Source organism: Micromonospora sp. WMMB235 (assembly GCF_001855515.1).
GTDB lineage: Bacteria > Actinomycetota > Actinomycetes > Mycobacteriales > Micromonosporaceae > Micromonospora > Micromonospora aurantiaca.
Window position 1 is genome coordinate 1,645,899 of the sequence record NZ_MDRX01000001.1, and the last position, 384,102, is coordinate 2,030,000.

Annotated in this window: 175 protein-coding genes, 1 tRNA gene, 2 rRNA genes and 4 pseudogenes; 64 read left to right on the forward strand and 118 right to left on the reverse strand. The window is 73.8% G+C overall.

Annotated elements, in window-relative coordinates; translation table 11 throughout:
- Positions 1-272: 272 nt before the first annotated feature.
- Positions 273-1,163 carry an SGNH/GDSL hydrolase family protein gene (locus BFV98_RS07155; protein ID WP_071095534.1) on the forward strand — a complete coding sequence of 297 codons (891 nt, stop codon included), beginning with the start codon at positions 273-275 and terminating at the stop codon, positions 1,161-1,163.
- A gap of 56 nt (positions 1,164-1,219) precedes the next feature.
- Here BFV98_RS07155 and BFV98_RS07160 read toward each other — a convergent pair whose 3' ends face one another.
- The gene (locus BFV98_RS07160; protein WP_071095536.1) at positions 1,220-2,503 is read right to left on the reverse strand and encodes a glycoside hydrolase domain-containing protein; all 1,284 of its coding nucleotides are present in this window, start codon (positions 2,501-2,503) and stop codon (positions 1,220-1,222) included.
- A gap of 210 nt (positions 2,504-2,713) precedes the next feature.
- Here BFV98_RS07160 and BFV98_RS32210 point away from each other — a divergent pair, with 210 nt between their 5' ends.
- Positions 2,714-2,866 (forward strand): hypothetical protein, encoded by a 153-nt coding sequence (locus BFV98_RS32210; protein ID WP_013285768.1) that lies wholly within the window; start codon positions 2,714-2,716, stop codon positions 2,864-2,866.
- Positions 2,866-3,831, forward strand: a complete 966-nt coding sequence (locus BFV98_RS07165; protein WP_013477199.1) for an N-acetylmuramoyl-L-alanine amidase — start codon at positions 2,866-2,868, stop codon at positions 3,829-3,831. Before BFV98_RS32210 ends, BFV98_RS07165 begins: the two co-directional genes overlap by 1 nt.
- Before the next feature lie 57 nt (positions 3,832-3,888).
- Here the strand turns inward: BFV98_RS07165 and BFV98_RS07170 are convergent, their stop codons facing one another.
- The gene (locus BFV98_RS07170; RefSeq protein ID WP_083395239.1) at positions 3,889-5,118 is read right to left on the reverse strand and encodes an epoxide hydrolase family protein; all 1,230 of its coding nucleotides are present in this window, start codon (positions 5,116-5,118) and stop codon (positions 3,889-3,891) included.
- Between the two features lie 22 nt (positions 5,119-5,140).
- Complete coding sequence (locus BFV98_RS07175; RefSeq protein WP_071095538.1) at positions 5,141-6,043, reverse strand: redoxin; 903 nt, start codon at positions 6,041-6,043, stop codon at positions 5,141-5,143.
- 207 nt (positions 6,044-6,250) lie between these two features.
- On the opposite strand from BFV98_RS07175, the gene BFV98_RS07180 reads away from it, so the two are divergent.
- The gene (locus BFV98_RS07180) at positions 6,251-8,476 is read left to right on the forward strand and encodes a hypothetical protein (protein ID WP_071095540.1); all 2,226 of its coding nucleotides are present in this window, start codon (positions 6,251-6,253) and stop codon (positions 8,474-8,476) included.
- A gap of 12 nt (positions 8,477-8,488) precedes the next feature.
- On the opposite strand, the gene BFV98_RS07185 is transcribed toward BFV98_RS07180, so the two are convergent.
- Complete coding sequence (locus tag BFV98_RS07185) at positions 8,489-9,046, reverse strand: GNAT family N-acetyltransferase (protein ID WP_071095542.1); 558 nt, start codon at positions 9,044-9,046, stop codon at positions 8,489-8,491.
- Positions 9,043-11,085 carry a penicillin acylase family protein gene (locus tag BFV98_RS07190; RefSeq protein WP_071095544.1) on the reverse strand — a complete coding sequence of 681 codons (2,043 nt, stop codon included), beginning with the start codon at positions 11,083-11,085 and terminating at the stop codon, positions 9,043-9,045. The genes BFV98_RS07185 and BFV98_RS07190 overlap by 4 nt, the downstream gene beginning before the upstream one ends.
- A 229-nt stretch (positions 11,086-11,314) precedes the next feature.
- On the opposite strand from BFV98_RS07190, the gene BFV98_RS07195 reads away from it, so the two are divergent.
- From BFV98_RS07195 to BFV98_RS07210, 4 genes are read left to right on the forward strand one after another with little or no spacing between them, the layout of a single operon-like run.
- Positions 11,315-12,874, forward strand: coding sequence for an aspartate aminotransferase family protein (locus BFV98_RS07195; RefSeq protein WP_030268822.1), 1,560 nt, complete (start codon positions 11,315-11,317; stop codon positions 12,872-12,874).
- Between the two features lie 27 nt (positions 12,875-12,901).
- Positions 12,902-14,188: a lysine N(6)-hydroxylase/L-ornithine N(5)-oxygenase family protein gene (locus BFV98_RS07200; protein ID WP_030268820.1), complete on the forward strand. Its 1,287-nt coding sequence runs from the start codon at positions 12,902-12,904 to the stop codon at positions 14,186-14,188.
- Between the two features lie 8 nt (positions 14,189-14,196).
- Positions 14,197-14,781, forward strand: coding sequence for a GNAT family N-acetyltransferase (locus tag BFV98_RS07205; RefSeq protein WP_030268817.1), 585 nt, complete (start codon positions 14,197-14,199; stop codon positions 14,779-14,781).
- Positions 14,778-16,562, forward strand: coding sequence for an IucA/IucC family siderophore biosynthesis protein (locus tag BFV98_RS07210; RefSeq protein ID WP_071095546.1), 1,785 nt, complete (start codon positions 14,778-14,780; stop codon positions 16,560-16,562). Before BFV98_RS07205 ends, BFV98_RS07210 begins: the two co-directional genes overlap by 4 nt.
- Before the next feature lie 61 nt (positions 16,563-16,623).
- Here BFV98_RS07210 and BFV98_RS07215 read toward each other — a convergent pair whose 3' ends face one another.
- The 5 genes from BFV98_RS07215 to BFV98_RS07235 are packed head-to-tail and all read right to left on the reverse strand — an operon-like array spanning position 16,624 to position 22,958.
- Positions 16,624-17,526 (reverse strand): siderophore-interacting protein, encoded by a 903-nt coding sequence (locus BFV98_RS07215; RefSeq protein WP_013285758.1) that lies wholly within the window; start codon positions 17,524-17,526, stop codon positions 16,624-16,626.
- A gap of 45 nt (positions 17,527-17,571) precedes the next feature.
- On the reverse strand, positions 17,572-19,674 hold the full coding sequence (locus BFV98_RS07220; protein WP_013285757.1) for an iron ABC transporter permease: 2,103 nt from the start codon (positions 19,672-19,674) through the stop codon (positions 17,572-17,574).
- Positions 19,675-19,679: 5 nt separating this feature from the next.
- On the reverse strand, positions 19,680-20,669 hold the full coding sequence (locus tag BFV98_RS07225) for an iron-siderophore ABC transporter substrate-binding protein (RefSeq protein ID WP_071095548.1): 990 nt from the start codon (positions 20,667-20,669) through the stop codon (positions 19,680-19,682).
- 28 nt (positions 20,670-20,697) lie between these two features.
- Positions 20,698-21,507, reverse strand: a complete 810-nt coding sequence (locus BFV98_RS07230; RefSeq protein ID WP_013285755.1) for an ABC transporter ATP-binding protein — start codon at positions 21,505-21,507, stop codon at positions 20,698-20,700.
- 41 nt (positions 21,508-21,548) lie between these two features.
- Positions 21,549-22,958, reverse strand: coding sequence for a PLP-dependent aminotransferase family protein (locus tag BFV98_RS07235; RefSeq protein ID WP_255368045.1), 1,410 nt, complete (start codon positions 22,956-22,958; stop codon positions 21,549-21,551).
- A gap of 347 nt (positions 22,959-23,305) precedes the next feature.
- On the opposite strand from BFV98_RS07235, the gene BFV98_RS07240 reads away from it, so the two are divergent.
- The 14 genes from BFV98_RS07240 (at position 23,306) to BFV98_RS07305 (ending at position 37,066) form a co-directional block, all read left to right on the forward strand.
- The gene (locus BFV98_RS07240) at positions 23,306-24,766 is read left to right on the forward strand and encodes an anthranilate synthase component I family protein (RefSeq protein ID WP_225319514.1); all 1,461 of its coding nucleotides are present in this window, start codon (positions 23,306-23,308) and stop codon (positions 24,764-24,766) included.
- Positions 24,763-25,353, forward strand: coding sequence for an aminodeoxychorismate/anthranilate synthase component II (locus BFV98_RS07245; RefSeq protein ID WP_013285753.1), 591 nt, complete (start codon positions 24,763-24,765; stop codon positions 25,351-25,353). Before BFV98_RS07240 ends, BFV98_RS07245 begins: the two co-directional genes overlap by 4 nt.
- 16 nt (positions 25,354-25,369) lie before the next feature.
- Complete coding sequence (locus tag BFV98_RS07250) at positions 25,370-26,080, forward strand: SDR family NAD(P)-dependent oxidoreductase (protein ID WP_013285752.1); 711 nt, start codon at positions 25,370-25,372, stop codon at positions 26,078-26,080.
- A gap of 24 nt (positions 26,081-26,104) precedes the next feature.
- On the forward strand, positions 26,105-27,526 hold the full coding sequence (locus BFV98_RS07255) for a phenylacetate--CoA ligase family protein (protein ID WP_030268804.1): 1,422 nt from the start codon (positions 26,105-26,107) through the stop codon (positions 27,524-27,526).
- Positions 27,510-28,184 (forward strand): prephenate dehydratase, encoded by a 675-nt coding sequence (locus tag BFV98_RS07260; protein ID WP_225319513.1) that lies wholly within the window; start codon positions 27,510-27,512, stop codon positions 28,182-28,184. Before BFV98_RS07255 ends, BFV98_RS07260 begins: the two co-directional genes overlap by 17 nt.
- A gap of 5 nt (positions 28,185-28,189) precedes the next feature.
- Positions 28,190-29,479 (forward strand): amidohydrolase family protein, encoded by a 1,290-nt coding sequence (locus BFV98_RS07265; RefSeq protein ID WP_255368046.1) that lies wholly within the window; start codon positions 28,190-28,192, stop codon positions 29,477-29,479.
- Positions 29,480-29,600: 121 nt separating this feature from the next.
- Positions 29,601-30,386: a B3/4 domain-containing protein gene (locus tag BFV98_RS07270; protein ID WP_071098784.1), complete on the forward strand. Its 786-nt coding sequence runs from the start codon at positions 29,601-29,603 to the stop codon at positions 30,384-30,386.
- Positions 30,383-31,618, forward strand: coding sequence for an ATP-grasp domain-containing protein (locus BFV98_RS07275; RefSeq protein ID WP_071095555.1), 1,236 nt, complete (start codon positions 30,383-30,385; stop codon positions 31,616-31,618). The genes BFV98_RS07270 and BFV98_RS07275 overlap by 4 nt, the downstream gene beginning before the upstream one ends.
- Entirely contained in the window at positions 31,609-32,832 is a 1,224-nt protein-coding gene (locus tag BFV98_RS07280; RefSeq protein ID WP_071095558.1) for an MFS transporter, read from the forward strand. Before BFV98_RS07275 ends, BFV98_RS07280 begins: the two co-directional genes overlap by 10 nt.
- Before the next feature lie 29 nt (positions 32,833-32,861).
- A complete protein-coding gene (locus BFV98_RS07285) occupies positions 32,862-34,166 on the forward strand; it encodes a TrpB-like pyridoxal phosphate-dependent enzyme (protein ID WP_013285745.1) in 1,305 nt (434 codons plus the stop codon).
- Between the two features lie 57 nt (positions 34,167-34,223).
- Positions 34,224-34,928, forward strand: a complete 705-nt coding sequence (locus tag BFV98_RS07290; protein ID WP_036310210.1) for a flavodoxin family protein — start codon at positions 34,224-34,226, stop codon at positions 34,926-34,928.
- Complete coding sequence (locus tag BFV98_RS07295) at positions 34,918-35,265, forward strand: cupin domain-containing protein (RefSeq protein WP_013477221.1); 348 nt, start codon at positions 34,918-34,920, stop codon at positions 35,263-35,265. The genes BFV98_RS07290 and BFV98_RS07295 overlap by 11 nt, the downstream gene beginning before the upstream one ends.
- Positions 35,262-35,606 carry a chorismate mutase gene (locus BFV98_RS07300; protein WP_013477222.1) on the forward strand — a complete coding sequence of 115 codons (345 nt, stop codon included), beginning with the start codon at positions 35,262-35,264 and terminating at the stop codon, positions 35,604-35,606. The genes BFV98_RS07295 and BFV98_RS07300 overlap by 4 nt, the downstream gene beginning before the upstream one ends.
- Positions 35,603-37,066 (forward strand): UbiD family decarboxylase, encoded by a 1,464-nt coding sequence (locus tag BFV98_RS07305; protein WP_071095560.1) that lies wholly within the window; start codon positions 35,603-35,605, stop codon positions 37,064-37,066. The genes BFV98_RS07300 and BFV98_RS07305 overlap by 4 nt, the downstream gene beginning before the upstream one ends.
- Here the strand turns inward: BFV98_RS07305 and BFV98_RS07310 are convergent.
- Both BFV98_RS07310 and BFV98_RS07315 read right to left on the reverse strand, forming a co-directional pair.
- Complete coding sequence (locus BFV98_RS07310) at positions 37,011-38,519, reverse strand: PLP-dependent aminotransferase family protein (protein WP_013285740.1); 1,509 nt, start codon at positions 38,517-38,519, stop codon at positions 37,011-37,013. The genes BFV98_RS07305 and BFV98_RS07310 overlap by 56 nt on opposite strands.
- A gap of 139 nt (positions 38,520-38,658) precedes the next feature.
- Entirely contained in the window at positions 38,659-40,275 is a 1,617-nt protein-coding gene (locus tag BFV98_RS07315) for a cellulose-binding domain-containing protein (RefSeq protein WP_071095562.1), read from the reverse strand.
- A 339-nt stretch (positions 40,276-40,614) separates the two neighbouring features.
- On the opposite strand from BFV98_RS07315, the gene BFV98_RS07320 reads away from it, so the two are divergent.
- On the forward strand, positions 40,615-41,499 hold the full coding sequence (locus BFV98_RS07320; protein ID WP_071095564.1) for a hypothetical protein: 885 nt from the start codon (positions 40,615-40,617) through the stop codon (positions 41,497-41,499).
- A 52-nt stretch (positions 41,500-41,551) separates the two neighbouring features.
- On the opposite strand, the gene BFV98_RS07325 is transcribed toward BFV98_RS07320, so the two are convergent.
- Positions 41,552-42,022: a hemerythrin domain-containing protein gene (locus BFV98_RS07325; protein ID WP_013285737.1), complete on the reverse strand. Its 471-nt coding sequence runs from the start codon at positions 42,020-42,022 to the stop codon at positions 41,552-41,554.
- A 234-nt stretch (positions 42,023-42,256) separates the two neighbouring features.
- Between BFV98_RS07325 and BFV98_RS07330 the strand changes: the two genes are divergently transcribed.
- A complete protein-coding gene (locus tag BFV98_RS07330; RefSeq protein ID WP_071095566.1) occupies positions 42,257-43,423 on the forward strand; it encodes a serine hydrolase in 1,167 nt (388 codons plus the stop codon).
- A gap of 60 nt (positions 43,424-43,483) precedes the next feature.
- Here the strand turns inward: BFV98_RS07330 and BFV98_RS07335 are convergent, their stop codons facing one another.
- Together BFV98_RS07335 and BFV98_RS07340 are read right to left on the reverse strand one after the other, a co-directional pair.
- Positions 43,484-44,137, reverse strand: a complete 654-nt coding sequence (locus BFV98_RS07335) for a response regulator transcription factor (protein ID WP_030268785.1) — start codon at positions 44,135-44,137, stop codon at positions 43,484-43,486.
- The gene (locus tag BFV98_RS07340) at positions 44,125-45,351 is read right to left on the reverse strand and encodes a sensor histidine kinase (RefSeq protein WP_071095568.1); all 1,227 of its coding nucleotides are present in this window, start codon (positions 45,349-45,351) and stop codon (positions 44,125-44,127) included. Before BFV98_RS07340 ends, BFV98_RS07335 begins: the two co-directional genes overlap by 13 nt.
- Positions 45,352-45,519: 168 nt before the next feature.
- On the opposite strand from BFV98_RS07340, the gene BFV98_RS07345 reads away from it, so the two are divergent.
- The 3 genes from BFV98_RS07345 (at position 45,520) to BFV98_RS07355 (ending at position 50,168) form a co-directional block, all read left to right on the forward strand.
- Positions 45,520-45,732: a hypothetical protein gene (locus BFV98_RS07345; RefSeq protein WP_013285733.1), complete on the forward strand. Its 213-nt coding sequence runs from the start codon at positions 45,520-45,522 to the stop codon at positions 45,730-45,732.
- A gap of 244 nt (positions 45,733-45,976) precedes the next feature.
- Positions 45,977-47,359, forward strand: coding sequence for a glycoside hydrolase family 43 protein (locus tag BFV98_RS07350; RefSeq protein WP_071095569.1), 1,383 nt, complete (start codon positions 45,977-45,979; stop codon positions 47,357-47,359).
- Positions 47,360-47,414: 55 nt separating this feature from the next.
- Positions 47,415-50,168 (forward strand): beta-L-arabinofuranosidase domain-containing protein, encoded by a 2,754-nt coding sequence (locus tag BFV98_RS07355; RefSeq protein WP_071095571.1) that lies wholly within the window; start codon positions 47,415-47,417, stop codon positions 50,166-50,168.
- 54 nt (positions 50,169-50,222) lie between these two features.
- Here the strand turns inward: BFV98_RS07355 and BFV98_RS07360 are convergent, their stop codons facing one another.
- The 5 genes from BFV98_RS07360 to BFV98_RS07380 form a co-directional block, all read right to left on the reverse strand.
- Positions 50,223-51,416, reverse strand: a complete 1,194-nt coding sequence (locus BFV98_RS07360; RefSeq protein WP_030268776.1) for a hypothetical protein — start codon at positions 51,414-51,416, stop codon at positions 50,223-50,225.
- Complete coding sequence (locus BFV98_RS07365; protein ID WP_030268774.1) at positions 51,403-51,936, reverse strand: SigE family RNA polymerase sigma factor; 534 nt, start codon at positions 51,934-51,936, stop codon at positions 51,403-51,405. Before BFV98_RS07365 ends, BFV98_RS07360 begins: the two co-directional genes overlap by 14 nt.
- 96 nt (positions 51,937-52,032) lie before the next feature.
- Positions 52,033-52,851 carry an endonuclease/exonuclease/phosphatase family protein gene (locus tag BFV98_RS07370; RefSeq protein ID WP_030268772.1) on the reverse strand — a complete coding sequence of 273 codons (819 nt, stop codon included), beginning with the start codon at positions 52,849-52,851 and terminating at the stop codon, positions 52,033-52,035.
- A 124-nt stretch (positions 52,852-52,975) separates the two neighbouring features.
- Entirely contained in the window at positions 52,976-54,931 is a 1,956-nt protein-coding gene (locus tag BFV98_RS07375) for a translation factor GTPase family protein (RefSeq protein ID WP_071095573.1), read from the reverse strand.
- A 107-nt stretch (positions 54,932-55,038) separates the two neighbouring features.
- On the reverse strand, positions 55,039-56,094 hold the full coding sequence (locus tag BFV98_RS07380) for a hypothetical protein (protein WP_255368053.1): 1,056 nt from the start codon (positions 56,092-56,094) through the stop codon (positions 55,039-55,041).
- Positions 56,095-56,146: 52 nt separating this feature from the next.
- On the opposite strand from BFV98_RS07380, the gene BFV98_RS07385 reads away from it, so the two are divergent.
- Positions 56,147-56,728, forward strand: coding sequence for a TetR/AcrR family transcriptional regulator (locus BFV98_RS07385; protein WP_013285698.1), 582 nt, complete (start codon positions 56,147-56,149; stop codon positions 56,726-56,728).
- 9 nt (positions 56,729-56,737) lie between these two features.
- Here BFV98_RS07385 and BFV98_RS07390 read toward each other — a convergent pair whose 3' ends face one another.
- Entirely contained in the window at positions 56,738-56,929 is a 192-nt protein-coding gene (locus tag BFV98_RS07390; RefSeq protein WP_143025315.1) for a hypothetical protein, read from the reverse strand.
- Between the two features lie 122 nt (positions 56,930-57,051).
- Between BFV98_RS07390 and BFV98_RS07395 the strand changes: the two genes are divergently transcribed.
- On the forward strand, positions 57,052-59,391 hold the full coding sequence (locus BFV98_RS07395; RefSeq protein ID WP_071095579.1) for a lysylphosphatidylglycerol synthase domain-containing protein: 2,340 nt from the start codon (positions 57,052-57,054) through the stop codon (positions 59,389-59,391).
- 42 nt (positions 59,392-59,433) lie between these two features.
- Here the strand turns inward: BFV98_RS07395 and BFV98_RS07400 are convergent, their stop codons facing one another.
- Both BFV98_RS07400 and BFV98_RS07405 read right to left on the reverse strand, forming a co-directional pair.
- Positions 59,434-61,674 (reverse strand): hypothetical protein, encoded by a 2,241-nt coding sequence (locus BFV98_RS07400; RefSeq protein WP_071095581.1) that lies wholly within the window; start codon positions 61,672-61,674, stop codon positions 59,434-59,436.
- A 58-nt stretch (positions 61,675-61,732) separates the two neighbouring features.
- A complete protein-coding gene (locus BFV98_RS07405; protein ID WP_071095583.1) occupies positions 61,733-62,677 on the reverse strand; it encodes an SDR family NAD(P)-dependent oxidoreductase in 945 nt (314 codons plus the stop codon).
- A gap of 105 nt (positions 62,678-62,782) precedes the next feature.
- On the opposite strand from BFV98_RS07405, the gene BFV98_RS07410 reads away from it, so the two are divergent.
- Positions 62,783-63,448 (forward strand): TetR/AcrR family transcriptional regulator, encoded by a 666-nt coding sequence (locus BFV98_RS07410; RefSeq protein ID WP_047890671.1) that lies wholly within the window; start codon positions 62,783-62,785, stop codon positions 63,446-63,448.
- Positions 63,449-63,492: 44 nt separating this feature from the next.
- Here the strand turns inward: BFV98_RS07410 and BFV98_RS07415 are convergent, their stop codons facing one another.
- The 7 genes from BFV98_RS07415 to BFV98_RS07445 all read right to left on the reverse strand — a co-directional run bounded on the left by BFV98_RS07415 (position 63,493) and on the right by BFV98_RS07445 (position 72,879).
- The gene (locus BFV98_RS07415) at positions 63,493-65,154 is read right to left on the reverse strand and encodes an RICIN domain-containing protein (protein ID WP_071095585.1); all 1,662 of its coding nucleotides are present in this window, start codon (positions 65,152-65,154) and stop codon (positions 63,493-63,495) included.
- A gap of 56 nt (positions 65,155-65,210) precedes the next feature.
- Positions 65,211-66,722 carry a family 43 glycosylhydrolase gene (locus tag BFV98_RS07420; protein WP_071095587.1) on the reverse strand — a complete coding sequence of 504 codons (1,512 nt, stop codon included), beginning with the start codon at positions 66,720-66,722 and terminating at the stop codon, positions 65,211-65,213.
- A 23-nt stretch (positions 66,723-66,745) separates the two neighbouring features.
- Positions 66,746-68,215 carry a family 43 glycosylhydrolase gene (locus BFV98_RS07425; protein ID WP_071095589.1) on the reverse strand — a complete coding sequence of 490 codons (1,470 nt, stop codon included), beginning with the start codon at positions 68,213-68,215 and terminating at the stop codon, positions 66,746-66,748.
- 250 nt (positions 68,216-68,465) lie between these two features.
- Positions 68,466-68,918, reverse strand: coding sequence for an OsmC family protein (locus BFV98_RS07430; RefSeq protein ID WP_071095592.1), 453 nt, complete (start codon positions 68,916-68,918; stop codon positions 68,466-68,468).
- A complete protein-coding gene (locus BFV98_RS07435) occupies positions 68,911-69,726 on the reverse strand; it encodes a TIGR02452 family protein (protein WP_071095594.1) in 816 nt (271 codons plus the stop codon). The genes BFV98_RS07430 and BFV98_RS07435 overlap by 8 nt, the downstream gene beginning before the upstream one ends.
- Positions 69,727-69,857: 131 nt before the next feature.
- Complete coding sequence (locus BFV98_RS07440) at positions 69,858-71,555, reverse strand: GMC oxidoreductase (RefSeq protein WP_071095596.1); 1,698 nt, start codon at positions 71,553-71,555, stop codon at positions 69,858-69,860.
- A 43-nt stretch (positions 71,556-71,598) separates the two neighbouring features.
- The gene (locus BFV98_RS07445; RefSeq protein WP_255368056.1) at positions 71,599-72,879 is read right to left on the reverse strand and encodes an AarF/ABC1/UbiB kinase family protein; all 1,281 of its coding nucleotides are present in this window, start codon (positions 72,877-72,879) and stop codon (positions 71,599-71,601) included.
- A 465-nt stretch (positions 72,880-73,344) separates the two neighbouring features.
- Here BFV98_RS07445 and BFV98_RS07450 point away from each other — a divergent pair, with 465 nt between their 5' ends.
- On the forward strand, positions 73,345-74,553 hold the full coding sequence (locus BFV98_RS07450) for a HEAT repeat domain-containing protein (RefSeq protein ID WP_013285685.1): 1,209 nt from the start codon (positions 73,345-73,347) through the stop codon (positions 74,551-74,553).
- A gap of 358 nt (positions 74,554-74,911) precedes the next feature.
- Entirely contained in the window at positions 74,912-75,805 is an 894-nt protein-coding gene (locus BFV98_RS07455; protein WP_013285684.1) for an AraC family transcriptional regulator, read from the forward strand.
- 84 nt (positions 75,806-75,889) lie between these two features.
- On the opposite strand, the gene BFV98_RS07460 is transcribed toward BFV98_RS07455, so the two are convergent.
- The 14 genes from BFV98_RS07460 to BFV98_RS07525 form a co-directional block, all read right to left on the reverse strand.
- Positions 75,890-76,306 carry an acyl-CoA thioesterase gene (locus BFV98_RS07460; protein ID WP_013285683.1) on the reverse strand — a complete coding sequence of 139 codons (417 nt, stop codon included), beginning with the start codon at positions 76,304-76,306 and terminating at the stop codon, positions 75,890-75,892.
- Positions 76,303-82,155, reverse strand: coding sequence for a type I polyketide synthase (locus BFV98_RS07465; protein WP_071095600.1), 5,853 nt, complete (start codon positions 82,153-82,155; stop codon positions 76,303-76,305). The genes BFV98_RS07460 and BFV98_RS07465 overlap by 4 nt, the downstream gene beginning before the upstream one ends.
- The gene (locus BFV98_RS07470) at positions 82,152-83,054 is read right to left on the reverse strand and encodes a hypothetical protein (RefSeq protein WP_013285681.1); all 903 of its coding nucleotides are present in this window, start codon (positions 83,052-83,054) and stop codon (positions 82,152-82,154) included. Before BFV98_RS07470 ends, BFV98_RS07465 begins: the two co-directional genes overlap by 4 nt.
- A gap of 96 nt (positions 83,055-83,150) precedes the next feature.
- Positions 83,151-84,674, reverse strand: a complete 1,524-nt coding sequence (locus tag BFV98_RS07475; RefSeq protein WP_071095602.1) for a phosphatase PAP2 family protein — start codon at positions 84,672-84,674, stop codon at positions 83,151-83,153.
- Positions 84,675-84,725: 51 nt separating this feature from the next.
- On the reverse strand, positions 84,726-85,301 hold the full coding sequence (locus tag BFV98_RS07480) for a nuclear transport factor 2 family protein (RefSeq protein ID WP_013285679.1): 576 nt from the start codon (positions 85,299-85,301) through the stop codon (positions 84,726-84,728).
- Between the two features lie 187 nt (positions 85,302-85,488).
- Positions 85,489-85,935: a hypothetical protein gene (locus tag BFV98_RS07485; RefSeq protein ID WP_013285678.1), complete on the reverse strand. Its 447-nt coding sequence runs from the start codon at positions 85,933-85,935 to the stop codon at positions 85,489-85,491.
- 3 nt (positions 85,936-85,938) lie between these two features.
- On the reverse strand, positions 85,939-86,409 hold the full coding sequence (locus BFV98_RS07490) for a hypothetical protein (RefSeq protein ID WP_141722500.1): 471 nt from the start codon (positions 86,407-86,409) through the stop codon (positions 85,939-85,941).
- A 96-nt stretch (positions 86,410-86,505) separates the two neighbouring features.
- On the reverse strand, positions 86,506-87,153 hold the full coding sequence (locus tag BFV98_RS07495; protein ID WP_071095604.1) for a hypothetical protein: 648 nt from the start codon (positions 87,151-87,153) through the stop codon (positions 86,506-86,508).
- Positions 87,154-87,238: 85 nt separating this feature from the next.
- Positions 87,239-88,462, reverse strand: coding sequence for an L-seryl-tRNA selenium transferase (locus BFV98_RS07500; RefSeq protein ID WP_013285675.1), 1,224 nt, complete (start codon positions 88,460-88,462; stop codon positions 87,239-87,241).
- Positions 88,459-90,324, reverse strand: coding sequence for a VCBS repeat-containing protein (locus BFV98_RS07505; RefSeq protein WP_071095606.1), 1,866 nt, complete (start codon positions 90,322-90,324; stop codon positions 88,459-88,461). The genes BFV98_RS07500 and BFV98_RS07505 overlap by 4 nt, the downstream gene beginning before the upstream one ends.
- A 69-nt stretch (positions 90,325-90,393) precedes the next feature.
- Positions 90,394-91,338, reverse strand: a complete 945-nt coding sequence (locus BFV98_RS07510) for a DUF1702 family protein (protein ID WP_013285673.1) — start codon at positions 91,336-91,338, stop codon at positions 90,394-90,396.
- A gap of 29 nt (positions 91,339-91,367) precedes the next feature.
- Positions 91,368-91,613, reverse strand: a complete 246-nt coding sequence (locus BFV98_RS07515; RefSeq protein WP_013285672.1) for a hypothetical protein — start codon at positions 91,611-91,613, stop codon at positions 91,368-91,370.
- A 28-nt stretch (positions 91,614-91,641) separates the two neighbouring features.
- On the reverse strand, positions 91,642-92,505 hold the full coding sequence (locus BFV98_RS07520; RefSeq protein ID WP_071095608.1) for a class I SAM-dependent methyltransferase: 864 nt from the start codon (positions 92,503-92,505) through the stop codon (positions 91,642-91,644).
- A gap of 79 nt (positions 92,506-92,584) precedes the next feature.
- The gene (locus BFV98_RS07525) at positions 92,585-94,357 is read right to left on the reverse strand and encodes a DPP IV N-terminal domain-containing protein (protein WP_013285670.1); all 1,773 of its coding nucleotides are present in this window, start codon (positions 94,355-94,357) and stop codon (positions 92,585-92,587) included.
- A 283-nt stretch (positions 94,358-94,640) separates the two neighbouring features.
- On the opposite strand from BFV98_RS07525, the gene BFV98_RS07530 reads away from it, so the two are divergent.
- Both BFV98_RS07530 and BFV98_RS07535 read left to right on the forward strand, forming a co-directional pair.
- Positions 94,641-95,222: a nitroreductase family protein gene (locus tag BFV98_RS07530; protein ID WP_013285669.1), complete on the forward strand. Its 582-nt coding sequence runs from the start codon at positions 94,641-94,643 to the stop codon at positions 95,220-95,222.
- Positions 95,219-96,037, forward strand: coding sequence for a class I SAM-dependent methyltransferase (locus BFV98_RS07535; protein WP_071095610.1), 819 nt, complete (start codon positions 95,219-95,221; stop codon positions 96,035-96,037). The genes BFV98_RS07530 and BFV98_RS07535 overlap by 4 nt, the downstream gene beginning before the upstream one ends.
- A 27-nt stretch (positions 96,038-96,064) precedes the next feature.
- Here the strand turns inward: BFV98_RS07535 and BFV98_RS07540 are convergent, their stop codons facing one another.
- Positions 96,065-96,919, reverse strand: coding sequence for an SRPBCC domain-containing protein (locus BFV98_RS07540; protein ID WP_013285667.1), 855 nt, complete (start codon positions 96,917-96,919; stop codon positions 96,065-96,067).
- Positions 96,920-97,050: 131 nt separating this feature from the next.
- Between BFV98_RS07540 and BFV98_RS07545 the strand changes: the two genes are divergently transcribed.
- Positions 97,051-97,662, forward strand: a complete 612-nt coding sequence (locus tag BFV98_RS07545) for a PadR family transcriptional regulator (RefSeq protein ID WP_013285666.1) — start codon at positions 97,051-97,053, stop codon at positions 97,660-97,662.
- Positions 97,663-97,719: 57 nt separating this feature from the next.
- On the opposite strand, the gene BFV98_RS07550 is transcribed toward BFV98_RS07545, so the two are convergent.
- A complete protein-coding gene (locus BFV98_RS07550) occupies positions 97,720-98,340 on the reverse strand; it encodes a nuclear transport factor 2 family protein (RefSeq protein ID WP_013285665.1) in 621 nt (206 codons plus the stop codon).
- A gap of 293 nt (positions 98,341-98,633) precedes the next feature.
- Here BFV98_RS07550 and BFV98_RS07555 point away from each other — a divergent pair, with 293 nt between their 5' ends.
- Complete coding sequence (locus tag BFV98_RS07555) at positions 98,634-99,278, forward strand: hypothetical protein (protein ID WP_013285664.1); 645 nt, start codon at positions 98,634-98,636, stop codon at positions 99,276-99,278.
- A 14-nt stretch (positions 99,279-99,292) separates the two neighbouring features.
- Positions 99,293-100,324: a hypothetical protein gene (locus tag BFV98_RS07560; protein WP_030268728.1), complete on the forward strand. Its 1,032-nt coding sequence runs from the start codon at positions 99,293-99,295 to the stop codon at positions 100,322-100,324.
- Positions 100,325-100,402: 78 nt separating this feature from the next.
- Here BFV98_RS07560 and BFV98_RS07565 read toward each other — a convergent pair whose 3' ends face one another.
- The 7 genes from BFV98_RS07565 to BFV98_RS07595 form a co-directional block, all read right to left on the reverse strand.
- Positions 100,403-100,786 (reverse strand): VOC family protein, encoded by a 384-nt coding sequence (locus tag BFV98_RS07565; protein WP_013285662.1) that lies wholly within the window; start codon positions 100,784-100,786, stop codon positions 100,403-100,405.
- Between the two features lie 127 nt (positions 100,787-100,913).
- The gene (locus BFV98_RS07570; RefSeq protein ID WP_225319672.1) at positions 100,914-102,323 is read right to left on the reverse strand and encodes a peroxidase family protein; all 1,410 of its coding nucleotides are present in this window, start codon (positions 102,321-102,323) and stop codon (positions 100,914-100,916) included.
- Between the two features lie 215 nt (positions 102,324-102,538).
- Positions 102,539-103,288: an SDR family NAD(P)-dependent oxidoreductase gene (locus tag BFV98_RS07575; RefSeq protein WP_013285660.1), complete on the reverse strand. Its 750-nt coding sequence runs from the start codon at positions 103,286-103,288 to the stop codon at positions 102,539-102,541.
- Positions 103,285-104,757 carry an MFS transporter gene (locus tag BFV98_RS07580; protein WP_071095612.1) on the reverse strand — a complete coding sequence of 491 codons (1,473 nt, stop codon included), beginning with the start codon at positions 104,755-104,757 and terminating at the stop codon, positions 103,285-103,287. Before BFV98_RS07580 ends, BFV98_RS07575 begins: the two co-directional genes overlap by 4 nt.
- A 28-nt stretch (positions 104,758-104,785) precedes the next feature.
- Positions 104,786-106,135, reverse strand: coding sequence for a cytochrome P450 (locus BFV98_RS07585; protein ID WP_071095614.1), 1,350 nt, complete (start codon positions 106,133-106,135; stop codon positions 104,786-104,788).
- Positions 106,136-106,316: 181 nt separating this feature from the next.
- Positions 106,317-106,904 (reverse strand): copper resistance CopC family protein, encoded by a 588-nt coding sequence (locus BFV98_RS07590; RefSeq protein ID WP_071095616.1) that lies wholly within the window; start codon positions 106,902-106,904, stop codon positions 106,317-106,319.
- A 1-nt stretch (position 106,905) separates the two neighbouring features.
- Complete coding sequence (locus BFV98_RS07595; RefSeq protein ID WP_071095617.1) at positions 106,906-107,484, reverse strand: hypothetical protein; 579 nt, start codon at positions 107,482-107,484, stop codon at positions 106,906-106,908.
- A 240-nt stretch (positions 107,485-107,724) separates the two neighbouring features.
- Between BFV98_RS07595 and BFV98_RS07600 the strand changes: the two genes are divergently transcribed.
- Positions 107,725-108,867 carry a carboxypeptidase-like regulatory domain-containing protein gene (locus tag BFV98_RS07600; protein ID WP_071095619.1) on the forward strand — a complete coding sequence of 381 codons (1,143 nt, stop codon included), beginning with the start codon at positions 107,725-107,727 and terminating at the stop codon, positions 108,865-108,867.
- Here BFV98_RS07600 and BFV98_RS07605 read toward each other — a convergent pair.
- The 5 genes from BFV98_RS07605 to BFV98_RS07625 form a co-directional block, all read right to left on the reverse strand.
- On the reverse strand, positions 108,806-109,186 hold the full coding sequence (locus BFV98_RS07605) for a glyoxalase/bleomycin resistance/extradiol dioxygenase family protein (RefSeq protein ID WP_013285654.1): 381 nt from the start codon (positions 109,184-109,186) through the stop codon (positions 108,806-108,808). The two genes, BFV98_RS07600 and BFV98_RS07605, sit on opposite strands and share 62 nt — an antisense overlap.
- 18 nt (positions 109,187-109,204) lie before the next feature.
- Positions 109,205-109,447 carry a DUF5988 family protein gene (locus BFV98_RS07610; protein WP_013477259.1) on the reverse strand — a complete coding sequence of 81 codons (243 nt, stop codon included), beginning with the start codon at positions 109,445-109,447 and terminating at the stop codon, positions 109,205-109,207.
- A 199-nt stretch (positions 109,448-109,646) separates the two neighbouring features.
- On the reverse strand, positions 109,647-110,384 hold the full coding sequence (locus tag BFV98_RS07615; RefSeq protein WP_013285652.1) for an ABC transporter permease: 738 nt from the start codon (positions 110,382-110,384) through the stop codon (positions 109,647-109,649).
- The gene (locus tag BFV98_RS07620) at positions 110,381-111,322 is read right to left on the reverse strand and encodes an ABC transporter ATP-binding protein (protein WP_013285651.1); all 942 of its coding nucleotides are present in this window, start codon (positions 111,320-111,322) and stop codon (positions 110,381-110,383) included. The genes BFV98_RS07615 and BFV98_RS07620 overlap by 4 nt, the downstream gene beginning before the upstream one ends.
- 304 nt (positions 111,323-111,626) lie before the next feature.
- Entirely contained in the window at positions 111,627-112,292 is a 666-nt protein-coding gene (locus BFV98_RS07625) for an HAD-IA family hydrolase (protein WP_013285650.1), read from the reverse strand.
- Positions 112,293-112,491: 199 nt separating this feature from the next.
- Between BFV98_RS07625 and BFV98_RS07630 the strand changes: the two genes are divergently transcribed.
- Positions 112,492-113,904, forward strand: coding sequence for an acyl-CoA synthetase (locus BFV98_RS07630; protein ID WP_013285649.1), 1,413 nt, complete (start codon positions 112,492-112,494; stop codon positions 113,902-113,904).
- Here BFV98_RS07630 and BFV98_RS07635 read toward each other — a convergent pair.
- Complete coding sequence (locus BFV98_RS07635; protein WP_013285648.1) at positions 113,901-114,563, reverse strand: 4'-phosphopantetheinyl transferase; 663 nt, start codon at positions 114,561-114,563, stop codon at positions 113,901-113,903. The two genes, BFV98_RS07630 and BFV98_RS07635, sit on opposite strands and share 4 nt — an antisense overlap.
- Positions 114,564-114,719: 156 nt before the next feature.
- Between BFV98_RS07635 and BFV98_RS07640 the strand changes: the two genes are divergently transcribed.
- Positions 114,720-115,217 carry a cold-shock protein gene (locus BFV98_RS07640; RefSeq protein ID WP_030268717.1) on the forward strand — a complete coding sequence of 166 codons (498 nt, stop codon included), beginning with the start codon at positions 114,720-114,722 and terminating at the stop codon, positions 115,215-115,217.
- 42 nt (positions 115,218-115,259) lie between these two features.
- Here BFV98_RS07640 and BFV98_RS07645 read toward each other — a convergent pair whose 3' ends face one another.
- Positions 115,260-116,636 carry an AMP-binding protein gene (locus BFV98_RS07645; protein ID WP_013285646.1) on the reverse strand — a complete coding sequence of 459 codons (1,377 nt, stop codon included), beginning with the start codon at positions 116,634-116,636 and terminating at the stop codon, positions 115,260-115,262.
- Positions 116,637-117,909: 1,273 nt separating this feature from the next.
- Here BFV98_RS07645 and BFV98_RS07650 point away from each other — a divergent pair.
- Both BFV98_RS07650 and BFV98_RS07655 read left to right on the forward strand, forming a co-directional pair.
- Positions 117,910-120,765 (forward strand): AAA family ATPase, encoded by a 2,856-nt coding sequence (locus BFV98_RS07650; protein WP_071095621.1) that lies wholly within the window; start codon positions 117,910-117,912, stop codon positions 120,763-120,765.
- A 513-nt stretch (positions 120,766-121,278) separates the two neighbouring features.
- Positions 121,279-124,101 (forward strand): LuxR family transcriptional regulator, encoded by a 2,823-nt coding sequence (locus tag BFV98_RS07655; RefSeq protein ID WP_047890662.1) that lies wholly within the window; start codon positions 121,279-121,281, stop codon positions 124,099-124,101.
- A gap of 121 nt (positions 124,102-124,222) precedes the next feature.
- Here the strand turns inward: BFV98_RS07655 and BFV98_RS07660 are convergent, their stop codons facing one another.
- The 15 genes and pseudogenes from BFV98_RS07660 to BFV98_RS07730 form a co-directional block, all read right to left on the reverse strand.
- The gene (locus tag BFV98_RS07660) at positions 124,223-125,062 is read right to left on the reverse strand and encodes an ABC transporter permease (RefSeq protein ID WP_013285643.1); all 840 of its coding nucleotides are present in this window, start codon (positions 125,060-125,062) and stop codon (positions 124,223-124,225) included.
- On the reverse strand, positions 125,059-126,111 hold the full coding sequence (locus BFV98_RS07665; RefSeq protein ID WP_013477268.1) for an ABC transporter ATP-binding protein: 1,053 nt from the start codon (positions 126,109-126,111) through the stop codon (positions 125,059-125,061). Before BFV98_RS07665 ends, BFV98_RS07660 begins: the two co-directional genes overlap by 4 nt.
- Positions 126,112-126,198: 87 nt before the next feature.
- A pseudogene (locus BFV98_RS32980) lies at positions 126,199-131,679 on the reverse strand (type I polyketide synthase); the annotation flags it as partial.
- Positions 131,680-131,704: 25 nt separating this feature from the next.
- Positions 131,705-141,250 carry a type I polyketide synthase gene (locus BFV98_RS07675; protein ID WP_369830075.1) on the reverse strand — a complete coding sequence of 3,182 codons (9,546 nt, stop codon included), beginning with the start codon at positions 141,248-141,250 and terminating at the stop codon, positions 131,705-131,707.
- Positions 141,247-146,241 (reverse strand): type I polyketide synthase, encoded by a 4,995-nt coding sequence (locus BFV98_RS07680; protein WP_071095627.1) that lies wholly within the window; start codon positions 146,239-146,241, stop codon positions 141,247-141,249. Before BFV98_RS07680 ends, BFV98_RS07675 begins: the two co-directional genes overlap by 4 nt.
- A 36-nt stretch (positions 146,242-146,277) precedes the next feature.
- Positions 146,278-157,206 (reverse strand): annotated as a pseudogene (locus BFV98_RS07685) (SDR family NAD(P)-dependent oxidoreductase); the annotation flags it as partial.
- A gap of 68 nt (positions 157,207-157,274) precedes the next feature.
- Positions 157,275-171,407: a type I polyketide synthase gene (locus BFV98_RS07690; protein WP_071095631.1), complete on the reverse strand. Its 14,133-nt coding sequence runs from the start codon at positions 171,405-171,407 to the stop codon at positions 157,275-157,277.
- Positions 171,408-171,453: 46 nt separating this feature from the next.
- Positions 171,454-182,679: a type I polyketide synthase gene (locus BFV98_RS07695; RefSeq protein WP_071095633.1), complete on the reverse strand. Its 11,226-nt coding sequence runs from the start codon at positions 182,677-182,679 to the stop codon at positions 171,454-171,456.
- Positions 182,680-182,720: 41 nt separating this feature from the next.
- Positions 182,721-197,336, reverse strand: a complete 14,616-nt coding sequence (locus BFV98_RS07700; protein ID WP_071095635.1) for a type I polyketide synthase — start codon at positions 197,334-197,336, stop codon at positions 182,721-182,723.
- A gap of 43 nt (positions 197,337-197,379) precedes the next feature.
- Positions 197,380-207,519, reverse strand: coding sequence for a type I polyketide synthase (locus BFV98_RS07705; RefSeq protein WP_071095638.1), 10,140 nt, complete (start codon positions 207,517-207,519; stop codon positions 197,380-197,382).
- 349 nt (positions 207,520-207,868) lie between these two features.
- Positions 207,869-237,661, reverse strand: a complete 29,793-nt coding sequence (locus tag BFV98_RS07710) for a type I polyketide synthase (protein WP_071095640.1) — start codon at positions 237,659-237,661, stop codon at positions 207,869-207,871.
- Between the two features lie 26 nt (positions 237,662-237,687).
- Positions 237,688-260,250 carry a type I polyketide synthase gene (locus BFV98_RS07715; protein ID WP_071095642.1) on the reverse strand — a complete coding sequence of 7,521 codons (22,563 nt, stop codon included), beginning with the start codon at positions 260,248-260,250 and terminating at the stop codon, positions 237,688-237,690.
- A 324-nt stretch (positions 260,251-260,574) separates the two neighbouring features.
- Positions 260,575-261,435, reverse strand: coding sequence for a metallophosphoesterase (locus BFV98_RS07720; protein ID WP_013285631.1), 861 nt, complete (start codon positions 261,433-261,435; stop codon positions 260,575-260,577).
- Positions 261,436-261,679: 244 nt separating this feature from the next.
- The gene (locus tag BFV98_RS07725) at positions 261,680-280,927 is read right to left on the reverse strand and encodes a type I polyketide synthase (protein ID WP_071098786.1); all 19,248 of its coding nucleotides are present in this window, start codon (positions 280,925-280,927) and stop codon (positions 261,680-261,682) included.
- A 44-nt stretch (positions 280,928-280,971) separates the two neighbouring features.
- Positions 280,972-286,539: pseudogene (locus BFV98_RS07730) on the reverse strand (type I polyketide synthase); the annotation flags it as partial.
- Positions 286,540-286,825: 286 nt separating this feature from the next.
- Between BFV98_RS07730 and BFV98_RS07735 the strand changes: the two are divergent.
- A complete protein-coding gene (locus BFV98_RS07735) occupies positions 286,826-287,587 on the forward strand; it encodes a thioesterase II family protein (protein ID WP_013477282.1) in 762 nt (253 codons plus the stop codon).
- Between the two features lie 67 nt (positions 287,588-287,654).
- Here BFV98_RS07735 and BFV98_RS07740 read toward each other — a convergent pair whose 3' ends face one another.
- The 3 genes from BFV98_RS07740 to BFV98_RS07750 form a co-directional block, all read right to left on the reverse strand.
- Positions 287,655-288,542: a class I SAM-dependent methyltransferase gene (locus tag BFV98_RS07740; RefSeq protein ID WP_013285627.1), complete on the reverse strand. Its 888-nt coding sequence runs from the start codon at positions 288,540-288,542 to the stop codon at positions 287,655-287,657.
- A 29-nt stretch (positions 288,543-288,571) separates the two neighbouring features.
- Positions 288,572-290,134, reverse strand: a complete 1,563-nt coding sequence (locus tag BFV98_RS07745) for a bifunctional 3-(3-hydroxy-phenyl)propionate/3-hydroxycinnamic acid hydroxylase (RefSeq protein ID WP_071095647.1) — start codon at positions 290,132-290,134, stop codon at positions 288,572-288,574.
- A 70-nt stretch (positions 290,135-290,204) separates the two neighbouring features.
- The gene (locus tag BFV98_RS07750; RefSeq protein WP_071095649.1) at positions 290,205-305,045 is read right to left on the reverse strand and encodes a type I polyketide synthase; all 14,841 of its coding nucleotides are present in this window, start codon (positions 305,043-305,045) and stop codon (positions 290,205-290,207) included.
- A gap of 224 nt (positions 305,046-305,269) precedes the next feature.
- Here BFV98_RS07750 and BFV98_RS07755 point away from each other — a divergent pair, with 224 nt between their 5' ends.
- Positions 305,270-306,103: a hypothetical protein gene (locus tag BFV98_RS07755; RefSeq protein ID WP_232236800.1), complete on the forward strand. Its 834-nt coding sequence runs from the start codon at positions 305,270-305,272 to the stop codon at positions 306,101-306,103.
- The gene (locus BFV98_RS07760) at positions 306,084-307,124 is read left to right on the forward strand and encodes a 3-dehydroquinate synthase (RefSeq protein WP_071095650.1); all 1,041 of its coding nucleotides are present in this window, start codon (positions 306,084-306,086) and stop codon (positions 307,122-307,124) included. The genes BFV98_RS07755 and BFV98_RS07760 overlap by 20 nt, the downstream gene beginning before the upstream one ends.
- A gap of 100 nt (positions 307,125-307,224) precedes the next feature.
- On the opposite strand, the gene BFV98_RS07765 is transcribed toward BFV98_RS07760, so the two are convergent.
- Positions 307,225-308,415, reverse strand: coding sequence for a hypothetical protein (locus tag BFV98_RS07765; protein WP_013477288.1), 1,191 nt, complete (start codon positions 308,413-308,415; stop codon positions 307,225-307,227).
- Between the two features lie 896 nt (positions 308,416-309,311).
- Here BFV98_RS07765 and BFV98_RS07770 point away from each other — a divergent pair.
- Both BFV98_RS07770 and BFV98_RS07775 read left to right on the forward strand, forming a co-directional pair.
- The gene (locus tag BFV98_RS07770; protein ID WP_304441948.1) at positions 309,312-312,914 is read left to right on the forward strand and encodes an amino acid adenylation domain-containing protein; all 3,603 of its coding nucleotides are present in this window, start codon (positions 309,312-309,314) and stop codon (positions 312,912-312,914) included.
- A gap of 127 nt (positions 312,915-313,041) precedes the next feature.
- A complete protein-coding gene (locus BFV98_RS07775; RefSeq protein WP_071095654.1) occupies positions 313,042-316,743 on the forward strand; it encodes an amino acid adenylation domain-containing protein in 3,702 nt (1,233 codons plus the stop codon).
- 75 nt (positions 316,744-316,818) lie between these two features.
- Here the strand turns inward: BFV98_RS07775 and BFV98_RS07780 are convergent, their stop codons facing one another.
- From BFV98_RS07780 to BFV98_RS07790, 3 genes are read right to left on the reverse strand one after another with little or no spacing between them, the layout of a single operon-like run.
- Positions 316,819-317,514 carry an HAD-IA family hydrolase gene (locus tag BFV98_RS07780; protein WP_013477291.1) on the reverse strand — a complete coding sequence of 232 codons (696 nt, stop codon included), beginning with the start codon at positions 317,512-317,514 and terminating at the stop codon, positions 316,819-316,821.
- Positions 317,515-317,551: 37 nt separating this feature from the next.
- Positions 317,552-318,682, reverse strand: a complete 1,131-nt coding sequence (locus BFV98_RS07785; RefSeq protein ID WP_071095656.1) for a Gfo/Idh/MocA family protein — start codon at positions 318,680-318,682, stop codon at positions 317,552-317,554.
- Positions 318,679-319,842 carry a DegT/DnrJ/EryC1/StrS family aminotransferase gene (locus BFV98_RS07790; protein WP_013477293.1) on the reverse strand — a complete coding sequence of 388 codons (1,164 nt, stop codon included), beginning with the start codon at positions 319,840-319,842 and terminating at the stop codon, positions 318,679-318,681. The genes BFV98_RS07785 and BFV98_RS07790 overlap by 4 nt, the downstream gene beginning before the upstream one ends.
- A gap of 332 nt (positions 319,843-320,174) precedes the next feature.
- Here BFV98_RS07790 and BFV98_RS07795 point away from each other — a divergent pair, with 332 nt between their 5' ends.
- From BFV98_RS07795 to BFV98_RS07810, 4 genes are all read left to right on the forward strand, one after another.
- The gene (locus BFV98_RS07795) at positions 320,175-320,606 is read left to right on the forward strand and encodes a type II 3-dehydroquinate dehydratase (RefSeq protein WP_013285616.1); all 432 of its coding nucleotides are present in this window, start codon (positions 320,175-320,177) and stop codon (positions 320,604-320,606) included.
- Positions 320,607-320,697: 91 nt separating this feature from the next.
- Complete coding sequence (locus tag BFV98_RS07800) at positions 320,698-321,051, forward strand: DoxX family protein (RefSeq protein WP_013285615.1); 354 nt, start codon at positions 320,698-320,700, stop codon at positions 321,049-321,051.
- Between the two features lie 8 nt (positions 321,052-321,059).
- Positions 321,060-321,995 carry an ROK family protein gene (locus tag BFV98_RS07805; protein ID WP_013477294.1) on the forward strand — a complete coding sequence of 312 codons (936 nt, stop codon included), beginning with the start codon at positions 321,060-321,062 and terminating at the stop codon, positions 321,993-321,995.
- 11 nt (positions 321,996-322,006) lie between these two features.
- Positions 322,007-322,567 (forward strand): NADPH-dependent FMN reductase, encoded by a 561-nt coding sequence (locus BFV98_RS07810; RefSeq protein WP_013285613.1) that lies wholly within the window; start codon positions 322,007-322,009, stop codon positions 322,565-322,567.
- Positions 322,568-322,707: 140 nt separating this feature from the next.
- On the opposite strand, the gene BFV98_RS07815 is transcribed toward BFV98_RS07810, so the two are convergent.
- The 3 genes from BFV98_RS07815 to BFV98_RS07825 all read right to left on the reverse strand — a co-directional run bounded on the left by BFV98_RS07815 (position 322,708) and on the right by BFV98_RS07825 (position 326,347).
- Positions 322,708-323,931 carry a glycosyltransferase gene (locus tag BFV98_RS07815; protein ID WP_013285612.1) on the reverse strand — a complete coding sequence of 408 codons (1,224 nt, stop codon included), beginning with the start codon at positions 323,929-323,931 and terminating at the stop codon, positions 322,708-322,710.
- 90 nt (positions 323,932-324,021) lie between these two features.
- Positions 324,022-325,431: a glycosyltransferase family 2 protein gene (locus BFV98_RS07820; protein ID WP_013477295.1), complete on the reverse strand. Its 1,410-nt coding sequence runs from the start codon at positions 325,429-325,431 to the stop codon at positions 324,022-324,024.
- 301 nt (positions 325,432-325,732) lie between these two features.
- Positions 325,733-326,347 carry a TetR/AcrR family transcriptional regulator gene (locus tag BFV98_RS07825; RefSeq protein ID WP_071095658.1) on the reverse strand — a complete coding sequence of 205 codons (615 nt, stop codon included), beginning with the start codon at positions 326,345-326,347 and terminating at the stop codon, positions 325,733-325,735.
- 297 nt (positions 326,348-326,644) lie between these two features.
- Between BFV98_RS07825 and BFV98_RS32215 the strand changes: the two genes are divergently transcribed.
- The 3 genes from BFV98_RS32215 to BFV98_RS07830 all read left to right on the forward strand — a co-directional run bounded on the left by BFV98_RS32215 (position 326,645) and on the right by BFV98_RS07830 (position 328,585).
- Positions 326,645-326,791, forward strand: coding sequence for a hypothetical protein (locus BFV98_RS32215; protein ID WP_176921682.1), 147 nt, complete (start codon positions 326,645-326,647; stop codon positions 326,789-326,791).
- The gene (locus tag BFV98_RS32220; RefSeq protein ID WP_176921683.1) at positions 326,791-326,940 is read left to right on the forward strand and encodes a hypothetical protein; all 150 of its coding nucleotides are present in this window, start codon (positions 326,791-326,793) and stop codon (positions 326,938-326,940) included. The genes BFV98_RS32215 and BFV98_RS32220 overlap by 1 nt, the downstream gene beginning before the upstream one ends.
- Before the next feature lie 118 nt (positions 326,941-327,058).
- On the forward strand, positions 327,059-328,585 hold the full coding sequence (locus BFV98_RS07830; protein ID WP_030274345.1) for an FAD-dependent monooxygenase: 1,527 nt from the start codon (positions 327,059-327,061) through the stop codon (positions 328,583-328,585).
- 84 nt (positions 328,586-328,669) lie between these two features.
- Here the strand turns inward: BFV98_RS07830 and BFV98_RS07835 are convergent, their stop codons facing one another.
- The gene (locus tag BFV98_RS07835; protein ID WP_071095660.1) at positions 328,670-329,281 is read right to left on the reverse strand and encodes a TetR/AcrR family transcriptional regulator; all 612 of its coding nucleotides are present in this window, start codon (positions 329,279-329,281) and stop codon (positions 328,670-328,672) included.
- Positions 329,282-329,411: 130 nt separating this feature from the next.
- Here BFV98_RS07835 and BFV98_RS07840 point away from each other — a divergent pair, with 130 nt between their 5' ends.
- Together BFV98_RS07840 and abc-f are read left to right on the forward strand one after the other, a co-directional pair.
- Positions 329,412-330,272, forward strand: coding sequence for an SDR family oxidoreductase (locus tag BFV98_RS07840; RefSeq protein ID WP_030274350.1), 861 nt, complete (start codon positions 329,412-329,414; stop codon positions 330,270-330,272).
- Between the two features lie 105 nt (positions 330,273-330,377).
- Positions 330,378-332,033, forward strand: a complete 1,656-nt coding sequence (gene abc-f / locus BFV98_RS07845) for a ribosomal protection-like ABC-F family protein (RefSeq protein ID WP_030274352.1) — start codon at positions 330,378-330,380, stop codon at positions 332,031-332,033.
- A 402-nt stretch (positions 332,034-332,435) separates the two neighbouring features.
- Here the strand turns inward: abc-f and BFV98_RS07850 are convergent, their stop codons facing one another.
- The 3 genes from BFV98_RS07850 to BFV98_RS31845 form a co-directional block, all read right to left on the reverse strand.
- Positions 332,436-333,218: an IS5/IS1182 family transposase gene (locus tag BFV98_RS07850; RefSeq protein WP_071095663.1), complete on the reverse strand. Its 783-nt coding sequence runs from the start codon at positions 333,216-333,218 to the stop codon at positions 332,436-332,438.
- 568 nt (positions 333,219-333,786) lie between these two features.
- Complete coding sequence (locus tag BFV98_RS07855) at positions 333,787-334,107, reverse strand: hypothetical protein (RefSeq protein ID WP_244879749.1); 321 nt, start codon at positions 334,105-334,107, stop codon at positions 333,787-333,789.
- A 1,042-nt stretch (positions 334,108-335,149) separates the two neighbouring features.
- Positions 335,150-338,068 (reverse strand): hypothetical protein, encoded by a 2,919-nt coding sequence (locus BFV98_RS31845; protein WP_143025316.1) that lies wholly within the window; start codon positions 338,066-338,068, stop codon positions 335,150-335,152.
- A gap of 170 nt (positions 338,069-338,238) precedes the next feature.
- On the opposite strand from BFV98_RS31845, the gene BFV98_RS07860 reads away from it, so the two are divergent.
- Positions 338,239-339,189, forward strand: coding sequence for a hypothetical protein (locus tag BFV98_RS07860; RefSeq protein WP_143025317.1), 951 nt, complete (start codon positions 338,239-338,241; stop codon positions 339,187-339,189).
- Between the two features lie 731 nt (positions 339,190-339,920).
- On the opposite strand, the gene BFV98_RS07865 is transcribed toward BFV98_RS07860, so the two are convergent.
- The gene (locus BFV98_RS07865) at positions 339,921-340,583 is read right to left on the reverse strand and encodes a hypothetical protein (RefSeq protein WP_041798974.1); all 663 of its coding nucleotides are present in this window, start codon (positions 340,581-340,583) and stop codon (positions 339,921-339,923) included.
- Positions 340,584-341,089: 506 nt separating this feature from the next.
- Here BFV98_RS07865 and BFV98_RS31850 point away from each other — a divergent pair.
- A complete protein-coding gene (locus tag BFV98_RS31850; RefSeq protein WP_176921684.1) occupies positions 341,090-343,390 on the forward strand; it encodes a tetratricopeptide repeat protein in 2,301 nt (766 codons plus the stop codon).
- Between the two features lie 623 nt (positions 343,391-344,013).
- Complete coding sequence (locus tag BFV98_RS33045; protein WP_143025388.1) at positions 344,014-344,082, forward strand: hypothetical protein; 69 nt, start codon at positions 344,014-344,016, stop codon at positions 344,080-344,082.
- Between the two features lie 15 nt (positions 344,083-344,097).
- Here the strand turns inward: BFV98_RS33045 and BFV98_RS07875 are convergent, their stop codons facing one another.
- The gene (locus tag BFV98_RS07875; RefSeq protein WP_176921685.1) at positions 344,098-344,712 is read right to left on the reverse strand and encodes a hypothetical protein; all 615 of its coding nucleotides are present in this window, start codon (positions 344,710-344,712) and stop codon (positions 344,098-344,100) included.
- Between BFV98_RS07875 and BFV98_RS33050 the strand changes: the two are divergent.
- Positions 344,687-345,618: pseudogene (locus BFV98_RS33050) on the forward strand (tyrosine-type recombinase/integrase); the annotation flags it as partial. The gene BFV98_RS07875 and the pseudogene BFV98_RS33050 overlap by 26 nt on opposite strands.
- Before the next feature lie 75 nt (positions 345,619-345,693).
- On the opposite strand, the gene BFV98_RS07885 reads toward BFV98_RS33050, so the two are convergent.
- The 9 genes from BFV98_RS07885 to ald form a co-directional block, all read right to left on the reverse strand.
- A tRNA-Pro gene (locus BFV98_RS07885) sits at positions 345,694-345,767 on the reverse strand.
- Positions 345,768-345,914: 147 nt separating this feature from the next.
- Positions 345,915-347,321, reverse strand: a complete 1,407-nt coding sequence (gene der, locus BFV98_RS07890; protein WP_013285600.1) for a ribosome biogenesis GTPase Der — start codon at positions 347,319-347,321, stop codon at positions 345,915-345,917.
- On the reverse strand, positions 347,318-347,998 hold the full coding sequence (gene cmk, locus BFV98_RS07895) for a (d)CMP kinase (RefSeq protein WP_013285599.1): 681 nt from the start codon (positions 347,996-347,998) through the stop codon (positions 347,318-347,320). Before cmk ends, der begins: the two co-directional genes overlap by 4 nt.
- A 171-nt stretch (positions 347,999-348,169) precedes the next feature.
- A complete protein-coding gene (locus BFV98_RS07900) occupies positions 348,170-348,940 on the reverse strand; it encodes a pseudouridine synthase (RefSeq protein WP_030274358.1) in 771 nt (256 codons plus the stop codon).
- On the reverse strand, positions 348,927-349,928 hold the full coding sequence (gene scpB, locus BFV98_RS31400) for an SMC-Scp complex subunit ScpB (protein ID WP_083395241.1): 1,002 nt from the start codon (positions 349,926-349,928) through the stop codon (positions 348,927-348,929). Before scpB ends, BFV98_RS07900 begins: the two co-directional genes overlap by 14 nt.
- 4 nt (positions 349,929-349,932) lie before the next feature.
- On the reverse strand, positions 349,933-350,958 hold the full coding sequence (locus BFV98_RS07910) for a ScpA family protein (protein ID WP_369830076.1): 1,026 nt from the start codon (positions 350,956-350,958) through the stop codon (positions 349,933-349,935).
- Positions 350,959-351,059: 101 nt separating this feature from the next.
- Positions 351,060-351,983 carry a ParA family protein gene (locus BFV98_RS07915; RefSeq protein WP_013285595.1) on the reverse strand — a complete coding sequence of 308 codons (924 nt, stop codon included), beginning with the start codon at positions 351,981-351,983 and terminating at the stop codon, positions 351,060-351,062.
- A 194-nt stretch (positions 351,984-352,177) separates the two neighbouring features.
- Entirely contained in the window at positions 352,178-353,149 is a 972-nt protein-coding gene (locus BFV98_RS07920; protein ID WP_071095672.1) for a site-specific tyrosine recombinase XerD, read from the reverse strand.
- A gap of 11 nt (positions 353,150-353,160) precedes the next feature.
- On the reverse strand, positions 353,161-354,276 hold the full coding sequence (gene ald / locus BFV98_RS07925) for an alanine dehydrogenase (protein WP_013285593.1): 1,116 nt from the start codon (positions 354,274-354,276) through the stop codon (positions 353,161-353,163).
- A gap of 288 nt (positions 354,277-354,564) precedes the next feature.
- Here ald and BFV98_RS07930 point away from each other — a divergent pair, with 288 nt between their 5' ends.
- The gene (locus BFV98_RS07930) at positions 354,565-354,816 is read left to right on the forward strand and encodes a TM2 domain-containing protein (protein WP_030274369.1); all 252 of its coding nucleotides are present in this window, start codon (positions 354,565-354,567) and stop codon (positions 354,814-354,816) included.
- A 63-nt stretch (positions 354,817-354,879) separates the two neighbouring features.
- Here BFV98_RS07930 and BFV98_RS07935 read toward each other — a convergent pair whose 3' ends face one another.
- The 9 genes from BFV98_RS07935 to recN all read right to left on the reverse strand — a co-directional run bounded on the left by BFV98_RS07935 (position 354,880) and on the right by recN (position 368,204).
- Positions 354,880-355,485: an NUDIX hydrolase gene (locus BFV98_RS07935; protein ID WP_013285591.1), complete on the reverse strand. Its 606-nt coding sequence runs from the start codon at positions 355,483-355,485 to the stop codon at positions 354,880-354,882.
- A 34-nt stretch (positions 355,486-355,519) separates the two neighbouring features.
- On the reverse strand, positions 355,520-357,250 hold the full coding sequence (locus BFV98_RS07940) for a CTP synthase (RefSeq protein ID WP_030274371.1): 1,731 nt from the start codon (positions 357,248-357,250) through the stop codon (positions 355,520-355,522).
- 432 nt (positions 357,251-357,682) lie between these two features.
- The gene (locus tag BFV98_RS07945; RefSeq protein ID WP_369830063.1) at positions 357,683-360,427 is read right to left on the reverse strand and encodes a hypothetical protein; all 2,745 of its coding nucleotides are present in this window, start codon (positions 360,425-360,427) and stop codon (positions 357,683-357,685) included.
- The gene (locus tag BFV98_RS07950; protein WP_071095674.1) at positions 360,427-361,560 is read right to left on the reverse strand and encodes a glycosyltransferase family 4 protein; all 1,134 of its coding nucleotides are present in this window, start codon (positions 361,558-361,560) and stop codon (positions 360,427-360,429) included. Before BFV98_RS07950 ends, BFV98_RS07945 begins: the two co-directional genes overlap by 1 nt.
- On the reverse strand, positions 361,557-363,254 hold the full coding sequence (gene murJ, locus BFV98_RS07955) for a murein biosynthesis integral membrane protein MurJ (protein WP_030274378.1): 1,698 nt from the start codon (positions 363,252-363,254) through the stop codon (positions 361,557-361,559). Before murJ ends, BFV98_RS07950 begins: the two co-directional genes overlap by 4 nt.
- A 1-nt stretch (position 363,255) precedes the next feature.
- Positions 363,256-364,119, reverse strand: a complete 864-nt coding sequence (locus BFV98_RS07960) for a hypothetical protein (protein WP_030274380.1) — start codon at positions 364,117-364,119, stop codon at positions 363,256-363,258.
- A 61-nt stretch (positions 364,120-364,180) separates the two neighbouring features.
- Complete coding sequence (locus tag BFV98_RS07965) at positions 364,181-365,122, reverse strand: copper transporter (RefSeq protein ID WP_013285585.1); 942 nt, start codon at positions 365,120-365,122, stop codon at positions 364,181-364,183.
- A gap of 27 nt (positions 365,123-365,149) precedes the next feature.
- The gene (gene steA / locus BFV98_RS07970; protein WP_013477411.1) at positions 365,150-366,328 is read right to left on the reverse strand and encodes a putative cytokinetic ring protein SteA; all 1,179 of its coding nucleotides are present in this window, start codon (positions 366,326-366,328) and stop codon (positions 365,150-365,152) included.
- A gap of 118 nt (positions 366,329-366,446) precedes the next feature.
- Positions 366,447-368,204 (reverse strand): DNA repair protein RecN, encoded by a 1,758-nt coding sequence (gene recN, locus BFV98_RS07975; protein ID WP_013285583.1) that lies wholly within the window; start codon positions 368,202-368,204, stop codon positions 366,447-366,449.
- A gap of 79 nt (positions 368,205-368,283) precedes the next feature.
- Here recN and BFV98_RS07980 point away from each other — a divergent pair, with 79 nt between their 5' ends.
- Entirely contained in the window at positions 368,284-369,258 is a 975-nt protein-coding gene (locus BFV98_RS07980; RefSeq protein ID WP_030274383.1) for a helix-turn-helix domain-containing protein, read from the forward strand.
- A 46-nt stretch (positions 369,259-369,304) separates the two neighbouring features.
- Here BFV98_RS07980 and BFV98_RS07985 read toward each other — a convergent pair whose 3' ends face one another.
- The 5 genes from BFV98_RS07985 to BFV98_RS08005 form a co-directional block, all read right to left on the reverse strand.
- Positions 369,305-373,033: a S8 family serine peptidase gene (locus BFV98_RS07985; protein ID WP_071095676.1), complete on the reverse strand. Its 3,729-nt coding sequence runs from the start codon at positions 373,031-373,033 to the stop codon at positions 369,305-369,307.
- A gap of 468 nt (positions 373,034-373,501) precedes the next feature.
- Positions 373,502-374,386: an NAD kinase gene (locus tag BFV98_RS07990; protein WP_013285580.1), complete on the reverse strand. Its 885-nt coding sequence runs from the start codon at positions 374,384-374,386 to the stop codon at positions 373,502-373,504.
- Positions 374,383-375,231: a TlyA family RNA methyltransferase gene (locus tag BFV98_RS07995; RefSeq protein WP_013477413.1), complete on the reverse strand. Its 849-nt coding sequence runs from the start codon at positions 375,229-375,231 to the stop codon at positions 374,383-374,385. The genes BFV98_RS07990 and BFV98_RS07995 overlap by 4 nt, the downstream gene beginning before the upstream one ends.
- Before the next feature lie 21 nt (positions 375,232-375,252).
- Entirely contained in the window at positions 375,253-375,480 is a 228-nt protein-coding gene (locus BFV98_RS08000) for a hypothetical protein (protein WP_013285578.1), read from the reverse strand.
- On the reverse strand, positions 375,477-376,058 hold the full coding sequence (locus BFV98_RS08005; protein ID WP_030274387.1) for a phasin family protein: 582 nt from the start codon (positions 376,056-376,058) through the stop codon (positions 375,477-375,479). Before BFV98_RS08005 ends, BFV98_RS08000 begins: the two co-directional genes overlap by 4 nt.
- A gap of 111 nt (positions 376,059-376,169) precedes the next feature.
- On the opposite strand from BFV98_RS08005, the gene BFV98_RS08010 reads away from it, so the two are divergent.
- On the forward strand, positions 376,170-376,505 hold the full coding sequence (locus BFV98_RS08010; protein WP_013285576.1) for an SCP2 sterol-binding domain-containing protein: 336 nt from the start codon (positions 376,170-376,172) through the stop codon (positions 376,503-376,505).
- Positions 376,506-376,518: 13 nt separating this feature from the next.
- On the opposite strand, the gene BFV98_RS08015 is transcribed toward BFV98_RS08010, so the two are convergent.
- A complete protein-coding gene (locus BFV98_RS08015) occupies positions 376,519-377,589 on the reverse strand; it encodes an HAD-IIA family hydrolase (protein WP_071095678.1) in 1,071 nt (356 codons plus the stop codon).
- A complete protein-coding gene (locus tag BFV98_RS33055) occupies positions 377,586-378,587 on the reverse strand; it encodes a Replicase polyprotein 1ab (RefSeq protein ID WP_369830077.1) in 1,002 nt (333 codons plus the stop codon). Before BFV98_RS33055 ends, BFV98_RS08015 begins: the two co-directional genes overlap by 4 nt.
- A 3-nt stretch (positions 378,588-378,590) precedes the next feature.
- Between BFV98_RS33055 and BFV98_RS32590 the strand changes: the two genes are divergently transcribed.
- On the forward strand, positions 378,591-380,348 hold the full coding sequence (locus tag BFV98_RS32590; protein WP_071095683.1) for a hypothetical protein: 1,758 nt from the start codon (positions 378,591-378,593) through the stop codon (positions 380,346-380,348).
- Positions 380,349-380,442: 94 nt separating this feature from the next.
- Here the strand turns inward: BFV98_RS32590 and rrf are convergent.
- Together rrf and BFV98_RS08035 are read right to left on the reverse strand one after the other, a co-directional pair.
- Positions 380,443-380,559: ribosomal RNA gene (gene rrf / locus BFV98_RS08030) — 5S ribosomal RNA — on the reverse strand.
- Between the two features lie 79 nt (positions 380,560-380,638).
- Positions 380,639-383,748: ribosomal RNA gene (locus BFV98_RS08035) — 23S ribosomal RNA — on the reverse strand.
- Positions 383,749-384,102 lie beyond the last annotated feature (354 nt).

Below are 384,102 nucleotides of genomic sequence, written 5' to 3' on the forward strand. Positions count from 1 at the left end.
GCGTACGTGCCCGGATCCGGCATCCGGCCGCCCATCAGGCGTGACGGGCCGGGGACCGTTGGGACGCAACGGATCGACCGATCGGCGACCGACCTGTACCCGACATCGGCGACGCCGAAAAGTGTGATGTACGCGACACCTCCGGCCGCTCGGCCGGACGGCGGCGGACCACATCCTGGACCGTCATTTAATGAGGTTCATCGATATTGACGCACGTCACAGGCGCGGACAGAATCCCAGCACCACCACCAGGACCCCTCCGGGAGGGCCCCATGAACCGTCCCCGCCTGCCGCTCCTGCGGACCGCCGGCCGGATGACCGCGCTCGTCGCGGCCGCCGCCGGCATGCTGCTCACCGCCGCCGCACCCGCCGTCGCCGCCGCACCCGCCGGTCGCTACGTCGCGCTCGGCGACTCCTACACCTCCGCACCGCTCGTGCCCACCCAGGTCGACCTGAACTGCCTGCGCTCCAACCGCAACTACCCGTCCCTGGTGGCGGCGTCCGCCGGCTCCTCGTCGTTCGCCGACGTGAGCTGCTCCGGAGCCACCACCGAGGACATCCTGTACGGCGGCGACGGGGCGCTGGGCATCGCGCTGCCGCCGCAGGTCAACGCCGTCACGCCAGCCACCGCGCTGGTGACCGTCCAGATCGGCGGCAACGACATCGGCTTCTCCGGCATCATCAGCGACTGCGCCGAGGCGAGCGTGAGCAGCCCGCTCGGCTCGCCCTGCAAGAACCGGTTCACCGCGGGCGGCACCGACCAGTTGCGGGCCCGGATCGCCGCCGCCGCGCCGAAGGTGGCAGCCGTGCTGCGGGCGGTCCGCCAGGCCGCGCCGAACGCGCGCGTGGTGGTGCTCGGGTACCCGGCGATCCTGCCCGACAGCGGCTACGGCTGCTGGCCGGTGGTGCCGATCGCCTACCAGGACGTGCCGTACCTGCGCGGCGTCCAGAAGGCGCTCAACACGATGCTGGCCGACACGGCGGCGGCGGGCGGCGCGAGCTACGCCGACGTCTACACCCCGTCGATCGGCCGGGACTCGTGCAAGGGCAGCGGCACCCGCTGGGTGGAGGGGCTGGTGCCGCAGAACGCCGCCGCGCCGTTCCACCCCAACGCCCGGGGAGAGCAGGGCATGGCCACCGCCCTGCTGGCGCACCTGAGCTGACCCGGCCCGGTTGAGCCGGTCCCGCTCGGGCGGGACCGGCTCACCGGCGTGCGGCCTCACGCCCGGGTGATGCGGACCGCGTCGGCGACCACGTAACCGGTGCCGGCGCTCCAGCGGCTCACCCCGACCTTGTCGCCGGTCCCGGCGGCGAGCGTGAACACGCCGAGCGAGACCCAGCGCCCGCCGCCGGTGCGCTGGTCGACCGCCACCGACCGGTTGCCGGTCGTGGTGGCCACCAGGTACGGGGTGCGGTCGTTGTAGCCGGGGTCGGCCGGGTACCACACCGACACCTCGTAGGAGCCGGTCGCGGGCAGGCTCGCCCGGAACCAGGCCACGTCGCTGGACGCCACCGGCGCGGCGAAGCGGTAGTCGGCGCCGTAGCGCTGCCCGGAGTACGCGGAGGTGCCCCAGGCGGCGCCCGCGCTGAACCCGCCCGACGTGGCGTTGTCGACTGTGACGCTCCACGTCGCGGGCGGGGTGCCGGCCCGTACGTCCAGGTAGTTGCGGTCGATCTTCATGGTCACGCCGCCCCACGTCTCGGTGACGTCCCCGGCGTACTGGTGCAGGCGCTGCTGGTCGGCGTAGCGGTCGTCGGCGCAGTACGTGCCCCCGTCGGTGTCCGCGACGCCGTTCCACCAGGCGATCCAGATCTGGTCCAGGCGCAGGTACCGGGTGTCGTGGTAGGCGGCGCAGACGTCGGTGATGCCGGACGAGCCACTGGAGTACATGCCGGCGAGGTAGCCGCGCGTGTGCAGGCGCTCGACCCAGCCGGAGAGGAAGGAGAGCACCGCGGCCCGGCAGCTCGCGTTCGACGGGTACTGCTCGATGTCGTTGTAGAGCGTGCTGCCCGTGCCGATGCCGAGCGCCACCGCCGCGGCGACCGCGCTGTCCGCCGCGGTCCTCCCCTGCCCGCGGGCGGTGGCCGGGTCGGCGGACATCTTCGGCGTACGGGTGCCGCACGGCGCCTGGTAGCCCAGCTCGATGGGGATCAGCCGCCAGCCCTTGCGGGTCTGGTCGGCGACCCAGGTCGCGGTCAGGTTGGGTTGGGCGCACGTCCGGCTGCCGCCGCTGATGTAGACGCCGACCGCGCGGTACGGCGACGCGGTCAGCCAGGCGTCCATCGCGGCCTGCGACGGCGCGGTGCAGGTGTCGAAGCCCTTGCCGGTGAAGGTGCCGGGCTGCGGGCCGACCGCGGCGACGGTGGCCGCTGTCCCGGCGGCGGGCTGCGGCTCGGCGACAGCCGGTGTCCCGGCGCGGGCCGGGACGGCCGAAGCCTGCCCCGGTACGGCCGCGGCCGCGAGCACGGCGAGAAGTGTCAGGGCCGTGGCGATCGCTCTCATCGGCGCCCCTCCTGTGAAGGATTCCTCGCTCGACGGCGAGACTTGGGCAGGATTTCTACCACGCATCGACGGATGACGACAGATGATGATGGCGAAAGTTTTCACGACAGAAACGATCATTGAAGGGTATCGACAGAACGGCAGATGCCGGTATAGCGTGCCCGCACTCACATCCGTCGATCGGTGAAGCGCCGTCACCCGAGGAGCGCCATGCCCACGTCACGATCCCCCCGTCTGCGACGCCGAGGTCTGCTCGGCGTACCCGCCCTGGTGGCCGCCGCCCTCGCGGTGGCCGTCCGTCCCGGTACGGCGCACGCCGCGCCGAAGGCCGAGTGCCTCGCCGACCTGCTCGGGGAGCAGTGATGGCCACCATTCCCTGGCTGGTGGACGTGCTGCGCGGCGCCGGCGTACAGGTCGTGGTCGAGGGCGACTGGCTCAACCGGATGCGCTCCGGCTCGTTCGACCCGATCGGCGTGCTCTGGCACCACACCGCCGCCACGTCCAGCGCCACCAACCCGCACCCGGCGCTGAACATCTGCATCAACGGCCGGTCCGACCTGCCCGGCCCGCTCTGCCAGGCGCTCGTGGACTACCACGGCGTGTTCCACGTGATCTCCGCCGGCCGGTGCAACCACGCCGGCACCAGCGGCGGCAGCGGCCCGATCCCGGCCGGGGACGGCAACACCCTGATGATCGGGTGGGAGATCGACTACAACGGTGTCGACCAGCGGATGACCACCGCCCAGTACAACGCGAGCATCGCGGCCACCGCCGCCGTGCTCAAGCGGCTCGGCCGGGACTCCAGCTACGCCCGCGGCCACCGGGAGACCAGCACCACCGGCAAGATCGACCCGTCCTTCATCGACCTGAACACGATGCGCGCCGACGTCGCCGCCAAGATGGCCGGCGGTGGCACCGGCTGGACGTCGATCGTGGACAACGCGACGGCGGGCCGGTTCACCGCGAGCGCGAGCTGGGGCACCTCGACGTACTCCGGGCAGCGCTACGGCGCCGACTACCGCTACGCGGACCCGGTCGCCGCGAGCGACGCGGCCTGGTACAAGTTCAACGTTCCCCGCACCGGCAACTACCGGGTCGAGGCGTGGTGGCCGGCGAACGCGGGCTACAACGCGGCCACGCCGTACGTCGTCGCCACCACCACCGGCAACCGGACGGTAGTGGTCGACCAGCGGGCGACCGGCGGGCAGTGGCGCTCGCTCGGCACGTTCACGCTGCCGGCCGGGGACGCCAACCGCGTCGCGGTCAGCCGATGGAGCTCCGCCGCCGGCCTGGTCATCGCCGACGCGGTCCGGCTGACCGAGGTCTGACCCCGGGCGTACCGACGCGGCCGGGTGGGCGCCCCACCCGGCCGCGTCCGCCGTCGGTCAGCGCAGCGACCGGAAGGCGGCCCGCATCTCCTGGGCGAACAGCTCCGGCTGCTCCCAGGCGGCGAAGTGCCCACCCCGGTCCAGCGTGTTGTAGTGGATCAGGTTCGGGTACGCCCGCTCGGCCCAGCTGCGCGGCGCGAGCAGGATCTCGTCCGGGAACTGGCTCACCGCGGCCGGGACCTGCACGCCCTTGGCGGCGAAGAACGACAGCGCGTTCTGTGCGTAGAGCCGGGCCGAGGACACACCCGTGTTCGTCAGCCAGTAGAGCGTCACGTTGTCCAGGATGTCGTCGCGGCTCAAGCCGCCGGGCCGGCCGGCGAACGCGGCGCAGATCAGGTCCAGGCTCGCGGCGTCGTGGTCGAGCATGAACGCCGCCAGCCCGACCGGCGAGTCGGCGAGCGCCGTCAGGGTCTCCGGGCGGGTGGTCATGATCAGCGCGTACGCGGAGTGCTTCCAGAAGAAGTCGATCCGCTCGCAGGCGGCCCGTTCCTCGGCCGAGAGCCCGGACGGCAGGTCGGCGAGGGGGTTGTTCACGCCGGTGATGCCGGTCTGCAACAGCGCGTCGACGTCCGGCGGCACCACGCACGGCATGTTCGTGTGGATGCCGGCCAGTTCCGGCGGCGCCTGCACGCCGAGCATGTCGGTGATCAGCGCGCCCCAGTCGCCACCCTGGGCCACGAACCGGGTGTAGCCCAGCCGCCGCATCAGTTCGGTCCAGGCGCGGGCGATGTGCTGCGGATCCCAGCCGGGCCGGTCCGGCTTGCCGGAGAAGCCGTAGCCGGGCATCGACGGGATCACCAGGTGGAATGCGTCCGAGGCGTGGCCGCCGTGCGCCGTCGGGTCGGTGAGCGGACCGATGATCTTCAGCTGTTCGATCACCGACCCGGGCCAGCCGTGCGTGACGATCAGCGGCAGCGCGTCGGGGTGCGGCGAGCGTACGTGGATGAAGTGGATGTCCAGGCCGTCGATCTCGGTGACGAAGTTCGGCAGGTCGTTGAGCCGCGCCTCGACCTTGCGCCAGTCGTACCCGGTGGCCCAGTAGCGGGCGAGCGCCTGACTGGTCTCCAGCGGGACGCCCTGCGACTGGTCGTCCACGGTCTGCCGTTCCGGCCAGCGGGTGGCCGCGATCCGGTTCCGCAGGTCCTCCAGGTCCGCCTCCGGCACGTCGACGCGGAAGTCGCGGATGCCGGCGGCGGTACGCGTCGGCGTCATGGTCTTGACGGCCACGGGTTGTCCTCCTCGGGTCGGGTCAGGGACCGAACGTGAAGACGTACGCGCGGAGACCGGGCCGCTCGGCGCGCAGGGTGAGCCGGTGCTCCCCCGGCGTCGCGCCCTCCACCAGCCGGATCATCGCGGCCCGGTCGACGACGGCCGTGCCGTCCGGGTCCACGTCGGCGCCGCGCGCGTCACCGGCCGGTTTCCCGTCCAGCAGCACCCGAACCGCTGCCGGTCCCTCCGGTCCCGGGTCGGCCACCAGGTTCACCTCACCGGCGGTGAACGGCAGGACCAGTTCCGCCCCGGCGCTGCCCGTCTCGACGTACTCGCCCTCGACCCGCCAGTCGCCGGTCAGCGCGTACGTGCCGGGCACACCCCGGTCGGCGCCGAGATAGGTCTCCGGGGTGATCCCGGCGTACGTGGGCTGCGGGCTCGTCACGAACGCGGTCACCTCCGCGGTGACCGGCGGCAGCGCGGGCGTGGGCGTGGCGGCCTCGACCAGCCGCCGGATCAGCGCCTCGGTCCGGTCGTAGCCGCCCTCGCCGATCCAGCGGTCGGCCAGCCGCCCGTCGGCGTCGAAGAGGTACCTGGCCGGCCAGGCGTCGTTGCGCAGGGCCCGCCAGAACGTGTAGTCGTCGTCGATCGCGATCGGGTAGGTGAGCCCGTGGTCGCGGATCGCCCGGTCGATGTTCTCCGGCAGCCGGCCGAACGCGAACTCCGGCGCGTGCGCGCCGATCACCGTGAGCCCCAGGTCGCGGTAGTCGCGATGCCAGGCCCGCACGTACGGGGCGGTGCGGATCCAGTTCACGCAGGTGTACTCCCAGACGTCCACCAGGACCACGCGTCCGCGCAGCTCCTGCGGCGTCAGCGGCGCGGAGTTCACCCACCGGTGGACGTCGATCGGCGGCAGCCGGGTCGCCACCGCGGCCCCCGTCATCCGGCCGCGCCGCGCGGTGATGGTGTGCCGGTCATGCGGGCTCCCTTCCGAGTACGTCCGGCGGCGGTTACCCGCACGGCGCGGCTTCGAACGGCCCGCCCGCCCGGCCCGCGGGCGTTTGCCCCCGGCCCGGCCGGGTAGGACGCTGCGCCACCCGAGGGCGGGCCGTGCAGGCGGCGTGGGCGGCCGGGACGTCGCGGAGGGTCGATGACGGCTGGACCAGGGCGGGCACAGGCGCCGTCGGGCGAGGTGGTGGAGCTGCGGGTGCACGGGGTCTCCGCGGGCGGGGCCGCCGAGGTGCTGGACCGGCCGCTGGTCCGGCAGGTCGCGGGTGACCGCAGCGCCGGCTTCTACCGTCCCCGTCACGGACACGCCGACGAGCACGGGGCGAGCGGGGTGACGTTGGAGGCGTACCAGTGGAACGACCTGCCGTCCGGCACCGCGCTGCGTACCCTCTCGCTGCTGTTCCTGATGCCCTTCATGCTGCTCAACGTGGCCGTGTGGATGCGGCCGGGGGACGCGGTCGGCGGCGCGGTCGTGCGGGCGCTGTGCCGGGTGCTGGGGTTGAGCCTGACCGCGCTGTACGTGCTCGCCGGCGCCGGGGTGGCGCTGGACCTGGTGGCCTGGCAGTGCCTGTCCGTCCCGGCCTGCATCGCCGACCGGGAGTGGCTGTCCTGGATGGGCGGGCGGCCGGTGGGGCTGCGGCTCGTGGTGCTGGCGCTGGTCCCGGCCGCCGCGGTGAGCCTGGTCTGGTGGGGCGCCCGGCGGCCGGGTCGCTCGTTCACCGCGTTCCGGGCGCCGGAGCGGGCGTCCGCCGGGCCGCCGCTGAGCACGATCGGCCAGTGGGACGCCGAGCCGCTGATGGGCCGGCTGCGTTCGATCCACATCGCGGCGGCCTTCGCCACCCTCGACGGCTGTCTGCTGGCCGCCCGGGCCGCGCAGGGTGTCCCGCCCACTGTGGCGGCGTTGCTGGCGGTCACCGGCGCGGTGCTGCTCGCCTGCGTGGTACTGGTCTGCGTTCCGCCGCTCGTCGACCGGGCGCCCACCGACCCGCGACGTGACCGGGTCGCCCGTGCGCTGCGCGCCACAGCGGTCGGGCTCACCGTCGTGGTGGCCGGGTACCTGCTGTTCGCCCCGGCACGCTGGCGTACCGGCGGGGGCCTGCCCGGCTACGGCTCGATCCTGACCTGGCTGCTGGTGACGCACGCGGTCCTGCTGGGCGCCCTGGGGGCCGTGCTGCTCTGGCACCGCCTGCGGGTACGCGGCCACCGGCCGCCGAACGGGCTCGGCGCGCTCGTGGTCGCGGCGGCGGCGGGCGGGCTCGCGGTCGCGTACTCCGCCGAGCTGGTCCAGCGCACCGCCGACCTGCTGGACCGGGGCGTGTCCCCGGCGGACGACATACCGGGTCCGGCCCGCGCGTACACCTGGGCGATCTACGGCTTCTTCCGGGCGTTGCTGGTCACGCTGGCGGCCGCCGCAGTGGTGGCGCTGGTGTCCCGGCGCGGCCGGACGCGGGCCGCCCAGGCGATCGTCGAGCGGGACTTCCCGGCGCCGCCGACCGAGGCGGCGCCGCGGCTGCGGCAGGTCCGGACGATGATCGTCCGGGCTCGGTTCACCGACCTGATGGTGCCGTTGGCGGTGCTGTTCGCCGTCATGGCCGGGGCGGGCGCGGCGACCACCGCGATGGCGCTGGTCCGTCCCGAGCCGGGCGAGACGCTGGAACGCCGCACGCACGTCCCGGCCGAGCTGGTCATGTTCGGCATCGAGGTGGGCGGGGTGGCGATCTCGGCGGCGGTGCTGGCCCTGGTCGTCGCCGGGGTCTTCGCCTACCGCAGCCCCGGGTTCCGGCACCACGTCGGCGTGCTCTTCGACCTGGCCACGTTCTGGCCCCGGGCAGCGCACCCGTTCGCCCCGCCCTGCTACGCCGAGCGGGCCGTGCCGGAGCTGGCCCGGCGGATCACGTACCTGGTGCACAGCGGCAGCGGGGTGCTGCTCTCCGGCTACAGCCACGGATCGGTGCTCGTCGCCGCGACAGTCCTGCAACTGCCGGCGGAGATCAGCGCACGGGTCGCCCTGCTCACCTACAGCTCGCCGCTGCGCCGGCTCTACGCCCGGTTGTTCCCCGCCTACGTGGGCGACGAGATGCTGCGCGGGATCGGCGGCCGGGTGGGGTGGCGGTGGCGCAACCTGTGGCGGGACACCGACGCGCTGGGCGGATGGATTTTCTCCCCGCACCGCGCGGACGAGCCGGCCCGCGTCAGCGGCCCGGAGGCGGCGGTGGATCGCCGTCTCCGGGATCCGGAGAGCCTGGTGGCGCCGGCCTGGGACAGCGTCCCGCCGCCGATCCAGGGTCACCTCCCGTCCGAGGACGACCCGGCGTACGCCGAGACGGTGCGGGACCTGGCCGGGCGGCTGCGCGCCACCGGACCGTGACGCGGACGGGTGTCACGCCGGAGGGTGGTCCGCCTCGAACCGGTCCCGGGTGAGGAACGCCAGCCGGGCCCGCTTGTCCGGCATGTCGATCTCGTCGCCGAGCGTGAAGCCCTCGATGCGCAGCCGGCGCAGCATCGCGTCGTTGCGCACGTCCGGCTCGACCACCACGCGGCGCGCGGCCGGGTCGCGCAGCAGGAACCGGATCAGGGCCGGGAAGACCGCGCCGGTCAGCGAACCCGGGTACGGCCGGGGCGCGTCGAGCAGCAGGTGCGTCCCCACGTCGCCGGGCTGCACCGGGTAGCGCTCGCCGACCGGGTCCGCCTCCGGCTGGTAGGTCTGGAACAGCCCGATCGGCTCGCCGTCGAGCCGGATCAGGTACGCGTGGTGGGTCTCCAGGCCGTCGACGAACGCGTAGATCTCGCGTACCTCGTCGACGGTGTGCGAGCCCATGCCCCAGAACCGGTTGCGGGGCCGGACCACCCAGCCGTGCAGCAGGTCGGCGTGCCGGTCGGGGCGTACCGGCTCCAGTGCCAGCTCGCCGAGGCCGGGGATCCGTTCCAGGTGGATCACGTCGTCTCGTCTCCCGTCAGTGGGCCGTCGGGCACCGGGATCAGCGTCCCGGCGGCCCAGTGGGTCAGTTGGTCGGCGAAGTGCGGGTCGTCCGGGCGCCCGGACGCGCCGAAGGGGACGATCCAGCGGCTGGCCGCCCGGTCGGTCAGGTCCCACACGTAGCGGGCCACCGGGCCGCGCCAGCAGGCGTCGGAGATCCCCGGCACGCTGGAGGTGGCCAGCACGCAGTCGGTGTCGCCGCCGAGTGCCACCCGCCGCCGCATCGCTGTCACCGCGTCGGTGATCGCCGGGGCGACGCCGAGGTGCACCGGGTGCAGCAGGTGCCGGCCGCCCCACTCACCGGGCGCCGGTCCGGCGGCCACCTCGGCCAGCGCCTCGGCGGCCGGTTCCGCGAGGTCCGCGCCGAGGGCGGCGGCCAGGTGGTCCAGCGCCAGGCCGATCCGGGCGGCCGGGTCGGTCCAGGGGGCGAACAGCTCGTCGAACCCGCACGGCTCGTCGAGGCCACGCAACCTCGGGTGTACGCGCAACCGCCGGGCCAGCGCCGCCCGCCAGGCCGCGTACGCGCCGGCCCCGGCCGAGCCGGCCGCCATCGCCCGGTCCCATCCGCGCAGCCGCAGCAGCAGCGCGCGGGCGGGTTCGTCGAGCCAATCCGGGTCGAGCCGGTCGAGCAGCCGGTACAGCGGTCCGGCCGGGAGCCGGTCGTCGGTGTGCACTGTGGACGGCTCGGCGCCGTCGGCGAGCAGCGCCCGGATCCGGCGGGCCCGGTGCGGCGGGGCGAAGTCGGCACCGTGCGCTGCGACGTCGTCGCGCCGGTCGTTGGCGCACACCGCCACGCCGTCGACCGGCTCGTCGACCAGCGGCAGGTAGCCGCCCCGCCACCGGTAGGCCGGCTCCCAGGCCGGCACGGGTTCCCGGCGGCACCGCTCGTCGCGTACCGGGACAAGGCCCGCGACCAGGCGGCGGACGCCTCCCCCGGTGTCGGCGGCGAGCACGCTGTTGACCGGCTCGACCCAGTGGCGCAGCGCGTCGGCGACGTCGCCCGTACGCCGGGCACGCAGCAGCGGCAGCAACGCCTCGAAGCCGAGCCGGGCCTCGACCCGGCTCGGGGTGCGCAGGGCGATCGCCTCGCCGGTGACCCGGTCGTGGTCGATCACCGGCCCGCGGGGCGTCTCGATCACCTCGACCGTCTCCGGGGCGCCGCCGCGAACCTCGATCTCCTCGACGTGGCACGCGGCGGGCGTCCAGCCGTCGGCGTCGCGCACCAGCACGCGGTCACCGTCGCGGCGCAGCCGTTCGCGGTAGAGGTCCTGGTAGTCGGCCATCGCGTTGGTGACGGCCCAGGCCACGTGGCCGGTGTGGCCGAAGTGCGGCACGCCCGGCACGCCGGGGAAGGCCAGACCGACCACGTCGAACTCCGGGCAGGCCAGCCGGACCTGCTGGTAGACGCCGGGGAGTTCGAGCAGCCGGTGCGGGTCACCGGCGATCAGCGGGCCGCGCCCGGTGGCCGGGTCGGCGGGCAGCGCCCAGGCGTTGCTGCCGGACGAGGCCGGTCCCTCGACCGCGAACAGTCCGGCCGCCTCGGGGCCGAGCGTCCGGGCCACGTGCGCGTGCCAGAGCTTGTTCGGGAACGTGGAGAACAGCACGTGCTGGACGAGGAACACGCCGAGCGGTGACCAGGGGTGCCACGGTTCGGGCGCGGTGCCGGTGGCGGCGAACTCCGGCGCGGCGGCGGCGCCCTCGGCGAGTCCGGAGTTGACCCCGTCGACGTACGCCTCGATCCACCGCCGGGTGTCAGGGTCCAGCCGCTCGTAGCAGCGCCGGGCGGTGTCGTCCAGCCGTACGCGGCGGGCGAACCGGTCCCACGCCAGCTCGGCCGGGCCGACGTGGGCGGCCAGGCGACCCTCGGCGCGCCAACGTTCGACACTGATCTGCCAGGCCCGGTCGGTAGCGGCGACACGCCCCTGCAGACGCGCCAGCGCGTCGACGTCGCCGGCCCACAGCTGGGGCACGCCCCACTGATCGCGATCGACGTATGTCATCGTCTCGCGCCGCCTCGGCGCGCCGGGCGACGGTTCCGTTCGACAGTCAACTTAGGATAACCTCCCCTAACCGAGGGCGACCTTACCGCGACGCGGGCGGGGCGCCAACCGGCGGTACATGCGGGACAAAGCACCCCGAGTCGTGCTTGCTAGTTAGGCCAGCCTAACCTAACCTGATCGCCGCGGCTGATCGCCGCGCGTCCTGTCCGTACGACCGCTGGGAAGTCGCATGAGTTCGATCGGGAGCCCGACCGGCGCCGCGCCCGCCGACACCGGCAGCGCCGCCGCCACGGCACGCGGCCACCTGTTCAACGCCGGCTCGCTCGGTCGGTACCGGGACGTGCTGGCGCGCGGCGTCGACCGGGTCGCCCGCCGGGTGGGCGAGGCGGACCGGCCGTTCACCGGCGTCACGCCCGACGAGCTGGCGCCGCTCATCGGTGCGATCGACCTGGACCGGCCGCTCGGCGACACCGACGCCGCCCTGGACGAGCTGCACGACGTGTGGCTGCGTGACGCGGTCTACTTCCACCACCCGCGCTACCTGGCCCACCTGAACTGCCCGGTGGTCATCCCGGCGCTGCTCGGCGAGGCGGTGCTCAGCGCCGTCAACTCCTCACTGGACACCTGGGACCAGAGCGCCGGTGCGACGCTGATGGAGCGGCGCCTGATCGAGTGGACCGCCGGGCGCATCGGGCTCGGCGCCACCGCCGACGGGGTCTTCACCAGCGGCGGCACCCAGTCGAACCTCCAGGCGATGCTGCTGGCGCGCGAGGAGGCGTACCGCACTGTGGTGGGCGGCGGCGGCGCGACCGGCCGGCCGGACCGGCCGCAGGTGCTGTCCAGGCTGCGCATCCTCACCTCCGCGGCCGGGCACTTCAGCGTGCAGAAGGCCGCCAAGCTGCTCGGCCTGGCCGCCGACGCGGTGCTCACCGTGCCCACCGACGCCACCCGCCGGATGCGCACCGACGAGCTGGCCCGCACGATCGACAGCTGCCACCGCGACGGTCAGGTGGTGATGGCCGTCGTCGCCACCGCCGGCACCACCGACTTCGGCACCGTCGACCCGCTGCCGGAGATCGCCGACATCTGCGCCGCCGCGGGGGTCTGGCTGCATGTCGACGCCGCGTACGGCTGCGGGCTGCTGGTCTCACCCACCCGCCGGCACCTGCTCGACGGCATCGAACGGGCCGCGTCGGTGACGGTGGACTACCACAAGTCGTTCTTCCAGCCGGTCAGCTCCAGCGCGCTGCTGGTCCGCGACGGCCGGGTGCTGCGCCACGCCACCTGGCACGCCGACTACCTCAACCCGGTCCGCGCGGTCGAGCAGGGGATCCCGAACCAGGTCGACAAGAGCATCCAGACCACCCGCCGGTTCGACGCGTGCAAGCTCTGGCTGACCCTGCGGATCATGGGACCGGACGCGATCGGCACGCTGTTCGACCAGGTCGTCGACCTCGCGGCGCAGGCGTGGCGGCGGCTGGACGCCGACCCGCGCTTCGAGGTGGCCGCGCCGTCGCAGCTGAGCACAGTGGTCTTCCGGTACCGGCCGTCCGGTCTCGCCCCCGATCTGGTGGACGAGGCCAACCTGCACGCCCGCGACGCGCTCGCCGCCTCCGGCGCGGCCCTGGTCGCCGGCACCAAGGTCGACGGCGCCCACCACCTGAAGCTCACCCTGCTCAACCCCGAGACCACAGTGGACGACGTCGCCCACGTGCTGGACCTCATCGCCGACCACGCCGCCTGGTACGCCCGGACCGCGGCCGCCGCCGAGCTGTCCTGCCCGGTCTGACCCCCGTCGAGGAGAACGAGAATCCCCATGTCGACCCACGACTTCATCGCCGTCGGGCTGGGCCCCTACAACCTCGGCCTGGCCTGCCTCACCGCGCCGATCGACGACCTCGACGGCCTGTTCCTGGAGGCCCGCGACAGCTTCGACTGGCATCCCGGCATGCTGCTCGAATCCACCCGGCTCCAGACGCCGTTCATCGCCGACCTAGTCACGCTCGCGGACCCGACCTCGCCGTACTCGTTCCTGAGCTACCTCAAGGAGACCGGACGGCTCTACCCGTTCTACATCCGGGAGAGCTTCTTCCCGCTGCGCGCCGAGTACAACGACTACTGCCGCTGGGCCGCCGGGAAGCTGCCGAACCTGCGCTTCCGGCACAGCGTCACCGCTGTCGAGTACGACGAGAGCGACGACCGGTACGTGGTGCACGCGGACACGCCGGACGGGCCGGTCACCCACCGGGCCCGGCACCTCGTGCTCGGCACCGGCACGCCGCCGTACCTGCCGCCCGCCTGCGCCGGCCTGGGCGGCGACATGATCCACAACTCGCGCTACCTGGAGCACCGGGAGGCGCTGCGGGCCAAGGACAGCATCACGATCGTCGGCAGCGGCCAGAGCGCCGCGGAGATCTACCACGACCTGCTCGGCGACATCGACACTCACGGCTACCAGCTCACCTGGGTGACCCGCTCGCCCCGGTTCTTCCCGCTGGAGTACACCAAGCTCACGCTGGAGATGACCTCGCCGGACTACGTGGACTACTTCCACGCGTTGCCCGAGCCGACCCGCTACGCGCTGGAGGCCGCGCAGAAGCCGCTGTTCAAGGGCATCAACGCCGACCTGATCAACGACATCTACGACCTGCTGTACGCCAAGAGCCTGCACGGACCGGCGCCGACGCGCCTGCTGACCAACACCGAGCTGGTCGAGGCGGCGTACACCGACGGCCGCTACCGGCTCGGGCTGCGCCACACCGAGCAGGACCGCGCGTTCACCCTCGACACGGAAGGACTGGTGCTGGCCACCGGCTACCACTACCGGGTGCCGGAGTTCCTCGCGCCGGTACACGACCGGCTCCGCTTCGACGCGCACGGCCGCTTCGACGTGGCCCGCAACTACAGCATCGACCACACCGGCCGGGGCGTGTTCCTCCAGAACGGCGGCACCCACACGCACAGCATCACCTCGCCCGACCTGGGCATGGGTCCGTACCGCAACTCGTGGCTGATCCGGGAGATGACCGGCCGGGAGCACTACCCGGTGGAGAAGACCATCGCGTTCCAGGAGTTCGGCGCCCCGGCCGGAGCGCCGGCATGAGCGCCCGCATGACCACCTTCACCCGCGTCGACGACGCGCTGGGCGAGTTCACGCTGCGCCCGCTGGACCCGGACGCCGACGCCGCGCTGCTGCACCGCTGGGTCACCCATCCCAAGTCCGCGTTCTGGCTGATGCAGGACGCCGACGTGGACGCCGTCGCCGCCGAGTACCGGCGCATCGCCGACCATCCGCACCACGACGCGTACCTGGGTTCGTGGCGCGGCGCTCCGGCGTTCCTGGCCGAGCGGTACGACCCGGCCCGGGTGGAGCTGGTCGGCCTGTACGACCCGGAGCCCGGCGACGTGGGCATGCACTTCCTCTGCGCACCCGCCGACACGCCGGTGCACGGCTTCACCCGTGCCGTCATCACCACGGTGATGGCCTGGCTGTTCGCCGACCCGGCGACGCGCCGGGTGGTGGTGGAGCCGGACGTGCGCAACACCGCCGTGCACGCGCTCAACGCGGCAGTCGGCTTCACAGTCGTCGGCCCGATCCGCAAGCCCGAGAAGGAGGCGCTGCTCAGCGTCTGCACCCGGGACCAGTTCCGGGCCGCCACCGGCGCGCCCACAGGCGAGGAAGGGGCACCGGCGTGAACGCCAGCGCATCCGTGGACCACCTGACCCCCGAGGCGTGGGCGACGGCCAACCGGCTGCTGGTGCGCAAGGCGCTCGCCGAGTTCGCCCACGAGCGCCTGATCACCCCCGAGCCCGACGGCCCGGGACGGTGGCTGGTCCGCAGCGACGACGGCAGCGTCGAGTACCGGTTCGCCGCGCAGCGGCTGGCGCTGGACCACTGGGAGGTCGACGCGGACAGCATCGTGCGCCGCCGCGACGGCGCGGAGCTGCCGCCCGACGCCGTGGACCTGTGCGTGGAGCTGCGCGGCGCGCTCGGCCTCACCGACGCGATCCTGCCGGTCTACCTGGAGGAGATCACCTCCACGCTGGCCGGGACCGCGTACAAGCTCGCGAAGCCCGCGCTGAGCGCCGCCGAGCTGGCCGCCGCCGACTTCCAGGCGATCGAGACCGGCATGACCGAGGGGCATCCCTGCTTCGTGGCCAACAACGGCCGCATCGGCTTCGGAGTGCACGAATACCACGCGTACGCCCCGGAGGCCGCCGCGCCGGTACGGCTGCTCTGGCTCGCCGCGCACCGCGACCACACCACGTTCACCTGCGCCGACGACCTGGACTACGACACGCTGGTCCGGGCCGAGCTGGGCGAGCAGACGCTGGCCGGGTTCACCGCCACGCTCACCGGGCTGGGCCTGGACCCGGCCGACTACCTGTTCGTCCCGGTGCACCCGTGGCAGTGGTGGAACAAGCTCGCCGTCACGTTCGCCGGTGAGGTGGCCCGGCGCCGGCTGGTCTGCCTCGGCGAAGGGCCGGACGAGTACCTGGCGCAGCAGTCCATCCGTACCTTCTTCAACGTCACCGACCCGGCCAAGCACTACGTGAAGACCGCGCTGTCGGTGCTGAACATGGGCTTCATGCGCGGGTTGTCCGCCGCGTACATGGAGGCGACGCCCGCGATCAACGACTGGCTGGCCGGGCTGATCGAGGGCGACCCGGTGCTCAAGCGCACCGGACTGTCGATCATCCGGGAGCGGGCCGCCATCGGTTACCGGCACCGGCAGTACGAGGCGGCGACCGACAGGTACTCCCCGTACCGGAAGATGCTGGCGGCGCTCTGGCGGGAGAGCCCGGTACCAGGGCTGGAACCCGGGCGGCGGCTGGCCACCATGGCCTCGCTGCTGCACCTGGACCGGGACGGGCGGTCGCTCGCGGCCGCGCTGATCGACGAGTCGGGGCTGGCGCCGGCCGACTGGCTGCGCCGCTACCTGGACGCCTACCTGGTGCCGCTGCTGCACAGCCTGTACGCCCACGACCTGGCGTTCATGCCGCACGGCGAGAACGTCATCCTGGTGCTGCACGACGGCGTGGTCGAGCGGGTCGTCTTCAAGGACATCGCCGAGGAGATCGTGGTGATGAACCCGGAGGCGGACCTGCCAGAGCGGGTGCGGCGGATCCGGGCCGCGATCCCCGAGGACGAGAAGATCCTGTCCATCTTCACCGACGTGTTCGACTGCTTCCTGCGGCACCTGAGCGCCACCCTGCACACCCGGGGCGTCCTCGACCAGGACGAGTTCTGGCGCACCGTCGCCGCGTGCGCCGCCGGCTACGCCGCGACGGTGCCGCACCTGGCCGACCGGATGCGCCGACACGACCTGTTCGCGCCGGAGTTCACGCTGTCCTGCCTCAACCGGCTCCAGCTGCGCAACAACCAGCAGATGGTGGACCTGTCCGACCCGTCCGCCGCGTTGCAGTTCGCCGGCACGCTGGTCAACCCGCTCGCCCCGTACGCACGGCGCGACTGACGGCATCACAGAAGCGGGCCGGCGCATCGCGCCGGCCCGCTTCCGTCGGTGGTGGGGACGATCAGTTCTCCGCGCGACCGGCCCGCCAGTAGCCCATGAACGCCACCGCGCGCCGGTCCATGCCCCGCTCGGTGACCAGGTGCCGGCGCAGGCCGCGGATCACCGCCGCCTCCCCGGCCAGCCAGGCGTAGAGCGCCGCGCCGTCGGGCCGCTCCGGCACCTCCCAGAGGATGTCCCGGTCCACGTCCACCTCGGTCAGCGGCGCGGCGGCCACCGCGACCGGTACCGGCACCAGCCGCCCGGCCAGACCTGTCACGGCCGGGGTGAGCCGGCTGCCGTGCGGGGCGCCGTCGCGGGGCAGCCAGGTCACGGTGACGCCGGCCGGCGCCCGGCAGGGCAGCTCGTCGCCGGTCTCCGGCACCTCCACCAGCGCGTGCCCGCGCGCCTCGGCGGGCAACCGCTCCAGGATCGCGCAGATCGCCGGCGCGGCGGTCTCGTCGCCGGCCAGCAGCAGCGTCGCGCCGGCCGGCGGCTGGAACTCGACCCCGCCGTGCGGGCCGTCCCACCCGGCGTCCGGGCCGACGACGGCGATCCGGTCGCCGAGACGCGCCCGCCGGGCCCACCGGGTGGCCGGGCCGCCGTCGCCGTGCAGCGCCATGTCCACGTCCACCTCGTACGCCTCCGGCCGGACGGCGCGGACCGTGTACGTGCGGATCGGGCTGCGCAGCGCGTCCGGCAGCTCACGCCACCGCGGGAACCAGTCCGGCCCGTCGGGCAGCTCCCCCGGCGCGCCGTCGACCGGCGGCAGGGCCAGCTTGATCCGCTGGTCGTACCCGTTGTCGGCGAACCGGTCCAGGTCCGGGCCGGTGAGCGTCACCCGCAGGAAGGACGGGCCGAGCCGGCGTAGCGCGCGGACCTCGACGGTGAAGACTCGCCAGGGCGCGACGGCCAGGGTGCTGGTCATGCGTCATTCCTCTCACGGCCGGTGGGGGCTGCGTCGGTGAACGGGCTAACGGGCGGCTGCCGCGGCGCGGGAACGCCACAGCAACCAGACGAAGTACGGGGTGCCGATCATGGCGGTGACCAGACCGGCGGGGACCTGGGCGGGGGCGATGACGCTGCGGCCGAGCGTGTCGGCGAGGCTGACCAGGGTGGCGCCGAGCAGCACCGCGACCGGCAGGACGCGGGTGTGCCGCCCGCCGACGAGCGCCCGGGCCGCGTGCGGCGCGACCAGGCCGACGAAGCCGATCACGCCGACCGCCGACACGGCGGTGGCGGTGAGCAGCGCCGCCAGGCCGAGCGCGACCAGCCGGGCACGTTCCAGCCGGACGCCGAGCACCCGGGGCGTGTCGTCGTCGAGGGCGAGCAGGTCCAGCTCGCGGCGCACGGCGGCGACCACCGGCAGCGCGATCAGCAGCGCGATCGCCACCGGCAGCACCTGCGGCGCGGTACGCCCGTAGGTGGAGCCGGACAGCCAGGTCAGCGCCTTGCCGGTGTTCCACGGGTCGGACGACACCACGATGAACGTGATGATCGCCGTACCGCCCTGCCAGACCGCGAACCCGATCAGCACCAGCCGGTCGGAGTTGAGCCCCCGCCGCCGGGCCAGGCCGTAGACCAGCGCGAACGCGACGACCGCGCCGAGACCGGCGGCGCCGGACAGGGCGAGCACGCCGGCCATCGGCGCGAACGTCAGCAGCGACACCGCGCCGATGCCGGCGCCGCCGGTGATGCCGAGGATGCCCGGTTCGGCCAGCGGGTTGCGGCACACCGCCTGCACGGTGGTGCCGGCCAGGGCCAGCGCGGCGCCGGCCAGCAGCGCCGCGGCGACCCGCGGCCAGCGGGCGTCCAGCACAAAGGTGTACGCCGGTCCGGTGCGGCCCTGCACCCAGTTGACGATGTCCCCGAGCAGCACCCACGTGTCACCGGCGAGCATGCCGAGCACCAGCGCGGCGGTGACGACCACCGCGCAGACCGCGACGACGGTGGCGACGAAGCCGCGGGAGCGGACGGCGGCGTGGCCGCCCGGCGCCTGCCGGGTCGGTCCGGCGTCGCGGTGGCGGCGGGCCAGCCAGACCAGCAGCACCGCGCCGAAGAGCGTGGTCACCACGCCGGTCGGCACGTCGACTCCGGCCTGCCCGCCGAGCACGGCGCGCAGCAGCACGTCGGAGCCGAGCACGATGACCACGCCGACGATGCCGGACAGCGGCATCAGGATGCGGTGCCGGTGCACCTCGGGCACCCACCGGCCGAGCAGCCGGACGATCACCGGCGCGCCGAGGCCGACGAAGCCGATTGGGCCGGCCAGGGTGACCGCCGCGGCGGAGAGCAGCACCGCCAGCAGCACGACAGTCAGCCGGGTACGGCGCACGTTGAGCCCGAGCACGGTGGCGGTGTCGTCGCCGAGGGCGAGCAGGTCCAGCCGGTGCCCGAGGGCCACGAGCACCAGCGCGGCGACCCCGATCACGGGGGCGAGCTGGGTGAACGCGACCAGGTCGCCCTGCACGAGCGAGCCGTTGCCCCAGGCGAACAGGCCGATGGTGGCCTGCTCGAACAGCAGCATGAGCAGCATGGTCAGCGAGGAGAGCGCCATCGCGGTGGCCGAGCCGGCGAGGATGAGCCGGGTGGTGGCGGCCTGACCGCCGGCCGAGAGCAGCATGACCAGGGAGGCGGCGGCGAGTCCGCCGCAGAACGCCAGCCCGCCCGCGGGCAGCGCGGGCAGCGCGATCCCGAACGCGGCGGTGGAGACGATCGCCAGGTGCGCGCCCGCGTTGACGGCGAGCGTGTCCGGCGAGGCGAGCGGGTTGCGGGTGGTCGACTGCAACGCCGCGCCGGCGAAGCCGAGCGCGACGCCGACGGCCAGGCCGGTGAGCAGCCGGGGCAGGCGGGAGGCGACGAGCACCCTGGCGGTCTCGTCGTCGCCGCCGGTGAGCAGCCGGAGCAGGTCCAGCGCTCCCACCGAGGAGGTGCCCTGGGTGAGGTGCACCGCCGTGATCGCGACGAGCAGCGCGGCGGCGAGGGCGAACGCGCCGGCCACCCGGCTGCGCCGGGCGGGCGGCGGCCCGACCGGGGCCGGCCGGGTGGCCGGCCCCGGCGGGGCGGGGGCGGTCATCGCGCTCAAGCCGTGTAGACCTTGACCAGCTCGTCGATGTACTGCTTGGCGGACAGCGTGCCGCCGAAGGTCCAGATGCCGTTGGGCATCTTGTGCAGCTTGTTCTGCTGGACGAACGGCAGGGAACGCCAGATCGCGTTGCCGGCGAGGCCGTCGGCGAACACGTCGGTGCCGTCCGAGGCGTTGTAGAAGAAGTGCACGTCCTGGCCCTTGAGGACGGTCATGCCCTCGACGTCGGTCTGGCCCAGGCCCCACATCTCGTCGGTCTTGCCGGTCCAGGCGTTCTTGAGGCCGAGCTGGATGCCGAGCTGGGAGACGAGCGCGCCCTGGCCGAACATCCGGATCGAGACGGTGCTGCCCTCCTTCCAGCCGTCGGCGATGGCGAACTGCTTACCGGCCGCTCCGGCGTCGGCGATCTTCTTCTTGCCGTCGGCGATCGCGGCGTCGAAGTCGGCGAGCAGCTTGTCCGCCTGCGCGGTACGGCCGGTCGCGGTGGCGATCATCTTCAGGTCCGCGCGCATCCGGCCGATGTTGTCGGAGGCGTCGCTGCCCTTGGTGACCAGCACCGGGACGTACTTCTCCAGCTGGGTGACCACGGCGGAGCCGCGCTCGGCCTCCATCACCACGAGGTCCGGCTGGAGGGCGACGATGGAGTCGACGCTCGGCTCACCCCGGGTGCCGACGTCCTTGACGCTCGCGTCGAGCGGGGCGGCGGTCACCCAGGTGGCGTACCCCTTCGGGTCGGCCACGCCGACCGGCATCACGCCGAGGCCGACGAGCATCTCCACCTCGCCCCACTCCAGGCCGACGACCTTGGTGGCGGGGCTCTTGAGGGTGATGGTCTTGCCCCGGCTGTCGGTGACGGTGACCGGGCCGGTGGACGCGGCGTCGGAGGGGGACGGTGCGGCGGCGGGCTCCTCGGTGGTGCCGCAGCCGGCGATCAGCAGCGCGCTCGCCGCGGCGGCGGCGAGCAGGGTCAGACGGGTACGCAGCATCGGTTTCTCTTCTGTGTGCAGGAGTCGGTCAGGCGGAGACGCGGGTCGTGTGCCGGCCGACGGGACGAGTGGAGAGCAGGTTGGTGACCGGGTCGACGCTCACCTCGACGCGGATGCCGTACGCCTCGGTGAGCGCCTCCTCGGTGAACACCTCGTGCGGCGTGCCGGCGCCGCGGACCCGGCCTTCGTGCAGGAGCACCACCTGGTCGGCGACGGCGGCGGCCTGGTTGAGGTCGTGCAGCACCACACCGACGGCGACGCCGGCGGTGTCGGCGAGTTCGCGCATCAGGTCGAGGATCTCCACCTGGTAGCGCAGGTCCAGGAACGTGGTCGGCTCGTCCAGCAGCAGGATCGCGGTGTCCTGGGCCAGGCACGTGGCCAGCCAGACCCGTTGCAGCTCGCCGCCGGACAGCTCGTCGACCGGCCGGCCGGCCATGCCGTCGACGCCCGTCACCCGCATGGCCCGGTCGATCGCGGCCGGTCCGTCGAGGTCGTTCGCGCGCCACCGCTGCCGGTACGGGTGCCGGCCGTACCCGACCACGTCCCGCACCGTCACCCCGCTGGGGGTGGGGCGGCTCTGCGCGAGCAGCGTGACCCGGCGGGCGAAGTCCCGGGCGGACAGCGCCCGGGCCGGCGTGCCGTCGGCCAGCACGATCTCGCCGTGTTCCAGCGGGTGCAGGCGGGCCAGCCCGCGCAGCAGCGTCGACTTGCCGCTGCCGTTGGGGCCGACCAACGCGGTCACCGCCGCGGGCCGCAGCGTGATGGCGGCGTCGTGCACCACCGTCGTGCCGTGGTAGCCCAGCCGCAGGTCGCTGCCGCTCAAGCCGTCGGCTCGCACCGTTCTGCTCGTCACGGAGGTTAGGCTAACCTAATCAACGATCACGCTGTCAAGCCGGTCCTTCGGTCGGAATCGGCGACCCGCCGCGCATTGACACCGGTCGCGTGACGGGCGGTCACGTCGCGGTAGGCAGCGGCGACCCCGGCCAGCCCCCGGCCCAGCTCGGCGCCGCGCACCCCGGCGTACCCGATGACCAGCGCCGGTGGCCGGTCGTCGGCGCGCAGGGCGTAGAACCGGCCGCCGCGAACCAGCACGGACCGGCGCCGCGCGGCGGCCACCATGGACTCCTCGGCACACCAGCGGGGCAGCACCAGGTACGTCTGGAGGCCGCCACTGGCGTCGAGCGGCGCCACGCCGGGCAGGTGGCGCGCGACGTGCTGGCGTACCGCCTGGCCGCGGCGCTGGAACTCGGCGCGCAGCCGGCGCAGGTGCCGGTCGAACGCGCCGGTGTCCACGAGCCGCGCGAAGGCGAGCTGGTCCAGCCCGGAGCAGCCGATGTCCCAGCCGGCCCGGACCCGCTCGATCGAGGCGGCCAGCCCGGTCGGCGCGGCCAGCCAGCCGAGCCGCAGCGCCGGGGCGAGGACCTTGCTGGCGCTGCCCGCGTAGACCACGCGGTCCGGCGCGACGCTCTGCAACGCGGGCATCCGCTGCGCCGGTGCCACGAACGCGGCGTCGAAGTCGTCCTCGACGACGTACCCGTCCACCGCCCGCGCCCAGTCGAGCAGTTGCTCCCGGCGCCGCCGGCTCAGCGGAGCGCCGGTGGGGAACTGGCTGGCCGGGGTGGTGAGCACGGCGCGTACGCCGGTGGCGGCCAGCTCGTCGACGCGGATGCCCTCCCGGTCCACCGGCACGCTCACCGGCCGCAGCCCGGCGTCGGCGATGAACGCCCACTCCCCCGGGTGCCCGGGATCCTCGACGCCGATCGCCTCGTGTCCCTGGTCGCGCAGCACCCGGCAGAGCAGCGCCAGCCCCTGGGCGAAGCCGGACGTGATCATCAGGTGCTCGGGGCGGACGCGGACGCCCCGGACCCGGCCGAGGTAGCCGGCGAGCGTGCGGCGGACCGGCGGCAGACCGGACGGCGGGGCGTAGCCCAGTTCCCGCGGCCCGGCCGAGCGGAGCACCGCGCCGACACAGCGGATCCAGTCCTGGCGCGGGAACGTGGACACGTCGGTGCCGCCGGCGCGCAGGTCCCACACCTCCGGCGCGGGCGCCTCGTCGGCGGTGAGCGCGGAGGCGACACCGGCGCGCGCGGAGTCCGCCACCGAGGTGCCGGAACCGCGCTGCGACGTCAGGTAGCCCTCGGCGCAGAGCTGTTCGTACGCCTCGACGACCACGGTCCGGGACACGCCGAGATCAGTCGCGAGCTGCCGGGTCGACGGGACGCGCGTCCCGGGGCGCAGCGTGCCGTCGGTGATCCGGCCGCGCAGAGCGTTGCGGAGCTGCGCCGACAACGTTTCGCGCGCGTCGCCGTCAATTGACAGATTCAGATGCCACACCGATTGGTCCTCTCCCCGGCCACCGAAGTGGTATGGACAGCGGGAACCGCACTTGGTGAAAGTGTTTCCCGGGACCGCAACCCATTCCCGGCCGAACCCGGGGGGTGCCGCGCGTCCTTTTCAACGGGGGAAGTCCGATCTGTCACCGAACGCGGCCCAGCCGGTCCGCGTGGGGGCATCCGGGCTGCTCAAAGGGGGGTTCCACAGTGTCCTCATTGTCTACTGCGGTGGGTGCGGAAACCGCAGACCACCGTTCGGAGACGCCGGGAGGCACGACGCCGGCCGACCGCATTCCGATTTCCGTGACCTCAATCACACTGCCGTCCATCAATCCGCTCGCGTTGTACACCGCATTGACACAAAGCCATGCCGCGCACGACGCGTACCTCTTCGAAAGCCTGGACGGGCCGGCCGCCGACCGGCAGGCCGCGGCGGTGGGCTGGGGCCGCCTCGCCGAGCTGCGGTTCCTGGCCGACAGGTGCGAGCTGACCGCCGCCGGGCCGCTGGGCGACGCGCTGCGCGCGGTGGTCACCGCCGTCCTCGGCGCGCCGGCCCGGCAGCGCGACACCACGTCCGCCTGGCACGTGCCCGGCCCGGCGCAGCTCTGGTCGGTGGTCCGCGCCGTGCAGCGGGCCTTCACCGTCGAGACGCCCGTGCCGGCCGGCCGGTTCGCCTTCGGTTTCCTCACCACCCTGGCCTACGAGGCCGCCCGCGACATGGACGAGCTGACCCTGGACCGGGCCGACGACGACCTCCCCCGGTGCGCGCTGACACTGTTCCGGCACACCGTCTGGTGGGACCTTCGCGCCGGGACGGCGCACCAGCTGCACGCCACCGGCCCGCACCTGCCGCCGCAGCCGGCGCCGCCGGTGACGCGGCTGCTCACCGGCGTGCCCGCCGACCAGCCGCCGCCACCCGCGCCCACGCCGGAACGGGTACGCGACACAGTCGACGAGGAGACGTTCGCCGAGCGGGTGCGGCGGTGCCTGCGGCACATCCGGGTCGGCGACAGCTACCAGGTGCAGATCGGCCACCGCATCGAGGTGGAGACCACCCTCACCCCGCTGGACGTCTACCGGCGCCTGCGGCACCGCAGCCCGTCGCCGTACATGTACCTGGCGCCCTGGGCCGGGCGCACGGTGATCGGCGCCAGCCCGGAGCTGTTCCTGCGCCTGGACGGCGACCGGCTGTCGATGCGCCCGATCGCCGGCACCGCCGCCCGCTCGGCCGACCCGCTGACCGACCGTCGCCGGGTGGCCGAGCTGCGGGCCAGCGAGAAGGAGCGCGCCGAGCACGTCATGCTCGTCGACCTGTGCCGCAACGACATCGGCCGGGTCTGCGAGCCGGGCACGCTGTCGGTGGACGCGATGCTCGACGTCGAGCCGTTCGCGTACGTGCACCACCTGGTCTCCACCGTGTCCGGCCGCCTCGACGACGGCGCGGACGTGTGGGCGGCGGTCCGCGCCGCGTTCCCGGCCGGCACCATGACCGGCGCGCCGAAGCTGCGGTCGATGGAGATCATCGACGGGCTGGAGGCGGAGCCCCGGGGCATCTACGCGGGCGCCATCGGCCTGGTCGACGTCCGCGGGTTCGCGGTGCTCGCGCTCTGCATCCGCACCGTCGTGCACGACGGGCACCGCTACCACACCCAGGCGTCCGCCGGGGTGGTCGCCGATTCCACACCGGCCGCCGAGTGGCGGGAGACGCTGGCCAAGATGAGCGCCGCCTACTGGGCCCTGACCGGCGAGGAGCTGCTGCCGTGAAGGTCCTGCTCGTCGACGCGTACGACAGCTTCACCCACATCATCGACCAGTACCTGCGCACGCTCGGCGCGCGGACGGTGGTGGTCCGGTCCCGCGCGCGCAGCCCCCGGCACCTCGCCGCGCTGCGCCCCGACGCGGTGGTGCTCGGCCCCGGGCCCGGCCACCCCGGCGACTCCGGCCACGTCGAGCTGGTCCACGCGTTCGCCGGCCGGGTGCCGCTGCTCGGCGTCTGCCTCGGCCACCAGGCGATCGGCCTGGCGTACGGCGGCACGATCGCTGTGGCCCGGCACCTGATGCACGGCAAGACCAGCGAGGTCACGCACGACGGCCGCGGGGTGTACGCCGGGGCGCCGGCACCGCTGACGGTCACCCGCTACCACTCGCTCATCGTCGCCGACCCGGTGCCGCCCCCGCTGGAGGTGACCGCCCGCTCCGGCGACGACGGCTACGTGATGGGCCTGCGCCACCGCACGCTCGCCGTCGAGGGGGTGCAGTTCCATCCGGAGAGCGTGACCACCCAGGACGGGCTGCGGTTGTTCGACAACTTCCTGCGCGGCGTACCGGCGGCGCTGCCGGTCGCCGGCTGAGCGGCGGAGACGGATCATGTCGGGGTCCGTACCCCCGCTCGCCGTGGTCACCGGCGGGGCCGGCGGCATCGGCCGGGCAGTCACCGCGGCGCTCACCCGCGCCGGTCACCGGGTGCTCAGCGTCGACCGCGAGCCGGCCGCCGACCCGTCCGCGTACGCGGCGCTCGTCGCCGACCTGGCCGTGCCGGATCAGGCGCAGCGGCTGCTGGACGACGTGCACGAGCGACACGGCCTGCCCGCCGTGCTGGTGAACAACGCGGGCGTCTACCCGGCCCGGGACTTCCTCGACTACGACCCGCGCACGTACGCCGAGGTGCTGGACACGAACCTCGGCGCGACGTTCTTCGGCACGCTCGCGTACGCCCGGGCGCTGGTGGCCGCCGGACGTCCGGGCACCGTGGTCAACGTCGCCTCGATCAGTGGCCGGATCGGCAGCCCGGACGCCGCGTACGGCGCCTCGAAGGGCGCTGTCGTCGCGCTCACCCGCAGCCTCGGCCGGGCGCTCGCCGCGCACCGCATCCGGGTCAACGCGGTCGCCCCCGGGCTGGTCGAGACGCCGATGGCCGCCCGGATCCCGGCGGCCCGCCGGGACGACTACCGGGCCCGTATCCCGGCCGGCCGCTTCGGCGCCCCGGACGAGATCGCCGCCGCCGTCGCCTGGCTGGCCGGCCCGGACAGCAGCTACGTCACCGCCTCCGTGCTGGACGTCGACGGCGGCCTGCACTGACGCACACCGAGAGGACCCCGATCCATGTGGCTTCCCACCACCGGCCCGGCGGCCGGTTTCGCCGCCGACTACCTGCGTCTGCACCGCGCGTTCTACGACCGCACGCTCACCGCCGAGCAGCTCGGTGACTGGCGGGACCGGCAGCTGCGCCGGGTGCTCGACCAGGTCGGCACCGGCTCGCCGTTCTACGCCCGGCACCTCGCCGGGATCGACCTGTCCACGATCACCCCGGCCACGCTCGACCGGCTGCCCTTCACCACGAAGGCGCACCTGCGCGAGGAGATGCTCGACGTGCTCAGCCGCCCGCTGGCCGAGGCCGTCTTCTTCTACGAGACCACCGGCACCACCGGGCCCGCCACGCCCTGCCCCCGCGACGGCCGCGAGGTGGTGGCCAGCAACGCCCACGTCACCGAGTCCTGGGCGTCGATCTTCCGCCACCACTTCGGCGACCACGCGCCCCGCGTGGGGCTGATGGGCCCGACCGAGGTGCACTCGTTCGGCGACACGCTCGGCGACGTGGCCCGCAACACCGGCGCGATGAACGCGAAGATCTGGCCGTACTCGCCGGTGATCGGGTTCGCCAAGGCCCTCCAGCTGATGCGGGACCTGGAACTTGAGGTGATCTGCTGCACGCCGGGCGTGGCGCTGATGCTGGCCAAGGCCGCCGAGCACCACGGCTACCGGCTGCGCGAGGACTTCGCGGTCGAGCTGCTGTTCGTCACCGGCGAGATGTGCACGCCGGCGCTGGCGCACAACCTGGAGTCGGTCTGGGGCGCTGACGTCTACAACATCCTGTACGGCTCGCAGGAGGCGTTCGTGATCGCCACCGCCTGCCGCAACAAGCGGATGCACCTGTCCCAGACCAACTACCTGATCGAGGTGGTCGACCCGGAGACGGGCTCGTCGCACGGCCCGCGCGGCACCGGCGAGCTCACGGTGACCATGCTCGTCGACGGCGTGAAGCCGCTGATCCGCTACCGCACCGGCGACGCGGTGGTGGTCGGCGCGTCGGACTGCGACTGCGAGATGCCCGGCGACCTGGTGCAGATCGTCGGGCGCACGCTCGACCGCATCGACCTGGGCGGGCAACGCCGTACCGCCGGGCAGATCGAGAGCGCGGTGCTCACCGGCGTCACCGGCTCGGCCGGCTACCAGGTGGTGATCGACCACGACCCGGCCGGCGGCGACCGGCTCACCGTCCGGCTGGAGCTGCTCAAGGACCTGGTGGACGACCCGGCCGCGGTGGCCGACGGGGTGCGCCGGCGTGCCGCCGCCGCGCTCGGCGTGCCGGTGGAGGTCGAGCTGAGCGACGGGCTGGACCCGATCGTCAGCACCGGCGCGTTCGTGAGCTGGAAGGCCGCGCGGATCGTGGACCGGCGGGTCGCCGACGACCACGAGACCCGGGTGGCCCGGCGGATGGCGGGCAGGCGTGGCTACGACACCTGACACCGCAGCCGCCGCGCCGGTGCCCGCGCTGCCCGGCCTGCTCGCCGGGGCGTACGGGCGGCGGTGGCGGACGGTGGTGGACCGGTGGGCGGATCACCCCGGCACGGCGGTGGCCACGCTCGGGCCGGCCGGCACGTCCAGCCACCTGACCGCCGCGTTCCTGGCCGAGCGGCACGCGCTGCGCATCGAGCTGTGCGACACGTTCGACGAGGTGCTCGGCGCGCTCGTGGAACGCCGCGTCGACCAGGCGCTGGTGCCCAGCGCGTACCAGGGCGCCACCCGCTTCCACTGGCACCGCGACCTGCGCCTGGACGCCTACTTCGCGCAGGCCACCCCGGAGTACGGCATCGCGGCGCGGGAACGGGACGCGCACCCGGGCGACGGCGAGGTCACTGTGGCCGCGCTCTGGGAGGTCCGGCGGATCTTCGCCGACCTGGCCCCGCCCGCGCTGCGCGACCGTCCGATGCGGTGGCTGGACGCCGAGTCCACCCAGCACGCCGCCGAGCTGCTCGCCGCCGGGGCCGCCGACCTCGCGGTGACGAACGCCCCGGGGGTACGCCGGCACGCGCTGCGCTGGGTGGTCCGCCGCCCCGGCGCGGAGATCGTCTGGCTGCTCTTCGGCCACCGCCGACCGCACCTTCGAGGAGAACCGGAGTGACAGCCGTGTCCCGACGAACCTTGCTGCACCGCGCCACCGTCCAGGAAGGGCTGGGGGTGGCGTCCCGGCCGCACCACAGCGTGCTGCTCGACGGGGAGCGGATCGTCGCGGTGCTGCCCGAGGCGCAGGCCCCGCTGCACGACCCGGACGTCGACGTGCTGGACCTGGACGGGCGGACCGTGATGCCGGGCATGACGCTCGGCCACACCCACATCGCCTACCTGAACGTGCTCGACGGCCGGGAGACGCTGTTCAAGCACTCGATCCCGGAGGTGACGCTGGGCGCGGCGGCGAACGCGGCGGCCATGCTCCGGCTGGGCTACACCGCGTTCGTCGGCGCCGGCTCGGTGGCCGGCATCGACATGGCGCTGCGCCGGGCGATCGACGCCGGGCGGCTGCCCGGCCCGCGGATCACGCCGTGCAGCCGGGACCTGATGGTCTCCGGGCCGCCGCAGCGGCGCAACCCGGCGGTCAAGCAGCGCATCCCCACCGACCTGATGCGGCTGGCCGACACACCGGAGGAACTGGTCGAGTACGTCGACACCGAGGTCGCCCAGGGCGCGGAGATCATCAAGGTGTTCTCCACCGGCGACGACACGTTCCCCAACGGCCGCTCGCACGAGCTGCTGTTCACCGCCGAGGAACTGGTGATCGCGGCCCGCGCCGCACACGAGCGGGGGGTACGGATCCGGGCGCACTCACGCGGGCTGGGCGGCATCCGCAACGCCATCGCCGCCGGGGTGGACGTGATCGACCACGCCACGTACGCCGACGACGCGGCGCTGGCGGCGATCGCCGAACGCGGCATCTTCGTGGTGCCGAGCCTGCACCAGCCGCACCGGCTGCTCACCACCGGCACCGCGCACGGCAAGACCCCGGAGTACCTGGAGACGCTGGAGTTCCAGGCCGAGGTGGAGAACACGCTGCGGATCCTGCCGCTGATGGTGGAGATGGGCATCCCGATCGTGGCCGGTGACGACTTCGGGTTCGCCTGGACCCCGCACGGCCGGTACGCCGAGGAGCTCGAGACGTACGTGAGCATGGCCGGCATCCCCGCACCGACGGTGCTGACCTGGGCCACCGCCAACGGCGCGCGGCTGGCCGGGCGCGGCGGCGAGGCCGGGACGGTGCAGCCGGGCCGGCTGGCCGACCTGGTGGTCACCGACGGCGACCCGGCGCGGGACATCACGGTGCTGGGGCGGCCCGAGGCGATCGAGATGGTGCTGCTGGGCGGGCGGGTGGTCGCCGGGGACGCCGCCGCCTACCGGGACCGCCGGCCGGCCGGGGTCGCCTGATGCGGCCGGCCGCGCGGGCCCGGATTGGCCTCACCGGATCGGCGGGGATTGGCCACAACCGGTGGCGGCGCCGCTTCGTACGGTCGGGGCGACCGTGTGAACCGAACCGACGGGGATGACGATGACCCAGCTCAGCGACGGCGCCGACCGGCTGTCCGTCCGCATCGACGACCGGGTGACGGCGAGCGTGCCGGACTACGTCCTCGGCCTGCTCGCCGTGCCGGCGATCGAGGTCGGGCCGGCCCACCCGGCCGTGGCGGAGCGACTGACCGCCGCCGAGAACGCGCTGCACCGGGCCGGCCTGGACAAGGCCGGGGTGTCCGAGCTGCCGGGCATCGCCGGGTGGCGGGCGGCGTACCGGGCGGTGGCGGTGAACCCGAACCGGTTCCCGTGCGCCGCCGAGTCGATCGCCCGCCGGGTGGCCCGGGGCGACCGGCTGCCCCGGATCAACGCGCTCGTGGACCTCTGCAACGCCGTCTCGCTGGACTCGGCGCTGCCGGTGGCCTCCTGCGCGGTGGACGGCATCGGCGCGCTCGCCGTCCGGCCGGCCGACGGCACGGAGGCGTACCTGCCGCTCGGCGCGCCCGATGCGCCGGAGCGGCCCGAACCGGGCGAGGTCGTCTACGCCGACGACCACGGGCGGGCCCACTCCCGGCGCTGGAACTGGCGCCAGGGCCACCTGGTCCGCACCGACCTGGGCCGGCGGCGGCTGCTGCTCACAGTCGAGGCGGCCCATCCGGGCGGCCGGGCGGAGGTGGAGGCGGCGCTGGACCGCCTCGACGCCGTGCTCGGCGAGCTGACCGCCGCGCCCCGCCACCGGGCGGTGCTGGACCGGGAGACCCGGGACGCCGCGTTCCCCGTCGAGGCCCCGCTCAGCCCCGCCGGCACCCCGGGGGTCCGCTCGTGAACCGCGCGATCCTGATCGTCTACCGGCCCGCGGCCGGCCGCTACGCCGCCCAGTTCCGCAGCGTCGTCGCCGCCGCCACCGACCTCGGCGTGGACAGCGTGGTGCTGCTGCCCACCGGCGGGCCGGCGCCGGAGACCGCCGGGCTGCCCTGCCACCGGGCCGACCTGGACGACCCGGAGGCGGTCCGGGCGGCGGTCGCGGCGATCGTCGCCGACCGTCCGATCGAGCGGATCTTCCCGCTGTTCGAGGGCGACGTGCTGACCGCCGCGCGGTGCCGGCGCGACCACGGCATCCCCGGCCTGGACCCGGAGCAGGCGCTCGCCTTCCGGGACAAGAACGTGATGCACCGCCGGGCCGTCGAGCTGGGCGTGCCGGTGGCCCGCTCCTGCCGCCCGGACACCATCGGCGCGGTCGCCGAGTTCGCCGCCGAGGTGGGCTGGCCGGTGGTGGTCAAGCCGTACGCCGGCTGGGCCTGCGGCGACACCCACCGGGTGGACTCGGCCGACGACCTGGCCCGGGTGTGGCCGCTCGTGGCCGACGCGCGCCACGACTACCGGGTCGAGGAGTACGTCCGCGGCGCGGAGTACCACGTCGACTCGCTGCTGCGCGACGGCGAGGTGGTCTTCGAGCAGCTCTCCCGCTACACGTACTCGGTGCTGGAGTTCCGCGACGAGCCGGGCGGCACGATCTCCCGCAAGCACGACCTGACCCCCGCCGAGCAGCGCATCCTGACCGCCAGCGCGGAGCTCCTGCGCGGCTTCGGCATGCGTACCGGGGTCGCGCACGTGGAGTTCTTCCTGCGCGACGACGGCGAGGTGGTCTTCGGCGAGGCGGCGGCCCGGGCCGGCGGCGGATCGATCGTCCCGGCCATCGAGGCCGGGCGCGGCATCAACCTCGCGGGCGAGTGGTGCCGGCTGGAACTGGACCCCGGGCACCGGCCCGCCGCCGCGCTGGGCGCGGAGACCGGCACCGAGTACCTCTGCTCCGACCGGTACGGCCGGATCACCGCGATCACCACCGCCGACGAGCTGCGGGCGCTGGACTCGGTCCTCGACGCCGACGTGTGGAAGGGCGTCGGCGACGTGCTCGCGCCGCCGACCGCCTCGAACGACGTGCTCGGCTGGTACGTCTGCGAGGGCCGGGACTTCGACGACGTGCGGGCCCGGTTCAAGACCATCCGGGACGCCTTCCAGGTGCGTACCGAACCGGCCGGGGAGGCGTCATGTGGCTGAGCCGGTTCCGGGCGCTGCCCCGTCCGCTGCGGATGCTGGTGCTCGCCTCCTTCATCAACCGCGCGGGCATGTTCGTCTTCCCGCTGCTCGCGGTATACCTGGTGCGCAGCCGAGGGTTGAGCACCGGCGAGGCGGGTGTGCTGATCTCGGTCGGCAGCACCGGCCTGCTCGCCGGGAGCCTGCTCAGCGGCCCGGTCTGCGCCCGCGCCGGCCGGCGGGCCGCGCTGGTGTCCAGCCTGCTGCTCAACGCGGCCGGCTACCTCGGGCTGGCGGTGCTGGACGGCCCGCCGTGGACGTACGCGGCGCTGCTGTTCGTCGCGCTCGTCGGCATGGGCATGTTCGCGCCCGCCGCCAACACGCTGATCGCCGACCTCGCCGAGCCGGAGCAGCGGCCGTTCGCGTACACCGTCAGCTACATCGCCAACAACCTCGGCATGGGCGTCGGGCCGCTGCTGGGCGGCCTGGCCGCGGCGTACTCGTACGGCCTGATGTTCGCCGGGAACATCCTGCTCGGGCTGCTCGCGGCGCTCACCATCCGGCTCAGCGTGCCCGCCGACACCGGCCGCAACGCGGCCGGGACACCGGCGAAGACCGGGCTGCGCCGGGCGGCGCTGCGGCGCGACCTGGACGTCGCGGTGCTGGTGGTGCTCTCGTTCTGCTACGTGGCGCCGCTGATCGGGCTGGAGTACACGCTGCCGCTGGCGGTCACCGGGGTGCTGAACTCGTCGGTGGCGGTGGTCGGCGCGGTCTACACCATCAACAGCATCGTCGTGGTGGGCGCCGGCATGCTGATCGAGAAACGGATCAAGGCGTACCCGACCCGCACACTGCTCGTCGTCGCCGGCCTGCTCTGGTCGGCCGGGATGGCGGTGCTGGTGTTCGCGTTCTCACTGCCCGCGGTGCTCCTGTCCACAGTCGTCTGGACCCTCGGCGAGATCATCGCCTCGGTGGTGGTGCCCACCTACATCGCCGACCACGTCGAGCCGCGCCGGGTCAGCGCCTTCATGGCGCTCAACGGTTTCGTGCTCAGCTCCGCCCGGCTGGTGGTGCCGATGGGGCTGGGCTTCGTCTGGCAGGCGCACGGGCACCAGCCCGTGCTGCTCCTGCTGCTGCTGACCCCGCTGGCCGGCGTCGTCGCGTTCGCCGCGCTGCGGATCCGACCCGAGGCCCGGCCGGTGCCGGAGCCCGCCGCGCCGGCCCCCGCCCGTCCCTGACCCGCCCGACCCCTCACCGGAAGAGGCCCATGACCGCCACGAAGTTCGTCCTGCCCGAGAGTGACATCCCGACGACCTGGTACAACGTGGTTCCCGACCTGCCCAAGGGGCTGCCGCCGATGCTGCACCCCGGCACCCGGGAACCGATCACCCCGGCCGACCTGGCGCCGCTGTTCGCCTCCGAGCTGATCGCGCAGGAGTTCTCCACCGAACGGGACGTGGACATCCCCGGCCCGGTGCTCGACATCTACCGGCAGTGGCGGCCCAGCCCGCTGATCCGGGCCCGCCGGCTGGAACGCGACCTGGACACCCCGGCGCGGATCTACTTCAAGTACGAGGGGGTCAGCCCGGCCGGCAGTCACAAGCCGAACACCGCCGTCCCGCAGGCGTACTACAGCAAGCTCGACGGGGTGCGGCGGCTGACCACCGAGACCGGCGCCGGCCAGTGGGGCAGCTCGCTGTCGATGGCGTGCGCCTACTTCGACCTCGAGTGCGAGGTCTTCATGGTGCGGGTCAGCTACGACCAGAAGCCGTACCGGCGCGGCCTGATGGAGACGTTCGGCGCCTCGGTCACCGCCAGCCCCAGCGACCGTACCGAGGCCGGGCGAGCGGTGCTCGCCACCGACCCGGACTCCCCCGGCAGCCTCGGCCTGGCCATCTCCGAGGCGGTGGAGGCCGCGCTGCACAGCGGCGGCGCCGCCCGGTACGCGCTCGGCTCGGTGCTCAACCTAGTGCTGATGCACCAGACGATCATCGGGCAGGAGGCGCTGGCGCAGATGGGGCTGGCCGGCGACTACCCCGACGTGGTGGTCGGCGCGGCCGGCGGCGGCTCCAACTTCGCGGGCCTGGCCCTGCCGTTCCTGCGCCGCCAGCTCGACGGCGGTCCGGCCGTCCGGTTCCTGGCCGCCGAGCCGGCGTCCTGCCCGTCGCTGACCCGGGGCAGCTACGACTACGACTTCGGCGACACCGCCGGGCTCACCCCGCTGGCAAAGATGCACACGCTCGGCCACGACTTCCGGCCGCCCGCGATCCACGCCGGCGGGCTGCGCTACCACGGCATGGCGCCGATCGTGAGCGCGCTGAGCGAGGTGGACCTGATCGAGGCGCGGGCGGTGCCGCAGACCGCCTGCTTCGAGGCGGGCGTGCGGTTCGCCCGCAGCGAGGGGATCGTGCCGGCGCCGGAGTCCAGCCACGCGGTGCGGGTCGCCGTGGACGAGGCGCTGCGCTGCCGGGAGACCGGCGAGGAGAAGGCGATCCTGTTCTCCCTGTCCGGGCACGGCCACTTCGACATGCAGGCGTACATCGACTATTTCGCCGGAAAGCTGACGGACTGACACCGGCCGGGACGCGGCGCGGTGCGGCGCCGCGTCCCGGCCGACGAGCCCTCGGGGGTGCGATTGCCCAGCGAAGCAGCCACCATCCTGGCCATCAACGGTTCCGAACGGGCGGGCGGCAACACCGACCTCGCGGTCGCGCACGCCGGACGCCTGATCGCCGAGCGCGGGGCCGTCCTGCGCACCATCCGGCTGCGCGAGCACCGGATCTCGCCGTGCAGCCCGTGCGGCGACTGCAACAGCCGTACGCTGCCGTGCACCGTGGACGACGACGTCCCCGCCCTGGTGGAGCAGATGGTCCGCGCCGACGGGCTGATCTACGCCGCGCCGGTGCACGGGTTCGGCCTGGCCCACCTGATGCAGATCTTCATCGAGCGGGCCGGGGTCGGCTATCTGCGCTTCACCCGCCCGCTGGCCGACAAGGTCGGCGGCATCATCGTCACCGGACGCCGCTACAGCGACTCGTCGGTGCACAACCAGATCGTCAACAACCTGCTGCTCAACCGCATGATCCTGGTGGGCAGCGGCTTCCCGGTCCTGCTGCGCAACACCACCGGCACGCCCGGCCTGACCGACCCCGAGGGTGTCGACGCGCTGGAGCGCATGGTGCACCGCATGGTCGACATGGTGCAGCTGCTCAAACGCCACCAGCGGGTCACCGGCGGCCCGGTCCTGCCCTCGCGGGACCGCAACGAACGCGTGCCGCGGCCCCGCCGCGCCGAATCCGTACCGACCAGAGGAGACAGCGAGAATGTCCACTGAGCAGGCGACCGTTCCGGTCGGCATCGACTTCCCCGCCACCGAGTGGGAGAAGTGGGACAAGCCCGGCGCCGAGGGCCGGGTCAAGATCGCGTACGTCGGGGGGCAGCGGCTGCGCCTGCTGGAGCTGCCCGCCGGGTTCGACGAGCACCACTGGTGCCTGCGCGGGCACACCGGCTACGTGCTGCGGGGCGAGTTCACCATCCACTTCCGGGACCGCTCGGTGCCCTGCCGCCCCGGCATGGGCTTCGTCATCCCGGACGACGAGGAGCACCGCTCCCAGGGCAGCGCGGACGAGCCCACTGTCGTGTTCGTGGTCGACCGGGTCGACCAGCCGTGAGCGACGCCCCCGCCGGCGCGGCCCGCATCACCGAGCTGCGGGCCGCCGTGGACCGGCTCGACCAGCGGATCGTCGAGCTGCTGGCGGTCCGTACCCGGGTGGTCCGGGAGCTGACCGCGCACAAGTCCGACGAGGCGGCCGTGCGGTCGCCGGACCGGGTCCGGCAGGTGCTCGACCGCGTCGCCGAGCTGGCCGGCCGGCACGGCATGCCGCCGGAGGTCGCGGTGGCCACGTACCGCACGCTGATCGAGGAGCTGACCCGGATGCAGCTGGACATGCTGGCGGACCGCCGTGCCGCCGGGACGGCTCCGGCCGCCCCGGCGGCGCCGGAGCGGCGATGACCGGCGGCCGGGCACCCGTCGACCTGCGGCACGCGCTCGCCACGCTCGACCCGCTGCCCGGCGAGCTGGTCCGGGTCGCCGAGGAGCTGCCCGCCCGCTACGGCGTCTCCGCGCACTACGCCCGGTGGGCCGGCGCGCCCGCCGCGCCGCCCACCGGCCCCGGCCCCGCGGTGCTGTTCGATCGGGTACGCCCCGCGCACGGCCCCACCCGGGCCGTGCTGATGGGCCTCTACGGCACCCGGCGCCGCGCCGCCGGGCTGCTCGGTGTCACCCCGGCCGAGCTGCCGCACCGGCTGCTCGACGCGGTGGCCGCGCCCCGGCCGCCGGTGCCCGCCACCGACCCGGCGCGCTGGCCCCGCCATCGGCTGCCGCTGGATCTCACCGCGCTGCCGGTGCCGGTGCTCACCGACGAGGACGCCGGCCCGTACCTGACGCTCGGGGCGGTGCTCGCCACCGATCCGGACACCGGGGTACGCAACCTGTCCGTGCACCGGATGTGTGTCCAGGGTCCGGACACGCTGACCATCTGGATGGTCCCCGGCCGCGACCTGGAACTGGCCCACCAGGCCGCGTTGCGCCGGGGCGCGGCGCTGCCGGTGGCGATCCACCTCGGACTCGGCCCGGCAGTCCTGCTGTCGTCCTGCTGCCCCACCTCGCTGGTGCCGCCGGACCTGGACGAGCTGGCGGTGGCCGGGGCGCTCGCCGGCCGGCCGGTCGAGCTGCTGCCCTGCACCACTGTGGATGCCGAGTTCGTCGCGCACGCCGAGTACGTCATCGAGGGCGAACTGCTGGCCGAGCACGCGCCGGAGAGTCGGCACGGCTCGGTCGCCACCCCGGAGTTCCTCGGCTACCAGGGCCGCGCGCACCCGTCGCTGCCGCTGATCCGGGTCACCGCGATCACCGCTCGGGAGAGCCCGATCCTCCAGGCCGTGTCCGGGCCCGGGCACGAGCAGTCGGTGCTGCTCGGCTTCGGGATGGAGGCCGCGGTGCTGGACCTGCTGCGCCGCCGGGGCACACCGGCGCTGGCCGCGCACTGCCACACAGCCGGCGGCGGCCAGCTCATGGTGGTGCTCCAGTGGCCGGCCAAGCGCGGCCCGGCCGACGACGACGCGGTACGGGACGCGGCGGAGGCGGTGCTGGACGGCTTCCGGATGGCCAAGCTGGTGCTCTGCGTGGACGAGGACGTCGACATGGAGTCCGACCAGGACCTGTGGTGGGCCATGGTGACGCGGTTCCAGGCGGACCAGGATCTGCGTGTACTGGCCGACCGGGAGGGCTTCCCGCTCGACCCGAGCCAGCACACCGGCTACTCCCGGTCGCTGTCCGCCGACGGGCGCACCGCGAAGGCGGTGTTCGACTGCACGGTGCCGTACGCCCAGCGGGACCGGTTCCGCCGGCCCCGGTTCACCGAGCCGTCGCTTCCCGTGCCGCGCCGGCCAGCAGCGCCACTCCCTCGCTGATCCGGGCGGTGGGCAGCGCCGCGTACCCGATCAGGAACGTCGGCTCCGACGGCGGGTGGGTGACGAAGTAGCCGGAGGCGGGATAGACCCGCACGCCGCGCGCGGCGGCGGCGCGCACGATCGCCGCCTCGCCGGCGCCGGGCGTGCCGCCGAGCGTGACGAGGACGTGCAGCCCGGCGGCGGCGCCGGAGACGCGCACCCCGGCGCCGAAGTGCTCGTAGAGCGCCTCCAGCAGCCGGGCCCGGCGCTGCCGGTAGAGGCGGTCCATCCGGGCGATGTGCCGGGCGTACGCGCCGGAGTCGATGAACTCGGCGAGCGCCTCCTGGGTCAGCGTCGGGGTCAGCCGGTCGGTGATCCACTTTATGCCGAGGAACGGCCGGACCAGGTGCGGGGGCAGCACCGCGTAGCCGATGCGCAGCGACGGGAACAGCGTCTTGCTGAAGCTGCCGACGTAGGCCACGTCGGCGCCCTGCGGGTCGGCGGCGAGCGACGGCAGCCGTTCGGCGGCGAACGTGAACTCGTTGTGGTAGTCGTCCTCCAGCACCGTGACGGCGTGCTCGCGTGCCCAGCGCAGCAGCGCCCGCCGTCGCCGCTCGGACATGACGAACCCGGTCGGGAACTGGTGCGACGGTGTGACGTAGACCAGGCGGACCCGGGCCGGGTCCAGGCCGTGGCCGCGTACCCGGTCCTCGATCTCGCCGACCCGCAACCCTTCCTCGTCGACCGGCACGGGCACCACGGCGGCCCGGGAGTAGCCGAAGATCTGCCGCAGCACCGTGTGGCTGGGGTCCTCGATCACCACCACGTCGTCGGGGCCGACGAGCAGCCGGACCAGGATGTCCATGGCCTGGGTGGCACCGCTGGTGACGATGGTGTGCTCGCGGGCGACGTCGAGCGCCCGGCTGCGCCGCAGCAGCGCGGCGATCTGCGCGCGCAGCGCCGGTGAGCCCTCCGCCGGGCCGTAGCCCAGCGCCACCGCGTCGGCCCGGCTCACCGCCGTGGCGAGCGACTGCCGCCAGCGCGCCACCGGGAAGCTCGCCAGCGCAGGGGTGCCGTGCCGGAAGTCGTACGCACCGTCCGGCCGGTGCATGGGTGCCGGCTCCCACGGCCGCCACAGCGGGCTGCCGGCGTCGGTGGGCAGCGGCGGTTCGGGGCGCAGCGGGGCGCGGGCCGGCGGGTCGCGGTGCGGCAGGTCGGGCAGGGCGTCGCTGACCCGGGTGCCGGAGCCGCGCCGGGAGGTGAGGACGCCGTTGGCGCGCAGCAGCTCGTACGCGCGGGTGACCACGGTGCGGGAGACGCCCAGTTGGTGGGCCAGTTCCCGGCTGGGCGGCACCGGGTCGCCGGGGCGCAGCCGGCCGGCGCGGACGGATCCGCTGATCTGGTCGCAGAGCTGCTGCTGCAACGGCACCGGGCTGTCCCGGTCGAGCACCACGAGCAGCTGCGACGACCCCACCCGCGACGCTCCCCCACCTAGCCGCCCCTTCCCCCGATCCTAGTCCCACCCCACCCCCACATCCGGTCGATCATGAAGTTGACGGCGTTCTCGATCTCCGATCCGGCCGCCAACCTCATGATCAACCGAGAGGAGAGGGTCAGAGGGAGACGGGGCGGCCGCCGAGGGTCACCGTGAGGCGGCCGTCGCCGGTGAAGGACCAGGCGAGGGCTCCGGAGTACGTGGAGCAGCGGGAGCCGTTGCTGCCGGACCAGAACTGGTTCGAGCCGTCCACGTTGCCGACCGTCTTGTCGTTGGAGCCGCTGCCGGCGAAGCGGCAGGACGTGTTGCTCCGGAACACCGAGGTGCCGGCGTCGAACGAGAAGTTGCGTTCGGTGTTGTCGATGCTCAGGTTGTTCGAGATCGTCATGGTGCCCGGGTTCCGGTTGTACGTGAACCCGTGCTTGCCGTTGCGGTACGCGATGGTGCGCCGGACGGTGTGGTTCACCGCGATGTCCTCGCCGCCGAGCTTGAAGCCGTTGCGGTCGCCGTTGCCGTTCTGCGTGCCGTTGCTCAGCGTGCCGTTGCTGTACGCGAGCGAGTCCTCGATGGTCACCGTGCCGATCGCGCCGGTGTCGGACTTGGTGTAGAGGTCCCATCCGTCGTCGATGTTGTGGTGCGACACCGCGTACCGGAAGACGTTGCCGCCGCCGACGGTGAGCTTGGCCGCGAAGCCGTCGGCGTCCTCGCCGTCGGAGTCGGCGTTGTCGTGCGACTCCACGCTGACCATGAGGTTGTTGGCGGGCCACTGGTCGCGGGGCGTGCTGGAGGCGATCCGGGACAGTTGCAGCCCGGTGTCGCGGTTGAAGCGGGTCACCGTCCGCTCGATGATGTTGTTGCTGCCGCCGACGAAGATGCCGTTGTCACCGGCCCGCTCCACTACGATCCCGCGCACGTGCCAGTACGAGGCGTTCAGCGCGAGCCCTCGGTTGGCCGGGTCCTCGCTCATCGCGGAGAAGTTCAGGATCGGCGTCTCACCCGGGTAGGCGTACAGGTTCTTGCGGGCGCCCGACGTGCCGTTGTTGCCGGCGGCGACGGTGACCGTCTGGGACAGGTTGTAGGTGCCGCCGCGCAGGTAGATCGTGCCGCCCGCGCCGACGCGGGTGATCGCCGCGGCGATCGTGGTGGGGCTGGCCTGGGTGCCGGCCGCCCCGGCGGTGCCGTTCGGCGCGGCGTAGATCGCGCCGCCGGTCGGCGGCGGCGTGCTCGGGGGCGGCGTGCTGGGGGGTGGCGTGCTCGGGGGCGGGCTGCTCGGCGGGGCGCTGGTCGGCGGCGTGCCGGTGGTGGGGATGACGCCGCCGGTGCAGGTGACACCGTTGACGGCGAACGAGGTCGGGACCGGGTTGCTGCTGTTGTTCCAGGTGCCGTTGAAGCCGAACGACGTGCTCGCGTTGGTGCCCAGGCTGCCGTTGTAGCTGACGTTGGCGGCCCGCACCGAGGCGCCGCTGGCGGTGATCTCGGCGCCCCAGGCCTGGGCGACGGTCTGACCGGCGGCGAACGTCCAGGTGACGGCCCATCCGTTGAGCGGGTCGCCGAGGTTCGTCAGGTTGACGTTGGCGGTGAAGCCGCCGCCCCACTGCGCGGTGACGGCGTAGTCGACGCGGCAGCCGGCGGCCGCCTGCGCGGCGGTCGCGCCGACGGCCAGGCCGGACGCGGCGAGCGCGGCCGTCGCCGCGGCGGACGTCCACAACACCGTACGGCGGTGTCGGTTGATCATGCTGGTCTCCTGCGGGTGGTGGTGCCGTGCCCGCGCCGGCACCGATGCCCTGTCGGTGTCGGGGGCGGGCCTTGATACCCGGACGTCCCACGAACGCTCACGTCTCCCGCGCAGTAAGCGCTTTCAGCGCAGCCTAACGACGGACGTCGATGCGGTCAAACCTCGGTACGCACTGAACGATCTCGACGCGCCGTCCGTATCCACTGCCGACCGGAACATCGGCCGGAACCGCGATGCCGGAGCGGGCACGAGCACGATTCCTCCAGTCGTCACTTCGCACCGTGGAGACGGGGCGGCACCCGCCGCACCGGCCCTCCCGGTCAACCAGAGGAGAGGTGCATGGCCAGGGGTACGCGCAAGACCGCGGTCCTGAAGCTCGGCGGGGTGGGCACCCTCGCGGCGCTGTTGTTCGCCGGCGGACTGCAACTGGCGTCGGCGGGCGAGAACAACCGCCCGGCCACCACAGCCGCCGCGCAGACCGTGAACTGCCCGACCGTACGCGACAAGTTGCCCGCCGTCCCCGCTGCGGCGTCGGCCCAGGTGGAACGGGAACTGGCCAACCTGGACCAGGAGATCGCCCGGCAGAACGAGCGGCTGGCCCGGCAGGCGGTACGCCCCGAGGGCGGACCGGCGTTCATCGACAACGCCATCCTCGGCCCGCTGCGCAGCAAGCGCGTCGCCGTGCTCGACCGCATCGAGATCGCCTTCAACCGGATCGGCGCGCAGCGACCTAACCTGGACGCGCTGGCGGCCTGCTCGCTCAACGCCCCGGGCGTGCCGAGCGCCGTCAACGGCGGCGCCGGCCAGAACGGTGCCGGCCAGAACGGCAACGGCAACGCCGGCGGGCAGAACGGCAACGGTCAGACCGGCAACGGCAACGCCGGGGGTCAGAACGGCAACGCGGGCGGCCAGAACGGTAACGCCGGCGGCGCGGCGCGGACCGTCAACTGCCCCCGCGTCGTGCTCCCCGCCGTCCCGGCGGCGGCCGCGGGCCAGGTGCAGGCCGAACTGGCCACGCTGGACAAGCAGATCGCCGAGGCCGACGCCCGCCTGGCCCGGCTCGCGGTACGCCCCGAGGGCGGACCGGCGTTCATCGACAACGCCATCCTCGGCCCGCTGCGCAGCAAGCGCGTCGCGGCGCTCGACCGCATCGAGATCGCGTTCAACCGGATCGGCGCGCAGCGGCCGAACCTGGACGGGTTCGCCACCTGCGGCCTGAACTGACAGGGACCGGTCGCGGCCCGGCGGTGCGCATCCCGCCGGGCCGCGACTGCGGTCACAACGGCCCGAACACGTCGCCCGGGTCGGCGTCCAGCGAGAGCGTCTCCAGCACGGTGAGCAGTTGCCGTTCCTCGTACCGGAAGTGCGACTCCATGATCGCCGCCACGCCCTCCAGGTGCCGGGCCAGTTCCCCGGGCGGGGCGTCGCGGGCCACCGCCGCGCTCAGCCCGGTCAGCAGGTACCCGATCATCGAGTGGTCCTGCCGCAGCCGGTCCAGCGTGCCGCGCAGCTCCGGATGCCGCGCTGCGATCGCCGGGAAGAGGCTGTGGTCCTCGCCCTCGTGATGCGCGGTCAGCGCCGCGCAGAACCCGTGGCAGAACAACAGCAGCTCACGTGTCGCCGGGCGGGCCGGCTCGCCGTCGGCGAGCGCCCGCCGGGTCACCGCCAGCGCTTCGCGCAGCCGCTCGTGAACGGCGCGCATCTCGCGGCTCCAGGCCACCAGCCTGGTCTGTTCGCCCTCAGCCATGAGGCGAGGGCGAAGGGACGACGAGTGTCATCGTCGTGCTCCCTTCGATCCGGCGCCTCCATGCCTGACACGGTCTGCCACCGGCACGCGACGCTGGGCGGAGCCTAACCGGCGGCACCGGCGCCATCAAGTAGTGCCAGCGCTACCCCGGTTCGGCAGCTGGCGGTATGGAGCGCGGTGCCTGGTTCACCGAGGCTTGAGGTCGTACCCGTTCACCTCCGTCGAGGAGTTCCCATGACCCGCCGTACCTTCCCGGTGGCCGTCGGCGCCGCGGCCTTGCTCACCGTCACCGCGCTGGGTGTGCCCGCCGCGTCCGCCACCACCACCGACGCCCGGCGTCCGGCCGCCGACGCCGTCCAGCAGCGACTGGACGGCCTGGTCGCCGAGCACGGCTTCCCCGGGGCGCTGGCCTCCGTACGCCGCGACGGCCGGGTGCGCGACTACACCGCCGGGGTCGGTGACCTGCGCACCGGCGCCGGGATCCCCCGCGACGCCCGGGTGCGCGTCGGCAGCAACACCAAGACGTTCACCGCGGTGGTCGTCCTCCAGCTCGTCGGCGAGGGCCGGATCGACCTGGACGCAAGCGTCGAGCGCTACCTGCCCGGCTTGGTGCGCGCCAACGGCAACGACGGGCGGCGGATCACCGTACGCCAGCTGCTCCAGCAGACCAGCGGCCTGCCCGACTACGACGACGTGGTGTTCGGCAAGGCGCAGGACCTCGTGGACCGGCGCAGCGACTACTTCGACCCGCGCCGGCTGCTGGACGAGGCACTCACCCAGTCGCGGCACTTCCCGCCGGGCGAGAAGTGGGAGTACAGCAACACCAACTTCGTCCTGGCCGGACTGATCGTCGAGCGGGTCACCCAGCGCCCGGTCGGCGAGGAGATCACCCGGCGGATCATCGAGCCGCTGCGGCTGCGCGACACGTACTGGCCGCAGACCGGCGAGCAGGACCTGCCCGGCCGGCTGCCGCGCGGATACGTGGCGGTGGAGCCCGGCGCGCCGTGGGTCGACGTGACCCGGATGGACCCGTCGCTGGGCTGGGCCGCCGGCCAGCTCGTCTCGACGCCGTCGGACCTGCGCACGTTCTTCGAGGCGCTGCTGGCGGGCCGGCTGCTCAAGCCGGCCCAGCAGGCGGCCCTGACGCGTACCGTGCCGGCGCCCGACTTCGAGCCCAGCGGCGTCTGGGAGTACGGCCTGGGCATCGCCCGGCACGAGCTGCCCTGCGGCGGTCACGCCTGGGGGCACGGCGGTGACATCCAGGGCTTCCAGACCCGCAACCTGTCCACCACGGACGGGCGCAGCGCGGTGGTCGCGGTGACCGGGCTGCCGACGAGCATGGAGATGCTGGAGGCGGTCACCAGCACCGTCGACGCGGCCCTGTGCGGCACCCGCCGCTGATCCGCCTCGACACCGCACGCGCGCCGCCTCCCGCGAGGCGGCGCGCGGACGTGCGTGCGTCTACCGCCGGCCGTCGAGGTAGCGCAGCACGGCGGTGACCCGGCGGTCGGCGCGGTCGTCAGGCGGCAGGCTCAGCTTCGCGAAGATGCTGCGGATGTGCTTGTGCACCGCGCCGTCGGTGACGAACAGCCGTTCCGCGATCGCGCCGTTGCCCAGCCCTTCGGCCATCAGCGCCAGCACCTCGTGCTCACGCGGCGACAGCTCGGCCAGCGCGGTGTCCGGCCGCCGGTTGCGGGCGAGCAGCTGCCCGACCACCTCGGGGTCGATCACGCTGCCGCCGGCCGCGACGCGGTGCAGCGCGGCGAGGAACTCCTCGACCCGGCCCACCCGCTCCTTGAGCAGGTAGCCGAGCCCGGAGGCGCCGACCGAGAACAGCTCGGTGGCGAACGCCTGCTCGACGTACGCGGACAGGACCAGCACCGCGAGGCCCGGCAGGCGGCGGCGGGCCTCGACCGCGGCGACGATCCCCTCGTCGGTGTGCGTGGGCGGCATCCGCACGTCGACGATCGCCACGTCCGGCCGGTGCTCGTCCACGGCGGCCAGGAACTCCCCCGGCGTGCCGGCGGTGGCCACCACGTCCAGGTCCTCGGCGCGCAGCAGCAGCGCCAGCCCTTCGCGCAGCAGCGCGTCGTCCTCGGCGATCACGATCCGCATGGCAGCTCCACGTGCATCCTCGTCGGTCCTCCCGGTGGACTCGTCAGCGTCATCCGCCCGTCGTACGCCTCGACCCGGCGGCGGATGCCGGTCAGCCCGGAGCCGCGCGTCTCGTCGGCGTCCCCGCGCCCGTCGTCGGTGACGGTCACCAGCAGCCGGTTCCCCTCCCGGCGCACGGCGACCTCCACCGCGCTCGCGCCGCTGTGCCGGACCACGTTCGTCAACGCCTCGGCCACCACGAAGTACGCGGTGGCCTCGACCGACGCCGCGCAGCGCACGTCGACGTCCACCGACAGGCGGCACGGCACCGCGCACTCCGCGGCGAGTCCGTCGAGCGCCCCGGCCAGGCCCCGGTCGCCGAGCACCGGCGGCAGGATGCCGCGCACCACCGTACGCAGCTCACCGAGCGCCTGCTCGGCCGCGTTCTGCGCGCGTTCCAGGATCTCGTCGGCGCGGGCCGGGTCACGGCGTACCGCCCGCCGCGCGGCGCCGAGCAGCACGTTCACCGCGACCAGCCGGTTCTGCGTGCCGTCGTGCAGCGAGCGTTCGATCCGGCGCAGCTCCACCGCATGGGCGTCGAGCGCGGCGGCCCGCGTGGCGGTGAGTTCGGCGACCCGCAGCGACAGGTCGAACCCGGGCGGCGGGGGCAGCAGCCGGCGGCCCGGCCGGGCCTGGATCCGCGCCAGGGCCGGCCCGGTCGCGACCGCGAGCACCAGCCACCCGATGCCGAGCACGCCGACAGTGAGCGCGTCGCCGAGTCCGTCGACGCGCCACCAGCCGATCCCTGGCGCACCGGCGTCCGGCGGCACCAGCCGGTACCACAGCGGGAACGTCATGTCCTGCACGGCGTAGATCGGCAGCGCGAGCGCGATCAGCCCGGCGCCGAAGCCGAGCGTTCCGTGGGTGGCCACCCAGCGCAGTTCCCGCCGGACGACCGGGTCGCGCAGCGCCGGGCGCACCCCGGCCGGCACCGGGCCGGGCGACGGGATCGGCGGCCCCCACCGGGACAGCCGGGCACGCTCGCGGTCGGCCACCGACCGCACCGCCCGCAGCATCCCGGGTACGAGCAGCAGTCCGACCCCGCCGACGCAGGCCGCCGCCACGACGACGGCCCCGAACAGCGCGCCGAGCGCCAGCACGGCGGTGCCGAGCCCGCCGACGAGGTGCTCCAGCGCGTCCACCGCGGCGCGGAACCGCCTGCGTACGTACTCCATCCCCGGCCCACCCCCGGCCGCCACGATAGGTCACCGCTGTCGCCGTCCGTCAGGTCCGGGCGCGGAAAGTACAGCCTGCTGTACCCCGGTCGTCGTGCTGGCGGGATCGTTCCCGGCCGGCCGCGCGCCTAGCGTCGAGGTGCAAGGACGTCACCCGAGGAGGCAGCCGTGAACGACCTGGACCGTACCGCCGAGAACACCGCCGCGACGACGCCCGTCACCCGGATGCGCCCGCTGCTCTGGCTGGTGCTCGTCGTCAGCGTGGCGGCGAACGTGACGCTGTCGAGCGTCCTGGGCAACCCGTGGGCCGGTTCGGCCTTCGGCGCGCTGGCGCTCGCATCAGGCGCGGCGCTCGCAGTGAACCACTACCGCAACCGCTGACCCGCCGCCGTGCGGGCGGCGCCGGGAAGCCGGGCGGGGCGGGCCGGGACGACGATCGGCCCGCCCTGCGGCGTTCGCCCCGCGACCACTCCCCCGGCTGGTACGACTGGTGTCGTCGCGGGAGGTCCGCGGCTGCGCGCGTTAACGTCACCACTCGATTGACAGACGACTATGTGAACGCCAGGCTAGGGGAGATTGTTAGCGCTAACGCGGACGTCATCCCCACCGCAGAGGAGGGCCCCTCGTGCCCCTGACCCGACGCGCGTTCACCCTCGGTGCCCTGTCCACCGCTGCAGCCGCCTCCGGCGCGCTCAGCCTGCCCCGCGGCGCGCTCGCCGCGCCGAACACGGCCTACGCCATGGCCTACTTCACCGAGACGCCTAACGGTCTCGGCGCCGACTACGGCCTGCACCTGGCCGTCAGCCGGGACGGCCTCACCTGGACCCCGCTGAACCAGAACAACCCGGTCGTCACCCCGACCGCCGGGCAGCTCGGCCTGCGCGACCCGTTCGTGCTGCGCAGGACCGACGGCACGTTCGTGGTGCTCGCCACCGACCTCAAGGGCACCAACTGGGGGCTGACCAGCCAGTACCTGCACGTGTGGGACTCCACCGACCTGACCGCGTTCACCGGTTACCGGCGCATCCGGATGCACACGCTGGACACCCACACGTGGGCGCCGACCGCGTTCTGGGACGCCGCCCGCGGCCAGTACGCCATCGTCTACTCCGCCAACAACGGCCGGGACGTGCTGTTCGTCAACTACACGAGCGACTTCCGCACCGTCAGCGCACCGCAGGTCTACTTCAGCCCGGGCTTCGGCGTGCTCGACGGCGACGTGGTGGTCGACGGCGGCACCACGTACCTCTACTACAAGAACCTCGACGACGGGTACCTGTACGGCGCCCGGTCCGCCACCGGCGCACCGAACAGCTTCACCACGTACACGAGCAGGCTGCGGCAGGGCAACGCGATCGAGGCGCCGCTGCTGCTGCGCACGAACGAGGGCGGCTGGCGGCTGTGGGGCGACTCGTTCAGCCCGGTCAACAACGACTACTACGCCTGGTCCACCACGACCATCGCGGGCAACTCGTGGACGCCGCTGAACCAGCGCGACTACACCCCACCGCTGAACTCCAAGCACGGCTCGATGGTCGGCATCAGCGACGCCGAGTACGCCGGAATGGTCAACCGCTGGGGCACGCCGAACTGGGTGCGGCTCAAGTCGTCGAACCTGCCCGACCGCTACGTCCGGCACGCCGACCGGATCGCCCGCGTCGACGCGTACCCGTTCGACCCCTACCAGGACCAGATGTGGCGCATGGTCCCCGGCCTGGCCGACTCCGCCGGCGTCTCGTTCGAGTCGGTCAACTACCCCGGCAACTACCTGCGGCACTACGACTACGCGGTCCGGCTGGACCCGAACGACGGCACCGCCACGTTCCGCGCCGACGCCACCTTCCACCGCACCGCCGGCCTGGCGGACAGCACCTGGTCGTCGTTCCGCTCGCACAACTTCCCCACCCGCTACCTGCGGCACTACGACTACCGGCTGCGCATCGACCCGCTCGGCGCCGGCTCCCCCGCGATCGACAGGCAGGACGCCACGTTCCGGGTCACCGCGTAACCGCCCCCACCACCACCGTCCCCCACCACCACCGTCCCCCGCCACGGAGGCCACCATGCCCGCTCCCCTGGTGAACCGCCGATTCCTCCTGCGCACGACCGCCGCGACAGCCGTCGCGGCCACCGCCGGCGCCGCCGCCGGGTCCGTCTCCGCAGGCGGTACGGCACACGCCGCGCTGCCACCGGCCCGCCCCGACATCGGCGTGTCCGCGTACGCGTTCGACCCCGGCCAGGTACGGCTGACCGCCGGCCGCTGGCAGGACAACCAGAACCGTACGGTCGCCTACCTGCGCTTCGTCGACGTGAACCGGCTGCTCTACAACTTCCGGGCCAACCACCGCCTGTCCACCGGCGGCGCCGCCGCCAACGGCGGCTGGGACGCGCCCAACTTCCCGTTCCGCACCCACATGCAGGGGCACTTCCTGACCGCCTGGGCACAGGCGTGGGCGGTGCTCGGCGACACCACCTGCCGGGACAAGGCACTCACCATGGTCGCCGAACTGGCCCGCTGCCAGGCCAACAACGGCGCGGCCGGGTTCAGCGCCGGGTACCTGTCCGGCTTCCCGGAGTCCGACTTCACCGCGCTGGAGGCGCGGACGCTCAGCAACGGCAACGTGCCCTACTACTGCATCCACAAGACGCTCGCCGGGCTGCTGGACGTGTGGCGGCTGATCGGCAGCACCCAGGCCCGGGACGTGCTGCTGGCGCTGGCCGGGTGGGTCGACCAGCGCACCGGCCGGCTCACCTCGGCCCAGATGCAGGCCATGCTCGGCACCGAGTTCGGCGGCATGAACGCGGTGCTGACCGACCTCTACCAGCAGACCGGCGACGGGCGGTGGCTGACTGTCGCGCAGCGGTTCGACCACGCCGCCGTGTTCAACCCGCTCGCCGCCAACTCCGACCAGCTCAACGGGCTGCACGCCAACACGCAGGTGCCCAAGTGGATCGGCGCGGCCCGGGAGTACAAGGCCACCGGCGTCACCCGCTACCGGGACATCGCCGCGAACGCGTGGGCCATCACGGTCGGCGCGCACACGTACGCCATCGGCGGCAACAGCCAGGCCGAGCACTTCCGGGCACCCAACGCGATCGCCGGCTACCTGCGCAACGACACGTGCGAGGCCTGCAACACGTACAACATGCTCAAGCTGACCCGGGAACTCTGGCAGCTCGACCCGGACCGGGTCGCGTACGCCGACTTCTACGAGCGCGCGCTGCTCAACCACATGATCGGCCAGCAGAACCCGGCCGACGCGCACGGCCACGTCACGTACTTCACCCCGCTCAACCCGGGCGGGCGGCGCGGTGTCGGCCCGGCGTGGGGCGGCGGCACGTGGAGCACCGACTACAACTCGTTCTGGTGCTGCCAGGGCACCGGGCTGGAGACCAACACGACGCTGGCGGACGCGATCTACTTCCACAACGGCACCACGCTGACCGTCAACCTGTTCGTGCCCTCGGTGCTCACCTGGAGCCAGCGCGGCATCACCGTCACGCAGGCCACCTCGTACCCGGTCGGCGACACCACCACGCTCACCGTCACCGGCTCGGTGGCCGGGTCGTGGACGATGCGGATCCGGATCCCGGCGTGGACCAGCGGGGCGAGCGTCAGCGTCAACGGCGTCGCGGCGGGCATCGCCGCCACGCCGGGCAGCTACGCCGTCCTGACCCGCGCCTGGACCTCCGGCGACACGGTCACGGTCCGGCTGCCGATGCGGGTCACCACTGTGGCGGCCAACGACGACGCCGCTGTGCAGGCCGTCACGTACGGGCCGGTGGTGCTCTCCGGCAACTACGGCAACACCACGTTGAGCGGCCTGCCGACGCTGGACCCCGGCTCGGTGACCCGCACCGCCGCCGGCAGTCTCGCGTTCACCGCCCGGGCCGACGGCGCCACCGTCAACCTCGGCCCGTTCTACGACGCCCACGGGCACAACTACACGGTCTACTGGCGGGTCGGCGCGGGCGGTGGCGGCGGTGAGGCGAGCTTCCGGCTCGCCAACGCGGCGAGCGGCCTGGTGCTCGGCATCCAGAACATGTCCACAGCCGACGGCGGGCTCGCGCTCCAGTGGGGCGACACCGGCACCGCCGACCACGACTGGCAGCTGGTGGTCGACGGGTCGGCGCTGCGGCTGCGCAACGTCAACAGCGGCAAGGTGCTGGGCGTGGAGAACATGTCCACGGCTGACAACGCCCGGATCCTCCAGTGGGCGGACAACGGGACCGCCGACCACCTCTGGACCGTCGTCGACGTGGGCGACGGCAGCCACAAGCTGCGCAACGTCCACACCGGCAAGCTGCTCGGCATCTCCGGCGGCTCGACCGCCCAGGGCGCGTTCGCCGTGCAGGATCCGGACAACGGCAGCCTGGACAACCAGTGGCGGTTCCTGCCCAACGGGGCGCGGCGGATCCAGAACCTCGGCAGCGGGCTGGTGCTCGGCGTGCAGAACATGTCCGCAGCGGACGGCGGGCTGGTCGTCCAGTGGGGCGACACCGGCACCGCCGACCACCTCTGGACCGCGCTCGTGGACACCGGCGGCTACCTGCGGCTGCGCAACGGCAACAGCGGCAAGGTGCTGGGCGTCGAGGGCGGCTCGACAGCGGCCGGCGCCCGGATCGTCCAGTGGGCCGACAACGGCACCGTCGACCACAGGTGGCGGCTGCGGCACGGCGGAGGCGGCTGGTTCCGCATCCAGTGCGCGAACGGCGGCCGGGTGCTCGGGCTCAGCGGCGGCTCCGGCGCCCAGGGCGCGCAGGCGGTCCTCGCCGACGACACCGGGGCCGCGCACCAGCGCTGGCGGTTCCTGTAGATCAGGCGGTGACGGTGGGAGCGGTCCGGCCGCTCCCACCGCCACCGGGTTCGGTCAGGGCGTCAGGGCGTCCGGGGCGGGAGTCCAGGTCGACTCGTCCCGCACGTCGTCGGCGACGGTGATCCCCTCGGCGATCCGCAGCAGCTCGGCCTGGGGCAGCCGGCCGCCGACGCCCTCGGAGCTGACCTGGACGACGACAGTGCCGTCGGCGCTCCAGATGTTGCAGAACCCGCCTCCGCGGGCCGCCCCCGGGTAGCACTTCGTCGCACCGGGCTCCGGTGACTGGTTGGAGCTGGTGCTCGGCGTGACGAAGATGTGGAACCCGTCCCTGATCCCGCCCTCGACCGAGTCGAACGGCGCGGTCAGGCCCGAGGTGCGCAGGGGCGGCCTGGTGTACGTCGCGCCGCCGTAGTCACCGGCGCGGGCGGTGGCGATGCCGCTCAGGCCGGGCATGGCGTGCGTGCCCACCTGGAGCGGCACGTAACCCCGCGGCAGGTAGCCCACAGTGAACGGCAGCGGCGCCGGCGTCGGCCCGGCCGGCTTCAGGCCCGCGACCAGGCCGCTCAGGTCCGCGAAGCTCGGCGTCGCCGCGTCGCCGGAGATCGATGTGACGGCCGCCCAGGCGTTGTGGGCGTACTCCCAGGCGAACAGCTTGTTGCCCGGATCCACCGGGTTGCGCGGGTCGAGGCCGAACGGCAGCGTCGCCTGCACCGCCCTGCGCCCGGCCACCCTGACGCTCCGACCGTCCTTGACCGCGGCCGGATCGAAGGCGCCGGGCCGGTAGACGGTCAGGTACGCCCACAGAGTCGGCTTCGCCCCGGCGGCCGTCCTCTCCTGCTCGAACGCCTCGGCCTCGTCCTGGCTGACGGGCTTGTCGTTCGAGGTGTGCCGGTCGGAGTAGACGGGGGCGATCTGGTACGCGGTCGACACGACGATCGGGTCCTGCACGTGCAGCGTGCCGGCGTCGTACCCGGTGAAGGTGAAGGTGAACGGCGAGGCGTCCGGCCAGGGGCTGACGCCCGGACGCGGCGCCTCGGACAGCGCCGAGGCGGTGCGCCTCGCGTCCAGGGTCGGCACCGTGATCGCGGCGGCGACCGCCACCGCGACGAGGCCCGCCGCGCCGGCTGTCGCGAACCGGTTCCGGCGGCGCCGCTCGGCGCGCCGCCCGGCCGCGACGATGTCGTCGACGGTACGGCCCATCGGCGGCTCGTCGCCGGTCACGGCGTCCACCAGTTCACGCAACTGCATTTGTCCACTCCTCCATCGGCCTGCCGGTGAGATTGAGGTGTTCGCCGCCGAGGGACTCGCGCAGCTTCGCCAGCCCACGGGAGACCTGGCTCTTGGCCGTGCCGACCGTGCAGTCGAGCACGGCGGCCGTGTCCTCCAGGCTCAGGTCCAGGTAGTGCCGCAGCACCACGGCGGCCCGCTGTCCCGCCGGGACGGCTTCGAGCGCCGCCCGCAGGCGCATCCGCTCGTCAGTCACCGCCGCCGTGTCCCGCACCGCGGCGTCCGGCATGGCGTCGCCAGCCGACCGCTCGCGCCGCCAGGGCCGGCGGGTCTCGTCGATCGCGGCCCGGTAGACCATGGTCTTGACGTAGAGATCGGGCCGCTCCAGCTTCCGCCAGCGTGGATAGAGCTTGACCAGCGCGTTTGCCACGGCGTCCTCCGCGGCGTGCCAGTCGCCGCAGGTCATGTACGCCAGCTTGCGCAGGGACGCCATCTGTGACGTCACGAACTCGCGGAACGCTTGCTCGTCTTCGGCTTTCAATCGACTGCCTCCTCGTGACGGAGGTAGAACGGCTACGCCCGCCCGGGAAGTTGCACGGACGGCGGACCAAATCCGCCGCGTGTCCGGAGACCTCGGTCAGTACCGTCCCGGTGGCGGCACCGGCCACGAGCGGATCATGGTCGCCAGCAGCGCCGGATGGTCGGTCGCCCCGCGCATGTCCACCGACCGGCGGCAGCAGATCGTCACGCCGCTCGACGCCAGGATCTGCTGGCGGCCGCCGTCGTCGATCCGCCGGTAGCCCACCGGCACGCACGACCGCACGTCCGGCATGCCTCCGGCCCGCAGGTTGAGGTCACCCCCGAGGACGGTCGCCGCGCCGACGGCGTCGCCCCGGACGCCCGGCACGACGGTGCCGAGCAACTGCCCGCACTGGGCCAGCGCCACCTGGCCGCTGGTGTTCGCCAGGTGCGTGGTGCACGCGTGCAGCCCGCCGGCCCGGACGCAGAGCCAGACCCGCTCCTCGGGGTCGGCGAGGTCCTGCGCCGGATAGGTCCCCCGGTGCACCGACGGCCGGTCGTCGCGGTCGTCGAGGCGGGTCAGCAGCCCGATCCCGTACGGCTCGCCGTTGTTGCACCGGGTGGGACCGCCGGAGGGGCGGTCACCGGCGGCCTGGAACGCGGACACCACTGTGCCCCCGGCACGGGCGGCCCGCAGCGCCCGCCCCAGCGTCACCACGTCGTCGCGGCAGATCTCGTTGAGCGTGACCACGTCGGGCAGTTCCGCGGCGATGACGTCGGCGGCCTGCGGGACGGCCCGGCCGGTGTAGCAGCCGGCCCGGCCGCTGTTGCAGAGGTTCATCTGGAGCACCCGCAGCGTCCCCGCGCCGGCGGCGCCGGCGCCCGACGACCCTGCGGGCAACCCGGCAACGACGAGAAGGCACACCGCGGTCAGCACCCGGCGGACACGCCGGGCGAGGTGGGTGACCGGCTGCGCTGACAGCGGGGCTCCAACGGGTACGGGCGGCGGCGGGCGCCGGTGATCCTATCGCCGCAACGCTCCCGTCGCCGCCCGGCGCGGCCTACCTCGGTACGTCCCGGAACCACGCCTCCCGGTCGTCCGGGTCCGGTCCGCGCCGGGGCAGTGTCGGGGGTTCCTCGCCGGTGACCGGCGCGTAGTGGTCGAAGGTGGTGGTCAGCACCGCCTCGCCGCCGGTGAGGTCGGGCAGGGCGGCGACGACCCGCGGCACCCGGGCGGACGGCAGGGTGCCGCTCACCTCCAGGTAGCCGCCAGCGACTGCGGTGTCGTGGACGACCGCGCCGAGCCGGCCGAGCAGCGCCAGCACCGTCTCGACCGCGTGCCGGGGCAGGTTGACGTCGAACCCCTCGATCGGCTGGCACACCCGCGTACCGGCCTGCCGCAGCGCGGCGACGACCACGACCGGGGCGAGGTTGCGGAAGTCCGCCGCCACCGTCGAGATCGACTTGTCGAACTTCTGGTGCGGCCGGCTCTGCCGGGGCCAGTACCGGGACGCCGTCATGGTGACAGTGCAGTCGGTGACCGGCCAGCCGTGCCGGCCCTGCCGCAGCGCGGCCCGCACGCCCTCCTCGGTGGCGGCGACGAAGGCCGGCGGCAGCCGGCCCGGCTCGATCCCGGGACGGAACTCGATGCCGTGCCCGGCCGGTGCGGCGTCGATGCGCAACCCCAGCCCGGCCAGGTACGGGTTGCCGCGCTCGCGCAACCGCTCCTCGGCGGCGCCGGTGCCGGCGACCCGTTCGATGCAGGCGGTGAGCGTGCCGGAGAACCGCACCCGGACGCCGTACCGGTCCTCCATCAGGGCGGCGAGGACCTCCTTCTGGACCTCGCCGTGCAGGCGGATCACCGCTTCCGCCTGCTGCTCGTCGAGGCGCAGGTCCACGAGCGGGTCCTCGTCGGCCAGCTCGGCCAGGCCGGCGAACATCGCCAGGCGCTGCGCCGGGTCGACCGGCTCGACGACCGCCTGCCGGGTCGGTGGCGGGAACCGGTAGCCGTGCCGCCGTGGCGGGTCGCCGATGTGCTGGCCGATCCGGGCCGACACCCCGCGTACCGCCGCGATCTGCCCGGCCGAGACCGACCGGCGCACCAGCACGCCGGCGGGCTCGATGACGGCGATCTCGGTGACCGGCTCCGGACGACCGCCGGCGAGCTGCACCCGGTCCCGCACCCGCAGACGCCCGGACCACAACCGCAGCCAGACGCGCCGGCCGTGCCCGTCCCGGTCGACGGCGAAGACGGTGCCCGCGGGCGGACCGTCCCGCGCCTCGCCGTACGGGAGCAGGTCGGCCAGGACGTCGCACAGCCGGCGTACCCCGGCGCCGGTGATGGCCGAGCCGCACACCGCCGGGACCAGCTCGGCGCCTCGTACCGCGCGGCGGAGCGCCCGGCGGACGTCGCGGACACGTACCGGCCGGTCGGTCAGCCAGCGTGCCGCCACCGCGTCGTCGACCTCGGCCACCTCCGCCACCACGGGTTCGGCGTCGAGGTCCACGGCATGCACCAGGGCCTCGCGGCGGCCCTGGCCGGTGACAGTGGTGAGCAGGACCGGCCGCGCCCCGAGCCGCTGCCGCACCTGGGCCGTCACCCGGTCCACGTCGGCGCCGCCACGGTCCACCTTGTTGAAGAAGAACACAGTCGGTACGCCGATGCGGCGCAGCGCCCGCCAGATGGCGACGGTCTGCGGCTGGACGCCCTCCACGCTCGACACCACGAGCACCGCGGCGTCGAGGACGGCCAGCGACCGCTCGACCTCCGCGATGAAGTCGGGGTGGCCGGGGGTGTCCAGCAGGTTGATGCTGAGGTCGCCGATGGTGATCGACGTGACGGCCGCCCGGATGGTGATGCCGCGGCGGCGTTCCAGCTCCATCGAGTCGGTCCGGGTCGTGCCGGCGTCGACGCTGCCCGGCTCGGCCACGGCGCCCGCCTCGTAGAGCAGGCGTTCGGTCAGGCTGGTCTTTCCGGCGTCAACATGCGCGACGATTCCGAGGTTCAACAGGGCCAAGGCGGAGCTCCACGGTAGGACGGGCAAGGGTCCGAAGCGTGGAAGCTGCTCGCATTGTCTCTCCTGGTGACAGTCGTGGTGGCGGCGCTCGCCGCCGGCGTGCAGTCCTACCTTGCCCGTCCGCCGCGATCGTCACCACCGAATTCGGTCCGGCTCAGCGCACGGACGCGGCCGTATTCGGCCAGGGCGTGAAAGGCGGCCTTGGGCGTCCACGAGCCGTCCGGCAGCACGCGCACGATCCCCCGTGACGCCAGGTCGTAGTCGTGCTCGGGGTCGCCGGTGGTCGGCAGGTGCCGGTTCGCGAACGTGTACACGAACGCCGCCTCCGCCCCGCCGGCCTCGTAGTCGCGCAGCAGGTCGACGAGGTAGCGTGCCTGGCCCTCCTCGTCGCGCTCCAGCTCTGCGGTGAGCTTCGCCGCACGGCCGTGCTCGTCGTAGGCCACGGGCTCCGTCGCGCCCGCGACGTCGGCCGCGCCGCGGAACGTGCAGCAGCCGAACTCGGTCGCCGCGTACGGCTTGCCCTGCCCCACGGCCGCCGCCAGGGACTGCGGGAACACCGCGGAGTTGGTCGCGTCACGATAGCCGGCGTCGCTGGCGATGATGTCGAAGGCCGTCCAGTCGACGTCCTCGAGCGGGATCGAGGCGTACCCGACGGGGCCGCCGAAGCGCTCCCGCACCGCGGGCACCGCTTCCGCGAGGAAGTCGCGCACCGCCGCCCGCGCGGCGGGGACCGCCTCCCGCATCCGCATCGGGTCGGTGAACACCGCCATGCGCTCGGTCAGGTCACGGCCGGGCAGGAAACCGTCGGTGAACAGGGGGATCTCGGAACCGGTGAGGTAGACGACCGGGGCGCCGTCACGCCGCAGCCGCTCGGCCCGCTCGGCGCCGTCGAGCAGGAACGCCATGAGGCCGTCGCGGTCCAGGCCGTTGGTGAACGGGCAGTACCACACCTCCAACCCCGCCTCGGCCGCCAGCCGCGCGGTCAGCTCCAGCCGGTCCTGCACGCCGCCGGTGACGCGGACCGCGTCGCAGCGCAGCTCGTCGCGGATGACACGCAGGTCGCTGCGCACGACGTCGGGGTCGAACGGCTCGTGGGTGGTGGATCCGGCGCTGACGAAGCCGGTGTCGTAGTTCATGCCGAAGACGCGCATCGAGAACTCCACTCTTAGGGTACGACGCGTACCCTATAAGGTACGGCGCGTACCCTGCAAGGCTATGAGCAGGAGGCGACGGGGCGAGGAACTGGAACAGGCGATCCTGCGGGCCGCGGCGGAGGAACTACGCGAGTCCGGATACGCGGGGATGACGATGGACCGGGTGGCCGCCCGCGCCGGAACCAACAAGAACGCCATCTACCGCCGGTGGCCGCACCGGGCGGCGCTCGGCGTCGCGGCGTACCGCCACCTGTCCGACGCGGCCATGCCGAATCCGGACACGGGCACGCTGCGAGGCGACGCGCTCGAGATGCTCCGGCTCGCGAACGAGACGTGGTCGTCGCCGCACGGGGCCGTCCTGCGCGGCCTGCTCGCCGCCGCGGCCGACGATCCGGAGCTGCTCACGCTCATGCGCGAACGATCCGGCGCCGACACCATGGACCGTGCGTGGATCGGGATGCTGGAACGGGCCGCGGCCCGGGGCGAGGCGCCTGCGGCGGCCGTCCGTCACCGGGTGGCGACGGTACCGATGATGCTGCTGCGCGCCGAGTACGCGATGCGCGGCGTCCCGTCCGTCCCCGACGAGGTGCTGGTCGAGATCGTGGACGAGGTGTTCCTGCCCCTGGTACGTGGTCGCGGCTGACGCCACAGTTCATCGGCGGGCCCGCGCGATGTCGAGGCGCCGGCGCAGCACCCGTGGAGCGCGGGCGAGCACCCGGGCCGTACCGGCGGCCGCCACCGCCCACAGCGGCAGCGCGCCACCGTGGGCCACCAGGACGATCACCAGCGTCAGGACGAGGACCGGCGGCAGCCCGACGAGCGTCTCCACCGCCGTGTCCACCACCACCTGATCGTCGCCCCCAACGGGTTGACCGGTGGCGAACCGGAGCATCCGCCGGGTCGGCGATCCGTAGGGTTCGGATCGACAGCAGGCATCTGCGCCGACTGAGGGGCGGCCGAGGACCGGTGGCAGCGCGTACGCATCGCCCGTCGCCCGCCCTGCTGGTCAGCCTGGCCACCTCGACCGGTCTGCTGGCAGCGCTGAGCGCGGCCGTCCGGAGCCGCCGGGTGCCGCCCTGGGAACGGGACCTGTTCGCCCTCCTCAACCACCTTCCCGCCGGGCTGACTCCGGTCCTGGTCCTGGTCATGCAGCTCGGCTCCTACCCGGCGGTGTTCGTCGCCGCCACCGCGGCCGTCCTGGCCCGCCGGATCGGCACGGCGTGGAGCCTGCTGCTGGCCGGGAACCTGGCGTACTGGCTCGCGGTCGCCGCCAAGGCCGCGGTCGCCCGGCAGCGGCCGGCGGCGTTGCTCACCGATGTGGTCCTGCGGGAGACGATCATCGGGCGGTACGGATACCCCTCGGGACACGTCGCGGTCGCCACCGCCCTGGCGCTCGTCGCGGCGCGGGCCGGGGGCACCCGGTGGCGCCGGGCGGCCTGGGTGGCGATCGCCCTGGTGGCCGGGGCCCGGATCCACGTCGGGGCGCACCTGCCGGTCGACGTGCTCGGCGGGTTCCTCGTCGGCTGGCTCGCGGTCTGCGTGACTCGGCTCGTGGTCGGCGAGGTCGGGCCGCAGCGGTCGGTGCCCGCCCTGCGGGCGGCGCTGCGGCGACGCGGGATCGACGTGGCAGGGCTGACGCCGATCCACGGTGACGCCCGGGGTTCGCAGCCGTGGCGGGCGGTCACCACCGGCGGGCGGCAGTTGTTCGTCAAGGTGACCGGCGGCGAGCAACGCGACGCGGACTGGGCCTACAAGCTCTACCGCCGGGCGCGGTACCGGCACGTGGCCGACGCGCCCCCGTATCTCAGCGCCCGCCAGCAGAGCGAACACGAAACCTGCATGACCCTGCTGGCCGAGCGCGGGGGCGTGCGGATCCCGGCGGTCGTCACGACCGCCGCGATGTCCGGCGGGGACGCCGTCCTGGTGCAGGAGTTCATCGACGCCGCCCCGCTGCACGCCGTCGTCGGACCGGTCCCGCCCGCCGCCGTGCGCGACGCGTGGGACCAGGTGGGTCGCCTGCACCGGGCCGGCATCGCACACCGCGACCTGCGCGCCGCGAACGTGCTCGTCGGCCGGGACCACGTCTACCTGGTGGACCTGGGCTTCGCCGCCGACGACGCCCCGGCCGACCAGCGGGCCCGTGACGTCGTCGAGCTGATGGTCGCGCTGTCCACGCGGGTGGACCCCGCCGCTGTGGTCGCCGCCGCGGTCGACCGTCTGGGCGCCGCGGCGGTCGCGGACAGTGTGCCGTTCCTGCAACCCGCGGTGCTGTCCCGCGCCGGCCGCAGCGCCCTGCGCGGCCGTCCCGGCATGCTCGACAGCCTCCGTCAGGAGATCGTGCGGCGCTGCCCCGACCGCGACCGCCCGGCGGCGAAGGTGGTCCGGTTCAACCGCCGCACCGTCCTGGAGCTGCTGATCCTGGGGCTGATCGTGCACCTGCTGCTCCCGCAGCTCGGCGAGATACGCACCGCGGCGCGTCTGATCCTGCACGCCGATCCGCTCGCGGTCGCCGCGGCGCTGCTCGGCTCAGCCCTGACCTACCTGCTCAGCGGCGCCGTGCTCCGGCTCGCCGCGGCCAAGCGGATTCCGCTGGGCGAGGCCACCCTGGTGCAGGTGGCCGCGTCGTTCGCCAACCGGCTGGCTCCCGGCAGCCTCGGCGGCGCCGCGCTCAGCCTGCGGTACCTGCACCAGAGAAAACTCACCACCGCCGACGCGGCCACTGCCGTCGGTGTCTCCCGCGCCGCCGGTGCGGTGTCGGTCGTGCTGCTCCTGCCGGTGCTGCTGCCGTTCGCCCGCCGGCCCGCCCGCATCCTCACCCATGACGCGACCAGGGCGATACCGCTGCTGCTGGGCGCCCTGGCTGTGCTGCTCGTCCTGGCGGCCGTCCTCGCCGCGCCACGGCTCCGGCGGCGCGGACGCGACGCGGCCGGCCAGGTCGTCACCGCCCTGCGCGCCCTGACCCGTCAGCACGGCCTGTGGTGGCTCGTCGTCGCGTCCACGGCGCTCACGCTCACCTACGGCCTCTGTCTCTACCTCGCGCTTCTCGCCACCGGCCCGCTCCCCCTCGCGCACCTGCCCCCGGTGATCCTGGTCTGCCTCGTCCGCGAGGGCGTCTCGTCCGCCGCGCCCACCCCCGGCGGGCTCGGCGCCACCGAGGCCGCGCTCGTCTCCGGGCTGCTGCTCTACGGAGTGCCACTGGACGCCGCCGTCGCGGGCACCCTGATCTACCGTCTCGCGACGTTCTGGCTCCCGGTACCGCCGGGGTATCTGGCCTTCCGGCTCCTGACCCGCCGCCGGCTGCTGTGAGCGCCACAGTCGCGGCGGCCGGCGGCGGTACGCGGGGCGGCCTCAGCCGGGGGCACCGGCCCGGATGTCGTCGACGAGTTCCCGCACGGCCTCCCGGTACTCCGGCTCGGTGTGGTAGTGCCAGTGGCGTTCGACGGGCGGCGGCACGGTGTCCGGCGCCTCCACGACGACGCTGCGCGGATCCCGCAGCCGGACGTCGACCGCCCCGGCGGCCGGGGGCAGGTGGGCCCGCAGACCCGGGTCGGCGAAGATCGGGCCGCCGATCGGATCGGTGTCGCGCCACAGGTTGCGCCAGCGCCAGCCGATCCGGTCGCCGACGTCGCGCAGCGCCTCCTCACCGAGATAGGCAGGGTAGAGGCGGGCGTAGATGCGGTGCAGTGGACTGCCGTGGGTCAGCAACGCGACGTGGGGCAGGGCCTCCGGCGGCAGTTGCAGGACGGTGGCGGCGGCCAGGACGGAGCCGTGGCTGTGTCCGGAGATCACCACCGGGCCCTGCGCGGCGAGCGCGGAGACCCGCCGGGCCAGCTCCGGTACGGCGCGGGCGGCGTAGCACGGCGGCGCGAACGGGTGCACCGTACGCGGCCAGAACGTGCCCAGGTCCCACAGGACGCCGACGAGCCGGCGGGTCTCCGGCGACCGGTACGCCCGGTAGCCCAGGATCAGCAGCCCGATGACGAGCAGACTGATGGCCCAGATGCCGACGTCCGTCACGTACGCGGTCAGCACGGCGAGCGTGTCGTGCCGGCGGCCGAGGCGGGCGACGAGCTGGGTCGGGCCGATCCCGATCAGGTCGAGCGCGACGGTGGCGAGCCCGACCGAGGAGATCACGAAGAACGCCACGAACGTCGGCCCGAGTTCGTCGGTCACGAAGGACCGGGCGATCGTCGAGCGGACCGCGTCGAGTCGTGGTGTCGCCTCGGCGGGCGCGTCGGGATAGTCGTGCTCGACCACGTGCCGCGCGTACGCCCTCCGCCGGCGCCGGGCCACCGGCAGGGTGACGGCGATCGCCGCGCTGACGACCAGCAGAGCGGCGAGCCCGGCCAGCGCCGCCCACCAGTACCCGACGGGTGGTTCCAGCGGGCCCAGGGCGGGTGGGTTGTTCCGGATCGGGTCGGGGATGCGGCCCCGGTCGAGCTGGTCCGCCGTCCGGAACACGAGACTGGCCGTGTAGGCCGAGGCGACGGTGACCGACATGGCGGCGACCAGCGGTGTGCCGAGCCCCCGGAGCAGGGCGCGGGAACCGGCCGGCCGGGCGCGCCGGCGCACGAGCGTCACCGCGGCGATCAGGACCAGCATCAGGCCCTGCGCCGCGACCAGACCGGCGACGGCGCCCTCGTAGCCGGGCATCTGCCCGGCCGGCACGGGCACCTCCCGCCGGGACACGGCGTACCCCAGGCTCGACACGGTGGCGACCGCGACCAGGATCCAGACCACGCGGCGCAACGGCCCGGCCCGCCCGGCGGGGACCGTCACTGTCAGCAGCACGGCGCAGAGGACCACGAGCCCGGCGGTGAGGCCGAGCAGCCCGACGGCGACGGCGCCCCACCGGCCGTGCGACACCGCGACGACGAGGCTGACGCCGACGGTGCCGGCACCGAGACCCACGTGGATCTGGCGCAGCCACGAGGTCATCTGCTCGTCGTGCCAGACCCCGGGGGCGGCGAGACTCCCGGTGGACTCCAGGAACCGCCCGCGCGGCGGGGCCGAGCCGAAGCCCTCGAAAGCGGCGGCCGACCGCTTCCCGACGGCCCAGAACACCCGCAGCGCCAGCAGCGGGACCAGTGCCAGCACGGCCAGGCGCGGGCCGATCGGCAACGCCACCAGCCACGACAGGTACGGTCTCCCCTCCCGGCACTCGGCGTACGGGACGCACTGCCAGCCGGTCAGGTTCATGGTGACCCCGACCAGCGCCAGCGTGAACGCCACGGTCAGGGATCCGGCCAGCAGGCGGCACAGCCCGCCGAGCAGGCCGCAGCGGTCCACCGGCGTGGAACGCATCCACACCGCCAGGTTGCTCAGCATGAACGGCAGCAGCACCAGCATCGACGCCGTACGCACCGCCACCCCGGCGGTCAGGGTTCCCCACCGGTACGCCTCCACCACCACCCCGGCAGTCGCGCCGCCGGCCGAGCCGAGCCCTTCCCGGACCCGGTAGAACCCGGCGTGCCCGTCGCCGGCCACACGCACCACTATCGGATGGTCGACGATCGTCTCCGCCGACGCACCGGACACCCCGTGGATGCGCAGCTCGACGCCTCTGTCGCCGCCGGGTATCTCCACCATCGAAGCGTCACAAAGACGGCCCGCCCCGCGCTGCCGAACGCGGAACAGAGGGCCGCTGTCACCTCATGCCGGCCGCGGCGGCGGTAACCGGGTGCGGACCGGACCGGACGGGAAACCGCACGCCGGTGAGGTCCTCGGAGACGGCCCAGAGCCGCTGCTGGACAGCCACCTCGTACGACTGCGGGCTGGAGGTGACCAGCCGGGGGTGACCCTTCACCTCGTACCGTCCGCCGGGGCCGTAGTACTGGCCGCCGAGCACGGCGGGGTCGGTGGCGGCCCGCAGCGTGGGCAGCGCGCCCATCGCGGGTGTCTGGGTGATCAGCGGCGCGAGCCAGGTGAGCGGGAGCCGCAGGGCCGCCGGGGTGTTGCGGGCGAGTTCGGTGCTGGACATGCCGGGGTGCGCGGCCACCGCGACAGTGGTGCCGTACGGGGCGAGCCGGCGCTGCAGCTCGTACGTGAACATCAGGTTGGCCAGCTTGGACTGCCCGTAGGCGGCGGCCCGGCCGTACGAGCGCTCGAAGTGCAGGTCGTCGAAGTGGATCGCGGCCCGGATGCGGTGGCCGGTACTGCTGACCGTCACCACGCGTGAGCCGGGCACCGGCAGCATCAGGTCCAGCAGCAGCCCGGTGAGCGCGAAGTGGCCGAGATGGTTGGTGCCGAACTGGAGTTCGAAGCCGTCCCGGGTGGTCCGCTTCGGGGTGTACATCACGCCGGCGTTGTTGACCAGCAGGTCGATCCGGTCGAACCGGGACCGCAGCGCCGCCGCGGCGGTGCGGACGGACTCGAGCGAGGTCAGGTCAAGCGCCTGCACGCTCACGTCGCCGGTGAGGCCGGCTGCGGCCCGCTCGCCCTTCCCGACGTCGCGGACGGCGAGCACGACCGAGGCGCCGCGCTCGGCCAGTGCCTTCGCTGTCTCGTACCCCAGTCCGGTGTTGGCCCCGGTCACCACCGCCACCCGCCCGCGCTGGTCCGGGATGTCCGCCGTCGTCCACGTCTCGCCCATGCCACGCCTCCACCTAAAGTACCGGAAGTATCTTGTGCCGTAGACGCTAAGGTACCTCCGGTACGTTGTCAACGTACCGGAGGTACTCAAGTTAGGCTGGCGGGCGTGACTTTCCAGCGGGCCCGGACCGAGGAGCAGCGGGAGATCCGCCGGCGGGCGATCCTCGACGTGGCGTCGGCGATGCTCGACGAGATGCCTGTCGCCGCCGTCACGCTGAACGAGCTGAGCCGCCGGGTCGGCCTGGCGAAGCCGAACGTGCTGCGCTACTTCGAGTCCCGCGAGGCGGTGCTGCTGGAGCTGCTGGACCGCTACCTGCGGGAGTGGCTGACGGAGCTGGCCGACGAGCTGGCCGACGGCGTCGACGCGAACCTGCCGATGGCCGAGCGGGCGACCGCCGTGGCCGGGGTCGTCAGCCGCTCGCTCGCCCGCCGATCGGTGATGTGCGACCTCTTCGGGGCACAGGGCAGCGTCCTGGAGCACAACGTCTCCGTCGAGGTCGTGGCCCGCTACAAGCGCGCCTCCCTGGACCGCCTGGCGACCATGACCGACCTGATGCGGAAATACCTGCCGGAGCTGGGCGGGAACGCGATGCTGTTCAGCCTCCAGACCATGGTTCTGGCGGGAGCGCTGTCGGCGTACAGCACACCGCCGCCGAGCCTCGCGGCGGCCTACCGGGCCGAGCCCGAACTGGCCCGCCTGCACCTGGAGATGGCGGACTCGCTGACGATGGCCCTGACCGCGACCCTGCTGGGCGTGCTGCCCCGGGCCTGACCGGCTGCCCCGCGCGCCACCGGCGCTGCGGGGCAGCCGGACCGTCAGCACCAGGTCAGCGTCGAGTTGACCCGCGTGACGTTGCTGATCGTGTTGTTCGCCCCGCCGCACGGGCTCTGGGTGATGTTCGTGTTGGTGACCGTCAGGTTCTGGAAGCGGATGCCGGAGGAGATCGGGAACTCGGTCCGCGAGGCGATCCGCACCTCGCCGCCGCCCGTCACCGTCCCGGACACCCCGGCGATCGTGACGTTGTAGCAGTTCTCCACGAGGATCGAGTTGTTTCCGGTGTTCGAGATCGTCACCCGGTCGATGACCGCGCCGCCGGACTCCGACACGCAGAAGACCCCCCGGCCACCGCCGGACGCGATCACGGTGCCGACCCGGATGTTCGTCGGGTACGAGCTGCCGACCCGGCCGTTGCGGTTGGCCATCCGGAACGCCGCGTACCCGGTTCCGGTGCCGGCGCCCTGCGCGTCGACGGTGCCGACTGTGGCGTTGATCGTGTCGTTGAGCAGCAGGCCGGAGTAGCCGGTGTTGCGCGCGGTGACGGTGCCGATCGTCAGGCCGTCCACGCCGTACGTCTCCACGCCGTGCGCGCCGGTCCCCGACACGTACACGGTGTCGATCCGCACGTTGCGCACCTTGACCGCCCGGTCGCCGCCGTGGTTGTCGATCCGCACCCCCAGGCCGCCGGACAGCCGCATGTCGATCTGGCCGAGCGTCAGGTTGTTCACGTTGCGCATGAAGATCCCGTACAGCGGCGCCCCGGTGAGGGTCAGGTTCTGCACCTCGACGTCGGTGGTCCCGCGCGAGTACACGGGCGCATAGTCACCCGACCCCGAGCCGGTCACGTTGATCGTGCCGCAGACCGCGAGCGTCGTGTACGACGGCAGCGACAACCGCGACCCCGCGCTCATCGACCCGGAGCCGCGCACCACCACCCGCTGCTTCGCGGTCCGTCCCGCCGGCAGGGAGTTCACCGCTGCCTGCATCGCGGCGAGCATGTCCCCGCCCGAGTACACGGTCGACGATCCGTTGCGCGCCGTCCAGGTGCCGCCGTTCAGCACGGCCTCGGCCTGGTAGGAGCCGCTGCCGCACCCGGTGGACGGCGGCGGCGTGGTCGGCGTGCCGCCGGTGCCCACCCGGACCATCTGCCACTGCTGGTTGGTGCCGTTGAGATCGGCGTACTGGCTGACCCGGGCGCCGTCGGCGGTCGACCTCTCCCAGACCTCCAGTGCCTTGCCGGAGTGCCTGTTTATCAACCGGATGTAGCCGCCGTCCGAGTCGCGCACCTGGAACTGCTGGTTGGCGGCGTTGAGGTCGGGCCACTGCCGGTACTCCGCGCCGTCCGCGACGTTCCACTCCCACAGGTCGACCACCTTGCCGCTGTGCCGGGCACGGAGGCGGTAGTAGCCGCTGCCGGAGGAGACGAACTGGAACTGCTGCCACTCGCCGTCGTTGCGGGACCACTGCTGGATCGCCGCGCCGTCGCTGGTCGAGGTGTCCCGGACGTCGAGGGCCTTGCCGCTGTTGCGGTTGACGAGCACGTACCAGGCGCTGGTGTCGATGGTGGCCGCCTGCGCCGACGGCGCGGCCACCACTGCCACGCCGATCGCGGCGGCCAGCGCCGCCACCAGGGTCAGCGCCAGGCCGGCGCGCCGGCCCCGGCGGGCGCCGGGCGGCGACGTCACTGCGGGGTTGAGCATCGTTCGACCTCCGAGAAAGGGGTACGCCGAGTCCGGCGCAGCGGTTGTCGGGGCGCCTACTCCAGGTGGAACGTGGCCGCGGCCCGGTCCGCGCCCGTACCCACCGTTTCGAGCTGGAGCAGTCCGTCCCGGTGGCGGACGTACCGGCCGGGGTAGTTCTGCGATTCCAGGGAGAGCCCTTCGGTCGTGGCCAGGCCCGGTCGGCGCTGGAAGCTCGCGTCGCCGTCGAACAGGGCCGAGCCGTCGTCGCGTTCGACGTAGAGAGCGAAGGCCCGGTGCCGCAGGTAGTAACCGGGGAAGTTCGTCGACTCCAGCGACACCGATCCGGCGCCTGCGAGACCGGGGACGAGGCGGAACTGCGAGTCGGCGAGGTTGGTGACGTTCGGTTCGACCCGGGCCCGGTAGTCGTAGTGCCGGACGTAGGCGGCCGGGAGATCGTGCGAGCGCAACCGGACCGGTGTGGCGCCGTCGGGTACGGGGATGCCGAGGTTCGGCGTGCCGTCGGCGTTCCAGTACAGCTTCTGGATCCGGGTCCGCCGGTTCGGGTCGTTGAGCGGATCACCGCTGATGTCCCGGTAGTTGCGGTCGTGGTAGACCAGGATGTCGCTCTGCCCGTCCTCGGAGACGGTGAAGGAGTTGTGGCCGGGGCCGTACTGGCCGGTGGCGGCGTTGCTCGCGAACACCGGGGTCGGGCTCTTGCTCCAGGAGGCGGGGTCGAGCAGGTTCGCGCCGGCCGACGCGGTGAGCATGCCGAGGCAGTAGTTCGCGTCGGTGGCGCTGGCCGAGTACGTGAGGAAGACCCGGCCGTTGCGCTGGATCACAGCCGGTCCTTCGGCGACGCGGTAACCGCGGGTCTCCCAGTCGTACGCCGGCACGACCAGCCGGGCCACCGGGCCGGTGATCTGCCACGGTTCGGCGCCCGTCCGGGCGAGGTAGACGTTGGAGTTGGTGGCGATGCCCGGTTCCTGCTGGGCCCAGGTCAGGTACCGCACCCCGTTCACCACGAACGTCGAGGCGTCCAGGCTGAAGGTGTCCCACGGGGTGGTGATCCGGCCGCGTTCGGTCCACGAGCCGGTCAGCGGGTTCGCGCTCGCGTTCTCCAGCACGTACATCCGGATCCGCCACACGTCGTCGGTCCGCCCGGCGGCGAAGTAGACGTACCACCTGCCGTTCATGAAGTGGATCTCCGGGGCCCAGATGTGGGCGCCCATCTCGCCGCTCGTGTGCCGGCGCCAGATCGTCGTCTCCGTGGCGGTGGTCAGCCCTTGCAGCGTGGTGGCCCGCCGGAGCACGATCCGGTCGTACTGCGGCACCGTCGCGGTCATGTAGTAGTAGCCGTCGGTGTGCCTGACGATATGCGGGTCGGCGCGTTGGTCGACCAGCGGGTTGGCGTAGTTCACCGCGGGCGCCGCCTGCGCGGGGCCGGGCGCGGCGAGACCGGCGGACGCGGTGAGCATCGCGAGCACCGCGGCCAGGATCGGCCGCAGACGACGGCGGGCCGGGTCGGCGGTACGGGCCCGGTCGGCGGCCGTGCGGCGGGCCGGGTGGAGAAGGTGACGAGGCGACATGCGCGCCCTCCCTGGTGGCCGGTTCAGTACACGTAGGGCCAGGCAGCGGCGTCGTAGCCGATGCGGTTAACGCCGAGCAGCGACGCGCCGTTCTCGGCGTAGTAGTGGTAGAAGAGGACGTCGCCGTCGGTGTCGGCGAGGACCGCCTGGTGGCCGGGGCCGTGCACGCTGCCGTGCGAGGCCAGGATCTGCGTGCCGCCCCCGGCGAGCATGTCCCGGCCCGCGCGGTCCACGAACGGCCCGGTGGGGATCGCCGAGCGACCGACCATGATCCGGTACGTGCTGGCGGCGCCCTGGCAGCATCTGTCGAACGAGACGTACAGGTAGTACCAGGCGCCGCGCTTGACCAGGACGGGTGCCTCGATGCCGGGGCCGTAGTTCGCGAGCGCGTACAGGGCGGTGCCGAGCCGGCGTCCGGTGGCCGGGTCGATCGGGATCATCTTGACGCCGGACCAGAACGAGCCGAAGGTGAGCCACCAGCGGCCCTGGTCGTCGACGGTGAGGTTCGGGTCGATGGCGTTGAAGTCGTCGGTGGTCCGCGACTCGACGACCAGCCCCTCGTGGGTCCAGCTCCCGGAGTTCCCGGTGGTGCTGGTGGCCAGGAAGATCGCCGAGCGGTTGGAACCGAACGTGGACGCCGAGTAGTACAGGTGGTAGCGCCCGTCGCGGTACGACAGGTCCGGCGCCCACAGGTTGCGCGCTCCCCCGGTGTACGTGGTGGTCCACGGCGCCCCGCCGGGGAAGACGGCACCCGCGTTGCGGAAGGCGATCCGGTCGGCGGAGGTCTTCAGCGCGATGCCGTCACCGGTGTGCGCGACGAGGTAGGTGCCGTCGGGTCGCTTGACCACAGTCGGGTCGTGGACGCCGATGTCCCCGGTCACCCGGCCGGGCTGCGGGTAGGCGGGCGTCGGGGTGGTGGGTGCCGGGGTCGTGGGCGCCGGTGTGGTAGGTGTGCCGCCGCCCAGCCGGATCAGTTGCCACTGCTGGTTGGCGCCGTCGAGATCGGTGTAGCCGGCCAGCCAGCCACCGTCGGCGGTCGACCACTGCCACACGTCGACGACCTTGTTCCACTGCCGGTTCACGAACCGCACGAACCCGCCCGCGGAGTCCTGCAACCGGAACTGCTGGGTGGCCGACGAGCGGTCGGTGCTCTGCACGAGCTGGGTGCCGTCGCCGCCGTCCGGCAACTCCAGCACCTTTCCGCTGTGCCGGGACCGCACCTTGTAGAACCCGCCGCCGGCGTCCACGAACTGCCACTGCTGCACCGCGAGGTCGTTGCGCGTCCACTGGTTCACCGGCGCGTTCTCCGCGGTCGACCAGTCGTACAGGTCCATCGCCTTGCCGCTGTGCCGGTTCACGAAGACGTACGACGCGGACGTGTCGACTGTCGCCGCCGACGCCGGCGGCATCCCTGCCACCACCCCCGCGGCGAGGACGGCCGCCGCCGAGACCACGACCGCGGCCGTACGCGTCGTCCGAGCGGTCCCTGTCACCGAAACCTCCTGCGCTCGGCCGCCTCCGGCTCCCGGAAGCACGATCGGGGGCGAAGGATGATGGCGGCGGCGTTACGTCCGGGTTACCGGTCATGTTGTCGATAACATCGATATCTGTCAAGGTCTCGCTGATTTCCGCTCCCGCCCGACGTCACATCACGGCGCACTCGTCTCACAGCGCGGGCGGTTAGTTAGCGCTAACAGAGCTGCTGACAGGGCTCCGGCCGCACGCCGGAGCCGCGTCGCCGGCTTAGCGCGGGTCGGCCGGACCCGGGTCGTTCGCGTCCACGATGGAGACCGGAGTGCCCAGCTCCACAGTGCGGGACACGGTGCAGAGCCGGTCGTGCGACTGCCGCAGCGAACGCGGCAGCACCTCTCGTGCCCGGTCACCGTCCGCGTCGTCCGGGAACGTCACCGCGAACGTGACGGTGAGGTTCTCCATCCGGTTCCCGGCCTCCGGGTCACGGATCTTGTCGCCGCTCACCGTGACGGCGAACCGGGTCGGTTCGGCGCGCCGGCTGGTCACGTGGTCGACGTCCACGGCGGTGCAGCCGCCGAGGGCCGCCAGCAGCAGTTCCACGGGCGTGAAGGTCGCGTCCTCCCCCGTACCCATCGACAGCTCGCCGCCGCGGGCGTTGCGCGCGACGTATCTGCCCACGCTGGTGCGTTCGATCTCCACCGACCGGAAGGTGTCGTCACTCATGCGACGAACCTACCGAAAAGCGTTCCGCGAACGTGCGGTACACCGGTGTGCCCGGCAACCCGTCACGAACGGCGAACACCACGAGGTCGAACCGGTCGACCACCCGGAGCGCGTCGGCGAACGCACCGGCCACCGTCGCCGGGTCGTTCCGGAACACCCCGCACCCCCACGCGCCCAGCACCACTGTCCGATGCCCGTGCGCGGCCGCCACCTCCAGCACCCGCCGGGCGCGCCGGCCCAGCGCCGCCGGCACGTCCGCGGCGTGCTCCGGCTGATTGCGCACCATCGCGCCCAGGTTGGGCGCCGCCGCGGTCAGGAAGGACGTCGTGTACGGCTGGTCGAGCAGGTCGCCCTTGTCGTCCCGGAACACCGGCACGCCCGGCGAGTAGACGACCCGGTCGCTGTACCGCAGATCCCGCTGCGCCCGGTGGAAGGCGTAGAAGTCGGGCGCCGCGAGCAGACACGGGTACAGCGCGGACGCGCGGGCGATGCTCTCCTCCTGCGCCTTCGCGCCGCCCAGGAACCCGCCGCCCGGGTTCTTCGCCGACGCGAACACCAGACACGCCGCGCCGGGCCCGAGCCGGCGGGCCGCCTGCAACGTCGACTCGTGCGTCACCTCCAGGTCGCCGGTGCCGGGCTTCGCGCCGTCGACGTGGAGGACCTCGTCCGGCAGGTGCTCACGGGTGCCGGCGACGGCGGCGCGTACCGCCGCTTCGATCGCGATGTCCTCGCCGGCATTGTTGCGATAGCGTCCGGCTTCGGTGATCGCGACCGTCTGCCCGGCGATCTCGCGGAGACGGCCACTCATCCGGCATACCCGTCGATGTCGTGCATGATCGGCAATCTAGGCAGTCCCTGCCGCGTCGGGCAACAGATTAGTGGCCGCCGCCGGTCGGCTCGCCGGGTCGAGTGCAGCCGGTCCCGACCGCGGACCGAGGGCTACCGCCCCGCCGGCTCCCCCAGCAGCCGGTCCAGGGCCCGGTCGGCCACCGCCGCGATCGTGAGCGCCGGATTTGGACCCACCGGCCCGGGCATCGCCGAGCCGTCGAGCACGTAGAGCCCGGGATGACCGAACACCTGGCCGTGCCCGTCGCACACCCCGTCCCCCCGGTGGCGGCCCATCGGCGCGCCCCCGAGCGGATGGACGGTGACCACCCGGCGCAGCCACCACGCGGGGTTGTCGGTGTAGCGGCCACCCAGGACCTCGGCCACCGCTCGCATCGTGGACCGGACCGCCGCGAAATAGCCGGCGCTGGTCCGGGTCGTCCAGTCCACGTCGAGGTGGTCGCCGCGCAGCCGGAACACGCCGTCCGGCACGTCCCGTCCCATACCGAGGAGCGGCAGCGAGCCGGCGGAGAGCCGGCCGTCGCCGAGCAGCCGGGCCAGTCCCCCGCCCAGACCGCTGCGGGGCGAGCCGGTGAGCCGGGCCGACAGCCAGTCCACAGCGAACCGCAGCCGGCGGGCCGGGGCGCCGGACAGCCGGGACGACTCCGCCAGCCAGTCCACGAACCCGGGATAGCCGCCGTCCTGAAGATAGAAGCCGCGGCCCGGAGAGCCGTCCCCGTCGTGCGCGTCCCCCACCCGGATGGCCGTGGTGATGACGGGCCCGCGGCTGGCCGAGAAGCGGGTGGCGTCGCCGCGACGTGGTGGTCGGATCAGCCCGAGCAGATCACCGTTGCCGCTGAACCGGGTGCCGAGTGCCGGGCCGACGGCGGGCAGCCGGTGCCGGTTCCGCAGCAGCAGGTACGTGGTGCCGTACGTGCCCGCGGCGAGCACCAGACGGTCACAGGTGATCGTCCTGCCCGGCCGGGCGCGGCCGTCGATCCGCCGGTCCTCGTCGGCCGGGTCGTGTACGAGATACCGGACCTCGTACCCGCCGCCGCGCCGGGGGCGGATCGTCCGGACCTCGGCGCGGGTCCGCAGTTCCGCGCCGTGCCACCGGGCCGCCGACAGGTAGGTGTGGTCGAGGGTGTTCTTGGCGCCGTCGTTGCAGCCGATGTCGCACTCTCCGCACAACCGGCAGGTGCGGCGCGGCGCGGCGTGCAGGTTGCCGTACGCCGGCTCGGCGATCAGCGCGGCCGGGACCGGCTCCGCGCCGGGCCCCGGAGCGAAGCTGACCGCGAGCGGCGGGTACTGGTACGCCAGTCCCAGCCGTTCGGCTGCCGTCCTCATCGCCGCCGCCTTGGGCACCGAGCGGTACGGCGGACGGTCGGCCGGGAACCGGCTGGCGCCCAGCATCCGCTCGACCCGGTCGTAGTGCGGGTCCAGGTCGGCCCGGGTCACCGGCCAGTTCTCATGGCCGGCGCCGGGCACCGGATCCTCGGTGACGAACCAGTGCTCGTCCTTGCGCAGCAGGACGTTCGCGTAGATCAGGGAGCCGCCGCCGAGGCCGCTGGCCACCACCGACTCCAGTCCCCGGAAGGTCCACACGTCGAACAGGCCGTACAGCCCTTCGCTCGGATCCCAGAACGCCCGGCCCATCTCCTGCGGCGTACGCGGGAAGCTGCCCGGCGGGTACGGCCGCCCGCGCTCCAGCACCACGGTGCGGCGGCCCGCCTCCGCCAGCCGGTACGCGGCGACCGAGCCGCCGAATCCGGAGCCGACGACCACCGCGTCGACGTGCTCGTGGGTTTCCATGTTCCGGTCTCCTCTCGGAGCGCGTGGATCAGGGGCGCGTGGGTCAGGGGCGCGTGGTCAGGGAGGCCGTCTCCTGGAGTCCGCGGAGCACGTAGGGCACCGCCTCGGCCTGGAAGTCGATGTCCGGCGCCAGTTCGCGCACCGAGCCCTCGAGCACCAGCAGGGCGAGGATCGGGAAGACGAACTGCGGGTCGGCGTACAGGCCGCGGGAGCGCTGGATGGCGAAGAGCGAGGCCGCGAAGGACACCAGGTCGAAGTCCGCGGCCGCGACCGAGCTGTTGCGGGCCACCAGCGCCACCACGTCCTCCCGGAAGCCGTCCCGGTCGTACCCGCCGCCGGGCGCCCGGGCCGTCGACAGCAGGACCTCGGCGCAGCGTCGCCCGTCGTTGCGGCCGAGGTGGTAGAAGAACTCGGCGAAGGTACGGCGCGCGAAGTCGGTCAGACAGCGGACGAAGCCCGCGTCGACGATCACCGCCGTCCCGTCCGCCATCAGGTAGAGGTTTCCCGGATGCAGGTCACAGTGGACGAAGCCGTCCCGGAAGAGCATCTGGTAGGCGGCCCGCAGCCCGTTGAGCACCGCCGTCCGGCGAGCGCCTGTCGGCTGGGCGTCGCGTACCAGCCCGTCCATCCACTCCGTCACCAGAACCGTGCGGCTGGACAGCTCGGGCACGACGGCCGGCACCCGGACATCGGGCAGGGTGTGCAGGTTCTCCCGCAACCGGGTCAGCGACCGGGCCTCGCGGACGAAGTCGAGTTGCTCGTACACGGCCGCCGAGACCTGGTCGACGATCTCCGCCAGCGGAACCCGGCGCAGCGCCGGCAGCCGGCCCACCGCGCGGGCGACGGCGCCGACCAGAGCCAGGTCGAGCCTCATGGTCCGGTCGATTCCCGGCCGCCGCACCTTGACGGCCACCTCGCGGCCGTCCCTGAGCCGTGCGCGGAAGACGCAGGCGATGCTGCCCGCCGCCGTGAGGGTCAGCCCGGACGCCTCCCCGACGACGGAGCCGGTCAACCTCGGCGGCACGGTCCGGACGACCGCAGCGATGTCGGACGGCGGTGACACCCGGTCGTGCAGCCGGGACAGGCTCCGGCAGAGCCGGGGAGGCAGCACGTCGGACCGGGTGCTGAGCACCTGTCCCAGCTTGACGTAAGCCGGGCCGAGCCCTTCGACGGCATCGGTGAGCGTGGCCGCCACCCGCTCCCGCGGGGCGACCCGGCCGGCGCCGCCCGGACCGGTCCGGCGCAACGCGTCGACCAGCAAACGGGCGCCGAGCCGGCCGGTCCAGCCGGCCAGCAGGACGGCGACCGTTCCCGCCCGGACCACGAGTGACAATCGTACGAACATTGATTCCCGCACCGCTTTCTCCCGACCTCGACGACGGGGGGAACAATAGTTCGCAACGACCCCCGACCGGGTTTCTCGAATGCAGGAGAGCAAGACTTCGCAGTTCTCCGGCATTCGCAGTTACGCGTTCTTGCTGCGCTGCGCCGGACGGTTGACGCCGCGCTGCCGCGCTGCCAACCCTGGAGGGGCACCACCGCAGGCGGGGCCATGGCATGTGGAGCAGCGGCCAGCGGAGCCGGCCGCCACCGGGCGGCTTCATGGTTCTTCGCCTGCGGCCCGAATCCTGAACCGGCAATGAGGTCGCGAATGGTTCGCACTCGGTCTGCAGCCGGTGCCCGTATTCGCCATCCGAGGCGGAACCCCCGATGACTGCTCCGCATCGGGATCCGCCGCACGCATAACACAGGCACCGCAATCACCAGAGATGAAAGGGTGATCACGAAAATGACGCTCCAATCCATCGGCCTGTCCACCGGGGGCCGGGACCGCGCGCCGCAGTGGGAGCATTACCTCAAGGGTGACCCGGCGCTGCTGAACAGCGAGTTCGGCGACATCCTGGACCGGGACGCCGTCCGGCTCGACATCCGCACCGACGACCAGGTGGCGTACGAGGCGCTGCACCACCCGGACCCGATGGTTCGCGAGCAGTCGCTGTACCAGGCGATGGACCGCCGGCTGACCGGGACGATCGACCTGATCGCCGAGAGCATCGCCAGCGACGAGAACCGCGAGGTGCGGTGGAACGCGCTGTGGGCGCTGGAGAAGATCGGCGGCCCGCGGGCCCTGCAGGTCATCGAGCGGCACATCGACGACGACGACGCGGACGTCGGCGAGTGGGCGCGGTTGTTCAGCTCCGAGCTGCGCACCGGCGTGCCGGCCTTCGACAACCGGTCGTTCACCTGGGACGGCGACCGGACCTTCGACGAGACGATCCTGCTCAACATCCACTGCGACGTCTACGTCGCCCTGGACGAGACGGGCCGCAACTGGGGCAAGATCTCCCTGTCCCCGCAGGGACTCGCCCGAAGCTACGGGCAGGCGCACGCGTGCCCGAACGTGGACACCCGCAACCAGAAGCTGATCATCAGCAAGACGCTCTCCGGCCTGCACGACGACGGCTCGCCGCACACCGAGAACTTCGTGTTCCGGGGTCTGACGAACCACGCCAACGCCGGTCGGGGCAGCTTCTACTTCGAGTCCCGCGGTCTGCGCCCGGTCTTCCTGTCCGGCCGCGCGGACGACGACAGCCTGGGCCACCGCAACGAGATGGTCGCGGCCAAGCGCAGCGGTGAGTGGACCCTCGACCCGCAGATCCAGATCAAGGGCGAGTCGGCCATCCGCTACGTCCGGGGCCGCGTGCACACCTGGGGTTACGTCAACTTCGACACCATGGCGGGCAGCTCGCTGGAGGAGGTGCTGTTCCCGGGCAACAGCATCCTCGGCACCCTGGACACCCCCACGGGGCCGCTCGCCAACGCGTTCATCGTGGGCACGTTCAAGGGCAAGCTGGTCGACTGGGACGGCGACGGCAAGATCAACGTCAACTCCCTCGACATCTACTCCACGCTCGACGGGGACGTCGACTCCGACCAGGACGGCGTAGCCGACATCCCGGGCGTGCAGTTCTGCCCGCGCACCAACTGGATGAACTGAGCTGATTGGTCTCCGGGGCGGACGGCGAATGCCGGCCGCCCCGGAGCCGTATCTGTGGATTCTTTGGCGGGCCGATGACGACAATCAGTGTCTTTGCCACAGTCAGGTCTTTCCGCCGTCGACATCACGCCATTGGTGAGGACATTAGCAAGATTGCGACTATACGCACAGCGTGACGAGCTGTTGACTGAACGCTCAGCGGCGCAGCCGGCAGAACGTCAGTTCGAGTGCCTGGAGGCGTACGAATCTCGGGCCTTTGTGCCCGGATGAGGACTGGTCGGCGGCAAGGAGAGACGCCCGCCCGGACTCCGTCGGACCACCGTCCGATGCTCAAGTAAATCCTAGGGGAGGCCATACGATGACCACCGCCGATCAAGCATGGCGACAGGGGGGGAACTGTATGGATTGCGCCCAATTCATGACGTGCAGCACCCTGGGCGTCTGCCTCGGCAATCCTACCGACGCGGCCCGGCTGGATTCCGTCACCCGAGCCGTCGAATACATGACTGAATATCTTTCGGAACCTCAGCGGCTGTCCGACATCGCCCAGGCCGCATTGCTCAGCCCGTTCCACTTCCACCGGGTCTTCCGACACGTCACCTCCACCACGCCCGCGCGGTTCCTGACCGCGCTACGGATGGCTCAGGCCCGGAACCTCCTTGTCAATTCGAACCTGTCGGTGACCGAGGTCTGCATGGCCGTCGGCTACTCCAGTCTCGGCACCTTCATCAGCCAGTTCACCCGGCTGACCGGGATGTCGCCGCGTCGGTTCCGGTCCGCGATGTCCGTCTTCGGCCAGGTACGACTGAGCGAGCTGACCGATCCGGCCGCCGACCGCCACTGCGCCCCGGGCCCGGTCGGCGCCGTAACCGGAGGACCGAGCGGCGGCGGGTGCGCGGTGCTGGCGCTGTACCGGTCGGAAGAGCCCGACGACGTCCCGCTGACCTACGGCGTGCTGGAGACCAACCGTCTCAGCCGCATCCGGCCGCTGGCCGACGGGGCGTACCACGCCGTGGCGCTCGGGTTCGACAAGACCTCGACGCTGTCCGACGTGCTCGGCGACAACGGCCGGCAGGTGGAGTTCGTCGGCACGGGCGGCGCACCCATCGTGGTCCGCGGCGGGCGCACCTTCCGGACCTTCCAGGTCGCGCTGCGGCGACCTCGCCCCATCGATCCTCCGCTGCAGCTCACCTCGTCGGTGCTCGCCCTCGCCCAGCGCAGGCGTCCGCAGCTGCTGGCTACCGGCAGCTGACGACGCAGGACGGCGCGTCCCCGACGAGGGGGTGCCGACACCGCGGCGCCCGACCCGTTAACCGGGTCGGGCGCCGCGACTGTGTCAGGCGGTGAAGGCCGCCAGGGCCGCCCGCAGGTCGACCGGCGGAGCGACGGGAACCGGCCCGGCCGGGGTGGGGCGCAGACAGGCCACCGTCTGCCGGCCCCGGGCCACCTCCCGCCCCGCCCGGAGGAACTCGAAGTGCATGCTCAGCCGGTGGCCCTCCCGGCCGTCGGCGCTCATCCGCACCTCGATCTCCTCCAGGCCGAAGCACTCCTCGTAGTAGTCCATCGCGCACGACACTGTCACCAGCGTCAGCTCACCTCGACGGAGCTGGTCCAGGACGGCCGGTGCGTGATCGGCGAGGAAGCGCTCCCGGCAGTGCCCCTGCCAGTGCAGGAAGTGGGCGAAGTAGACGTTGCCCACCATGTTGGTCTCGTCCAGGGTGACCACGTGCCGGTAGACGTACCAGCCGGTCATGACGCCACCGGCCGGGTCGCCACCGCCACGGCCACCCGCGTCGCCCCGTCGGCCCACGCCGGCACTGTCACCACGGTAAGGTCCCGGCCGGTCGAGACGAGCAGGCCGTCCGGCTCCGGCTCCCCGTGCGCCAGCACCTGGTCCGGGTCGGCGCCGAGCTTGACCAGCGCCTCGCGGGCGGCCCACAGCCGGGTGGCGGCCACCGCCGGGTCGTCACCGGTCCGCCGGCCGAGCTCCTCGGCGCTCGCCCGCGCGCCGTCGTCCAGCAACCCGGCCGGCGGCCGGTCGGTCACCGGTTCCCAGTCCACCCCGACCGGACGATCGGCCAGCGCGACGAGCACCTGCCCGTCGGCGTAGCTCGCCGAGGCGTACCGGCCCGGCACGTGGAGCGCGCCGGACGGCTGGTGGTCCACGTCCGCCTCGGGCACGGCGAGATGCCGGGCCAGCAGCCGGCGGGCGCCGTCCGCCTCGCGCCGGCCGGGCCCCACCACGAGTTCGACCGCGTCGACCGCGCCGGCCTCGATCAGCCGGCGGGTCAGCCACGGGCCCACCAGCTCCGCGCCGAGCCGGCCGCCGGACCTGGCCACCGCGAACTCCCGGTTGTCGCCGACCGCCCGCAGCCGTAGACCCCGCCAACGAGCCATCGGTACGCCGGCGTGCGCGACGTCCACGTCGAAGACGTACTCGTCGGCACTGTGCCGCACCTCCCGGGCCTCGACGGTGAGCCGCCCCCGCAGCGGCCGCCAGACGACCACCTCCGCCGCGCCCACCGGCAGCACCCTGCGGTGCGGCGCGCAGGCGAGCAGCGCGTGGATCGCCGCGTCGTGCCCTCCCGGGCTGCCCAGCAACAGCTCCTGCCCGAGGAAGGAGGCGAACCAGCGGTCCCGGTCGTCGGCGTCGACGGTGGCGCGCACCGCGAACGCCGAGACCGGTCCGGCGTGCGTCAGGCGGCGCATCCGTCCCTCGTGGAAGAGCACCGGGCCGTACCACGGATGCGGGGTGGTGGCCTCCCGCCCGCTGTCCACGGGTGACTCCGGCCGGTGCGCGGCGTCGTCCGCCGTGGCAGCGGCGGCCGGCGGTGCCGGCGGGTCGGTGACCGTCCCGGCGAACCGGTCCGTGGCGAAGCCGTCGGTGTCCGCGCGGATCGCCACCGCCACGTCCCCGCCGGTCTCCGCGGCCAGTGCCGCCACCCGGATCCGCCTCGTCCGGCGCTCGGGGACGTCGATCGGCGCGGCGAAGCTCGCGTCGCGGACCGCCCAGCCGGCCCGGCTTCCGGTGGTCAACGCCGCCACCTGCGCCATCGCCTCCAGTCCGAGCACGGCGGGCAGCAGCGGCGCGTCGCCGACCCGGTGCTCCCGCAGGTACGGGTCCGCCCCGACGGACAACTCCGCCTCGGTCACCGTGGCGACCTGCCCTACCCGGCCGATCACCGACTCGGCGAAGCGCAGCCGGCCCGGCTCGGGGGTGCCGGGCGCGGGCGCCGGGCTCAGGGTGCCGGACTCGGGGAAGGCAGCAGTGCAGAGCACTGTCACCGGAGCGGTCGGATCGGTGAGGATCCGCCACAGCGCCGCGACGCCGTCGTCGGGCGCGATCCCGGCCACCCCCCGGCGGCGCAGCGAGTCGAGCACGTCGAGCCGCACCCCCATGCCGATCCCGGACCAGACCGACCACTCGACGAGGTGCACCCGGGTCTCCGGGTGATCGCCGGCCCACCGTTCCACGTCGTGCCGCAGCCACTCGTTACCGATGCAGTAGGCGGCCTGCCCGGCGAGCCCCTGCCGGCCGATGATGGAACCGAACGCGAGCACCAGCCGCAGGTCCGGTCCGACCGCGTCGAGCACCGACCGGAGTCCGGTCACCTTCCCGCCCAGGTGCTCGCGGAGGTCCCCGGCAGTGACGTCGGTCAGCTGGGCCGGCCGGTTGATCCCCGCCCCGTGCACCACCGCCCGGACCGGACCCAGCCGGCCGGCGCCGAGCACCTCCCGTACCGCGTCGGGATCGGTCAGGTCGACCCGCTCGTAGCGCAACCGGTCGTCGCCGAGGACCGTGCGTAGCCGGCGCAGCGCCTCCCCGGTCTCGGCGTCCTCGGCGGGACGCCGGCCGAGGACCACCAGCCGGCATCCGGTCCGCTCGGCGACGGCCGCCGCGGCGAAGGCGGTGATTCCGGTGGCGCCACCGGTGACGACGCAGACGTCGCCGGGCCCCAGCGGCACCTCCCGGGTCTCCTCGGCGGGCCGGTGCACGGAGGTCACCAGCCGCTGGACGCCGCCGGGCCCGGCCCGCAGTTCCGCGTACCCGGCCGGCACCGCCAGCCCGGCCAGCAGGCCCACGTCCCCGTCCGCGGACACGTCGAGCACCGTCACGGCGCAGCCGGAGATCTCCGCCGCCACCGACCGGCCCACGGCGGCGGCGGCCGGGTGGTCGTCGTGCACGATCGCCAGCCGGGCCGGCCGCTGCCCGGCGATGCGGGCCAGCAGCGCGGCCACCTGCTCCGGGCCGTCGTCCGGGCCGAGCGCGACGGCGAGACCGTGCGACGTCGCCGTCCCGTCGGGTACGGCGGGGAAGACCGTGTGCAGGGGATGTCCGGTCGGCGCCTCGACCCGCCACCGCACGGAGCCGGCGGCCGGCGGCCCGGACAGCGGTCCCCGCAGCGGAACCCAGTCGTGCCGGAACAGCCGCACCCACGGCGCGAGGCCCTGCGCCGGCGCATCGTCGTCGCCGGCGGCGGGCAGTTGCGCGAGCACCTCGGCCGCCTCGGCGACTGTCGCGTCGGCCAGTGACAGGGGCGCGGCCGGGGGTTGCCGGCCCAGGGCCGCGGCGACCGCGGCGACGGTGCGGGCCACCTGCAGCGAGTTCAGGTGCAGGTCGCCGAGCAGCCGGCTGGCCGGGGTGATGCCCGCCACCGGCAGTTCCAGCTCGGCGGCGAGGTGGGCGCGCAACCGGCCGAGCGGGTCGTCGGGACGGGGAGCGGACCCGGCCGGGTCTACCGACCCGGCCGGGTCCGCCTCGGGCGGGGTCGGCGCCGGTCGAGCGGAGGCGGTCCTCACCACCGCTGCTGCGACACTCGACGGCTGCTCGACCCGGCCCGGAGGGGAGTCGCGCTCCGCGTCGGCGGACGCGGAGCGCGACCCCGGCAGCCCGGCGCGAGAGATGCCGGCTCCGCACGGGCTGCTGAGGAACGTCATGGCCGCCCCGGGCCGGAGCGGACGGTAGGGCCGCCCGTCGTACCAGGCGGCGAGGTCGCCCGCGCCGGCGACCACGACCGCGGCGGTGGCGAGGGCGAGCGAGCGCGGCGGACCGCCGCAGTCCAGGCTGACCGCCGGTACCGGCAGGAACCGGGTGACCAGCCGCGACAGCACGGTCCCCGGGCCCGCCTCGACCAGCAGGTCGCACCGCTGGCCGAGGTCGCGGGCGGCGGCGGCGAAGCGCACCGGGGCGGTGAGCTGACGGGTGAGCAGTGCCGCCAGGTCGTCGACCGTCCGCACGTCCGCGCCCGTCACGGTGGACGTCACGGACCGCGCCGGCGGGGCGAACTCGACAGTGTTCAGCTCGGCGGCCCACGCCGGCAGCGCGGGTTCCATCGCGGGGCTGTGGAAGGCGTGCGACACCGGCAACCGGATCGCCTCGACCTCGCTGTCGCGCAGCGCCGCCGCCAGCCGGGTGAGGTTCTCGTCGGCCCCGGCGAGCACCGTACGGTCGGGGGCGTTGAGCGCCGCGACCACGAGTCCGTGCTCGTCCGCCAGCCGGATCGCCCGCGTCTCGTCGACGGAGAGGCTCACCATCCCGGTGCCGGGCACACCACTGTGCTCCATCACCCGTCCGCGGGCGGCAGCCAGCGCGACGAGCCGGCCCGGGTCCAGCGCACCGGCCCAGGCGAGGGCGGTCAGCTCGCCGAGGCTGTGCCCGACGGCGCCGACCGGGGCGCAGCCGAGCCGGTCCAGCCAGGCGAGCCCGAGCAGCGACTGCCACACGACAGCCGGCTGCGCGGCCTCGGTGCCGGTGGCGCCGGTGGCCGCCGGCCCCTCGGGCAGGTCGCCGAGCAGCCGGGCCAGCGGGCCGGCGTCGTACCGCACCGGTGCTCCCTGGCCGGGCAGGAGCAGGCCCACCCGGGCGGGCGGTCCGCCACCCAACGCCACCCCCGCCGCCTCGTCCACCACGACGCGCCCGTCCCAGGTGGCGAGCAGGCCCGTCGCCGCGCGGGCCGCCGCCGACAGCTCGTCGGCGTCCCCGGCGACCAGGGCACAGCGGATCCCGGCCGTGCCGCCGGCACCGGCGGCGAGCGTCGCCGCCACGTCGCCGACCTCGGCGTCGCTGAGCGTCGCGCCCCAGCTGCCCAGCAGGTCGAGCCGTTCGGCCAGCTCCGCCGTGGTGGCCGCCTCGATCAGCAGGATCTCCGGTCGTACCGGACGGCGGGACCAGGACCGCACCGAGGGCGGGAGGCGACGGCGACCCACGGCGGCGGGATCGGCGTTCTCCACCACCACGTGGCTGTTGATCCCACCGAAGCCCATCGCGGACACCCCGGCGGCCAGCCGCCCGCCCGGCCACGGTTCCGGCTCGTCGAGCACCCGCAGGGTGGCGTCCGGCGCACGCAGCAGAGGATGCGGCGTCTCGCAGCCGGTGGTCGGCGGAAGGACCCGGTGGTACGCGGCCAGGACCGTCTTGATCAGTGCGGCCGCTCCGGCGGCCGCCTTCGTGTGCCCGATGTTCGCCTTCACCGAACCGAGCGCCGCCGCCCCGGGCGCGTGCCGCCGGATCCCGGCCAGCGTCTCCAGCTCGACCCGGTCGCCGACGGCGGTTCCGGTGCCGTGCCCCTCGATCAGGGCGATCTGCTCCGGCGCCAGTCCGGCCATCCGGTACGCGCGCCGCAGCGCCAGCGCCTGTCCCCCGGCGTCCGGGCGGGTCAGGCCCCCGGACCCGTCGGAGGACGTCGCCCATCCGGTCAGCCGCGCGTAGACGCGCAGGCCGCGCCGTTCCGCCTCGTCGGCGCGCATCAGGGCGACGATCCCGCACCCCTCCCCGGGCAGGAACCCGGTGGGCCGCTCGTCGTACACCCGCATCTCGCCGTCGGCGAGCGCGCCGAGGCGGGCGAAGCCGATCATCTCCAGCGGGTCCAGAGACAGGTCGACGCCTCCGGCGAGGGCGAAGTTCAGCTCGCCGGAGAGCAGCGCGTTGGCGGCTGTGACGACGGCCAGCAGACTCGACGCGCAGGCGCCGTCCACCGTGTAGCCGGTGCCGTGGAAGTCGAAGTGGTTGCAGATCCGGCCGGCGATGGTGTTGCTCAGGGCCCCGGCCAGCGATTCGTCGCCCGGCTCGGGGAACGCCGCCGCGATGCCGCGCCGGGCCTGGTCGACCACCTGCGCGGCGACGGCGGAGTCCACTCCGGTCTGCCGCAGCGCCGCCTCGACCGAGCGGCGTACGAACGGCCAGTGCAGCCGTACCAGGCCGGCCCGGGTGAACTCGCCGGTGAGCGAGTTGCCGAGGATCACGCCGACCCGGTCGGCGTCCAGGCCGGCGCCCGAGGGGAAGCCGGCGTCGGACAGGGCGGCCGCCGCCGTCTCCAGTGCCAGCCAGTGCGTGTGGTCGGCCGCCCGCCAGCTCGACCCGGACACGCGGAAGGCTTCACGGTCGAAGTGCCAGTCGCGCAGCAGCCCGGCCCGGCGGACGTACGTGGACTCCGGCGCGTGCGGCGCGCCGAGCCGGTGCTCGGGGTCCAGGCGCGTGGCCGGGATGGCCCGGAACGCGCGGCGGCGGGCCAGCACCGACCGCCACAGCTGTGCCGGGTCGTCGGCATCCGGGTAGCGGCAGGCCAGGCCGACGACCGCGATCTGCCGTTCGCCCGGCCTCATGCCGCCTCCCGCAGCCGGACCCGCCGGGCCCGGGCCGGCCGGCGACGGCCGATCAGGAGCAGACCCGCGCGCAGGGCGCAGGTGATGACCAGGGCGAGGAACAGCCCGTACGACACGTGCGCGAGCACCAGCAGTCCGTAGACCGCCGCGGTGCACAGCCCGAACGCCCACTGGTTGGCGCGGGCACGGGGGGTCGTCCCCGGGTCGGTGATCATGTAGTTGGTGAAGAGGATGAAGGCCAGGCCGGTCATCGGCAGCAGCGCGGCGACGAAGTCGTGGTCGAAGAGGAGGGCACGCAGCAGCGCCTGCGCGACGAACCCGGTCAGCCAACCGAGGATGAGCGGCATCTTCCCGGTGAGCTTGCCGTTGAGCAGCGTGCCGGCCATCAGGACACCGAGCGGCAGCAGCCAGTCCAGCGCACCGGAGACCCCGGCGGTGAACTGGTAGGGCGGCGCGATGCTGACCCACGGGAAGAGCACGAGGGTCAGCGCGATGCCCGCGTTGGACGGGTTGAGCACGTGCCGGGCACGGCCGTCGATCCGGATCCGCAGGACGTGGCGGGAGCCCACAGCGGCCGCGACGGCGAACAGGTACGGCCAGGGTGAGGAGTTGCCGTACAACAGCATGGCGCAGGCCAGCGCGCCGATGTGCGTGGGCAGGAGATGGTCCACCAGCCGCCGGAAGCCACCGGCGAAGGCGGGCGCGCGGCCCTCGGCCCGGGCGGCGAGCGTCTCCAGTGTCAGGTCGAGGGCGTAGCCCAGCAGGAGGGTCAGCACCGGCGTCACCGGGGCCTGCTCGAACCCGAGGAAGAGGTGACCGAGCACCGTGAGGATCGTGATGGACAGGGCGAAGCGGCGCAGGGCCGTCAGGCGGAGGTCTCTCGCGGCAGCGGACGTCACAGCGGTCACCGTTTCCGTCGGTGGATGGTCGGGTTGGAGGGCCGTCGCGCCGGCCGGCGCGCTGAGGGGAACAGCAACCGGCCGGCGCGACGGGGCTCAGATGGTGACGGACGTGCCGTCGAACCGGGTCAGGGTCAACGAGTGGTCCTCGTTGAACCAGGACTTCTGGCGCCGCAGGATCTCGATGGCCAGCGCCTCACCGAGCCGGCTGGACGCCGAGTAGTCACTGCGGTAGTGGACGCCGGCGATGTTGCGGCCGACGGCGATGTTCGCGGCGAGCTTGTTCAACTCGCCGCCGACGGTGAGCTGCCCGGCGTCCGCGCCCTCGTACGGCACCAGCGCGGTGCCGGTCGCGTCCGCCTGGACCGGGTCGGCCAGCGGGGCCGTCTCGTCGAACCACGCCTTCAGCACAGTCGCGGTGGCGGCCGCCACTGTGGCGTGACCGGCCGTGTACGAGGGGTGGGTCGGTGCCCCCTCCGGGTACGCCTGCGGGAGCAGGTGGCTCTGGTTGCGGTCGAAGACGCGCTGCACCGCCTCGGACTCCAGCAGTTCCCGGTCGAGGAAGTCGTACCGGTGCAGACCGGTCAGGTGGGCGTGGACCCGCCCGCCGACCGCCTCCGGCCGCAGCCTGCGGTGCACGTACCACTTCTGCCACCAGGCGGTTCGTAGCGCGCGGGCGGCGACCGAGGTGATCAGGTCGAACAGGTGCGGCATGCCGAAGGTCGCGAAGCCGTCCTGGTTCGAGGACCAGTGGTACGGCAGGTTCGCGTCCAGCGGCGCCCGCTCCCGCAGCAGGATCAGCCCGGCGTTCAGGAAGGGCTGGAACGGGCTGGCGTCCGCGTCGAAGTGGACGTAGTGGCTCAGGTCGCGGGGCGTACGCAGGTACCGGGTCTCGGTCCGGTTCCGGTCGCCGGGGGCCAGTCCCCGGGACAACCCCCGCTGCACCGCGAGCCAGGTGGGGAACGTGGTGACGTAGTCCCGCCCTGGCTGCACGGTGTCCTGCCGCTGGGAGTAGTGATGGGTGCCGAACTGCACGTCGCGCAGGAGGAACTGCGAGATGTACGGCCCGATCCGGTCCTGCGGGGTGTCACCGCGGAAAAGCGTGCGGGTGGTCACCACCCCGCCTTCCTTCGGGCCGCGGAAGTCCGACATCCGGGACAGGTCGGCGGCGGCCGACGCGACCAGCGGATCGGTGTCGAACTGGTCGAACGGCACGTCCCGGGTCAGCGCCATCCAGTAGAGCTCGGCCATGTCGCCGGAGTTCTCCGGACTGTCGAGCCGGGGCGCCGGCGGCGCGGTGAAGGAGGTGGCGTCGATGCCGTCGGCGTTCGCCGCCAGCCCGCCCTGGGGATTGGTCAGCTTGCGGGCACCGGCCGGGTCCAGCGGGATCGACTCGAAGTCCGCCGGGTCGGCGCTGTTGACCGCCCGCAGCAGCCGCCGGTACGCCTCCGGGTCCACCTCACCCGTGTCGTCGTGCGGCAGCCCCTTGCTGTAGCAGGCGACGTATCCCGGGTAGATGTTCTCCTCTCCGTTGTTGACGTGCTCGGTCGGATCCGGGCCGGCGGTGCGGCCGCCGGTCACCGGCGGCTGCCGTCGCGAACTTCCTGACGAGGTACTCACTGCACACACCTTTCTGCTGCGGCTTCGGACGAACAGCCGCCGGCGGACACGTCAGTCCGCGACCGGGGTGCCGGTCGCCGGGGCGCCATCGAGCGGGATCCGCACGCCGTTGGCGTTGACCCGGAAGCGCGGGGCGGCGGCCGACATGTGCCAGTGCAGCCACTTCCAGCCCTCGGCCGTGCGGATGGCCACGGCCGAGGCGCGCAGCGGCTGGTGCTCGAAGGTGCCGTCGGTTCGGGCGATGACGACGTCGCCGTCCTCGCGGGTCAGACCGATGGTGGAACTGGCCAGCACCTGGCTCACCGAGACCGACTTGTTCTGCGTCTCGCCGTCGGCCGGGAACAGCGTGTCGAGGTACTCACGCATGGCGGCCTTCTCGGTGATGGTCACCGCGTGTCCCTCGGCGGAGGTGAGTTCGTAGGTGGTGAATTCCTCGGCCAGGCTGTCGACGATGGCGTCCGCGTTCTTCTCCGCGAAGGCGGTCTGGAGGTCGTTGAGAAGCTGCCGGACCTCGATCTCGGCCTGCGGGTCGGGCCGGAAGACACCGGCTCCGCCACCCGCGGCGTCGGCGAAGACACCGCCGAGGAAGTCGCCGAGCTGGCGGCCGAAGTTCTGTACCTCTGTCATTTCTGCGCCATTCCTCTCTGGATGTTCTCGGGACGGATACCGCCCGCCCGTGAACAGTGGGAAACAATCGGTCCGGTGCGACCGTTCTCGTGCGGCGATCGGTACGTCTGTTGTAGATCGCGCGGGTGGTGGGGAACTTCTTCCGCCTTGCGGTGCGCCGGGACCGGCGCCCGGGCGGGCCGGCCGGTCAGTCCCCGGCGGACGGGCCGGGACGGTGCCGGTCCCGGACGGCCTGCACCTCGGCCCGCAACTGCACGATCTGCCCGCGCAGGTCGGCGATGACCAGCTGGGCGCTCTCCCGGACGCCGGCCACCTCGTCCCGCGTCTCCTGGCGGACCCGGGCGAGCTCGGACCGGTGTTCCTGGAGCAGGCGCTGACGGTCGTCACGGGCCTCGTCGAGGGTGCGCTGCCAGCGCTCCAGCAGCTCGTTGCGCTCCATGATGATCGCGGCCTGGGCCTGTTCGTGGGCCGTGGACAGGGCCTGCTCGACGACGAGGGCCTCGTCCCGTGCCGCCTCGGCGAGACGTGCCTCCTCGCGGCTGCGTTCGACCCGGGCGATGTGCCGGGTGCCCAGGTAGGTCAGGATCGCGGTGCAGACGGCGGCGATCGGTGTCCCCACGGACTGCCAGTCCACCGGTCACCTCCCTCGCGCCACGCTCGACAGGCCCGTGGCCTCCGCGCGGGCGACGATCCGCAGGCAGTTCATCGCCAGCCAGGCGAGGGCCAGCTCGGTGAGCCAGACGGAGGACCGCCAGTCGGCGAGCATCGACTCGACCGCGGCGAACACCCACCAGGCGGCCGCCGCGGCCACGATCCGCCGCTGATGCCGGCGTAGTCGGCCGAACAGATTCATGACCTGCGCGGCGAGCAGGAGGGTGGCGAGGCCCGGGGCGAGCACACGGAACACCTCCCGCAGTCGCTGTGGCATCGCCCCGAGTTCTGCGATCACCAGCCCGGGTTCGGCCCAGAGCACGGCGGCCTGCACGGCGACGGCGACGGCCAGCACCAGGCCACCGGGCAGCCGGCGGAGGTGGTCACCACCCCGGGCGGTCCGTGGTTCGCGCTCCGGTGCGAAGCGGCGGCGGTCTCGGACGTGTGAGGTGGGCATCGGTGCCTACCACGATCCGTGGTCATCGGAACTCGACCGCCCGGACGGGCACGGCAGGGTTGCATACATGGTGGATCCCTCTCTCTGGCTGCGTTGTCACGCGTACGGCCGGATCTCCCACCTCCCGACGGACTCCGCCTCCCGGACCCCGACCACCTCTCGCGCGCTCAGGTCGACCGACGCCTGGCCGAGTCGTACCGGCCGGTCGGTCGCCGACCAGAAGAAGAACGTGTAGAGGCGGTGGCCCCGGCGCGGGTGGCCCGCGCCGATCGCCGCCCGGGAGATCCTCGGCACCACGACCCATCGGCTCGCCTGAGCGAGCGGGCCGAGCCGGCCGGCCGTGCGGATCAGGTCGAGCGCCTCGGCCAGCTCGGACCGGGTCAGTGGCGGACGGGCCCGGGCCCGTCCGGTGACCGCCGTGAGGCGGCCGGACGGCAGGTCGAGGAAGAACTCCAGCAGCAGGTCCGAGTCGTAGTCGTAGAGCCGGATCCGGGCCGTGCCGGCGTGCCGCCGGGACGTCCGGAACCACGAACGGGCCGGCGCCGGCACCACCTCCACGTCGAGCAGGTGGTGCCGGACGCCGGCCAGTCTGGTCCGGGCCGCCGGGTGGGCGTACAGCAGACGCACCAGGCGGGTCTTGAGCCGGTCGGCGGCGGCGAGCAGGTCCTGTGGATCCCGCTCACTCGTCCGTACGCCCGCGAGCAGATGCCGGGCGCAACGGCCGAGACGTGCCGAACCGGTCATGGGCTTCCTCCGTCATCGGGGGGTGGGTTCCTCCTTTCTATGCGTCGGCGTGCCGGGGCGACTTCTCGCGGATTGCCCTACCTGATCAAGGGCGGGACGCGGCCGCGAGCACCGCCACGACCAGGTCGGTGTCGTTGCCGGCGGGCACCGGGCGCAGGTCGAGCAACAGGTGTCCGTCCCGCAGCTCGCCCACCACGGCCGGGTCTCCCACGCGCAACCGGCCGGCGAGCCGCTGGTCGACCGCCACCGCGAAGCTGTGCAGCCGGGTGCTGGCGCCGCTGAGCACCGTGACGTGGGACTCGACCAGCTCGGCGGGGACTCCCCCGGCCCGCAGGGCGCCGACGAGCGACTCGCCCCGGGCCCGCAGGTCGTCGGGGGCGGCCCGGACGGCGGCGAGCGTCGGTGTGCCGCCGTGGGCGACCGTCGCACGGAGCGCGGCCAGGGCCAGTTTGTCCGCCTGCATCGCCCGGGCGAGCGGATGTCGCCGCACCTGTTCGATCACCGCCCGGTCGCCGAGCAGCAGCCCGGTCTGCGGACCGCCCAGCAACTTGTCGCCGCCGGCGGTGACCAGCGTGGCGCCCTGCCGCAGGGCGGTCTCCGCGTCCGGCTCACCGGGCAGCGCGGGCTCGGGACGCAGGAGGCCGGAGCTGATGTCCGCGATCACCGGGACGTGCAGGCCGGCCAGGGCCGCCACGTCCGGCCGGTCCGCCGGGGCGTCCGTGGCGGAGCGGCCCGGCACCAGGGTGAGCACGCACCCGGTGCCGGACCACACCGCCTGCCGGTAGTCCTCCAGCACCGCACCGTCCGCCGTACCGACCGGGCAGAGCCGGGCACCGGTCGAGGTGAGCAGTTCGGGCAGGCGGAAGCCGTCCCGGATCTCGTACAGCTCCCGCCGGCTGATCACCAGTTCCCGGCCGGGCGCGAGCACCGTCGCGGCGAGCACCAGCGCGGCCGGGTTGCTGTTGACCACGTAGGCCGCCGCGGCCGTCGGCACCGCGGCGAGCAGGGCGGCGACCGTCTCCCGGCCGCGCCGCCCCCGCTGCCCGTTGTGCAGGTCGTACTCCAGGTCGGTGCAGCCGGAGGCCACCGCCACCGCGCGCCGGGCCGAACCGGAGAGGACGGCCCGGCCGAGGCCGGGGTGCACCAGGACGCTCGTCGCGTTGATGACGTGGCGGGGCGTGTCCCCCGCGGCCGGCGGCCCGCACGGCAGCGGGTCCTGGTTCCGTTCGCCGGGTGGGCGGGCGGCGGCGGTCCGCGGCGGGTCGAGGAGGGCCGGTGTCGCGACGGGCCGGCTCGTCCGGGCCCTCATCGCGTTGTCACCCGGCCGTCGTCGTGCATCACCAGTTCGTGCCGGCCCGGCGCCAGCCGCACCTCCGCCGTCCGCACCCCGCCGGCCGTACGCCAGGACAGCGTGAACGGGGCTTCCCGGTCGACGGCGAAGAAGAGTTCCGTGCTGGAGGCGCCGGCGTGACCGTTGCTGGGGTAGAGCTGAGCGCGAAGGGCCGGCCGGCCCTCGCCGGGCCGGACGACCACCGAGGCGCCGAGCGCGGGAGTGGGCTGCCGTCCGTCCGCGCCGGCGCGCAGCAGGACCAGCGTGGCCCGGCCGACCGACCGGGACCGGTTCATCAGCAGCCGGCTGTCCTGCCACTGGTTCGCCACCAGCGCGTCCGGGCGGCCGTCCGCGTCCACGTCTCCGACGGCGATGCCACGGCTGACGTCGAGGTGACCGAGACCGCTCCGGGCGGCCACGTCGACGTACCGTCCGTCGGGCCCCCGCGTCCAGAGCACGTTCGCCTGGTGGCCCGACACGTCGTCACCCGGGCGGAAGTGTGGCCAGGCCCACGGGTGCTGGAGCACCTGGTCGTTGGCCATCGCGAGTTCCTGGAGTTCGGGCCAGCGCCACCGGTCCCCGGCCATGAAGCCGGTCGCCTGGAACAACTCGTCGGTGCCGTCGCCGTCGAAGTCGACGGCCTTGACGTCCCAGCCCCAGCCGCTGCGGGACAGGCCCAGGGGTTCACTGCGGTCCCGGTACGGCAGCCGGCCGTCGAGCAGGTCGGAGCCCTTACCGGTCGGGGTGAAGGCGAAGTTGCTCTCCTGCAGCCCCCAGGGTGTCGTGATGTTGCTGACCACGATGGTCGGCAGGTCGGCGCCGTCCGGGTAGGTGTAGGCCACGCCCATGCCCTTGAACGAGTCCCGGCCCAGCACCTTCGACTTCGGCGTCGACGCGGTCCGCTCGCCCCGGACCGGGCGCAGGTCGAGCCGCCCCGGCCGGGAGTGGTTCACCAGGAGGTGGTCCGGGCCGAAGTCGTTGGCGAGGTATACCTCGGGCCGCAGGTCCCCGGTCAGGTCCTGCATCCCGATGGCGAGCGTCCAGGAACGAGCGACCCGGTCGGGCACTCCGGTGGACGCGTCGAGCCAGGCCGGCGCCGTGTCGGGGGCACCGGGGCGGGAGAGGAAGGCCCGGTTCGTGCCGCCGTTGCCGGCGTCCGCCATGCCCGCCTGCATCCGCATCCGCCCGTCCCCGGCGGCCTCCGGATCGAGCACCCGGGCACCGTCCGGGAAGTAGTTGCCGACCAGGATGTCGGCCGCGCCGTCACCGTCCAGGTCGCCCACCGCGAGCGCGGTGGTGTTCCACACCTGCGGCGGCTGGACCAGTTCCACCGGGCGCCATCCCTCGGCGACCCGCAGGAACTGCACCGGGGAACGGCCCCAGTAGTAGACGACGAGATCGCTGTCGCCGTCCGCGTCGAGGTCCGCCGGGACGCAGCCCATCGGCGCGACGCGGTCGATCGGGCCCGGCGGCGCGACGAGCGACGCCGGCGGATAGCGCTCCCCGGTGCCTGGTGCCGGGAAGACCCGCGCCGAGTCGTCCCGCGGATCGACGAGGCACACGTCGTCCTGGCGCCGGTTGCCGTCGGCGTCGAGGAGCGCGACCGCGGCGCCCACCGCGGAGATCCAGGACCGGATGCCCGACAGCTCGGGCGCGACGTCACGAACGTTCCTGGCCCCGGCAGGGGCGGTGTTCAGCGGGCGTACGTCGAAAGCGAAGCGGGCGGCCAGCACGGCGGCCTCGCGAGGGCTCGGCGACGGCCGGACGGTGAGCACGCCGAGGACGGCGACCAGCACGATCACCAGTGCTCCGGGCAGCATGCGACGCGGTGACAAGGACATGGGGTTTCTCCCTGCTCGTGGCGGCGGGCGCCGCCGGCGGGTGCGGATCGGGACCGGTGGAGCCGAGGCTCAGCCGGCCGCCGCGGTTGCCCGGCGGCGGATCTCCCGCTGCCACCACCGGTAGGAGTCGATCTCGGGGCCGAGGGCGAGGGCGGAATCTCGGGAGTCCCGTGCCCAGTTGGCGGCCGTGTCGGCCGGTACGCCGGTGAGCGCGGCCACGGCCGCCGCCGTGTGCGCAGGCACATGACCGGCGGTGCGCCGGGCCTCGGCCGCGAAGGCGGCGCCCTGGGCCAGCGCGGCGCGCTCCTTGCCGTCCAGCGTCTGGAGGTGTTCGAACTGGCGGTCCGAGCAGCCGCCCGCGTAGCAGACGGCAAGGCCGACACCGGCCCACAACTCGGGCCGCAGGCCCGGTGGGAACCCTTCTATCTGCCGGCCGATCGCCGGGACGTCACCACACTCGACGAACCACAGGCTGCGGCCCAGCCCTTGCCGGAGCACCGTCTGGACGGGATCGTCGCGGTCCGGCCGGCGGGCCAGCCGGCGGATCGCGCCCGGCCCGCCGAAGAAGCCGCGGGCGAACCCGGCGCCGTCCAGGGCGAGCCAGCGCAGCAGCGGGTCGAGCGGCAGCCGGCGGTGGACGGTCCGCCAGGGCAGCACGGCGGCCGCCCAGCCGGCCCCGACGTGGACGAGGTGGACGAAGCCCGCGCCGGGGCCGTCGAGCAGGTGCCCCAGCCGGGTCTGCCGGCCGTCCCGGCTCCCCGGTGCCGGGGCCCGGCGCGGCGTGGCGAGGTCGGCCAGGGCCGCGGCCAGCGCGGCCCCCTCGTACGCGAACCCGCGGTTGACGGGTTCGATCAGTGCCAGTTCCTCGTGGATGTCGCGGCGTCCGGCACGCCGCAGCCGGTAGCCCTCGACGAAGGCGAGCGCGCGGGTCTGCAGGAGCAGCCGGCTGGTCACCTCCCCGCGCCGGTGTCGCCGCCCGGCGAGTTCGACGAGCGCCGGCGACAGGGGCGGCACGAGCAGACGCCCCTGTCCCCTGCCGCTTGTCACCGGTAGGACCGATCGTCGTCCGGCCCTCCGCCGGCGGGGGCGAGCCGCCGGCCGTGCGCGTCCCGGGGGTCGCTCAGGGGCGTCACCAGCCGGCGGGTGATCACCCCGAAGGCGGCGGCGACAGCGGCGTTCACGGCGGCGATCTGGGCGCAGGACCACCCGATCACCCCGAACGCGGCCAGGAGGTTGAACAGGGCGAAGAGTGCCACCTGGAGGATGACGGGCTCACGCTTGAAGATCATGTCTGCTCCGTTCGTTGTCGAGGGCAGGTCAGGCCGCCTGGCGGGCGGTGGCCCGACGGGGCCGACGGGCGAGCCCGTGCCAGTACGTGAGCTGCCCGCTCCGATAGGCGTCGAGGTAGAAGTCGGTGGCCGTGCGCCACTCCGCGAGTTCCTCCGCCGTCACCACTGCGGCGAGTTCGCCGGCCCGCTCGGTGGTCGCGTCGGCGATGGTCTGGAAGCAGGCGACGGCGGTGTCGGTCGCGTCGACCAGGTGCACGTCCACCAGGCCCGCCGCGGTGAACAGGTCGTCCGACCGCGAACCGCCGGGCAGCGGGCGCAGCCCGTCGAGGTCCCAGGCGCGGCGTTGCGTCGCCGCGGTCATCTCCGGCCCCGCCAGGGTGTCCGCGAAGACCAGCCACCCGGCCGAGCACAACGCCCGGCGGGCGTTGCGCAGTGCCGCCACCGGGTCCGACAGCAGGGACAGCGAGTCGACTACCAGCGCCAGGTCGTAGAGCCGGTCCGGTTGCCACCTGGTCACGTCGCCCTCCACGAACGACACCCGGGCCATCCCCGGGCCCGCGTCGGCGCGTGCCCGGCGGGCGCAGGCGAGCTGGGCGGCGTTCAGCTCCACGCCGGTGACGGCGCACCCGGTCCGCTGGTTGAGGTACCGTGCGACCGCGCCGGTGCCGGAGCAGAGTTCGAGCACATGGGTCAGCGGGCCGACCCGGAAGGTCGCCGCGACGTCGTCGAGCAGGCGTGCCCCGGCGATGTTGGTGAACTCCCACCCGGCGTGGACCGGCTCGTAGACGGTCGTCCGCCAGAGCGGGCCGGTCACGGTGTCGTAGATGCGGTTCTTGTCGTCCTCGTCCGGGGCGGCGTTCTCCCGCGACGCCCCCGGCGGTGCTCCGGTCATCTCCTGCTCCTCCTGTCACACGCGTCGGCTGATCGCGCGGTCATCGCCCACCCGACCGGATGGGACGGCGTCACATCCGTCATCTGCGGCGGGTGTCGACGGGGCTGCGCACCGGACCGAGCGGCGGCTGCTCGATCACCCCCGCCGGCGCGGTCGCGGCGACCAGCGGGCGGCCGAGCGGCGCGAGCGGCGAGTCGGCGGCCCAGACGTTCTCCGCGAGCCAGTACTCGACTGTGGTGCGGGTACGGGTGAAGAGCACCTGCTCGCCGTCGGCGGACGGCACGGGGTAGCGGACGCCCGGCCCCGCCTCGGTCACCACCCGGCCGGTGCCGTCGGGTAGCTGCTCGTACAGTTCCTCGACCTTCGAGGCGACCATCGTCGACAGGATCCGGCCGTCCGCCGTGGACCGCGGGTTGTTCCGCTCCACGTAGTCCGGACCGGCCAGCGTCAGCAGTTCGCCGCTGTCCAGGTCGATGCGGTAGAAGCCCCAGGTCCAGTTCCCTCCCCGGGTGGACATGAAGACGACGCCGCGCCCGTCGGGGGTGAAGGCCGGCGCCTCGTCCCACCAGCTGTCCTCGGTGAGGTTGGTGATCCGGCCGCTGTCGAGGTCGAGGACGAGCAGGTTCGCCTCGAACGGCTCCGTCTCGCTGCGGAACACCAGGCGCCGCCCGTCCGGCGCGAAGGAGACGGGCGCGTGCAGTCCCCGCAGGTCGTCACGGTCGGCCGTCCAGACGCGCGGCTGCCCGCCCGCCACGTCGACCGTCGCGATCTCCCATCGCGAGGTGGGGTCGGGCCGGAGCGCGCAGGCGATCGTCCGGCCGTCCGGGGACCACGAGGGGAAGGCGGCCTCGCCGGCCGGCACCGGCTGGGACACCCCGGTCGCCAGGTCCAGGATGCGCAGCGCCGAGCGGCCGTCCGCCTCGGTGCCGTACACGATCCGGCGGCCGTCCGGCGCGAAGGACGCGTACCGGGGCTTCTCCTCGGCCGGCACGAGTTCCCGTACCGCCTTCGTCCGCCGGTCCCACACCGCGATGCCCGCGCCCTCGTCGACCAGCCGGTGGAAGAAGAGGTGGTTCCCGTCCCGGGTCCAGGTGGGCCACCGGTCGTCCGCGCCGGTGACGACGAGCGGCCGGCCCACCCCGTCGGCGAGCCGCTGCACCCAGATGACGGACCGCCCCTCGTCGCTGCGGGAGAAGGCGACCGCCGGCCGGGTCGGGCAGATGGTCGGCTTGTAGTCCCACGAGGAGCCGTCGGTGACCGGGATCGCCTCCCCGGTCCGGCTGTCCAGCAACCACACCGCTCCCGCGCCGGTGTCGTACGAGTGGCAGACCAGCCAGCGTCCGTCCGGCGCCCAGGAGCAGGCGCCGGCGCGGCCGGGCTCGGTGGTCACCCGGCGAGGCGCGCCGCCGTCGGCGGACACCACCAGGAAGTGCCGCCTGCCCCAGGGCCCGCCGACGTAGGCGACGGTCCGGCCGTCCGGTGACCAGGAGGGGTACTCCTCCTCGTGTCCGGCCGAGGTCAGCTGGCGGGTCTGGCCGTCGCTGAGCCGGTACAGCCAGATCGCCTTGTGACCACCGCGGGAGGAGGTGAAGGCCAGCTGCTCGTTGTCCGGCGACCACTGCGCCTCGATGTCGTCACCGGTACCCCAGGTGCCCTGCTGCCATTTCCCCGTACGCAGATCGAAGAACCACAGATTGACCGATCCGTTTCGCTTGGAGGAGGCGACGAATCTGGTTCCGTCGGGCGATATCGCCCCGTCCCCGGAACCGTTCGGATCGGCGGCGAGAAGCCGGAGGCGGAATCCGTCCGTTCCCGCTCCGGCGATTCCTGCGCCCCGGGCCGCCCGCTTCACGACACCGGCCGGTCACGACGGACCGAACCATCGGATCGGCGACGGGCCGCTGAACTGAATCGCACGCCAAACCTCCCTGAATCACACGTCACTGGCTTGCGGCGGCATCCCGGCGCAGCGATCAATTCGTACCGGGGCGACGCGAGCCCGAACTTCTCGGATCTTGCTCGTATCGACGGACGACGCTTGAGCAAGATGCGAGTGGAACGCCGTTGTCCGGCGGCCTTGAATGGTGCGGAACCGCCGGGCGTCCGGCCGGCCGACCAGGGAGGGATCTCCACGCGTGAATGGACTTTCGGCCACGAACGGCGTGGTGCACCCGTTACTCACGCCCCCGGCCAGCACGCAGATCTTCGACGGTTCGGCGCTGCCCTGGACCCGGTTGGCGGGACTGCTGGAGGCCGCCCGGTGGACCGCCTCCAGCTGGAACCGGCAGCCCTGGCGCTTCGTCGTCGGGCGCAACGGCGACCGCACCTTCCAGGAGATGCACGGCGCGCTCACCCCGGCGAACCGCACGATCGCCGGCGACGCCGGGGCGCTGGTCCTGGCCCTGCGTCAGGTCCGCGGCGTCGACGGCGCTCCGCTGATCGGCACCGAGTACGAGCTGGGCCTCGCGGTCGCCCGGCTCAGCGTGCAGGCACGGGCCACCGGCTGGCACACCGTGCAGCTCGGCGGCTTCCGCCGTCGTGCCCTGGTGGCGGCGTTCGAGGTGCCTGCGGAGTTCGAGCCGTTCGTCGTACTCGCCGTGGGGCGGGCCACCGCCGACCCCTCCCGGACTCCCGTGCCCCGCTCCCGGCTGCCGCTGGCGGACATCGTCTTCACCGGCAGCTGGGGCGCGCCGTCGGACGGAGAGGGGCTCTCGTGACCGGCACGCCCGACCCGGCCGCACCGGCCACCGCCACCCCGGCCGCCTGCGCGCCGGCCTGGCCCGGCGACTGGGCCACCGACGGCCTGTGGCGGCTGGTCTGGTTCGGGCCGGCCCACCAGGGCTGGGAGTTCGGCTCGTACGCCGGTCCGGCACTGCTCGACCGGGCGGTCGAGGAGCTGCCGCTGCACGCCTCGGACCGGGTCCTGCACCTCGGCTCCGACGGCGGGGAGACGTCCCGGTACCTCGCCCTGGGGACGGGCTGTGCGGTGACCGCTGTGGAGCCGGACCCGGTCCGGCGCGGTCACGCCCGGCGCCGCGCCCGGGCGTTGCCGCCCGACGTCGCCGCGCGCGTACGGATCGCCGGATCCACGTCGGAGGGCGCCTCCGGCCCACCCTTCGACCGGGTGCTGGTGCTGCAACCGGCCCGCACCGGGGACGACCTGGGGGCAGTGCTTCGTCAGGCCGCCCTCGCGGCGCGCCCCGGGGGACGGATCCTGCTCGGCGAGCTGGTCCACCATCGTCCCGGCCGGCCCCGCGGCGCCGCCCCGAACGGGTTGGAGGTCCGGCTGCGGCAGGCCGGCTTCGCCGGACCGCGGTCGGTCGACATCACGGACGAAGCGGTGGACGCGCTGCGCACGGCGCAACTGACCCTGATCCGGCGCCGCCACGAGGTGCTGCGTCACCTCCCGCCCGCCGCCGCCGACCAGTTCCTCGCACTGATCCTCACCGCGCAGGCCGACCTGCGCGAGGGCCGGTCCCGGTTCTGGGCGGTGAGCGCGACCCGGACGTCCCCGGTACCCGGCCGGGTGTGACCCGTCGCCGTGCGGGCGGGCGCCGCGTCAGCCGACCGGCTCGTCCTGCCACACGCTGCGCTGCCAGTCCTGGCCGGACGCGAGCATCCGTTGCAGGTCGATGAGGAAGTTCTCCCAGCCGATCTGGTGTCGATCGGCCGGGCGGCCGCCCAGGTCGTGCTGCACCCGCACGGTGGTGCCGCGCCCGCAGGGACGCAGCGTCCACCTCACGACGCTGTCCCGGTGCCCACGTTCCCGCCAGGTGTACGCCAGCGACCGGGAGGGCTCCAGGTCGACGATGGACCGGGGACCGAGGTCGTCCCCCCAGCCGAAGTCGTACCGGCCGCCGACCCTGGGCGAGACCACCGCGGTGGCGGCGATCCACCGCTCCAGCTCCGCCGGCACCGTCAGCGCCGCGTACACCCGCCGGGCGGGGACGGCCAGTGTCGCCTCTGCCCGGGCCGTGCCGCGCCGGGGCCGCGCGAAGTCGTGCCGGACGACCGGGCGGCCCTCCAGGTGGTTGGCGAGGTTGCCGGCGGCCAGGCACCAGAAGTCCAGGGCGGAGGGGTCGTCGGGGCCGCCGCCCGGAGGCGACCACTGGACGAACCGGACGCCGGTGCGCCCGGTCGGCACCGACACCAGCTCGATCTCCACCGGCGAACCGGCGCCGGCCTCCCAGCAGAGCGCCAGCCGCCGGCCCGGTTGCGCATCGATCGTCCGCAGGGCGCCGCTGGCCCATCTCGGGGTGAAGCTTCCATCGGTACGGAAGCAGCCCGCGTCGGGCTGCGTCTCCACCCGCTCGGCGAACCAGCCGGCCAGCGCCTCGTGATCGGTCAGCGCGGCGTAGACGGCCGACCGGCGGGCGTTGACGGTCGTGGACACCATCAGACGTGCCGGTGCCATGGCAGCTCCCTCCACCGAGCGGTCCGACACGAGGTGGGAAGATCCTCCGGCAACTTCGCATCCCGCCGAGCGCCGCACTAGGACTAATAGTCATAGTGGAAGCCGCAGCCGCCCACCGCAAGGAGGACATCGTGGCAGATCCCCATCGGCCCGGGGCGCCCGGCCTGCCGGCCACCGCGTACGCGGTTCTCGGTCTGCTCTCCTTCGGGCGCGAACTGACCGGTTACGACCTGCGCAAGTGGTCCATGAACATGCGCTTCTTCTACTGGAGCCCGGCGCAGAGCCAGGTCTACAGCGAGCTGCGCCGGCTGCTGGCCCAGGGCTACATCAGCGAGCGGCAGGAGACGCAGCGCGGCTCGCAGACCAAGCGCCACTACCGGATCACCGACACCGGGGTGGCGGCCCTGCGGGCATGGCTGAGCCGGGACGAGGTGGATCCGCCGGTGATCAAGCACAGCGTGATGCTGCGCCTGTTCTTCGGTCACCAGGCGGACCCGGAGGAACTGCACCGCGCGCTGCACGGCTACCTGTCCTGGCTCCGGGAGCAGCGTGCCGACCTGGGCGAGGTCGGGCGTGGGCTGCTGCCCGACTTCCGGTACCCGCATCTGGTGGCCGTGTGGGGCCAGGCCTACTACGCCGCGGAGACCGCGGCGGTCGAAGCGGTGCTGGCCGAACTCGAACGTCTCCGGCCGCCGGCGACGCCGGCCGGGCCCCCTGCACCGCCGGGACCGCAGGACCACTGAGACCCTGGGCGCGCGACCGGGGCCCGTCCGTCCGGACGGGCCCCGGCGGGTCCGGCGTCAGTCCCGGGCGGATGCGCCACCCGATGCCGGCCGGGAGGCCGCCGCGCCGGCGGACGAGCCGGCGGTGCCCGACGTCGGCGGCGCAGTGGCCGGGCCCCCGGCGGGCGCGGAGGACCCGCCCGCCTCGGGGCCCAGCAGCTGCGCGGCGAGCGCCGCACCGTCGTAGTAGACGCGCCACCGGAAGATCCGCCCGTCCCGGAACTCGAAGGTCTCGGCCACCTCGGCCTTCACCAGCCGGTTGGTCGGCGGGACAGTGCCGCCCGGCACCTCCAGCGGGCCGGTCTGCAGACCTCCGCCGGCGTGCTCACTGGCCACCTTCTCGCCGTCGGCGATCAGGTTGGTGATGAACAGCCGCGCCTCGGGCAGCGCGGTCTTGGAGATCGAGAACCAGCGGCGCAGTCCGTCCGGCCCGCGGTAGATCTGCCCGGCCGGCACGTCGTGCAGTTCGAAATCGTCGGTGACGCTCTCCACGATGGAGTCGAGGTCACCCTGGTTGTACCACTCGAAAATCTGGTGGATGAGTCGGCTGTTGCGCTCCGGTGCGCCGGGGTCCCCGAATCCCAGCAGCCCACTGAGCAACGTCCGGAGTTGTTCGCCGAACACGCGCAGGTCATTCACGTGGCTCTCCTATTCTGCTGTGCCGCTCCTCCATTCGTACGGCCGCCGCGGTCATCGAACTTCTCGCAGCTTGCCGCGCTTTCCGGGCCGGACGCGGACGGCCGGCGGACGGCCGCGCAGCAAGGGGGAAGAAGCCGCACGGGCGGTGCGCACCTACCAATGGATGGAGATCGGTGTGCCACGTCTCCGAACGGAGATCGGTAAACGATTCTTCAAGTCGGCTGAGGAGCGGCCCCGCCGATCTTCCTGGGGAAGCGCCCGCCCACGGCCGCACAACTGTGAGGAAGGACAGAATGCCTGCACTGCTGCATTCCCACGAAGTCAGCCAACTTCTCGAACTGGTCCAGGACCAGCCTGGTTCCACCTCCGTCTTCCTCGACCTGCTCGGCCAGATCAAGGACCGGGTGGCCGCCGCCATCGACGCCGACCCCCTGGTCGCCGAGCGTCTGGGCGGCAACCGGCACCGGCTGATCGACATCGAGTTCCGCGAGGAGGAGCAGAAGGTCGCCGACGCCCAGGTGTCGGTCCGCCTCGCCGAGGCGGTCATCTACGACTACGACCGCAGCGTCCTCATCATCGCCGTGCTGGACCTGCGGGCCGGCGTGGTGGAGGCGATCGTCGAACGGCCGGGCATCCAGCCCGCGCTGACCGCGGAGGAGCGGGAGGAGGCGTACGAGCTGGTCGTCACCGACGACCGGTACGAGGCGCTGCGTGCCCGCGGCCCGGTCGACATGGTGGCCCTGCCGGCCCGGGCGGCCCAGATCGAGGAGAACCCCCGCTTCGGCCACCGGCTCTTCCAGCTCTACTTCTGGTCCCGCGGTGACGCGCCGGCCCGGGTCGGGCAGGCGGCGGTCGACCTGAGCACCCGCGAGGTCGTCCCGACCGACGAGGCGCGGGGCACCGCGTCGGGGCCGCAGACCCAGGCTCCCCACAACTGACGAGGAGACAACCAATGCCTGGCGGTTACATCACCCACGCCAACTGGACCTTCGGATACTCGATCAACACGATGCAGGGCACCGGGCTGCGGCTCGCCCACGCCCACTTCGACGGCCGACCCGTCCTGTTCCGGGGCGAGCTGGCCTTCACCCTGGTCGACCACGGCCCGACCCACGGCGTGGCCAAGAACGGCCTCGGCGCCCGGGGCGGCGGGTCGCCCCTGGTGCCGCTGCTGCCCACGGCGCCCAACGCGGCCGGGAGCGACCTGCCCCCGACGGCGATCGCCACCAACGACAGCCAGTACGACGCGGCCGCCAATCCGACCGGCGCGGTCCACGTCGAGCGGTACGGCCCCAGCGGCATCGAGCCGGCGAAGGTCGCCTTCTGGGCGAAGTTCCAGGCCGGTGACTACCAGTACGTGCACCGCTGGGAGCTCTTCGAGGACGGCGTCATCGCCGCCTCGGTGGGTGTCGGCGGGCGGCCGGCCGCCGGCCCGGTGGCGGGTCTGCCGCACACCCATCACCACTACTACCGGCTCGACCCGGACGTGGCGACGATCGGCGGGAACACCGTCCAGCTCGGCACCCGGGGCGGGGCCGCCGCGACCCAGTGGCAGAACGTGGCGCGTGGCGCCCACACCCTGGAGCCCGGCTCCCGGCTGCGAGTGGCGAGCGAGGCGCCCAAGCCCAACGGCCTGCTCCGTTCCTACGAGCTGCTGCCGGGGTCGAACATCGGCCCGGACGGCCGCACCAGCAGCGCCGACCTCTGGGTCGCGCCCTACCGGGGCAACCTGGACGACGGCTACGAGGTCGGCACCGACGACAGCGTTCTGACCTCGAGGTACGCGGCTGAGACGGGCGCCTCGGTGGGCGAGGAGAACGACCTCAGCCTGTGGTACGCGCTGCGGCAGCACGTCGAGCCGCGGACGGCGGGCGAGGAACACCGGATCGTGCCCTACCGCTTCACGGGCTTCCGGCTGGACCCGCGCGACTTCCTCGACGACACTCCGAACCGGCTGTACCGGACCTCACCGCCCTCGCCGTGAGGCGGGCGGCCTGATCCGAGGTCGAAAACAGGGGTGGGGCCCTCGGCGGCCCCACCCCGTCGTCGCGTCCCCGGACGGTCAGCCCGTCGGCGGCTTGAGCCGGTCGGGGGCCGGCTCCCACAGCTCGATCCGGTTGCCTTCGGGGTCGATCGCCCAGCCGAACCGGCCTTCCGGATAGTCCTCGGGCTCGGGGCTGACCTCCACGCCGGCGGCCCGCAGCTGCGCGAGCATCGCCGCCATGTCCCGGACGCGGAAGTTGAGCCGTACCGCCTGCCCGGTCTCCTCCTCGACGTCGGCGCCGTACGGCGCGAAGACGGTGGGGCCCTGCTCCTGCCACCAGTCCCGGTCCTCGTCCGGAGTGGGCGGTGGCGTGAGGCCGAGGTGGTCGACGTACCACTTCGTCATCGCCGTCGGGTCCTTGACCCGGAAGAAGAGACCACCGATGCCCGTCACACGTTCCACAGGGAACCTCCGTCTGATCCGCCCCGCACCCGGCGGGGCCGGGCGCTCACGTCTCGTGCACTATGACTGTCAGTCATAGTGCACGAGACGCACGATCCACGCCAGCCGGACACGGGTGGGCGGGCCGTCAATCTCCGGAGCCGCGCCCAGCCGGCACCAGACCGGCGAACCGGAGCAGTTCCACCATGCCGAAGACACCGTTCTGACCGGCCAGAGTGGGTCGCCAGGCGGGGTAGGCGGAGCAGTACGACATCGGGTCTCCCTTCAGGATCCCCAGCAACACCTCCGCCACCAGCCGCCCGCCGACCGGGCCGAGCCGGTGCCCGCCGGTGAGCACCTCCGCCTCCTTCAGGATGTAGTACCAGAGGTAGGCGGGACCGTCGAAGTCCAGCAGCTCGTCGGAGAGCGGCACCTCCCCCATGGCGCGTGCGACGTCCTGGCCCGACGGCAGCTGCTGCGCCTCGCTGCGCAGCATGTTCCGCACGGCCAGCGAGCCGAGCGACTTCGCGAGCGCGCCCTCCTTCGCTCCCGGCACCGCGCTCACCGGCAGGTTGAGCAGCGCCGACGTGAGCGAGGCGCCGAACGCCTTGGCCCGCTGGGGTACCCGGTTCGGGTCGGTCCGGAAGAACAGCGACCAGTCGATCGAGTGCTCGGGCAGGATCCGCCCGCCCCGCAGGTCCGCCCGCGGGCTCGGGGGCGCGTTCCGATCGGCCGGGAACAGCGGCGCGCTGAACTTCTCGTTGATCTGGTAGCGGGGCAGGATCGTCGAGTGCATCACCCGGAACGCGGCGACCGCGAACTCCACCGGGATGTACGGCACCGGACGGGGGTCGTAGAAGCGCAGGCCGTTCTCGAAGATGTCGTCGACGATGTGCTGCCCGACGAAGAGCGGCAGGTACTCGTGCACCACGATCCACTGGAAGTGCCAGCGGACCAGCTGCTGTGCCTTGTAGGTGAGTTCGTTGTAGTAGTTGTCGAGGGAGAGCAGATCGTCGAGCCGGCCGGCCGGCGCGTCACCCGGGGCCGCCGGTCGTGACCGGACCCGGTCGCCGACCGCGTCGGTGAGGCTGCCGTCGGCCAGCCCGTCCACCACGCGGTTGTGGAACTTGATGAACGCGAGGTGGATGTGGGCGATCAGCATGTTCTCGTCGTTGCGCGGATCCCCGATCAGCGGCACCCCCTCGGCGGTTCGCGCGAAGTCGGTACCGCCCGGCCCGAGTACCAGTTTGGTGCCGTGCGACGCCTGGTCGTAGAGGTAGGGGTCGACTGTCGGCCCGGCGCCGTAGAGCGCGTCGAGGTCGAGCCGCGGCGGCCGGAACGCCTGGATGGCCTCCGGGTCGACCTGCTGGTTAAGAACGGTGGTGGGGTCGAAGGTGATGTTGTGGTCGATGAACTGGGCGAGGTAGACGAAGCCGGTGTCGACCGGGCCGAGCTTGTCCGGGGTGATCTCCCCCGCGTCCAGCCGGCCTCCCGGAAGCCCGTACTCCTCGGCCAGCGGCAGGCCGGTCGGGCGACGGGGCGGCAGGTTGGGAAACATCCGGCCGAACCGGCCGTGCTGTGCGGTGTTCCCCGGGGGAACGTGGAGGCCGCGGTGCTGTGTGACGCCGTGACGCATGGCAGTCCCTTCATGAGGCTGACGCGAAGGGGCGCGACACCTGGTCGCGCCCCTTCGCCATTGATAGCCACCGTCGGGTGCCGGGGTCTTCTCCCGGCTTGCGGATCCGCCACGCAGCCGCGGACGCGCCCGGCCGCTCAGCCGGCGAGGAAGCCGCCGTCCACGGCGAGCACCGCGCCGGTCACGTAGCTCGCCTCGGCCGAGGCGAGGAAGACGGCCGCGCCGACCAGGTCCTCCGGCTCCGCCACCCGGCCGATCGGGATCCGCTGGGCCAGCATGGCCTGGACCTCGGGGGCCTGCAGGAGCGGCTCCATCATCGGCGTCCGGGTCGCTCCGGGGATCAGCTCGTTGACCCGTACGCCCTGCGGGGCGAACTCGGCGGCCCAGCTCACCGTCAGCATGTGCAGCGCCGCCTTCGCGGCGGCGTACACCGCACCGCCCGGAGAGCCCCGGTGGGCGCCCGCGGTGGTCACGTTGACGACCGACCCGCCGCGCTCCACGAGGGACGGCAGAGCGGCCCGGGTGACGAACAGCGGCGCCTTGAAGTTGATCGCCAGGACCTCGTCGACGTTCTCCTCGGTCACCTGGCCGGCGGTGCCCATGCTCATCACGCCGGCGTTGTTCACGACGACGTCGACCCCGCCGTGGCTGTCCAGCACCGCCCGCACCAGCCGGCCGGCCTCACCGGGCCGGGACAGGTCCGCGAGGACCGCCTCGGCCCGCCCTCCGGCGGCCGAGATCCGCTCGACCACGGCGTCGGCGCGTTCCTTGTCCCGGCCGTGCACGACCACAGTGGCGCCCTCGGCCGCGTATCCCGCGGCGATGGCCCGGCCGATGCCGGAGGTGGAGCCGGTGACCAGCGCTACTCTTCCCTCGAGACGGTTCATGACGGCACTCCGATCGACGTGTGGTCCGGGCTGTCGGTCCGGTCCGGCGACGCAGCGGGTCGCGGCGGCCGGATGACGAGGGTGAGCAGCGCGGCGGCGACGAGGATCACGGCCGCGACCTGGAAGGCGAGCACCGTGCCGCCGATGGCGGCGGCGTCCTCGCCGGCGCCGTCGGAGACCATCTGCCGCGACCTCAGCCCCGCGAGACTGACCAGCAGCGCCAGGCCGACGGCACCGCCGATCTGCTGGGCGACGGTCAGCATCCCCGAGCCGAGGCCGGCGTCCTCGGCGGTGGTGGCGGACATCGCGGCGGTGGCGAGGACCGGCACGGCGAGCCCGGCGCCCAGCGCGACGAGCACCATGCCGGGCAGGATGTCCGGCAGGTAGCGTTCGGTCCCGTCGATCCAGGACAGGTAGAGCAGTCCGGCCGCGGTGAGCAGCGGTCCCACGAGCAGCACCGGCCGGGGGCCGAGGCGCCCGACCAGGCGCTGCGAGAGCGAGATGCCGATCAGCAGGCACACGGCCATTGGTACGTACGCCAGGCCGGTCTGCAGCGGCGACCAGCCCAGGCGCTCCTGGACGTGCAGGGTGAGCAGGAAGAACATCGCGAACAGGCCGGTGGTGAAGAGCATCATGGTGCCGTTCGCCGCGCTGCGCGTGCGGTTGGCGAAGAACCGCAACGGCACGAGCGGGTACGCGACCCTGCGTTCCTGGAGCACGAACGCCGCGAGCAGCACCACGGCCACCGCCAGCGGAACGAGTGCGCGAGGGCTGCCCCAGCCGGCGCCGGGCGCCTCCAGCAGCGCGAACACCAGGGCGGCGAGGCCGACCGTGGCGGTGACCGCGCCCGGGATGTCGACCCGTTGGCGAGCGGCCGTCGCGGCGGGCGGAACCAGTGCCGGCACCAGCGCGAGCACGACGACCGCCACCGGCAGGTTGATCAGGAAGACCAGCCGCCAGGAGACCAGGTCGGTGAGCAGACCGGACAGCACGTAGCCGACGATGCCGCCGAGGGCGGCGATGCCACCCCAGAGGCCGATGGCCTTGGCCCGCTCCGCGCCCTCCGCGAAGATCAGGGTGATCAGGGCGAGCGCGGTCGGCGAGGCCAGCGCGCCGCCGACGCCCTGGAGGAACCGTGCCGCCACCAACTGCCAGGGCTCCTGCGCGACGCCGCAGGCGAGCGACGCCACGGCGAAGACGGCCACACCGGCGAGGAACACCCGACGGTGCCCGACCAGGTCCCCGGCACGTCCACCGAGCAGGATCAGGCCGCCGAAGGCCAGCAGGTAGCCGTTGACCACCCAGGCCAGGCCGGTGGCCGAGTAACCGAGGTCCTCGCGGATGGACGGCAGCGCGACGTTCACCACCGTGTCGTCCACGACCAGCATGAACTGCACGAAGCAGAGCAGTGTCAGCGCCCACCAGCGCCGGCGTACGGGTGAACGGGGCGCATCGGCCGCAACGGCCATGTCTCCTCCTGGGTTAGTGCACGACGTCTCACGTGCGGCGTGACTCGACGACCATGGGCAGGCTGTTGGGCAGGCCGCCCTTGGCGACCGACGGCTTCACGACGTGACCGGGCACGGGCCGCAGGCGCAGCCGGCGGACGAGCGTGGCGAACACGACGAGCATCTCGGTCATGGCGAACTGCTCGCCGATGCAGATGTAGCGGCCGGAACCGAACGGCAGGAACGCGTTGCGGGGCACCTCTGCCGCACGTTCCGGCAGCCACCGGTCCGGGTCGAACCGGAGCGGATCGCGGTAGATCCGGGGGTCGCGGTGGATCGCCTGCGGGCTGAACATGATGGTCGCGCCGGCCGGCAGGGCGTACCCGCCGAGTTCGACGGCCCGGGTCGTCTGGCGGGTCAGCACCCACATCGCGTACAGCCGCAGCACCTCGCTGAGGAAGCGCCGGGTGTACTCGAGCTTCGGCAGGTCGGCCGCGGTGACCGGCCGGTCGCTGAGCACGTCGGTCAGCTCCTCGTGCAACAGGCGCTCGACGTCCTCCCGCTGGCCCAGCTCGTACGCCGCCCACACCAGGGCACCGTTCGTGGTCTCGGTCGCGGCGGTGGCGATGGTCATCACCTCGGCGTGGACCTGCAGGTCCGGCATCGGCTCGCCGGTCTCCTCGTCACGGGCCGCGAGCAGCATCGACAGCACGTCCCCGTGGTCGACACCGTCGCGCCGGTACGCCTGGATCATCCGGTCGATGATCTGGTGCAGCCGGTGCAGCGCCCGGTCGAAGCGGCGGTTGCCCGGGGTGGGAAGGGCCGCGAGGGCCGGCATCATGGTGCGGACGGCCACGCCGCTCACCGCGATCGGGATCGACGTGCGGAACTCCTCGACCGCCTCGCGCCCGATGTCGGAGGCGAACAGCGCCTTCGCCGCGACGGTGAGGGCGATCTCGCGCATCTCCTGTTCCATCACGATCCGGTCGCCGTCGCGCCAGCCGGCGATCCGCTCGCCGGCGATGGCGCGCATGACGTCGACGTAACCCGCGACGCGTTCCTTGTGGAACGCGGGCTGCATGAGGCGGCGCTGGCGGTGGTTGAAGTCGCCGGTCGAGCACGAGATGCCGTTGCCGAGCACGAGCTTCGCCTTCTCGACCAGAGGGCCCTTGCCGGCGAAGGCCGGGGCGTCGGTGACCAGCACGCGGCGCAGCAGGTCGGCGTCGTTGACCACGTAGACCGGTTTGCGGCCGAGGTAGATCCGGACCACCGGCGCGGTGTCCCGGGCGCGCTCCATCAGCCGGAGTCCCTGGCTCATCAGCAGCGGTGCGTGCCCGGCTATGGGCAACCGGCCGGGCAGCACCGGCACCTCTGGCTTCGTCGTGTCTGCGGCGACCATCGGATCCTCCCCGGCGGTTCGCGCCCCACCCGGCTGGCAGCGCCGGCCGGGATGCACCGCGGGCGAGCGGCGATCAGCCGACGGGACGGCGGCGCACGGAATCCGTCGCCGCCCGACGCCCTCTATGACTAACAGTCATAGTGGAGTATGACTATCAGTCAGTGCAACCCCGGCGCGCCGTTCACCTGCCGGGCGAGGGGTCGTCCCGCCGGCGCCGGTGCAGCAGCCGCAGTCCGACGACCAGCAGCACCAGCAGGTCGGCCCCGAGCAGCACGAGCACCCACGGCTCGGCCGACGCGCCGTGCGAGTGCCCGCCCCCCGCCGGATCGACCTGGACACGCGGATCGGGCCGGTCGCCGACGACTGCCGGCGGCGCGTCCCCACGTACGTCGAACCGGATCGTGCCGGCCAGCTCACGGCCGGCGCCGAACTCCGCGTGATAGGCCACCAGGTACGTCCCCTCGCCGGCCGGCGGCACGGCGATGCTGATCTGGCGTCCACGAACGACCGGGCGGCCGACCTGCGGCGCGATCCCGGGCGCGGCGACCGAGAGGTGCGTCCCGGAGCCGGCCGGCGGGCGGTCGAAGGTGAGCGTGACCGAGGACGGCGGCCGGCCGACGACCGCCCGGTCCGCGGGCGCCGCGGAGACCATCCGGACCGGTGCCGCGGCGGACAGGACGCTCAACAGCGGTACGCCGAGCGCGAGCGCCGCCACCGCCGCACCGGCCGCCCAACCCGTGCGGGGCGGCCGGGCGGCGGGGACGGGCACGTCAGGCCCCCGCGGGAGCGGGACGACGACAGCTGCACCGCATCAGTGCCCGCTCGTGCCACGTCGGACGCAGGTGCAAGCCGATCGCGATCACCATCGGCGCGAAGACCACGGCGTTGTAGAACAGGTGCAGCTCGACGCGCGGGAACACGACCTGGGCGAGGCTGGTCGGCACCGGGCGACCCAGCAGGTACTGACCGGTGAGCGACTGGACGAGCAGCAGCAGGTGCTCCAGGTGGTGCCACACCTGCACGCCGAGGGCGATGCCCCACCACAGCCGGGCGCGGCCGACGAAGCCGTCCCGCAGCAGCCAGAAGCCGGCGAGCATCACCAGGGCGTATCCGTAGTGCAGCCACTCCGACTCGATCAGCCACGGGAAGGGCATGCCCAGCAGACCACGGGCGTCGGGCCGGCTCCAGCCCAGGATCCAGATCTGCGCGGCCTGCACGAGGTGCTCGGCCCAGTGGGCCAGCACGACGAACGTGAACACGTTGATCGCGGCGCGGTGCCAACTGGTGTTCCACGTCGTGACGAGCGACGTGGGGTTCACCGGCTGGAGCCGCCGAGGACGGTCGGACATCGGGCCTCCGGGGATCGGCGCTGACGGCGTGGCCGTAGCGGTCGGACGGCTTCGACGGTAGGAGCGGACCGGGTCCGGAACCTCTTCCCGCTTGCGGTCCGTCCCGGCCGGACGGTCCCGGCCCGTGCGGGCTGCCGGCCGGCCGCCGGAGGCGGGTCGCGAGGCCGGCGCCGGACCGGGCATAGTGGCCCGCGGCGCCATCGACCGGCGTCGCCGGCTCGGGGGAAGAGGTGGTGGGGTGTGACGACGCGCTCACGTGTCCGGCTGGCCCGGGCGGCCGCACTGGTGGCGCTGGCCGGAGGGACGCTCGCGGTGGCGGCGGCACCGGCGACGGCCGCGCCGGAGACGGTGAGCATCCTGAGCGTGTCGGCGGAGAACGTGAAACCCCGCGAGACGGTACGTGTGCAGTTCCGCGTCACCAACGACGGACGCCGCGCCGAGACGGCGATCGTGGTGGTGGGCGGCGGCCTGCGGTGCGCCACCGGCTGCCGGGCGGAGCCGAATCTCCGGCCCGGTCAGAGCCGGACCTTCGACGCGACACTCGTGGCCCCTGACGCTCGCCCGGGCGAGACCACCGGCCTCAACATCTCGGTCGGCGTGCGGCTCGCCGGGCAGAACAGCTACGCGTACAAGATGGTCTACGTCCACGGGCCGGGCGCCTCGCCCTCCGGCGAGGCCGAGCCGGCGGCGGGGGTGAGGGGGGTCTCCGGCCGGGTCGGCGACGCCGACGAAAAGGCCATCGGCGGGGCGGATCTGACCATCCGGGACAGTGCCGGCCACGAGTACCGGACGACCAGCGACCGCAGCGGCCGGTTCTCGATCACGTCCAGGGCCGGCAGGACGATCGCCGAGGGATCCATCACGGTCCGCGCGACCATGGACGGCTACCGCACCGCCCGCGCGACCGTACGGGGCCGGGCCGGTGACGTCGCGACCGTACGGTTGACCCTCTCCGCGGTGCCGGCGCCGACCACGACGTCGCCGTCGCCCACCGCGGAGGCGAGCCCTCTCGCCGAGGCGGCTGACGACGACACCCCCGCGGCCGCGCCGCCCACACTCACCGCCACCGGTGACGAGGGCGGCAGTACGTCGATGTTCCTGCTGGGCGGCCTGCTGGTCGCCGCGGGCCTGGGCGCGCTCGCACTGGTGATGGTGCGGCGCAGGAGCGCACCGGGCGCGGCGGCGGAGGCGGCCGCTCTCCCGGCGGCCCGGCTGCCGGCCGGCGGAGACCTGGCCGACGCGCCGACCGCGATCCTGCACATCGGGCCGGCCGGCGGAAGCCCGGCTGTCCCGGGTCCGCCGGGGCGCGCGAAGGCTCGCCCTACGCCGTCCGCTGCGGGCCGACGACGCTCCAGCAGAGGCCGGCAGGGTCGCGCAACATGACCTGGTGCGACGGGGCAGCCGGCGGCTCGAGGTGGGCGCCCGCGGCCACCGCCCGCCGCAGCACCGACTCGGGGTCCGTCCGCTCGATGGTCAACACCTCGTCACGGTCTGCGGCCACCGACGGGTCGCCCGCCTCCCACCACTCGCTCACGGTCAGGTGATGGCCGCCGACGGCCAGTTCCGCGTGCACGACATGCCCGTCGAGCAGGCACTCCCGTTGGATGGCCACGGCGTCGAAGACGTCCGTGTAGAAGGCGATCGCCTCGCTTGTGTCGCTGACCGTCAGGTGCGGTCCCGTACGCTGGTCCTGTGCCCGCATGAGACTGCTGTCCCTTCGCTACTCGGCGATCCGGGTCCGACCGGTCCAGCGGAAGACCACCGGCTCGACCGCCGCGGCGGCGTTGCCCCGCTCGAAGTGCTCGTACCCGCCGTAGTACAGGATCTTGATCTTCTTCTCGGCCGTGGACACCCGACGGCTGCGCAGGTCGGCCGGCAGGTCGGCCGGGCCGCCCTCCAGGACGACATCGATGACGCCGGCGGCGTCCCGGGCGACCGGATCAGCTTGCGAAACGTCCTTCATGGCACGACCTCCGTCGCATTCCGCACACCTTACGAGCCGCTACAGGGGCGACGGCGGCTCGGTCCACACAGGTCCAACGACACCCGACGCCGGGTGAACCGAACGTAGTGCAGATCACATTTCGCCGGCACCCTTAGCGCACCCCTAGATACGCCCTGGGCAGCGACGATGCCCAGACCAGCCCTGTCGGGCGGCGGGCTCACTCCCAGCGGAAGAAGCGCGTCGCCCCCAGGGAGGCGACGGCGGCCGTGACGGCCAGGGCGATCAGCTGCGGCAGTTCGGGGTCGGCGCCCGCCCACGCCGCGCCGATGGTGTCGACCGTCGCGCCGAGCGGCGAGTAGTCGGCGACGACGGCCAGGGCACTCGGCATCCGGTCGCGGGGCAACCAGGCACCGGCCAGGAAGAGCAGCGGGAAGAACAGCGCGGGGCCGATCGACTGTGCCGCCCTGGCCGACGGCGCCAGCGCCGCGATCAGCAGGCCGACGGCGAACAGACACGCGACCCCGAGGAGGAAGGCCAGCACGAACCCGGGCAGGTTGGCCGGCGCCGGCTGGTCCAGCAGGAACCGCACGGCGATCGCGGTGACCACCGCACCGAGCACGCCCATCACGAGGTTGACCACGACCTGGGCGACCAGCAGCAGCGCGGGCTGCACCGGGGTCGTCGCCAGACGGCGCAGGATCCGGCGTTCCCGGTAGATGCCCAGCGCCATCGGCAGGGTGAAGAGCGCGAGCATGCCGATGGTGAGAGCCAGCGCGAGCGACGGCAGGAACGTCTGCTCGGCGTGCTGCCCGGTGTCGGCGGCCGTACCGGCACGCTGCGGCAGGCCGAAGACGAGCATCAGGCCGATCGGCAGGGCGAAGACGAAGAACAACGACACGGGCTCCCGGAGGAACAGCTTCGTCTCGACGGCGATCAGCTTGGACAGGGCGCTCACGACGACCTCCCGTCGGTCGGGGACTGCGCGGCGGTCCGGCCGCCACGGCCGGTCAGGGCGACGAAGGCGTCGTCGAGGCTGGGCTGCTCGACCCGCAGGTCCGTGTAGGTTGTTCCGCGCCCGTTGAGCACTGACAGGACCGACTGGAGCACGTCCTTCGTGCCGGTCACCGTCACCTCCGCGCCGTAGCGGCTGACCCCGGTCACGTCGGGCGAGGCGAGCAGCAGGGCGTCCTCGACCGGCTCCGCCGGGCGGAAGTGCACACGGTGCTCGCTGCCGACGCGGGCGAGCAGGCCAGCGGGGCTGTCGATGGCCACCACCCGCCCCTTGTCGATGATCGCGATCCGGTCACAGAGTCGTTGCGCCTCCTCCATGAAGTGAGTGACCAGCACGACGGTGACGCCGCGGTCGCGAATCCGCTCGACGAGATCCCAGGTGTCCCGGCGGCCCTGCGGGTCGAGGCCCGTGGTCAGCTCGTCGAGGATGGCGATCTCCGGCCTGCCCACCAGCGCCAGGGCCACCGACAGTCGCTGCTTCTGCCCGCCGGAGAGCTTCTGGAAGTAGGTGTTGCGCTGCTCGGCCAGGCCTAGGTCGGTCAGCAGCTCGTCGATGTCGGCCCGGTTGCGGTAGAAGGACCGGTACAGGTCCAGCGCCTCCCGCACCCGCACCTTGTCCGGCAGCTGGCTCTCCTGGAGCTGGGCGCCGACGCGCTGGCGCACCTCGGTGCGGTCGCGCACCGGGTCCAGCCCGAACACCCGGACGGTCCCGCCGTCGGGACGGCGCAACCCCTGCACGCACTCCACCGTGGTCGTCTTGCCGGCGCCGTTCGGGCCGAGGACGCCGAAGATCTCGCCCTGCTCGACGGTGAAGGAAACGTCGTCGACCGCGACCTTCTCGCCGTACCGCTTCTGCAGATGATCGACCTCGATGACCGGCATCTGGGGTGGTCCTCCTTCATGTGCGGTTTGCCGTCGGAAAGGGCGGACCCCTCGGCTGATCGCGGCGTCGGTTCGCGGGAACGGGCCGGACCCGGGCCGACCGACGCCCGACATCATCCGCGCAACCGATGCGCCGATCAACTGATCGGGTGACGAATCGGGGGTGTCGATGTCGGGGAACGATCCTCCACAGGGGTGCCGCCCGGCGACAGGGGTGTCGCCCGGTCACGCCAGGTGTCCGTGCGTCCGTCCGGGCGGGCGGCGGCTCCGGGCGGCTTCTCGCCCACGGATCCGGTGTGGCTCGTCACCGCCGTGCCGGGCACAGCGGCAGCAACTCGTCGAGCCGGGTCAGAACGACGTCCGGGCCGGCCGTGCGCAGCGTCTCCTCGTCGGACTCGCCCCACAGCGCGGCCACCGCCGTCACCCCGGCCGCCCGCGCGCTGGCCAGGTCGCTGGGCGCGTCGCCGACCATCAGCGCCTCCGCGGGCCGGGCCCCGAGCAGGTGCAGCGCCCGCCGTACGATGTCGGGCGCGGGCTTCGGGCGGGGCACCTCGTCCGAGCCCACCACGTGGTCGACGAGCGGCAACAGGTCGAGCCGGCCGAGCAGGTCCCGGGCGCGTACGCCGCTGCGGCCGGTGGCCACGGCGAGCCCGATCCCCCGCCGACGCAGGGTGCGCAGCAGCTCCGCCGCGCCGACGACCGGGCTGACCCGGTGTGCAAGGCGGTTGCTCTCCCGCACGAACGGCTCGGCGAGCGCCGCTGGCAGACCCATCAGCTCCAGCACCTCCGGCAGGTACCGGCCCGGGTGGCGGCAGTACTCCTCGACCGGGGCCATGCCGTCGCCGACCACCTCGGCGTAGGCGAGGGCGAACGCCTCTCTGGCCACGGCGAGGCTGTCGACCAGCACCCCGTCGAGGTCGAGCACCACCGCCCGGACACCGTCGGGTGCCGCCGTCGCCCTCGCGACCACCGATGTCACCTCCCCGCCCGCACGACCGCCACGGCCGGTAGGGGTGGCAGGCCGCGGAGACCCCCGACTACGGTCAGGACCGTTCTCCCGGCCCACCGGCGCGGCGCACTCGCCCACCCGGATCCGGCGGTACCCCACGACCCTACCGGCGTCGCGGCCCCCGGCAGGGCTCGGACCGGGCCGCTGAGAGGATCGCACCATGCCGCTGCTGGGCTGGCTGACGAAGGGCACCGACGAGCACCCGGACGCGATCCGGGTCGACGGCCGGGCGGTGTCCTGGGTGGAGCTTCGCCGCCTTGCCACGGCGGTGGCCGACGAGCTGCGCGGCGTCGACCGGGTGGCGATCGAGGCCACCGCCACCCTGGAGACCGTGGTCGGCGTGGTGGGCGCGCTGACGGCCGGGGCGGCGGTCGTGCCGATCCCGCCGGACGCCGGGCCGATGGAGCGCGATCACATCCTGCGCGACTCGGGCGCGACGGCGCTGCTGGCCCCGGCCGGCGCGGAACGCACCGTCGGTGACGCCGGCCGGCCCGTCGTACCCGTCGACCTGACCCGCCGGTCGGACACCGTCCACCCCGAGCCGGATCCGGCCTGCACCGCGGTGATCCTCTACACCAGCGGCACCACCGGCGCCCCGAAGGGCGCCGTGATCTCCCGCCGCGCGATCGCCGCCTGCCTCGACGGGCTGGCCGACGCCTGGGCATGGACGCCGGACGACCTGCTGGTGCACGGCCTGCCGCTGTTCCACGTGCACGGGCTGGTGCTCGGCGTGCTCGGACCACTGCGGCTGGGCGGCCGGCTGCACCACGTGGGCCGCCCCCGCCCCGACCGGTACGCCGCCGCCAACGGCACCATGTACTTCGGGGTGCCGACGGTGTGGTCCCGAATCGCCGCCGACCCGGACGCGGCCCGGGCGCTGCGTCCGGCGCGGCTGCTGGTCTCGGGCAGCGCGGCGCTGCCGGCGGCGGTCTTCGCCGACCTCGCCACCCTCACCGGTCACCGGGTCGTCGAGCGGTACGGGATGACCGAGACCCTGATCACTGTGAGCGCCCGGACGGACGGCCCACGCCGGCCCGGCACCGTCGGGCTGGCGCTGCCCGGGGTCCGTACGCGGCTGGTCGGCGACGACGGCACCCCGCTCCCGGCCGACGGGGCGACGATGGGCGAGCTTCAGGTCACCGGCCCCACGCTGTTCGACGGCTACCTCAACCGTCCGGACGCCGACGCGGCGAGCCGTACCCCGGACGGTTGGTTCCGCACCGGGGACGTCGCCACCGTCGACCCGGACGGCTGGCACCGGATCGTCGGCCGGGCGTCGACCGACCTGATCAAGAGCGGTGGCTACCGGATCGGCGCCGGCGAGGTGGAGGACGCCCTGCTGACGCACCCGGGGGTCCGTGAGGCAGCCGTGGTGGGCACCCCGCACCCCGACCTCGGTCAGCAGGTCACCGCGTACGTGGTGGGCGACGGGGTGGGCGAGGCCGAGCTGATCGACTTCGTGGCCCGGCACCTTTCGGCGCACAAGCGACCACGCGAGGTGCGCCTTGTCGACGCCCTGCCCCGCAACGCCCTGGGCAAGGTGCAGAAGACGCGGCTCAGCGCAGACGGTTAGGACGCGACCGCCGGGATGCTGACCGCGGTGACCACCAGCCCTTGCTCGACCAGGAACCTGCCCGCGAACGCCCGCACCTCGGCCCCGCCGAACACCGGACCGGGCACCAGCAGCCGGGCCTCGAACGTGCCGGCCGGGTCGAACACGATGTCCGCCTCGGAGAAGTCCAGCCACTGGCCGGTGAGCGGGAACCACGCCTTGTACACCGCCTCCTTGGCGCTGAACAACAGGCGGTCCCAGCAGACGGCGGGGCGGACCGCGCCCAGCGTGACGGTGCGCGACCGTTCGGCCGGCAGGGCGATCGCTCCAAGCACCCCGTCGGGCAGCGGGGCGTGCGGCTCGGCGTCCACCCCGAGGCTGGCGAACGCCGCCGTACGGCCGACGACCGCCGCCCGGTAGCCATCGCAGTGCGTCATACTGCCGACCACGCCGTCCGGCCAGAGCGGGGCACCACGTGCGCCGGAGACGATCGGCGCCGGGGCGAGGCCCAGCTCGCCGAGGGCCAGCCGGGCGCAGTGCCGCACTGTGGTGAACTCCCGGCGGCGTTTCTCCACCGACCGTGCCACCAGCGCCTCCTCCTCGGGGAACAGGGTCACGCCGGCGGGATCGGTGAAGGACTCGGACACCGCCACGGTGGGGGGCAGGATCTGCTCGATCACGTTGGCCGATGGTAGGCGCTGCGGCACCCCTCGCCACGGCGGGCCTCGGCGATAGGTGCACCATAGGGGTCGGGTACGGGTGCCGGCCTGCACGGGACAGGTGCCACTCTGGGCGCCGTCCCGGTCCTGCGGGCGGGGCACCTGGATTTGGGGCGGATGGACGCGGGAATGGCGATGCTTACTGGCAAAGTGGTGCGGTTCGACGAGGTGCGGGGCTACGGGTTCATCGCCCCGGACGACGGCAGCGACGACGTGTTCGTGCACGCGAACATGCTCGACGGCGACAAGTGGGCACTGACGCCTGGCGTCCCGGTCGAGTACGACGCGGTGGAGACCGAGCGCGGGCCCAAGGCCGTGCTGGTGCGGGTGTCCGGCGTCGCCCCGGGTGCGGATCGCGTCCCGGCGGCCGGTGCCGGGCTGTCCGCCCGGGCCGGCGTCACGGTCGGCGGCGGGCGCAGCAGGGACAGCGGGCAGGCCACGGGCGGCGCGGAGGACGACGAGGGCCTGTGCGACGTCCTCTCCGAGCGGGCCTTCTCCGCGGAGACCACCGAGGCGCTGGTGACCTCCGTGTCGGACCTGACCGGAGCGCAGATCGTGGCGGTACGTGCGAGGATGCTGGAGCTGGCCCGGCGGCACGGCTGGGTGGAGGGCTGACCGTGGCGGGGGCGGGTCACCGCCGCCCGCTGTCCGGCCGGCTCAGCCGCGGGCGATCAGCAGAGACTTCCTGATCCGCCCGAAGGCGCTGCGCGGCAGCTCGTCGACGAAGTGCACCCGCCGGGGGCGCTGGCCCGCCGAGAGGTACCGGCCGACGTGGTCGATGAGCACCTGTGCGGTCACCCCCTCGGCGACGACGTAGGCGGTGACCTGCTCGCCGAGCGCGTGGTGCGGCGTGCCGACGACGGCGGCGTCGCGCACGCCGGGGTGGCTCAGCAACGCCTCCTCGATCTGCCCGGTGGGCATCCGCCGGCCCCGGCTGTGCACCACGTCGAGCCCGCACCGCCCGATGATCCGGTACGTGCCGTCGGGGGCCACGCTGGCCAGGTCCCCGGTGGCGTGCCAGCGACCGGCGGCGAGGCTCCGCCCGCCGACGTACCCGCTGAACAGCGTCGGCCCGCAGACGCTCAGCTCGCCCGCCGACTGGCCGTCGGCCGGCACCGGCCGGTCCTCGCGGTCCAGCACGCGCGTCTCGACGCCGGGCAGGGGGGTGCCGACAGCGCCCGGAACCGAACGGTCGCCGGCCCGCCCGGTCAGCGCGACGAGCGTCTCGGTGGTGCCGTAGGCCTGCACCGGCCGGTGCGAGGTGAGCAGTCGGAGCCGCTCGGCCACGGCGCGGGCCAGCGGACCGTCCGCGGAAACGAGGATCCGCGCCGCGGACAGCGGCCGGGCCCGGTGGCCGTCCAGCGCTATCCTCGCCCACTGGTCGGGCGACGCCAGGTGCATGGAGCCGACCGGCCCGGCGGTGCCGGCGTCATCGAGGTGGACGAAACGGCTTCCGGCCCGCAGTGCGCCGAGCAGGCCGACGACCAGACCGTACGCCCGGAACAGCGGGGTGCCCTGGACGACCACGTCCTCCTCGCTCCAGTGCCACGCACGGGCCAGAAGGTCGAGGTCGGCGGCGATGGCGCGGCGCGAGATGCGCACCCCTCGTGGCGGCCCTGATGCGCCACCGGTGTAGAGGATGACGGCGTCGCTGCCCGGGGCGGGCTCGGGGTGCCGCGTCGAGGCGTGTTCTCGCAGGTCGACCGGGATCGTGGACAGGCCGTCGGCCCCGGACGGGGCACGGCCGAGGATCACCGTCGCTCCGGACTGCCGCAGGATGCGGCGGCGTTCGCGTTCGTCGGCGCCGGGAGGCAGCGGTACGAGCGGCGCCCCGGCGAGGAGGGCGCCGAGCATTCCGACCACCGCTTCCAGCGTCGGTGTGCCGTCGACCGCGACCGCGGTCGCGCCCCTGATCCGATCAGCGACGGCGGTGACGCAGCCCAGCAGGGCCTCGCTGGAGAGGGCTTTTCCGGCCACCGTGACCGCGTCGGCCCGATCCGCACCGAATCCACGCAGCACCGGCAGCAGTGTCATCTCCGCTATCCCCTGCGCGGGGCCGCAACGAGTCGCGGCGGCAGCTGGGACATCACGACGGCCACAGAACCCTTCAGGTCTCGGGCCTGCACGGCCCCATGTCCGGCTATCCAGACGGTGGAGACCGGGTGCCCCGAAATTAGGGCCGGGCTATCGTCGGGCACAACCCCTAGCCGCCGAGTCCGAATCCCCCTGTCCGGGCCTACTGGCCAGCTAGGACCGGATCCCGGCCGTCCGGACACAACGGCCGGCCCGAGCGCTCACTCCGGCTCGGCGAACAATACAGAGACCGCATTTGTCTTCAGCGAGCGAAAACCGATCGGAAAACGTCTTTCTCAATGCCCGGCAGCTCGCCGTCACGACTTTATCGCATTGACGCGTCCCGCATGAGATCAGCCTTCAGGCCGAATGGGACCGCAGACCTCCGCAACCAACAGACACTCGGACGCATAATTCCTTTTCATACATAATCGCAGAATCTCCCAAACGTCCGAATCGTGGCCCGCCGACGCACACCAAGCCTCGACCGCCGGCAGGATCGGACAGGCATCGATCGCAGTTCCGGCATCGATGCCTTCCATCGCAACAATCGAGCGCCTCCGGCAATTGCCGGAGGCCCGACCAGACCCCGCAGCCCCACCCCGGGGGCGGACGACACCTCCACACCAGCCGCCGGCACCAGGCCCGCCCGCGCCGGGATCGGCACGGGCGGGGTCACGAACGCCGAGTTCAACGACGATGACGCTCAGCTCGACGTCTCCGCACGCCGCAACCGCGGGCGGCTTCGAACACCTCGGCGAGAGCGACCGGCAACGCCCGGACGCCGGATTAGCACGGAAAAGCCCATTCGCCAATCAGCAGGCGGGCCGAATAAGCGGAACCATCGGCTCATGGGAGCGCTCTGTCACGGTACGGGACCAGCCGGCGACTTTCCGTCGCCACCTCCGGTCCGGGTCACCCGAGACAAGTAACCCATGTTTGCTCATCCTTTACACAACTCGGCTTGCCGCCCAATTGCCCAACTGCCATACTCCCACCATCAAGGAGGTCGATAGGAAGTGTCGACCCCGCGAGAGCTGGGGAATTATCGCCGACGCACACGGGAACACGGCTCGCAGCAGCCAACCGGTCAAGTCGGTCGATGGCGCACCGGCAAAGCTCGACACCCGTCGATACTTGCCGATAATGGAATGGGTCAAGAATTGCCGGTCTCCAATTTGGTCGAGCTGTCGGGCCGCACCGGGCACGCGGCCCTCCCCCGGAGGGGGCGGTGATGGAGCTGACCGAGCGTTCAAGCCAGCTCGGCCTGCTGGAGCGCCGACTCGCAGACCTGCTCCGCGGCGGCACCTCGCCGACCGATCGGCCGGTGACCGTGCTGACCGGCCCGGTCGGCTCCGGCAAGACCGCGCTCTCACAGACCTTCGCCCGGCGCGCCTGCGACGCCGGAGCACGGGTCATCGGCGCGAGCGCCTCCCGCGCGGAGCGCAGCGTACCGCTGGAGGTCGTCCGGCAGCTCGTCCGCGCGGTGCCGTCGTGCGCCGCGGACGCCCCCGACATCCGGGCCCGCCTCGCCCGGCTGCTGGACGCGGGCGCCCTCGCATGGAGCGACGCCGATCCGGCGGACGCGGAGAACGCCCGGCTCACCGCCGCCATCGGGCGTGCCCTGCTCGAACTGACCTCGCGGGGGCCGCTGGTCATCGTGGTGGACGACATCCACCACGCGGACGTGCCGTCGCTGCGCTGTCTCGATTACGTGGCCCGGCGGCTCTCCGGCCTGCCCGTGCTGATGGTCCTGACGGAGGCGCCACGCACCCGGCCGTGGCAGGCGGACGTGCACGCCGAGATGCTGCAACCGGCGAAGCTGCACCGCATCCGCCTGCCGCTGCTCACCGCCGAGGGGACGTTCCAGCTGCTCGCCCAGCGGCTCGACATCCCGCTCGCCCGCAGCATCGCCGAGGAGAGCCACCGGATCAGCGGCGGGAATCCGCTCCTGGTGCATGCGCTCGCCGATGACCAGGCAGCCGCGCCACGGTCCGCCGACGCCCCGGCGGTCGGCGAGTCGTTCCGGGAGGCCGTGCTGAGCTGCCTGTACCGCTGCGACCGCCTGGTGCTCAACGCCGCCCGGGTGCTCGCCGTGACCGGCGAGCCGCTGCACGGCAGCCTGCTGCCGCATCTCGTCGACGCCCGGTTGCACCCCGCGCTGGGCGCTGTCGACAAGTCGACCAGCGCGGGGCTGATCGACGAACAGGGGTTGCGCCATCCGGCGGTGACCCAGGCCGTGATCGACGGGATGACCGCCGAGGAACGCGTACGGCTGCATCTGGGAGCAGCCCGCCTGCTGCACGACGACGGCGCGCCCCCGGCCCGGATCGCGCCGCACCTGGTGGACATCGGCGAGCTGGCCGAACCCTGGATGGCGCAGACCCTGCTGGACGCCGGCGAGCAGGCGCTGCTCGACGGCGAGGTGGAGGCCGCCCTGCGGTACCTGCGCCGGGCGCACCGCAGTGGCGTCGGCGAGTGTCTGCGGGCGCGGATCCGCTCCGCGCTGGCGCGCGCCGAGTGGCGACTCGACCCGCAGGCCACGATCCCCCACCTGGTCAGCGTCGCCACCGCCATCCGGGCCGGGCACCTCGGCAGCCAACAGGCCGCCGGTCCCATCCAGTACCTCCTCTGGCACGGTGAGATCGACAAGGCCGTCGACCTGGTCAGGCACCTGAGCGAGCGGTCGGATCCCGCCGATCCGCAGTCCGTGGCCGAGCTGCTCATCATCACCGGCTGGATCTCGACGCTCTATCCCGGGGTCATGGTCGACCGGCCCGCGCCCGCCGTGGCGGCGCGGGATCCGCTCACGCTGGCCCGGGTCAAGCACGGGCTCAGCGGAGTCATCCTGCTGTCCGGCGTGCTGGCCCGGGGTGACGCGGGCGTGGTCGAGGCGGCCGAGCGGACACTGTCGACCACCGGGCCGGACGACGAACCGCACATGTGGAGGGTCATCTGCGCCCTCATCGCCATGATCTACGCCGACCGGCTCGACCTGGCCGACGACTGGTGCGAGCGGCTGGACCGCCACCTCGCCACCCCACACCACCCCACCCCCTCGGCTACGCTCACCGCCCTGCGGGCCGCCGTCGCCGGCCGGCTCGGCGACCTCCCCCGCGCCGGCAAGCTGGCCGACGAGGCACTGGGGCAGCTCTCGCCGAAAGGCTGGGGGGTGGTGATCGGGATACCTCTCGCCGTCCGGATACGGGCCCTGACCTTCATGGACCAGCTCGACACGGCGGCCGCCTGCCTTCAGGTGCCGGTGCCGCCGGCGATCTTCGAGACCCCGCTCGGGCTGCACTACCTGCACGCCCGCGGGACGCACGCCCTCGCCGCGGGAAGCCCCGAGGCCGCGCTGGCCGACTTCCAGCTCTGCGGGCAGCTGATGCAGCGGTGGCGGCTGGACTTCTCGGGCCTGGTGCCGTGGCGCACCGAGTCGGCTCGGGCACTGCTCCGGATGGGCCGCCGTCAGCAGGCGCGCAAGCTGGTGCGCGACGAGTTGGCCCGGCTGCGGCCCGTCCACGTCCGGTACCGGGCCGCGGCCCTGCGGGTTCTGGCCGCGACCGAGGAGGGACAGGAACGGATCCCGCACCTGCGCAGCGCCGTACGGCTGCTGCGGCAGTGCGGCGACCGGATGGAACTGGCGCACAACCTTGCCGACCTCGGTCACGCCTACGAGCAGGCCGGCGACCGGCGGCAGGCCCGCGCCGCGACCCGGTCGGCCCGGGCTCTCGCAGAGGAGTGCGGCATCCCGACGTTGTGGCCCAGCGCCCTGTCCACCAGAGACGGTGCCACCGGCGGCCGGGCGGGTGCGGCGGTCGTGGTCCAGGGCCTGACGGACACCGAATCCAGGATGGCCACCCTGGCCGCCCAGGGTCACACCAATCGTGAGATCGCCGAGAAGCTCTTCCTGACGGTCAGCGCGATCGAACAGCGAATGACGCGCATCTACCGGAAGCTGGACGTCAACTCGCGCAGCGAACTCGCCGGACGGCTGCGGTTCGACCGCCCCGGTACGACGGTGCTGGATCCGCTGACGCGGGGCACGGACCCCCCGGGCGGCCGTCCGTCCGGCCCTCGGCCGCGCTGATCCCGGTCGGGCTTCCGCACGGAACAGCCACCGGGCGTCACGCGACCGTCGCCCTCGCCGGCCGCCGCGAAGAGTTCGCTGACCACCACTGTGGGTACCGCCAGGCGTGCGCCGGCAGTCGCGGTGTGGCACCATCAAGCCGTACGCCCCGACACCAGCCGTTCACCGGCGTGTCGCCTCCCCCGGGCCGATCGGCTCCAACACCCCTCACCCCGGTTCGCGCAACCCCTAAATGCCTTCTGGGGCCGCAGGTTTGGGTGCGAAACGATGGGGTCTCACGCCCGTTGTCGCACCATCATGCCGGTGCCAGACTCGCCTCGACACGCGGACCGTACGGCAAGAAGACCGGTCCGACGAAGGATTTCAGGTCCACCCGGCGTGGCCGCCCGGCGCGCTCCACCCCTACCCGTCGAGACGCGGGCGGAGGGGCGGCTGTCTCCGGCAGGGGTGGCGGTGTCGGGCCGCACCGGCGTTTCCAGGCCCGCGCCGCGTACAAGGAGGGCTTACGCGCAGGTGTTGGTTCAGCAAGAGGAACAGATCACCCGTCTGCGGCGCGTGTTCCACGCGTGCGAGGAGCAGCAGCGCGGACACGTCGCGCTGGTCACCGGTGCCGTGGGCAGCGGCAAGACCAGCCTGCTGGAGTCGTTCGGCGAGTGGACGGCCGGCTCCCGCGGGCAGGTGATGAGCGCGACCGGCTCGCGGGCGGAGCGCGGTCTCCACCTGGGAGTCGTCGGGCAGCTGTTCCACAGTGCACGACTCGCCCCGGAGACCGCCGCCCACGTCGAGAAGCTGCTGCGCGACGCCACCTCCGCGGTGCCGTTGCCCGAAGTCGGCGGCGAGGCGTCCGACGGAGACCGGGCCTGGGCACCCCTGCTGCACGGCCTCTTCACCACCCTGATCGACCTGACTGCCAACGGGCCCCTGGTCCTCCTCGTCGACGACGTGCACCACGCAGACCCGGCCTCGCTGCACTGCCTTCTCTACGTGACCCGGCGGCTGCGCCACGCCCGGATCATGGTCGTGTTCGCGGAGGCGTCGACGCTGCGCCCGCCGCACCCGCTGTTCCGCGCCGAGCTGCTCAGCCAGCCGCACTTCTCCCGGATCGGCCTGCCACCGCTGACCGTCGACGCCGTCGCCCGGCTGGTCGAGGGCGCCGTCGACGACGCCGACACCCGCGCGACCGCGGAACACTACGTCCGGATGACCGGAGGCAATCCGCTGCTCACCCGGGCGCTGCTCGACGAACGGGCCGGTGGCGAGGGCAGCGACCACGACGTTCCGTCCGTCGGTGACGCGTTCGACCAGGCCGTGCTCGGGTGCCTCTACCGCCACGAGCCCGGGGTACGCCGGGTGGCCCAGGCGCTCGCCGTGCTCGACCGGCCCGCGTCGACCGAACTGCTCGGCCACCTCCTCGACGTGATGCCCGCGACCACGGTCCCGGCGGTACGGGTGTTGCGTACCTCGGGCCTGATGGAGTGCGACCAGCTACGCCACTCGCGCATCCTGCGCTCGATCCTGGCTGACATGTCGGCCGACGAGCGGCGCAGCCTGCACCAGCGGGCCGCCGAGGTGCTGCACGACCGCGGCGCCGAGGCGAGCGTGGTCGCCGAGCACCTCGTTGCCGCCGGTGCGGCGGTGACCGGCTGGAGGGTGCCGGTGCTCCAGGACGCCGCCGGTCACGCGCTCTCGTCGGGCCGGCCCGACGTGGCGGCAGCCTGCCTGCGGCTGCTCGCCCGCGCGCCGGTGGACGAGCGGCAACGCACCGCCACCACCGAGATGCTGGTGAATGCCCGCTGGCAGATCAACCCGTTGACGGTGAACGGGCAGCTGACGGAGCTGGTGCAGACGGCGCGGGCCGCCGGCTGGTCCACCGATGCGAGCCTCTCCGCCGTGCCGTACCTGCTCTGGCAGGGCCGCATCGATGAGGCTGCCGAGGCCGTCAGCGGCTTCTCGGCGGACGAGGAGCAGGGCCCGGCCGCCCCGCCCGGCCGCCTGCGGATCATGCAGCTTCTGATCTCCCTCTCCCACCCGGACCACCTGGCGAGCGTGCGGCAGACCCCGGCCACCTGGAGCCGCGCGGCCGGCGCCCCGACCACCGTCAGCCCGCTCCTGCAGGCGGTCACGGTGCTCGGCGCCGCGCTGACGCCGACCGCCGACAACGACACGGTGACGACCGCCGAGCAGATCCTGCAGCGCCACCACACGGACGACGGCGCCCTCGGCCTGCTGACCGCGCCCCTGCTGGCGCTGCTCTGGGCCGGCCGGTCGGACCGGGCCGCGGTCTGGGGCGACGTGCTGCTCGACCGGCCGGTGGCTCAGCACGCGCCGGGCTGGCGGGCCGTGATCCGGGCGATCCGGGCGGAGGCGGCCCTGCGCGTCGGCGATCTGCCCGGTGCCGAGCACCACGCCCGCGCGGCCCTGGAAGACATGCCCGCCCCCGCCTGGGGTGTGGCGATCGCCGGACCGCTGTCCACCCTGATCGCGTCCGCGACGGAGTCGGGCCGGTTCGCCGAGGCCGACCGGTGGCTGGCCCACCCGACCCCGCCCGGCATGTTCCGCACCCCGTTGGGCCTGCACTACCTGGCCGCACGCGGCCGGCACCACCTGGCCGTACGCCGGCCGCACGCCGCCACCACCGACCTGCGGCGCTGCGGCGAGCTGATGCGTACGTGGGGGATCGACGCGGCCGGACTGGTGCCGTGGCGGCTGGAGCTGGCCCGGGTGCAGCTCAGCGTCGGCAACAAGACGCAGGCGATGCAGCTCCTGCAGGAGCAGTTGCGGGTGCCGCACGGGGTCGACGACCGGACCCGGGGCCGTACGCTGCGCCTGCTCGCCACCACCGCCGCCCAGGACCACCGGCGCAAGCTGCTCTCCGAGGCGGTCAACCTGCTCCAGTCCAGCGGCGACCGGTTGGAGCTCGTCCGCGCCCTCGGCGACACCGGTCAGACACTCCAGCGCGCCGGAGACTCCGCCCGCGCCCGGCTGCTCGTCCGCCGCGCCTACCAGCTCGCGCAGGACTGCGGGGCGTCGGTGCTGGCTCAGCGGCTGATCCGCCGGGAGCCGGGCAGCGGACTGCCGGCGTACCCGGCCGCCGCCGAGCTCCAGGAACCGGACGACGGGCTGAGTGACGCCGAGCGGCGCGTCGCCGCGCTGGCCGCACAGGGCCACACCAACCGCCAGATCTCCAGCCGGCTCTTCATCACGGTGAGCACTGTCGAGCAGCACCTGACCCGGGTCTACCGCAAGCTCGACGTGAAGCGCCGGACCGACCTTCCGTCCCGGCTCGTCATGTACGCCGAGACACTGGCCGACGAGACACAGAGCGCCACGTCCTGACGGCTGTCGCAGGGGCGCGGTGGAACCGCCCCCTGCGACACCCACCGCGACCGGCGACGACGCAGCGAGGGCCCGAACCGCAGAAGCGGTTCGGGCCCTCGGCGGACGCATCCCGGGCCGGTCAGTCCATGGCGCGGCGCATGAAGCCACGCATGCCGATCGCCGAGAACGCCACGAAGACCCCGGTGAGGACACACATGCACAGCCAGAGCGGCAGCGACTCGACCCCCGGCGGGCCGACGAGCGACCGGGTCGCCTCGCTGATGTAGGTCAGCGGGTTCAGCGAACAGATCACCTGATACCAGCGCAGCGAGTCCAGGCCGAGCAGCGGGAACTGGGTGGCACCGGTGAACATGATCGGGGTCATCACCACTGTGAACATGATCTGGATGTGCTGCGTGGGCACCAGGGTGCCGAAGGCGAGACCGACCGCCGCGCCGACCAGCGCGCCGATCGCCAACACCCCGACCACCTTGAGCACCACCGCCCAGGGCCAGGTGACACCGAGCATGAGCATGCCGACCGGGATCAGCACCACGCCGGCGATCAGGCCGCGGATGCCGCCGAAGACGATCTTCTCCAGGGCCACCAGCGGAATCGCCATGGGCGACAGGAGGCGGTCCTCGATCTCCCGGGTGAAGGAGAAGTCCATCATCATCGGCAGCGCGGTGTTCTCCAGGCCGATCAGGAAGGCGTTCAGCGCGATGACGCCGGGCAGCAGCACGTTGGAGAAGTCGTCGCTGGCGTAGCCCAGGTCGCTGAGCACCTTGCCGAAGATCAGCAGCATGAACAGCGGCTGGATGAAGACCTGGAGCAGGAAGCCGACCAGCTCCCGGCCGGTGACGAACAGGTCCCGCGAGAGCACCGCCCGAAACGTGGCGAACTGGTCCAGCGCGCGCACCGGCGGCGGCGACGAGGCCGGCGACGGCGCGGACGGGGGGGCGGGGGCGGCGACGCTCACCGAAGTTCCCTTCCGGTCAGGTGGATGAAGACATCTTCCAGGCTGGGCTGGCCGATGTTCAGGTCACGGACCTCGCAGCCCAGGTCGGCGAGGATCTTCATCGCCATCGGGATGGCGTTGGCCGGCTGGCCGCTGGTGTAGACCCGGAAGGACAGGGGGGCGTCCGAGTCGGCGGGCGCGTCCGGGACCGGGGCGGGCATCGGCATCGCCGGCATGCCGGGAAACGCCGGCGCGGCGGCGGGCACCTTGGCGGTCATCTTGAAGTGTTCCACCTGCTCCACGTCGGGGATCGCATCGAGCGCGGCCCGCACCTCCTCGGCGGGGGCGCCGGGGGTCACCACGAGGGTCAGGGTGCTGCTGCCCGGCAGCGTACGGGTCAGCGCGGACGGGGTGTCCAGGGTGAGCAGCTTGCCGTGGTCGACGATGCCGACCCGGTCGCAGAGCTTCTCCGCCTCGTCCATGTCGTGCGTGGTGACCACCACGGTCACCCCGGACCGCTTCAGCTCGGCGACCCGGTCGTGCACGAAGAGCCGGGACTGCGGGTCGAGGCCCGCGGACGGCTCGTCGAGGAAGAGCACCCGGGGCGAGTGCATCAGCGCGCGGGCGATCATCGTGCGCTGGGCGAGGCCGCCGGACAGGAAGTCGGTGCGGTGGTTCGCGAAGTCCTTGAGCCCCATCTGGTCCAGCAACTCGTCCGCCCGCCGGATGCGCTGCGCCCGGGGCACCCGGTGGTAGGCCGCGTGGAACAGCAGGTTCTGCCGGACGGTCAGCGCCCGGTCCAGGTTCACCCGCTGCGGTACGACCGCCAGCAACTGCCGGGCGACGGCGGGCGAGCCGATCACGTCGGCGCCGCACACCTGGGCCCGGCCCGAGGTGGCCCGCACCCGTGTGGTCAGCACCCCGATCGTCGTCGTCTTGCCCGCACCGTTCGGCCCGAGCAGGCCGAAGACCTCACCGGCGGCGACGGAGAAACTCAGCCCGTCCACCGCCGGTGGCATGTTGGGCTGGTACCGCTTGACCAGCTCCGTGACCACCACTGCCTCGTCCACGTCGTCATGCTCCGTCCTGGAACGTCGGTCCGATAGATGTATGTGCGCCGATAGGGGGCGCTAGGGGCACGCCAGGGGCGGAACCGGTCACAGGCCCCGCGCGACCAGCCAGCGCTGGACCGTGCCGGCGAGTTCCGGACCCCGGTCGGCGACCATGCTGAAGTGGTCGCCGGCCGCGTCGACGGCCTCGTGCGGGTAGGGCCAGCGCGACCGCCAGCCGTCCGGTTCGCCGTCCCACTCCCCCAGCGGCTCGGTGGCCCGCACCAGCAGGGTCGCCGCCGCCGTCTCGGTCGGCTGCCAGTCCAGGAACAGCGGCAGGTAGCCCGCCCACGCCGTCGTCCGCCAGTCGTCCATCGGCGTGTACGCGGTGTCCCGGTCGATCATCCCGTCGAGAAGCTGCGGCACCCACCCGCCGAGCACCTCGCTGTCGGCCGGGTAGGTGTCCATGAGCACTACCGCGTCCGGCGGGCGGCCCTGGCGTTCCAGCTCCCCGGCGAGCAGGTTGGCCACCATCGCACCACCGGAGTGACCGGCCAGCACGAACGGGCCGGCGCCGACGGTACGCAGAACCGTGTCAGCGTGCACCCGCAGCAGCGCGTCGAGGTCGGCGGGAAGCTCCTCGCCCGCGCCGAACCCGGGGTTGGGCAGGGCCCACACGTCACGTACGCCCCGGAAGCCGGCGGCCAGCCGGGCGTACTCGTGCGCGCCGGACAGCAACGACATCGTGCAGCAGCACACCAACTGCGCCCGGGCGCCGCCCTCGGCCAGCCGGAGGATACCGGCCGGGCGGGTGAGCTCCGCCGGCTCGCGGAAGCTGGGGCGGAACTGGGCGAGCTTGACCAGCAGTTCGGCATACCCGGCCGGGTCCTCGCGCGCCTTCGGCTGGTTGAACAACCCGCCGAGCAGTCCGCCGCCGGCACCATTCCCGGCAGGTCCGCCGGCGTCGTCCGCGCCGTCCCCGGCCGCCTCCGCGCCGAGGAGCTGGCCGATCAGGTGAACGGCCAGCGCCGTAGGCGTGGGGTGGTCGAAGAGCAGGGTCGTCGACAGCTCCGCCCCGGTCTCCTGGCGCAGCGCGTCGCGCAGCTCCAGTGCGGTCAGCGAGTCGAAGCCGAGTTCCAGGAAGTCCCGGTCGGCCTCGACCGCGTTGGGCGAGGCGTGCCCGAGGACGGTGGCCACCCGCGCCCGGACCAGGTCCAGCAGGATCCGGTGCCGGTCGCCGGCCGGGACGCCGGCCAGCCGCTCGCGCAGCGCGCGAGCGGGATCGGTCGCCGCGGCATCGCCGGCCTCCGGCTCGGCACCGGCCGTCGCCTCGGGCACGCCGCGCAGCAGCGCGCTGGGCCGTACGGCGGTGAAGGCCGGCACGAACGCGGGCCAGTCGAGGTCGGCGACGGCCAGTTGGTCGTCGCCACGGACCAGGGCCTGCCCCAGCGCGGACAGGGCCACGTCGGCGGGCAGCGGCCGGACCCCCCGGCGGCGCAGCTGCGCCGCATCGGTGACCTCGTCCGCCCAGGGCACCCACGCGACGACGGTCGCCGGGCGGCCAGCGGCACGCCAGCCGGCGGCCAGCGCCTCCAGCCCGGCGCCCACGGCGGCGGCGACCGCCGCTCCCCCGCTGCCCCAGACGGCGGCCGTCGAGGTGAAGACGACGAACTCGTCGATCGGTAGGCCGGCGCAGGCCCGCCCGAGCAGTTCCACCGCGGTGGTACGGGCGGCCACGGCGTCGGCCAGGTCGTGCGGATCCAGCACCGCTACCGGGTCGCCGGCCCCGTCGGAGTCGGCGATGTGCAGGACGGTACGGATCTCGCTGCCGGTGGCGGCCAGCCGGTCAAGCGCCTCGGGCAGCCCGTCCAGGTCGTCGACGGCGGTGACGGTGACGTCCGGGCCGAGCGGGTCGGCGTCCGCCACCGGCCCCACGAGGACGAGGTGCGACGCGCCCCGCTCGGCGAGCCAGCGCAGCAGGTGTGGGGTACGTACCTGCGCGGAACCGTGCACCAGGACCGCGCCGCGGGGCCGCCAGTCCGTATCGGTGGCGCCGGCCGGGGCCCGGTGGAGCCGCCGGGCGTACACCCCGCCGGTGCGTACCGCCACCTGGTCCTCGTCGCCGCCGGACGCGACGACCCGGGCGAGCGCGGCGAGCGCGACGTCGTCCGGCTCCGCCGGCAGGTCGACCAGCCCGCCCCACGAGCGCGGCTGCTCCAGCGCCAGCACCCGGCCCAGCCCCCAGACGTACGCCCCGGCCACGCCGGGAGCGGCGTCGTGCGCGTCGACGGTCACCGCGCCCCGGGTCACGGTCCACATCGGCGTACCGTTCCCCGCAGCGGCGAGGGCCCGCACGAGCGCGGCTGTCCCGGCGAGCGCGCCGGTCTCCGTGCCGGCCGCCCGTTCCTCCGCCGCCAGCAGCGAGACCACGACCGACCAGGTGCCGTCGGCGAGCAAGGCCCGGGCCACGGCGTCCAGGTCGTCGCCCACGGTGACCAGCGTCGGGTCCAGGCCCTCGGCGCGCAGCACGGTGAGCACCGCGGTGGCGTCGGTGCCTGCCCCGGCCACCAGCAGGCATCGACCGGCCGGCGTGGTAGGGGCTGACAGGTCGACGCGTTCCCAGTCGGCGCGGTAGCGCAGCCCGTCCAGCTCCGATCCGCGACGCCGCCGGTCCCGGTAGGAGGCGAGGGCGGGCAGCAAGTCGGCGAGCGCGTCCTGCCGGTCGGCGGGCAGGCCGAGCGCGGCGGCCAGCTCGGCGGGTCGTCCCTGCGCCACGGCCGCCCAGAACTCCTCGTCTTCGCCGGTCGCGGCGGGCGGGACGAGATCCACGGTGGGCGGGTCCGGCCAGAAGCGCTCGCGGTGGAAGGCGTAGGTGGGCAGTTCGACGCGCGCGGCGTCGCTGCCGTCGAAGGGAGCCGCCCAGTCGACTCCGGCACCGCGCAGGTCGACCGCGGCCAGCGCGGCGAGCAGCGTGGTCGTCTCCGGCTGGTCCCGGCGGGCGAGCGGCACGAAGGCCGCCGGTTCCATGTCGGGCAGGCACTCCCGGGCCAGCACGGTCAGGGCGCCGTCGGGGCCGAGTTCCACGAAGGTTCCGACGCCGCCGGCGGCGAGGGTGGCGACGCCGGCGTGGAAGCGGACGGTGTCCCGGACGTGGTCGACCCAGTAGCCCGGGTCCGTGGCCTGGGCGGCGGTGAGCGGCTCGCCGGTGCGGTCGGAGACGATCGGAAGGTTCGGCGGGTGCCAGGCGACCTTCTCCGCGACGATCCGGAAGTCGGCCAGCATGGCGTCCATCCGGGCGGAGTGGAAGGCGTGGCTGACCCGCAGCCGACGGGACCGCCGGTCCTCGGCAGACAGCCGCCGCCCCGCCGCGAGCACGGCCTCCTCGTCGCCGGAGAGCACCACCGACCGGGGGCCGTTCACGGCGGCCAGGGACACCCGCTCGTCGAGCAGCGGGACCACCTCCGCCTCGGACGCCTGTACCGCCAGCATCGCCCCGCCGGGCGGCAACTGCTGCATGAGCCGGGCCCGGGCGGCCACCAGGGTCGCCGCGTCGGCCAGCGACAGCACCCCGGCGACGTGCGCCGCGGCCAGCTCGCCGACCGAGTGGCCGAGCAGGAACTGCGGGCGTAGCCCCCAGGCGGTGACCAGCCGGTATGCGGCGACCTCGTAGGCGAACAGCGCCGGCTGGGTGAACTCGGTACGGTCCAGCAGATCCGCGTCGGGCGAGTCGGCCCCGGCGAAGACCACCTCCCGCAGCGGCCGGCTCAAGTGCCGGTTCAGCTCCCCGGCCACCTCGTCGAAGGCGGCGGCGAAGACCGGGAACCTGCGGCACAGCTCGGCGCCCATGCCGGGGCGCTGGGCACCCTGCCCGGTGAAGAGGAACGCGACCTTGCCGGCCCGGCGGGCCACGCCTCGCACCACGCCGGGGGTGTCGCGCTCCTCGGCGACCGCGTGCAGGCCGGCCCGCAGCTCGTCGCGGTCCCCGCCGATCACCGCTGCCCGGTACGGCAGGGCCGCCCGGGTGGTGACCAGCGAGTACGCCACGTCGGCGGCGGTCAGGTCGGGGTGATCGGCCAGATGCGCCAGCAGCCGCCGTGCCTGCCCGGCCAGGGCCGGCGCGGAGCGGGCCGAGACGATCCACGGTGCCGGCGGGGCGGGCGTACCGGCCGGCCGGACGTCGTCGGTGTCCGTCGCGACGGCCTGCTCGATGACGACGTGTGCGTTGGTGCCGCTGATCCCGAACGCGGAGACCCCGGCCCGGCGTGGCTGCCCGGTCTCCGGCCAGGGCTGTGTGCCGGTCAGCAGGGACACCGCCCCGGCCGACCAGTCGACGTGCGGGGTGGGCTCGTCCACGTGCAACGTGGGCGGCAGCACCCCGTGCCGCATCGCCAGCACCATCTTCATCACCCCGGCCACACCCGCCGCCGCCTGCGTGTGCCCGATGTTCGACTTGATCGAGCCGAGCCAGAGCGGCCGGTCCGCGGACCGACCCTGCCCATACGTGGCGATCAGGGCCTGCGCCTCGATCGGATCACCCAAAGTGGTACCCGTGCCATGCGCCTCGACCACGTCCACCTGGTCGGCACTCAGCCCCGCGTTCGCGAGAGCCTGACGGATCACCCGGCGCTGCGACGGGCCGTTCGGGGCGGTCAGCCCGCTGCTCGCGCCGTCCTGGTTGACGGCACTGCCGCGCAGCACGGCGAGGACCGGATGGCCGTTGCGGCGGGCGTCGGAGAGCCGCTCGACGAGCAGCATGCCGGCCCCCTCGGACCAGCCGGTGCCGTCGGCGGCGGCGGCGAACGACTTGCACCGGCCGTCGGTGGACAGGCCCCGCTGCCGGGAGAACTCCACGAAGACGGTCGGGGTGGCCATCACCGACACCCCGCCGACCAGCGCCATCGTGCATTCGCCCAGCCGCAGCGCCTGGCAGGCGAGGTGCAGCGCGACCAGCGACGAGCTGCACGCGGTGTCCACGGTGACCGCCGGCCCCTCCAGCCCGAGGGCGTACGAGATCCGGCCGCTCGCCACGGCTGCGGCGCTGCCGGTGCCGAGGTAGCCCTCGACGCCGCCGGTGACCCCGGTGAGCAGAGCCGCGTAGTCACCCTGACTGCTGGTGGCCGCGTAGACGCCGGTCGGCGCGCCGCGCAGCCGGGTGGGGTCGATGCCGGCCCGCTCGAACGCCTCCCAGGCGGTCTCCAGCAGCAGCCGCTGCTGCGGGTCCATGGCGAGTGCCTCGCGGGGGCTGATGCCGAAGAACGCCGGGTCGAAGTCCCCGGCGGAGTAGAGGAACCCGCCCTCGCGCACGTACGACGTGCCCCGGCTGTCGGGGTCGGGGTCCGGGTCGTAGAGCGCGCCCAGGTTCCAGCCCCGGTCGTCCGGGAACGCCGACATCGCGTCGCTGCCGGCGGCCACCAGGTCCCAGAGCTGCTCGGGTGACCTGACACCGCCAGGGAACCGGCAGCTCATGCCGATGATCGCCACCGGTTCGCTGAGCGCGGCGGTGAGCTGCTGGTTCTGCTGCTTGAGCTTCTGGTTGTCGAGCAGGGACGCACGCAGCGCGCCGACGACCTCGTCCAGGGAAACAGTCATCGGGCGCTCCTCAGGGCCGGCCGGGTCACGAGTCGGAGCCTTCCAGGGCCATCCGGACCAGGCCGGCGACGTCGAGTTCGCGGATCTGGGTCTCGGGTGCGGGCGACGTGACCGGGACGGCGGGCGCCACGGCCGGCGTGCCGGCACTCGTACGGGCCAGCTGGAGCAGCTGGTCGAGCAGGCCCGCCTGCCGCAGCTCGTCGAGCGGGATCGCGGCGAGGGCCCGGCGCACCGACTCCTCGTCGCCGCCGTCGCCGTCGTCCCCCTCGCCGCCCGCGAAGAGCTGCTCGTACAGGTGGCCAGCCAGGCCGTCCGGGGTGGGGTAGTCGAAGACGACGGTGGTGGGCAGGTCGTGCCCGGTCGCCGCGGTGAGCAGGTTGCGCAGTTCCACGGCCGTGAGCGAGTCGAAGCCGAGGTCCAGGAAGCCCCGGTCGGTCTCGATCGCGTCGGCCGAGGGGTGGCCGAGCACCTTCGCCGCGTCGACCCGCACCATCTCCAGCAGTGCGGCCCGCCGCTCGTCGTCGGGCAGCGCCCGCAGCCCGGCGAGCAGATCCCGGGAGCCGGGCGCGACCGCGTCCGGCGCCTCGGCGGGGGTGGCGGCCAGTCCGCGTACGGCCGGCAGGTCGGCCAGCAGCGGACTGGGCCGCAGCGAGGTGAACAGCGGCTGGAAGGTGGCCCAGTCGACATCGGCGACTGTGACGCAGCTGTCGCCGGCCGCCAGGGCGTGCCGCAGCCCGGCCATCGCCACACCGGGTGGCATCACCTGCAGGCCACGGCGACGCAGCTGCTCCGCCGCACCCTCGGTGTACATGCCCGACTCGGTCCACGGTCCCCAGGCGATGGAGGTGGCCGCCAGGCCCCGGCCGCGTCGCCGCTCGGCGAGCGCGTCCAGGTAGGCGTTACCGGCCGCGTACGCGCCCTGTCCGCCGCTGCCCCACACCGCCGAGATGGACGAGAAGAGCACGAACACGTCCAGTTCGGCGTCGCCGAGCAGCTCGTCGAGGTGTTCGGCGCCGCTGACCTTCGGGGCGATGACGTACGCCAGGTCCTCCAGGGTGGTGTCGGCCAGCGGCACCACCTCGCTGACCCCCGCGGCGTGCACCACCGCGCGCAGCGGCGGCCCCTCCCGCCGGAGATCGGCCAGGAGGTCGGCCACGGCGGCGCGGTCGGCGGCGTCGCAGCGGACCACCCGGCAGTCCACGCCGAGCCCGGCCAGCTCGGAGAGCAGCTCGGCGGCGCCCGGGGTGTCGGTCCCCCGCCGGCTGGTCAGCACCACCCGTTGCGCGCCCTCGGCGGCCACCCAGCGGGCCACGTGCCCACCGAGCGCGCCGGCGCCTCCGGTGATCAGCACCGTGCCCCGGGGCTGCCACGGCGTGAGCTCCCCGTCGGTGGTGGCCGGTACGAGCCGCCGCACCAGCACCCCGGACTCGCGGACTGCGAGCTGGTCCTCCACGCCGCCGCCGGTGAGGATGCCGCCGAGACGCATCGCCGTCCACGGCTCCAGGTCGGTGGGCAGGTCGACCAGCCCGGCCCAGCGGGCGGGCTGCTCCAGCGCGGCCACCCGGCCCAGGCCCCACAGCATCGCCTGCCGCGCGTTGGCCGGGGCGTCGCCGTCGCCGAGGCCGACGGCGCCCTGGGTGACGCACCAGAGCCGGACCGAGGCGTCGAGGTCGACGAGCTGCTGGAGCAGGTGCACGGTCGCGGCGAGGCCGCGCGGCAGCGCCGGGTGCTCGGCGTGCGGGGCGTCGTCCAGGCCGAGGAAGGACAGGATCGACAGCGGCCCGTCGCCCGCGCCGAGTGCCTCGGTGAGCACGTCGGCGAACCCGCCGCACAGCTCCTCGGAGTCGGCGGCGGTGTCCACGGGCACGATGCTCACCTCGGCGCCCAGGGCCCAGGTGCAGGAGTGCAGGTCGGGGTCGTCCGCCCGGTCGGCGGGCAGCAGCACCAGCCACCGGCCGGGGTCCTGCTCCTGCGGGGTCTCCGCGATGGGCTCCCAGACCACCCGGTAACGGGTGCCGTCGACCAGGGCCTGCTCCCGGCCGCGCCGGCGCCACGCCGACAGGGCGGGCAGCACGGTGCCGAACGGCTGGTCGCGGTGCACGTCGAGGTCGCGGGCCAGCGACTCGAGGTCCTCGGCCTCGACCGCGGCCCAGAAGCGGCGCTCGACCTCGGTGGCCTCGTCGGCGGCCACGAGGGCGGCCCAGGGCGGCGGCTCCGGCCAGTAGCGCTGCCGGTCGAACGCGTAGGTGGGCAGCTCGACCCGCTGGGCGCCGGTGCCGGCGTAGAGGACGGACCAGTCCGGGGAGACGCCGTGGGTGTGCAGCGCGGCGAGCGCGCGCAGCAGGGTGGTCGGCTCGGCGCGGTCCCGGCGCAGGGCGGGCACCACCAGTGGGGCCCGGCCGCCGGCCGGGGCCTCGGCCAGGACGGCCTGGGCGAGGGCGGTGAGCACCCCGTCCGGACCGATCTCGACGTAGCCGGTGACGTTGCGCTCGCGCAGTGCCACGACGGCGTCGGCGAAGCGTACCGCCTCGCGGGCGTGGCGCACCCAGTAGTCGGGCGTGCCGATCTCCACCGTCACCGGCGCGCCGGTGACGGTGGAGACCATCGGGATGCTCGGAGCCGCGTACCGCAGCCGTCCGGCGACGGCGGCGAGGTCGTCGAGCACCGGATTCATCAGTGGACTGTGGAACGCGTGGCTGACCGTCAGGCGCCGGACCCGGACGCCCCGGCCGGCCCACTCGGAGGCCAGTTCCTCGACGGCGTCACCGGCCCCGGACACCACGACGGCGGAGGGGCCGTTGACGGCGGCGACGGAGACCCGGTCGGCCCGCTCGCCGAGCGTGGCGGTCACCTCGGCCTCGGTGGCGGCGACGGCGAGCATCGCCCCGCCGGCCGGCAGCGCCTGCATCAGCCGGCCCCGGGCGGCGACCAGCTCAGCGGCGTCGGCCAGGGAGAGCACACCTGCGGCGTGGGCGGCGGCGATCTCGCCGATCGAGTGCCCGGCGACAGCGTCGGGGCAGACCCCCCACGCCTCGAACAGCCGGAACAGCGCCACCTCCACGGCGAACAACGCCGGCTGGGTGAATTCGGTGCGGTCCAGCGCCTCGGCCTCGGGCGTGTCGGGCTCGGCGAAGAGCAGTGGCTTGAGCGGGCGGGGCAGGTGCGCTTCGAGGGCGGCGCAGGCCTCGTCCAGGGCGGCGGCGAAGACGGGGAACGCCTCGGCCAGCTCGCGACCCATCCCGGCCCGCTGGGCGCCCTGCCCCGAGAACAGGTACGCCACCTTCGGCCGGGGCACCGCCACGCCGGTGACCACCAGCGGCGCGTCCTTGCCGGTGCCGAGGGCGCGCAGCCCGGCATCCAGCGCGATCCGGTCGGTGGCCAGCACGACGGCCCGGTGCTCCAGGGCGGCCCGGGCGACGGCCGACGACCAGCCGACGTCGACCGTACGTGGCGCCTCCAGCCCGGTGAGCTGCTCGGACCAGCGCTGCGCCTGGGCGGCCAGCGCGGACGCCGAACGGCCCGACAGCAGCACCGGCACCACCGGCAGCCGCGCCGGGTCACCCGTCGGCTGCTCGGCTTCGACCGGCTCCGGGGCCTGCTCCAGGATGGTGTGCGCGTTGGTGCCGCTGATGCCGAACGAGGAGACGGCGGCGCGGCGCGGGTGGTCGGTGACCGGCCAGGGGCGGCCCTCGCCGAGCAGTTCGACCGCGCCGACGCTCCAGTCCACCTGGTCGGTCGGCTCGTCGACGTGCAGGGTCTGCGGCAGGTAGCCGTGCCGCAGCGCCAGCACCATCTTGATGATCCCGGCGACACCGGCGGCGGCCTGGGTGTGACCGATGTTCGACTTGATCGAGCCGAGCCAGAGCGGCTGCTCGGCGGGCCGCTCCCGGCCGTACGTGGCGAGCAGGGCCTGCGCCTCGATCGGGTCGCCGAGCTTCGTGCCGGTGCCGTGCGCCTCGACGGCGTCCACGTCGGCCGGGGCGAGGCCGGCGTTGGCGAGCGCCTGCCGGATCACCCGCTGCTGCGACGGCCCGTTCGGGGCGGTGAGGCCGTTGGAAGCGCCGTCCTGATTGACGGCGCTGCCCCGGATGACCGCGAGCACCGGGTGACCGTTGCGGCGGGCGTCGGAGAGCCGCTCGACGAGCAGCAGGCCGAGGCCCTCGCCCCAGCCGGTGCCGTCGGCGGCGGAGGCGAACGCCTTGACCCGGCTGTCCGGGGCGAGGCCCCGCTGCCGGCTGAAGCCGACGAACACCCCGGGGGTGGACATGACGGTGACACCGCCGACCAGGGCGAGGGAGCACTCCGAGCGGCGCAGCGCCTGGCAGGCCCAGTGCAGCGCGACCAGCGACGACGAGCAGGCGGTGTCCACCGAGACGGCGGGCCCCTCCAGCCCGAGGGTGTACGACACCCGGCCCGAGAGGACGCTGCCGGCATTGCCGGTCATCAGGTGCCCCTCGGCGCCCTCGGCGCTGAACATCAGGTTGCGGTAGTCCTGGTAGTTGGTGCCGACGAAGACGCCGGTGGCGCTGCCGCGCAGCGTGTGCGGGTCGATCCCGGCCCGCTCGATCGCCTCCCAGGACGCCTCCAGCAGCAGTCGCTGCTGCGGGTCCATGGCGAGGGCCTCGCGGGGGCTGATGCCGAAGAAGCCGGCGTCGAAGTCGGTGGCGCCGGTGACGAAGCCACCCTCCCGGGCGTAGCTGGTGCCCTCCTTGTCCGGGTCGGAGTCGAAGAGCCGGTCCAGGTCCCAGCCCCGGTCGGTGGGGAACTCCCCGATGGCGTCGCCGCCGGAGGCGAGGAGCTGCCACAGCTGCTCCGGGGTGTCCGCCCCACCCGGCAGGCGGCAGCTCATCGCCACGATGGCGATCGGGTCGTCGTCCTCGGCCGCGGTGGCCGGGGCGGGGGTGGACACGTCGGGCACGATCCCGGTGAGCAGTTCGCCGAGGTGCGCGGCGAGCACCGTCGGGTTCGGATAGTCGAAGGCGAGCGTCGCGGGCAGCCGCAGGTCGGTGGCGGCGGCCAAGAAGTTGCGCATGTCGACTGCCGTCAGCGAATCCAGGCCGAGGTCGCGGAAGGGCTGGGTGGCCGGGATGTCGTCGGCGGCCCCGTAGCCGAGGGCCGTCGCCGCGCACTGCCGCACCAGCTCCAGCAGTGTCGCGGCGCGCTCCCCCGGCGCGAGCGCGGCGAGCCGCCGGGCGAGGGCCGACGGTACGTCCGTCTCCTCCTCGGCGGCCTCCTGCCCGGCCGGCTGCGTCGCCTCCTGGGCCTCGGCGAGGTCGCCGATCAGCGGGCTGGGCCGCACCAGGGTGAACGCGGGGGCGAAACGGGCCCAGTCGATGTCGGCGACGACTGTGGTGGGCTCGTCGCGGCGCAGCGCCCGGGCAAGGGCCTCGACGGCCAGTTCCGGGTCCATGCCGATCATGCCGCCCCGGCGCAGCCGCTCCTGGGCGCGCTCGTTCTCGGCGGGCAGGCCGGCCCCGCGCCAGGCACCCCAGGCCACCGAGAGGGCGGGCAGTCCCTCGGCCCGGCGCCGCTCGGCGAGGGCGTCGAGGAAGGCGTTGGCCGCCCCGTACGCGCCCTGCCCGGCGTTGCCGGTGGTGCCGGCCACCGAGGAGAAGAGCACGAAGGCGTCCAGGTCGAGGTCGCGGGTCAGCTCGTCCAGGTGCAGCGCGGCGACGCACTTCGACGCGGCGACTGTGTGCAGGCGCTGCGCGGTGACGGTGTCGACGATGCCGTCGTCGAGGACGGCGGCGGTGTGCAGCACGGCGCTCAGCGGGGCGTCGGCGGGGACGGCGGCGAGCAGATCGGCCACCTGTGCCCGGTCGGCGACGTCGCAGCGGGCCACTGTGACCCGTACGCCGAGGTCGGTCAGCTCCGCCTCCAGCTCGGCGGCGCCCGGGGCGTCCGGGCCGCGCCGGCTGGCCAGCAGGACGTGCGCGGCGCCGGAGCGGCCCGCCCAGCGGGCCAGATGCCCGCCCAGTCCGCCGGTGCCACCGGTGATCAACACGGTGCCGCGCATCCGCCAGGTGTCGTCCGCGTCGCCGGAGGCGGCCGGCTCGGGTTCGGTGATCCGGGTGAGGCGGCGGACGAAGACGCCGGAGGCGCGGACGGCGAGCTGGTCCTCGCCCCGGCCGGACTGCTCCGCGCCGTCGTCGCCGAAGGCGTCTTCGCCACCGCTGGCGCCGAGCGCCGCGCAGAGCAGCGCGCCGGCCTGCGCGTCGAGCACGTCGGGCAGGTCGAGCAGGCCGCCCCAGCGGGCGGGGTGTTCCAGGGCGACGGCGCGGCCGAGCCCCCAGACGGAGGCGGCGGCGGGGCGTGGCGCCGGGTCGTCGGCGCAGGCCACGACGGCTCCCCGGGTGGCGCACCACAGCGGCGCCTCGACGCCGAGCAGCCCGAGCGCCTGCACCAGCAGGGCGGTGCCCGAGACGGCCAGCGAGGTGGCCGGGTGCTCCGGGTGCGCCCGCTCGTCCAGGCCCAGCAGCGAGAGCACGGCGACGGGTCCGCCGGGGCCGGCGAGCGCGGCGCTGAGCCGCTCGGCCAGCGCCGCCGGATCGCCGGTGGCGTCCAGCTCCACCGGGACGACGTCCGCGCCGAAGTTGCCGAGGGCCGACAGCACGTCGGTGACCAGCGGGTCGTCTTCCAGCGCCGCGGGCACCGGCACGAGCCAGGTGCCGGCGAGCCAGGTCAGCGGCAGGTCGGGCAGGGCTCGCCAGGTGACCCGGTAGCGCCAGCGGTCGATGTCCGGGGCGGCGTCGGCCGCGGCGAGGAAGAGCGGCGGCGCGGGCCAGTACCGGTGGTGGTCGAAGGCGTAGGTGGGCAGGTCGACGGTGGCCGTGGCCGGGAGCACCTTCGTCAGGTCGACGGGCAGGCCGACGGTGTACGCGGTGGCCAGGTTGGTCAGCAACCGGGTCACGTCGTCGTCACCACGACGCAGACTACCGATGGTGTGCCCACTCACACCGGCGTCGTCAAGAATCGCAGTCACCGGCATCGCCAGCACCGGATGCGGACTGATCTCGACGAACGTGGTGTGCCCGGCGGCCACAGCCGTCCGCACGGCCGCGTCGAAGAGCACAGTCTGCCGCAGATTGTCGTACCAGTAGTCAGCGGTCATCACCGCCGGGTCGACCCAGTCCCCGGTGAGAGTGGACACGAGCCGGGTATGACCGGCCCGCGGACTGACACCGGCCAGATCCGCGCGGAGCTGCTCGGCGACCTCCTGCACCGCGGGTGAATGCGACGCGTAGTCCACCGGGATCAACCGGGCACGGACACCCTCGGCCCGGCACGCCTGCACAAGGCCGGCGACACGCTCCGGCGGACCGGACACCACGACGGTGGACGGACCGTTGACCGCCGCGACCCCGACACCCGCAAACGCGGGCAGCCGCTCGGCCACCGCGTCGACCGGCAGGTCCACCGACGCCATCGTCCCCGTACCACGCAGCACGGCCAGAGCACGCGAACGCAGCGCCACCGTCCTCGCCGCATCCTCCAGACTCAGAATGCCCGCCACACACGCCGCACCGATCTCACCCTGCGAATGGCCGATCACCACCTCCGGCACCACACCCGCCGCGCGCCACACAGCCGCCAGAGCGACACCGACGGCCCACAGCACCGGCTGCACGACCTCGACCCGCTCCAGCCACGACTCGTCCTCACCCGTGAGCACCGACACGAGATCCACATCGAGATACGGCGCCAAAGCCCGCCGGCACTCGGCCAAACACTCGTCGAACACCGGCACACGACCCACCAGGCCCGCCGCCATCCGCACCGACTGCGCACCCTGACCCGGAAACACGAAAACCGGACCCGCACCCGGACCCGACGCCGCCCCCGCGACCACATTCCCCGCCGGCTCACCGGCAGCGAAAGCGTCCAGCCCAGCGAGCAACCCCTCAGCAGACGACCCGACGACGACCACCCGATGATCGAACGCCGACCGGGTGGTCGCCAACGACCACCCCACCGCCACCGGATCGACCTCACCCCGCTCACGCACGTGCCCCGCGAGCCGGACAACCTGCCCAGCCAACGCAGCCCTCGACCGCGCCGACACCGGCCAGACAACCACATCCGAAGCGACCAGACCGGACCCGGACACGGACTCGACAACACCCGGCTCGACCGGCTCGGTCGGCTGCTCGATGATCACGTGGGCGTTGGTGCCGGAGATGCCGAACGAGGAGACGGCGCCCCGGCGTACCCGGCCCGTCTCGGGCCACGGGCGTGCCTCCGTGGCCAGTTCCACCGCGCCGGCCGCCCAGTCGACGTGCGGAGACGGCGCGTCGACGTGCAGCGTCGCCGGCACGAGGCCGTGCCGGATGGCGAGCACCAGCTTGATCACGCCGGCCACGCCCGCGGCGGCCTGGGCATGGCCGATGTTCGACTTCACCGAGCCGAGCAGCAGTGGCGGGGCCTCGCCACGGTCCTGCCCGTACGTGGCGATGAGCGCCTGCGCCTCGATCGGGTCGCCCAGCTTGGTGCCGGTGCCGTGCGCCTCCACGACGTCGACGTCGGCGGTGGAGAGCCGGGCGGAGGTGAGGGCCTGGCTGATGACCCGCTGCTGCGCCGGCCCGTTAGGCGCGGTCAGCCCGTTCGACGCGCCGTCCTGGTTGACGGCCGTGCCGCGTACCACCGCCAGGACACGGTGGCCGTTGCGGCGGGCGTCCGACAGCCGCTCGACCAGCAGCCAGCCGACCCCCTCGGAGAACCCGGCGCCGTCGGCGGCGGCGGCGAACGACCGGCACCGCCCGTCGGTGGAGAGTGCGCGCTGCCGGCTGGATCCGATGTAGAGGCCCGGAGTGGCCATCACCGTCACCCCGCCGGCCAGCGCCAGGTCGCACTCCCTCGCCCGCAGCGCCTGCACGGCGAGGTGCAGCGCCACCAGAGACGACGAGCAGGCCGTGTCGATGGAGACGGCCGGTCCTTCGAGCCCGAGGGCGTACGACACCCGGCCCGACGCGACGGCCGCCGCGCCCCCGGTCATCGAGTGCCCCTCGTCGCCGTCGGGCGACATCATCAGCAGGGTGCCGTAGTCCTGCCCGTTGGTGCCGACGAACACCCCGGTCCGGCTGCCGCGCAGCGAGGCGGGATCGATACAGGCGGCCTCTACCGCCTCCCAGGAGGTCTCCAGCAGCAGCCGCTGCTGGGGGTCCATGGTCAGCGCCTCGCGGGGCGAGATGCCGAAGAAGGCGGAGTCGAAGTCGCCGGCCCCGTCGACGAACCCGCCCTCCCGGGCGTACGAGGTGCCCGGGTGGTCGGGGTCGGGGTGGTAGAGGCGCTCCAGATCCCAGCCCCGGTCGTCGGGGAAGGGCGCGACGGCGTCCCGGCCCTCCCGCAACAGCTCCCACAGGTCGTCGGGGTTGCGCACCCCGCCCGGCAACCGGCAGCTCATCGCCACGATCGCCACCGGCTCCAGTTCCTGGGACTGGGCCTCGCTGAGTCGGCGGCGGGTGTCGTGGAGATCAGCCATGACCCGCTTGAGGTAATCGCGGAGCTTGTCTTCATTGGCCATCGGAGTGCCGCTTCCTCGAAAGAGACGGGAGAGAGCTGGAGCTGGGGTCAGGAGATGCCGAGGTCCTTGTCCACCATCGCGAACAGTTCATCGTCGGTGGCGTCGTCGAGATGCCGACCGATGTCGGCGCCGCCGCTGTCCTGGCCGAGCCGGGAGAGCATCGCCTGCAGGCGTACGGTGGCCCGCACCCGGGCCGCCTCGTCCCGCGCGACCACGTCGAGGCCCTCGGCGATCCGGTCCAGATCGTCGAGGAGCGCGTTCGGGGTGACCACGTCGTCATGGGCGACCTCGGCGTAGAGGTACTCCGCCAGGGTCGTCGGGGTCGGGTAGTCGAAGACCAGGGTGACCGGGAGGGCCACGGCGGTGGCCGAGCCGAGCCGGTTACGCAGCTCGACGGCGGTGACGGAGTCGAAGCCCAGCTCCCGGAACGCCCGATGCTCGTCCACCGACTCGGCGGACGGGTAGTTGAGCACGGCGGCGACCTGGCTACGGACCAGGCCGAGCAGCACGGCGAACCGCTCGGTGGCGGGCAGCCCGGCGAGCCGGTCCCGCAACGACTCCGGGCCGTCGCCGACCTCCACACTGGCCACCGCCTCGGCGGCGGCGAGCCGCCGGACGTCCGGCAGGTCGCTGATCAGCGGACCGGGCCGGGTGGCGGTGAACGCGACGGAGAACCGTTCCCAGGCGATGTCGGCGATGGTGAGGAACGCCTCGCCGTGGTCCACGGCCTGGTGCAGCGCGGTGATCGCCGCCTCCGGGGTCATCTCGGGTACACCGTGGCGGTGCAGCAGATCGCCGAGCGGCCCGTCGGCCATACCGCCGCCGGCCCACGCCCCCCAGGCGATGGAGGTGGCGGTGAGGCCGAGGCCGCGACGGTGCTGGGCCAGCGCGTCGAGGAACGCGTTGCTCGGGGCGTAGTTGCCGACGCCGGAGCTGGCCACGCTGCCGGCGAAGGACGAGAACATGACGAACGCGGACAGCTCGTGGTCGAGGGTCAGCTCGTGCAGGTTGTACGCGACGTCGACCTTGGCCTGCAGCACCCGTTCGATCTGCTCGGGCCGGATGTCGTTGATCATGGCGTCGTCGAGGACGGCGGAGGCGTGCACGACCACGGTGAGCGGGTACTCGGCGGGGATCTGGTCGATCAGCTCGGCCAGGGCTTCGCGGTCGGAGGCGTCGCACTCGGCCACGACGGCCTGGGCGCCCAGCGCGGTGAGGTCGTCGACGAGCTGCTGCGCACCGGGTGCGGCCATGCCCCTGCGGCTGACGACGACGATGTTCTCCACACCGCTGCGGGCCAGCCAGCGGGCGGCGTGCCCACCGAGCGCGCCGGTGCCGCCGGTGACGAGCGCCGTGCCGTACGGCTGCCACGGGTTGGCGGGCTGGCTGTCGCCGAGCGGGACGCGGGTGAGCCGGCGGGCGAGCAGGCCAGTCGGCCGTACCGCGATCTGGTCCTCGTCCCCGGCGGTGGTGAGGGCCGCGACGAGCAGGTCGGCGCAGCGGTCCTCGACGGCCTCGGGCAGGTCCACGAGCCCGCCCCAGCGCTGCGGGTGCTCCAGCGCGGCGACCCGGCCGAAGCCCCAGACCAGCGACTGCACCGGGGAGCGCAGCAGGTCGGCCATACCGACGGACGCGGCGCCGGAGGTGACGCTCCACATCGGCGCGCGCAGGCCGATGTCGCCGAGGGCCTGGAAGAGCGCGACGGTGGCGGCGAAGCCGCCGGGCACGGAGGGGTGCAGCGGGTGGGCCAGTTCGTCGAAGGCGAGCAGCGAGACCACGCCGGTGACCTCGGCGGTGGCGTCGCCGCCCGGTGCGGCGGCCAGCGCCTCCCGCAGCAGCTTGCCGAACTGGTCGCGGTCGACGTCGGGCGTGGAGACGGCCACCGGGACGAGGGTCGCGCCGGCCGCCGCGAACGCCTCGACGCAGGCGTCCTGCCATGGCTCGATGATGTCGCCGGTCGGCAGGACCACGACCCAGGTGCCGTCCATGCCCCGGTTGGCGACGCCGGTCAGCGGCTTCCAGGTGTCCTGGTAGCGCCAGCTGTCGATGTCGGCCTGCCGGCGCCGCTGCCGGCGCCAGGAGGCGAGCATCGGCAGGGCCGGCAGCAGCGCGTCGAGGACCTCGTGTGCCGGGGTCTCCTCGGTGGCGATGGTCTCGGCGAGGGCCGTGACGTCCCCGCTCTCGACGGCGGCCCAGAAGCCCGCGTCGCCCGGGTCGCCGCTCATGCCCGACAGCAGGCTCTCCAGGTCGGGCCCGCCGCTGCCGTCGAGCCAGTACCGGTGGTGGTCGAAGGCGTAGGTGGGCAGGTCGACGGTCGCCGCGGCCGGGAGCACCTTCGTCAGGTCGACGGGCAGGCCGACGGTGTACGCGGTGGCCAGGTTGGTCAGCAACCGGGTCACGTCGTCGTCACCACGACGCAGACTACCGATGGTGTGCCCACTCACACCGGCGTCGTCAAGAATCGCAGTCACCGGCATCGCCAGCACCGGATGCGGACTGATCTCGACGAACGTGGTGTACCCGGCAGCCACAGCCGTCCGCACGGCCGCGTCGAAGAGCACAGTCTGCCGCAGATTGTCGTACCAGTAGTCAGCGGTCATCACCGCCGGGTCGACCCAGTCCCCGGTGAGAGTGGACACGAGCCGGGTGTGGCCGGCCCGCGGACTGACACCGGCCAGATCCGCGCGAAGCTGCTCGGCCACCTGCTGCACGGCCTCGGAGTGCGACGCGTAGTCCACGGGGATCAGCCGGGCGCGGACGCCCTGCGCCTGGCACGCCTGCACGAGGTCGGCCACGGGCTGCGGCGGACCGGACACCACGACGGTGGACGGCCCGTTGACGGCCGCGACACCGACACCCGGGAACTCCCCCAGGCGCTCGGCAACCGCGTCGGCCGACAGGTCGATCGACGCCATCGTCCCGGTCCCCCGCAGCACCGTCAGCGCCCGCGACCGCAACGCCACTGCCCTCGCAGCGTCCTCCAGGCTCAGGATCCCGGCGACACAGGCCGCGCCGATCTCGCCCTGCGAGTGACCGATCACCGCGTCCGGGACGACGCCCGCCGCGCGCCACACGGCCGCCAGGGCGATGCCGACGGCCCACAGCACGGGCTGCACGACCTCGACCCGCTCCAGCCACGACTCGTCGTCACCGGTCAACACCGCGATGAGGTCCACGTCGAGGTACGGCGCCAGGGCCCGCTGGCACTCGGCCAGCTTCGCGTCGAACACCGGCGTACGACCGACGAGCCCGGCCGCCATCCGCGCCGACTGCGCCCCCTGACCCGGGAACACGAAGACGGGACCTGCGCCGGCGCTGGTGACCGTACCGGTGACGAGGTTCCCTGCCGGCTGGCCGGCGGCGAGGGCGTCCAACCCGGCCAGCAGCTCGTCGGCGGTCGACCCGACGACGGCGGCACGGTGGTCGAACGTCGAGCGGGTGGTGGCCAGCGACCAGCCGACCGCCGCCGGATCGATCTCGCCGCGCCTGCGCAGGAAGTCCGCGAGCCGGGCCGCCTGCCCGCCCAGGGCGGTCCTCGACCGGGCCGACACCGGCCAGAGGGTCACGTCCGAGGCGACCAGGTCCGGCCGGCGCGCGGGCTCGACGGCGCCGGTCCCGTCCGCCTGCTCGCCGTCGACGGTCGCCGCCTCGGCGACGCGCGGGCGGTACTCCTCGAGGATGACGTGGGCGTTGGTGCCGCTGACCCCGAAGGAGGAGACGCCGCCGCGGCGGGGGCGGTCCAGCTCCGGCCACGGCTTGGACTCGGTGAGCAGGGAGACCGCCCCGGCCGTCCAGTCCACGTGCGGGGACGGCTCGTCGATGTGCAGGGTCTCCGGCATGACGCCGTTGCGCAGCGCCATCACCATCTTGACCAGACCTGCGACGCCGGCGGCGCTCTGGGTATGGCCGATGTTCGACTTCACCGAGCCCAGCCACAGCGGCCGGTCCGCCGGGCGGTCCTGCCCGTACGTGGCGATGAGCGCCTGCGCCTCGATCGGGTCGCCGAGGGTGGTGCCGGTGCCGTGCGCCTCGACCATGTCGACGTCGGCGGTGGAGAGCCGGGCGTTGGCGAGGGCCTGGCGGATGACCCGCTGCTGGGAGGGGCCGTTGGGGGCGGTGAGCCCGTTGGAGGCGCCGTCCTGGTTGAGGGCGCTGCCCCGGATCACGGCGAGGACCGGGTGGCCGTTGCGTTCGGCGTCGGCCAGCCGCTCCACGACGAGCACGCCGCCGCCCTCGCCCCAGCCGGTGCCGTCCGCGCCGGCCGCGAAGGCCCTGCACCGGCCGTCGACGGACATGCCGCGCTGCCGGGAGAAGACGACGAACACACCGGGGGTGACCATGACGGTTACGCCACCGGCGATGGCCAGGTCGCACTCGCCGCGGCGCAGCGCGTTCACGGCGAGGTGCAGGGCCACCAGCGAGGAGGAGCAGGCGGTGTCCACGGTGACGGCCGGGCCGTTGAGGCCGAGGGTGAACGAGATCCGGCCGGACGCGACGCTTGTGGTGTTGCCGGTGCCGATGTACATGTCGACGCCCTCGGGCACGTGCGGCAGACCCATGCCGTAGTTCGAGGTGCTCAGCCCGACGAAGACACCGGTGGAGCTGCCGCGCAGCGACAGCGGGTCGATGCCGGCCCGCTCGACGGCCTCCCAGGACGTCTCCAGCAACAACCGCTGCTGCGGGTCCATGGCGAGGGCCTCACGCGGGGAGATGCCGAAGAGGGACGGGTCGAAGTCGCCGGCACCGTCGAGGAACCCACCGATGCGGGTGTAGCTCTTACCCGGCTTGTTGGGATCGGGGTCGTAGAGCGCCTCCAGGTCCCACCCCCGGTCGTCGGGGAACTCGGTGAGCGCGTCCCGGCCGTCGGCGACGAGCTCCCACAGGTCCTCCGGCGACCGGACGCCACCGGGGAAGCGGCAGCTCATGGAGACGATGGCCAGCGGCTCCTGATCCCGGGCCTCGACGGTCTGCAGCTTGCGCTTGGTGTCGTGCAGGTCTGCGGTCACCCGCTTGAGGAAGTACCGCAGCTTGTCGTCGCTCATCGGGTGGCCCCTGCCTCGATCCGAAGGTTGGTCATCTCAGGAGATTCCAAACTCTTTGCTGATGAAGTCGAAGATCTCGTCGTCGCTGGCCGAGTCGAGGTCTGGCCGGTCCGGTTCGACGGAGGGCCCGGCCGCAAGGTCGGACGCCTTGGCGAGCAGGTCCTGCATCCGGGCGGTGAACCGGGCGCGGGCCGCCGGGTCGAGCGGGATGGCGGTGAGCAGGCTCTCCACCGTGTCGATGCCCTGGAAGAGCGGTTGGGTGGAGGGCGCCGCGTCGGCGGCGATCTCGCTTGTCAGCTTCTCGGCGAGCGCCGTCGGCGTCGGGTAGTCGAAGACGAGCGTCGCCGGCAGCCGCAGGCCGGACAGGTTGTTGAGCCGGTTGCGCAGGTCGACGGCGGTGAGTGAGTCAAAGCCCAGGTCGGTGAAGAGCCGGTTCGGGTCGACTGCGTCAGGGCCGGCGTGGCCGAGGACGGCGGCGATGTTCGCCCGTACCACGTCGAGCACCACCTTGAGCCGCTCCGGGGCGGCCAGTCCGGCGAGCCGCTGGCCGAGTTGGACCCCGCCGGAGCGGGCACCGGTGGCGTCCACGGAGCGCCGCAGCGGCACCCGGACCAGGGCCCGGAGGATGGGCGCGAGGGTGCCGCCCTCCGCCTGCCCGCGCAGCGTCCCGACGTCCAGGCGCATCGGCAGGACGGCCGCCGCGTCGAGCCGCCACGCGGCGTCGAAGAGATTCAGCGCCTGCTCGGTGGCCAGGCCGGTGGCGCCCTGCTCGGCCATCCGTCGCACGTCGTCGTCGCCGAGGTGACCCGTCATGCCGCTGGCCTGCTCCCACAGGCCCCAGGCGAGCGAGTTGCCGGCGAGCCCACGTGCCCGGCGGTGCGCCGCGAGGGCGTCGAGGAAGGCGTTCGACGCCGCGTAGTTGGACTGGCCGGCGCTGCCCAGCGTGGCCGCCGCCGAGGAGAACAGGACGAAGGCCGCGAGGTTCGCGTCGGCCGTGAGGCGGTGCAGGTGCCAGGCGGCGTCGATCTTCGGCACGGCGACCGCGTCCACCCGGTCGGGGGTCATCGACTCCAGCACGCCGTCGTCGAGGACGCCGGCGGCGTGCACCACGGCGGTGAGCGGGTGCGCCGCGGGCACCCCGGCCAGCAGCGCCGACAGGGCCTCGGGGTCGGCGGCGTCGCAGGCCACGACGGCCACCTCCGTACCGGTGCCGGCGAGTTCGGTGACCAGGTCGCCGATCCCCTCGGCCGCCGCGCCGCGCCGCCCGGCCAGCAGCAGGTGCCGTACGCCGTAGCTGGTGGCGAGGTGGCGGGCCAGGATGCGGCCCAGCACGCCGGTGCCGCCGGTGATCAGCACGGTGCCGGCCGGGTCGATCCCGCCGGGCAGCGGCTCGACGGCGGCCGGAACCCGGCCGAGCCGTGGCGTGCGGACCTGCCCGTCGCGCACGGCGAGCTGCGGCTCGCCGGAGGCGATGGCGGCGGCCACCGCGGCGGCGCTGTCCGGGGCGTCGTCGAGGTCGACGAGCTGGCACCGGCCCGGGTGTTCGAGCTGGGCGGTGCGCAGCAGGCCCCACACGGGGGCCTGGCGCAGGTTCACCGGCTCCTGCTCCCCTGCCGCGACCGCGTTCCGGGTGACGAGCACCAGCCGCGAGTCGGCGAACCGGTCGTCGGCGAGCCAGGTCCGCAACGCGGCGAGCGTACGGTGCGTGGTGGCCCGCGCCTGTGCGGCGAGCTCCGGGTCCGTCGGGTCCCCGGCGTCGCCGACCGGGACGATCACCGCCTCGGGCGTCGGCTCACCCCCGGCGAGCAGGTCGCCCAGCGAGTCGAGCCCGACGTCGGTACGCACCCGGGCACCGGCCGCCTCGCAGGCGGCGCTGAGCGCCAGGTCGTCGCCGAGCGCCACCCAGCGGGTGGCCGCCGGCACGGGGCCGGTTGGCACCGGCAGCACCGGCCAGTCCACCTGGAACAGCGACTCGTGCCGGCCGGAGCGGGCCGCGCCGAGGGAGTCCCCGGAGACGCGGCGCATGATCAGCGAGTCGACGTGCAGCACCGGGGCGCCGGTGGCGTCGGCCACCTGGAAGGAGACGCCGACCTCGCCGGCCGCGGCGACGCGTACGCGCAGGGCGGTGGCCCCGGCGGCGAGCAGGGAGACCCCGGTCCAGGCGAACGGCAGACGGGGCACGCTGGCGTCGGCGCCGTCGCCCATCCGGCCGAGGAAGCCGCCGATCGACATGGCCTGCAGCGCGCCGTCCAGCAGTGCCGGGTGCACGCCGAAGCGGCCGGCCGTGGCGTGGTGGTCGGCGGGCAGCTCGACCTCGGCGAAGACCTCGTCGTCGCGGGTCCACGCGGCGCGCAGGCCACGGAACGCCGGTCCGTAGCCGAAGACGGTCGCCTCGATACCGGAGTAGAAGTCGTCGGACTCGACGCGTGTCGCGCCGGGCGGCGGCCAGACCCCTAGGTCGAAGGCGGGCGCGGCGTCGGCCGGCTGCGGGCCGAGCAGACCGGTGGCGTGGCAGGTCCAGGCGACGTCGGCGAGGATCTCGTCCGAGCCGTCCCGGTAGGGCCGGGAGTAGAGCTGGACGGTACGCCGCCCGTCGTCGTCCCGGTCGCCGACCGTCAGCTGCACCTGGAGCGCGCCGAGTTCGGGCAGGACGAGGGGGGCGAGCAGGGTCAGCTCCTCCACCGTCGGGCAGCCGGCCTGCTCACCGGCATACGTGGCCAGCTCGACGAAGGCGGTGCCGGGCAGCAGGATGTTGTCCATCACCCGGTGCTCGCCGAGCCACGGGTGGGTACGCACCGACAGCCGCCCGGTGAAGACCATCCGCTCGCTGTCGGGGAAGGTCAGCGCGGCGCTGAGCAGCGGGTGCCCGGCGTCCTGGAGGCCGGCGGAGGCGACGTCCTGCGCCCGGTGCACCGGCGGCTCGACCCAGTACCGCTGGTGGTCGAAGGCGTACGTGGGCAGTGCGACGGTATCGGTCTCGGCGAGTACGGCCGTCAGGTCTACGGGCAGGCCGATCGTGTGGGCGGTGGCGAGGTTCGTCAGCAACCGCGTCGCGTCGTCGTCACCCCGCCGCAGACTGCCCAGCACGTGCCCGCTCACGCCGGCGTCGTCCAGGATCGCCGTGACCGGCATCGTCAGCACCGGATGCGGGGAGATCTCCACGAACGTGGTGTGCCCGGCGGCGACAGCCACCCGCACCGCCGCGTCGAACTGCACCGTCTGCCGCAGGTTCTCATACCAGTAGTCCGCCGTCATCGACGCCGCGTCCACCCAGTCCCCGGTGAGCGTCGACACCAGGCGGGTGTGGCCCGGCTGCGGCGTCACATCGGCCAGGTCGGCGCGGAGCTGTTCGGCGACGTCCTGCACCGCCGCCGAATGCGAGGCGTAGTCGACCGGGATCAGGCGGGCCCGAACGCCGTCGGCCTGGCACGCCTCCACGAGGTCGGCGACCGGCTGCGGCGGACCCGAGACCACGACGGTGGACGGGCCGTTGACCGCCGCGACACCGACGCCCGGGAACGCCGGCAGCCGCTCGGCGACCGCCTCGGCGGACAGGTCGATCGACGCCATCGTGCCGGTGCCTCGCAGCACCGTCAGCGCCCGCGACCGCAACGCCACGGCCTTCGCCGCATCCTCCAGGCTGAGGATCCCGGCCACGCACGCGGCCCCGATCTCACCCTGCGAATGACCGACCACCGCGGCCGGCACCACACCCGCGTGCTGCCACACCGCCGCCAGAGCCACACCCACAGCCCACAGCACCGGCTGCACCACCTCGACCCGCTCCAGCCACGACTCGTCCTCGCCGGTCAACACCGACACGAGATCGACATCGAGGTACGGGGCCAGGGCCCGCTGGCACTCCGCCAGACGCGCGTCGAATACCGGCGTACGACCGACGAGACCGGCCGCCATCCGCGCCGACTGCGCACCCTGCCCCGGGAACACGAACACCGGGCCCGCGCCGTGGGGCGTGGTGGCGTCGGCGACGACGTTGCCGGCCGGCGTCCCGGACACCACCGCGTCCAGCCCCGCCAGCAACTCCTCCGTGCCCGACCCGACGACAGCGGCACGGTGACCGAACGCCGACCGGGTCGTAGCCAGGGACCAGCCCACCGCCGCCGCGTCGATGTCGCCGCGCTCACGCACGTACTCCGCGAGACGGGCCGCCTGGCCGGCCAGGGCGCCCTTCGACCGTCCCGACAGCGGCCACAGCACCGCGTCGGAGGCCACGAGCCCGGGGCCGGGCTCGGCCGGTACCACGGACAGTTCGTCGGCCTGCTCGATGATGACGTGGGCGTTGGTGCCGGAGATGCCGAACGACGACACCGCCGCCCGGCGCGGCCGGTCCACCGCCGGCCAGGGCCGCGACTGCGTCGCCAGCTCCACCGCACCGGAGGTCCAGTCGATGTGCGGGGACGGCTCGTCCACGTGCAGCGTCGCCGGGACGAGGCCGTGCCGGATGGCCTGCACCATCTTGATCACGCCGGCCACACCGGCGGCGGCCTGGGCGTGGCCGATGTTCGACTTGATCGAGCCGAGCAGCAGGGGCCGGTCGGCGGGCCGCTCCCGCCCGTACGTGGCGAGCAGGGCCTGCGCCTCGATCGGGTCACCGAGGGTGGTGCCCGTGCCGTGCGCCTCGACCACGTCCACGTCGGCCGTGGTGAGGCGGGCCGACGCCAGCGCCTGCCGGATCACCCGCTGCTGCGACGGACCGTTCGGGGCGGTCAGCCCGTTGGAGGCGCCGTCGGAGTTGATCGCCGAGCCGCGCACCACCGCGTAGACGGTGCGGCCCTGCCGGCGGGCGTCGGAGAGCCGCTGCACGAGCAGCATGCCGACGCCCTCGGACCAGCCGGTGCCGTCGGCGGACGCGGCGAACGACTTGCACCGGCCGTCGGCGGCCAGGCCGCGCTGCCGGGAGAACTCGACGAAGGCGGTCGGGGTGGCCATCACCATGACGCCACCGGCGAGGGCCATGTCGCACTCGCCGCGCCGCAGCGCCTGGCCGGCCCAGTGCAGCGCCACCAGCGACGACGAGCAGGCCGTGTCCAGCGACACCGCCGGCCCCTCCAGCCCGAACGTGTACGCCACCCGGCCGGAGATGACGCTGCTGGTCATCCCGGTCAGCATGTAGCCCTCGGCGGCCTCCGGCGAGTACGCGAGCAGCGAGCCGTAGTCCTGGCCGCTGGTGCCGACGAAGACGCCGGTGCTGCTGCCCCGTACGTCGGTGGGGTCGATGCCGGCGGACTCGAAGGACTCCCAGGTGGTCTCCAGCAGCAGCCGCTGCTGCGGGTCCATGGCCAGGGCCTCGCGGGGCGAGATGCCGAAGAAGTTGGGGTCGAACCTGTCGACGCCGCTGAGGAAGCCGCCGCCGCGGGCGTAGAAGGTGCCGGGGGCGTCGGGGTCGGGGCTGTAGAGGCTGTCGAGGTCCCAGCCACGGTCGGTGGGCAGGTCGCTGATCGCGTCCACGCCGTCGACCACCAGCCGCCACAGGTCGTCGGGCGACCACACGCCGCCGGGCAGCCGGCAGGCCATGCCGATGATCGCGAGGGGCTCGTCGTCGCCGACCGACACGGCGGTCGTCGTGGGTCGCACGGGAACCGGGGTGCCGGCGATCTCCGTACCCAGGAAGGCCGCCAGGTCGTGCGGGGTCGGGTAGTCGAAGACGAGGGTGGCCGGCAGCCGCATCCCGAAGGCGTTGTTGAGCCGGTTGCGCATCTCGACGGCGGTGAGCGAGTCGAAGCCGAACTCGCTGAACGCCCGGCGCGGCTCGATGGCCGCCGGGTCGGGGTAGCCGAGCACGGCGGCGGCCTGGCCCCGGACGATCTCGACCAGCGCGGCGGCCCGCTCGGCGTCGCCGAGCCCGGCGAGCTGCTGCACCAGCGACGCGCCGGTGCTGGCCGCGGCGGCGCGGGCGGGCGTGCGGATCAGCGCCCGGTACAGCGGCGGGATGGTCCCGCCGGCGAACTGCACCTTCATCGCAGCGAGATCCAGCCGGGCCGGGACGAGCGCGGCGTCGGTGGTGCGGCAGGCCGCGTCGAAGAGGGCGAGCCCCTCCTCGGCCTCCATGGCGGCGACGCCGGAGCGGGAGATCCGGTTGAGGTGGACGTCGTCCAGCTCGGTGGTCATGCCGCTGCGGTCGGCCCAGAGGCCCCAGGCGAGGGTGAGGGCGGCGAGGCCGCGCGCCTTGCGGTGCTGGGCCAGCCCGTCGAGGAACGCGTTGGCGGCGGCGTAGTTGCCCTGGCCCGGGCCACCGGCGGTGGCGGCCAGCGAGGAGTACGAGACGAACGCCTTCAGGTCGAGGTCGGCGGTCAGCTCGTGCAGGTGCCAGGCGGCGTCGACCTTGGGCCGCAGCACGCCGTCCATCCGCTCGGGGGTGAGCGAGGAGATGACGCCGTCGTCACGGACGCCGGCGGCGTGGATGACGGCGGTCAGCGGGTGCTCCGCCGGGATGCCGGCCAGCAGCTCGGCCACGGCGCCACGGTCGGCGACGTCGCAGGCGGCGACGGTGACGCTCACGCCGAGCGCCTCCAACTCGGCGCAGAGCTCCGCGACACCCTCGGCGGCGCGGCCGCGCCGGCTGGTGAGGATCAGGTGCCGGACGCCGTACGTGCTGACCAGGTGCCGGCTCATCAGCCGGCCGAGGGTGCCGGTGGCGCCGGTGATCAGGACGGTGCCGTCGGAGTCGAACGGGGCTGCCGGCGGCTCGGTCGGGGCGGCGACCCGGGTGAGCCGGGCGCCGGCGGCGACGCCCGCGCGGATCACGACCTGCGGCTCGTCGGTCGCGACGGCCGGGACGAGCGCGGCGGCGCAGCCGGCCACGTCGTCGACGTCCACCAGCACGAACCGGTCGGGGTTCTCCGACTGGGCGGAGCGCAGCAGGCCGATCACGGCGGCGCCGGCCAGGTCCGTCAGGTCGGTGTCCCGGTCGGTGGCGACCGCGCCCGAGGTCAGCACCACCAGTCGGGACACCGCGTAGCGCTCCTCGGCGAGGAACTGCTGGAGCACGGCGAGCACCCGGTGGGTCGCCTCGGCGACGGCGCGCGGCACGTCCGCCGACGCGGGCGGGTCGAGCAACGGCAGGACCAGCACGCCGGGCGCGTCCGTCCCGCCGTCCATCGCCGTGGCCAGGGCCGCCAGGTCGGGGTACGCCGCCACGGCCGTGCCGGTGGCGGCGACCGCGTCGGTGAGCGCCGCGGCGTCGCCGAGCACCGCCCAGTCGACCGGGGCCGGGCCGGCGGGAAGCGCGAGCGGGGCCCACTCGACCCGGAACAGCGACTCGGTGCCGCCGCCGGAGGCGGTGCGGAGTTGGTCGGCGGAGACCGGCCGCAGGACGAGGGAGCCGACGGAGATGACCGGCGCGCCGGTGACGTCGGTGAGCAGCAGCGAGATGCTGTCGGGGCCGGTGTGCGAGACCCGGACGCGGGCCGCCGCGGCCCCGGCACCGTGCAGGGCGACGTCGTTCCAGGAGAACGGCAGGCGGCCGAATCCGGGGGGCATGCCCGCCCCGGAGGGCTCCCCGGCCGGCGTGGTCAGGCCGAGGGTGTGCAGCGCCGCGTCGAGCAGGGCCGGGTGCAGGCCGTACCCGGCGGCCTCGGCGGCGGGGGCCTCGGGCAGCGCCAGCTCGGCGAAGAGGTCGTCGCCGCGCCGCCAGGCGGAGCGCAGGGCGATGAACGACGGGCCGTAGTCGTAGCCCTGGGCGGCGAGGTTCAGGTAGAGGTCGTCGGTGCCGACCTCGGTCGCGCCCGGCGGCGGCCAGGTGGTCAGGTCGGACCAGCCGGCGGGACCGCTCGGCACGGCCGGGCCGCTGGCCAGCACGCCGCTGGCGTTGCGGGTCCAGGCCCGCTCACCCGTGCCCTCGGCCGGCTCGCCGTCCTGCGCGGAGTGCAGCGACACGGAACGGCACCCGGTCTCGTCCGCCGGGCCGATCCAGAGCTGGATGTCCACGCCCCCGGTCTCCGGCAGGATCAGCGGCGACTCCAGGGTCAGTTCGCGGACGTGGTCCGCGCCGACGTGCGCGCCCGCCTGGAGGGCGAGTTCGACGAAACCCGTGCCGGGCAGCAGCACGGTGTCGAACACGACGTGGTCGCAGATCCACGGGTGGGTACGCCGGGCCAGCCGGCCGGTGAAGAGGAAGCCCTCGGCGTGCGCGACGCCGACGGCGGCTCCGAGCAGGGGGTGTTGCGCGGGGCGCAGGCCGACCGCGGTGACGTCGCCGGTCCACCCGGCGCCCGCCTCGGGCCAGTAGCGCTGGTGCTGGAAGGCGTACGTGGGCAGGTCCACCCGCCGGGCGCCGGTGTCGGCGAACCACTGCCGCCAGTCGACTGCGACCCCGTGCACGTGCAGCTCGGCCAACCCGGCCAGCAGCCCGTGCGCCCCGGACCGGTCCTTGCGCTGCGCGGCGACGGCCAGCACGGCGTCGTCGGCGGGCAGGATCTCGCCGACCATCGCGGTCAGGACGCTGCGCGGGCCGACCTCCAGGAACGTGTCCACCCCCGCCTCGCGCAGGGCGGTGATTCCGTCGGCGAAGCGGACGGCCTCGCGGACGTGGCGCACCCAGTAGTCGGCCGTACGGATCTCGTCGGCGTCAGCCAGCGCACCGGTCACGTTCGACACCACCGGCAGCGACGGCGCGGAGAACGTCAACCCGTCTAGGACGGCGCGGAACTCGGCGAGCATCGGCTCCATCAGCGGACTGTGGAACGCGTGGCTGACGGTCAGCCGGCGCGTACGCACGCCCCGGTCCCGCCAGACCCGCTCCACCTCGTCGAGGGCGTCGACGGCACCGGAGACCACGACCGAGGTCGGCCCGTTGACGGCCGCGATCCCGACCCGGTCGGTCGAGCCGGCGATCGACTCGACCACCGCCACCTCGTCGGCGGCCACCGCGAGCATGCCGCCACCGGCCGGCAGGGCCTGCATCAGCCGGCCCCGCGCCGCCACCAGCGCACACGCGTCGGCCAGCGACAGCACCCCCGCCACGTACGCGGCCGTCACCTCACCGATCGAGTGACCGCCCACGAACTCCGGCGCGATGCCGAACGACTCGACGAGGCGGAACAGCGCCACCTCGACGGCGAACAGGCCCGCCTGCGTGAACACCGTCTGGTCCAGCAGGGCCGCCTCGGCGGAACCCTCCAGCGCGAACAGCACCTCCCGCAGCGGACGCGGCAGCAGCGCGTCCAGGTACACGCACACCTCGTCCAGCGTGGCGGCGAACACCGGGAAGCCCGCGTACAACTCCCGGCCCATGCCGGCGCGCTGCGCGCCCTGGCCGGAGAAGAGCACCGCGAGCGAGCCCCGGCCGCCGGCCTGCCCGGCGACGACCGCGCCGGACGGCTGACCGGCGGCGAGGGCGCGCAGCCCGGCCAGCAGGTCCTCGCGGCCGGTCGCGTGGACCACGGCGCGGTGGTCCAGGCTGGACCGGGACGTCACCGACGAGAAACCCAGATCGAGGGGCCGCAGGGTCTCGTCGGCGGCGATCCGGGCCGCCCAGCGGGCCGCCTGCGCGGCGAGGCCGGCAGCGTCCCGGGCCGACACCGGCACCGGTACGACCGGCCGCTCGACCACCGGCGCGGCGGCCGACGGGGCCGGCTGCGGTGCCGGGGCCTGCTCCAGGATGGTGTGCGCGTTGGTGCCGGACACCCCGAACGAGGAGACCGCCGAGCGGCGCGGCCGGTCCACCGCCGGCCACGGCGTCGCCTCGGTCACCAGCGAGACGTCGCCGGCCGACCAGTCGACCTCGGGCGTCGGCTCGTCGACGTGCAGGGTGGGCGGTACGACGCCGTGCCGCATCGCCATGACCATCTTGATGACGCCGGCCACCCCGGCGGCCGCCTGCGCATGGCCGATGTTCGACTTGACCGAGCCGAGCAGCAGCGGCGCGGAGTCCCCCCGCTCCTGTCCGTACGTGGCCAGCAGCGCCTGCGCCTCGATCGGGTCGCCGAGGCGGGTGCCGGTGCCGTGCGCCTCGACCACGTCCACGCCGCCGGCGGCGAGGCCGGCGTTGGCCAGGGCCTGCTGGATCACCCGCTGCTGCGACGGCCCGTTCGGGGCGCTCAGCCCGTTGGAGGCGCCGTCCTGGTTCACCGCGCTGCCCCGTACCACGGCGAGGATGGGGTGGCCGTTGCGCTGCGCGTCCGCGAGCCGTTCCAGCACCAGGACGCCGACGCCCTCGGACCAGCCGGTCCCGTCGGCGGCGGCGGCGAACGCCTTGCACCGGCCGTCGGCGGCGAGGCCGCGCTGCCGGGAGAACTCGACGAAGGCGGCCGGGGTGCACATGGCGGTGACGCCGGCGACGATGGCCAGGGTGCACTCCTGCTGCCGCAGCGCCTGGCCCGCGAGGTGCAGGGCGACCAGGGAGGACGAGCAGGCGGTGTCGATGGTGACGGCCGGCCCCTCCAGCCCGAAGGTGTACGCGATCCGGCCGGAGACCACGCTGCCGGCGTTGCCGGTCATCAGGTGCCCCTCCAGGCCCTGCGCGGCACCCATAAGCACGGTGCCGTAGTCCTGGCCGGTGCTGCCGGCGAAGACGCCGGTGCGGCTGCCGCGCAGCGAGTGCGGGTCGATGCCGGCCCGCTCCAGGGCCTCCCACGAGGTCTCCAGCAGCCAGCGCTGCTGCGGGTCCATCGCCAGCGCCTCCCGGGGGGAGATCGCGAAGAAGCCCGGGTCGAAGTCGGCCAGGTCGTGGACGAAGCCGCCCTGCCGCGTGTACGACGTACCGGCCTGCTCGGGGTCGCTGTCGTAGAGCGACCCGAGGTCCCAGCCGCGGTCGGTCGGGAAGTCGGAGACCACGTCCCGGCCGGACGCGACCACCTCCCACAGGTCCTCGGGCGAGCGCACCCCGCCCGGGAAGCGGCAGCTCATGGAGACGATGGCGACCGGTTCCTGTTCACCGGCTTCCACCTCGCGCAGGCGCTGGCGCACCTGGTGCAGGTCAGCGGTGACCCGCTTGAGGTAGTCGAGAAGCTTCGCCTCGTCAGCCATGGACCGCGCACTCCTTGTGTTGACCCGTCGTCGCAGCAGCGATCACGTCAGGACATCCCCAGCTCGCGGTCGATGAAGTCGAAGACCTCGTCCGGCGTCGCGTCCTGGAGCTTCTCGGCGACGGTGTCGCCGTCCGCCGGGGCGTCGGCCTCGTTGAGGGAGGCCAGCAGCGCCCGCAGCCGCTCGGTGATCCGAATTCGGGCGCTGCGGTCCGGCGCCGAGCCGGAGAGCGCCGCTTCCAACCTGTCCAGCTCGCCGAAGACCGGTGCGACCCCGACCACCCCGCCGTCGACGACGGCGGCCCGCACGTACTCGGCCAGCCCGGCGGCGGTCGGGTAGTCGAAGACGACCGTGGCGGGCAGCCGGACGCCGGTCGCCGCGGTGAGCCGGTTGCGCAGCTCCACGGCGGTCAGCGAGTCGAAGCCGAGTTCGCGGAACGCCCGGTCCGGCTCGACGGCGTCCATCGAGTCGTGGCCGAGCACCGCGGCGGCCTGCCCGCGTACCAGCTCCAGCAGGGTCTTGCGTCGTTCGGCGTCGGTCTGCCCGGCGAGCAGGGCGGCCAGGGACTCCGCGGAGACGCCGGTGTCCTCGGCCCGCTCGGCGACGGCCCGCCGCGCCTCGGCCACGCCCGCGATGAGCGGGCTGGGCCGCACGGCCACGAAGCCGGGCACGTAACGGGCCCAGTCGATGCCGGCCACCATCGTCGCCGGCTCGCCCCGCGCGACGCACTGCGCGAGCGCCGTGAGCGCGGCTCCGGTGTCGAGGCGGGCCACGCCGGTACGCCGGCGGCGCTCCTCCACGGCATGGTCGGTGGTGGCCATCCCGCCGGCCGCCCAGGGGCCCCAGGCGACCGAGGTGGCCGGCAGGCCCTGCCGGTGCCGCTGCTCGGCGAGGGCGTCGAGGTAGGCGTTGGCGGCGGCGTAGCTGCCCTGACCGGCGGCGCCGAGCTGCCCGGCCAGCGCGGAGAACAGCACGAACGCGCGCAGTTCCCGCCCGACGGTCAGCTCGTGCAGGTGCAGGGCACCGAGCACCTTGGGGCGCAGGACGGTGGCGAGGCGGTCGGCGGTGAGCCCGTCGAGCACCCCGTCCTCGAGGACGCCGGCCGCGTGCACGACGCTGGTCAGCGGCGCGTCGGCGGGTACCTCGTCGAGCAGCTTGGCCAGCGCGGCCCGGTCGGCCACGTCGCAGGCCGCGACGGTCACCCGGGTGCCCGCCCCGGTCAGCTCGCGGACGAGTTCGGCGGCGCCGGGGGCGTCCGCGCCACGGCGGCTGACGAGCATCAGGTGCTCGGCGCCCCGGGCGGCCAGCCAGCGGGCCACCTCCGCGCCGAGCGCGCCGGTGCCGCCGGTGACCAGCGTCGTGCCCGGGTAGCCGGCGTCGTCGGCGGGCGCCTCGCCGCCGGGTGCCCGCACCAGCCGGCGGACCAGGATGGTGGCGCCGTCGACCGCGAGCTGGTCCTCGCCGTCGAGTCCGGCGAGGGCGGCGCAGAGCAGGTCCCAGCCGTGGTCGTCCAGGGTGGCCGGTACGTCGACCAGGCCGCCCCACCGCTCGGGGTGTTCGAGGGCCACGACCCGGCCGAGGCCCCAGAGCAGCGACTGCTCCGGTCGGCTGGGCGTGCCGCTCCGGGTGGTGCCGGCGGCGCCCCGGGTGACGCACCACAGCGGCGCGGCGACGTCGAGGTCGCCGAGCGCCTGGATCAGCGCGAGCGACCGTGCGAGGAACGGCGGCACCGGCTGGGTGTCGTCGACCGGGCCGTCGGCGAGGGCGAGCAGGGACAGCACCCCGTCGACCGGGGCCGGCCCGCCGTCGGCGGTACGGGTGACACCGCTCAGGTGCGCGGTGAGGGCGGCACGGTCGGTCAGGTTCTCCGGCAGCGACACCAGCCGGACATCGGCGCCCCGGCGGGACAGCTCGGCGACGGCGGCCTCGCCCTCCTCCGGGTGCCGTGCGTCGGCGATCACCCACCAGGCGCCGGGGAGGAAGCTGACGGGCGTCCCGGTGTACGGCTGCCAGACGCTGCGGTAGCGCAGGTCGTCCAGGGCGGAGCGGTTGCGCTGCTGGCGTCGCCAGGAGGCGAGCACGGGCAGGGCCGCGCCCAGCCGTTCCAGGGATTCCGTCGCGTCCTGCTCGGTGAGTTCCGCGAGCGCGGCCAGGTCCTCGCTCTCGACGGCCGCCCAGAACGCGGAGTCGACGCCGCTCGGGGTCTCCTCGGTGTCCTCCTGCCGGGTCGCCGCGGTCGGCCAGAAGCGGCTGCGGTCGAAGGCGTACGTGGGCAGTGCGACGGTGTCGGTCTCGGCGAGTACGGCCGTCAGGTCGACAGGCAGACCGATCGTGTGCGCGGTGGCCAGGTTCGTCAGCAACCGCATCGGATCGTCGTCTCCACGACGCAAGCTGCCCAACGTGTGCCCGGTGACGCCGGCGTCGTCCAGGATCGCCGTCACCGGCATCGTCAACACCGGATGCGGGCTGATCTCCACGAACGTCGTGTGCCCGGCGGCGACGGCCACCCGCACCGCCGCGTCGAACTGGACGGTCTGCCGCAGATTGTCGTACCAGTAGTCCGCCGTCATCGAGGACGGGTCCACCCAGTCCCCGGTGAGCGTCGACACGAGTCGGGTGTGGCCCGGCTGCGGCGTCACGTCGGCCAGGTCGGCGCGCAACTGCTCCGCGACATCCTGCACCGCCACGGAGTGCGACGCGTAGTCCACCGGGATCAACCGCGCCCGCACACCGTCGGCCTGGCACGCCTCCACCAGATCGGCAACCGGCCGCGGCGGACCCGACACCACGACCGTCGACGGACCGTTCACCGCCGCGACACCGACGCCCGGGAACGCCGGCAGCCGCTCGGCCACCGCCTCCGCCGACAGGTCGACCGACGCCATCGTCCCGGTGCCCCGCAGCACCGTCAGCGCCCGCGACCGCAACGCGACCGCCTTCGCCGCGTCCTCCAGGGACAGGATCCCCGCCACACACGCCGCGCCGATCTCGCCCTGCGAGTGACCGACCACCGCCGCCGGGGTGACCCCGGCGTGCTGCCACACCGCCGCCAGGGCCACACCCACGGCCCACAGCACCGGCTGCACGACCTCCACCCGCTCCAGCCACGACTCGTCGTCACCGGTCAACACCGACACCAGATCGACATCGAGGTACGGGGCCAGAGCCCGCTGGCACTCCGCCAGACGCGCGTCGAACACCGGCGCACGACCCACCAAGCCGGCCGCCATCCGCGCCGACTGCGCACCCTGACCCGGGAACACGAACACCGCACCGGTTCCGGAGGCCGTACCCGTGACGAGGTTCCCCGCCGGCGCGCCGGCGGACAGGGCGTCGAGCCCCGCCAGCAACTCGGCCACGGTGGCCCCGACGACGGCGGCCCGCTGGTCGAACGTCGACCGGGTGGCGGCGAGGGACCAGCCCACCGCCGCCGCGTCGAGGTCGGCGTGCGCGCGGACGTGCTGGGCCAGGCGGGCGGCCTGACCGGCCAGCGCGCCCTTCGACCGCCCCGACACCGTCCAGACGACGACGTCGGAGGCCACGAGCCCCGGGCTGCGATCCTCGGCGGCCTCGCCGTCGGGCTCCACGCTCTCGGCGGGGAGGTCCTCGGGCAGTTCGATGATGACGTGGGCGTTGGTGCCGGAGATGCCGAACGAGGACACCGCCGACCGGCGCGCCCGGCCCACGGCCGGCCACGGCCGCGACTCGATCGCCAGCTCGACGGCCCCGGAGTTCCAGTCGATGTGCGGGGACGGCTCGTCCACGTGCAGCGTCGCGGGGACCACGCCCTCGCGCATCGCCAGCACCATCTTGATCACGCCGGCGACGCCGGCGGCGGCCTGGGTGTGGCCGATGTTCGACTTCACGGAGCCGAGCAGCAGCGGCTCGTCGCGCTCCTGCCCGTACGTGGCGAGCAGGGCCTGCGCCTCGATCGGGTCACCGAGGGTGGTGCCCGTGCCGTGCGCCTCGACCACGTCCACGTCGGCCGTGGTGAGGCGGGCCGACGCCAGCGCCTGCCGGATCACCCGCTGCTGCGACGGACCGTTCGGGGCCGTCAGCCCGTTCGACGCACCATCCTGATTGACCGCACTGCCCCGCACGATCGCCAGCACCTCGTGACCGTTACGCCGCGCGTCCGACAACCGCTCCACCAGCAGCACACCAACACCCTCGCCCCAGCCCGTGCCGTCGGCACCCGCCGCGAACGCCTTGCACCGGCCGTCGGCCGCCAGGCCCCGCTGCCGGGAGAACTCCACGAACAGCCCAGGCGTCGTCATCACGGTCACGCCGCCGGCGAGGGCCAGGTCGCACTCGCCACGCCGCAGCGACTGCACCGCCAGGTGCAACGCCACAAGCGACGACGAACACGCCGTGTCCACCGACACCGCCGGCCCCTCCAACCCCAACGCGTACGCCACCCGACCCGACACCACACTCGCGGCGTTGCCCGTGCCCGCGAAGCCCTCCACCTCGTCCCCCGCCACCATCAGCAGGGCCCCATAGTCCTGACCATTCGTGCCCACGAACACCCCTGTTCGCGAACCCCGAAGAACCCCAGGCTCAACCCCTGCCCGCTCGACCGCCTCCCACGAGACCTCCAGCAACAACCGCTGCTGCGGGTCCATCGCCAAGGCCTCACGGGGGGAAATCCCGAAGAAACCGGCATCAAACTCCGCCGCCTCGTAGAGGAAGGCGCCGCTGCGGACGTATGAGGTGCCGGTGGAATAGGGGTCGGGGTCGTAGAGCTTCTCGACGTCCCAACCCCGATCGCCGGGTAGGTCGGACACGGCGTCACGGCCGGCGTGCAGCATCTGCCAGAACCGCTCGGGGTCGTTCGCCCCGCCGGGGAAGCGGCAGGACATGGCGACGATGGCCACCGGCTCGTCGTCGCCGAGCGTCACCGGGGCGGCCTCGACGGCCACGGCGGCCTCGCCGCCCAACTCCTCGTGCAGGTGCCGGGCGAGCGCGGTCGGCGACGGGTAGTCGAAGACCAGGGTCACCGGCAGCCGCAGCGAGGTGGCGGTGGCGAGCCGGTTGCGCAGCTCCACCGCCGTCACCGAGTCGAAGCCGAGGTCCCGGAACGCGTGGTGCGGGTCGACGGCCTGGCCGTCGGCGTACTTGAGGACCGCGGCCGCCTGGTCGCGGACCAGGTCGAGCAGCGCCTGCTGGCGCTCGCCGGCGCTCATCCGGGTGAACGCGCCGGCGGGGCCGGCCTCGTCGGTCTCCTTCGTCTCGGCGAGGCCCTTGGTGGCCTGCAACCGCTGCGCCTCGGGGATCTCCGAGATCAGCGGGCCGGGCCGGGTGGCGGTGAACGCGACGAAGAACCGGTCCCAGGCGATGTTCGAGATGGTCAGGAAGGTCTCGTCGTGCTCGACGGCCTGGTGCAGGGCCGCCACGGCGAGGCGCGGGGGCATCTCGGGTGCGCCGTGGCGGTGCAGCATCCGGCCGAACTCGCCGTCGGCCATGCCGCCGCCGCCCCAGGCGCCCCAGCCGATGGAGGTGGCGGGCAGGCCGAGGGCGCGCCGGTGCTCGGCGAGGGCGTTGAGGAACGCGTTGCCGGGGGCGTAGTTGCCCACGCCGGAGCTGCCGACGGTGCCGGCCATCGAGGAGAACAGGATGAACGCGTCGAGGTCCAGCTCGCGGGTCAGCTCGTGCAGGTTCAGCGCGGTCGTGACCTTCGCGCTGAGCGCGTAGTCGACCTGCTCCAGGGTCAGCGAATTGATCACCGAGTCGTCGAGGACGGCGGCGGTGTGCACGACTGTGGTCAGCGGGTGCTCGGGCGGCAGGTCGGCGAGGACGGCGGCGAGCGCCGACCGGTCGGCGGCGTCGCAGGCGGCGACGGTGACCCGGGCGCCCAGTGCGACCAGCTCGGCCTCGAGGTCGGCGATGCCCTCGGCCTGCCGGCCGCGCCGGCTGACCAGCACCAGGTGCGCGGCGCCGTTGGCGGCGAGCCAGCGGGCCATGTGTCCGCCGAGCGCGCCGGTGCCGCCGGTGACCAGGGCGGTGCCCGACGGTCGCCAGGTGCGCGGGGCGGGGGCGTCGCCGAGCGGGGCGTGCAGCAGTCGCCGGCCGAAGGCGCCGGCCCACCGCAGCGCGACCTGGTCCTCGCCGTCGGCGCCGACGAGGACACGTACCAGCCGTCGGCCGGCCGCGTCGTCGAGTTCGTCGGGCAGGTCCACGAGGCCGCCCCAGCGGTCCGGGTGTTCGAGTGCGGCGACCCGGCCGAAGCCCCAGGTGAGCTGCTGGAGCGGGTGCGGCAGCGGGTCGGCCGGGCCGGTGGCGACGGCACCCCGGGTGAGGCACCACAGCGGCGCGCGGACTCCGGCGTCGCCGAGCGCCTGCACGAGGGTGACGGTGCCGGCGAAACCGACCGGCACCGACTGGTGCGCCGGGGCGGGCGTCTCGTCGAGCGGCAGCAGCGACACGATCCCGGCGGGGCGAGGGCCGCCGTCGGCGAGGTCGCGCAACCGGGCGGCGAGCGCCGCGCGGTCCGTGCGGTCGGCGTCCAGCGCCAGCGGTACGACGGTGCCGCCGTGCCGCCGCAATGCGTCGGTGCAGAAGTCGGCCTCGGCCGCGCCGGTGTCGTCGGGGCCGGTGAGCAGCCACCAGGTGCCGGTGGCGGCCGGCTCGCCGGAGGCGTCGGGAGCGACGGGCGTCCAGTTGTCCCGGTACCGCCAGGAGTCCACGGTGGCCTGGTCGCGGTGCCGGCGACGCCAGGCGGCGAGCACCGGCAGCACGTCGGCGAACGCCGTCTCCGGGACGGGCCGCGACTCGGCCGTGGCGGAGAGTTCGGCCGTGAGCGCGGTCAGGTCCTCCGCCTCGACGGCCGCCCAGAACCGGGCGTCGACCTCGTCGTCGGCCACGGGACCGGCGGCCGCGGGGGCGGGCGCGGTTGACGGCTGCGGCCAGTAGAGCTGCCGCTGGAACGGATACGTGGGCAGGTCGAGACGACGCCCGGCGAGGCCGGCGAAGGCGGGCCGCCAGTCCACGGCCGTACCCCCGGCCCAGACCTCGGCCAGGGCGCGCAGGAAGCGGCCGAGGCCGCCCTCGCCCCGGCGCAGGCTGCCGGTGACGGTGACCGCGTCCGGGTCGGCGGCGGCCAGCTCGACGCTCTCCTGCACGGCCATGGTCAGCACCGGGTGGGCGCTGACCTCGACGAAGGTCTGGTAGCCGGCGGTGACGAGGCTGCGTACCGCCTCGTCGAAGCGGACGGTCTGCCGCAGGTTGCGGTACCAGTAGTCGGCGTCGAGGGCGGCGGTGTCGAGCCAGTCGCCCTCGACTGTGGAGCGGAACCGGACCTCGCCGGTGCGGGGCCGCAGCCCGGCGAGCAGTTCCAGGAGCTGCTCGCGCAGCTGCTCGACGTGGGCGGAGTGGGAGGCGTAGTCCACGGGCACGCGGCGCACCCGCACCTCGCGGGACTCGTAGTGGGCGACGAGCTCGTCGAGGGCGGCGCCGTCGCCGGAGACCACGACGGAGGTGGGTCCGTTGACGGCGGCCAGGGCGATGCGGCCGGCCCAGCGGGCGATCGTCGCGGTGGCCTCGTCGGCGGTGGTGGCGACCGAGACCATGCCGCCGTCCCCGGCGATGCCGGCGATGATCCGGCTGCGCAGCGCGACCACGGCCGCCGCGTCGTCGAGGGTGAGGCCACCGGCGACGTACGCGGCGGCGATCTCGCCCTGGGAGTGGCCGACGACGGCTGCGGGGCGCACCCCGTACGACTCCCAGAGCGCGGCGAGCGAGACGCTGACCGCGAACAGGGTGGGCTGCACGACGTCGACGCGCTCCAGCGACGGGGCATCGGGCGCGCCGCGCACCACGTCGGTCGGTGACCAGTCGACGTACGGGCGCAGCGCCTCGGCGCAGGCGGCGAACGTCTCCGCGAAGACGGGGGCGGTGTCGAGCAGCTCGGCGGCCATCCCGGCCCACTGCGAGCCCTGGCCCGGGAAGACGAACGCGACCTCGCCCGGCGTGCCGGGGACGCGGGTGACGGTCTGCGGGCCGGGCCGGCCGGCGGCGAGCGCGTCGAGGGACGCGGCCAGTTCGTCGCGGTCGGCGGCGAAGACGACGGCCCGGTGGTCGTGGGCGGCGCGGGTGGCGGCCAGCGACCAGCCGACGTCGGCGAGCGCGTCGTCGTCCACTGTGCCGAGGTGCTCGCGCAGGTCCCGGCTGCGGGCGGTGAGGGCGTCGACGGTGCGCCCGGAGAGGACCCAGGGCAGTTCCCCGGTCGGCACGTCGGCTGCCGGTCCGGGCTCCGGCTCGTCGGCGGTGGCCTGTTCGAGGATGGTGTGCACGTTGGTGCCGCTGATCCCGAACGAGGAGACGGCGGCGCGGCGTACCCCGTCGGCCGGCTCCCACGGCCGGGCGGCGGTGAGCAGTTCGACGCTGCCGGCGGTCCAGTCGACGTGCGGGGTGGGTTCGTCCACGTGCAGGGTGGGCGGCAGCACCCCGTGCCGCATGGCCAGGACCATCTTCATCACCCCGGCCACACCCGCCGCCGCCTGGGTGTGCCCGATGTTCGACTTGATCGAGCCGAGCCAGAGCGGCCGGTCGGCGGGCCGGTCCTGGCCGTACGTGGCGATCAGGGCCTGCGCCTCGATCGGGTCGCCGAGGGTGGTGCCGGTGCCGTGCGCCTCGACGGCGTCCACCTGCTCGGCGGTGAGTCCGGCGTTGGCGAGGGCCTGCCGGATCACCCGCTGCTGGGCGGGGCCGTTGGGTGCGGTGAGACCGTTGGAGGCGCCGTCCTGGTTGACGGCGCTGCCGCGCAGCACGGCGAGGACCGGGTTGCCGTCGCGGCGGGCGTCGGAGAGCCGCTGGAGCACCAGCAGGCCGACGCCCTCGCCCCAGCCGGTGCCGTCGGCGGCTCCGGCGAACGGCTTGCACCGGCCGTCGGCGGCGAGACCGCGCTGGCGGGAGAAGCCGACGAAGATGCCGGGGGTGGCCATCACGGTGGCGCCGCCGGCCAGGGCCAGGTCGCACTCCCCCGTCTGGAGGGCCTGCGCGGCCAGGTGCATCGCGACCAGCGACGACGAGCAGGCGGTGTCGACGGTGACCGCCGGGCCGTGCAGCCCGAAGGTGTACGCCAGCCGTCCGGAGATGACGCTGGCGGAGGTGCCGGTGGCGAGGTAGTTCTCGTCGACGTCCCCGGTGGCCATCAGCAGCGAGCCGTAGTCCTGGCCGTTGGTGCCGACGTACACGCCGGTGCGGCTGCCGCGCAGGGCGGTCGGGTCGATCCGGGCCCGCTCGAACGCCTCCCAGGTGGTCTCCAGCAGCAGCCGCTGCTGCGGATCCATGGCGAGGGCCTCGCGGGGGCTGATGCCGAAGAACGCCGGGTCGAACTCGCCGGCGCCGGCGACGAAGCCGCCCTCCCGGACGTAGCTGGTGCCGAGGTGCTCGGGGTCGGGGTGGTACAGCTCGGCGAGGTTCCAGCCGCGCTCGCCGGGCATCAGGCTCAGCGCGTCGGTGCCGGTGGCCAGCAGGTCCCAGAGCTGCTCGGGTGAGGTGACGCCGCCGGGGAAGCGGCAGCTCATGGCGACGATGGCGATCGGTTCGCGGTCGCGGCCGGTGCCGTCGGCGACCACCTCGCCGGTGGTGTGCCCGGCGGTGAGGCCGTGCAGGTGGGCGGCGAGTTCGGCGACCGTGGGGTGGTCGAAGACCAGCGTGGCGGGCAGGGTCATGCCGGTCTCGGCGGTGAGCCGGTTGCGCAGCTCGACGGCGGTGAGCGAGTCGAAGCCGAGGTCGCGGAAGGTGCGCTCGGGCAGCGGCCGGCCGGCCGGGTAGCCGAGCACGACGGCGGCCTGGGTGCGTACGAGGTCGGCGAGCTGCGGCAGGGACCGGCCGACCACCACGGCGCGGGCGGGACCGGTGGGCACGGCGGGCACCCCGGGCAGGGCGGCGATCAGTGGCGTCGGGCGGCCCCAGGAGGCGGCGAGGCGGCCCCAGTCGACGGCGGCGACGGTGACGGCCGGCTCGGCGGTGTTGACCAGCCGACCGAGGGCGGTGACGGCCTCGGCGACGGGGAGCGCGTCGACCCCGCCCCGGGCGAGCCGGGCGGTCAGCGCGGCGGCCATGCCGTCCTCGGCCCAGGCGCCCCAGGCGATGGCGGTGCCGGGCAGGCCCTGGTCGCGGCGCCAGGCCGCGAACGCGTCGAGATAGGCGTTGGCCGCCGCGTAGTTGCCCTGTCCGGCGCTGCCGATGACCCCGGCGAGGGAGGAGAAGAGCACGAACGCATCGAGGTCGCGGTGGGCGGTGGTCTCGTGCAGCACCTGGGCGGCGCGGACCTTGCCGTCGAGGACGGTCTGCATCCGGCCCAGGTCGAGCCCGTCGAGGACGCCGTCGGCGATCACGCCGGCGGTGTGCACGACGGCGGTCAACTCCGGCAGGCCGGCCACGAGGGCGTCGACGGCCGCCCGATCGGTGACGTCGCACGCCACCACCCGCACCGCGCCCAACTCGTCGACCAGCTCGGCCGCGCCCGGCGCCGCCGGACCCCGCCGCGAGGCCAGCACCACCTCGGCCGCCCCGTTCGCCAGCAACCAGCGCGCCACGTGCCGACCCAGCGCACCCGTACCGCCGGTCACCAGCACCGTCCCGGCGGGCCGCCAACCCGCACCCGCGGGCGGCGCGGCCGGCACCAGCCGCCGGCCGAAGACGCCCTGGGGGCGGATCGCCACCTGGTCGTGGCCGGCGTCGGCGAGGACGGCGAGCAGCGCGTCCGCCGCGGTGCGCTCGGCGCGGGCGGGCAGGTCGATCAGGCCGCCCCAGCGGTCGGGCTGTTCGAGCGCGACGACCCGGCCCAGGCCCCAGGCCAGGGCGGGCCAGGGGTCGGTGAGGGTCTCGCCGGCCCCGACGCGCACGGCACCCCGGGTGAGGCACCAGAGCCGGCCGGGCAGGCCGGCGTCGGCGAGCGCCTGGGTGAGGGTGAGCAGCAGCGCGGCGCCGACGGAGACGGCCGGGGCGTCCGGCAGCGCCCGGTCGGTCGCGGGGAGCACGCAGAGCAGGCCGGTCCAGCCCTGCTCGCCGTGGCCGCGCAGCAGCCCGGTCAGCTCGGCACGGTCGACGCCGGGGGCGACGGTGAGCGTGTCGACGTGGGCACCCGCGCCGGTCAGCGTGGCGGCCGCCCCCGCGTCGTCGGCGTCGGCGGTGACGACCAGCCAGCGGCCGGTCAGCGCGGGCGCGGCGGCGGGGCGTACCGGCTCCCAGTCGATCCGGTACGTCCAGCCGTCCACCACGGCGTCGCGCTGCCGGGCCCGTCGCCACGACGACAGCACCGGTACGGCCGGGGCGAGGGCCTCGACCGCGGCGGGGTCGTCCTGCACGGCCAGGTGGGCGGCGACCCCGGTCAGGTCGCCGCGCTCCACGGCCGCCCAGAAGTCCCCCTCGGCGGCGTCGCCCGGCGCGGCCGTCACGGCGGTGCCGCCGGCCTCGGGCCAGTAGCGCTGGTGCTGGAAGGCGTACGTGGGCAGGTCCACCCGCCGCGCGCCGGTGTCGGCGAACCACGGCTGCCAGTCGACTGCAACCCCGCGCACGTGCAGCTCGGCCAGCCCGGCCAGCAGCCCGTGCGCCTCGGGCCGGTCCCCGCGCTGCGCCGGCACGGCGAGCACGCCGGCCCCGTCCGACAGGGCGTCGCCGACCATCGCGGTCAGTACGCTGCGCGGCCCGACCTCCAGGAACGTGTCCGCCCCGGCGGCGCGCAGCGCGGTGATTCCGTCGGCGAAGCGGACGGCCTCGCGGACGTGACGCACCCAGTAGTCGGCGGTGCGGATCTCGTCGGCGTCGGCGAGCGCCCCGGTCACGTTCGACACCACCGGCAGCGACGGCGCGGCGAAGGTGAGCTTGTCGAGCACCGCGCGGAACCGGGCGAGCATCGGCTCCATCAGCGGGCTGTGGAACGCGTGGCTGACGGTGAGGCGGCGGGTGCGTACGCCCCGGTTCTTCCAGAGCCGCTCCACCTCGTCCAGGGCCGCCACGGCGCCCGAGACCACGACCGAGGTCGGCCCGTTGACCGCCGCGATCCCCACGTCGGCCAGGCCGTCGAGCGTGGCGAGGACGTCGGCCTCGGTGGCCGCGACGGCCAGCATCCCGCCGCCGGCGGGCAGCGCCTGCATCAACCGGCCCCGCGCCGTCACCAGCGCGCAGGCGTGCTCCAGCGACAGCACCCCGGCCACGTACGCGGCCGTGACCTCGCCGATCGAATGACCACCGACCAGGTCGGGGGCGACGCCGAAGGACTCCACCAGCCGGAACAGCGCCACCTCGACGGCGAACAGACCGGCCTGCGTGAACACCGTCTGGTCCAGCAGGTCGGCGTCGGCCGAGCCGTCGGCGGCGAAGAGCACCTCACGCAGGGGGCGCGGCAGGGCTCGATCCAGGTGCCCGCACACCTCGTCGAGGGCGGCGGCGAACACGGGGAACTCGGCGTACAACTCCCGGCCCATGCCGACGCGCTGCGCGCCCTGACCCGAGAAGAGCACCGCGAGCTGGCCGCGCGGCGCCCCGGCACCGGTCACGACGGTACCGGCCGGTTCCCCGGCGGCAAGGGCGCGCAGCCCCGCGAGCAGGTCGTCGCGGCCGGTCGCGGACAGCACGGCCCGACGGTCCAGGGTGGAGCGGGAGGTGACCGACGAGAAGGCCACGTCGAGCGGGCGGAGGGTCTCGTCGGCGGCGAACCGGGCGGCCCAGCGGCCGGCCTGCGCGGCGAGCGCGGCGTCGGAGCGGGCGGAGAGCAGCACGGGGGCCACGGTGCGGGCCTGCGGCGTGGTCGCCTCGGCCTCGACCTCGGCCTCGACCTCGGCGGGAGCCGGGGCCTGCTCGATGATGGTGTGCGCGTTGGTGCCGGACACGCCGAACGACGACACGGCGGCCCGGCGCGGCCGGTCCACGGCGGGCCAGGGCGTCGCGGCGGTGGCGAGGGTGACCGCCCCGGCGGTCCAGTCGATGTGTGGGGACGGCTCGTCGACGTGCAGGGTGGGCGGCACCACGCCGTGCCGCATCGCCATCACCATCTTGATCACACCGGCCACGCCGGCGGCGGCCTGCGTGTGCCCGATGTTCGACTTGACCGACCCGAGCAGCAGCGGCGCGGAGTCCCCCCGGTCCTGTCCGTACGTGGCCAGCAGCGCCTGCGCCTCGATCGGGTCGCCGAGCCGGGTGCCCGTACCGTGCGCCTCCACCACGTCGACCTGCTCGGGCGTGAGGCGGGCGTTGCCCAGGGCCTGGCGGATGACGCGCACCTGGGAGGGGCCGTGCGGGGCGCTGAGCCCGTTGGACGCGCCGTCCTGGTTGACCGCGCTGCCGCGTATCACGGCGAGCACCGGGTGGCCGTGCCGCTGCGCGTCGGAGAGCCGGGTGAGCAGCAGGATGCCGATGCCCTCGGACCACGAGGTGCCGTCCGCGCCGGCGGCGAACGCCTTGCACCGGCCGTCGGCGGCGAGGCCGCGCTGCCGGCTGAAGCCGACGAAGACCGCCGGGGTGGGCATCACCGTCACGCCGCCCGCGAGGGCCAGCTCGCAGTCGCCGTTGCGCAGGGCCTGCGCGGCCAGGTGAAGGGCGACGAGCGAGGACGAGCAGGCGGTGTCGACGGTGACCGCCGGCCCCTCCAGCCCGAGCGTGTACGCGACGCGGCCGGAGATGACGCTCGTGGCGTTGCCGGTGAGCAGGTGCCCCTCGCCGTTCTCGGCCTGCGCCATCATGCCGTCGTAGCCGTGCGACGACGCCCCGACGAAGACGCCGGTGCGGCTGCCCCGGACGGCCGGCAGCGGCAGCCCGGCCCGCTCGAACGCCTCCCAGGACGTCTCCAGCAGCAGCCGCTGCTGCGGGTCCATGGCGACGGCCTCGCGGGGCGAGATGCCGAACAGGTCGGCGTCGAAGTCGGCGGCGGAGTAGACGAAGCCGCCCTCGCGCACGTAGCTGGTGCCCGGGTGGTCGGGGTCGGGGTGGAAGAGGCTCTCCAGGTCCCAGCCCCGGTCGGCGGGGAACGGCCCGATCCCGTCGCCGCCGTCGTGCACGAGCTGCCACAGCGCCTCGGGGCTGTCGACCCCGCCGGGGTAACGGCAGCTCATCGCCACGATGGCGACGGGCTCGGCGTCGCGGGCCTCCAGCTCGCGCAGCCGACGCCGGGTACGCCGCAGCTCCGAGGTCGTACGCTTCAGGTACTCGACGTACTTCTCGTCCTCGTTGCTCACCGTGGACCTACCTCACTCGGCATGCCGATGTCGTTGCGGCTGGTGGTCACGACGTCTCCAGCTCGCGGTCGATCAGGTCGAAGATGTTCGCGGCGGTGGCCGACTCCAGGTCGTCGTCGCCGTCCGCGTCCGCCTGCCGCTCGGTCAGCCGGCCCAGCAGGCCGTGCAGCCGGTCGGTGATCCGGCGGAACTCGTCGTCGGCCGGGTCCAGCCCGACGAGCGCCGCCTCCAGCCGGTCGAGTTCCCGGCCCGCCCCCGACGGCTCGCCCGCCGAGGTCGCCGGGACGAACTGCCCGCCCAGGTGGGCGGCGAGCGCCTCGGGCGTCGGGTTGTCGAAGACCAGCGTCGCCGGCAGCCGCAGCCCGGTGGCCGCGCCGAGCCGGTTGCGCAGCTCGACGGCGGTGAGCGAGTCGAAGCCGAGTTCCCGGAACGCCCGGGTCGGCTCGATGCCGGCCGGGTCGCCGTGGCCGAGGACGACCGCCACTTGCGACAGCACCAGGTCGCGCAGGGCGCGTGCCCGCTTGTCGTCGGGCAGGGCGCGCAGCGTCTCGGCGTACGCCTGCCCGTCGGTGGCCGCACCGGCCGCGGCCCGGCGGCCGGCGGCGCGGACCAGGTTGGTCAGCAGCGGGTGTACGGGCGACCCGGGCGCGGCCACGCCGGTGACGATCTTGGCGGGCATGAGGGTCGCCCGCTCCGAGCGCCAGACCGCGTCGAACAGGGCGAGCCCCTCGGCGTCGGAGAGGGCGGCCATGCCGCCCCGGTCGAGGCGGCGGATGTCGGCCGAGTCGAGGTGACCGGTCATGCCGCTGGCCTGCGCCCAGCGGCCCCACGCCAGCGCGACGGCCGGCAGGCCGAGGGCCCGCCGGTGCTCGGCGAGGGCGTCGAGGAACGCGTTGCCGGCGGCGTAGTTGCCCTGGCCGGGACCGCCGAACACGCCCGCGGCGGCGGAGAAGAGCACGAACGCGCTCAGCTCGTGGCCGAGGGTGGCCCGGTGCAGGTTCCACGCCACGTCGACCTTGGGCCGCAGCACCGCGGCGAGGCGGTCGGGGGTGAGCGACTCGACGGTGGCGTCGTCGAGGACGCCGGCGGCGTGCACGACGGCGCGCAGCGGGTGGCGCCGGTCCACCGTGGACAGCACGTCCGCCACGGCGTCCGGGTCGGCCAGGTCGGCGGCGACGATCGACACGTCCGCGCCGAGGGCCTTGAGGTCGGCGAGCAGGTCGTCGGCGCCCTCGGCGTCCGGGCCGCGCCGGCTGACCAGCAGCAGTTGCCGGGCGCCGTGCGCGGTGACCAGATGCCGGCAGAGCAGCGCGCCGAGGGTGCCGGTCGCCCCGGAGACCAGGACCGTGCCGTCGAGCCGGGGCGTCTGCGGGATACTCAGGGCGAGCTTGCCGACGTGCCGGGCCTGGCTGAGGAAGCGGAACGCCTCGGGGGCGCGCCGGACGTCCCAGGTGCGCCGGGGCAGGGGCCGCAGCGCACCGGCGGCGAAGAGCGCCATCAGTTCGCCCAGCATCGCGCCGATCTTCCCGGGGCCGGCCTCGATGAGGTCGAAGACCTGGTAGCTGACGCCCGGGTGGTCGGCGGCGACCTGCTGCGGGTCGCGCTTGTCGGTCTTGCCCATCTCGACGAACCGGCCGCCGTCGGCGAGCAGCCGCAGCGACGCGTCGACGTACTCGCCGCGCAGGGCGTTGAGCACCACGTCGACGCCCCGGCCACCGGTGCGGTGGGCGAACTCGTCGGCGAAGTCGAGGCTGCGGGAGGAGGCGAGGTGCGCGTCGTCGAAGCCGGTGGCGCGCAGCGCCGGCCACTTGCCGGGGCTGGCCGTGCCGTAGACCTCCGCGCCGAGGTGGCGGGCGATCTGCACGGCGGCCATGCCGACGCCGCCGGCCGCCGCGTGGACGAGCACTGACTCGCCCGCGCGCAGCCGGGCCAGCTCCACCAGCCCGTACCAGGCGGTCAGGAAGACCACGGGCACGGCGGCGGCGTCGGTGTAGGACCAGCCGTCGGGGATGCGGGTGAGCAGTCTGCGGTCGGTGACCGCCGCCGAGGAGAACGAGCCGGAGAAGATGCCCGTCACCCGGTCGCCGGGGGCGAGGTCGGTGACGCCCGGCCCCACGCCGAGCACCACACCGGCGCCCTCGTTGCCCAGCACCTCCTGGTCGGGGACCATGCCGAGGGCCAGCACCACGTCGCGGAAGTTCAGCCCGGAGGCGCGCATCCCGACCAGGACGTGGCCCGCCGGCAGCTCCCCGGCCGTCTCGGGGCCGGGCAGCAGGGCGAGGTTCTCCAGCGTGCCCTTCTCGGTGACGTCGAGGCGCCATGGCACCTCGCCGGCGGGCAGCGGCAGCACCCCGGCGTCGCGGGCCCGGGTCAGCCGCGGCACGAGCGGCGCGCCGTCGCGGAGCGCGAGCTGCGGCTCGCCGGAGGCGACGGCCGCCGGGACGGCCGCCAGGGAGGCGGCGTCGTCGTCGGTGTCGAGCAGCGTGAACCGGCCGGGGTGCTCGGACTGCGCGGAGCGGACCAGTCCCCACAGGCTCGCCCGGGCCAGGTCGCGGGGGGCCTCGCCCGGGGCCGCGCCGACCGCGCCCCGGGTGTGCAGGACCAGCCGGGACCGCTCCAGCCGGGACTCGCCCAGCCACTGCTGCACCAGCGCGAGCGCGTCGCGGGCCGCGTCGTGCGCGGCCTCGCCGGCGCGCTGCGGGTCCGGCTCCGCGCCGGAGCACAGGTCCAGCACCGTATCGGGTACGTCCCCGGACTCCCCGATCTCGGCGACCAGCGCCGCCAGGTCGGCGTGGGACCGCACCGGGTGCCCGGCGGCGGTGAGCGCACCGGTGAGGCCGAGGGTGTCGTCGCCGAGCAGCGCCCAGCTGACCGTCTGCCCCGCCGCCGCGTCGGCACCCGGCAGCGGCGTCCAGTCCAGGTGGAACACCGAGGTGCGGCGCAGCGCGGCCGCCTCGTCGGCCCGCCCCGCGGCGACGGGGCGGAACGTCAGCGACTCGACGGTGGCGACGGGCTGGCCGGCGGTGTCGGCGAGGGTGACCGCGACGGTGTCCGGGCCGAGGGAGCGCAGCCGCGCCCGCAGCCGGGTGGCCCCGTGGGCGTGCAGGGCGACCGAGCGGAAGGCGAACGGCATCCAGCCCGCCCCGGAGGTGTCCGCCGGGTCGCCGAGCAGGGCGGTGACCCCGCTGGCCTGCAGGGCCGCGTCGAACAGGGCCGGGTGCAGCCCGAAGCGGGACGCGTCGGCGCTCGCCTCCTCGGGGAGGGCCACCTCGGCGTAGACCTCGCCGTCGCCGCGCCACACCCGGCGCAGCCCTCGGAAGGCGGGGCCGTAGCCGAGGCCACCCTCGGCCATCTGTGCGTACCAGGCGTCCAGGTCGGCGTCGATCTCGACGGCACCGGCCGGCGGCCACTGCCCTGGTACGGCGGCCGGGTCGGGCAGTTGCGGCAGCAGGAGGCCCTCGGCGTGCCGGGTCCACTCGGCGTCGGCGTCCTCCTCGGGGCGGGAGTGCACTGTGACGCTCCGCTCGCCGGTGTCGGCGGGCGGGCCCACGCGGACCTGCACCTGCATCGCGCCGGTCGCGGGGAGCACCAGCGGGTTGATCAGCGTCAGGTCGCCCACCTGGCCGGCGTCGACCTCGTCGCCGGCCCGGACCACCATGTCGATGACGCCGGTGCCGGGGACGATCACTGCCCCGCCGACGGCGTGGTCGGCCAGCCACGGGTGGGTACGCACCGACAGCCGCCCGGTCAGCACCACCGTCCGGTCGTCGGCGACGGGTACGGCCGCGCTGAGCAGCGGGTGCCCGATGTCCTGGAGGCCGGCGGAGCCGACGTCACGTACGCGGTGCGCGGGGGCGTCCAGCCAGTAGCGTCCGTGCTCGAAGGCGTACGTGGGCAGCGCGACGGTGCCGGTCTCGGCGAGTACGGCCGTCAGGTCGACGGGCAGGCCGATCGTGTGGGCGGTGGCCAGATTCGTCAGCAGCCGCGTCGCGTCGTCGTCACCCCGCCGCAGACTGCCCAGCACGTGCCCGCTCACGCCGACGTCGTCCAGGATCGCCGTCACCGGCATCGCCAGCACCGGATGCGGGGAAATCTCCACGAACGTGGTGTGCCCGGCGGCGACGGCCACCCGGACGGCGGCGTCGAACTGGACGGTCTGCCGCAGGTTGTCGTACCAGTAGTCCGCCGACATCGAGAACGGGTCCACCCAGTCCCCGGTGAGCGTCGACACCAGCCGCGTGTGACCGGCCTGAGGGCTCACGCCCGCCAGATCCGCGCGCAACTGCTCCGCGACATCCTGCACCGCCACGGAGTGCGACGCGTAGTCCACCGGGATCAACCGCGCCCGCACACCGTCGGCCTGGCACGCCTCCACCAGATCGGCAACCGGCCGCGGCGGACCCGACACCACCACCGTCGACGGACCGTTCACCGCCGCCACCCCGACACCCGGGAACGCCGGCAGCCGCTCGGCCACCGCCTCCGCCGACAGGTCGACCGACGCCATCGTGCCGGTGCCCCGCAGGACCGTCAGCGCCCGCGAGCGCAGGGCCACGGCCTTCGCCGCGTCCTCCAGAGACAGGATCCCGGCCACGCACGCCGCGCCGATCTCGCCCTGCGAGTGACCGACCACCGCCGCCGGGGTGACCCCGGCGTGCTGCCACACCGCCGCCAGGGCCACACCCACGGCCCACAGCACCGGCTGCACGACCTCCACCCGCTCCAACCACGACTCGTCCTCACCGGTCAACACCGACACCAGATCGACATCCAGGTACGGGGCCAGGGCCCGCTGGCAATCCGCCAGACGCGCGTCGAACACCGGCGCACGACCCACCAAGCCGGCCGCCATCCGCGCCGACTGCGCACCCTGACCCGGGAACACGAACACCACACCCGCACCGGTGCCGGAAACCGCACCCGTCACGAGGTTCCCCGCCGGGGTACCGGCGGACAGGGCCTCCAGCCCCGCCAGCAACTCCTCAGTGCCCGACCCGACGACAGCGGCACGGTGATCGAACGCCGACCGGGTCGTAGCCAGGGACCAGCCCACCGCCGCCACATCCACCACGGCTTCGTTGGCCCGCTGGAGGTGCCCGGCGCCGCCGGCGCCGCGACCGCGCAGGAAGTCCGCCAGGCGGGCCGCCTGCCCCGCGAGCGCGCCCTTCGACCGCGCCGACACCGGCCACACCACGACATCGGAGGCCACCAGGCCCGGGCCGTGCTCGACCGGAGCGACGGACAGCTCGTCGGCCTGCTCGATGATCACGTGGGCGTTCGTGCCGGACATGCCGAAGGACGACACCGCCGCCCGACGCGCCCGCTCCACCGCCGGCCACGGCCGCGACTGCGTCGCCAGCTCCACCGCACCGGAGGTCCAGTCGATGTGCGGCGACGGCTCGTCCACGTGCAGCGTCGCCGGGACCACGCCCTCCCGCATCGCCAGCACCATCTTGATCACACCGGCGACACCCGAGGCGGCCTGGGTGTGGCCGATGTTCGACTTGATCGAGCCGAGCAGCAGCGGCTCGTGTCCCTCGCGGCCCTGCCCGTAGGTCGCCAGCAGGGCCTGCGCCTCGATCGGGTCACCCAGCGTCGTGCCCGTACCGTGCGCCTCCACCACGTCGACATCCGCGCTGCCCAGCCGGGCACCGGCGAGCGCCTGGCGGATCACCCGCTGCTGCGACGGACCGTTCGGGGCCGTCAGCCCGTTCGACGCACCATCCTGATTGACCGCACTGCCCCGCACGATCGCCAGCACCTCGTGACCGTTACGCCGCGCGTCCGACAACCGCTCCACCACCAGCACACCAACACCCTCACCCCAGCCCGTGCCGTCGGCACCCGCCGCGAACGCCTTGCACCGGCCGTCGGCCGCCAGGCCCCGCTGCCGGGAGAACTCGAAGAAGGTGCCGGGGGTGGCCATGACCGTGACGCCACCGGCGAGGGCCAGGTCGCACTCGCCACGCCGCAGCGACTGCACCGCCAGGTGCAACGCCACCAACGACGACGAACACGCCGTGTCCACCGACACCGCCGGCCCCTCCAACCCCAACGCGTACGCCACCCGACCCGACACCACACTCGCGGCGTTCCCCGTGGCCCCGAACCCCTCGGCCTGCTCCCCCGCAGCCATGAGCAGGGCCCCATAGTCCTGACCATTCGTGCCCACGAACACCCCTGTTCGCGAACCCCGAAGAACCCCAGGCTCAACCCCTGCCCGCTCGACCGCCTCCCACGAGACCTCCAGCAACAACCGCTGCTGCGGGTCCATCGCCGCCGCCTCGCGGGGCGAGATCCCGAAGAAGCCCGGGTCGAACTCGCCCGCCGCGTGCAGGAAGCCGCCCTTGTCGGCGTACGTGGTGCCGGGGTTGGCCGGGTCGGGGTCGTAGAGCCGGTCGAGGTCCCAGCCCCGGTCGGTCGGGAAGTCTCCGATCGCGTCGACGCCGTCGGCGACGAGGCGCCACAGCTGCTCGGGGTCGTTGACGCCGCCGGGGTAGCGGCAGGCCATGGCGACGACGGCCACCGGCTCGTCGTCGCCCACGGCGGCCGGGGCGGCGTCCGGAACCGCCGCGGCGCCGGCGCCGAAGAGGCCGGTGAGCAGGAAGCGGGCCAGCACGGCCGGGGTCGGGTGGTCGAAGACCAGGGTGGTGGGCAGCGCCTGCCCGGTGGCGGCGACGAGCCGGTTGCGCAGCTCCACAGCGGTCAGCGAGTCGAAGCCGAGGTCGCGGAACGCGGTGGTCGCGCCGACGGCGGCGGCCCCGCCGTCGTGGCCGAGCACGTCGGCGGCGAGTTCGCGGACCATCTCGGCGACGGTCTCCTCGCGTCGGGCCGGTGCCAGCGCGGCGAGGCGCCGGCGCAGGGTCGCCGCCGGGCCGTCGTCGCCGTCGTCGGCTGCGGCGCCGCCGTCGAGGGCGGCCCGCGCCTCCGGTACGCCCTCTAGCAGTGGCCGGCGGCGGGCGGAGGCGTACGCGGGGGCGAACCGGGCCCAGTCCACGTCGGCCACCGTCACGGTGACGTCGTCGTGGTCGAGGGCCTGCTGCAACGCGGCCGTGGCGACGGCCGGGTCCATGGCGGGCAGGCCCCGACGGCGCAGGTTCCGTTCGGCGTCGGCGGCGTGCATGCCGCCGTCGGACCAGGGCCCCCAGGCGATGGCGGTGCCGGACCGGCCGTCGGCGCGCCGCCGCTGCACGAGCGCGTCGAGGTAGGCGTTGCCGGCCGCGTATCCGGCCTGCCCGCCGCTGCCCCAGGTGGCGGCGATGGACGAGTAGACGACGAAGGCGTCCAGTTCCCGGTCGGCGAGCAGGTCGGCGAGGTGGGTGGCCCCGGCGGTCTTGCCGGCGGTGACCTCGGCCAGTTCGGCGGGGGTGACCTCCGCCAGCGGGGTGGCCTGCGCGACGCCGGCGGTGTGCACGACCGTACGCACCGGCGGGCCGGCGGCCTCGACCCGGTCGAGCAGGTCGGCGACGGCGGCCCGGTCGGCGATGTCGCAGGCGGCGACGGTGACCCTGGTCCCGAGGGCGGTCAGCTCGGCCTCCAGCGCGGCCGCGCCGGGGGCGTCGGGCCCGCGCCGGCTGACCAGCACGACGTGTTCGGCTCCGGCGGCGGCGAGCCAGCGGGCGGCGCGGGCCCCGAGCCCGCCCGTGCCGCCGGTGACCACTGCGGTGCCGGTGGGCGTGAACCGGCGCGCCGGCGTACGGTCGCCGAGGGCGGCGCGGACGAGGCGGCGGGCGAAGACCCCGGGGCCGCGTACCGCCAGCTGGTCCTCGCCGGTCGATCCGGTGAGGATCGCGGCGAGCCGGGCGACGGCCCGGTCGTCGGGGTCGGACGGCAGGTCGACCAGGCCGCCCCAGCGGTGCGGCGCCTCGACGCCGACGACCCGGCCGAGGCCCCAGATCGCTGCCTGCGCCGGGTCGACGAGCCGGTCGTACGAGGCGGCGGCGACCGCGCCCCGGGTGACCAGCCACAGCGGCGTGGCCCCGCCGGCGTCGCCGAGCGCCTGCGCGAGCGCGAGGGTGGCGGTCAGGCCGGGCAGGACCGTGCCGCCGGTGCGCGGTTCCCCGGCGAGCAGGGAGACGACGCCGGCGGGCTCGGTGCCGGCGAGGGCTGCCGCGAGGGCCGCCCGGTCGGCGTCCGGCTCGACGGTCAGGGGCCGCACGTCGGCGCCGGCGTCGGTCAGCGCAGCCCGGACGGCCCGCGCCGCCGGGTTGTCCGCGTCGGCTGCGGGCAGCGCCAGCAGCCAGGTGCCGGTCAGCCGGGCGGGGGCGGGCTCGGGGGCCACCTGCCACTCCTCCCGGTACCGCCAGCCGTCGAGGACCGAGTGTTCCTGCCGCTGCCGCCGCCAGTCGGCGAGGACGGGCAGCAGGGTACGCAGCGACTCGGCGGCGGCGGTGTCGGTGACGGCGAGGGTGTCGCGCAGCGCGTCGAGATCGGCGCGTTCGACGGCGGCCCAGAACCGCCGGTCGAGCGCGCCGGCCCCGCCCGTCGTGGTGTCGTCGGCGGGCGCCTCGGCCGGCACCCAGTAGTGCTGCCGCTCGAACGGGTAGGTGGGCAGGTCGACGAGCCGGCCGGGCAGGTCCGCGAGGACGTCCGCCCAGCGCGGCGGCGTACCGGCGACGTGGAGCTGGGCGAGGGCGGCGAGCAGGGTACGGCGGTCCGGGCGGTCCCGGCGCAGCACCGGAACCACCACGGCGGGGGCCGCGTCGGTGGTCTCGGTCTCGGTCCCGGCGAGGGTCTCCTGGACGCCGGCGGTGAGCACTGCGTCCGGTCCGACCTCCACGAAGGTACCGACGCCGTGGGCGCGCAGGGCGCGTACGCCGTCGGCGAAGCGGACCGCCTCCCGGACGTGGCGCACCCAGTAGTCCGGGTCGGTGAGCTGCGCCGGGTCGGCCAGCTCACCGGTCACGTTGGACACCACCGGCAGGGTGGGGGCGCGCAGGTCGAGCCGGGCCGCGACGGCGGCGAACTCGGCGAGCATCGGCTCCATCAGCGGGCTGTGGAAGGCGTGGCTGACCCGCAGCCGCCGCACCTGCACCCCCCGGTCGGTCCAGAGTCCCGCCAGCTCGTCGATGGCCGCCGCCTCGCCGGAGACGACGACGGCGTCGGGGCCGTTGACGGCGGCGACGGCGACCCGGTCGGTCAGCGCGGCGATCGACTCGGCGACCCGGGCCTCGTCGGCGGCCACGGCGAGCATCGCGCCGCCGGTGGGCAGGTCCTGCATGAGCCGCCCCCGGGCGGCGACGAGGGCGCACGCGTCGTCGAGGCTGAGCACGCCGGCCACGTGGGCGGCGGTCAGCTCGCCGACGGAGTGCCCGGCGACCATGTCGGGGGCCAGTCCCCAGGAGCCGAGCAACCGGTGCAGCGCCACCTCGACGGCGAACAGCGCGGCCTGGGTGAAGACGGTCTGGTCGAGCAGGTCGGCCTCGGCGGTGCCGGGCCCGGCGAACAGCAGCGGCTTCAGCGGCCGGGGCAGCCGGTGGTCGAGGTGGGCGCAGACCTCGTCGAGCGCCTCCGCGAAGACCGGGTACGCCTCGTACAGTTCCCGGCCGGCGCCGGCGCGCTGGGCACCCTGGCCGGAGAAGAGGAACGCGACCCCGCCCCGCTCGGCGGCGGCGCCGGTGACCAGGCCGGGGGCGGGCCGGTCGTCGGCGAGGGCGTGCAGGGCGGCGAGCAGGCCGTCGCGGTCGTCGGCGAGGACGACCGCCCGGTGTTCCAGGGGCGAGCGCGAGAGCACAGACGTCCGGGCGACGTCGGCCGGACGTGCGTCCGGGTCGTCGGCGAGCCAGGCCGACCAGCGCTCGGCCTGGCGGCGCAGGGCGGTGCGGGTGCGGCCGGTGAGCAGCACCGGCGCGGGCGCGGGCGCCGCCGGGCGGTCCGCCTCGGCGCCGGCCGGCTCGGGCTGCTCGAGGATGAGGTGGGTGTTGGTGCCGCTCATTCCGAACGACGAGACGGCCGCCCGGCGCGGCCGGTCCACGGCCGGCCACGGCGTGGCCTCGGTGACCAGGGTGACCGCTCCGGCGGCCCAGTCCACGTGCGGGGTGGGCTCGTCGACGTGCAGGGTGGCCGGCACGATGCCGTGCCGCATCGCCTCCACCATCTTGATCACCCCGGCGATGCCGGCGGCGGCCTGGGTGTGGCCGATGTTCGACTTGATGGAGCCGAGCAGCAGCGGCGCGGCGTCGCCCCGCTCCCGGCCGTACGTGGCGAGCAGCGCCTGGGCCTCGATCGGGTCGCCGAGGGTGGTGCCGGTGCCGTGTGCCTCGACCACGTCGACCAGGTCGGGGGTGAGCTTCGCGCCGGCCAGGGCCTGCCGGATGACCCGCTGCTGGGACGGGCCGTTGGGGGCGGTGAGCCCGTTGGACGCGCCGTCGGAGTTGACCGCCGAGCTGCGGATGACGCCGAGTACGGGGTGGCCGTTGCGGCGGGCGTCGCTGAGCCGTTCCAGCAGCAGCATGCCGACGCCCTCGGACCAGCCGGTGCCGTCGGCGGAGGCGGCGAACGACTTGCACCGGCCGTCGGCGGCGAGGCCGCGCTGCCGGGAGAACTCGACGAACGGGCCGGGGGTGGCCAGCACGGTCGCGCCGCCGGCCAGGGCGAGGCCGCACTCGCGTTGACGCAGCGCCTGGCAGGCGAGGTGGATGGCGACGGACGCCGACGAGCAGGCGGTGTCCACGGTGACCGACGGGCCTTCCAGCCCGAACGTGTACGCCAGCCGGCCGGAGACCACGCTGGCGGCGGTGCCGGTCAGCACGTACCCCTCGACGCCGGGCGCCCGGTGCAGCACGGCGGCGTAGTCCTGCCCGGAGGTGCCGACGAAGACGCCGGAGCGGCTGCCGCGCAGCGACAGCGGGGCGATGCCGGCGCGCTCGAACAGCTCCCAGGTGACCTCCAGCAGCAGCCGCTGCTGCGGGTCCATGGCGACCGCCTCGCGCGGCGAGATGCCGAACAGCGCGGCGTCGAACTCCCCCGCGTCGCGCAGGAACCCGCCGGCCGTGGTGTACGAGGTGCCGGCGTTGTCCGGATCGGCGTGGTAGAGCCGCTTCAGGTCCCAGCCGCGATCCGTGGGGAAGTCGCCGATGGCGTCCCCGCCGGACGAGACGAACTCCCACAGCTCCTCAGGCGAGCTGATGCCGCCCGGGTAGCGGCAGCTCATCGCCACGATCGCCACCGGCTCGGACTCCTCGGCGGTGACCTCGCGCAGCCGTTGGCGGGTCTGCTGCAGCTCGGCGACGACGCGCGTCAGGTATTCGCGCAGCCGCTCTTCGTCCGCCATGACATCTCGCTTTCTCGTGACACCGCAGGTCCCCGTACGGCTCAGGAGAGCCCGAGGTCCTGGTCGATGAGGTCGAACAGCTCCTGGTTGCTGGCCGCCCGCAGCCGGCCGGCCACCTCGGCGGTCTCCTCCCGGCGTTCCTCCGCGACGCCGAGCCGTTCGAGCAGGCTGTGCAGGCGCATCGTGATCCGCACCCGGCCGATGTCGTCCGGGTCGCGCAGCGCGAGGGCGCTCTCCAACTGGTCCAGCTCCGCGAGGGTGGGCAGCGCCTCCACCGACGCCTCGTCGAGCAGTTCGGCCCGCAGGTGCTCGGCCAGCGCCTGCGGGGTCGGGTGGTCGAACACCACCGAGCTGGGCAGGCTCAGCCCGGTCGAGCGGGCCAGCCGGCCCCGCAGCTCCACGGCGGTGAGCGAGTCGAAGCCGAGGTCCCGGAAGGGCCGCCCGGCCTCCACCGCGTACGGGGTGTCGTGGCCGATGACCTCGCCCGCGGCGGTGCGGATGAGGTCGACCAGCAGCCGTACCTGTTCGGCCTGCGACAGCTCGCCGAGCCGCTTGCGCAGTTCGCCGGCGACCTGGTCGCCCTCCTCGGCGGTGGCACGCGCCGCCGCGGCCTGGGCGGCCACCTCGGCGATCTCGCTGATCAGCGGCCGGGGCCGGGCGGAGGCGAACACCGGCGCGAAGCGGTCCCAGTCGATGTCGGCGACGGTGAGGGCGGTGTCGTCGCCGTCGAGGCCGGCGCGCAGGGCGGCCATCGCCGGTTCCCGGTCGAGCAGGGACACCCCGCGCCGGCTCATGGCCGCGGCGTGCGCGTCGGTCACCATGCCGCCGCCGGCCCAGGGGCCCCAGTTCACCGAGAGGTGCCGGGCCCGCCCGGCAGGCCGGGACTGCGCCCAGGCGTCCAGGAAGGCGTTGCCGGCGGCGTACGCGCCGTGGTCGCCGACGCCCCAGACGGCCGCGATGGAGGAGAAGTGCACGACCAGGTCGAGCGGCTCCGGGTCGAGGAACTCGCCGAGGTGCCGGGCGCCGGCGATCTTGCCGGAGACGACGTCGGCGAGTTCCGCCTCGGCCACGGCAGCGACCGGGTTGAGCCGGCCCACCCCGGCGGCGTGCACCACCGCGTGCACGGTCTCGCCGTCGGCGCGCAGGGAGCGCACGAGGTCCGCGACGGCGTCCCGGTCGGCCAGGTCGCAGGCCAGCACCCGGGCCTCGGCGCCGAGGGCGGCCAGTTCCGCCACCGCCTCGTCGGCCCCGGGGGCGGCCGCGCCGCGCCGGCTGACCAGCAGCAGTCGCCGCGCGCCGTGCCGGGCGAACCAGCCTGCGGCGTACCGGCCGACGGCGCCGGTGCCGCCGGTGACCAGGACGGTGTCCGGTGCCTGCCAGCCGGCCGGTGCCTCGGCGCGGGGCGCGCGCTCCAGCCGCCGCAGGTACGTCCCGGATTCGCGCACCGCGAGCTGGTCCTCGTCGCCGGCGGCGGTGAGGGCCGCCAGGACTCCCTCGGCGGCGGCGGTGTCCAGGGTGGCGGGCAGGTCCAGCAGGCCACCCCAGTGCCGGGGGTGTTCCAGCGCGGTAACCAGGCCGAGGCCCCACGTGGTGGCCTGGGCGGGGCGGGCGACGGGGTCGTCGGCGCCGGTGGCGACTGCCTGCCGGGTGAGCAGCCACAACGGTGCCGGGGGCAGGGCGTCCGTGACCGCCTGCACGAGGGCGAGGTTCGCGGTCAGGCCCAGCGGCACGGCCGGGCGCTCGGGGTGCGCCCGCTCGTCGAGGGCGAGCAGCGACACGATCCGGGCGGGCGCCGCGGCGGCGAGCCGCCCGGCGAGCGCGCTCCGGTCGATCGTCGCCGGATCGACGACGATCTGCCGCACGTCACCGCCACGGGCGGTGAGCAGTTCGGCGAGCCGGTCGGCGACCGGCTGGCCGGTGCCGCTGTGCACAAGGGTCCAGGTGCCCTCGACGGCGCCCGCCGCGAGGGCCCGCGGACGCCAGGTGATCCGGTAGCGCCAGCCGCCGGCGAGGGTGTCCTCCCGCTGCCGGCGCCGCCACCGGTCCAGGTCCGGCAGCAGCTTCCGCAGCGGCCGGTCCGCGTCGAGTCCGAGCCGGCTGGCGAGTTCGTCGCCGTCGCCCGATGCCACGGCCCGCCAGAACGCCGAGTCGACGTCGTCGGGGGTGGTGGCGGGGGCGGGCCCCGGCGCCGCGTCGAGGGTCGGCCAGAACCGCTGGTGGGCGAACGCGTACGTGGGCAGGTCCACGTGGCCGCCACCGGGAAGCAGCGCCGGGAAACGTACGGGCATGCCGTGGCAGTACAGCTCGGCCACCGCGCCGAGCAGGGTGGTCACCTCGTCCTGGCCGGGCCGCTGCACGCCGGTCACGACGATCGGGGCGTCCACCGGCAGCGCGTCGGCGGTCAGTGCGGTCAGCACGGTGTCCGGCCCGACCTCCAGGAACCGGGTCACCCCGTGGGCGTGCAGGTGGGTGACGGTGTCGGCGAAGCGGACCGCCTCCCGGACGTGGCGCACCCAGTAGCCGGGGGTGCAGAGCTGCTCGGCGTCGACGACCGCGCCGGTCAGGTTCGACACCAGCGACACCGTCGGCGGGGCGTACGACAGGGTCGCCGCGACGGCCGCGAACTCGGCGAGCATCGGCTCCATCAACGGGCTGTGGAAGGCGTGGCTGACCCGCAGCCGCTTGGTGCGTACGCCGAGGTCGGCGAAGTGGGCGGCCAACCCGGCCAGCGCCTCGTCGGCGCCGGCGACGACGACGGCGGCCGGCCCGTTCACGGCGGCGACGGCCGCCTGTCCCGGCGTGCCGTCCAGCGCCCGCAGCACGTCAACCTCGGGCGCGGCGACGGCCAGCATCCCGCCGCCGGCGGGCAGGGCCTGCATCAGCCGGCCCCGGTTGCCGACGAGCGCGCAGGCGTCGGGCAGGTCGAGCACCCCGGCGACGTGGGCCGCGCTGATCTCCCCGACGGAGTGCCCGGCCACGAAGTCGGGCCGGATCCCCCAGTGTTCGAGCAGCCGGAACAGCGCCACCTCGACGGCGAAGAGCCCGGCCTGGGTGAAGACCGTCTGGTCGAGCAGGTCGGCCTCGGCGGTGCCGGGCTCGGCGAACAGCACCGTGCGCAGCGGCCGCGGCAGGTACGCGTCCAGGTGCTGGCACGCCTCGTCGACGGCCGCCGCGAAGACGGGGAACGTCTCGTACAGGCGGCGGCCCATGCCGGCGTGCTGGGCGCCCTGGCCGGAGAAGAGCATCGCCAGCGCCCCGCCGGGCTCGGCGACGCCCCGGGTGAGCCCGGGGTGCTCCTGCCCGGCGGCGAGGGCCCGCAGGCCGCCGAGGGCGGCGTCGGCGTCCTCGGCGAGCAGCACCGCGCGGTGCCGCAGCGGGGACCGTCCGGTCGCCAGTGCCCGGGCCACGTCGGCGGCGGACGCGGCGGTCTGCGGCAGCCAGTCGGCCAGCCGGGCCGCCTGGGCCCGCAGGCTGTCGGCGGTGTCGGCCGAGACGACCCAGGGCAGCACCGGCGGCCCGGCGGCGGGGCGGGGCGTGCCGGTGTCGGCCGGCGGCGCGGCCGGCGCCTGTTCGAGGATGACGTGCACGTTGGTGCCGCTTACCCCGAACGACGACACGGCGGCCCGGCGAGGCCGCTCCACGTCCGGCCACGGCTGCGCCTCGGTCAGCAGCGCGACGGCACCCGCCGACCAGTCCACGTGCGGCGACGGCTCGTCCACGTGCAGGGTGGGCGGCAGCAGGTCGTGCTGGAGCGCCAGCACCATCTTGATCACGCCGGAGACCCCGGCGGCGGCCTGGGTGTGGCCGATGTTCGACTTGACCGAGCCGAGCAGCAGCGGCCGGTCGGCGGGCCGGTCCCGCCCGTACGTGGCCAGGAGCGCCTGCGCCTCGATCGGGTCGCCGAGCCGGGTGCCGGTGCCGTGCCCGTCGACGGCGTCCACGTCGGCGGCGGTCAGCCGCGCGTTGGCCAGCGCCTGGTTGATCACCCGCTCCTGGGCGGGCCCGTTGGGCGCGGTCAGGCCGTTGCTGGCGCCGTCCTGGTTCATGGCCGAGCCGCGGACGACGGCAAGGATCCGCCGGCCGTCGCGCTGGGCGTCGGAGAGCCGCTGCAACATCACCAGGCCGACGCCCTCTCCCCAGCCGGTGCCGTCGGCGGCCCCGGCGAACGACTTGCACCGGCCGTCGAGGGCGAGCCCACGCTGCCGGGCGAACTCGAGGAACGGGCCGGGGGTGGCCATCACCGTCACGCCGCCGGCGACCGCGACGTCGCACTCGCCCTGCCGCAGGGACTGGCAGGCCAGGTGCAGCGCCACCAGCGACGACGAGCAGGCGGTGTCGACGCTGACGGCCGGGCCCTGCAACCCGAAGTGGTACGCCAGCCGACCGCTGATGACGGCGGCGACGTTGCCGGTGGCCTGGTAGCCCTCGGTCTCGACCCGGGCGGCCATCAGCAGCGTCGCGTAGTCCTGGCCGTTGGTGCCGACGAAGACGCCGGTGTTGGTCTCCCGCATGTCGGCCGGCGCGGTGCCGGCCCGCTCGAACAACTCCCAGGCGCTCTCCAGCAGCACCCGCTGCTGCGGGTCCATCACCATCGCCTCGCGCGGGGAGATGCCGAACAGGGCCGCGTCGAAGCCGGCGGCGTCGGTGAGGAAGCCGCCCTCCCGCACGTACGAGGTGCCGGGCCGGTCGGGGTCGGGGTCGTAGATGGCCGCCAGGTCCCAGCCCCGGTCGGCCGGGAACTCCGCGATGCCGTCGCGCCCCTCGACGACGAGTCGCCACAGGTCCTCGGGGCCGGCGACGCCGCCAGGGTAGCGGCAGCTCATCGAGACGATGGCGATCGGCTCGTCCAGCGCGGTGGCGGCCCGGGTGGGAACCGCCGCCGGGCTGTCGTCGCCCGCGAGCCTGCCCGCCAGGTGTTCGGCGAGGGCGTCGGGCGTCGGGCGGTCGAACACCAGGGTCGCCGGCAGGTTCAGCCCCACCGCCTCGGCGAGCCGGTTGCGCATCTCGACGGCGCTGAGCGAGTCGAAGCCGATCTCCCGGAACGACCGGTCCGCAGCGAGCGCCTGCGGCGAGGCCAGCCGCAGCACCGCCGCCGCGTGGACCCGTACGAGGTCGAGCAGGACCCGGCGGCGCTCCGGTGCGGCGAGGCCGGCCAGCCGGCCGCGCAGCGGCGAGGCCGTGTCGGACGGGTCGGCGTCGCGCTGCCCGGCGGCGAGCAGTTGCGCCACCTCGGGGACGTCGGCGATCAGCGGCCGGGGGCGGGCCAGCGTGTAGGTCTGGAGGAACCGGTCCCAGGCGATGTCCGCCACGGTGAGCGTGGTGTCGCCGTCGTCGAGCGCCCCGGCCAGCACGGAGACCGCGAGGTCGGGGCGCATGGCCCGGACGCCCGAGCGGAACATCTGGTCGGCGGCGCCCTCGGCGTCGACCATGCCGCCGCCGTCCCAGGCGCCCCAGGCGATGGCGGTGGCGGCCCGGCCGCGCCGTCGCCGGTCCTCGGCGAGCGCGTCGAGGAAGGCGTTGGCGGCGGCGTACCCGCCCTGGTGCCCGCCGCCCCAGACGCCCGCGCCGGAGGAGAAGAGCACGAACGCCGACAGGTCGTCGCCGCACGCCTCGTCCAGGTTCACCGCGCCGGCCACCTTGGCCCGCAGGGCGTCGGCGAGGTCGGCCACGTCGGTGGCCGCGACCGGCGCGGCGTGGGCCACGCCCGCGGTGTGGAACACGGCCCCGACGCGGGTGCCCTGCCCGGCCAGCCGCTCGACGAGGGCCCGTACGGCGGCGGGGTCCGCGACGTCGCAGGCGGCCACGGTGACGGTGGCGCCGGCGGCGCGCAGTTCGTCGGCCAGCGCGTCGGCGCCGGGCGTGGCGGGCCCCTGGCGGCCGGTCAGCACCAGCTCGCCGACGCCCTCGCGGGCCAGCCAGCGCGCGACCTGGGCCCCGATCGACCCGAGGCCGCCGGTGACCAGGACGGCGCCGCTGGCGGGACGCCAGTCCCCGGTCGCCGTCCGGTCGGTGCGGGCCCGGACCAGTCGCCGGGCGAACACCCCGGAGGGGCGCAGCGCCAGCTGGTCCTCGGCGTCGACGCCGGCCAGCACCGCCACGAGCCGGGCCCGGTCCCGGGGGTCCAGCGTCGTGGGCAGGTCGACGAGGCCACCCCAGCGGTCCGGGTGCTCCAGGGCGACCACCCGGCCGAGCCCCCAGAGCATCGCCTGCCGGGGGCGGTCGAGCTGGTCGGCCCGGCCGGTCGAGACCGCGCCGGCGGTGGCGCACCACAGCGGCGCGGTGATTCCGGCGTCGCCGAGGGCCTGGACCAGGGCGTACGTGGCGGCGAGGCCCGCCGGGACGACCGGGTGGGCCGGGTGCGGCGCGTCGTCCAGGCCGAGCAGCGAGAGCACGCCGGCGACGGGCCCACCGGTACGCGCGAGCCGGTCGGCAAGCGCCTGCCGGTCCGGCTCCGTCGCGTCGATCCGGACGACCTCGGCCCCGCCCTCGCCCAGCACCCGGGCGACGCCGTCGGCCAGGGGGTGCTCGACGCCGGCGGCTGGCACGACCAGCAGCCAGGTGCCGGCGAGGGTGGCCTCCGCGACGGTCAGCGGCTTCCAGGTCACCCGGTAGCGCCACAAGTCGACGGTGGACTCTTCGCGGCGGCGCCGGCGCCACGAGGAGAGCAGCGGCAGCGCGGGGTCGAGGGAGCGGGCCGTGGCCTCGTCGATGCGCATCGCGGCGGCCAGCGCCTGTGCGTCGGCGCGTTCCACGGCCTCCCAGAATTTCCGGTCCGCCTCGTCGGCGACGGCGAGGGCGGGGGCGGTCGCTGACGTCGGCTGCGGCCAGTAGCGCTGGCGCTGGAAGGCGTACGTGGGCAGCGCGACCGGCGGGCCGGTGGGGGCGCCCAGGATCGCCGTCCAGTCGACCGGCACGCCGTGCACGTGCAGCCCGGCGAGGACCGTCAGCATGCGCTGCCAGCCACCGGCCAGGGTGTCCTCGGCGGCCACCACGACGGCGTCGTCGGCCCGCGCGCTCTCGCGGATCCCGGCGGCGAGCACGGACGCGGGAGCGGCCTCGAGGAAGACCCGGTGGCCCTCGTCGAGCAGGACGCGTAAGGCGTCGGCGTCGGCGTCGGCGTCGGCGTCGGCGTCGGCGTCGGCGGACAGTTCCCGGTACCACCGGGCGGCGTCGAGGCCGTCGGTGTCGACCCGTCCGCCGGTCACGGCCGAGTACAGCGGCACCTCGGCCGCCCCGAGGGTGGTCCCGGCCAGCGCGTCCGGGTCGGCGTCGGCCCGGCTGCCGAGGGCGATCGTCCTCGCCGCGTCCTCCAGCGACAGCGCGCCGGCCACGCAGGCGGCCGCGACCTCGCCGTGGGCGTGCCCGACCACGGCGGCGGGCCGGACGCCGAGCGAACGCCACCAGCGGGCCAGCGAAACCGCCACGGCCCACCGGACGGGGTGCGTCACCCGGGGGTCCGTCGCGGGCGGGGCACCGTCGGCACCGCGCAGCACGGCGGTGAGCGACCAGTCCACGTGGGGGGTGAGGGCCGCCTCGCAGGCGGCGATCACGGCGGCGAACTCCGGTGCCCGGTCCAGCAGCTCGACCGTCGCGGCGGGCCACGGGTCGCCGTGGCCGGGGAAGACGAGGATCGGGTCGGTGCCTCGCGCGGCGACGCCGGTGACGGCGGTGGCCCCGCCGAGGTGGAACGACTCCAAGGCGCGCGTCAGGCCGACTGTGTCGCGGCCGAGGACGACGGCGCGGTGCGCGAACGCGGTCCGGGTGGTGACCAGGGCGTGTGCGACGTCGGCCGGCGCCAGCTCCGGGTGTGCCGCGAGGTGCGCGCCCAGCCGGGCCGCCTGGTCGCGCAGCGCCGGAGCGTCCGCGGCGGAGAGCACCAGGGGTACGAGTCCGGCGCGCGGCCCGTCGGCGGCGCGTGCGTCGACCGCCTCGGCGGGCGGCTGCTCGATGATCACGTGCGCGTTCGTGCCGGAGATCCCGAACGACGACACCGCCGCCCGACGCGGACGGTCCACCCGCGGCCACGGGGTGGGCTCGGTGGCCAGGGCCACCGCCCCCGCCGACCAGTCGACATGCGGCGACGCCTCGTCCACATGCAACGTCGCCGGCACCAGACCGTGCCGCATCGCCAACACCATCTTGATCACACCAGCCACACCCGCAGCCGCCTGCGTGTGCCCGATGTTCGACTTCACCGACCCCAACAGCAACGGCCGATCCTGCGGACGCTCCTGCCCGTAGGTGGCCAGCAGAGCCTGCGCCTCGATCGGGTCACCGAGGGTCGTGCCCGTGCCGTGTGCCTCGACGGCGTCCACGTCGGCCGGAGTCAGGCGGGCGTTCGCGAGGGCCTGGTGGATCACGCGCTGCTGCGAGGGGCCGTTCGGGGCGGTCAGGCCGTTGGACGCGCCGTCCTGGTTCACGGCCGTACCACGCAGGACGGCGTGGATGCGCCGGCCTTCCCGCTGGGCGTCGGAGAGCCGCTGCACGAGCAGGACACCCACGCCCTCGCTCCAGCCGGTGCCGTCGGCCGAGGCGGCGAACGACTTGCACCGGCCGTCCTGCGACAGACCACGCTGCCGGGAGAACTCGATGAACGTCCCCGGCGTCGCCATCACCGTCACACCACCGGCCAACGCCAGATCACACTCACCGGAACGCAACGCCTGCGCGGCGAGGTGCAGCGCGACGAGGCTGGACGAGCAGGCCGTGTCGACGGTCACGGCAGGGCCTTCGAGGCCGAACGTGTACGCCACCCGCCCGGACAGCACGCTGCCCGAGTTGCCGGTGCCGACGTAGCCCTCCACCTCGCCGGCCAGCTCCATCAGCCGCGTCGCGTAGTCGTGGTACATCACCCCGGCGAAGACACCCGTCCGGCTGCCCCGCAACCGCTGCGGGTCCAGCCCGGCCGACTCGAACGACTCCCACGACGCCTCCAGCAGCAACCGCTGCTGCGGATCCATCGCCAGAGCCTCACGCGGCGAGATGCCGAAGAACGCCGGGTCGAACGCACCCGCGTCATACAGGAAGCCGCCGTGCCGGGTGTACGACGTCCCGGGGTGGTCCGGATCGGGATCGAAGAGGCTCTCCAGGTCCCAGCCACGGTCGGTGGGGAACTCCCCGATCCCCTCCCCGCCGGCGGCCAGCAGCGCCCACAACTGGTCGGGCGTCTCGACGCCGCCCGGGTAGCGGCAGGCCATGCCGACGATGGCGAGCGGCTCGTCGGCGCGGGTGGTGGTCCGCACGCCCGGCGCGGCGGGACCGCCGGCGGCACCGGCGAGTTCGGCGTGCACGTGGACGGCGAGCGCCTGCGGCGTCGGGTAGTCGAACACCAGCGTCGAGGGCAGCCGCAGGCCGGTGGCCGCGTTCACGCGGTTGCGCAGGTCGACGGCGGTCAGCGAGTCGAAGCCCAGCTCGCGGAACGCCCGGTCGGCAGGCACGGCCTCCGCCCCGCCGTGCCCGAGCACCTGCGCGACGAGGCCGCGTACCAGCACGTCGACCTGGGCGCGCGCCTCATCGGCGGTCAGGCCACCGATACGGGTCGCCCAGGTGGTGCCCTGTCCCGCCTGGCGCCGGATCGTGGTCGTACCGATCAGGTTGCGGAGCATCGGCGGCACCGGGCCGGTGCCGACGGCGGCCCGGAGGGCGGCCAGGTCGATCACGGCGGGCACCAAGGCGGGGCGGTCTGCGGTGAGCGCGGCGTCGAACAGGCGCAACCCGGTGTCGGCGCTCATCGCGGTGAGGCCGCCCCGCGCCGATCGCGCCCGGTCGGCGTCGTCGAGGGACGCGGCCATGCCGGCGGTGTCCCACATGCCCCAGGCGAGGCTGACGGCAGGCAACCCGAGCTGCCGCCGGTAGACCGCCAGGGCGTCGAGGAACGCGTTACCCGCCGCGTACGCCGACTGACCCGGCGAACCCAGCACACCCGCCACCGACGAGAACACCACGAACAAGTCGAGATCCAGACCCGCCGTCGCCTCATGCAGGAACCAACCCGCCGACACCTTCGGCGCCAGCACCGCACGAAGCCGCTCGGCGGTCAGCCCTTCGACTACGCCGTCGTCCAGGACACCGGCGGTGTGCACCACACCCGCCAGCCGGCCCTCAGCGGAAACCTCCGCCACCAGGGCGGACGCCTGATCCCGGTCCGTCACGTCGCAGGCGACCACCCGCACCGACGCACCCAGCGCGGTCAGCCGCTCCGACAACTCACCGGCACCCGCAGCCGCCGGGCCACGACGCGACACCAGCACCAGCGACCGCACGCCATGCGCCGACACCAGGTGCTCCGCGACCAACGCCCCGAGCGCACCCGTACCGCCGGTCACCAGCACCGCGCCGTCACCCACGACCGGCGTCTCCACCGACGCCGGGGCGACCGCACGCACCAGACGCGGCACGAACACCTCACCCGAGCGCACCGCGACCTGACCACCGAACGCCACCGGCTCGTCGGCCACGGAAGTCAGCACATCCAGCAGCCCGGCGTCCACGTCACCGTCGACGTCCGCCAGGACGATGCGACCCGGGTGCTCCGACTGCGCCGAGCGCAGCAGACCCCAGACCGCCGCTGCGGCCAGGTCGGTGACCCGGTCTCCGTCCCCGACCGACACCGCACCCCGGGTCACCACGACCAACCGCGACTCCGCCAGCGCGTCGGCCGCCAGCCAGGACCGCACCGTCGCCAGCATCTGCGACGTCGCCGCCCGCACCGACTCGGGGCCGTTGTCGACGGCGGCGGCGGGCATCTCACCGGGGGCCGAAGCAGGTTCCGTCCCGACGTGAAGGGCCCGGCGCAGGCCACCCGCCGGCACCAGCAACAGACGCGGCGCCACACCCGACGCCACGGCGACCGCCTCGACGTCGGCGTACACCGGCAGCTCAGCGACGGCCGGCAGGTCGGCGGCGGCGGCGGGCGAGCCCAGCAGCGCCCACCCGGAGGCGTCCCCGGCTGGGGCGACCTCCTGGGCCTGCCAGGTGAGTTCGAACAGCGACCGGGCCGACGCGTCCGGGGACGACGACACCCCGGTCAGCTCGCGCAGGGCGAGGGTGTCGACCGATACTACGGCCGCGCCCGACTCGTCGCACGCGACCAGACGCACCGCCGAGCCCGCGCGCGTGAGCCGCACCCGCAGCACACGCGCACCCGAGGCATGCACCTGCACACCCTCGAACGCGAACGGCACCCGAGGCCCACCCGAGCCCTCCAAGCCGGGCAGCAACCCGATCGGATGCAGCGCGGCGTCCAGCAGCGCCGGGTGCACGCCGAACCCCGCGGCGTCACCGGCCACCTCGTCCGGCAACGCCACCTCGGCGTACACGTCCTCGCCGACGGTCCACACCCGGCGCAGCCCCCGGAACACCGGCCCGTACGACAGGCCGTGCTCCGCCAGCACCGGATACCAGCCCGCCACGTCCACCTCGACGCCGTCGACCGGCGGCCACTCCCCCACGCCCGGCTCGTCGGCCGACGCCGGCTCCAGCACACCCTCCGCGTGCCGGACCCACTCCGGGTCGGCGGCCTCCTCGGGCTGCGAGTGCACGGTCACCGATCGCACGCCGGTCTCGTCGGCCGCGCCGACGCGCACCTGCACCCGCACCGCACCCGCCTGCGGCAGCACCAGCGGCGCGGCCACGGTCAACTCCCGCACCCGCGACGCACCCACCTCGTCACCCGCCCGCACCGCCAACTCCACCAGGGCGGCGCCCGGCACGATCACCGCGCCGGAGACGACGTGGTCGGCGAGCCACGCGTGCGTCGACGTCGACAGGCGGCCGGTCAGCACCACCATGTCCGCGCCGGCCACGGAGACGGCCGCGGCGAGCAGCGGATGCCCGGCCACGCCGAGGCCCGCCCCGGACACGTCCGTCCAGCGGCCCGCCGGCTCCAGCCAGTAGCGCTGGTGCTGGAAGGCGTACGTCGGCAGGTCCAGGTGCCGGCCGCCGGCCCGGCCGAGCAGGTCCGCCCAGCCGACGGTCACGCCGTGCACGTGCAGCGCTGCGAGGGCTTCCAGGAGGGCCTGCGGCTCGGGGCGGTCGTGGCGCGACGCGGAGACCAGCAGGGGCGCCGGTTCGTCGTCCGAGCGCTCGGCGAGGCAGTTCTGCGCCATGGCGGTCAGGACGCCGTTCGGTCCGACCTCGAGGTAGGTGTCGACGTCCCCGGCGCGCAGGCAGTCGACGGCGTCGGCGAAGCGCACCGTGCCGCGTACGTGGCGCACCCAGTAGCCCGGGTCGCAGAGCTGGTCGGCGTCGGCGACGCGGCCGGTCAGGTTCGACACCACCGGGATCGTCGGCGGCCGGAACGTCAGCCCCTCGGCGACGGCCGCGAACTCGGCCAGCATCGGGTCCATCCGCGCGCTGTGGAAGGCGTGGCTGACCCGCAGGCGGCGGGTCTGCACGCCCCGCTCGGACCACACCCGCTGCACCTCGTCGAGGGCCTCGGCGTCGCCCGCCACCACCACGGCGGCGGGGCCGTTCACGGCGGCCACGTCCAGCCGGCCGGTCATCCCCGCCAGGGAGGCGGCCACCGCGGCCTCGTCGGCTGCCACGGCGAGCATGCCGCCGCCCGCCGGCAGGGCCTGCATCAGCCGACCCCGCGCCGCGACCAGCGCGCACGCGTCGGCCAGGGAAAGCACGCTCGCCACGTGCGCCGCCGCGATCTCACCGATGGAGTGCCCGGCCACCAGGTCCGGCGCGACACCGAACGACTCGACCAGGCGGAACAGGGCCACCTCGACGGCGAACAGCCCCGCCTGGGTGAACACCGTCTGGTCCAGCAGCTCCGCCTCGGGCGTGCCCGCCCCGGCGAAGAGCACCTCGCGCAGCGGGCGCGGCAGCAGCGGGTCGAGGTGAGCACACACCTCGTCCAAGGCCGCGGCGAAGACCGGGAAGGCCGCGTACAGCTCACGACCCATACCGGCGCGCTGCGCGCCCTGACCGGAAAAGAGAAAGGCCACCCGGCCGCGCGGCGCCGACGCGCCGGTGGTGACGGTGCCGGCCGGCTCGCCTGCGGCGAGGGCCCGCAGCCCGGCGAGCAGGTCGTCCGCGTCGCCGGCCAGGACGACCGCGCGGTGCTCCAGTCCCGCGCGACTGACCGAGGAGACGGCGACGTCGACCGGGCGCGGGGAGTCGGCGCGGGCGAGGTGGTCGGCCCAGCGGCCGGCCTGCCCGGCGAGCGCCTCGGGCGTACGGGCGGAGAGGAACACCGGGGCGAGCGGAAGCGCCACCGGCGCTTCGGCGGCGGACGGGGCCTCCTCCGTGGACGGGGCGTCGTCGACGGGCGCCTCCTCCAGGATGACGTGCGCGTTCGTACCGCTGATGCCGAAGGACGACACGGCGGCCCGGCGCGGCCGGTCGGTGGCCGACCACGTGCGTGCCTCGGTCAGCAGCGAGACCTGCCCGGCGGACCAGTCGATGTGCGGGGAGGGCTCGTCGACGTGCAGGGTGGCGGGCATGGTGCGGTGCCGGATCGCCTCGATCATCTTGATCAGGCCGGCGGCACCGGCGGCGGCCTGGGTGTGGCCCAGGTTCGACTTGACCGAGCCCAGCCAGAGCGGCCCGCCGTCGCCCCGGTCCTGCCCGTACGTGGCCAGCAGTGCCTGTGCCTCGATGGGGTCGCCGAGGGTGGTGCCGGTGCCGTGCGCCTCGACCACGTCGATGTCGGCCGGCGAGAGCCGGGCGTTGGCGAGAGCCTGCCGGATGACCCGCTCCTGTGACGGTCCGTTGGGCGCGGTGAGCCCGCTGCTGGCGCCGTCCTGGTTGACGGCGCTGCCCCGCACGACGGCGAGGATCCGGCGGCCGTCGCGGCGAGCGTCGGAGAGCCGTTGCAGGAGCAGCACGCCGACGCCCTCGGACCAGCCGGTGCCGTCGGCGGCGGCGGCGAAGGACTTGCAGCGGCCGTCCGAGGCCAGGCCACGCTGGCGGGAGAAGTCGGCGAACGTGCCGGGGGTGGACATCACGGTGACGCCGCCGGCGAGCGCGAAGTCGCAGTCCCGCTGGCGCAGCGACTGCGTGGCGAGGTGCACGGCGACCAGCGACGACGAGCACGCCGTGTCCACAGTGACGGCTGGGCCCTCCAGCCCGAATGTGTACGCCACCCGCCCGGACACCACGCTGCCGGAGTTGCCGGTGCCGATGTAGCCCTCGACGCCGTCGGGCAGGTCCAGCACCCGCGACGCGTAGTCGTGGTACATGACCCCGGCGAAGACGCCGGTCCGGCTGCCGCGCAGCGCCTGCGGGTCGATGCCGGCGTGCTCGAACGCCTCCCAGGAGGTCTCCAGCAGCAGCCGCTGGTGCGGGTCCATCGCCAGGGCCTCGCGGGGGCTGATGCCGAAGAAGCCCGGGTCGAACTGCGGCGCGTCGTAGAGGAAGCCACCCTGGCTGCTGGTCGACGTGCCCGGGTTGTCCGGGTCGACGTCGAAGAGCCGCTCCAGGTCCCAGCCCCGGTCGGCCGGGAAGTCGCCCACCCCGTCGCCGCCCCGGTCGACGAGGTCCCACAGCTCCGCCGGGCTGGACACGCCGCCCGGGAACCGGCACGCCATGCCGATGACTGCCATCGGCTCGCGGTCCTTGGCCTCCACCTCGCGCACCCGCCGACGCGCGTCGCGCAGGTCGGCAGTCGCACGCCGGAGGTAGTCGAGGAACTCTGCCTCAGTGGGCATCGGGCCACTCCGTATCGGGGTTCGAGGTGTGCGACATGCCGGATCAGGCCGAGCCGAACTCTTCGTCCAGCAGGCTGAAGATCTCCTCGGCGGAGGCCGACTCGAGGCTGGCGCCCTCGTCGGCGGCGGAGTCCGCACCGGACTCGGTGTAGGTCCACAGGGAGAGCAGTTCACGCAGCCGGGCGCCGACGGCGGCCCGGTCGGTGTCGGCAGAGGCCACCGCCCGCATGGCGTGCTCCAGCTTGTTCAGCTCGCCGAGCACCGTCAGCGCGGAGGTGCTCCGCTCCGCCAGCAGCGCGCCCCGCAGGTACTCGACCAGCGCGGCCGTGGTCGGCCGGTCGTAGATCAGCGTGGACGGCAGCCGCAGCCCGGTGGCCGCGTTGAGCCGGTTGCGGAACTCGACCGCGGTCAGCGAGTCGAAGCCCAGCTCGACGAAGCCGCGCTCGACGTCGATCGAGCGGATCGACGCGTAGCCGAGGACCGCGGCGGCGTGGGTCCGCACCAGGTCGGAGAGCACCTGGTCGCGATCGGCCTCCGCCGTGGCGGCGAGGGTCTCCCGCAGCGCCTCGGCCGGATCGCGTTCGGCGGCCCGTACCGCGCCGGTCGTCGCCGGCCGCACCAGCGACCGCAGCACCGGCGGGACCGCCGCCGGCCCGTGCCGGCCGATCAGGGCGAGGTCCAGGTTGACCGGTACGACCACCGGCTCGGCGAAGCGCAGGGCCTCGCTGAACAGGTCCATGCCCTCCTCGGCGCCGAGCGGCACGAAGCCGCCCCGGTTCATCCGGGCCTCGTCGACGTGCCCGGTCCGCCCGTCGCCGGTGTCGTTGACCCACGGGCCCCAGGCCAGCGAGAGCGCCGGGAGTCCCCGGTCGCGCCGGTGCTGGGCGAGGGCGTCGAGGAAACAGTTCGCCGCCGCGTGGTTGGCCTGCCCGGGGCCGCCGAACAGGCCGGCCGCCGAGGAGAAGAGCACGAACGCAGCCAGGTCCAGCTTCTCGGTCAGCTCGTGCAGGTGCCACGCCGCGTCGACCTTGGGACGCAGCACGGCGTCGAAGCGCTCCGGGGTGAGCGCGGGCAGGACGCCGTCGTCGAGTACCCCGGCGGCGTGCACCACGCCGGTCAGCGGCTGGTCGGCGGGGAGTTCATCGACCAGCAGGGCGAGCGCGTCGCGGTCGGTGACGTCGCAGGCGGCCACCCGGGCGGTGGCACCCAGCCCGGCCAGGTCGTCGACCAGCGCGGCGACGCCCGGTGCGTCCGCCCCGCTGCGGCTGACCAGCAGCAGGTGCCGTACGTCGTGGCGGGTGACGAGCCGCCGCGCCACGAGCCGCCCGAGCAGGCCGGTCGCCCCGGTCACCAGGACGGTGCCGGCGGCCAGATCGGGGCCGGGCGCGTCGGCCGGGGGCGGGCCGAGCCGGGTCAGCCGGGGCACCCGGAGCTGCCCGGCACGTACGGCGAGCTGGGGTTCGCCCGTGGCCAGGGCCGCCGGCAGCAGCGCGGCGGCCGGGGCGTCGTCGTCGACGTCGAGGAGCACGATCCGGTCGGGGTTCTCCGACTGGGCGGAGCGCAGCAGGCCCCAGGCGGTGGCGGCCGGCACGTCGGCGATCCGCTCGTCCGGGTCGACCCGGACCGCGCCGCGGGTGACCACCACCAGCCGGGCGGCGGTGAGGGACTCCTCGGCGAGCCACTGCTGGGCCAGCGCGAGCATCCGGTGGGCGACCCGGTGCGCCTGGGCGGCCGGGTGTGGCTCGCCGGCGGCGGTTCCGGCGCAGGTCACCACCACCGCGTCGGGTGCGGCGGCACCAGCGCGTACGTCGGCGACCAGCGTCGACAGGTCCGGGTGCCGGTCGGCGCCGGGCCAGTCGTCGCCGAGGGCGACGAGCCGGGACGTGCCGTCGGCGCGGCCGGTGGCGGGGGCGACCCAGTCGAGGCGGTGCAGGGACCGGCTGGCCGAGCGGCGGGCGGCGCTGAGCTGCTCGCCGGAGATGGGCCGCAGGACCAGACCGTCGACGGAGGCGACCGGGGTCGCGCCCGTGTCGGTCACGGTCAGGGCCACGGAGCCGGCGTCGGTGGCGCGCAGCCGGATCCGCAGTTCGCGGGCGCGGGTGGGTCGGATGGTCACGCCCGACCAGGTGAACGGCAGGCCCGGGCGGATGTCGGGGCCGCCCTCGGTGCCCGACGCGCCACCGGCGGGGTCGCCGGCCGTGGCGTCGGTGGCGCCGTCCGTGGCGCTGGCGCCGATGGCGTGCAGCGCCGCGTCCATCAGGGCCGGGTGCACGGAGAAGGCCGTGGTGTCGGTGGACGCGTCGGCGTCCAGGGCGACCTCGGCGAGGATGTCCCGGCCCGAGCGCCAGGCGGCGCGCAGCGCCCGGAAGGTGGGGCCGTAGTGGTAGCCCTGGGCGGCGAGCCGGGCGTAGAGCCCGTCGAGGGCGATCGGCTCGGCGTCGGCGGGCGGCCACACGGCGGCCGGCACGGGGTCCGGGTCGACGGTGTCGGCGAGCTGGCCGGAGGCGTGCCGCTGCCAGGCCCGGGAACCGTCGGGTCCGGTGTCGTCGTCGCGCCGGGTGTGGACGGCGACGGGCCGGTGCCCGGTCTCGTCCGGCGGGCCGACGCGGACCCGCAGGTCGATTCCTCCCTCGGTGGGGATCGCCAGCGGCGCCTCCAGGTTCAGCTCGGCGACGGTCGCCGCGCCGGCCTGCCGGCCGGTCCAGGACGCCAGCTCCACAAGCGCCGTCCCGGGCAGCAGCACCGTGCCCAGCACGGCGTGGTCGGCCAGCCAGGGGTGGGTGGCGAGGGTGATCCGGCCGGTGAACAGCAGGCCCTCGTCGCCGGGCAGGTCGGCCACCGCGCTGAGCAGCGGGTGGTCGACCACGTCGAGGCCCACGGCGGGCAGGACCGAGCGGTGCGCGCCGGTGCGCTCCAGCCAGAAGCGGTTCCGGTCGAAGGCGTACGTGGGCAGGTCGACGGGCTCGGCCTCGGGCAGCAGCCGGCGGTGGTCCACCGCCAGGCCGAGGGTGTGCGCGGTGGCGAGGCCGGTCAGCAGCCGGGTGGCGGCGTCGTCCGACCCGCCGAGGGTCTCCAGGACGTGGCCGTTGACGCCGGTCGCGTCGAGGACGGCGGCGACCCGGTCGGTCAGCGCCGGCTCCGGCGAGATCTCCACGAATGTCACGTGTCCGGCCGCGACGGCGGCGCGCAGGGCGGCGTCGAGCCGCTCCGGTCCCCCGGCGATATCGGCCGGGCGGTCGGCGCCGGAGGCGGTCGGCGCCGCTCCGAGGCCGGCCGGGTCGGCACCGGGGCCCGCCCGGTCGACACCAAGGCCGGTCAGGTCGGCCCAGTGGTCGACACCGAGGCGGGCCGAATCGGCCCAGTCGCCGGTGAACGTGGAGGCCAGCCGGGCGGTCCCCGGCTGCGGGGCGAGCCCCGCCAGGGCGGCACGGAGGCCGTCGGGGTCCAGCTCGCCGGCGGCGGACCGGGCCCGCAACGCCACCGTGCGGGCGGCGTCGGGCAGGGACAGCAGGCCCGCCACGTACGCGGCCACGACCTCGCCGTCGCCGGTGCCGACGACAGCGGCGGGGGTGACGCCGGCGTGCCGCCAGACGGCGGCGAGCGCCACCCCGACGGCGAACAGCACGGGCCGGGCCAGCTCCGGCCGCTCGCCCCAGGAGGCGTCCGCGCCGGTGAGCAGGGCGGCCGGATCGACGTCGACCCAGGGCGCGAGGGCCTGCCGGCACTCGGCGAGGGTGTCGTCGAAGACCGGGCAGCGGCCCACCAGTGCGGCCGCCGCCCCCGCTGGGGTGGCGCCCGGGAAGACGAACACCGGGCCCGCGCCGTGGTTGGCGACGGTGCCGGTCACGACGTTGCCGGCCGGGGTGCCGGCGGCGAGCGCGTCCAGGCCGGCCAGCAGCTCGCCGGGGGTCGCGCCGAGCACGGCGGCGCGCCGGTCGAACGCCGAGCGGGTCGCGGCGAGCGACCAGCCGACCGCCGCCGGGGCGAGGCCGGGGTGCGCGCGCAGGTGCCGGGCCAGCCGGGACGCCTGCGCGGCCAGGGCCGAGGTGGAGCGGGCCGAGACGGGCCAGGCCACCACGTCGGCGGTGAGCAGCCCGGCGGCGCGTTCCCCCTCCGCAGCGGCTGCGGGCGGCATCGGTGCGTCGCCCGGCTCGGCGTCGGCGGGCGCGTCGGTGGGCAGCTCGACGACCACGTGGGCGTTCGTGCCGGAGATGCCGAACGAGGAGACCGCCGCGCGGCGGGGCCGGTCGACGGCCGGCCACGGCCGGGACCGGGTCACCAGCTCCACGTCGCCGGCCGACCAGTCGATGTGCGGCGACGGCTCGTCCACGTGCAGCGTCGCCGGTACGGTCCCCTCCCGCATCGCCAGCACCACCTTGATCACGCCGGCCACACCGGCGGCGGCCTGCGCGTGGCCCATGTTCGACTTGACCGAGCCCAGCAGCAGCGGGCCGGCGTCGCCCCGGTCCTGCCCGTACGTCGCCAGCAGCGCCTGCGCCTCGATCGGGTCACCGAGGACGGTGCCGGTGCCGTGCGCCTCGACGACGTCCACGTCGGTGACCGCCAGCCCGGCGCCGGCCAGCGCCTGCCGGATCACCCGCTGCTGGGAGGGGCCGTTGGGGGCGGTCAGGCCGTTCGACGCGCCGTCGGAGTTGACGGCGGAGCCGCGGACGACGGCGAGGACGCGGCGGCCCTGCCGCCGGGCGTCGGAGAGCCGCTGCACGAGCAGCATGCCGACGCCCTCGGACCAGCCGGTGCCGTCCGCCGTCGCGGCGAAGGACTTGCACCGCCCGTCGGAGGCGAGGCCGCCCTGGCGGGAGAACTCCTGGAACGCCGTCGGGGTGGCCATCACGGCCACGCCGCCGGCCAGCGCCAGGTCGCACTCGCCGCGCCGCAGCGCCGCCCCGGCGAGGTGCAGCGCCACCAGCGACGAGGAGCAGGCGGTGTCGACGGTGACGGCGGGGCCCTCCAGCCCGAGGGCGTACGCGACCCGGCCGGAGATGACGCTGTGCGCGGCGCCCGTCATCAGGTAGCCCTCGACGCCCTCGGGGACCTCGGTCAGGCCCGTGCCGTAGCCGGAGGTGGAAGCGCCCACGAAGACGCCCGTACGGCTGCCGCGCAGCGACGCGGGGTCCACCCCGGCCCGCTCCAGTGCCTCCCAGGACGTCTCCAGGGTGAGCCGCTGCTGCGGGTCCATGGCGAGGGCCTCGCGGGGCGAGATCTCGAAGAAGGCGGGGTCGAAGTCCGCCACGTCGTGGAGGAAGCCGCCCGCCGGCGGGTGCGTCCCCTCGGCCGGCTCGGGTATCTCCCAGCCCCGGTCGGTGGGGAACGGCGAGATGGCGTCCACGCCGTCGGCGACGAGCCGCCAGAACGCCTCCGGCCCGTCGACGCCGCCGGGGTAGCGGCAGGCCATGCCGACGATCGCGACGGGCTCGTCGGCATCGACGACGACGGTCTGCGGGGCGACGGCCGGGGCGGCGCCGGAGACCAGCTCGCGCAGGTGCGCGGCCAGCTCGGCGGGGGTCGGGTAGTCGAAGACCAGTGTGGTGGGCAGCCGCAGGCCGGTGGCCGCGTTCAACCGTCCCCGGAAGTCCACGGCGGTCAGCGAGTCGAAGCCGAGGTCCTTGAACGGGCGGCCGCGCAGCTCGTCGGGGGTGGCGTGGCCCAGCACCGCCGCGGTCTGCTCGTTGACCAGGCGCAGCAGCTCCCGCTCCTGCTCCGCGGCCGGGAGCGCCGCGAGGTGGCGCAGTGGCGCGGCGACCCCGTCCGCCGGCGTGGCGGCCTCCTCCTCGGCGACGAGCGCCCGCACCTGCGGCAGGTCGCCGAGGAACGGGCTGGGCCGGGCCACTGTGAACGCGGGGTGGAACCGGCTCCAGTCGACGTCGGCGACTGTCACGCAGGGCGTGGGCCGGCGCAGCGCCCGGTCGAGGGCGACGAGCGCCTTCTCCGGGTCGACGGGCGGCAGGCCCATCCGGTTGAGCTGCTCGGTGGCGACGTTCTCGGCGGCCATGCCGTGCGCGCCGCCCCAGGCCGTCCAGGACACGGCGGTGGCCGGCAGGCCCCGGTCGCGCCGGTTCACGGCCAGGCCGTCCAGCAGAGAGTTGCCGGCGCCGTACGCGCACTGCCCGGCGCTGCCCCACACGCCGGAGATGGAGGAGAACATGACGAACGCGGCGAGGTCGCGCTCGGCGAGGCAGGCGTCGAGGTGCAGGGCGCCGAGCACCTTGCCCGCGACGACGTGGGAGAACTCGTCGAGGGTGGTGTCGGTGATCGGGGTGAGCTGGTCGGTGCCGGCGGCGTGCACGACCGCCGTCAGGTCGGGCAGCGAGCCGACCAGGTCCGCCACGGACCGCCGGTCGGTGACGTCGCAGGTGGCGGCGGTGACCCGCCCGTCGGCGCCGTACCGGTCGAGCAGGTCCGCCACGGCGGGGGCGGCGGCGCCCCGGCGGCTGGCCAGGACCACCCGCCCGGCGCCCCGGTCGAGCAGCCAGCGGGTGACGTGGCCGCCGAGGGCGCCGGTGCCGCCGGTGACCAGGACGGCGCCGGACCACCAGTCGCCGGCGGGGTTCTCGTCGGTCGTCGGCGGGGCCGGCGTGAGCCTCCGGGCCCAGGTTCCGCCGGGGCGCACGGCCACCTGGTCCTCGCCGCCGTGGCCGGCCAGCACGGCGGCGAGCCGCCGGGTGATGGCGGCGTCGACGGTGGCCGGCACGTCGACCAGGCCGCCCCAGCGGTGCGGTTGCTCGACGGCCGCCGCGCGGCCGAGGCCCCAGACCTCGGTCTGCAGCGGGTGCGCGACCCGGTCGCCCGGGGCCGCCGCCACCGCGCCGCTGGTGACGCACCACAGCGGCGCCACCAGGTCCAGGTCGGTCATCGCCTGGACGAGGGCGAGGGTGCCGGCGGCGGCGAGGGTCACGCCGGGGTGCTCGGGCAGCAGCCGGTCCTGGCCGGCGACGACGGCGAGCACGCCGTCGACACCGCGGTCGCCGGTCAGCATCCGGAGCCGGGCGGCGAGCGCCGCGCGGTCCAGGTCCGCGGCGCCGACGCGCAGCACCAGCGGCTCGGCGTCGCCGAAGAGCCCGGCCAGGCCGTCGGCCCACGCCGGCGCGTCCTCGGCGGGCAGCACAACCAGCCAGCGGCCCGCCGGGGCGTCGCCGTCCTCGACCGGCACGGGCTGCCAGCTCACCTGGTACGACCACCCGTCCACGAGGGAGCGTTCCCGCCGGGACCGACGCCAGGAGGACAGCGCGGGCAGGGCCGGCAGCAGCGCCCGTACCTGCTCGTCGTCGCCCAGCTCGCCGCGCAGCGTGTCGACGTCCGCCTGCTCCAGGGCGGTCCAGAACTCGTCGTCGCCGTCGGAGGAGGCGGTGCCGGGGCCGGCGGGCGGCGGCTCGGGCCAGAAGCGCCGGCGGCGGAAGGCGTACCCGGGCAGCGGCACCCGCGCGGTGTCGGCTCCCGCGTACAGCCTCGTCCAGGCGACCTCCACCCCGCCGACGTGCAGCTCGGCGAGGGCGGTGAGCGCCGACGTGGGCTCGGGGCGGTCGCGGCGCAGCAGCGCCACGGCGGAGGTCTCGTCGTCGGCCAGGACGTCGCGGGTCAGCGCGGTGAGCACTCCGCTGGGGCCGACCTCCAGGAACGTACGCACGCCCAGGGCGCGCAGCTGCTCGACGCCGTCGGCGAAGCGGACCGCCTCCCGCACGTGCCGCACCCAGTACTCGGCGGTGCGGATCTCGTCGGGGTCGGCGACGGCGCCGGTCAGGTTCGACACGATCGGCAGCGCCGGCGGGTGCAGCTCCAGCCGGCGCACCACGGCGGCGAACTCGGCGAGCATCGGTTCCATCAGCGGGCTGTGGAAGGCGTGGCTGACCCGCAGCGGCCTGGTGCGTACGCCCTGGTCGGCCCAGCGGCGTTCGAGTTCCTCGACGGCGTCGGCGGCGCCGGAGACGACGACGGCGGTGGGCCCGTTGACGGCGGCCACGGCGACCCGGTCCTCGACGTCGGCCAGAGCGGACCGGACGGCGTCGGCGGGGAGCTGGACGGCCAGCATCGCGCCGCCGGCCGGCAGGGCCTGCATCAGCCGGCCCCGGGCGGCCACCAGCGTGGCGGCGTCGGGCAGCGACAGCACGCCGGCCGCGTGCGCGGCGGAGAGCTCGCCGATCGAGTGGCCGAGCAGCACGTCCGGGACGACCCCCCAGCTCTCCAGGAGCCGGAACAGCGCGACCTCGACGGCGAACAGACCGGCCTGGGTGTAGAGGGTCTGGTTGAGCAGCCCGGCCGCCTCGTCGCCCTCGGGCGCGAAGAGCACCGGGGCGAGCGGGCGGGGCAGGTGCCGGTCCAGCTCGGCGCAGACCTCGGCCAGTGCCCGGTCGAAGACGGGGAACGCGGCGGCCAGCTCGCGGCCCATGCCGCTGCGCTGCGCGCCCTGGCCGGAGAAGAGGAACGCGAGCTTGCCGCCGCGCGGACCCGCGCCGGTGACCAGGCCCGGGGCGTCGCCGCCGGCGGCCAGCGCGCGCAGGGCGGCGGCCAGGCCGGCGCGGTCGGTGGCGAGCAGCACGGCGCGGTGCTCCAGGCCGGCCCGGGTGCTCGCCGACGACCAGCCGACGTCGGTCAGCCGCAGCCCGGGGCGGTCGTCGAGCCAGTCGGCCCAGCGGGTGGCCTGCGCGGTCAGGGATCCGGCGTCGCGGGCGGAGACCAGCACCGGCACGAGGCCGGCCGCGTCGACCGGGGCGGTGCCGGGCGCCGTGACCGGGTCGATCTCGGGGGCGGGGCCGTCCGGGGCGTCCGCCGGGGCCGGGTCGGCGGCGGGTGCCTCCTCGATGATCACGTGGGCGTTGGTGCCGCTCATGCCGAAGGAGGAGATGCCGGCGCGGCGGGGCCGCTCTCCGGCAGGCCACGGCCGCGGCTCGGTGGCCAGCGCGACTGCGCCGGCCGTCCAGTCCACGTTGGGGGTGGGCTCGTCGACGTGCAGGGTGGCGGGCACGGTGTCGTGCCGCAACGCCATCACCATCTTGATCACGCCGGCCACGCCGGCGGCGGCCTGGGTGTGGCCGATGTTCGACTTGACCGAGCCGAGCCAGAGCGGTTGGTCGGCCGGCCGACCCTGCCCGTACGTCGACAGCAGCGCCTGCGCCTCGATCGGGTCGCCGAGGGTGGTGCCGGTGCCGTGCGCCTCCACGACGTCGACCTGCTCGGGCGCGAGCCGGGCGCTGGCCAGCGCCTGGAGCACGACCCGCTGCTGGGACGGACCGTTGGGGGCGGTCAGGCCGTTGCTCGCGCCGTCGGAGTTGACGGCGCTGCCGCGTACGACCGCGAGCACGGGGTGGCCGTTGCGGCGGGCGTCGGAGAGTCGCTCGACGAGCAGCAGGCCGGCCCCCTCGCCCCAGGCGGTGCCGTCGGCGGCGGCGGCGAACGACTTGACCCGGCCGTCCAGGGCCAGGCCGCGCTGGCGGCTGAAGCCGATGAACGCGGACGGGGTGGACATGACGGTGGCGCCGCCGGCCAGCGCCAGGGTGCACTCGCCCTGCCGCAGCGCCTGGCAGGCCAGGTGCAGCGCGACCAGCGACGACGAGCAGGCGGTGTCGACGGTGACGGCGGGACCCTCGATGCCGAGCGCGTACGAGATCCGGCCGGACACGACGCTGGCCGCGGTGCCGGTGAGGATGTAGCCCTCGGTGCCGGGCGGCGGCTGCTGAAGCAGCCCCACGTAGTCCTGGCCGGTGGTGCTGGCGAACACCCCGACCTGGTGGCCTCGCAGCGTCGAGGGGTCGATGCCGGCGTGCTCGAACGCCTCCCACGAGGTCTCCAGCAGCAGCCGCTGCTGGGGGTCCATGGCCAGCGCCTCGCGCGGCGAGATGCCGAAGAACGCGGCGTCGAACTCGGTGGCGGAGTCGACGAAGCCGCCCTCGGCGACGTACGACGTGCCGGGATGGTCGGGGTCCGGGTGGAACAGCCGCGCCAGGTCCCAGCCGCGGTCGGCGGGGAACGCGGAGTAGGCGTCGCGGCGGGAGTCGACGAGCTCCCACAGTTCCTCGGGCGAGCCCACCCCGCCCGGGAAGCGGCAGGCCATGCCGACGATGGCGATCGGCTCGCGGCTGGCCGCCTCAAGCTCGCCGAGCTTCCTCCGGGTCTGGTGAAGGTCCGCCGTCACCCATTTCAGGTACTCCCGGAGCGTATCTTCAGTCGCCATTGACGCCACCTCTTCGGGTCGGAGAGAAACAGCGACCCAATACCGTCCACGGACGCCACAAGCCGCGAAGATCCAAACCCATTCAGCCGACCACGAATTGCCAGACAAAATGGCGTTTCAGCCCCCCACCAGGTCTTACGCGCCGGACGAAAGGTAATTGTCGCCGGACGGCGGTCACAACCCCTAGCGTGCCCCTACGGGTGCCCCTAGGTGGCGGGGGCGCAGGCTGGGCCGACCCGCCCTGCGAGCGGTGCGGCGCACCGCCCTCGCGGGGTGCGGCCGGGCGAGTGCGCGGACCCGCCCGGCCCGGCGTGTCACGACCGCCGACAACGGTCGTACGACACCATTTCTAGATCCCTGGCAAATTGCCGCCGGGGCCACCCAGCTCGCGGTGGATGAAATCGAAGATCTCGGCGTCGGTGGCGTCGTCGAGGGTGTGCGTGGCCGATTTCTCCTCGGCGGGACCACGGTCGTCGCCCCACCGGGCGACGAACGCCTGCAGCTGCACCAGCAGCTTCTGCCGGGTCAGCCGGTCCGGCGCCTCGGCCGCGAAGGCGCCGTCGAGCCGTTCCAGCTCGGCGAGCAGCGGCGCCGCCGCGGCGGCGCCGTCCTCGGCGAGCCGGTCGCGCAGGTGCCGGGCGAGGGCCGCCGGCGTGGGGTAGTCGAACACCACGGCGGCGGGCAGATGGACGCCGGTGGCGGCGCGGAGCCGGTTGCGCAGCTCCACGGCCGTCATCGAGTCGAAGCCGACCTCGCGGAACGCCCGGTCAGGCTCCAGCCCCGCGTCGCCGCCGTGGCCGAGCACGGTCGCCGCCAGGCCGCCCACGAGGTCGACGAGGACGCCCTCGCGGTCGGCGGGGCTCAGCGGACGCAGCCGCTCCCGCAGCGCGGTCGCCGCCTCGTCGTCAGCCGGCCGGCGCTCGTCGTCGGCGGGCATCGCCGCGCCCGCCTCCGGGACCCCGGTCAGCAGCGGGCACTGCCGCATCGACGCGAACGTCGGCACGAACCGGTCCCAGCGCACGTCGGCGACGATCAGCGCCCCCTGCGCGCGCAGCGCCTGCCCGAACGCCTCGACGGCCAGCTCCGGGGGCAGGCCCGGCAGGCCCCGCCGGCGCAGTTGCGTCTGCTCCGCCGACTCGGGATCGTCGCGCCACGGGCCCCACGCCACGGCGGTGGCCGCCAGTCCCCCGTGGCGCAGGCTCGCCGCGAGCGCGTGCAGCAGCGCGTCGCCGGCGGACTGGCCGGCCCGGCCGCCCGCGCCCCACACCCCAGTGGTCGAGGTGCACAGCACGAACGCGTCGAGCGGGCGGTGGGCCAGCTCGTCGGCGTACCTCGGGACGTCGCCGACGGTGGCGGCCAGGTCGGCGGCCAGGGCGGCGAGGGTCAGCTCGGTCAGCGGCACCGAGCCGGTCTCGGCCGGGACGTGCACGAGCGCGGTCACCGGCCGTTCCTCGGCGGCGAGCCGCTCCATCAGGTCGCCGAGCTTGCCCGTGGCCGGCTCGGCCAGCGGGAGCACCTCGGCGCCGTGGCGGCCCAGCCAGTCGGTGGTGTGCCGGGCGAGGGGGCCGGTCCCGCCGGTGAGCAGGACGGTGCCGTTCGGCCGGTAGCCGTCGCCCGCCGCCGGCAGCCCGGTGTCGCGGACCAGCCGCCGGGTGTGCACGCCGGCCTCCCGGACGGCGATCTGGTCCTCACCGTCGACGTTGACCAGGGCCCCGGCCAGGGCCGCGTACGCCGCCTCGGCCGGGTCCGCCGGCAGGTCGACGACTCCGCCGACGTGCCGGGGGTGCTCCAGCGCGGCGACGAGGCCGAGGCCCCAGGTGGTGGCCTGCGTCGGGTGCACGACCGCTTCCCCGCCGACGGCGACGGCGCCGGTGGTGGCCAGCCACAGCGGCACGGCCGGGCCGGAGCGGCCGGTGTGCGCCTGCACGAGCAGCAGGTTCGCCGCCAGGCCGGTCGGCAGCGCGGACTGCTCCGGGTGCGGCGCCTCGTCCAGCGCCAGCAGGGACAGCAGCGCCGTCGGCTGGTGCGCGGCGGCGAGCCGGTCGAGGTCGGCGGTCAGACCGTCGCGGGTGACGGTGGCCGGGTCGACGGTCAGCAGGTGCACCGTCGCGGCGCCGGCCGTGAGGGCGGCGAGCACCCGCTCGGTGACCTGGTGCGGCGGGGCCACCACCAGCCACGTGCCGGGGTCGGCGACGGTCAGCGCCCGGCGTTCCCAGGTGACCCGGTACCGCCAGCCGGCCAGGGTGCCGTCGAGCTGCCGGCGGCGCCGCCACGACTCCAGTTCCGGCAGCAGCTCGCGCATCGGCTGGTCCGGGTCGAGGCCGAGGCGGCCCAGGTCGCCGTCGGTGACGGCCCGCCAGAACGCGTCGTCGACCGGGTCGTCGGCGGCCGGTGCCGGCAACGTGTCGAGGGTCGGCCAGTAGCGCTGCGGCCGGAACGCGTACGTCGGCAGCTCGGGCAGCAGCCGGCGATCCGGGCGGGGGCCGGCCAGCGCGGCGAGCACCGCCGCCCAGTCGACGTCGCGCCCGGTGCCGTGCACGACGGCCAGCGCGGCGAGCAGGGCGGCCGGCTCGTCGGCGCCGGCGCGCAGCGCCGCCACGGCCGTGCCGTCGTCGGCGCCGGGGAGCAGGCCGGCGGTCATCGCCGTCAGCACCGCCTGCGGTCCGAGTTCCAGGAAGGTGTCCACGCCCGCGTCGCGCAGCGCGGCGATCCCGTCGGCGTACCGGACGGCCTCCCGGACGTGGCGCACCCAGTAGCCGGGCGTACGGATCTCGTCGGGCTCGGCGAGCCGCCCGGTCAGGTTCGACACGATCGGCAGCAGCGGCGCGGCGAACGTCAGTCCGTCGAGGACGGCTCGGAACTCGGTCAGCATCGGCTCCATCAGCGGGCTGTGGAACGCGTGGCTGACCCGCAGCCGGCGGGTGCGTACGCCGCGTTCCCGCCAGAGCCGTTCCAGCCCGTCGAGGGCGTCGAGGGCCCCGGCGAGGACCACGGCGGTGGGGCCATTGACGGCGGCGACGCCGACCCGGTCGCCCAGCCCGGCCAGGGACTCGACGACGGCCGCCTCGTCGGCGGCGACGGCGAGCATCCCGCCCCCGGCGGGCAGGGCCTGCATGAGCCGGCCCCGGGCGGCCACCAGCGTGGCGGCGTCGGCGAGGGACAGCACGCCGGCGACGTGAGCGGCGGTGATCTCGCCGATGGAGTGCCCGGCAACGTGCCCGGGCACCACCCCGAACGACTCGACCAGCCGGAACAGGGCCACCTCCAGCGCGAACAGCCCCGCCTGGGTGAAGACCGTCTCGTCGAGCAGCGTCGCCTCGGCGCTGCCCTCGGCCGCGAACAGCACCGGCTTCAGCGGCTGCGGCAGCTGGTGGTCCAGGGCCGCGCAGACCTCGTCGAGGGCCGCCGCGAAGACGGGGAACGTGTCGTACAGCCGGCGGCCGGCACCGGGGCGCTGGGCGCCCTGGCCGGAGAACTGGACCGCGAGGCCGCCGCCGCGTCGCCGGGCGGTGACCAGCGCGGGGTGCTCCTCCCCGGCGGCCAGGGCCCGCAGCGCGGCCGTTCGGGTCGCCCGGTCGGCGGCCACCACTGTGGCCCGCCGGCCGAGGTGGGCCCGGCCGTCGGCGAGCGCCCAGGCGACCAGGTCGGCGGGGTCGTCGCCCGTCGCGACGCGGTCGGCCAGCCGGCCGGCCTGCTCACGCAGCGCGGGCAGGTCGGCTGCGGAGACCGGCCACGGCAGGATCGCCGCGGGACGGTCCCCGTCGGGGAAGGCCGGCTCCGGGCGGTCCGGGGCCTGTTCCAGGATGACGTGGGCGTTGGTGCCGCTGATGCCGAACGAGGAGACGCCCGCCCGGCGCGGCCCTTCCGTGGTGGTCCACGGTCGTGCCTCGGTGAGCAGCGCCAGCGTGCCGGAGGACCAGTCGACGTGCGGGGTCGGCGCGTCGACGTGCAGGGTCTTCGGCAGCACCTCGTGCTGCAGGGCCAGCACCATCTTGATGAGGCTGGCGGCGCCCGCCGCGGCCTGGGTGTGGCCGATGTTCGACTTCACCGACCCGAGCCACAGCGGCCGGTCGGCGGTCCGGTCCCTGCCGTACGTGGCCAGCAGGGCCTGCGCCTCGATCGGGTCGCCGAGGGTGGTGCCGGTGCCGTGCGCCTCGACGACGTCCACGTCGGCGGGGGTGAGGCCGGCGTTGTCGAGCGCGTGCCGGATGACCCGCTGCTGCGCGGGCCCGTTCGGCGCGGTGAGGCCGTTGCTCGCGCCGTCGGAGTTGACGGCGCTGCCCCGTACGACGGCGAGGATCCGGTTGCCGTCGCGCTGGGCGTCGGAGAGCCGCTGGAGCAGCAGGACGCCGACGCCCTCGCCCCAGCCGGTGCCGTCGGCGGCCTCGGCGAACGCCTTGACCCGCCCGTCGGCGGCGAGGCCGCGCTGCCGGGAGAACTCCAGGAACGCGCCCGGCGTCGACATCACCGTCACGCCGCCGGCCAGCGCGAGGTCGCATTCGCCGCTGCGCAGCGCCTGCGTGGCGAGGTGCAGGGCCACCAGCGACGACGAGCAGGCCGTGTCGACGGTGACCGCCGGGCCGTGCAGCCCGAACGAGTACGCCAGGCGGCCCGAGACCACCGACGCGCCGTTGCCGGTCGCCTGGTAGCCCTCCACCTGGGCTCGGGCGCCCAGCAGCAGTGTGGCGTAGTCCTGCCCGTTGGTGCCCATGAAGACGCCGGTGGCGGAGCCGCGTACGCCGTGCGGGTCGATGCCGGCGCGTTCGAAGGCCTCCCAGGTGGTGTGCAGCAGCAGCCGCTGCTGCGGGTCCATGGCGAGGGCCTCGCGCGGGTTGATCCCGAAGAACGCGGCGTCGAAGCCGGCGACGTCGTGCAGGAAGCCACCGCTGCGGGTGTAGCTGGTGCCGACCTGCTCCGGGTCGCTGTCGAACAGGGCGTCGAGGTCCCAGCCCCGGTCGGCAGGCATCGGCGTGACCGCGTCCACTCCGTCGGCCAGCAGCCGCCACAGCTCCTGCGGCGACGACACCCCGCCCGGGAAGCGGCAGGCCATGGAGACGATCGCGATCGGCTCGTCGGCCGCGGGCCGGGCCGCGGTCGCGCCGCCGGCAGCCGGGCCGCCGTCCGCGCCGACCACGATTTCGGTACGCAGGAAGCGGGCCAGTTCCGCCGCCGAGGGGTGGTCGAAGACCACTGTCGACGGCAGGGTCAGGCCGGTGACCCGGCCCAGCCGGTCCCGCAGCTGCACGGCGGCGAGGGAGTCGAAGCCCAGCTCGCGGAACGCCCGGCCGGCCGGCACCTGGTCGGTGGTGGGGTGGCCGAGCACGGCCGCCGCCTCCGCGCGGACGAGGTCGACCAGCAGCGCCTCCTGGCCGGTCACCGGCAGCGTGGCGAGCCGGTTGCGCAGCCCGTCGGTCGCGGCGGTGTTCTCCGGCCGCTGCGGCTCCCCGGCGACGGCGGGGGCGACCCGGTCGAAGAGGTGGCTCGGCCGTACGGCGGTGAACGCCGTGACGAACCGGGACCAGTCGACGTCCACGATCACCGGGGCCGCCTCGGGGGCGTTCACCCAGCGGCCGAGCGCCGCGACGGCGGCGTCGGGCGCGAGCGGGCTGAACCCGCGGCGGCGCAGGCCGTCCGCGGTCTCCCCGGCGGCCATGCCGTCCTCCGCCCACGGGCCGTACGCCAGCGCGGTGGCGGGCAGGCCCTTCGCCCGGCGGGCGGCGACGAGGGTGTCGAGCAGGGCGTTGCCGGCCGCGTAGCCGGCCTGCCCGCCGCCGCCCCAGACACCGGCGACCGAGGAGAAGACCACGAACGCGTCGAGGTCCCGACCCCGGCAGGCGGTGTCGAGGTGCAGGGCGCCGAGCACCTTGCCGGCCAGGGTCTCCGACAGCTCGCCGTCGGTCACCTCGTGCGCTGCGGTGGTGCCGCCGGACGCCCCGGCGGTGTGCACGACGGCGGTCAGCTCCGGCAGCCCGGAGACCAGAGCCTCGACCGCGGCCCGATCGGTGACGTCGCACGCCACCACCCGCACCGCGCCCAGCTCCGCCACCAGCTCCGCAGCGCCCGGAGCCGCCGGACCCCGCCGCGACGCCAGCACCACCTCGGCCGCCCCGTTCGCCAGCAACCAGCGCGCCACGTGCCGACCCAGCGCACCCGTACCACCGGTCACCAGCACCGTCCCGGCGGGCCGCCAACCCGCACCCGCGGGCGGCGCGGCCGGCACCAGCCGCCGGCCGAAGAGGCCGTTGCGGCGGACGGCCACCTGGTCCAGGGTGCCGTCGGCGAGGACCGCGACGAGCCCGGCGCGGGCGCCGCGGTCGGCGCGGTCGGGCAGGTCGACCAGGCCACCCCAGCGGTCCGGCTGTTCGAGGGCGACGACCCGGCCCAGGCCCCACGCCAGCGCCGCCCATACGTCGCCGGCCCGCTCCCCGGCCGTGACCGGCATCGCGGTACGGCTCAGCGCCCACACCCGTCCCGGCAGGCCGGTGTCGGTGAGCGCCCGGATGAGGGTGAGCAGGGCGGCCGCGCCGGCGGGCACCGCCGGGGTGTCCGCCAGGGGCCGGTCCTGGCGGGGCAGCACGCAGAGCACCCCGGCCCAGCCCTCCCCGCTGATCCGGCCCAGTCGCTCGCCCAGTTCGGGGCGGGCGAGGGTGGACGACACGGTGAGCGTGTCCACCCGGGCGCCCGCCTGGGTGAGGGTCTTCGCCACGCCCGCGTCGGCGCCGCTGTCGACGGTGACGACCAGCCACCGCCCGGACAGCCGGGTCGCCGGGGCCGGCCGTACCGGCTCCCACCCGATCCGGTACGACCACCCGTCGAGGGCGGTGTCGCGCGACCGGTGCTGACGCCAGCGCGCCAGGAGCGGCAGGGCCGGGCCGAGCGCGTCCAGGTCCTCGGTGTCGTCGCCGAGTTCGGCGGCGAGGGCGGCCAGGTCGCCGCGCTCGACGGCGGCCCAGAACTCGGTGTCGCCGCCCTCCGGGGCGGCCTGCCTCGTGGGCGTGCCCTCAGGCCAGTAGCGCTGGTGCTGGAAGGCGTACGTGGGCAGGTCGACGCGGCGCGCGCCGGTGTCCGCGAACCACGACTGCCAGGTCACCGGCATCCCGTGCACGTGCAGCTCCGCCAGGGCGTGCAGCAGCGCGTGCGCCTCCGGACGGTCCCGGCGCTGCACCGCAACGGCCAGCACGGCGTCGTCGCCGGGCAGCACGTCGGCGGCCATCGCGGTCAGCACGCTCTGCGGCCCGACCTCCAGGAACGTGTCGATACCGGCGGCCCTCAGGGCGGTGATCCCGTCGGCGTACCGGACGGCGTCGCGCACGTGCCGCACCCAGTAGTCGGCCGTGCGGATCTCGTCCCCGGCCAGGGCCCCGGTCACGTTCGACACGACCGGCAGCAGCGGCGTGGCAAAGGTGAGGCCGTGCAGGATCGTGCGGAACTCGTCGAGCATCGGCTCCATCAGCGGGCTGTGGAACGCGTGGCTCACCGTCAGGCGGCGAGTGCGCACACCTCGGTCCCGCCAGGCCCGCTCCACCTCGTCCAGGGCCTCGACGGCACCGGAGACGACGACGGCGGTGGGCCCGTTGACGGCCGCGATACCGAGGCGGTCGGTCATCCCGGCGAGAGACTCCGCCACCGCAGCCTCGTCAGCGGCCACGGCCAGCATGCCGCCGCCCGTGGGCAACGCCTGCATCAACCGACCCCGCGCGGCGACGAGCTGACACGCGTCGGCCAGGGACAACACGCCCGCGACATGCGCCGCCGTCACCTCACCGATCGAGTGACCAGCCACCACGTCGGGCACGATCCCGAACGACTCCACCAGACGGAACAACGCCACCTCGACCGCGAACAGACCGGCCTGGGTGAAGACGGTCTGGTCCAGCAGCTCCGCCTCGGCGGAACCCGACGACGCGAACAGCACCTCCCGCAACGGACGCGGCAACAACGGATCGAGGTGTCCACACACCTCGTCCAGCGCGGCGGCGAACACCGGGAACCCGGCGTACAACTCCCGGCCCATCCCGGCCCGCTGCGCGCCCTGGCCGGAGAAGATCAGCGCGAGCTGGCCGCGTACGGCGGTGGAGCCGGTCACGACGGTCCCGGAGGGCTCGCCCGCATCGAGGGCCCGAAGCGCGGTGAGCAGGTCGTTGCCGTCGGCCACCACGGCGACGGCGCGCTGTTCCAGCGCGGGCCGGGTGGTGACGGAGGACCAGGCCACGTCCAGCGGACGCGGGGCCTCGTCGGCGGCGAGCCAGCGCGCCCACCGGCCCGCTTGGCCGGCCAGGGCCGCGTCGGAGCGCGCGGAGAGCAGCACCGGTACGACCGGCGGCACGTCGCTGGCGACGACCTCACCCTCGATCGTCCCGGCCGGCGGCTGCTCGATGATCACGTGCGCGTTCGTGCCGGAGATGCCGAACGACGACACCGCCGCCCGACGCGGACGGTCCACCGCCGGCCACGGGGTGGGCTCGGTCGCGAGGGCCACCGCCCCGGCCGTCCAGTCCACGTGCGGCGACGGCTCGTCCACGTGCAGGGTCGCCGGCACCAGGCCGTGACGCATCGCCATGACCATCTTGATCACACCGGCCACACCCGCAGCCGCCTGCGTGTGCCCGATGTTCGACTTCACCGAGCCGAGCCAGAGTGGCCGGTCGGCGGGCCGGTCCTGCCCGTACGTGGCCAGGACGGCCTGCGCCTCGATCGGGTCACCCAGCGTCGTGCCCGTGCCGTGCGCCTCGACCACGTCCACGTCGGACGGCGACAGCCGCGCCGACGCCAGCGCCTGCCGGATTACCCGCTGCTGCGACGGACCGTTCGGCGCGGTCAGCCCGTTCGACGCACCGTCCTGATTCACGGCCGTGCCCCGCACCACGGCGTAGATCTTCCGGCCCTCGCGCTGGGCGTCGGAGAGCCGCTGCACCAGCAGCACGCCGACGCCCTCGGACCAGCCGGTGCCGTCGGCCGACGCCGCGAACGACTTGCACCGGCCGTCCTGCGACAGACCACGCTGACGCGAGAACTCGATGAACGTCCCCGGCGTCGCCATCACCGTCACACCACCGGCCAACGCCAGGTCGCACTCGCCGGAACGCAACGCCTGCGCGGCGAGGTGGAGCGCCACCAGCGACGACGAGCACGCCGTGTCCACCGTGACCGCCGGCCCCTCCAACCCGAAGGTGTAGGCGACCCGACCGGACAGCACGCTGCCGGAGGTGCCGGTCCCGACGTAGCCCTCCACCTCGGTCGGCAGGTCCATGAGCCGGGAGGCGTAGTCGTGGTACATGACACCGGCGAACACACCCGTCCGGCTGCCCCGCAACCGCTGCGGGTCCAGACCCGCCGACTCGAACGACTCCCACGACGCCTCCAGCAGCAACCGCTGCTGCGGATCCATCGCCAGAGCCTCACGCGGCGAGATCCCGAAGAAGCCCGGGTCGAACTCGGCAGCCCCGTACAGGAAACCTCCGTGGCGCGTGTACGACGTACCGCTGCGGTTCGGGTCCGGGTCGAACAGCGACTCCAGGTCCCAGCCCCGGTCCGCCGGGAACTCGGAGATCCCGTCGCCGCCGCCGGCCAGCAGCCCCCACAGTTCGTCGGGGGACTCCACCCCGCCCGGGTAGCGGCAGGCCATGCCCACGATCGCGATCGGCTCGTCGGTGCCGGCGACCGGGCCGGCGACCGGGCCGGCGGTCGACTGGCGCACCCCGGCCAACTCCGACCACAGGTGGTCGGCGAGCATGGCCGGGGTCGGGTAGTCGAAGACCAGCGTCGAGGCCAGCCGCAGCCCGGTAGCCGCGTTCACGCGGTTGCGCAGGTCGACGGCGGTCAGCGAGTCGAAGCCCAACTCCCGGAACGCCCGGTCCGCCGGCACCGACTCCGCACCACCGTGCCCCAACACCTGCGCGACCAGACCCCGTACCAGCACGTCGACCTGGGCGCGGCCCTCGTCCTCGGTCAGCCCGACGAGCCGGTCGGCCCAGCCGCCACCGCCCTGCCCCGCCTGGCGGCGGGTGCCGGTCACGCCGATCAGGGTGCGCAGCACGGCCGGCACGGGGCCGCCGGAGGTCGCCGCCCGCAGCGCGGGCACGTCGATCACGGCCGGTACGAGCACCGCCCGGTCGGCGCCCAGGGCGGCGTCGAACAGCTCCAACCCGATCTCGGCGCTCATCGGCGTCAGACCCGCCCGCGCGGACCGCGCCCGGTCCGCCTCGTCGATCGAGGCGGCCATGCCTGCCGTGTCCCACATCCCCCACGCCAGACTCACCGCCGGCAACCCGAGCTGCCGCCGGTGGGCCGCAAGCCCGTCGAGGAACGCGTTGCCCGCCGCATACGCCGACTGACCCGGCGAGCCGAGCACACCCGCAACCGACGAGAACACCACGAACAAGTCGAGATCCAGACCCGCCGTCGCCTCGTGCAGGAACCAACCCGCCGACACCTTCGGCGCCAACACCCCCGCCAACCGCTCCGCCGTCAGCCCCTCCACCACACCGTCGTCCAACACACCAGCGGTGTGCACCACACCTGCCAGCCGACCCTCGGCGGCCACCTCGGCCACCAGACCGAACACCTGGTCCCGGTCCGTCACGTCACAGGCAACGACCCGCACGGACGCACCCAACGCCGACAACCGCTCCGACAGCTCGCCCGCACCGGCGGCCTCCGGACCACGCCGCGACACCAGCACCAGCGACCGCACGCCGTGCACCGACACCAGGTGCTCCGCGACCAGCGCACCGAGCGCACCCGTACCACCGGTCACCAGCACCGCACCGTCACCCACGGCCGGCGTCTCCGCCGCCGTGATGCCGGCCCGGACCAGGCGCGGCGAGTGCACCGCACCCCCGCGGACGGCCAACTGGCCGCCGGTCGCGGTCGGTTCCCGCAGGACGCCGTCCAGCAGGGCCACCAGCGCGGCATCCGGGTCGCCGTCGACGTCCGCGAGCACGATGCGGCCCGGGTGCTCCGACTGCGCCGAGCGCAGCAGACCCCACACCGCCGCGCCGGCCAGGTCGGTCACCCGGTCGTCGTCCCCGACGGACACCGCGCCCCGGGTCACCACCACGAGCCGCGAGTCCGCCAGGGCATCCGCCCCGAGCCAGGACTGCACGGTCGCCAGCACGTCCGAGGTCACCGCCCGGACCGACTCCGCCGTCGCCGACCCGGGCGCGGGGAACACCGGCAGCAGCAGCGTCCGGGGGACGGACTCCTCCCCCGCGGCCGTCGCCACGTCGGGGTACGTGGGCATTCCGACGGGTGCCGGCAGCTCCCGGCCGCCGGTCACCAGCGCCCAGCCGGAAAGCTCCCCGGCGGGCGCGGCCTCCACGGCCGGCCATCGCAGCTCGAACAGCGACCGCGTGGCCACGCCCGGCGCGGCCACGCCGGTCAGCTCCCGCAGGGCGAGGGAGTCCACCGACACGACCGGCGCGCCCACCTCGTCGTACGCGGCCAGCCGCAGCCCGGAGCCGTCGCGGGTCAGGCGTACCCGCAGCGCCCCCGCTCCCGAGGCGTGCACCTGCACGCCCTCGAACGCGAACGGCACCCGTGGCCCGCCCGACTCCTCGCCGCCCAGCAGCAGCCCGATCGGGTGCAGGGCGGCGTCCAGCAGCGCCGGGTGCACGCCGAACCCGGCGGCCTCCGTCGCGTCGTCCGGCAGGACCACCTCGGCGTACACCTCGTCGCCGCCGGTCCAGGCACGCCGGAGCCCCTGGAAGGCCGGCCCGTACGTCAGGCCGTGTTCCGCCAGCGTCGGGTACCAGCTCGCCAGGTCCACCTCCGCCGCGCCGGCGGGGGGCCAGGTGACCGGGTCCGGCTCGTCGGCGGTGGAAGGCTCCAGCACGCCCTCCGCGTGCCGGGTCCAGCCCGCCTCGGGATCGTCGTCGGGGCGGGAGTAGACGGCGACGGGACGCTGCGGCGACTCCGACGTGGACACCCGCACCTGGATCCGCACGCCTCCCGTTCCGGGGAGGGCCAGCGGGGCGGCCATGGTCAGCTCCCGCAGCCGGGAGAGGCCCACCTCGTCGCCGGCCCGCACCGCCAGCTCGACCAGGGCGGTGCCCGGCACCAGCGTCAGCCCGGAGACCGTGTGGTCGGCCAGCCACGGGTGCGTGGCCAGGGAGAGCCGGCCCGTCAGCACCATCTCGTCGTCGCCGGCCAGGTCCACCGTCGCGCCGAGCAGCGGGTGCACGGTGCGGCCGAGCCCGGCCCCGGACACGTCGCCCGTACGCGCCCGGCCGGCGGTGGGCCAGTAGCGCTGGTGCTGGAAGGCGTACGTGGGCAGGTCGACGCGGCGCGCGCCGGTGTCGGCGAACCACGACTGCCAGGTCACCGGCACGCCCTGCACGTGCAGCTCCGCCATGGCGTACAGCAGCGCGTGCGCCTCCGGACGGTCCCGGCGCTGCACCGCGACGGCCAGCACGGCGTCGTCGCCGGGCAGCACGTCGGCAGCCATCGCGGTCAGGACGCTCTGCGGCCCGACCTCCAGGAACGTGTCCACCCCCGCCTCGCGCAGGGCGGTGATCCCGTCGGCGAAGCGCACGGCCTCGCGCACGTGCCGCACCCAGTAGTCGGCCGTGCGGATCTCGTCGCCGGCCAGGGCCCCCGTCACGTTCGACACGACCGGCAGCAGCGGCGCGGAGAACGTCAACCCGTCCAGGACCGTGCGGAACTCGTCGAGCATCGCCTCCATCAGCGGACTGTGGAACGCGTGGCTCACCGTCAGGCGGCGAGTGCGCACGCCCCGGTCGCGCCAGACCCGCTCCACCTCGTCCAGGGCCTCGACGGCACCCGACACCACCACTGCGGTGGGTCCGTTGACTGCCGCGATGCCTGCCCGGTCGGCGAGCCCGGCGATCGACTCGACCACCGCAGCCTCGTCGGCCGCCACGGCCAGCATGCCGCCGCCGGTGGGCAACGCCTGCATCAACCGACCCCGCGCGGCCACGAGGGCGCACGCGTCGGCCAGGGACAGCACCCCGGCCACGTACGCGGCTGTCACCTCACCGATCGAGTGACCGGCCAGCATGTCCGGCACGATCCCGAACGACTCCACCAGGCGGAACAGCGCCACCTCGACCGCGAACAACCCGGCCTGCGTGAACACCGTCTGGTCCAGCAACTCCGCCTCGGCGGTGCCCGCAGACGCGAACAGCACCCCCTGCAACGGACGCGGCAGCAACGGATCGAGGTGTCCGCACACCTCGTCCAGCGCGGCGGCGAAGACCGGGAACCCGGCCGACAGCTCCCGGCCCATCCCGGCGCGCTGCGCGCCCTGGCCCGAGAAGAGCAGGGCGAGCCGGCCGCGCTGGCCGGTGGCGCCGGAGACGACCGTACCGGTGGGGTCGCCGTCGGCGAGGGCGGTCAACGCCGCGACCAGGTCGTCCCGGTCGGCGGCGGTGACGACCGCCCGGTGTTCCAGCGCGGGCCGGGTGGTGACGGAGGACCAGGCCACGTCCAGCGGACGCGGGGCCTCGTCGGCGGTCAGCCAGCGCGCCCACCGGCCCGCCTGCGCCGACAGCGCGGCGGCGTCGCGGGCCGACAGCAGCACCGGCACGACCGGCGGTACGTCGCGGGTGACGATCTCGCCCTCGATCGTCCCGGCCGGCGGCTGCTCGATGATCACGTGCGCGTTCGTGCCGGAGATTCCGAACGACGACACCGCCGCCCGACGCGGACGGTCCACCCGCGGCCACGGGGTCGCCTCCGTAGCCAGGGCCACCGCCCCCGCCGACCAGTCCACATGCGGCGACGCCTCGTCCACATGCAACGTCGCCGGGACGACGCCGTGCCGCATCGCCAACACCATCTTGATCACACCAGCCACACCCGCAGCCGCCTGCGTGTGCCCGATGTTCGACTTCACCGACCCCAACAGCAACGGCCGATCCTGCGGACGCTCCTGCCCGTACGTCGCCAGCAACGCCTGCGCCTCGATCGGGTCACCCAGCGTCGTACCCGTACCGTGCGCCTCCACGGCGTCCACGTCGGCCGCAGTGAGCCGCGCGTTCGCCAGGGCCTGCCGGATCACCCGCTGCTGCGACGGACCGTTCGGCGCGGTCAGCCCGTTCGACGCACCGTCCTGGTTCACGGCCGTGCCACGTACCACCGCCAGCACGCGGTGCCCGTTGCGCCGCGCGTCCGACAGCCGCTCCACGAGCAGCACGCCGACGCCCTCGGACCAGCCGGTGCCGTCGGCCGACGCCGCGAACGACTTGCAGCGGCCGTCGGCCGACAGGCCGCGCTGACGGGAGAACTCGATGAACGTCCCCGGCGTCGCCATCACCGTCACACCACCGGCCAGCGCCAGATCACACTCACCGGAACGCAACGCCTGCGCGGCGAGGTGCAGCGCGACGAGGCTGGAAGAACAAGCGGTGTCGACGGTGACCGCCGGGCCCTCGAGCCCGAAGGTGTAGGCGACCCGACCGGACAGCACGCTGCCCGACGTGCCCGTGCCGACGAAGCCCTCGGCGTCCGGCGGCAGGTCCATCAGGCGGGAGGCGTAGTCGTGGTACATGACACCGGCGAAGACACCCGTCCGGCTGCCCCGCAACCGCTGCGGGTCCAGCCCCGCCGACTCGAACGACTCCCACGACGCCTCCAGCAGCAACCGCTGCTGCGGGTCCATCGCCAGGGCCTCACGCGGCGAGATGCCGAAGAAGCCCGGGTCGAACTCGGCAGCCCCGTACAGGAAACCCCCGTGGCGCGTGTACGACGTACCGCTGTGCTCCGGGTCCGGGTCGAACAGGCTCTCCAGGTCCCAGCCGCGATCGGTGGGGAACTCCGAGATCCCGTCGCCGCCGCCGGCCAGCAACGCCCACAGCTGGTCCGGACCATCGACGCCACCGGGGTAGCGGCAGGCCATGCCCACGATCGCGATCGGCTCGTCGGTGCCGGCGGTGAGTACCGCCGTCTGGCGGGCGGTGATCTGCCCGGAGACCTGCTCGTGCAGGTGGTCGGCGAGCACGGCCGGGGTCGGGTAGTCGAAGACCAGCGTCGAGGCCAGCCGCAGCCCGGTGGCCGCGTTCAACCGGTTACGCAGGTCCACCGCCGTCAGCGAGTCGAAGCCCAACTCCCGGAACGCCCGGTCCGCCGGCACGGCTTCCGCACCACCGTGCCCCAGCACCTGCGCGACCAGACCCCGTACCAGCACGTCGATCTGGGCGCGCGCCTCGTCGGGCGCCAGGCCCGCGAGCTGGTTGGCCCAGTCGCCGCTCCGCGCGGCCCGTCGCCGGGCCGCCGTCGACCCGATCAGGGTACGCAGCACGGCCGGCACCGGGCCGGCGCCGAGCGCTGCGCGCATCGCCGGTACGTCGATCACGGCCGGCACCAACGCCGGCTGCTCCGCCACCAGGGCGGCGTCGAACAGCTCCAACCCGGTCTCGGCGCTCATCGGCGTCAGACCCGCCCGCGCGGACCGCGCCCGGTCCGCCTCGTCGATCGAGGCGGCCATGCCGGCGGTGTCCCACATGCCCCACGCCAGACTCACCGCCGGCAACCCGAGCTGCCGCCGATACACCGCCAACCCGTCCAGGAACGCGTTACCCGCCGCATACGCCGACTGACCCGGCGAGCCGAGCACACCCGCAACCGACGAGAACACCACGAACAAGTCGAGATCCAGACCCGCCGTCGCCTCGTGCAGGAACCAACCCGCCGACACCTTCGGCGCCAACACCCCCGCCAACCGCTCCGCCGTCAGCCCCTCCACCACACCGTCATCCAACACACCAGCCGTGTGCACCACACCCGCCAACCGACCCCCGGCGGTCACCTCGGCCACCAGCGCGCCGACCTGGTCCCGGTCCGTCACATCACACGCGACCACCCGCACCGACGCACCCAACGCCGACAACCGCTCCGACAACTCACCCGCACCAGCGGCCTCCGCACCACGCCGCGACACCAGCACCAGCGACCGCACACCATGCACCGACACCAAATGCTCCGCGACCAACGCACCGAGCGCACCCGTACCACCGGTCACCAGCACCGCACCGTCACCCACGACCGGCGTCTCCACCGACGCCGCAGCGACCGCACGCACCAGACGCGGCACGAACACCTCGCCCGCACGCACCGCGACCTGACCGCCGTGCGTCGACGGCTCGTCGGCCACCGTGGTCAGCACACCCAGCAGCCCGGCATCCACGTCACCGTCCACGTCCGCCAGCACGATGCGACCCGGGTGCTCCGACTGCGCCGACCGCAGCAGACCCCACACCGCCGTACCGGCCAGGTCCGACATCCGGTCGTCCGCCGCCACCGACACCGCACCCCGCGTCATCACCACGAGCCGCGACTCCGCCAGCGCATCGGCTGCCAGCCAGGACCGGACGGTCGCCAGCACCTCCGAGGTCGCCACGCGTACCGCGTCGGGGACGGCCGTCTCCGGCCCGTCGAGCGGCAGCAGCAGCGCCCTCGGTGCGACCGTCCGGCCGGCGTCGACCGCCGCGACGAGCGCCTCGACGTCGCCGTACGCCGGCAGGTCGGCGGTTGCCGGCGAGCCGACCAGCGCCCACCCGGAGAGGTCCCCGGTGGCGGCGATCTCCTCGGCCTGCCAGGTGAGTTCGAACATCGCGCGGGCCGCCGCGCCCGCCGCGGTCACGCCGGTCAGCTCGCGCAGGGCGAGGGAGTCGACCGAGACCACGGCCGCGCCCGACTCGTCGCACGCGACCAGCCGCACCGCCGAGCCCGTACGCGACAGCCGCACCCGCAGCACCCGCGCGCCCGAGGCATACACCTGCACACCCTCGAACGCGAAAGGCACCCGCGGCCCGCCCGACCCCTCGGTGCCGGGCAGCAGCCCGATCGGGTGCAGGGCGGCGTCCAGCAGCGCCGGGTGCACACCGAAGCGCGCCGCCTCCGTCGCCACCTCGTCCGGCAACGCCACCTCGGCGAACACCTCGTCGCCGCCCGCCCACACCCGGCGCAGCCCCCGGAACACCGGCCCGTATGCCAGGCCACGCTCCGCCAGCGTCGGGTACCAGCCCGCCACGTCCACCTCGGACGCACCGACCGGCGGCCACTCCCCCACGCCCGGCTCGCCGGCCGACGTCAGCTCCAGCACGCCCTCCGCATGCCGCACCCAGTCGGCCTCCGGATCACCCTCGGACTGCGAGTGCACCGCCACGACCCGGACGCCGGCCTCGTCGGCCGCACCGACGCGCACCTGCACCCGCACCGCGCCGGCCTCCGGCAGCACCAGCGGCGCGGCCACGGTCAACTCCCGCACCCGCGACGCACCCACCTCGTCACCCGCCCGCACCGCCAACTCCACCAGAGCGGCACCGGGAACGACCACCGCGCCGGACACGACGTGGTCCGCGAGCCACACGTGCGTCGACACCGACAACCGGCCCGTCAACACCACCATGTCCACACCGGCCACCGACACCGCCGCACCGAGCAGCGGATGCCCGGCCACGCCGAGGCCCGCCCCGGACACGTCGGCGGCACGCGCCTGGCCCGCGCCGAGCCAGTACCGCTGGTGCTGGAAGGCGTACGTCGGCAGGTCGACCCGGGCGGCGCCGGCGTCGGTGAACCACTGCGTCCAGGTCACCGGGACGCCGTGGACGTGCAGGTCGGCGAGGGCGTGCAGGAGTGCCTGCGGGGCGGGCCGGTCCCGGCGCTGGACGGCCACCGCGAGCGCGTCCTCGGCGAGCAGGTCGGCGTTCATCGCGGTCAGGACGCTCTGCGGGCCGATCTCCAGGAAGGTGTCGACCCCGGTGGCCCGCAGGGCGGCGATGCCGTCGGCGTAGCGGACGGTCTCCCGCACGTGCCGCACCCAGTACTCGGCGCGGGTGATCTCCTGCGGGTCGGCGAGCGCGCCGGTCAGGTTCGACACCACCGGCAGCAGCGGCGACCGGAACGTCAGCCCCGCCAGGACGGCGCGGAACTCATCGAGCATCGGCGCCATCAGCGGGCTGTGGAACGCGTGGCTCACCGTGAGACGGCGAGTGCGCACACCCCGGTCCCGCCAGACCCGCTCCACCTCGTCCAGAGCCTCGACGGCACCCGACACCACCACTGCGGCCGGACCGTTGACCGCCGCGATACCCAGCCGATCGGTCATCCCGGCGAGAGACTCCGCCACCGCAGCCTCGTCAGCGGCCACGGCCAGCATGCCGCCGCCCGTGGGCAACGCCTGCATCAACCGACCCCGCGCGGCCACGAGAGCGCACGCGTCGGCCAGGGACAGCACCCCGGCCACGTACGCGGCCGTCACCTCACCGATCGAGTGACCAGCCACCACGTCGGGCACGATCCCGAACGACTCCACCAGACGGAACAGCGCCACCTCGACCGCGAACAACCCGGCCTGCGTGAACACCGTCTGATCCAGCAACTCCGCCTCGGCGGAACCCGCCTCGGCGAACAGCACCTCCCGCAACGGACGCGGCAGCAACGGATCGAGGTGTTCGCACACCTCGTCCAGCGCGGTCGCGAACACGGGGAACAGGGCGGACAGCTCCCGGCCCATCCCGGCCCGCTGCGCGCCCTGGCCGGAGAAGAGCACGGCCAGCTGCGTACGCGTCGCGCCCGTGCCGGTGACCACGGTGGCGGCCGGCTCACCGTCGGCGAGGGCGCGCAGCCCGGCCAGCAGTTCGTCCCGGTCCGTCGCGGTGACCACCGCGCGGTGCTCCATGACGGCCCGGCTGACGGTCGACGACCAGCCGACGTCGAGGGGGCGCAGTTCCTCGTCGCCGGCGATCCAGCGGGCCCAGCGCTCCGCCTGGGCCGCGACGGCGGCCTCGGAGCGGGCCGACAGCAGCACCGGCGACGGCAGCTGCCCGGCGGTGGGCGTCGGCGCGCCCTCGCCCCGGGTCGGCTCCGCCTCGGCGGGCGGCTGCTCGATGATCACATGCGCGTTCGTGCCGCTGACGCCGAACGACGAGATCGCGGCGCGACGGGGCCGGCCCGCCGCAGGCCAGTCGCGGGCCTCGGTGAGCAGGGAGACCGCCCCGGCGCTCCATTCGATGTGCGGGGACGGCTCGTCGACGTGCAGCGTCGACGGCAGCACGCCGTGCCGCATCGCCATGATCATCTTGATGATGCCGGCTGCCCCGGCGGCGGCCTGGGTGTGGCCGATGTTCGACTTGACCGAGCCCAGCCAGAGCGGCCGGTCGGCGGGCCGGTCCTGCCCGTACGTCGCCAGCAGGGCCTGCGCCTCGATCGGGTCGCCCAGGGTCGTACCGGTGCCGTGCGCCTCGACGGCGTCCACGTCGGCGGCGGTGAGCCGCGCGTTGGCCAGCGCCTGACGGATCACGCGCTGCTGCGACGGGCCGTTCGGGGCGGTCAGACCGTTCGACGCGCCGTCCTGGTTGACGGCAGTGCCACGCACGACCGCAAGCACGCGGTGCCCGTTGCGCCGCGCGTCCGACAGGCGCTCCACCAGGAGCACGCCCACGCCCTCGGACCAGCCCGTGCCGTCCGCCGACGCCGCGAAGGACTTGCACCGGCCGTCGGCCGACAGGCCCCGCTGCCGGGAGAACTCGATGAACGTCCCGGGCGTGGCCATCACCGTCACGCCGCCGGCCAGGGCGAGGTCGCACTCGCCGCCGCGCAGCGCCTGCACCGCCAGGTGCAGCGCGACCAACGACGACGAACACGCGGTGTCCACGGTCACCGCCGGGCCTTCGAGCCCGAACGTGTACGCCACCCGGCCGGACAGCACGCTGCCGGAGGTGCCGGTGCCGAGGTAGCCGCCCACGCCCTCGGGCAGGTCCTGCACGCCGGAGGCGTAGTCGTGGTACATCAGGCCGGCGAAGACGCCGGTCCGGCTGCCGCGCAGCCGCGACGGGTCGAGGCCGGCCGACTCGAACGTCTCCCAGGACGCCTCCAGCAGCAGCCGCTGCTGCGGGTCCATGGCGATCGCCTCGCGCGGCGAGATGCCGAAGAAGTCCGGGTCGAACTCGGCGGCCCCGTACAGGAAGCCACCGTGGCGGGTGTACGACGTCCCGGGGTTGTCCGGGTCGGGGTGGAAGAGCCGGTCGAGGTCCCAGCCCCGGTCGGTGGGGAACTCGCCGATGCCGTCGGCGCCGGCGGCGGCCAGGTCCCACAGATGCTGCGGGTTCGTCACGCCACCCGGGTAGCGGCACGCCATGCCCACGATGGCGATCGGCTCGTCGACGGTTGTCGCCCGCACGGCCTGCTGCTGCGCGGCGACCTGGCCGGACAGCTGCTCGTACAGGTGCTCCGACAGGGCGCCGGGGGTCGGGTAGTCGAAGACGAGTGTCGACGTGAGTCGCAGCCCGCTCGCGCTGTTGATCCGGTTGCGCAGCTCGACGGCGGTCAGCGAGTCGAAGCCCAGCTCCCGGAACGCCCGGTCCGCCGGCACCGCCTCGGCGCCGCCGTGGCCGAGGACCTGCGCGATCATTCCGCGCACCAGCAGCGCCACCTGCGTACGCGCCTCCTGCGGGTCGAGGCCGGCCAGCCGGTCGGCCCACGCGCCGGTGCCGGAGCGGCGGCGCTTCGCGGCCGGTCCCACCAGCCCCCGCAGCATCACCGGCACCCGGCCGGCGGCGGTCTGCGCCCGCATGGCGGGCAGGTCGACCACGGCCGGCACCAGGGCCGCGCCGCCGTGGGTCAGGGCGGCGTCCCACAGTCCGAGCCCGACGGGGGCGGTCATCGGGACCAGGCCGGCCCGGGTCACCCGGGCCCGGTCGGCGTCGTTGATCGACGCCGCCATGCCGTCGGTGTCCCACATGCCCCAGGCGAGGCTGACGGCGGGCAGCCCGCGCTGCGCCCGCAGCACGGCGAGGGCGTCCAGGAAGGCGTTGCCGGCCGCGTACGCGGCCTGGCCGGGAGAGCCGAGCACTCCGGCGACGGAGGAGAAGAGCACGAAGAGGTCGAGGTCCAGCTCGGCGGTCGCCTCGTGCAACCACCAGCCCGCCGTGACCTTCGGGGCAAGCACGTCCGCCAGCCGGTCGGCGGTGATCCCGCTGACGATGCCGTCGTCGAGGACGCCGGCGGTGTGGACCACCCCGGCCAGGCGGTCGTCGGCGGTGATGGACCGGACCAGCTCGCCGACGCGCTCGCGGTCGGTGACGTCGGTGGCGACCACCCGGGCGGTCGCGCCCAGCGCGGCCAGCCGCCGCACCAGTTCGTCGGCGCCGGGGGCAGCCGGCCCCTGCCGGGACACCAGCACCAGCGAACGCACGCCGTACGCGGTGACGAGGTGTTCGGACACCAGGGCGCCCAGCGATCCGGTGCCGCCGGTCACCAGGACGGTTCCCCCGCCGAGGGCCGCCGGGGTGCGCGCGGCGCCCGTGGCGCGGACCAGCCGCGGCAGGTACGCCGTGCCCGACCGCACCGCGACCTGCCCGCCGAGGGCGGGGCCGTCGGCGACGGCGGCGAGCAGGGCCAGCAGGTCGGCGTCCAGGTCGGTGCCGGGTTCCAGGTCGGCCAGTACGATCCGGCCGGGGTGCTCCGACTGGGCCGAGCGCAGCAGGCCCCAGACCGCCGCCCCCGCCAGGTCGGTGACGCGGTCGTCGGCGCCGGTAGCCACCGCGCCGCGGGTCACGACGACCAGCCGCGAGTCCGCCAGCGGCCCGGCCGTCAGCCACGCCTGCACCACGCCGAGGACGTCCGCCGTGACGGAGCGCACCGCGTCGGGCACGTCCGCGCCGGAAGGTGCCGGGGTGACGGGCAGCAGCAGCGCCGCCGGGGCGGTGCCGTCCGTCGCCGCCGTGGTCAGATCGGCGATGCCGGCGTACGCCGGAAGCTGCGGGGCGCCGTCGAGCGGACGCCCACCGAGCACGACCCAGCCGTACGCGCCGTCGGGCGCGACGATCTGCTCCGGCTGCCAGGAGACCTCGAACAGGGATCGGTACGCCTCGTCCGGCGCGGCCGCCAGGCCGGTCATCTCGCGCAGCGTCAGCGAGTCCACCGACACCACGGGCACGCCCGTCTCGTCGGTGGCTACCAGCCGCACCGAGCTGCCGGAGGCGGTGAGGCGGACCCGGAGCGTCCGGGCGCCGACGGCGTGAACCTGCACCCCCTCGAACGCGAACGGCACCCGGGGACCGCCGCCCGCCTCGTCGGCGGGAAGCAGCCCGACAGGGTGCAGGGCGGCGTCCAGCAGCGCCGGGTGCACCCCGAAGCCCGCCGGATCACCGGCGAACTCGTCGGCGAGGGCGACCTCGGCGAACACCTCGCCGTCGGCGGTCCACGCCCGGCGCAGGCCCCGGAAGACCGGCCCGTACGCGAGCCCGTGCTCGGCGACCGTCGCGTACCAGCCGGTGACGTCCACCTCGGACGCGCCGGGCGGCGGCCACGCGCCAAGGGTGGGCTCGTCGGCAGTGGGGGCGCCGACGAGGCCGTCGGCGTGCCGGGTCCACCCCGACTCGGGGTCGTCCTCGGACTGCGAGTGCACGGTCACCGACCGGCTGCCGGTGCCGTCGACGGGACCGACCCGGACCTGCACCCGTACCCCGCCGCCGGTGGCGGGCAGCACGAGCGGGGCGAGCACGGTCAGCTCACGGACACGGGAGGCACCGACCTCGTCGCCCGCCCGGACGACGAGGTCCACCAGGGCGGTGCCCGGCACGACCACGGCGCCGGAGACGACGTGGTCGGCGAGCCACGGGTGCGTCGACACCGACAGCCGGCCGGTCAGCACCACCATGTCCTCGCCGGCGACCGACACCGCCGCGCCGAGCAGCGGGTGTCGCGCCACGCCGAGGCCGGCCCCGGAGACGTCGGCGGACCGGCCGGTGGGCGGCAGCCAGTACCGCTCCCGCTGGAAGGCGTACGTGGGCAGGTCCACCCGCCGCGCGCCGGTCTCGGCGAACCACGACTGCCAGGTCACCGGCACACCGTGCACGTGCAACTCGGCCAGGGCGTGCAGCAACGCCTGCGCGTCCGAACGGTCACGGCGCTGCACAGCCACCGCCAGCACGGCCTCGTCATCGGCGAGCAGGTCGGCGTTCATAGCGGTCAGGACGCTCTGCGGGCCGACCTCCAGGAACGTATCCACACCGGCAGCCCGCAGGGCGGCGACCCCGTCGGCGTACCGCACAGCCTCGCGCACGTGCCGCACCCAATACTCCGGCGTGCAGATCTCGTCACCGGCCAGGGCACCGGTCACGTTCGACACGACCGGCAACAACGGCGCCGCAAACGCCAACCCACCCAGAACCGTACGGAACTCATCGAGCATCGGCGCCATCAACGGGCTGTGGAACGCGTGGCTGACGGTGAGCCGGCGGGTACGCACCCCCCGATCCCGCCAGACCCGCTCCACCTCGGCCAGGGCCTCGACGGCACCCGACACCACCACTGCGGCAGACCCGTTGACCGCCGCGATACCGACCCGATCGGTCAGCCCCGCGACCGACTCCGCCACGGCCGCCTCATCAGCGGCTACGGCCAGCATCCCGCCACCGGTCGGCAGCGCCTGCATCAACCGACCCCGCGCCGCCACGAGGGCGCACGCATCCGCCAGGGACAACACACCCGCGACATGCGCCGCCGTCACCTCACCGATCGAGTGACCGGCCAGCATGTCGGGAACGACCCCGAACGACTCCACGAGGCGGAACAGCGCCACCTCGACCGCGAACAGACCGGCCTGCGTGAACACGGTCTGGTCCAGCAGCTCCGCCTCGGCGGTGCCCGCCTCGGCGAACAGCACCTCCCGCAGCGGGCGCGGCAGCAGCGGGTCGAGGTGTCCGCACACCTCGTCCAGCGCGGCGGCGAACACCGGGAAGACCCCGTACAACTCCCGGCCCATCCCGGCACGCTGCGCACCCTGACCGGAGAACAACAGCGCCAGCTGGCCGCGCTGGCCGCCCGGGCCGGTGAGCACGCCGGCCGAGAGCTCGCCCGCCGACACGGCTTCGAGGCCCGCCAGCAGTTCGTCCCGGCTCGCCCCGGACACGACGGCCCGGTGCTCCAGTACGGAGCGCGACGCCACCGAGGACCACGCCACGTCGAGCGGGCGCGGGGCCTCGGTGCCGCCGAGCCATTGCGCCCAGCGGCCGGCCTGCGCCGACAGCCCGGCCGCGTCGCGGGCCGACAGCAGCAGCGGCAGCACCGTCGGCGGCCGGGACGGCTCGTCACCGTCGGCCGGCTCGTCCGCGTCGGTCGGCGCGGACGGCTGCTCCAGGATCAGGTGCACGTTCGTACCGCTGATGCCGAACGACGACACGGCGGCCCGGCGCGGCCGGTCCACCGCCGGCCAGGGGCGCGCCTCGGTGAGCAGGGAGACCGCGCCGGAGGACCAGTCCACGTGGGGGGTCGGCTCGTCGAGGTGCAGGGTCCGCGGGAGCAGGCCGTACCGCATCGCCTGCACCATCTTGATCATGCCGGCGACGCCGGCCGCGGCCTGGCTGTGGCCGATGTTCGACTTGATCGAGCCGAGCAGCAGCGGCCGGTCGGCGGGGCGGCCCTGGCCGTAGGTGGCCAGCAGCGCCTGCGCCTCGATGGGGTCGCCGAGCGTCGTTCCCGTGCCGTGCGCCTCGACGGCGTCCACGTCGGCCGTGGTCAACCGGGCGTTCGCGAGGGCCTGCCGGATCACCCGCTGCTGGGCGGGGCCGTTGGGGGCGGTGAGGCCGTTGGACGCGCCGTCCTGGTTGACGGCGCTGCCGGCGAGCACGGCGAGCACCTGGCGGCCCTGCCGCCGGGCGTCGGAGAGCCGCTGGACCAGCAGCACGCCGACGCCCTCCGACCAGCCGGTGCCGTCGGCGTCGGCGGCGAAGGACTTGCAGCGCCCGTCCGGGGCGAGGCCGCCCTGGCGGGAGAACTCGACGAAGGCACCGGGGGTCACCATGACGGTGACGCCGCCGGCCAGCGCCATGTCGCACTCGCCGCCGCGCAGCGCCTGAGCGGCCAGGTGCACAGCCACGAGGGAGGACGAGCAGGCGGTGTCGACCGTCACCGCCGGGCCCTCCAGCCCGAAGGTGTACGACACGCGGCCGGAGATGACGCTGTGCGCGCCGCCGGTGAGCTGGTAGCCGGCCAGCTCGGCCGGTGTGTCGGTGGTGCCGTAGCCCGACGGGGAGGCGCCGACGAAGACGCCGGTACGGCTGCCGCGCAGCTCGTCCGGGTCGATGCCGGCCTGCTCCATGGCCTCCCAGGACGCCTCCAGCAGCAGGCGCTGCTGCGGGTCCATGGCGACGGCCTCGCGCGGCGAGATGCCGAAGAAGCCCGGGTCGAAGGTGGTGGCGCCGTCGACGAAGCCGCCCTCGCGGGTGTGCGAGACGGGTTGCCCGTCGGCGTCGACGGCCAGCAGCCGGCCCATGTCCCAGTGCCGGTCGTCGGGGAAGCCGCTGATGCCGTCGCGCCCGGTGGCGACCAGGTCCCACAGGTCGTCCGGGTTGGCCACGCCGCCCGGGTAGCGGCAGCTCATACCGACGATGACGATCGGGTCGCCGTCCACCGGCCCGGCGGGGCCCCAGGCGGTCACGGTCTCGACCTCGTGCAGGCGCAGCGTCACCGACAGGTGGTCGGCGAGGGCGGCCGGGTTCGGGTAGTCGAAGACCAGGGTGGTGGGCAGGGTGAGGCCGGTGGCGGCGCCGAGCCGGTTGCGCAGCTCGACGGCGGTCAGCGAGTCGAAGCCGAGTTCCTTGAACGCCCGGCCGGCCTTGACCAGGTCCGTGCCGGAGTGGCCGAGCACGGCGGCGGTGTGCGTGCGTACGAGGTCGGTCAGGTGGCGGTCCTGCTCGGCGCGGGGCAGCGTCAGCAGGTGCTGGCGCAGCCCGCCGCCGGCGGTGTCCTCGGGCTCGGCGTCGACCACGCGCAGGGCGTCGCGCGCCTCGGCGACGTCGTCGAGCAGGGGGCGGGCGCGGGCGGCGGCGAACGCCGGGGTGAACAGGGACCAGTCAACGTCTGCCACGGTCACCGACGGCACGGCCCGGCCGACGGCGCTGCGCAGCGCGTACACGGCCTGGGCCGGCGACATCGGGCTGAGGCCGCGGCGGGCCAGCAGTTCCTGGCCCTCGCCGCTGGCCATGCCGCCCTCGGCCCAGGGGCCCCAGGCCACGGCGGTGGCGGCCAGGCCGCGGGCGCGGCGCCGCTCGGCGAGGGCGTCGAGGAAGGCGTTGCCGGCGGCGTACGCGGCCTGTCCGCCGCTGCCCCAGATGCCGGCGATGGAGGAGAACAGCACGAACGCGTCGAGCGGCCGGTCGCCCAGCAGCTCGTCCAGGTGCACGGCGCCGGCGATCTTGCCGTCGAGCACCCCGGCCAGCCCGGCGAGGTCGGTGTCGACCAGCATGGTCAGCTGGCCCACGCCGGCGGCGTGTACCACCGCGGTCAGCGGCGCCGGGTCGGCGTCGACGTCGCGCAGCAGCGCCTCGACGCGGGCGCGGTCGGCCATGTCGGCGGCGACCAGGGTCACCCGGGCGCCGAGCCCGGTCAGTTCGTCGCGCAGCTCGGCCGCCCCGGGGGCGTGCTCGCCGCGGCGGCTGGTCAGCACGAGGTGCTCGGCCCCGTTGGCCGCCGCCCAGCGGGCCACGTGCGCGCCCAGCGCGCCGGTGCCGCCGGTGACGAGGACGGTGCCGGACGGCTGCCAGCGGTCGACGGCGCCGACGGCCGCCGGCGTGGCACGCACCAGTCGCCGTACGAAGACGCCGGAGGGTCGTACGGCCACCTGGTCCTCGGGGCCACCGCCGGTGAGGACGCCCACCGCGTGGTCCCAGTCGCCGCGCCCGGGCGCGTCCGGCAGGTCGACCAGGCCGCCCCAGAGCTGCGGGTGTTCCAGCCCGGCGACCCGGGCCAGGCCCCACAGCCCGCCCTGGGCGACGCTGCGCACCGGGTCGGTGTCGCCGGTGCCGACCGCGCCCCGCGTGAGCATCCACAGTGGTGCCGTGACGTCGGCGGCGTGCAGGGCCTGCACCAGCGTCATCGTGGCGGCCGTGCCGAGCGGCACCGCCGGCCGGCCGGGGTGGGGCCGCTCCAGCAGGCCCAGCAGGGAGACGATCCCGGTGAACGGGGCGTTCTGTACGGCCTGGGCCACCCGCGACGTCACCTGGTCGCGCTCGGCGAGCGGGTCCACCGCCAGCCGGGACACCTCGCCGCCGGCGGCGCTCAGCGCCCCCGCGAGCGCCCCGGCCCACTCGGTCGTGGCGGCGTCGTCGACGGGCTCCACGAGCAGCCAGCGGCCCGACGGGGTGACCGGTGCGGGGGCGGCGGTCCGCTTCCACACCACCCGGTACGACCAGCCGTCGACGACGGTGTCCCGCAGCCGCGCCCTGCGCCAGGACGACAGCACCGGCAGGGCCGGGGCGAGCACGTCCAGGGCCGCGCCGTCGACGCCGATCTGCGCCGCGAGCGCCGCCACGTCGGAGCGCTCGACGGCCGACCAGAACTCGACGTCCACCACGTCCGGGCTGACCGGGCCGGTGGCCGAGGCCGGCATCTGCTCGGGCCAGTAGCGCTGCCGCTGGAACGCGTATGTGGGCAGGGCGACCGGGGTCGCTCCGGTGCCGGCGTAGAGGGCCGCCCAGTCGACGGGTGTTCCGTTGACGTGCAGCTCGGACAGGGCGGCGAGCAGGGCCCGCGACTCGGGGCGGTCGGCGCGCAGGGCGGGTACGGCGACGACCGGGGTGTCGTCGTCGGCGTCCGCCGGCTCCCGCCCGCTCAGCACGTCCCGGGTCATGGCGGTCAGGACGCTGCGCGGGCCGATCTCCAGGAACGTGTCCACCCCGGCGGCGCACAGCGCGGCGACCCCGTCGGCGAAACGCACAGCCTCCCGGACGTGCCGCACCCAGTAGTCGGCCGAACGGATCTCGTCGGCGTCAGCCAGCGCACCGGTCACGTTCGACACGACCGGCAACCCCGGCGCCTCGAACGTCAACCCGTCCAGGACCACCCGGAACTCATCCAGCATCGGCTCCATCAACGGACTGTGGAACGCATGACTCACCGACAACCGGCGCGTCCGCACACCCCGCCCACGCCAGACCCGCTCCACCTCGTCGAGCGCCTCCACCGCACCGGAGACCACCACCGACGTCGGCCCGTTGACCGCCGCGACCCCCACACCGGTCAAGCCGTCCAGCGTCGCCAGCACATCGGCCTCGGCCGCCGCGACGGCCAGCATCCCACCACCGGCCGGCAACGCCTGCATCAACCGGCCCCGCGCCGCCACCAACACACACGCATCCGCCAGCGACAACACCCCCGCCACATGCGCGGCCGTGACCTCGCCGATCGAATGACCACCCACCAGGTCGGGGGCGACGCCGAACGACTCCACCAGGCGGAACAACGCCACCTCGACCGCGAACAGACCGGCCTGCGTGAACACCGTCCGGTCCAGCAGCTCCGCCTCGGCGGAACCCTCGGGTGCGAACAGCACCTCCTTGAGCGGGCGCGGCAGCAGCGCGTCGAGCTGTGCGCACACCTCGTCCAGCGCGGCGGCGAAGACCGGGAACTCCGCGTACAACTCCCGGCCCATGCCGGCACGCTGCGCGCCCTGACCCGAGAAGAGCACCGCGAGCGGACCCCGGTCGGCGGCCTGCCCGGCGACCAGCGCGCCGGACGGCTGGCCGGCGGCGAGGGCGCGCAGCCCGGCCAGCAGCTCCTCGCGGTCGGTGACGGTGAGCACCGCGCGGTGTTCCAGCGCGGAGCGCGACACGACCGACGACCAGCCGACGTCCACGGTGCGGAGGGCCTCGTCGTCCTCCAGCCACCGGGTCCAGCGGCCCGCCTGCGCGCCGAGCGCGGCCTCGGAGCGGGCGGAGAGCAGCACGGGCACCGCCGGCAGGGCGACTGTGGGTGCCGGTCCGGCGTCGGCGGGCTCGGCGGCATCCGGGGTCGGTGGCTCCTCGATGATGGTGTGCGCGTTCGTGCCGGAGATGCCGAACGACGACACGGCCGCCCGGCGGGGACGGTCGGTCGCCGGCCACGGCGTCGCCTCCGTCACCAGCGACACCTCGCCGGCCGACCAGTCCACCTTCGGCGTCGGCTCGTCGACGTGCAGGGTGGACGGCACTAGTCCGTGCCGCATCGCCATCACCATCTTGATCACGCCGGCCACGCCCGCGGCGGACTGACTGTGACCGATGTTCGACTTGATCGAGCCGAGCAGCAACGGCCGGTCGGCGGGGCGGTCCCGCCCGTACGTGGCCAGCAGGGCCTGCGCCTCGATCGGATCGCCGAGGACGGTGCCGGTGCCGTGCGCCTCGACGGCGTCCACGTCGGCCGTGGTCAACCGGGCGTTTGCGAGGGCCTGCCGGATCACCCGCTGCTGGGCGGGGCCGTTGGGGGCGGTGAGGCCGTTGGACGCGCCGTCCTGGTTGACGGCGCTGCCCCGGATCACGGCGAGGATCGGGTGTCCCTTGCGCTGCGCGTCCGACAGCCGCTCCACCAGCAGGATGCCGACGCCCTCGGACCAGCCCGTGCCGTCGGCGGCGGCGGCGAACGACTTGCAGCGGCCGTCCGGGGCGAGCCCTCGCTGCCGGGAGAAACCCACGAACGGGCCGGGGGTGGCCATGACGCACACGCCGCCGGCCAGGGCCAGGTCGAAGTCGCCCTGCCGCAGCGCCTGGCACGCCAGGTGCAGGGCGACCAGCGACGACGAGCAGGCGGTGTCGACGGTGACCGCGGGGCCCTCCAGGCCGAGGGCGTACGCGATCCGGCCGGAGACGACGCTGGTGGCCGTACCGGTCAGCAGGTAGCCCTCGTCGGCGCCCTCGGCCTCGCTCTGCGGGCCCATGCCGTAGCCGTTGGCGGCGGTGCCGACGAAGACGCCGACCTTCTGCCCCCGCATCGAGGCGGGTGCGATGCCGGCGTGCTCGAACGCCTCCCACGACGTCTCCAGCAGCAGCCGCTGCTGGGGGTCCATCGCCACGGCCTCGCGCGGCGAGATGCCGAAGAACTCGGCGTCGAAGTCGGCCGCGTCGTAGAGGAAGCCGCCCTCGCGGGTCGTGGAGCGGCCGGCGCGGTCGGCGTCCGGGTCGTACAGGTTGTCCAGGTCCCAGCCCCGGTCCGTCGGGAAGCCGCCGATCGCGTCGCCGCCGGAGGCCACCAGGTCCCAGAGCTGCTCGGGGCTGGCGACGCCGCCCGGGTAGCGGCAGGACATCGCGACGATCGCGATCGGCTCCCGGGCGGCGGCGGTCAGCTGCTGGTTGAGCTGGCGGAGGCGGCCCGTCTCCTTGAGCGACGCGCGAAGCGCCTCGACGACCTTGTCTGCGGACGTAGACATCATGAGCTCCGTACTGGGGACAACGGTCAGGAATCGGTTCCGTCAAGCGCCAGCCTGACGAGGGTGTCGGTGTCGAGGTCGTCGAGGTCCAGGGCCTCGTCGGTGGGCTCGGCCCCGGTACCGCCGTCGGCGTCGGCGAGGTTGAGCAGCAGGTCCAGCAGCCCCGCCTCGCGCAGGCGAGCCAGCGGTATCGCCGCGAGCGTCTGCCGGACGGCCGCCTCCGCCGGGTCGCCGTCGTCCGCCTGCGCCGCCTCGGGCAGCAGGCCGTCGAGCAGGTTCTCGGCGAGCACGGCCGGGGTCGGGTGGTCGAAGACGAGGGTCGCGGGCAGTGACAGGCCGGTGGCGCCGGTGAGTCGGTTGCGCAGCTCGACCGCCGTCAGCGAGTCGAATCCGAGTTCCTTGAACGCCCGCTGGGGCTTGACCCGGTCCGTGCCCGCGTGGCCGAGCACGGCCGAGGCGTGGGTACGGACCAGGTCGACCAGGTGCCGGACCCGCTCGGGGCGGGGCAGGGTGAGCAGGTGCTCCCGCAGGGCATCGGCAGCGCCGGGCTGCTGCTCCCCGGCGTGGGCGTGCAGCGCCTCCCGGGCCTCGGCGATGTCGTCGAGCAGCGGCCGGGGGCGGGCCGAGGCGTACGCCGGGGCGAAGACCGCCCAGTCGACGTCCGCCACGGTCAGTGCCGCCCTGGGCAGGCCGGCGGCGTACCGCATGGCGTGCACGGCGTCGGCCGGCGCCATGGCGGTCAGGCCGCGCCGGGCCAGCATCTGCTGGGCTTCGCCGGTGGCCATGCCGCCGTCGGCCCACGGTCCCCAGGCCACGGACGTCGCCGCCAGGCCCCGGCCGCGCCGCTGCTCCGCGAGCGCGTCGAGGAAGGCGTTGCCGGCGGCGTACGCGGACTGTCCGCCGCTGCCCCACACCCCGGCGATGGAGGAGAAGAGCACGAACGCGTCCAGCGGCCGGTCGCCGAGCAGGGCGTCCAGGTGCAGCGCGCCGGCCACCTTGCCGTCGAGCACGCCCGCGAACGCGGCCAGGTCGGTGTCGGCGATCAGACCGGATTCGCCGGCGCCCGCCGCGTGGACCACGGCCGTCAGCGGTGCGGGATCCTCGTCGAGGCGGGCCAGCAGCTCCGCCACCTGGTCGCGATCGGCGACGTCGCAGGCCACGACCGACGCCCGTACGCCCTGGGCGGTGAGCTCCTCGCACAGCTCGGCCGCCCCGGGGGCGCGCTCGCCCCGGCGGCTGGTCAGCACGACGTGCTCCGCCCCGTCGGCCGCCGCCCAGCGGGCCACGTGCGCGCCCAGCGCGCCGGTGCCGCCGGTGACCAGCACGGTGCCGGACGGCCGCCACCGCTGCGCCGCGTCGGGAACGGTAGGTGCCGAGCGGACCAGGCGACGGACGAACACCCCGGAGGGGCGCACGGCCAGCTGGTCCTCGTCGCCGGCGCCGGTCACCACCCGCACCAGCCGGTCCCAGGCCGTCGCGTCGACCTGCTCGGGCAGGTCCACCAGCCCGCCCCACAGGTGGGGGTGTTCCAGGCCCGCCACGAGCCCCAGGCCCCAGAGCCCGCTCTGGGCGACGGCGTGCACGGTGTCCCCGTCGCCGGTGCTGACCGCGCCCCGGGTCAGGCACCAGAGCCGGGTCGTCGCCCCGGTGTCGTGCAGCGCCTGGAGCAGCAGCAGCGTGGCGGCCGCCCCGACCGGCACGGCCGGGTGGGCGGGGTGCGGCTGGTCGCGGAGGCCGAGCAGGGAGAGCACGCCGGTGACGGGGCCGTCGGCCAGCGCGTCGCCCAGCCGTCGGGCGAGGCCCGCCCGGTCGGTGCCGACCGGGTCGACGGTGAGCCGGACCACGTCGGCGCCGACCTCGGCGAGGGCCTTGGTCACCGCCTCCGCCCGGGTGCCGTCCGCCAGGTCGTCCTGCGCCGTCACGAGCAGCCACACGCCGGGCCGCGCCGGTTCGGCGGTGATGTCGGTGCGCTTCCATCCGACCCGGTACGACCACGCGTCCAGGACGGCCCGCTGCGTACGCGCCCGGTGCCAGTTCGACAGGACCGGCAGGGCCGGGGTGAGGGCGTCCAGGGCGGTGCCGTCGTCGCCGAACTGCGCGGCGAGGGCGTTCAGGTCGCCGCGTTCGACGGCGTTCCAGAAGTCGGCGTCGCCGCCGTGGGTCGCCGTCTGTCTCGGCCGGCTCGCCGGCTCGGGCCAGTACCGCTCGCGGTGGAAGGCGTACGTGGGCAGGTCGACCCGGGCGGCACCGGTGTCGGTGAACCACTGCGTCCATGACACCGGCACGCCGTGGACGTGCAGCTCGGCCAGGGCGTGCAGCAACGCCTGCGTCTCGGACCGGTCCCGGCGCTGCACGGCCACCGCGAGCGCGTCCTCGGCGAGCACGTCGGCGTTCATCGCGGTCAGCACACTCTGCGGGCCGACCTCCAGGAACGTGTCCACCCCAGCAGCCCGCAGGGCAGCGACACCGTCGGCATAGCGCACAGCCTCCCGCACATGCCGCACCCAGTACTCCGGGCTGCGGATCTCCTCGGTGTCAGCCAGCGCACCGGTCACATTCGACACCACCGGCAACAACGGCGCCGCGAAAGCCAGCCCCTCCAGCACCGCCCGGAACTCCGCCAGCATCGGCTCCATCAACGGACTGTGGAACGCATGACTCACCGCCAACCGACGCGTCCGCACACCCCGCCCACGCCAGACCCGCTCCACCGCGTCGAGAGCCTCGACGGCACCCGACACCACCACAGCAGCCGGACCGTTGACCGCCGCAACACCGACGTCCGCCAACCCCGCGAGCGAATCCCCCACCGCCGCCTCGTCCGCCGCCACCGCCAACATCCCGCCACCCGCCGGCAACGCCTGCATCAACCGACCCCGCGCCGCCACAAGCTCACACGCATCCGCGAGCGACAACACCCCCGCCACATACGCCGCCGTCACCTCACCGATCGAGTGACCGGCCACCACGTCGGGAACGATCCCGAACGACTCCACCAGACGGAACAACGCCACCTCGACCGCGAACAACCCGGCCTGCGTGAACACCGTCTGATCCAACAACTCCGCCTCAGCAGTCCCCGCCGACGCGAACAACACCCCCCGCAACGGACACGGCAACAACGAATCCAGATGTCCGCACACCTCATCCAACGCCGCCGCGAACACCGGGAACCCGCCATACAACTCCCGGCCCATACCCACACGCTGCGCACCCTGACCCGAAAACAACAGCGCAAGCTGACCACGCTGACCCGCCGCGCCGGTCACGACAGCTCCCGACGGCTCGCCGGCCGCCACGGCCGCGAGACCCGCCAACAGCTCATCCCGGCTCGCGCCGGACACAACCGCCCGGTGCTCCAGCACAGACCGCGACGCCACCGACGACCACGCCACATCCACCACACGCGGAGCCTCGCCGGCCGCCAGCCACCCCGCCCACCGGCCCGCCTGCGCCGACAGCCCGGCCACGTCGCGGGCCGACAACAGCACCGGCACCACCGCCGGCACCTCGCGCGCGACGACCTCACCCTCGATCGTCCCGGCCGGCGGCTGCTCGATGATCACATGCGCGTTCGTGCCGGAGATCCCGAACGACGACACCGCCGCCCGACGCGGACGGTCCACCCGCGGCCACGGAGTGGGCTCGGTGGCCAGGGCCACCGCCCCCGCCGACCAGTCGATGTGCGGGGACGGCTCGTCCACGTGCAGGGTCGGCGGGACGAGGCCGTGGCGCATCGCCATGACCATCTTGATCACGCCGGCGACACCGGCTGCCGCCTGTGCGTGCCCGATGTTCGACTTGACCGAGCCGAGCCACAGCGGCTCCCGCCCCTGCCGGTCCTGCCCGTACGTGGCCAGGACGGCCTGCGCCTCGATCGGGTCACCCAGCGTCGTGCCCGTGCCGTGCGCCTCGACCACGTCCACATCGGACGGCGACAGCCGCGCCGACGCCAGCGCCTGCCGGATCACCCGCTGCTGCGACGGACCGTTCGGCGCGGTCAGACCGTTCGACGCACCGTCCTGGTTCACAGCGCTGCCGCGTACGACCGCCAGGATCCGCCGTCCCTCACGCTGGGCGTCCGACAGGCGCTGCACCAGGAGCACGCCCACACCCTCGGACCAGCCCGTGCCGTCGGCCGACGCGGCGAACGACCGGCACCGGCCGTCGGCCGACAGGCCCCGCTGCCGGGAGAACTCCACGAAGGTGCCGGGCGTGGCCATCACCGTCACGCCGCCGGCCAGCGCCAGGTCGCACTCGCCGCTGCGCAGCGCCTGCACCGCGAGGTGCAACGCCACCAGGCTGGACGAGCAGGCCGTGTCCACGGTCACCGCCGGGCCCTCGAGCCCGAACGTGTACGCCACCCGGCCCGACAGCACGCTGCCCGAGTTGCCGGTGCCGATGTAGCCCTCGACCTCGGGCGTCTCCATCAGGCGCGTCGAGTAGTCGTGGTAGATGACGCCCGCGAAGACACCGGTCCGGCTGCCCCGCAGGCCCGACGGGTCCAGGCCCGCCGACTCGAACGTCTCCCAGGACGCCTCCAGCAGCAGCCGGTGCTGCGGGTCCATGGCGAGGGCCTCGCGCGGCGAGATGCCGAAGAAGCCGGGGTCGAACTCCGCCGCGCCGTACAGGAAGCCGCCGTGGCGGGTGTACGAGGTGCCGGCGTGGTCGGGGTCCGGGTCGTACAGGGACTCCAGGTCCCAGCCCCGGTCGGCCGGGAACTCCCCGATGCCCTCCCCACCGGTGCTGACCAGCCTCCACAGCTCGTCGGGAGACTCCACCCCGCCGGGGTAGCGGCAGGCCATGCCGACGATCGCGATCGCCTCGTCGGCGTCGCCGGTCGTCGCCTCGTCGGCCGCGACGGCACCGGGCCGGGTGCCGGCGAGTTCCGCGTACACGTGGGCCGCCAGGACCTGCGGGGACGGGTAGTCGAACACCAGGGTCGAGGTGAGGCGCAGGCCGGTCGCGCCGTTCACCCGGTTACGCAGCTCGACGGCGGTCAGCGAGTCGAAGCCCAGGTCCTTGAACGCCCGGTCCGCCGGCACCGCCTCGGCGCCGCCGTGCCCGAGGACCTGCGCGACCAGGCCCCGGATCAGCTCGTCGACCTGTGCGAGGCCCTCCTCGGCGCTGAGCCCGGTGAGGCGCTCGGCCCAGCCGCCGGGGGCGCCCTGGCCGGCGCGGCGGCGGGTCGTCGCCACGTCGACCAGGTTGCGCAGCATCGGCGGTACGACCGCGCCGGCGGCTGCCGCCCGCAGCGCGGGTACGTCGATCGCGGCCGGCACCAGCACCGCCCGCTCCGCCCCCACGGCGGCGTCGAAGAGTTCCAGGCCGGTGCGGGCGTTCATCGGCCGCAGGCCGGCGCGTGCCGTACGGGCCCGGTCGTTGCCGCCGATCGACGCGGCCATGCCTGCCGTGTCCCACATGCCCCACGCCAGACTGACCGCCGGCAACCCGAGCTGCCGCCGATACACCGCCAACCCGTCCAGGAACGCGTTACCCGCCGCATACGCCGACTGACCCGGCGAACCCAGCACACCAGCAACCGACGAGAACACCACGAACAAGTCGAGATCCAGACCCGCCGTCGCCTCGTGCAGGAACCAACCCGCCGACACCTTCGGCGCCAACACCCCCGCCAACCGCTCCGCCGTCAGCCCCTCCACCACACCGTCATCCAGCACACCAGCGGTGTGCACCACACCCGCCAGCCGACCCTCTGCGGCGACCTCGGCCACCAGCGCGCCGACCTGGTCCCGGTCCGTCACGTCACAGGCAACGACCCGCACCGACGCACCCAACGCCGACAACCGCTCCGACAGCTCGCCCGCACCGGCGGCCTCCGGACCGCGCCGCGACACCAGCACCAGCGACCGCACGCCGTGCACCGACACCAGGTGCTCCGCGACCAACGCACCGAGCGCACCCGTACCGCCGGTCACCAGCACCGCACCGTCACCCACGACCGGCGTCTCCACCGACGCCGGGGCGACCGCACGCACCAGACGCGGCACGAACACCCCACCCGAGCGGACGGCCAACTGGCCGCCGGCCGGGTCCGCGGCGAAGCGGGCCAGGACGCCCAGCGTGCCGGGGTCGATCGCGTCGTCGACGTCGGCCAGGACGATGCGGCCCGGGTGCTCGGACTGCGCGGAGCGCAGCAGGCCCCACACCGCCGCCGCGGCCAGGTCGGTCACCCGGTCCCCGTCGCGGACGGCCAGCGCGCCCCGGGTCACCACCACGAGCTTCGAGTCGGCCAGCGCGTCGACGGCCAGCCACGCCTGCACCAGGCCCAGCACGTCGGCGGTGACCGTGCGGACGGTCCGCGCCGGGTCGCCGTCGTCGGCGGGCGACGCGGCCGGCGTGAAGAGCAGCAGGCGCGGCGGGGCGATGCCGGCGTCGATGGCGGCGCGCAGCTGCCGGATCGTCTCGGCGGACGGGCCGCCGGGGACGCCCGGCAGGGCCGGCCCGCCCAGCACCGCCCAGCCCGACGCGTCGTCGACCGGGTCGGCCTCCTCGGCCTGCCAGGCCACCTCGAACAGGGAACGCGACGCCGCGCTCGGGGCGGCCACGCCGGTCAGCTCCCGCAGGACGAGGGAGTCCACCGACACCACCGGCGCGCCCGCCTCGTCGCGGGCGGTCAGCCGCACCGCGGAGCCGTTGCGGGTCAACCGCACCCGCAGCAGCCTCGCGCCGGAGGCGTGCACCTGCACGCCCTCGAAGGCGAACGGCACGCGCGGCCCGCCCGGCTCCTCGGTGCCGGGCAGCAGCCCGATCGGGTGCAGGGCGGCGTCCAGCAGCGCCGGGTGCACGCCGAAGCGCGCCGCCTCGGTCGCCGCGTCGTCCGGCAGGACCACCTCGGCGAAGACGTCGTCCTCGCCGGTCCACACCCGGCGCAGCCCCTGGAACACCGGCCCGTACGACAGGCCGTGTTCGAGCAGCGCCGGGTACCAGCCGGTCAGGTCCACCTCGGTGGCGCCGGCGGGCGGCCAGGCGGCCGGCTGCGGTTCGTCGGCCGTGGCCGGTTCCAGCACGCCCTCCGCGTGCCGGGTCCAGCCCGCCTCGGGATCGTCGTCGGGGCGGGAGTAGACGGCGACGGGACGCTGCGGGGACTCCGACGTGGACACCCGCACCTGGATCCGTACGGCGCCGGACTCGGGGAGCACCAGCGGCACGAGCACCGTCAGGTCCCGCAGCCGCGGCAGGTCCGCCTCGTCGCCGGCGCGGACGGCCAGCTCCACGAGGGCCGTGCCCGGAACGAGCGTCACGCCGGAGACGACGTGGTCGGCCAGCCAGGGGTGGGTGGTCGGGGAGATCCGGCCGGTCAGCACGATCTCGTCGTCGCCGGCCAGGTCCACGGCAGCGCCGAGCAGCCCGTGCTCGGCCACGCCGAGGCCGGCGCCGCTGACGTCGCCGGCGCGCAGCCGGCCCACGGCCGGCCAGAAGCGCTGCCGCTGGAACGGGTACGTCGGCAGGTCGACGGGGCGGGTTCCGGCCGGCAGGAGCGCGGTCCAGGTGACCGGCGTGCCGTGCGCGTACAGCTCCGCAAGCGCGTGGACCAGCGACGCCGGCTCGGGTCGGCCGGGGCGCAGGGTCGCCACGACCGTCGCCGCGTCGTCGTCCGGCAGGCAGGCGCCCACCATGCCGGCGAGCACCGCGTCGGGGCCCAGTTCGAGGAACGTACGGACGTTGCGCTCACGCAGGCTCGCGACCCCGTCGGCGAACCGGACGGTCTGCCGTAGGTGGCGGACCCAGTAGTCGGGGGTGCCGATCTCGTCGGGGTCCGCGATCCGGCCGGTCAGGTTCGACACGATCGGCAGGACGGGCCAGTGGAACGTCAGCCCGTCGAGCACCTGCCGGAACTCGGCCAGCATCGGCTCCATGAGCGGGCTGTGGAACGCGTGGCTGACGGTCAGCCGGCGCGTACGCACACCCCGGTCCGTCCAGGCCCGCTGCACCTCGTCGAGGGCCTCGGCGGCGCCGGAGACCACCACGGCGGTGGGGCCGTTGACGGCGGCGACGCCGACCCGGTCGGCGAACGGGACGATCGACTCGGCCACCGCCGCCTCGTCGGCGGCGACGGCGAGCATGCCACCACCAGCCGGCAAAGCCTGCATCAGCCGACCCCGCGCCGCGACCAGCGCGCACGCGTCGGCCAGGGAGAGCACGCCCGCCACGTGCGCCGCCGCGATCTCACCGATGGAGTGCCCGGCCACCAGGTCCGGCACGACACCCAACGACTCGACCAACCGGAACAGGGCCACCTCGACCGCGAACAGGCCCGCCTGGGTGAAGACCGTCTGGTCCAGCAGCTCCGCCTCAGGCGTACCCGCCCCGGCGAACAACACCTCCCGCAGCGGGCGCGGCAGCAGCGGATCCAGGTGAGCACACACCTCGTCCAGGGCCGCGGCGAACACCGGGAACGCCCCGTACAGCTCACGACCCATACCGGCGCGCTGCGCGCCCTGACCGGAGAAGAGGACGGCGGTGCGGCCGCTGCGGGCGATTCCCCGCACGACGGCGGCCGAGGGCTCGCCGTCGGCCAGCGCGCCGAGGGCGGTGAGCAGTCCGGCGCGGTCGCCGGGCAGCAGCACGGCGCGGTGCTCGAAGGCGCTGCGGGCGGTGGCGAGCGCCCGGCCGACGTCGGCGACGGTCAGGTCCGGCTCGCCGTCGACGAGGGTCCGCAGCCGGCGCGCCTGCTCGTGCAGGGCGGCGGCGTCGCGGGCCGACAGGACGCAGGCGACGAGGTCGCCCGGGACGCCCGTGGCGGGTGCGGCCTGCGCCGGGGCGGGCTCGGGGGCCTGCTCGACGATGGTGTGGGCGTTGGTGCCGCTGATGCCGAACGACGACACCGCCGCGCGGCGGGGCCGGTCGACGGCCGGCCACGGCCGCGCCTCGGTGAGAAGGGCGACCGACCCGGCCGTCCAGTCGATGTGCGGGGACGGCTTCTCGGCGTGCAGAGTCGGCGGCAGGATGCCGTGCCGCATCGCCAGCACCATCTTGATCACACCGGCGACACCGGCCGCCGCCTGGGCGTGGCCGATGTTCGACTTGACCGACCCCAGCCACAGTGGATGGTCCTGCGGTCGGCCCTGCCCGTACGTGGCCAGCAGCGCCTGTGCCTCGATCGGGTCTCCGAGGGCGGTGCCGGTGCCGTGCGCCTCGACGGCGTCGACGTCGGTGGTGGCGAGCCGGGCGTTGGCGAGCGCCTGCCGGATCACCCGCTGCTGGGCGGGGCCGTTCGGCGCGGTCAGGCCGCTGCTGGCGCCGTCCTGGTTGACGGCGCTGCCCCGGACGACGGCGAGCACCCGGTGGCCGTTGCGCTGCGCGTCGGAGAGGCGCTCCAGCAGGAGCATGCCGACGCCCTCGGCGAAGCCGGTGCCGTCGGCGCCTGCGCCGAACGCCTTGCACCGCCCGTCGGGCGACAGGCCGCGCTGCCGGGAGAACTCGGTGAGCATGCCGGGGGTGGACATGACGCTCACCCCGCCGGCGAGGGCGAGGCGGCACTCGTCCTGCCGCAGCGCCTGGGTGGCCAGGTGCAGCGCCACCAGCGACGACGAGCAGGCGGTGTCGACGGTGACGGCGGGGCCCTCCAGGCCGAACAGGTACGAGATGCGGCCGGAGGCGACGCTGCCGGCGCTGCCGTTGCCGACGTGGCCGTCCAGGTCGTCGGTGCCGCCGGCGGCCTGGGAGGCGTAGTCGTGGTAGATGAGCCCGACGTAGACGCCGGTGCTGCTGCCCCGCGCCGAGTGGGGGTCGATCCCGGCCCGCTCGAATGCCTCCCAGGAGGTCTCCAGCAGCAGCCGCTGCTGCGGGTCCATCGCCAGGGCCTCGCGGGGGGAGATCCCGAAGAAGGCGGCGTCGAACTGGGCGGCGTCGTGGAGGAAGCCGCCCTGCCGCGGTACGGCGTCCGGGTCCTGGTCGCCGGCGCGCAGGTCGTCGAGGTTCCAGCCCCGGTCGGTGGGGAAGGGCGAGATGACGTCGGTGCCGGCGGTGACCACGTCCCACAGCTGCTCGGGGGTCTGCACGTCGCCGGGGAACCGGCAGGCCATGCCGATGATGGCGATCGGTTCGTCGAGGGCGGCGGCGGTGCCGGCCGCCACGGGCCGGTCCACGGTCGCCGCGCCGCCGAGCTCCCGGTCCAGGAACTCGGCGAGCACCACGGGGGTCGGGTAGTCGAACGCCACGGTCGCGGGCAGCCGCAGGCCGGTGGCGGCGGAGAGCCGGTTGCGCAGTTCCACCGAGGTGAGCGAGTCGAAGCCCAGTTCCTTGAAGGCGCGCTGGGCGTCGACGGTCTCGGCCGAGCGGTGCCCGAGCACTGCAGCCACGCTGGTGGCCACCAGGTCGAGCAGGTGGGAGCGCCGCTCCGCCGGGCCGAGCGTCGCCAGCCGGTCCCGTACGGAGGCGGTGTCCGCGAGGCCGCGCCCCACCGCGCGCCGGGCCGGTCCGCCCGCGCGGACGAGGTCCCGCAGCAGGCTGGGCACGTTCTGGCCGGTCGGCCGCGACGCCGGCGGCAGGTTCATGAGGACGAGGTGCGCCGCGTCGCGCTGTCGCGCCAGCTCGTACAGTGCCACGCCCTGCCGGTCGGTCAGCGGGGCGCTGGTGGCGCGGATCGCCTTGCGGTGCTCGCTGCCGCCCAGGTGGGCGGTCATGGCGCTGCTGGTGGCCCACAGCCCCCACGCGATGCTGGTGGCGGGCAGCCCCTGCTCGCGCCGGTGCTCGGCGAGGGCGTCGAGGAACGCGTTCGCCGCCGCGTAGTTGCCCTGCCCCGGCGAGCCGAGGGTGGCCGCCACCGACGAGAACAGCACGAACGCCGACAGGTCCAGATGCGCGGTGGCCTCGTGCAACACCCAACCCGCGTCCACCTTCGGCGCCAGCACCGTACGCAGAGCGGACTCGTCCAGCGAACCGATGGTCGCGTCCGCGATCACCCCGGCGGTGTGCACCACAGCCGTCAACGGGTGCGCCGGGTCCACCAGTTCCAGCAGCCGGGTCACCTGCGCGGGGTCGGTCACGTCGGCGGTGCCGGCGGTGACCCGGGCGCCCGCGCGGGTCAGCTCGTCGACCAGCTCCCGGTAGTGCTCGGGGCCACGGCGGGAGGCCAGCAGCAGGTGCCGAGCCTGGCCGGTGGCGACGAGGTGCCGGGCGAACACGCCGGCGAGGGCGCCACCGGCGCCGGTGACGAGCACGGTGCCGTCCGGGTCGGCGGGGGCGGGCACCCGCAGGACGACCTTGCCGATGTGGCGGGCCTGACTCATGTGGCGCAGTGCCTGCCGGGCCTGGCGTACGTCCCACGCCCGCAGGGGCAGCGGGCGCAGCGCGCCCCGCGCGAACAGGTCGAGCAGCTCGGTGAGCATCTCCCCGATGCGTCGGTGCCCGGCCTCGTTGAGGTCGAACGCGCGGTAGACCACGCCCGGATGCCCGGCGGCGACCGTTTCGGGGTCGCGTACGTCGGCCTTGCCCATCTCCACGAACCGGCCGCCGCGCGGCAGCAGCCGCAGCGACGCGTCCACGAAGCCACCGGCCAGCGCGTCGAGCACCACGTCCATCCCGGCGCCGCCGGTGGCCGCCCCGAAGGTCTGCTCGAACTCGGTGGTCCGCGACGACGCGATCCGCTCCTCGGCCACCCCGAGTTCCCGCAGCACGCCCCACTTGCCGGGGCTGGCGGTGGCGTACACCGTCGCGCCCCAGTGCCGGGCGAGCTGGATCGCGGCCATGCCGACGCCGCCCGCGCCGTTGTGGATCAGCACCGACTCACCGGCCCGCAGGTCGGCCAGGTCCCGCAGCGCGTAGTACGCGGTCAGGAACACCACCGGCACGGAGGCGGCCTGCGCGAAGGACCAACCGGCGGGGATCCTCGCCACGAGGTCGCGGGTGGCGATCACCTCGGGGGCGAAGGCCGGCTCGAACATGCCGAGCACGCGGTCGCCGGGGACCAGGTCGGTCACGCCCGGGCCGACCTCGACCACGACGCCCGCGCCCTCGCTGCCCAGCACGGCCGCCGGATCCGGGTACATGCCCAGCCCGATCAGCACGTCACGGAAGTTCACGCCGGCCGCGCGCACCGCGATGCGCACCTGACCCGCGTCCAGGGCGACGGAGGTGGCGGGCACCATGCCGACACCGTCGAGGGTTCCGGGGCTGACCGCCCCGACCCGCCACAGTCCGTCCGGCGGGACGAGTTCGTCGGCGGCCTGGCCGGCGGGCCGGCCCAGGCGGGGCGTGCGCACCTCGTCGCCGCGTACGGCCACCTGGCCGCCGGTCGGCGAGGGGTTCTCGGCGACGGCGGCGAGCACGGCGAGGGTGGCCGGGGTGAGGTCCCCGTCGACGTCGGCGAGGACGATCCGCCCCGGGTGCTCGGACTGCGCCGAGCGCAGCAGACCCCAGACCGCCGCGCCGGGCAGGTCCCGCACCGCGTCCGCCGGGGTGGCGGCCACCGCCGCGCGGGTCAGCACCACGAGCGTGGTGTCGGTCAGCGCCTCGCTGTCCAGCCAGCAGTGCAGCACGGCCAGGACACGAGCGGTGGCCGTACGGACTTCGTCGGGCAGGTCGCCCCCGGGGGTGCCGGCGGGCACGGAGACCACGAGCGCGCGGGGCGCCTCGACCGTGCCGGCCGCGACCGCCGCGGTCAGCTCGTCGACGGTCGGGAACACCGGCGTGGCGAGGCCCGCCGGGGCGGGTCCGTCGCCAAGCAGCGCCCAGCCGGTGACGTCCCGCGCCGGGGTGACCGCCTCGACCGGCCACGTCACCTCGAACAGCGACCGCTGCGCGGCCTCCGCGCCGGTGGCGTCGGTCATCTCCCGCATGGCGAGCGACTCGACTGACACCACGGGCGCGCCGGACTCGTCGCCGGCCACCAGCCGCACGCGCGAGCCCGCCCGGGTCAGCCGTACCCGCAGCGTCCTGGCGCCGGAGGCGTGCACCTGCACGCCCTCGAACGCGAACGGCACGCGCGGTCCGCCGGAGCGCTCGGCCGTCAGCAGCCCGACGGGGTGCAGGGCGGCGTCCAGCAGCGCCGGGTGCACGGCGAAGCCGGCGGCGTCGTCGGCCGCCTCGTCCGGCAGGGCGACCTCGGCGTACGCCTCGTCGCCGGCGGTCCACAGCCGCCGCAGGCCCCGGAACGCCGGCCCGTAGGCCAGGCCGCGCTCCGCGAGCGCCGGATACCAGCCGGCGAGGTCCACCTCGGTGCCCCCGGCCGGCGGCCAGGAGCCCAGCGTCGGCTCGTCGGTGGCCTGCTCCAGCAGACCGTCGGCGTGCCGCGTCCAGGAGTCCCCGGGGTCGCCGTCGGGCTGCGAGTGCACCGCCACGCTCCGGGTTCCGGAGCCGTCGGCCGCGCCGACGCGCACCTGCACGCGGACCGCGCCCGGGTTCGGCAGCACCAGCGGCGCGGCGACGGTCAGCTCCCGCACCCGGGAGGTGCCGACCTCGTCGCCGGCGCGCACCGCGAGCTCGACCAGGGCCGTGCCCGGCAGCACCACGGCGCCGCCGACCACGTGGTCGGCCAGCCACGGGTGCGTGGACGCCGACAGCCGGCCGGTCAGCACGACCTCGTCGTCGCCGGCGAGGCGCACCGCCGCGCCGAGCAGCCCGTGCCCGGCCGCGCCCAGCCCCGCGCCCGACACGTCGCCGGTGGCGGAGCGGTCCAGCGCCGGCCAGAACCGGTCCCGCTGGAAGGCGTACGTGGGCAGGTCGACAGGGGTGGCGCCGGAGCCGGCGAAGACGCGCGACCAGTCGACGGGCACACCGGCGACGTGCAGCTCGCCGAGGTTGGCCAGCAGCTGCCGCGGCCCGTGCTCGTCGCGGCGCAGCGAGCCCACCACCACGCCGCCGCCGGCCGCCCGGTCGAGCGCGTCCTGCACGGCGATCTTGAGTACGGGGTGTGGGCTGACCTCGACGAAGGTCCGGAAGCCCTGCTCGATCAGCTGGTCCACGACCGGTGCCAGCCGGACCGTTTCCCGCAGGTTGCGGTACCAGTAGTCGGCGTCGAGCCCGGCGGTGTCGATCGGCTCGCCCGTGACGGTGGAGTGGAAGGCCACGGTGCTGGTGCGGGGGTCCACAGTGCCGAACCCGGCGGTCACCTCGTCGCGGATCGGGTCGACGTGGCCGCTGTGCGCCGCGAAGTCGACGGCGACCTGGCGGGCGCGGACGTCGCGCTCGGCGCAGTGCGCGAGCAGCTCGGCGACCGACGCCGAGTCGCCCGCGACCACGGTCACGGCGACGCCGTTGAGGGCGGCGACGGAGAGGCTGCCCCGCCACGGCGCGATGAGCCGCTCGGTGTCGGCGGCCGGGAGCGGGACGGAGACCATGCCGCCGCGACCCGCGATCGCCAGCAGGCCGCGGCTGCGCGCCACGACGAGCCGCGCGGCTTCGGCGAGGGTCAACGCGCCGGCGACGCAGGCCGCGGCGAGTTCCCCCTGCGAGTGCCCGACGACGGCGGCCGGTTCCACGCCGCACGAGCGCCAGAGCTGCGCGAGGGACACCATGACGGAGAAGAGCGCGGGCTGGACCACGTCCACCCGGTCCAGGGGTGGCGCGCCGGGCGCCTGCCGCAGCACGTCCTCCAAGGACCAGTCGACCAGCCGGGACAGTTCCTCGGCGCACTCGCCCATCCGCTGCCGGAAGACCGGCGAGGTCTCCATCAGGTCCAGCGCCATCGACGTCCACTGGGAACCCTGGCCGGGGAAGACGAAGACGACCTTCGACGCGGCGTCCGCGCCCGCCGGGGAGCTGTCGCCGTCGGCGAGGGCGGCCAGGCGGGCGAGCGCGTCGTCCCGGTCGGCGGCCACGACGACCGCCCGGTACGGGTGGTGCGCCCGCTGGGTGGCCAGGGAGAAGCCGAGGTCGCGCGGGTCGAGGCCGGCGTCGCCGGCGAGCCGTTCGCCGAGGCGGGCGGCCTGCGCCCGGAGCGCGCGGGGGCTTCTGCCGGAGACCGGCAGGGGTACGGCGGCGGGCCCGACCAGGCCGGGAACGTGCCCCGCCGGCGCGGGCGTCGCCGGGGCCGGCTCGTCGGGCGCCTGCTCGATGATGGTGTGCGCGTTGGTGCCGCTGATGCCGAACGACGACACGGCGGCCCGGCGCGGCCGGTCGACGGCGGGCCACGGCCGGGCCTCGGTGAGCAGGGCGACGGCCCCGGCGCTCCAGTCGACGTGGGGCGAGGGCTGGTCCACGTGCAGGGTCGGCGGCAGCACGCCGTGCCGAATCGCCAGCACCATCTTGATCACGCCGGCCACCCCGGCCGCCGCCTGGGAGTGGCCGATGTTCGACTTGATCGAGCCGAGCCAGAGCGGCTCGCCGTCGGCGCGGTCCTGCCCGTAGGTGGCCAGCACCGCCTGCGCCTCGATCGGGTCGCCGAGGACGGTGCCGGTGCCGTGCGCCTCGACGGCGTCCACGTCGGCCGGGTCGAGCCGCGCGTTCTCCAGGGCCTGGCGGATGACCCGCTGCTGGGACGGGCCGTTCGGGGCGGTCAGCCCGTTCGACGCGCCGTCGGAGTTGACCGCGGAGCCGCGCAGCACCGCGAGCACCCGGTGGCCGTTGCGCCGGGCGTCGGAGAGTCGCTCCACGAGCAGCATGCCGACGCCCTCGGACCAGCCGGTGCCGTCCGCGCCGGCGGCGAACGCCTTGCACCGCCCGTCGGGGGCCAGCCCGCCCTGCCGGGAGAACTCGGAGAACATGCCGGGCTGCGCCATGAGTGCCACCCCGCCGGCCAGGGCCATGTCGCACTCGCCGCCGCGCAGCGCCTGGGCGGCGAGATGTAGCGCCACCAGGGACGAGGAGCAGGCGGTGTCGACGGTGACCGCCGGGCCTTCGAGGCCGAACATGTAGGCGACCCGTCCGGAGGCGACGCTGCCCGCCGTGCCGGTCAGCAAGTGCCCCTCGAGGCCGTCCAGGTCGTCACGTCCGCTGGTGGCGTAGCCGGAGGAGGCGGCGCCGACGAAGACACCGGTGGCGGTGCCGCTGAGGGCGGCGGGGTCGATGCGGGCGTACTCGAAGCTCTCCCAGGCGGTCTCCAGCAGCAGCCGCTGCTGCGGGTCCATGGCGAGGGCCTCGCGGGGGCTGATGTTGAAGAAGCCGGCGTCGAAGTCGGCCGCGTCGTAGAGGAAGCCGCCCTGGTGGGTGACGGTGCCGCCGGCCTGGTCGCCGTCCGTGCCGTACAGCCGGTCGAGGTCCCAGCCGCGGTCGGCCGGGAAGTCGCCGACGGCGTCGGCCCCGGAGGTGACGAGCTGCCACAGCTGCTCGGGGGTGGCGACGCCGCCCGGGTAGCGGCAGGCCATGCCGATGATGGCGATCGGCTCGTCGGCGTCTGCGGTGACGACCGTACGGACGGTGGCGCCGGTGCCCGTGGCCGGGCGGAGCTGCGCGAACAGGTGCTCGGCCAGCCGGGCCGGGGTGGGGTGGTCGAAGGCCAGCGTGGCGGTCAGTCGCAGCCCGGTGGCCGCACCGAGGCGGTTGCGTAGTTCCACCGAGGTCAGCGAGTCGAAGCCCAGGTCCTTGAAGGCCCGGGCGGCGGGAACCGACTGCGCCGAGGCGTGCCCCAGCACCGTGGCGGCCTGGCCGCAGACCAGGTCGACGAGCGCCTGGCGGGCATCGGCCTCGGACAGGCCGTCGAGTCGCTCCCGCCACGACGCGCCGGCGGTCGGCCGGTCGCCGGCGGTACGGCGTCGGCCGCCGCCACGCAGCAGGTACCGCATCAGCGGCGGCACACCGCTGGCCTCGCCGGTGACGTGGAGGCGGGCCGCGACGACGACCGGTCGGGCGGCCGGCAGGGCGGCGTCGAAGAGTTCGGCGCCCTCGGCCGGGGAGAGCCGGCTCATCCCGACGCGCCGCAGCCGCTGCTGGTCGTCGCCGTCGAGGTGGGCGGTCATCGTGCTGTCGGTGGCCCACATGCCCCAGGCGATGCTGGTGGCGGGCAGCCCCTGCTCGCGCCGGTGCTCGGCGAGGGCGTCGAGGAACGCGTTCGCCGCCGCGTAGTTGCCCTGCCCCGGCGAGCCGAGGGTGGCCGCCACCGACGAGAACAGCACGAACGCCGACAAGTCCAGGTGCGCGGTGGCCTCGTGCAACACCCAACCCGCGTCCACCTTCGGCGCCAGCACCGTACGCAGAGCGGACTCGTCCAGCGAACCGATGGTCGCGTCCGCGATCACCCCGGCGGTGTGCACCACAGCGGTCAACGGGTGCGCCGGGTCGATCCCGGCGACCAGCTCGGCGACCTGGGCGGGGTCGCTGACGTCGACGGCCACGGCGGTGACGTCGGCGCCCGCGTCGGTCAGTTCCCGGACCAGGGTGGCGTACGCGTCGTCCCGGCCGGGTGCGCGGCGGGAGGCCAGCAGCAGGTGCCGGGCCTGGCCGGTGGCGACGAGGTGCCGCGCGAGCACGCCGGCCAGGGTTCCGGCCGCGCCGGTGACCAGCACGGTGCCCTCGGGGTCCACGGGCGCGGGGATGCGCAGCACCACCTTGCCGACGTGGCGGGCCTGGCTGACGTGCCGCAGTGCCTGCCGGGCCTGACGCACGTCCCACGCCCGTACGGGCAGCGGGCGCAGCGCGCCCCGCGCGAACAGGTCGAGCAGCTCGGTGAGCATCTCCCCGATACGGGTGCTGCCCGCCTCGTTGAGGTCGAACGCGCGGTAGACCACGCCCGGATGCCCGGCGGCGACCGCCTCCGGGTCGCGTACGTCGGCCTTGCCCATCTCCACGAACCGGCCGCCGCGCGGCAGCAGCCGCAGCGACGCGTCCACGAACTCACCGGCCAACGCGTCGAGCACCACGTCGACGCCGGCGCCGCCGGTGGCCGCCCCGAAGGTCTGCTCGAACTCGGTGGTCCGCGACGACGCGATCCGCTCCTCGGCCACCCCGAGTTCCCGCAGCACGCCCCACTTCCCGGGGCTCGCCGTCGCGTGGACGGTGGCGCCGAGGTGGTGGGCGAGCTGGATCGCGGCCATGCCGACGCCGCCCGCGCCGTTGTGGATCAGCACCGACTCACCGGAACGCAGCCCGGCGAGGTCCCGCAGCGCGTAGTACGCGGTCAGGAACACCAGCGGAACCGACGCGGCCTGGGTGAAGGACCAGTCGGCGGGCATCCTGGCGATCCGCTGCCGGTGTGCCACCGCCTGCGGGCTGAAGCCGAGTTCGAACATGCCGAGCACGCGGTCGCCGGGAGCCAGGTCGGTCACGCCCGGGCCGACCTCGACCACGACGCCCGCGCCCTCGCTGCCCAGCACGGCCGCCGGATCCGGGTACATGCCCAGCCCGATCAGCACGTCACGGAAGTTCACGCCGGCCGCGCGCACCGCGATGCGCACCTGGTCCTCGCCCAGCTCGGCGGGCGCGGCCGGCACCGGCGCGATCCCGTCCAGTGTGCCGCCGGTGACGGGGGCGAGGTGCCACGGGCCGGGCGGCGGCGTCAGCTCGTCGCCCGCGGGTCGCGCCAGCCTCGGCACGAGGGTCCGCTCGCCACGCACCGCGAGCTGGCCGCCGGAGACCGACGGGTCGACCGCCGCCCCGGCCAGCACGGCGAGGGTCGCGGCGGTCAGCTCGCCGTCGACGTCGGCGAGGACGATCCGCCCCGGGTGCTCGGACTGCGCCGAGCGCAGCAGGCCCCAGACGGCGGCGGCGGCCAGGTCGCCGACCCGGTCGTCGTCCGCGGCGGCCACCGCGCCGCGGGTCACCACCACGAGCTTCGACTCCGCCAGCGCGTCGGCGGCGAGCCAGGCGCGCAGCACGTCCAGGACGGAGCCGGTGAGCGTCCGTACGGCCTCCGGCACGGCGACGCCGGGGTCGCCGGTCGGCACCGGCAGCAGCACCTGCCGGGCCGTGGTGCCGGCCGCCGCCAGGGTCGCCACGTCCGCGAAGACCGGCAGCTCCGCCAGCGCGGCCGGGACGGCACCGCCCAGCGCCGCCCAGCCCGCGAGGTCGTCCACGCCGTCGATCTGCTCCGCCTGCCAGGTCACCTCGTACAGCGAGCGGGCGGCGGCGCCCCGGGTCGCCGTCGCGGTCATCTCGCGCAGCACCAGCGAGTCCACCGACACCACCGGCGCGTTCGAGCCGTCGCAGGCGACGAGCCGCACCCCGGAGCCGTCCCGGGTCAGCCGCACCCGCAGCGTCCGGGCGCCCGAGGCGTGCACCTGCACGCCCTCGAACGCGAACGGCACGCGCGGGCCGCCCGTGGCCTCGGCCGCGAGCAGCAGCGCCACCGGGTGCAGCGCGGCGTCCAGCAGCGCCGGGTGCACCCCGAACGCGCCCGCCTCGCCGGCCGTCCCGTCCGGCAGCGCCACCTCGGCGTACGCCTCGCCGTCGGCCGTCCAGGCCCGCCGTACGCCCTGGAACACCGGCCCGTACGACAGGCCGTGCTCCGCCAGTGCCGGATACCAGCCGGTCAGGTCCACCTCGGTCGCCGCCGCCGGCGGCCACTCGCCGAGGCCCGGCTCGTCGGTCGACACCGGTTCGAGCAGGCCGTCGGCGTGCCGCACCCACTCGGTCTCGTCGTCCTCGGGCTGGGAGTACACGGACACCGTCCGCACGGCGGCTTCGTCGGCCGCGCCGACGCGCACCTGGACGCGTACCGCGCCGGACGCGGGCAGCACCAGCGGCGCCGCCACGGTCAACTCCCGTACCCGCGACGCGCCGACCTCGTCGCCGGCGCGGACCGCCAGCTCCACCAGGGCGGTGCCCGGCACCACCACGGCGCCGGCGATCACGTGGTCGGCCAGCCACTGGTGCGTCGACGTCGACAGCCGGCCGGTCAGCACCACCTCGTCGTCGCCGGCGAGCCGCACCGCCGCGCCGAGCAGCGGGTGCCCCGCGACGCCGAGGCCGGCGCCCGACACGTCGCCGACCCGCCACGGCAGCACCTCGGGCCAGAACCGCTCCCGCTGGAAGGCATACGTGGGCAGGTCGACCCGGGCGGCGCCGGTGTCGGCGAACCACTCCCGCCAGGACACCGGCACCCCGTGCACGTGCAGCTCGGCGAGGGCGTGCAGCAGCGCCTGCGTCTCGGGCCGGTCCGGGCGCTGGGCGGCGACGGCGAGCACGTCGTCGCCGGGCAGCGCGTCGGCCGTCATCGCGGTCAGTACGCTCCGCGGCCCGACCTCCAGGAACGTGTCGACCCCGGCGTCGCGCAGCGCGGCGAGCCCGTCGGCGTAGCGAACCGCCTCGCGGACGTGGCGAACCCAGTAGTCCGGGGTGCGGATCTCGTCGGCGTCGGCGAGCGCACCTGTCACGTTCGACACCATCGGCAGCGTGGGCGCGGCGAAGGTCAGCCGCTCGACGATGCCGCGGAAGCGCTCCAGCACCGGCTCCATCAGCGGGCTGTGGAACGCGTGGCTGACGGTCAGCCGGCGGGTACGCGCGCCCCGGTCCCGCCAGACGCGCTCGACCTCGTCGAGGGCGTCGACGGCGCCGGAGACCACGACGGAGGCCGGGCCGTTGACGGCGGCGATGCCGACCCGGTCGGTCAGCCCGGCGATCGACTCCGCCACGGCCGCCTCGTCGGCGGCCACGGCGAGCATGCCCCCGCCGGACGGCAGCGCCTGCATCAGCCGGCCCCGCGCCGCCACCAGCAGGCAGGCGTCCTGGAGCGACAGCACCCCGGCCACGTGCGCGGCGGCGATCTCCCCGATCGAGTGCCCGCCCACGTAGTCCGGCGCGACGCCCATCGACTCGACCAGCCGGAACAGCGCCACCTCGACGGCGAAGAGTCCGGCCTGGGTGAACGCGGTCTGGTCCAGCAGCTCCGCCTCGGCGGAGCCCTCCGGTGCGAACAGCACCTCCTTGAGCGGGCGCGGCAGAACCCGGTCGAAGTGCCCGCACGCCTCGTCGAGGGCGGCGGCGAAGACGGGGAACTCGGCGTACAGCTCGCGGCCCATGCCGGCGCGCTGCGCGCCCTGGCCGGAGAAGAGCACCGCCAGCGGACCCCGGTCCCCGGCCTGGCCGGCGACCACGATGCCCGACGGCTCGCCGGCCGCCAGGGACCGCAGGCCCGCCAGCAGACCCGTGCGGTCCCCGGCGAGCAGCACCGCGCGCCGGTCGAGCGTCGTGCGGGCCACCGCCGAGGAGAAGGCCACGTCGAGCGGGCGCTGTCGCTCGTCGCCGGTCAGCCGGCGGACCCACCGGTCGGCCTGGGCGGCGAGCGCGGCCGGCTGCGCGGCGGAGAGCAGCACGGGCACGACGGTGGGACGACGGGACCAGGTGGCGTCGTCGCCGGCCGGGTCGGGGGCCGGCGCCTGCTCCAGAATCAGGTGGGCGTTCGTGCCGCTCATGCCGAAGGACGACACGCCGGCCCTGCGGACGTGCTCGCCGCCGGCCCACGGGCGCGCCTCGTCGAGCAGGGCCACCGCGCCGGTCGACCAGTCGATGTGCGGTGAGGGCCGGTCCACGTGCAGGGTGGGCGGCAGCACGCCGTGCCGCATCGCCATCACCATCTTGATGACGCCGCCGGCGCCGGCCGCGGCCTGGGGGTGGCCGATGTTCGACTTCAGCGAGCCCAGCCACAGCGGGCGGTCGGCGGTGCGGCTCTGCCCGTACGTGGCCAGCAGCGCCTGCGCCTCGATCGGGTCGCCGAGCCGGGTGCCCGTGCCGTGCGCCTCGACGGCGTCCACGTCGGACGGGCTGAGCCGGGCGTTCTCCAGCGCCTGCCGGATGACCCGCTGCTGCGAGGGGCCGTTGGGGGCGGTCAGCCCGCTGCTGGCGCCGTCCTGGTTGACGGCGCTGCCCCGGATCACCGCCAGGACGGGGTGCCCGTTGCGCCGGGCGTCGGAGAGCTTCTCGACGAGCAGCATGGCGACGCCCTCGGACCAGCCGGTCCCGTCGGCGTCGGCGGAGAACGCCTTGCACCGCCCGTCGGAGGCGAGCCCCCGCTGGCGGGAGAACTCGACGAAGGCACCCGGCGTGGCCAGCACTGTGACGCCGCCGGCCACAGCGAGGGAACACTCGCCGTCGCGCAGGGCCTGACCGGCGAGGTGCAGGGCGACCAGCGACGAGGAACAGGCGGTGTCGATGGTGACGGCCGGCCCCTCCAGCCCGAAGGAGTACGCCAGCCGGCCGGACATGACGCTCGCGGCGGTGCCGGTGAGGACGTAGCCCTCCGTGCCCTCGGGCAGTTGCCGCAGCACGGACGTGTAGTCCTGCCCCGCGGTGCCGACGAACACCCCCGTACGGCTGCCCCGCACCGACGCGGCGTCGATGCCGGCCCGCTCGAAGACCTCCCAGGTCACCTCGAGCAGGAGTCGCTGCTGCGGGTCCATGGCCAGCGCCTCGCGCGGCGAGATCCCGAACAGGGTCGGGTCGAACAGGCCGGCGTCGCGCAGGAAGCCGCCCCGGTTGCTGTACGTGGTGCCGGGGTGGTCGGGGTCGGGGTCGTAGAGCCCGTCGAGGTCCCAGCCCCGGTCGTCGGGGAACGTGCCGGTGGCGTCCACCCCGCCGGCGACGAGGTCCCAGAGGTCCTCCGGTGAGGCGACGCCGCCGGGGAAACGGCAGGCCATGCCGACGATTGCGATCGGCTCGGCGTCCTCGTCCTCCAGCTCGGTCAGGCGCCGACGCGCCAGGCGGAGCTCGGAGGTCACCCACTTCAGGTGTTCGAGGAGCTTGTCTTCGTCCGCCATGACCCACCCGCCCAGAGCTTGCTATCGATCGGAATCTGCCGATTCGTTGACCACACCACCGCCGACGGCCGGCTTCGTGCACAGGTGGGCGGAGACGCGGCCGTTCGGCTCACCGACCCCACACCTGTTCCTGATTCCGGTTGTCGTGCCTGCTCAGGCGCCCGCCACGCCGGACAGGTCCGCCGACACATGCCCGCCACCGTGACTGGACGGTACTGAGCGCCAAAGGCCCGCCCAACCCCTAGAGAACCCCTGATCGACCGGCCCGCGAGCGGCGTCGCGGCAGGCCCGGCGAGCGGCGGTGACCAGCGCCGCGAGGGCCGCTCAGGCGGGCTGTCCGGCGGCCGACGGCAGGATGCGGCGCAGTCGGCCGGGAGGCGTCGAGCGGCGGCGCCACTCCCGTGGGTAGCCGACCGAGACCTCTTCGAACCGGACCCCGTCGTACCAGGTGGTGCGCGGGATGTGCAGGTGGCCGTAGACGGCGACGCGGGCGTCGAAGCGGACGTGCCAGTCGGCCGTGGCCTCGGTGCCGCACCACTGGGCGAACTCGGGGTACCGCAGGATCCGGGTGGGCTCGCGCACGAGCGGGAAGTGGTTGACCAGGACGGTGGGCAGCCCGCCGCGCTCGGCGGTCAGCCGCCGCTCCGTCAGGGCCAGCCGCGCCCGGCACCAGGCGTCCCGCGTCGGGTACGGGTCCGGATGCAGCAGGATCTCGTCGGTGCAGACCACGCCGACCTCGTGGGCCCGTGCCAGGGCCTGCTCCTTCGTGTACGTCCCCGGGGGCCGGAAGGTGTAGTCGTAGAGCAGGAACAGCGGCGCGATCAGGACCGGGTCGTCGCCCTGCTGGTCCCAGACGGGGTACGGGTCCTCCGGGGTGATGACCCCGAGCCCCCGGCACAGTTGCACCAGGTGCTGGTAGCGCGCGTCCCCCCGCAGCTGGATCGGGTCCTCGCGGGGAGTCCACAGCTCGTGGTTGCCGGGGGCCCAGATGACCTTGGCGAAGCGGCGGCTGAGGAGTCCCAGCGCCCACTCGATGTCGCCGACGAACTCCCCGACGTCGCCGGCGACGACGAGCCAGTCGCCGTCGCGCTCCGGCCGCAGCCGCTCGACGATGGCCTTGTTCTCCGCGTGCACCACGTGCAGGTCGCTGATGGCGAGCAGTTGAGGCAAGCCGGATCCGGCCATGCGGACCTCCCGTCCATCCGGGGTACCGCACGCACCCACATCCGTACCGCTCGGCTGCCGGTGGGCAGGGCGAGACGGCCTGGCGTGCTCCGACCCTACGGAGCCGGGCCCGCACCGGCACACCCCTAGACGGGATACGTGGACCCCTAGGCAGCCGCGCCTGCCCGACGGCGCCGGTCAGGCGTCCGGCACCGTCGGGTGTCCCTTCCCCGGCCCGTCCCGCCCGGGGTCGGGCAGTGTCCGCTCAGGACTTGCCGAACTCCCGCTGGATGATGTCGAAGAGCTCGTCCCGGCTGGCCGACTCCAACTCCTCTGCGGCGGCCGGCGCCGGTGCGGTGGCGGCGGGTCGGCCCCGCCACCGGGTCAGCAGGTCCTCCAGCCGACCGACGACCGCGTCGTCGACCTGGTCGCCCGGCAGCCCGCCGAGGAGCTTGTCGAGGCGTTCGATCTCGGCCACGATCGGCAACGCCGGCTGCTCGGGCGCCAACTCGGCCCGCAGGTGACCGGCGAGCGCGTTCGGGGTGGGATGGTCGAAGACGAGGGTGGCGGGCAGTCCGATGCCCGTTGCGGCGGTCAGCCGGTTGCGCAGCTCGACTGCGGTGAGCGAGTCGAAGCCCAGTTCGAGGAAGCCGCGGGCGGGCCTGATCCCGCTCGGTGTGGCGTGTCCCAGCACCGCCGCGGCGGTGCCGCGGACCAGGTCGAGCAGGATGCGGTCGCGCTCCGACCCGGAGGCGGCGGCGAGCCGCTCGCGCAGCGCCGACGCCGCGCCGCGGTCCTCGCCCTTCGGCGCCTCCTCGGCCTGTGCGGGCTGTGCTTCGGGGATGTCGGTGAACAGACGCGACGGACGCAACGCCGTGAACGACGGCACAAACCGATCCCACCGCACATCCGCCACCACCACCTGCCCCTCACCACCATCCAACGCCCGCTGCAACGCCACCACCGCCAACTCCGGAGCCATCCCCGGCAAACCACGCCGACTCAACTGCTCCCCCGCCACCCCCACCGCCATACCCGCCTCAGCCCACGGCCCCCACGCCACCGACGTCCCCACCAACCCACGCCCACGCCGCGACACCACCAACCCATCCACAAACGCATTCGCCGCCGCATACCCCACCTGACCCGCAGAACCCCACACCCCCGCAATCGACGAAAACACCACAAACGCATCCAAATCCAAACCAGCAGTCAACTCATCCAACACCACCGCACCACCAACCTTCGCCCGCAACACCTCCTCCACCTCACCCACACCCACCTCACCCAACGGCGTCAACTGCGCCACACCAGCCGCATGCACCACCGCCCGCAACCGCTCACCCCGACCCACCAAATCCCCCAACAACCCCGCCACCGCACCACGATCCGCCACATCACAACCCACCACCGACACCCGCACACCCAAACCCTCCAACCGCCCCACCAACTCACCCACACCCGACGCACCACCACCACGCCGACTCACCAACACCACATGCTCCGCACCCACACCCACCGCCCACAACGCCACCCGCGCACCCAACGCCCCCGTACCACCCGTCACCAACACCGTCCCCGACAACCGAAAACCACCACCAACACCCGCACCCGCACCCGCACCCGCACGCACCAACCGCCGCACAAACACACCCGACGACCGCAACGCCACCTGATCCTCAACCCCCGACGACAACACCCCACACAACCGACCCCACACACCCCCACCCAACACACCCGGCAAATCCACCAAACCACCCCACCGCAACGGCACCTCCAAACCCACCACCCGACCCAAACCCCACACCGCAGAACCCGCGACATCCGCCAGCTCGTCCGAGCCGCCGACCGACACCGCCCCGCGCGTCAGCCACCACAACCGGCCCGACCCACCGACGTCGGTCAGCGCCTGCACCACGGCCAGCGCCGTCGACACCTCGGCGGCGGCCGGAACCGGGGACGCCTCCCGCGGCTCGGCCAGCGACAGCAGGGACACCACGTGGGCGTCCCGGGCGTCTGAGCTCATCGCCTCCAGCAGGAGCCGCGCCACCCGGTCGCGGTCGGCGCCGGCCGGGACCAGCACCGGGACCGCCCGGTCGGCCCGGGCAGCCAGCGCCGCGGCCACCGGGTGGTCCTCCTGCCCGGGCGCCATCAGCAGCAGCCAGGTTCCCGCCAACGTCGCGGAGTCCGGCACGGCGGCCGTACGCCACGTCGCCCGGTACCGCCAGGAGTCGACGACCGCCCGCTGCTGCGTCGCCCGCCGCCACCGGGCGAGTTTGGGCAGCAGCGCCGTGGACGGCTCGTCCGCGCCCACGGCGAGATCCTCGTCCAGCACGCCGAGGTCCCCGGACTCGACCGCCGCCCAGAACTGCTCGTCGGACGGGGCGTCGGCCCGCTCCGGAGCCGAGCCGGGCTGGGGGTCCTCCAGCCAGTAGCGCTGCCGGTCGAAGGCGTAGGTGGGCAGTTCCACCGCGCGCGGCCGGGTGCCGGTCTGGCCGAGGTACGCCGCCCAGTCGACGGCCACGCCGGCGGCCCAGAGCTGCCCCGCGGCACTGGTGAGGGTGGTGACGTCGGGCTGGCTGCGGCGCAGCGTGGCGACGTACCGCACGTCGTCGGCCGTGTCCGCCTCGGCGGCCATGGCGGTGAGGACCGCGTCCGGGCCGATCTCCAGGAAGGTGTCCACCCCCTGTGCCCGCAACGCCGCCACACCGTCGGCGAAGCGCACCGGCTGCCGCACGTGCCGCACCCAGTAGCCGGGCTCGGTGATCTCTGCGGCGTCCGCGACCGCGCCGGTCACGTTCGACACGATCGGGATCCTCGGCGACCGCCAGTCGAGCCCCGCCACCACCGACGCGAACTCCTCCAGCATCGGCTCCATCAACCGCGAGTGGAACGCGTGACTGACCGCCAGTTCCTTCGTCCGCCAACCCCGCTCACGAGCGGTCGTCACCACCGACGCCACCTCGCCGACGGCACCCGACACCACCACCGACGCCGGACCGTTCACCGCCGCCACGTCCACCGCCGCGCCGGTCACGCCGATCAACTCGGCGACAGCCTCCTCCGACGCGCCCACCGCCGCCATCACCCCACCGCTGGGCAACGCCTGCATCAGACGACCTCGCGCCGCCACCAACGTGCACGCATCCGACAGCGACAACATCCCGGACACGTACGCCGCCGTCACCTCACCGATCGAGTGACCGGCCAGGTAGTCGGCCCGCACACCCCACGACGCGAGCAACTCCCACAACGCCACCTCGATTGCGAACAGGCCCGCCTGCGCGAACACGGTCTGATCCAACAGAGCCGCAGTCTCCGAACCCGGCTCGGCGAACACCACCTCGCGCAACGCACGCGGCAGGCGCGGATCGATCTCCGCGCACACCTCGTCGAACGACGCCGCGAACACCGGGAACGCGTCGTACAGCTCCCGGCCCATGCCCACACGCTGCGAACCCTGACCCGTGAACAACACCGCCCGACGACCCGCCGACACCACACCCGCAGACCGGCCCTCGGCCACCGCCGCAAGGCCCGCCGCCAGCTCGTCGACGTCCGAGCCCCACACCACCGCGCGATGCTCCAACGCGGCACGGGCCGTCGCCAACGACCACGACACGTCCACCGGCGACAGACCACGATCGCGCACGAACGACGCCAACCGCCCGGCCTGACCCACCAGACCCCGCTCCGAACGCCCCGACACCACCCACGGCACCGGCACCCCGACCGGTGCGACGGGCGCGACCGAAGCCGGAGCGGCCTCGGGCTGCTCGATGATCACGTGCGCGTTCGTGCCCGAAATACCGAACGACGACACACCCGCCCGCCGAGCCCGGCCAACACCCGGCCACTGCCGCGACTCGGTCACCAACTCCACCGCACCCGACGACCAGTCCACATGCGACGACGGCACATCCACGTGCAAAGACGCCGGCACCATCCCATACCGCATCGCCAAGACCATCTTGATGATCCCAGCCACCCCCGCAGCCGCCTGCGTATGACCGATGTTCGACTTCACCGACCCCAACAACAACGGCACATCCCGACCCTGCCCATACGTCGCCAACAACGCCTGAGCCTCAATCGGATCACCCAACGACGTACCCGTACCATGCGCCTCCACCACATCCACATCAGCCGCCGACAAACCCGCAAACGCCAGAGCCTGCCGGATCACCCGCTGCTGCGACGGACCATTCGGCGCCGTCAAACCATTCGACGCACCGTCCTGATTCACCGCCGTGCCCCGCACGACCGCGAGGACCCGGCGCCCGTCGCGCCGCGCGTCCGACAGCCGCTGCACCAGCAGCACGCCGACGCCCTCGGACCAGCCCGTGCCGTCCGCAGCGTCGGAGAACGACTTGCAGCGGCCGTCGGCGGACAGGCCGCCCTGGATCGAGAACTCGGCGAACGTGCCCGGTGAGGCCATCACGGTGACGCCGCCGGCCAGGGCGAGGTCGCACTCGCCGGACCGCAGCGCCTGCGCCGCCAGGTGCAACGCGACCAGCGACGACGAACACGCCGTGTCCACAGTCACGGCCGGGCCCTCGAATCCGAACGAGTACGCCACCCGGCCCGACAACACGCTTGTCGCGTTGCCGGTGAGCAGGTGGCCGCCGACCTCCTGGGCCCGACCGACCGACCCGCTGGCGTACCCCTGGAAGCTGGCTCCGGCGAAGACGCCGACCGCGCCGCCCCGCAGGGTGGTCGGGTCGATTCCCGCCGACTCGACGGCCTCCCACGAGGTCTCCAGCAGCAGCCGCTGCTGCGGGTCCATGGCGAGGGCCTCCCGCGGCGAGATGCCGAAGAACTCGGCGTCGAACTCGCCGGCGTCGTAGACGAAGCCGCCCCTGCGGGCGAAGGACGTGTCGGACAGGCCGCTGCTGAGGAAGCTGTCCCAGCCCCGGTCGAGGGGGAACTCGGAGATGCCGTCGCGTCCCGTGGCGAGCAGTTGCCACAGTTCTTCCGGGGACGCGACGCCACCCGGGAGGCGGCAGCCCATGCCGACGATCACGATCGGGTCGTCGTCGACGGTGGCGACCCTGCGGTCGGCCGGCGCGTCGCCCGATGCTCCGAGCACGGTCTCCCGGATGAAGGCGACCAGGGCGGCCGGCGTCGGGTGGTCGAAGACGAGGGTGGAGGGCAACGCGAGGCCCGTCTCGGCGGTCAGCCGGTTGCGCAGCTCGACTGCGGTGAGCGAGTCGAAGCCGAGACGCTGGAACGCCCGGTCCGGCCGCACCGCCTCCACGGTGGCGTGGCCGAGCACCGTGGCGACCTGGGAGCGTACGAGGTCCAGGAGGGACGCCTCGACCTCCGGCGGCGTCAGGGCCGCGAGCCGCTCGCGCAGTGCGGAGGCCCGGTCGGTGGGGCCGGTCTCGGCTCGGGACGCCGCCTCGATCGCCGCCTGTGCCTCGGGGATGTCGGTGAACAGACGCGACGGACGCAACGCCGTGAACGACGGCACAAACCGATCCCACCGCACATCCGCCACCACCACCTGCCCCTCACCACCATCCAACGCCCGCTGCAACGCCACCACCGCCAACTCCGGAGCCATCCCCGGCAAACCACGCCGACTCAACTGCTCCCCCGCCACCCCCACCGCCATACCCGCCTCAGCCCACGGCCCCCACGCCACCGACGTCCCCACCAACCCACGCCCACGCCGCGACACCACCAACCCATCCACAAACGCATTCGCCGCCGCATACCCCACCTGACCCGCAGAACCCCACACCCCCGCAATCGACGAAAACACCACAAACGCATCCAAATCCAAACCAGCAGTCAACTCATCCAACACCACCGCACCACCAACCTTCGCCCGCAACACCTCCTCCACCTCACCCACACCCACCTCACCCAACGGCGTCAACTGCGCCACACCAGCCGCATGCACCACCGCCCGCAACCGCTCACCCCGACCCACCAAATCCCCCAACAACCCCGCCACCGCACCACGATCCGCCACATCACAACCCACCACCGACACCCGCACACCCAAACCCTCCAACCGCCCCACCAACTCACCCACACCCGACGCACCACCACCACGCCGACTCACCAACACCACATGCTCCGCACCCACACCCACCGCCCACAACGCCACCCGCGCACCCAACGCCCCCGTACCACCCGTCACCAACACCGTCCCCGACAACCGAAAACCACCACCAACACCCGCACCCGCACCCGCACCCGCACGCACCAACCGCCGCACAAACACACCCGACGACCGCAACGCCACCTGATCCTCAACCCCCGACGACAACACCCCACACAACCGACCCCACACACCCCCACCCAACACACCCGGCAAATCCACCAAACCACCCCACCGCAACGGCACCTCCAAACCCACCACCCGACCCAAACCCCACACCGCACCACCGTCCAGGTCGGTCAGAGGCTCGGAGTCGTCCACGGAGACGGCACCGCTGGTCAACCACCACAACCGACCCTCGACCTCGGTGACTGCAAGCGCCTGCGCGACCGCCAGTGCATCGACGACACCGGCGCCGGCCAGCGACATCAGCGAGATCATCCCGGCGACCGGTCCTGCGGCCGCCGAGGCGGCGGACAGCCGACGCGCGATCCCGTCCCGGTCCAGCTCGTCCAGCACCACGGGGATCATCTCGGCGCCCCGCTCCGCCAGCCCGGCCAGCAACGGGTGGTCCTCCTGGCCGGGGACCATCAGCACCAGCCAGGAGCCGGTCAGGTTCTCGTTCCCGGTCACGTCCTGACGCCGCCAGACCACGCGGTAGCGCCAGGAGTCCACAGTCGACCGCTGCTGTGCGGCCCGCCGCCACTGCGCGAGCTTCGGCAGGACCGCGCTGAACGGTTCGTCCGCGCCGACGCCCAGCTTGCCGCCGACCAGGTCGGGGTCGCCGGACTCCACGGCCGCCCAGAACCGCCCGTCGAGAGCTTCGCCGTGCGCGTCCCGGCGGGCCGCGGGCGCCGCCTCGGGCCAGTACCAGGTGTGGTCGAAGGCGTACGTGGGCAGGTCGACCACGCCCGGCCGGGCACCGGCCTGGCCGTGGTACGCCGCCCAGTCGACCGGCACACCCGCCACCCACAACTGCCCCAGCGCCGACGTCAACACGCCGACCTCCGGCTGATCCCGCCGCGACACCGCGACACAGCGCACCCCGGCATCAGCGACGATCTCCGCCACCATCGCCGTCAACGTCGCATCCGGGCCGATCTCCAGGAACGTGTCCACGCCCTGCCCCCGCAGAGCAGCCACCCCGTCGGCGAACCGCACGGGCTGCCGCACATGCCGCACCCAGTACTCCGGGTCAACCAGCTCCAGCGGCTCCGCGACCGCGCCGGTCACGTTCGACACGATCGGCACCCGCGGCACCCGCCAGTCCAGCCCCGCCACCACCGACGCGAACTCTTCCAACATCGGATCCATCAACCGCGAATGAAACGCGTGACTGACCGAGAGTTCCTTGACCCGCCAACCCCGCTCACGCGAGGCCGCCACCACCGAAGCGACCTCGCCGGCGGCACCCGACACCACCACCGACGCCGGACCGTTCACCGCCGCGATATCCACGCCCACACCGATCACGCCGATCAGCTCACCAACCGACTCCTCCGACGCACCCACCGCCGCCATCACCCCACCGCTGGGCAGGGCCTGCATCAACCGACCCCGCGCCGCCACCAGCACACACGCATCCGCCAGGGACAGCATCCCCGCCACATACGCGGCCGCCACCTCACCGATCGAATGACCCGCCACAAAATCCGCCCGCACACCCCACGACGACAACAACTCCCACAACGCCACCTCGACCGCGAACAGACCAGCCTGCGCGAACACGGTCTGATCCAACAGAGCCGCAGTCTCCGAACCCGTCTCCGCGAACACCACCTCGCGCAACGCACGCGGCAACAAACCGTCAAAACAGGCGCACACCCCGTCGAACGACGCCGCGAACACCGGAAACGCGTCGTACAGCTCCCGGCCCATACCCACGCGCTGCGAACCCTGACCCGTGAACAACACCGCCCGACGACCCGCCGACACCACACCCGACAACCGGCCCTCAGCCACCGCCGACAGACCAACGGCAAGCTCGTCCACCGACGAACCCCACACCACCGCACGATGCTCCAACGCCGCCCGCGACGTCACCAACGACCACGACACATCCAGCGGCGACACATCCGACTCACGCGCGAACGACGCCAACCGCGACGCCTGACCCGACAAACCCCGTTCCGAACGACCCGACACCACCCACGGCACCGGCAAAGCCACGGAAGCGCCCCCGGCAGGCGCCGGGGCAGACTCCGGCTCCGCCTCGACCTCGGGGACGGCCTCGGGCTCCGGCTGCTCCAGAATCACGTGCGCGTTCGTCCCCGAAATACCGAACGACGACACACCCGCCCGCCGAGCCCGGCCAACACCCGGCCACTGCCGCGACTCGGTCACCAACTCCACCGCACCCGACGACCAGTCCACATGCGACGACGGCACATCCACATGCAAAGACGCCGGCACCACCCCATACCGCATCGCCAAAATCATCTTGATGATCCCAGCCACCCCCGCAGCCGCCTGCGTATGACCGATGTTCGACTTCACCGACCCCAACAACAACGGCACATCCCGACCCTGCCCATACGTCGCCAACAACGCCTGAGCCTCAATCGGATCACCCAACGACGTACCCGTACCGTGCGCCTCCACCACATCCACATCAGCCGCCGACAAACCCGCAAACGCCAGAGCCTGCCGGATCACCCGCTGCTGCGACGGACCATTCGGCGCCGTCAAACCATTCGACGCACCATCCTGATTCACCGCCGAACCCCGCACCACCGCAAGGACCCGACGCCCGTCACGTTGCGCGTCCGACAGCCGCTGCACCACGAGCACCCCGACGCCCTCGCCCCACGCGGTGCCGTCCGCAGACTCGGCGAAGGCCTTGCAGCGGCCGTCCGCCGACAGCCCGCCCTGGCGGGAGAACTCGATGAAGGCGCCCGGGGTGGACATCACCGTGACGCCGCCGGCCAGGGCGAGGTCGCACTCGCCCGACCGCAGGGCCTGCGCCGCCAGATGCAACGCGACCAGCGACGACGAACACGCCGTGTCCACAGTCACCGCCGGACCCTCGAACCCGAACGAGTACGCCACCCGGCCCGACAACACGCTCGCGGAGGCGCCGGTCGCGCCGAATCCGGCGAGCGCCTCCCCGGCCTGGCGTACGACGGTCTCGTAGTCCTGGCCGTTGGTGCCGGCGAACACCCCGACGCGGCTGCCGCGCAGCGCGAGGGGTTCGATCCGGGCGTCTTCGAACGCCTCCCAGGAGACCTCCAGCAGCAGCCGCTGCTGCGGGTCCATGGCGAGCGCCTCCCGCGGCGAGATGCCGAAGAACTCCGCGTCGAAGCCGCCCGCGTCGGCCAGGAACGCCCCCCGCGAGACGTAGGAGTCGGTGCCGGCCAGCGACTCCAGGTCCCAGTGCCGGTTGGTCGGGAAGTCCGACATCGCGTCGGCACCGGCCGTCAGCAGGTCCCAGAGCCCCTCCGGGGACTCGGCTCCGGCCGGGAAACGGCAGCCCATGCCGACGATGACGATCGGGTCGTCGCCCACGACGGGGCCGGTGGCGGCGGGGACGGGCAGCGCCTGCCCGCCGAGCAGCTCGGCGTGGATGTGGCCGGCCAGGGCGGCGGAGTTCGGGTAGTCGAAGGCGAGCGTGGTCGGCAGCGCGAGGCCGGTCGCCGCGTCGAGCCGGTTGCGCAGCTCGACCGCCGCCAGTGACGTGAAGCCGAGGTCCTGGAACGCCCGGTCCGGCGCCACCCGCTCGGCGGACTCGTGGCCCAGGACGGCCGCGACCTCGGCACGCACGAGTTCGCCGAGGGCGCGCAGCTGCTCCGCACCGGACATTCCCGCCAGGCGCAGGCGCAGGTCGGCCGCCGGCACTGGGGCGTCGGCGGGCACCGCCGCGCCGGCCTCGGCCAGCAGGTCGCGGACCAGCGGGTGGGCGCGCCGAGGACCGGTGGCGGCCACCCGGGCCCAGTCGATGTCGGCCACCACGAGGTACGTCTCGTCGCGGTCCAGCGCCCGGCTGAAGGCGCGCACGGCTGTCTCCGGCGCCATCGCGCCGAAACCGGTGCGGCTGAGCCGCTGTTCGAAGTCGCCCGCGCTCACCCCGCCGTCGGCCCACAGGCCCCAGGCGAGCGAGGTCGCCGGCAGCCCCTCGGCGCGGCGGCGCTGCGCCAGGGCGTCGAGGAACGCGTTGCCCGGCGCATACGTGGCCTGGCCGGCGGCACCCATGAGGCCGGCGAGGGAGGAGAAGAGGACGAAGGCGGAGAGGTCGCTGCCCCGGGTCAGCTCGTCCAGGTTGCGCGCGGCGTCGACCTTCGCCCGCAGGGCGGTGGCCAGCTGGTCGACACTCACGGCGTCGACGACGTTGTCGTCGAGGGCCGCGGCGGTGTGCACGACCGCGCTCAGCGGAAGCTCGGCGGGGATCGAGTCGAGCAGCGTCGCGAGCGCGGCCCGGTCGGCCACGTCGCAGGACGCGAGGGTGACCCGGGTGCCGAGCCCGGCGAGTTCCTCGGCGAGGGCGGTCGCGCCGGGCGCCTCGCCACCCCGCCGGCTGACCAGGAGGAGGTGTTCGGCTCCTTCGGCGGCCAGCGCGCGGGCGACGTGTCCCCCGAGTGCCCCGGTGCCGCCGGTGATCAGCACCGTGCCGCGCGGCGTCCAGGAACCGCGCGCACCGGTGTCGCCGTACGTCGCACGAACGAGCCGGCGGGCGTGGCCGCCGGTGCCGCGCAGGGCGATCTCGTCCTCCTGGCCGGTGCCGGCGATCAGCGTCCGGAGCATGCGCACGGCGCCCTGGTCGGGCTGCTCGGGGAGGTCGACGAGCCCGCCCCACCGGTGCGGGTGCTCGGCGCGCAGCACGCTGCCGAAGCCCCACGCCATGGCCTGCACGGGGTCGACGTGCCGGTCGCGGGATCCGACGGAGACCGCGCCGCGGGTGGCGATCCAGAGCCGGGCGGTGATCCCGGCGTCGCCGAGGGCCTGCGCGAGCGCGACCGTGCCGGCGAGGCCCGTCGGCACGGAGGCGGCCCCGGCGTACGGCCGGGTGTCGAGGGCCAGCAGGGAGAGTACGGGCAGCACGTCCCCGTCGCGGCCGGTCGACGCCTCGGCGAGGTCGTGGGCGAGGCGCTTGCGGTCGCACGTGGCGTCGACCTCGACGATCCGCCCGCCGGCGGCGCCGAGGGCGGCGGCCCAGTCCGTCACGGCCGCGTCGGCGTCGGCCGGTACGACGAGCAGGAAGTCGGTCGCCTCGGCGCGGGCGGCGTCGTCCGTGAGCGGCTGCCAGGCCACCCGGTAGCGCCAGGAGTCGAGGGCCGCCTCGGCGTCCCGGCGGCGTCGCCAGGTGGACAGCGCCGGCAGCACGTCCGCGAGCGGGGCGTCGGCGTCGACGGCCAGGCTCTCGGCGAGGGTCGTCAGGTCCTCCGCCTCGATCGCCCGCCAGAAGTCCTCGTCGGCGGCGGTACGCCGGGCGGCGGGGGGACGGTAGGACCGCGTCGCGGCATTGATCCAGTAGCGTCGATGGTCGAAGGCGTACGTGGGCAGGTCGACCACGCCCGGCCGGGCGCCGGTCTGACCGTGGTAGGCGGCCCAGTCGACCGGCACACCCGCCACCCACAACTGCCCCAAGGCCGCCGTCACCGCAGCGAGCTCCGACTGGTCCCGCCGCGACGCCGGAACCCGCCGCACCCCCGCATCCGCGACGATCTCCGCCACCATCGCCGTCAACGTCGCATCCGGGCCGATCTCCAGGAATGTGTCCACCCCCAGCGCCCGCAACGCCACCACACCGTCGGCGAAGCGCACCGGCTGCCGCACGTGCCGCACCCAGTACTCCGGATCCACCAGCTCCAACGGGTCCGCCACGGAACCCGTCACGTTCGACACCACCGCGACGCGCGGCACCCGCCAGTCGAGCCCCGCCACCACCGACCGGAACTCTTCCAGCATCGGCTCCATCAGGCGGGAGTGGAACGCGTGACTGACCGCCAGTTCCTTGACCCGCCAACCCCGCTCACGGCAGGCCGCCACCACCGAAGCCACCTCGCCGACGGCACCCGACACCACCACCGACGCCGGACCGTTCACCGCCGCGACGTCGACCGCCGCTTCCGCAGCATCGATGATCCCCCGCACCGCGGACTCGGGCGCACCCACCGCCGCCATCACCCCACCGGCCGGCAGCGCCTGCATCAACCGGCCCCGCGCCGCCACCAACGTGCACGCATCAGCCAACGACAACACCCCGGACACGTACGCGGCCGTCACCTCACCGATCGAGTGACCCGCCAGGTAGTCGGCCCGCACACCCCACGACGACAACAACTCCCACAACGCCACCTCGACCGCGAACAACCCCGCCTGCGCGAACACGGTCTGATCCAACAGAGCCCCATCGGCGGTGCCCGGCTCGGCGAACACCACCTCGCGCAACGCACGCGGCAACAAACCATCGAACCGGGCGCACACCTCGTCGAACGACGCCGCGAACACCGGAAACGCGTCGTACAGCTCCCGGCCCATGCCCACACGCTGCGAACCCTGACCCGTGAACAACACCGCCCGACGACCCGCCGACACCACACCCGCCGACCGGCCCTCGGCCACCGCCGACAGACCCGCCGCCAGCTCGTCCACGTCCGAGCCCCACACCACCGCCCGATGCTCCAACGCAGCCCGGGTCGTCGCCAACGACCACGACACGTCCGCCACCGCAAGGCCGGACCGTTCCCGCACGAACGACGCCAACCGAGCCGCCTGACCCGCCAGACCCCGCTCGGAGCGCCCCGACAGCATCCACGGCACCGGCAACCCGACCGGCGCGGCAGACGCAGCGGCGGGCTCCGGCTCCGCCTGTTCGATGATCACGTGGGCGTTCGTGCCGGAGATGCCGAACGACGACACGGCAGCCCTGCGTGCGCGGACCGCACCCGGCCACTCGCGCGCCTGGGTCACCAGCTCCACCGCACCCGACGACCAGTCCACGTGCGACGAGGGCTCGTCCACGTGCAGCGTCGCCGGCACGGTCCCGTACCGCATCGCCAAGACCATCTTGATGACGCCCGCCACCCCGGCGGCGGCCTGCGTGTGACCGATGTTCGACTTCACCGATCCCAGCAGCAGCGCGTCCCGGTCGTCGCGGTCCTGCCCGTACGTGGCGAGCAGCGCCTGGGCCTCGATGGGGTCGCCCAGCGTCGTGCCCGTGCCGTGCGCCTCCACGACGTCGACGTCGGCGACGCCCAGCCGGGCGTTCGCGAGGGCCTGGCGGATCACCCGCTGCTGCGAGGGGCCGTTCGGCGCCGTCAACCCGTTCGACGCACCGTCCTGGTTGACGGCCGTGCCCCGCACGACCGCGAGGACCCGACGCCCGTCACGCCGCGCGTCCGACAGCCGCTGCACCAGCAGCACGCCGACGCCCTCGGACCAGCCCGTGCCGTCCGCCGCGTCGGAGAACGACTTGCACCGGCCGTCGGGGGCCATGCCCCGCTGCCGGGAGAAGTCGATGAACGTCTCGGGCGTCGCCATCACGGTGACGCCACCGGCCAGGGCCAGGTCGCACTCGCCCGACCGCAGCGCCTGCACCGCCAGGTGCAACGCCACCAGCGACGACGAACACGCCGTGTCCACAGTCACCGCCGGACCCTCGAACCCGAACGAGTACGCCACCCGGCCCGACAACACGCTGCTGGCGGTGCCGACGCCGAGGTAGCCGTCGAGGGCCTCCGGAACGTCGGCCAGCCCGGCGGCGTGGTTGTGGTACATCATGCCGGCGAACACGCCGACGGGGCGGCCCCGCAGCGCGAGCGGGTCGATGCGGGCGTCCTCGATGGCCTCCCACGCGGTCTCCAGCAGCAGCCGCTGCTGCGGGTCCATGGCGAGCGCCTCGTGCGGCGAGATCTTGAACAGGCTGGCGTCGAAGTCGCCGGCGTCGGCCAGGAAGCCGCCCTCGCGGGCGTAGCTGCTGCCCCGGCGCGCGCCGGACGGGTCGTACAGGTCAGCGACGTCCCAGCCCCGGTCGGCGGGGAAGCCGGTGATGCCGTCGCCACCGGCCACGAGGAGGTCCCACAACTGCTCGGGGCTGCGCACGCCGCCGGGGTAGCGGCAGCTCATGCCGACGATCGCGATCGGCTCGTCGAGCGCCGCGACGGCGGCGACCGGGGTCGCCTGGGCGTCGGCCCCGGTTCCGGTCTCGGCGTCCAGGTGGTCGGCGAGGGCGAGCGGGGTCGGGTGGTCGAAGACCAGGGTCGCGGGCAGGCGCAGGCCGGTGACCGCACCCAGCCGGTTGCGCAGTTCGACGGCGGTCAGCGAGTCGAAGCCCAGCTCGGTGAACGGGCGTCCGGCCTCGACGGCTGCGGCGTCGGCGTACCCCAGGACCGTCGCGACCTGGTCGAGGACGAGCCGCAGCAGGGCCGCGGCGCGCTCCTCGCGGTCGAGCCCGGCCAGCCGCTCGGTCAGGGCGGCGGTCTCCGCCGGGCCGGAGCGCGCGGCGCGGCGCCGGGGCGCGCGGACCAGGCCGCGCAGGACCGACGGCAGGGTGCCCGCCTCGGCCTGGGCGCGCAGCGCCGGACCGTCCAGCACCATCGGCACCGTCGCGGGCAGGCCGGTGAGCAGCGCGGCGTCGAGGAGCGCCAGGCCGTCCGCCTCGGGAAGCGGCCGTACGCCCGCGCGGGCCAGCCGGTCGGTGTCGGCCCGGTCGAGGCCGGCTGTCATGCCGCCGCCCGACTCGGCCCACGGTCCCCAGGCCAGCGAGTGCGCGGGGAGGCCCGCGGCCCGCCGCCGGTGGGCGAGTGCGTCCAGGAAGGCGTTGGCCGCCGCGTAGTTGGCCTGGCCGGGGCTGCCGGTCACGCCCGCCGCCGACGAGTAGGTGACGAAGAGCGCGAGGCGGCTGCCGGCGGTCAGGTCGTGCAGGTTCGCGGCGGCGTCCACCTTCGGCCGGAGAACCTCGTCGAGGGACTCGGGGGTGAGCGAGGTCAGGGTGCGGTCGGCCAGCACGCCCGCGGTGTGCACCACGCCGGTGAGCGGGTGCGCGGGGTCGATCCGGTCCAGCAGCGCGGCGAGGGCGTCGGGGTCGGCGGCGTCGCACGCCTCGACCGTCGCGGTGGCGCCCAGGTCGGCGAGGTCGGCGAGCAGGTCGGCGGCGCCGGCCGCGGCGGGCCCGCGCCTGTTGGTCAGCACCAGGTGGCGGACCCCGTGCCGGGTGACGAGGTGGCGGGCGACGAGCGCGCCCAGGGCACCGGTGCCGCCGGTGACCAGCACCGTGCCGTCCGGGTCCAGCGCCGGCGCCGGCGCGTCGGGTTCCGGGGTGGCGACGAGCCGGGGCACCCGGACCACGCCGTCGCGCACCGCCGCTTGCGGCTCGTCGGCCGACAGCAGGCCGGCGAGGGCGGAGGCGGAGCTCTCCTGGTCGTCGAGGTCGACGACGAGGAACCGGCCGGGGTGTTCGGCCTGGGCGGACCGGAGCAGGCCCCACACGGCGGCGCCGGCCAGGTCGGCCACGTCGGCGTCGGCGTCCACGGCGACGGCGCCGCGGGTGAGGACCACCAGCCGGGACCCGCCGGTGTGGTGCTCGGCGGCGAGCCAGCCCTGGAGCACGGCGAGCACCTCGGCGAGCAGGTCGTGGACCGGGCCGGGGCCGGTCGTGGCAGCGCCGGCCGCCTGGTACAGCACGACGTCGGGCACCCCCGCGTCGCAGAGCGCGGTGAGGTCGGCGTGCCGGTCGGCGGTCACGCCGGCCGGCAGCGGCGCGGGGCGGTCGCCGAGCACCGCCCAGGTCGTGCGGTCGGGCGCGCCCACGCCGCCGGCGTGCCGGGGCCAGTCGAGGCGGAACAGCGCGCGGCGCCACGGGGATCCGCCGGCGGTGAGTTCCCCGGCCGGCAGGGGCCGCAGCACCAGGGAGCCGATTCGGGCGACGGGCGCACCGGTCGCGTCGGCGACCAGCATGGACACCGTGTCCGCACCGGTGGGGGTCAGCCGTACCCGCAGCGTGTCGGCACCGTGGGCGGACAGGGTCACGTCGGACCAGGCGAACGGCATCCGGGCCTCGCCGGGGTCGACGATGCCGAACCCGACCGCCTGCACGGCGGCGTCGAGCAGCGCCGGGTGCAGCCCGTACCCACCGGCGTCGCCGGCCTCCGGGTCGGGCAGCGCCACCTCGGCGTACACGTCGGTGCCGACCCGCCAGGCGGCGCGCAGCCCGGAGAAGGCCGGGCCGTACGCGAAACCGGCCCGCGCCGCCCGCCCGGTCAGCTCCGACACGTCCAGGGAGGTGGCGTCGCTCGGCGGCCACTGCGCCGGCGTGCCGATGTCCTCATCCGGCTCCGGGGTGAGCAGGCCGGTGGCGTGTCGCACCCAGATGTCGTCGGTGCCGGCGCGGCGGGCGTGGACGGTGAGCTGCCACGCTCCGCCACCGGCGCGTTCGGCGGCGACCTGCACGTCGACGCCGCCGGTCTCGGGCAGCACCAGCGGCGCCTGGAGGGTCAGCTCGGCGAGCCGTTCGGCGCCGACCTCCGCGCCGGCCTGCAGCGCCAGCTCCACGAACCCGGTGCCGGGCAGGAGCACGACGTCGCGCAGGGCGTGGTCGGCCAGCCAGGGCTGGGTCTCCACGGACAACCTGCCGGTGAGCGTCACCTCGTCGCCGTCGGCCGAGCGGAACACCGCGCCGAGCAGCGGGTGGCCGGTCGGGGTCAGCCCGGCGGCGGTCACGTCGGCGGGCTGCGGCAGGGGCAGCAGCCAGTAGCGTTCGCGTTGGAACGCGTACGTGGGCAGGTCGACCGGCACGGGCGGGCCGGCGAACAGGGCCGCCCAGTTCACCGGCACGCCCCGGGTCCACAGGGTGGCCGCGGCGGCAAGGGCGCTCGTCGCCTCGTCGTGCTCGGCGCGCAGCACGGGGACGCAGACTGCCTGGTCCGCGCCGACGATCTCCTGGGTGAGCGCGCAGAGCACCCCGCCCGGTCCCACCTCGACGTACGCGCCCACACCCAGCTCACGCAGGGTGGTCACGGCGGCGTCGAAGCGGACCGTGTCGCGGACGTTGCGCAGCCAGTACGCCGGGGAGCACACCTCTTCGGGGTCGAGCACCGCTCCGGTCACTGTGGAGACCACGGGGATGCGGGGCGCGGCGAAGGCCAGTTGCCCGAGCACGTCGCCGAACGCGTCGAGCATCGGGTCCATGCGGGCGGAGTGGAACGCGTGGCTGACCCGCAGCCGCCTGGTGCTGCGGCCGAGGGCCGCGAAGTGCGCGGCGACCGCCAGCACGGCGTCCTCGTCGCCGGAGACGACGACGGACTCCGGGCCGTTGACGGCGGCCAGCCGGGCGCCGGCCGTCCCGGCGACGGTGGCCAGGTGCGCGTGCACCTCCGCCTCGGTGGCACGGATCGACACCATGGCGCCACCGGTGGGCAGCGCCTGCATCAGGGTGCCCCGGGCGGCCACCAGGCGGGCGGCGTCGGGCAGCGACAGGACGCCGGCGATGTGCGCGGCGGCCACCTCGCCGACCGAGTGCCCGGCCACGAAGTCCGGCACGACACCCCAGGACTCGACGAGCCGGTAGGCGGCGACCTCGACGGCGAAGAGCGCCGCCTGGGCGTACCCGGTGCGGTCGAGAACGTCGGCGGGGCCGTCGAGCACGCCGCGCAGCGGCCGGTCGAGGTGCTTGTCCAACTCTGCGCAGGCGGCGTCGAATGCCTCGGCGAAGGCCGGGAAGGCGGCGTACAACCGCTGGCCCATGCCGACGCGCTGGGCGCCCTGGCCGGTGCAGAGCACCGCGACGCGGGTGGGGCCGGCGACCCCGCGCCGCACGGACGCCGCCGGGATCCCGTCGGCCAGCGCGCCGAGCCCGGCGAGCAGCTCGTCCCGGTCGGCACCGAGCAGCACCGCCCGGTGTTCCAGGACGGACCGGCCGGTGGCCAGGGCCCGGCCCACGGCGGCCGGCGTGGCATCGGGGTGCTCGGCGAGCCAGGAGCGCAGCCGGTCGGCCTGGGCACCGAGCGCTGCGGCGCTGCGCGCGGAGACGACCCACGGCAGCGGGTCGGGGCCGGTGACGGCGTCGGTGGCCGGCTGCGGCGCGGGCGGGGCGGCCTCGACGATGACGTGGGCGTTGGTGCCACTGACGCCGAACGAGGAGACGCCGGCGCGCATGGGCCTCGTCGCGCTCGGCCACGGGCGCGGCTCGCGGAGCAGGCTCACCGCGCCGGCCGACCAGTCGACGTGCGGGGACGGCTCGTCGACGTGCAGGGTGCGCGGCAGGACGCCGTGACGCATCGCCATGACCATCTTGATGACGCCGGCGACGCCGGCGGCGGCCTGGGTGTGCCCGAGGTTCGACTTGATCGATCCGAGCCACAGGGGCTGGTCGTCGGCCCGGTCCCGGCCGTACGTGGCGAGCAGGGCCTGCGCCTCGATGGGGTCGCCGAGGCGGGTGCCGGTGCCGTGGGCCTCGACGGCGTCCACGTCAGCCGGGGCGAGCCGGGCGTTGGCGAGGGCCTGGCGGATCACGCGTTGCTGCGACGGGCCGTGCGGCGCGGTGAGGCCGTTGGAGGCGCCGTCCTGGTTGACCGCGCTGCCGCGCACCACGGCGAGCACCCGGTGGCCGTTGCGCTGGGCGTCGGAGAGCCGCTCCAGCAGCAGCAGCCCGGCGCCCTCGCTCCAGCCGGTGCCGTCGGCGGTGGCCGCGAAGGACTTGCACCGCCCGTCCGGGGACAGGCCGCGCTGGCGGCTGAAGCCGATGAACGTGTCGGGGCTGGACATGACGGTGACGCCGCCGGCCAACGCGAGGGTGCACTCGCCGGAGCGCAGCGCCTGCACGGCGAGGTGCAGCGCCACCAGTGAGGACGAGCAGGCGGTGTCGACGGTGACGGCCGGGCCCTCGAACCCGAAGGTGTACGAGATCCGGCCGGAGACGACGCTGCCGTGGTTGCCCGTGCCGACGAACGCCTCCACCTCCTGCGGGACGCCGTTGAGCCGGGAGACGTAGTCGTGGTACATGACGCCGGTGAAGACGCCGGTGCGGCTGCCCTTGAGCGAGTCCACGGCGAGGCCGGCCCGCTCGACCGTCTCCCAGGCGACCTCCAGCAGGAGGCGCTGCTGCGGGTCCATGGCCAGCGCCTCGCGGGGCGAGATGCCGAAGAACCCGCCGTCGAACTCGCCGGCGTCGTGCAGGAAGCCGCCCTCGCGGGTGTACGACTTGCCGTGCGCGTCCGGGTCGGGGTCGTAGAGGTTCTCCACGTCCCAGCCCCGGTCCGCCGGGAAGGGTGTGACGGCGTCGACGCCGGACTCGACCAGCCGCCACAGCGCCTCCGGAGTCCGCACCCCGCCCGGGTAGCGGCAGCCCATCCCCACGATCGCGATCGGCTCGTGGTTCTGCTCGTCGACTGCCCGCAGGCGTTCGCTGGTCTCGTGCAGGTCAGCGGTGACGCGCTTGAGGTACTCACGGAGCTTGGCTTCGTTCGCCATCGGGTTGATCACCTGTCGCTAAGGGGCAAGCGGCGGACTCGGGCTCAGGATCGGCCGAACTTCTGATCGATGAAGTCGAACAGCTCGTCGTCCGAGGCGTCATCGAGGGCCTGGCTGACGTCGTCGGGCCGGGCGGTGGCGTCGCTCCACCGGGTGACCAGCGTCCGGAGGCGGACCGCCACGGCGGTACGCGTCTCGTCGTCGGCGGCCAGCCGCTCCAGCTCTTCCGGCGCGGTCGCGGCGAACGCGGCCTCCAGCCGGTCCAGCTCGGCGAGCAGGCCCGGTTCGGGCTTCGGCGGGACGGCGTCGACCAGCAGGAAGTCGGCGAGGGCGGCGGGCGTGGGGCAGTCGAAGATCAGGCTCGCCGGCAGCCGGATGCCGGTGAGGGCGGTCAGCCGGTTGCGCAGCTCCACGGCCGTCAACGAGTCGAAGCCGAGACCGGTGAACGTCTGCCCGGACGGTACGACGGTGGCCGGCGGGTAGCCGAGCACCTCGATGACCTGCGCCTTGACCAGTTCCTCCACCAGCCGGCCGCGTTCAGCCTCGGGCGTGCCGGCGAGGCGCTGCGCGAAGGACGGACCGCCGTCGCCGCCGCCCTCGACGACGCGCCGCCGGGCCCGGACCAGGCCGCGCAGCGGCGACGGGAGCTGGCCGGCGTCGGCCTGGCGGCGCAGCGCGGCGAGGTCGAGCAGCGCCGGCACCAGGTGAGGGCGTCCACCGTGCAGGCCGGCGTCGAAGAGGCGCAGCGCCTGGCCGGTGTCGAGCGGGCTGAGGCCGTTGCGGCTCATCCGCTGCCGCTGGGCGGCGTCGAGTGCGCCCGTCATGCCGCTGTCCGCGGCCCAGAGGCCCCAGGCCAGGGACGTGGCGGCGAGGCCGGAGGCGTGCCGGTGCCCGGCGAGGCCGTCGAGGAACGCGTTCGCGGCGGCGTAGTTGCCCTGCCCGGGGCCGCCGAGGACGCCGGCGACCGACGAGAAGAGGACGAACATCGCCAGCGGCCGCGATCGGGTCAGCTCGTGCAGGTGCCAGGCGGCGTCGGCCTTGGCGGAGAGGACGGCTGACAGCCGGCCGGGGGTCAGCGCCGAGATCACCGCGTCGTCGAGGACGCCGGCGGCGTGCACCACGCCGGTGAGCGGGTGCTCGGCGGGAACGTCGTCCAGCACCGCGGCCAGGCGGTCCCGGTCCGCCACGTCGGCGGCGACCAGGCGGGCCTGCGCACCCAGCGCGGTCAGCTCGGCGAGCAGCTCCGCGGCGCCGGGGGCGTCGGTTCCGCGGCGGCTGACCAGCAGCAGATGGCGCACCTTGTGCGTACTGACCAGGTGCCGGGCCAGCAGACCGCCGAGGGCGCCGGTGGCTCCGGTGACCAGGACCGTCCCGTCGGGGTCGAGGCCGGCGGCCGGGGCCGGGTCGAGGACGGCTGGCGCGAGCCGGGGCGTCAGGACCTGCTCGTCCCGGACCGCCAGTTGGGGTTCGCCGGTGGCGACCGCACGGGCCACCAGGTCCACCGTGCAGGACTCCGGCTGCCGCGCCTCGTCGAGGTCCACGAGCACGAAGCGGTCGGGGTGCTCGGCCTGGGCCGAACGCAGCAGGCCCCAGACCGCCGCGCCGGGCAGGTCGCCCGCACGGCAGGTGTCGCCGGCGGAGACGGCCCCGCGGGTCAGCACGACCAGCCGCCGCGCCGCCAGCCGGTCGTCGGCGAGCCAGCCCTGGACGGCGGTCAGCACTGCGGTGAGCCGGCTGCGCGTCGCGGCGGGGACCGGGGCGTGCTCGTCGTCGGCGTACGCGGCGAGCAGCACCAGTTCGGGGTCGATCCGGCCGGAGTCGACCGCCTCCGCCAGCTCGGCGAGCCTGTACCTGGCGATCTCGGACAGGTCGGACGGTGCGTCGCCGAGGAGCACCACCCGGACGGTCGCCGGGGTGCCCGGCCGCACGCTCTGCCAGCTGACGGCGTACAGCGAGTCGGCGGCGGAGTCACCGGCGCGCACCTGGTCGGCGGTGACGGGGCGAGAGACCAGGGACTCTATCCGGGCGACGGGTGCGCCGGCCGGGTCGGTCAGGGTCAGGGTCACGCCGCCGCCGCTGCGCCGGGCGCGTACCCGCAGCGCGGTCGCGCCGACCGCCGAGAGGGTGACGCCGGTCCAGGCGAAGGGCAGGCGTACGCCGGAGGCATCCTCCCCGTCGGAGTCGAGCAGACCGACGATGTGCAGCGCCGCGTCCAGCAGGGCGGGATGCAGGCCGAAGCCGGCGACCTCGGTGCCGTCGGGCACCGCCACCTCGGCGCACAACTCGTCGTCGGTGCGCCAGACGGCGCGCAGGCCACGGAAGAGCGGACCGTACTCGACGCCCAGACGGGACAGTTCGGTGTAGATGCCGTCGACCGCGACGGCGGTGGCGGCGCTGGGCGGCCACGGCGCCGGATCGGACCTGTCGGGCTGCGGTACGGCCGGGGCGAGGATGCCCGCCGCGTGACGGTCCCACTCGCCATCCGCGTCGGCGGCGGCTCGGGAGTGGATGGTGACCGTCCGGCGACCGTCCTCGTCCACCGCGCCCAGCTTCACCTGCACCGCCCTGGTGCCGTCCTCGGCGAGCGCCAGCGGAGCCTGGAGGGTCAGCTCGTCGAGGGTGTCGCAGCCGACCTGCGCGCCCGCGTGCAGGACCATCTCGACCAGGGCGGCGCCGGGCACCACCACCGAGTCCCAGACGACATGTTCGGCGAGCCACGGGTGTGTCAGTACGGAGAGTTCGGTGCCGAAGACCCGTACGTCGTCGTCGGCCACGCGTACGGCGGCGTCGAGCAGCGTGTGGTCGACGGGGCGGACGCCGAGCCCGGGCGCCGCCTCAGCCCCCGTAGTGGTGTTGAGCCAGTAGCGCTGATGGTCGAAGGCGTACGTGGGCAGGGCGATGGTGCGGGGACGTGCCCCGGCCGCCCGCTCAGGGCCGGACCCGTCGAGGGCGGTGAGGTATCCGGTCCAGTCGACGTGGCCGCCGGTGACGTACCACTCGGCGAGGGCGGCGCGCAGCGTGTCGGCCTCGGAATGGCCGGCACGCATCGTGGCGACGTACCGCACGTCGCCGGCCGCCTCCACACAGTCCTGCGCCATGGCGGTGAGTACGGCGTCGGGGCCGATCTCGAGGAACTGCACGACGTCCTGCTGGTGGAGCGTGCGCACCGCGTCGGCGAACCGCACGGGCTGGCGTACGTGCCGGACCCAGTAGCCCGGGTCGGTGAGCTCGTCCGCCTCCGCCACCGCGCCCGTCACGTTCGACACGACCGGCACCCGCGGCACCCGCCAATCCAACCCGGACACCACCGACCGGAACTCATCCGACATCGGATCCATCAACCGCGAATGAAACGCGTGACTGACCGACAACTCCTTGACCCGCCAACCCCGCTCACGCGAGGCCGCCACCACCGAAGCGACCTCGCCGGCGGCACCCGACACCACCACCGACGCCGGACCGTTCACCGCCGCGATATCCACGCCCACACCGATCACGCCGATCAGCTCACCAACCGACTCCTCCGACGCGCCCACCGCCGCCATCACACCGCCGCTGGGCAGGGCCTGCATCAACCGGCCCCGCGCCGCCACCAGCACACACGCATCCGCGAGGGAGAGCATCCCCGCCACATACGCGGCCGTCACCTCACCGATCGAATGACCCGCCAGATAGTCCGCCCGCACACCCCACGACGCGAGCAACTCCCACAACGCCACCTCGACCGCGAACAGACCAGCCTGCGCAAAGACGGTCTGATCCACCAGGGCAGCCGCATCCGACCCCGCCTGCGCGAACACCACATCCCGCAACGCACGCGGCAACACACCATCGAACCGGACGCACACCTCGTCGAACGCCGCCGCGAACACCGGAAACGTCTCGTACAGCTCCCGGCCCATGCCCACGCGCTGCGAACCCTGACCCGTGAACAACACCGCCCGACGACCCGCCGACACCACACCCGCCGACCGGCCCTCGGCCACCGCCGACAGACCAGCAACCAACTCGTCCACCGACGAACCCCACACCACCGCGCGATGTTCCAACGCCGCCCGCGACGTCACCAACGACCACGACACATCCAGCGGCGACACATCCGACTCACGCACGAACGACGCCAACCGCGACGCCTGACCCGACAGACCCCGTTCCGAACGCCCCGACACCATCCACGGCACCGGCAACCCGACCGGCGCCACCCCGCCCTCGAGGTCGGCCCCGGCTTCAGCCTCCGGCTGCTCCAGGATCACGTGCGCGTTCGTCCCCGAGATACCGAACGACGACACACCCGCCCGCCGAGGACGGCCAACACCCGGCCACTGCCGCGACTCGGTCACCAACTCCACCGCACCCGACGACCAGTCCACATGCGACGACGGCGCATCCACGTGCAAAGACGCCGGCACCACCCCATGCCGCATCGCCAAAATCATCTTGATGATGCCGGCCACCCCGGCGGCGGCCTGCGTGTGACCGATGTTCGACTTCACCGATCCCAGCAACAACGGCACATCCCGACCCTGCCCGTACGTCGCCAGCAACGCCTGCGCCTCGATCGGATCACCCAACGTCGTACCCGTACCGTGCGCCTCCACCACGTCGACGTCCGCCACACCCAACCCCGCGTTGGCGAGCGCCTGCCGGATCACCCGCTGCTGCGACGGACCATTCGGCGCCGTCAACCCGTTCGACGCACCATCCTGATTCACCGCCGTGCCCCGCACCACCGCCAACACCCGACGCCCCTCACGCCGCGCATCCGACAACCGCTGCACCAACAACATCCCGACACCCTCGGCGAGCGCTGTGCCGTCCGCCGCGTCGGCGAACGCCCGGCACCGGGCCACCGGGGACAGGTTTCCCTGCCTGGTGAAATCGATGAACACCGCAGGGGTGGGCATGACCGTGACGCCGCCGGCCAGCGCGAGATCGCACTCCCCCGACCGCAGCGCCTGCACCGCCAGATGCAACGCCACCAGCGACGACGAACACGCCGTGTCCACGGTCACCGCCGGACCCTCGAACCCGAACGAATACGCCACCCGGCCCGAGGCGATGCTGCCCGCGTTGCCGAGACCGAGGTAGTCCTCCACGCCCGCCGGCGGGGTCTGCGGCGGATGCGCGTACCCGCTGTGGGTCATGCCGGCGAAGACCCCGGCCCGGGCGTTCTTCAGGCTGGTGGGGTCGATTCCCGCCGACTCGACGGCCTCCCACGAGGTCTCCAGCAGCAGCCGCTGCTGCGGGTCCATGGCGAGCGCCTCACGCGGCGAGACCTCGAACAGCCGGGAGTCGAACTCGGCGGCGTCGGCCACGAATCCGCCCTCGCGGACCGAGGAGGTGCCCGGCCGGGACCGCTCCGGGTCGTAGAGCGCGTTGAGGTCCCAGCCACGGTCGGTGGGGAAGGAGGCGATCGCGTCTCCGCCGGACGAGACGAGGTCCCACAGTTCCTCGGCCGTGCGCACCCCGCCGGGGAACCGGCAGCCGATACCGACGATCGCGATGGGCTGCTGCGCGTCGGCCTCGACGTCCCGGAGCCGTTGCCGGGTCCGCCGCAGGTCGGCGGTGACTCTCTTGAGGTACTCCCGGAGCTTCTCTTCGGTGTCCATCATCCCAGCCCATCGCGATTCACGGCGGAGACTCGACGTAAGCGACGGTACGAATGCGCAGAGTTCTCAGGCGACACCTGTATCTGTCGTTCGGCTCGCTCGGCCGAGAGCCACGCAGATCCCCATCTGCCGGGAGAAGTTATTGGTTACGCGCGAGCGCGGACAACCCCTAACCAGGCAACCGACCAGCTAGGGGTGTCCGGTCCCGACCCGCCGCACTAGCGTCGCCTCGACCGGGTCCACGCCCGATCCGGTCGGCAACCGCAGCCGCCGGAAGGACCACCAGAGGATGACCACGCCAGAGACCGACAACGGCTTGTGGGTGCGACGCTTCCACCCCGCCCCGGGCGGCGCGAGGCGCCTGGTGTGCCTGCCCCACGCCGGCGGGTCGGCAAGCTTCTACTTCCCGGTGTCCCGCGGTCTCTCCCCCGCGGTGGAGGTGCTGTCGATCCAGTACCCGGGGCGGCAGGACCGGCGCCACGAGAAGTGCATCGGCGACATCCACGACCTCGCGCGCGAGGTGTTCACCGTGCTGCGGCCCTGGCGGGACGAGCCGCTGGCCATCTTCGGGCACAGCATGGGGGCCAGCCTCGGCTTCGAACTCGCCCGGCTCATCGAGCAGGACGGCGGCAGCGTCGCGCATCTGTTCGCGTCCGGGCGCCGGGCGCCGTCGAAGTCACGGCACGAGACGGTGCACCTGCTCGACGACGAGGGGCTGCTGGCCGACGTCCGGAAGCTGAGCGGCACCAACTCCGCCGTCCTCGGGGACCCGGAGATGCTGCGCGCCGCGTTGCCGGCGATCCGCAACGACTACCGGGCCGCCGAGCGGTACACCTACCGGCCGGGGCCGCCGCTGAGCTGCCCGATCACCGTCCTCACCGGCGACGACGACCCGAAGACGACTGTCGACGAGGCTCGGGCGTGGTCGGACCACACCACTGGAGCGTTCGACCTGAAGGTCTACCCGGGCGGGCACTTCTTCCTGGCCGAGCACCAGCCGGCGATCCTGCGGGCCGTCTCGGCAACCCTGAGCGCGGCACCGGCGGTCTGATCTCACGCCGACGGGGGCCCGTCCACCGGTCGTGACGACCGGTGGACGGGCCCCTCGGTACGCGCTGTCACCGCTTGTGGCCGACCGCGATCACGTAGTCGAGCTGCGCCAGCTCACGCTTCATGAGGTCCTGGTTCTTCCAGTGGGCCGCCATGCTCTTGCGGACGGCCGGCTTGACGACGGCCCGGAACGCGGGGTCATTGGTCCGCTCGGCCATGTACGCCCGCCAGCCCTCCCACGTCCGGTCCTTGATCGAGCGGACCTCCGGGTTGGCGAAGCCGGCCTCGACCAGCTCCTGCCGGTACGTGTCCCGGTCGTGCCAGTTCTCCTTGGGAATGCTGAACTTGACGAAACTCAGCGGGCCGGACTGGATGGCCGCGCGGACGACGTCGCCGCTGACCGGGATGATGTCGGCAGTGGCGAGCACGCCGCCCGGGCGCAGCACCCGCAGCGCCTCGGCGAAGAACGCACTGCGCGGGTAGAAGTGGAAGGCGGACTCCAGGGCGACGACCCGGTCGAAGGTGTTGTCCTCGAAGGGCAGTTCGGTGGCGCTGCCGAGCCGGAAGTCAGTCCGGTCGGCGAGCCCCTCCTCCTGCGCCCGGCGCTGCGCCGCCTCGACGTGGTGCGGGGTGATGTTCAGGCCGTACACCTTGGCGACCTGGCGCTCGCGCAGCCACTTGAAGTCCTGGTCCCCGTAGCCGAAGCCGACGTCGAGCACGGTGTCGTCCGGCTTGAGCCCGGCGGCGTCGGCCAGCTTGTCGGCCAGCGCGTCGGCGGCCGTGTCGATGTCGGTGACCCCGTCGGACCAGTAGCCCACGTTCATGTAGTGGGTACGGCGGGCCGCGAACTCCACGTCGGGTGACTGGATCTCGTAGAAGCGCCGGACCCGGGTGATGGGGTCGGCGGTGAAGACCGTGCGGATCGCCCGGCCGGCGATCTTCAGGTTCTCGAACATGTCGGTTCCTTCCGGTGGGTGGATGCCGATCAGCCGCGCCGGATCTGCCGGCGCAGATCCTCGACGAGCGCGGGCACAGCGGCCGGGTCGGCGGCGGTGCCGAAGACGTAGAAGTCGGGCCGGACGAGGACCGCCACCGCGTCGTACCGCTTGAGGTGGGCCAGGTACACGTCGTCGAGGTCGAAGGCGGTCGGCGCGGCGCCGGATCCGGGTGCGGGCGCACCGGCGGGAACGATCCGGACGACCCGCGCGCCGAGCGCGTTCAGGAAGGCCCGGGCGCCGGCGTCGAGCAGGTCGTCGGGGTCCTCGGCGCAGAGCAGGACGAAGCCGGTGCCGACGACCTCGTCGAAGAGCCCGGCGCGGCCGTCGACCTCGACGCGACCCTGCGGCATCGGGGCGCCGGCGGCCTCGCAGCCGCTGTGCCGGACCCCGCCGGACAGGGGCTCCAGCAGGGACCGGGTGCGCGGGCGGGCGGTACGCCGGCGCAGCTCGGCGAGCATCGCGGCGTCGCGGCCGGCCGCGGCGGCGCGGTCGGTCTCGCAGATCACCGTGCCCGAGTCGATGGACATCCGGATGGCGTGCTGCACGTGCGCGCAGCGCTCCTCCTGGTAGGTGTCCAGCAGAGCCTCGTCGGCGAGGCCGCGGTGCACCAGGTCGAGCTTCCAGGCGAGGTTGAGGGCGTCGCGGAAGCCCGAACTCATCCCCTGCCCCATGAACGGCGGCATCACGTGCGCCGCGTCGCCGGCGAGCAGGATCCGCCCGGAACGCCAGCGCTCGGCCGAGCATGCCTGGGTCGTGTAGACGCCGTACCGCTCCAGGGTGGCGTTGTCCGGGGTGATGTCGAAGAGGCCGAGCAGCCGCCACACACTCTCGGCGCTCTCGAACTCCTCCCGGCTCTCCCCCGGCACCCGCATGAACTCCCACCGCCGGTGCCCCGGGCCGGCCGACACGGCCGTGCGGGGCCGCGCCGGGTCGCAGACCTGCAGGTTGTTCGGCTTGAACTCGCGGGCCTCGTGCGGGACCACGTCGCAGACCAGCCAGTCGTACGTGAAGCCGAGGTCGGTGACGCCGCTGCCCAGGTGATCCCGCACGAAGCTGTTGGCCCCGTCGCAGCCGATGACCCAGCGGGCCGCGCGGACCTCCTCGCCGTCCGGGCCGGCGATGGTCACCTCGACCCCGTCGTCGTGCTCGACCAGGCCCGTCACCTGGTACGGGCGCAGCACCGTGACACCCGGCAACTCCGCGCCCCGCTCGGCGAGCAGCGCCTCCAGTCCCGGCTGGTAGAAGGAGACCGAGTCGGGCCAGCCCATCGGCCCGTCGCCGGTGACCTTGACGTGCAGCAGGGTCCGGCCGAAGCCGTTCTTGAAGGTGTACTCGCCCGACGACTCCACCACCGGGCCGAGGCGGTCGGCGACGCCGGCGGCGGCCAGGACACGGCTCGCCTCCCCGTCGTACGACACCGCGCGGGGGAAGTTGTACGGGGTGGCCCACCGCTCGACCGCCGTGACGGTGAGCCCTCGCTGCGCCAGCAGGATCGTGAGCATCTCACCGACGGGGCCGTAGCCCACGATCAGGACGTCGGTCGTCAGCATCGGTATCGGTTCCTCGGGGGTCGGTCGGACACGGGGTCGGCTTGTGGCGTGCGGGGCGGCCGGACGGCCATCAGATACCGAGTTCGGAGTCGATGAGGTCGAACAGGTCGTCGTCGCTGGCCAGTTCGAGGTCGAGGTCGGGATCGCCGCCCGAGCCGGCGCGCATCGTCCGCCACTTGGCGATCAGCACCTCCAGGCGGGATCCGATCTGGTCGTGCAGCTCCGGTTCCACAGTGGCCTCGGTCAGCGAGCGCTCCAGGTTCTCCAGGTCCGCGAGGACCGGCGGGACCGCCGGTCCGGTGTCCGGCGCCAGCTCGGACACCAGGTACGTGGCCAGCTCGTTAGGGTCCGGGTAGTCGAAGATCAGCGTGGCCGGCAGGCGAAGGCCGGTGGCCGTGGTCAGCCGGTTGCGCAGCTCGACGGCGGTCAGCGAGTCGAAGCCGATCTGACTGAACGCCCGGCCCGGGGCCACCGCCGCCCGGCTGCCGTGCCCGAGCACGCTCGCCGCCTGCTCGCGTACCAGGTCGACCACCAGGGTGTGGCGCTCAGGCCCGTCGAGCGCCGCCAGCTGGTCGGCGAGCGTACGCCCGCCGCCGGTCGGGGTGGCCGCCCGCGCGGTCGGCCGTTCCCGGCGCAGCAGCCCACGCAGCAGCGCCGGTGGCCGCTCGACCCGCTCGCCGAGCGCGGCGACGTCGATCCTCGTCGGCACCAGCACCGGCTCGGCCAGCCGCAGGCCCGCGTCGAACAGGGCCATCCCCAGCTCGGACGGGATGGCGAGCTGCCCGTCGCGGGCGGTGATCCGGGGATCGGTGCGGTCCAGCTTGGCGGTCATCTCACTGGCCTGCTCCCACAGCCCCCAGGCGAACGACCGGCCCGGCAGCCCCTCGGCGCGGCGGGCCAGGGCGAGCGCGTCGAGGAACGCGTTCGCCGCGGCGTAGTTCGCCTGACCGGGTACGCCGAAGACGCCGGCGCCGGAGGAGAAGAGCACGAACCCGGCGAGGTCGAGGTGACGGGTGAGCTCGTGCAGGTGCCACGCGGCGTCGAGCTTCGGCGCGAAGACCGTGTCGACGCGCTGCGGGGTGAGGGCGGTGACCACCCCGTCGTCGAGCACTCCGGCGAGGTGCACGACGGCGGTCAGCGGGTGCCGATCCGGTACCGCCGCCAGCACCCCGGCGAGGTCGTCCCGGTCGGACACGTCGGCTGCCACCACCGTGGCCTCGGCACCCAGGGCCCGCAGCTCGTCGACCGCCTCGGCCGCACCGGGGGCCCGCTCGCCGCGGCGGCTGACCAGCAGCAGCCGCCGAACGCCGTGCGTCTCGACCAGCCGCCGGGCGACCAGCCGGCCCAGGGTTCCGGTACCTCCGGTCAGCAGCACCGTGCCGTCGGGATCCCACTTTCGGGGCATGGTGAGCACCACCTTGCCGACGTGCCGGGCCTGGCTGACGTGCCGGAACGCCTCCGGTGCCTGGCGGACGTCCCACACCTGGGTGGGCAGCGGGGTGAGTACCCCGCGTTCGAAGAGCTCCAGCAGCACGACGAGCATGCGCTGCACCTCGTCGGGCTCCTCCAAGGTCAGGTCGAAGGCGGTGTAGGCCACCCCCGGGTGGTCGGCGGCGACGCGGTCGGCATCGCGGATGTCGGTCTTGCCCATCTCGACGAACCGCCCGCCGCGCGGCAGCAGCCGCAGCGAGGCGTCGACGAACTCGCGGGCCAGCGAGTCCAGGACGACGTCGACACCCCGGCCGCCGGTGGTGGCGGCGAAGCGGGTCTCGAAGTCGAGGGTCCGGGACGAGGCCAGGTGTTCGTCGTCGAGACCGAGCGCGCGCAGGGCGCCCCACTTGGCGGGACTGGCGGTGGCGTACACCTCGGCCCCGAGGTGGCGGGCGAGCTGCACGGCGGCCATGCCGACGCCACCGGCCGCCGCGTGCACCAGCACCGACTCGCCGCGGGTGAGCCCGGCCAGGTTGACCAGCCCGTGGTAGGCGGTCAGGAAGACCACCGGCACGGAGGCGGCCTCCACATACGACCAGCCGACCGGCATCGGGGCCAGCAGGCGGCGGTCGGTGACCGCGACGGGCCCGAAGCAGCCCACGAAGACCCCGAACACGTGGTCGCCGGGCCGCAGGTCGGTCACCTCGGCGCCCACCTCGACGACCTCGCCGGCACCCTCGCCGCCGAGCGGTCCCGCGTCGCCAGGGTAGAGGCCGAGTGCGTTGAGCACGTCGCGGAAGTTGAGGCCGGCGGCACGGACGCGTACCCGGACCTCGCGGGGGCCGAGCGCGGCGTCGGCGGCGTCGGTGGCGACCAGAGTGAGGTTCTCCAGGCTGCCCCGCACCGGCGCGTCCAGCCGCCACGCGGCGGCGGGTGGTGCGGGCAGCTCACCGGCCGACCCGGCCCGCGCCAACCGCGGCACGTACGCCGCGCCGACCCGGATCGCGGCCTGCGGCTCGTCCGCCGCCAGCAGGGCGGCCACCTCATCGGGGCCGATCCCGTCGTGGTCGACGTCGACGACGACGATCTGGCCCGGGTTCTCCGACTGGGCGGAGCGCACCAGACCCCACGCCGCCGCGGCGGCCGGGTCGGTCACCTCGCCGGCGTGGTGCACGGCCACCGCGCCCCGGGTCACCAGCAGCAGCCGCGACGCCGCCCAGCGGGGCTCGGTGAGCCAACGCCGGACCAGGTCGAGGGCCTGTACGGCGGCATGGCGTGCCGCGCGGGCGGCGGGCTGCGCGGGGTCCGCGTCGAGCGGCACGAGCACCGCCGCGGGCAGAGCCAGGCCCGCGTCCACGGCGTCGGCGAGCCCGTCCAACCCGTGGTGCAGCGGGAACCCGTCCAGGCCGGGGGCGACGGCCACGGCGTCGACCGGAGTGGCCGACTCGACGGGCGGCAGCGGCGTCCAGTCGACGCGGAACAGGGCGTCGCGGGTGGCGCGATCGTCGGCGACGGCCAGTTCGGTGGCGGAGATCGGGCGCATCGTCAGGGCGGCCACCTCGGCCACCGGGGCGCCGGTCGGATCGGCGACGGTCAGCGCGATGGCGTGCGGCGCGACCCGGTTCAGCCGTACCCGCAGGGCGGTCGCCCCGGTGGCGTGCAGGCTCACGCCGCTCCAGGCGAACGGCAGCAGGAGCTGGCCGGCCCCGGCCCCGGCGAGCCCGCCGAAGTGCGCGGCGTGCAGGGCGGCGTCGAGCAGGGCGGGATGCAGGCCGTACCGGTCGGCGTCGACCCGCTGGGCCGCCGGCAGCTCCACCTCGGCGTAGACCTCATCGCCGCTGGTCCACACCGCGCGCAGGCCCTGGAACGCCGGCCCGTACTCGTACCCGTCGGCTTCCAGGCCGGCGTAGAAGCCGGTCAGGTCCACGGGCCGGGTGTCGGGCGGCGGCCAGACGGTGAGCTGCGGAGACACCGCGGGCTGATCGGCGCGGAGGGTGGCGCTGGCGTGCCGGGTCCACGGCTGTCCCGCCGGCGCGTCGGCGGGCCGGGAGTGCACGGTCACCGGGCGGCGTCCGTCGCCGGCGCCCGCGCCGACCGCCACCTGCACCTGCGTCGCTCCGCCGGCGGGCAGGGTCAGCGGCGCCTCGATGACCATCTCGTCGAGGAACGGGTGGCCGACCTCGTCGCCGGCGCGCAGGCAGAACTCCACCAGGCCGGTGCCGGGCACCAGCACGCTGCCGGTGACCCGGTGATCGGCCAGCCACGGCTGCGCGTCGGCCGACAGCCGCCCGGTGAACAGGTGGCCCCTCGTCTCGGCCAGCACGACCGACGCGCCGAGCAGCGGATGACCGGCGGTGTCCAGACCGGCGGCGCCGACGTCGCCGGGGCCGGAGATCGGCCGGGGCCAGTAGCGGCGGTGGGCGAACGCGTAGGTGGGCAGGTCGACGCGCCGGCCGCCGGCCAGTGCGGGCCGCCAGTCCACCGCGACCCCGGACACGTGGAGCTGGGCCAGGGAGAGCAGGAACCGCTCAAGGCCGCCCTGGTCGCGTTGCACCGAGCCGACCACCACGGCATCGCCGTCGTGGTCGGCGAGGGTCTCCTCGACGCCGACGGTGAGCACCGGGTGGGGGCTGCACTCGACGTACGCGTCGTGGCCCTCGGCGGCCAGCGAGCGGATCGCCCGTTCCAGCTCGACGGGCCGGCGCAGGTTGCGGTACCAGTAGTCGGGCCCCATCTCCTCGCCGTCGAGCCAGCGCAGGTCGGTGGTGGAGAACAGCGGCACGGCGGCCGGACCGGGGGTGATGCCGGCCAGCACCTCGGCCAGCTCGTCGCGGATGCGTTCCACCTGGGCGGAGTGGGAGGCGTAGTCGACGGCGATCCGACGCACCCGGGTCTGCTCGCCGGCCAACTCGGCGAGCAGTTCCTCGACCGCCTCCGGCTCGCCGGACACCACGACGGCGGCCGGTCCGTTCACGGCGGCGACCGAGATCCGCTCGCCGAAACGGGCGATCCGGTCGCGGACCGTGTCGGCGGGCAGCGCGACGGAGGCCATCGCCCCGTGCCCGGCCAGAGCCCGCAGCGCGCGGCTGCGCAGCGCCACCACCCGGGCCGCGTCGGGCAGGGACAGCACCCCCGCGACGCAGGCGGCGGCGATCTCGCCCTGGGAGTGGCCGACCACGGCGGCCGGCTGCACACCGTACGAGCGCCACAGCTCGGCCAGCGACACCATCATCGCGAACAGCGCGGGCTGCACCACGTCGACCTCGTCGAGGCCGGGCGCGCCGGGCGCCTGGCGCAGCACGTCCACCAGCGACCAGTCCAGGTACGGTCGCAGCGCCGCGTCGCAGGCCGCCATGCGTTCGGCGAACACGGGGGCCTGGTCGAGCAGGTCCAACCCCATGCCGAGCCACTGTGCGCCCTGCCCGGGGAAGACGAAGACGCAGCGGCCCGCGGGACGGGCCTCGCCGCGCGTGACCGCCGGGTCGGGCCGGCCCTCGACGAGCGCGTCGAGGGCGTCGGCGGCCCGCTGCGCCGAAGCGGCGACCAGCACCGCGCGGGAGTCGAAGGTGCCTCGGGTGGTGGCCAGCGACCAGGCCACGTCGAGGGGCCGCCGGCCGGGCCGGGCGGCGAGGTGCGCCCGCAGCCGGCGCGCCTGGCCGATGAGCGCCTGCGGGGTACGCGCCGACAGCAGCCACGGCAGCGCGCGCTCCTGCGGCGGCTCGGATCCGGCGGCCTCCGGCGGCGCCTCGGCGACCGACTCGACGATCACGTGGGCATTGGTGCCGCTGATGCCGAACGACGAGACGCCGGCGCGCACCGGCCGGTCCGCCGCCGGCCACGGGCGGGCCTCGGTGAGCAGCTGCACCGCTCCCGAGTCCCAGTCGATCCGCGAGCTGCGGCGCTCGGCGTGCAGGGTGCGCGGCAGGACGCCGTGACGCATCGCCATGACCATCTTGAGCACGCCGGCGACGCCGGCCGCGGCCTGGGTGTGCCCGAGGTTGGACTTGACCGAGCCGAGCAGCACCGGCGCGGCGCCGGCCGGGCGCTGCCCGTACGTGGCGAGGATCGCCTCGGCCTCGATGGGGTCGCCGAGCGACGTGCCGGTGCCGTGGGCCTCCACCACGTCCACCTCGGCGGCGGTCAGCCCGGCGGCGGCGAGCGCGGCCCGGATGACCCGCTCCTGGGACGGCCCGTTCGGAGCGGTCAGCCCGTTGGACGCGCCGTCGGAGTTGACCGCCGAGCCGCGTACGACGGCCAGGACCGGGTGGCCCCGGCGGCGGGCGTCGGAGAGCCGCTCGACCACCAGCATCCCCACGCCCTCGGACATGCCGAAGCCGTCGGCGTCCTCGGCGAACGCCTTGCACCGCCCGTCGGCGGCGAGACCCCGCTGGCGGCTGAAACCGGTCAGCCCGGCCGGGGTGGCCATCACGGACACGCCACCGGCCAGCGCCAGGTCGCAGTCGCCCTGGCGCAGCGCCTGCACGGCCAGGTGCAGCGCCACCAGGGAGGCGGAGCAGGCGGTGTCCACGGTGATGGCTGGTCCCTCCAGCCCGAGCGCGTAGGCGACCCGGCCGGAGAGGACGCTGCCGGCGGTGCCGGTGAGCAGGTGCCCCTCGTCGGCGGTGACCTCGCCGTCGTCGGAGACGACGCCGGGGGCGACCCGGCCGGCGTAGTCCTGCCCGTGGGTGCCGGCGAAGACACCGGTCCGGCTGCCCCGCAGGGTGGCCGGGTCGATGCCGCCGCGCTCCAGCGCCTCCCAGGAGGTCTCCAGCAGCAGCCGGTGTTGCGGGTCCATGGCGAGGGCCTCGCGGGGGCTGATGCCGAAGAACTCGGCGTCGAAGTCGGCGATGCCGGTGAGGAACCCGCCGGAACGCACGTACGACCGGCCGGGCGTGCCGGGCACCGGGTCGTAGAGGTCGGCCAGCGGCCAGCCCCGGTCGTCGGGCAGGTCGCCGATGACGTCGGCGCCCGCGTCGAGCAGCCGCCACAGCTCCTCCGGGGAGCCGATACCGCCAGGGAAACGGCAGGCCATCGCGACGACGGCGACCGGCTCGTCCAGGGCGACGGTGCTCGCGTCGGTGACCCCGGTGGCCGCGGTGCCGAGCAGCCGGGCGTGCAGGTGCGCGGCGAGCAGCTCGGGAGTGGGGTGGTTGAACACTGCGTGCGGGGCGAGCCGGACGCCGGTGACGGCGGTGAGCCGGTTGCTCAGCTCCACGGCCATCAGCGAGTCGAAGCCGAGGTCCTTGAACGGGCGGCGCGGCTCGACCTGCTCGGGGCCGGCGTGCCCGACCACTGTGGCGCACCGGGTACGGACGAGGTCCAGCAGCAGCTCGGCGCGCTCGGGCTCGGCGAGTTCGGCCAGCCGGTCGGCGAAGCCCTTCGCGGCGGCGGGCGCGGAGGCGGCGTTGACCGCCCGGCGGGGCGGCGGGGGCAGCAGTGCCCGCAGCAGGGCGGGCACCTCGCCGGAGGTCCGTACGGCAGCCAGGTCGAGCCCGATCGGTACGAGCGCCGGCCGGTCCACGTCCAGGGCGGCGTCGAACAGCGCCAGTCCGGCAGCCGTGTCGAGGGGGCGGGTGCCGCCGCGGGCGAGCCGGGCCAGGTCGGCCGGGCTGAGCCGGCCCGCCATCCCGTCCCGGGCGGCCCACAGCCCCCAGGCCAGGGCGCTGCCCGGCAGGCCCTGGGCACGGCGGTGCGCGGCGAGCGCGTCGAGGAACGCGTTGCCGGCGGCGTAGTTGCCCTGGCCGGGGCTGCCGAAGGTGGCGGCGGCCGAGGAGAAGAGCACGAACGCGGCCAGGTCGAGGCCGGCGGTGAGTTCGTGCAGGTGCCAGGCACCGTGCACCTTGGAGCGCAGAGCCCGTGCCCAGCGGGCGGGGTCGAGGTCGGTGATCAGGGCGTCATCGGTGGCCCCGGCTGCGTGCACGACGGCGACGAGCCGGCCGGCCAGTGGGGCGATCACCTCGGCGAGCGCCGCCCGGTCGGCGACGTCGGCCGCGACCACCCGGACTGTGACGCCGGCGTCGGTCAGTGCTGTCGTCCAGTCGCCGGACCGGCCGCTGCGGCTGACGAGCACCAGTTCGGTGACGCCGTGCGCAGTGGCGAGGTGGGTGGCGACCTGCCGGCCGACCCCGCCGGTGCCGCCGGTGACGAGTACGGTGCCACCGGCCAGGGCCGCCCGCGGCGTACCGGCCGGGGTCTGCGCCACGGGGCGGAGGCGGGGCAGCAGCGCACGCCCGTCGCGGACGGCCACCTCGGGTTCGTCCTCGGCGGCGGCCAGCGCCGAGCGGACGGCGGCGTCGTCGGTGGTGTCGAGGCTGAGCAGGAGGAAGCGGTCGGGTTGCTCGGCCTGGGCGACGCGGAGCAGCCCGGCCACCGGGGCGTGCACCGGGTCGCCGTCGCGCAGGGCGAGGGCCAGGCGGGTGGTCTCCGCGCGGGGGTCGGCCAGCCAGGTCTGGAGGACGCCCAGCACGGCGAGGCTCACGGCGTGCGCCCGGTCGGGCACCGGCCGGCCCGGCTCGCCGTCGCCGACCCGCAGCACGAGCAGCGGCGGCAACGGCCCGTCCGGGGGCGTGTCGTCGGCGATCGTCCAGGAGGGCGCCGGGGTCGCCGGGAACGCCGCGGGCAGCCAGTCGACGACATACAGTCCGGCGGGGGTGGCCGCCGTCGTCGGCGGGCCGGCGGGCGGCAGGTCCACCGCCCGCAGCACCACCCGGTCGGCATCGAGCACGGGCCTGCCCGCGTCGTCGACGGCGCTCAGCGTCACCGCGTCCGCCCCGCCGGGGGCCAGGCAGACACGCAGCGCGTGCGCTCCGACGGCGTGGCGGCGCACGCCCGCCCACTCGGTGGGCAGCAGCCGAGCGGTGGGCCCGGCGTCGGCGACGGGCGCGAAGTCGGCGAGCGGGAGCAGGCGCAGCGCCGCCTCCAGCACCAGCGGGTGCACGCCGTACCGCTCGGCGTCCGGGTCGCGGGCGTCCTCCGGCAGGCGTACGTCGACGAAGAGCCGGTCGGCGGTGACCCAGGCGCCCCGGACCAGCTCCCCGGCCAGCGCGCGGTGCTGTGGTGCGCTCAGATCCACCGGCCGGGCCCCGGTGGGCGGCCAGACGGGGGCGAAGGCGCCCCGACCGCTCCCCGGGTCGACGGGCGCGAGCACGGCCTCGGCGACCGCACGCCAGGGCAGCCCCTCGCCGGCCCGGACGTGGCAGTGCGCCACCCGGTGTCCGTGCCCGTCCGGCGCGCCGACACCGATCTGCACGTCGAGGGTCGCCTCGGTGGGCAGCGGCACCGGCTCGGGGACGTGCAGCCGCCGCACGCTCGGGGCGCCGAGCTGGTCGCCGAGGTGGGCGAACATGTCCAGCAGGGCGGAGGCGGGCAGCAGCGGGGCCGTGCCGTCGCCGGGTGCGGCCAGCCACGGTGAGGTGGCCGTTGACACCTGCCCGGTGCAGACCACCTGCGCGGTGCCGGCGACCGCCAGCAGCCCGCCGAGCAGGGGGTGCCCGACGTCGGCCAGCCCGGCGCCGCCGGGACCGCCGACACCGGTGGGAGCGGGCAGCCAGTAGTGCCGGCGCTGGAAGGCGTACGTGGGCAGGTCGACGCGGCGGTGCGGGCCGGGGCCGGCGAGGACGGCACGGTCCACGGCGACGCCCCGCACGTACAGCCGCGCCACGGCGGCGAGCAGCGCCTCGGCCTCCCCGGCGGTGCCCCGTACGGCGGGGACGAAGGCCAGTTCGTCGGCCTCGGCGACGAGGCAGTCCTGGGCCATGGCGGTGAGTACGCCGGCCGGGCCGATCTCCAGGAAGGTGGTGACGCCTTGCCCGTGCAGGGCCCGTACCCCGTCGTGGAAGCGGACGGTGCCCCGCACGTGCGCCACCCAGTGCTCGGGCGAGCAGAGCCGGGCCGGGTCGACGGGGTGACCGGTCAGGTTGGACACCACCGGCAGGTGCGGGGTGCGGTACGTGAGGCCGGCGGCCACCGCGCGGAACTCGTCGAGCATCGGGTCCATGCGCGGCGAGTGGAACGCGTGCGACACCCGCAGCCGGCTGGTGCGGCGCCCGGCCGCGCGCAGCGTGTCCGCGACGGCCAGCACCGCGTCGGTGTCGCCGGAGAGGACGACGCTGGTGGGGCCGTTGACGGCGGCCAGGCCCACCCGGTCGGTGAGGTACGCGGCGACCTCGGCCTCGTCGGCCTCGACGGCGACCATCGCGCCCCCGGCGGGCAGCTGCTGCATCAGCCGGGCACGGGCGGCGACCAGCGCCGCCGCGTCGGCGAGGGAGAACACCCCGGCGACGTGCGCGGCGGCCAGCTCGCCGACGGAGTGGCCGAGCACCGCATCGGGGCTCACCCCCCAGGACTCCAGGAGGCGGTAGAGCGCCACCTCGAAGGCGAACAGCCCGGGCTGGGTGTACAGGGTCTCGTCGAGCAGGCCGGCCGGTTCGGTGCCCTCGGCGGCGAGGACGACGTCCGCGACGGGGTACGGGGCGTGGCCGGCCAGGCAGCGATCGAGTTCGGCGCAGGCGGCGTCGAAGGCGGTGGCGAAGACGGGGTACGCCGTGCACAGCTCGCGGCCCATGCCGGGGCGCTGGCCGCCCTGCCCGCCGAAGAGCAGGCCGAGTCGGCCGTCGACGACCCGGCCGGTCGACACGCTCGGCAGGTCCGGGTCCGGGCCGCTGCGGGCCAGCGCACCGAGCCCTGTCCGGGCGGACTCCGCGTCGCCGACCAGCACCACGGCCCGGTGTTCGAGGGCCGCGCGCGTGGTGGCGAGGGCGTGCCCGACGTCGACCGGGTCGGCGTGCGCCCCCGGCCCGTCGAACCACGCCAGCAAACGGGCCGCCTGACCACGCAGCGCCTCGTCGGAGGCCGCCGAGAGCAGCCACGGCACGGGCGGCCGGACGGTGCCGGGCGACGGCGGCCCGGCGGCGTCCTCGGCGGTGGCCGGCGGGTCGGCGGGCGCCTCGACGATGACGTGCGCGTTGGTGCCGCTGATGCCGAACGACGAGATACCGGCTCGGCGGGGTCGGCGTACCTCGGGCCACGAGCGGGCCTCGGTGAGCACCTCGACCGCGCCGGCCGACCAGTCCACCTCGGACGTCGGGGCGTCCACGTGCAGGGTGCGCGGCAGCGTCCCGTGCCGCATGGCGAGCACCATCTTGATCACCCCGGCGGCACCGGCGGCGGCCTGGGTGTGGCCGAGGTTGGACTTCAGCGAGCCCAGCCGCAGCGGTTCCGCGTCGCCGCGTCCCACTCCGTACGTGGCGAGCAGCGCCTGGGCCTCGATGGGGTCGCCGAGCGACGTGCCGGTGCCGTGGGCCTCGACCACGTCCACGTCGGCGGCGGAGAGCCCGGCCGCCTCCAGCGCCCGGCGGATGACCCGCTCCTGGGCGGGCCCGTTGGGGGCGGTCAGCCCGTTGGACGCGCCGTCGGAGTTGACGGCGGAGCCCCGCAGCACGGCGAGGACGGGGTGCCCGTGCCGGCGGGCGTCGGAGAGCCGTTCCAGCAGCAGCACCGCGACGCCCTCGGACCAGCCGGTGCCGTCGGCGCCGTCGGCGAACGCCTTGCACCGGCCGTCCGGGGCGAGCCCGCGCTGCCGGCTGAACTCCACGAACGCCTGCGGGGTGCCCATCACCGCCACGCCGCCGGCCACGGCGAGGGAGCAGTCCCCGGCGCGCAGCGCCTGGGCCGCCAGGTGCAGCGCCACCAGCGACGAGGAGCACGCCGTGTCGACGGTGACCGCCGGCCCCTCCAGCCCCAGCGCGTAGGCGACCCGGCCGGAGACGACGCTGCCGGCGGTGCCGACGCCGAGGTAGCCCTCGGTGCCGGGCGGCGCCTGGCGCAGGTTCGCGGCGTAGTCGTGGTGCATGACGCCGGTGAAGACGCCCGTGGCGCTGCCACGCAGCGAGGTGGGGTCGATGCCGGCCCGCTCGAACAGCTCCCAGGCGGTCTCCAGCAGCAGCCGCTGCTGCGGGTCCATGGCGAGCGCCTCGCGCGGGCTGATCGCGAACAGGGTGGCGTCGAACTCCGCGGCGCCGGTGAGGAAGCCACCGACCCGGGCGTACGAGGTGCCGGGGCGGTCGGGGTCGTCGGAGAAGAGGTTCGCCAGGTCCCAGCCCCGGTCCGTGGGGAACTCCGTGAGTCCTTCCCGGCCCTGGTCGACCAGATCCCACAGCTCCTCGGGGGAGGCGACGCCGCCGGGGAGCCGGCAGGCCATGGCCACGACGACCACCGGGTCGTCCCCCGTGGACGGCACCGCCGCCGGGTCCGTCGTGGGAGCGGCCTGCGCGGCGGCACCCCGCAGGCGGGCGGCGAGGTGCCGGGCGAGGGCCTGCGGGCTGGGCCGGTCGAACGCGACAGTGGCCGAGAGCCGTACCCCGGTGGCCCGGGCCAGCCGGTCGCGCAGGGCGACCGCGGCGACCGAGGTGAAGCCGAGTTCCTTGAACGCGCGGCCGGGGCGGACCGCGGCCGGGCCGGGCAGCCCGGCCACCTGGGCGGTGGCGGTGCGGACCAGGTCGAGCAGGAGCCGGTCCCCCTCGGCGGTGGTGAGCCCGGCCAGCCGGCGGCGCAGCTCGGCGGCGTCCCGGTCGTCCGTGGCGTCGCCGGGCTCCGCGACGGGCCCACGCCAGGCCGGGTGGGCGGCGTCGACGTGGCCCGCCGGGCGGGCGAGCACGACCAGGTCGTTGCCGTCGTGGGCCACGTCGAACGCGGCGAGGTCGGCGCGCACGGCCGCCGGCACGGTGCCCGCTCCGGGTCCGGTCGCCGCCGGGACGCCGGGCAACGACCCGCCCTCGGCGGGCCCGGTCGTGCCGACGAGCCGGGCCGGATGACCGGCGGCCCGACGGCGGGCGACCAGGGCGTGCAGGGCCCCGACGGCCGAGGCGGCCCGCTCCCGGCCCGCGGCGCCCAGCAGCAGGGCGGACGGCACGAGGACGGTGAACGTCGCCCACGGGTGCCGGCTCGCCGAGTCCAGCGTCGCGGCGAGCCGGAGCAGCCGGGCGGCGCCCTCGACGTCGGCCAGGTCGTCGCCGCACGGGCCGAGGAAGACCGCGCCGAACGCCTCGTCGCCCACCCGCTCGGCGGGCAGCACGACGGCTTCCGCACCGGTGGCGGTGAGTTCGGCGGCCAGGTCCGCCACGGCCGGGGCGGGCGTCGCGCCGGTGGACAGCAGCCGCAGCCGGCGGACGCGGTGCGCGGCGACGAGGTGCCGGGCCAGCGCGGCGCCGGTCGGTCCGTCGGCACCGGTGACCAGCACCGGGCGCTCCGGGTCGGCCACGGTCGCCGGCCGTGCCGGCGCGGTCGCCGGGGCGGGCACGAGGGCCGCGTGCCGGGCTGCCCCGCCCCGCAGGGCGACCTGCGCGGCACCAGCGTCCACGACGGCGGGCAGCAGGGCGAGCGAGCGGGCCGAAGCGTCGTGGTCGACCAGCACGATCCGGTCCGGGTATGCGGCCTGCAGGCTGCGCCCGACCGCCCAGACGGCACCGGCCGCCGGATCCGGCCCGGCCCACCCGGCGGCGTCGCCTGCCCCGGTGGCCGCGTCGCCGGACAGGCCGTGCGCGCCGGGCCGGGTCGCCCCGTCGCTGGCCGGGCCGGTCAAGAGCACCAGCCGGGTGCCGGCGAAGCCGTCGTCGTCGAGCCAGCCACGCAGCCGGCCGGCGAGATCCGCCGCGTCGGCGTCGGCCGGCCCGGCCAGCAGCACCGTCACGTCGGGGGCGTCGGGGGCCGCCCGCAGGGTGACCAGGTCCCGGTGGGCCCGGAACCGCTCCCCCGGCGACGCCGCGCGCAGCGGCTCCACCAGCGGCTCGCTCCCGGCGCCGACAAGCGCCCAGCGGCGGGCCGGGCCGGCGGCGTCCTGCGCGGCCGCCGGAACGGGTGCCGCCACCTGCGGTACGGCGGCCAGGTCCAGCGGTCGCCAGGCGAGCAGGCTGAGCGCCTCGTGGTGGCTGCCGTTGACCGCCCGCAGCCGCGCCGGCCCGTCGGACAGGAGCCGGCGGGTGACCTTGCCGGACGGGGTGCGGGGCACCTGCCCGATCTCGTACAGCGCTTCGGGAACCTTGTGGTAGCTGAGCCTCTCCCGGCAGGCTGCGAACCCCGCGGCGGGGTCGAAGCCCTCCGGCCCCGGCACCACGAACGCCACCGGCACCTCGCCGAGCACCTCATGCGGCCGGCCGGTCACCGCCACGTCGGCGACGCCGGGCACCGCGCGCAGCACCTCCTCCACCTCGGCCGGGTGGATCTTCTCCCCGCCCCGGATGATCAGCTCCTGGTGGCGGCCGGTGACGAAGATGTTGCCGTCGGCGTCGCGGCGGGCCAGGTCGCCGGTGCGGTACCAGCCGTCGCGCAGGGCGGCGGCGGTGACCGCCGGCAGGTTGTGGTAGCCGAGCATGACGCTCGGACCGCTGACCCAGACCTCCCCCTCGGCGCCGGTCGGCACGTCCAGACCCGTCTGCGGGCTGACCAGGCGCACCTCGACGCCAGGCACCGCGCGCCCACAGGAGCCCTCGACCCGGGGCAGCTCCGGCCGGGTGACGGCGATCGAGCCGCAGGTCTCCGTGCTGCCGTACGCGTCGAGCAGCGGCGCGTCGAAGACCTCGTCGAACGCCCGCCGCAGCGCGCCGGTGGTGATCGCCCCGCCGACCAGGCAGACCCGCAGGGCCGGGGCGCGGAAGCCGGTCTCCCGGGCGGCGGTGACCAGGTGGTGGTACATGGCCGGCACACCGGCGAGCACTGTGGCCTCGTCCTCGTCGACCGCGCGCAGCACGTCGTCGGCGGAGAAGCCGTCGATGAGCCGGGCCGTGGCCCCGACCGCCGTCACGCTGAGCACGCACCCGATGTGGGAGAGGCTGTGGAACAGCGGCAGTGGCCAGACCACCCGGTCGGCGGCGGTGAGCCCGGGGATCGGCACGTAGCAGGCGGCGACCGACCAGAGGCAGGTGCGCTGGGTGGAGAGCACACCCTTGGGCCGGCCGGTGGTGCCGGAGGTGTAGAGCATCCAGGCCACCTCGTCGAGGCCCAGGTCGTCGCGGGCGCCCACGGCCGGCTCGGTATCGACCAGGTCGCGCCAGGCGACGACCTCGTCCGGAACCAGGCTGTCCCCGGTGACCACGATCCGCAGGGCCGGCCGGGAGGTACGCAGCCGCAGCATCTGGTCGAGGTGGCGCGGGTCGGTGACCACCAGCACCGCACCGGAGTCGTCCAGCAGATGGGCCAGTTCCGCGTCGGTGCTGTGCGGGTTCACCGGCACGCCGACAGCGGCGGCCCGCGTGACGGCCAGCCAGGTCTCCACCGTCTCCACGCGGTTGCCGAGGCAGAAGGCCACCCGGTCGCCCCGGGCGACCCCGGCCGCCGCCAGGTGACCGGCCAGCCGACGGGTCCGCGCCGCCAGGTCGGCGTATCCGACCGCCCGGCGGTCGTCGCGGAATGCGACCTTGTTCCCCAACCTGGCGGCGTGCGCCTCGATCAGATCGGACAACGGCTGGATCAGGTCGCTCCGAAGCATGTCACCACATCCATCCGTCGGCGAGACTCCTCATCCGCGGCGTAGACCTCGCTCGCCGTAGCGGCCCAAGTCTTCCGAGCACCCTGCCGACGTCCTACCCCTGTCACCCCCTAAGTCGTCCCCAGTTCGGAGCGCCGATCGGGTGGTGGAGCGGGCCCGCGGGCCGATGATGGGGCGACCCCGCAGACCGTCGAGTCCCGTGCTCCACCCGCCCGTCAGCCGAGGTGCCGTCGTTGGAACGCTGCTGGTTGTTCGCCCGTTCGGCCGTACCGGCCGACGGCTGCCCGGGCACGCGGCTGACCGAGCTGGTCGGCACCGTCCTGACCGGTCTGGTCGCCGCCGCCCGCCGGGCCGATCCCGGCATGAACTGGTTCTTCGACCCGGAGGGCTCCCCCGCCGAGCGTCTGAGCCTCGGCTTCCATGCCGTCCCCGCCGCGCTCGACGCGGTACGGGCGGGGCTGCTCGCGTACGACCCGGGAGCGTCCCTCGCCAGCGACCGGCGCGTCGTGCGCGACCCCGCCCGGGGCGGCCCGCTCGCGTTCGCGGGCAGCGAACTGGCCCTCACCCTGCTCGGCGGGGACGTGCCCTGGCTGGCCGGCGGCGAGCTGCCGCTGGCCGTGGCGCACCTGCGACACCTGACCGGGCTGATGCCGGCGGCCGACCGCCTGGCGTTCCTCTTCCTGCACTGGCAGGAGCGCAGCCAGCGGCTCACCGGCGCACAGCGGCGGGACCTGGCCGCGCAGGCCGATGACGGGGCGGAGAAGATCGTCCTGTCGGCCGGTGACCTACCGCTGGGCGGGGATGTGGCAGTGGCGTGGCAGCGCTACCTGGACCGGGTGACCGACGTGGTGGGCCACGACCACCCGACCGCGCCGTCCGGCTTCCTGCTGGCGCACCACGCGCAGCTCACCCACGATCGGTGGGGCATCCGGCCGGAGGTCGACTCGCTGGCCGCGCTGGCGCTGCGCCTGTCGATGGTGCGGGGCCGCCCGGCCGCGACCGCGCCGGTCCGCGTTCCGCAGAGGAGGCAGCAACCACATGCACGCGCCGGTACCTGACCGTCCCGCCGCCGGCGAGCCGGCCCACGTCGAGGTGGCGCTCGGGGAACGGTCGTACCCGGTGCTGATCGGTCCCGGCGTGCGCCACCGGCTCCCGGCGGAGGTGGCGCGGACCGGCGCCCGACGGGTCGTGGTGGTCTCGGCCCGGCCACCGGAGTGGACGCCCGACCCGGGCGTGCCGCACCGGGTGGTGCCGGCCCGCGACGGCGAGCACGACAAGAACCTGACCACTGTGGAACAGCTCTGCCGAGCGTTCGCCGAGTTCGGGCTGACCCGGACGGACGCGGTGGTCTCCTGCGGCGGCGGCACCACCACGGACGTGGTCGGGCTGGCCGCCGGTCTCTACCACCGGGGCGTCCCGGTGATCCACTTGCCGACCTCGCTGCTGGCCCAGGTGGACGCCAGCGTCGGTGGGAAGACCGCCGTCAACCTTCCGGAGGGCAAGAACCTCGTGGGCGTGTACTGGCAGCCCCGGGCTGTGCTCTGCGACACCGAGCACCTGGGGACGCTGCCGCAGCGGGAGTGGCGCAACGGGTACGGGGAGATCGCCCGGGCGCACTTCATCGGTGCCGGCGATCTGCGTGACCGGCCGGTGGCGGAGCAGATCGCCGCATCAGTGGCGTTGAAGGCCCGGGTGGTGGCCGCGGACGAGCGGGACTCCGGCCTGCGGCACATCCTCAACTACGGCCACACGCTCGGGCACGCGTTGGAGCGGGCCACCGACTTCGGCCTGCGCCACGGCGAGGCGGTCGGCGTCGGCACGGTCTTCGCGGGCCGGCTGGCCGGCGTCCTCGGCCGGGTACCGGCCGAGCGGGTGGCCGAGCACCACGACGTGGTGGCGGGCTACGGGCTCGACACCACGCTGCCCGCCGGCGTCGACCACGACGAGCTGATCGCGCTGATGCGCCGGGACAAGAAGGCCACCTCGGGCCTGTCCTTCGTCCTGGACGGACCGGGCGGAGTCGAACTGGTCACCGACGTCCCCGAGGTCGCTGTGCGTACCGCACTCGCCGGCATGTGAGGCCGGCACCGTCCGGTGCCCGTTCGCCGGCCGGCGCCGCGGGGCGGCCGGGCCGGCGAACGGATGACGAGCCGCCGGAGCCGAGCCCCGGATCGGCGCGTCAGCTACCCAGGGCCCGCTGGATCTGCGCCACCAGCACGCCGCAGGCGTACCGGTCCGCGGCCCCGACCATGCCGACAATGGTCGCCGGCAGCGGGCCGTTGTCCGTCTCCGCCGGGTCGTGGTGCATGAACACGACGAACTGCCCCCGGTCGATGAACGGTGCGAGGATCGGTTCGGCGTCGACGCCGGGGGCCAGTGAGAAGAACGTGGTCATGGCGCATGGATGCTGGTCCAGCAGCGAACTGCGGTGCAGCAGCGAGGTGGTGGCCCCGCTGACCCGGAAGTTCGGGTCGATGACCCGCAGGGCGCCGTCGCGGCCGATCCCGGCGTCGAAGGAGCAGTAGCCCCGGTACCCGAGCTCACTGGCCTTCCGGACCCCTACGGTCAGCGCTTCGACCAGCTCCTCCGGGGGCTGGTCGTCGTCCATCACACAACCGACCCACGTCGAGGTGGGCTGCGGCAGGTGTACGGACGAACCGAAGTAGTGCACCGCTCCGCTGTCGGTCACGCCGAACTGGATACCCCAGATGGTCTGGAAGGGCACCTCCTCTTCGACGATCCACTGCTCGCTCACCTGTTCCAACTGGTTGAACAGGGAACGGTTCCGCCGGTCCCGCAACCGACGGGTGAAGATCGCAATTCCGCTGGACACCTCGACCCCGGCCGGTTTGATGACCGCCGGCCGGCGGTCGCGCGCCACGATACGGCGCACTTCGGCGGGGGTGGCGACCTGCCGGCGGGGCAGATACTCCGGCGCAACCAGAGTCTCCAGCACGGTCTTGTTGTTGAGGCGGGCGAGCAGATCTGCGGGCACCCGGGCGCGAGCGGCCCGCAGTCGCGGGTCATGCGGAGGAAACTGGAACTCCAGCATCTCGCCCCGCTCGACGGCTTCCCGCGCGTACCGCACCGCCTGCGCGCCGGAACGGAATGCCCGCAGGTCGCTGGGCGTCTTCAGACCACTCCGGCTGAGCAGACGCAGCGACTTGTCCGCGCTGGAGCCGGTGCTGCAGATCGCCGCCGACTGGTGCGGAAGGGTCAGGTGCAGACCCGTGATCATGTCCAGGCCGTTGTAGAGAGCGGCGCCCGCGCCGGCGAGATAGGGGCTGTCGGCGGTGGCCGACGGGTCGGGCGGCCGGGCCAGGACCACCCCATCGTGTGCGAACACCTGTACCTGGATGGGCACCTGCATTTAGTCTCCTGACATGCCGGCCCGGTGCGGGCCTCGGGGTGGCGGTGAAACCGGTGCGCCACGGCCACGAACAGCGGAGAACGTGGCCGAAGGGGTGCGCTCCCGGTCCTGATCCGGCCGCTCGGCCGCGAGAGCCGGGCGTGCCGCGTGCACCGACCGGACGGTCGTGAGCTGGACCGGCCGGGAAGCCGGCTGGCTTATGGCCAGCGTTGCGGCGGCGAGGTGCACACCGCCGGTCAGCGGCTGAGTTTCCAGCCACCGACCGGCGTCATGATCGAAAGATCATAGTCACTATGCATTGCCCCGGGATGGGCCAGACAGGCGAACGCGAACGGCTCTTTCGCCGCCGAAGCCGCCGATACTCCTAGCGGGGCCATCGACTCGGGCTGACCGAAAAGCTGTTCTTCAGAAGGGCTGGAGTCGCCGGACGGCGCTGTCGCAGCCCGCGCTGTCGAGTGCCCGGATCCGGACGGCCACGCCCCCTGCCAGCTCACATCGCCGGCCCGGCCTCGACGCGGCCGGCGGGCACCGCCGACACGTCCCAGGCCTGCCCGGGGAGGAGATCTCCGGCTGATGCGCTAGGGGTCGACGTGCCGATCTCTAGGGGTGTACGCCACTCCACAGCGCTTCGTATGGTCGGGCCCCATCGGCTCGTCGTTCCCACTCTCAGCGCACCGGATCGGGTGGCCCGCGAGCGGTGCCGCCCGTCAACGCGTCTCGCGCCAACCCCGCCGTCCGGCGTGCGGCATCCCGGCTGACCGATCGTCGCGGCCCTGCGCCTTTCGGTCGTCCCCTTTCGATCGGAGGTCGAGCTGTTGTCTGTCGGGTTCGATGGCGCCCAGGCCGCGGACGGCGCGGTTGCTCTGGAGCTCGTGGGGGACCTGCGGAGGCCGGCGGTGTGGCCCGCGCGGGCGGCCTCGGTGCACCGGGTACTGCCCGCCTGGCCGTCGCGCGTGACACCGGCCGGGCACGTCGTGGTGGCGGGGCTCGTGGCGGTCCTGGCCCGCTGGACCGGCCAGGACGAGGTGGTGCTCGGGCTGGCCCCGGCCGGCGGGGTGGTGGCGCGGGTGGACGTCTCGGGCGACCCGGGATTCGGGGAGTTGGCGGCGCGGGTGGGACTGGCGTGGACGGCGCCGGTGGCGGTTCCGAACCGGCCGGACCCGGTGGCGGTGGAGTTGGCCGACGGCCCGGTGGCGGAGACGGGACCGGCCGCGGTGGACGTCGACATGGTGGTACGCGTGGCGGCGGACGGGTCCGTGCTGCGGGTGGACTACGCGGTGGAGGGATTCTCCGCGCAGTTCGTACAGGGACTCGTGGATCAGGTCGTCGTGCTCGTCTCCGCCGGGACGGCGGCGCCGCAGGTAGCCCTGTCGAGGTTGCCGTTGCTGGACGCCGCGGAACGGGAGCGGTTGCTGACGTGGGGACGCGGCCCGGTGCGGGAGATCCCGGGTGAGCCGATCCACGAGCTCGTGCTGGGCTGGGCGCAACGGTCGCCGGAGGCGGTGGCGGGTGTCGCGGGTGACGAGGTGCTGACGTACGGGGAACTGGATCGCCGGTCAGGACTGCTGGCGGCGTACCTGCGGTCGGTGGGTGTCCGTGCCGGTGACGTGGTGTCCGTGGCGCTGGAGCGCGGGTTGTGGTCGCTGGTGGCCGCGATGGGCGTGCTGCGGGCGGGTGCCGCGTACACGCCGATGGACGTGTCGTGGCCCGCGGAGCGGATGCGGGTGCTGCTGGCCGACCACGGCGCGCGGGTGGTGTTGACGGTCGGTGCGGTAGCGCCCCGGATCCCCGCCGGGGACGGGGTCACGGTGGTGGCGCTGGACGACGGCTGGCCTGCGGTACCGGCCCGTGCGGCGGCGGATCTGCCTGTGGTGCCGGTGGACGCTCCGGCGTTCGTCATCTACACGTCGGGTTCGACAGGCACGCCGAAGGGCGTGGTGCTGTCGCACGAGAGGCTGACGAACTTCCTGGCGTGGATGACCGACGAGTGCGCCATCGGCCCCGGCAGCCGGATGCTGCACTCGGCGGCACCGGTCTTCGACGCCGCGTTCGGGGAGATGTTCGCCGCGCTCACCGGCGGGGGTTGCGTCGTCGTGTGCCCGCGCGACGATCTGCTCGACGCGCGCCGGCTCACCGACCTGGTCAACAGCCACGGCGTCACGCACACGTTCGGCCCGGCCACCAACATCGCCCCGCTCGACCCGGCCGCCTGTCCCGGCCTCCGCTGCATCATCTTCGGCGGCGAGGCCGTCCCGCCGCGGTTGGCCCAGCGGTGGCTGACGGCGGGCACGCGGGTGGTCAACGCGTACGGGCCGGCCGAGATCGCCGTGGCGTGCACCTGGTTCGACGCGTCGGCCGGGTGGGGTGGCGCGTACGTACCGATCGGCTGGCCGATGCCGAACCGGCAGGTCCGCGTCGTCGACGCGAACCTCGACCTCATGCCGGCCGGGGTTCCCGGGGAGATCCTGATCGCCGGCTTCGGCGTCGCCGACGGTTACCTCAACCGCCCCGAACTGACCGCCCAGCGGTTCGTCACCGACCCGTACGGCGGCGGGCTCGCCTACCGCAGCGGCGACCTGGGGAGATGGAACAGCGCCGGCGCACTGGAGATCCTCGGCCGGATGGACCACCAGGTGAAGGTCAACGGCATCCGCATCGAGCTGGGCGAGATCGAGAGCATCCTCGCCCAGCACCCGGAGGTGGAGACCGCCGTCGTCGTCCGCCGCGAGGACCGGGGCGTGGCCCGACTCGTCGCGTACGTCACCGGGCGCGACGGCCGCACCCCGGCCACCGGCGACCTGCGCAACCACGCCACGGCCCACCTGCCCAGCTACATGGTCCCCGCCGCCGTCGTCACCCTCGACCGCTTCCCTCTCGGCGGCACCGGCAAGATCGACCGGAATGCCCTTCCCGCACCCGGCGCCCAACGCCCCGACCTCGGCGTGCCGTACGTGGAGCCGGCCACCGAGGGCGAGCGCCTCGTCGCGGAGGTGTTCGCGAGCGTGCTCGGCATCGAGCGGGTCGGCACCCGCGACAGCTTCTTCCACCTCGGCGGCACGTCGTTGCAGTCCGCAGCCGTCGCCACAGGCATCGACGAGGCCGCCGACGTGGTCGTGCCCGTCTCGCAGATCCACCGCACCCCCACCCCGCACGAGCTGGCCCGGTGGCTCGCCACCGCCCCCCGCCGTACGGACACCGGCTCGACCGCCGGACAGACCCGGCAGCGCCCGGGACCGGTCCCGCTCGCGCAGCAGGTGGCGAAGTGCCTGATGTCGCCGCTGGAGGTCGTCGTCCCGGTCACCTGGTGGATCGAGGGTGAGCTGGACCTACGGGCCCTGATGGCCGCCCTCGGCGACCTACACCACCGCCACCAGGCCCTGCACGCCCGCTACCGGCGCACCGACCCACCAACAGCAATCATCCCACCCAACCCCGGCATGCCCCAGCTACGGCTACTCGCCGACGCCGCCACCGAACACGACGCCCTCGACCAACTCGCCGAAGCAGTACAGCAACCACTCGACTACACCCAGGGCCGCAACTGGCGCGCCGCCCTGATCCGAAACAAAACCACCAACCGAATCCTGTTCGGCATCGGCATCCACCACATCGCCTTCGACGGCTGGTCATACGGACTACTCGTACGAGACCTCAGCCACGCCTACACCGCACGACAAGCCGGCCACACACCCACCTGGCAACACCCCGCACCCACACTGCACCAGTCCTACGACGAATACACCCGCCTACGCGACGCCGCCGACCTGCAAACCCAACGAACCTACTGGCGCGAACAACTACGCGACCTGCCCCGCCAAGGCACGGGCCCGGCCACCGCGCCCCTGGAACAGGCCCTCGCCTGGGGACCGAAGGCGGGCCACACCGTCACCGTCACCCCCGAGGTGCTCGACCGCTGGGACCGGGCCGCCCGCGACCACCGCTTCAGCCGCTCCAGCTACTTCGTGGCGGCCTTCGCCTCGGCGCTGCGCGCCATCCATCAGCAGGACGACATCGCCCTGCTGATGGTGGTGGCCAAGCGCGGCAGCCGCGTCCTCGACTCCGCGTTCACCACCCGGCTCAACCTCAACTGCGTGCGGGTGCGCTTCGACGGGCCGCAGGACGACAAGCTGGTCCTGCGGGTCGACGAGACGATCCGCGATCTCATGCGGGCCCAGGACGTTCCCTTCGCGGAGACCGCCGACGATCCCGCCGCCGGGCTCTCCGGCGAGGTGGTCGCGAGCCTGCCGACGTTCGTGTTCCAGGACAACGTGGTGGTGCCGCTGGAGCTGCCCGGCTGCCGGGCCGAGGAGGTCGTCGACCCGTACGCCCGGGAGGTGCCCAACGGGCTCACGGTCGAGGTGCTGCCCCGCGTCGACCATGCTCTCCTGCGCGTCACCATCCGCACCGACTACCTGCCGTACAGCTTCGCCGAGGAGCTGAACCATCACATGCTGCGCTTCCTCGAAGACGGGCCGGCGGGTACACCCACCGCCGACTGACCGTCCGCCTTTGCGTACCGGACCGCTCGTCGTCGCGTGGCACGCGGCCCGTTGTCCCGAGAGTTCGTGGTTGTCCCCTCCGGCGCGCCCCTCTGGGTGGCGCCGGCCCTGATCGGAGGCTGGCTCAATGTCTGTCGGAATCGTCGGTGCGCAGGCCACGGATGTCGCTGGGCCCGGCTTCGAGATCCTCGACCTGATGGGGGACCTGCGCCGGCCGGCCGCGTGGCCGGCCCGGGCGGCCTCCGCGTACCGGCCGGTCGACCTGCCCGTCCCGGCGGGGGCGCGCTCCCCCGGCGCGGTGCTGCTGGCCGGTCTGCTGGGGGTGCTGGCCCGGTACACCGGCCAGGCCGAGGTGGCGGTCGGTCTGTCGTCGGGCGGCGTGCTGCGGGTCGACGTCGCGGATGAACCGGGCTTCGGCGAGCTGACGTCGCGGGTGGCCGCGGCGCTGACCGGCCCGGTCACGCGTGACACGGGCGCGGCGGGGCCGGTGGTGGTCGGGCTGGTGGACGCCCCGGTGGCCGAGGTGGGGCCGGACGTGGTGGACGTGGACATCGTGGTGACCGTCGCGGGGGACGGGTCGGCGCTCCGGGTGGACTACGCTGCCGACGGCTTCTCGGCGGACTGGGTGCGGGGTCTGGTGGACCAGACCGTGTCGTTGCTGTCGGCCGGGGTCCGCGAACCCGGAATGCCGCTGGGCGCGCTGCCGCTGCTGGACGCGACCGAGCGCGAGCGGCTGCTCGCGTGGGGCCGGGGCCCGGCCCGCCCGGTGCCGGGTGAGCCGCTGCACGAGCTGGTGCTCGAGTGGGCGCGACGCACGCCGGACGCGGTGGCCGGAGTCGCCGCCGGGGAGGTGCTGACGTACGCGGAGCTGGCCCGTCGCTCGGGGGCGCTGGCCGCGCAGCTACGGTCGATGGGCGTACGGCCCGGGGACGTGGTGTCGCTGGCGTTGGACCGCAGCATGTGGACCCTCGTCGCCACCCTGGCGGTGCTGCGCGCCGGGGCGGCGTACACGCCGATGGACGTGTCCTGGCCGGCGGACCGGATGCGGATGCTGCTGGCCGACCACGGCGCTCGGGTCGTCCTCACCGTCGGCGAGGTCGCTCCGCGTGTCCCCAGACCTGACGGCGTACGGGTCGTCGCCCTCGATGTCGACTGGCCCACCCTTGCGGCGGCCGAGGCGGCCGACCTGCCGGTGGTGGCCCCGTCCCGGCCGGCGTTCGTGATCTACACGTCCGGCTCGACCGGGACACCGAAGGGTGTCGTGCTGACCCACGAGCACCTGACGAACTTCGTCACCTGGATGCGGGAGGAGTGCGCGGTCGGCCCGGACAGCCGCATGCTCCATTCCTGCTCCCCCGTCTTCGACGTGGCCCTCGGCGAGATCTACACCGCGCTGACCTCCGGCGCCCGCGTCGTCGTCAGCTCCCGCGACGACCTGCTCGACGCCCGCCGGTTGACGGAGCTGATCGCCAAGGAGCAGGCCACCCACGCGTTCTGCCCACCCACGAACCTCGCCGCCGTCGATCCCGCCGACTGCCCCAGCCTGACGTGCGTGACCCTCGCCGGGGAACCCATTCCGCCCCGCATGGCGCAACGCTGGACGGCCGCCGGTGCCCGCCTGATCAACGCGTACGGGCCCGCGGAGGCCTCCGTCGCCTGCACCTGGTTCGACGCGTCCAAGGGCTGGCCCGGCGCGTACGTGCCCATCGGCCGGCCCATGCCCAACCGGCAGATCCGCGTCGTCGACGCCAATCTCGACCTCGTCCCCATGGGCGTCCCCGGCGAGATCCTCATCACCGGCGCCGGCGTCGCCGACGGCTACCTCAACCGCCCCGAACTGACCGCCCAGCGGTTCGTCACCGACCCGTACGGCGGCGGGACCGCCTACCGCACCGGCGACCTCGGCCGGTGGAACGCCGCCGGAGCGCTGGAGATCCTCGGCCGGATGGACCACCAGGTCAAGGTCAACGGCATCCGCATCGAACTCGGTGAGATCGAGGCGACTCTCGAACAACACCCGGACGTCGGCACCGCCGTCGTCACCCGTCGCGAGGACCAGGGCACCGCCCGGCTCGTCGGCTACGTCACCGGACGCGACGGACGCGTCCCCGTCACCGCCGACCTGCGGGCACACGCCGCCGCCGTGCTCCCGCCCTACATGGTTCCCGCCGTGATCATGGTCCTGGACCGGTTCCCCACCGGCGGCACCGGCAAGATCGACCGACGGGCGCTACCGGAGCCGGGCTCGCGCCGTCCCGATCTCGACGTGCCATACACCGAACCGGCCACCGACTCCGAACGCCTCGTCGCGGGGATCTTCGCGACGGTGCTCGGACTGGACCGGGTCGGGGCACTCGACGGGTTCTTCCACCTCGGCGGCACCTCCCTGCAGTCCGCCGCCGTCGCTGTCGCCCTCGACGAGGCCGCCGACGTCGCCGTGCCCGTCTCGCAGATCCACCGCACCCCCACCCCGCAGGGGCTGGCCCGCTGGCTCGCCACCGCCCCCCGCCGCCCCGGGGCCGAGCCGGCGCCGTCCGTCACCGGCCGTCCCGGCCCGTCGAAGCCCGTCCCGCTGACCCCGTCCGTCGCGAAGTGCGTCGTGCTCCCCTTCGAACTGGTCTGCCCGACCACCTGGTGGATCGAGGGTGAACTGGACCTACGGGCCCTGATGGCCGCCCTCGGCGACCTACACCACCGCCACCAGGCCCTGCACGCCCGCTACCGGCGCACCGACCCACCAACAGCAATCATCCCACCCAACCCCGGCATGCCCCAGCTACGGCTACTCGCCGACGCCGCCACCGAACACGACGCCCTCGACCAACTCGCCGAAGCAGTACAGCAACCACTCGACTACACCCAGGGCCGCAACTGGCGCGCCGCCCTGATCCGAAACAAAACCACCAACCGAATCCTGTTCGGCATCGGCATCCACCACATCGCCTTCGACGGCTGGTCATACGGACTACTCGTACGAGACCTCAGCCACGCCTACACCGCACGACAAGCCGGCCACACACCCACCTGGCAACACCCCGCACCCACACTGCACCAGTCCTACGACGAATACACCCGCCTACGCGACGCCGCCGACCTGCAAACCCAACGAACCTACTGGCGCGAACAACTACGCGACCTGCCCCGCCAAGGCAAGGGCCGGCCGCAGGAGATCCTGGAACAGACCCCGACCTGGGGCCCCAAGACCGGGCACATCGTCGCCGTCCCGCCCGAGCTGGTGCGGCGCTGGGACCGAGCCGCCGTCGAACACCGCTTCAGCCGTTCCACCTACTTCGCCGCCGCCTACGCCTCGGCGCTACGCGCCATCCACGGGCAGGACGACATCGCCCTGCTGATGATCGTCGCCCAGCGCGGCAGCCGCGTCCTCGACTCCGCCTTCACGAGCAGGATCAGCAGCAACTGTCTCCGGGTCCGGTTCGGCGGCCCGGAGAAACACCTGATGCGGGGCCTCCAGCAGGCCGCGGACGACCTGATGGCCGCCCAGGACGTCTCCTTCCTGGAGATGGTCACCGACGACCCGGTCCTCGACCTGCCCCGCGAGGTGATCAACAGCCTGCCCTCGTTCGCCTACCAGGACAACCTCGTCCTCCCGCTGGACCTGCCCGGCTGCCGGACCGAGGAGGTCGTCGAACCGTACGCCCGGGAGTGGTCCGGTGCCTGCGTCGCCGAGGTGCTGCCCGGCGACGAGAGTGTCCTCCTGCGGGTCACCATCCGTACCGATCTGGTCCCGGCCCCCGTCGCCGAGATCCTGGCCACCGGCATGCTGCGCTTCCTGGAAGCCGGCCCCGAGGCGGTCAGCGACACCCGCTGACCGCCGCTTGCCGGCAGGCTCGGCGGCAGCGCGCCGTGCGGCCCGCGCGAGCAGCCCGGCGCGCTCCGGTCCGGGTCAGTGGACGAGGGCCGCCGGGCAGTGCGCGAGCAACTCCGCCGGGGCGTGCACGACCAGGTCGGGGCCGGCCGCGAGCAGCGCCGCGATGTCCCCGCCGTGCCACGTCGTGGCGACGGCCGTCGCCCCGGCGTCCCGGCCGCTGAGCAGGTCGATCACCGCGTCGCCCACCATCATGGCCTCGTGCGGCGGCACGTCGAGGTTGCCCAGTGCCTGGAGCACGATGTCCGGGGCAGGCTTGGGACGGGCCACCTCGTCGGAGCCGATCACCTGGCCGAAGAGGCCCAGCACGCCGAGTTGGTCGAGCAGGGAGCGGGCCCGCGGGCCGGCCTTGCCGGTGGCGATCCCCATTCGGATGCCACGCGAGTGCAGGGTCTCCAGGGTCTCCCGGACGCCGGGGAAGAGCGGCACGAGGTGGGCCATCCGGTAACTCTCGCGGACGAACGGCTCCTCCATCTCCAGGGGCAGCCCCATCAGGCGCATGATGTCCGGGAAGTACCGGCCCATGTGCCGGTTGTACTCCTCGAACGGTGCCGGCCCGTCGCCCACCACCTCGGCGTACGCGATGCTGAACGCCTCACGCATGACGGCCGAACTGTCGACGATGACGCCGTCGAGGTCGAACACGACCGCGCGGATCGGGCCGCGCGCCGGCGACGGCGGGGTCACCTCGACTGTGGACGATGGACGGCTCATGGCTGCTCCCGGAAGGGGTTGGGGCCGACGGTGGTTCTCACCCGGCGCGATGGCCCACCAGTGCGTGCTGGCGCTCCGGCCGGGTGGGCCGGGCGCACTGGTAGATCCGTTCGATGATGTCGATGGTCCGGCGGGCCTCGACGACGGCCGCGCCCCGGACGGCCGGGTCGGCGAGCAGCCCGGGCAGGGCGTCGAGCTGGTGGTCGTACTCCGCGCCGATCGGCTCCCCGGGCAGCGGCAGCCGCGCGGTCCGGCCGTCGCGGGTACGCGTCAGCACCGGCGTGGGCTCCCGGTTGGGACTGAAGCCGAACGTGCAGCGCAGCGTCGCCGACCCCGCGGCGCCGTGCACGGTGACGGTGGTGCGGTCCAGCGACTCGTGCGAGGCCCAGCAGGCGTGCAGGGCGACGGAGGCGCCGGTGTCGGTGAGCAGGAAACCCCGGGCGGTGTCCTCGACGTCGCCGGGAACGTGGCCTGCGGTGTCGGCCCCGCCGCGCCAGGCGGCGTGGGCGGCGCTGTCGTTGACGAAGTCGTCCGAGACGCTGCCGATCGCGTGAGTGACCCGGGCCGGGCCGAGCAGCGGCAGCACCGTGTCGAGCAGGTGCCAGCCGAGGTCCACCAGCGCACCCCCGCCGGACTGGTCGCGGCGGGTGAACCAGCCGCCCGCGTCGGGCACCCCTCGGGCGCGAACCCAGGCCACATCGACGTGCCGGATCGGGCCCAGCCCGCCGGCCACGTCGGCCAGCGCCCGGATGTCGGCCCGGTAACGGGCGGCGCTGCCGGCCAGCAGCACCGCGCCGCCGTCGCGCTCCGCGTCGGCCAGGATGCCCGCCTCGGCGGAGGTCAGGCAGACCGGCTTCTCCAGGAACACCGGTACGCCCCGGCGCAGCAGCCGGACGGCGACGACCGCGTGCAGGTGGTTCGGTACGGCGACCACCGCCAGGTCGACCGTTCCGGCGGGCAGGTCCTCGACGTCGGCGTACGCGGACGCGACGGCGTGGGTGTCGCGGGCCTGATCGCGCACCACGGGCTGCGGGTCGACCACGGCGACCACCTCGAAGCCGGGGTGTGCGGCGAGCCGGGGCAGCCAGATCTCCCGCCCGGCCCAGCCGAGGCCGACCACCGCGACCCGCACCGGCCGGCCGGCAGCGGCCGGGGGCCGGGCCGTCATCCGGCGAGGACGTCGGCGAGCACGGCGGCGATCTCGTGCATCTGCTGCTCCGTGCCGAGCAGGGTGCGGTGGTGCAGCCAGACGCAGTCGGAGTGGATCTGCTCGGTGTTGGGGCAGCGGGCCGCGATCGCCTCTACCGACTCGTCGGACGCGCCGGCCATCCAGAAGCCCTCGCACCGGTAGATCGCCCGGAACGCCACGAACGCCGGGACGCCCCGGGCGATGAGCGCGTCCACCACGGCACGGCGGCGCTCGATGCCGATCCCGGGGACACGGAACATCGCCATGTAGTGCGGGTTGCGGTCGGTGCGGGGGTCGGTCGCCTGCGGGACGACGCCCGGGATCTCGGCGAGCAGGCTCGACAGCAGCGGCCAGCGCTGCTCGCGCAGCGCGATCTGCTCGTCGAGGCGGGTCAGCTGGGCGCGTAGCACAGCGGCGGTGAACTCGCTCATCCGGTAGTTCGAGCCGGTGGTGCTGTGCAGGTATTCGCGGTCGGTGCGGGGCCGGCCGCAGCTGTGCACGAGGAATGCCCGCTCGCGCAGTTCCTCGTCGGGGAAGACGACCGCTCCGCCCTCGCCGGCGGTCATGAGCTTGCCGTTCTGGAAGCTGAAGGCGGCCACCGAGCCGAGCGCGCCGGCCCGCCGGCCCCGCCACTGCGCGCCGTGGGCGTGTGCCGCGTCCTGCAGCAGAGCCACCCCGGCGTCGGCGGCGAGCTTGTCGAGCGCGTCCATGTCGGCGAACTGCCCGGCCATGTGCACCGGCATGATCACCTTGGTACGGGGGGTGATCGCGGCCTCGACGGCGGCGGGGTCGACGCAGTAGGTGTCCAGGTCGACGTCGACCGGCACGGCGACCGCGCCGAGACGCTGCGCGGCCAGCGAGGACGAGATGAACGTGAAGGCCGGGACGATCACCTCCGTACCGGGGCCGACGCCGAGCACCTCCAGCGCGACTTCCAGCGCGTGGGTGCCGTTGGTGACGGCGAGCGCGTGGGGGCTGCCGTGGTAGTCACCGAACTCCCGCTCGAAGGAGTCGACCTCACTGCCGCCCATCCGCCACCACTGACCCTGTTCGAGGGCGCGGATCAGTCCGGTTCGCTCCTCGTCGCCGTACTGCGGCCACTCGGGGAACTCGGACACCGTCGAGGGCTGACCACTCATGACTTCCCACTTCCCAACTCGGGCAGACCAGGGGCTTCGACTGACCATCGGGCGGGACGACCCGAGACCGCCGGTACGCGGTCCGGGCACAGCGGAGCACCGGATGGCCGCGCGGTACGTGACGCCTCCGTCCGGAGCCGGCGGCGTCGCTCAGCAGGGAGGACGGTAACCGACGCGGATACGCGGTCACCGCCCCTAACAGCCCCTAGCCACCCCTTAGTCCACCCGCGCCTCGGGCGCCGCCGGTTCGCCGGGAGCCGTTGGCGTAGTAAGACTGCGGTGACCAGTCATCAGGCTCTGCGGGACCAGGGCCGTGCCCCACGAGGTGAAGCGTGTCGGACGTACTGCTGCTGAACGGCCCGAACCTGGGCATTCTCGGCCGGCGGGAACCGGAGATCTACGGCACCGACACCCTGGACGACATCCAACGCGCCGTCGGCGAGGAGGTCGCCACCCGGGGCTGGGGTGTGGTCGCCGAGCAGCACGACTGCGAGGGTGCGCTGATCCGCACGATCCAGAACAGCTACGACACGGTGGGCGCGATCGTCAACCCGGGCGCCCTGATGATCGCGGGCTGGAGCCTGCGCGACGCGCTGGCCAACTACCCCCGGCCCTTCGTCGAGGTGCATCTGTCCAACGTGTGGGCGCGGGAGAGCTTCCGGCACGACTCGGTGATCGCCCCGCTGGCCAGCGGGGTGATCGTCGGGCTCGGAGCGCTGGGCTACCGGCTGGCCGCGCGCGCCCTCACCGCGACCGTCCGATGACGACCGGGCACCCCGCCGTCCAATGCCGTGGGCGCCGGCGTGCCGGCAGCGCGGTCGTCCGCACGTCCCGACTCTTCCCGAAGGACCTCACGTGGAGATCTCCGTCCTCGTCCTGACCCTCGTCCTCGCCGCCGTGTTCGTGGGCACCGCCGTGCCGAAGCTCACCGGGCAGGCACAGATGCGCGAGCGGATGGACCACCTCGGCGTCTCGCCGGGGCTGACACGCGCGCTGGGGGTGCTGGAACTCGCCGCGGTCGCCGGGCTGCTGCTCGGCCTGCTCTGGCCGCCCCTTGGCATCGCCGCGGCGATCGGTCTCGCCCTGCAGATGGCGGGCGCGGTCGTCTACCACTCCCGGGCCAAGGACCCGGCCGCGACGATCCTGACGCCGGTGATCTTTGCCGTGGCCGCCCTCGCGCTCGTCTACCTGCACGTGCGGCTGGGCTGAGGCCGGCCGTGTCCGGTCCGCAGCGCCACGGCGGCGTCCTCGGCATCGACGTCGGCGGCACCAAGGTCGCGTTGCGCGCGGAGGCGCCCGGGCAGCCGGCGTACGACCGCACCTTCCGCTGGCCCCGGACTGCCGACCCGGCCGCCGACCTGACGGTGCTGGCCGTCGAGGTGGACCGGCTGCGCGACCGGTGGGGACCGGTGGACGCGGTCGGGGTGGCCATGCCGGCGACCACTGACACCGGTGGCACCGTCACCACCTGGCCTGGGCGCCCCGGCTGGGTGGGCCTCGACCTCACCGGCGCGCTGCGCCGCCTCTTTCCCGACGCGGCAACCGCCGTCGCCGACGATGGTGATCTCGCCGCCCTTGCAGAGGCGCGCTGCGCCGGCGCGGACGACGTGGTCTACCTGGGGGTCGGCACCGGGATCGGCGGTGGCGTCGTACTGGCCGGCCGGCCGGTGCCGGGCCGGTCCTCCGCCGAGATCGGTCACGTGGTCGTCGCTCTCGATGGTGAGCGCTGCGACTGCGACCGGCATGGCTGCCTCCAGTCCATCGCGTCCGGCCCCGCCACCCTGCGCCGTGCTGCCGCCCGCCGGGGCGGCGAGGTGGGCTTCGATGACCTGCGGGCCGGACTCGACGGGCGCGAGCCCTGGGCGGTGGCGGCGGTCGAGGAGAGCTGCCGGGCGCTGGCGGCGGCGGTGGTGAGCCTCGGCGAGATCCTCGATCCGGCGCTGGCGATCGTGGGCGGCGGGTTCGCCGCCGGCCTGCCCGGCTTCGTGCCGCTCGTCGCGGAACGGGCACGCCGCGCCGGCCGGCCCGGCCGTCCGGCGCCACCGGTGCGTCCCGCCGCCCTCGGCGGGCTGTCGTCCCTGCACGGCGCGGTGGAGCTGGCTCGTGACCTGACCGGCACGCCGGCTCCCGCGCGCCCCACCCCCATCGCGTAGAGGAGAGCAGCATGGTCAGGATCGGTGTCATCGTCGGCAGCACGCGACCCGGCCGCAAGGCCGACGCCGTGGCCCGCTGGGTGCGCGACGTCGCCGCCAAGCGGGGCGACGCCACTGTCGAGCTGGTCGACATCGCCGACTACGCCCTGCCACACTTCGACGAGGTGCTGCCACCGTCGATGGCGCCGTCGCGACGCCCCGCCGTACGCCGCTGGGCGACTACCGTGGCCGGATTCGACGGCTTCGTCTTCGTCACGCCGGAGTACAACCACTCCATCCCGGGCGCACTGAAGGATTCCCTCGACTTCCTCTACCAGGAGTGGCAGCACGCCGCCGCCGGACTCGTCAGCTACGGCGTGCACGGCGGCACCCGGGCGGCGGAGCACCTGCGGCTGGTGCTCGGGCAGCTCGGCGTCGCCGACGTCCGCTCCCAGGTCGCGCTCTCTCTGACGACCGACTTCGTCAACTTCCGCGACTTCCGGCCGGCCGCGCACCACGAGCAGGCCCTCGGCACCATGCTCGACGAGGTGGTCGCCTGGGCCGGCACACTGCGGACGCTGCGCCGGGCCTGACGCCGCTGCGGCTGCGCGGGCCGGTGACGGGGGTCGGGCATCCAGCGTCGACCCGCCCGCTCGGCACGGCACGGCACCGGTCGCCTGGGTCCGTGGCCGGGCCCCGCCCGGTCGTGAGCCAGGGGGGCGGGGCTGCCCGCTCAGGCTCCCGGTGCGACGACCAACCGCTCCGCGGCGACCTGCGCCGCGTCGGTGCGTACGACGCCGGCGAACTCGCGGGCGCGGGCGGCCACCTCCGGCCGCAGCGCGGCGCCCAGAGCCTCGGTCAGCGACTCGACGGTCGGCACGGAGCCGGGGTGTGCGGTGCCGATGCCGAGCGCGGACACCCGGCGCGCGAAGTAGTGCTGGTCGTACACCTGCGGTACGACGACCTGCGGCGTCCCGGCCCGCGCGGCCGTGGTCGTGGTGCCCGCGCCGCCATGGTGGACCACCACGGCCACCTCCCGGAACAGGTCCTGCTGGTTCACTTCGCCGACCACCAGGCAGTCGGGGGACCGGTCGACCGGCGAGAGCGGCGCCCAGCCCCGGGAGACGACCAGCCGGCAACCGACCGCGCGCACGGCCCGCACGGCCGTCTCCAGCAGACCCGGGGGTGCGGCGACGCTGCCGAATCCGACGTAGACGCACGGCCCGCCGGCGTCCAGGAAGGCCGTCAGCTCGGCGGGCAGGGCCCGCTTGTCGGGCAGGAGCCAGGCGCCCGGTTGGTAGACGGCCGGATCGGCGACGTCCGGCCAGGGTGCCAGGGTCGGGTCGGTGGCCAGCCACGGCCGGTCGGTGTGGATGTGGTCGCTGACGTCGTCGACCGTGCCCAACCCCACCGCCGACCGCAGCGCGTTGAGGGGCGCGGCGAAGGTGTCGTTGACGTGCCGCAGGTTGGCGGCCCACAGGTCGCTGTTGTCGGCCGACGCGGGCGCCGGGACCTCCCCGAACACCGGCAGCGGCAGCGGGGGGTGGTGGGGTGAGGGAAGGGCCGCCGGGCAGAGCGCCGCGAAGACGTACGGGATGCCGCGCTTCTCCGCCACGGTGCGGGCGGCGATCTGGAGGCCCGTCGACGCGACGAGGACGTCACAGTCCCGGGCTGCGGCCGACAGCACCTCGAACTGGATGCCGATGGAGGACTCGGCGAGCTTGCGTACCTGCGCGGGCGAGGGTTTTGGCACGGCGGCCCGCGACCTGGGCGCCGCCGACCTGCGCCAGGGCGGGCCGACGGGCACGAAGGGAATCCTGAAGCTGGCCACCCAGCGGGCGAAGTCGGGCGGGGCGCAGAGGCGGACCTGGTGGCCGAGGGCCGTCAACCGCGACGCGAGCGCCACCAGTGGTTGGACATCGCCGCGCGACCCGAGAGTCGACAGCAGTACGCGCATGATACTCGCCTTTCCGTCTTTTGCCCCGGATCCGGGCGCGGCTGGGCCAGGCCCGACAGCGTTGTCGGGCCTGGCCGCACCGTCGATCTGCTATCCCCGCGTCGTGGAGCGCCCCGGCACCAGGGCAGCGGGTCGCGCTCTGGCGGCGGTCTGAGCGGGTACCCGGCGCGCGCCGGGCGCGGGTCGGAGGGGCCGCAGGATCAGTACGTGGCCGAGCCCCTCGACCGCGCGCAGCTCGGCCGCGCAGGCCGCGGCCTGCGCCTGGCGCAGGTAGTCCAGCGTCTGCGGGTCGGCGGCGCACATCCCCGGCGTCGAGTCGGCGGTGGCGACCAGGTGGACCTCGCCGGCCAGCAGCAGCGAGGCCGAGATGAACTGGCAGAGTTCCGGCCACAGCAGGTACCGCCAGAAGTCCACGCTGATCACCGCGTCCAGGCTGCCCGGCGGCATGGGCGGGGCGACGCCGAGCAGGTGGAAGTTGGTCCGCCCGATGGGTGCGGCGTAGTCGTAGGTCAATGCCGAGGTGGGCAACCCGGAATCGGCGCGGCCGGTGCCGATCCAGAGCGTGCGGTGCCCCCGCACCTGGCCGGCGAGGCGCGCGGCGGCGGGCCCGATGGCGCAGGCCGACCGCTCGACGCACTCGTCGATGAGCGCGCGATAGTGCAGGATGCGCCGGATCGCCTCGTACCCCATGACGGCGGTAAGGAACTCCCACTCCAGGCACGGATAGAGCCGGGCCGCCTGCTGGAAGTTGGCCTTCATCTCCATCCAGTTGCGGGTGATGTTCTTGTGGTGCGGCAGGTGGACGACCCGGGCGTCGTCGTCGTAGCCGAAGTTGACGCCGTCGGGGAGGCTGCGGTCGACGCGGTAGAACAACTCGACGTCCTCCACGCCGTAGCTCAGACCGAACGCCTCGCGGTAACCACCGACCTGCGCGAAGTGAGCGCTGGTCAGCGAGATGTTGTGCGTGTAGGCGATGACCCAGCCGGCCCGGAGCCACTCGCCCCCGTCGTCGGGAAGCCCCGTGGCGAACCGCAGGTCGCCGCCGTGCGGGAAGGCGCGTGCGACCGCGTGCGACTCCCCGGCCAGCACTGCCGGCAGGTCAGCGAGGCCGATCTCGTCCCGCCGGCCGATCAGCACCGCCGCGTTGCCGGGCACGCTGTGCCAGGCGAGGTGCCGCTCCAGCAGGTCGGGCACCGCCCACGAGTCGGCGTCGAGGAAGACCAGCAGAGGTGCGCAGGCACGGCGCGCCCCCTCGTTGCGGGCGACGGAGCGGCCCTTGCGCTCGGCGAGTTCCAGCACGCGCAGGCGGAGACCGGCACCCTCGGCGAGCGCCTCGGCGTACCCGTCGGACGAGCCACCGTCCCGGACCACGATCACCTCGAAGCGTTCCGGCGGCAGCGTCTGCCGGGTCAGCGCCCTGAGGGTCAGCGCGAGGCACTGCGGATCCTGGTAGGTCGGCATCACCACGCTCAGCGCCGGAGGGTTGGTGGGCAGCGACATGGCGATCCTCTCCGTCAGACGATCTTGCCGTCGGGGGGCGGCGACATCGTCAGACGATAACGCTCCGCGACGACATCCTTACGCATCAATAGGGGTCTATAGGGGTGCACTGTCCCGACATGACAGTCGCCGCCTGACCGGAACCTACCCACGCGCAGGAGCAGCAGCCGCGATAGGAAGCAGAGGGTTAGATCAACCCGATTCGGCCGGCGAACTCACGTACGCCTGGCAGGTTGCGGCTGTCGCGGCCGAGGAGTTCGGTGGTGAGTTGCTGCGCCCATGGCCGGTAGCGGCCACGCCGTCAACAACGCTCATGGTCACTGCAACGAGTTGATGTGCCGTACGCGGCCATGAACATGTCCAGCAGTCCGTCGACCGCGTTCTCGTCGATGGGGCGGGTTGACAGCAGCCAGCGGTAGTAGAGAGTGCCGCATAGCACCTCGGCGGCGAATTCCAGGTCCGCTCCTGGGGCGAGTTCACCGGTGCGCTGAGCGCGGGTGATCCGGTCGAGGGTGCTCTGCTCGACGGTGGCCAGGAACCGTTCGTGCAGGGTCGCCCGTAGCGTGGAATCGGCCTGCGCCTCGGCGATGACTCCGCGGTAGACGGGGCCGATCGGCGGGCTGGATAGGGCCAGGCTTGAGCGTAGGAACTGTTCGCGCAAATCCGCACGGACGTCCCCGGCGTTGCGGTAGTCCAGATCGCTGGTCCACACGAGGCTGAGCGCGTCGAGCAGCAGGGCCGCGATGGACGGCCAACGCCGGTAGATCGTGTGCTTTCCGACCCCGGCCCGCCTGGCGACCGCCTCGATGCTCAGTCCCGCGTAACCGACCTCCCCGGCCAGATCGAGGGTCACTCGCAGCAGTTCTTCAGTGCGTGCAGCGCCCCGGCGCCGTGGCGTGGCAGGCGTGTCGGTCATGCCGCGATCCTATCGGCACACGGCGTGCCGTTGACAATGCAGCGGGCTGCGTGCGACATTAGGCCCCGATCGGCACGGTGCGTGCCGATGGAGGAGTGTGGTGGCATGTCGCCACCCGCGGGCCCAGGAATGCGCCTCATCAAATCCGCAAGGAGTGATCTGCCATGAGCAGCACCGAAAACAGTGAGCACGAAGGATTCGCGGCCGAGGAGCGGGCCGCGATGAGGACCACGCCCAGGAGTTGAAGAAGGCCGTGCGCCGACGGCCCGCAACCTGTCGGCGACGGCCGACCACCGGATGGCCGCAGCGGCCAAGCCCGACTTCGAGCCGGTAGGGGTGCTGCACCAGGTGAAGGCGCCCACGCTGGTCATCGAGGGCGGCCACGAGCCGGTCAAGCCGGGGCACGGCACGATCATCCCGAGCAGATCCCGGGAGCGCGGCTGATGATCGTGGCCGGCATAAGCCACATGCTGCCGCCGGAGGCGCACGAGGAACTGGTCGCCGCCATCCTCGCGCACACGGCGGGACGACACGATCAAAGATCGATCGAGATGAATCATCATGATCTCACCCGGCAACGCGCCGCTGGGTGAGGAATCGTCAACCGAGGCCAGAATCCACGGAAATGGGGAGTAGCGAAGTGCGTGTGCTGTTGACCGCGTGCGGGGCACGCGGGGATGCGACGGAAGCTTACGAGCGGAGTCGCCAGTGATGAACGCCGACGTGGTCATTGTGGGCGCCGGTCCGACCGGGCTGATGCTAGCCGCTGAGCTGCGTCTGGCCGGTGTGCGACCGCTGCTGCTGGAGCGGCAGCCGCAGCGCCGGGACACCCCCAAGGCCGGTGGTCTCGGCGGGCAAATCCTGGAGCTGCTGCGCTACCGGGGCTTACTGGAACGCTTCGAAGCCGCCTGCCCCGGCCCCGGCCTCGCCCCCCGGTTCCCGTTCGGCGGCGTGCACCTGGACTTCACCCATCTGCCGGATCCCCCGCTGCACGCCCTGCCGCTGCCGCAACCGCTGCTGGAGCGGCTGCTCGATGAACGCACCGGCGAACTCGGTGTCGACGTCCAACGTGGGCACGAGGTGATCGGGGTAAGCCAGGACGAGGCCGCGGTGACCGTGGAGGTGCGGGGCCCGGACGGGCCGTACCGGATCAACGCCCGCTACCTGGTGGGCTGCGACGGCGCGCGCAGCCGCATCCGCGACTGGGCTGGCATTGGCTTCCCCGGCACCACCTATCCGGAGGTCAACCGGCTGGCCCAGGTCACCCTGCCCGACACGGTGACCGTGCTCGGCAACGGCGATCTCGACGTGCCCGGCTTCGGCACCATCCGCGCCGGTTTCACCCGCACGGACCACGGCCTGCTCGGCGTCGGCTCATCGCCCGACTCCAAGGTCGTCTCGGTCTACACCATCGAAGACGAGAACACCGAATACGACGACGACGTCTCGATGACCGTCACCGAACTGCAGGACAGCGTCCGCCGCGTGCTCGGCGCGCACCTGCCGGTCGCCGAGGCGCTTCGGCTGTCGCGCTTCACCTTCAAGGCCCGCCAAGCCGAGCGCTACCGGGCCGGGCGGACCCTGCTGGCCGGGGATGCGGCGCATCTGTTCCCGGCCACCGGGGTAGCCCTCAACGCCGGCATGCTGGACGCGGTCAACCTGGCCTGGAAGCTGGCCGCCGACCTGCACGGCTGGGCGCCGCCCGGCCTGCTGGACACCTACCACGGCGAACGCAGCCAGGCCGCCGCCCGAACCATGCTGCACACCCGCGCCCAGGTGGCACTCCGGCGCGGGCACGACGCGGCCGCCGAAGCACTGCGGGAGGTCTTCTCCGAGCTGCTCACCGACGAGCAGCCGCTGCGTCGCATGGGAGCGCTGGTATCCGGTACCGACATCCGTTACCCGATGCCCGGCGCCGGCCACCACCCGCTGGCCGGCACCTTCGCCCCCGACCTCACCCTGCACACCGACCAGGGCGTCACCAGCCTCGCGGAGCTCATGCCTGGTGCGCGGCCCGCCCTCCTCGACCTCGCCGACCGGCCGGACCTGCGCGAGGCCGCCCGGGACTGGCGGCATCGCGTCGACCTCCACACCGCCAAGACCGACGATCGACCGGCCGACGCGCTCCTGATCCGGCCGGACGGCCACATCGCCTGGGCCGCGACCCTCGATGAACCCGCCGACACCGCCGCGCCCGCGCTGCGCGAAGCGCTCTCCGGCTGGTTCGGCACACCCTGAAACGACGACCAGATCGCCCACGCTCACGGATGCGGGGCCCCTGACCTTGGCGTCCAGAGGAACTCAAGGGATGTTTCGCAAGCCTCAGCGACGCGGGCGCAGCCCGTTGAGAGCGGTCTCGACGATACTGTCGGCATAGTCGGGGGTGAGCGCTCTGCTGCGCTGGAGCCATCGGTTGAGCAGGGGCCCCCAAAGCATGTCGACGGCCACGTCGAGGTCGAGGTCCTCGGCCAGCTGCCCAGCCCGCTGGGCGCTGCGCAGTCGTTGTTTCTTCAGTTCTCTCATCGGGCTGTCCAGCCGTTCGGCGTAGAGAGCGGCGAGTGTCGAATCATGGGTGATCTCTGTGTTCAGGGCGCGCATCGGCTCGTCGTAGCGCGGATCGTTGAGTTCCTCGATCGTGGCTCGAAGTACCCCCTTCAGGTCTGCCTCCAGATCACCAGTGTCGGGCAGGGCACTCCCTCCGCCGTCTGGTTGCTCGCTGAGCATGAGGAAGGAATCGAAGAGGACCGCCCCCTTGGAGGGCCACCAGCGGTAGATCGTTTGCTTGCCAACACCCGCCCGGGCTGCGATGCCCTCGATGCTCAGCTTGGCGTATCCCACCTCCTGCACCAGCTCGAAGGCTGCGGCGAGGATGGCCCGCCGGGAGGCTTCGTTCCGGCGGGTCGCGTTGGAGGGGGACGTGCGGTGTGTCGTCATACCGCAACCCTAACAAGCTAACTAGACGAGACGGTCCGTCTTGACCCAGCGCAAGGGGAGTTGATACCGTCGCCATTATTACGAGACGGACCGTCTCGTCTAATCAACGCAGCCGATCGGAGTCCTGCATATGCACACCCCGGATAGCGCCTCCTCCCGCACCTGGTTCATCACCGGAGCCAGCCGCGGCCTGGGCCGTGCGTTCGCTCTCGCCGCACTGGAGCGCGGCGATCAAGTGGCCGCCGCCGCCCGCACCATCGCCCGGCGGGACTTCGACGACCGGTACGGAGATCGGCTACTTGCCCTTCCCCTGGACGTGACCGACCGCGACGCGGTGTTCGCCGCCGTGAACGCCGCCGTCGAGCACTTCGGTCGGCTCGACATCGTGGTGAACAATGCTGGGACCATGTCCTCGGGCATGGTCGAGGAGTTCACCGAGGCCGAGGCGCGCGCCCAACTGGAGGTCAATCTCTTCGGGGCGATGTGGGTCTGCCAGGCCGTCCTGCCGCACCTGCGGGCCCAGTCATCCGGTCACATCGTGCAGGTCTCCAGCATCGCCGCCCTCGGCGGTTTCCCGAGCACCGGCATGTACAGCGCGAGCAAGTTCGCGCTGGAGGGCATGAGCGAGGCACTGGCGGCGGAGGCCGCGCCGTTCGGTATCAAGCTCAGCATCGTCCAGCCCGGCGGCTACTGGACCAACCTGTACACCAGCATGACGACGACGGCAGCCTTGGCGGAATACGGCCCGTTGCGCGCCGAGCTGGAAAAGCACTGGGCCGAGGGCTCGATCGACAGTGAGCCGCGTCTGGCCGCCGACGCGCTGCTGAAGCTGGTCGACAGTGAAGACCCGCCGCTGCGGCTGCTGCTCGGCAGCATGGTCTACGACCTGGCCTTCGACATCTGCCAGCGGCGGATGGAGACCTGGGCTGCCTGGGAGCAGGTCAGTCGCGCTGCCGAGCACGCCGTGCCCGCCCCCGAAATCGCTAGTTGACCGAAGGACCGGCGTCAACACCGGCCTTTCCGGCACCAGAACCGCCGCACCGCCAACTCCGGCAGCGACAGTCCACTCGACCGCGCCGACATCAGGAGGACGCTTATGCGCATCGGTCATCCCTCATCCGACACTCAACTCGCCCTGTCCGGCGTCACCAAGCGGTATGACGACAGGATCGTGCTGAACGAGGTCTCGCTCACGGTCAAGCCCGGCGAAAAGGTCGGTGTGATCGGCGACAACGGGTCCGGAAAATCCACTCTGCTGCGCCTGCTCGCCGGACGAAGCCGACCCGACAACGGCTCCGTCACCGTCGCGGCGCCCGGTGGCGTCGGCTATCTGGCCCAGACCCTGGACCTGCCCGGAACGGCCCTCGTCGGCGACGCCGTCGATCTCGCGCTGGCGGACCTGCGCGACCTGGAGCGCCGGATACGGCAGGCCGAGTTCGGCCTGGGTGAGGCCACGCCCGTCGAGCTGGCCCTCTACGGCGAACTGGTCGCCCGGTTCGAAGCCCGCGAGGGATATCAGGCCGACACCCGGGTCGAGATCATGCTGAACGCACTCGGCCTGCCCGGACTGGACCGCAACCGCCTGCTCGGCACCTTGTCGGGCGGGCAGAGGTCCCGGCTCGCGCTGGCCGTGACCCTGGCCGCAGCTCCCGAGGTGCTGCTCCTCGACGAACCCACCAATGACCTCGACGACCAGGCCGTCGCCTGGCTGGAGAGCCACCTGCGAAATCACCGGGGTACCTTGATCGCGGTCACTCACGACCGGCTTTTCCTGGAGCGGGTCACCTCCACCATCCTGGAGGTAGACCACGATCTGTCCACTGTTCACCGTTACGGCAACGGCTACACCGGATTCCTGGAGGCCAAGGCGGCGGCCAAGGCACGCTGGGCGAGAGAGCACCAGGAGTGGCGCGCCGAGTTGATCCGCCAGGAAGGGCTGGCTGATTCTCATGCGAAACGGCTGGCCGCCATCCCGCGCAAGGCCCCGGCCGCCTTCAGCGGGGCGGGCGCGTTTCGCGCCAGATCACGGGCGCACGGGGCGATGAGCAGGATCCGCGGCGCTCGTGCACGGCTGAAACGGCTCCATCTGAACCGAGTTCCGCCGCCTCCGCCGCCTTTGCGGTTCACCGCCCACGTCACCGTTGCCGACATCGGCACCGCCGGCCCTCTCGTGGAACTGACGGACGTGCGTGTCGGCGAGCGCCTGTACGTCGAGTCACTGCGAATCCAACCGGGAGCACGCCTGCTGGTGACCGGACCCAACGGAGCGGGCAAGACCACGCTCCTGCGCGTCTTGGCCGGCGAACTCGCCCCCGACACCGGCACAGTCCGCCAGGCTCCCCGCGTGGGTCACCTGCGTCAGCAGAACGGCATGGTGTACAACGCAGGCACGGTCCTGGAAGCGTTCGCGGCAGGGCGACCGGGAGATCCAGCCGAACACGCCGATGCGCTGCTCGCGCTGGGACTGCTCCGCGCCACCCATCTCGCCTCGCCGGTCAAAGCTCTCTCTCCCGGACTGCGTCGCAGGCTCGAACTCGCCCGCATGGTCAGCGAACCGGCCGATCTGCTGCTCCTGGACGAACCCACCAACCACCTGTCCCCAGACCTGATAGACGACTTGCAGAATGCTCTGACCGATTACGAGGGTTCGCTCGTCATCGTCACCCACGACCGGCGCATGCGGGCTGCCTTCACCGGCTCCCACCTAGAGCTCAAGGCGGGCAGGGCGACCCTGCCCCACATCGCTGTGTGACCACGACGGGGCCCGCTCGTCGTTCACAAGCACATCCTGGCTGACCCGGGCAACGACCCGCACGTCATCAACCTGCAGGGCCGGCTCCAGTGCGGAACGACATGGCTGATATCGGCGGGTAATCCCGCATAGGTGAGCCGAGTTCTGCCGTCGCCGCCGGGACGGACCGCGCCAACGCCCGGCCACTCGCTCCGCTGCCCGAACCGATCATCGCCCCGGACGCTCGCCCGCCTTGCACATCCACCGACGTAACCGGTCGGTGGCATCCTCCATGAGTACGGACATGCCGCTTGAACTGCCTGGATGGAAACCTCGGCAGGCACAGGGCCAGCTTCTACACCACTCACCCGGCGTCGTGGCAGCTGCCGACACCTAAGGCACTCGATATGAAATGAGCCCTTTTCATCCTGCGTAGCGGTTGGCTTCGACGTGATGCAGAACGAGGATGGCCTGCACGATCGGGGTCGCTCGCCGTGGACAGCAGCGCAGCTTGGTCAGGATCTTCCAGGTCTTGAGGGTGGCGATCGCGCGTTCGCCGCAAGCGCGGTTTTGCGCGTGGGCGCGGTTCACGGCCTTCTGCCGGCGTGACAGCTTCGGGCGGAAGCGGCGCCGTTTGAACGGTGTGCGCAGGCTGCCGCGGGCTCCTTGGTAGCCCTTATCGGCGAAGGTCATCACGTCTTCCCTGGTCAGTGCGTCGATGATGCCGTGGGTTCGGGCTGCGGTCAGGTCGTGGACCGAGCCGGGCAGCGCTGGTGAAGCCCAGACGAGCCGGCCAGCGGCATCGGCGATGACCTGCACGTTCACGCCGTGGTGCTTGTGTTTCCCGGAGTAGTACGGCTTCTGGTCGGCGACCCGGTCGATCGGTATCAGGGTGCCGTCCAGGATCGCGTACGCCAGTCGGCGGATCCGTTCCATGGCGGTGGCCAGGTCATTGGCGGCCGTCGCGAGCAGGGCTATCGCTTCCTGCACGTAGCGCCAGGCGGTGGCGACACCGATCTCGAAGCCGGCGGCGAGGCGGGTGTAGGTGTCGCCGTTGCGCAGATGAGCCAGAGCGAGCAGCGCCTGCCGGCCGGGGTCGAGGCGCCGCCACCGGGATCGGCGCTGTTGACGGTGGCCGCGGATGCGTTCGGCGAGGTGGTTCAGGGTGCGGCTGGACAACGGAATCGTGGCGGGGTAGGACAGCATGGCGAGGCTCCCGGTTGGGGCTTCGAGTCTTGGTCGACAGCTGTCCTACCTGGAGCCTCGCACCCATCGATCACCGGGCCTGCCACACCCCTCCTGAGCTGCAAGATCAGCTTGGAAAAGGTTCACTCAAGGAGGCAACATGCCGGCCCATCCGGCATTGGCGCGGAGCCGCAGGCCAAAGCCGGTGAACGCCGAGGGGGAACGACCTCAACCCGCGGCACGGTTACCGCCATCAAAGATCATTCGTTACCGGATGTTACCGCCGTTACCTGGGAAGATCTCCATCTCCCCAGGTCAACCGGTCGGGACGGCCGGATTCGAACCGACGACCCCTTGACCCCCAGGACGATTCGCCACACGTCCACGCACGTCACACACGCTATCCTCAAGATCAGGCCGTTCGACCGACGTCGTACCGCGCACCATCGCGCAGGCCGTGTGGTCCCTACATGGTCCCCGGGACGCCGACACGCTCGATGACCAGCGCACGCTTTAGGAAGTGTGGACACAGCCGCAAGCTGCTTGGCAGTCACCTGGCTTGGCCTGCGTTGCCCCGCTGGCCGCCACGCTACCCACCGAGCACCTTCTGCCGCGCCGACATCTCCTGCCGAAGCCGTCTCACCTCCTCAGGAGGGGCGTCCGGGAAACTGGGCACTGCTTCAGCGATTTCCTCTATCGCCTCCTCGCCGATTACCTGGCTGATGGCATCCCACAGGACCCCTCGCGCCCGAGACGCTTGAGGGCCGATCAGCCACTCGGTGATGAACCGGTCGAGGGTCTCGGCGTCTGCCGTCCCGCTCGCCTCCCGTGAACCGATCCGGTCAATCGAGCGGGTGAGGCACTCAAGCAAGCGAGCTACCTCGATCGCCCGGTCAAGCGGGACGGTCACCGTTGATTCGCCGCTATTCACGTCCAAGGCCGCCCCTCTGAATCAACATGCTGTCGTAGACCGTCCAGGTCCTCGGACGGATAGCCGCCAGTCTGCCCCCGTCCCCCGGATAGGTGCCAAGAACTGCGGCGCCCGGTCGGGGTCAAGGGTGGCCGTAGGCCACCGGCATGCCGACGCGCAGCGCCCTTGGCGCCGGGCGGGCGGCGTAGAGGATCGGGCACCCGGGGGAACGGGTCACGCCCTGGTCCTCACCGCCGTTGAACCGCAGGCGGCGACCAACGAGAGGCCGCGGGCAAGCAGCTCCGCAGCGCGGCAGCCGATCGCCCCAACCTCAACGGGGAGCAAGCCCGACGCCGATCGTCCCGCCTCAGCCCTTGTGCCCTTGGTGGTTCCGTCAGCGTGGCCGGCCGATGCCGGCGCTTGCGCCGCCAACAGGCCGAGGCCGAGCCGGCGCGGCCCACTTGCGGGCCGTCTTGATCCAGAGAACGAGCAATTTGGCAAATGACCCGGGTAGGCACCTGAAACTTGACCAACGGTCAAGCAGCGCTAGGCACGCTTCAACTTGACTGATCTTGGTCCCCGGAACGGCGAAAAGAGCCGATCCGATTTCCGGATCAGCCCTCTGACCTGCGTCGGGACGGCCGGATTCGAACCGACGACCCCTTGACCCCCAGAGATCGGCAACGCGGTCTGGTACGGCTCCCGCCGCTGGCCGACGGTTCGGTGACGGTCACCGTGGTCCTGCTTCGTGCCGTCGGTTGCTGTACTGCAGTGCTGTACCGCCGACCTTCTAGCGAGCGATCGCCCTTGGTCGTGGCGCCGCCTTTCTTGCCGGAGAAGCCACCGCGGCTGCAGACCCCCGGATCGGGTGACGTGCTGGCAGAGGTCTCGTGGCTCGTATCCACCTGGCACATCCCGCCCCACAATGGCGGCCGCACCCCTCCCCGTCGGCCTGCTTGGCGGGCAACGGGACTGAGGTCGCCGGGCCCCAGGGGCCGCTGCACGACTCCGCAAAATCAGCCCGGAATTCCGAGGTGGCCCACTAGTTGTCCGCGGAAGGAGTTGGACGAACACGGAATGCCGTAACGCCGACAGGCGGGTCCAGCCACTCGAGTGCGACGCCTACGGCGACTTCGACAACAGGATCCGCAACATCTTCCTGAACATCGCGAACAGCAACGGCGACGTCGACGTCTGGAAGAATTACCCAATCGGTCAAGCCGTCCAGCTTACGAGGCTGGCGTATCAAGTTCCTTGAACGAGCAAGATCGAGCACCAGACAGCCCTCGCCAAGTCCATCGACATCGAGAAAAATGCCTGCACGAGCACTGCCTTCGGGGAACCAATCTGCCACACCAAGCGCATCGGCAAGCGTCCAGGAGTTCAGAACCACAATAAACAGTTCCGGTGCATCCTCAGACCGGAGGCTGGCCACTGCACTCCCGATGGCATCGACGGTCCCCTCTTCCCATGGCACCTGGGAAGCTATGGCCTTGACGATGAATTTGTTCTCGCCTGCGATAATGGCGTGGGCATAGCTACTAGCAAGCGAGTCAGGATCCGCAGATTCTCCATGCACTGATACGAAGTACTCCTTTGGGATCCTCGTACTCAAGTAGACATAGGAATCCTCGTCAGACACCACTGAATCCTCACCAGCAAAAACCGAGGAGATTCTAGTATTTTCCTCTAAAAGCGCGGATCTCATCGCTTCCACAAATCGGTGGACCCTCTCTTTGTCTATTGTTGATACCCGAAGCGACTGCCTATCACGCTCCCTGCGCTTCACAATGACTTCATTGAGGATATCCTTTAGCGTTTGCCCGTCACCAAGTGCACAAGAGGGAAGAATCTCGCCGAGGGTCCGGGCCAGGTCAAAGCCAGCCAACAACCTGCCGGCCTGGTCGCTATCTTCCGTTGATGGCTCAGTCGGGACACAGAAAGCACCAACTCGTCCAGCCATCAGGAGCGCACCAGTTGCCAGATATGAGTCAAACTCCGCAAAGTGAAACTGAAGGGGGACCTTGGTCGAGATCTCCCAATTACTCCATGGTGGGATGCGAGCCGACTCATCGACCACATCAGCGTACGCTTCCCACAGCATGCGAGAAGGAACCGACTCAATCAAGTCAGCCGCAATCTGCTTGAGCCCGTCAGAGGCTCCAAGTTTGTGTGTACGGTAAAGCGTCCACCCAAAGACGGCCAGCAGAGTTGCCGCTTTCGCTCGCGCCCCGGACCGCCTCACGTTCGAAGAGAATAAGATCGGATGGCCAAAGTAGGCGAGTAGACGTTTTAGAGAGTCCGGATCCGGCCTATCGACGTAGACGCGGAGCATTCCAGCCCATACGTCAGCCACGTGCCGGTCTACAACCTCTTGGGCGGACGGATTTCGCTCGACCCTGCTTCGCATGTAAAGGTCAGTAAGATTCTGCAGAGAAACTGCTATGTACTCTGGCGAGTCTATGGAGGCCGCACCCTCGGCGGCGTACAAGTAGGCGGGATAGAGCGACAAAAACTCCCTTAGGGCGTCGTAGTCTCCACCCTCAAACGACATGCGGCACAAGGAGTACGCATTATCTACCGCAACGGACAGCCCTCGCTCGCCCAAAGATGAAATAGCAGCCAAGGCGACCTCGCGAACATCTCGTTGGAGCCACCTCCAGTATGGCCCGTATGCCCCGTAGAAGAAGTGGGTAGTGGGTTCGGTACTTGAGTGAAGACTTGCGATCACCCGTCCAAACAATTTCTCGTACGCATCCAGCCCTCGTCGAAGCGCCCCGGTAGTCCCGGCAGAAATCGCTACGAGCAGGCTGTCCTTCAGCGTCACCAATTCGTCCCTGAGGCCATCCTCCTCCCTGCCGCCCTCTTTCAATGAGACGCAGCGGCGTAGCTCGCGGGCGAAGGAACTCGCTCGTGAGTCACTGATGGCAGCCCCGGATACAAGACTGAAGATTGGCCTGCCTGCGTGAACGGTTTCGCCGATCGCATAGTTGAGGCTCAGAAACAACTGGTTAGCATCAGAATGGATCGCTGGCTTGACAAGGCTCACCCCACCCTCAGTTGCGGGAAGCTCCGACGCTGGAAGCTGCGACAGAATGCGGGAACCAGCCCTCTTCAATGAGAGATAGTCGACGTCTTCGATCACGGCCAAGCTCTCAGCTACCACCAGGTCTACGCTGAGGACATTATGAGGCAACCTTGAACCGAACCTAATCGGACTGCTCGTCGGAAATAGCTCGCCTAGCCTAGCATTCGACCCGGCTTGCAAGTCGAGCAGATAAAGCCCCTTTGCAAGCTTTTCTTCAAGCAGTGATAGGGCGCTGGCCGCAGCCTTTCGATCATCTAGAAAGTACCTCGCCGCCCGGAAGTATGAGAACCCGATGAAGCCGATGGGCAACACGAAGCAGAACACAAAACACAAGATCAGGGCACCATCACTAACCAACCAAGTGCCAACGATTCCGAGGGTCACATTACTAATTCCCACAAACAGCAGCAAGCCGCGGAATAGTGTTTCCCGGTAAAGGACCTCCCGACTGCTCCGGATTGCGACGGGCGGGTTTGTCGCAAGCTGGATGATTAGCGCCAGCCCAGCGAATGCAATTGCAGCGATGGACGTCTGGACCTGCCAGGCCAAGCCCAAGGCTTCACCTGCATTCGAGGGAGCCCAGTCTTCCAAAAATACCGGGGAATGCTGCCGCAAGGCGGTTGAACCTGCAATAACAGCACCGAAGAGAAGAGAACTGAGGTACCAGGACTCAGTCCACCGCAAAGTATTGAGGAAGTGTTTCGCCTGGTACGGCCGCGCCGCTACTCGCTCTGCCCGAACCCACCCGGACACCGCGCTCCTTCTGCGACGAACCGAAGCATATAAGAATTCCAGAACTTTCGCGAAAGCGACAAGACGGGTGAAGATGGCGTTCACACCTGAAGCGGCGAAGGAGCGGGAGCGCTGCGTCACTGATACGACCCTAGCTTGTTTCGGTTACCGGTACTACATGGGAACACATACTTCTAGCCGACGTTGCATCGCGCTGGCTGAGCCGGACACTGGCCTAGGCAGTCAAGAGGCGCCGAGCAGGCAAATTCCAGGACTGGCTGGACTGCTGGGTGGCCTGTCAGGATGGCATGATGATCCCGATCGAGTCACCAGGTCCCGATCTCGTTACCGCCCTGGCGAATGCACGTTCGGCTGTCGAAGATCATATGGTCCGGGCAGACCGCGCAGGCATCATCTGGCGCGAGGAGACTGTCTCGGAGCTGCTTTGGGTCCATGCGCATCCTCACATCTCATGTGCCGACTTCAGTAGGAAGCAAGAGAACCGGGTAGGGGCAGACTGGCTGTGGTGGTGGGTTGACGGCAGCGGCGAATGCTTTGGGCTGCTGGTGCAAGCAAAGCGACTGCATCACAGTCAATCCCAACAACCGCATGCACAGCTTGACTTTGGGCACGGCGATGGCGAGCATTTCCGCCGCCTGGTTGGCACTGCTGATCGCCTCGGTGTACCGGCTGCATACATCGTCTACTTCGGCGGCGTCGAACACCGCTACGGCCTCAGCTGCGAAGCGGACGACCACACGTCTCAGTGCCTCCCATGCAAGCGCCGTAGCGTCTCGGTCATCACCGCGTTGCAGGCTGGGATGTTGCTCGGCGCAAGTCAGAGGGATGCAGCCACTGGGACGTTCCTGTACTCGAAGCCGCTCGAGGACCTCGTAAATCCTGACCTCGCTGCGCGACCGATCCAGGATCTCAACCTCTGCAATGTCGACATGGAGCTGCGGCGGCTTCTGCTCACGCCACAAGTCGGAGCGCGGCTAGTCGCCAAAGAGGTTTTCCGCATGGTGGCGGAGATGCGGATGGGCCAGCTCAGCGCCGCCGTGGCCGACCGCGTCGAACTTGAAGACGACATCATCTTCCCTGACCTGCCGCTGGATAGCGGTCACTTTTCTCGCCCTTACTACCCATATGTGATGCGCGGACTTCGGCGCCGGCTTCCAGACACGGTCCAGCACGTACTTAACGGCAAGCCGCCGCCGGAGGAGTTCCATGGAGTCGCCGGCCTAGTCGTTGTGTATTGCTGAGCCTCACCTCGTCGGGATGGCCACCCTCATATGTGGACATGGGGCGCCGCACCGCAGGTTGCTTGCGACCGATTTGTCTATGGGTGTTGGTCGTTTGGTCGCCCGTCTGACGCAGCAGCCGTACCGGCCGGCGCGGCCAGGGGCTGATCGCCGATTGGCCCTCGGCTCCGTCCATTGGACGCGCGACGGGCGCGATCGCACTCCTCTGCCTGACAAAGATCAAGACCGCGGTCGGTCGGTGTGGGTCTCTGCCGCTGACCTGCTCGCGGTGTCGCGTTCCGTCGCCCTCGGCCATGCCCGTCGGCCGCTTGGCTGTACGGATGGCTGTCAGGCAACCTTCTCATCCGTAGCTCCAGGCGATGCAATCTCCTACGGCCGTCACCGACGTCGGACAGCTCCTGGTCGCCGCCTGGTAGCTATTGCGGCTCCGGCGGTTGCTGTGCACCGCTGCTGTACTGCTGGGTTCCCGCTTCAGGGCAGGCAGGGCCAGCCGGAGCCCGCCGAACGCTTCGTCCCGAACGCGGATGCGGTGCATTCATCGGCTGGCATCTGGTGGTGTCGCACGTCCTCAACCACGACCGCCGTGCTAGTTCTTGGTATGTCTGGCCGGCTGTTGGCAATGCTGACGCTGCCTTCTCGTGCTCTCCGGGCGCACCGCGGCCTTCGCCCACGGTGACTCAACCGGGCTCAGGTGCGGCCAGGCTCCGTGCATCCTGGTCCGCACCGCATTTCTACCGCGGTTCTGGGTGGCCGTTCTCCCCCACGAAGGTCGAGCTGTTCGCCTGTTCCAGGTCTCGTGGGTTCAGAACTCTCCGAGCCCCGGCCGGCTTGCCAGCGAAAAGGGCGCCGGCAAGGGTGAAGCGCAGGGCCGTGAGCATGTCCTGTCCCTCCTCCAGCTCGATGCGGATCCTCTCGAGCTCCTCCAGCGTCTGAGGACCCGGCGCGTTGGCCTTGGGATGGAGCGTGCGCCAGGCGGCCGTCTCGCCGCGCTGGCGAATCAGGTCGTCGAGGTCCTCCTGGGATCCGAGGGCCTGCAATGCCTTTGCATCGAACAGGCGCTGTCTGTCGTCCGGCGTCCAGATGCTGTGCATAACCGAATGTCGAGCCTCAAGCCGCTCTCGGACGGTCGCAAGAACTCCTTCCGCATAATCCCTAAGCTCCCCCTCGAAGAACTCGCCGACACGCGCGATCAACTTCTTGTGGAGGCCAGAGCTATTGATCTTGAGTAGCGCGTCGAACGGCTGGGGTGCCTTGAGCGCGACGAGCACCAGAGCAAGTTCCTGATCGACTCGTGCTGCCGCGATTGCCACTCGGCCGATCTCCGCCAAGATCGCCACTGGTGGGTACAGCTCGCCTATCCGAGCGTTCTGCCAGTCGAAGTCCTCGCCACTCATGAGATGAGCGAACGCGGGTAGAAGCCATAACTCAAGCGAGTATCCCTTCTAGCGCGGAGATCCGTTAGGGTACTCCGGCTCGGGGCCCGCTCGGGCGTGCCGGCCCTCAGGCCAACCCCGCCCCTGGCACCTAGCGGCGCTACCAACTGTTGGGATCAACCAGCGGCCTCTCCGGTGTGAACGCCAACCGCGTTTCCTGCCTCGCCGCAACCGTTGCTATCTAGTGCTGACTGCTTCGAGCCGACCGCCGGCCACGACCGTCCAGCCCTAGTCGGACCTAACCGTGCCGCTGACTTCTTGCTGACGAGCACCACCGCACCTTCAGGGTGCGTCAGTGGCGTCACGACCGATCGGAGCGCCTGCAACGCGAGATCGGCTCGCTAGGGCACTGTAGAGCAATGCAGTCTCGATGGAGGTCGGGTGCCAGGCTTGCGACGATGGCCGCAGCCCTAGTGATCTTGGCTGTCGGTAGCACGCTAGCTGGTCGGGCGGGCGCTGGGTGGCCGGTGTGGCTCTCGACCGTGGTCATCGCACTCGCTACCGCCCTTGCGCCTGAGGTATCCAAGCTCCTGGAGACAGAGAGAGCGTCTAGAGCCAGAAGGCGCGAGTTGCTTGAAGCACGGAAAGCGAAGGCTGAAGATGTACTAGCAGCAGAACGCGGTGCGCGAGCAGCACTTCCGACTGTCGCTCAATGCAACCCACGCAGATTAGGGGTGCACTCGTCGATCAGCCTACCGGACGGCACGTCGGCTCCCACGAGCCTACCCGCATACGTTCCCCGAGACGCAGACGCTGACATTCGCACCCTCATATCGACGGGAATGAAACAAGGTGCCTTCGTCCTAGTTATCGGCCGATCGTCAAGCGGCAAGACTAGGCTGCTATACGAGGCGATTCGCGCCACTGCAGAAGATTGGAGACTCCTGCATCCCTCAGACGCCACAACGCTGAAGGAGCTCGCACAGGCAGGAATCTCGCTTCCGCAGACGATCGTATGGCTTGATGAAATTCAGAACTACATGTCCGGAGAGAACGGACTCGACCCTAGTACGGTACGGAAGCTGCTGGGAGGTGAAGGACCAACAATATTCGTGGGAACTATCTGGCCAGATCGTTACGCGCTTTACACCGAGTCGCCAATGGACTATGGCAGCCATATTCGAGAGCGGGAAGTACTACGACTGGCAGAGATAGTCGAGGTTCCAGACAGATTATCCACTGCGGAACGGCGGCGGGCCGGGGTGGTTGCAGGAGTTGACTCAAGGATCGCTTTAGCGCTTGAGGAAAAAGACTACGGCATGACTCAGTTCTTGGCGGCCGCGCCTGAGTTGGTACGCCGGTGGACGGCTGCCCCTGATTCTTACAAAGCAGCGCTTATCACAGCGGCGATCGACGCAGTCAGGCTCGGTACGCCTAGCCCTGTCTCTCTAGATCTCTTGCGCGATCTTGCACCGGCCTACTTGACCAGCTCGGAGAGAGCTCAAGCAAGTCCGAGTTGGTTCGAAGATTCGCTCAAGTACGCCACCGCGCTGCTACTAGGAGCGACATCGGCCCTAATGCCAGAGGGCAGCGAATGCCTTCCCGGCGAGTTTAACGCCGTGAGTGTCGCGGATTATCTACTGCAGTACGGCACCAATTCTCGCCGCTCCACACTTCCCCCGAAGGCCGTGTGGGACATATACCTTCGAAACACGACTAATCCTGACGCTCTCCTCGAAATGGCGCATAGCGCCAAGGACCGCACACTCTTTGCTACCGCAGAGCGCTTCTACCTGGCTGCAGTCGCGGCCAATGCCCCTGAGGCGAGGATCGGATTCGCCGCAATGCTTACCGAGCGGGGCCGCCTTGATGAGTCGATCGCACTGCTGCGAGAAGCACTAACCCTTGGCGACGAATACGCTTTCGGGGACTTGGCGGAGGCACTGGAGCGGAGGAATGCCGAAGGCGATGAAGAAGAAATGCTAAAGGTCCTATATCAAGGAGTAAGAGCTGACGATGTTGAACCATCGAGACTGATTAGAGAATTGATCAAACGTGGGAGGCTCGACGAGGCCGAAGCAGTAATGTGGGGGTCGCTTGACTCCTCCGAGCTAGAGGTCTTTCTAATGCTCGCGGAATTCCTTGCGGAACGAGGCAGAAACGAAGAATGTTTGACCGTCCTGCGCCGAGGTGTTTCGCAAGTTCATAGTCTCATAGAGAACGATTCTGAATACAGGAGCAGTTGGTACAGCTACTACATTCTTGAGCGCCTCCACTCCTCGCTTGGCGACACGGACGCCGCAGAGTCTGCGCTTAGGCGCGGCGTAGAAGCTTGCGACAACAGCGTTTCGATTCATGAAGATCTGGCCCGATTCCTCTTTAGCGCCAAGCGAACGACGGAGGCCATTGAGCTTTTGAATGATCGCTACGCTCAGGGGTGCGCCTCTTGCGGTCGGATGCTCGCGGACCACTACCTAGAGGCGGGCAATCCCGAGCGCGCCAAGGAATACCTCCGTGGCGTCCTCGGAAAGATCCAATATGTGTCGTCTTCGCTCGCCAGACAGCTAGAGAAGGAAGGTGACTTGGCTGAGGCAGAGCGCATTTTACGCAACGATGGACGCCCAGAAGAACGGGCAGACATTTCCCTCGTAAATTTCCTGGCTCGACAGGGTCGGTTTGCAGAAGCGATCGAAACCTGCAAGGATGTCGTTAAGTCGGGCGATTACATGTCATATCGAAACCTCCAAGATCTGCTCGAATTGCATGGCGACCGGCTTGAGTTCGAGCAGATACGGGATCACGGTATGGAAGTGGAGTACTTCAACTGACGACAGGAAGCACCGCGCCTAGGCTTTCCCGCCATCCCGTCTGCCGCCGACCCACACTTTGGTGGAGCGGGCCAGGGCCAGGGTGACAAGGTGGAGCGCCTACCGGACGTACGACCTTGTCGCCCTGGCCCTGGTCTGCTCGGCTTGCCTGGGTCGGTGGCTGGCGGGACGGCATCCCACCTCAACCACCCACCCGCCGAAACCGTTCGGCAACTCCATCCTGGAGTCGTCTGGCCCCCGCCGGAGGCACAGCTCTAACCCCGCCCTCCCTCACCCTTCAACCCCTTTCACCACCTCCACCCCTTCCCCCTCCTTGGGCTCCAGCGGCCAACCGCGGTTGTTCGGCAACTCCGTCCACCGGTGGTGGTCGCTGGTCTTCGTGGGTCTCTGGATCGTCGGGAACGGATGAGCGTGTCCGCTTGGCCCCTGGTCGTTCTTCGGGACTCGTCAACGGGTCACCTCACTGACCCAGGGGTGACGCGCGGGGCGGGGCGTGGGGTTCGGGCCGGCTGACTTTCCGCCCCGGCGCCCCGGCGCCATGGCGCCGGGGCGGCGGCTCCGCAGGAGCCGTTTGCCGCGCCCCGGCCCGCGCCGCGCGGAGCGCCTTGATCTAGTACAGGCCAATTCGGCAACAGATCATCGGCTGCGCCTGTGATCCGTCAGCTGATGTGCGACGCAGCTCCGTCAGGTGATGTGCGACGGGTGGTCTAGGAAACGTGGGTAGCGATCCGCGGTCGCTGGCCTTTGATGCTACGGACTGGTTGGGTGGTGGAGCGTCGGATGACCTTGGTGTCGTCGTCGGTGAGTTCGATGGCCAGGGTCGTTTCGGAGACGGTCACGGTGACGGTCTGATGCCGGTGCAGCCGGCCGAGGGCGACCTTCTGGCCAGCGACCATGATGATCCCGCTGTTGGAAGCCCTCCGTTGCACCCGAACGGGTTCGATGGAGGGTCGTGGTGGTGGTCCTGCCGGTCGGGCACCGCGGAGGCGTTTCATCTGTTCCGGGCTGAGTGGGTTGGCGCGGGTGCGGAGCAGTTCGCGGGTGTCCAGGTCGTAGAACATGAGGGTGGTCGGTTCGATGCGGATGCCGACGCGGCGGCCGGCGAGGATCTCTGCGGCCAGGACGATGTGTTGGCCCAGCGAGACCCCGCCGCCTCGGTTGACGCAGCGTTCGACCTCGATGGCGTCGCCGTCCTCGATCGGCGGCAGGGGTGCGGGTCCGGCTGGGACGGCGCCCTGGCGAACGAGGGTGGCCAGGTCGTTGACGCTCAGGTGGGACCGGACGGTTTTGATGCGGATGCCGTGGCTCAACAAGGTCGCCAAGACCTGCCAGTGCTGCGCCCAGGGCAAGGACGAACGCCGGCCACCGGAGAACCGGAAATGCTGCGCTGTCGGCCGGTGCTGCCAGGATCTCCCCTCGCCCCGGACGGTCAAGGGAATCCGCGCCGTCCTCCGCTCCGCCCTCTCGCAGGCCGTCGTGGAGGAGCTGGTCGCCAAGAATGTGGCGGCACTGGTCAAGCATCCGCCGATCCGCGCCCGCAAAGGGAAGTCGTGGAGCAGCGAGGAAGCCCGCACCTTCCTGGAAGCGTCCCGCGACGGCGACGACTACCTCTACGCGGCCTACGTCCTGGTCCTGGTGCTCGGCCTGCGCAAGGGCGAAGTCCTCGGGCTCACCTGGGACCACATCGAGTGGAGCGGCTGGGACAAGCCCTGCGCTCCGCATGGGGAGGAATTCTGCGAGCACTGTCGGGACGGCCACGACATCAGCCTCGTCATTGACAAGCAGCTCCAACGGGTACGCGGGCGACTCCTGCACCGGGCCACCAAGACCGAGGAGTCCGACGCCCCCCTACCGCTTGCCGGCCATTTGCGTTACCGCCCTGCGGCACCGCTACCGGCAACAGGAGGCGGCCCGGGAGAAGGCGGGCGAGGCGTGGCACGACACCGGCATGATCTTCACGACCCGCTACGGGTTGCCGGTCGAACCGCGGAACTTCAACCGCTCCTACGATGCCCGGATCGCAAAATGCCGATGTCCCGAAAATCACGGTCCACGACGCGCGGCGGACCTGTGGCTCCCTCCTGGTCGACCTGGACGTGCATCCCCGGGTCGCCATGGCGATCCTGCGGCACGCCGACTTCTCGATCACGATGGAGATCTACAGCCAGGTCTCCTCGAAGGCGACCCGGGAGGCCCTGCGGAAGCTCGGCCAGAGCCTCGATCAATGAGCCGTTGCAGTACTTCGCTGCTGTACAAGATCAGAAAAGGCCACCCGGAAGATCCCGAATGGCCTCTGACCTGCGTCGGGACGGCCGGATTCGAACCGACGACCCCTTGACCCCCAGTCAAGTGCGCTACCAAGCTGCGCCACGTCCCGATGCCCCCGCCAGGTCTCCCCCGCGGCAGCCGGTACAGCTTAGCGCAGGATCTTCGCACCGTGCGCAGAGGCCCCTCCCGCGCCGCGCGCCACACCCCCTAGAGCGTCCTAGGAGGGTGGCGTGCGGCAACAAGCGGCGACCAGGGGTCAGCCGTGGGCCTTGCCTCGGCCGCCGGGGCCGAGCTTCTTGCGCGGGCGTACCGAGATCTCGATCGGGCTGCCCTCGTAGCCGAACTCCTCGCGGAGCTTGCGCTCGACGAAGCGCTGGTAGCCGGCGTCCAGCGGCCCGGTGGTGAACAGCACGAACCGCGGCGGCGCCGCCCCGGCCTGGGTGGCGAACAGGATGCGTGGCGCGCGTCCGCCGCGTACCGGGTGCGGGGTGGCCTGGACCAGCGCGGTGAGCCACTGGTTGAGCTGCGCGGTCGGGATGCGCGTCTCCCAGCTGGCCAGGGCCTTGCGCAGCGCGGGCGCGAGCTTGTCGACGGCGCGGCCGGTCTTCGCGGACAGGTTCAGCCGGATCGCCCAGGGGATGCGTCGCAGCTCCCGGTCGATCTCCTTGTCCAGGTAGTAGCGGCGGTCACCGTCGACCAGGTCCCACTTGTTGAACGCGATGACCAGCGCCCGGCCGGACTCGACGACCATGGTGAGGATCCGCTGGTCCTGCTCGCTGATCACCTCGCTGGAGTCGATCAGCACCACGGCGACCTCGGCCGCCTCGATCGCCGAGGCGGTGCGCAGGCTGGCGTAGTACTCGGTGCCGCTGGCCTTGCCGACCCGCTTGCGTAGACCGGCGGTGTCGACCAGCTGCCACGTCTCGCCGCCGATCTCGACCAGGCTGTCGACCGGGTCGACTGTGGTGCCCGCGACCGAGTCGACGACCGCCCGCTCCTCGCCGGAGAAGCGGTTGAGCAGGCTGGACTTGCCGACGTTGGGGCGGCCGACCAGGGCTACCCGGCGCGGGCCGCGCGGCCGGTTCTCCACGATCTTCGGCGCCTCGGGTAGCGCGTCCAGGATGGCGTCGAGCAGGTCGCCGGAGCCGCGGCCGTGCAGCGCCGACACCGGGAACGGCTCACCGAGGCCGAGCGACCACAGCGAGGTCGCCTCCATCTCGATGGTGGTGTTGTCGGCCTTGTTCGCGACCAGGATGACCGGCTTGGCGCTGCGGCGCAGCATCTTCACCGCGGCCTCGTCCACGTCGGTCGAGCCGACCATGGCGTCCACCACGAACAGCACCACGTCGGCGGTGACCACCGCGATCTCGGCCTGGGCGGCGATGGCCGCGGCACGGTCCTTGGCGTCGGGTTCCCAGCCGCCGGTGTCCACGACTGTGAACGCCCGGCCGTTCCACTGCGCGTCGTAGGGCACCCGGTCCCGGGTCACGCCGGGGATGTCCTCCACGACCGCCTGCCGACGGCCGATGATGCGGTTGACGAGCGTGGACTTGCCGACGTTGGGGCGGCCGACCACTGCCACCACCGGCTGCGGGCCGGTCGGCTCACCGGAGTCGGCCTCCGGCTCGCGCAACTCCACCCAGCCTTCGAAGTCCTCGCTCACGCGGCACCCCGCTCGGTGAGCATGTCCCGCAGACGCGCCACGACCTCGTCGATGCCCAGCTCGGTGGTGTCCAGCACCACCGCGTCAGGGGCCTGCTGCAGCGGGTTGACCTTGCGGGTCGAGTCGAGCCGGTCCCGGCGGGCCAGGTCGGCGGCGGTCGCCGCGACGTCGGCGGCGTCCTCGGCGCTGCGCCGCTTCGCGCGCGCCGCCTCGGAGGCGGTCAGGTACACCTTCAGGTCCGCGTCCGGCGCGACCACCGAGCCGATGTCCCGGCCTTCGACCACGATCCGGCCCGCGTCGGCGATCACCCGCCGCTGCCGGTCCACGAGCAGCTCGCGTACGGCGGCGACGGCGGCCACCGCGGAGACGGCTCCGGTCACCTCGGCGCCGCGGATGGCGGTGGACACGTCGGTGCCGTCGACTGTCACGGCGTACCCCTGGGGGTCGGTGCCGATGCGGAGGTCGGCCTCGGCAGCGACCTTGGCCACCGACTCGGCGTCGGTGAGTTCCACGCCGGAGCGCAGGACCGCCCAGGTCAGCGCCCGGTACATGGCGCCGGTGTCGAGGTAGCGGGCGCCGAGGCCCGTGGCCAGTCGCCGCGACACGGTGGACTTACCCGAACCGGACGGCCCGTCCACAGCGACCACGCATCGCCCGGCCGGTACGTTTTCCTCCACCGTTGTCCTCCTCAGCCCGTACCTCGCGGGTCGCCCGGTGTGTCGGGCGCCGTTGAGCGGATGTTCCGTCTTGAATCATGCCCGCGCCGCGCGGGCGTCCCACCGGGCCGGCGTGTGCCGGCCCGCGGACCGCGTCGAAGCCTACCGGGAGCCGTACCCCGATCGTCGGGGTCAGTCACCCACGGCCTTGAACAGGGCGGCGACCTCCGCGTTGGTCAGCCGCCGCATCCGCCCGGTGCGCAGGTCGCCGAGCTTGATCGGACCGATCGAGGTACGGATCAGACGGCTCACCGGGTGTCCCACCTCGGCCATCAGGCGCCGGACGATGTGCTTGCGCCCCTCGTGCAGGGTCAGCTCCACCTGGGCGGTTTTGCCAAGCGTGTCGACCAGCTTGAACCCGTCGACCTTCACCGGCCCGTCCTCCAGCTCGACGCCGGCGGTCAGCCGCTTGCTCAGGTTGCGCGGGATCGGCCCGGCCACCTCGGCGAGGTAGGTCTTGAGTACCTCGTACGACGGGTGCATGAGCTTGTGGGCGAGGGTGCCGTCGTTGGTGAGCAGGAGCAGGCCCTCACTGTCGGCGTCGAGCCGCCCGACGTGGTAGACACGCTGCTCCAGCCGCGCGCCGATGAAGTCGGCGAGCTCGGTGCGGCCCTTCTCGTCGGCCATGGTGGTGACCACCCCGCGCGGCTTGTTCATCGCCACGTAGACCAGGCGGACGTCGGCCTGGAGCCGCTCCCCGTCGACGACGATCACGTCGCGGGCCGGGTCGGCCTTGTCGCCGAGCTGCGCCACCCGCCCGTTGACTGTGACCCGGCGCCGGAAGATCAGGTCTTCACAGGCGCGCCGGGAACCCACCCCCGCGGCGGCGAGCACCTTCTGGAGGCGCTCGGCGCCCTCGTACACGGGGGCGTCGGGCTTCGGGGCACGGTCATCGCGTCGCATCGGCAAGCTCTTCTACGTCGTCGGGAAGGAACGGGGCGAGCGGCGGCAGGTCGTCCACCGAGTTCAGCCCCAGCTTCTCCAGGAACATGGTGGTGGTCCGGTAGAGGTAGGCGCCGCTGTCCGCTTCGGTGCCGCACTCCTCGACCAGGCCGCGACCCACCAGGGTACGGAGCACCCCGTCGCAGTTGACACCCCGGATGGCCGAGATGCGGGAACGGGTCACCGGCTGCCGGTAGGCGACCACGGCGAGGGTCTCCAGCGCGGCCTGGGTCAGCCGCACGGACTGCCCGTCCAGTACGAACCGTTCCACGTACGTCGCGTATTCCGGCCGGGTGTAGAGACGCCAGCCACCCGCGGCCCGGCGCAGGTCGAACCCGTGCCCGGCCGCTGTGTATCCGGCGGCGATCTCGTCGAGCATCGCGCCGACCCGCTCCGGCGCCTGTTCGAGGATCTCGGCCAGGACCAGCTCGCTGACCGGCTGGTCCACCACGAGCAGGATCGCCTCCAGGGCGCCGCGCAGCTCCGCGTCGTCCAGGACGGGCGCGGGCGCCGGTTCCGGCACGGCCCGCCGCCGTCCCCGCTTAGGGGGTACGCCGTCAGCACCCCCTCCCCCACCCGCCCGCTGCTCCGCGGCGACCGGCGCCGTCGTGCCGGCGTCGTCCCCCACCTCTCCCGAGATCTTGGTACGGTCCCGCCCTTCAAAGGGCGCTCCCGTACCAAGATCCGGCGTGGCTGGGCCGGTTGTGGCGATCTTGGAAGGAATGGGCCCCTCTGGGGGCCCTTCGCTTCCAAGATCCGCCGAGGAATCCGGTGTCGCGTCGAGATCTGCTTCCCGGTAACCGGCGGTGTCCGCGATCTCGGGTGCCGGGTGCTCGGCGGGCGGGTCGGAGTCGTCCGGCGCCGGCTTGGGCGGGGCGGGGCGCTCCCACGGGGGCACCCAGGCGGCGGCCTGGTCGGCCAGGGAGTCGCGCCGTTCCTCGTCGCTCATCCGTTCACTCCTGCGTCGGTGCGGGTTCGTCCGCCGTCTCGGTGGGCACGGCGGCGTCGGATGCGGCGGCTGCGGCGACGTCGCCCGGCACGGCGCCAGCGGATTCGGCGGCATCGCCGGCCACCGCGGCAGCGTCCTCGGCCGGAGCAGCCGAGTCGTCGGCCGGCGCGGCGGGGACGGACGTGGTCGTGGGTTCGGGGCTGCCGGCGTACTCGTCGACTGTCAGCTCGGCATCGCCGTCGGCCGGGCCGGTCCAGCGGACAGTGAGTTCCTCCAGCGCCTGCTCCTGCACGAACGCCACAAGCCCCTGCCGGTACAGCTCCAGCAGCGCCAGGAACCGGGCCACCACCTCGAGCGTCATCTCGCAGTCGGCGCAGAGCAGCGAGAACGTGGCGATCCCGGCGCGGCGCAGCCGGTCGGCGATGATGCCGGCGTGTTCCCGGACGCTGACCCGGACCATGTGCACGTGGGCGATCGAGACCTCGGGCACCGGTTTCGGGCTCATCGCCTTGACCGCGAGCTTGCGCAGCCGCTCCGGACCGATGCCGAGCACCAGGTCGGGCAGCGCCTCGGCGTACCGCGGTTCGAGTGTGACCGCCCGCGGGTAGCGCCGGCCGCCGACCGCCTCCAGCTCGGCGATGTGCGCGGCGGCCTCCTTGTACGCCTTGTACTGCAGCAGCCGGGCGAACAGCAGGTCCCGCGCCTCCAGCAGCGCCAGGTCCTCCTCGTCCTCGACCTCGGCCGAGGGCAGCAGCCGGGCCGCCTTCAGGTCCAGCAGTGTCGCGGCGACGAGCAGGAACTCGCTCGTCTCGTCCAGGTCCCACTGGTCGCCCATGGCGCGCAGGTACGCGATGAACTCGTCGGTGACCTTGTGCAGCGCGACCTCGGTGACGTCCAGCTTGTGCTTGCTGATCAGCTGGAGCAGCAGGTCGAACGGGCCGGTGAAGTTGTCGAGCCGGACCGTGAAGCCACTCGTCTGTTCGCCGGTGCCCGGCTCGGCGGGCACCACACCGTCGACCTCGGCGGCCAGCTCCGCGGCGACGGCGGGGTCGCCGGGGCCGTGCGGCGGGTCGAGGGGCGGTGCGGTCACCGGGAAACCGTAGACGACGCGGCGGGCGGCCGGCGTGCGCCCTACCGGTCCGCCTGGGCGGCGATGACCTCCCGGGCGAGCTGCCGGTAGTTGCGCGCGCCGGAGGAGGCCGGGTCGAGGGTGGTGATCGGTGCACCGGCCACCGTGGACTCGGGGAACTTCACCGTCTTGGTGATGACGGTCTGGTAGACCTTGTCGCCGAACGCCTCGACCACCCGCTGGAGCACCTGGCGGCAGTGGGTGGTGCGGCTGTCGTACATGGTGGCGAGGATGCCTTCGAGTTCCAGGTCGAAGTTGAGCCGCTCGCGCACCTTGTCGATGGTGTCGAGCAGCAGCGCCACACCGCGCAGACTGAAGAACTCGCACTCCAGCGGGATGAGCACGCCGTGCGCGACGGTCAGCGCGTTGATCGCCAGCAGGCCCAGCGAGGGCTGGCAGTCGATCAGGATGAAGTCGTACTCCTTGCGGATGGTCCGCAGCACCCGCGCCAGGGCCATCTCCCGGGCGACCTCGTTGACCAGCTGGATCTCGGCGGCGGAGAGGTCGATGTTGGCGGGCAGCAGGTGCAGCCCGGCCACGTCGGTCTTGATGAGGACGTCCTCGGCGGTGACGTCGTCCTGCATCAGCAGGTTGTAGACCGACAGGTCCAGGTTGTGCGGGTTGACGCCCAGCCCGACGGAGAGGGCGCCCTGCGGGTCGAAGTCGACGAGCAGCACCTTGCGGCCGTACTCGGCCAGGGCCGCGCCCAGGTTGATGGTCGTCGTGGTCTTGCCGACGCCGCCCTTCTGGTTGGCCATCGCGATGATCCGCGCCGGGCCGTGCCGGTCGGTCGGCATGGGTTCGGGGATCGGCTTGCGCATGGTGTACGCGGCCGGGTCGGCGGGGCCGAGATCGGCACCGAGCGTCGCCTGCTGCTCACGGAGCTCCGACGTCCAGGTCTCGGCACGGTCACCGTTTCCTGCCATGTCCTCGTTGCCCCCTCCCGACGACCACCCGGCGTCGGAGCCGTCCGACGTCCCTCGCGGCGCCGCTGCGCACCCCCGGTCCGTCGTACCTGGAGGCCCGCGCCGATGCCGACTGTACGCCACCGGCCAGCAGCGCGTTCGGTAGCGGGTCGGCGTGTCGGCCGCCCGTCAGCCAGGTCCGGCCACGTCGGCACTCAGCGGGCGCGGGGGTGGGCTGTCGCGTACACCTCGCGCAGCCGCTCCACAGTCACCAGCGTGTAGACCTGGGTGGTGGTCACCGAGGCGTGGCCGAGCAGTTCCTGCACCACCCGCACGTCCGCGCCGCCGTCGAGCAGGTGGGTGGCGTACGAGTGGCGCAGCGTGTGCGGGGAGACCGCGTCGGGACCGTCGACCGGCAGGCCGGCGCGCGCGGCGGCGGTACGCAGCACGGCCCAGGCGCCCTGCCGGGTGAGCGGGCCGCCGCGCGCGTTCACGAACACCGCGTGGGTGCCGCGCCCGGCGGCGAGCAGCGCCGGGCGGCCCCGGACCAGCCAGGCGCGCAGCGCGTCGGCCGCGTACCCGCCGACCGGGACCAGCCGGGTCCGGCCGCCCTTGCCGCGCAGCAGCACCGTGCCGGCGTCCAGGTCGAGGTCGTCGACAGCCGCGCCGACCGCCTCGGAGATGCGCGCGCCGGTGCCGTACAGGAATTCCAGCAGCGCCCGGTCGCGCAGCGTGCGGGCGGCGGCGTCGCCGCTGGCGCCGGGCAGGTCGGCGGCCTCCAGCAGCCGCAGGACCGCGTCGACGGGCAGCGCGCGGGGCAGCCGGCGCGGCGGCGCGGGCGGGCGGACGTCGCGGCTGGGGTCGGCGCCGGCGAGTCCCTCGCGCAGCGCGAAGCGGTGCAGGCCGCGGACCGCGCTGGCCGCGCGGGCGGCGGAGGAGACGGCGAGCGGCGGGTGGTCGTCGTCGCCGGCGCGCAGCCGGGCCAGGTGGGCCTCGACCTGCGCGGGCCCGGCGGCGGCCAGGTCGTCCACCCCGGCTGCGGCCAATGTGGCGAGGTAGCGGTCCAGGTCCCGGCGGTACGAGGCGAGCGTGTTCGCGGACAGCCCGCGTTCGACGGTGAGGTGGTCCAGATAGGTCCGGACCGCACGGCGCAGGGCCGGCGCGGGTTCCGCGCCGGCCCTGCGCACAGCGGCGTCGGTCAGCTCAGCACCTCGTCCAGCGGCAGCACGTCCATGCCGTGCGCCTCGGCGACCGGGCCGTAGACGACCTTGCCGGCGTGGGTGTTCAGACCAAGGGCCAGCGCCGGGTCGTTGCGCAGCGCCTGCTGCCAGCCCTGGTTCGCCAGTTCGAGGGCGTACGGCAGGGTGACGTTCGTCAGCGCGTAGGTGCTGGTGTTCGGCACCGCACCGGGCATGTTCGCCACGCAGTAGAAGATCGAGTCGTGGACCTTGTAGACCGGGTCGGCGTGCGTGGTCGGGCGCGAGTCCTCGAAGCAGCCGCCCTGGTCGATGGCGATGTCGACGAGCACGCTACCCGGCTTCATCCGGGAGACCAGCTCGTTGGAGATGAGCTTCGGGGCCTTCGCGCCGGGCACCAGCACCGCGCCGATGACCAGGTCCGCGTCGAGCACGGCCCGCTCGATCTCGTACGCGTTGGAGGCGACGGTCTGCAGGTGGCCCCGGTAGATGGCGTCGGCCTGGCGCAGCCGGGCCACGTTCTTGTCCAGCAGCAGCACCTCGGACTGCAGGCCCAGCGCGATGGCGGCGGCGTTCAGGCCGGACACGCCCGCGCCGATGACCACGGTCTTGGCCGCGTACACGCCGGAGACGCCGCCGGGCAGCACGCCCCGCCCGCCGCCGGTACGCATCATGTAGAAGGCGCCCACCTGCGGGGCGAGGCGGCCGGCCACCTCGGACATCGGGGCGAGCAGCGGCAGCGAGCGGTCGGGCAGCTCGACCGTCTCGTACGCGATGCCGGTGACCTTCCGGTCGACCAGCGCGTCGGTGCACTCGCGGGACGCGGCCAGGTGCAGGTAGGTGAACAGCACCTGCCCCTCGCGCATCCGGTGGTACTCCTCGGCGATCGGCTCCTTGACCTTCAGCACCAGATCGGCGGTGTCCCACACCTCGTCGGCGGTGGCCAGGATCTTCGCGCCGGCGGCGGCGAACTCGTCGTCGGTGATGCTGGAACCGACTCCGGCGCCTGCCTCCACGAAGACCTCGTGGCCGTGGCGGGTGAACTCGTTGACGCCGGCGGGCGTGATCGCCACCCGGTACTCGTGGTTCTTGACCTCGCGGGGGATTCCGACCTTCACGATGCAGACACCTTCCTCCGGGGCGGCTCACCCCCGACTGCGCGGCCGCGCCGGCTCCGTTGCCGGCGCGGTCCGCCTGTCCCGCCGGCGGCAGTCTAGGCCCGTGGGAAGCCCACGGGCGGCGACACTGTGACATCCGGTGCCCACTGGTCCTGACGGTGTGTCAGGCACGCCTCGGACTGCCCGGTGGAGACGCCATCCGCCGAGAGGACAAAGTTCGATGACATCTTCCCATCGGCTGAGCGGCGAGGCCGACAGGACGTGAACCGATCACTATTGTGTCCGCTCATGACCACTCCTTATCAGCAGTACCCGCAGGGCGTCTCGGACAAGAGCAAGGTCGTCGCGGGTGTGCTTCAGATCCTGCTCGGCGGCTTCGGCATCGGCCGGTTCTACATGGGCGACACCAAGACCGGTGTCATCCAGCTCATCGTCACGCTCGTGACGTGCGGCTTCGGCGCGATCTGGGGCCTCGTCGACGGCATCCTGATCCTCGTCAACGGCGGTGTCGACGGGCAGGGACGCCCTCTGCGCGACTGACCACAGGCGCACGGAAGGGGCCGCCCGGCGCAGTGCGCCGGGCGGCCCCTCGTCGTTTGCGGATCAGCGCGGCAGCGGCGCCTCCGGGCGGCGCAGCTCGGTGAAGCCGGTGTCGCGGGCGCGGGCGGCGGCGAGCAGCCCGGCCACGCAGGACGCGTTGGTGATCTCGCCGGCCAGCACCATCCGCACCGCCTCGTCCAGGTCCACGCGGACCACCTGGAGGTCGGCCTCCTCGTCGTGCCGGTCGTGCCGCTGATCGGCCGGCACGTCGGCGAGGTCGCGGGCCAGGAACACCCGCACCACCTCGTCGGCGAAACCGGGCGAGCTGTGCAGGTCGACGAGCACGTCGACGCGCCCGGCGGTCAGGTCCGCCTCCTCGGCCAGCTCCCGCAGCGCGGCGGCGGCCAGGTCCTCGCCGCCGACGTCCATCAGCCCGGCGGGCAGCTCCCACAGGTGCCGGCCGACCGGGTGCCGGTACTGGCGGATCAGCACCACCTGACCGGCGTCGTCGAGCGCCACCACGGCGACCGCGCCGACGTGCCGCACGTAGTCGCGGGTCGCGCTGCCGCCGCCGGGCATGGTGACGTCGTCGCTGACCACGGAGAAGATCCGGCCGGACCAGATCTCCCGGCGGCCGGTCACCTCGTACCGGTGCTCGACGCCGCTCACGCCGCCTCCCCGCGCGCCCGCGCGGACCGGCCGCTCACTTCGCGGACGCCTTCGCGCCACCGCCGCCGCCGGCCTTCTTCGACGCGCCGTCCAGGTCCACCGGCAGCTGGTCGGCCTGCGAGTACGCCACGGCGGCGCCGACGAACGCGGCGAACAGCGGGTGCGGCCGGGTGGGGCGGCTCTTGAGCTCCGGGTGCGCCTGGGTGGCCACGAAGAAGGGGTGCAGGTTGCGGTCCAGCTCGACGAACTCGACCAGCCGCCCGTCCGGCGACGTGCCGGAGATGGTCAGACCGGCCTTGGTGAGCTGGTCGCGGTAGGCGTTGTTCACCTCGTACCGGTGCCGGTGCCGCTCGCTGACCTCGGTGCTGCCGTACGCCTCGGCGACGATCGAGCCCTCGGCCAGCTTCGCCGGGTACGCCCCGAGCCGCATGGTGCCGCCCAGGTCGCCACGCCCGGCGACGATGTCCTCCTGGTCGGCCATGGTGGCGATGACCGGGTGCACGGCCTCCTCGTCGAACTCCAGCGAGTTCGCCCCGTCGAGGTTGGCCAGGTGCCGGGCCACCTCGATGGTCATGCACTGGAGGCCGAGGCAGAGGCCCAGCAGCGGGATGCCGTTCTCCCGCGCGTACCGGGCGGTGCCGACCTTGCCCTCGATGCCGCGGACGCCGAAGCCGCCGGGGATCACGATGCCGTCGACGCCGGACAGCGCGGCGGCGGCGCCCGCCGGGGTCACGCAGTCGTCGCTGGGCACCCACTTGAGCTGCACCCGGGCGCGGTGGCCGAACCCGGCCGCCCGGATCGCCTCGCTCACCGACAGGTACGCGTCGGGCAGGTCGACGTACTTGCCGACCAGCGCGACGGTGATCGTGTGCCGGGGCTGGTGCACCCGCTCCAGCAGGTCGTCCCAGCGGGTCCAGTCCACGTCGCGGAACGACAGGCCGAGCCGGCGCACCACGTACGCGTCGAGGCCCTCGCGGTGCAGCACCTTCGGGATGTCGTAGATGCTCGGCGCGTCCGGCGCGGCGGTGACCGCCTCCCGGTCGACGTCGCAGTACAGCGACAGCTTCTCCTTGACCTTCTCCGGGATCTCCCGGTCGCAGCGCAGCACCAGCGCGTCGGGCTGGATGCCGATGCTGCGCAGCTGCGCCACCGAGTGCTGGGTCGGCTTGGTCTTCAGCTCGCCCGACGGCGCCAGGTACGGCACCAGCGACACGTGCAGGTAGAAGCAGTTGTCCCGGCCCAGGTCGTGGCGGATCTGCCGGATCGACTCCAGGAACGGCAGCGACTCGATGTCGCCGACAGTGCCGCCGACCTCGGTGATCACCACGTCGGGCACCTGGCCGTCGGCGTCCGGGTCCGCCATGCCGCGGATGCGGGCCTTGATCTCGTTGGTGATGTGCGGGATGACCTGCACCGTGTCGCCGAGGTACTCCCCGCGCCGCTCCTTGGCGATCACCGCCGAGTAGATCTGGCCGGTGGTGACGTTCGCCTTGCCGGAGAGGTCCCGGTCGAGGAACCGCTCGTAGTGGCCGACGTCGAGGTCGGTCTCGGCGCCGTCCTCGGTGACGAAGACCTCGCCGTGCTGGAACGGGTTCATCGTCCCGGGGTCGACGTTCAGGTACGGGTCGAGCTTCTGCATCACCACGCGCAGTCCGCGCGCGGTCAGCAGACTGCCGAGGCTGGAGGCGGTGAGGCCCTTACCCAGCGAGGAGGCGACGCCCCCGGTGACGAAAATGTGCCTGGTCGTCCGTGCTGTTGGGGCCAAGGCCTGCTCCCGTGTCGTCCGTAGCGGTCGTGCGAACCGCCGTGCCGATCAGCAGAGTGATCACGCGATCCACGGGATTCCACGGTAACACCATCCGGACCGTGAGCCGGCGTCGCACCCGCTGTCGGCGCACGTGGGGCCGGTGCCGGCCCTCCCCCGGCGCTCCCGTGGCCCTCTCCCGGGCCTCCTCCGGCCCTCCTCCGGCCCTCCTCCGGCCCGGGTCCGGCCCGGGTCCGGCCCGGGTCCGGCCCGGGTCCGGCCCGGGTCCGGCCCGGGTCCGGCCCGGGTCCGGCCCGGGTCCGGCCCGGGTCCGGCCCGGGTCCGGGCCCTTGATCGACACCAGCTCGCCGATGTGGTGCCTTCCACCGGGCCTCGACCCCGCCACCTCCCCGAACCGGCGGGCGGCAGTCCTGGCGGGCCACGCGGGCGGGGTCAGCGGGCGGGGATGTCCGAGGACGCCGGGGTCGGCTGTGCGGGCACCTGCGCCCCGCGGGCCGTGCCAGCGGCGCGCGGCCCGTCCGGCGCCCCCGTGCCAGCGGCGCGCGGCCCGTCCGGCGCCTCCGTGCCAGCGGCGCGCGGCCCGTCCGGGCCAGCGGGGCGCGGCCCGTCCGGCGCCTCCGTGCCAGCGGCGCGCGGCCCGTCCGGCGCCCCCGTGCCAGCGGCGCGCGGCCCGTCCGGCGCCTCCGTGCCAGCGGCGCGCGGCCCGTCCGGGCCAGCGGGGCGCGGCCCGTCCGGCGCCTCCGTGCCAGCGGCGCGCGGCCCGTCCGGGCCAGCGGGGCGCGGCCCGTCCGGCGCCTCCGTGCCTGAGGAGTCCTGCCCGTCCGGTCCGGCCGGCTCCCCGGCCTCCCCCGGGTCGCCGGCACCGTCGCCGGCCACGCCGTCGCCGGCCGCGCCGTCGCCGTCCGCACCGTCACCGGCCGAGCCGTCGGCAGCCGACCGACCACCACCCGCACCGTCGCCACCCGCACCGTCGCCACCCGCACCGTCGCCGGCCGGGCCGCCGGCCGCGCCGCCCCTGGAGGAGTCGTCCGGTCCGCCCGGTGGGACCGCGCCCGTCTCGCCGCCGCCACGCCCGCTGTCGGGCACCGTACGGTCGGTGGAGTGGTCGAGCACCCGCAGCGCCGCCAGGGCCGCCATGGGCACCACGAGGGCCGCCGCCGCGCCGGCCACGTCCAGCGCCGACCCGCCGAGGAGGCCGCCCAGCCCGACGGCCACGCCGGTGCCGGCCATCGCCGCCCGGATCGCCGGGTAGATGCCGAACAGCCGCATCAGCCCGCCCCAGGGCTGGAGCAGCGCGAGCCAGACCAGCGCGGCCCCGGCCAGGGCCAGCACGGTCAGCGGGCTGTTCACCAGCGTCTGGATGTTGGAGCTGCTGGACCGGTGCACGGTGAGCCCGCCGGTGCCGTCGCCCACAGCGGCCAGGAACCGGCCCAGGCTGCCCCGCTCGTCGGCGGGACGGCCGAGGTCGACCAGGGCGAAGCCGACGGTGACCGCCAGCGCGGCCATGGTCGCCCAGGCCAGCCGGCTCACTGTCAGCCAGCCGCCGCTGCAGATCGCGGCCGCGACGCTGACGCCGGCGGTGAGCGCGATCGCGCCGATCGAGTCGGCCCCCAGGTACGGGCTGCCCACTATCACCACTGCGAGCCCGCCGACCGTCACCATCACCATCGGCCGCCAGCCCTTGCGGAACCGCTGGGCGAGCCAGCCGCCGCACAGCAGCGCCCCGGCGATGAACACGCCCAGCCCGACGGTGCCGAGCCCGGCGTACCGGCCACCCTCCAGCGCCGAGTAGCCGACCACGCCGTTGAGCTGCAACCGGGAGCCGGTGAGCACGTCCACTCCGACGACGAGCGTGGCCAGCCCGGCGACCGCCCCGAGCGGACCGAGCGTGCGCTCGTGTCCGGGACTGAACCGGACCGCGGCGGTGCCGCCGACGATGAGCAGCGCGGTCACCGAGGCGTACCAGAGGCCCGCGTGGTCGCCGCGCCACCAGGGCACGGCGTCGGCGAGCAACGCTGCGGGCACTGCCAGCGCGGCGGCGATCAGCAGCAGTTCCACCACCGCCACGATCCGCGGGGACACCGGTTCCGGCCCGTGCGGTCCGGCGAGCCGGCGGGCGCGGCGCAGCAGCGGCAGCACCGCCACCGCGAGGGCGAGCTGGGCGGCGGCGAGCAGCGTGAAGAACCAGCCGGCGACGCGGCGCTGGGCGGCTGCCTCCCGGTCCGCGTCGGCCGGCGCCTCGATCGCGGCCCGCAGGTCGTCCGGCCGGTCGTCGACAGTCACCGCGGGCCGGCCGAGGAACGCCCGTTCCGGCATCGGCTTGTCGAGCACGGCGAGCACGGTCGGGGCCAGGTCGATCAGTTGCAGGTAGCCGGACCGGGCGGTGCTGGGCGAGGTCAGCCAGCCGCCCTCCCAGCCGGGTCCGTCGGCGATCGCGACGTGCAGCCGCGCCGGGGAGTCGGTGTCGGACACGCCCGCGACGAGCACCAGCGAGCGCGGCGGCCGGGCGGCGAGCACCCGGGCCAGCCGGGCGTCGGCCTGCCGCGCCTGGGCGGCCCGTACCTCCGGGTCGTCGTCGTCGACGGTGCCGACGTCGACGATGCTCAGCACGCAGGAGCCGAGCAGTTCCGCCGGCTTCTCCGGGAGCGTGGGCGCGTACCTGTCGACCCGGCCGAACGGGCGGGCGGCGGCCACGGCGGCGCCCGGGCCGACGGCCACCGAGCAGCGCACCGACTCGGCCAGCGCGCCGGGTGTGGCGCCCCAGGAGAGCTGCTCCTGGTTGTGCGCCACCGCGCTGGGCTGGTCGGGCAGGTTCGCGCCGATGCCGTCGGGCCGCTCGACTGTCACACCGGTGGCCGGGCAGCCACCGCCCGGGCGGGCGCCGGGCCAGGCGGCGAAGTTCCCCGCGCCGAGCGTGAGCCAGCCGTCGACCGGGCAGGTGGGGCGGTGCGCGGAGCGTACCGAGAGCGACCCGATCGCGCCCTGCTCGGCCATCCGCCACAGCGTCGGCGTGTTCTCCGGGTCGACGTCGTCCCACCGCAGGCCCGCCGCGCCGACGAGCACCACGAAGTCGGCGCCGGGCCGGGTCGCACCCTCGTCCGGGCGGGCGGAGAGCGCGGTGATGCCCAGCGCCACCACGACCAGCGTCAGCAGCACCGGGGTCAGTCTGCGCAGCATCAGCGGTTCCCGGTGGAGAGCTGGGGTGTCAGCTCGGCGTAGAGGCCGGCGAGCGCGGCCACGGTGTCCGCCTCGGTGGGCCAGGTCGCGGCCCGCGCCAGGCCGCGACGGCCCAGATCGGCCCGGCGTACGGGGTCGTCGAGCAGGTCACGCACGGCCGCGTCGACGGCGTCCACGTCGCCCGGCGGCACCAGCACCGCCGCGTCGCCGACCAGGTCCGGCAGCCCGCCGACGGCGGTCGCGACGAGCGGTACGCCCGCCCGCAGCGCCTCCTGCGCGAACAGCTGGCGGGCCTCCCAGTCGCTCGTCACCACCGCCAGGTCGGCGGCGCCCAGCAGGTCCGCCACGTCGGTACGGTGCCCGAGCAGCGTCACCGGCGCGCGGGCGGCCGAGATCCGGGCGGCCAGCGGCAGGTACGCCGGACCGCTGCCGGCGATCACCACGAGCGGGGCGGGAGTACGGGTCCGCCAGCGGGCGGCGGCGTCGATCAGCACGTCGTACCGCTTCTGCGGGTGCAGCCGGCCCACCGAGAGGATCAGCTGCTGGTCGGCGGCGACCGCGAACTCGGCGCGTACCGCCGTGCGGCGGCGCCGCGGCGCGGGCAGCGCCGGCGCGGCGACCGGGGCCAGGCGGGCGTCGGCGGCGCCGAGCGCGGCGGCGCGGTCGACCAGGTCGGCGGAGGCGCCCAGCGCGACCCGCACGGACCGGGCGACGACCCGCTCGACCAGCCGGGACACCGCGCCGCGCAGGCCATTGGCGAGGACCGCGTTGTGCCAGGTGACGACCAGCGGCGCGGCGGGACGGGCGAGCGCGGCCACCAGGCCGGCGCGCAGCCCGTGCGCGTGCACCACGTCGACGGGTTTGTCAGCGAGCGCCCGGCGCAGCGCGGTGACCGCGCGCGCGTCGCCCGGCGTGGGGCTGGCCGGGATCTCCACCGGCGTGAACCGGGCCCCGGCGCCGGTGAAGTCGAACTGTTCCTCGGTGGCGGCCGGGCCGCAGACCAGCACGGACGCGCCGGCCTCGGTCAGCCCTCGGGTGATCGAGCGCACGTGCTGCCCGACCCCGCCGGTGCTGGAGGCGAGCACCAGGGCCACCGACCCGGGCCAGCGCGGTGCCGGCGAGGCGTCCGTCATGAGGAAACGGTCTCCCTTCCGTCACCCCGCTCGCCGGGGTGCTGCTGCGCCGGCGGGCCGTCGTCCCCGCCGGCCGGGCGTCGCCGGCGCAGCCGGCGGGTCACGGTCGCGAGCAGCGGCCGCAGGTCGCGGGCGTCGGTCAGCCAGGCGACGGCGAGGAACAGGACACCGACCACGACCCCGGACAGCATGCCCTGCGCGAGGGCCCACGGTGTCGTCGGGGTGCCGTCACCGAGCCCGGCGAGTCCCGCCGAGACGGCCGCTCCGCCGGCTCCGGCGACGACGGCCGCGAGCAGCCCGGCGGCGCCGGCCCGGCCGACACCGGCCAGCGCCTCGCCACCGGCGGCCCGCCGGACCGCGGCGATCAGCAGCACGCCGAGCAGCAGCATGCCGGCCGAGGTCGCCAGCGTCACCGCGAGCACCCGGTCGGCCAGCGGCGCCACCTGCGCGGACACCACGGCGAGCGCGGGCACGCTGAGCCAGCCGAGCGCGGTGGCCACTGTGGCCGCGCGGGTCTCTCCCCGCGCGTACAGCGCGCGGGTGAGCACCGCGAACAGGCCGTAGCCGACCAGGCCGGGCGCGAAACCGGCGATCCCGGCCGCCGCGGTGCGCGCGTCGAGCGCATCGGAGAAGAAGAAGTGCCCGACCGGGATCGCGGTGCCGACGAGCGCGGCGGCGCCGAGCAGGCTGAGCAGCACGACCCCGCGTACCGCCGGGGCCAGGGTCTCCCGGTAGGCGCGCTCGTCGCCGGTGGCCCGGGCCGCGACGAGCGTCGGGTACGCGGCCACCGCGAGCGGCACGGCCAGCACCGCCCAGGGCAGGAAGTAGACGGTCTGGGCGAGGTTGTAGACGCTGACGTCGGCGGTCCGGCCGTAGGTGACCTGGTTGAGCGCGACGACCAGGGCGATCTGCTGGGCGGCCACGGTGACCGCCCCGGCGACCACCAGACCGCCGACCCGGGCGCGGGCGTCGGCGGGGAAGCGGTAGCCCGGCCGGATCCGCAGCCGCAGGCGGCGCACCGGGATCAGCAGCGACAGTGAGAGCACCACCACGCCGAGCGTGGTGCCGGCGGACAGCAGCAGCTCGCCGCCGCGTCCCGCCTCCCCGATCGTGGCCAGCCGCCCCTGCTGCGCGGTGAAGCCCAGGTAGACGGCGATGACCGTGACGCTCGACAGCAGCGGCGCGATCACCGGCCAGGCGAAGCGGCGGTGCGCCTGGAGCACACCGGTCAGCACGATCCCCACGCCGTACAGCGGCAGCTGCGGCGCGAAGACCCGCAGCATCCGCGCCCCGGACGCCTGCTGGGCCTCGCTGAGACCGTTCCCGATCAGGCCCGGCAGCGGGTCGGCGAACAGCGCCAGCAGCATCGCCAGCGGGACCAGCAGGCTCAGCGTCCAGGTCAGCAGCGCGCCGGTGGTGGCGGCCACCGCGCGCCGGTCACCCGCCTCGACGGCGCCGGCCAGCAGCGGTACGACGAGACTGGCGAGCGCCCCACCGGCGACGATCTCGAAGATGAAGTTCGGGACGTAGTTGGCCACCAGGTAGGCGCCGCCGAGATCGGTGGGGCCCAGCATCCAGGTGAACACGGCGGTACGGCCGAAGCCGGCGAGCCGGCTGAGGACGGTGAGGACGGCGATGAGGGCGGCCGCCCCGGCGACCCGGCCGGCGGCGGCGAGAGGAGCCGGTTTCGTCACGTCAGTCCGGGAGCCGGCCCAGCTCGTCGAGGTGCCGCAGTCCCGGGGTCCGCGCGATGACCTGGGTGAAGCTGACCTTCTCGCTGGCCGCGGTGAGCGCGGCGAGCACGGCCAGCACGCCGGCCCGGCCCAGCGGCCCGGTACGCGCGGCGAGGCTCACGCCGAGCAGCGCGCCGAGAGCGTTGGCGCCGCTGTCGCCCACCATGACGCGCTCGCCGAGGTCGTCGCCGACCAGCGCGGCCGACGCGCCCACGGCGCCCGCGGCGAGGCCGCCGTACGGGCCGGCGGTCAGCGGCGCGCCGAGCAGTATGCCGGACTTCAACGCCCGGCCGGGCCGCAGGTCGAGCAGGTTGACCAGGTTGGCGGTGCCGGCCACCACGCCGGCGCCGAGCAGCACGTCGAGCCCGCGGCCGAACGCACCGGCCCGCCGGCGGCGCGGGTGCGCGGCGACCCGCCGGTCGGCGGCGAGCAGCGCGGCGGCGCCCAGCCCGGCCACGCCCACCCCGGCGACCTTGACCATCCCGGCGGTGACCTGACCCTCGCGCAGCGCGGCGAGATGCCCGGCGAACCCCTTCGCGGCCTTCTGTTCGGGGCGGGCGCCGACCACGTCGTCGTAGAGGCCGACAGCGCCCGCGCCGAGCCCGGCGACGAGCGCGGCGGCGCCGGCCGGGGCGCTACCGGCGCCCAGCGCGGCCCCGGTGGCCGCGCCGACGGCCAAAGCCGGACCGGCGGCCAGGGTCACCGTGCGGCCCCGGTAGTTGGTGCGCTCCAACGCCGGCCCGCCCGGCGACGTACGCGTCTGACGCAGCACGTAGCGGGCGGCCAGCGCTCCCGCGCCCACGGCCAGCAGCCGACCCAGTCTCACGGGACCTCCTCGATCCGGACTTCGAACGCGACGCGGGCACGGACCGGGCGGCCCGGAGCGGTCACCGGGGCAGTGTAGGCACCCGGGCGGCGGCGTTGTCGCCCACGCCGTACTGGCCGGTCTTCTTCTCGGTGAGCTGCTGCGCCAGGGCGAGGCTGGTGACCAGCTGGCCCTGCACGGTGTTGGCGTTGTCGACGGTGGAGATGGTCTGCGACAGCACCGGGTCGCCGCGGACCACGGAGACGAGGTTGCCGCCGGTCGAGCCCATGCCGGCGACCACGAGCGCGCCGGCCCGGTCGAACTGCTCGGCGATCTTCACCACCGACTCGTCCTTCTTCGCCGAGTCCTTGTCCACGTACGGCTGGCCGGTGACCATCACCACCGCCTCGGCGGCGGTGGAGATCCGGTCCGCCGGGGTGAGGTAGCCGGCGGTGGCGTACTGCTCCAGCACGGCGCGCCGGTCGGCGTCGCTGACCGGCGGGCTCCCGGCCGGGCGGTCCACCAGCACGTTGGCCAGCAGCGCGCTGGAGGTCTCCACGCCGTGCCCGTTACCGGGCAGGTTGCCGGTGGGGGCGCTGTTCGGGCGGGCGGCGGTGACCGCCAGCTCCAGCAGGTTGTTGTTGCTGTCCGGGTTGACGAACTTGTCCTGCACGTCGATGCGGCCGGTGACGTCGGCGCCGGCGGTCTGGAGCATCTTCACCACGCCCTCGGCCTGGTCCCGGCCGCTGGGCAGGGTGAGCACCAGCACCCGGCGGCCGGTCAGCTTGCCGGGCAGGACGAGCTGGGCCATCTCGGCGGCGAAGTCCTCCTCGGTCTCCAGCTGCTTCTGCATGCTGTTGACCGACTGGCGCATCAGCGAGTTGTCCTTGCGCAGGCCGTTGACGTTCTCCCGGAGCGAGTCGGCGACCGGCCCGTTGAGGGCGGCTGTGCCGACCACCAGGCCGATCGCCAGCGCCAGGAACACCGCGGTCAGGGACACCACGTGGTAGCGAAAGTTGATCACGCTTGCAGCCTCTTGATCGTCGGGGAGCTAGAAGAGCTGGCCGAGCTGGAACACGAAATTGTCCCACCATTCGGAGACCACGCCCAGATACGCCTTCCCGACGGTGGAGACCGCCACCGCGGAGGCCATCGCGGCCACCGCCGACAGGACCAGCAGCAGCAGCGACGACCCGGAGATGCTCTGCCGGTAGAGCCGGCTGACGCCCTTGGCGTCGACCAGCTTGCCACCGACCTTCAGCCGGGTCAGGAACGTCGACGCCATGCCGCCGCGCCCCTTGTCGAGGAACTCCACCAGGGTGGCGTGCGTGCCGACCGCCACCAGCAGCGACGCGCCCTTCTCGTCGGCCAGCAGCATGGCCAGGTCCTCGCTGGTGGCCGCCGCCGGGAAGGTGATCGCCGGTACGCCGAGCCCGTTGACCCGGGCCAGGCCCGGCGCCCGCCCGTCCGGGTAGGCGTGCACGATCACCTCGGCGCCGCAGCGCAGCACGTCGTCGGTGACCGAGTCCATGTCCCCGATGATCATGTCTGGGGTGTAGCCCGCCTCGACCAGCGCGTCGGCGCCGCCGTCCACGCCGATGAGCACCGGCTTGAACTCCCGGATGTACGGGCGCAGCACGTCCAGGTCGGCCTTGTAGTCGTAGCCGCGCACCACGATCAGGCAGTGCCGGCCCTGGATCTGGGTCTGGATCTCCGGCACGCCGACGCCGTCGAGCAGCAGGTCGCGTTCCTGGCGCAGGTAGTCCATCGTGTTGGCGGCGAACGCCTCCAACTGCACCGACAGGCCCTCCCGGGCGTCGGCCATCGACTTGGCCACTGTTTCGGCGTCCTGCAACGAGCCGTGCGCGACCGGATCGTCGCCGACGAAGACGGTGTTGCCCTCGATGCGGACCCGGTCGCCCTCGCGGACCTGCTCGAAGACGCTCTCGCCGAGGTCGTCCAGCAGCGGGATGCCGGCCGAGACCAGCACCTCCGGGCCGAGGTTGGGATAGCGGCCGGAGACCGACGGCTTGGCGTTGAGGACCGCCGCCACACCCACCGCGACGAGCGAGTCGGCCGCCACCCGGTCCAGGTCGACGTGGTCGATGACCGCGATGTCGCCGGGTCGCAGCCGCCCGACCAGCCGTTTCGTCCGGCGGTCGAGGCGCGCGGTGCCGACGATGGAGCCCGGCTCCGGGTTCCGGCTCCGGCGCAGTGTGGGTAGACGCATCGTGACCATCCTGGCATGTGAGGCAGGTTTTGCTGTCGCGACATGCCTGAGCAGGGCCGCCTACCCAGGGAAGCACACCGGAACCCGCGCCGGTGTGCTTGCGCTCACAATCGGGGTATCACGGACGCCTTTCCTTGGCCGCCACGGCCAGGAGCTCCTCGGCATGGGCGATACCCAGATCCGAGTCCGGCAAACCGGCGAGCATCCGGGCCAGTTCCCGGGCGCGCTCGGTGTCCTCCACCACGCGCACCCCGCTCGTGGTGACCGCTCCCCCGGTGTCCTTGGCCACCACCAGATGCCGGTCGGCGAACGCGGCGACCTGCGGCAGGTGCGTGACCACGAGCACCTGGTGACTGCGGGCCAGCCGGGCCAGCCGACGGCCGATCTCCACCGCGGCCTGGCCGCCGACACCGGCGTCGACCTCGTCGAACACCAGCGTGGGCGGGCCGCCGGAGCCGGCGAAGACCACCTCGATGGCGAGCATCACCCGGGACAGCTCACCGCCGGACGCGCCCTTCTGCAACGGCAGCGCCGGCGCGCCCGGGTGCGCCAGCAGCCGCAGCTCCACCTCGTCGGCGCCGTCCGCGCCGACGCCGGTCTCGACGCCGTTGACCGGCAGGCTCGGCTCGGACCGGCCCGCCGGTCGCGGCAGCACCGCCACCTCGATGCGGGCGTGCGGCATCGCCAGCCCGGCCAGCTCGACTGTCACCTCCTCGGCGAAGCGGACCGCCGCCTCCCGCCGGGACGCCGACACCCGGCCGGCCAGGTCGGCCACCTCACCGGCGAGCCGGGTCGCCTCGCGGTCCAGCTCGTCCAGCAGCTCGTCGGAGGTGTCCAGATCGGACAGCCGCGTGCGGGCCCGCTCGGCCCACGCCACCACGCCGTCGACGTCGTCGGCGTACTTGCGGGTGAGCGCGCGCAGCGCGGCCCGCCGCTCGTAGACGGTCTGCAGGCGGGCCGGGTCGGCGTCCAGCGCGGCCAGGTAGGCCGACAGCTCCGCGGCCACGTCGGTGACGAGCGTGGCCGCCTCCTCCAGCCGGGCCGCCAGCTCACCCAGCGCCGGGTCGGTGCCGGCCTGCGCCTCCAGCGTGCGCCGCGCGGTGCCGAGCAGCACCGTCGCGTCCGGCGTCTCGTCGGTCGCCTCGACGCCGCCGGCCACGCACTGCTGCGCCACCTGCGCGGCGGTACGCAACCCCTCGGCGTGCTCCAGCCGCTGCGCCTCGGCCTTCAGCTCGTCGTCCTCCCCCGGCTGCGGGTCGACCCGGGTGATCTCGTCCAGGCCCAGCCGCAGCAGGTCGGCCTCCTGGTTGCGCTCGCGGGCGTTGCGCCGCCGGTCGGCCAGGTCGTCGACGACGGTGCGCCACCGGGCGTACGTCTCGCGCAGCGCGTCGAGCAGCTTCTCGTGCTCGGGCCCGGCGAACCGGTCGAGCGAGGCGCGCTGCTCGGCCGGGCGCAGCAGCCGCAGCTGGTCGGACTGGCCGTGCACTGCGAGCACCTGCTCGCCGACCTCGCCGAGCGTGGACACCGGCATGGCGCGCCCGCCCAGGTGCGCCCGGGAGCGGCCCTCGATGGTCACGGTGCGGCTGAGCAGCAGCGAACCGTCCTCGTCGGGCTCGCCGCCGGCGTCGAGGATGCGGGCGTGCACCGCCTCGGCCACCCGGCCGCTCAGGCGCAGCCGGCCCTCCACCGCCGCGCGGCCCGGCTGGGCGCGCACCCGGCCGGCGTCGGCGCGGCCGCCGAAGAGCAGGCCGAGGCCGGTCACCACCATGGTCTTGCCGGCGCCGGTCTCGCCGGTGATGACGTTCATCCCCGCGGCCAGCGGCAGCGTGGTGTCCTCGATGACGCCCAGTCCGGTGATGCGCAGCTCTTCCAGCACAGCACCCGACAGTAGCCCCGCCGTGTGACAGTTGACCAGCCGGCAGGGCGAGCCGCAGGCACCCGTACAGTTCAGCCCCGTGCTGGAGGAGATCGGCCTGACCCCGGACGAGGAGGAGCTCTACCGCAGCCTGGTACGGGCGAACACGGCCCGGGCCGGTGAGCTCGCACAGCGGCTGGGACGGCCCCGCGCGGAGGTCGCCGCCCGGCTGGACGCCTTGCGGGACAAGGGTCTCGTGCTGCCGACCGGGCCGGAACCGGACGCGCCGCTGCGGCCGCTCGCGCCGGACGTGCCGTTGGGCGAGGCGCTGCTGCGCCGCCAGTCAGCGCTGGAGGAGGCCCGCGCCGCTGTCAGCCGGCTCGCCGAGGACTACCGGGCCGGGATGCGGAGCCACGACGCCGCGCACCTGGTCGAGGTGGTCACCGGCGCGCGGGGGCTGCGGGAACGGCTGCGCGAGCTGCAGAACGGCGCGCGCGAGGAGGTGCTCTGGTTCTGCCGGGCGAACCCGCTGGCGATGCCCGGGCCGGAGAACGTCGAGGAGTTCGACGCGCTCGCCCGCGGCGTGCGCTACCGGGCCATCTACGAACGGGCCATGCTGCTGGAGCCGGGCGCGCTCGCGGACGTGGAGCGGGGCGTACGCGCCGGGGAGCAGGCCCGGGTGCTGGACCGGCTGCCGGTGCGACTGGCCGTGGTGGACGGTCGTACCGCGGTGTGCCCGCTGGTGCCCGACCGCGACGGCGGGGAGCCGACGGCCGCGGTGATCGGCCGCAGCCAGTTGCTGGACGCCCTGCTGGCGCTCTTCGAGAGCCACTGGCTGATGGCGACGCCGCTCGGCACGCCCGCCGACCGGGCCGCCACCGGCTACCAGCCCGACGGCGACGAGGCGCGGCTGCTGTCGCTGTTCGTCGCCGGGGTGCCGGACAAGTCGATCGCGTCACAGCTCGGGGTGAGCCGGCGTACCGTGCAGCGGCGGCTGGCCGACCTGATGGCCGCCGCCGGTGTGGACACCCGGCCCGGGCTGGCGTTCCAGGCCGCCCGGCGCGGCTGGATCTGACCGGGGCCGGGGCGGGACGGCCCCAGGACCGCCCCGCCCCGGCGTCTCATCGCAGCCCGTACGCGTCGATCACGGTCTGCGTCACGGTGCTGCCGGACCGGTCCCGCGCCGAGACGCGCAGCGACACCGTGCCGCGCCCGGCCGGCACCTCGGCGGTGAACCGGGTGCCGGAGCCGCGTACCGGCGCCGTACGCCAGGTGCGTCCGCCGTCGAACGACACCTCGGCGCGTACCGTCGTGCCGGCCGGCGCGGGCAGGCCGGCCGGGTGGCGCAGCGTCAGCCCGACGGTGTGCTTCCGCCTGCCGGGCACCTCGCCGCGCAGGTCGGCCGGCACCCGGTAGTCGACCTGGAGCAGCGGCAGCGGCCGGGCCGCGTCACCGGACGGGCGGGCCGAGGTGAACTCCCACGCCGTCTCGGTACGGGTCGCCCACCGCCATTCCGCCGACGACCGTGCCGTTGTCACGTCGAGGCGGTAGCGGGCCGGACCGGCGGTGGCAGGCACCGGCGCCCAGCCGGCGGACAGGTCGGCGATCGGCTGCCCGTCGCGGCTGACCCGGCGGGTCACCGTGTCCTGCTCCTCGGACCGGTTGTCCACGCCGGCGTGACCGTCGGCGTCGACGAACTCGGCCACCCGCAGGTCGAGCGTGTCAGCGGTCCGGCTCGGCGCGACCGTACCGGCCGGCACGGCGGGGCGTACCAGCGGCGTGTGCCACGACTCGGTGGTCCGGTCGGTGGCCGCGTGGCGCCGGGGCCGGTCGGACAGGCCGCCGGTCAGCGTCCCCATGCTGGAGAACATCAGCCGGTGCAGCACCCGGTGCTGCCACCACGAGTCACCGGAACTGACGTACTCCCGCCGGGTCGTCCCGGTACGCACCATCCGCTGGTCGTCGTTCCAGGAGAACTCCTGCCAGGGCCGCCACCCGAACCGCTGCTCGGTGGCCCAGTCCAGGCCGCCGGTGTCGCCGTAGCGCGCGGTCACCTCGGCGGTGTTCGCGGCGGTGACCCGGTGGAGGATCCGCTCCGGCACCCGGCCCTTCGACACCTGGAACACGTCGTAGAGGTACGGGCTGTCCACGGTGAGCGTCAGGTCCATCCGGGCCCGGCCGGTACGCGCCGCCGCGAGCATCCGCTGCCCGTCGTCGTACGCCACCGCGAGCGCCGGTGCCGGCAGCCGCTCCCCGGTCGGACGCCACACCGTCCACGCGCTCTGGTCCGCCGGCCGGACGATCAGCACCGCCTTCGCGCCGGCCGCCGCCGCGGCGGCCACCTGTTCCTCCTCGGACCGGTCGGCGGACGCGGTGAGCAGCGCCGCCGCGCCCCGCACGCCGGCCAGCTCACCGGGTGCGCCGGTGCCGGCGGCGACCAGGCGCAGCCGCTGCCGCCCGGCCGGGGCCGGTGACTGACCCATCAGGTTGACGTCCAGCGCGCCGGACACGCCGCTGACGTCGATGTCGACCATCGGTGCGACGAGCTGCCAGCGCGAGGAGAACTCGAACTCGCCGTGGCGCACCTGCCGGGTCGGGGTGACGTTGAGCTGCTGCACGGTGCTGAACGTCATCACGCCGTGGTCGACCTGCCGGCCGTTGGCGAACACCCGGTGCTGGTAGAAGCTCAGGACGGCCCGCTGCTCGGACGGTTTCGGCGTCTCGATCCGTACCGGCGTGCCGCGCCGCGGGTCGAGCACCACCGTGAGGTCCCGGTCCACTGTCAGCTCCGGGTCGGTGACCAGGGTGAGCTGCTCGTCCAGCGGCGCGCCGTGCTCGATCAGCGCGTGCAGCAGGTACGGACCCTCCTCCACCTGGATCCGCCACTCGTCGCCGACGCCGAGCCAGCCCATCGCGTCCGACTCCGGGTGCTCGCCGAACAGCGTCACCACCGGCGACGATCCGGGCCGCCCGGCCAGGTCCAGCGCGCGCAGCGTCACGGTGTGCTGCGGGCCGCTGAGCGTGAGCCCGACCGCGGTACGCACCGTCACGCCGTCCGTGCCGGTGGCGACCAGCCAGCCGCCGTGCGGGCCCCGGTCCAGCCGGGCCGGGTCGGCGCGCAGCGGCACGTCCACACCGCCGCCCGCCGGCACCGTCACCGTGCCGGCGTCGAGTGTCAGGCCGTCGGTCTCGGCCGCGCCGCTGTCCAGGTTGCGCAGCTCCAGCGCCAGACGCAGCGTCTGCGCGGCTTCGGTGCCGTTGACGTAGCGCACCGTCCGGGTCGCGGCCGGCCCGCCGGTGGTCAGCCGGCCGAAGTCGGCGGTGGCCGTGCCGTACACCCGCTGGCGCAGCGCCCGGGCCACGTCGACCCGCCCGGCGCCCTGCTCGAACACCGTCGCGCCGGTGCTCGGGCGGGTGGAGCTGACCAGCGCGTCCTTCAGTTGCGCGGCGGTCCATCCGGGATGCTCCTGGGCGAGTACGGCGGCCGCGCCCGCGACGTGCGGCGTGGCCATCGAGGTGCCCGAGGCGCGGGTGTAGGCGTTGTCCACAGGCGTACCCATGGTGGTGCCGGCGGCGCGGGCGGCGACGATGCCGACGCCCGGCGCGGTGATCTCCGGCTTCAGGCCGTTGTCGCCCAGGCGCGGGCCGCGGCTGGAGAAGTCGGCGAGCACGTCGTCGCGGTCGACGGCGCCGACGGTGAGCGCGGCGGTGGCCGCGCCGGGCGAGCCGACGCTGCGCGGCTCACCGTCGTTGCCGGCGGCGATCACGAACAGCGCGCCGGTTTCGGCGGTGAGGTCGTTCACGGCCTGGCTCATCGGGTCGGTGCCGTCGGTGGGCGCGCCGCCGAGGCTCATGCTGACCACCTTGGCGCCGGAGCGCGCGGCCCACTCCATGCCGGCGATGATGCCGGAGTCGTAGCCGGAGCCGGAGTCGTCGAGCACCTTGCCGACCAGCAGCCGCGCGCCGGGCGCGACGCCCTTGCGCAGCCCTGCGGAGGCCGCGCCGCTGCCGGCGACGGTGGCCGCCACGTGGGTGCCGTGGCCGTGGCCGTCCCGGGCGCTGCCGCCGCCGGTGAAGTCGCGCGCCTCGGCGACGCGGCCGGCCAGGTCGGGGTGGTCGGCGTCCACGCCGGTGTCGAGCACCGCGACCCGCACGCCGGCGCCGTCGCGCCCGGCCGCCCACGCGGCGGGCGCACCGATCTGCGGGACGCTGTGCTCCAGCGCCACCCGGGCCCGCCCGTCCAGCCACACGCGCTCCACGCCCGCGCCGAGCCGGACCGGTCCGGCACCCGCGGTGCGGGCCTGCGGCGTCTCCCGCAGCGACGTCCACAGCGCGCCCAGGTCGTCCTTGTCGACACGCAGCGCGGCGCCGTTGATGCTGGACAGCGGACGGGACTCGGCGGCGACGGCGAGGGGGCGCACCCGCCCGGCGGCCGGTTCCCGGTAGCGCACGATCAGCGGCAGCGCCGTGAGGCCCGCGTCGCCGTAGCCCTGCTCGGCCAGTTCCTGCACGTCGAACAGGTCCGGGTCGAGCACGCCCGCCGACACGTACGGCACGACGTCGGCGGGGAGCACCCGCAGCCCGCCGTCGGCCTGCGTGGTCTGGAAGACGATCCGGTCCCGGCCCGGCCCGGGGTGGACAGTGGCGGCGATCCGGCCCGGCGCGGCCTGGACCAGCTCGACCTGGTCGCCGGTGATCAGCGTGACGCGGGCGGGCTTCGCGCCCGGGGCGGATGTGCCCGGGGGCGGGCCGGCGGGCCGGGCGGGCGGTACGGCGGACGCCGGTACGGCGAGCCCGACCACCAACGCCCCGGCCGCGCCGGCGGCGAGCCAGCGGGGGAACCGGTGCATGTGACGCTCCTCTACTCCGAGGCCGGCCTCGTGAGACCGGCGATCGGAGTCTGCGACGGCGTCCGCCACCTGGTCACCGGGTACGGGCCGCCGCACCGGCGACATGTCGCCAGGTGGACACGAGCACGACGGAGTGGAGGCCGGGACGCCGGAGACCGTGTCGCCCAGCTCGCGTGCCGCCGCTTCCTCCGGCGGCGGCCCTGCGACCTGTCGGCCCGGCCGGGGTCGACACCCGACCGAACACGGCGTGCCGGTCCGCCCGCCGCGGCCGGCTACGACGCTCCGGCGTCCCGACCGTCGCGGCCCCGACCACCCCCTGGCCGAGCCCGCGACAGGTGGGCCGCATCCGGGAAGCGGCGGGCCTCACCGCCGCGCCCGGACTCACCTCTTCGCGGCCCGTACGCCCACCGTAACGCGCGCGAGCGCCGGGACCGGTGGGCCGAACGGAGATTTCCGCTGAGCCGCTGGTCAGCGACGGTTGCCCCGCCAGCCCTGGACGGGAAGGTCGAACTTGGCCACCAGCCGGTCGGTGAACGGGCGGGCCCGCAGCCGCACGATGCGCACCGGCAGCGTGCCCCGGCGCACAGTCACCCGCGCGCCCGGCGGCAGGTCGTAGACGCGCCGCCCGTCGCAGCAGAGCACGGCCAGTGTGGTGAACGGGTCGACGGTGATGACGAACGTCGACGTGGGCGCGGTCACCAGCGGGCGGCTGAACAACGCGTGCGCGCTGATCGGCACCAGCAGCAGCGCCTCCACCTCGGGCCAGACCACCGGCCCGCCGCCGGAGAACGCGTACGCGGTCGAGCCGGTGGGGGTCGCGCAGATCACGCCGTCGCAGCCGTACCGGGACAGCGGCCGGCCGTCCACGTCGACGAGCAGCTCCAGCATCTGGGCGCGTTCGCCCTTCTCCACGCTGATCTCGTTGAGCGCCCACGACTCGATGGTCGGCCCGCCCTCGAACTCGGCTGTGACGTCCAGGGTGAGTCGTTCGTCCACCGTGTAGTTGCGGTCGACCACGTCACGGACGGCGGTGTCCAGGTCGTCGATCTCCGCCTCGGCGAGGAAGCCGACCTTGCCCAGGTTGATGCCGAGCAGCGGCACCTTGGCCGGGCGGGCCAGCTCGGCGGCGCGCAGGAACGTGCCGTCCCCGCCGAGCGCGAACACGATCTCGGCGCCCTCGGCGGCCTCCGGGCCGGTCACCGGCACCACGCCCGGCAGGTCCAGGTCGTCGGCCTCCTCGGCCACCACACGCACCTCGAACCCGGCGGCGATCAGGTCGGCTGCCACCGCGCGGGCGTGCTCGGTGCTGCGTCGACGGCCGGTGTGCGTGACCAGCAGCGCGGTACGGCTCACCCGGACACCTCCTCGGTCGTGGCCGCCGTCGCGGCGGCGCCCTGCGGGCCGGCGGCCACCACCGCGCGGACCCGCTCCGGATCCGCGGCGGGCGCGTCCCCGCGCAACCATACGAAGAACTCGACGTTGCCGCTCGGCCCGGGCAGCGGGCTGGCCGCGACACCGGCCAGGCCGAGGCCCAGCCCGGCGGCGGCAGCGGCCACGTCCAGCACCGCCTCGGCGCGCAGCGCCGGATCGCGGACCACACCGCCGGCGCCGACGCGCTCCTTGCCGACCTCGAACTGCGGCTTCACCATCAGCGCCAGGTCACCGCCGGGCCCGGTGCACGCCGCAAGCGCCGGCAGCACCAGCCGCAGCGAGATGAACGACAGGTCGGCCACCGTCAGGTCGACCGGGCCGCCGATCGCCTCCGGCGTGAGGGTACGCACGTTCGTGCGCTCGAACACCCGCACCCGCTCGTCGGTCCGCAGTGACCAGGCGAGCTGCCCGTAGCCGACGTCCACGGCGACCACCTCGGCGGCGCCGCCGCGTAGCAGCACGTCGGTGAAACCGCCTGTCGACGCGCCCGCGTCCAGGCAGCGCCGGCCGGTGACGGTCAGCCCGCCGGGGGCGAACGCGGCGAGCGCGCCAGCCAGCTTGTGGCCGCCCCGGGAGACGTACTCCTGTGCCGGGTCCTCGCCGGTGACCAGCAGCGGGTCGGCCGGGTCGACCATCGCCGCGGGCTTGCGCGCCTGCACTCCGCGCAGCTGGACGCGACCGGCCTCCACGAGCGCGGCGGCCTGTTCCCGGGAGCGGGCCAGCCCGCGCCGGACCAGTTCGGCGTCCAGCCGGGTACGACGAGCCATCAGGTGTGTCTCCGCCTCTGCTCAGGCCTGGTCGATGGTGGCGAGGGTCTCGCGCAGCGTCTCGTACGCCGCCTCGTACTGGGCGATCTGGTCGGCCGGGGCGAGCGCCTCGGCGTTGGCCATGCCGAGTACGGCCGCGTCCACCGCCGGGTGCCGCGCCTCGCCGATCTCCTCGGCCGGCGCGGGGCGTACCCCCGGGGGCGGTCCGGGCCGCGGACCCGGCGGCGGGCCGGGCCGGGGCGCGGTCACGAGCCGGCCGCCCGGCGCCCGGTGGCCTTCTTCGCCGGCCGGGCGGGCGCGGCGGGCGAGCCGTCGGCGGGGGTACGGACCACGGTGGCCGGCGGCTTCTTCGCGATCGCCTTCTTGGCCACCGTCTTCTTCGCCACCGCCTTCGTCGGCGTCGTCGCGGGGGCCTTGGCCGGCGTCGTGGCCGGGGAGGACTCGGCGGCGGGCGAACCGGTCTTCGGCGCCGCGCCTGTTCCGGACGGCGCGGCGGCGGGCGGCGTGTCGCCCGGCCCGAGGTGGCCGCGCGCCTCGCGCAGCTGCCGCTCCAGGTCGTGCACCCGGCGGGTCAGCTCGGCGACCTCGTCGGCGGTGGCCAGCCCGACCGCGCCCAGCGCCCGGTCCACCTCGAAGCGGACCAGCTTGGTCAGCGACTCCCGGTTCGCCAGGCCGGTCGCGACCAGTTCCTCGGCGAGCGTCTGGAGCTGGGCGGCGGTCGCGCCGCCCTGGCCGACGACGCGCATGACCGCGTCCTGTGCCTTCTTCCGGGGCGCCTCCGTCAGGCCCATGGCCAGCTCGAGGTAGGCGCGCCACGCGTCCTGCATGCCTGAGTCCTTCCGCGGGGCGAGGTGTGCAGGTGCCACGCTACCGGGCACCCCGGACACCCCATTGCGGTACGGTGCCGGGAACGGCGTGGTTCGTGGTGAGGAGACGATGTGGCCAGCGTGGACGAGTGCCGGCAGGCGTTGCACGACCTGGCCGCGCGGCTGGACCGCAACGCCGAGGCACAGGGACGCATCGACCTCGACCGCACCCTGGCCTGCCGGATCACCGACCTCGGCACCGCGTTCCACGGGCGGCTGGAGGGTGGCCGGCTGGTCGACCTGTCCGACGGCGACGACCCGAAGGCCAAGATCGCGCTGAGCACCGGCAGCGACGACCTCGTCGCGCTGGTGCACGGCCGGCTCGACGTCATGTCGGCGGTGGCCTCCCGGCGGGTGTCGATCAAGGCGAACCCGTTCGACCTGATGAAGCTCCGCAAGCTGCTCTGAGCGGCCCGGCGCCTCAGTCGTCCAGACCGAACGCGGCGAGGGCCTCCTCCGCCGCCGTGGACTGCGCCCGGACGCGCGGCCCGGCCCCGGTCGACCAGGCCACCGCGCAGAGCGCCGCGAGGGCCTCCAGCGGCGGTCCCGCGCCGTCGAGCACGAGGTCCGCGCCGGCCTCCGTCACCGACCAGCCGTCGTCTGCGGCCCGGCCCGGCACCGCCACCACTGCGGCCGGGTCGAACAGGCCCGCCAGGTCGAACGAGACGTACGCGGGGCGGCGCTCCTCGGGTGCGGCCAGCAGTTCGGCGGCGTCGCTGACGCCGGTGAGCACCAGCAGGCTGTCCAGCCCGGCCCGGCGGGCGCCCTCGATGTCGGTGTCCAGCCGGTCGCCCACCACGAGCGTGCGCCCGGTCCCGGCCCGCCGCGCGGCGGTGGTGAACAGCGCCGGCTCCGGCTTGCCCACCACCACGTCCGGGTCGCGGCCGAGCGCCGTCCGCAGCACCGCGACGAGCGAGCCGTTGCCCGGCAGCGGGCCACGCGGGCTGGGCAGCGTGCGGTCGGTGTTGGTGGCGTACCAGGGCGCGCCCGCCCGTACCGCCAAGGACGCCTCGGCCAGGTCGGACCAGCCGACCTGCGGGCCGTAGCCCTGGGCCACGGCGGCGGGCTCCTCGTCAGCAGTGGACACCGGCCGCAGGCCCACCGCGCGCAGCTCGGCGCGCAGCGCCTCCGCGCCGACCACGAGCACGGGTGCGCCCTCGGGCAGCCGGTCGCGGAGCAGTTCGGCGGTGGCCGCCGCGGAGGTGAGCACCTCCGCCGGCCGGGCCGCGACGCCCATGCCGGTGAGCAGGTCGGCCACCTCGCTGGAGCGGCGGGAGGCGTTGTTGGTCGCGTACGCGACCGCGCGCCCCTCGGCGTGCAGCCGGCCGACCGCCTCGACTGCGCCGGCAATGGGCCGGTCGATCAGGTAGATGACGCCGTCCAGGTCGAAGACGACGAGCGAGTACGCGTCGACCAGCCGACCGCCCGCCCCGGCGCGGTCGGGTTCGCCCCGATCCGCGCCGGAGGCGGTGTCACCGGCGTACCCGGTCATCGGCGGTCCGCCGCCTCGCCCTCGCCGTCCGCGGCGTCACCGGGCGCGGGCCGGTCGGCCTTGCCGTCCGGGGTGACGTCGGCGGCCGGCGCCTGGGCGTCGGCGGCCGGTGCGGTGGCCGGATCCTCGGTCGTGGCGGTGGTGGTCGGCGTGTCGGCGGCCGAGCCGGCCTCGGTGTCGGTCAGCTCGTCGTCGGCCAGATCGCCGGCGTCCCGGTCCCGGTAGCCGGCCCGTGCCGCGTCCCCGTCGACGCCCGAGGTGTCGTCGTCGCCGCTCAGCGGCGCGTCGTCATCCCGGTCGTCGTCGTCATCGTCATCGTCATCGTCATCGTCATCGTCATCGTCATCATCGTCGTCGTCATCGTCGTCATCGTCGTCATCGAGGTCGTCCTCGTCCTCGTCGTCCTCGTCCTCGTCGTCCTCGTCGTCGTCGCGGACGTCCTCGGCCGACGCCTCGGACGCGTCGGTGTCGTCCTCCGGCTCGTCGTCGCCCTCGATGACCACGCCGTCCAGCTCCAGCAGCCGCTCGGCGGCGTCGGTCTCCCCCTCGGAGTCGACGTCGGCGGCCCGGGAGAACCACTCCCGCGCCTCCTCGCGCCGGTCCACCGCCAGCAGGGCGTCCGCGTACGCGTAGCGCAGCCGCGCCGCCCACGGGTCGGTCGAGTCGCCGGTCAGCTCGCGCACCTGGAGCATCGCCACCGCGGCGTCCTTCTGCCCGAGGTCGCCGCGCGCCCCGGCGGCCACGATCAGCAGCTCGATCGCGACGGCCTGGTCGAGCTTGTCCCGGTCCGCGCCGCGGAACAGGTCGATGGCCCGCTCGGGCCGGCCCAGCGCCCGCTCGCAGTCCGCCAGCACCGCCAGGTGGCTCTGCAGGCCGCTCATCCGGTGGTACGTCCGCAGCTCGGCGATGGCGGTCTGCCACTCACCCGCGTGGTACGCGGCCAGCCCGACGGCCTCCCGCACGGCGGCGATCCGCGACGCGAGCCTGCGGGCCGCCATGGCGTGCGCCAGCGCCAGCACCGGGTCCTCGTCGATCAGCAGACCGGTCGCGACCAGGTGCCGGGCGACAGTCTCCGCCACCGGCTTGGCCAGGGAGAGAAGCTCCGCCCGGACGGCCGAGTCGAGGTCGCTCGCGACGACGTCGTCCGGCAGCTCCGGCGCCTCACCGGTACGCCCCTCGCCACGCTCGTCCTGGCGCTCCCGCTGCGGGCCGTAGTTGCCGGTCCGGCGGTCGTCGCCGCCCGGCCGGTCGCCGTAGCCACGGCGCTCACCGTCCCGCTCACCCCGGTAGCCGCCCGGCCGCCGGTCATCGCGCCGGTCGTCGCGCCGGAAGCCACGGTCGCGGTCGCCGCCGCGGAAGCCGCCGTCGCGGCGCTCGCCGCCGGCGTAGCTCTCCCGGCGGTTGTCGCCACCCTGGTAGCCGCCCTCGCGACGGTCCCCGCCACGGAAACCACCCTCGCGGGCGCCGCCTTCACGACGATCCCCACCACGGAAGCCACCCTCACGGTCGCCACCACGGAACCCGCCTTCACGACGGTCACCGCCACGGAAACCACCTTCACGGGCGCCGCCTTCACGACGATCCCCACCACGGAAGCCACCCTCACGGTCGCCACCACGGAACCCGCCTTCACGACGGTCACCGCCACGGAAACCACCGTCGCGGTCGCCACCGCGGAAACCGCCCTCACGACGGTCACCGCCACGGAAACCACCTTCACGGGCGCCGCCTTCACGACGATCCCCACCACGGAAGCCACCCTCACGGTCGCCACCACGGAACCCGCCCTCGCGGGCACCGCCTTCACGACGGTCCCCACCGCGGAAGCCACCCTCGCGGCGGTCACCGCCCCGGAAGCCACCCTCACGGCGGTCCCCACCGCGGAAACCGCCCTCACGGTCACCGCCACGGAAGCCACCCTCACGAGCGCCGCCCTCACGACGGTCACCACCACGGAAACCGCCCTCACGGCGGTCACCACCGCGGAAGCCACCCTCACGGTCACCGCCACGGAAACCGCCCTCGCGCCGGTCGCCACCGCGGAAGCCACCCTCGCGACGCTCACCACCGCGGAAGCCACCTTCACGACGGTCGCCGCCCCGGAAACCGCCCTCGCGGGCGCCGCCCTCACGACGGTCTCCACCACGGAATCCGCCCTCACGACGGTCACCACCGCCGAGGCCGCCCTCACGACGGTCGCCACCGCCGAAGCCGCCCTCACGGCGGTCACCGCCGCGGAAGTTGCCGTCGCGGGTGCCGCCTTCGCGGCGGTCGCCGCCACGGAAGCCACCCTCGCGACGCTCACCACCGCGGAAACCGCCGTCACGGTCGCCGCCCCGGAAGCCGCCTTCACGACGGTCGCCGCCCGGACGGCTTCCACTCCGGAAGCCACCCTCACGGTCGCCGCCACGGAAGCCGCCCTCGCGCCGGTCGCCGCCGCCGGAGCCGCCTTCACGACGGTCACCGCCACGGAAGCCACCCTCACGACGCTCACCACCGCGGAAACCGCCGTCACGGTCGCCACCGCGGAAACCGCCCTCGCGGCGATCGCCACCGCGGAAACCGCCTTCACGACGGTCACCGCCGCGGGCGCCACTGTCACGGTCGCCACCACGGAAGCCACCCGGGCGGTCGTCGCGGCCGCCCCGGTACGAGGGACGGTCATCGCGACGGCCGTCGCGGCCGGCGTCACCACGCCCCTGGCCGCGGTCGGCGCGATCCTCGTAACGACGGGGGCGGTCCCCGCCCTGGGGTCCTGAGCTCACAGGTACATCCTTCCTGATGGCGTTTCCGCCGAGAACGCTAACGCAGTCGAGGGCCGCCCCTGCTGGGGCGGCCCTCGACTGGAAGATTGTCCGGCGGTGTCCTACTCTCCCACACCCTCCCGAGTGCAGTACCATCGGCGCTGGAGGGCTTAGCTTCCGGGTTCGGAATGTGACCGGGCGTTTCCCCTCCGCCATGACCGCCGTAACTCTATGAACATGTCAACCAACCCAACAACATGGGTGGTGGTTTGTTCAGAGTTGCACAGTGGACGCGTAGCAGCTTAGTAGTCAAGTCCTCGGCCTATTAGTACCGGTCAACTGAACCCGTTACCGGGCTTACATTTCCGGCCTATCAACCCAGTCGTCTAGCTGGGGGCCTTACCCCACAAATGTGGGTGGGATACCTCATCTTGAAGCGAGCTTCCCGCTTAGATGCTTTCAGCGGTTATCCCTTCCGAACGTAGCTAACCAGCCGTGCCCCTGGCGGGACAACTGGCACACCAGAGGTTCGTCCGTCCCGGTCCTCTCGTACTAGGGACAGCCCTTCTCAAGTATCCTACGCGCACGGCGGATAGGGACCGAACTGTCTCACGACGTTCTAAACCCAGCTCGCGTACCGCTTTAATGGGCGAACAGCCCAACCCTTGGGACCTGCTACAGCCCCAGGATGCGACGAGCCGACATCGAGGTGCCAAACCATCCCGTCGATATGGACTCTTGGGGAAGATCAGCCTGTTATCCCCGGGGTACCTTTTATCCGTTGAGCGACACCGCTTCCACATGCCAGTGCCGGATCACTAGTCCCGACTTTCGTCCCTGCTCGACCTGTCAGTCTCACAGTCAAGCTCCCTTGTGCACTTGCACTCAACACCTGATTGCCAACCAGGCTGAGGGAACCTTTGGGCGCCTCCGTTACCCTTTAGGAGGCAACCGCCCCAGTTAAACTACCCACCAGACACTGTCCCTGAACCGGATAACGGTCCGAAGTTAGATACCCAAATCAACCAGAGTGGTATTTCAAGATTGCCTCCACCCATACTGGCGTATGGACTTCACCGGCTCCCACCTATCCTACACAAGCTAATTCAGATACCAATGTCAAGCTATAGTAAAGGTCCCGGGGTCTTTCCGTCCTGCCGCGCGTAACGAGCATCTTTACTCGTAATGCAATTTCGCCGGGCCTGTGGTTGAGACAGTGGGGAAGTCGTTACGCCATTCGTGCAGGTCGGAACTTACCCGACAAGGAATTTCGCTACCTTAGGATGGTTATAGTTACCACCGCCGTTTACTGGCGCTTAAGTTCTCCGCTTCGCTCGTGAGAGCTAACAGGTCCCCTTAACGTTCCAGCACCGGGCAGGCGTCAGTCCATATACATCGAATTACTTCTTCGCATGGACCTGTGTTTTTAGTAAACAGTCGCTTCCCCCTGCTCTCTGCGGCCATACAACGCTCCACCCGCGCGGGGCTTCACGTCTCCGGCCCCCCTTCTCCCTAAGTTACGGGGGCAATTTGCCGAGTTCCTTAACCACAGTTCGCCCGATCGCCTCGGTATTCTCTACCTGACCACCTGTGTCGGTTTGGGGTACGGGCCGCTAAGAACTCGCTAGAGGCTTTTCTCGGCAGCATAGGATCACTGACTTCACCTGAATCGGCTCGGCATCACGTCTCAGCCTATATGCGCCGCGGATTTGCCTACGGCACGGCCTACACGCTTACCCCGGCACAACCACCGGCCGGGCTCAGCTACCTTCCTGCGTCACCCCATCGCTTGACTACTACCCGCCAGGTTCCCACGCTCCCCACCATTGGTCCGAAGACCGCCGGCAGTTCGGGTGGTTAGCACAACGAGGTTCGTCAGGGTCGCTCTTTCGCGGGTACGGGAATATCAACCCGTTGTCCATCGACTACGCCTCTCGGCCTCGCCTTAGGTCCCGACTCACCCAGGGCGGATTAGCCTGGCCCTGGAACCCTTGGTCATCCGGCGGAAGGGTTTCTCACCCTTCTTTCGCTACTCATGCCTGCATTCTCACTCGTGCCGCGTCCACAACTGGGTCACCCCGCTGCTTCACCCCCGGCACGACGCTCCCCTACCCATCCACACACCTGCATACCCCATCAAGGAGGCACGAAGTTAAAATGTGAATGCCACAGCTTCGGCGGTGTGCTTGAGCCCCGCTACATTGTCGGCGCGGAACCACTTGACCAGTGAGCTATTACGCACTCTTTAAAGGGTGGCTGCTTCTAAGCCAACCTCCTGGTTGTCTATGCGACCCCACATCCTTTTCCACTTAGCACACGCTTAGGGGCCTTAGCTGGTGATCTGGGCTGTTTCCCTCTCGACTACGAAGCTTATCCCCCGCAGTCTCACTGCCGCGCTCTCACTTACCGGCATTCGGAGTTTGGCTGATTTCGGTAAGCTTGTGGGCCCCCTAGACCATCCAGTGCTCTACCTCCGGCAAGAAACACGCGACGCTGCACCTAAATGCATTTCGGGGAGAACCAGCTATCACGGAGTTTGATTGGCCTTTCACCCCTAACCACAGGTCATCCCCCAACTTTTCAACGTTGGTGGGTTCGGCCCTCCACGCGGTCTTACCCGCGCTTCAGCCTGCCCATGGCTAGATCACTCCGCTTCGGGTCTAGAGCATGCGACTAAAAACGCCCTATTCAGACTCGCTTTCGCTACGGCTCCCCCACACGGGTTAACCTCGCCACATGCCACTAACTCGCAGGCTCATTCTTCAAAAGGCACGCCGTCACCCCGCAAGGCTCCGACGGATTGTAGGCGAACGGTTTCAGGTACTATTTCACTCCCCTCCCGGGGTACTTTTCACCATTCCCTCACGGTACTTGTCCGCTATCGGTCACCAGGAAGTATTTAGGCTTACCAGGTGGTCCTGGCAGATTCACGGCAGATTTCAGGAGTCCGCCGCTACTCGGGAACACCCACAGAAGACCAGCAGCTTTCACCTACCGGACTATCACCGTCTACGGTCAGCCATTCCAGACTGTTCGACTAGCCACTGGCTTTGTAACTTCTCCAACAGATGTCAGTCTGTTGAGCAGGGTCCCACAACCCCGACCACGCAACCCCTGACAGGTATCACACGCCGCCGGTTTAGCCTCAATCCGCTTTCGCTCGCCACTACTCACGGAATCACTATTTGTTTTCTCTTCCTACGGGTACTGAGATGTTTCACTTCCCCGCGTTCCCCCCACACACCCTATGTGTTCAGGTGCGGGTGACATCACATGACTGATGCCGGGTTTCCCCATTCGGACACCCTGGGATCACAGCTTGGTTGACAGCTCCCCCAGGCCTATCGCGGCCTCCCACGTCCTTCATCGGCTCCTGGTGCCAAGGCATCCACCGTTCGCCCTTGACAACTTGACCACAAAGATGCTCGCGTCCACTGTGCAATTCTCAACAAACAACCAACCCACAACCCACAGCCCCACACCAGCAACCCGGCAACCGCCGGCGGTATGCGAGACCAGGCCATGCCTGGCGCCTCCACCCCCGGGAACATCGTCCACCAGAGGCATCTCAAGGCTCTGAAACAACAACCACTCGGGTTGTTCCTTCAGGACCCAACAGGGTGCTTACATCCTTCACCAGCCGCACCACAGTCTCGTTCCCACCACCCCGAAGAGCAGCTGTACTAGAGGAACCACGGCCGTTGCCGGCGCCGAACTTGCCAGTGTCTCCGCCATCTGAGCACCCCGACCCGACATTCGCGGGCCGCGG

What these genes read in the sequence shown, in the direction of transcription:
- BFV98_RS07155 (WP_071095534.1), top strand. Translation starts at nt 273, where the DNA reads ATGAACCGTCCCCGCCTGCCGCTCCTGCGGACCGCCGGCCGGATGACC.
- BFV98_RS07160 (WP_071095536.1), bottom strand. Translation starts at nt 2,503, where the DNA reads ATGAGAGCGATCGCCACGGCCCTGACACTTCTCGCCGTGCTCGCGGCC.
- BFV98_RS32210 (WP_013285768.1), top strand. Translation starts at nt 2,714, where the DNA reads ATGCCCACGTCACGATCCCCCCGTCTGCGACGCCGAGGTCTGCTCGGC.
- BFV98_RS07165 (WP_013477199.1), top strand. Translation starts at nt 2,866, where the DNA reads ATGGCCACCATTCCCTGGCTGGTGGACGTGCTGCGCGGCGCCGGCGTA.
- BFV98_RS07175 (WP_071095538.1), bottom strand. Translation starts at nt 6,043, where the DNA reads ATGACGGGGGCCGCGGTGGCGACCCGGCTGCCGCCGATCGACGTCCAC.
- BFV98_RS07180 (WP_071095540.1), top strand. Translation starts at nt 6,251, where the DNA reads ATGACGGCTGGACCAGGGCGGGCACAGGCGCCGTCGGGCGAGGTGGTG.
- BFV98_RS07190 (WP_071095544.1), bottom strand. Translation starts at nt 11,085, where the DNA reads ATGACATACGTCGATCGCGATCAGTGGGGCGTGCCCCAGCTGTGGGCC.
- BFV98_RS07195 (WP_030268822.1), top strand. Translation starts at nt 11,315, where the DNA reads ATGAGTTCGATCGGGAGCCCGACCGGCGCCGCGCCCGCCGACACCGGC.
- BFV98_RS07200 (WP_030268820.1), top strand. Translation starts at nt 12,902, where the DNA reads ATGTCGACCCACGACTTCATCGCCGTCGGGCTGGGCCCCTACAACCTC.
- BFV98_RS07205 (WP_030268817.1), top strand. Translation starts at nt 14,197, where the DNA reads ATGACCACCTTCACCCGCGTCGACGACGCGCTGGGCGAGTTCACGCTG.
- BFV98_RS07215 (WP_013285758.1), bottom strand. Translation starts at nt 17,526, where the DNA reads ATGACCAGCACCCTGGCCGTCGCGCCCTGGCGAGTCTTCACCGTCGAG.
- BFV98_RS07220 (WP_013285757.1), bottom strand. Translation starts at nt 19,674, where the DNA reads ATGACCGCCCCCGCCCCGCCGGGGCCGGCCACCCGGCCGGCCCCGGTC.
- BFV98_RS07225 (WP_071095548.1), bottom strand. Translation starts at nt 20,669, where the DNA reads ATGCTGCGTACCCGTCTGACCCTGCTCGCCGCCGCCGCGGCGAGCGCG.
- BFV98_RS07250 (WP_013285752.1), top strand. Translation starts at nt 25,370, where the DNA reads ATGTCGGGGTCCGTACCCCCGCTCGCCGTGGTCACCGGCGGGGCCGGC.
- BFV98_RS07255 (WP_030268804.1), top strand. Translation starts at nt 26,105, where the DNA reads ATGTGGCTTCCCACCACCGGCCCGGCGGCCGGTTTCGCCGCCGACTAC.
- BFV98_RS07270 (WP_071098784.1), top strand. Translation starts at nt 29,601, where the DNA reads ATGACCCAGCTCAGCGACGGCGCCGACCGGCTGTCCGTCCGCATCGAC.
- BFV98_RS07280 (WP_071095558.1), top strand. Translation starts at nt 31,609, where the DNA reads ATGTGGCTGAGCCGGTTCCGGGCGCTGCCCCGTCCGCTGCGGATGCTG.
- BFV98_RS07285 (WP_013285745.1), top strand. Translation starts at nt 32,862, where the DNA reads ATGACCGCCACGAAGTTCGTCCTGCCCGAGAGTGACATCCCGACGACC.
- BFV98_RS07295 (WP_013477221.1), top strand. Translation starts at nt 34,918, where the DNA reads ATGTCCACTGAGCAGGCGACCGTTCCGGTCGGCATCGACTTCCCCGCC.
- BFV98_RS07305 (WP_071095560.1), top strand. Translation starts at nt 35,603, where the DNA reads ATGACCGGCGGCCGGGCACCCGTCGACCTGCGGCACGCGCTCGCCACG.
- BFV98_RS07315 (WP_071095562.1), bottom strand. Translation starts at nt 40,275, where the DNA reads ATGATCAACCGACACCGCCGTACGGTGTTGTGGACGTCCGCCGCGGCG.
- BFV98_RS07320 (WP_071095564.1), top strand. Translation starts at nt 40,615, where the DNA reads ATGGCCAGGGGTACGCGCAAGACCGCGGTCCTGAAGCTCGGCGGGGTG.
- BFV98_RS07325 (WP_013285737.1), bottom strand. Translation starts at nt 42,022, where the DNA reads ATGGCTGAGGGCGAACAGACCAGGCTGGTGGCCTGGAGCCGCGAGATG.
- BFV98_RS07330 (WP_071095566.1), top strand. Translation starts at nt 42,257, where the DNA reads ATGACCCGCCGTACCTTCCCGGTGGCCGTCGGCGCCGCGGCCTTGCTC.
- BFV98_RS07335 (WP_030268785.1), bottom strand. Translation starts at nt 44,137, where the DNA reads ATGCGGATCGTGATCGCCGAGGACGACGCGCTGCTGCGCGAAGGGCTG.
- BFV98_RS07340 (WP_071095568.1), bottom strand. Translation starts at nt 45,351, where the DNA reads ATGGAGTACGTACGCAGGCGGTTCCGCGCCGCGGTGGACGCGCTGGAG.
- BFV98_RS07355 (WP_071095571.1), top strand. Translation starts at nt 47,415, where the DNA reads ATGCCCGCTCCCCTGGTGAACCGCCGATTCCTCCTGCGCACGACCGCC.
- BFV98_RS07360 (WP_030268776.1), bottom strand. Translation starts at nt 51,416, where the DNA reads ATGCAGTTGCGTGAACTGGTGGACGCCGTGACCGGCGACGAGCCGCCG.
- BFV98_RS07385 (WP_013285698.1), top strand. Translation starts at nt 56,147, where the DNA reads ATGAGCAGGAGGCGACGGGGCGAGGAACTGGAACAGGCGATCCTGCGG.
- BFV98_RS07400 (WP_071095581.1), bottom strand. Translation starts at nt 61,674, where the DNA reads ATGGTGGAGATACCCGGCGGCGACAGAGGCGTCGAGCTGCGCATCCAC.
- BFV98_RS07405 (WP_071095583.1), bottom strand. Translation starts at nt 62,677, where the DNA reads ATGGGCGAGACGTGGACGACGGCGGACATCCCGGACCAGCGCGGGCGG.
- BFV98_RS07415 (WP_071095585.1), bottom strand. Translation starts at nt 65,154, where the DNA reads ATGCTCAACCCCGCAGTGACGTCGCCGCCCGGCGCCCGCCGGGGCCGG.
- BFV98_RS07420 (WP_071095587.1), bottom strand. Translation starts at nt 66,722, where the DNA reads ATGTCGCCTCGTCACCTTCTCCACCCGGCCCGCCGCACGGCCGCCGAC.
- BFV98_RS07430 (WP_071095592.1), bottom strand. Translation starts at nt 68,918, where the DNA reads ATGAGTGACGACACCTTCCGGTCGGTGGAGATCGAACGCACCAGCGTG.
- BFV98_RS07435 (WP_071095594.1), bottom strand. Translation starts at nt 69,726, where the DNA reads ATGAGTGGCCGTCTCCGCGAGATCGCCGGGCAGACGGTCGCGATCACC.
- BFV98_RS07440 (WP_071095596.1), bottom strand. Translation starts at nt 71,555, where the DNA reads ATGGAAACCCACGAGCACGTCGACGCGGTGGTCGTCGGCTCCGGATTC.
- BFV98_RS07450 (WP_013285685.1), top strand. Translation starts at nt 73,345, where the DNA reads ATGACGCTCCAATCCATCGGCCTGTCCACCGGGGGCCGGGACCGCGCG.
- BFV98_RS07455 (WP_013285684.1), top strand. Translation starts at nt 74,912, where the DNA reads ATGACCACCGCCGATCAAGCATGGCGACAGGGGGGGAACTGTATGGAT.
- BFV98_RS07460 (WP_013285683.1), bottom strand. Translation starts at nt 76,306, where the DNA reads ATGACCGGCTGGTACGTCTACCGGCACGTGGTCACCCTGGACGAGACC.
- BFV98_RS07465 (WP_071095600.1), bottom strand. Translation starts at nt 82,155, where the DNA reads ATGAGGCCGGGCGAACGGCAGATCGCGGTCGTCGGCCTGGCCTGCCGC.
- BFV98_RS07480 (WP_013285679.1), bottom strand. Translation starts at nt 85,301, where the DNA reads ATGACAGAGGTACAGAACTTCGGCCGCCAGCTCGGCGACTTCCTCGGC.
- BFV98_RS07490 (WP_141722500.1), bottom strand. Translation starts at nt 86,409, where the DNA reads ATGCCCACCTCACACGTCCGAGACCGCCGCCGCTTCGCACCGGAGCGC.
- BFV98_RS07495 (WP_071095604.1), bottom strand. Translation starts at nt 87,153, where the DNA reads ATGACCGGTTCGGCACGTCTCGGCCGTTGCGCCCGGCATCTGCTCGCG.
- BFV98_RS07500 (WP_013285675.1), bottom strand. Translation starts at nt 88,462, where the DNA reads ATGAGGGCCCGGACGAGCCGGCCCGTCGCGACACCGGCCCTCCTCGAC.
- BFV98_RS07505 (WP_071095606.1), bottom strand. Translation starts at nt 90,324, where the DNA reads ATGTCCTTGTCACCGCGTCGCATGCTGCCCGGAGCACTGGTGATCGTG.
- BFV98_RS07515 (WP_013285672.1), bottom strand. Translation starts at nt 91,613, where the DNA reads ATGATCTTCAAGCGTGAGCCCGTCATCCTCCAGGTGGCACTCTTCGCC.
- BFV98_RS07520 (WP_071095608.1), bottom strand. Translation starts at nt 92,505, where the DNA reads ATGACCGGAGCACCGCCGGGGGCGTCGCGGGAGAACGCCGCCCCGGAC.
- BFV98_RS07540 (WP_013285667.1), bottom strand. Translation starts at nt 96,919, where the DNA reads ATGGCACCGGCACGTCTGATGGTGTCCACGACCGTCAACGCCCGCCGG.
- BFV98_RS07555 (WP_013285664.1), top strand. Translation starts at nt 98,634, where the DNA reads ATGCCTGCACTGCTGCATTCCCACGAAGTCAGCCAACTTCTCGAACTG.
- BFV98_RS07560 (WP_030268728.1), top strand. Translation starts at nt 99,293, where the DNA reads ATGCCTGGCGGTTACATCACCCACGCCAACTGGACCTTCGGATACTCG.
- BFV98_RS07570 (WP_225319672.1), bottom strand. Translation starts at nt 102,323, where the DNA reads ATGTTTCCCAACCTGCCGCCCCGTCGCCCGACCGGCCTGCCGCTGGCC.
- BFV98_RS07575 (WP_013285660.1), bottom strand. Translation starts at nt 103,288, where the DNA reads ATGAACCGTCTCGAGGGAAGAGTAGCGCTGGTCACCGGCTCCACCTCC.
- BFV98_RS07580 (WP_071095612.1), bottom strand. Translation starts at nt 104,757, where the DNA reads ATGGCCGTTGCGGCCGATGCGCCCCGTTCACCCGTACGCCGGCGCTGG.
- BFV98_RS07585 (WP_071095614.1), bottom strand. Translation starts at nt 106,135, where the DNA reads ATGGTCGCCGCAGACACGACGAAGCCAGAGGTGCCGGTGCTGCCCGGC.
- BFV98_RS07595 (WP_071095617.1), bottom strand. Translation starts at nt 107,484, where the DNA reads ATGTCCGACCGTCCTCGGCGGCTCCAGCCGGTGAACCCCACGTCGCTC.
- BFV98_RS07605 (WP_013285654.1), bottom strand. Translation starts at nt 109,186, where the DNA reads ATGCGGGCACAGGACCAGCGTACGGGACCGCACCTGACGGTCAGCGAC.
- BFV98_RS07610 (WP_013477259.1), bottom strand. Translation starts at nt 109,447, where the DNA reads ATGAAGGACGTTTCGCAAGCTGATCCGGTCGCCCGGGACGCCGCCGGC.
- BFV98_RS07620 (WP_013285651.1), bottom strand. Translation starts at nt 111,322, where the DNA reads ATGCCGGTCATCGAGGTCGATCATCTGCAGAAGCGGTACGGCGAGAAG.
- BFV98_RS07630 (WP_013285649.1), top strand. Translation starts at nt 112,492, where the DNA reads ATGCCGCTGCTGGGCTGGCTGACGAAGGGCACCGACGAGCACCCGGAC.
- BFV98_RS07640 (WP_030268717.1), top strand. Translation starts at nt 114,720, where the DNA reads ATGGACGCGGGAATGGCGATGCTTACTGGCAAAGTGGTGCGGTTCGAC.
- BFV98_RS07645 (WP_013285646.1), bottom strand. Translation starts at nt 116,636, where the DNA reads ATGACACTGCTGCCGGTGCTGCGTGGATTCGGTGCGGATCGGGCCGAC.
- BFV98_RS07650 (WP_071095621.1), top strand. Translation starts at nt 117,910, where the DNA reads ATGGAGCTGACCGAGCGTTCAAGCCAGCTCGGCCTGCTGGAGCGCCGA.
- BFV98_RS07680 (WP_071095627.1), bottom strand. Translation starts at nt 146,241, where the DNA reads ATGAGCGACGACAAGCTGCGGTACTTCCTCAAGCGGGTGACCGCAGAC.
- BFV98_RS07695 (WP_071095633.1), bottom strand. Translation starts at nt 182,679, where the DNA reads ATGGCGGACGAAGAGCGGCTGCGCGAATACCTGACGCGCGTCGTCGCC.
- BFV98_RS07700 (WP_071095635.1), bottom strand. Translation starts at nt 197,336, where the DNA reads ATGCCCACTGAGGCAGAGTTCCTCGACTACCTCCGGCGTGCGACTGCC.
- BFV98_RS07705 (WP_071095638.1), bottom strand. Translation starts at nt 207,519, where the DNA reads ATGGCGACTGAAGATACGCTCCGGGAGTACCTGAAATGGGTGACGGCG.
- BFV98_RS07710 (WP_071095640.1), bottom strand. Translation starts at nt 237,661, where the DNA reads ATGTCTACGTCCGCAGACAAGGTCGTCGAGGCGCTTCGCGCGTCGCTC.
- BFV98_RS07715 (WP_071095642.1), bottom strand. Translation starts at nt 260,250, where the DNA reads ATGGCGGACGAAGACAAGCTCCTCGAACACCTGAAGTGGGTGACCTCC.
- BFV98_RS07720 (WP_013285631.1), bottom strand. Translation starts at nt 261,435, where the DNA reads ATGGCCGGATCCGGCTTGCCTCAACTGCTCGCCATCAGCGACCTGCAC.
- BFV98_RS07725 (WP_071098786.1), bottom strand. Translation starts at nt 280,927, where the DNA reads ATGGCGAACGAAGCCAAGCTCCGTGAGTACCTCAAGCGCGTCACCGCT.
- BFV98_RS07735 (WP_013477282.1), top strand. Translation starts at nt 286,826, where the DNA reads ATGACCACGCCAGAGACCGACAACGGCTTGTGGGTGCGACGCTTCCAC.
- BFV98_RS07740 (WP_013285627.1), bottom strand. Translation starts at nt 288,542, where the DNA reads ATGTTCGAGAACCTGAAGATCGCCGGCCGGGCGATCCGCACGGTCTTC.
- BFV98_RS07745 (WP_071095647.1), bottom strand. Translation starts at nt 290,134, where the DNA reads ATGCTGACGACCGACGTCCTGATCGTGGGCTACGGCCCCGTCGGTGAG.
- BFV98_RS07750 (WP_071095649.1), bottom strand. Translation starts at nt 305,045, where the DNA reads ATGCTTCGGAGCGACCTGATCCAGCCGTTGTCCGATCTGATCGAGGCG.
- BFV98_RS07760 (WP_071095650.1), top strand. Translation starts at nt 306,084, where the DNA reads ATGCACGCGCCGGTACCTGACCGTCCCGCCGCCGGCGAGCCGGCCCAC.
- BFV98_RS07765 (WP_013477288.1), bottom strand. Translation starts at nt 308,415, where the DNA reads ATGCAGGTGCCCATCCAGGTACAGGTGTTCGCACACGATGGGGTGGTC.
- BFV98_RS07775 (WP_071095654.1), top strand. Translation starts at nt 313,042, where the DNA reads ATGTCTGTCGGAATCGTCGGTGCGCAGGCCACGGATGTCGCTGGGCCC.
- BFV98_RS07780 (WP_013477291.1), bottom strand. Translation starts at nt 317,514, where the DNA reads ATGAGCCGTCCATCGTCCACAGTCGAGGTGACCCCGCCGTCGCCGGCG.
- BFV98_RS07785 (WP_071095656.1), bottom strand. Translation starts at nt 318,682, where the DNA reads ATGACGGCCCGGCCCCCGGCCGCTGCCGGCCGGCCGGTGCGGGTCGCG.
- BFV98_RS07790 (WP_013477293.1), bottom strand. Translation starts at nt 319,842, where the DNA reads ATGAGTGGTCAGCCCTCGACGGTGTCCGAGTTCCCCGAGTGGCCGCAG.
- BFV98_RS07810 (WP_013285613.1), top strand. Translation starts at nt 322,007, where the DNA reads ATGGTCAGGATCGGTGTCATCGTCGGCAGCACGCGACCCGGCCGCAAG.
- BFV98_RS07815 (WP_013285612.1), bottom strand. Translation starts at nt 323,931, where the DNA reads ATGCGCGTACTGCTGTCGACTCTCGGGTCGCGCGGCGATGTCCAACCA.
- BFV98_RS07820 (WP_013477295.1), bottom strand. Translation starts at nt 325,431, where the DNA reads ATGTCGCTGCCCACCAACCCTCCGGCGCTGAGCGTGGTGATGCCGACC.
- BFV98_RS07825 (WP_071095658.1), bottom strand. Translation starts at nt 326,347, where the DNA reads ATGACCGACACGCCTGCCACGCCACGGCGCCGGGGCGCTGCACGCACT.
- BFV98_RS32215 (WP_176921682.1), top strand. Translation starts at nt 326,645, where the DNA reads ATGGCCGCAGCGGCCAAGCCCGACTTCGAGCCGGTAGGGGTGCTGCAC.
- BFV98_RS32220 (WP_176921683.1), top strand. Translation starts at nt 326,791, where the DNA reads ATGATCGTGGCCGGCATAAGCCACATGCTGCCGCCGGAGGCGCACGAG.
- BFV98_RS07830 (WP_030274345.1), top strand. Translation starts at nt 327,059, where the DNA reads ATGAACGCCGACGTGGTCATTGTGGGCGCCGGTCCGACCGGGCTGATG.
- BFV98_RS07835 (WP_071095660.1), bottom strand. Translation starts at nt 329,281, where the DNA reads ATGACGACACACCGCACGTCCCCCTCCAACGCGACCCGCCGGAACGAA.
- BFV98_RS07840 (WP_030274350.1), top strand. Translation starts at nt 329,412, where the DNA reads ATGCACACCCCGGATAGCGCCTCCTCCCGCACCTGGTTCATCACCGGA.
- abc-f (WP_030274352.1), top strand. Translation starts at nt 330,378, where the DNA reads ATGCGCATCGGTCATCCCTCATCCGACACTCAACTCGCCCTGTCCGGC.
- BFV98_RS07850 (WP_071095663.1), bottom strand. Translation starts at nt 333,218, where the DNA reads ATGCTGTCCTACCCCGCCACGATTCCGTTGTCCAGCCGCACCCTGAAC.
- BFV98_RS07860 (WP_143025317.1), top strand. Translation starts at nt 338,239, where the DNA reads ATGATCCCGATCGAGTCACCAGGTCCCGATCTCGTTACCGCCCTGGCG.
- BFV98_RS07865 (WP_041798974.1), bottom strand. Translation starts at nt 340,583, where the DNA reads ATGAGTGGCGAGGACTTCGACTGGCAGAACGCTCGGATAGGCGAGCTG.
- BFV98_RS07900 (WP_030274358.1), bottom strand. Translation starts at nt 348,940, where the DNA reads ATGCGACGCGATGACCGTGCCCCGAAGCCCGACGCCCCCGTGTACGAG.
- scpB (WP_083395241.1), bottom strand. Translation starts at nt 349,928, where the DNA reads ATGAGCGACGAGGAACGGCGCGACTCCCTGGCCGACCAGGCCGCCGCC.
- BFV98_RS07915 (WP_013285595.1), bottom strand. Translation starts at nt 351,983, where the DNA reads ATGGCAGGAAACGGTGACCGTGCCGAGACCTGGACGTCGGAGCTCCGT.
- BFV98_RS07930 (WP_030274369.1), top strand. Translation starts at nt 354,565, where the DNA reads ATGACCACTCCTTATCAGCAGTACCCGCAGGGCGTCTCGGACAAGAGC.
- BFV98_RS07945 (WP_369830063.1), bottom strand. Translation starts at nt 360,427, where the DNA reads ATGCTGCGCAGACTGACCCCGGTGCTGCTGACGCTGGTCGTGGTGGCG.
- BFV98_RS07950 (WP_071095674.1), bottom strand. Translation starts at nt 361,560, where the DNA reads ATGACGGACGCCTCGCCGGCACCGCGCTGGCCCGGGTCGGTGGCCCTG.
- steA (WP_013477411.1), bottom strand. Translation starts at nt 366,328, where the DNA reads ATGCGTCTACCCACACTGCGCCGGAGCCGGAACCCGGAGCCGGGCTCC.
- BFV98_RS07985 (WP_071095676.1), bottom strand. Translation starts at nt 373,033, where the DNA reads ATGCACCGGTTCCCCCGCTGGCTCGCCGCCGGCGCGGCCGGGGCGTTG.
- BFV98_RS07995 (WP_013477413.1), bottom strand. Translation starts at nt 375,231, where the DNA reads ATGGCTCGTCGTACCCGGCTGGACGCCGAACTGGTCCGGCGCGGGCTG.
- BFV98_RS08005 (WP_030274387.1), bottom strand. Translation starts at nt 376,058, where the DNA reads ATGCAGGACGCGTGGCGCGCCTACCTCGAGCTGGCCATGGGCCTGACG.
- BFV98_RS08015 (WP_071095678.1), bottom strand. Translation starts at nt 377,589, where the DNA reads ATGACCGGGTACGCCGGTGACACCGCCTCCGGCGCGGATCGGGGCGAA.
- BFV98_RS33055 (WP_369830077.1), bottom strand. Translation starts at nt 378,587, where the DNA reads ATGGCGGCCCGCAGGCTCGCGTCGCGGATCGCCGCCGTGCGGGAGGCC.